The 329,697-nt window shown below is 69.0% G+C and carries 288 protein-coding genes, 3 tRNA genes and 1 pseudogene; 166 read left to right on the forward strand and 126 right to left on the reverse strand.

What is annotated here, in order from left to right:
* Positions 1-119 precede the first annotated feature (119 nt).
* The 8 genes from ACLBWH_RS15910 (at position 120) to ACLBWH_RS15945 (ending at position 6,303) form a co-directional block, all read left to right on the forward strand.
* The gene (locus tag ACLBWH_RS15910) at positions 120-767 is read left to right on the forward strand and encodes a motility protein A (protein ID WP_447799821.1); all 648 of its coding nucleotides are present in this window, start codon (positions 120-122) and stop codon (positions 765-767) included.
* The gene (locus tag ACLBWH_RS15915) at positions 764-1,285 is read left to right on the forward strand and encodes a flagellar motor protein MotB (protein ID WP_322848607.1); all 522 of its coding nucleotides are present in this window, start codon (positions 764-766) and stop codon (positions 1,283-1,285) included. Before ACLBWH_RS15910 ends, ACLBWH_RS15915 begins: the two co-directional genes overlap by 4 nt.
* The gene (locus ACLBWH_RS15920; protein ID WP_322848606.1) at positions 1,282-1,803 is read left to right on the forward strand and encodes a flagella basal body P-ring formation protein FlgA; all 522 of its coding nucleotides are present in this window, start codon (positions 1,282-1,284) and stop codon (positions 1,801-1,803) included. Before ACLBWH_RS15915 ends, ACLBWH_RS15920 begins: the two co-directional genes overlap by 4 nt.
* Positions 1,804-1,895: 92 nt before the next feature.
* Positions 1,896-2,204: a flagellar biosynthesis anti-sigma factor FlgM gene (flgM, locus tag ACLBWH_RS15925; RefSeq protein WP_447799822.1), complete on the forward strand. Its 309-nt coding sequence runs from the start codon at positions 1,896-1,898 to the stop codon at positions 2,202-2,204.
* A complete protein-coding gene (locus tag ACLBWH_RS15930; protein ID WP_322848604.1) occupies positions 2,191-2,505 on the forward strand; it encodes a flagellar protein FlgN in 315 nt (104 codons plus the stop codon). Before flgM ends, ACLBWH_RS15930 begins: the two co-directional genes overlap by 14 nt.
* Before the next feature lie 90 nt (positions 2,506-2,595).
* The gene (locus tag ACLBWH_RS15935) at positions 2,596-3,453 is read left to right on the forward strand and encodes a lytic transglycosylase domain-containing protein (protein ID WP_322848603.1); all 858 of its coding nucleotides are present in this window, start codon (positions 2,596-2,598) and stop codon (positions 3,451-3,453) included.
* A gap of 1 nt (position 3,454) precedes the next feature.
* Positions 3,455-5,527 carry a flagellar biosynthesis protein FlhA gene (gene flhA / locus ACLBWH_RS15940; protein ID WP_322848602.1) on the forward strand — a complete coding sequence of 691 codons (2,073 nt, stop codon included), beginning with the start codon at positions 3,455-3,457 and terminating at the stop codon, positions 5,525-5,527.
* Positions 5,524-6,303, forward strand: a complete 780-nt coding sequence (locus ACLBWH_RS15945; RefSeq protein WP_447799823.1) for a FliA/WhiG family RNA polymerase sigma factor — start codon at positions 5,524-5,526, stop codon at positions 6,301-6,303. Before flhA ends, ACLBWH_RS15945 begins: the two co-directional genes overlap by 4 nt.
* Before the next feature lie 168 nt (positions 6,304-6,471).
* On the opposite strand, the pseudogene ACLBWH_RS15950 reads toward ACLBWH_RS15945, so the two are convergent.
* Both ACLBWH_RS15950 and msrA read right to left on the reverse strand, forming a co-directional pair.
* A pseudogene (locus tag ACLBWH_RS15950) lies at positions 6,472-6,591 on the reverse strand (peptide-methionine (S)-S-oxide reductase MsrA); the annotation flags it as partial.
* 439 nt (positions 6,592-7,030) lie between these two features.
* Positions 7,031-7,570: a peptide-methionine (S)-S-oxide reductase MsrA gene (gene msrA, locus ACLBWH_RS15955; protein WP_447799824.1), complete on the reverse strand. Its 540-nt coding sequence runs from the start codon at positions 7,568-7,570 to the stop codon at positions 7,031-7,033.
* Positions 7,571-7,633: 63 nt separating this feature from the next.
* Here msrA and galE point away from each other — a divergent pair, with 63 nt between their 5' ends.
* Positions 7,634-8,632: a UDP-glucose 4-epimerase GalE gene (gene galE / locus ACLBWH_RS15960; RefSeq protein WP_447799825.1), complete on the forward strand. Its 999-nt coding sequence runs from the start codon at positions 7,634-7,636 to the stop codon at positions 8,630-8,632.
* Between the two features lie 191 nt (positions 8,633-8,823).
* Here galE and ACLBWH_RS15965 read toward each other — a convergent pair whose 3' ends face one another.
* The 5 genes from ACLBWH_RS15965 to ACLBWH_RS15985 are packed head-to-tail and all read right to left on the reverse strand — an operon-like array spanning position 8,824 to position 13,547.
* Positions 8,824-9,495, reverse strand: a complete 672-nt coding sequence (locus tag ACLBWH_RS15965; protein ID WP_447799826.1) for a phosphatase PAP2 family protein — start codon at positions 9,493-9,495, stop codon at positions 8,824-8,826.
* A 34-nt stretch (positions 9,496-9,529) separates the two neighbouring features.
* Positions 9,530-10,933: an amino acid permease gene (locus ACLBWH_RS15970; protein WP_322848597.1), complete on the reverse strand. Its 1,404-nt coding sequence runs from the start codon at positions 10,931-10,933 to the stop codon at positions 9,530-9,532.
* A 31-nt stretch (positions 10,934-10,964) separates the two neighbouring features.
* Positions 10,965-11,612 (reverse strand): GntR family transcriptional regulator, encoded by a 648-nt coding sequence (locus tag ACLBWH_RS15975; RefSeq protein WP_447799827.1) that lies wholly within the window; start codon positions 11,610-11,612, stop codon positions 10,965-10,967.
* A 25-nt stretch (positions 11,613-11,637) separates the two neighbouring features.
* On the reverse strand, positions 11,638-12,636 hold the full coding sequence (locus tag ACLBWH_RS15980; RefSeq protein ID WP_447799828.1) for a 4-hydroxyproline epimerase: 999 nt from the start codon (positions 12,634-12,636) through the stop codon (positions 11,638-11,640).
* 11 nt (positions 12,637-12,647) lie between these two features.
* Positions 12,648-13,547: a dihydrodipicolinate synthase family protein gene (locus ACLBWH_RS15985; protein ID WP_322848594.1), complete on the reverse strand. Its 900-nt coding sequence runs from the start codon at positions 13,545-13,547 to the stop codon at positions 12,648-12,650.
* A 67-nt stretch (positions 13,548-13,614) separates the two neighbouring features.
* Between ACLBWH_RS15985 and ACLBWH_RS15990 the strand changes: the two genes are divergently transcribed.
* The gene (locus ACLBWH_RS15990) at positions 13,615-14,850 is read left to right on the forward strand and encodes an NAD(P)/FAD-dependent oxidoreductase (protein WP_447799829.1); all 1,236 of its coding nucleotides are present in this window, start codon (positions 13,615-13,617) and stop codon (positions 14,848-14,850) included.
* On the forward strand, positions 14,847-16,043 hold the full coding sequence (locus ACLBWH_RS15995; RefSeq protein WP_322848592.1) for a M24 family metallopeptidase: 1,197 nt from the start codon (positions 14,847-14,849) through the stop codon (positions 16,041-16,043). Before ACLBWH_RS15990 ends, ACLBWH_RS15995 begins: the two co-directional genes overlap by 4 nt.
* Before the next feature lie 19 nt (positions 16,044-16,062).
* Here ACLBWH_RS15995 and ACLBWH_RS16000 read toward each other — a convergent pair whose 3' ends face one another.
* Genes ACLBWH_RS16000 through ACLBWH_RS16010 form a run of 3 tightly spaced genes read right to left on the reverse strand, consistent with a single transcriptional unit; the run spans position 16,063 to position 21,199 of the window.
* Complete coding sequence (locus ACLBWH_RS16000) at positions 16,063-17,814, reverse strand: DUF885 domain-containing protein (RefSeq protein WP_447799830.1); 1,752 nt, start codon at positions 17,812-17,814, stop codon at positions 16,063-16,065.
* Entirely contained in the window at positions 17,811-18,836 is a 1,026-nt protein-coding gene (locus tag ACLBWH_RS16005; RefSeq protein ID WP_447799831.1) for an Ldh family oxidoreductase, read from the reverse strand. The genes ACLBWH_RS16000 and ACLBWH_RS16005 overlap by 4 nt, the downstream gene beginning before the upstream one ends.
* Positions 18,833-21,199, reverse strand: a complete 2,367-nt coding sequence (locus ACLBWH_RS16010) for a beta-L-arabinofuranosidase domain-containing protein (RefSeq protein ID WP_447799832.1) — start codon at positions 21,197-21,199, stop codon at positions 18,833-18,835. Before ACLBWH_RS16010 ends, ACLBWH_RS16005 begins: the two co-directional genes overlap by 4 nt.
* Positions 21,200-21,343: 144 nt before the next feature.
* On the opposite strand from ACLBWH_RS16010, the gene ACLBWH_RS16015 reads away from it, so the two are divergent.
* Both ACLBWH_RS16015 and ACLBWH_RS16020 read left to right on the forward strand, forming a co-directional pair.
* The gene (locus ACLBWH_RS16015; protein WP_447799833.1) at positions 21,344-24,322 is read left to right on the forward strand and encodes a TonB-dependent receptor domain-containing protein; all 2,979 of its coding nucleotides are present in this window, start codon (positions 21,344-21,346) and stop codon (positions 24,320-24,322) included.
* Positions 24,323-24,335: 13 nt separating this feature from the next.
* Complete coding sequence (locus ACLBWH_RS16020) at positions 24,336-27,041, forward strand: DUF5695 domain-containing protein (RefSeq protein ID WP_447799834.1); 2,706 nt, start codon at positions 24,336-24,338, stop codon at positions 27,039-27,041.
* A gap of 9 nt (positions 27,042-27,050) precedes the next feature.
* Here ACLBWH_RS16020 and ACLBWH_RS16025 read toward each other — a convergent pair whose 3' ends face one another.
* Positions 27,051-28,046: a cupin-like domain-containing protein gene (locus ACLBWH_RS16025; RefSeq protein ID WP_447799835.1), complete on the reverse strand. Its 996-nt coding sequence runs from the start codon at positions 28,044-28,046 to the stop codon at positions 27,051-27,053.
* Entirely contained in the window at positions 28,043-28,729 is a 687-nt protein-coding gene (locus ACLBWH_RS16030; protein WP_447799836.1) for a SapC family protein, read from the reverse strand. Before ACLBWH_RS16030 ends, ACLBWH_RS16025 begins: the two co-directional genes overlap by 4 nt.
* Positions 28,730-28,975: 246 nt before the next feature.
* Between ACLBWH_RS16030 and ACLBWH_RS16035 the strand changes: the two genes are divergently transcribed.
* The 6 genes from ACLBWH_RS16035 (at position 28,976) to ACLBWH_RS16060 (ending at position 40,995) form a co-directional block, all read left to right on the forward strand.
* Complete coding sequence (locus ACLBWH_RS16035; RefSeq protein ID WP_447799837.1) at positions 28,976-32,008, forward strand: TonB-dependent receptor; 3,033 nt, start codon at positions 28,976-28,978, stop codon at positions 32,006-32,008.
* Positions 32,009-32,072: 64 nt separating this feature from the next.
* Positions 32,073-33,614 carry a tryptophan halogenase family protein gene (locus ACLBWH_RS16040; protein ID WP_447799838.1) on the forward strand — a complete coding sequence of 514 codons (1,542 nt, stop codon included), beginning with the start codon at positions 32,073-32,075 and terminating at the stop codon, positions 33,612-33,614.
* Positions 33,615-33,631: 17 nt separating this feature from the next.
* On the forward strand, positions 33,632-35,575 hold the full coding sequence (locus ACLBWH_RS16045; RefSeq protein ID WP_447799839.1) for a sialate O-acetylesterase: 1,944 nt from the start codon (positions 33,632-33,634) through the stop codon (positions 35,573-35,575).
* Between the two features lie 25 nt (positions 35,576-35,600).
* Positions 35,601-38,273, forward strand: a complete 2,673-nt coding sequence (locus tag ACLBWH_RS16050) for a glycoside hydrolase family 3 C-terminal domain-containing protein (RefSeq protein WP_447799840.1) — start codon at positions 35,601-35,603, stop codon at positions 38,271-38,273.
* Positions 38,270-40,165, forward strand: a complete 1,896-nt coding sequence (locus ACLBWH_RS16055; protein ID WP_447799841.1) for an NPCBM/NEW2 domain-containing protein — start codon at positions 38,270-38,272, stop codon at positions 40,163-40,165. The genes ACLBWH_RS16050 and ACLBWH_RS16055 overlap by 4 nt, the downstream gene beginning before the upstream one ends.
* A 62-nt stretch (positions 40,166-40,227) precedes the next feature.
* The gene (locus tag ACLBWH_RS16060) at positions 40,228-40,995 is read left to right on the forward strand and encodes a FadR/GntR family transcriptional regulator (protein ID WP_322848579.1); all 768 of its coding nucleotides are present in this window, start codon (positions 40,228-40,230) and stop codon (positions 40,993-40,995) included.
* Positions 40,996-41,137: 142 nt separating this feature from the next.
* On the opposite strand, the gene ACLBWH_RS16065 is transcribed toward ACLBWH_RS16060, so the two are convergent.
* From ACLBWH_RS16065 to ACLBWH_RS16085, 5 genes are read right to left on the reverse strand one after another with little or no spacing between them, the layout of a single operon-like run.
* Entirely contained in the window at positions 41,138-42,712 is a 1,575-nt protein-coding gene (locus ACLBWH_RS16065) for a glycoside hydrolase family 43 protein (protein WP_447799842.1), read from the reverse strand.
* A 29-nt stretch (positions 42,713-42,741) separates the two neighbouring features.
* Positions 42,742-44,394 carry a GH39 family glycosyl hydrolase gene (locus ACLBWH_RS16070; protein WP_447799843.1) on the reverse strand — a complete coding sequence of 551 codons (1,653 nt, stop codon included), beginning with the start codon at positions 44,392-44,394 and terminating at the stop codon, positions 42,742-42,744.
* 4 nt (positions 44,395-44,398) lie between these two features.
* A complete protein-coding gene (locus tag ACLBWH_RS16075) occupies positions 44,399-46,000 on the reverse strand; it encodes an alpha-N-arabinofuranosidase (protein WP_447799844.1) in 1,602 nt (533 codons plus the stop codon).
* A 35-nt stretch (positions 46,001-46,035) separates the two neighbouring features.
* Positions 46,036-47,493: a family 43 glycosylhydrolase gene (locus tag ACLBWH_RS16080; RefSeq protein ID WP_447799845.1), complete on the reverse strand. Its 1,458-nt coding sequence runs from the start codon at positions 47,491-47,493 to the stop codon at positions 46,036-46,038.
* Between the two features lie 14 nt (positions 47,494-47,507).
* Positions 47,508-48,230, reverse strand: a complete 723-nt coding sequence (locus ACLBWH_RS16085; RefSeq protein ID WP_447799846.1) for an acetylxylan esterase — start codon at positions 48,228-48,230, stop codon at positions 47,508-47,510.
* 342 nt (positions 48,231-48,572) lie between these two features.
* Between ACLBWH_RS16085 and ACLBWH_RS16090 the strand changes: the two genes are divergently transcribed.
* The gene (locus ACLBWH_RS16090; RefSeq protein WP_447799847.1) at positions 48,573-50,222 is read left to right on the forward strand and encodes a glycoside hydrolase family 43 protein; all 1,650 of its coding nucleotides are present in this window, start codon (positions 48,573-48,575) and stop codon (positions 50,220-50,222) included.
* A gap of 64 nt (positions 50,223-50,286) precedes the next feature.
* Here the strand turns inward: ACLBWH_RS16090 and ACLBWH_RS16095 are convergent, their stop codons facing one another.
* Both ACLBWH_RS16095 and ACLBWH_RS16100 read right to left on the reverse strand, forming a co-directional pair.
* Positions 50,287-51,711, reverse strand: a complete 1,425-nt coding sequence (locus ACLBWH_RS16095) for a sugar porter family MFS transporter (RefSeq protein WP_322848572.1) — start codon at positions 51,709-51,711, stop codon at positions 50,287-50,289.
* Positions 51,712-51,753: 42 nt separating this feature from the next.
* Positions 51,754-53,532 (reverse strand): IlvD/Edd family dehydratase, encoded by a 1,779-nt coding sequence (locus tag ACLBWH_RS16100; protein ID WP_447799848.1) that lies wholly within the window; start codon positions 53,530-53,532, stop codon positions 51,754-51,756.
* Positions 53,533-54,333: 801 nt separating this feature from the next.
* Here ACLBWH_RS16100 and ACLBWH_RS16105 point away from each other — a divergent pair.
* From ACLBWH_RS16105 to ACLBWH_RS16140, 8 genes are all read left to right on the forward strand, one after another.
* A complete protein-coding gene (locus tag ACLBWH_RS16105; RefSeq protein WP_322848570.1) occupies positions 54,334-55,440 on the forward strand; it encodes a glycoside hydrolase family 43 protein in 1,107 nt (368 codons plus the stop codon).
* An 8-nt stretch (positions 55,441-55,448) separates the two neighbouring features.
* Positions 55,449-56,891, forward strand: coding sequence for a xylulokinase (xylB, locus tag ACLBWH_RS16110; RefSeq protein WP_447799849.1), 1,443 nt, complete (start codon positions 55,449-55,451; stop codon positions 56,889-56,891).
* The gene (xylA, locus tag ACLBWH_RS16115; RefSeq protein WP_416222390.1) at positions 56,888-58,198 is read left to right on the forward strand and encodes a xylose isomerase; all 1,311 of its coding nucleotides are present in this window, start codon (positions 56,888-56,890) and stop codon (positions 58,196-58,198) included. Before xylB ends, xylA begins: the two co-directional genes overlap by 4 nt.
* A 95-nt stretch (positions 58,199-58,293) precedes the next feature.
* Complete coding sequence (locus tag ACLBWH_RS16120; protein ID WP_447799850.1) at positions 58,294-59,184, forward strand: alpha/beta hydrolase; 891 nt, start codon at positions 58,294-58,296, stop codon at positions 59,182-59,184.
* A gap of 34 nt (positions 59,185-59,218) precedes the next feature.
* The gene (locus ACLBWH_RS16125; RefSeq protein ID WP_447799851.1) at positions 59,219-60,172 is read left to right on the forward strand and encodes an alpha/beta hydrolase; all 954 of its coding nucleotides are present in this window, start codon (positions 59,219-59,221) and stop codon (positions 60,170-60,172) included.
* A gap of 134 nt (positions 60,173-60,306) precedes the next feature.
* Positions 60,307-61,344, forward strand: a complete 1,038-nt coding sequence (locus ACLBWH_RS16130) for a glycosyltransferase family 2 protein (protein ID WP_447799852.1) — start codon at positions 60,307-60,309, stop codon at positions 61,342-61,344.
* Between the two features lie 33 nt (positions 61,345-61,377).
* Positions 61,378-61,746, forward strand: coding sequence for a hypothetical protein (locus ACLBWH_RS16135; RefSeq protein ID WP_322848564.1), 369 nt, complete (start codon positions 61,378-61,380; stop codon positions 61,744-61,746).
* Positions 61,747-61,864: 118 nt separating this feature from the next.
* Complete coding sequence (locus ACLBWH_RS16140) at positions 61,865-63,400, forward strand: cation:proton antiporter (RefSeq protein WP_447799853.1); 1,536 nt, start codon at positions 61,865-61,867, stop codon at positions 63,398-63,400.
* Here ACLBWH_RS16140 and ACLBWH_RS16145 read toward each other — a convergent pair.
* Positions 63,384-64,097: a dihydrofolate reductase family protein gene (locus ACLBWH_RS16145; protein WP_447799854.1), complete on the reverse strand. Its 714-nt coding sequence runs from the start codon at positions 64,095-64,097 to the stop codon at positions 63,384-63,386. The genes ACLBWH_RS16140 and ACLBWH_RS16145 overlap by 17 nt on opposite strands.
* A gap of 187 nt (positions 64,098-64,284) precedes the next feature.
* Here ACLBWH_RS16145 and ACLBWH_RS16150 point away from each other — a divergent pair, with 187 nt between their 5' ends.
* Positions 64,285-64,569, forward strand: coding sequence for a hypothetical protein (locus ACLBWH_RS16150; protein ID WP_322848561.1), 285 nt, complete (start codon positions 64,285-64,287; stop codon positions 64,567-64,569).
* Between the two features lie 82 nt (positions 64,570-64,651).
* On the opposite strand, the gene ACLBWH_RS16155 is transcribed toward ACLBWH_RS16150, so the two are convergent.
* Both ACLBWH_RS16155 and folK read right to left on the reverse strand, forming a co-directional pair.
* Positions 64,652-64,727: transfer RNA gene (locus tag ACLBWH_RS16155), tRNA-Lys, on the reverse strand.
* Between the two features lie 20 nt (positions 64,728-64,747).
* Complete coding sequence (gene folK / locus ACLBWH_RS16160; protein WP_447799855.1) at positions 64,748-65,224, reverse strand: 2-amino-4-hydroxy-6-hydroxymethyldihydropteridine diphosphokinase; 477 nt, start codon at positions 65,222-65,224, stop codon at positions 64,748-64,750.
* Between the two features lie 22 nt (positions 65,225-65,246).
* Here folK and ACLBWH_RS16165 point away from each other — a divergent pair, with 22 nt between their 5' ends.
* On the forward strand, positions 65,247-65,945 hold the full coding sequence (locus ACLBWH_RS16165; protein WP_447799856.1) for a uracil-DNA glycosylase: 699 nt from the start codon (positions 65,247-65,249) through the stop codon (positions 65,943-65,945).
* On the opposite strand, the gene aguB is transcribed toward ACLBWH_RS16165, so the two are convergent.
* The 4 genes from aguB to rpsD all read right to left on the reverse strand — a co-directional run bounded on the left by aguB (position 65,933) and on the right by rpsD (position 70,523).
* Positions 65,933-66,793 (reverse strand): N-carbamoylputrescine amidase, encoded by an 861-nt coding sequence (gene aguB, locus ACLBWH_RS16170; protein ID WP_322848558.1) that lies wholly within the window; start codon positions 66,791-66,793, stop codon positions 65,933-65,935. The genes ACLBWH_RS16165 and aguB overlap by 13 nt on opposite strands.
* 109 nt (positions 66,794-66,902) lie before the next feature.
* Positions 66,903-67,877 (reverse strand): agmatine deiminase family protein, encoded by a 975-nt coding sequence (locus tag ACLBWH_RS16175; RefSeq protein WP_322848557.1) that lies wholly within the window; start codon positions 67,875-67,877, stop codon positions 66,903-66,905.
* Complete coding sequence (locus ACLBWH_RS16180; protein ID WP_447799858.1) at positions 67,874-69,514, reverse strand: M28 family metallopeptidase; 1,641 nt, start codon at positions 69,512-69,514, stop codon at positions 67,874-67,876. Before ACLBWH_RS16180 ends, ACLBWH_RS16175 begins: the two co-directional genes overlap by 4 nt.
* A gap of 394 nt (positions 69,515-69,908) precedes the next feature.
* Positions 69,909-70,523 (reverse strand): 30S ribosomal protein S4, encoded by a 615-nt coding sequence (rpsD, locus tag ACLBWH_RS16185; protein ID WP_322848555.1) that lies wholly within the window; start codon positions 70,521-70,523, stop codon positions 69,909-69,911.
* Between the two features lie 209 nt (positions 70,524-70,732).
* On the opposite strand from rpsD, the gene ACLBWH_RS16190 reads away from it, so the two are divergent.
* Positions 70,733-71,035 (forward strand): chorismate mutase, encoded by a 303-nt coding sequence (locus tag ACLBWH_RS16190; protein ID WP_447799860.1) that lies wholly within the window; start codon positions 70,733-70,735, stop codon positions 71,033-71,035.
* On the opposite strand, the gene ACLBWH_RS16195 is transcribed toward ACLBWH_RS16190, so the two are convergent.
* Genes ACLBWH_RS16195 through rpiB form a run of 5 tightly spaced genes read right to left on the reverse strand, consistent with a single transcriptional unit; the run spans position 71,005 to position 74,163 of the window.
* A complete protein-coding gene (locus ACLBWH_RS16195) occupies positions 71,005-71,754 on the reverse strand; it encodes an RNA methyltransferase (RefSeq protein WP_322848553.1) in 750 nt (249 codons plus the stop codon). The genes ACLBWH_RS16190 and ACLBWH_RS16195 overlap by 31 nt on opposite strands.
* Positions 71,751-72,227 (reverse strand): transcriptional regulator NrdR, encoded by a 477-nt coding sequence (gene nrdR / locus ACLBWH_RS16200; protein WP_322848552.1) that lies wholly within the window; start codon positions 72,225-72,227, stop codon positions 71,751-71,753. Before nrdR ends, ACLBWH_RS16195 begins: the two co-directional genes overlap by 4 nt.
* A gap of 8 nt (positions 72,228-72,235) precedes the next feature.
* Positions 72,236-72,409, reverse strand: a complete 174-nt coding sequence (locus tag ACLBWH_RS16205) for a small multi-drug export protein (RefSeq protein ID WP_166753199.1) — start codon at positions 72,407-72,409, stop codon at positions 72,236-72,238.
* Positions 72,410-72,413: 4 nt separating this feature from the next.
* Positions 72,414-73,724: a serine hydroxymethyltransferase gene (gene glyA / locus ACLBWH_RS16210; RefSeq protein ID WP_447799862.1), complete on the reverse strand. Its 1,311-nt coding sequence runs from the start codon at positions 73,722-73,724 to the stop codon at positions 72,414-72,416.
* Positions 73,725-73,728: 4 nt separating this feature from the next.
* Complete coding sequence (gene rpiB / locus ACLBWH_RS16215) at positions 73,729-74,163, reverse strand: ribose 5-phosphate isomerase B (RefSeq protein ID WP_447799864.1); 435 nt, start codon at positions 74,161-74,163, stop codon at positions 73,729-73,731.
* Positions 74,164-74,327: 164 nt separating this feature from the next.
* On the opposite strand from rpiB, the gene ACLBWH_RS16220 reads away from it, so the two are divergent.
* On the forward strand, positions 74,328-74,804 hold the full coding sequence (locus tag ACLBWH_RS16220) for a DUF3429 domain-containing protein (protein WP_322848549.1): 477 nt from the start codon (positions 74,328-74,330) through the stop codon (positions 74,802-74,804).
* 203 nt (positions 74,805-75,007) lie between these two features.
* On the opposite strand, the gene hemA is transcribed toward ACLBWH_RS16220, so the two are convergent.
* Positions 75,008-76,249, reverse strand: a complete 1,242-nt coding sequence (hemA, locus tag ACLBWH_RS16225) for a 5-aminolevulinate synthase (RefSeq protein ID WP_447799865.1) — start codon at positions 76,247-76,249, stop codon at positions 75,008-75,010.
* 173 nt (positions 76,250-76,422) lie between these two features.
* Positions 76,423-77,217 (reverse strand): glutamate racemase, encoded by a 795-nt coding sequence (murI, locus tag ACLBWH_RS16230; RefSeq protein ID WP_447799867.1) that lies wholly within the window; start codon positions 77,215-77,217, stop codon positions 76,423-76,425.
* Positions 77,218-77,355: 138 nt separating this feature from the next.
* Here murI and plsY point away from each other — a divergent pair, with 138 nt between their 5' ends.
* The 3 genes from plsY (at position 77,356) to topA (ending at position 81,767) form a co-directional block, all read left to right on the forward strand.
* Entirely contained in the window at positions 77,356-77,970 is a 615-nt protein-coding gene (gene plsY, locus ACLBWH_RS16235; RefSeq protein WP_416222389.1) for a glycerol-3-phosphate 1-O-acyltransferase PlsY, read from the forward strand.
* Entirely contained in the window at positions 77,963-79,042 is a 1,080-nt protein-coding gene (gene dprA / locus ACLBWH_RS16240) for a DNA-processing protein DprA (RefSeq protein WP_447799869.1), read from the forward strand. Before plsY ends, dprA begins: the two co-directional genes overlap by 8 nt.
* Positions 79,043-79,163: 121 nt before the next feature.
* A complete protein-coding gene (gene topA, locus ACLBWH_RS16245) occupies positions 79,164-81,767 on the forward strand; it encodes a type I DNA topoisomerase (RefSeq protein WP_447799870.1) in 2,604 nt (867 codons plus the stop codon).
* Positions 81,768-81,805: 38 nt separating this feature from the next.
* Here topA and ACLBWH_RS16250 read toward each other — a convergent pair whose 3' ends face one another.
* Positions 81,806-83,929 carry a TonB-dependent siderophore receptor gene (locus tag ACLBWH_RS16250; RefSeq protein WP_447799872.1) on the reverse strand — a complete coding sequence of 708 codons (2,124 nt, stop codon included), beginning with the start codon at positions 83,927-83,929 and terminating at the stop codon, positions 81,806-81,808.
* Positions 83,930-84,317: 388 nt separating this feature from the next.
* Between ACLBWH_RS16250 and ACLBWH_RS16255 the strand changes: the two genes are divergently transcribed.
* From ACLBWH_RS16255 to mmsB, 4 genes are read left to right on the forward strand one after another with little or no spacing between them, the layout of a single operon-like run.
* Entirely contained in the window at positions 84,318-85,847 is a 1,530-nt protein-coding gene (locus tag ACLBWH_RS16255; RefSeq protein ID WP_447799874.1) for a CoA-acylating methylmalonate-semialdehyde dehydrogenase, read from the forward strand.
* Positions 85,848-85,852: 5 nt separating this feature from the next.
* Positions 85,853-86,347, forward strand: coding sequence for a hypothetical protein (locus ACLBWH_RS16260; RefSeq protein WP_447799876.1), 495 nt, complete (start codon positions 85,853-85,855; stop codon positions 86,345-86,347).
* 7 nt (positions 86,348-86,354) lie between these two features.
* Complete coding sequence (locus ACLBWH_RS16265; RefSeq protein WP_447799877.1) at positions 86,355-87,500, forward strand: acyl-CoA dehydrogenase family protein; 1,146 nt, start codon at positions 86,355-86,357, stop codon at positions 87,498-87,500.
* A 9-nt stretch (positions 87,501-87,509) separates the two neighbouring features.
* Entirely contained in the window at positions 87,510-88,382 is an 873-nt protein-coding gene (gene mmsB, locus ACLBWH_RS16270) for a 3-hydroxyisobutyrate dehydrogenase (RefSeq protein ID WP_447799878.1), read from the forward strand.
* Positions 88,383-88,546: 164 nt separating this feature from the next.
* Here the strand turns inward: mmsB and ACLBWH_RS16275 are convergent, their stop codons facing one another.
* Entirely contained in the window at positions 88,547-89,611 is a 1,065-nt protein-coding gene (locus ACLBWH_RS16275) for a glycosyltransferase family 2 protein (protein WP_447799880.1), read from the reverse strand.
* The gene (locus ACLBWH_RS16280; protein WP_447799882.1) at positions 89,608-92,094 is read right to left on the reverse strand and encodes a DegT/DnrJ/EryC1/StrS family aminotransferase; all 2,487 of its coding nucleotides are present in this window, start codon (positions 92,092-92,094) and stop codon (positions 89,608-89,610) included. Before ACLBWH_RS16280 ends, ACLBWH_RS16275 begins: the two co-directional genes overlap by 4 nt.
* 256 nt (positions 92,095-92,350) lie before the next feature.
* Between ACLBWH_RS16280 and ACLBWH_RS16285 the strand changes: the two genes are divergently transcribed.
* The 16 genes from ACLBWH_RS16285 (at position 92,351) to ACLBWH_RS16360 (ending at position 113,196) form a co-directional block, all read left to right on the forward strand.
* Positions 92,351-92,824 (forward strand): MarR family winged helix-turn-helix transcriptional regulator, encoded by a 474-nt coding sequence (locus ACLBWH_RS16285; RefSeq protein ID WP_322848536.1) that lies wholly within the window; start codon positions 92,351-92,353, stop codon positions 92,822-92,824.
* A complete protein-coding gene (locus ACLBWH_RS16290; protein WP_447799884.1) occupies positions 92,821-94,227 on the forward strand; it encodes an efflux transporter outer membrane subunit in 1,407 nt (468 codons plus the stop codon). Before ACLBWH_RS16285 ends, ACLBWH_RS16290 begins: the two co-directional genes overlap by 4 nt.
* Positions 94,224-95,390, forward strand: a complete 1,167-nt coding sequence (locus ACLBWH_RS16295; protein ID WP_322848534.1) for an efflux RND transporter periplasmic adaptor subunit — start codon at positions 94,224-94,226, stop codon at positions 95,388-95,390. The genes ACLBWH_RS16290 and ACLBWH_RS16295 overlap by 4 nt, the downstream gene beginning before the upstream one ends.
* A gap of 74 nt (positions 95,391-95,464) precedes the next feature.
* Complete coding sequence (locus tag ACLBWH_RS16300) at positions 95,465-97,012, forward strand: DHA2 family efflux MFS transporter permease subunit (RefSeq protein ID WP_447799885.1); 1,548 nt, start codon at positions 95,465-95,467, stop codon at positions 97,010-97,012.
* Positions 97,013-97,063: 51 nt separating this feature from the next.
* Entirely contained in the window at positions 97,064-97,774 is a 711-nt protein-coding gene (locus ACLBWH_RS16305; protein WP_038663855.1) for a response regulator, read from the forward strand.
* A 43-nt stretch (positions 97,775-97,817) separates the two neighbouring features.
* Positions 97,818-99,128, forward strand: a complete 1,311-nt coding sequence (locus ACLBWH_RS16310) for an ATP-binding protein (protein WP_447799888.1) — start codon at positions 97,818-97,820, stop codon at positions 99,126-99,128.
* A gap of 144 nt (positions 99,129-99,272) precedes the next feature.
* The gene (locus ACLBWH_RS16315; RefSeq protein WP_322848531.1) at positions 99,273-99,968 is read left to right on the forward strand and encodes a carbonic anhydrase; all 696 of its coding nucleotides are present in this window, start codon (positions 99,273-99,275) and stop codon (positions 99,966-99,968) included.
* A complete protein-coding gene (locus tag ACLBWH_RS16320; RefSeq protein ID WP_322848530.1) occupies positions 99,965-101,482 on the forward strand; it encodes a SulP family inorganic anion transporter in 1,518 nt (505 codons plus the stop codon). Before ACLBWH_RS16315 ends, ACLBWH_RS16320 begins: the two co-directional genes overlap by 4 nt.
* 161 nt (positions 101,483-101,643) lie before the next feature.
* Entirely contained in the window at positions 101,644-102,489 is an 846-nt protein-coding gene (locus ACLBWH_RS16325; RefSeq protein ID WP_322848529.1) for a TorF family putative porin, read from the forward strand.
* Between the two features lie 174 nt (positions 102,490-102,663).
* A complete protein-coding gene (locus ACLBWH_RS16330) occupies positions 102,664-103,776 on the forward strand; it encodes a glycoside hydrolase family 130 protein (RefSeq protein WP_447799890.1) in 1,113 nt (370 codons plus the stop codon).
* Positions 103,773-105,335: an alpha-amylase family glycosyl hydrolase gene (locus ACLBWH_RS16335; RefSeq protein WP_447799892.1), complete on the forward strand. Its 1,563-nt coding sequence runs from the start codon at positions 103,773-103,775 to the stop codon at positions 105,333-105,335. Before ACLBWH_RS16330 ends, ACLBWH_RS16335 begins: the two co-directional genes overlap by 4 nt.
* Before the next feature lie 9 nt (positions 105,336-105,344).
* Positions 105,345-106,352, forward strand: coding sequence for a glycosyltransferase family 4 protein (locus ACLBWH_RS16340; RefSeq protein ID WP_447799893.1), 1,008 nt, complete (start codon positions 105,345-105,347; stop codon positions 106,350-106,352).
* A 90-nt stretch (positions 106,353-106,442) separates the two neighbouring features.
* Positions 106,443-108,101, forward strand: coding sequence for an MFS transporter (locus tag ACLBWH_RS16345; protein ID WP_447799894.1), 1,659 nt, complete (start codon positions 106,443-106,445; stop codon positions 108,099-108,101).
* Positions 108,098-109,258 (forward strand): HlyD family secretion protein, encoded by a 1,161-nt coding sequence (locus tag ACLBWH_RS16350; RefSeq protein ID WP_447799895.1) that lies wholly within the window; start codon positions 108,098-108,100, stop codon positions 109,256-109,258. Before ACLBWH_RS16345 ends, ACLBWH_RS16350 begins: the two co-directional genes overlap by 4 nt.
* A 386-nt stretch (positions 109,259-109,644) precedes the next feature.
* On the forward strand, positions 109,645-111,009 hold the full coding sequence (locus ACLBWH_RS16355) for an efflux transporter outer membrane subunit (protein WP_447799897.1): 1,365 nt from the start codon (positions 109,645-109,647) through the stop codon (positions 111,007-111,009).
* Between the two features lie 96 nt (positions 111,010-111,105).
* Positions 111,106-113,196: a PAS domain-containing protein gene (locus ACLBWH_RS16360; protein ID WP_447799899.1), complete on the forward strand. Its 2,091-nt coding sequence runs from the start codon at positions 111,106-111,108 to the stop codon at positions 113,194-113,196.
* Here the strand turns inward: ACLBWH_RS16360 and ACLBWH_RS16365 are convergent.
* Genes ACLBWH_RS16365 through ACLBWH_RS16395 form a run of 7 tightly spaced genes read right to left on the reverse strand, consistent with a single transcriptional unit; the run spans position 113,193 to position 119,168 of the window.
* On the reverse strand, positions 113,193-113,792 hold the full coding sequence (locus ACLBWH_RS16365; protein ID WP_447799901.1) for an ATP-dependent Clp protease proteolytic subunit: 600 nt from the start codon (positions 113,790-113,792) through the stop codon (positions 113,193-113,195). The genes ACLBWH_RS16360 and ACLBWH_RS16365 overlap by 4 nt on opposite strands.
* 21 nt (positions 113,793-113,813) lie before the next feature.
* Positions 113,814-114,128 (reverse strand): SRPBCC family protein, encoded by a 315-nt coding sequence (locus ACLBWH_RS16370; RefSeq protein ID WP_447799902.1) that lies wholly within the window; start codon positions 114,126-114,128, stop codon positions 113,814-113,816.
* Positions 114,125-114,439, reverse strand: a complete 315-nt coding sequence (locus ACLBWH_RS16375; RefSeq protein ID WP_447799904.1) for an ArsR/SmtB family transcription factor — start codon at positions 114,437-114,439, stop codon at positions 114,125-114,127. The genes ACLBWH_RS16370 and ACLBWH_RS16375 overlap by 4 nt, the downstream gene beginning before the upstream one ends.
* Positions 114,440-114,478: 39 nt before the next feature.
* Positions 114,479-115,318: an HpcH/HpaI aldolase/citrate lyase family protein gene (locus ACLBWH_RS16380; RefSeq protein WP_447799906.1), complete on the reverse strand. Its 840-nt coding sequence runs from the start codon at positions 115,316-115,318 to the stop codon at positions 114,479-114,481.
* Between the two features lie 23 nt (positions 115,319-115,341).
* On the reverse strand, positions 115,342-117,900 hold the full coding sequence (mprF, locus tag ACLBWH_RS16385) for a bifunctional lysylphosphatidylglycerol flippase/synthetase MprF (RefSeq protein ID WP_447799907.1): 2,559 nt from the start codon (positions 117,898-117,900) through the stop codon (positions 115,342-115,344).
* On the reverse strand, positions 117,897-118,388 hold the full coding sequence (locus tag ACLBWH_RS16390; protein WP_447799909.1) for a DUF2147 domain-containing protein: 492 nt from the start codon (positions 118,386-118,388) through the stop codon (positions 117,897-117,899). The genes mprF and ACLBWH_RS16390 overlap by 4 nt, the downstream gene beginning before the upstream one ends.
* Positions 118,389-118,397: 9 nt before the next feature.
* Positions 118,398-119,168, reverse strand: a complete 771-nt coding sequence (locus ACLBWH_RS16395; RefSeq protein ID WP_447799910.1) for an AcvB/VirJ family lysyl-phosphatidylglycerol hydrolase — start codon at positions 119,166-119,168, stop codon at positions 118,398-118,400.
* Between the two features lie 118 nt (positions 119,169-119,286).
* Between ACLBWH_RS16395 and ACLBWH_RS16400 the strand changes: the two genes are divergently transcribed.
* The 4 genes from ACLBWH_RS16400 to ACLBWH_RS16415 all read left to right on the forward strand — a co-directional run bounded on the left by ACLBWH_RS16400 (position 119,287) and on the right by ACLBWH_RS16415 (position 125,034).
* Positions 119,287-120,114, forward strand: coding sequence for a glycoside hydrolase family 16 protein (locus tag ACLBWH_RS16400; protein ID WP_447799911.1), 828 nt, complete (start codon positions 119,287-119,289; stop codon positions 120,112-120,114).
* 34 nt (positions 120,115-120,148) lie between these two features.
* On the forward strand, positions 120,149-120,895 hold the full coding sequence (locus ACLBWH_RS16405) for a hypothetical protein (protein WP_447799913.1): 747 nt from the start codon (positions 120,149-120,151) through the stop codon (positions 120,893-120,895).
* Positions 120,896-120,972: 77 nt separating this feature from the next.
* On the forward strand, positions 120,973-122,550 hold the full coding sequence (locus ACLBWH_RS16410; RefSeq protein WP_447799914.1) for an alkaline phosphatase D family protein: 1,578 nt from the start codon (positions 120,973-120,975) through the stop codon (positions 122,548-122,550).
* 69 nt (positions 122,551-122,619) lie between these two features.
* On the forward strand, positions 122,620-125,034 hold the full coding sequence (locus ACLBWH_RS16415; protein WP_447799915.1) for a TonB-dependent receptor: 2,415 nt from the start codon (positions 122,620-122,622) through the stop codon (positions 125,032-125,034).
* A gap of 243 nt (positions 125,035-125,277) precedes the next feature.
* Here ACLBWH_RS16415 and ACLBWH_RS16420 read toward each other — a convergent pair whose 3' ends face one another.
* Positions 125,278-128,505, reverse strand: a complete 3,228-nt coding sequence (locus ACLBWH_RS16420) for a glycoside hydrolase family 2 TIM barrel-domain containing protein (RefSeq protein ID WP_447799917.1) — start codon at positions 128,503-128,505, stop codon at positions 125,278-125,280.
* 208 nt (positions 128,506-128,713) lie between these two features.
* Between ACLBWH_RS16420 and ACLBWH_RS16425 the strand changes: the two genes are divergently transcribed.
* Both ACLBWH_RS16425 and ACLBWH_RS16430 read left to right on the forward strand, forming a co-directional pair.
* On the forward strand, positions 128,714-131,125 hold the full coding sequence (locus ACLBWH_RS16425; RefSeq protein WP_447799919.1) for a beta-L-arabinofuranosidase domain-containing protein: 2,412 nt from the start codon (positions 128,714-128,716) through the stop codon (positions 131,123-131,125).
* Complete coding sequence (locus ACLBWH_RS16430; protein ID WP_447799921.1) at positions 131,122-132,606, forward strand: glycoside hydrolase; 1,485 nt, start codon at positions 131,122-131,124, stop codon at positions 132,604-132,606. Before ACLBWH_RS16425 ends, ACLBWH_RS16430 begins: the two co-directional genes overlap by 4 nt.
* A gap of 132 nt (positions 132,607-132,738) precedes the next feature.
* On the opposite strand, the gene ACLBWH_RS16435 is transcribed toward ACLBWH_RS16430, so the two are convergent.
* The 5 genes from ACLBWH_RS16435 to ACLBWH_RS16455 all read right to left on the reverse strand — a co-directional run bounded on the left by ACLBWH_RS16435 (position 132,739) and on the right by ACLBWH_RS16455 (position 138,706).
* Positions 132,739-133,455: an alpha/beta hydrolase gene (locus ACLBWH_RS16435; RefSeq protein WP_447799923.1), complete on the reverse strand. Its 717-nt coding sequence runs from the start codon at positions 133,453-133,455 to the stop codon at positions 132,739-132,741.
* A 503-nt stretch (positions 133,456-133,958) separates the two neighbouring features.
* On the reverse strand, positions 133,959-135,323 hold the full coding sequence (locus ACLBWH_RS16440) for a family 43 glycosylhydrolase (protein WP_447799924.1): 1,365 nt from the start codon (positions 135,321-135,323) through the stop codon (positions 133,959-133,961).
* Positions 135,324-135,327: 4 nt separating this feature from the next.
* Positions 135,328-136,344: a glycoside hydrolase family 43 protein gene (locus ACLBWH_RS16445; protein WP_447799926.1), complete on the reverse strand. Its 1,017-nt coding sequence runs from the start codon at positions 136,342-136,344 to the stop codon at positions 135,328-135,330.
* Positions 136,341-137,942: a DUF5597 domain-containing protein gene (locus ACLBWH_RS16450; protein ID WP_447799927.1), complete on the reverse strand. Its 1,602-nt coding sequence runs from the start codon at positions 137,940-137,942 to the stop codon at positions 136,341-136,343. The genes ACLBWH_RS16445 and ACLBWH_RS16450 overlap by 4 nt, the downstream gene beginning before the upstream one ends.
* 86 nt (positions 137,943-138,028) lie before the next feature.
* Positions 138,029-138,706 (reverse strand): FadR/GntR family transcriptional regulator, encoded by a 678-nt coding sequence (locus ACLBWH_RS16455; protein ID WP_322848504.1) that lies wholly within the window; start codon positions 138,704-138,706, stop codon positions 138,029-138,031.
* Between the two features lie 189 nt (positions 138,707-138,895).
* Here ACLBWH_RS16455 and ACLBWH_RS16460 point away from each other — a divergent pair, with 189 nt between their 5' ends.
* Entirely contained in the window at positions 138,896-141,685 is a 2,790-nt protein-coding gene (locus ACLBWH_RS16460) for a TonB-dependent receptor (RefSeq protein ID WP_447799929.1), read from the forward strand.
* Between the two features lie 117 nt (positions 141,686-141,802).
* Here ACLBWH_RS16460 and ACLBWH_RS16465 read toward each other — a convergent pair whose 3' ends face one another.
* Complete coding sequence (locus ACLBWH_RS16465) at positions 141,803-143,203, reverse strand: family 43 glycosylhydrolase (RefSeq protein ID WP_447799930.1); 1,401 nt, start codon at positions 143,201-143,203, stop codon at positions 141,803-141,805.
* Between the two features lie 191 nt (positions 143,204-143,394).
* Between ACLBWH_RS16465 and ACLBWH_RS16470 the strand changes: the two genes are divergently transcribed.
* From ACLBWH_RS16470 to ACLBWH_RS16490, 5 genes are all read left to right on the forward strand, one after another.
* Positions 143,395-143,970: a hypothetical protein gene (locus ACLBWH_RS16470; protein ID WP_322848501.1), complete on the forward strand. Its 576-nt coding sequence runs from the start codon at positions 143,395-143,397 to the stop codon at positions 143,968-143,970.
* Positions 143,971-143,975: 5 nt separating this feature from the next.
* Positions 143,976-144,707: a DUF6445 family protein gene (locus ACLBWH_RS16475; protein ID WP_447799931.1), complete on the forward strand. Its 732-nt coding sequence runs from the start codon at positions 143,976-143,978 to the stop codon at positions 144,705-144,707.
* Positions 144,704-146,218, forward strand: a complete 1,515-nt coding sequence (locus tag ACLBWH_RS16480; RefSeq protein ID WP_447799933.1) for a tryptophan halogenase family protein — start codon at positions 144,704-144,706, stop codon at positions 146,216-146,218. The genes ACLBWH_RS16475 and ACLBWH_RS16480 overlap by 4 nt, the downstream gene beginning before the upstream one ends.
* Positions 146,219-146,334: 116 nt before the next feature.
* On the forward strand, positions 146,335-148,695 hold the full coding sequence (locus tag ACLBWH_RS16485; protein ID WP_447799934.1) for a glycoside hydrolase family 31 protein: 2,361 nt from the start codon (positions 146,335-146,337) through the stop codon (positions 148,693-148,695).
* 226 nt (positions 148,696-148,921) lie between these two features.
* The gene (locus tag ACLBWH_RS16490) at positions 148,922-151,237 is read left to right on the forward strand and encodes a TonB-dependent receptor (protein ID WP_447800090.1); all 2,316 of its coding nucleotides are present in this window, start codon (positions 148,922-148,924) and stop codon (positions 151,235-151,237) included.
* Between the two features lie 18 nt (positions 151,238-151,255).
* Here ACLBWH_RS16490 and ACLBWH_RS16495 read toward each other — a convergent pair whose 3' ends face one another.
* Positions 151,256-151,693: a winged helix-turn-helix transcriptional regulator gene (locus ACLBWH_RS16495; RefSeq protein ID WP_447799935.1), complete on the reverse strand. Its 438-nt coding sequence runs from the start codon at positions 151,691-151,693 to the stop codon at positions 151,256-151,258.
* Between the two features lie 71 nt (positions 151,694-151,764).
* Here ACLBWH_RS16495 and ACLBWH_RS16500 point away from each other — a divergent pair, with 71 nt between their 5' ends.
* On the forward strand, positions 151,765-152,571 hold the full coding sequence (locus ACLBWH_RS16500; protein ID WP_447799936.1) for an SDR family NAD(P)-dependent oxidoreductase: 807 nt from the start codon (positions 151,765-151,767) through the stop codon (positions 152,569-152,571).
* A 57-nt stretch (positions 152,572-152,628) separates the two neighbouring features.
* On the opposite strand, the gene typA is transcribed toward ACLBWH_RS16500, so the two are convergent.
* On the reverse strand, positions 152,629-154,473 hold the full coding sequence (gene typA / locus ACLBWH_RS16505) for a translational GTPase TypA (protein WP_322848496.1): 1,845 nt from the start codon (positions 154,471-154,473) through the stop codon (positions 152,629-152,631).
* A gap of 199 nt (positions 154,474-154,672) precedes the next feature.
* Here typA and ACLBWH_RS16510 point away from each other — a divergent pair, with 199 nt between their 5' ends.
* Together ACLBWH_RS16510 and ACLBWH_RS16515 are read left to right on the forward strand one after the other, a co-directional pair.
* Positions 154,673-155,881, forward strand: coding sequence for a toxic anion resistance protein (locus ACLBWH_RS16510; protein WP_322848495.1), 1,209 nt, complete (start codon positions 154,673-154,675; stop codon positions 155,879-155,881).
* 4 nt (positions 155,882-155,885) lie between these two features.
* The gene (locus ACLBWH_RS16515; RefSeq protein ID WP_447799937.1) at positions 155,886-156,617 is read left to right on the forward strand and encodes a hypothetical protein; all 732 of its coding nucleotides are present in this window, start codon (positions 155,886-155,888) and stop codon (positions 156,615-156,617) included.
* Here the strand turns inward: ACLBWH_RS16515 and ACLBWH_RS16520 are convergent.
* The 7 genes from ACLBWH_RS16520 to ACLBWH_RS16550 form a co-directional block, all read right to left on the reverse strand.
* Positions 156,618-156,693, reverse strand: a tRNA-Val gene (locus tag ACLBWH_RS16520).
* Positions 156,694-156,748: 55 nt separating this feature from the next.
* The gene (locus ACLBWH_RS16525) at positions 156,749-157,687 is read right to left on the reverse strand and encodes a MarR family winged helix-turn-helix transcriptional regulator (protein ID WP_447799938.1); all 939 of its coding nucleotides are present in this window, start codon (positions 157,685-157,687) and stop codon (positions 156,749-156,751) included.
* Positions 157,688-157,882: 195 nt separating this feature from the next.
* The gene (locus tag ACLBWH_RS16530) at positions 157,883-159,382 is read right to left on the reverse strand and encodes an NAD(P)(+) transhydrogenase (Re/Si-specific) subunit beta (RefSeq protein WP_322848492.1); all 1,500 of its coding nucleotides are present in this window, start codon (positions 159,380-159,382) and stop codon (positions 157,883-157,885) included.
* Between the two features lie 45 nt (positions 159,383-159,427).
* Positions 159,428-159,727: an NAD(P) transhydrogenase subunit alpha gene (locus ACLBWH_RS16535; RefSeq protein ID WP_447799939.1), complete on the reverse strand. Its 300-nt coding sequence runs from the start codon at positions 159,725-159,727 to the stop codon at positions 159,428-159,430.
* Positions 159,728-159,729: 2 nt separating this feature from the next.
* Complete coding sequence (locus ACLBWH_RS16540; RefSeq protein ID WP_447800091.1) at positions 159,730-160,125, reverse strand: endonuclease domain-containing protein; 396 nt, start codon at positions 160,123-160,125, stop codon at positions 159,730-159,732.
* A 68-nt stretch (positions 160,126-160,193) separates the two neighbouring features.
* Positions 160,194-161,315 (reverse strand): NAD(P) transhydrogenase subunit alpha, encoded by a 1,122-nt coding sequence (locus tag ACLBWH_RS16545; RefSeq protein ID WP_447799940.1) that lies wholly within the window; start codon positions 161,313-161,315, stop codon positions 160,194-160,196.
* 11 nt (positions 161,316-161,326) lie between these two features.
* Positions 161,327-161,449 carry an aa3-type cytochrome c oxidase subunit IV gene (locus ACLBWH_RS16550; RefSeq protein WP_322848489.1) on the reverse strand — a complete coding sequence of 41 codons (123 nt, stop codon included), beginning with the start codon at positions 161,447-161,449 and terminating at the stop codon, positions 161,327-161,329.
* Between the two features lie 155 nt (positions 161,450-161,604).
* Between ACLBWH_RS16550 and ACLBWH_RS16555 the strand changes: the two genes are divergently transcribed.
* Both ACLBWH_RS16555 and ACLBWH_RS16560 read left to right on the forward strand, forming a co-directional pair.
* Positions 161,605-163,023, forward strand: a complete 1,419-nt coding sequence (locus ACLBWH_RS16555; protein ID WP_447799941.1) for a sigma-54-dependent transcriptional regulator — start codon at positions 161,605-161,607, stop codon at positions 163,021-163,023.
* A 36-nt stretch (positions 163,024-163,059) separates the two neighbouring features.
* Positions 163,060-163,800 (forward strand): SDR family NAD(P)-dependent oxidoreductase, encoded by a 741-nt coding sequence (locus ACLBWH_RS16560; RefSeq protein ID WP_447799943.1) that lies wholly within the window; start codon positions 163,060-163,062, stop codon positions 163,798-163,800.
* Here the strand turns inward: ACLBWH_RS16560 and ACLBWH_RS16565 are convergent, their stop codons facing one another.
* The 7 genes from ACLBWH_RS16565 to glmM all read right to left on the reverse strand — a co-directional run bounded on the left by ACLBWH_RS16565 (position 163,801) and on the right by glmM (position 170,514).
* The gene (locus ACLBWH_RS16565) at positions 163,801-164,685 is read right to left on the reverse strand and encodes a bestrophin family protein (RefSeq protein WP_038663948.1); all 885 of its coding nucleotides are present in this window, start codon (positions 164,683-164,685) and stop codon (positions 163,801-163,803) included.
* A gap of 71 nt (positions 164,686-164,756) precedes the next feature.
* Complete coding sequence (folP, locus tag ACLBWH_RS16570) at positions 164,757-165,812, reverse strand: dihydropteroate synthase (RefSeq protein ID WP_447799944.1); 1,056 nt, start codon at positions 165,810-165,812, stop codon at positions 164,757-164,759.
* A 70-nt stretch (positions 165,813-165,882) separates the two neighbouring features.
* Positions 165,883-167,034, reverse strand: a complete 1,152-nt coding sequence (locus ACLBWH_RS16575; protein ID WP_447799946.1) for a DNA methyltransferase — start codon at positions 167,032-167,034, stop codon at positions 165,883-165,885.
* 175 nt (positions 167,035-167,209) lie between these two features.
* On the reverse strand, positions 167,210-167,896 hold the full coding sequence (locus ACLBWH_RS16580; RefSeq protein WP_447799947.1) for a ribonuclease HII: 687 nt from the start codon (positions 167,894-167,896) through the stop codon (positions 167,210-167,212).
* Positions 167,897-168,664 (reverse strand): bifunctional hydroxymethylpyrimidine kinase/phosphomethylpyrimidine kinase, encoded by a 768-nt coding sequence (gene thiD, locus ACLBWH_RS16585; protein WP_447799948.1) that lies wholly within the window; start codon positions 168,662-168,664, stop codon positions 167,897-167,899.
* Positions 168,665-168,937: 273 nt separating this feature from the next.
* Positions 168,938-169,162 carry a DUF1272 domain-containing protein gene (locus tag ACLBWH_RS16590; RefSeq protein WP_322848482.1) on the reverse strand — a complete coding sequence of 75 codons (225 nt, stop codon included), beginning with the start codon at positions 169,160-169,162 and terminating at the stop codon, positions 168,938-168,940.
* Entirely contained in the window at positions 169,162-170,514 is a 1,353-nt protein-coding gene (gene glmM / locus ACLBWH_RS16595) for a phosphoglucosamine mutase (RefSeq protein ID WP_322848481.1), read from the reverse strand. Before glmM ends, ACLBWH_RS16590 begins: the two co-directional genes overlap by 1 nt.
* Before the next feature lie 59 nt (positions 170,515-170,573).
* On the opposite strand from glmM, the gene ACLBWH_RS16600 reads away from it, so the two are divergent.
* Entirely contained in the window at positions 170,574-171,794 is a 1,221-nt protein-coding gene (locus ACLBWH_RS16600) for a dicarboxylate/amino acid:cation symporter (RefSeq protein WP_447799950.1), read from the forward strand.
* Between the two features lie 145 nt (positions 171,795-171,939).
* Here the strand turns inward: ACLBWH_RS16600 and ACLBWH_RS16605 are convergent, their stop codons facing one another.
* Positions 171,940-173,532, reverse strand: a complete 1,593-nt coding sequence (locus ACLBWH_RS16605; RefSeq protein WP_447799951.1) for a peptide MFS transporter — start codon at positions 173,530-173,532, stop codon at positions 171,940-171,942.
* Between the two features lie 118 nt (positions 173,533-173,650).
* On the opposite strand from ACLBWH_RS16605, the gene ACLBWH_RS16610 reads away from it, so the two are divergent.
* Together ACLBWH_RS16610 and ACLBWH_RS16615 are read left to right on the forward strand one after the other, a co-directional pair.
* A complete protein-coding gene (locus ACLBWH_RS16610; RefSeq protein ID WP_447799953.1) occupies positions 173,651-174,229 on the forward strand; it encodes a nitroreductase family protein in 579 nt (192 codons plus the stop codon).
* A 50-nt stretch (positions 174,230-174,279) separates the two neighbouring features.
* On the forward strand, positions 174,280-174,636 hold the full coding sequence (locus tag ACLBWH_RS16615) for a GntR family transcriptional regulator (protein ID WP_322848477.1): 357 nt from the start codon (positions 174,280-174,282) through the stop codon (positions 174,634-174,636).
* Positions 174,637-174,739: 103 nt separating this feature from the next.
* Here ACLBWH_RS16615 and ACLBWH_RS16620 read toward each other — a convergent pair whose 3' ends face one another.
* Positions 174,740-175,558, reverse strand: coding sequence for an arylamine N-acetyltransferase family protein (locus ACLBWH_RS16620; RefSeq protein ID WP_322848476.1), 819 nt, complete (start codon positions 175,556-175,558; stop codon positions 174,740-174,742).
* A gap of 162 nt (positions 175,559-175,720) precedes the next feature.
* On the reverse strand, positions 175,721-177,439 hold the full coding sequence (locus ACLBWH_RS16625; protein WP_447799955.1) for an acyl-CoA dehydrogenase: 1,719 nt from the start codon (positions 177,437-177,439) through the stop codon (positions 175,721-175,723).
* A gap of 36 nt (positions 177,440-177,475) precedes the next feature.
* Here ACLBWH_RS16625 and ACLBWH_RS16630 point away from each other — a divergent pair, with 36 nt between their 5' ends.
* On the forward strand, positions 177,476-178,399 hold the full coding sequence (locus ACLBWH_RS16630; protein ID WP_322848474.1) for an L-threonylcarbamoyladenylate synthase: 924 nt from the start codon (positions 177,476-177,478) through the stop codon (positions 178,397-178,399).
* Between the two features lie 222 nt (positions 178,400-178,621).
* On the opposite strand, the gene ACLBWH_RS16635 is transcribed toward ACLBWH_RS16630, so the two are convergent.
* Positions 178,622-179,647, reverse strand: a complete 1,026-nt coding sequence (locus tag ACLBWH_RS16635) for a flagellin N-terminal helical domain-containing protein (protein WP_322848473.1) — start codon at positions 179,645-179,647, stop codon at positions 178,622-178,624.
* A gap of 269 nt (positions 179,648-179,916) precedes the next feature.
* On the opposite strand from ACLBWH_RS16635, the gene ACLBWH_RS16640 reads away from it, so the two are divergent.
* Genes ACLBWH_RS16640 through fliS form a run of 18 tightly spaced genes read left to right on the forward strand, consistent with a single transcriptional unit; the run spans position 179,917 to position 196,568 of the window.
* Positions 179,917-181,239, forward strand: coding sequence for a sigma-54 interaction domain-containing protein (locus ACLBWH_RS16640; protein WP_447799956.1), 1,323 nt, complete (start codon positions 179,917-179,919; stop codon positions 181,237-181,239).
* A complete protein-coding gene (gene fliE / locus ACLBWH_RS16645; protein WP_447799958.1) occupies positions 181,236-181,595 on the forward strand; it encodes a flagellar hook-basal body complex protein FliE in 360 nt (119 codons plus the stop codon). The genes ACLBWH_RS16640 and fliE overlap by 4 nt, the downstream gene beginning before the upstream one ends.
* Before the next feature lie 3 nt (positions 181,596-181,598).
* On the forward strand, positions 181,599-183,281 hold the full coding sequence (gene fliF / locus ACLBWH_RS16650; RefSeq protein WP_322848470.1) for a flagellar basal-body MS-ring/collar protein FliF: 1,683 nt from the start codon (positions 181,599-181,601) through the stop codon (positions 183,279-183,281).
* On the forward strand, positions 183,278-184,300 hold the full coding sequence (fliG, locus tag ACLBWH_RS16655; RefSeq protein WP_416222386.1) for a flagellar motor switch protein FliG: 1,023 nt from the start codon (positions 183,278-183,280) through the stop codon (positions 184,298-184,300). Before fliF ends, fliG begins: the two co-directional genes overlap by 4 nt.
* On the forward strand, positions 184,293-185,054 hold the full coding sequence (locus tag ACLBWH_RS16660; protein ID WP_322848469.1) for a FliH/SctL family protein: 762 nt from the start codon (positions 184,293-184,295) through the stop codon (positions 185,052-185,054). The genes fliG and ACLBWH_RS16660 overlap by 8 nt, the downstream gene beginning before the upstream one ends.
* Positions 185,048-186,376, forward strand: a complete 1,329-nt coding sequence (locus ACLBWH_RS16665) for a FliI/YscN family ATPase (RefSeq protein ID WP_322848468.1) — start codon at positions 185,048-185,050, stop codon at positions 186,374-186,376. The genes ACLBWH_RS16660 and ACLBWH_RS16665 overlap by 7 nt, the downstream gene beginning before the upstream one ends.
* Entirely contained in the window at positions 186,369-186,800 is a 432-nt protein-coding gene (locus ACLBWH_RS16670) for a hypothetical protein (protein WP_447799960.1), read from the forward strand. Before ACLBWH_RS16665 ends, ACLBWH_RS16670 begins: the two co-directional genes overlap by 8 nt.
* A 35-nt stretch (positions 186,801-186,835) precedes the next feature.
* Positions 186,836-189,397 carry a flagellar hook-length control protein FliK gene (locus ACLBWH_RS16675; RefSeq protein ID WP_447799961.1) on the forward strand — a complete coding sequence of 854 codons (2,562 nt, stop codon included), beginning with the start codon at positions 186,836-186,838 and terminating at the stop codon, positions 189,395-189,397.
* Between the two features lie 20 nt (positions 189,398-189,417).
* Positions 189,418-190,035, forward strand: coding sequence for a flagellar basal body-associated FliL family protein (locus ACLBWH_RS16680; protein ID WP_447799963.1), 618 nt, complete (start codon positions 189,418-189,420; stop codon positions 190,033-190,035).
* Positions 190,036-190,039: 4 nt separating this feature from the next.
* Positions 190,040-190,978 carry a flagellar motor switch protein FliM gene (locus ACLBWH_RS16685; protein WP_322848464.1) on the forward strand — a complete coding sequence of 313 codons (939 nt, stop codon included), beginning with the start codon at positions 190,040-190,042 and terminating at the stop codon, positions 190,976-190,978.
* On the forward strand, positions 190,975-191,277 hold the full coding sequence (gene fliN / locus ACLBWH_RS16690) for a flagellar motor switch protein FliN (protein ID WP_038664020.1): 303 nt from the start codon (positions 190,975-190,977) through the stop codon (positions 191,275-191,277). The genes ACLBWH_RS16685 and fliN overlap by 4 nt, the downstream gene beginning before the upstream one ends.
* A 10-nt stretch (positions 191,278-191,287) precedes the next feature.
* Positions 191,288-191,542 (forward strand): flagellar biosynthetic protein FliO, encoded by a 255-nt coding sequence (locus ACLBWH_RS16695; RefSeq protein WP_038664023.1) that lies wholly within the window; start codon positions 191,288-191,290, stop codon positions 191,540-191,542.
* Positions 191,539-192,423 (forward strand): flagellar type III secretion system pore protein FliP, encoded by an 885-nt coding sequence (gene fliP, locus ACLBWH_RS16700; protein ID WP_447799964.1) that lies wholly within the window; start codon positions 191,539-191,541, stop codon positions 192,421-192,423. Before ACLBWH_RS16695 ends, fliP begins: the two co-directional genes overlap by 4 nt.
* Positions 192,424-192,434: 11 nt before the next feature.
* Complete coding sequence (gene fliQ, locus ACLBWH_RS16705; protein ID WP_037535176.1) at positions 192,435-192,704, forward strand: flagellar biosynthesis protein FliQ; 270 nt, start codon at positions 192,435-192,437, stop codon at positions 192,702-192,704.
* Positions 192,705-192,708: 4 nt separating this feature from the next.
* Positions 192,709-193,479 (forward strand): flagellar biosynthetic protein FliR, encoded by a 771-nt coding sequence (gene fliR, locus ACLBWH_RS16710; protein ID WP_447799966.1) that lies wholly within the window; start codon positions 192,709-192,711, stop codon positions 193,477-193,479.
* Positions 193,479-194,618, forward strand: a complete 1,140-nt coding sequence (gene flhB / locus ACLBWH_RS16715) for a flagellar type III secretion system protein FlhB (protein ID WP_447799968.1) — start codon at positions 193,479-193,481, stop codon at positions 194,616-194,618. Before fliR ends, flhB begins: the two co-directional genes overlap by 1 nt.
* 49 nt (positions 194,619-194,667) lie before the next feature.
* Positions 194,668-196,170 carry a flagellar filament capping protein FliD gene (gene fliD, locus ACLBWH_RS16720; protein WP_447799970.1) on the forward strand — a complete coding sequence of 501 codons (1,503 nt, stop codon included), beginning with the start codon at positions 194,668-194,670 and terminating at the stop codon, positions 196,168-196,170.
* Positions 196,170-196,568 carry a flagellar export chaperone FliS gene (gene fliS / locus ACLBWH_RS16725; protein WP_322848459.1) on the forward strand — a complete coding sequence of 133 codons (399 nt, stop codon included), beginning with the start codon at positions 196,170-196,172 and terminating at the stop codon, positions 196,566-196,568. Before fliD ends, fliS begins: the two co-directional genes overlap by 1 nt.
* A 328-nt stretch (positions 196,569-196,896) precedes the next feature.
* On the opposite strand, the gene ACLBWH_RS16730 is transcribed toward fliS, so the two are convergent.
* Genes ACLBWH_RS16730 through argH form a run of 5 tightly spaced genes read right to left on the reverse strand, consistent with a single transcriptional unit; the run spans position 196,897 to position 201,502 of the window.
* A complete protein-coding gene (locus ACLBWH_RS16730; RefSeq protein WP_322848458.1) occupies positions 196,897-197,850 on the reverse strand; it encodes a zinc transporter ZntB in 954 nt (317 codons plus the stop codon).
* A complete protein-coding gene (locus ACLBWH_RS16735; protein WP_447799972.1) occupies positions 197,847-198,632 on the reverse strand; it encodes an NAD(P)-dependent oxidoreductase in 786 nt (261 codons plus the stop codon). Before ACLBWH_RS16735 ends, ACLBWH_RS16730 begins: the two co-directional genes overlap by 4 nt.
* Entirely contained in the window at positions 198,602-199,879 is a 1,278-nt protein-coding gene (gene lysA, locus ACLBWH_RS16740) for a diaminopimelate decarboxylase (RefSeq protein WP_322848456.1), read from the reverse strand. The genes ACLBWH_RS16735 and lysA overlap by 31 nt, the downstream gene beginning before the upstream one ends.
* A gap of 22 nt (positions 199,880-199,901) precedes the next feature.
* Complete coding sequence (locus ACLBWH_RS16745; protein WP_322848455.1) at positions 199,902-200,138, reverse strand: hypothetical protein; 237 nt, start codon at positions 200,136-200,138, stop codon at positions 199,902-199,904.
* Positions 200,135-201,502, reverse strand: a complete 1,368-nt coding sequence (argH, locus tag ACLBWH_RS16750) for an argininosuccinate lyase (RefSeq protein WP_322848646.1) — start codon at positions 201,500-201,502, stop codon at positions 200,135-200,137. Before argH ends, ACLBWH_RS16745 begins: the two co-directional genes overlap by 4 nt.
* Positions 201,503-201,629: 127 nt before the next feature.
* On the opposite strand from argH, the gene ACLBWH_RS16755 reads away from it, so the two are divergent.
* Entirely contained in the window at positions 201,630-202,112 is a 483-nt protein-coding gene (locus ACLBWH_RS16755) for a TlpA family protein disulfide reductase (protein ID WP_447799974.1), read from the forward strand.
* A 174-nt stretch (positions 202,113-202,286) separates the two neighbouring features.
* On the opposite strand, the gene ACLBWH_RS16760 is transcribed toward ACLBWH_RS16755, so the two are convergent.
* The 3 genes from ACLBWH_RS16760 to ACLBWH_RS16770 form a co-directional block, all read right to left on the reverse strand.
* Positions 202,287-202,844, reverse strand: coding sequence for a hydrolase (locus tag ACLBWH_RS16760; protein ID WP_447800092.1), 558 nt, complete (start codon positions 202,842-202,844; stop codon positions 202,287-202,289).
* Positions 202,845-202,851: 7 nt separating this feature from the next.
* Positions 202,852-203,685 (reverse strand): DUF429 domain-containing protein, encoded by an 834-nt coding sequence (locus ACLBWH_RS16765; RefSeq protein ID WP_447799975.1) that lies wholly within the window; start codon positions 203,683-203,685, stop codon positions 202,852-202,854.
* A 50-nt stretch (positions 203,686-203,735) separates the two neighbouring features.
* Positions 203,736-203,809, reverse strand: a tRNA-Gln gene (locus tag ACLBWH_RS16770).
* 175 nt (positions 203,810-203,984) lie between these two features.
* On the opposite strand from ACLBWH_RS16770, the gene ACLBWH_RS16775 reads away from it, so the two are divergent.
* The gene (locus ACLBWH_RS16775; protein ID WP_322848444.1) at positions 203,985-205,007 is read left to right on the forward strand and encodes a Ppx/GppA phosphatase family protein; all 1,023 of its coding nucleotides are present in this window, start codon (positions 203,985-203,987) and stop codon (positions 205,005-205,007) included.
* Between the two features lie 13 nt (positions 205,008-205,020).
* Complete coding sequence (locus ACLBWH_RS16780) at positions 205,021-205,692, forward strand: RlmE family RNA methyltransferase (RefSeq protein ID WP_322848443.1); 672 nt, start codon at positions 205,021-205,023, stop codon at positions 205,690-205,692.
* Positions 205,693-205,955: 263 nt separating this feature from the next.
* On the opposite strand, the gene rpoZ is transcribed toward ACLBWH_RS16780, so the two are convergent.
* Complete coding sequence (gene rpoZ / locus ACLBWH_RS16785; RefSeq protein ID WP_038664062.1) at positions 205,956-206,300, reverse strand: DNA-directed RNA polymerase subunit omega; 345 nt, start codon at positions 206,298-206,300, stop codon at positions 205,956-205,958.
* 121 nt (positions 206,301-206,421) lie between these two features.
* Between rpoZ and ACLBWH_RS16790 the strand changes: the two genes are divergently transcribed.
* Positions 206,422-207,591, forward strand: coding sequence for a phospholipase D-like domain-containing protein (locus tag ACLBWH_RS16790; protein WP_447799977.1), 1,170 nt, complete (start codon positions 206,422-206,424; stop codon positions 207,589-207,591).
* Positions 207,592-207,612: 21 nt separating this feature from the next.
* Here the strand turns inward: ACLBWH_RS16790 and ACLBWH_RS16795 are convergent, their stop codons facing one another.
* Both ACLBWH_RS16795 and ACLBWH_RS16800 read right to left on the reverse strand, forming a co-directional pair.
* Positions 207,613-208,098: a MarR family winged helix-turn-helix transcriptional regulator gene (locus ACLBWH_RS16795; protein WP_322848441.1), complete on the reverse strand. Its 486-nt coding sequence runs from the start codon at positions 208,096-208,098 to the stop codon at positions 207,613-207,615.
* Positions 208,099-208,187: 89 nt separating this feature from the next.
* Positions 208,188-208,799, reverse strand: a complete 612-nt coding sequence (locus ACLBWH_RS16800; protein ID WP_447799978.1) for a class I SAM-dependent methyltransferase — start codon at positions 208,797-208,799, stop codon at positions 208,188-208,190.
* A gap of 190 nt (positions 208,800-208,989) precedes the next feature.
* On the opposite strand from ACLBWH_RS16800, the gene ACLBWH_RS16805 reads away from it, so the two are divergent.
* Positions 208,990-209,313, forward strand: coding sequence for an antibiotic biosynthesis monooxygenase family protein (locus ACLBWH_RS16805; protein WP_447799980.1), 324 nt, complete (start codon positions 208,990-208,992; stop codon positions 209,311-209,313).
* Positions 209,294-210,616 carry an MFS transporter gene (locus tag ACLBWH_RS16810; protein WP_416222385.1) on the forward strand — a complete coding sequence of 441 codons (1,323 nt, stop codon included), beginning with the start codon at positions 209,294-209,296 and terminating at the stop codon, positions 210,614-210,616. Before ACLBWH_RS16805 ends, ACLBWH_RS16810 begins: the two co-directional genes overlap by 20 nt.
* A 133-nt stretch (positions 210,617-210,749) precedes the next feature.
* Here ACLBWH_RS16810 and ACLBWH_RS16815 read toward each other — a convergent pair whose 3' ends face one another.
* On the reverse strand, positions 210,750-213,041 hold the full coding sequence (locus ACLBWH_RS16815; RefSeq protein WP_322848438.1) for a CDC48 family AAA ATPase: 2,292 nt from the start codon (positions 213,039-213,041) through the stop codon (positions 210,750-210,752).
* 252 nt (positions 213,042-213,293) lie between these two features.
* Here ACLBWH_RS16815 and ACLBWH_RS16820 point away from each other — a divergent pair, with 252 nt between their 5' ends.
* Complete coding sequence (locus tag ACLBWH_RS16820; RefSeq protein ID WP_322848437.1) at positions 213,294-214,181, forward strand: LysR substrate-binding domain-containing protein; 888 nt, start codon at positions 213,294-213,296, stop codon at positions 214,179-214,181.
* Between the two features lie 143 nt (positions 214,182-214,324).
* On the opposite strand, the gene ACLBWH_RS16825 is transcribed toward ACLBWH_RS16820, so the two are convergent.
* Positions 214,325-214,780 carry a peptidylprolyl isomerase gene (locus ACLBWH_RS16825; RefSeq protein WP_322848436.1) on the reverse strand — a complete coding sequence of 152 codons (456 nt, stop codon included), beginning with the start codon at positions 214,778-214,780 and terminating at the stop codon, positions 214,325-214,327.
* A gap of 124 nt (positions 214,781-214,904) precedes the next feature.
* Between ACLBWH_RS16825 and mgtE the strand changes: the two genes are divergently transcribed.
* Together mgtE and ACLBWH_RS16835 are read left to right on the forward strand one after the other, a co-directional pair.
* Positions 214,905-216,308: a magnesium transporter gene (gene mgtE, locus ACLBWH_RS16830; protein ID WP_322848435.1), complete on the forward strand. Its 1,404-nt coding sequence runs from the start codon at positions 214,905-214,907 to the stop codon at positions 216,306-216,308.
* A gap of 16 nt (positions 216,309-216,324) precedes the next feature.
* The gene (locus tag ACLBWH_RS16835; protein ID WP_447799982.1) at positions 216,325-216,726 is read left to right on the forward strand and encodes a DUF1489 family protein; all 402 of its coding nucleotides are present in this window, start codon (positions 216,325-216,327) and stop codon (positions 216,724-216,726) included.
* Positions 216,727-216,865: 139 nt separating this feature from the next.
* Here ACLBWH_RS16835 and ACLBWH_RS16840 read toward each other — a convergent pair whose 3' ends face one another.
* The 6 genes from ACLBWH_RS16840 to ACLBWH_RS16865 form a co-directional block, all read right to left on the reverse strand.
* A complete protein-coding gene (locus tag ACLBWH_RS16840; protein WP_447799984.1) occupies positions 216,866-217,561 on the reverse strand; it encodes a GIN domain-containing protein in 696 nt (231 codons plus the stop codon).
* A 40-nt stretch (positions 217,562-217,601) separates the two neighbouring features.
* Positions 217,602-218,321, reverse strand: a complete 720-nt coding sequence (locus tag ACLBWH_RS16845; RefSeq protein ID WP_447799986.1) for a head GIN domain-containing protein — start codon at positions 218,319-218,321, stop codon at positions 217,602-217,604.
* Between the two features lie 325 nt (positions 218,322-218,646).
* A complete protein-coding gene (locus ACLBWH_RS16850; RefSeq protein WP_038664094.1) occupies positions 218,647-219,180 on the reverse strand; it encodes a CarD family transcriptional regulator in 534 nt (177 codons plus the stop codon).
* A 269-nt stretch (positions 219,181-219,449) separates the two neighbouring features.
* Positions 219,450-219,791 carry a ferredoxin FdxA gene (fdxA, locus tag ACLBWH_RS16855; protein ID WP_322848431.1) on the reverse strand — a complete coding sequence of 114 codons (342 nt, stop codon included), beginning with the start codon at positions 219,789-219,791 and terminating at the stop codon, positions 219,450-219,452.
* An 82-nt stretch (positions 219,792-219,873) separates the two neighbouring features.
* Positions 219,874-220,164, reverse strand: coding sequence for an RNA-binding S4 domain-containing protein (locus ACLBWH_RS16860; RefSeq protein WP_322848430.1), 291 nt, complete (start codon positions 220,162-220,164; stop codon positions 219,874-219,876).
* Complete coding sequence (locus ACLBWH_RS16865; protein WP_447799987.1) at positions 220,157-222,658, reverse strand: helicase-related protein; 2,502 nt, start codon at positions 222,656-222,658, stop codon at positions 220,157-220,159. Before ACLBWH_RS16865 ends, ACLBWH_RS16860 begins: the two co-directional genes overlap by 8 nt.
* A 223-nt stretch (positions 222,659-222,881) precedes the next feature.
* On the opposite strand from ACLBWH_RS16865, the gene ACLBWH_RS16870 reads away from it, so the two are divergent.
* The gene (locus ACLBWH_RS16870) at positions 222,882-224,387 is read left to right on the forward strand and encodes a M23 family metallopeptidase (protein ID WP_447799989.1); all 1,506 of its coding nucleotides are present in this window, start codon (positions 222,882-222,884) and stop codon (positions 224,385-224,387) included.
* Positions 224,388-224,543: 156 nt separating this feature from the next.
* Here the strand turns inward: ACLBWH_RS16870 and ACLBWH_RS16875 are convergent, their stop codons facing one another.
* The 6 genes from ACLBWH_RS16875 to ACLBWH_RS16900 form a co-directional block, all read right to left on the reverse strand.
* The gene (locus ACLBWH_RS16875; RefSeq protein ID WP_322848427.1) at positions 224,544-226,226 is read right to left on the reverse strand and encodes an ATP-binding protein; all 1,683 of its coding nucleotides are present in this window, start codon (positions 226,224-226,226) and stop codon (positions 224,544-224,546) included.
* Between the two features lie 69 nt (positions 226,227-226,295).
* Complete coding sequence (locus ACLBWH_RS16880) at positions 226,296-227,066, reverse strand: TIGR02186 family protein (RefSeq protein WP_447799990.1); 771 nt, start codon at positions 227,064-227,066, stop codon at positions 226,296-226,298.
* Positions 227,063-227,977 carry a sulfite exporter TauE/SafE family protein gene (locus ACLBWH_RS16885; protein ID WP_447799992.1) on the reverse strand — a complete coding sequence of 305 codons (915 nt, stop codon included), beginning with the start codon at positions 227,975-227,977 and terminating at the stop codon, positions 227,063-227,065. The genes ACLBWH_RS16880 and ACLBWH_RS16885 overlap by 4 nt, the downstream gene beginning before the upstream one ends.
* A gap of 40 nt (positions 227,978-228,017) precedes the next feature.
* Positions 228,018-228,683 (reverse strand): hypothetical protein, encoded by a 666-nt coding sequence (locus ACLBWH_RS16890; RefSeq protein WP_447799993.1) that lies wholly within the window; start codon positions 228,681-228,683, stop codon positions 228,018-228,020.
* Positions 228,684-229,060: 377 nt separating this feature from the next.
* Positions 229,061-230,422, reverse strand: coding sequence for a glycosyl transferase family protein (locus ACLBWH_RS16895; protein ID WP_447799995.1), 1,362 nt, complete (start codon positions 230,420-230,422; stop codon positions 229,061-229,063).
* A 451-nt stretch (positions 230,423-230,873) separates the two neighbouring features.
* Entirely contained in the window at positions 230,874-231,368 is a 495-nt protein-coding gene (locus tag ACLBWH_RS16900) for an outer membrane protein assembly factor BamE (protein WP_322848422.1), read from the reverse strand.
* Positions 231,369-231,491: 123 nt separating this feature from the next.
* On the opposite strand from ACLBWH_RS16900, the gene ACLBWH_RS16905 reads away from it, so the two are divergent.
* Together ACLBWH_RS16905 and ACLBWH_RS16910 are read left to right on the forward strand one after the other, a co-directional pair.
* Positions 231,492-231,998 carry a ubiquinol-cytochrome C chaperone family protein gene (locus ACLBWH_RS16905; protein ID WP_322848421.1) on the forward strand — a complete coding sequence of 169 codons (507 nt, stop codon included), beginning with the start codon at positions 231,492-231,494 and terminating at the stop codon, positions 231,996-231,998.
* Positions 231,995-232,513 (forward strand): DUF177 domain-containing protein, encoded by a 519-nt coding sequence (locus tag ACLBWH_RS16910; protein WP_447799996.1) that lies wholly within the window; start codon positions 231,995-231,997, stop codon positions 232,511-232,513. The genes ACLBWH_RS16905 and ACLBWH_RS16910 overlap by 4 nt, the downstream gene beginning before the upstream one ends.
* 75 nt (positions 232,514-232,588) lie before the next feature.
* Here the strand turns inward: ACLBWH_RS16910 and ACLBWH_RS16915 are convergent, their stop codons facing one another.
* The 3 genes from ACLBWH_RS16915 to ACLBWH_RS16925 all read right to left on the reverse strand — a co-directional run bounded on the left by ACLBWH_RS16915 (position 232,589) and on the right by ACLBWH_RS16925 (position 237,676).
* Positions 232,589-233,662 (reverse strand): AI-2E family transporter, encoded by a 1,074-nt coding sequence (locus ACLBWH_RS16915; RefSeq protein ID WP_447799998.1) that lies wholly within the window; start codon positions 233,660-233,662, stop codon positions 232,589-232,591.
* 733 nt (positions 233,663-234,395) lie between these two features.
* The gene (locus ACLBWH_RS16920; protein ID WP_447800000.1) at positions 234,396-234,935 is read right to left on the reverse strand and encodes a SixA phosphatase family protein; all 540 of its coding nucleotides are present in this window, start codon (positions 234,933-234,935) and stop codon (positions 234,396-234,398) included.
* Complete coding sequence (locus ACLBWH_RS16925) at positions 234,932-237,676, reverse strand: ATP-dependent DNA helicase (protein WP_447800001.1); 2,745 nt, start codon at positions 237,674-237,676, stop codon at positions 234,932-234,934. Before ACLBWH_RS16925 ends, ACLBWH_RS16920 begins: the two co-directional genes overlap by 4 nt.
* A gap of 94 nt (positions 237,677-237,770) precedes the next feature.
* Here ACLBWH_RS16925 and ACLBWH_RS16930 point away from each other — a divergent pair, with 94 nt between their 5' ends.
* The 7 genes from ACLBWH_RS16930 (at position 237,771) to ACLBWH_RS16960 (ending at position 244,542) form a co-directional block, all read left to right on the forward strand.
* Positions 237,771-238,079 (forward strand): hypothetical protein, encoded by a 309-nt coding sequence (locus tag ACLBWH_RS16930; protein WP_447800003.1) that lies wholly within the window; start codon positions 237,771-237,773, stop codon positions 238,077-238,079.
* Positions 238,080-238,137: 58 nt separating this feature from the next.
* On the forward strand, positions 238,138-239,733 hold the full coding sequence (locus ACLBWH_RS16935; RefSeq protein ID WP_447800004.1) for a lysine--tRNA ligase: 1,596 nt from the start codon (positions 238,138-238,140) through the stop codon (positions 239,731-239,733).
* A 270-nt stretch (positions 239,734-240,003) separates the two neighbouring features.
* Positions 240,004-241,212, forward strand: a complete 1,209-nt coding sequence (locus ACLBWH_RS16940; protein ID WP_447800006.1) for an MFS transporter — start codon at positions 240,004-240,006, stop codon at positions 241,210-241,212.
* Positions 241,199-242,428 (forward strand): MFS transporter, encoded by a 1,230-nt coding sequence (locus ACLBWH_RS16945; RefSeq protein ID WP_447800007.1) that lies wholly within the window; start codon positions 241,199-241,201, stop codon positions 242,426-242,428. The genes ACLBWH_RS16940 and ACLBWH_RS16945 overlap by 14 nt, the downstream gene beginning before the upstream one ends.
* Before the next feature lie 229 nt (positions 242,429-242,657).
* Positions 242,658-243,530 (forward strand): serine O-acetyltransferase EpsC, encoded by an 873-nt coding sequence (gene epsC, locus ACLBWH_RS16950; protein WP_447800094.1) that lies wholly within the window; start codon positions 242,658-242,660, stop codon positions 243,528-243,530.
* Positions 243,530-244,309: a gamma-glutamyl-gamma-aminobutyrate hydrolase family protein gene (locus tag ACLBWH_RS16955; RefSeq protein WP_447800008.1), complete on the forward strand. Its 780-nt coding sequence runs from the start codon at positions 243,530-243,532 to the stop codon at positions 244,307-244,309. The genes epsC and ACLBWH_RS16955 overlap by 1 nt, the downstream gene beginning before the upstream one ends.
* Positions 244,306-244,542 (forward strand): hypothetical protein, encoded by a 237-nt coding sequence (locus tag ACLBWH_RS16960; RefSeq protein WP_447800009.1) that lies wholly within the window; start codon positions 244,306-244,308, stop codon positions 244,540-244,542. Before ACLBWH_RS16955 ends, ACLBWH_RS16960 begins: the two co-directional genes overlap by 4 nt.
* Positions 244,543-244,666: 124 nt before the next feature.
* Here ACLBWH_RS16960 and ACLBWH_RS16965 read toward each other — a convergent pair whose 3' ends face one another.
* From ACLBWH_RS16965 to sucC, 3 genes are all read right to left on the reverse strand, one after another.
* Positions 244,667-245,596 carry an electron transfer flavoprotein subunit alpha/FixB family protein gene (locus ACLBWH_RS16965; RefSeq protein ID WP_447800096.1) on the reverse strand — a complete coding sequence of 310 codons (930 nt, stop codon included), beginning with the start codon at positions 245,594-245,596 and terminating at the stop codon, positions 244,667-244,669.
* A gap of 8 nt (positions 245,597-245,604) precedes the next feature.
* Positions 245,605-246,351, reverse strand: coding sequence for an electron transfer flavoprotein subunit beta/FixA family protein (locus tag ACLBWH_RS16970; RefSeq protein ID WP_322848410.1), 747 nt, complete (start codon positions 246,349-246,351; stop codon positions 245,605-245,607).
* Positions 246,352-246,561: 210 nt separating this feature from the next.
* Positions 246,562-247,761, reverse strand: coding sequence for an ADP-forming succinate--CoA ligase subunit beta (gene sucC / locus ACLBWH_RS16975; RefSeq protein ID WP_322848409.1), 1,200 nt, complete (start codon positions 247,759-247,761; stop codon positions 246,562-246,564).
* Between the two features lie 131 nt (positions 247,762-247,892).
* Between sucC and ACLBWH_RS16980 the strand changes: the two genes are divergently transcribed.
* Both ACLBWH_RS16980 and ACLBWH_RS16985 read left to right on the forward strand, forming a co-directional pair.
* Positions 247,893-248,411, forward strand: a complete 519-nt coding sequence (locus ACLBWH_RS16980; protein WP_447800011.1) for a sterol desaturase family protein — start codon at positions 247,893-247,895, stop codon at positions 248,409-248,411.
* 24 nt (positions 248,412-248,435) lie between these two features.
* Entirely contained in the window at positions 248,436-248,771 is a 336-nt protein-coding gene (locus tag ACLBWH_RS16985; RefSeq protein WP_038664156.1) for a PilZ domain-containing protein, read from the forward strand.
* A gap of 167 nt (positions 248,772-248,938) precedes the next feature.
* On the opposite strand, the gene ACLBWH_RS16990 is transcribed toward ACLBWH_RS16985, so the two are convergent.
* On the reverse strand, positions 248,939-249,874 hold the full coding sequence (locus tag ACLBWH_RS16990) for a ribose-phosphate pyrophosphokinase (RefSeq protein ID WP_179507201.1): 936 nt from the start codon (positions 249,872-249,874) through the stop codon (positions 248,939-248,941).
* Positions 249,875-249,991: 117 nt separating this feature from the next.
* Here ACLBWH_RS16990 and gltX point away from each other — a divergent pair, with 117 nt between their 5' ends.
* The 7 genes from gltX to ribH all read left to right on the forward strand — a co-directional run bounded on the left by gltX (position 249,992) and on the right by ribH (position 255,697).
* Positions 249,992-251,320, forward strand: coding sequence for a glutamate--tRNA ligase (gltX, locus tag ACLBWH_RS16995; protein ID WP_447800014.1), 1,329 nt, complete (start codon positions 249,992-249,994; stop codon positions 251,318-251,320).
* Between the two features lie 129 nt (positions 251,321-251,449).
* Positions 251,450-252,124, forward strand: a complete 675-nt coding sequence (locus tag ACLBWH_RS17000) for an energy transducer TonB (protein WP_447800016.1) — start codon at positions 251,450-251,452, stop codon at positions 252,122-252,124.
* A 75-nt stretch (positions 252,125-252,199) separates the two neighbouring features.
* Positions 252,200-252,547 (forward strand): hypothetical protein, encoded by a 348-nt coding sequence (locus ACLBWH_RS17005; protein WP_322848405.1) that lies wholly within the window; start codon positions 252,200-252,202, stop codon positions 252,545-252,547.
* A 23-nt stretch (positions 252,548-252,570) separates the two neighbouring features.
* Positions 252,571-253,545: a bifunctional diaminohydroxyphosphoribosylaminopyrimidine deaminase/5-amino-6-(5-phosphoribosylamino)uracil reductase RibD gene (ribD, locus tag ACLBWH_RS17010; protein WP_447800098.1), complete on the forward strand. Its 975-nt coding sequence runs from the start codon at positions 252,571-252,573 to the stop codon at positions 253,543-253,545.
* Positions 253,530-254,147: a riboflavin synthase gene (locus tag ACLBWH_RS17015; protein ID WP_447800017.1), complete on the forward strand. Its 618-nt coding sequence runs from the start codon at positions 253,530-253,532 to the stop codon at positions 254,145-254,147. The genes ribD and ACLBWH_RS17015 overlap by 16 nt, the downstream gene beginning before the upstream one ends.
* Entirely contained in the window at positions 254,137-255,276 is a 1,140-nt protein-coding gene (gene ribB, locus ACLBWH_RS17020) for a 3,4-dihydroxy-2-butanone-4-phosphate synthase (RefSeq protein ID WP_447800019.1), read from the forward strand. The genes ACLBWH_RS17015 and ribB overlap by 11 nt, the downstream gene beginning before the upstream one ends.
* Position 255,277: 1 nt before the next feature.
* Positions 255,278-255,697: a 6,7-dimethyl-8-ribityllumazine synthase gene (ribH, locus tag ACLBWH_RS17025; RefSeq protein ID WP_322848402.1), complete on the forward strand. Its 420-nt coding sequence runs from the start codon at positions 255,278-255,280 to the stop codon at positions 255,695-255,697.
* Positions 255,698-256,068: 371 nt separating this feature from the next.
* Here the strand turns inward: ribH and ACLBWH_RS17030 are convergent, their stop codons facing one another.
* The 3 genes from ACLBWH_RS17030 to ACLBWH_RS17040 all read right to left on the reverse strand — a co-directional run bounded on the left by ACLBWH_RS17030 (position 256,069) and on the right by ACLBWH_RS17040 (position 258,128).
* Entirely contained in the window at positions 256,069-257,436 is a 1,368-nt protein-coding gene (locus ACLBWH_RS17030; protein WP_447800020.1) for an ammonium transporter, read from the reverse strand.
* 13 nt (positions 257,437-257,449) lie between these two features.
* Positions 257,450-257,788, reverse strand: a complete 339-nt coding sequence (locus ACLBWH_RS17035) for a P-II family nitrogen regulator (RefSeq protein ID WP_137898404.1) — start codon at positions 257,786-257,788, stop codon at positions 257,450-257,452.
* A 133-nt stretch (positions 257,789-257,921) separates the two neighbouring features.
* The gene (locus ACLBWH_RS17040; RefSeq protein ID WP_322848400.1) at positions 257,922-258,128 is read right to left on the reverse strand and encodes a putative signal transducing protein; all 207 of its coding nucleotides are present in this window, start codon (positions 258,126-258,128) and stop codon (positions 257,922-257,924) included.
* A 73-nt stretch (positions 258,129-258,201) separates the two neighbouring features.
* Between ACLBWH_RS17040 and ACLBWH_RS17045 the strand changes: the two genes are divergently transcribed.
* Together ACLBWH_RS17045 and ACLBWH_RS17050 are read left to right on the forward strand one after the other, a co-directional pair.
* Complete coding sequence (locus ACLBWH_RS17045; RefSeq protein WP_447800023.1) at positions 258,202-258,438, forward strand: type II toxin-antitoxin system CcdA family antitoxin; 237 nt, start codon at positions 258,202-258,204, stop codon at positions 258,436-258,438.
* Positions 258,439-258,735 (forward strand): CcdB family protein, encoded by a 297-nt coding sequence (locus ACLBWH_RS17050; RefSeq protein ID WP_447800025.1) that lies wholly within the window; start codon positions 258,439-258,441, stop codon positions 258,733-258,735.
* A gap of 10 nt (positions 258,736-258,745) precedes the next feature.
* Here the strand turns inward: ACLBWH_RS17050 and tldD are convergent, their stop codons facing one another.
* Both tldD and ACLBWH_RS17060 read right to left on the reverse strand, forming a co-directional pair.
* Positions 258,746-260,173 (reverse strand): metalloprotease TldD, encoded by a 1,428-nt coding sequence (gene tldD / locus ACLBWH_RS17055; protein ID WP_447800027.1) that lies wholly within the window; start codon positions 260,171-260,173, stop codon positions 258,746-258,748.
* A gap of 18 nt (positions 260,174-260,191) precedes the next feature.
* Entirely contained in the window at positions 260,192-260,425 is a 234-nt protein-coding gene (locus ACLBWH_RS17060) for a zinc-finger domain-containing protein (RefSeq protein ID WP_322848396.1), read from the reverse strand.
* 117 nt (positions 260,426-260,542) lie between these two features.
* Here ACLBWH_RS17060 and ACLBWH_RS17065 point away from each other — a divergent pair, with 117 nt between their 5' ends.
* Both ACLBWH_RS17065 and nadB read left to right on the forward strand, forming a co-directional pair.
* Positions 260,543-261,466 carry an ABC transporter ATP-binding protein gene (locus ACLBWH_RS17065; RefSeq protein ID WP_447800028.1) on the forward strand — a complete coding sequence of 308 codons (924 nt, stop codon included), beginning with the start codon at positions 260,543-260,545 and terminating at the stop codon, positions 261,464-261,466.
* Positions 261,463-263,055: an L-aspartate oxidase gene (gene nadB, locus ACLBWH_RS17070; protein ID WP_447800029.1), complete on the forward strand. Its 1,593-nt coding sequence runs from the start codon at positions 261,463-261,465 to the stop codon at positions 263,053-263,055. Before ACLBWH_RS17065 ends, nadB begins: the two co-directional genes overlap by 4 nt.
* Positions 263,056-263,073: 18 nt before the next feature.
* Here the strand turns inward: nadB and ACLBWH_RS17075 are convergent, their stop codons facing one another.
* The gene (locus tag ACLBWH_RS17075) at positions 263,074-264,858 is read right to left on the reverse strand and encodes a thiamine pyrophosphate-requiring protein (RefSeq protein WP_447800030.1); all 1,785 of its coding nucleotides are present in this window, start codon (positions 264,856-264,858) and stop codon (positions 263,074-263,076) included.
* A 209-nt stretch (positions 264,859-265,067) separates the two neighbouring features.
* Between ACLBWH_RS17075 and ACLBWH_RS17080 the strand changes: the two genes are divergently transcribed.
* The 3 genes from ACLBWH_RS17080 (at position 265,068) to ACLBWH_RS17090 (ending at position 270,683) form a co-directional block, all read left to right on the forward strand.
* A complete protein-coding gene (locus ACLBWH_RS17080) occupies positions 265,068-266,147 on the forward strand; it encodes a serine hydrolase (RefSeq protein ID WP_322848392.1) in 1,080 nt (359 codons plus the stop codon).
* A gap of 131 nt (positions 266,148-266,278) precedes the next feature.
* A complete protein-coding gene (polA, locus tag ACLBWH_RS17085) occupies positions 266,279-269,035 on the forward strand; it encodes a DNA polymerase I (RefSeq protein ID WP_447800032.1) in 2,757 nt (918 codons plus the stop codon).
* Between the two features lie 133 nt (positions 269,036-269,168).
* The gene (locus tag ACLBWH_RS17090; protein ID WP_447800034.1) at positions 269,169-270,683 is read left to right on the forward strand and encodes a lipopolysaccharide biosynthesis protein; all 1,515 of its coding nucleotides are present in this window, start codon (positions 269,169-269,171) and stop codon (positions 270,681-270,683) included.
* 50 nt (positions 270,684-270,733) lie between these two features.
* Here the strand turns inward: ACLBWH_RS17090 and purH are convergent, their stop codons facing one another.
* From purH to ACLBWH_RS17110, 4 genes are all read right to left on the reverse strand, one after another.
* Positions 270,734-272,296: a bifunctional phosphoribosylaminoimidazolecarboxamide formyltransferase/IMP cyclohydrolase gene (gene purH / locus ACLBWH_RS17095; protein WP_447800035.1), complete on the reverse strand. Its 1,563-nt coding sequence runs from the start codon at positions 272,294-272,296 to the stop codon at positions 270,734-270,736.
* A gap of 58 nt (positions 272,297-272,354) precedes the next feature.
* Positions 272,355-274,121, reverse strand: a complete 1,767-nt coding sequence (locus tag ACLBWH_RS17100) for a heparinase II/III family protein (RefSeq protein WP_447800036.1) — start codon at positions 274,119-274,121, stop codon at positions 272,355-272,357.
* The gene (gene rpe / locus ACLBWH_RS17105) at positions 274,118-274,789 is read right to left on the reverse strand and encodes a ribulose-phosphate 3-epimerase (protein WP_322848388.1); all 672 of its coding nucleotides are present in this window, start codon (positions 274,787-274,789) and stop codon (positions 274,118-274,120) included. The genes ACLBWH_RS17100 and rpe overlap by 4 nt, the downstream gene beginning before the upstream one ends.
* Positions 274,790-275,305: 516 nt before the next feature.
* A complete protein-coding gene (locus ACLBWH_RS17110) occupies positions 275,306-276,589 on the reverse strand; it encodes an RsmB/NOP family class I SAM-dependent RNA methyltransferase (protein ID WP_447800037.1) in 1,284 nt (427 codons plus the stop codon).
* A gap of 86 nt (positions 276,590-276,675) precedes the next feature.
* Here ACLBWH_RS17110 and ACLBWH_RS17115 point away from each other — a divergent pair, with 86 nt between their 5' ends.
* The 3 genes from ACLBWH_RS17115 to ACLBWH_RS17125 all read left to right on the forward strand — a co-directional run bounded on the left by ACLBWH_RS17115 (position 276,676) and on the right by ACLBWH_RS17125 (position 279,512).
* A complete protein-coding gene (locus ACLBWH_RS17115) occupies positions 276,676-276,837 on the forward strand; it encodes a DUF1674 domain-containing protein (RefSeq protein WP_447800038.1) in 162 nt (53 codons plus the stop codon).
* Between the two features lie 79 nt (positions 276,838-276,916).
* On the forward strand, positions 276,917-278,758 hold the full coding sequence (locus ACLBWH_RS17120) for an AsmA family protein (RefSeq protein ID WP_447800040.1): 1,842 nt from the start codon (positions 276,917-276,919) through the stop codon (positions 278,756-278,758).
* A 73-nt stretch (positions 278,759-278,831) separates the two neighbouring features.
* Positions 278,832-279,512: a hypothetical protein gene (locus ACLBWH_RS17125; protein ID WP_447800041.1), complete on the forward strand. Its 681-nt coding sequence runs from the start codon at positions 278,832-278,834 to the stop codon at positions 279,510-279,512.
* Positions 279,513-279,518: 6 nt separating this feature from the next.
* Here the strand turns inward: ACLBWH_RS17125 and ACLBWH_RS17130 are convergent, their stop codons facing one another.
* The 3 genes from ACLBWH_RS17130 to ACLBWH_RS17140 are packed head-to-tail and all read right to left on the reverse strand — an operon-like array spanning position 279,519 to position 282,554.
* Positions 279,519-279,917 (reverse strand): acyl-CoA thioesterase, encoded by a 399-nt coding sequence (locus ACLBWH_RS17130; RefSeq protein ID WP_447800042.1) that lies wholly within the window; start codon positions 279,915-279,917, stop codon positions 279,519-279,521.
* A 10-nt stretch (positions 279,918-279,927) separates the two neighbouring features.
* Positions 279,928-280,497, reverse strand: a complete 570-nt coding sequence (locus ACLBWH_RS17135) for a DedA family protein (RefSeq protein WP_322848639.1) — start codon at positions 280,495-280,497, stop codon at positions 279,928-279,930.
* Positions 280,494-282,554 carry a S9 family peptidase gene (locus ACLBWH_RS17140; protein ID WP_447800044.1) on the reverse strand — a complete coding sequence of 687 codons (2,061 nt, stop codon included), beginning with the start codon at positions 282,552-282,554 and terminating at the stop codon, positions 280,494-280,496. Before ACLBWH_RS17140 ends, ACLBWH_RS17135 begins: the two co-directional genes overlap by 4 nt.
* Positions 282,555-282,702: 148 nt before the next feature.
* Between ACLBWH_RS17140 and ACLBWH_RS17145 the strand changes: the two genes are divergently transcribed.
* A complete protein-coding gene (locus ACLBWH_RS17145) occupies positions 282,703-283,635 on the forward strand; it encodes a DUF808 domain-containing protein (protein ID WP_447800046.1) in 933 nt (310 codons plus the stop codon).
* A 151-nt stretch (positions 283,636-283,786) separates the two neighbouring features.
* On the opposite strand, the gene ACLBWH_RS17150 is transcribed toward ACLBWH_RS17145, so the two are convergent.
* Positions 283,787-285,253, reverse strand: coding sequence for an ATP-binding protein (locus ACLBWH_RS17150; RefSeq protein ID WP_447800047.1), 1,467 nt, complete (start codon positions 285,251-285,253; stop codon positions 283,787-283,789).
* Between the two features lie 114 nt (positions 285,254-285,367).
* Between ACLBWH_RS17150 and ACLBWH_RS17155 the strand changes: the two genes are divergently transcribed.
* From ACLBWH_RS17155 to ACLBWH_RS17205, 11 genes are all read left to right on the forward strand, one after another.
* Positions 285,368-285,907, forward strand: coding sequence for a DUF1003 domain-containing protein (locus tag ACLBWH_RS17155; RefSeq protein ID WP_447800048.1), 540 nt, complete (start codon positions 285,368-285,370; stop codon positions 285,905-285,907).
* Between the two features lie 29 nt (positions 285,908-285,936).
* A complete protein-coding gene (locus ACLBWH_RS17160) occupies positions 285,937-286,680 on the forward strand; it encodes a YebC/PmpR family DNA-binding transcriptional regulator (RefSeq protein ID WP_447800049.1) in 744 nt (247 codons plus the stop codon).
* 181 nt (positions 286,681-286,861) lie between these two features.
* A complete protein-coding gene (ruvC, locus tag ACLBWH_RS17165) occupies positions 286,862-287,368 on the forward strand; it encodes a crossover junction endodeoxyribonuclease RuvC (protein ID WP_038664248.1) in 507 nt (168 codons plus the stop codon).
* Positions 287,365-287,961 carry a Holliday junction branch migration protein RuvA gene (gene ruvA / locus ACLBWH_RS17170; protein WP_447800050.1) on the forward strand — a complete coding sequence of 199 codons (597 nt, stop codon included), beginning with the start codon at positions 287,365-287,367 and terminating at the stop codon, positions 287,959-287,961. Before ruvC ends, ruvA begins: the two co-directional genes overlap by 4 nt.
* A gap of 316 nt (positions 287,962-288,277) precedes the next feature.
* The gene (locus ACLBWH_RS17175) at positions 288,278-288,484 is read left to right on the forward strand and encodes a type II toxin-antitoxin system HicB family antitoxin (RefSeq protein WP_447800052.1); all 207 of its coding nucleotides are present in this window, start codon (positions 288,278-288,280) and stop codon (positions 288,482-288,484) included.
* Entirely contained in the window at positions 288,477-288,692 is a 216-nt protein-coding gene (locus tag ACLBWH_RS17180; RefSeq protein WP_447800053.1) for a type II toxin-antitoxin system HicA family toxin, read from the forward strand. The genes ACLBWH_RS17175 and ACLBWH_RS17180 overlap by 8 nt, the downstream gene beginning before the upstream one ends.
* Complete coding sequence (gene ruvB, locus ACLBWH_RS17185; RefSeq protein ID WP_322848374.1) at positions 288,689-289,723, forward strand: Holliday junction branch migration DNA helicase RuvB; 1,035 nt, start codon at positions 288,689-288,691, stop codon at positions 289,721-289,723. Before ACLBWH_RS17180 ends, ruvB begins: the two co-directional genes overlap by 4 nt.
* A gap of 33 nt (positions 289,724-289,756) precedes the next feature.
* Positions 289,757-290,068 (forward strand): YggT family protein, encoded by a 312-nt coding sequence (locus ACLBWH_RS17190; RefSeq protein WP_038664261.1) that lies wholly within the window; start codon positions 289,757-289,759, stop codon positions 290,066-290,068.
* A gap of 10 nt (positions 290,069-290,078) precedes the next feature.
* Positions 290,079-290,381, forward strand: coding sequence for a DUF167 domain-containing protein (locus ACLBWH_RS17195; protein WP_322848373.1), 303 nt, complete (start codon positions 290,079-290,081; stop codon positions 290,379-290,381).
* On the forward strand, positions 290,378-291,244 hold the full coding sequence (gene folD / locus ACLBWH_RS17200) for a bifunctional methylenetetrahydrofolate dehydrogenase/methenyltetrahydrofolate cyclohydrolase FolD (RefSeq protein WP_447800055.1): 867 nt from the start codon (positions 290,378-290,380) through the stop codon (positions 291,242-291,244). Before ACLBWH_RS17195 ends, folD begins: the two co-directional genes overlap by 4 nt.
* Positions 291,241-291,861 (forward strand): MarC family protein, encoded by a 621-nt coding sequence (locus tag ACLBWH_RS17205; RefSeq protein ID WP_322848371.1) that lies wholly within the window; start codon positions 291,241-291,243, stop codon positions 291,859-291,861. Before folD ends, ACLBWH_RS17205 begins: the two co-directional genes overlap by 4 nt.
* A 77-nt stretch (positions 291,862-291,938) precedes the next feature.
* Here ACLBWH_RS17205 and ACLBWH_RS17210 read toward each other — a convergent pair whose 3' ends face one another.
* The gene (locus ACLBWH_RS17210) at positions 291,939-293,720 is read right to left on the reverse strand and encodes an AcrB/AcrD/AcrF family protein (protein WP_447800057.1); all 1,782 of its coding nucleotides are present in this window, start codon (positions 293,718-293,720) and stop codon (positions 291,939-291,941) included.
* 59 nt (positions 293,721-293,779) lie between these two features.
* Between ACLBWH_RS17210 and ACLBWH_RS17215 the strand changes: the two genes are divergently transcribed.
* Both ACLBWH_RS17215 and ACLBWH_RS17220 read left to right on the forward strand, forming a co-directional pair.
* Positions 293,780-294,211 carry a GtrA family protein gene (locus ACLBWH_RS17215; protein ID WP_322848369.1) on the forward strand — a complete coding sequence of 144 codons (432 nt, stop codon included), beginning with the start codon at positions 293,780-293,782 and terminating at the stop codon, positions 294,209-294,211.
* Complete coding sequence (locus ACLBWH_RS17220) at positions 294,211-294,942, forward strand: class I SAM-dependent methyltransferase (RefSeq protein ID WP_447800058.1); 732 nt, start codon at positions 294,211-294,213, stop codon at positions 294,940-294,942. Before ACLBWH_RS17215 ends, ACLBWH_RS17220 begins: the two co-directional genes overlap by 1 nt.
* A gap of 102 nt (positions 294,943-295,044) precedes the next feature.
* On the opposite strand, the gene ACLBWH_RS17225 is transcribed toward ACLBWH_RS17220, so the two are convergent.
* The 3 genes from ACLBWH_RS17225 to pyk form a co-directional block, all read right to left on the reverse strand.
* On the reverse strand, positions 295,045-297,279 hold the full coding sequence (locus ACLBWH_RS17225) for a phosphocholine-specific phospholipase C (RefSeq protein WP_447800060.1): 2,235 nt from the start codon (positions 297,277-297,279) through the stop codon (positions 295,045-295,047).
* A 362-nt stretch (positions 297,280-297,641) separates the two neighbouring features.
* Positions 297,642-298,661: a glycosyltransferase family 2 protein gene (locus ACLBWH_RS17230; RefSeq protein ID WP_447800061.1), complete on the reverse strand. Its 1,020-nt coding sequence runs from the start codon at positions 298,659-298,661 to the stop codon at positions 297,642-297,644.
* Between the two features lie 103 nt (positions 298,662-298,764).
* The gene (pyk, locus tag ACLBWH_RS17235) at positions 298,765-300,219 is read right to left on the reverse strand and encodes a pyruvate kinase (protein WP_322848365.1); all 1,455 of its coding nucleotides are present in this window, start codon (positions 300,217-300,219) and stop codon (positions 298,765-298,767) included.
* Positions 300,220-300,294: 75 nt separating this feature from the next.
* On the opposite strand from pyk, the gene ACLBWH_RS17240 reads away from it, so the two are divergent.
* Complete coding sequence (locus ACLBWH_RS17240; RefSeq protein WP_322848364.1) at positions 300,295-300,681, forward strand: DUF1244 domain-containing protein; 387 nt, start codon at positions 300,295-300,297, stop codon at positions 300,679-300,681.
* Between the two features lie 105 nt (positions 300,682-300,786).
* A complete protein-coding gene (locus ACLBWH_RS17245; RefSeq protein WP_052075679.1) occupies positions 300,787-301,053 on the forward strand; it encodes a DUF2312 domain-containing protein in 267 nt (88 codons plus the stop codon).
* Between the two features lie 241 nt (positions 301,054-301,294).
* Here ACLBWH_RS17245 and ACLBWH_RS17250 read toward each other — a convergent pair whose 3' ends face one another.
* Complete coding sequence (locus tag ACLBWH_RS17250; protein ID WP_322848363.1) at positions 301,295-301,969, reverse strand: queuosine precursor transporter; 675 nt, start codon at positions 301,967-301,969, stop codon at positions 301,295-301,297.
* 118 nt (positions 301,970-302,087) lie between these two features.
* Between ACLBWH_RS17250 and ACLBWH_RS17255 the strand changes: the two genes are divergently transcribed.
* The 3 genes from ACLBWH_RS17255 to clpS all read left to right on the forward strand — a co-directional run bounded on the left by ACLBWH_RS17255 (position 302,088) and on the right by clpS (position 305,071).
* Complete coding sequence (locus ACLBWH_RS17255; protein WP_447800064.1) at positions 302,088-303,869, forward strand: PHA/PHB synthase family protein; 1,782 nt, start codon at positions 302,088-302,090, stop codon at positions 303,867-303,869.
* 89 nt (positions 303,870-303,958) lie between these two features.
* Positions 303,959-304,618: a phasin family protein gene (locus tag ACLBWH_RS17260; protein ID WP_447800065.1), complete on the forward strand. Its 660-nt coding sequence runs from the start codon at positions 303,959-303,961 to the stop codon at positions 304,616-304,618.
* Between the two features lie 129 nt (positions 304,619-304,747).
* Positions 304,748-305,071, forward strand: coding sequence for an ATP-dependent Clp protease adapter ClpS (clpS, locus tag ACLBWH_RS17265; protein WP_038664297.1), 324 nt, complete (start codon positions 304,748-304,750; stop codon positions 305,069-305,071).
* A gap of 25 nt (positions 305,072-305,096) precedes the next feature.
* Here the strand turns inward: clpS and ACLBWH_RS17270 are convergent, their stop codons facing one another.
* Positions 305,097-305,843: a Crp/Fnr family transcriptional regulator gene (locus tag ACLBWH_RS17270; RefSeq protein WP_447800066.1), complete on the reverse strand. Its 747-nt coding sequence runs from the start codon at positions 305,841-305,843 to the stop codon at positions 305,097-305,099.
* Positions 305,844-306,002: 159 nt separating this feature from the next.
* Here ACLBWH_RS17270 and murA point away from each other — a divergent pair, with 159 nt between their 5' ends.
* The 10 genes from murA to phbB all read left to right on the forward strand — a co-directional run bounded on the left by murA (position 306,003) and on the right by phbB (position 319,667).
* On the forward strand, positions 306,003-307,286 hold the full coding sequence (gene murA / locus ACLBWH_RS17275; protein WP_447800067.1) for a UDP-N-acetylglucosamine 1-carboxyvinyltransferase: 1,284 nt from the start codon (positions 306,003-306,005) through the stop codon (positions 307,284-307,286).
* A 279-nt stretch (positions 307,287-307,565) separates the two neighbouring features.
* Entirely contained in the window at positions 307,566-309,839 is a 2,274-nt protein-coding gene (gene ptsP / locus ACLBWH_RS17280; protein WP_322848358.1) for a phosphoenolpyruvate--protein phosphotransferase, read from the forward strand.
* Between the two features lie 164 nt (positions 309,840-310,003).
* Complete coding sequence (locus ACLBWH_RS17285; RefSeq protein ID WP_447800068.1) at positions 310,004-310,897, forward strand: helix-turn-helix domain-containing protein; 894 nt, start codon at positions 310,004-310,006, stop codon at positions 310,895-310,897.
* A 75-nt stretch (positions 310,898-310,972) separates the two neighbouring features.
* On the forward strand, positions 310,973-311,926 hold the full coding sequence (locus ACLBWH_RS17290; RefSeq protein WP_322848356.1) for a tetratricopeptide repeat protein: 954 nt from the start codon (positions 310,973-310,975) through the stop codon (positions 311,924-311,926).
* Positions 311,889-312,920 (forward strand): tRNA lysidine(34) synthetase TilS, encoded by a 1,032-nt coding sequence (tilS, locus tag ACLBWH_RS17295; protein WP_447800069.1) that lies wholly within the window; start codon positions 311,889-311,891, stop codon positions 312,918-312,920. The genes ACLBWH_RS17290 and tilS overlap by 38 nt, the downstream gene beginning before the upstream one ends.
* Positions 312,921-312,975: 55 nt before the next feature.
* On the forward strand, positions 312,976-314,949 hold the full coding sequence (ftsH, locus tag ACLBWH_RS17300; protein WP_322848354.1) for an ATP-dependent zinc metalloprotease FtsH: 1,974 nt from the start codon (positions 312,976-312,978) through the stop codon (positions 314,947-314,949).
* An 88-nt stretch (positions 314,950-315,037) separates the two neighbouring features.
* Positions 315,038-315,388, forward strand: coding sequence for a hypothetical protein (locus tag ACLBWH_RS17305; protein ID WP_447800072.1), 351 nt, complete (start codon positions 315,038-315,040; stop codon positions 315,386-315,388).
* Positions 315,389-315,670: 282 nt separating this feature from the next.
* Positions 315,671-317,863: a molybdopterin cofactor-binding domain-containing protein gene (locus tag ACLBWH_RS17310; RefSeq protein ID WP_447800073.1), complete on the forward strand. Its 2,193-nt coding sequence runs from the start codon at positions 315,671-315,673 to the stop codon at positions 317,861-317,863.
* A 1-nt stretch (position 317,864) separates the two neighbouring features.
* On the forward strand, positions 317,865-318,872 hold the full coding sequence (gene hemH / locus ACLBWH_RS17315) for a ferrochelatase (RefSeq protein WP_447800075.1): 1,008 nt from the start codon (positions 317,865-317,867) through the stop codon (positions 318,870-318,872).
* 72 nt (positions 318,873-318,944) lie between these two features.
* Positions 318,945-319,667: an acetoacetyl-CoA reductase gene (phbB, locus tag ACLBWH_RS17320; protein ID WP_322848350.1), complete on the forward strand. Its 723-nt coding sequence runs from the start codon at positions 318,945-318,947 to the stop codon at positions 319,665-319,667.
* 391 nt (positions 319,668-320,058) lie between these two features.
* Here phbB and ACLBWH_RS17325 read toward each other — a convergent pair whose 3' ends face one another.
* Complete coding sequence (locus tag ACLBWH_RS17325; RefSeq protein ID WP_447800077.1) at positions 320,059-320,478, reverse strand: glycine zipper 2TM domain-containing protein; 420 nt, start codon at positions 320,476-320,478, stop codon at positions 320,059-320,061.
* A gap of 162 nt (positions 320,479-320,640) precedes the next feature.
* On the opposite strand from ACLBWH_RS17325, the gene ACLBWH_RS17330 reads away from it, so the two are divergent.
* The gene (locus tag ACLBWH_RS17330) at positions 320,641-321,651 is read left to right on the forward strand and encodes an esterase-like activity of phytase family protein (RefSeq protein ID WP_447800079.1); all 1,011 of its coding nucleotides are present in this window, start codon (positions 320,641-320,643) and stop codon (positions 321,649-321,651) included.
* A gap of 77 nt (positions 321,652-321,728) precedes the next feature.
* Here ACLBWH_RS17330 and rpmB read toward each other — a convergent pair whose 3' ends face one another.
* Positions 321,729-322,034: a 50S ribosomal protein L28 gene (rpmB, locus tag ACLBWH_RS17335; protein WP_038664329.1), complete on the reverse strand. Its 306-nt coding sequence runs from the start codon at positions 322,032-322,034 to the stop codon at positions 321,729-321,731.
* Between the two features lie 155 nt (positions 322,035-322,189).
* On the opposite strand from rpmB, the gene ACLBWH_RS17340 reads away from it, so the two are divergent.
* Together ACLBWH_RS17340 and ACLBWH_RS17345 are read left to right on the forward strand one after the other, a co-directional pair.
* Positions 322,190-322,399, forward strand: a complete 210-nt coding sequence (locus ACLBWH_RS17340; RefSeq protein WP_322848347.1) for a hypothetical protein — start codon at positions 322,190-322,192, stop codon at positions 322,397-322,399.
* Positions 322,400-322,457: 58 nt separating this feature from the next.
* Positions 322,458-322,886: a nucleoside deaminase gene (locus ACLBWH_RS17345; protein WP_447800099.1), complete on the forward strand. Its 429-nt coding sequence runs from the start codon at positions 322,458-322,460 to the stop codon at positions 322,884-322,886.
* Between the two features lie 306 nt (positions 322,887-323,192).
* Here ACLBWH_RS17345 and ACLBWH_RS17350 read toward each other — a convergent pair whose 3' ends face one another.
* A complete protein-coding gene (locus ACLBWH_RS17350) occupies positions 323,193-323,864 on the reverse strand; it encodes an OmpA family protein (RefSeq protein WP_322848346.1) in 672 nt (223 codons plus the stop codon).
* Positions 323,865-324,015: 151 nt separating this feature from the next.
* On the opposite strand from ACLBWH_RS17350, the gene ACLBWH_RS17355 reads away from it, so the two are divergent.
* A complete protein-coding gene (locus tag ACLBWH_RS17355; RefSeq protein WP_322848345.1) occupies positions 324,016-325,317 on the forward strand; it encodes a hemolysin family protein in 1,302 nt (433 codons plus the stop codon).
* 274 nt (positions 325,318-325,591) lie between these two features.
* Positions 325,592-326,569 carry a phosphatase PAP2 family protein gene (locus tag ACLBWH_RS17360; protein WP_447800081.1) on the forward strand — a complete coding sequence of 326 codons (978 nt, stop codon included), beginning with the start codon at positions 325,592-325,594 and terminating at the stop codon, positions 326,567-326,569.
* Here the strand turns inward: ACLBWH_RS17360 and ppc are convergent.
* Entirely contained in the window at positions 326,552-329,263 is a 2,712-nt protein-coding gene (gene ppc, locus ACLBWH_RS17365) for a phosphoenolpyruvate carboxylase (RefSeq protein ID WP_447800083.1), read from the reverse strand. The genes ACLBWH_RS17360 and ppc overlap by 18 nt on opposite strands.
* Positions 329,264-329,697: the final 434 nt, after the last annotated feature.

The raw sequence follows: 329,697 nt of genomic DNA on the forward strand, positions 1-329,697 counted from the left end.
GACGGCAAGAAGCGGGATGCCGGCTCAAGGCCGGCATGACGGGGGAAGAATACGGCCGGACCGAAAACGGCCGCGACCCGCCCACCGCAAACTGGCCCGCCCCTTGCATCGGCACGCGCATGTTGATCGCCCAGCTCTTCGATCCCGTCGCGCTCGCCATCGTCGGCGGCGGGACGGTGCTTGCCGCCGTGTTGCGCGCGCCGTTGCGCGACGCGCTCGGCGCGGTTTCGGCGTTGCGCGTGCTCGCGCGGCGGCCGTTCCGTGCCGACGCGCTGCTCGACCAGATCGCCGCGCAGGCGCGGATCGCCAAGCGCCACGGCGTCGTCGCGCTCGACCGTTCGGTGATCGCCGACCCCGATGTCGCCGCCGCGATCGCCGCGATCGTCGATGGCGGCAACCCGCGCGAGGTCGAGGCGCTGCTGCGCTATCACCGCCAGGCGCGGGTCGCGCGGCACGTCGCGATCGCCGAGGTCTGGTCGTCCGCCGCCGAGGCGGCGCCGGCGATGGGCATGGTCGGCACGCTGATCGGCCTCGCCAGCATGTTCGCCAGCATGACCGACCCGAAGGCGATCGGCGGGGCGATGGCGATCGCGCTGCTCGCGACGCTCTACGGCGCGCTGCTCGCCAATCTGGTGCTCACCCCGATCTGCCACCGCCTGCGCGCCGCCGGCCGCATCGAGGCGTTCGAGCGCGCGCGGATCGAGGCGCCGCTGCTCGCGCTCGCGCTGCGCGAGACCCCGCGCCATCCGTTGCAGAGCGTCGCATGACCGGCGACTCCTTCTACCCGCCCTCGCCGCCGACCAAGCCCTTGTGGCTGGTGACGCTCGCCGACCTGGCACTGTTGCTGGTCGGCTTCTTCGTGCTGATCCAGGCGAGCGAGAAGCCGCGCGCGATCACCGATGCGCTGCGCCAGAGCTTCGGCGGTGCCCCGGCCCCGGCCGCGCTGCCGGTGATGGCCGCCGGCCTGCTCGATTTCGCACCGGGCAGCGCGGCGCTGCCCGACAGCCCCGCCGCGGTGATCGCCTGGGCGCGCGAGGCGGTGCGCGATCCGCGTGTCGCGCTGACCGTGACCGGATCGACCGACGGCAGCGCCGCCGACGTCGATCCCGCCACCGGCAGCGCCGCCCTGCTCGCCGCCGATCGTGCCCGCAGCCTCGCCGCGGCACTCGCCCCGGTCGGCCCGCGCATCACCGTCACGACCAGCAACCGTTCCGGCCGCCGTGCCGCGATCGTCACGCTCGCCTTCGTCGGCGAACAATCCAACACGATGGACCAGCAGCCATGATCTTCCTTCCCCTGCTCCTCGCCGCCGGCGCCCCGATGGGTGGCGCGATCGCCTTTCAGGACATCGGCGGGCTCGACCGCGCCGTCTCCGCCTTCACCAGCCGCCCGATCGGCGCGGAGGGCGGCGCGCGCACCGCGATCGACAGCCGGCTGCGGCTCGCCCCCTGCTCCACCGTCGCGCTGGCGTGGCGGACCGAGGCGCATGATGCCGTTGTCGTCTCCTGTTCGGGGCCGGACTGGCGCATCTTCGTGCCGGTGATCCGCCCCGCCGCCGCGGCGCCGGCCACCGCCGCCCGCCCGATGACCGTCGCCGCCAAGGCCGAGCCGGTGATTCGCCGCGGCGATCCGGTGGTGATCGAGGCGGGGTCGAACGGCTTTTCGATCAGCCGCGAGGGCGTCGCGATGGGCGACGCCGCGCCGGGCGGCCGCTTCATGGTAAAGGTCGACGACGCCAAGGGGCCGGTCCAGGCGATCGCGCTGGAGAGCGGCCGTGCCACCCTGCCCGGCTGGGGCGAATGACCCGGCCTGCGTGACCGCCGAATCTTTTTCGTTAAAGCCAGGCGGCAACCGGCCGTTTATCCTCATGTCAGGCGACACAGATAGGTGCGGACATGGTGGACTCGATCGGCTCAACGCCGCTGAACGGAAGTGGAAGCGTCTCGCGCGTCGCCGCCCCAGCGGCCACGCCGGTGGTGCAGCCGGCGCTGCAGCAGGCGGCGCAACAGGCGCCCGCGGCGAACAACGCTACGCAATTAACCAACCTTGCCAAGACATTGGCCGCAGAACCGCCGGTCGACAGCGACCGCGTCGATGCGATCAAGAAGGCGATCCAGAACGGGTCGTTCCCGATCCTGCCGGCGACGATCGCCGACCGGCTCCTTGCACTCCGGCTCAATTGGGATGGCCATGACGCGGCGTGATGCCCTCATCCAGGTGATCGACTCGCTGCATGCCGAGATCGAGGCGCTCAAGACCAACAACGTCACCGCGCTCGAGCGCGCGACGCAGCAGAAGCTCGCCGGCATCGAACAGGTGGCGGCGCTCGGCACCGGCCCCGCGGGCGACGACGTCCGCGCGCTCGCCGACGAGGCGAACCGGCTGAACGAGACCTGCCGGATCTACGTCAACCTGATGGCGGCAAATGTTCGCCGCCGCCTGCAACTTCTGACCGGCGATGCCGGCCACGGCTTCCGCCCGACGATGGTGTCGGCCTACGCGTGACCCGGTCCCCCCTGCACGGGGGCGTCCGGGCAGAACTGGCACGGTCCTTGCTGATCACCCCTGTGACTATTGGGGTGTGCTTTCTTCGTAATGACCGTCAATCCGATTACCTCCAGCCGGGTGCAATCCGCGATCGCGCTTGCGAGCAGCAAGACGGGCGTGGATTTCGACTATCTGCTCGGCCAGGCCAAGATCGAGAGCGGCCTCAACGCCAATGCGCGCGCCGGCACCTCGTCGGCGTCGGGCCTGTACCAGTTCGTCGAGCAGAGCTGGCTCGCGGTGGTCAAGAAGCACGGCGCCGAGCACGGCATGGCCTGGGCCGCCGACAGCATCGGCCAGTCGCACGGCCATTTCACCGTCGGCGATCCCGCCACCCGCTCGGCGATCCTCGCGCTGCGCAACGATCCCACCGCCGCCTCGCTGATGGCCGCCGAGCACGCTTCCGACAACAAGGACGTGCTGGAGGGGACGCTGGGTCGCTCCACCAACGGCACCGACCTCTATATGGCGCATTTCCTCGGCCTCGGCGGCGCCAAGAAATTCCTGTCGGCGATGCAGAGCAACCCCGGCGCGTCCGCGGCGTCGCTGTTCCCGCAGGCCGCCGGCGCCAATCGCTCGATCTTCTACGCCGGCAACGGCCAGCCGCGGTCGCTCGAGGCGATCTACCAAAGGTTCGCCGACAAGCTCGGCGCGGCGAGCGACAGCACCACCGAGACGCGCAAGGCCAATCTCGCCTTCGCCGCGCAATCGCTCGACATGGACGGCTCGACCGTCGTCACCGGCGGCAACGAAAGCGCCGAGGACGCACTCGCCTGGGCGTCGCAGGCGATGGGGCGGATGGGGGGACGGCTCAACACCAATCCGGCCTCGGCGAACGCGCTGCTGCGCCCGTCGCCGCAGAACGCAAGGCTCGCCTATATGATGCTCGCCAGCATGGGAGGGCGCTGAGGTGAACAAGCTGCTCGCTTCCGGCCGCGGCGCGGCGCTGCCGCTCGCCATCCTGCTGCTCGTCGTCGTGATGGTCGTGCCGATCCCGGCCTTCCTGCTCGACATCTTCTTCGTCGCCAATATCGCGATCAGCCTCGCGGTGCTGATGGTGTCGCTCAACGCGCAGAAGCCGCTCGACTTCTCGTCCTTCCCGACGGTGCTGCTGTTCGCGACGCTGTTCCGCCTCGGCCTCAACGTCGCCTCGACCCGCATCGTGCTGGTCCACGGCCACGAGGGCGAGAGCGCGGCGGGCCACGTCATCGAGGCGTTCGGCACCTTCCTGATCGGCGGCGACTATGTCGTCGGCATCTTCGTCTTCGCGATCCTGATGATCATCAACCTGATCGTCGTCACCAAGGGCGCGGGCCGCGTGTCGGAAGTCTCGGCGCGCTTCACGCTCGACGCGCTGCCCGGCAAGCAGATGGCGATCGACGCCGATCTCAACGCCGGCCTGATCACCCCCGAAGACGCCAAGAAGCGCCGCGTCGAAGTGGCGACCGAGGCCGATTTCTACGGTTCGATGGACGGTTCGTCGAAGTTCGTGAAGGGCGATGCGGTCGCCGCGATGCTGATCCTCGCCGCCAACGTCGTCGGCGGGCTGATCCTCGGCCCGGTCAGCCACGGCATGACGATCGCCGCGGCGGCGAAAAGCTATATCCTGCTCGCGATCGGTGACGCGCTCGTCGCGCAGCTGCCGTCGCTGATGCTGTCGATCGCCGCCGCCGCGATCGTCACCCGCGTGTCGTCGGACAAGGACCTCGCCGGCCAGATCGGCGGCCAGTTCGGGTCCCCGCGCACCTGGACGCCGGTCGCGGTGATCCTCGGCCTGCTCGGGCTGCTGCCCGGCATGCCGCACGTCGTCATCCTCACCGCGGCGGGGATCGCCGGCTTCGCCGCCTGGAAGCTGCGCCAGATCGAGCGCCGCCCGCTCGTCGAGGCCGCGCCCGCGGTGGCCGAGGAGCCCGCCGATCCGTCCAAGATCGACTGGGACGAGGTCACCGACGGCATGCAGGTCAATTTCGACATCGGCTATGGCCTGGTGCCGCTGGTCGACCCGCGCCGTGGTGCGCCGCTGATGGGCCGGATCACCGGCGTGCGCCGCCAACTGTCGCGCGAACTCGGCTTCGTCGTGCCGCAATGCCGCGTGCGCGACGACATCAACCTCGCGCCCTACACCTATCGCATCCTGATCAACGGCGTCGTGCTCGGCGAGGACCAGGTGTCGCCCGACGAGATGCTCGCGCTCGACACCGGCCAGGCCTATGGCGCGCTCACCGGCAAGAAGGCGAAGGACCCGACCTTCGGCCTCGACGCCACCTGGATCGCTTCGGGCGATGCCGATGCGGCGACCGGCGCGGGCTTCCTCGTCGTCGATGCCGGCACCGTCATGGCGACGCATCTCAACCATCTGCTCGGCGCCAACGCCACCGATCTGCTCGGGCCGGACGAGGTCCAGTCGCTGCTCGACGGGCTGAAGGAGCGCGCGGCGCAGCTCGTCGCCTCGCTCACCCCCAATCCGCTGCCGCTCACCACCCTCACCCAGGTCCTCAAGGGCCTGCTCGCGGAGAATATTCCGTTGAAGGAATTCCGTCGCATCGCCCAGGCGATCGCCGTCGCCGCGACGCGCAGCGCCGACGCCGAGGAAATCGTCGAACTGATCCGCCCCGAACTCGGCCCGCTGATCATCCAGAAACTGTGCGGCGTACGCGAGCCGCTGCGCGTGATGACGCTCGACGGCCAGCTCGAAGGGCTGCTCGGCCAGGCGGCGCGCGCCGACCAGTCGCGCCGCCACGTCATCGAGCCCGACCTCGGCCGCCGCATCGTCGATGCGTTGCAGGAGGCGGCGCAGCCGCTGATCGCCGAGGCCAAGCCGTTCGCGCTCGTCGTCCAGCCGGCGATCCGCCTCGCGATCCGCAAGCTGGTCAAGACCGTGCTGCCCGACACGCCGGTGCTATCGTTCTTCGAAGTGCCCGAAGAAAAAGCCGTCGAGGTCGTCGCGGTGATCGGCCAGCAGCATCAGGCGCTCGCCGCATGAGCATGGAGCCGATGAAGCAGGTGTTCGCGCCGACCACCCCCGCGCCCGCCGCGCTGGTGCCGCAGGGCCCGCTGACCTATTCGCGCGCCACCCGCCCGGGCGGCGATCCGGAGGCGGTGATCCGGCAATATCTGCCGCTGGTCCGCCGCATCGCCTGGCACGTCCATGGCTCGATGAGCACGATCGTCGAGGTCGAGGATCTCGTGCAGATCGGCCTCGTCGCGCTGGTCGAGGCGGTCAACCAGGCTACCGAACAGGGCGCGCAATTCCGCGCCTATCTGCAGACCCGGCTGCGCGGCGCGATGATCGACGAATTGCGCCGGCAGGCGACGACGACGCGCGGCGCGATGCGGCGGCGGCGGCAATATCATGCCGCGATTGCCGCGGTGACGGCACGGACCGGCCGCGCGCCCGACGAGGCGACGCTGGCCAAGGAACTGGGGATCACGGTGGAAAAGCTGCGTGCCGATTACGAGACCGCCGATGCGGTCCGCTTCGAATCGATGGACGAGGTCTATGCCGACGATCTGCCCTGGTTCGCCGACGACACGCCCGACGCCTTCGAGCAGCTCGCGGAGAGCGACCTGCGCGACACGCTGATCGCCGCGATCACCGCGCTGCCCGAGCGCGAGGCATTGGTGGTGCAATTGTTCTACGTCGAGGAACTGAACCTCGAGGAGATCGGGCAGGTGATCGGCGTCGGCGCGGCGCGGGTCTGCCAGATCAAGGCCGCCGCACACGCCAAACTGAAGAAGGCGCTGGCGCGGAAGGTGTAATGTCATTCCTCCCCCGCCAGGGGGAGGGGGACCGTTCGGCGCTAGCCGAATGGTGGAGGGGGAGGACAGGGTGGGAGCTTCGTTGTCGTAGCTCCCACCCTGTCCTCCCCCTCCACCACCACGCTGACGCGTGGCGGTCCCCCTCCCCCTGGCGGGGGAGGACTTGGGTTACGCCGTCACCGCGCGCGAGCGTGCCGCGAAGCTCTTGCGCAGCTTCTGGAGCTTGGGCGGGATCACCGCCATGCAATAGGGGTCCGACCGGCCCGCGGATTCCCAATAATCCTGATGCACGCCAAGCCGAAAAAGGCACTCGCCCGCAAGGTCCAGGCTCCTCCCCGGCACGGGGAGGGGGACCGCCACGCGCCAGCGTGGTGGTGGAGGGGGGTCACCGCAGGCGTATCGCGCGTGGAAGCCCCCCTCCGTCGCCGCTACGCGGCGCCACCTCCCCGTACCGGGGAGGAATGGTTACGCCGTCACCGCTCGCGAGCGTGCCGCGAACCGGCCCGCGGTTTCCCAATAATCTTGGTGCGAGCCAAGCTGAGAAAGGCGCTGGCCCGCAAGGTCTAAATCATTCCTCCCCCGCCAGGGGGAGGGGGACCGTTCGGCGCTAGCCGAATGGTGGAGGGGGAGGACAGGGTGGGAGCTTCGTTGTCGTAGCTCCCGCCCTGTCCTCCCCCTCCGTCACGGCTTCGCCGTGCCACCTCCCCCTGGCGGGGGAGGACTTGGGTTACGCCGTCACCGCGCGCGAGCGCGCCGCGAAGCTCTTGCGCAGCTTCTGGAGCTTGGGCGGGATCACCGCCATGCAATAGGGGTTCGACCGGCCCGAGGTTTCCCAATAATCCTGATGATAGCCCTCGGCGCTATACCAGGTCGTCATCGGTTCGATCGTCGTCACGATCGGCTTGGCCGAGTCCGCCTGCGCGCGGTCGATCGCGGCGCGCATCGCCGCCTCCTGCCCTTCGTCGGCGGGGAACATCGCCGAGCGATATTGCGTGCCGACGTCGTTGCCCTGGCGGTTGAGCTGCGTCGGATCGTGCGTCGCGAAGAAGATGTCGAGCAGGTCGCCGAGCTGCAATTGCTCGGGATCGTAGCCGATGCGGATCGCCTCGGCATGGCCGGTGTCGCCGCCGCAGACCTGCTGGTAGGTCGGGTCGGGCACCGAACCGCCGATATAGCCGCTCTCGACGCTCTCGACCCCGATGACGTCCTTGAACACCGCTTCGGTGCACCAGAAGCAGCCACCGGCCAGTGTCACATATTCGGTCATAATAGTCTCCTTTGCGCCGATGTAGGAACGCGGTAGGGCGCGCGAAAGACGGGAGACACGACGATGGCGTTCGAGGGTAAGGTGATGGTGACCGGCGGCGCCGGCTATATCGGCAGCCATGCGGTGCTCGCGTTGCTCGACGCGGGTTACGAGGTCGTCGTCGTCGACAATCTGGTCACCGGCTTCGACTGGGCGGTCGATCCGCGCGCGACGCTGGTGCAGGCGGCGATCGAGGACGACGACAAGGTCCGCGCGACGATCCGCGATCATCGGGTGCGCGCGATCATGCATTTCGCCGGATCGGTGGTGGTGCCCGAATCGGTCAGCGACCCGCTCAAATACTATCGCAACAACACCGCCGCGACGCGCGCGCTGCTGGAGAGCGCGGTGGTCGAGGGCGTGCCGCACTTCATCTTCTCCTCGACCGCGGCGACCTATGGCACGCCGGTCAAGGTGCCGGTGCAGGAGACCGATCCGACCGTGCCGATCAACCCGTACGGCATGTCGAAGCTGATGACCGAGGCGATGCTGCGCGACGTCGCCGCGGCGCATCCGATCAATTATTGCGCCTTGCGCTATTTCAACGTCGCCGGCGCCGATCCGCAGGGCCGTTCGGGCCAGTCGACGGTCGGCGCGACGCATCTCATCAAGATCGCCGTCGAAGCGGCGACCGGCAAACGCGAGGCGGTATCGGTGTTCGGCACCGACTTCGACACGCCCGACGGCACTGGCGTGCGCGACTATATCCACGTCAGCGACCTCGCCGCCGCGCACGTCTCCGCGCTCGAACTGCTGATCGCCGAGCCCGCCAGGAGCCACACGCTCAACGCCGGCTACAATCGCGGCTTCTCGGTCAACGAGGTGCTCGACGCGGTCGATCGCGTCACCAACATGACGATCCAGCGCCGCTACGAGGGCCGCCGCGCCGGCGACCCCGCCGCGCTCGTCGCCGACAATGGCGCGATCCTCGCCGCGTTGCCGTGGCGGCCGGAGCGCGACGATCTCGAAACGATCGTCAAGGACGCGCTCGCCTGGGAGCGCAAGCTCGCCGAGCGCGGCTGATTGGTCGGGGGCCGGCATTGCGCCTTGTTATGACAGGGGAAATGCCGGCCGCTGTCCTACACGACACGGATTTGGTATCGACGCAGCGCAAGTCGCGCTCTTTCTCATCGGTACAGCAATGGAAACGATAGGGCTGGATCGTTTCCGTTAAGGTGTCCAATTTGTCCATGTCGCGCCGCCGCGGCGACGGGTCAGCGTTCGCCGCCGATCGCCACCCGCGCCCGCGCGGTGGCGGTCCACCAGCCCAGCGCCCACAACGTGCCGAAGCTCCAGCCCGCCAGCACGTCGCTCGGCCAGTGGACGCCGAGATACACGCGGCTGCACCCGATCGCGCCGACCAGCAGCACCGCGACGACGAGCAGGTAGCGCCGCGCCGCACGGTCCGGCGTCACCTGCCCGGCGAGCGAGGCGAGCGTCAGATAGACCACCGCGCTCGACGTCGCATGGCCGCTCGGGAAGCTGTAGCCGCTCGCATCGACGAGGTGCGGCACGAGGTCGGGGCGCGCGCGCAGCACGACGCCCTTGACCGCATCGACCACCCAGCCGCCGGTCAGGCTGGCGAGGGCGGTCGCCAGCGCGGTCAGCCACAATCGCTGGATCAGCAGGAAACCGGCGACGATCACCACGATCACGGTCAGCACCACGCCGCCGCCGAGCGCGGTGATGTCGCCCGCCACCGTGGGCAGCCACGCCGGGCCGCCCCACGCCCGCGCACCGACGATGATCGCGCGGTCGAAGGCGAAGGGGTAACGGCTCGTCGCGAACGCGCCGACCAGCAGGATCAGCAACCCGACCGCGATCAGCGCGATCCCGGCGAGCAGGGGCGGCAGGCGCCGCGCGCCGTCGGAGGTTGGTTCAGCCATCCGCCCCGAACGTACGACGCCGACGCCGGTGCCGTCAGTGCCGCGCGGCAAGCCCGTGGCGCCGGCCGTAGGCGAGATAGGCGACCAGCCCGATCGCATTCCACCCGACGAAGCGCACCAGCGTCGCCGAGGGCAGGCTGGCGATGAGATAGAGGCAGCCGAGCACCGCGAGCGTGCCGACGACGAACGGCGCCGGGCAGCGGAACAGTCGCTTGGCCTCCGGCGCGCGGCGGCGCAGCACCATCATGCACGCCGCCACCGCGATGAAGGCGAGCAGGGTGCCGGCATTGGCGAGCTCCGCGATCTCGTCGAGCCGGAAGAACCCGGCGACCAGGGCGATCGACACGCCGGTGAGCAGCGTGATCCGCACCGGCGCGCCGGTGCGCGGGCTCAGCGTCGCGAGGCTGCGCGGCAGCAGCCCGTCGCGCGCCATGGTGAAGAAGATGCGGCTCTGCCCGTACATCATCACCAGGATCACCGAGGGCAGCGCGACCACCGCGGCGAGCGCGATCAGATGGCCGGCGAGCGGCCGGCCGAGCGTGCGCAGCACCAGCGCGAGCGGCTCGGCGGAATGGCCGAGCTGCGCGAACGGCAAGGCGCCGACCGCGGCGACCGCGACCGCCATATAGATCAGCGTGCATGCGAGCATCGAGCCGATGATGCCGATCGTCAGGTCGCGGCCGGGGTTCTTCGCCTCCTCCGCCGACGTCGCGACCGCATCGAAACCGTAGAAGGCGAAGAAGACGATCGCCGCCGCCGCCATCACGCCGCGCTTGGTGCCGCCACTCTCCACCGAGCCGAAGCCATAGGGCATGAACGGGTGGAGATTGTGCGCGTCGAACGCGGGCAGCGCGAAGGCGACGAACATCGCCAGCGCGGTCAGCTTGACGATCACCAGCACGATGTTGAGCGTCGCACTCTCGCGCGTGCCGAGCAGCAGCAGCCCCATCACGCCGAGCGCGACGAGCACCGCGGGCAGGTTGATCAGCCCGCCGCCATGCGGCCCGGCGAGCAGCAGCGCCGGCAGGTGCACGCCCGCCGAGTCGATCCAGCCGACCAGATAGCCCGCCCATCCCACCGCGACGGTCGAGCAGGCGAGCGAATATTCGAGGATCAGGCTCCAGCCGACCACCCAGGCGGCGGTCTCGCCGAGCGCGGCATAACTGAAGGTATAGGCGCTGCCCGCCGCGGGGATCATCGTCGCCAGTTCGGCATAAGCGAGCGCGGCGCAGGCGCAGACCGCCCCGGCGATCGCGAAGGCGAGGATCACCGCCGGCCCGGCGCGCTCGGCGCCCACCCCGGTCAGCGTGTAGATGCCGGTACCGACGATCGCGCCCACCCCCAGCGCGATCAGGTGCGGCCACGACAGCGTCTTGGCGAGCGCCTGTCCGGCATCGTGCCGCAGGACGGCATCGAGCGATTTGCGTGGCCCCAGCATGATCGTGTCCCCCGTTGTGATGATGATGCCGTCAGCGGGCGGCGAACTGCTCCCGCAGATCGGCGAGCGTCGCGGCGATATGGCCGGAGAGCAGCACCTCCAGCCCCGCCCCGTCGCGGGCGAGGAAAGCGTCGAGCAGCGCGCGATGCTCCTGATGCGCGCGCGTCTCGCGCCCGGCGGGGACGAGATGCGCGACGACATAGCGTTCGGCGAGGATCGACAATCGCTCGATCAGCTGCGTGGTCAGCAGGCGCCCGCCCGGGCGCACCAGCGCGACGTGGAATTCGCGGTTGCTGATCGCCACCGCGGCGAGGTTGCTGCCGGCGGCGCGATCGAGCCGCTCGAACGCCTGCACTGCGGCGTCGCGTGCCGGCGGATCGGCGCAGGCGGCGGCATGAGCGGCGGCGGCCGGCTCGATCGCGAGGCGCAGCGCATAGATTTCCTCCGCCTGATCGGTGGAGAGCGCGCGCACCATATAGCCGCGATTGGCCTGGCTGGTCAGCAGCCCTTCCTGTTGCAGCCGCCCCAGCGCCTCGCGCAGCGGGATCTTGCTCACCCCCAGCTCGGCGGCGAGCGCATCCTGGCGCAGCGGCGTGTCGGTCGGCAACTGGCCGGTGACGATCCGTTCGCGGACGATCTCGAACACGCGTTCGGAGAGGGTGCGGATCACGATGCTCACCGCGGGGCGCCGGGTTGCCGCACGGTCACGTGACCTGGAACCCCTCCCAGAAGGCGTCGGCGCGGTCGATCCAGATCGTGTTGAAGCCGGTGGCGATCGCCGATCCCTCGATCGACGGCACGATCGCGGGCGTGTCGCCCAGCGTCGTCGCCGCCTCTACGCGGCCGATGAAGCGGCTGCCGATATAGCTTTCGTGGACGAAGCGGTCGCCGACCGCGAGCACGCCCTTGGCGGTCAGATGCGCGAGGCGCGCCGAGGTGCCGGTGCCGCACGGCGAACGGTCAATCGCCTTGTCGCCGTAGAAGACCGCGTTGCGACCGTCGGCGCCCTCGCCCTTCGGCCGGTCGGCCCATAGAACGTGGCTGACGCCGCGGATCGTCGGGTCGAGCGGATGGACCGGCTCGAACGCCGCCCGCACCGCGGCGCGGACGCCGCGGCTGAGCGCGATGATCCGGTCGGCGCCGAGATCGTCGAGCCCGGTATACGCGCCCTGCGGCTCGACAATCGCATAATAATTGCCGCCATAAGCGACGTCGACCGACAGCGGCCCGATCCCCGCGACATCGATCGCGATCCCCGTCGCGGCGACATAGGAGGGGACGTTGGTGATCCGCACCGCGGTCACCTTGTCGCCCGCCGTCTCATAGGCGATGTCGATCACCCCCGCCGGCACCTCGACACGCAGCCGCCCCGGCGTCGCCGGCTGGATCAGCCCGTGCTCCAGTCCGAAGGTGACGATGCCGATCGTGCCATGGCCGCACATCGGCAGGCAGCCGCTGGTCTCGATGAACAGGATGCCGATATCCGCATCCGGCATGGTCGGCGGATAGAGGAAGCCGCCCGACATCATGTCGTGACCGCGCGGTTCGAAGCACAGGCCGGTGCGGATCCAGTCGAAGCGCGCCAGGAAATCCTGACGCCGCTCCGACATCGATGCCCCCTTCAGCAGCGGCGCGCCGCCGGCGACGAGGCGGACCGGATTGCCGGCGGTGTGGCCGTCGATGCAGAAGAAGGTGTGGCGCATCGTTCCGTGGCTCAGCCGAGGTCGGGCCGCGTCGCCGCCGCCTTCTCGACCATCGCGATCACCTCGGCGCGGCGTGCGCCTTCCAGCACGTAGCGCGGCGGCAGCACGCGCTCCGAGCCGCGGCCCATCACCTGTTCGGCGAGCTTGATCGACTGGACGAGGTCATGCTCGGCGTCGAGGTGAAGCAAGGGCATGAACCAGCGATAGATTTCCATCGCCTTGGCGTGATCGCCGCGCTCGAACGCGCGCACCAGCTCGACCGACTCCTTCGGGAAGGCGTTGGTGAGGCCCGACACCCAGCCTTGCGCGCCGAGGAACAGCCCTTCGAGCGCGACGTCGTCGAGCCCCGCGAACAGCACATAGCGGTCGCCGAACGCGTTGCGGAAGTCGGTGAAGCGGCGCGTATCGGGGGCCGATTCCTTGACCGCAACGATGTTCGACACCTCGACCAGCGCGGACAGCACCTCCTGGTCGATCACGGTGCGATAGGCGGGCGGGTTGTTGTAGAGCATGATCGGCAGGCCGGTCTGCTCGGCGACGCCGCGGAAATGGTTCACCAACTCGTGCGGCTTGGGCACATAGACCATCGGCGGCAGCAGCATCAGCCCGTCCGCCCCGGCCTTCTCCGCGGCCTGCGCATAGCGCACCGCGCGGCGGGTATCGTATTCCGACACGCCGGTGACGACCGGCACGCGGCCCGCCACCGCCTCGACGATCGCGGTCAGCGTCGTCACCTTCTCGTCGAAGTCGAGCGAATTGTTCTCGCCGACCGTACCCAGCGCGATCACGCCGGTAACGCCGTCGCGGACCAGATCGTCGACGACGCGTTGCGTATCAGGCAGATCGATGGAAAGATCCTCGCGCACCTGAGTCGTCACCGCGGGGAAAACGCCCCTCCACCCGATCGTCATGCTGCTTGCGTCCTCTATCGTCCGTGGAATATCGTATACCAAGTCATAGAAGCGCGGCAAGGACAAGATGATGCAACGGCAGGTCGCGATTCTCGGCGGGGGTGTGGTGGGGCTGTCGGCGGCGGTGACGCTCGCCCGCGCCGGCCATGCCGTCACCGTGATCGATCGCGATGCCGACCGGCAGGCACCGTCGTGGAACAACGCCGGCCATATCGCGGTCGAGCAGGTCGCGCCGCTCGCCTCGCCGGCATCGGTGGCGGGCGCGTGGCGGCGCCGCTTCGCCGCGGGCGGCGCGCTCGACCTGCCGCCGGCGATGGCGCGCGACTGGCTGCGCTTCGTGCCGCGCTATCTCGCCGCCAGCCGGCCGTCGCGCTTCCGCCACGGCAGCGCCGCGCTCGGCGGGCTGCTCGCCACCGCGATGCCGGCATGGCGGCGGCTGGTCGCGGCGATCGACGCGCCCGCGCTGCTGCGCGAGGACGGCCATCTCGTCGTCTGGAACGACCGGCGCAGCGCCGCGCGCGGCGCCGCGGCGTGGCGCGCGGCCGACATCGGCGTCGCGACGATCGCCGATGCGGGCCCGGACGATCGCGCGCGGATCGCCGCGGCGGCGGCGGTGCCGGTCGCCGGCGCTATCCGCTTTTCGGGTAGCGGCCAGATCACCGATCTCGGCGCGCTCGCCGCCGCGCTGGAGGCGGCGCTGATCGCCGCCGGCGGGCGCATCGTCCGCGCCGCCGCGACGCTCAGCGTCCGCGACGGTCGCGCCGGGGTCGCGGGCCATGCCGCCGATCTGGTGGTGGTCGCCGCCGGCATCGGCAGCGCGCCGCTGGTCGCCGCCGCCGGCCATGCCGCACCGCTGATCGCCGAGCGCGGCTATCACATCCGCGCCGCCGCCGACGCCTGGCCCGCCGACTGCCCGCCGCTGGTGTTCGAGGACCGCTCGATGATCGTCACCCGTTACGCGGGTCACGTGCAGGCATCGGGCTTCGTCGAATTCGGCAATGCCGCCGCACCGCCCGACCCGCGCAAATGGCAGCGGCTCGAGGCGCAGGTGCAGGCGCTAGGGCTGGCGATGCGGCCGCCGTTCACGCGCTGGATGGGCGCGCGGCCGACCCTGCCCGACTATCTTCCCGCGATCGGCCGGTCGGCGCGCGCGCGCAACCTGCTCTACGCCTTCGGCCACCAGCATCTCGGCTTGACGCTGGCGGCGACGACGGGCGAGATCGTCGCCGCGCTCGTCGCGGACCGGGCCGCGCCGATCGACCTCGCCCCCTTTTCCCTCGACCGTTTCGGAGCAACACGATGACCATCGGCGGATCGACCGCAGCGGCGGAACTCGCCACCCTAACCCCCTGGAGCGACCCGGCACCGGTGATCGGCGCCGACGAGCGCAGCGACCGCCTCGCCCGCGCGCGCGCCGCGACCGCGGCGAGCGGCGCCGCCGCGTTGCTCGTCACTGCGGGCGCGTCGCTGCGCTATTTCACCGGCGTCGGCTGGTCGCCGACCGAACGGCTGGTCGCGCTGCTGCTGCCGGTCGCGGGCGAGCCGATCGTGATCTGCCCGGCGTTCGAACGCGGCTCGCTGGTCGCCGAGCTGGAGATCGCCGCCGACATCCGCTTGTGGGAGGAGGACGCGGACCCCGTCGCGCTGGTCGTCGATGCGCTGCCCGCCGGCGCGACGCTGGCGCTCGACCCGCTGCTGCCGTTCGCGGTGGCGCGGCGGCTCGGCGCGACGCTGACGGTGACCGACGGCGCCGCTGTCATCGACGGGCTGCGCATGATCAAATCGCCCGCCGAGCTCGCGCTGATGGCGCAGGCCAAGGCGATGACGCTGGAGGTCCACCGCCGCACCGCGCGCATCCTCGCACCCGGCATCCGCGCCAGCGCGGTGAAACGCTTCATCGACGACGCGCATCGCGCGCTGGGGGCGCCGGGCTATACCTTCTGCGCGGTGCAGTTCGGGACCGCGACCGCCTTCCCGCACGGCCTGCCCGGCGATCAGGCGCTCGCCGACGACCAGCTCGTGCTGGTCGACACCGGCTGCGCGATCCACGGCTATCAGTCGGACATCACCCGCACCTACGCCTTCGGCCGCGTCGACGACGACGTCCGCGCGACCTGGGCGCTGGAGAAGGAGGCGCAGGCCGCCGCCTTCGCCGCGGTGCGGCCGGGCGTACCCTGCGAGGCGATCGACGCGGCGGCGCGCGCGGTGCTGGAACGCGCCGGGCTCGGCCCCGATTATCGCCTGCCCGGCCTGCCGCATCGGACCGGCCACGGCATCGGCCTGTCGATCCACGAGCCCGCCTATCTCGTCCGCGGCGACACCACGCCGCTGGCGCCGGGCATGTGCTTTTCGAACGAGCCGATGATCGTCGTCCCCGATCGCTACGGCATCCGGCTGGAAGACCATTTCCACGTCACCGCCGACGGCGCCGCCTGGTTTACCGAACCGCAACCCTCGATCGACCGGCCGTTCGATCCGGAGGGCCCGACGCCCTGACGGCGCGGCGCCGACGCCCTCAGCGCTCCGCCTCGGGATACGGCCCCTTGCCGCCGTCGGCGATGAAGGCGTCGATCCGCCGGTCGAGTTCGGGCATCGGCACCGATCCCAGCGCGAGCACGGTGTCGTGGAAGGCGCGGATGTCGAAGCGGGGGCCGAGCGCGGCTTCGGCGCGGTGGCGCGCCGCCAGGATCGCCAGTTCGCCGGTATAATAGCTCAGCGCCTGCCCCGGCCAGGCGATGTAGCGGTCGACCTCGGTCTCGATCTCGTGATCGGCGAGCGCGGTGTGGTCGTGCAGATAGGCTTGGGCGCGTGCGCGGCTCCAGCCCATCGCATGGATGCCGGTGTCGACCACCAGCCGCGAGGCGCGCCACGATTGATAGCTCAGCATGCCGAACAAATCGTAGGGGGTTTCGTACATCCCCATCTCCTCGCCGAGCGCCTCGCAATACAGCGCCCAGCCCTCGCCATAGACCGACAGATAGGTCTCGCGGCGGAAGGCGGGGAGGTCGTGGTTCTCCGCCGCCAGCGGCATCTGGAAGGCGTGGCCCGGCGCGCTCTCGTGCAGCGTCAGCGCGGGCAGCGCATAGAGCGCGCGCGACGGCAGATCGTACGTGTTGACCAGATAGACCCCCGGCCCGCCCCGGCCGCTGGTATAGAAAGGCGCGAGATCGGCGGGCACCGGCTTGATCGCGAAGCGCGCACGCGGCAGCCGCCCGAAATAGCGCGCCGCCTTGCCGTCGAAGCTCTTGGCGATCCAGGCGGCACGGTCGAGCAACGCCTGCGGCGTCTTGGCGTAGAAGCGCGGATCGCGCCGCAGCATCGCCAGAAACGCCGGCAGGTCGCCCTCGAACCCGACCGTCGTCATCACCTGCCGCATCCGCGCCTGGATGCGCGCGACCTCGGCGACGCCGATCGCATGGACCTGCGCCGGCGTCTGGTCGAGCGTCGTATATTCGGCGACCTTCGATTGGTAATAGGCGCGCCCGTCGGGCAGGTCATAGGCCGCGAGCGAGCTGCGCGCGCCGGGGATATAGTCGTCGCGCAGGAAGGCGAGCAGCCGGCGATGCGCGGGCACCACCGCGTCGCGCAACGCCGCCAGCGCCTCGGCGCGCAGCCTTGCCTGCGTCGCGGCGGCCATGGTCGCGGGCATCGTGCGGAACGGCGCATAGAAAGGCGAGCCCTCCCCGCCCCCCGCCTCCACCACCTGCGCGACGCCGATGTCGCGGCCGGCGAGCGTCACCTTCGGCGGGGTGAAGCCGCGCGCCAGCCCGGCCCGCATATTGGCGATATTCTGGTCGAAATAGCGCGGGACGGCGCGCAGCAACGCCAGATAGCGGGTATAATCCTCGGGCCGCGAGAAAGGCTCGCGCGCCTGATCGGCAAGGTCGCTCCAGAAGCTCGAATCCGAGGTCAGCGGCATCTCGTAATCGCGGAACCGCTGTTCGGCGAGCAAGGCGCGGATCTGCGCGGCATAGACGCCGTAGTCGACCCGCGCCGCCGGCGACAGCGCGGCGGGGCGGATCGCGGCGAGCGCCGTCGCGGTCTGCGTCCAGCGTGCGAGCTTCGCCGCCTGCGCCGCCGCGCCGACATCGGGCAGGCTGCGCGCGCTGTCCTTGTCGTCGTCCTCGCTCGGCGGCAACTGCTGCTTCCGCCACGCATATTCGGCGGTGTAGAGCGCGCGCAGCCGCGCATCGGCGCGGTTCGGCGCGGGCGCCGCCGCAACCGGCGTCGCGAGCAGCGCGAGCGCGGCGATCATCGCGACCTTCATGCTCCCGTTCCGATCGCCATGATCTCGGCGTGCAGCGCCGCGGGCACCACCACGCCGTCCGACAGGCTGTGCGCCCGCGCCGCATAGCGCCGGGCCGAGGGCAGCCGCGCGCCCTGCGCCTCGATCGCCGCGAACATCGCCTCGGCACGCGCGAGATGCCCGGCGGCCGCCTCCCCCAGGAAGCCGGCGGGATCGATCGCGACGATCAGTTCGCCGCCGACCGGCGATCCGCCGCGGGCGCCGTCGAGCGCCAGCGATTCCCGGCTGGTGAGATCGCCGATCAGCGGCCCGGCGAGCAGCTCGACCATCGCGGCGAGCGCCGACCCCTTGTGGCCGCCGAACGTCCGCATCGCACCGTCGAGCACCGCCTTGGCGTCGGTGGTCGGCGCGCCTTCGGCATCATAGCCCCATTCCTCCGGCACCGGCAGGCCGGCGCGGCGATGCAGCTCGATCTCGCCGCGCGCCACCGCGCTGGTCGCGAAGTCGAAGACGAAGGGATCGCCCGCCGGCCGCGGCCAGCCGAAGGCGATCGGGTTGGTGCCGAACACCGGCTGCGTACCGCCCGCCGGTGCGACCCAGGCGTGCGACGGCGTGCAGGCGAGCGCGACCAACCCCTCGCGCGCCAGCGCCTCCACCTCCGGCCACAAAGCGGCGAAATGGACGACATGGTTGAGCGCCAGCGCGGCGATGCCGTGTTCGCGCGCGGCCGCGACCAGCACCGGCAAACCGCGCGCGAAGGCGAGCTGCGCGAAGCCGCCGCCGCCGTCGACGCGGACCAGCGCCTTGCCCGGGCGGCTGACCACCGGCACCGCGTCGGGCACCACCACGCCGGCCCTGACGCTCGCCGCGGCGACCAGCAACCGGTAGATGCCGTGGCTGGCGCAGCCGTCGCGCTCGCCCGCGACCATCGTCTCCGCCACCGCCTCGGCATGATCCTCGGCAAGCCCCACCGCGCGCAGCTTGGCGCGGGCGAGCGCGCGCAGCGCGGCGAGCGTCATCGGGACGCCGGCGTGATCGGTCATACGGTGTCTCCCGGTTTGGCGGTATAGATGCGCAGGCCGAACACCGGACCGGCGGTGCTGCCGTCATGCGGGACGATGCGGACGCGCACCGAACGCTTGCCGCGGGTCAGCGCCTCGGGCAGCGGATAGGCGACGTCGAAGAAGCGCCCCGGCGCATCGTTGCCGAGATGCTGCGTCGCGATCCTGACATTGTCGATCAGCAGGTCGAAGTCGCGCGACCGTTCGCCGCCCCAATAGCTCGCCTGCAACAGCAGCGGCCCCGGCTTGACCGCCATCGTGCATTCGAACCAGCCGCCCGATCGCGCATCGCGGCCGGTGCGCCCGCGATAGGTGACGGGATAGGAGGTGGCGCTGGTCAGGCCATGATCGCGCTCGGGCTGCATCTCGCCTAGGTGCATGACGTCGACCGAGCGTGCCGCCACGTCGCGCAGCCGCGCCTGTTCGGCGGTGAAGGCGGCCTCCTCGCGCGCCCATTCGGCCGCGTCGAAGCGCCGGAAATAGACGGCGCTGCGCCGGCGATACTGGCGATAGAAAGGCACGAAATCGCGATCCCCGGGCCGCAGCACGTCATGCGTCGCATACCGCGCGGCGGCGGGATCGCTGGCCGTGAAGCCGGCGAGCAGGTCGCTGCCGACCAAGGCCGGATCGGCCTGCTCCCACGGCGTCTCCGCCGCGCCGAGATCGGCGGCGAGGACCAGCGGCCCGCGCAACACCGCGACGGTGCGCGCATCGCCCGGTGCCGGCTCCAGCCGCAGCGCGAGCGGCAGCGTGATCGCGATCCGGTCGCCCGCGCGCCACGCCCGCGTCACCGTCGCATAGCCGCGCGCCAGCACCGGCGTCACCGGCTCGCCGTTGACCGTGACCCGCGCCGCCGCGCCCGCCCAGCCCGGCACGCGCAGCGCGACCGGAAAACGGCCGCGGCGCAGCCTGGTGAAGGTCAGCGTCGCCTGCGGCTCGAACGGGTATCGCGTGGCGAGCGTCACCTGGGCATGCCGCGCCGCCCAATCGGCATCGGCGGGGGTGTAGAGATTGACGTAGAAGGTGCCGTCGGCGCCTTCCCAGAAGATCGAATCGCCATGTTTGGCATGGCTCTCCATCCCCGATCCGACGCAGCACCAGAACGCATCGTCCGCGGTGGTCGAGAAGTCGCGCGTCGCCCCGCTCATCAGCGGCGTCATATAGGTGAAGCCGCCGGTCGCCGGGTCCTGCTGCGCCATGACGTGGTTGAGCTGCGCGCGCTCGTAATAATCGAACAGCGCGCCATCCGGCTGCCACGCCCACAGATGCCGGGTCAGCTTGAGCATATTGTAGGTGTTGCAATGCTCGCAGGTCTGCTCGGTGACATGCTCGGCGATCGTGTCGGGCGCGGTGAAATATTCGCGGTCGGCATTGCCGCCGATGACATAGCTGTGGTGCGCGACCACCGCCTCCCAGAAGGTGCGCGCGGCGCGGGCCGCGGCGGGATCGCCGCCGCTCACCTCGTGCAGCCGGGCGAGGCCGATCAGTTTGGGCACCTGCGTATTGGCATGCAGATTGGCGAGCCGATCCTCGCCGCGCGCGAGCGGATCGAGCACCTTGTCGTCGTGGAGCAGCCGCGCCATCCGCAGCCACTCCGCCGCGCCGGTGCGCGCGTAGAGTTCGGCATAGCTTTCGTTGAGCCCGCCATATTCGCAGTCGAGCACCGTCTGCACCTGCGCCGGGGTCAGCGCGGCGAAGACGCGCGCGATATACCCCGCCAGCCCCTCCGCCACCGCGAGCGCCCGCGCATTGCCCCACGCCTGATGCACGTCGAGCAGCCCGGCGAGCCATTTGTGGACGGTATAGAGCGGCGACCACGAGCCGTTGAGATCGAACCCGCCCGACGTGATCTCGCCGCGCGCGATCTCCGGGAAGATCGCCTCGCCGTCGACGATCGCGCCCTCCTTGGTCTTGCGCCCCAGCGCGCCGACGTAACCGGTGCCGCGCTTCGCCTGCGCCTCGGCGATCTCGTCGACGATATAGTCCGCCCGCCGCCGCAATTCGGGATCGCCGCCCTGCTGCCAGGCGAGCACCAGGGCACTGAGATAATGGCCGAGCGTATGGCCGGCGATCGTGTCGCTCTCCCACCCGCCGTAGATCGCGGCTTTCGGCGGCAGTCCGGCGTAGAGGCGGACGTTGTGCAGCAGCCGGTCGGGCTCGAGCCGCAGCAGATAGCGCCGGTTGACCGCCACCGCGGTCGCCTGGTCCGACGGCCGTAGCCGCACCGCGGTCAGCGGCAACGGCCGCGCCGGCCCCGCGAAGCCGTCCACAACGACCGCCGCCCCGGCGCGTCCCCCAACCGTGAGCACCGCCGCCCCCAACATCATCTCGCGCCGCGACACCATCGCCCATCCCCTCGCATCGATCGTATACGATCGGCTCAAAAACTAATTTGTCAATGCCGCCAATTGGATATTGTATACGGTAGCCTGGTTATGTATCCATTTTGGTCATCAGCGACAGAATGTTGCGCCTAAGGGGTGGTCAGAATGACTAAATTGCATATCGCGTTGCGCCTGTCGGCCGGGCTTTGGGCGCTTGTCGCCTCGATGAACGCCCCCGCGGCGTTCGCCCAGATCGCGCCCACCCCCCAGGCTCTCACCCCACAGGCCGACACCAGCATCGCCGAAAAGACGGAGGCGGACTCGGTAGAGGCCGTCGTCATCACCGGCACGCGCATCCGCCGCCCCGATCTCATCAGCAACAGCCCGTTGACCACCGTCAACGCGCAGGAACTGACGCTGCAAGGCGCGAACAACATCGAGAACGTCCTCAACCGGCTGCCGCAATTCACCGCCGATGCGAACGAGAACGTCTCGAACGGATCGGACGGCACCGCCAACATCAACCTGCGCAATCTCGGTTCGAACCGCGTGCTCACGCTGATCAACGGCCAGCGCATGCTGCCGTCGCAGGCGATGGACATCAACTTCGTTCCTTCCGCGATCGTCGAGCGGATCGACGTCGCCACCGGCGGCGCCTCGGCGGTCTATGGCTCGGATGCGCTGTCCGGCGTCGTCAATTTCATCCTGCGCGACCGTCTCGACGGCGTGCGCCTCGACGTGCAGTCGAGCATCGCCGATCACACCAACGACAACGGCTTCGTGCGTTCGATCATCGCCGCGCGCGGCTATACCAATGCGACCGACCATGTCCGCGACGGCGGCAAGCAGGACGTCAATGCCGCGGTCGGCAAGACCTTCCTCGACGGCCGGCTCAACATCACCGCCTACGCCGGCTATCGCCACACCGACCCGGTATTGCAGTCGCGCCGCGACGTCTCGGCCTGCGCGCTCAACAGCGCGTCCACCACGTTCACCTGCGGCGGATCGAGCAACACGCCTTATGGTACGTTCACGCCGCTCGCCGGCCCCGCCGCCGGCCAGAAGCTGACCAACAGCGTCGACGGCACGCGCAGCTGGGTGCCGTATGTCGGCTCGACCTATGCCTATAATTATGCGCCGCTGAACTATCTGCAGCGTGCCGACGACCGCTACAATGCCGGTGCCTTCCTGCACCTCGACATCACCTCCGCCGCGCAGCTCTACGGCAGCTTCATGTATATGAAGGACAAGAGCTTTTCGCAGGTCGCACCCTCGGCGCTCTATTTCGGCCAAACCTATGCGGTGACGTGCAACAATCCGCTGCTCAGCGCCGGCCAGGCGCAAACGCTGTGCGGCACGGCGGCGGGCACCGCCGCGACGCAGAACACGCTGATCGGCTATCGCCTCAGCGGCAGCGGCGCGCTGCCGCGGCGCGACAGCCTGCAGCACGAGGATTTCCGCTCGATGGTCGGCATCCGCGGCGATCTGGGCAGCGGCTTCAGCTACGATGCCAGCGTGCTGCGTTCGGTCGCGCATTACGACGAGACCTATCTCAACGATATCAGCGTCGCCAAAACGCAGCGCTCGCTGCTCGCGGTGTCCGACGGCAAGGGCGGCGCGGTGTGCCGGTCGGTGCTCGACGGCAGCGACCCGTCATGCGTGCCGGTCGACGTCTTCCAGGCCAATGCGATCAGCAGCGCCGCCGCCAATTATCTGTACGCGCCGAAATCGACCCAGGGCCGCTATGCGCTCAACGTCATCTCGGGCAGCGTCACCGGCGATCTCGGCAAACTCGGCATAACCAGCCCGTTCGCGCACGACGGCGTCGGCATCGTCCTCGGCGGCGAACATCGCCGCGAAACACTGCGCTTCACCGGCGACGAGGTCGCGCTCGCGGCGGGTACGCAGAATTCGGACGGCATCATCGCGGTCAACGAAGGGTTCGGCGAACTCGAGCTGCCGATCGTCCAGGACAAGCCGTTCTTCCGATCGCTGACGCTCAACGGCGGCTTCCGCTATTCGGACTACAAGAACCGCCAGGATTCGACGGGCTTCCTCTCGAGCTACACCGCCTTCACCTACAAGGGCGAGCTGAGCTGGCACGTCGCCGAGCCGCTGCGCCTGCGCGCCAGCTACAATCGCGCGATCCGCGCGCCCAACATCAGCGAATTGTTCTCGAACCTGTCGCTCGGCAACGTCAACGCCACCGATCCCTGCGCCGGCGCCAGCCCGACCGCATCGCTGTCCGCCTGCCAGCTCACCGGCGTTACCGCGGCGCAATACAACAGCCGCCTCGTCATCGAATGTCCCGCCGACCAATGCACCGGCCAGTTCGGCGGCAACCGTGCCCTCAAGCCGGAAAAGGCGGACACCTATACCGTCGGGGCGGTGCTGGCGCCGCATGGCGGTCGCAATCTGTCGCTGTCGGTCGATTATTACCACATAAAGGTGAAGGACTATATCGGCAGCATCGATCCCAATACGACGATCGGCCAGTGTTTCTCGACCGGCAGTCCGTATTTCTGCGGCCTGTTCCACCGCGATCCGCTGACCGGCTCGATCTTCGGCACCGGCTATGTCGTCTCGACCACGCTCAACACCGGCTACCTGCAGACCTCGGGCATCGACGTGACCGGCACGCTGACGATCGGGCTGGGCCGGCTGGGCCGGCTCAACACCGATTTCGTCGGCACCTATCTGCTCCAACAAATCACCCAGCCGCTGCCCGACGGCGGCACCTACGATTGCAAGGGCCTGTTCGGCTATTCCTGCGGCCAGCCCAACCCGACCTGGCGGCACAATCTGCGCCTGACCTGGAGCCCCGACGACAAGACCAGCCTGTCGTTCAACTGGCGCTACCTCGATGCGACGCGGCTGTCGACGACGTCGAGCAACAGCTTCCTGACCGGCGATGCCGACCCGATCGACGCCCGCATCCCCGCCTACAGCTATTTCGATCTGTCCGCGGCGCTGGCGGTCAGCGGCAATCTGACGCTGCGCATCGGCGCGAACAACCTTCTCGACAAGAACCCGCCGGCGCTGGCGTCGGGCGTGCTCAACCTGTTCGGCAACGGCAACACCTATCCGGGCGTCTATGATGTCCTGGGCCGGCGGCTGTTCGCCGGTGCCACCGTCAAATTCTGATCGCAAGGCATCGATGACGCTCACCCGCCTGCCCGCGCTCGCTGCGCTCGTCCTCCTCGTCGGCGCGGCGCCGGCGGGACCGGCGGTGCCGGTCACGCCGTTCGCGGTGGGCGCGCTCAGCGGCACGTTGCGCAGCGATACGCAGACGCTGGCGCGCCTGTCGCCGGCGGGGGAGCCGGGGTTCAGCTTCGTGCCGACTGCGCGCGAGGCGGAGCGGGCGGGGGACGGCTACAATCATGTCGGCGATATCGACATCCGCCTGCGCAGCGGCGGCGGGCCGTGGCGCGATTTCGGCTCGGCGCATCATCGCCGGCCGATCCGGCCGTTGCCGGCGGCGCGCGGCACGATCGCCGCGGCGGACATCACCGCGACCATGGGCGACGGCATCCCGCTCGCCGTCGAGCGGCGCTGGGTCGCGGCGGGCGGCGCGCTCGGGCTGCGCTTCCGCCTGACCAACCGCTCGCCCGCGCCGATCGAGATCGGCGGGCTCGGCCTGCCGATGGCATTCGACAACATCATCACCGGCCGCAATCTCGACCAGGCGCATGCGGAGGCGAGCTTCGCCGATCCCTATGCCGGCCGCGACGCCGGCTATCTGCAGGTGACCCGGCTCAGCGGCCAAGGGCCGGCGCTGCTCGTCCTGCCCGGGCGCGATACGCCGTTCGAGGCCTATGCGCCGCTCGCCGATGCCGCCGACGCGCCCGCGGGCAGCGTCTTCACCGAGAAGACGCCGCGCGAGCAGACGTTCGAGGGCTTCTACGACTGGCTGGTCCATTCGCGCGGCTTCGCCGACCGCGAGTGGCGCGGCGCCGGCGAACAGTGGAACGTACCCACCAGCCGCACCATCGCGCCCGGCGCCAGCATCGAGATCGGCCTGCGCCTCGTCACCGCGCCGTCGATCCGCGCGATCGAGTCGACGCTGATCGCGCGGCATCGCCCGGTCGCGATCGGCATTCCCGGCTATGTCGTGCCGACCGACCAGCCCGCGACGCTGTTCGTCCGCGCGCCCGCCGCGATCGCCGCGATCGACAGCAGCCCGGCGGGCGCGCTGTCGGTGCGGCGCGACGGCGATATCCACGGCTGGACGCGGCTGGCGGTGACCAGCCACGGTTTCGGCCCGGCGCGGCTGACGCTGCGTTATGCCGACGGCGAACGGCAGACGGTAAGCTATTACGTCACCCGCCCGCTCGATGCGACGATGGCGGCGCTCGGCCGGTTCGCGACGACGCGGCAATGGTATGAGGGCAAGGACGATCCGTTCGGCCGGACCCCGGCGATCCTCACCTACGACCATGAGGCGCAGCGGATCGTCGATGTCGAGCCGCGCGTGTGGATCGCCGGGATGAGCGACGAGGGCGGCGCGGGAAGCTGGGTCGCGGCGATGATGAAGCAGCTCGATCACCCCGAGCCCGGCGAGGTCGCCAAGCTGGAACGGCTGGTCGACGAAACAATGGTCGGCCGGTTGCAGGTCGCCGACGGGCCGCATGCCGGCGGCGTGCGCAAGAGCCTGTTCTATTACGATCCGGCACGGTTCCCGACGCTCTATCGCGATCCCGCGCACTGGAAGAGCTGGACCGCGTGGAGCGCCAAACAGGCCGGCGACCTCGGCCGCTCCTACAATTATCCGCATGTCGCGATCGGCCATTGGGTGCTCTACCGGCTGGCGCGCAACCACGACGGGCTGGTGACGCGCCACGATTGGCGCTGGTATCTCGGCTGGGCGCAGCGGACGATCGTCGCGATGATGCGCGATGCGCCGCATTACACGCAATTCGGCCAGATGGAGGGCAACGTCTTCCTCGACATCCTCGCCGACCTGCGCCGCGAGGGGATGACCGCCGAGGCGGACACGGTCGAGGCGCTGATGCGCCGCCGCGCCGATCATTGGGCCGGGCTGCGCTATCCGTTCGGCAGCGAGATGGCATGGGATTCGACCGGCCAGCCCGAAGTCTACGACTGGCTGCGCCATTTCGGTTACGACCGGCAGGCGGTGCAGACGCGCGAGGTGATCCTGGGGTACGATCCCGCGATGCCCAATTGGGGCTATAACGGCAATGCCCGGCGCTATTGGGACTTTCTGTACGGCGGCAAATACCCGCGCATCGAACGCCAGATCCATCATTACGGATCGACCAACAACGCCTTGCCATTGTTCGATTCGTTCCGCCGCGATCCCGCCGACCTGCACCTGTTGCGCGTCGCTTACGGTGGGTTGATGGGCGGGATCACCAATATCGACACCGACGGCTTCGCCTCCGCCGCCTTCCACGCCTGGCCCGACCGCATGCGCTGGGACCCGTATAGCGGCGACTATGGCATGGGCTATTTCGCGCATGCCTATGCGGTCGCGACCTATCTGGTCGATGATCCCACCTTCGGCTGGCTCGGCTTCGGCGGCGCGGTGACGCGCGATGGCGGCGGCGTGACGATCCGGCCGCGCGACGGCGCGCGCACGCGCGTGTTCGTCGCCCCCGCCGGCCAGTGGATCACGCTCGAAGCGGGACGGATCGCCGCGGCGCGCTACGCGCCCGCCAGCGGCACGATCGTGCTGACGCTCGACCCCGCCGATGCGCATACGCCGCGGGCGCGATTGTTCGTCTCCCGCACCACGCCGCACGGCCGCGACTATGCGCCCGCCACGGGCACCGCGGAGCGCGGCGGCGTCACGCTGCCGCTCGGCACCGGCCCGACCGAGGTGACGCTCCGCCCCATCGGCTGACGGCGCGGTTCAGCCGCCGCGCAGCAACCGCATCACCAGCGCGCGGATGCGGCCGCGGCTCTCGGGCTGGCCATCGAGGATGCCATGCCTGGCCGGCGGCAGGAAGGCGAGCGGATGGCCTTCGGGGCGGAAGACATAATGGTCGAACCACGCCCGCCAGGCGGCACGCTCCGCCGCCGGCCGCTCGGCGATCGCGATCAGCGCCAGCATCATCGCCGTATAGGGCTGGTCGGGACCATCGGCGAAACCGTCCCACCAGAAATTGACCAGCACGTTGACCTCGCCGGTCGCCTCGACCTGATGCCACCAGAGCTTGGGCACGTAGAGCGCGTCGCCGGGTTCCAGTTCCACCACCAGCGCGCGGTCGCGGATGCGCTCGAAGCGCGGGAACCGTGCGTCGCCCGGCGCGCTGCCGACCGCCAGCCCGACCGGCTGCCCCGCCATCGTATGGTCGATCGGCCCGACATAGAGGTCGGCGATCGCCTCGGGCGGGAACAAGGTGAACCGCCGCCGCCCCGCCGCGACGCAGGCGACATTGTCCATCGTGTCGTAATGGCAGGCGACGGTCGAGGCATGGCCGATCCAGATCCGCGGCCGCGCCGTCGGCGGCACGAACGGCAGCTGCACCACCGCCTCGATGCCGGGAAAGCAATTCTCGGCGGTCAGCGAACCCATGTAGAGGCTGGGGCTGTCGGTCTGGCCCGCGGTGTCGAGGACGCGCGCCAGCGCCTCGCGGAACGGCAGGATGGTGCGCGTGAAGTTGAACCCGGCGAGCGCCTCGTCGTAATGATAACGCGCGCCGATCGCCGGCGGTCCGACGAACATCTCCGCCGATCGCCCCGCATCGAAGGCGAGCAGCTCGGCGATCACCGTGTCGCGCCCGCCCGCCAGCATCGGCCAGTGACGCGCCGCGCCGCGCAGGACGACCGGTTTGCCGGCGGTCATCACCTCGCGACGGAACGTCTCGGGATCGGCGAGCGCCGTCGCCGGCGCGGCGTCGATCACAGCGCCGCCGCCGCGAGCCGGCCGTTGTGGATGCGGCCGAGCGTGCGCAGGTGGCGGACCGATCCGGTCTGCGCATAAGCGAGTTGCAGGTCGCCGCTGCGGAACAGCGCCAGCGCCGCCGCATCGGGGAGCGCATGCAGCGCATCGAGGCTGATCGTGTAGAGGCCGTCGAGGCGCAGGTGGCGGCCGTCGTCGAACTGCATCGACACGTCGATCGGTTCCAGCAGCCGGTGGTCGAGAAAGCGGCGGATGATCGCGTCGGTGGCGGCGATGCCCTGGTCGAGCACGTGCAGGGCGTGCTGCACGCGCTTGAGCGCCGGCGCCGCCTCGCCGGTCGGCTCGAACAGCGGCTGTCCCTCGCCGGTCGCGAAGACCGCATGCTCGCGATCGATCACCACCTGCCCCTCGGCGATGAAGAAGCCCTGCCGTTCCAGATCGGCGGGCCGGTAATCGGGCAGCCGGCCATCGACCGTCATCAGGTTGCGCCCCGGCTCCAGCCCCATGACGACGCCGGCATAGAAGGCGCCGGTGTCGGGATGTTTGGTGAACAGGATCGGATAATAAGGCATCGCCTGGAGGAATTCGTCGGCGACGATCTGCGCGAAATGGCGGGCGCCGTCGGCGCCGCGCGACAGGCGCAGCGCGGCATGATCCGCGCCGTTCAACATCTGCCAGTCCGGCATCCACCCCTCCAACTTATTGCGATTGTTAGCGCTAGAGATCGCACAGCGGGCCGGCGATGCAAAGCGTCCGCATCACTCTTACAAATGCTTGCAAAAGCACAATGATGCGATATTGTGAGCGCTACCGTTCATGTCGGGACGGCGTGCTCGCACCCGAATCGACAGAGAAACCGAGCAGTCGCTCGCACCCCCGCAAGAAGGGGTAGCGCGACGTATAAAGAGGGGATGTTAGAAATGCCTACGACCATGCGCGCTCGTACCGGAGCCCGCAGCTTCCGCCGGATCCATGTCCTCGCCTGCGCGACCAGCCTGGCGACGTTCGCCTGGGCCGTCCCGGCGCTGGCGCAGGACCAGGGCAATCTGCAGAACAGCACGACGAGCCAGCCCGCCGCGCCGCAGCCCGCCGTGCCCGCGACCGCCAACACGACCAGCGCTGCCGAAGCCGGCCAGCCGCAGGATGCGGCGACCGCGCAGGACGTATCGCAGGGCAACAGCGCGCAGGGCACGGGCGACGACATCGTCGTGGTCGGCCTGCGCGGTTCGCTCCAGCGCAACCTCGACCTCAAGCGCACCTCGTCGGGCGTGGTCGACGTCATTTCCGCCGAGGATATCGGCAAATTCCCCGATTCGAACGTCGCGGCTTCGCTGCAGCGCCTGCCCGGCGTCTCGATCCAGCGCTCGGGTTCGCGCGGCGAGCCGACCGGCATCACCGTCCGCGGCTTCGGCGGCGACTTCAACACCACGCTGTACGACGGCCGCCGCATCTCGACCGCGACCGGCGGCCGCCAGATCGATTTCAGCACCGTCGGCGTCGACTTCATCGGCCAGCTCAGCGTGCTGAAGACGCCGGACGTGTCGCTGGCGTCGAGCTCGATCGGCGCGACCGTCAACATCGCCTTCCCCAACCCGTTCGACCATCCCGGCTTCCGCGTCGCCGCGACCGGGTCGGGCTCGATCCAGGATCGGTCGGGCAAGATCGTGCCGACCGGCGGCCTGTTGGTCAGCAGCACCAATGCCGACGAGACCTTCGGCGTCCTCGCCGACGTGATCTACACCAAGCGTGATACCGATACCAACCGCGTCTACGTGTCGGGTTGGCCAGGCGGCAATTTCGCGCCCTGCCAGCTTGCGGGCAGCACCGGCACCTGCACGCCGACCAGCAACACCGCTTCGGCCGCTTATGCCAATCCGGCGAACCGCCAGAACCTGCCGGGCTGGTTCCCGCAGCAATATGGCGCCGAGCAGCAGCGCGTCGAGGACGAGCGCGTCGATGCACGCATCGCGCTGCAATACCACCCGACCGACGACCTGATGCTGACGATCGACAACAATTTCTCGCGTCAGACGATCACCCAGGAAAATTACGCGTTCGGCGTCTGGTTCAACCAGGGCGACCTGCGCAACGTCACGCTCGACAAGAACGGCACCGCGACCGACTTCACCCAGACCGGTACGCCGACCGACTTCACCTCGGCGCTCAACAAGCAGATCCTGCAGACCAACCAGACCGGCCTCAACGTCAAATATGACGCGACCAGCAACCTGACGCTGGAAGGCGACGTCGCTTACGCCAAGAGCTGGCTCAACCCGGGCGACGTGATCGGCAGCCGCAACGGCGACGTCGGCTACGGCAATGCGCTCAGCAACAACCTGCGCTTCACCGTCGGTGGTGACAGCAAGGACGCCTTCCCGACGATCAGCAACTACGGGCCGGCGGGCAATGCGGCCGGCTGGGCCGACACCTCGCTGATCGGCAGCCACGTCGCGGTCAACCAGACGCAGCACAATACCGACGAGCTGGTCCAGTTCCGCGGCAACGCCACCTGGAAGCAGGACGATCTGACGATCAAGGCCGGCGGCCAATTCTATCAGGACACGTTCGACTTCCGCAACCAGAGCACGTTCACCAACAACTTCTGGCAGGCCTATGCCGGCTACGGCGGCCCATCGCGGGGCACCTCGGGCATCTCGCCGCTGCCCGCCAGCCTGTATCAGGGTTCGGTCGGCCTCAACGACTTCATCCCCGGCTTCAAGGGCAGCCTGCCGCCGTCGGTGTTCGTGTTCAGCCCGGTCGCCTACCAGAATTATCTGACCAGCCTCGGCAACCCGTCGGCGCAGAACGTCCCCGGCTTCAACTACGGCAACGTCACCGGCTTCACCGGCACGTTCGACGAAGCGGTCGATCCGGGCAGCGTGCTCAAGGTGCGCGAGCGGACCTGGTCGCTGTATTTCAGCGTCAACTTCAAGACCGAGATCGGCAGCCTGCCGTTCACGTTCAACGCCGGCGTGCGCAACGAAGTCACCAACCTCGTCGCCAGCGGCCAGGGCCGCCTGCCGACGTCGCTGGTCACCAGCACCGCCGATCCGACGCTGCTCAGCATCCCGACCTACACCCCGGTGCAGGGCGTCACCAACACCAGCTCCTATTCCTACCTGCTGCCGAGCCTCGACGCCAAGCTGGAGCTGACCAACAACCTGATCCTGCGCGTCGACGCATCGCGTACGCTGACCCGTCCGTCGCTCAGCCTGCTCAACCCGGTGCTCAACGTCGGCAACGGCCAGCGGATCGGCGCGCTGTCGGCGAGCGGCGGCAACCCGAACCTGAAGCCCTATCTGGCCGACAATTTCGATCTCGGCATGGAATGGTACTACCGCCGCAACTCCTATCTGGCGGTCAACTTCTTCCTCAAGAACGTCAGCAACTTCATCGTCGGCGGCGTGACGCGTCAGGGGATCAACGGGCTGGTCGATCCGACCACGGGCACCGCGGCGAGCTTCGCCGTGTCGCAGCAGGTCAACGGCCCCGACGCCACCGTGCGCGGCGTCGAGCTGGCCTTGCAGCAGGTGTTCGGCGATACCGGCTTCGGCTTCCAGGCCAATGCCACCTTCGTCAACACCAACCGGCCGTATGACGACAAGAACATCAGCCAGACCGGCTTTGCGGTCACCGGCCTCGCCAATTCGGCCAATTTCGTCGGCTTCTATGACAAGAACGGTTTCCAGTTCCGTACGGCGCTCAACTGGCGCGACAAATATCTGCTCCAGTTCGGCCAGAACCAGAACACCGGTTCGTTCGGATCGGAGCCGACCTTCGTCAACCAGAGCTTCCAGATCGATCTGACGACGAGCTACGACGTGACGAAGAACTTCAGCGTCTTCGGCGAGGCGCTCAACGTCAACAACAACCAGCAGAGCACGCACGGCCGCTATTCCAACCAGCTGCTCGACGTGTTCGATTATGGCCGGCGGTATACGGTCGGCGCCCGCTACCGCTTCTGATCCTCTCCCCTTGGCGGAGCGCGACCCCGGTAGCGCTCCGTCATTTTTGCGAACACGCAAAGCCATGCACCAGATCAGGAACATCGTCATCGTCGGCGGCGGCACCGCAGGGTGGCTGACCGCCGGGGTGATCGCCGCACGCCACCAGGGCCAGCGCCCGCACGGCTTCACCGTGACGCTGGTCGAATCGCCCAACGTGCCGATCATCGGCGTCGGCGAGGGCACTTGGCCGACGTTGCGCAGCACGCTCAAGCGGATGGGCGTTTCGGAGACCGAATTCTTCCGCCAGTGCGACGCGTCGTTCAAACAGGGCGCGCGCTTCAATCGCTGGACGACCGGCGCGGTCGACGACGGCTATTACCACCCGCTGATGCTGCCGCAGCAATTCGGCAGCGTGAACCTCGCGCCGCACTGGCTGGCGGGCGACGGCGACGGCAGCTTCTGCGATACGGTGACGCCGCAGGGCCGCATCTGCGACGAAGGGCTCGCCCCCAAGACGATGGCGACGCCCGAATATGAGGGGCAGGCGAATTACGCCTATCACCTCGACGCCGGCAAATTCTCGCATTTCCTCGAGCGTCATTGCTGCGAAACGCTCGGCGTCCGCCACGTCCGCGCCGACGTCACCGAGGTGCACAAGGACGAAAGCGGCGATATCGTCGGCCTCGACACCGAACAGGGCATCGGCATCGAGGGCGATCTGTTCGTCGACTGCACCGGCTTTGCCGCGTTGCTGATCGGCAAGGCGATGGGCGTGCCGTTCCGCAGTTGCGCCGACACCTTGTTCTGCGACACCGCGCTGGCGATCCAGGTCCCTTATGCGCAGGCGGACGATCCCATCGCCAGCCACACCATCTCCACCGCGCAATCGGCGGGCTGGATCTGGGACATCGGCCTGCCGACGCGGCGCGGCGTCGGCCATGTCTTCTCCAGCAGCCATATCGACGTCGACGCCGCCGAACGCGAGCTGCGCGCCTATATCGGCCCGGCCGGCGCCGATCTGCCGGTGCGCCGGCTGGCGATCCGCGCCGGGCATCGGACGCGCTTCTGGGAGCGCAATTGCGTCGCGGTCGGGCTGGCGGCGGGCTTCCTCGAACCGCTCGAAGCCTCGGCGATCGTGCTCATCGAGCTGTCGGCGAAGATGATCGCCGAGCAACTGCCGCCGTGCCGCGAGGTGATGGACGTCGTCGCGCGCCGCTTCAACGACACGACCCATTATCGCTGGGGCCGGATCATCGATTTCCTCAAGCTGCATTATGCGCTGACGCAGCGGACCGACACCGACTTCTGGCGCGACAACGTCCGGCCCGAGACGATCCCCGATCGCCTGCGCGGGCTGATGGAGCTATGGCAGCATCAATCGCCCTGGCTGCACGACGAATTCGACCGCGCCGAGGAGGTGTTTCCCTCCGCCAGCTACCAATATGTCCTCTACGGCATGGGCGCGCGCAGCACCGTCCTGCCCGGCACGATCGAGGCGGACGCCGAACTGGCGCGCCGCGCCCGGCGCGAGAATGCGGTGCAGACGCAGCGGATGGTCGCCAGCCTGCCGCGTCATCGCGACCTGATCGAACGGATCGTCCGCCACGGCCTGCAACCCATTTGACCCGGAAAGACCAGCCCATGCGGACGTTCGCCTTCGCCTCCTGCGCGATCCTCGCGCTCGCCTGCGCCAGCCCGGCGGTGGCGGCGCCGCGGCTCGACGGCGTGCTCTCCGATCATGCGGTGGTCCAGCGCGGCCAGCCGATCGACCTCGCCGGCGATGCCGCCGCGGGCGAGACGGTGATGATCACGCTCGCCGGTCACACCGTCACCGCCAAGGCGGGGCGCGACGGCCGGTTCGCGGCGCGCCTGCCCGCGCTGCCCGCCGGCGGCCCCTACGACCTGACCATCGCCGCGGCGAGCGGCGCGGCGGTGCTGCGCGACATCCTCGTCGGCGACGTCTATCTCTGCTCGGGCCAGAGCAACATGGAGCTGGCGGTCACCGACGCGCAGAAGCTGATCCCCGACGCGCATCCGCCGCTCGACGACCAGTTGCGGCTGCTGACGATTGCCAAGGTCGCCGCACCCGCGCCGCTCGCGCGCTTCGACCAGGCGCCGCGCTGGGTCGCCGCCGACGGCGCGACCGCGCAGGGCTTCTCGGCCGCCTGCTTCTATATGGTGCAGGCGCTGCGCCGCACCGCCAAGGTGCCGATCGGCGCGGTGCATTCGAGTTGGGGCGGCTCGCGGATCAGCGCGTGGATGAGCGCGGCGGCGCTGCGCGCCTCGAACATGGGCGACGCCGCCGACCTGCTCGCGCTCTACGCCCGCGACCCCGCCGCCGCCAACCGCCGCGCCTCGACGATCTGGGAGGATTGGTGGCGTGCCGGTGCCGGCGACGCGCGCGGCAAGGAGCCGTGGCAGGCCGATGCCGCGCTCGACTGGAAGCCGGTGCCGTCGATGACCGCGTTCGAGACCTGGGGCGTGCCCGAACTCGCCGAGTACAACGGCATGATCTGGTATCAGCGCACGATCGAGGTGACCGCGGAGCAGGCGCGCGGACCGGCGACGCTGGTGCTCGGCATGGTCGACGACGCCGATCGCACCTGGGTCAACGGCGTCGGCGTCGGCGGCAGCAGCCTCGCCTCGCAGTCGCGGGTCTATGCGTTGCCCGCGGGCACGCTGAAGGCCGGACGCAACGTCGTCACCGTCAACGACGACGACGTCTATGCCTATGGCGGCATGCTCGGACCGGCGGAGACGATGCGCATCACCTTCGCCGACGGCAGCAGCCAGCCGCTCGGCAGCGACTGGCGCTATGCGGTCGCCAAGCGGCTCGCCGGCGCCGCGCCGCGCGTGCCGTGGGACGACATCAACGGCGCCGGCACGCTCTACAATGCGATGATCGCGCCGCTCGGCACGATGCGGCTCGCCGGCATCGCCTGGTATCAGGGCGAATCCGATACCGGCATTCCCAGTTACGACCGCCGCCTTGCCGCGCTGATCGCCGACTGGCGCAGCCGCTTCGCCAGCCCGCGGGCGGCGTTCGGCATCGTCCAGCTCTCCTCCTACGGCACTCCGGCGACCGCACCCTCGGACAGCGGCTGGGGCCTCGTCCGCGATGCGCAGCGCCGCGTCGCCGCCGCCGATCCGCGTGCGGGGATCGCGGTCGCGATGGACATCGGCGACGTGCTCGACATCCATCCCGGCGAGAAGCACGAGGTCGGCCAGCGGCTCGCGCGGGTGATGCGCGCCACCGTCTACGGCGAGCGTATCGCGCCCTCCGGCCCTGCCATCGCCGCCGCGAGCGGCACGGCGGGCGGCGGCGTCGGCTTGCGCTTCGACGGCGTCACCGGCGCGCTGAACGCCCGCGGCGCGGATCGCGCGATCGGCTTCGAACTGTGCGACGCGGCGCCGGGCACCTGCCGCTATGCCAGCGGCACCGTCGCGGGCACGACCGTGACTCTGCCCGGCGACGGCAAGCCGGTGACGCGGGTCCGCTATGCCTGGGCCGATTCGCCCGCGATCAACCTTGCCGACGACGCGCAGCTGCCGGTCGGCACGTTCGAAGTGCCGGTGGCACGATAAGCGGCACGCAACGCCGCAACGGGAGATGACGATGGCGATCACGATGCGGGCCGCAGGCCTGGCCACGGCGGGCCTCGCGCTCGCGCTCACGCCGGTGCTGGCGCGCGAACCCGAAGCGCCGCAACGGCAGGCGCAGACCGATCCCGCGCTGCGCATGGCATCGGCGCTGGTCGCCCGGATGACGCTCGCGGAGAAGCTGCCGCAGTTGCTCAACGTCGCGCCGGCGATCCCGCGGCTCGACGTGCCCGCGTACAATTGGTGGACCGAATCGCTGCACGGCGCGCTCGGCGCGCGCAACACCACCAACTTCCCCGAACCGATCGGCCTCGCCGCCAGCTTCGACGCGCCGCTCGTCCATGACGTCGCCGGCGCGATCGGCACCGAAGTGCGCGCGCTGCACACGCTCGCCCGCCAAACCGGGCGGGTCGGCCATATCGGCACCGGCCTCGACACCTGGTCGCCGAACATCAACATCTTCCGCGACCCACGCTGGGGCCGCGGGCAGGAAACCTATGGCGAGGACCCGTTCCTCACCGCGACGATGGGGGTCGCCTTCGTCCGCGGCATGCAGGGGCCGAACCCCGACCGTCCGCAGGTGATCGCCACGCCGAAGCATTTCGCCGTCCACAGCGGCCCCGAGGGCACCCGGCACGAGGCGAACGTCTTCATCTCGACGCACGACCTCGAGGACACCTATCTGCCCGCCTTCCGCGCCGCGATCGTCGAGGGGCGCGCCGGATCGGTGATGTGCGCCTACAACCGCATCGACGGCCAGCCCGCCTGCGCCAGCGACCTGCTGCTCAAGGAGCATCTGCGCGGCGCCTGGGGCTTCACCGGCTATGTCGTCTCCGATTGCGACGCGGTGAAGGACATCGCCGACAATCACAAATACGCCCCCGACGGCGCCACCGCGGTCGCCGCGGCGATGCGTGCCGGCGTCGACAGCGAGTGCAACAATGCGACGCTCGGCGACACCGCCGGCCTCGAAGACCGCTATAGCGAAGCGCTGCGCCGCAATCTTATCACCGAAGGCGATATCGACCGCACGCTCGTGCGCCTGTTCGCCGCGCGCTATCGCAACGGCGACCTGCCCGGCCTCACCGGCGCTCCCGCCGCGGTGCCGGTAAGCGCGATCGCCGCCCCCGCGCATCGCGCGCTCGCGCTCGCCGCGGCGGAACGTTCGATGGTGCTGCTCAAGAACGATGGCGCGCTGCCGTTGCGCGCCGGAACCAAGGTCGCGGTGATCGGCCCGCTGGGCGATGCGACCCGGGTGTTGCGCGGCAATTATTCCTCGGGTCTGTCGGGGCCGCCGGTGTCGGTGCTCGACGGCCTGCGCGCGACGCTGGGGGCGAGCCAGGTGACCCTGGTGCCGTTCGGCGAATCGCTGACCGACGGCGATCGTGCCCCGACCGCCGTGCTACAGACGCCCGACGGCAAGCCGGGCCTGCTCGCCCGCTATTACAATCCGGCGACGCCGCTGCCCGCCTTCTATGCGCCCGGCACGCGCGAGAAGACCGTCGCCGCGGTCAAATACCAGACCGAGCCGGTGGCGACGCGGATCGAGCCCGATGTCGGCGACCGCAACCTCGATCTCGCGCGCGTTGCCGACGTCCACCGCACGATCTGGACCGGCTTCCTCGTCCCCGCGGAGACCGGCAGCTATCGCGTCGGCCTGTCGGGCGCAGGCGGCACGCTGGAGCTGGACGGGCGCGTCCTTTCGGACCGGCGCAAGGCGCGCTGGAACGACCTTGCCGGCATGACCACGGTCAAGCTCACCGCCGGCCGCCGCTATGCGATCAAGGCCGAGGGCAGCGGCATCGATCTCGTCTGGAAACGCGTCTCCGACGCTCCCGCCGCCGAGCTGAAGCGCGCCGCCGCCGATGCCGACGTGCTGGTCGCGGTCGTCGGCCTCACCTCCGACCTCGAGGCGGAGGAGACCGGCGTCACCGTCCCCGGCTTCGCCGGCGGCGACAAGACGACGCTCGACCTGCCCGCCGACCAGCTCGCGATGCTCGACCAGGCACGCGCCACCGGCAAGCCGATCGTCCTCGTCGCGATGAACGGCAGCCCGATCAACCTCGCCTGGGCCAAGGCCAATGCCGCCGCGGTGCTCGAGGCCTGGTATCCCGGCGAGACCGGCGGACTTGCCGCCGCCAACATCCTCACCGGCCGCACCAATCCGTCGGGCCGCCTGCCGCTGACCTTCTACCGCAGCGTCGCCGACCTGCCGCCGTTCGGCGATTATGCGATGATCGGCCGCACCTATCGCTATTTTACCGGCACACCGGTCTATCCGTTCGGCTACGGTCTAAGTTATACGCATTTCACCTACGGCCCGCTCACCGTCACACCGGCGCGCGGCGGGGCGGAGGCGGGGCTGCGCGTCACCACGCGGCTGACCAACACGGGGGATCGGGCGGGAGAGGACGTGGCACAGCTGTATCTGACCTTCCCCGACCGCCCCGGCATGCCGCGCATCGCGCTGCGCGGCTTCCAGCGCGTCGCGCTGCGACCGGGCGAGGCACGCACCGTCGCCTTCGACCTGTCGCCGCGCGACCTCAGTTCGGTCGCGACCGACGGCGCGCGGTCCGTCGCCGCGGGCAGCTATCGCGTCACCGTCGGCGGCGGCCAGCCCGGCACCGCCCCCGGCAGCACCGCCACCTTCACCGCGCGCCAATCGCAGGAGTTGCCCAAATGATTGCCCGCTCGACCATCCTCGCCGGCCTGTCGCTGCTCGCGCTCGGCACCGGCGCGCAGGCGGCGAACCGCGATCCGCTCGCCGCCACCGGCCGCTGGAGCGCCAACGCCAGCGGTCATGCGCCGACCCCGCCGATGGGCTGGAACTCGTGGAACGCGTTCAACAGCGACGTCGACGAGGAGAAGGTGCTCGCCTCCGCGCAGGCGCTGCTCGACACCAAGCTCGCCGACCTCGGCTATCGCTACGTCAACATCGACGACGGCTGGTGGCTCAAGCGGCGCCAGCCCGACGGGCGGATGCTGATCCGCACCGATCACTTCCCCTCCGCCGTGACCGGCGGCGATCCCAGCTTCCGCCCGTTCACCGACAAGCTGCATGCGATGGGGTTCAAGGCGGGGATCTATTCCGACATCGGCCGCAACACCTGCGGCCAGATCTACACGCCCGACTTCAAGAACCAGCCCGAGGGGACGGTCGCCGAGCGCGAGGTCGGCCTGTACGGTCATGTCGACCAGGACATGAAGCTCTATTTCCGCGACTGGAATTTCGACTTCATCAAGGTCGACGCCTGCGGCATCCGCGGCCTGCCCGCCGATGCGCCGCGCGTCCGGTCGGGCCTGTATCGCGAACTGCCGCCGCTGGTCGACATGCAGTCGCTCGGCGGCTCCGACATCGCCGGGGTCCGCGGTCTCTACGAACAGGTCGGCACCGCGATCCGCACCTATGCCGGCGACCGGCCCTATGTCTTCTCGCTGTGCCTGTGGGGCGCGGGCGACGTGCGCGCCTGGGGCAAGGACGTCGGCAACAGTTCGCGCACCAGCGACGACATCCAGCCGGTGTGGTCGCGCATGCTGACCAATTTCGATACGGTAACGCATCGCGCGCTCTACGCGCATCCCGGATCGTGGAACGACCCCGACATGCTGTATGTCGGCACCGGCGATTTCGACAATGCGCATGCGGTCGAGGCGCGGTCGCACTTCGCCTTGTGGGCGATGGTCAACGCGCCGCTGTTCATCGGCTACGACCTGCGCAAGCTGACCCCCGAACAGCTGGCGATCTTCGGCAATGCCGATCTGGTCGCGCTCAACCAGGACCCGGCGGGCAATCAGGCGGTGCTCGCCTATGATTCCGACGAGGTGCAGATCTTCGCCAAGACGCTCGCCGACGGCAGCAAGGGCGTCGCGATCTTCAACCGCACCGCGCTGCCCGCCAAGGCGCTGCTGACCGCCGATCATCTCAAGCTGCTGCCGACCGCGGACGTGCGGCTGCGCGACCTGTGGAGCAAGCAGGACAGCCGCTTCCGCGGCGAGCTGGCGCTGACGCTGGCGCCGCACGAGACGCGCGTGTTCCGCGCCAGCGGTACGCGCCGGCTGGCGAATGGCCTCTACCTCTCCGAACAGACTGGCCGGGTGAACCCCGCCACCGATGGCGTGGTGACGCCGCAGCCCGATCCGACCATCCACCATTCGATCACGCCGTGGACCGGCACGCGCGGCCCCGGCGATCACCCGCAATATGGCGGCTGGGGCGGCGCCGAGGCGGATCGCGCGCCTTATGGCAAGCTGATGCGCGTCGCCGGCAAGGATTTCGACACCGGCATCGGCGTGCTCGCCAATTCGCGCCTCGAAGTGCGCAACCAGGGGTTCAAGCGCTTCACCGCGCAGGTCGGCGTCAACGATTCCGGCCAGCGCCGCGCGGGCACCGTCACCTTCGAAGTGTGGGGCGATGGCCGCCTGCTCGGCAAGTCGCCGCCGATGGCGTTCGGCGCCCCCGCCGCGCCGCTGCAGGCGAACGTCGGCGGCGTCGCGATCGTCGAACTCGTCGCGCGTGCCGGCGACGGGCAGCCGGTGCAGCCCGCGACCTGGGGCGAGGCGGCGCTGACGCGGTAGCGCCCCACCCCCGACCATGGCGCTTATTGACTTATCCCTTTGATCCGGGCCTTGTCTTGATCGTGGCGACCGAAGAAGAGACCAGCATCGCAGACCTGCCCGATCCCGTGCAGAGCACGCGCAAGCCCGGGCGACGGCTGCGCGGTGCGGTCGCCAACAAGCTCGGCATCGCCATCCTGTCGGGCGAATATCGCCCCGGCGACGTGCTGACCGGAGAGGTCGCCGCGGCCGAGGCGCTCGACGTCTCGCGCGGCGCCTATCGCGAGGCGGTGCAGGTGCTCACCGCCAAGGGGCTGGTCGAGAGCCGGCCGAAGACGGGCACGCACGTGCTGCCGCGCGAGCGGTGGAATCTGCTCGATCCCGACGTGCTCGCCTGGGCCTTCGCCGGCGAGCCCGATCCGCGGCTGATCCGCAGCCTGTTCGAATTGCGGCTGGTGATCGAGCCCGCCGCCGCCGCACTCGCCGCCGAGCGCCGCACCCGCGCCGACCTGACGCGGATGGGCGAGGCGCTGAAGGGCATGCGCCGCCACACGCTCGCCACCGCCGAAGGGCGCGCCGCCGACCGCGACTTCCACGACGCATTGCTGCACGCGACGGGCAATGACGCGATGGTGGTGCTCGGTGCGTCGATCGGCGCCGCGGTCGCCTGGACGACGCAGTTCAAGCAGCGCACCCGCGCGCTGCCGCGCGATCCGATCCCCGACCACGCCCGCGTCTATGACGCGATCGCCGCGCGCGACGCGACCGCCGCGACCGCGGCGATGCAGGTGCTGGTCGATCTGGCGCTGAGCGACACGCGCAACGCGATGCCCGCCGAAACGCCGGTCTGAGCACGCCGGCGCTCCGGTGAGCGCGAGCGCAGCCGGCCCCCAGCGTTTACCCAACCCCGTTGGTGCTGGACGATGACGGGTGCCGAAGCTTCGCTCTTCTCGTCACCCCGGGCTTTACCCGGGGTCCCGCTTCTTCCCAAGGCTATTCCCGCACAGTCCCCGCGGGCGCCAGCTTCGACAGCGTGAAGCGATCGACGTCGATCCACCCGGCACTCGCCGCGCCGGCATAGCAGAACAGCGCGAATTGCTCGCCCTGGAAGGTGCCGGTGCGCCACGCGAAGGCGAGCGGCGCGTCGCCACCGAGTGCCGTCCAGCGTCGCCCGTCGAGGCTGTAGGCGAACCGGCTGCGGTCGGTGGTGAAGTCCATGTCGGTGCGCAGCCACAGCGCATCGGCGCGCGGCAGCGGCGCCGTCGCCAGCGTCGTGGTGACCGCGCCACCGACCTTGTCCTCGGTCACTTCGGCGGTGACCGCCGCCTTGCCGTCCGTGCCGCGGGTAACGGTCAGATTGGCGCTATACTGGCCGAGCGTGCCGAAGCCGCAGCGGTCGCCGGGCGCCAGATGACCGATGTCGAGCTTCACCTCGCCGCGGCTCGCCGGTCCCTGCCCCTTCTGGGTCAGCGTGTTGCGTGCCGACCAGACCCGCGTCGCCACCGTCGGGCGCAGCCGCAGCCAGCCCGGCCGCTGCGTCAGCGACCAGCGCGCGGGATCGGGATTGTGGTTCCACTGCCATTGCAGACCGAGGCGCGGCGCGGTGAAATCGTCGGAGGTCGCCGGCTCCGCGAAGGGCGCGCCGGGGATCGGCTTGGCGGCACGGCGCGGCACGCGGCCGGGTGCGGCGGGCGTGCCCCAGACCGGCCAGTCGTCTTGCCAGAACACCGGGCTCATGTTGGTCATCCGGCCGATCGCGCCGCTGTCCTCCATCACGAAGCCGAACCAGCGCCCGTCGGGCAGGTCGACCAGCGCACCCTGATGCCCGCCGCTCTTGTCGTCGATCTGGTCGCGCGTCTCCCACGGCCCGAACAGGCTGCGCGACCGTGAGACGCTGAGCGCCAGTCGCGGCGGCAGCGCGTTGAACAGGTAATAATAATCGCCGCGGCGGATGATCTTCGATCCTTCCGCGCCCTTGATGTAATGGATGCGCCTCGCATCGGTGACGTGTGCGAGCGTCGCATCGAGCGTCAGCAGCGTGATCGTGCCGTCGGCGGTGCTCGCGGTGGCCAGATAGGCGCGGCCGTCCGGCTCGATGAACAGGCCGGGATCGAACGCCTCGCGCTCCAGCTTGTGATAGCGCCACGGTCCGCGCACGTCCCTGGCGTACCAGATGCGCGTCTTCTGCCCGACCGGCGTATTGGCGAGATAGTAGGTGCCGTCGTGATAGCGCAGGCTGGAGGCGTACAGCCCCTTGCGATAGGCGTTGCCGCCCTTCAGGTCATATTGCGGCAACCCCTCCAACCGGTCGACGAGATGCGAGGCGATCGTCCAGTTGATCAGGTCGCGGCTGTGCAGGATGGTGATCCCCGGCACGTTGGCGAAGGTGGTGCTCGCCATATAATAATCGCGGCCGACGCGGATCACGTCGGGATCGGGATAATCGGCGTAGAGCACCGGGTTACGGAAGCTGCCGTCGCCCTGGTCCGACCGCCACACCTGCGCCGGGCCCGCACCGGCGGTCAGCGCCAGCAGAGCGGCGAGCGCGGCGACACGGAAGCGGGGCATGACGGTCAATCCTCTGCCGGGAAACGGGATCATAGTTCGACGAGCACCACGCCCTGCCGCGGCACGGTCAGCGTCAGCCGGCCGCCGGTCAGGCGCAGCGCTTCCGGCGTCAGTCGCGCGGCGTGCGTCAGCGTCGCGACCTGCGCAGGGGTCGGCCGTGCCGGCGCGCCCATCGCCTGCCACGCGCCGAAGGCGTTGGCGTGCCGCGCATCGACCCGCCACAGCCGCCCCGCCGCCGCCGGCGCGACATGCGCGACGTCCAGCGTCACGCGGGCGTCCGGCCCCGCCACGTCGTCGTCGTGATAATGCCACAGGAGCAAGGCGACGCGCCCCGCCGCGGTGCGCGTCGCGAGCACGCCGACATCCGGCGCACCGCGCACCCCGTCGCGCAGCAGCGTATCGAGCGGCACCTGCGCATCGCTGCGCGCGTCGAGCCGCTCCGGCCCCAGCCGCGCGAACAGCCGGAACACGTTGAGCACCGCGAGATCGACGCCGTTGGTGGCAAGCTGGCGATAGCCGGCGAACCACGGCTGGCCGACGAAGGTATAGGACCAGGCGAGCGCCCCCTCCAGCCGGGTGCCGCGCCGCTGCGCCAGCTCCCACAGCCGCGCATAGCTCGCCGCGGTGTAGCTCGCGTAGAGCGGGCCGTTGCGATAGGCGTTGGCCGGCCCCGGACAGGCGGCGCAGCCCTCGGGATCGTTCTCGCCGATCACCACCGGCTTGCCGGCGAGCTGCGGCACCGCGGCAAAGGCGGCGAACGCCTCGTCGGCGGTGCGCAATTGGTTGGCGATCCCCATGCGGACATGGCCGTCGACCACCGCCGGCTGCCCCTTGGCGTGGAACGACAGGAAGTCGGTCGGCGTGCCCGTCCCGCCGGTCGCGTGATTGGTGCCGGTGGTGACGTGGCGCAGGAAGCCCTGCATGAACGTGCCGCCCGCCCCGGCGAGATCGGGACCGCCGACACGCGCGGTCGGCAGCGCGCGGCGGATCGCATCGACGGTGACGTCGTGCAGCCGGTAGAAGGCATCGGGACTGGCGCTCCAGTAGAAGCGCAGATTGGGCTCGTTCCACGTCTGGAAATACCAGCGCTCCACCTCGGCGCGACCGTAGCGCGCGACGTTGTGGAGCGTCCAGCGATAGACGAGATCGGCCCAGCGTTTCTCGTCGCGCGGCGGATAGGTCCAGCCGGCGGTGCCCTTGGCGTCGACGCCGGGCGCCCAGGGCAGGCGATAGGGCGTGCCCGGCGGCGCGGCGCTCAGCGCCTCGGGCATGAAGCCGATTTCGAGATAGGGGTGGATGCCGGCGGCGCGATAGCTGTCGATGATGCCGTCGACGATCCGCCAGTCGTACACCGGCTTGCCGTCGCGCTCGGTATAGATGTTGGTGCTGCCCCATTTGAAATCGGCGGTGCCGTCGCCGCTGGTCAGCAGGTTGTGCGCGCGGAAATAGACCTCGCCCGGCCGCAGCCGGCCGAGTTCGACGAGCAGCCGCTTGCCCTCCGCCATCGTCGCGTAATTGGGCTCGTCGGCGCCGAAGAACCGCCAGATCGGCGGCAGCGGCGCGGTGACGCGTGCCGCATCGACGCTGACGTGCACCGTGCGCGGCGCCGGCGCCGCCGCGGTCAGCAGCGCGAGCGACGCCGCCGCCGCCGACCGGCACCACGAGGAGAGACCGCCGCGCACCGGCTCAGCGCAGGTCGAGCACGACGACCGACTTGGCCGGCAGCGTCAGCGTCAGCGTACCGCCGGCGACCTGCGCCGCGGTAAACGGCTGCGGCGTCACCGCATCGGGCGCATCGAAGCTGTTGTGCGTATCCATCGCCGCCCCCGTGACGATCCGGCCGCTCGCCTGCGCCGCCTGCACCCCGGTCAGCGCGACCGACACCGGCAGCGCGCGATTGGGATCGAGGTTGACCAGCGCGACATGCACCTGCCCCGCGGCGTCGCGCACCGCCGAAGCGTTGACCGCGGGCACCGCCACCTCGTCCTTGTGATACCAGGGCGAGGTCAGCGTGATCGGCAGCGCGGTCGCGCCCTGCCACGGCTTGTAGAGGTCGAACACCCAATAGGTCGGCGTCTTCACCATCCGCGGCCCGTCGGTGAGCAGCATCGCCTGCAACACGTTCACCATCTGCGCGATCGCCGCCATCCGCACCCGGTCGGCATGCGCGACGAAGATGTTGAGGTTGAGGCCGGCGACCACCGCGTCGCGGATCGAGTTCTGCTGTTCGAGGAAACCGGGATTGCTGCCCGGCGTCGGATCGTACCAGGTGCCCCATTCGTCCACCGCCAGCATCACGCGCTTGGCGGGATCGTATTTGTCCATGATCGCGGCGTGCTTGGTCAGGAATTCGTCCATCTGCAGCGTGTGCTGCATCGTCGTCGCCCATTCGTGCTCGGAAAAGCCGATCGCCGGCCCCTTGTCCTTCCAGTCCTTGTCGCGCGGCCGGGTGTAATAATGGAGCGCCAGCCCGTCGATATTCTTGCCGGCGATGCGCATCATCGACTCGGTCCATTCGTAATTCGAATCGCTCGGGCCGCTGGCGATCTTGAGCATCGGGCCGTTCGCCGACTTGGCGAATTGCGCGTAGCGGTTGGTCTCGTCGGCGGCGTAATCGGGACGCATATTGCCGCCGCAGCCCCACAGTTCGTTGCCGATGCCGAGATATTGCACTTTCCACGGCTCGGCATGGCCGTTCTTGGCGCGCTCCTTGGCGAGGACGCTGCTGCCCTTGGCGGCGGTGATATATTCCACCCATTGCGCGGTCTCTGCCGGCGGCGCGCTGCCGAGGTTGGCGCCGACGTAGGTGCTCGCGCCCAGCCGCTCCATCAGCCCGAAATATTCGTGCGTGCCGAAGCTGTTGTCCTCGTTGACCCCGCCCCAATTGGTGTTGACCTTGCCGGGCCGGTCCTTCGCCGGGCCGATGCCGTCGCGCCAATGATATTCGTCGGCGAAACAGCCGCCGGGCCAGCGCACCATCGGCACGTTGATCGCCTTCAGCGCGGCGAGCACGTCGCGGCGATAGCCGGCATCGTTGGGGATGCGCGATTTCGGGCCGACCCAGATGCCGCCATAGATGCCGTGGCCGAGATGTTCGGCGAACTGGCCGAAGACGTCGCGATGCACCTGCGGCCCCGGCGTGTCGGCGCGCAGCGTCGCGCGCACCGCCTCTGTCTCGCGTTCCTGCGCGGGTGCCGCCGCCGGCAGCGCGAGCCCGGCGAGCAGCAGCGGCAGCAGCGCGCGGGCGGCGCGGGCGGCGCGGGCGGCGCGGGGTCGAAACGGGGTCATGGGTCTTCCTCTCGTGATGGCGGCGGCGGCGGGGATCAGGGCGTGCGGAACGTCCAGCGCCCGGCCGGGCTAATCGGGTCGAACGCGGCGAGCGTCGGCGTGCTCGCACCGGCGGCGACCAGCGCCAGACCGGTGCGGCCGCCCGGCACCGCCTTGGGCATGATGCGATAGGTGCCGTCGGTGAGCTGGTCGACGCGCCACAATTGCTCGGCCGCACCGGTGAAGGCGGGCACCGCCTCGACCTCGCCCGCCGCGGTCGCCGCCAATGCGCGCGTCGTGCCGGCGATGGTCAGCTTGTAATAAGGCGCGCCGAACGAGCCGCCGGCATCGGCCACCGGCGCGATCGTCCACAATTGATGCGGCCGCACCATGTAATCGGCGAGGTCGACGCGCACCCGGCCCTGCGGCCAGCCGGCGCTGTCCTGCGCCAGCGTCTGGTCGGGCAGCGGCGCGACGGGATCGCCCGGCTTGGCCATGAAGCTGCGCCGCGCGTCGAACGGGATGCGGACGAAATCGGTCGCGAGACCCAGCGCATAGCCGCTGCGCTCGGACGCGATCTCATAGGTGCCGGGCGCGACGTTCTCGCCCGCGACCGGCCAGCCGTCGCGCCACAGCAGCGGCGCGATGCCGAGCACGCTGCGCCCGCTGCGGTCCATGTCCGCCTCGTAATGCATCGAGAATTTCTCGACGCCGCCGGGCAGCTCGATCAGGCCGAAATGGCCGGGGCCGATATCGCGGCCGCGCGCGCTGACCACCAGCTTGCCGCCGCCCTTGAGCAGCGGCGTGCCCATATGGTCGAGATACGGCCCGAGCGGGCTGCGCGCCCGGCCGACGCGGATATGATAGGTGGAATTGGGCCCGTCGCAGCAGGTGCCGTGCGTGCCGAGCAGATAATACCAGCCGTCGCGATACATCATCGCGGTCGCTTCCATGTCGATCGCGACATCGACCGGCTGGTTGCCGGCGACGCGCAGCCCGGTCTTGGGATCGAGTTCGATGACGCGGATCGGCCCGAAATAGGTGCCGTAGGTCAGCCACAGCCGCCCGTCGGCGAGCAGGAAGGCGGGATCGATCGCATCGGCGGTCTCCACCCCGTCGCTCGACGCGACGACGCCGACGTCGTGATAGCCGAAGCGCGGCGACTTGGGGTCGAGCGACAGCGTCCACATGATCTTGACCTGGCTGGCGTGACCGCCGGACATGCCGCCGCCGCCGACCGCATAGGCCATGTAGTAACGCTCGCCGATCTTGATGACGTCGGGCGCGACGCCGCCGCCGGGCCGCACCGGGCCGCTGCGCCACGTCCAGCCGTCGTCGGAGACGAGGCCGCCCTGCCGCGTGCCGAAGGTATACCAGCGCCCGTCGGAGAAGGTGACCGTGGAGGGATCGTGGATGAACGGTTCGCCCTGCAATTGCGCCGCAGCGGGTGCGGCGGCGAAGCCGAGCGAAGCGGCGAGCGAGAGGGCCAGCGCGGTGAGGATATGGCGGGTCATGGCGGTCTCCCGGATCAGCGCAGCACGGTGGACACAGCGGTGATCGGCTTGCCCTCCGCATCGAGGAAGCGGACGCAGAAATCGCTGAGCCCCGGCCCGTTGATGACGGCGCCGCGGATGACGTTGCGGCCCTTGCGCAGCGTCAACCGGTCCGACAGCACGTCGTCCATCACCATGCGGCGATCGTTGAACAGCCCGACCGCCTCCTTGCCGTTGAGCCACCAGATCGACGCCGCATTGGAGCCGACCGCCAACCGCACGTCGCGCATCTCGCGCGGCGAATCGATCACGGTATAGGCCTGGAAGATCACGCCATAGGTCGGCTTGCCCAGCCCCTGCGCCAGGTTGAACAGCTTGATGTCGAAGCTGTTCGAATCGAGCGCATGCCAGCGCAGCGGCTCGGCGGCGTTGACGATCTGGCCGTCGCGCGGCGTCGCGGTGAACTGGCCGGGGAAATATTCCTTACCCAACGCCTCGCGCACATAACTGGCGGTGAACACCGTGTTGGTGCGGTTCGGCTTGACGATCGGTTCGAGCAGCAGCCAGCGGCGCAGGAAGCCGTCGGCATCGGGGGCGCCCGGCGTGGTACCGGCAGGCTGGAAATACGGGGCGATGCCGGTGGCGGGGGTGGGAGCGGGGGCGGCCTGTTGGCCGGCCATGCCCGGTGTCGCGCCGGCAAGCGCCAGCCACGCCGCGCCGCCGCGCGCCAGACGCATCATCCGCACCATCCCCGTCATCGCTGCTCTCCTTGGCTGACGAAGGGGAATGGCATCGATGCCGTCGCGATTGGTGCGCCTGTCGCCGCATGGCGATCCGTCGGCAGCCCGGTCATCCCCTCCTCCTTTCGTCGCGCGATCGAGTTGGTCTGCGATCCCGATGGCCTGCCACCGGATCGCGCCGTATCTGATCGTTGCGCTGATCCGGAAGCTAGACTGGTAACGCTACCGTGTCCATCGGGGGGCGGCTGATTTATCGGAGTAATAATCTATTCGATATATCCCGTTGGCTGGCCCCGACGTCTGGTAGCGCTATAGTTGCTCCAACGGTCGGCGCATCCAGCGTCCGGCGATATGGGAGAGATGAGGATGGCGGGACGTGCCATGTTATTGGCGCTGGCATTGGCCGGCGGCTCGGCGGCGATGGCGAGCGAGGCGCCGCGCTTCAGCCGCTTTGCCTATCAGGGGCAATCGCAGGAGAAGGCCATCGCGGCGCCGGGTGCGTATCGCAACCCGATCCTGTCGGGCTATTATCCCGATCCATCGGTGACGCGGGTCGGCGACGATTATTATCTGGTCAATTCGTCCTTCGCGCACTTCCCCGGCCTGCCGGTCTTCCATTCGAAGGACCTCGTCCACTGGACGCAGATCGGCAATGCGATCGATCGCCCCGGTCAGCTCGACTTCACCGGCCGCCGCACCTCGGAGGCGGTGTTCGCGCCCGATATCTCCTATCACGCCGGCACCTTCTACATCGTCAACACCTGCGTCTCCTGCAAAGGCAATTTCGTCATCACCGCCAGGAACCCGGCGGGACCGTGGTCCGACCCGATCTGGCTGCCGTTCGAGGGGATCGATCCGTCGATCTATTGGGAGGGCGAGCGCGCCTATATCGTCAACAATCGCGCCCCCGCCGAACCGCCACGCTACGAGGGCCATCGCGCGATCTGGGTACAGGAATATGACTGGCGCGCCGGCAAGATGGTCGGCGAGAGCACGCAGCTGATCAACGGCGGCGTCGACATCACCAAAAAGCCGGTGTGGATCGAGGGGCCGCATATCCTCCGGAAGGACGGCTATTATTATCTGACCGCGGCCGAGGGCGGCACCAGCGTCAACCATTCGCAGGTCGTCTTCCGCTCGCGCGAATTGCGCGGGCCGTATGTGCCGTTCGCCGGCAATCCGATCCTGACGCAGCGCGATCTCGACCCCGCCCGTCCCGATCCGATCACCTCGGCGGGCCATGCCGAACTGGTGCAGACGCAGAACGGCGACTGGTGGGCGACCTTCCTCGCCGTGCGGCCCTATGCCGGCAATGACTACAATATCGGGCGCGAGACGTTCCTGCTGCCGGTGACGTGGGCGCAGGGCTGGCCGACGATCCTGCCGCACGGCACGCCGATCCCGTTCACCGCGCCCGTGCCCAAGCTGCCGCAGCAACGCCCGCCGGCGCTGCCGACCAGCGGCGACTTCGCATATACCGACACCTTCGCCGGGCCGAAGCTGGCGATGCAGTGGATCGGCGTGCGCACGCCGAAGCAGCCGCTCTACCGGATCGACCGGCACGAGCTGGTGCTCGACCGCGGCGCGCCGATGGGCGACCTCGCCGGCGTCCCCGCCTTCGTCGCGCGGCGCCAGCAGCATCACGTCGCGACGATGAGCACGACGGTGCGCTTCACCCCCGACAGCGACGGCGAACGCGCCGGCCTCGCCGCGATGCAGAGCGACAAGAACTTCCTGTTCTTCGGCATCACCCGCATCGCCGGCAAGCCGATGGTCGCGCTCTACACCACCGACAAGGGCGCCGAACGGCTGGTCGCCTCGGCACCGGTCGCCACCGGTGGCCCGGTGACGCTGACGATCCGCGCCAACGGCGGCACGATGGCGTTCGATTATCGGGCGGGCGGTGCGGGCCGGACGCTCGCCGCCGACGTCGATGCGCGCTTCCTCAGCACCGAGGCGGCGGGCGGCTTCGTCGGCACGTTGGTGGGGCCCTACGCCTGGCGCCGCTGACACGAAAAAGGGGCGGTCCCGCAGGACCGCCCCTTCCTGGCGATGACGGTGATGGACCGGCGGATCAGCCCGCCATGTCCTCCAGTTCGCGGCCCGCGGTCTCGTTGACCATCTTGCGCACGAAGAAGAACGATGCCGCGGCGAAGAAGGCGTAACCGAAATAGGTCACCGCCAACCCCGGCGACACCGCCAGCGCGGGGAAGCTCACCGAGATCGCCGCATTGGCGATCCACTGCGCGAAACCCGACACGGCGAGGCCCGAACCGCGGATCTGGTTGGGGAACATCTCGCCGAGCATCACCCACATCACCGGACCCCAGCTGCCGTTGAAGAAGATGACGTAGAGGTTGGCCGCGATCAGCGCGATCATGCCGTTATGCCCCGGCAACGAGACCGCGCCCGCTGCGTCCGTCACCGCGGTTGAGAATGCCCAAGCCACCACCGCCAACGTCACCGCCATGCCGGCCGAACCGACGAGCAGCAGCGGCTTGCGGCCGATCTTGTCGACCGTGGCGATCGTGAACAGGCACGCCGCGATCGACAGCACGCCCGACAGGATGTTGATCTGCAACGCATTGTCTTCGGTGAAGCCAACCGCTTCCCACAGCACCGCGCCATAATAGAAGACGACGTTGATGCCGACGAGCTGCTGGAAGATGGCAAGGCCGATGCCCGCCCACAGGATGGGGCGGATCTTGCCGGTGGTCTTGTCGCGCAGGTCCGACAATTTGGGCTTGTGATGGTCGGCGGCGAGCGAGTTGCGGATCTCGACGACCTTGCGGTCGGCCTCGGCGGTGCCGAACAGGCGGACGAGCACCGTATGCGCCTCGGCCTCGCGGCCCTTGGCCATCAGGAAGCGCGGGCTTTCCGGAATGACGAAGAGCGCGACGAGATAGATGGCGGCGGGGATCGCCTGCAGCCAGAACATCCAGCGCCATGCGGGATAGCCGAGCCAGAACGGCGCGGTCGAGCCGCCGGCATAACGCGCGAGCACGAAATTGGCGACGAACGCGCCGGTCAGGCCGGTGATGATCATCACCTGCTGCACGCTGGTCAGCCGGCCGCGGATCGAGGCGGGAGTGACTTCGGAGATATAGACCGGCGAGATGACGCTCGCCGCACCGACGCCGAGGCCGCCGATGATGCGCGCGAAGATGAAGACTTCGGAGCCGCTCGCCGCGCCGGCGAGCAGGGCGCTGACCAGGAACAGCAGCGCCGCCAGCATCATGACGTTGCGGCGGCCGATCGCATCGGCCATCCGGCCGGCGCCGAACGCACCGATCGCCGAACCGACCAGGATCGCGCCGACGTTGACGCCGATGCCGAGCCGGCCGAGCGCGAACGCCGCCTCCAGCCCCTTTTGCGTGCCGTTGATCACGCCCGAATCATAGCCGAACATGAAGCCGCCGATCGTCGCCACCGCGACGATCGCGGCGATGAAGCCGTGGTTCGTGGCAGTCCCCCCTGCCCCCCTTACGCTATCCGTCATCGTCTCTCCTGTGCCGGTCACCGCCGGCGAAATGGGTTGTGCCTAGTGGTTATGCCGCGGCGTACGTGCGGCGATACCCCGATATTTCAACGCGAAGTCGAGGACGCCGCCTTCGCCGAGCTGGCCGGTCTTTTCCCGGTACAGTTCTTCCCACGGCGTGTGGCTCTCGGCAATGGGGGGCGGCGTGCCGCCGCGCCGGCGCGCGATCTCGGCCTCGTCGACCAGCGCGTCGCAGCGACCCGCGGCAAGATCGATGCGGATCACGTCGCCGGTCTGCAACCACGACAGGCCGCCGCCGACCGCGCTTTCCGGGCTGGCGTTGAGGATCGACGGACTGTCCGACGTTCCCGACTGGCGGCCGTCGCCGAGCGTCGGCAGCGTCAGGATACCGCGCTGGATCAGATGATCGGGCGGCTGCATGTTGACCACCTCCGCCGATCCCGGCCAGCCGATCGGGCCGGCGCCGCGGATCACCAGGATCGAGCCTTCGTCGATGCCGAGCGCGGGGTCGTTGATGCGGTGGTGGTAATCGTCCGATCCCTCGAACACCACCGCGCGCGCCTCGAACACGTTCTCGCGTCCCGGCACGGTGAGATAGCGTTCGCGGAACGCCGGCGAGATCACGCTGGTCTTCATGATCGCGAAATCGAACAGATTGCCGGTGAGGACGAGGAACCCCGCCTGCTCCTTCAGCGGCTGGTCGAACGGGCGGATGACCTCGCGGTCGGTCGCGCCGCGGCCGGCGAGGTTCTCGGCGATGCTGCGCCCGGTGACGGTCAGGCAGTCGCCGTCCAGCTTGCCCGCGCCGAGCAGCTCGTTCATCACCGCGGGCACGCCGCCGGCCCGGTGGAACCGCTCGCCGAGGAAGCGCCCGGCGGGCTGCACGTCGACCAGCAACGGCAGATCGTAGCCATGCTCCATCCAGTCGCTCGGCCGCACCTCGATCCCGGCATGCGCCGCCATCGCCTGGATATGCGGCTGCGCGTTCGACGATCCGCCGATCGCGGTGACCACGCGCACCGCGTTGAGGAAGCTCTCGCGGGTCAGGATGCGCGACGGGCGCAGGTCCTCATAGGCCATGTCGACGATGCGACGGCCGGTCTCATAGGCGAACTGGCCGCGCTCGCGATACGGCGCGGGGATCGCCGCGCAACCGGGCAGCGAGAGGCCGAGCGCCTCGGCGACCGCGTTCATCGTCGAGGCGGTACCCATCGTGTTGCAATGGCCCGCCGAAGGCGCGCTGTCGGTGGCGCGCTGGAGGAATTCCTCCTCGTCGATCTCGCCCGCCGCGAGCTTGCGCCGCGAGCGCCAGATGACGGTGCCCGATCCGACCAGCTCGCCCTCGTGCCAGCCGTCGAGCATCGGCCCGCCCGACAGCACGATCGCCGGGATGTCGACGGTGGCGGCGGCCATGATCCCCGACGGCGTCGTCTTGTCGCAGCCGGTGGTCAGCACCACCGCATCGATGGGATAGCCGTACAGCGTCTCGACCAGCCCGAGATAGGCAAGGTTGCGATCGAGCGCCGCGGTCGGCCGGCGGCAATTCTCGAAGATCGGATGCACCGGGAATTCGAGCGGAATGCCGCCCGCGTCGCGAATGCCGTCGCGCACCCGCCGCGCGAGATCGAGATGGATGCGGTTGCACGGGCTGAGGTCGCTGCCGGTCTGCGCGATGCCGATGATCGGCCGGCCCGAGCGCAGCTCCGCCGGGGTCAGGCCGTAATTCATGAAGCGTTCGAGATAGAGCGCGGTCATATCGGCACGGGCCGGGTCGGCGAACCAGTCGCGCGAACGGAAGGGACGAACCGGTTGGCGTGACACGCTGGACTCTCCACTTGGACGATGCCGGAGCCGGCTCGTACCTTGGTGGTATCGCTATCAGGCCGCCGCCGCACGTCAAGGCTTCAAACGGGTCCGCAGGCGTCGCCGGGCGGATGCAGCGGTCCGGCGATCCCGATTCGGCACGGTCGACCGAAGCTGCGAAAACGGAAAATCACTCGACGACTGGTGGGTTCGCGGGGGTCTGTAGCTTTGGGTTAGCGCAGAGGCGCAGAGGACGCAGAGATACAATGCGTGATGGATCCCGAGCGCGAACAACGACGTATCGCCATTTGCCGGACTATCTGCTTACCCCCCGTCACCCCGGACGCGTTCCGGGGGCAACTCCGCGGCGAAGAGAACGGCTTGAGGCGACAACAGGCAGCATTGTACCCCGGCGAAGGCCGGGGCCCAGTTGGGAAAGCCGCGGTAAGTCATTACGAACCTTCGCCCAACTGGGCCCCGGCCTTCGCCGGGGTACATCCGCGGTCTCGCAGAGGTCTCGAACGGGTCCGGGTGACGGGTCTTTCGGTGTAATCGATCGGACCAGCCGCCGCGTGACATGCAATTGCCCCGGCTTCATGACATTACGGAACGCAGCAGCCTCGCAGGGCGCACTCCATCCAACCACTCCGTCATTTGAGCGCCCACTTATGGCCCGCCTCTTGATCCACTCCGGGTCATTCCCCGGCCCCGGAACAGCTTGCGAATTCGCAAACGGCCTCATATGGTAGCGCTATCCCGCATCTGCGGCACATTTTGCAGGCCTCGCCAGAAGGCCGTCACTAGGAAGGATCATCGGCCATGAGGCTTCGTCTCGCCCTCTGCCTGACCGCCGCCGCGCTCGGCACCACCGCCACGCTCGCCCTCGCGCAGGTCGCCAAGCCCGCCGCGACAGCCGCCGCCGCCGAGCCGCGCAGCCCCGACGGCAAGCGCTACCTCAGCCAGCCCCTGGTCAAGAACCTCTATTTCGCCGATCCTTCGGCGCACGTCTTCAACGGCAAGCTCTACGTCTATCCCAGCCACGACGTCGACGCCGGCATTCCGGACGACGATCTCGGCACGCAATATGCGATGCACGACTATCGCGTGCTCAGCATGGACCGCATCGGCGGCCCGGTGACGGTGCATCCGGTGGCGATCGACGTGAAGGACATTCCATGGGCCGCCAAGCAGACCTGGGCGCCCGACGCCGCATATAAGAACGGCACCTATTACCTCTATATGCCCGCGCGTGACCGGGACGGCGTGTTCCGCATCGGCGTCGCCACCGGCAAGTCGCCGACCGGCCCGTTCAAGGCCGAGCCGGCGCCGATCAAGGGCAGCTTCTCGATCGATCCGGCGGTGTTCACCGACACCGACGGCCAGAGCTATATGTATTTCGGCGGCATCTGGGGCGGGCAGCTCCAGCGCTGGACCAGCGGCCGCTTCGACCCCAATGCCGGCGACACCGACCTCAAGCAGGACGACAAGCCCGCGCTGTCGCCCAAGATGGCGCGCATGTCGGCCGACATGAAGCAGTTCGCCGAGGCGCCGCGCGACATCGTCATCACCGACGAGGCCGGCAAGCCGGTGCTCGGCGGCGACCACGATCGCCGCTTCTTCGAAGCGTCGTGGGTGTTCAAGCGCGGCGGCAAATATTATTTCACCTATTCGACCGGCGACACCCACTTCCTCAATTATGCGATCGGCACCTCGCCGTATGGGCCGTTCCGCTATACCGGCCATATGCTGTCGCCGGTGCAGGGCTGGACGTCGCATCACTCGGTCGTCGAGTTCAAGGGCAAGTGGTGGCTGTTCTATCACGACACGCAATTGTCGAATAAGAACTATCTGCGCTCGGCCAAGGTCGCCGAGCTGACGTTCAACCCCGACGGCACGATCCGTCAGCTCGATCCGTTCAAGAACTGAGCGGCGGCATGTTTCTCGGCATCGATATCGGTACGTCCGGGGTCAAGGCGGTCGTCCTCGACACCCACGGCAGCGTCGTCGGGCAGGGCACCGCCGCGCTGACCGTGCAGCGACCGCAGCCCCTGTGGTCGGAACAGGACCCGGACGCCTGGTGGCAGGCGACGACCGCCGCAGTCCAGGCGATCGACCCGGACGTCCGCCGCGCGGTGCGCGGCATCGGCCTCGCCGGCCAGATGCACGGCGCGACGCTGCTCGGAGCCGACGACCGTCCGCTGCGCCCGGCGATCCTGTGGAACGACGGCCGCTCGCACGCCGAATGCGTCGAGCTGGAAGCCGAGGTGCCCGCGCTGCATGACATCGCCGGCAATCTCGCGATGCCCGGCTTCACCGCGCCCAAGCTGCAATGGGTGCGCCATCACGAGCCGGAGACGTTCGCGCAGATCGCCACCGTGCTGCTGCCCAAGGATTACGTCCGGCTGCAGATGACCGGCGAAAAGCTGTCGGATATGTCCGATTCAGCAGGCACGCTGTGGCTCAACGTCGCCGGCCGGCGGTGGAGCGACACGCTGCTCGCCGCCACCGGCCTGACCGAAGCGCAGATGCCGGCGCTGGTCGAGGGCAGCGCCGTCGCGGGCCGCCTGCGCCCCGAGATCGCCGAACTCTGGGGCATGGGCAGCGTGCCCGTCGCCGGCGGCGGCGGCGACAATGCCGCCGGCGCGGCGGGGGTCGGCGCGGTGCGCGACGGCGATGCGTTGCTGTCGCTCGGCACCTCGGGCGTGATCTTCGTCGCCACCGACCGCTTCCGCCCCAATGTCGCGGGCGCGGTCCATGCCTTCTGCCACTGCCTGCCCGATATGTGGCACCAGATGGCGGTTCACCTGTCCGCCGCCTCGTGCATCGACTGGGTCGCCAGGATCACCGGCGCGGCGGGTGCCGCGGACCTGTTCGCGCGCGCCGAGCGCGCCGGACCGGGTGCCGGGCCGGAGCTGTTCCTCCCCTATCTCTCCGGCGAACGCACCCCCCATAACGACGCGCAGGTCCGCGGCGCCTTCCTCCGGCTCGACAACGACACCGGTCCAGACCGGCTGGCGCAGGCGGTGCTGGAGGGCGTCGGCTTCGCGCTCGCCGACGGCATCCGCGTGCTGCGCGATGCCGGCACGACGATCGAGCGCCTGTCGGTGATCGGCGGCGGCGCGCGTTCGCGCTATTGGGGCGAAACGCTCGCCGCGACGATGGACGTCGAGCTCGTCTACCTGCAAGGCGGCGAGGTCGGCCCGGCGCTCGGCGCCGCCCGCCTCGCCCAGCTCGCGGTCGACGGCGGCAGCCCCGCCGACGTCTGCCAGGCGCCGCCCGTGTCCCACGTCATCACCCCCGATCCGGCGCTCGTCGAGCGCCTAGCCCCCAAGGGCGCCGCGTTCCGCGACGCCTACCCCCGCATAAGGACCCTCTGATGGCCGACTTTTTCGCCGACATCCCCCAGATCCGCTACGAAGGACCGGACAGCGACAACGAGCTCGCCTACCGCTTCTACGACAAGAACCGCGTCGTGCTCGGCAAGACGATGGAAGAGCATCTGCGCTTCGCCGCCTGCTTCTGGCACACCTTCTGCTGGCCCGGCTCCGACGTGTTCGGCGGCGGCACCTTCAACCGCCCGTGGCATCGCGGCCCCAACGACAGCGCCGCCGCGGCCGAGAAGCGCGAGGTCGCGTTCGACTTCTTCCAGAAGCTCGACGTGCCTTATTATTGCTTCCACGACGTCGACGTGATGGCCGATGCCGCCAACGTCACCGAACATCGCCGCTATTTCGCGGAAGCCGTCGATCACCTCGAAAAGCTGCAGGCCTCGTCGGGTCGCAAGCTGCTGTGGGGCACCGCCAACCTGTTCAGCCACCCGCGCTTCGCCGCCGGCGGCGCGACCAACCCCGATCCCGAGGTCTATGCCTTCGGTGCGATGCAGGTGCGCGACGCGCTCGAGGCGACGCATCGCCTCGGCGGCCAGAACTACGTCTTGTGGGGCGGCCGCGAAGGCTATGAGACGCTGCTCAACACCGACATGAAGCGCGAGCTCGACAATTTCGGCCGCTTCCTCAGCCTCGTCGTCGAGCACAAGCACAAGATCGGCTTCACCGGCACGATCCTGATCGAACCGAAGCCGCACGAGCCGACCAAGCACCAGTACGACTTCGACACCGCGACGGTGTACGGCTTCCTCAAGCGCTACGGCCTCGAGAACGAGGTGCGCGTCAACATCGAGGCGAACCACGCCACGCTGTCGGGCCACACCTTCGAGCATGAGATCGCCACCGCCAGCGCGCTCGGCATCTTCGGCTCGATCGACGCCAACCGCGGCGATCCGCAGAACGGCTGGGATACCGACCAATTCCCCAATTCGGTCGAGGAACTGACGCTGGCGATGGTCGAGATCCTGCGCGCCGGCGGCTTCACCACCGGCGGCTTCAACTTCGACGCCAAGGTCCGCCGCCAGTCGATCGACGCGATCGACCTGTTCCACGGCCATGTCGGCGGCATCGACGTCGTCGCCAAGGGCCTGCTCAACGCCGCCGCGCTGATCGAGGACGGTCGTCTCGACGCCGCCAAGACCGAGCGTTACGCGGGCTGGACGGGTGAGTTCGGCGGCAAGATCGCCGATCTCGACCTCGCCGGCATCGCCGATCTCGCGATCCAGCAAGACATCGATCCGCAGCCGCGCTCGGGTGGCCAGGAGCGGCTCGAGAACCTGATCAACCGTTTCCTCTAAGCCTCGCGTGTCCGGCCCCTGACGGGGCCGGGCGCCTCCCCGGCGATGCCGGGACCCGGAACGTCGAACACGGCGACCGGACATATGGGAGAGTGATGATGCGCCGAGCCTTCGCCTTGGCGGTCCTGCTGGCGGCGGCGCCGTCGCCCGCGCAGGACCCCGCCCCGCAAGCCGCGCCGACCTATACGGCGATCAAGCTCTGGCCCGATGGCGCCCCCGGATCGCGCGCGCGCCGGCAGGAAGCCGAGGTCGCCCGCGATTATTGGGTGCGCAACATCCACGATCCCTCGCTGATCGCCTTCCCCGCCGATCCCCGCCACAGCAACGGCGCGGCGATCGTCGTGATGCCCGGCGGCGGCCACAAACTGCTCGTCTGGACCAACGAGGGGACCAAGGTCGCCACCGCGCTCAACCGCATGGGCGTCACCGCCTTCGTCCTCAAATACCGGCTGGCGAACGAGCCCGGCTCCCCCTATTCGGTCGAGGGCGACGCCGCCGACGACGCCCGCCGCGCCATACGCTGGGTGCGCGCGCATGCCGCCGATTACGGAATCGACCCCGCCCGCGTCGGCGCGATGGGATTCTCCGCCGGCGGCGAGCTGGTGTCGCAGATCGCCGACAATCCCGAACCCGCCGGCCGGCCCGCGGTGGATGCGATCGACCGCCTGCCCGCGCGCCCCGATTTCCAGGTGCTCGTCTTCCCTGGCCCGCGCGGCATCCCCGCCAAGGCGATCGCCGGCGCGCCGCCCGCCTTCATCGTCGCGGGCAGCCGCGACGCCTGCTGCGCGCCGCCCTCGGTCGCGCTGTACGAACAATTGCGCAAGGCCGGCGTCTCGGCGGAGCTGCATATGTACGCCGACAGCGATCACGCCTTCAATCTCGACGAATCGGATCGCATCTCGATCCTGCACTGGCCCGACCGGCTCGACGACTGGCTCGCGGACGGTGGCTGGCTGTCGCCCCGGCCCCGTGCCGGCGGCAAATGACCCATACCGACATCGATCATCAGGGAGAGCGAACATGAGACACCGTATCCACGCCGCCGCGATCGCCCATCTGCTGCGCCCGATCGGGGTCGGCATCCTCGCCGCCGCGACGTTGACCGCACCCGTTCAGGCGCAGAGCGACAAGATGGTGCCGATCCCCACCCCGGCGCAGCCCGGCGCGATCACGCTCGACACCGGCAAGCTGCCCGGCGCCACCGCGCCGGAGGCGTGGCACAGCCAATATGGCAGTGTTTTCACCCGCAACGTCACCGTCGCGACGCTGACCCCCTTCCTGCCCGATCCCGCCAAGGCGACCGGTGCCGCGGTCATCGTCGCGCCCGGCGGCGGCTTCCGCACGCTGTCGATGGAGAATGAGGGCTGGGACGTCGCGCGGGCGCTCGCCGCCAAGGGCGTCGCCGCCTTCGTGCTGAAATACCGGCTCAACCCGACGCCCGCGGATATGCCCGGCTTCGAACGCTCGATGGCGGAGATCTTCGGTCCCGGCGCCCGCCCGCCGCGGCCGCGCGCCGATGCGATGGCGGCCAGCCTCGCGCCGCAGATCGCCGACGCCCGCGCGGCCTTCGCTTTGGTCCGCAAGCGTGCCGGCGAATGGCACGTCGATGCCGACCGGATCGGCATGGTCGGCTTCTCCGCCGGCGCGATGCTGACGATGGCGACGACGCTGTCCGGCGGCGACGCCAAGCCCGCCTTCATCGGCAACATCTACGGTCCGTTGACGGCGGTCACCGTGCCCGCCGATGCGCCGCCGATGTTCGTCGCGCTCGCCTCCGACGATCCGTTCTTCGCCAATGGCGGCTTCGGCCTGATCGAAAGCTGGCGCACCGCCAAGCGGCCGGTCGAATTCCATTTGTTCGAACAGGGCGGCCATGGCTTCGGCATGTACCCGAAACCGACGACCAGCACCGGCTGGTTCGAGGAATTCGCCCGTTGGATGGACATGCACGGCTTGCTCAAGCGCCGCGGATGATCCCGCCCGCCCGCCCCGACGGGGCGGGCCGGTCCGGCCGCACGGGAATCCCGGTTCGGCACCGACCTGGCGCAATCGTCGGCGCAGGTTGCATTGCGCCCACCCTCCACGCGGTACATGGTTAAAGAAAAATCATGGAGGGAATCAGCGTGCAGGCGGCTCATGTCTCCGTCGCCATGGCGACGTACAACGGCGAACGGTTCATCGCCGAACAACTCCGCTCGCTCGCCGCGCAGGAACGCCTTCCCGCCGAACTGGTCATTTGCGACGATCTGTCGACCGACCGTACCGTCGCGATCATCGAAACATTCGCGCGCACCGCGCCTTTCCCGGTCAGACTCTATCGCAACGACGTGCGGCTGCGCTTTTCCGAAAACTTCATGAAGGCGATCCGGCTCTGCGAGAGCCGCTATATCGCCTTCTGCGATCAGGACGACATCTGGCATCCGGCCAAGATCGCCCGCTCGCTGGATGCGATGGCGGCGACGGGGGCATTGATGTGCTCGCATCGCGTCGACCTGATCGACGATGCCGGCGCGGCGACCGGCCAGTCCGCCAACCTGTCGAAGCGCGCGATCCTGCAAGGCCGGACCTTCGAGCCATGGGGCGTGTTCCTCGGCTTCACCTGTACGATCGACCGCCGGTTGCTCCAGTGGATCGACCCGGCGGCGCGACCGCGCGACCTCATCGAATATGACCGGCCGATGTCGCACGATCGCTGGTTCTATCTCGTCGCCGGCCTGTTCGGCAGCATCTGCTATATCGACGAGCCGCTCGCGTCCTACCGCCAGCACGGCGGCAACGTCTTCGGCCGCACCCGGACCACGATGATCGGCCGGGTCCGCAAGGCGGTGGAGAAATACCCCACCTATATCGCGCAGCGACAGCGGATCGCCGCCGACACCGCACGCCTGCTGGCCAGCGTCCGCGACGGCATCGAATCGCCGGACTTCCACACCGCCGCCGATCGCTGGTCGCAGGTCGCCGCCTTCTACACCGCGCGCCACGCCGTCTTCTCCGCGCCCAGCGTCGCCGCGCGGCTGCGGCGGCTCTATGCGGCGTATCGCGACCGCCATTATCGTCCCGGCTGGGGCGGCGGCGGCGCCACGCTGATCGTCCAGGACGCGATCGCCGCCGTGCTCGCGCGCCGGCCGGCGCCCGACCGCTGGTAGACGCGCACCGCCGGCGGCCGTAGGGCGCGCGCCATGGTTGGACTTTCGCAGGCGCGCGTCGCGCCGATCGCACGGTTGCTGTTCTGGGCGGCTCTTCTCTTCGCCCTGGTCATGGCGCTGTCGCCGCGCCCGCCGGTCACCGTCGACGTTCTGGACAAATGGCAGCATATGACCGCGTTCGGCACGCTCACCGTGCTCGCCTGCGCCGGCTGGCCGCGCGCACCGCTCGGCCGCATCGCCGAACGGCTGAGCTTCCTCGGCGCGATGATCGAGCTGGTGCAGTCGGTTCCGGTATTGCACCGCGACTGCGACATCATGGACTGGGTCGCCGACACCGCGATCATCGTCGGCGTCGTGCTGGTGGTGGCGGTCGCGCGGAGCGGCCGCCCGCGCCGGTTGTGACCCAGTGAGCACGGCCGGGAACACGATCCGCTAGCCACGGCGCCGTTCCGCGGCGCCGCACGTTCTTCGCCGGCGTACCGGCTCGATCGACGAGGAAGGCGGCGCAAGGGGACAAACCGTGCTGGTGTTCGAGACGATCCTGCTGCTGCTGCTGGGCGCCGCGCTGCTCTCGATGCTCGCCGGGCGGATCGGTGTGCCCTATCCGACGCTGCTCGCGGTCGGCGGCGTCTTGGTCGCCCTGATCCCCGGGGTGCCGCGGCTCGGCCTGCCGCCGGAGCTGATCCTCGCGCTGTTCGTCGCACCGGTCCTGCTCGATGCCGCCCACGACACGTCGCTGCGCGACCTGCGGGCGAATTGGCGGCCGGTGCTGTCGCTGGTGCTCGTCGCGGTCGGGCTGACCACCATTGCGGTCGCCTGCGTCTCGCGCGTCTTCCTGCCAAACATGCCGTGGGCGGCGGCGATCGCGCTCGGCGCGCTGCTCGCGCCCCCCGATGCCGTCGCCGCGCTGGCGGTGATGCGCTCGGTCGCGCCGCCGCATCGCATCCGCTCGATCCTGGAGGGCGAAAGCCTGCTCAACGATGCCTCGTCGCTGCTCGTCTACAAGCTGGCGGTGACCGCGGTCGCGGTTGGCGGCTTCCGGGTCGTCGATGCGGTGCCGGCATTCGCGCTGGTCACGGTCGGCAGCGTCGTAGTGGGCTGGCTGCTTGCGGTGCTCGTCGGCCGCATCACCGCGCCGATCGAGCATCCGGCGATCGCCACGATCCTCCAGTTCGTGACGACCTTCGGCGTGTGGATCGTCGCCGAACGGCTCGAACTGTCGGGCGTGGTCACGATCGTCGTGTTCGGGCTGACCGCGGGCCGCCGCGCCTCGGGATCGTCGCGGACGTCGGTGCGCATCCTGTCGTTCGCGACATGGGAGACGATGACGCTGGTCCTCAACGTGCTGGCGTTCACGACGATCGGATTGCAGCTCGGCCCGATCATGGAGCGGCTGGATGGCGGGGAACGCGCGACCTATCCGCTCTATGCTCTAGCGATCCTCGTCGTCGTCATCCTCGTCCGGCTCGCCTGGGTCTTGGTGTACGGCGCCTCGCACCGGCTGTCGCGGGCGCCGGGCGACGCACCGCGCAGCTGGACCGCCACGTTCAAGAGCGGCCTGCTGGTCGGATGGTCGGGCATGCGCGGCATCGTCACGCTGGCGGCCGCGCTCGCCCTCCCCGCCGATTTCCCCTATCGCGATTTCATCCTGCTCGTCGCCTTCGTCGTGGTGCTCGGGACTTTGGTCGTCCAGGGCCTGACGCTCAAACCGCTCCTCCACGCGCTGCACTTCCCGCCCGACACCATCGTCGAGGATGAGATCGCCACCGCACGATCGGCCGCGATCGGCGCGGCGATGCAGGTCCTCGACGGCGAACCGGGGCCGGCGGCCGAGCGGCTGCGCCACGAATATCGCGAAGCGCTCGGCGTCGCGCGGGCCGGCGAGGATCCGCGCACCTCGTCCGACAATGCGTTGCGCCAGCGTGTGCTACCCGCGTCGCGCCACGCGCTCGATACGCTGCGCAGCGCCGGGACGATCGGCGACGAAGCCTATCGCGCGGTCGAGCAGGAGCTCGACTGGCTCGAACTCAGCTCGCGTCCTACGGAGAGCGCCTGACCGCCCGCACGTCATAAGCGAGATGGACGACGCCATGGTCCATCGGCACGGCGGATCGGAACGACAGCGTCACCGCACCGGCCAGCCCGTCCTCGCCGTGCGAGACGATGCCCTGCACGCCCTCGCCGCCATCGAGCGCCGGCGCGACCAGCACGTGCAGCTCGTCGACCAGTCCCGCCGCCAGCATCGATCCGTTGATGCCGCCGCCGCCTTCCAGCAGCAGTCGGCGGATGCCGAATTGCGCGCCGAGCGTGTCGAGCGCGGCCGCGAGATCGATGTCGGCCGCGTCGGCGACGATATAGGACACGCCGTCGCCGGCGAGCTCCGCCAGATGTTCGTCCGCGACATCGGCGCCGAGCAGCACGATCACGTGATCGCCGCCGATATCGCCCTTCGCGAAGTGCAGCTTGCCCGCCCGATCGACCGCGACCGCATAGCCGTCGGCCGTGGCGGCGACGTGGACGGGTCTCGTCACGGCCACACCCGCGGCGGCGGCGGTCGGATGTGCCGCAGCCTTCGACATCTCCGCCATCGTCACCCGCCCGACCAGCCACGCGTCCGCCGCCATCGCATCGTGCAGCCGCTCGTAGACGCCGCTCCATGCCTTCGGCGTTCCATCGGGGCTGGCGGTATAGCGGCTGGGATGCAGACGACCGTCCACCGACGACATCATCAGGCAGGCGACATGCGGCTTCATCAAGGGTCCTTTGCGATCAGATCGATGACGAAGCGCTGTCGCCCGCCGGATCGTTCCATCCGCCACCCGCGCCCCCTCCGTTACCCGACGCTACCATGATCTCATCGGCGACGGGACGCCTGCGGGCTTGCTCTGCCACGCAGTATAGTCAATGTTGCTGACATTGTCGTGACGGGGGAGATGCCGCTTGCATATCAGTTCGTTTGTCACAGCTGCGGCGATCATGATCTATTCGAGCAGCGGCTCCGCCCAGACTGCGCCGCCGAAGACCGCGGCGCCGGCCAAGTCGCTCTCGCGTGATCCCGACGCCAAGATCTGCCGGATCGAAGATGTGACGGGTAGCCACTTCACCACGAAGACGTGTCACACGCGCCGGGAATGGGCCGCCGTCGACGACGATAATGCCGCGGACAAGGAGCGGATATTTCGCATGCGCCGCGGCTATCCCGGGAGGATGGAAGCAGACCGCTGAACCGGGCAGTCGGCCCCCGCAGCGGATCGCCTGGTACCCGCCTGGTCGAAGGGGGCGGGTGGATGCCCCCGGAAAGCGTCGATGGTGGGTCCGCCGGGGCTCGAACCCGGGACCTCTCGATTAAAAGTCGCTTGCTCTACCGACTGAGCTACGGACCCCCGCCATCGATCCGGGGCACCTAGGCGCGGGGGCGCGGTCGGTCAACCGCATGTGACAATTGTCTGACCGTTCGCGCCCGCGGCGGTACGCGCCAGTCCGGCGCGATCCGTGCGAGCGGCCCCAGCACGAAGCCGCGCGCGGCCAGCGCCGCATGCGGCACGGTCAGCCGCGGATCGCACCAGACCCCGCCCGACCAGAGCAGGATATCGAGGTCGATCACCCGCGCGCCCCAGCGCCGCCCGCGTCGTCGGCCGAATGCCGCCTCGATTGCCTTGAGCCGGGTGAGCAGCACCGGCGGCGCCTCGTCGCTGGCGATCAGGATCGCGGCATTGGCGAAGCGGCGGATCGACGGCCCCAGCGGCGCCGAGCCGATCACCGGCGACGCCGAAACCAGCCCGCCGATCGCCGTGATCGCCGCGCGCACCTCGTCGGCGGGGCCGCCGTGCCGCCCGCGGCGGTTCGATCCGATCCCGATCGCATAGATTGCCGTCGCCATCCCGGGGCTTTAGGCGAAAGCGATGACCTTCGATACGCTCGCGCCCGACATCGCCACCGACCTGCCCGCCCAAGACCCGCTCGCCGCGGTCGAGCCGCCGCGCGACTGCCCGCGCTGCCCGCGGCTCGTCGCCGCACGCGAGGCGTTGCGGATCGACAATCCGACGTGGTGGAACGCCCCTGTCCCCGCCTTCGGCGATCCCGAGGCGTGGCTGGCGATCGTCGGCCTCGCGCCGGGGCTGCACGGCGCCAACCGTACTGGCCGCCCGTTCACCGGCGACCATTCGGGCGCCTTGCTGTTCGCGACGCTCGGCAAGCTCGGCCTCGCCACCGGCACCTTTGCCAATCGCGTCACCGACGATCTCGCGCTGACCGGGGCGATCGTCGTCAACGCGGTCAAATGCCTGCCGCCGGCCAACAAGCCGACGCCCGAGGAGATCCGCACCTGCCGCCCGTTCCTCGGCGGCGAGATCGCGGCGCTGCCCAACGTCCGCATCGTCGTCGCCCTGGGGCAGGTCGCGCACCAGTCGGCGGTCAAGGTGATGGGCGGTCGCCTGCCCAAGGCCAATTTCGCGCATGGCGCCGAGCACCGCATGCCCGACGGCCGCATCCTCATCGATAGCTACCACCCGTCGCGCTACAACCAGAACACCGGCCGGCTCGACGAAGCAATGTTTGAATCGGTGTTCGCCCGCGCGGCGGCGCTGCGTCAGACGTCCTGAACGAGCCGCCCGTACAACTCGGGCCGGCGATCGCGGAAGAAACCGAAGGCGGCGCGGTGGCGCTTGACCCGGTCGAGGTCGAGCGTCGCGGCGATCACGCCCTCCTCGTCGCGGCCGAGTTCGGCGAGTACGTCGCCGCGCTCGTCGACGATGAAGCTGGTGCCGTAGAAATGCTGGCCGTGTTCGGTGCCGATCCGGTTGGCGGCAATGACCGGCACGACGTTGGACACGGCATGGCCGACCATCGCGCGCCGCCACAGCCGGGCGGTATCGAGGCTGGTGTCGTGCGGCTCGCTACCGATCGCGGTCGGGTAGAACAGCACCTGCGCGCCCATCAGCATCAGCGCGCGCGCGGTCTCGGGATACCATTGGTCCCAGCAGACGCCGACGCCGAGCGTCCAGCCCGGCGCGGTCGGCGGCGCCGGCCAGACCTTGAAGCCGGTGTTGCCGGGGCGGAAGTAGAATTTCTCCTCGTAACCGGGGCCGTCGGGGATGTGGCTCTTGCGATAGACGCCCTGCACCTCGCCGTCGGGACCGATCATCGCCAGGCTGTTGTAATAATGCGGCCCGTCCGCCTCGAAGAAGCTGGTCGGGATCGTCACCTCGAGCGCCTCGGCGAGCGCCTGCATCGCCAGCACCGCCTTGTGCTCGCGCACCGGCGCGGCATTGGCGAACAGTCCCTCGTCCTCGACGCGGCAGAAATATTCGCCCTCGAACAATTCGGGCGGCAGGATCACCTGCGCGCCCCGCCCCGCCGCCTCGCGCACTAGGCGCGAGACGTTGGCGATGTTCGCATCGATATCGTCGGAGAAGGCGAGCTGCAGCGCGGCGACGGTGATCTGGGTCATGCGCGCCACATAAGGGGCCGGACGTGAGTCGTCACCCCTTGCGTGGGGCTCGGGTGCTCGCCCCTTTCACGGAGTGGGTGGATCGAAGGTCACCCACGCCGACCGGCGATCACACCCCCGCCGGGATCTGCTGGCTGATGCAGTGGAAGCTGCCACCCCCAGTCAGGATATGGTCGGCGCGTAGCCCCACCGCCTCGCGGTCGGGGAACAGCGCCTGCACCGCGCGCACCGCGGCGGCATCGTTCTCGGCGCCGTACAGCGGCACGACCACCGCGGCATTGCCGATGTAGAAGTTCATATAGCTCGCCGGCACGACCTCCTCGTCGCGCAGCACGCGGCCCGGCGACGGGATCGTCACCACCTCCAGCCCCGCCGCCCGCGCGTCGCGCAGCGCATGTTGATAGACCTGCCAATTGGGATCGTTCTCGGCGGCTTCCGGCAGCGCCAGCCGCCCCTCGCCGACGAAGCGGGCGAGATTGTCGACATGGCCGTCGGTATGGTCGTTGAGCAGCCCGTCGCCCAGCCACACCACCTTGGTCAGCCCCAGGTCGCCGCGCAACCGCGCCTCGATCTGCGCCTTGTCCAGCGTCGGGTTGCGGTTGGCGTTGAGCAGGCATTGCTCGGTCGTCACGACGACGCCGGTGCCGTCGCCGTCGATCGCGCCGCCTTCGAGCACCCAGTTGCAATAGCCGACGCGGCGGCCGTGCCGCTTGGCGAGGCGCATGCCGATCGTATCGTCGCCGGGCAGATCGTATTTGCCGCCCCAGCCGTTGAAGCCGAAGTCGCACGCTTCGCCGTTGCCGAGCAGGATCGGCCCCGTATCGCGCAGCCAGATATCGCCGAACGGCTCGACCACCACCTCGGCGAACGGCGCCATCCGGCTGGCGGCGTTGCCCGCCTCGGCATCGGCGGCGACGAGAATCACGGTTTCGCCGCGCCCCCCGGCATGGACCGCACGGGCGAAGGCGACCACCTCCTCGCGCGCGGGATCGAGATCTTCCTCCCACAATTCGGGATGGCTTGGAAAGCCGATCCACACCGCATCATGCGGCGCCCATTCGGCAGGCGGCGGAACGACGGTCACTTCGCGGATCCCAGGCTGGCGCGGCTCCTGTCGCGGATCGCGCGGAATTCGTCGCCGGGCGTCCAGTTCGGCCAGTCGCGGCCGTCGGCGAGATCGCGCGCGATCATATAATACAGGCCGACATCCTGCTGCACGCCGCTCCAGTCCCAATTGGGATCATATTCGTCTGAGGGCGCGTGATAGCGATTCTCCTCGTAATCCTTCGCCGCCGCCTGCCCCGCGGCGAGCCCGCCCTTCACCAGATTCTGACCGGTCTCGAAATAGACCATCGGCACCCCGTGCTTGGCGAGGCTGAAATGGTCGGAGCGATAATAGAAGCCCTTCTCCGGGGTCGGTTCGGGCGTCGCGGTGCGGCCCTGGCGCTTGAGCGCGGCGGTGAGATAGCCGTCGAGCTGCGACTTGCCCGGGCCGATCACGATCACGTCCTTCGACGGGCCGTACATGGCGAGCGCGTCCATATTGGCGCCGCCCACCGTCTTCGCGAGCGGATAGACCGGATTCTCGCCATAATAAGCCGAGCCGAGCAGCCCCGATTCCTCGGCCGTCAGCGCGACGAACACCATCGAGCGGCGCGCCGGCCCGGCCTTGGCATTCGCCTCCGCCAGCGCGACCAGCGCCGCGGTGCCGTCGGCATTGTCGACCGCGCCGTTGCAGATGCCGTCGCCGTTGACCGGGGTGCAATGGCCGAGGTGATCCCAATGCGCCGACAGCAGCACATATTCGTCCGGCGCCTCGCGCCCCGGCAGGATGCCGACGACATTGTGCGAGATCTGCTTCTTGATCTGGTTGTCGAAGCTCACCGACGCCTTCAGCCCGAGCGGCACCGGCTTGAAGCCCTTCACCTTTGCCGCCGCGGCGAGGCTATCGAAGTCCTTCCCCGCGCTGGCGAACAGCGCGCGCGCCTTGTCGAGCTGCATCCAGCCGTGCGCGGCGCTGTCGTCCATATGGCCGTTTGCGGCATCGGCGACGTGCGCCGCGCCGGTGTTGCTCGACTGGACGACGTTCCAGCCATAGGCCGCAGGCTCGGTCTGGTGGACGATGATCACCGCCGCCGCGCCCTGCCGCGCCGCTTCCTCATATTTATACGTCCAGCGGCCGTAATAGGTCATCGCACGGCCGTTGAACGGGCCGGTCAGCCCCGGCGTCTGCCAGTCGGGATCGTTGATCAGGACGATCACCGTCTTCCCCTTGACGTCGAGCCCGGCATAATCGTTCCAGCCCTTCTCGGGCGCGTTGATGCCGTAACCGGCGAAGACGATGTCGCTGTCCTTGACGTCGATGTGCGGCGTGACGCGATAGGTGCCGATCACCATGTCCTTGCCATAAGCGAGGCTGAGCGGCGTCTTGCCGCCGGTGATCGTCAGCGGCGTGACGTTCTGCGCGGTGATCTCGACCAGCGGCACGTCCTGCAGCCAGCTGCCCTTGTTGCCGGGCTTGAGCCCCGCCTTCTCGAACTGCGCCTTGAGATAGGCGAGCGTCTTCTCCTCGCCGGCGCTGCCCGGCGCGCGGCCTTCGAAGGCGTCCGACGACAGGGTCTTGGTGACCGCCTTCATCGTCTCGACCGAGATCGGCGGCGCGGATTGGGCGAGCGCCATGCCGGGCGTGGCGAGCAGGGCCGCAAGAACGAAACGACGCATCGATTACTCCGCATGGATGGCAGCGTGGCCGGCCTTTTGCCGCCCGCGCGCGGCCTTGTCCACGGGCTCGCGCGCAGGCGTGGAGATGAAGGGTTTTGCGCGCAGAGGCGCGAAGGACGCAGAGGGGTTACGCCGCTGGCGCCGGAGGCGCTTCATCACGAAGCCGGGAGCCGCCCAGCCCGACCTGAGCGCAACATCCTCTGCGCTCTCTGCGCCTCTGCGCGCAAAGAATGAATCACGCGAAGACGCGAAGGTGCGAAGAGGTAGAGAGAGGGCCACGCCTGCGCTGCACGGCGCGGACGCCGCGCGCGCGACACCTTCGCGTCTTCGCGTGAATCAAAAAGGGCGGCCCGCAAGGACCGCCCTTCCAAATCCGAAACCGGAAGACCCGAAATCAGCGCGAGTAGAACTCGACGACCAGGTTCGGTTCCATCTTCACCGGGTAAGGCACTTCGTCGAGCGTCGGCACGCGGACGAAGGTGATCTTGGCGTTGCCGTCCGGCGCGACGTAATCGGGGATCTCACGCTCGGCGAGGTTCTGCGCCTCGAGGACGAGCGCCATTTCCTTGGCCTTGGTGCCCAGGGTGATCTCGTCGCCGACGAAGCAGCGGCGCGACGCGATGTTGCACTTCACGCCGTTGACGCGGATGTGGCCGTGGCTGACGATCTGGCGCGCGGCGAAGATCGTCGGCGCGAACTTGGCGCGATAGACGATCATGTCGAGACGCTGCTCGAGCAGGCCGATCAGGTTTTGGCTGGTGTCGCCCTTCATGCGGGCGGCTTCGGTGTAGCAGGCCTTGAACTGCTTCTCGGTGACGTCGCCGTAATAGCCCTTGAGCTTCTGCTTGGCGCGCAGCTGGATGCCGAAGTCCGACACCTTGCCCTTGCGGCGCTGGCCGTGCTGGCCCGGGCCGTATTCGCGCTTGTTGACCGGGCTCTTCGGCCGGCCCCAGATGTTCTCGCCGAGACGACGGTCGAGCTTGTGCTTGGCGCTATGGCGCTTCGACATAGTGATTCCTTGGCAACTGTAACGACGTGATCCCGTCCCATGGCAAGCCATGCGGCGGGGTTGATCCCGGTATCGCTCTGCTGATCCCTGACGGGGGCAGGCCATCCGCTTCACCGGGGTGCGGGGGCTGTTGCGAAGGCGGCCGCCTAGACGGGCCGTGCCGCCAAGTCAAGCTGGACAGCGTCGCGCCGCCGCGTCACACGGCGGGCATGACGACACCCCTGCCCGGCCCCGACTGCACGACGATGACCGAGGTGCGCGCCGGCGTCGACGCGCTCGACCGCGAGCTGGTCGCGCTGCTCGCGCGCCGCTTCGCCTATATGGACGCCGCGGCGCGTATCAAGCCGGAGCGCGCCCACGTCCGCGACGAGGCGCGCAAGACGCAGGTCATCGCCAATGCCCGCGCCGTGGCGGAGTCGCTCGGCCTGCCCGGCGCGGTCATCGCCGATCTGTGGGAGCAGCTCGTCGAGGCGTCGATCGCCTACGAACTGGCGTCGTTCGACCGGCGCTGAGCCTCGACCCGGCGGACCTTGGCGCCGTCCAGCGCCGACAAGACGCCGCGCACTGTCCGCACCTCCTGCGACGACCAGCCGGGCTTGGTCAGCAGCGTGCGCAGCGTCCGCCGCGTCTGGAACACCCGTTCGGGCGGGAAGAAAAAATTGGCGCGCTCCAACATGTCGTCGAGCTGGAGGATCATCCCCTCCAGTTCCTCATGCGGCGCGGGCGGCTCGATCGGGTTGATCGACGGCTGTGCGAGCGCCTCGCCCTTCGACCATTCGTAGGCGACGAGGATCACCGCCTGCGCGAGGTTGAGGCTGCCGAATGCGGGGTTGATCGGCACGGTGACGATCGTCCGCGCCAGCGCGACGTCGTCGGTCTCCAGCCCCGATCGCTCCGGCCCGAACAGGATCGCCGACCGCTCCGGCGCGGCGTGGATGTCGCGCGCCGCGATCTCGGGAGTCACCACCGGCTTGGTGATGCCGCGCTTGCGCACCGTCGTCGCATAGACGTGCGCGCAATCCGCCACCGCGTCGGCGACGCTGTCGAACACCTGCGCGTCGGCGAGCACGCTGTCGGCACCGCTCGCCGCCGGCCCCGCCTGCGGATTGGGCCAGCCGTCGCGCGGGCTGACCAGCCGCATGTCGGTGAGGCCGAAATTGAGCATGGCGCGCGCCGCCTTGCCGATATTCTCGCCGAGCTGCGGGCGGACGAGCACGATGACCGGCTTCATTCGGCGCGCCCCGCCTGCTCGACGGTGCCGGCGAATTCCTCGAAGTCGCGCGCCTCGCTGAAGTCGCGATAGACGCTGGCAAAGCGGATATAGGCAACCGAATCGAGCCCCTTGAGCCCGTCCATCACCATCTCGCCGATCCGCTTCGACGACACCTCGCTCTCGCCCTGCGTCTCGAGCTGGCGCTGGATGCCGCTGACCAGTTTCTCGATCCGCACCGGTTCGATCGGTCGCTTGCGCGTCGCGATCGATACCGAGCGCAGCAATTTCTCGCGATCGAACGGCTCGCGCCGCACCCCGCCGCTGCCGGTGCTCTTGAGCACCCACAGATCGCGCAGCTGGATCCGCTCGAAGGTGGTGAAGCGCGCCGCGCAGCCTTCGCACTGGCGCCGGCGCCGGATCGCCGCCCCATCTTCCGTGGGGCGGCTGTCCTTCACCTGGCTGTCTTCATGGCCGCAGAACGGGCAACGCATTCAGGCGATCAATCCTTGCGCTTGGCGTAGGCGACGCCCGCGCCGACCAGCGCACCCAGCACCGGCCCGACGAACGGGATCGGGATCGCCACGACCGCGCCGATCGCGCCGTATTTCGCCATCTTCTTGCCGAGGCCGGGGGTGTTCTTGACGGTCGCCTGGACCTCTTCGATCTTCGACATGGTGTTATCCTTCGTAGATGGGGAAGCGTGCGCACAGCGTGCGTACACGCTGCCGAACGTTCGCCTCGACCTCGGGGTCCCCATGTTCGCCCTTCTTGGCCAATCCGTCGAGCACGTCGGCGACCATGTTGCCGATCTCGCGGAATTCGGCGGGGCCGAAGCCGCGCGTCGTGCCGGCGGGCGAACCGACGCGGATGCCGCTGGTCTTGACCGGCGGCAGCGGATCGTTGGGAATGCCGTTCTTGTTGCAGGTGATGCCGGCACGCTCCAGCGCCTCGTCGGCGTCCTTGCCGGTGATGCCGAGCGGGGTGAGGTCGATCAGCGCGAGATGCGTGTCGGTGCCGCCCGAGACGACGTCCGAACCGCGCTCCTTCAGCGTCGCGGCGAGCACCTTGGCGTTCTCGACTACCGCGGCGATATAGCTCTTGTAGCCCGGCTGCAGCGCCTCGCCGAACGCGACCGCCTTGGCGGCGATGACGTGCATCAGCGGCCCGCCCTGCAGCCCCGGGAACACCGCCGAGTTGATCTTCTTCGCCAGCGCCTCGTCGTTGGACATGATCATCCCCCCCCGCGGGCCGCGCAGCGTCTTGTGCGTCGTCGTGGTGACGACATGCGCGTGGCCGAAGGGCGTCGGGTGCAGGCCGGCGGCGACGATGCCGGCGAAATGCGCCATGTCGACCATGAAATAGGCGCCGACCTTATCGGCGATTTCGCGGAAGCGGGCGAAGTCGATGACGCGCGGATAAGCACTGCCGCCGGCGATGATGAGCTTGGGGCTATGCTCGACGGCGAGCGCCTCGACCTGATCGTAATCGATCAGATGCGTCACCGGATCGACGCCGTACTGGATCGCGTTGAACCATTTGCCGCTCATCGCCGCACGCGCGCCATGGGTAAGGTGGCCGCCGGCGTCGAGGCTCATGCCGAGGATCGTCTCGCCCGGCTTGACCAGCGCCAGCATCACCGCGCCGTTCGCCTGCGCGCCCGAATGCGGCTGGACATTGACGAAGCCGCAACCGAAGATCTGCTTGGCGCGCTCGATCGCCAGGCTCTCGATCTCGTCCGACGGCGCGCAGCCCTGATAATAGCGCTTGCCCGGGTAGCCCTCGGCATATTTGTTGGTGAAGACCGAGCCCTGCGCCTCGAGCACCGCCTTGGAAACGATATTCTCCGACGCGATCAGCTCGATCTGCGTCTGCTCGCGCTCCAGTTCGTGGGCGATGCCGGCGAACACCGCGGGATCGGCGTCGGCGAGCGCTTCGCTGAAGAAGCCGGTGTGGCGGATATCGCTGAAGTCGGTGGGCTGGGTGCTCATGGGATCAGTCCTTTCGCGACAATTTGTCGACGCGGTTCTGGTGACGGCCGCCCTCGAACGGGGCGGCGAGGAAAGCTTCGAGACAGGCCTTGGCGAGATCGGGACCGATCAGCCGCGCGCCCATCGCGAGGACGTTGGCGTCGTTGTGCTGGCGCGCCAGCGCCGCCGACAGCGGTTCGGAGACCAGGGCGCAGCGGCAGGCCGGCTCGCGATTGACCGCGATCGAGATGCCGATGCCGGAACCGCAGAGCGCGACGCCGAACTCCGCCTCCCCCGCCGCGATGGCCCGTGCCAATTTGTACCCGTAATCGGGATAGTCGACCCGCGCGTCGCCGTCCGGCCCGAGATCGATCGCCGCATGGCCGAGCGTGCCGACATGCTCGACCAGCAGCGCCTTCAGCGCGACGGCGGCGTGATCGGAGGCGAAGGCGATGCGCAAGGGTGACGTCCCGTGACGGTGATGGGCGGTCAGGGCGCCTTAGCGGGGGATACGGCCAAATGCCACACCTGTTGCGGAACGTAGCGCGTCGCTCGCGCGCTAAGCGATCCACGCAATGCAGGATAAGAACATGCCGCAAGTCCCTCGACCCCGCGTTGGCCGGCATGGCTGAACCCGTTTCCGCCCGCGGGAGCGTCGGCGAGTCGCCGCTGATCCTCGGCTATGCGGGCCTGTTTCCGCAGATCGCTGCGGTCGCCACCTGCTTCTTCTCCGCCGAAAGCGACGTCGGGCCGATGTTCGCCTTCGCTTATGCGGCGCTGATCCTCAGCTTCCTCGGCGGCATCTGGTGGGGCTTCGCGATGCGCAGCGGCCGCGATCAGGGCCGGATCGCGACGCTGGCAGTGCTGCCGTCGCTGTTCGGCGCATTGCTGATCCTGCTGTCGATCGCGCACGTGCTGCCCTTGGGCCTCGCACTCGTGCTGATGGGTTCGGCGGTCATCACCACCCTGCTGATCGACCGCCGCCTGGTCGATACCGCCCACGCCCCCACCGGCTGGATGACGCTGCGCATCCCATTGTCGGTCGGGCTCGGCGGCCTGACGATCCTGTGCGGGATCATCTGCGGTCTGTCGGCGAGCTGATCGCGCGGGCGGCTACGCGTCGCCGCCCGAAGTCCGCCGCATGGGCCGGACGCTTTCCAACTCACCCCGTCACCCCGGGCTCGTTCCGGGGTGACGAGTCTCGCAAAGAAAACCGATCGAGCCTCGCTGCCGCCGCGATATCTCAAGGTCCCGAACCCCGCGAACAGCAGCGGACCAAGCCACCACCGCGCCCGGAAACCTCGTCAGGCCGCCTTGCGCAATTCGAGCCGGCTCCAGATCTCGACCAGCGCATCGGTCAGCTCGCGCATCATCTCGGGCGTATGGCTCGGGCCGGGCGTGAAGCGCAGCCGCTCGGTACCGCGCGGCACGGTCGGATAATTGATCGGCTGCACGTAGACGCCATATTCGGCGAGCAGAATGTCGCTGATCCTTTTGGCTTTCACCGGATCGCCGACGAGGATCGGCACGATGTGCGTGCTGCCGAGCATCACCGGCAGCCCCGCCTCGCTCAGCATCGTCTTGAGCAAGGTCGCCGATGCCTGCTGGCCCTCGCGCTCGACGCTCGACGCCTTGAGATGGCGGACGCTGGCGAGCACGCCCGCGACCAGCACCGGCGACAGCGAGGTGGTGAAGATGAACCCCGGCGCGTAGCTGCGGATCACGTCGATGATCGTCTGGTCGGCAGCGATGTAACCGCCCATCACGCCGAACGCCTTGCCCAGCGTCCCCTCGATGATCGTCAGCCGGTCCGCGACGCCCTCGGCTTCCGAAATGCCGCCGCCGCGCGCGCCGTACATGCCGACCGCATGGACCTCGTCGAGATAGGTCAGCGCATTGTATTTGTCGGCGAGGTCGCAGATCGCCGCGACCGGCGCGACGTCGGCCTCCATCGAATAGACGCTCTCGAACGCGATCAGCTTGGGCACCGCCGGGTCCTCGGCGGCAAGCAGCTCCTCGAGATGCGCGAGATCGTTGTGGCGGAAGATGCGCTTCTCGCAGCCGGCGTTGCGGATGCCCGCGATCATCGAGGCATGGTTGAGCTCGTCCGAGAAGATGATGCAGCCCGGCAGGATCTTGGCGAGCGTCGACAGCGTCGCCTCGTTCGAGACATAGCCGCTGGTGAACAGCAGCGCGCCCTGCTTGCCGTGCAGGTCGGCGAGTTCGTGCTCGAGATCGACGTGATAATGCGTGTTGCCGCCGATGTTGCGCGTGCCGCCCGAACCGGCGCCGACGTCGTGCAGCGCCTCTTCCATCGCCGCGATCACCTCGGGATGCTGGCCCATCGCGAGATAGTCGTTCGAACACCAGACGGTGATCGGCTTGGGGCCGTTATGCCCGGCGAAGCACCGTGCGTTGGGGAAAGCCCCCTTGTTGCGGAGGATGTCGATGAAGACCCGATACCGGCCCTCGCTATGCAGGCGATCGATCGCCTGGGTGAAGACGCGCGAATAATCCACGCGTACGTCGGTACCGTCGCTGCTCATGGGCACCATGTACCGATGCGGCGACGGGCTTGCCAGTGGATAAAAGCGCTCAGCGTGATCGGGAGGCTGGACATTTTGTCCCACCCTCGTGGGGAGACGGGAGCGGATTGGTCGAAGCGCGAGTGTGTCGATCCCCGCCCCAGTAATTTTTCCCCCGCTACGCGAGGGAGGAATCAAAGCTCCTCGATCGTCCCGATCCCATATCCCGCCAGCGCCGGCGCCAACGCGCGCTCCGCCGCGCCGAGCCGCGTGAACACCGCGCGATGCACCGACTCGCCCGCCGGCCAGCGCTGCCCCTCGGTCAGGAAGGCGATCCGCCGCGCGATGCCCGGACCGCCGTCGACGAATCGCACCCCCGCGGGCCCCGCCGCCGCCAGCTCTGCCTCGACCAGCGGAAAATGCGTGCAGGCGTTGACGATCACGTCGATCCGCGCGCCGCCGGGCTGGTCGAACAGACCGTCGAGCACCGCGCGATACCGCACCGGATCGGTCGCCGCGCCCACCAGCTTCGCCTCCGCCAGCCGCACCAGTTCCGCCGAGCCATGCCGCACCACCACGCAATCGCCCGCGAACCGTGCCGCGAGATCGTCGACATAGGCCTGGCGCACCGTCGCATCGGTACCGAGCATGCCGATCGCCCGGCTGCGGCTCAGCGCCGCGGCGGGCTTGATCGCCGGCACCGTGCCGACCACCGGCACGTCGAGCGCGGCGCGCACCACCGGCAGCGCGATCGTCGAGGCGGTGTTGCACGCGATCACCACCAGCCGTGGCCGATACCGCTCCACCAGCCGCCCGAGCAGCGCCGGCACCCGCGCCGCGATCTCCGCCTCGCTCTTGATTCCGTAAGGAAAACCGGCGGAATCGGCAGCGTAGACGATCGGCGCCCGCGGCAGCAGCGCGCGCGTCGGCGCGACCACCGACAGGCCGCCGACACCCGAATCGAAGAACAGGATCGGCGCATCGTCCATCGCCGGGTCCATAAGCCACCGTGGCGGGCAGCGCCAATCTTGATCGAAATCAGGCAGGGTCCCATTGGCGAAACCGCGGCGGACCCGCTATGGTCGGCCGGGGAGGACGGGGCAGTCTTGCACACGCATATACTCTGGATCGCGCCGACCTGCGCGCTGTTGCTCGGCTATGTGTTGGGTTCGATCCCGTTCGGCGTCATCCTCACCCGGCTCGCCGGCGCGGGCGACTTGCGGAGCATCGGCTCGGGCAACATCGGCGCGACCAACGTGCTGCGCACCGGCCGCAAGGGGCTGGCGGCGGCGACCTTGCTGCTCGATCTCGCCAAGGGCGCGGCGGCGGTGTGGCTGGCGGAATGGCTGTTCCCCGGCGACGGCATGATCGCCGCCGCGGCGGCGTTCGTCGGCCATTGCTACCCGGTCTGGCTGCGCTTCAAGGGCGGCAAGGGCGTCGCGACGCTGATGGGGATCGTCCTCGCGCTGCACTGGCCGATGGGCCTCGTCTATGCGCTGGTCTGGCTCGGCCTCCTCGCCAGCCTGCGCATCTCCTCGGTCGCCGGCATGGCCGCCGCGGTCAGCGCGCCGGTCAGCGGCACGCTGTTCGGCCGCTTCGATCTCGTCATGCTGCTGCTCGCGCTCGCCGCGATCGTGCTGTGGAAGCATCGCGACAATATCGAACGGCTGCTCGCCGGCACCGAACCGCGCATCGGCGGCGCGCGCGACGCCGAGGACGCGGATGCGCTCGCCGATGGCTGAGCGCGATGTCGCGCGCCTCCGTCTCCTTCGTACCGCCGGGGTCGGCCCGGTCACCTGGCGCCAGTTGCTCGCCCGCTTCGGCACCGCGGAGGCGGCGCTCGACATGCTGCCGACGCTCGCCCGGCGCGGCGGCGGCGCGCCACCGCGCATCGCCGAGCGCGCCGCGGTCGAGCGCGAAATGGCGGCGACCGCGCGGCTCGGCGCACGCTATCTGTTCCTCGACGATCCCGATTATCCGGCGCTGCTCGGCCAGATCGACACCGCGCCGCCCGCGCTGATCCTGCGCGGCGACCTTGCCCTGGCAAGCCGGACGACCGTCGCGATCGTCGGCGCGCGCAACGCCTCGGCGGCGGCATGCCGTTTCGCGCGCAGCCTCGCGCACGACCTCGCCGCGGAGGGCGCGACGATCGTCTCCGGCCTCGCCCGCGGCATCGACACCGCCGCGCACGTCGGCGCGCTGCCGCGCACGATCGCCGTCATCGCCAGCGGCATCGACGTGGCCTTCCCGCCCGAGAATGCGGCGTTGCAGGAGCAGCTCGCGGCGCAGGGCCTGCTGGTCGCCGAACAGCCGCCCCGCACCCAGCCGCTCGCGCGCCATTTCCCGTCGCGCAACCGCATCATCGCCGGCCTCGCGCTCGGCACCGTGGTGGTCGAGGCGGCACCTCGCTCGGGCTCGCTGATCACCGCGCGGCTCGCCGGCGAGATGGGCCGCGAGGTCATGGCGGTCCCCGGCAGCCCGCTCGACCCGCGCGCGCAGGGGTGCAATCTCTTGATCCGCGACGGCGCGACCTTGATCCAGACCGCCGCCGACGTCCTCGAACAGCTCCGCCCGATCGACCCCCGCGTCGTCCGCGCGCCCGCCTCGCCCTACGCCGCCCCGCCCCCCGCGGATGCGAGCGACGCCGACCGCACCCGCATCGCCGCGCTGCTCGGCCCCGCCCCGGTCCCGGTCGACGAGCTGATCCGCCAGAGCCACGCCGCCCCCGCGATCGTCCAGACCGTGCTGCTCGAACTCGAACTCGCCGGCCGGCTGGAACGCCACGCCGGCGGCCGGGTCAGCCTCACCGCCTGACCGCGAGCGCGGGCCGACCGCCTTCCCACCCGTTGACGTTTCGCCCCACGCCCCCGACTTGACGCGAGCCCCGACCGCTCGCCACCCTCGCGCGTACACGTAAGGACGTTATTGAACCGCCATGCAGCTCGTCATCGTCGAATCGCCCGCCAAGGCGAAAACCATCGAAAAGTATCTGGGCTCGGACTTCCGCGTCCTTGCCTCCTACGGTCACGTCCGTGATCTGCCGGCGCGCGACGGCTCGGTGAACCCGGACGAGAATTTCGCGATGGAGTGGGAGAATTACGCGGACAAGTCCAAGCAGCTCAAAGCGATCGCCGATCTGTCGAAGACCGCCGACCGCCTGATCCTCGCCACCGATCCCGATCGCGAGGGCGAGGCGATCAGCTGGCACGTGCAGGAGGTGCTGCGCAACCGCAAGGCGCTGCCCAAGGACGTCCAGCGCGTCACCTTCAACGCGATCACCAAGCCGGCGATCCTCGCCGCGATGAAGGCGCCGCGCGAGCTCGATACCGACCTGATCGACGCCTATCGCGCCCGCCGCGCGCTGGACTATCTCGTCGGCTTCACGCTGTCGCCGGTGCTGTGGCGCAAGCTACCCGGCGCCAAGTCGGCGGGCCGCGTCCAGTCGGTCGCGCTGCGCCTGATCGTCGGCCGCGAGCGCGAGATCGAGGCGTTCAAGGCGCAGGAATATTGGTCGGTCACCGCGCAGATGGAGCAGGACGGCACGCCCTTCGTCGCGCGCCTCGTCCAGTGGGACGGCAAGAAGCTCGACCGCCTGTCGATCGGCACGCAGGGTGACGCGCTGAAGGCCAAGACCGCGGTCGAGGAAGGCCGCTTCTCGGTCCAGACCGTCGAGACCAAGCCGGCGACGCGCAATCCGCCGCCGCCCTTCACCACCTCGACGCTCCAGCAGGAGGCGGCACGCAAGCTCGGCTTCTCCGCGGACCATACGATGCGGATCGCGCAGGGCCTCTACGAGGATGGCGCGATCACCTATATGCGCACCGACGGCGTGCAGATGGACGGCAGCGCCATCTCCGCCGCGCGCCTCGCCATCGCCAACCGCTACGACGCGAGCTACGTCCCCGATTCGCCGCGCCAGTATCAGACCAAGGCGAAGAACGCGCAGGAAGCGCACGAGGCGATCCGCCCGACCGACTTCACCAAGGACCGCGCCGGCTCGGGCGACCACAATCGCCTCTACGAGCTGATTTGGAAGCGCGCGCTCGCCAGCCAGATGGCCTCGGCGCGTATGGAGCGCACCACCGTCGAGATGGCGGACGGGACGGGCCGCAACGTGCTGCGCGCGACCGGCCAGGTCGTGCTCTTCCCCGGCTTCCTCGCGCTCTACGAAGAGGGATCGGACGATACGCAGGACGAGGAGGCGCGCCGCCTGCCCCGCCTGCGCGAGGGCGACGCACCGGCGAAGAAGGACGTGCTCGCCGAACAGCATTTCACCCAGCCGCCGCCGCGCTTCTCGGAGGCGAGCCTCGTCAAGCGGATGGAGGAACTCGGCATCGGCCGGCCGTCGACCTATGCCTCGATCATCAAGACGCTGAAGGACCGCGCCTATGTGCGCGTCGAGAAGAACCGCTTCTTCGCCGAGGAAAGCGGCCGTCTCGTCACCGCCTTCCTCGAACGCTTCTTCGAGAAATACGTCGGCTTCGACTATACCGCCGAGCTGGAGGAAGAGCTCGACGACGTCTCGGGCGGCCGCGCGCAATGGCAGGCGGTGCTCGAAGCCTTCTGGCGCGACTTCAAGCCGCGCACCAACGAGGTGATGGAGCAGCAGCCCAGCGCGATCACCGCCGAGCTCGACGTCTTCCTCGCGCCCTATCTCTTCCCCGACAAGGCGGACGGATCGGACCCGCGGCTGTGCCCGAAATGCGAACAGGGCAAGCTCGCGCTGCGCGGCGGCAAGTTCGGCGCGTTCATCGCCTGCTCCAACTATCCTGAGTGCAAATACACCCGCCGCTTCGCCCAGCCCGGCGGCGAGGAGGGCGAGGACAGCGGCCCCGAGGGACTCGGCAAGGATCCGGCGACGGGGCTGGAGGTCGAGCGCAAATCGGGGCGGTTCGGCCCGTACATCCAGCTCGGCGAGGGCAAGGAGGCCAGGCGCGCCTCGATCCCCAAGGACCTGCCCGGCGAACTCGACCTCGAATGGGCGTTGAAGCTGCTCAGCCTGCCGCGCACGATCGGCAACCACCCGGAGACAGGCGAGCCGATCACCGCCTCGATCGGCCGTTACGGCCCCTATCTGGCGCATGCGGGCAAATATGCGCGGCTGCAATCGACCGCCGACGTGTTCGAGACCGGGATGAACGCCGCGGTGGTCAAGCTCGCCGAGGCGGCGGCGGGTGGCGGCCGTCCGGCACGCGGCGCCGCGCGCGCGCCGCTCAAGGAACTCGGCAAGCATCCGCGCACCGAGGCGGAGATCAAGCTGATGGAGGGCCGCTACGGCCCCTATGTCACCGACGGCGAGACCAACGCGACGCTGCCCAAGTCGATCACCCCCGACGCGCTGACGCTGGAGGAGGCGGTGCAATTGATCGACGACCGCGCCGCCGCCGCCCCGCCGAAGAAGAAGAAGGCCCCCGCCAAGAAGCCCGCGGTGAAAAAGCCCGCCGCCAAGGCGGCGGGGACGAAGACGGCAGCGAAGCCCGCGGCGGCCAAGAAGACGACCGCGAAGAAGCCGGCGGCGAAGAAAGCCGCGGCGGAGTGATGCACGGAGATCGGGGGTACGCCTCGATCCCGTCGCTCTCAAAGCTTGATGCTGGCGTTCAGCCTGACCGTCCGTGGCTCGCCGACGAATACATAGCCCGAGCCGAGATACCCCCAATGGTGGAGGTTCGCGACGTTGTCGACTTCGGCACGAAGCGTCAGGGCATGGAGGGTAGACCCGATGTCATAGCTGGCGCGCAGATTGACCAACGTCGTCGACGGTACGCGGAAAGTGTTGACCGCATTGCCCCACAGTCTGGCCGTGTGGGATAGTTCGGCGGTGGTGCTGAAACCGGGCAGGCGCGATGGCCGCTCGGTCACCTGCACGGTGTCCTTGAAGCGCGGCACGCCCTCGACCTGTCGCCCTTGCAGATCCTGTTCCGACTTCCGGTAGGTCGCCTCCTCGATCGCGACGCTATTGGCGACGGATAGATCGAGCGGCAGTGCGACGCGCCAATTGGCTTCGACACCCTGATAGCGTTGCGTACCGTCGGACACGTAGACGTTGGCGGCATTGGCGTATTGGGCGCCCCGTTCGATGCGATACAGAGCCGTCGAAAAGAACCACGCCGGCCGTTCGACCTTGGCACCCACCTCGATCTGGTCGGACATCACCGGCGGCAGTGTCTCGCGGGCATTCGCGAAGCTGTCGGGGACCGTTATCCCGCTTTCGAGCGCCTGAACGTAGCTGACGTAGACGGTGGCGTCCGGCAACGGATGATACAGCACCGCCGCGACGGGCGTCACCGGTGACTTGGCATAGGTTTTGACAATGCCCTGTTTGCTGTATTGATGCTCGACATAGCGCGTCACCCGCAGGCCGCCGATCACCGACACGCCGCCGAGGCTGATCGTGTCGCTTGCGAACGCGCCTTCCTGCACCGAATGATAGCTGCGGTAGATCGCATCGGTGAACGCGCTGGGATAGTTCACCGGTGTTACCGGTCGATACAGGTTTTGCGACCCGATGACCGTGTTCAGCCGATCGCGAGGCAGATAGCGCTTGAGGTCCTGCCATGTCGCGCCGAGCGTCAGCTGATGGGCGAGCGGTCCGGTCGTGAAATGCCCTTCGAGCGTGACCTGTGCCTGATTGTAGCGCGACCACGACCGGGGATTGGTGTTCAGCTTCACCCCATAGTCGCCATCGCGGTTGATCAGCGGCATCCATTCCGCCTTGTAGGTCCGCCAGTCCAGGCTGTTGCTGTAGTCGGCCTTGACCGTCCAACGCGGGCCGGCGGTCCAGCGCAGACCGGTGGCGCCGTAGAAGACGTGGCTGTTGAAGAACAGGTCGGGATAGGCGGCGAGATTGGTGGTGCCGCTGATCGGCCGCGGCAGGGCTTTCGCGCCATAAGCGACGGGATCGTCGATGAAGAAGTCCTGCGTTCCACCCTTTATGCGGCGATCCTGATAGATCAGGTCGCCAGTCCACAGCAGCGTGTCGGTCAGTTGCGCGTCGAGACCGAGCGAACCCGAATAGCGCAGGACGTGCGACCCGCTGTAGGTGCCGCCCGCTTCGTGCGTCAGGTTGAGACGATAGCCCAGACCCGCGGCGACGGGACCGCCCGTGTCGATATGTTGCAGCAAGACCGTGTTGGACGAATACCCCAGGTCGGCGGTGACGAAAGTGTCCGGCGTGGGTCGTTTCGTCTGATAGTTGATCAGCCCCCCCGGCGCATTGAAGCCATAGAGAAAGCCGGACGCGCCCTTCAGCAACTGCAAGGCCTCGAACGATTCGAGGGGCAGCTCCACCGTCGTCATGTAAAACGGGTCGCCGTTGATTCGGTAGCCGTAGAGATCGTCGAGCGGGATGCCGCGGATCGTCTGGGAATAGCTGTTGAAGGTATAGGTGTCGCCGTTGGCGACCACCGAAGCATCCTGACTGAATACCCGCGCCAGCGACCGGACCTGACGTTCCTCGATCTCGTCCGCGGTTACCACGCGTGCGGAGAATGGCGTGTCGAGGTCGGACCGCACGCCCAAGGCTCCCCCCGTCACCGTATCGCGACGTGCCGTCCCGGTAACGACGATGGTCTGTGGCGCCGCATTGTCCTCGCCCGTCGCCGCGGCGGCGCGGGATGCATCGGCATCCGCATTTGCCCCCACCTTCGATTTGCGATCGGATGTCTTTTTCTCGACCTGCTCCGCGCCGGCCGGCGAAGCCATTGCAATCGAAATATAAAGTACAAATGCCCACTTGTTAGGAATCACGGCTACATACACCAGTCGACTAGGATTTAACCTGCCTAACTATGCCACCTCTGATCTATACCATTACTTTTTATAGGCTGATCTAAACATCAGATTACATGCATGGTAAGACCCTGAAAAAGTGTTTTTCTGCTGTTGCTTGCGCACACGCTGTCGCGGTGCGAGGCCGGAATTCCGTTTGCGGGCGCGCCGGCAGGGTCGGTGTTCCCCAGCCGATTACGGCCAACATCCTCCCCACAAAAACGTCAGCCTTCCCCACCGATTACCCGCCCCCTCTTGCACCGCGGGCCGGACCCTGCGACGGAAGCTCCAAAGCCGACCAAAGCGGCACGAAGGAGCGAGGATGCGTATTATCGATCATCTCATCGTCGGATCGGCCGGCGGTGATGCCACGCGCTTCGGCGACGTGTTCGATCCCAACAGCGGTGAGATCCAGGCGCGCGTGCCGCTCGGCACCGCGGCCGATCTCGATCGCGCCGTCGCGGCGGCACAAGCCGCGCAGCCCGGCTGGGCCGCCACCAATCCGCAGCGCCGCGCCCGCGTCATGTTCCGCTTCAAGGAACTGGTCGAGGCGAACATGGACGCGCTCGCGCATCTGCTCTCCTCCGAACATGGCAAGGTGATCGCCGATTCGAAGGGCGACATCCAGCGCGGGCTGGAGGTGATCGAATTCTGCTGCGGCATCCCGCACATCCTAAAGGGCGAATTCACCCAGGGCGCCGGCCCCGGCATCGACGTCTATTCGATGCGCTTGCCCGTAGGGATCGGCGCGGGGATCACCCCGTTCAACTTCCCGGCGATGATCCCCATGTGGATGTTCGGCGTCGCCATCGCCACCGGCAACGCCTTCCTGCTCAAGCCGTCCGAGCGCGATCCTTCGGTGCCGGTGCGGCTCGCCGAGCTGATGCTGGAGGCGGGCGCGCCCGAGGGCATCCTGCAGGTCGTCCACGGCGACAAGACGATGGTCGACGCGATCCTCGATCACCCCGGAATCGCGGCGGTGAGCTTCGTCGGGTCGAGCGACATCGCGCATTACGTCTACCGCCGCGGCGTCGAGGCGGGCAAGCGCGTGCAGGCGATGGGCGGCGCCAAGAACCACGGCATCGTCATGCCCGACGCCGATCTCGACCAGGTCGTCGCCGATCTGTCGGGCGCGGCCTTCGGCTCGGCGGGCGAGCGCTGCATGGCGCTGCCCGTGGTGGTGCCGGTCGGCGACAAGACCGCCGATGCGCTGCGCGAGAAACTGATCCCGGCGATCGCCGCGCTGCGCGTCGGCGTGTCGACCGATGCGCAGGCGCATTACGGTCCGGTGGTCAACGCCGCGCACAAGCAGCGTGTCGAAAACTGGATCCAGACCGGCGTCGACGAGGGCGCCGAGTTGGTCGTCGACGGCCGCGGCTTCTCGCTGCAGGGGCATGAGAACGGCTTCTTCGTCGGCCCGACCTTGTTCGACCACGTCACGCCCGGGATGTCGGCATACAAGGAGGAGATCTTCGGCCCCGTCCTCCAGATCGTCCGCGCGCCCGATTTCGACACCGCGGTGCGGCTGCCGAGCGAGCATCAATATGGCAACGGCGTCGCGATCTTCACCCGCAACGGCCATGCCGCGCGCGAGTTCGCGGCGCGGGTCAATGTCGGGATGGTCGGGATCAACGTGCCGATCCCGGTGCCGGTCGCCTATCACAGCTTCGGCGGCTGGAAGCGCAGCGCGTTCGGCGACACCAACCAGCACGGCATGGAAGGCGTCAAATTCTGGACCAAGGTCAAGACGGTGACGCAGCGCTGGCCCGACGGCTCGGCGCTCCCCGGCGGCAGCGAGGATGGCGGCCCGAGCCGCATCCAGGATGCCTTCGTCATCCCGACGATGGGCTGACCGACATGCGCCGCACGATCCTCCTCGCCGCCGCGCTCGGTCTCGCCGCCTGTTCGGGCGGCGAATCGGCCAACAACGAATCGTCCGGCGGCAGCGCCGCGGTCGAGCCGACGCCGACCAACCTCACCGACGATCCGCAGAACAGCGTGGTGCCGATACCCGCGGTCAGCCCCTCGCCGATCGCCGCGATTCCCAGCGGCTTCCAGGGCCATTGGGGCATGGTCTCCGGCGACTGCGACGCATCGAGCGGCGCCGACAAGGGCGCGCTGACCATCGCCGGCAACCGCCTGTCCTTCTTCGAATCGCGCGGCACCGCGGGCACGATCCGCCAGACCCGCCCGGACCAGATCGCCTTCGACCTGCCGATGAGCGGCGAGGGCATGACCTGGTCCGAACCCACCACGCTCACCCTGCTCGACGACGGCAAGACACTGGTGCGCGAGGCCAAGGGCGATGCCAATCGCGCCGGCTCGTTCCGCTACAGCCGCTGCCCGGCCTGAGGATATCATGGAAAACCAGTTCGACCTGACCGACGACCAGCGCGAGATCCAGGACCTCGCGCGCCGCTTCACCGCCGACCGGATCACGCCCCATGCGGCGGAATGGGACGAGAAGCATATCTTCCCGCGCGACACGATCAAGGCGGCGGCCGAACTGGGCTTCGCCGCGATCTACGTGTCGGAGGAGAGCGGCGGCATCGCGCTCGGCCGGCTCGAGGCGGCGCTGATCATGGAGGCGATGGCCTATGGCTGCCCCTCGACCAGCGCGTTCATCTCGATCCACAATATGGCGAGCTGGATGATCGACCGCTTCGGGTCGCAGACGGTGAAGGACAAATATCTCCCCAGCCTCGTCACGATGGACCGGCTCGGCAGCTATTGCCTCACCGAACCCGGCTCGGGCAGCGACGCCGCCGCCCTGAAGACCAAGGCGGTCCGGGACGGCGATCATTACGTCGTCACCGGCTCGAAACAGTTCATCTCCGGCGCCGGCGAGAACGAGGTCTATGTCACGATGGTCCGCACCGGCGAGGAGGGGCCCAAGGGCATTTCGGCGCTGGTCATCGAGAAGGACATGCCCGGCGTCTCGTTCGGCGCCAACGAGCGCAAGCTCGGCTGGCATTCGCAGCCGACGCGGCAGGTGACGTTCGACAATGTCCGCGTGCCGGCGGAGAATCTCGTCGGCGCCGAGGGCGAGGGCTTCCGCATCGCGATGATGGGGCTCGACGGCGGCCGGCTCAACATCGGCGCGTGCAGCCTCGGCGGCGCGCAGCGCTGCCTCGACGAGGCGATCCGCTATACCAAGGATCGCAAGCAGTTCGGCACGGCGATCGCCGATTTCCAGAACACCCAATTCACCCTCGCCGACATGGCGACCGAGCTGGAGGCGGCGCGCGCCTTGCTCTATATGGCGGCGGCGAAGGTGACGGCGAACGCCCCCGACAAGACGCGCTTCGCGGCGATGGCCAAGCGGCTCGCCACCGATACCGGCAGCAGCGTCGTCGACCGCGCGCTGCAATTGCACGGCGGCTACGGCTATCTGATGGACTATCCGATCGAGCGCTTCTGGCGCGACCTGCGCGTCCATTCGATCCTGGAGGGCACCAACCAGGTGATGCGGATGATCGTCGGCCGCGACCTGATCCGGCAATAGGAGAGAGATATGGCACGCGTCGCCTTCATCGGCCTCGGCAACATGGGCGGCGGCATGGCCGCCAACCTCGCGAAGCACGGCCACGACGTCCGCGCCTTCGATCTCAGCGCCGCCGCGCTCGACAAGGCGCGGGGTGCGGGCTGCCTGCCAGTCGCCACCGCCGCCGAGGCGGTCGCCGGTGCCGAGGCGATCGTCACCATGCTCCCCGCCGGCAGCCACGTCGAAAGCATCTATGCCGATGCGGTGTTCGGCCGGGCCGAACCCTCGGCGATCCTGATCGATTGCTCGACGATCGACGTCGCCACCGCGCGGCGCGTCGCCGAGACCGCAGGCGCCAGGGGCCTCGCTGCGGTCGACGCGCCGGTGTCGGGCGGGATCGGCGCGGCGAACGCCGGCACGCTCACCTTCATGGTCGGCGGCGCGCAGGACGCGTTCGAGCGCGCGCGCCCCTTCCTCGCCGACATGGGCAAGGCGGTGATCCACGCCGGCGCGAGCGGCGCCGGACAGGCCGCCAAGATGGCCAACAACATGCTGCTCGGCGCGACGATGATCGCGACGTGCGAGGCGTTCAAGCTCGCCGAACGGCTGGGGCTCGATGCGCAGACCTTCTACGACATCTCGTCGGTCAGCTCGGGCCAGAGCTGGTCGATGACGAGCTATTGCCCGGTCCCCGGAGTCGGCCCGGAGACGCCCGCGGATCACGATTATCAGGGCGGTTTCGCCGCCGCGCTGATGCTCAAGGACCTGCGCCTCGCGATGCAGGCGGCCGAAGGCGCCGGCGCGACGACGCCGTTGGGCGCGCATGCGACGCAGGTGTATGAGGCGTTCGTCGCGGCAGGCAACGGCGGGACGGATTTCTCGGGGATCATCCGCACGCTGTGATGCGCGAAGGGGCGGCGGCCCCCCGCCCCTATCGTCATCCCGGCGAAAGCCGGGACCCATGGACACGCGCGGCGGATGGCAGCGCGCACGACCGGCCACACCGCGACCGTGGGTCCCGGCCTGCGCCGAGATGACGAAAGAGGGGGTGCCCCTGCCCTCAACCCTCAACCGTACCCCGCCCGCCGCCGCACCGCGCCCACCGCGGCGGACCACAGCAACGTCTCGACCCCCGCATAGCCCAGCCCGAGGTGCGCCGGCCGCGCCGCCAGCACGTCGCGCAGCCGCACCGAGCCCGAGCGCAACCCCGCGCGCCCGATCCGCGCCCAGCGCCGCGCCGTTTCCCAGCGGATCAGCTTGCGACTCTCCGCATCGGGTCGCTCCTGCGCGAGGAACGCCGCCTGCAACGTCGCGATTCCCGCCCCGAGCCGCTGTAGCGTCGCGCGGTCGGGCACCGGCACGCCGCCCATATTGTGCAGCACCAGCAGCCGCGCCATCGTCGCCGCCTCCTCGACGCCGAGCACCCCGGCATGCCGCTCCGCCAGCACCCGCATCGCCGAATCGCGCATCGTATCGGTGAACCGTTTCGAGGCACCGCCGGCATGCTGGCGATAGCGGAGCAGCGGCACGTCGATCCGCGCGATCCGCCCGAATGCGCCGACGCGGTGATAGAGGTCGAAATCCTCGGCATAGAGGATCTCGGGCCGGGTGAACGGATCGAGCGTCCGCGCCACCTCGGCACGCACCATCACCGTCGACCAGACCAGCGGATTCTCGATCCAGCTCAGCCAGGCGATCAGCTCGGGCGTGGTGTGCGGCGCATAATGCATCGCCGAGACCTTGCCGTCGCGCAACTGCTCCGCCTGCGTGCCGACCAGCACCACGTCGGGATGCGCGTCGAGATAGGCGACCTGCCGCGCCAGCCGCTCGGGCAGGCAGAGGTCGTCCTGGTCGAGCCCGGCGATGAACCGCCCGCGTGCCGCGGCGACGCCGCGGTTGCGCGTCCGCACCGGCCCGCCGTTGACGTCGTTCTCGATCAACCGCACGCGCGGATCGCGCCAGCCGCGCACCAGCTCGCGCGTGCCGTCGCTCGACCGGTCGTCGACGACGATCGCCTCCCAGTCCGCCAGCGTCTGCGCGGCGAGCGACTCGAGCGTCTCGCCGATGAACGCCTCGCCGTTATAGCCGGGGATGACGACCGAGACGATCGGCGCGCGCGAGCCGCCGGTCATGCCGCCGCCTGTGCCTCCCGGTCGAGCAACTGGTCGACGATCATCTGGCCGACGTCGTTCTGCCACAGCCACAGGCCGTTGGCCTGACCGCGGAAGCTCGCCTCGCCGCCCAGCCGGCCCCACGGCACGAACCCCGCCGACAGGCCGATGCCATAGGCGCCGGGCACCGGCCGGTCCTGCGCGTCGAGGATGCGGCAATGGCGATCGACCATCGGCCGGCCGGCATGATGCGCCAGCGCCAGCGGCGCGCCGTCGACACCGAGCAGCGGCACCGCGCGCGGCCGATAGCCGAGCGCGCCGATCACCAGATCTGCCTCCGCGATGATCGTCCGCGCCGCCGCATCGTCGTCGCCGGCGATGCGGTGCGAGGCAACGCGCGGATCGGGCGTGCGCCCGCCGAGCGACAGCATGCGCAGCACCAGTTCGCGCGATTCGAGCCGCAGCCCGGCGAGCCGCAGCACGAAGCCGCTGACCGGGCAGATGTCGTCGTCGTCGAAATCGTGGAAGCCGTCGGCATGCGCCGCGGCGATCGTGGGATAGAAGGGCTTGAGCGGCTGGCGATGCAGCAGCGTCACCGCCCCCGCGCCGAAGGCGAAGCCCGGCTGGCTCTTGAGCAGCAGCACCGCCGCGGCGATCGCGCTGGTCGAGGCGCCGATGATCGCGACCCGCGGCGACGGGATGTCGCGCAGCCGTTCGTGCACCTGCTCGACCCCGCCGAGCCGCAGCACCGTGTCGGAACGGATCAGCCGTTCGCCCGCCAGCTCGCCGAGCGCGACGCCGGCGACGCGCTTGGCCGCGACCTGTTCGTCGGTCTGCACCCCGCCGGTCGCGACCACGACGTTGCGCGACACCAATGCGCGCGTGACGCCCGCGCCGTCGCTGACCGTCGTCTGCCAGCGGCCATCGGAAGTGCGCTGCACGCGCTGCGCCGCATGACCGGTCAGCACCGCGCCGCCGTGCCGCACGACGATGTCGCGCAGCCGGTCCGCGGTCGCCGAGAGCAGCGGCGCGGTATCGACCAGCGGCGCGCCGAGTTCGGCGACGTAGCGGCCCATCAACTGCCCCGCGGGGTGATGCTCCAGTTCGGCGAGTTCGGGATGCGGATTGTTCTTCACCGCCGACAGGAAGGTCTCGGCGGTGGTGTCCGAACGGATCGCATAGGAGCCGAGCTCGCCCGCGCCCATCCGCGCGCGCTGCTCGACGATCGCGAACCCCGCCTCGACCAGCGGCGCCAATTTGCCCTGTTTGCTCGCCGAAGTCAGCATCGCGGTGCCGGCGGGGCCGCCGCCGATCACCACCGTCGTCAGATCCTGCATCGCCGTCTCCCCGTTGCCCGCGGTCAGCCGTGCGACCGCGCGTGCCAGCCGCGCGGCGATCACCGGCGCGTCGGCGGGGGTCATCGCATCGGTGATCGGCAGGCTCAGCATGCGGCCGCCGATCGCGTCGGCGACCGGCGTCGGCTCGATCAGCGCGGTGTCGCGGAACAGCGGCTGCTCGCCGAGATGCGGGCTGAAATATTGACCGACGCCGACGCCGTCCGCGGCGAGCGCCGCGACGATCGCGTCGCGCTGCGCCGCCAGTTCGGGCGGCAGCAGCACCGGCATGAACTGCGTCGCCTGCCGCTGCCCCGACGGCCGCTGCATCGCGAAGCCGGGCAGCGCGACACGATAGGCGGCGTCGATTGCGGCGCGATGGTCGCATACCGCATCGATCTCGGCGAGCTTGGCGCGGGCCATCAGCGCGATCACCTCGGGCAATTTGGCGTTGATGCCGGGCAGCGTCGCGCTGCGCCCCCGTTCGAAGCCGAAATTGATCATGCCGCGTAACTGGTCGATCTTGGCGACGTTGCCGCTGTGGATCAGCCCGCCCTCCGCGACCGAGAAGGTCTTGGTGGCATGCATCGAATAGACGAGCGTGAACGGCGCCCCGCTGCCGAACCCGCGCCCGTCGGCATCGCGCGTGCCCAGCGACGCCGCCGCATCGATCACCACGCCAACCCGATAGCGTTCGGCGAGCCAGGCGTAGCGGTCGAGGTCGATCGCGGTGCCGAACGTCGCATAGGGCACGATGACGCCGATCCGCGCGCCGTACCGCGCGAGCAATGCCTCCTCCTGCCGCGGATCGGCGGTCCAGCCGTCGGGTTCGATGTCGCAGATCAGCGGCGTCAGCCCCGCCCACAATGCCGCCTGCGCGGTCGCCGCAAAGGTCAGCGCGGGCATCAGCGCCAGCGTCCCCGGGCGCAGCGGCATCCCGGCGGCGAGATTGCCCGCCGCCTGCCGCAAGGCGACGATCAGCCCCAGCGTCGCATTGCCGACCGCGAGGCAGGCGCCGGCGCCGCCGAACAACCGCTCGGTCGCCTCCGCCTCGAACGCGCGCACTTCCGGCCCGTTGTTGCTGAACACGCCCGACGCCTCGATCCGGCGCAATCCGTCGCCAAGCTCGCTCAGCCGCGGCGGTCGTGGCGCGATCAACGGATATTCCATGAAATGTCGTCCTGACAGTCGAACCGCGGAAGTAGGCCATCCCCCCTAAGAACCGGTTAGCATCCGGAAAACCGCCGCTGTACCCCGGCGAAGGCCGGGGCCCAGTGGGGAAGGCCGTTGTACGTCATTCCAAACCGTCACCCAACTGGCCCCCGCCTCCGCCGGGGTACGGCGTCGTATCAGCCGAAACGCCCCGCAGGGAAACACTTCGCAACATTCTATTGACTGCTTAGGCAACCATTGCCATGGCAACGACATGGCCTATTATTCCGAATCGAACTTCAATCCGGAAAACTCGATCGGCTATCTCCTGCGCCGCTCGGAGCAGCTCGGCTCGGCGGTGCTCGAACCGATCTTCGTCGCCGCCGGTATCACCAAGACGCAGTGGAGCGCGCTCGCCGCCCTGCACTTCAACCGCGCGTCGACCTGCGCCGAGATCGCGCGCGACCTCTGTCACGACAAGGGTGCGACCACCCGGCTGGTCGACACGCTGGAGGAGCGCGGCTGGGTGATGCGCGACCGCGACGGGGGCGAGGATCGCCGCGTCGTCCGGCTCACCCTGACGCCCGCCGGCGAAGGCATCGCCGGCACCGTCCGCGATGCCGTGATCCGCGTCTGGAATCATTGGTTAAGCGATTGGAATGAAAAGGATATTACGGATTTGATCCGCCTCCTCCAACGGCTCCGCGACACCGTCCAACAGGCCCCCGACGAAGGCGTCTTTGCGTGAAGATAGCGAATATATCCCCCGCCGCGCTGCTGCTCCTCGGCGGCTGCGCCATTCCCGCCAGCCCACCCGCGGTCGCGCCCGTCGCGCCCGCGTCGCTCGGCCTCACCGGCGCTGCGGCCCCGGTCGTTGCCGACGATTGGTGGACCGGCTTCGGCGACCCGCAGCTCGACCGGATCGTCGCCGACGCGACCGGCGGCAACCCGACGCTCGCCGCCGCGCTCGCCCGCATCGCCCAGGCGCAGGCGGTCCTGTCGAGCCGCCGCGCCGACACCGGCCCCGACGTGACGCTCGACGCCAACGAGCAGCTCCAGCGCCTGTCCGGCCGCTACATCATCCCGCCGCCCTACGGCGGCTCGGTCCGCTTCGTCGGACAGACCCAGGCCAACCTCACCTGGAACCTCGACCTGTTCGGCCGGCAGAAGGCCGCGATCGAGGGCGCCCGCGCCTCCGCCCGCGCCGCCGCGCTCGACCTCGCCGCCGCGCGCCTCGCGATCGCCGGCTCGGTCGCGCAGACCTATATCGACCTCGCCCGCGCCGAGGCGGAGGCGACGATCGCGCGGCGCACCATCGCGACCCGCCAGGACTCGCTGCGGCTCGTCAACATCCGCATCCGCAACCGCCTCGCCAGCAACCTGCAGGCGACCGCCGCGCAGACGCTGCTGGCACAGGCGCAGACCGCTTTGGTCCGCGCCGACGGCGCGCGCGCGCTGGCGACCAATGCGCTCGCCGCGCTCGCCGGTCGCGGCCCCGATTACGCCGCGGCGATCCGCCCGGCGACGCTGCGTCTCGACGCCGTCCTGCCGCTGCCCGCGCAGGTCCCCGCCGACCTCCTCGCCCGCCGCCCGGACATCGCCGCGGCGCAGGCGCGGATCGAGGCCGCCGCCGCCGGTCGCCAGGTCGCGCGCCGCGCCTTCTATCCCAACGTCAACCTCACCGCGCTCGCCGGCTTCCAGGCGATCGGGCTCGGCAATCTGGTCAGCCTCGACGCCGGCACCGCCGGCGCGGGTCCCGCGATCCACCTGCCGCTGTTCGACAACGGCCGCCTGAAGGCCGACCTCGCCGGCGCCACCGCGGCGCTCGACCTCGCCACGGCCGATTACAACGATCGCGTCATCGGCGCGGTCCGCGACGCGGCGGACGCGATCGCGCTCGTCGCCAATCTCGGCGAACAGCGCGCCCGCACCGCCGAGGTCGTCCGCGGCTTCGGCGAGACCAACCGCCTCAATGCGATCCGCGTGTCGAGCGGGCTCGATAGCAAGCTCGACCTCGTCGACAACGACGTGCGCCTGCTCGATGCCGAGCTGACGCAAGCCAATCTCGCCGCCGATGCGGCCCGCCAGCGCGTCGCGCTGGTGCTGGCGCTCGGCGGCGGCTTCTCCGCCGCCCAGGAACCCCGCCGATGACCGACACGCAAGCCCCCACGCCCCAACCCGCGAGCGCAGGCGGCAAGCCGCGCGCGCGCCGTCGCGGCTTCCTGATCCTCGCCGTCCTCGTCGTCATCGCGCTGATCGTCTGGGCGGTGTTCCACTTCCTGCTCGCCAAGCCCGAACAGGAGACCGACGACGCCTATGTCGCCGGCGACGTCGTCGCGATCACCGCGCGCGATCCCGGCCAGATCACCGCGATCTATGCCGACAATACCCAGACGGTGAAGGCCGGCGCGCCGCTGCTCGACCTCGACCCCGCCACCGCCGACGTCGCGCTCGCCTCGGCCGAGGCGGAGCTGGCCCGTGCGGTCCGTTCGACCCGCGCCGACATCAGCAAGGTCAGCGAGAGCGGCGCCGCGGTCGTCCAGGCGCAGGCGCAGCTGTCCGCCGCCACCGCCGATTACGCCCGTCGCCAGGGTGCCGCGGCACAGGGCGCGATCTCGGGCGAGGAGCTCGCGCATGCCGCCGACGCGGTGAAGGTCGCGCGCGCCAACCTCAACCTCGCCCAGAGCCAGCAGGCGCAATCGCGCTCGACCGTACAGGGCACCAACACCAGCACCAACCCGGCGGTGCTCGCCGCGGTCGCCGCCTATCGCCGCGCCGCCATCACCCGCAGCCACATGCACATCGTCGCCCCGATCGACGGCGTCGTCGCGCAGCGCACCGTGCAGATCGGCCAGCAGGTCGCCGCCGGTACGCCGCTGATGGCGGTGGTGCCGCTGGCCAAGGTATGGGTCGACGCCAATTTCCGCGAGACGCAGCTCAAGGACCTGCGCATCGGCCAGCCTGCCACGGTCACCGCCGACATGTATGGCGACGACATCGTCTTCCACGGCCATGTCATCGGCGTCGGCGCCGGCTCGGGCAACGCCTTCGCATTGCTGCCGCCGCAGAACGCCAGCGGCAACTGGATCAAGATCGTCCAGCGCGTGCCGGTGCGCATCGGCCTCGATCCGCGCGAGCTGACCCGCAATCCGCTGCGCGTCGGCCTGTCGGTCAACACGACGGTGGATACCGCCAACCGTCAGGGCGCGCTGCTCGGCAAGCCCGCGGCGCAGGCCTATGCCGGCCGCCCCGGCGACGGCAGCGATCCCGCGGTCGAGGCGCATATCCGCCAGATCATCGCCGCCAATCGTTGACGCCCGCGTCGTCCTCACCCCTAGCCGCCTGCGGCGAAGGGTGAGGACGAACCGATATCCCGGAAGATACGCTGATGGCCGCCCCCACCCAAGCCCAAGGCCCCGCCCCGCTCGTCGGCGGGCAACGCGCGCTGATCGCCTTCGCGCTCGCGCTCGGCACGTTCATGATGGTGCTCGACAGCACGATCGCCAACGTGTCGCTGCCGACGATCGCGGGCAATCTCGGCGTCTCGTCCGACAATTCGACTTGGGTGATCACCGCCTTTGCGGTCGCCAACGGCGTCGCGGTGCCGCTGACCGGCTGGCTGATGGGCCGGTTCGGCGTCGTGCGCACCTTCTGCACCGCGGTGGCGGCGTTCACCGTCGCCTCCTTCCTGTGCGGCATCGCCTGGGACCTGCCCTCGCTGATCGCTTTCCGCATCCTGCAGGGCGCCTGCGCCGGGCCGATGATGCCGGGCAGCCAGGCGTTGCTGATCTCGATCTTCCCGGCGGACAAGCGTTCGACCGCGCTCGGCGTCTGGTCGATGACCACGCTGGTCGGGCCGGTGATGGGGCCGATCCTGGGCGGCTATATCAGCGACAATTACCATTGGAGCTGGATCTTCCTGATCAACATCCCCTTCGGCATCTTCACCACGCTGATCTGCTGGAACGGGCTCAAGAGCCGCGAGACGCCGACGCGCAAGCTGCCGATCGACACCATCGGGCTGATGCTGCTCGTCGTCTGGGTCGGATCGCTGCAGATCATGCTCGATCTCGGCAAGAACGCCGACTGGTTCAACGATCCGGCGATCTGCGTGCTCGCGGTCGTCGCCGCGGTCGGCTTCGTCGCGTGGATCCTGTGGGAGCTGACCGACGCCAATCCCGCGGTCGACCTGTCGCTGTTCGCCAACCGCAATTTCGCGATCGGCACGCTCGCCTTCTGCCTCGGCTATGCGGTGTTCTTCGCCAACACGCTGATCCTGCCGCTCTGGTTGCAGACGCAGCTCGGCTATACCGCGACCTGGGCGGGCCTCATCGCCGCGCCGAGCGGCGTCGTGGCGGTCGTCATCTCGCCGCTCGCCGCGCGGCTGTCGGGCAAGGTCGACGCGCGCATCCTCGCCACCATCTCGTTCCTTGCCTTCGCCGTCTCCTACTGGATGCGCTCCAACCTCGTCACCGGCGCGACGGTGTTCGACTTCATGCTGCCGCTGCTGGTGCAGGGAATCGCGATGAGCATCTTCTTCCTCGCGATGGTCACGATCCTGCTCGACGGCATCGCGCCGCCGCGCATCCCCTCGGCGACGGGCATCTCGAACTTCGCGCGGATCGTCGCCGGCTCGTTCGCCGCCTCGATCATCACCACCGCCTGGGACCGGCGCGAGGCGCTCCACCAGAGCCGCCTCGCCGAGGCGGTCGGCCAGGGCATGCCGTTGCAGATGGCGAGCGAGGCGTTGCAGAAAATGGGCGCCAGCTCGACGCAGGCCGCCGCCGCGGTCACCCGGCAGATGGTGGGCCAAGCCTATCTGCTCGCCTCCACCGACCTGTTCCGCGTCTCGGCGTGGCTGTGCGCGGCGATGGTGGTGATCGTGTGGTTCACGCGCCGGCCCAAGGGGGGCCACGGACCCGTCGCGGCGGACTGATCGGCCGGGCCGCGGTTGACCACCCCGGCCCGCTTGCCTACCTCTCGCGCCATGACCGCCCCCACCATCCTCCTGGTAGAGGACGATCCCGCCCTCCGCACCCTGACCACCAGAGCGTTGCAGGAAAACGGTTATCTCGTCCGCCCCGCCTCCGCCGCACCCGAGATGTGGCTCGCGCTGGAGGCCGGGCCGGTCGACCTCATCCTGCTCGACATCATGCTCCCCGGCACCAGCGGCATCGATCTGTGCCGCGCGCTGCGCCAGAAGAGCGAAGTCCCGATCATCTTCATCAGCGCCAAGGGCAGCGAGACCGACCGCGTCGTCGGGCTCGAACTCGGCGCCGACGATTATATCGCCAAGCCGTTCGGCAGCCGCGAGTTGATCGCGCGCATCCGCGCGGTGCTGCGCCGCGGCCAGCTCGAACGCCGCCCCGGCGAGCGCGAGGAGGGCGTGCTGACCTTCGACGGCTGGCAGGTGACGCTGCCGCGGCGCGAGCTGACCTCGCCGACCGGCGCGGTCGTCGACCTGACCGGTGCGGAGTTCGACCTGCTCGTCAGCCTCGCCGAACATGCCGGCCGCGTCATCGCGCGCGAACGGCTGATCGAGCTGTCGCGCACCCGGCTCGGCGACAGCTCCGACCGCAGCATCGACGTGCTGATCAGCCGCCTGCGCCGCAAATTGTCGAGCGCCGGCAAGGACGCGCCGATCATCACCGTCCGCGGCGTCGGCTATATGCTCAACACCGAGGTGACGCGCCGGTGACGGCGCGCGCGGCGCGGACGGCCCGATCCTTCCGCACCCATCCATGAGACGCTTCGTCCGCCCCTCGATCGGCCTGATCGGCCAGATCGTCGCCATCCTGCTGCTGACGATGGTGATCGAATTCGGCGTCAGCACGATCCTCTACGAACGCGCCAGCCAGTTCGCGGTCCGCGACGACGAGGCGCGCCGGCTCGCCGAACATCTCGTCATCGCGCGCCGCCTCGTCGCCGAACAGCCGCCCGAGCGGCGCGACGCGATGGCGGAGGACCTCACCACCGAACGCTATGCGCTGCATTGGCAGCGCAACCTGCCGCCGCCGCCGCCGATCGCCCCGGCGCTCGACGGCATGCGGCATCAGGTGGTCGAATGGGAGCCGTCGCTCGCCGCCAGCGACCTGCGGCTCAAGCTCACCTCGCCGGGGCGCAGCTCGGTGGTCACCGGCGGGCTGCGGCTGCCCGACGATAGCTGGCTGTATTTCCGCACGCTCGAACCGCTGCACAATCTCGAACTCGCCACCGAGCGCATCCTGCTTGCGCTGATCCCGGCGCTGGCGCTGATGGTGATCGGCGGGCTGCTGATCCGCCGCGCGCTGCGGCCGATGCGCCAGCTCGCGATCGCCGCCGACACGCTCGGCGATGCCGAACACGACCCGATTCCCGAGGCCGGCCCGGGCGAGGTGCGCCGCGTCGTCGCCGCGTTCAACCGGATGGCGGCGCGCATCCAGCGGCTGATCGTCGATCGCACCCAGGCGCTCGCCGCGGTCGGCCACGATCTGCGCACGCCGCTGCACCGGCTGCGGCTGCGCGCCGACGCGGTCGCGGACGAGACGACCCGCGCCGCGATCCAGCGCGATATCGGCGAGATGGAGGCGATGGTGAATTCGCTGCTCGCCTTCCTCGGCGGCGGCAGCGACCCCGAGACGCCGGTGCTGACCGACGTCGCGGTGCTCTGCGCGACGCTGATCGACGATGTCGAGGATCGCGACCTGCCCGGCACCTACGATGGCCCGGCGCATTGCGAGGTCACCGTCCGCCCGGTCGCGCTCAAGCGCGCGCTCGGCAATCTGATCGAGAACGCGCTGCACTATGCCGGCAACGTCGTGGTGCGGCTGGAGAGCGACCGCAAAGGCGTCACGATGATCGTCGAGGACGACGGCGCCGGCATTCCCGAGGATCAGTTGCGCAGCGTCCTCGAACCCTTCGTCCGGCTCGACACCGCGCGGCCGCGCGATACCGTCGGCTTCGGGCTCGGCCTGCCGATCGTCGGCCGCATCGTCGAGGCGGAAGGCGGCGTGCTGACCCTCTCCAACCGGCCAGAGGGCGGACTGCGCGCCGCGATCTTCCTGCCGCGGTGAGCGCACTTGCCTCGTCATCCCGGCGAACCTTTGCAAAAGTGTTCCCCGGCAACACTTTAAAACATCCCCGCCGCGTCCCGGCAAATTCGTTTCGGTAGTGTTCCCGATGGTCCGGCTTCCGCCGCGGCCGGGAGGATCACCCCCGTGAACGAATTGCTCGGACGCGTCGTCAGTTTCGGCAAAACGGTCTTCCACGGCCAGCATGCGCTTTATTCGACGCTGGCGCAGGGGCAGAGTCCGAAAGCGCTGATGATCTCCTGCGCCGATTCGCGGATCGTGCCGGAGCATATCATGCAGGCGCAGCCGGGCGATCTGTTCGTCTGCCGCAATGCCGGCAACATCGTGCCCCCGTTCGCGCTCCAGACCGGCGGCGTCTCCGCCACGGTCGAATATGCCGTCGCGGTGCTCGGCGTGCACGACATCATCGTCTGCGGCCATTCCGATTGCGGCGCGATGAAGGGCCTCGCCGGCGATCCCGCCGCGCTCGCCGCGATCCCCACCGTCGCCAACTGGCTGAAACACGGCGCCGCCGCGCGCCAGATCGTCGACCAGACCTATCCCGACCTCACCGATGCCGAGCGTATCCGCGCGCTCAGCCTGGAGAATGTCGTCGCCCAGCTCGCGCATCTGCGCACCCACCCGTCGGTCGCCGCGGGCATCGCGCAGGGCAAGATCGCGCTGCACGGCTGGTTCGTCGACATCCACGACGGCACGGTGCTGGCGCTCGACGGCGAGACCGGCCGCTTCCGCCCGCTCAACGAAGGCGAGGATTTCCCCGTCGCCCAGCCCGCCGCGCCGCGTCAGGCCTCCGACGTCGAATTCCTGGCGGCCGCGGAATGAGCCGTCTCCGCGCCCTGCTGCCGAGCGGCCCGGTCGTCACGCGCGACCTCACCGCCTCGATCGTCGTCTTCCTCGTCGCGATGCCTTTGTGCATGGGGATCGCGGTCGCGTCCGGCGTCCCGGCCGAAAAGGGCCTGATCACCGGCATCATCGGCGGCATCGTCGTCGGCGCGCTCGCCGGATCGCCGTTGCAGGTCAGCGGCCCCGCCGCCGGCCTCGCCGTCGTCGTCTTCGAACTGGTCCGCGATCAGGGCCTGTCCGCGCTCGGCCCGATCCTCGTCCTCGCCGGGCTGATCCAGGTCGTCGCCGGCATCGCGCGGCTCGGCGGCTGGTTCCGCGCCATCTCGCCCGCGGTCGTCCACGGCATGCTCGCCGGCATCGGCGTGCTGATCGTCGTCGGCCAGTTCCACGTGCTGTTCGACGCCAAGCCGCTGCCGAGCGGCCTCCAGAACCTCGCCGCCGCGCCCGGCCGGCTGTTCGGCCTGTCGCCCAGCAACATCGCCGCGACCGAAATCGCCTTCGGCATCGGCATGCTGACCATCGCAGCGATGCTCGGCTGGGAGAAATTCCGTCCCGCCTCGCTGCGCCTCGTCCCCGGTGCGCTGGTCGGGGTGCTGACCGGCACCATCCTCGCGCTCGCCTTCGATCTCGACGTGGCGCGCGTCAACGTGCCGGCATCGATCGCCGGTGCGGTCAGCTTCCCCGGCATCGGCATGGTCGCCAAATGGGCGGATCCGTCGATCATCGCCGCCGCGCTCGCCATCGCCTTCATCGCCAGCGCCGAGACGCTGCTGTCCGCAGCCGCGGTCGACCGGATGCACGACGGCGCCCGCACCAACTACAACAAGGAATTGCGCGCGCAGGGGATCGGCAATCTGCTCTGCGGCCTCGCCGGCGCGCTGCCGATGACCGGCGTCATCGTCCGCTCGTCGGCGAACGTCCAGGCGGGCGCGACCACGCGCCTGTCGACGATCTTCCACGGCATCTGGATCCTCGGCTTCGTCGCACTGCTCCCCTGGGTGCTGCGCGAAATCCCGATGGCGGCGCTCGGCGCGATCCTCGTCATCACCGGCTGGCGGCTGGTCAGCCTCGCCCATGCCCGCCATCTGCTGTCGCATTACGGGCCGCTGCCCGCGCTGATCTGGCTGGCGACGCTCGTCACCGTGGTGGTTGAGGACCTGCTCACCGGCGTGCTGGTCGGTATCGGCCTTTCGATGCTCGAACTGGTGCCGCATCTCAAGCGGCTCGGCCTCAGGGTCTCGGAGGGGCCGCAGGGCGGCGCGCATGCGATCAACCTGTCGGGTGCGGCGACCTTCGTGTCGCTGCCCAAATTGTCGGACACGCTGGAGCGCGCGCCCGCCGGCACGCCGGTGCGGCTCGACGTCACCGATCTGTCGACCGTCGACCATACTTGCGCCGAACTGATCAAGGACTGGTTCCAGCGCCGCCGCGCGGCGGGCGACGTCGTCGAGCTGCTCGGCGCGCGTGGCAAGACTGCCGCACTCGCCCACTGAACCCGGTCCAGCAATGTTTCGTTACATAAAAGAAGCTTTTTGGCCATAATGCTGCGGTAGCGAATGGGCGTCAGGGAAAGACTGGTGCCCGTCCGCCACCGCGGAGCGAGCGCGCCGGCGGCCCGGACGCAGGAGGGACCCATCCAGTCGAAAGGGGTCCCATGAAATATACTCTGCTCGCGGCCGCGACGCTCGCTGCCGTCACCGCGCTCCCCGCCGCCGCGCAGGAGACCGCACCGCCCAAGCCGGTCACCGTCACCGGCAGCGTCGCGCTCGTGTCCGACTATCGCCTGCGTGGCGTTTCGCAGACCGACAAGGAGATGGCCGTCCAGGGCGGTATCACCGTCGCGCATGAAAGCGGCCTGTACGGCGGCGTCTGGGCGTCGAACCTCGCCGGCTGGGGCACGTTCGGCGGCTCGAACATGGAGCTTGACCTGATCGGCGGCTACAAACATGCGATCGGCGGCGGCGCGATCGACGTCGGCCTGACGTGGTACATGTATCCGGGCGGCGCGTCGAAGACCGACTTCGCCGAACCCTATGCCAAATTGTCGGGCACGATCGGCCCGGTCAACCTGCTCGCCGGCGTCGCCTACGCGCCCAAGCAGCAGGCGCTGGGCAAATATTACAACAGCGGCGCCTCGGCGCAGACCGGCATCTACGACAATCCCGGCAAGAAGAACGACAACCTCTATCTGTGGGGCGATTTCGCCAGCGCGATCCCGACCACGCCGCTGACCGCCAAGGCGCACATTGGCTATTCGAAGGGCAATTCGGGCCTCGGCCCCAACGGCACCTCGGCGGCGCCGACCGGCGAATATTGGGACTGGCTGGTCGGTGCCGACTATGCGGTCAAGGGCACGCCGCTGACGCTCGGCATCGCTTATGTCGATACCGACATCACCAAGCGGCAGGCGGCGTATCTCCAGCCGAACTTCTCCTCGACCAAGAACGGCAGCAGCATCGCGGCGAGCCAGGTCGTGTTCGCGGTAACCGCGGCGTTCTGACGTAAATTCCTCCCCGGCACGGGGAGGTGGCACGCCGAAGGCGTGACGGAGGGGGGCCTCCACATCCCGCACGCCCGCGGAAGCCCCCCTCCACCACCCGGCTATGCCGGGCGGTCCCCCTCCCCGTACCGGGGAGGAATGGAACCACTCCCCCGCCCCGGCGCTAACGCCAGCATGCACGACGCGCTGATCTTCACCCCCGACCATGTCGATCTCACCCGCTCGCCGCTGCGCCGCGGGATCGCCGAGCCGACCTATGTGCTCGGCGCGTTCAACCCCGGTTTCACGCGGCTGCCCAACGGCAATCTGCTGCTGATGGTGCGCATCGCCGAGGCGCTGTCCGAGCCGGTGCGCGACGGCCACGTCCACGCGATCCGCTGGACCCCGGCGGGCTATGTCCTAGACGCCTGGCCGCTCGACCGCGTCGACATGACCGACCCGCGCCAGTTCGAACTCAAGGGCAGCCGCCACCGCATTCTCGCGCTCACCTCGCTGTCCTGGCTGCTCCCGGTCGAACTCGATCCCGCGGGCGAGCGGATCGTCGCCGTCCATTACGACGCAGCGATCGAACCCGCCGCCGGCTATCAATGCTATGGCGTCGAGGATGCCCGCATCACGCGGATCGGCGACATCTGGTACATGACGACCTGCTCGGTCGGCGCCGAGCGACATTGCACCACGCTCCACATATCGCGCGACGGGCTGCACTATCGGCTTGAGGGGATCGTCCTCGATCACCAGAACAAGGACATGATCCTGTTCGAAGGGCTGGTCGGCGACAAATTCATGGCGCTCACCCGCCCGCTCGGCGAGGTCTATTTCGCCTATCCGCCCGACAGCCCCTATGTCGGCGGGCCGTCGATCAATTTCGCGCAGAGCCCCGATGCGCTCCACTGGAAGCCGCTCGACGCCCCTGGGCTGCGCGCTCGCAAGGGATCGCAATCGGCGATGAAGATCGGCGGCGGCACCCAGCCGGTGCTGACCCGGCAGGGCTGGCTGATGATCTATCACGGCGTCGAGGCGCGCGAGAGCGTCGGCATCTATCGCAGCTTCTGGGCGCTGCTCGACCGCGACGATCCCGCGCACATCCTGCGGATCGAGGACGAGACGCCGCTGATCGAGGCCGACCCGGCGCTCACCGCGCCGATCGCGCATCAGATGTACCTGCCGACCCCGGTGGTGTTCTCGACCGGTCTGGTCGATACCGGCGACGACTATCTGGTCGCCAGCGGCGAGGCCGACCTCGCCTGCCGCATGACCCGGCTGCCGAAGGGGATGTTCGCATGACATGGTGGCGCTCGGGGACGATCTACCAGATCTACCCGCGCTCGTTTCAGGACAGCGACGGCGACGGCGTCGGCGACCTCAAAGGGATCGAGGCGCGGCTCGACCATCTCGTCGCGCTCGGCGTCGATGCGGTGTGGATTTCGCCGATCTTCCCCTCGCCGATGCGCGACTTCGGCTATGACGTGGCCGATTATTGCGGCATCGATCCGCGCTTCGGCACGCTCGCCGATTTCGACAGCCTGCTCGCCGCCGCGCATGCGCGCGGGCTCAAGCTGCTGCTCGATTTCGTCCCCAACCACAGCTCGACCGACCATCCGTGGTTTCAGGAGAGCCGGTCGTCGCGCGACAACCCCAAGCGCGACTGGTACATCTGGCGCGATCCCGCCCCCGACGGCGGCCCGCCTAATAACTGGATCAGCGATTTCGGTGGCTCGGCATGGGAATATGACGCCGCCACCGGCCAATATTATTACCACGCCTTTCTGAAGGAACAGGCCGACCTCAACTGGCGCAATCCGGATCTGCGGCGTGCGATGATGGATGCGCTGCGCTTCTGGTTCGACCGCGGCGTCGACGGCTTCCGCATCGACGTGCTCTGGCACATGGTCAAACACGCCGACTTCCCCGATAATCCCGCCAACCCCGACTATCGCTTCGAGATGGGCGAGATGCACGCCGTGCTCCAGCTCCACTCGACCGACCAGCCCGAGGTCCACGCCATCGCCGCCGAGATGCGTGGCATCGCGGATTCCTACCCCGGCGACCGCGTGCTGATCGGCGAGATCTACCTGCCGGTCGAACGGCTGATGCATTATTATGGCCGGGAAACGCCAGAGGTGCATCTCCCCTTCAACTTCCAGTTGATCGACGCGCGATGGGATGCGCGCCACCTCGCCGGGCTGATCGCGGAGTATGAAGCGGCCTTGCCGGCGGGCGGCTGGCCCAATTGGGTGCTCGGCAACCACGATCGCCCGCGCATCGCCACCCGCGTCGGTGCGGCGCAGGCGCGCGTCGCCGCCGTCCTGCTGATGACGCTGCGCGGTACGCCGACGCTCTATTACGGCGACGAACTGGGCCTCGCCGACGTCGCCATCCCCGCGGCCCGCGTGCAGGACCCGCGCGAGCTGCGCGAACCCGGCCTCGGCCTCGGTCGCGATCCGGTGCGCACGCCGATTCCGTGGAACGCCAGCGCCCATGCCGGCTTCTCGACCGCCGAGCCGTGGCTGCCGCTCAACCCCGACTGGCCGACGCGCAACGTCGCGGCGCAGGGCGGCGATCCGCGATCGATGCTGGCGCTGCACCGCGACCTGCTCAACCTGCGCCGCAAGCATGACGCGCTCGCGACCGGTGGCTTCGCGCTGATCGACGCGGAGGGCGACGTGCTCGCCTACGAACGGCGCGACGGCGACGAGCGGATCGTCGTCGCGCTCAACCTCGGCGCGACGCCGCAACCGGTGATCCTGCCCGCCGGCGAGATCCTGCTGACGACGCTGTCCGGCGCCGGCGATCCCGGCGTGCTGCGTCCCGACGAAGCTATCATCGTGCGCGTAACCCGCTAAGTCCGCGTCATGAAGATCGCGATGCTCGCCCCCATATCGTGGCGCACCCCGCCGCGCCATTACGGCCCGTGGGAATTGGTCACCAGCCTGCTCACCGAGGCACTCGTCGCGCGCGGCGTCGACGTCACGCTGTTCGCGACGCAGGACAGCCTCACCGCCGGGACCCTTAGCGCCGTGGTGCCGGCGCCCTATTCCGAAGATCCGAGCGTCGACGCCAAGGTCTGGGAATTCCGCCACCTCGCGCATCTGTTCGCGCGCGCCGGCGAGTTCGACCTGATCCACAACCAGGCGGATTTCCCCGCCCACGCCTTTTCGCATCTGGTGACCACGCCGATGGTCACGACGATCCACGGCTTTTCGTCGGACCGTATCCTGCCGATGTACCAGCCCTATCAGGACCGCGTGCACTATGTCGCGATCAGCGACGCCGATCGCGCGCCGCAGCTGCGCTATGCCGCGACGATCCACCACGGCATCGTCCTCGACGATTTCCCCTTCGATGCGGAGGGGAGCGACGACCTGCTGTTCTTCGGTCGCATGCACCCCGACAAGGGCGCCGCCGAGGCGATCGCGGTCGCGCAGGCGACGGCTCGCGATCTCGCCATGTACGGCATCGTCCAGGATCAGGGCTATTACGAGCGGTCGGTCGTCCCGCATCTCGGCGAGCGTATCCGCCACCCCGGCGCGGTCGGCGGCGACGCCCGCACCGCCGCGCTCGGCAAGGCGGCGGCGCTGCTCCACCTCATCAATTTCGACGAGCCCTTCGGCCTGTCGGTGATCGAGGCGATGGCCTGCGGCACGCCGGTGATCGCGATCCGCCGCGGCTCGATGCCCGAGCTGATCGAGCACGGCGTCACCGGCTTCCTGGTCGACAGCGTCGACGAGGCGATCGCGGCGGTCGCGCGCCTGCCCGAGATCGACCGCGCCGCCTGCCGCGCCGCGGTGGCGGCACGCTTCACCGTCGAGCGGATGGCGGACGCCTATATCGCGCTCTACCGCGACATTCTGGGTGGCTGAGCGACCCGGCGATTGCTTGCCACCGTCCCGCGTGGCGCAGCACATCGCCCCGGTTGAACCGCCCGCCCCGATCGCGCGTATAAGCGGGTCATGATCGCCCGCCTGCGCCGCTTCCTGTCCGAGGAAGACTGGACCTTCGCGCCGCACGAACTGCCCGTGCTCCCCGGCTCGCCGGGCACGGTCGAGCATCGCACGCGCCATCGCATCGCTTATGGCGTCATCTCGGTGCTGCTCGGCCTGACCGGCGGCTTCGGCAACGCGCTGATCTCCGCCAACACCTATACGCTGCAGGGCGCGCTGGGGCTCGACCCGGCGGAGATCGCCTGGCTGCCGACGGTCTATGTGATGACCAACGTCAGCATCAACCTGCTGCTCATCAAGTTCCGCGCGCAATTCGGCCTGCGACCGTTCGCGATGATCTTCCTCGGCGTCTATGCGGCGCTGACCTTCGCGCATCTGTTCGTCCGCGGCTTCGACACCGCGATCCTCGTCCGCGCGGCGAGCGGCATGGCGGGCGCCGCCGTCTCCAGCCTGTGCCTCTATTACATGATGCAGGCGCTGCCCGCGAAATGGCGGCTGAAGGCGGTGGTGATCGGCATCGGCATTCCGCAATGCGCGACGCCGCTTGCGCGGCTCTTTTCGCCCGATCTGCTGGCGATGTCGCAATGGCGCACGCTCTATCTGTTCGAACTCGGGCTGGCGATGCTCAGCCTCGCCGCGGTCGCCTTCCTCCGCCTGCCGCCGACGACGCGGTCGAAGGCGTTCGAGCGGCTCGATTTCGTCACCTTCGTGCTGTTCGCCGGCGCGATGGCGCTGTTCGCCGCGGTGCTCGGCCAGGGGCGCTACGTCTGGTGGACCAACGCGCCGTGGCTCGGCTGGGCGCTGATCGCGGCGATCCTGATGCTGGCGGCGGCGCTCGCGATCGAGCATCACCGCGTCAATCCGCTGCTCAACACGCGCTGGCTGGGCAGCGCCGACATCGTCCGCTTCACGGTCGTCACGATCATGGCGCGCATCGTCCTGTCGGAACAGACCTATGCCTCGGTCGGCCTGCTCACCGTGCTCGGCCAGAACAACGACCAGCTCGTGCCGTTCTTCACCATCATCTTCCTCGCTTCGGTCGCCGGCGTGGTGTTGAGCGCGGTGACGCTCGACGTCGATCGCCCGGCGCATCCGATCATGCTCGCGATCGGCCTCGTCGCGATCGCCGCCTTCGCCGACAGCCACGCGACCAGCCTCACCCGCGCGCCGCAGATGTACGCCAGCCAGGCGCTGATCGCCTTCGCCGCCACCTATTTCCTCGGCCCCGCCCTGCTGTTCGGCATGACCCGCGCGCTGCAACAGGGCTCGGGCCATATCATCAGCTTCATCGCGTTGTTCGGGATGATCAATTCGATCGGCGGCCTCGCCGGCACCGCCTTACTCGGCAGCTATCAACAGATCCGCGAGAAGACGAACAGCGCCGCCTTGGTGCAGGCGATCGACCCCACCGATCCGATCGTCGCGCAACGCCTGCAGGCGGGCGGCGCGGCGGTGTCGCGCGTGGTCGGCGATCCGGCGTTGCGCAGCGCCGAGGGCGGCGCGATCCTGTCGCAGACCGCGACGCGCGAAGCCAACGTCCTGGCGTTCGACGATGTCTTCCGGCTGATCGCGGTGCTCGCCGCGCTCACCTTCTGTTATCTCCTGTTCCTCATGATCCGCCGGGCGCGCCGCGAACGCCGTGCCGCGCTCAACCAGAGTCCCGCATGACCGATAGCCGCAGCCCCGTCGATCCCGCCCCCGCCACCGAGGAGGCGCGGGCCGCCGCCACCGCACCGGCGCCGCCCTCCGCCGCCCCGGTCGGGTCGGGCTGGCGGCCGCAGCCGCCCAGCCGCACCGCGCTGATCGTCATCGTCGCGCTGGCGCTCGGCGGCGTGCTCGCGGTGCTCGCGGCATGGCGGCTGCCGCCCTTCGCCAATGCCAACCAGTCGACCGACAATGCCTATGTCCGCGGCCGCACCACGGTGATCGCGCCGCAGGTGTCGGGCTATGTCACGCAGGTGTTCGTCCGCGACTTCATGGACGTGACGCCGGGACAGCCCTTGGTGCAGATCGACGACCGCATCTATCGCCAGCGCGTCGATCAGGCGCAGGCGCAGGTCGATGCGCAGGCGGCGACGCTCGCCAACGCCCGCCAGACCGAGCGCAGCCGCACCGCCAGCCTCGCCGCGCAGACCGCCGCGGTCGCCAACGCCGAGGCGCAGCTGATGCGCGCGCAGGCCGACATGAACCGCGTCAACGACCTCGTCACCGATGGTTCGGTCTCTTTGCGCGAACGTGACCAGACGCTCGCCGCATTGCGCCAGGCGCAGGCGGCGGTGCAGCAGGCGCGCGCCGCGCGCGAGATCGCGCGACAGGACATCCGCACCGTCCAGGTCGGCCGCGGCGGCCAGCAGGCCGGCGTCTCGGGCGCGGAGGCGGCATTGCGCCTCGCCCAGATCGACCTCGCCAACACCGTCATCCGCGCGCCCGAGCGTGGCCGGCTGAGCGAGGTCGGCGTGCGCGTCGGCCAATATGTCACCGCCGGATCGCAGCTCATGTTCCTGGTGCCGCCCGAAACCTGGGTGATCGCCAATTTCAAGGAAGCGCAGACCGCGCGGATGACGGTCGGCCAGCCCGCGAGCTTCACCGTCGACGGCCTCGCCAACGCGCGGCTGACCGGTCATATCGAACGCATCTCGCCCGCAGCGGGATCGGAATTCGCGGTGCTCAAGGCCGACAATGCGACGGGCAATTTCACCAAGGTCCCGCAACGCATCGCGGTGCGCATCCGCATCGACCCCGGCCAGCAACTCGCCGCGCGGCTCCGCCCCGGCATGTCGGTACAGGCACGCGTCGACACCACCACCGGCCCGGTGGTGAAGTGATGGGCTACCGAAAATTCCTCCCTCGCTTTAGCGGGGGAGGGGGACCGCGGCCGCAGGCCGTGGTGGAGGGGGCGTCTCCGCAGACGACGCAGTTCGCCGTATCCTCCCCCTCCGTCACGGCTTCGCCGTGCCACCTCCCCCTGGCGGGGGAGGATTTTGATCGAGCTTCCGCTCTAAGCGCAGCACCTCTGCGCCTCCGCGCCTCTGCGCGAACCGATATCCGGCTTTTCTCCGAAAGCGCCGATGATGATCGCGCGAAGGCGCGAAGGCGCAAAGATGTGGCGCTTCCGGCAGTCGCAGCCCGTTCCATCACCCGCCGTGATAACAGGACCACGACCGCGGCAAACGCACCCCCTTCGCGCCTTCGCGCCTTCGCGTGCACCACCTTGCTCTGCCTCACGCTGGCCGCCTGTATCGGCCCTCGCCCGCAAACCCCCGCCGCCAGCGCGATCGTCCCGCCGCCCGCGTGGCGCACCGCGCTCGGCAACGGCGAGCCGATCCGCGCCGACTGGTGGAACGCGTTCGGCGACCCCGTCCTCACCCGGCTCGTCGATCAGGCACTCGCCGACAACGTCGACCTCGCCGCCGCGGTATCGCGGATCGACGAGGCCCGCGCCGCCGCCCGCCTCGCCCGCGCGCAGCAGACGCCGACGCTCGGCGGCAGCGCGCCGAGCACCACCGGCCAGACGGTCAGCCCGTTCGGTACTCCCAGCGACGCGATCGGCGCGCAGCCTTCGGTCACCGCCAGCTACGATCTCGACCTGTTCGGCCGCCTGCGCCAGGCGAGCCGCGCCGCGCAGGCGCAATTGCTCGCCAGCGCGGGCGCGCGCGACACCGTCCGCCTCGCCATCGCCAGCGGCGTCGCGACCAATTACGTCACGCTGCGCGCGCTCGACCTGCGCCTCGCCGTCGCGCAACAGACGCTCGCCGCGCGCAGCGAGGCGCTGCGCATCGCCCGCCGTCGCGCCGAGGCGGGCTATACCTCCAACCTCGAACTGCATCAGGCCGAAGCCGAATATCGCGCCACGCAACAGCTCGTCCCCGCCGCGCAGCTGGCGATCAGCCGGCAGGAGAATGCGCTCAGCCTGCTGCTCGGCACCAGCCCCGGCCCGATCCCGCGCGGTTTACCGCTCGACCGGCTGCTCGCCCCCGCGATTCCCGACGGCCTGCCCGCCGACCTGCTGCGCCGCCGTCCCGACCTGTTCCAGGCCGAACAGACATTGGTCGCCGCCGACCGCACGCTCGACAGCGCGCGCGCGGCGATGCTGCCCAATCTCGCGCTCACCGGTTCGGCGGGCGTCGTGCTGTCGACCGCGCTCGCCAATCCGATCGGCGTCTTCTCGATCGGCGCCAGCGTCCTCTCGCCGATCTTCGACGGCGGCCGCCTGCGCGCGCAGACCGATATCGCCACCGCACGCCGCGACCAGGCCGCTTATGCCTATCGCCGCACCGCGCTGATCGCCTTTCAGGACGTCGACAATGCGCTCGCTGGGGTGCAGCGTTCGGGCGAACAGGCGGTCGCGCTCGGGTTGCAGGTCGATGCGCTCGCCGCGGCGTTGCGCAACGCCAGCAACCGCTATCGCGCCGGCTACACCTCCTACATCGAACAGCTCGATGCGCAGCGCGGCCTGCTCACCGCCGAGCTGGCGCTGGTGCAGGCACGCGCCGATCGGATCACCGCTTATGTCGCGCTCTACCAGGCGATGGGCGGCGGCTGGTCACGCGACGATGTGGCCGCGACGCAACGCTGATTTGGCATTGCGTCGCAATATAGCCTCGCGCCGGATCGCTCCCGGCCGCAGCGCGTTTGTGCAACCCATGTTGCAACCGGGAACCCTCTGCCGCCGATGGCCGACGACGATTTGAAGACCACCGGCCAAATCAGCGTCGGCAGTTGGGATTGGGACGTGGTCGCCGACCGCGTCACCGCCGACCCTGAATTCGCCCGCCTCTACGGCGTCGACCCCGCCGAGGCGCAGGCCGGCGCGCGACTGGACCGGTTCTTCACCGCGATGCACCCGGACGATCGGCCGCGGGTTCAGGCGGAGATCGCCGCGGCGCTCGCCAGCGGCGATCCGTTCGAAAGCGACTATCGCCTGCAACAGCCCGACGGCCGCGCGCGCTGGGTCGCGGCACGCGGCCGCGTCACCTACGATGCCGACGGGCGGCCGCTGCGCTTCCCCGGCATCAGCTTCGACATCGATGCGCGCAAATCCGCCGAACTGCGCCTCAAGGCCTTGGTCCAGCTCAACGACCGGCTGCGCGATCCGGGCGACCCCGCCGACCTCGCTTATGCCGCATCCGAGATCCTCGGCCGCCTGTTCGACGTCAGCCGCTGCGGCTATGGCACGATCGACCGTGCGGCGGAGACGATCGTCACCGAACGCGCGTGGTGCGCACCCGGCATCGCGCCGCTGCCCGGCATCCTGCATTTCCGCGATTATGGCTCGTATATCGAGGACCTGAAGCGCGGCGAGACGGTGGCGATCGACGACGTCCACGACGATCCGCGCACCGCCGCCACCGCCGAGGGATTGCGGAGCCTCGCCGCGCTATCGTTCATCAACATGCCGGTGACCGAACAGGGCGGCTTCGTCGCCTTGCTGTACCTCAACAACGCGCAGCCGCGCCGCTGGCTGGCCGAGGAGATCGCCTTCGTCCGCGACGTCGCCGAGCGGACCCGCGACGCGGTCGAACGCCGCCGCGTCGAGCACGAACTCGCCGCGCTCACCGCCTCGCTCGAACAGCAGGTCGAGGCGCGCACCCGCGAGCTGATGACCGCGGAGGCGCATCTGCGTCAGGCGCAGAAGATGGAGGCGGTCGGGCAGCTCACCGGCGGGCTGGCGCACGATTTCAACAATATGCTCACCGGCATCTCGGGGGCGATCGAGATGATGCAGGTGCGCATCCGCCAGGGCCGCGCCGACGAGATCGATCGCTATGCCAATGCCGCGCAGGGTGCGGCGCGGCGTGCGGCGGCGCTCACCCACCGGCTGCTCGCCTTCTCGCGGCGCCAGACGCTCGATCCCAGGCCGACCGACATCAACCGGCTGATCGACGGCCTGCGCGACCTGATCCAGCGCACCGTCGGCCCCGGCGTGACGATCGAGGTGGTCGGCGCCGGCGGATTGTGGCCGGCGATGGTCGATCCCAACCAACTCGAAAATGCGCTCCTCAACCTCTGCATAAACGCGCGCGATGCGATGCCGGAGGGTGGCCGCATCACCGTGGAAACCGCCAACCGCTGGCTCGACGAGCGCGCGGCGCGCGAACGCGACCTCGAACCGGGCCAATATCTCTCGCTGTGCGTCACCGACACCGGGACCGGCATGACGCCCGAGGTACAGTCGCGCGCCTTCGACCCCTTCTACACCACCAAGCCGATGGGCGAAGGTACAGGGCTTGGCCTGTCGATGATCTACGGCTTCGCCCGCCAGTCGGGCGGGCAGGTGCGCATCTATTCGGAACTCGGCCAGGGCACGACGATGTGCATCTACCTGCCGCGCCATTACGGCGAGGCGGAGATCGAGGGCGAAACCGCCGCGCAGACCGTGCCGACGGCAAGCGAGGGCCGACATACCGTCATGGTCGTCGACGACGAACCGACGATCCGCATGCTCATAGTAGAGATCCTCCAAGACATGGGCCATACCGTGCTCGAAGCGGGCGACGGCGCCGCGGCGCTGCGCCTGCTGGGCACCGGGGCGCAGATCAACCTGCTGATCACCGACGTCGGGCTGCCCGGCCAGATGAACGGCCGTCAGGTCGCCGACGCCGCGCTCGTCCATCTGCCGGCGCTGAAAGTGCTGTTCATCACCGGCTATGCCGAGAATGCGGTGATCGGCAACGGCCCGCTCGCTCCCAATATGGCGCTGGTCACCAAGCCCTTCGCGATGGACGCGATCACCGACCGCATCCACGCGATGCTGGAAGGCTAGGCCGCCGCGTCGAGCGCGTGCGGCGTCAGGATGCGGTCGATCAACCCCCAGTCGAGCGCGTCCTCGGCGGTGAGGAACCGGTCGCGATCCATCGCGCGTTCGAACGCCTCGTAGCTGCCGCCGCAATGCTCGGCGTAGAGGCGGATCATCCGCTGCTTGACGCGTTGGGTTTCCTCGGCGTGGATCAGGACGTCCGACGCCTGGCCTTGATAGCCGCCCGAGGGCTGGTGGATGAGGATGCTGGCATTGGGCAGTGCCGCGCGCTCGCCCGGTTCGCCCGCCATCAGCAGGAACGACCCCATCGACCGCGCCGTCCCCATGCACAGCGTATGCACCGGTGCGCGGATGTGGCGCATCGTGTCGTAGATGGCGAGGCCGCTGGTCACCACGCCGCCGGGCGAATTGATGTAGAGGTTGATCGGTTTGCGCGGGTTTTCCGATTCGAGGAACAGCAGCTGCGCACAGAGCAGCGCCGCGACGCCATCGTTGACCTCGCCGTTGAGGAAGACGATCCGTTCGCGCAGCAGGCGGGAGTAGATGTCGAACGAGCGTTCGCCGCGGCTGGACTGCTCGATGACCATGGGGACGAGTTGCATCGGACGCTCCGGTCTGCCGCGTCAGGCGGCGCGCATGAGGGTGTGGCCGTTATCGTTGGCGATGCGTGCCGGCCGGTGGACGATGCGCAGCCGGGTGCCGCCATCCTCGGTTGGCGCGATATGGAAGGTGACGTGGCTCTCGATGAATGGCGGCGCCGCGTCGCGCATCCGGTAGCGGACCTCCTGCCCCGGCGTCACCGCGACCCCCTCGGGATCGAGCAGGGCGGCGGCGGGCAGCCATCGGTCGCGAAGCGCCGGGACGCTGATCGCCCGCCAGACCTTCGCCGGTGGGGCGTCGAGGTCGTATTCGAGGATGAGGGCGTCGGCGTCGGTCATAGGTCCATGTCCTTCAGCAGCGTCTTGAGGGCGTCGATGCGAACGGGCCAATAGGCGCGGTAGCGGGCGAGCCAGTCGACGACGACGGCGAGGCCGTCGGGATCCACCTCGTAACGGACGAAGCGGCCCTGCCGCTGTTCGCGCACCAGCCGGGCGTGGCGGAGGACCGACAGGTGCTGCGACATCGCGGGTTGGCTGATCGACATGCCCGATCGCAGCGCGCTGGCGTTCATCCCGCCCGACGCTAACTTCGCGAAGATCGCGCGACGGGTGGGGTCGGCGAGGGCTTTGAAGATCTGGGTCTCGGTCACGCCATCACATAAGCGCACGCTTATGTGATTCGCAAGCGGCTAGCTGGCGAGGATGCGTTGCGCCTCAGCGAGGTGCAGGCGTTCGACCATGGCGCCGTCGAGCCGGATCGCTCCCCTGCCCGCCGCATCGGGGGCGGCGAAAGCGGCGACGACGGCTTGCGCCCAGGCCAATTGCTCCGCGCTGGGGCCGAATGCGGCGTTGGCGGGGTCGATCTGCGCGGGGTGGATCAGCGTCTTGCCGTCGAAGCCGAGCATCGCACCTTGCGCGCATTCGGCGGCGAGCCGGTCGAAATCGCCGATCGCGTTGCAGACGCCGTCGAGCACGACCAGCCCCGCCGCGCGCGCCGCGATCACCATTTGCGTCAGTGCCGGCAGCAGCGGGGTACGATCGGCGTCGGGACGGCAGCGCATCTCCTTGGCGAGATCGTTGGTGCCGGCGATCAGCAGCGCGGTGCGCGTCGCTGCCGCTGCGCCCGCGATCTCGGCGAGGCGCAGGATCGCGCCGCAGGTCTCGATCATCGCCCAGATCGGCGGGCCGTCCGCGCCCAGCACGGCGCGGACCGCGACCAGATCCGCCGCGCTCGCCACCTTCGGCACGACCACGGCGGCGACGCCGCGCATCGCGGCGGCATCGTCCTGCCCCCAAGGCGTGTCGAGCGCGTTGATGCGCACCGCACAGGCGCGCGTCCCGAACCCCGCCGCCGCCGCCGCGACCGCCGCGCCGCGGGCGTCCGCCTTGGCATCGGGCGCGACCGCGTCTTCGAGGTCGAGGATCACCGCGTCGCAGGCGAGGTCGCGCGCCTTGGTGATTGCGCGGGGGTTGGAAGCGGGCATGTACAACACGCTGCGCCGGCGGCTGGTGGGAGGGTCGTCGCTCATCTTGCCGACCCTTAAAGCAGCGATCAGGCGCTCACCAGCCGTGCAAGGTCGATCAGCGCGCGCGGCATCGCCGCCCCGGTGGGCGTGGCGACGTAGCGCGACACCCAGACCGGGCCGAATTTGGCCTTGAACGCGCGCAGCCCGGCGAAACCGTAGATCCGCTCGCCATTGGCGAACAACGCGTGGCCGAGCCGCGCCCACACCGGCGCGAGCCGCCCGCTCGGCATGCCCGACAGCGGCGCCATGCCGAGGTTGAAACGTTCGTATCCTTCCGCGCGGGCCCATTCGATCATGCGCACCAGCATCATCTCCATCGTGCCATAAGGCGCGTCGGGATGGTGACGCATCAGATCGACCGAGGCTTCGTCGCCGTCGCCCGAGACCCAGATGTTGGCGAAGGCGACGATCCGCCCCTCGACCCGCACCAGAGCGATCGGAAAGCGCGTCAGATAGGCGGCATCGAACGCCCCGAGACTGAAGCGTTTCTCGCGCCCCGCCTTGGCGGCGAGCCAGGCCGCGGAGACCTCGCCCAATTCGGCCATCAGCCCCGGCACCGCGCTCGCCGGTTCGACCGAGAAGCGGCCGCCCGCCGCCTCGGTCCGCCGCACCGCGTGGCGCAGCGGCTTGCCGCGCGGACCGGCGGTGGTGAAATCGGCGAGCACGACATGCGCCTCCTCGCCATATTTGATCGCCTGCAACCCGAGTTCGACGAACAGCGGCAGCATCCGCTCGCTCGCCTGATAGAAGCACAAGCGCCCGGCGCGCGCGTCGCAGGCGCGGCGGATGCTCCACACCAACTCGCTCCACGCCGCCGCCGGGCCGACCGGATCGCCCATCACCACCCAGCTGCGCCCCTGCACGCGGTACATCAGGAAGGCATCGCCGGCGGCGGAGACGACGAAGCTCTTGTCGCCGGTGAAGGCGAGCGCGGCGTCGGTGCGCGGACAATGCGCCATCGCCGCCGCCAGCACCGGTTCGGGCGGCAAGGCGTCGGGCATCGTCCGCGTCCGGCTGGCGGTGAGCAATTGCCACGCCGAAACCGCGGTGAGCAGCACGCCGGCGGCGAAACTGGCGCGCAGGAAACGCGGCGCGTTGGCGTCGAGCGCGAACCGCCACCACAATTCGTCGCTGTATGGCGTGCGCTTATAGGCGAAGAAGCCCGCCCAGATGCTGAGCCCCAGCGCCGCGGCGGCGGCGACCAGCCACGGCCAGCGCGGCCGGTCGGTGAGGATGCCGCCTTCACGATAGAAGCTCGCCTTGCAATATTGCAGCACGCCCGCGACGATGAGCTGGAGCGACGCCTCCTCGTAATCGAGGCCCTTGAGCAGCGAGAAGATCGCGCCGCCGACGAGCAGGATGCGCGCCGCCGCCCAGCCGGAGCGCAGCCGCGCGGTGAGCGCCGGCGCGACGAGCAGCATCGCGGTGCCGATCAGGCTGCCCGCCATGTGCGAGCCCTCGATGAACGGCAGCGGCACCAGATCGGTCAGCTCGGTCAGCCGCCCCTTCACCCCCGGCAGCGCGCCCGAGACGAGCAGCACGAAGCCGGCGACGAAGACCAGCACGGTGACCGCGCTCGGCGCCAGCAACTGCCCGGCGCGATCGACATAGGAGAGGCCGCGACGGATCGGGTGGCGCAGCCGCCAGCCCTCGCTGGCGGCGATGCCAATCGCGGCGACGAGCAGCGGCAGCAGATAATAGATCAGCCGGTAGAGCAGCAGCGCGGCGAACAGCGTCGGACGGTCGCCGGGCACGGTGGCCAGCACCACCGTCTCGAACACGCCGAGCCCGCCCGGCACGTGCAGCAACAGCGCGACGACCACGGCCACCGCATAAGCGACGACGAAGCCGGGAAAGGCAGCCGGCGCGGCGCCCGGCACCAGCACGAAGAGCGCGGCCGAGGCCATGGTGAGATCGGCGAGCGACAGGCCGGCGAGCGCGCCCATCTGACGCAAACTCGGCAGCGCGATGCCGAAGCGCGCCGGGCCGAGCGTCGTCGCCCCGCGCAGCCGCAGCACCGGCAGCACCGCGAGCAGCGCGAGCAGCACCGCGCCGAGCGACCGCGCCGCGAACGGCGACAACGTCACCGGGCCGAGGACGATGCCATCGCCGGTGACCAGCCCGATCCCCGCCGCCCCGGCGACGCCCGCCCAGAAGGCGATCGCGCAGATGCCGGCGACCTGCGCGATCTCGCCGAATGCGAGTCCGGCGGCGCCGTACAGGCGCAATCGTGCCGAGCCGCCGGTGATCAGCGACAGGCCAAGATTGTGGCTGAGCGTGTACGAGGTGAACGACCCCGCCGCGGCAACCCGCCACGGTAACGGCCGGCCGATCGCGCGCAGCGCCACCCAGTCGAGCCCGGTGAGCAGCAGATAGCTGGCGGTGGTCAGCGCGAGGCTGGCGGCGATCCGCACGTCGGGGATCGCGGCGAGCGCCTTGCGCACGTCGCTGAGATGCACCTCGCGCAGCACCAGGCGCAACGCGGCGAAGCCGATGCCCGCGACGAGCAGCACCGCGGCGACCGTCAGGCTGCGGCGGTGATGCTGCGCGCGCGCCATCACCGCATCCAGACGGCCGGTCGTCACGCCACCCGATGCCAGATCTGCGATTTGCACAGGAAGGTGCCGACGACGCAGCCGGTGATGGTCAGCGTCGCGGGCGAGGTCTGGTGGATGCGCGAGGAAAAGGTGCGGCCCAAGTCGGGCACGAAGACCCGGCCCTCCCAGGCGCCCGATTTGTTGCGGCGGTAGCCGCGCAGCAATTGCGTGCCGACGAGATCGGGCAGGCCGGCGCCGCGCGCCTCGGCGCGGGCCTGCGGGCTGGCCCAGATGATCTGGCCGCACAAGGCGCCGTCGGCGCAGCGCCCGGTCTGCACCGCCAGCGTGCCGCGCGGATTGGCCCAGCGGCCGATCACCGCCGGCGCGCCCGGGCGCACATTGGCCTGCGCCGCCGACGCCCCCGCCGCGACCGTCAGCATCCCCGCCAACACCGTCGTGATTCGTGCCATCGCCATGATCGTATCCCCCACCATCATACGATCATAGACGGCATGCATGCCCCGGAACCGCAGCATCATTTCAAATCATTGCGCGAAGGCGTCGGGCGCGGCGTGACGGATCGCCACGAGGATGTGCGCGAACAGGCCGGCACGGTCGTCGTTGAGGACATGGCCGCCGGGCATCGCCACCACCGTAGCCGACCCCGCGCGCCCCGCCCGGCGCCCCGCCAGCAGGTCGGGGCAGGCGCTGTCGACCTCGGTCGCGCCGTAGATGCAGGTGAGGTGCGTCCAGCCGAGCCGGGCGAGCGTCGTGCGGCTCTCGCTGTCGGGCGTGCCGCGATAGACGAGGCCGGACGGGTCGGCGCGGAAGAACACGGTTTCGCCCGGCACCACCAGCACCACGCCCGCGACATGCGCGCGCAGCGCCACCGGCAGATCGGCGAGCCCGGTCTGGAGCACGTCGGCGCCATAGGATTGGCCGATCAGCATCAGCCGCGCCGCGCCGGTCATCGCCAGCGCGCGGCGTACGCCGTCGGCGACGATCCGGTCGACCTGCGCGCGGGTCCGGCGCAGGCCGAACAAGGCCGGCGAACTCAAGGCGACGACGGGGAATCCCTGTTCGGCCAAGGCGCGCACGGTATGCGGATTGGGGCCGTAGCGCAGCCCCATGTCGCCCGACATGTAGAGCACGCCGATCGGCCGCGGCGTGCCCTGCGCGCCGAACAGATGCGCTGCGTCGCGATCGAAGAAACCGGCGCTGGCGGCGATCCCGGCGAGGAGCGCGAGCACGCCGCCGGCGATGCCGCCGATCCAGGCGAGCCGCCATCGCAGCGATCGGGAGCGTTGCGATGCCATCGCGCCGTCCTGCACGCGCTGCGCTGTCCCGGTGATGGCGCGGTCATGAACTTTTCGTCACCTGATATGGCAAGACACTGATAGGCTGATAGAAACTTCGGATATCGAGGGTGCCGCCATGTCGTCGATCCTGCTTCCCTTGTTGCTCGCCGCGCAGGCGGCGGTCGCCCCGCCGGCGACGCTTGGCGCGACCGACCAGCGCGTCGACCAGCCGATCGCCGCCCCCACGCGCCCGCCCGACGTCGCCGACGAATTCGACGGTCCGCGCATCGACCTGCGCCTGTGGCGGTTCGACATGGCCCGGAACACGGCAGGCTGGTTCAACCACGAGCAGCAATATTACGGTCCCGACAACGCCCGCATCCGCGACGGCGCGCTGGAGATCGAGGCGCGCGCCGAGCGGGCGACCGCGCCGGACGCCGGCGGCCAGGCCTATACCTCGGCCAAGCTCGTCAGCCGCCGCGCCTTCGGCTACGGCTTCTACGAAATCCGCGCGCGGCTGCCCTGCGGGCGGGGGACGTGGCCGGCGATCTGGCTGCTGCCGTCGTCGGGCAAGTGGCCGGCGATGGGCGAGATCGACGTGATGGAGATGGTCGGCTGGGACCCGAACGTCGTCCATGCGACGGTGCACAGCGCGGCGTACAATCACGTCAAGGGCACGCAGCGCGGCGCGCAGGTGACGGTGCCGACCGCCTGCACCGCCTATCATCGGTATCAGCTCGACTGGCGGCGTGATGCGATCCTGATCGGCGTCGACGGCCGCGCCTATATGCGCGTCGCCAACGATGCTCCCGGCGGCGCGGCGGCGTGGCCGTTCACGCGGCCGTATCAGCTGATCCTCAACCTCGCGATCGGCGGCGACTGGGGCGGCGCCAAAGGCGTGGACGACGCGGCACTGCCGCAGCGGATGACGGTGGACTATGTGCGTTTCTGGCAGCAGCAATAGCGGCGGAAACCACGGTGATGGAGGCAGATACCCTATGATGCACAGATGGATCGCGGCAGCATCGTGGTGCGCGCCGTTGCTGCTCGCCGGCTGCGGCAGCGCCGATGGCCGGGCCGAGCGGGCCGAGGGCGGCGCCGCCACCGCGACTGCCGCACCGGCGCCGCGACCGTCCGCCGCCGCCGCCGCTCCGGCCGCAGCGGCAACGCCGCGACGCAGCCGGCCGCGATCGTGCGCCGCGGAGATCGGTGCCGCCGCGGCCGCGCGCCGCGTCGCGATCTGCCGCAACGTCTCGCCGGCGACGCATCCGCCGTGCAACGCGGTCAACAGCTGCGCGCTGATCGACGACGAGATCGCGCGGAGCTGCGCGCTGTTCGACGGCAAGGGTGCGCCGATCGCGGGCTGTACGCCGCCGCCCAAGAGCGCCGCCGCCGCCGCGGCGGTGGTGCGGCGTTATTATGCCGCGATCGACGCGGGCGATTACGGCACCGCCTGGCAGCAATGGGGTGACGACGGCCGCCCCGGGCAGACCTATGCCGCGTTCGCTCGCGGCTTCGCGCATACCCGCACGACGCGGGTGACGATCGGCGCGCTGCCGCCGGGCGACGCGGGGGCGGGATCGCTGTACCAGCCGGTGCCGGTCACCGTCGATGCGACGCTCGACGACGGGCGCCACCAGCGCTTCCGCGGCCGCTATGTCGTGCGCCGCGTCAACGACGTCGACGGCGCCAGCCCCGGCCAGTTGCGCTGGCACATCGATTCGGCGCAGCTCAAGCCGGGCTGAGCCGCGGCGGGCGTCATCACCTTGTCATCATCGCCGCGCATCGCGGCGGGATAGCGCGGCGATGCGGGACCTTATCGATGGTTGAGACGAGCAAGACCGCGCTGGTGCTGAGCCGGCGCGCGATGATCGGCGGTTCAGCCGCGCTGCTGACCGTCGCGGCGCGCGGGGCGGAACGGCTGCCGGCCGGATTGTTCACGCTCGGCGTCGCCTCGGGCGATCCGCTGCAAGATTCGGTGATCCTGTGGACGCGGCTCGCGCCGCAGCCGCTCGACGCGGCGGGCGGCATGCCGCCGGTCGCGGTGCCGGTGCGCTGGCAGGTCGCGACCGACGAAGCCTTCGCGCACGTCGTGCGCACGGGCGAGGCGCGCGCCGAGCCGCGCTGGGGGCATAGCGTCCATGTCGACGTGCGCGGGCTGCGGCCGGCCAGCCGCTATTTCTACCGCTTCCTCGCCGGCGGCGAGACGAGCCCGGTCGGACGCACGCGCACCGCGCCGGCGGCGGGGGCAGCGGTCGAGCGGCTGCGGCTCGCCTACGGATCGTGCCAGAAATACGAATCGGGCTTCTACGCCGCCTATCGCCATCTGGTCGCCGAGGACCCGGATTTCGTGCTGTTCCTCGGCGATTACATCTACGAGGGCGCGCCGACGGCCAAGGATGCGGTGCGCCTGCACCGGAATCCGGAACCCAAGGACCTCGCCGGCTATCGCATCCGCTATGCGACCTACAAGAGCGATCCCCTGCTCCAGGCGGCGCATCACGCCGCGCCGTGGGTGCTGACCTGGGACGATCACGAGGTCGCCAACGACTATGCCGCCGCGCTCGACCAGAACAACACCGACCCCGCCGCCTTCCTGCTGCGCCGCGCCGCCGCCTATCAGGCGTGGTACGAGCATCAGCCGGTCCGCGCCGCGCCGCCGCTGGGGCCGGCGATGCGCATCTACCACACGCTCGACTGGGGCCGGCTGGCGCAGTTCCAGATCGTCGACGACCGCCAGTATCGCGGCGCCCGCGCCTGCCAGCCGCCGGGGCTGGTCGCGGCGCACGCGCGCTATCGCACGCTGATCGAGCCCTGCCCCGATCTTTACGCCGCCGACCGCACTATGCTCGGCGACGCGCAGGAACGCTGGCTGATGCAGGCGCTGGGCGACAGCCGCGCGCAATGGAATCTGCTCGCGCAGCAGACGCTGATGCACCAGCAGGGCCGGATCGACGCCGAGCATCCCGAACGCGGCGTGCAATATTCGGCGGACAATTGGTCGGGCTATCCCGCTGCGCGCGATCGCATCTACCGGCGCTGGGCGGCGGCGGGCACGTCGAACCCGGTGGCGCTGGGCGGCGACATCCACGCGTTCGCCGCCGCCGACGTCCACGACCCCGCGCGGCCCGATGCGGCGCCGATCGCGGCGGAGTTCGTCGGCGGATCGATCACCTCGCTGTTCCACGACGCCAGCTTCAAGCAGCAGGCGGCGGCGAACGGCCTCGTCTTCGCCGAGAACGAGGTGCGCGGCTATGGCCTCGTGGACCTGACCGCGAAGGAGGGCCGCGTCACCTTCCGCGGGCTCGACGACGCGCGCGATCCGCAATCGGGCATCCGCGACCTCGTCCGCTTCGCGCTCGAACCCGGCCGCCCCGGCATCCGCGACCAGCGCAGTTGATGTCGGGATTGTAACAGCCGCGTAACGAAGCGTGTCTAGCCCCGGTGGATTGGTTCTGGGGGAACAATCATGACGATCGAACGGGATGCGGCCTGGCGTCGCCGGATGACGCTCGCCTGGCTGGCAAGTTCGGCACTTTTTGCCGCACTGCCGGCGCACGCGCAGACCGCGACGCCCGACAATCCCGGGACGGCCAATACCGCCGCCGTGGCGGAGGTCGAGGATCGCGAGATCACCGTCGTCGCGCGCAAGACCAGCGAGAATGCGCAGCGCGTGCCGATCCCGATCACGGTCATCGGCGCCGCGACGCTGACCCGGCAGAACCTCACCAATTTCACCAATTTCCAGTTCAAGCTGCCCGCCTTCTCGGTCTATCTGACCAATCCGAAGCAGCTCAACCTCGGCATCCGCGGCATCGGCAACAACGGCTTCAACACCGACGGTATCGACGGGTCGGTCGGCGTGTTCGTCGACGGCGTCTACACCGGCCGACAGGGCATGGTGTCGAACGACTTCAACGACCTCGCCGACGTCGAGGTGCTCCGCGGGCCGCAGGGGACGCTGTTCGGCAAGAACACCACCGCCGGCGCGGTGCTGATCAACACGCTGAAACCCAGCTTCACACTGGGCGGCACGGCCGAAGCGAGCACCGGCAATTTCGGCCTCACCGAGGCGAAGGGCAGCGTCACCGGGCCGCTGATCGCCGACAAGCTCGCGATCCGCCTGTCGAGTTTCTACAGCAACCGCGACGGCACCTATAAGAACCTCTACAACAACCAATATCAGAACGCGCGGCAGGGTATCGGCGTGCGCGGCCAGTTGCTGGCGACGCCGACCGACGATCTCGCCATCCGGCTGATCGGCACGCACGCGCGCCAATATTTCCCGACGATCTCGCCGGTGATCCTGTCGGTCTACAACCCTGCGGCGTTGCAGGCGCGGATGGCGGCGGCGGGCTATCCCCTGCTGACCAGCAACGCGCGCGATCGCTACGTCAACATCGACGGCCGGCTAGACGCGCGCACCAGCCTCGACAGCGCGAGCGGGCAGATCGACTGGTCGCCCGCCGATCTCGGCACCTTCACCGCGATCACCGCGTGGCAGCGGTGGAGCTGCTTCACCAACAACGACAATGATTACACGCAGCTCGACGCGATCAGCGATTACGGATCGTGCAACGTCGAGAAGCAGTTTTCACAGGAGCTGCGCTGGGCGACGCCGCGCGACCGGCCGATCGAGGCGACCTTCGGCGGCTTCCTCAGCCGCCAGAAGCTGCAGGTCGATTCGCGGGTCCGCTTCGGCCGGCAATATTATATCTGGGCGGCCAATCCCTCGGCCAGCGCCTTCCCCGCGATCGGCGGCCGCAGCTGGGCGCAGGGCGCCTATGCCGCGCGCGTCGCCGGCTTCGGCATCCGCAGCCAGGCGATCTTCCACACCGACACCGACGCGGTGTTCGGCAACGTCACCTGGCATCCCGAGGCATCGCGCAGGCTGGCGATTGACGCCGGCCTGCGCCAGACGTGGGAGCGGCGCAGTCAATTGTACGACGGTGTCGTCGCGTCCAATCTCGGTGCGCTCAACGCCGCGCAGATCGCCGTCCTGTCCGCCGCCGGTGCCAATGCGCAGCTCGGCCATGTCGACACCAGCCTGAAGGACAGCGCGCTGTCGGGCGAGATCGGCGCCAATTATCGCGTGACGCCGGACGTATTCGTCTACGGCAAATATGCCCGCGGCAACAAATCGGCCGGGTTCAACCTGTTGCCGTTCGATGCCGGCGCCGCACTGCCGCCGGGGACCGGCCAGACGGTGAAGGGCGAGACCGCCGACAATTTCGAGGCGGGGATCAAATCGACCTTCCTCGATCATCGTATCCTGTTCAACCTCACCGCCTTCCACACCAAGGTGCGCAACTATCAGGCGAACCAGTCGGTCGGCGTCGGCAATACCGCGCTGAAGTTCCTCGCCAACGTCGGTTCGCTGACCTCGCGCGGCATCGAGCTGGAGAATGAGACGTGGCTGGTGCCGGGCCTGCATACCAAGGGGTTCATCGCCTATGACAAGGCGACCTATTCCTCCTTCGCCAATTCGGTCTGCCCCGGCCAGTTCACCGCGCTGACCTGCGACCTCACCGGGCGGCAGGTCGCTTGGGCGCCGGCGTGGACCAGCGACCTGACCGTCGATTATACGCAGCGGCTCGACGACACGACCAAGGCCTATGGTCTGGTCGACGTCAATTGGCGCTCGAAGCAGAATACGACGATCACGCTCGATCCCTCGGCGGAAATCCCCGCTTATGCGCTCGCCAGCGCGCGGGTCGGCGTGCTGCTCGACAACGAGCGGCTCGAGATGCAGCTTTGGGTCGAGAACCTGTTCGACAAGGCCTATTTCATCAACCTGCTCGGCTATACCAAGTCGACCGGCATCATCCAGGGCTACCCCGGCAGCCCACGGACCTATGGCGGCACGGTGCGCGTGCGGTTCTGACGGGGCGGGCCGGGCGATCGCATAAGGTTGCGGGAGCGAGGTTCGTACGGCTTTCCCTCATCAGGCCGAGACGTCTGCGGATATTCGGTCGCTACACGCCACAGCCGTACCCCGGCGGCGGCCGGGGTCCATTTGGGTGAAGGGTCGTGGTGACTTACCGCGGCCTTCCCAACTGCGCCCCGGCCTTCGCCGGGGTACATCACGATCGCCCGGCGACAACGAGAGTGGCCGCCCGTCGCCGCGTCAGTCGTTGCCCGTTGCGGTCGCGGTGCGCGCCTTGTCGGGCGTCGTCCCGTCGCCGGTGAACGGCGCGAGGCGGAAGGCGACGCGGGTCGGCGCGAGCGGCACCCGATATTGCGGCAGCGGCTTGCCGAACTCGCTCCACTGCGTGTCGCCGCCGACGCCCCATTGCGCCGAGTCGATCAACAGGGTCACCTGGCCGTGGGGGACGACGTCGGTCGATTTCCAGGTGCCGGGCTCGTGGCGGTCGAGATCGGCGTAAGGGAAGGCCAGCGCGTTGATCATCAGCGGTGTCGCACCCTGTACGCGCAGCCCGCGGCCGGCCCCCGAGAGCTCCATCCAGCGGACGTCGACCTTGTTGCCGGTCTCCTGCGGGCGGATGTAGTCGTGGGTCTGCTCGGCGATCGCGCCGCGCCACAGGCCGATCGGCGCCGAGGTGTTGCGATCGACATAGCTTTCGTGCGGGCCGCGGCCATACCATTCGACCGTCGTGACGTCGGTCGGCATCGCGAAGGCGAGGCCGACGCGGAACGGCGGCGGCAGCTTGGTCTTCACCGGGGTCAGCGCGCCGGATACGTCGACCGTGCCGTCGCCCGCCATCGTATAGACGCTGGTGAAGGTCGCATCGCCGTCGCCGAGCGCGTAATCGACCGTCACGCTCGCGCCGGCGTCGGTCTTCGCCGCACGTATCGCGGTGACGCGGCGCGTGTCGCTCATCGTCTTCCACACCTTGAGCTGTTCGGCGGTGCCGATGCCGAGGTCGTTGTCGGTGACCGCACGCCAGAAATGCGGTGCGCCGCCCGAGGCGAGCTCGCGGCCGCCGGCGACGTAGCGACGCACCAGTCCGGTGGCGCGGTCGATCTCCAGGCTCGCCGGTCCGGCGGCGAGCGTGATCGTGCCGCCCGACTGGCGCATGTCGACCTTGCCCGCCGCCGCCGCCACCGCGACCGCCGGTGCCGCGCCGAGCGCGAATTGCTCGAAGCCGACGGTCGCGCCGCCCGCCATCGCGGGCAGCGCGCCCGCCTTGGCGCGCACGCGCACCGTTACGAAATATTCGGCATCGGCCTTGCGCGCATAGGTCGCGACCGGCAGCACGATCGTGCCCGCGGCACGCGGCCCGACGCTCTGCGGCGGCAGCGCGCCCTGCGCGACGACGACGCCATTCTCCGCCAGCTCCCAGGAGAAGTCGAAGCCGGAGAGATCGCGGAAGTCGTGGCGGTTGCGCACGGTGACGCGCCCGCTCGCCGGATCGAAGCCGTCGAATTGCACGGGCGCATAGACCTTGCGCAGCTCGAACAATTGCGGATTGGGGGTGCGATCGGATTGTAGCAGGCCGTCGCCGAATTCGATGTCGCCGCCCGGATTGGGGCCGTATTCGCCGCCATCCCCCCAATAGCGCCGCCCGTCCCCGGTATAACGGTACATCGACTGGTCGACCCAATCCCAGGCGAACCCGCCCTGCAACTTGTCGGGATGGGCGTAGATCGTGTCCCAATATTCCTTCAGGTTGCCGCCCGAATTGCCCATCATATGCGCATATTCGCACTGGATCATCGGCTGTTTGAAGTTCCAGTTGGCGGCATAGTCCGCCATCCGCACCGCCGGATCGTACATCGGCGCGTAGATGTCGGCGAAATCGTTGGGGCGGTGATCGTGGATGCCGCCGAACGTCCCCCAGCCGAGATAGGAGATGAGCCGCCCCGGATCGCGCGTCTTCGCGGCTTCGGCGGCGGCACGGAAATTGGGGCCGATCCCCGCCTCGTTGCCGAGCGACCAGAAGATCACCGAGGGGTGGTTCTTGTCGCGCTCGACCATATTGGCGACGCGGCTGACGTGCGCGTCTTTCCAGGCGGGATCGAAGCCGATCTGATATTTGGCGCGCTCGTCGGGGACGCGATTGGCATAGTCCATATAAGCGTGGCTCTCGATATTCGCCTCGTCCATGACGTACAGGCCGTAGCGATCGGCGAGATCGTAGAGATACGGGTCGTTGGGGTAATGCGAGGTGCGGATCGCGTTGATGTTGTTCTGCTTCATCAACTGGATGTCGCGCTCCATCGATGCGCGGCTGACGACGTGGAAGGTCTCGGGATCGTGCTCGTGGCGGTTGACGCCGCGGATCGTGATCGGCTTGCCGTTGACGGTGACCTGCCCGTTTCTGATCGCAACGGTGCGGAAGCCGATCGACCGGGCGGTGGATTGCAGCAGCGCGCCGCGCGCGTCGACCAATTCGGTGACGAGCGTGTAGAGATTGGGCGTCTCCGCGGTCCACGGCTTCACCGCCGGCACGTCCGCGGTCAGCGTCAGCTTGCGCTCCGCCGCGGCGGCGGCGACCGGCTGCGTCCGGGTGAGCACCTGCCGCGCGCCGTCGAGCAGCACCAGCCGCACGCTAGCCGCATTGCCCGGCGTCACCGCGACGTCGACGGCGAGCCGGCCGTCGCGATCGGCCGCGTCAAGCCCGGCGTGGACGAACACGTCGCGCACGCGCAGCTTCGGCGCCGCCATCAGATAGACCGAGCGCTCGATCCCCGAGACACGCCAGAAATCCTGATCCTCCAGATAGCTGCCGTCCGACCAGCGGAAGATCTGGATCGCGACGGTGTTCCTGCCCGGTTTGACCCAGCGGGTGACGTCGAACTCGCTCGGCAGCTTGCTGTCTTCGGAATAGCCGACCTTCTCGCCGTTCACCCAGACATAATAAGCCGACCCCGCCGCGCCGATGTGGAGGATGACGTCCTGCCCGCTCCAGCCGGCGGGCAGAGTGACGTCGCGGCGATAGGAGCCGACCGGGTTGGTCGCATGCGGGATCAGCGGGCGGTTGGCGGGGAAGGGATAAGTGATGTTGTTGTAGCGCGGCTGGTCGAAACCCTGCGTCTGCCAGTCGGCGGGCACCTTGATCTGCTTCCACGCCGACACGTCATAGTCGGGCCGCTCGAAACCGGCGGGCAGCCGGTCGGCGTCGGAGGAGAAAGCGAAGCGCCAGGTGCCGTCGAGCGAGACATGGCGCACGGACGCCGCCTCGTCGCCGGCGAGCGCCTTGGCACGGCTTTCGAACGGGAAGCCGGTGGCGCTGGCGGGCAGCTTGCCGCGCGCGAACACCGCGGGATTCTCCCAATCGGGGCGGGCCGGGTCGACCTGTACCGGCTGCACCTGCGGCGCGCCGTCCTGTGCCAGCGCCGCGCTCGCCACGACGCTGCCGATGATTCCCGCCCACAGCCACGTGTGCCGCATGGTTTCCGCTCCCTGTGATTGCCTTCGTTGTTGTCAGACATATCGGCTTATTCGGGCTGTGCAAGGCGGGACGGTGCGAGCGTATGCCGCCGCACGCCGCCTCGCCCGACGCCGCGACCACAGCCGCGTTGACGTGCAAAATCACCGTCTCTAGTCTGACAAATCATAGGCCGGATACCGGCGCGGCAGCGATGCCTTTGGAGGGACGATGACGGGATCGACAGAGGCAGACACGCAGCATCGCCATCGCTGCGCATCCCCGGGCGTCACCCGCCGCACGTTGCTCGGCGGGGCCAGCGCGCTGGTGCTCGCCGGGCCGGCGTTCGCCGCGGCGCTGCCCGTCGACACGGCGACCAAGGTCGAGCCGGTGCCGATGCGCAACGTCCGGCTCAAGCCGTCGCATTTCGCCGACGCCTTCGCCGCCAATCGCCGCTATCTGCTGTCGCTCGATCCCGAGCGGCTCCTGCACAATTTCTACGTGTCGGCGAAACTGCCCGCGCCCAAGCCGGTCTATGCCGGCTGGGAGGCGCAGGGGATCGCCGGCCATTCGCTCGGCCATTGGCTGTCGGCCTGTGCGCTGGTCGTCGCCAACACCGGCGATCGCCAGGTCGCCGCGACGCTCGACCATGCGCTCGCCGAGATGGCGCGTATCCAGGCGGCGCATGGCGACGGCTATTGCGGCGGCACCACCGTCGAGCGCGACGGCAAGACGATCGACGGCAAGATCGTGTTCGAGGAGGTGCGCCGCGGCGACATCCGCACCGGCGGGTTCGACCTCAACGGCGGCTGGGTGCCGCTCTATACATGGCACAAGGTGCATGCCGGGCTGCTCGACGCGCATACCCTTGCGGGCAACCCCCGCGCGCTGGGGATCGCGGTGGCGCTCGCCGGCTATCTGGCGGGCGTGTTCGAACCCTTGAGCGACGCGCAGATGCAGCAGGTGCTGCGCGCCGAACATGGCGGGCTCAACGAGACCTATGCCGAAACCTATGCGCTGACCGGCGATCCGCGCTGGCTGCGGATGGCGCAGAAGATCCGCCACAAGTCGGTGCTCGACCCGCTCACCGCGGGTCGCGACCAGCTCGCCGGGCTGCACGCCAATACGCAGATCCCCAAGCTGATCGGCCTCGCCCGCCTGTACGAACTGACCGGCGATCCCGCGCATGCCAGCGCCGCGCGCTTCTTCCACGACCGCGTCACCCACCATCACAGCTATGTCATCGGCGGCAATTCGGAGCGCGAGCATTTCGGCCAGCCCGACCAATTGTCGAAGCGGATCACCGAGGCGACGTGCGAGGCGTGCAACAGCTACAATATGCTGAAGCTCACCCGGCACCTCTATGCCTGGGAGCCGAAGGCGCAATGGTTCGACTATTACGAGCGCGTCCAGCTCAACCATATCCTCGCGCACCAGCGGCCCGATACCGGCCAGTTCGTCTATTTCATGCCGCTGTCGGCAGGCGCACGGCGCAGCTATTCGACCGCGGAGGAGAGCTTCTGGTGCTGCGTCGGTTCGGGGATGGAGAGCCACGCCAAGCACGCCGATTCGATATACTGGCACGACGCGGGCAGCGCGGGGACGCTCTACGTCAATCTCTACATCCCGAGCAGCCTCGACTGGCAGGGACTGGCGCTCGACCTCGACACGCGCATGCCGACCGAGGGCGAGGCGACGCTGACCGTCCGCCGTGCCGGCCGTGGCGCGCGGCCGATCGCCCTGCGCATCCCCGGCTGGGCGCAGGACGCGCGCGTCGAACTCAACGGCAAGCCCGCGCCGGCGACGATGCGCGACGGTTATGCGGTGCTCGACCGGCGCTGGCAGGCGGGCGACCGCATCCGCGTGACGCTGCCGATGCGCCTGCAGGCCGAACCGACGCCGGACGATCCCAATATGGTCGCCTTCACCCACGGCCCGCTGGTGCTCGCCGCCGACATGGGTGCGGCGGCGGAGGCGTTCGACGGGCTCGGCCCGGCGCTCACCGTCGACGGGCCGGTGACCGCCGCGCTCAGCGCCGCGGCCGGGGCGCATCGCTTCACCGCGCGCTCGGCGCTGGGCGAACCGCTCCAGCTCAGCCCCTTCTACGCGCAATATGAGCGGCGCACCGCGGTCTATTTCCCGACCTTCACCGCGGCATCCTGGGCGACCGCCAAGCCCGATTATCTGCGGGCGCAGCAGGAGCGGCAGGCGCTCGCCCGCCGCACCGCCGACGTCGCCTATCTCGGCGAGATGCAGCCCGAGCGCGACCACGCCTTCACCGCGAGCAAGCCCGAGACGGTGCAGCTCCACGGCCGTTCGGCGCGCAAGCTGCGCGCCGGCGAGACGATCGCGGTGACGCTGCAACGCCGCCCCGGCCCGGCGGTGCTGCGCGTCGTCTATTGGGGCGGCGACGTCGGCAATCGCGAGCTGGCGATCAGCGTCGACGGCACGCCGCTCGCCACCGACGCGCGCGAGGCCAAGGCGCAGGAGGGCTTCGTCGCGATCGATTATCCGCTGCACAGCGCGGGCGAACAGGGCAAGGCCGCGGCGAAGGTGGTCTTCACCGGCAAACGCGGCGAGGTCGACATCTACGAGGTCCGCATGCTCGCCGCCCCGACCACGGCGCCGGGTTCGGTAGCGTGACGCGGCCCGGCGTGCTGCTGGCGGCGCTGCTGCTCGGCACCGCCGCGGCACCGGCACCGGCGCCGTCGGTGACGAAGCCGGTGACCGTCGTATTGCGCCCGGCGGTGGAGCGGCCGTCGACGGTGTTCGAGGGCTGGGGAACGGCGCTCGCCTGGTTCGCCAACGTCACCGGCGGCTGGCCGGAGGCGGAGCGCAGCCGGATCGCCGATCTGTTCTACACGCCGCAGGGGCTCGGCTGGACGATCGCGCGCTACAACATCGGCGGCGGCAATGCCGCGGACGCCAAGCCCTATCTGCGCACCGGCGCCGCCGTGCCGGGCTTCTGGCGGCTGCCGCCCGGCACGCAGGCCGACGACTGGCGTGCCGACGATCCGCGGATGTGGGACTGGTCGCAGGATGCCAACCAGCGCTGGTGGCTCGACGCGATCCACGCGCGCGTGCCGGGCGCGATCTTCGAGGCGTTCTCCAATTCGCCGCCGTGGTTCATGACCGTCTCGGGCAAGGTCTCCGGCGCGGAGAAGCGGACCGACGACAATCTGCGGCCGGGCGCCGAACGGGCCTTTGCCGAGTATCTCGCGCGCAGCGTCGAGGAATTGCAGCGGCAGCATCATATCGCCTTCCGCACGCTGTCGCCGGTCAACGAGCCCAACACCGATTATTGGTATGCCGCCAACACGCAGGAGGGCGCGCACTGGAGCCCGGCGCGGCAGGCGGCGATGATCGAAGCAAGCGATGCGGCGCTGAAGAAGCGCGGGCTGGCGACGGTCGTCTCGGCACCGGACGAGACCAATGCGCGGCTGTTCCTCGCCGATATCGCGGCCTATCCGCCCGCGACGCTGGCGCGCGTCGGGCAGCTCAACGTCCACAGCTATGGCACGCTCTACCAGACGGGGGTGCGCGACGCCGCGCGCGCGGCGGGCATCCGGCTGTGGATGAGCGAGAACGATACGCCGCTCGACGGCGACCGCGAGAATTTCGACGGCATGCCCTCGGCGCTCGCCTTCGCCGATCACGTCGTCGCCGACCTCAAGAAGCTCGAGCCGGCGGCCTGGGTGTTCTGGCAGGCGGTGGAGAACCTGTCGGGCGGCAACGGCAAGCCGACTTCCAATTGGGGGCTGATCAAGGCCGATCTGGCGGCACCGGCGGCGGGGCCGCATGCGATCCACGTCACCCGCAAATATTGGGCGATGGCGCAGTTCAGCCGCTATATCCACCCCGGCTATCGCTTGGTGCCGGTCGACGATCTCGACACCGCGGGCGCGCTGTCGCCGGATGGCAAGACGCTGGTGCTGGTCCACGTCAACGGCGGGGTGACGCCGCAACGGCTGGCGGTGCCACAGGGCTGGCGCGCGCAGGCGGTGCTGACCGATGCGACGCACGATGCGCGCTGCGTGGCGGGGGTAACCGCGCCGGCGCAGTCGGTGGTGACGCTGGTGCTGACGCGCGGGCGGGCGAATGCGGTGGCGTGTCCGGCGGGGTGAAGGGCGGCTTGGTGGGTCCGGTCAATGCGACTCGCCATCGCGGCGCGAACCGAGGCAGCGCGTCAGCATAGCGAAAGCAATATCTCCCTTCCCGCAAAGGGGTGAATTGGGAAAGTCAGCTTCGCTGCACCGTCATAGCATGCCGAGGTTGTGCAACCATTGTTTGACCTGTCCGGGCCACTCGCGGGAGATCGGATCGGCAGTTGGACGCATCCCAAAAGCATGCCCCCCCTTGGCATAGATGCGCATATCGACTGGCACACCCGCATCGTTGAGCGCCAGAGCATACGCCAGCGGCTGCCGAACCGGGTCCGTGGGGTCGTTCATGGCGTGGAGGAGCAGTGTTGGTGGCGCCTTGCCGCTGATCGTCACCCACGGCTTTAATTCGAGGCTGTTCCTACCCTTGCTGTCGTCCAACATGCGGGCTGTGTAGGCGATGATCGCGAAGTCGGGCCGTGGAGATTGTCGATCAGCCGCGTCTGTAATTGGATAGGTGCGCTCTTCGGTGTTGCTCATGTTCGCTGCAAGGTATGCACCTGCTGAAAAGCCAATCACACCGATCTTATGGGGGTCGAGTTCATAGGATGAGGCTTGTTGTCGGAGCAGCCCCATCGCGCGTTGTGCATCCTCCAATCCCAATAGCACCTTGGGCCGCTTCTGCTTATCGTTCTCCCTCGGCCATACCTGCGGCACGCGATATTTCAGTACGGCGCAGGTCATGCCCTGCAGCACCGCCCACTCGCAGATTTCGGTGCCCTCCAGATCAAGCGCGACTACTTCAAACCCACCGCCAGGCAGGACAAGCATAGCGCTTCCGACGTTGCGACCCTTGGGCCGATAAACTGTCATCGTCGGTCGAGTAACATAGCTCGCCCAATGCCATTTACGTCCACCGACAAGGCCTGTCCCGTTGCCGGTCCCTTCGGGACGGTCGCCAGAATCTGGCTTCGCGAGCGGCATGCTTGCCGGCCAGAGCGGTATTTGAACTCCACCCTGCGTAGAGCGCCAGACGCCCGCCCGCTCATTCTTCGGCAAGGGTTCGTTCGCTGACGAACTATCAACTTTGCCAATCTGACCGCACGCTACGCTAGCGATTCCGGCTGCAAGGAGGATGGGCACAACAAACTGGAACCGCGACAAAGCTCACCTCCTGCTGCGAGAGCGCAAACCATTCGAGCGTCGGTCTCATTGCAGAAGCGAACCGTAACGGTTGGATCTTACCGTGCAACCAGTGCCTTCCAGTTTCGGAACAGGTACCGGGAAAGTCACCACGTCAATCTAGGCGATACCCCACGAGGGGCCGTCCTTCCTAAATGCGTCCCCTAATGCTTTTCCCATCGCGCAAGCGCTTTTCACTCAATCGTCCACTCCCAATAACCGTCCCTGCCGCTGCCCGTCGTCAGCCGCAGGTAGCGCGTGCGCAGCGCGTGCGGTAGCGCGATCGGGGAGCCCGAGCGGGCCGCCGTCGGCACCACCGTGTGCCACGTCCGGCCGTCGTCGGACGCCTCGATCCCGATCGTATAGGCCTGCGTCGCATATTCCGGTCGCAGCCGACTGCCCGTCACCGCGCGGACCGCGCCGAGATCGGCGACCAGCGTCGCCGGCCCCTTGCCGCCGCCACGCCATAATGTCGCGTAATTGTCGTCCGCCGCGCGCGCCGGGCCATAAGCCGTTTCGCCGCGCGTCCCAGACGCCTGCCAGCGCAGGCCCCGCGCCCGCGCCGGTGCGAAGCCCTTCACCGCGCCGCCATGCGACGGCGCCACCCGCGCCAACGTCCCGTCGGCGCCGATGCGCAGCGGATCGACCGCCACCTGCCGCAACACCGCGTCGCCCCCGCGCGGCCACGGCAGCGCCTGGCGGTGATAGAGGATGTACGCCCGCCCGCCGCTGCGGAAGATCGCGTGGTGGCCGGGGCTGATGATATCGCGGCTGGCGTCGGTGGTCAGGATCGGGCTGTCCGCCGCCTCCCTGAACGGGCCGAACGGCGTGTCGCCGATCGCATAGCGGACCTTGTACGTGTCCTTGGTCGTGTTGCCGTCGCTATAGGTCAGCGCATAGCGCCTGCCCGCCTTCACCATGAACGGCCCCTCGAAATAGTTCGCGGGGGTGACGTCGCGGGGCGTGCCGTCGAAGCTAACCATGTCGGGTTTCAGCCTGACGACGAAGCAATGGCCGTTGGTCCAGTTGAGCCCCGATCCCCAATAGAGATACGCCTGCCCGTCGGTGTCGATGAACGCTTCGGCGTCGATCATATGATAGGCGGGGGCGAAATCCTTGGCGACCAGCGGCTTGCCGCCATTGGCGTCGGCCCAAGGCCCGGCCGGCGCGGGCGCGCTGCCGACCCAGATCTCGCTGCCGACCGAGACGTACATATACCAGCGGCCGTTCGCCGCCTTGACCACCGACGGCGCCCAGACCTTGGAATCGCCCGAGGTCGGACTGGTCGCCGCGCGTTTGGTCGGCCAGTTCGGCTGCGAAAAGGTCCAGTCGCGGCCATTGTCCGAGATCCACAGCCCCAGCGTATCGCCGCCCCACGGATCGATCGTCGCGAAGACGTACCAGCGGCCACGATCGTGGACGATCGACGGATCGGCGAAATAGCCGGGCAGCAGCGGATTGCCCGCCCCCGGTGCGTCCCAGCGCGCCGGCGCGTCCGCCGCCATGACCAGCAACGCCGCGGCGGGCAGCAGCGCGCGCGCGCGGGATCGGATCGTCATCGGGTCAGCCTCCATGGGTGGGGTGCGTCTCGCCATCGAGTTCGCTCGCCTCGCGCACCACCGCGACGCTGTCGCCGGTGTCGCGCATCTCGTACAATTTGCCGCGCGCATTGTGGAACGGGCGGTGCAGCACCATCATCAGCCCGCCGTCGAAGCGGCGGAAGATCATGCCGTGGCCGCTGTCGGCGCGGACCAACGGCGGCAATTGCTCCCACGGCCCCGCGAGATCGCCGCTGCGCGAGCGGGCGACGCCCTGCACGTACGAACCGCGATCGTCATAGCTCGACCAGAGCATCAGCAGCCGGCCGGTACGGGTGCGGAACAGCTCCGGCCCGTCGGTGACGTAGATCTTGTCGCCCTCCTGCTGCGGCCGGCCCGACGCCCAGGGCGCCTCCGAGGCGCGGAACAGCAAACGGGGCTTGCCCGCCGCCTTGAGCGTCGCGTCGAGCGGCAGCGCCTCGATCGTGCCGTCGCGCGCCTGCACCCATTCGTGCGCGTAGACCAGCCACGGCTTGCCGGCGCGATCGACGTGGAGCGTGCCGTCGAGCGTCATCAACTCCTTGGGCGCGATCGGGTCGCCGTCGCGCAGCAGCGTGAACGGTCCGCCGAGCCGGTCCGCCACAGCGAGCACGGTGCCGCGGCGATGCGTCCCCGGCTTGGCGAGCCCAGCGCTTTCGTTGTGGAAGGTCGCGAACAGATACCAGCGGCCGCGCCAGCGATGCACCTCGGGCGCCCAGGCGCCATCGTTGGCCCAGGTCCCCTCCGGCAGCGTGAAGACGATCGTCGGGCGCGTCCAATGCTGCAGGTCGTGGCTGGTATAGGCCATGATGCCGAGCCGCTTGTCGCCGGTCATTTCCGCCTGGTTGGTGGTGAACAGCCAATAGGTGCGCGTCGCGGCATCGGCGACGATCCACGGATCGTGCAGCGGCATCGCCGGCATCGTCAGCGGTGCAGGGGCGGGCGCCGGCGCGGCGGCGACGGGCAGCGCGAGCATCAGCGCCAGGACAGCACGCCACATCATCGATTCTCCTGCACGGTAACCATCAGCGATCTGCCCTCCGGCGGCAGGATCAGCCCGAACGTGGTCTCGTCGCCGTTGAGCAACCGCTCGCGCACCCAGCGACCGCCGTCGAAATGTCCCTCCTCGACGGTGACGAGCTGGATGCTGCCGGCCGCGCCGAGCCTCGGCGCGAACGTCACATTGGCGCTCGCCCCGGTAAGCAGGAAACGATCGGGCGCGGCGCGCGCGACGATCACCCGCCCGGAGAGGTCCTTGTTGCCTTGCCCGCGGGGCCCGCCATAGCCGTCGCGTACCTCGCCGAAGCGCGCGACGAGATCCACGTCGCCGAAGACGAGCGGCACGTTGGCCATGCCGTCTTCCTCGACCGCGACGCGCACCTGCCCCGCGTCGCGCAGCGGCAGCAGGAACGGGCCGGCCTCACGCAATAGGCGATAGTCGAGCGCGATCGGCTCCTCCGCCGGCTGCCCGTCCTTGAGGCCGAAGCCCTCGCCGATGCCGAACTTGCCGATGCCGACGGCATAGGGCTGCGCCAGCGTCCAGAAGGCGTGGCGGGCATGCGCCATGCTGCCGCCCGTCTCGGGCACGAACAGCGGATTGCCCGGCACGTCATAGGCGCGCGCGATCTCGGTATAAGGCGCGACGTTGGTGTCGTAATCGTCGACCCCGACGACATCGACCGCCGGCGCCAGCGCGCGCCATTGCGGCAGCAGCCACGACACAGCGCCGCCCGAAGGCGAACTGTCCCCCGGCCGCAGCAGACCGGGCTGCTCGCGTGGCCAGACGTTGACGTAGAGCGGCAGGTCGTAGGCGCGCTTCCCCGCCGCCGCGACCGCGCCGATATAGCGCGCGGTGTGATAGGCCATGAACGCCTCGGGCGCGCGCTCGGCGTAGTTGGCGGTCCAGTCGCCGGGCCTGGCGCCCGGCATGTCGGCGGGCACCGCGGCGCGGAACAGCGACTCGGCGGCGGGGGAATGATCGCGATCGGCGCCGAGCGTCCCCGCTTCATTCTCCACCTGCACCATGACGACGGTGCGCCGCCCGTCGACGGCTTTCAGATGCGCCATCAAGGCCCCGAAGGCGCGCGCATCGGCGTCGCGGCTGGCGGCGGCGATGGGCGAGAGCACCTCGATCGGCTTGCCGTCGGCACCGACCACCCGCGGGAAGCGCGCGGTGTCGCGCTTCACCCAGGCGGGCGTGTAGCTCATGTTCGCGTTCTTCCACGTGCCGAACCACAACAGCACCAGCCGCACCTGCTGCCGACGCGCCTCGGCGATCAGCCCGTCGACGACCGCCCAGTCGAACCGGCCCTCAACGGGCTCGACCGTTTCCCAGCCGACCGGCGCCATCACGATATTGGCATGGCTGCGCGCGATCGCCGGCGCGAGGCGGCGCATCTCGTCGGGGAAGCCACTGGAATTGTTGAGCTGGATGCCGAGCAACAAGAAAGGCTGACCATCGACGCGCAGCACCGGCTTGCCCGCGGCGGTAGCGACGAAGCGGCTGTCCTGCGCCGCGAGCGGCGTCGCCACCGCGCTGCCCGCGAGCAGCAGCGCGGCAGCGACGCGACCGATGCCGGACGTCCGGGCACGTTGCGTCACCAACCGTCGCTCCATCATCCGCTCCTGCCCTATTCTATATGTAGGACATGACTCGCGCCGCGAGGACGGTCAAGTTGCAACTTGGATCAGGCGATCCGCATCGCCTGTTCGGTGTCGCGCCGCGCCTGTTCGATCAGCGCGGTCGCCGCCGCATGCGCCGCCGCCGGGTCGGCACGGGCGATCGTGTCGAACAAGGCCTGATGCTGCGGGATCGAATCGATGTAATCGGCGACGACGCGATATTTGAAGAACGTCGTCCAGCGCACCGCCGAGGAGATGCTGCTCGACAGGCTGCCGAGCAGCTCGTTCGCGGTCGCTTCGAGCAGCACGGCGTGGAATTGCTCGTCCGCCGCCTGCCCGGCGACGCTCTCCAGGCCATGGTGCGTCATCAGCTCCAGCGCGTGGCCGAGCCGCGACAATTGCCGCGCGGTACGGTGTGTCGCAGCAAGCGCTGCGGCGGCGGGTTCGACGATAAGCCGCAGTTCGAACAGGCTTTTGACGAAGCCGACCGGCGGTTCGCCCTCGAACATCCAGCCGAGCATCTCGGTATCGAGCAGGTTCCAGTCAACGCGCTCGCGCACCCGCGTGCCGGTCTTGCGGCGGCTTTCGATCAGCCCCTTGGCGGTCAGCATCCGCAGCGCCTCGCGGATGACGTTGCGCGCCACCCCGAAGCGATCGGCGAGGTCGAATTCGCCGGGGATCGTCTCGCCCGGCGTATAGTCCCCAGTGACGATCGCGACGCCGAGCGTCCGTGCGATCGTCACGTGCGCTGGCCTGACCCGTTCGCGTTTCGCCAATTTTTTCGAGCCTTACCAAGGGTATGCGAAGAATCGCCGCACCATCGATAGGCCGCAACCGATCGGCCTGCAAATTTCATTTGTCCGGCATAAGAGCTTGGGTTATATGTAGGACATTACACGGCACTCATGTCGGTATCATTGGGGAGAGGGACCATGAAGGGCACTTACGTGCGTCTTTTCGCGGGCGCATCGTTCGTCGCACTGGCCGGCGCAGCGCAGGCACAGACGGCGATACCGGCCGCACAAGCAACCGGCACTGTTTCACAGACCAGCGATCAGGCGGCGAGTGATCCCGCGAGCGATCAGGACATCATCGTCACCGGCGTGCGCGCCAGCTTGCGCTCGGCGCAGGCAATCAAGCGCAATTCCGATCAGATCGTCGATTCGATCAGCGCGCAGGACATCGGCAAGCTGCCCGACGTGAACACGACCGAGGCGCTCCAGCGCGTCACCGGCGTGCAGATCCAGCGCCGCTACGGCGAAGGCGCGACCGACTTCGATCACCGTACCTCGCCCGCGATCACCGTGCGCGGCCTCACCCAGGTGCAGAACTTCCTCGACGGCCGTGCGGTCTATTCGGCTTCCGGTGGTCGTGCCTTCGACCTCGAAGCCATTCCGCCGGAACTGCTGTCGGGCGTCGACGTCTACAAGAACGCGCCTGCCAACATCATCGAAGGCGGCGTCGGCGGCGCGGTCAATCTGCGCACCCGTCGGCCGTTCGATTCGGACAAGCAGGTCGTCAGTCTCACCGCGCGCGGCAATTACTACGACCGCGTCGACAAGCCGGGCTATTCGGTTTCCGGTCTTTACAGCAACCGCTTCGACACCGGCATCGGCGAGATCGGCTTCCTGGTGAATGCGGTCTATTCGAAGAGCCAATATCGCCAGGACGGCATCCTCGCCAACCAGCAGCAGCCGATTCCCGCGGGTTCGATCACGGGCGCACCGGCGAATGCCAAGGCACCGCTCGGCTTCCAAGTGTATGACGATCTCGGCGACCGTCGCCGCCTCGGCATCGCGAGCGCCCTCCAGTGGCAGGCGACCGACAATCTGCTCCTCACCGGTCAGTATCAATATACCAAATATTGGTTCAACCGTCGCGGCGCCTATTATTATTCGGTCAATGGCGGATCGCAGTCGCGGCCGTTGCCCGGCGCTACCTTCACCTTCAACGACGAAGGTTATGCCACCTCGGGCGCGCTGCAGAACCAGCTGTTCGAGACCGGCCGGTTCGACCAGGAACTGTGGAGCCAGAGCCAGAACTTCACCTTCGGTGCCGACTGGAGCCCGACCGACCGCGCGAAGATCCATTTCGATGCGCAATATCTCAAAAGCTATTATAACGCCGATCGCAACGGCAACGTGCTGTCGCTGTTCACCGCTGCGGGCCAGACCGAGGCCAATGCGCCGAACCAGGAGATCGTCGACTTCGATCTTCGTGGCAGCCGGCCGCGCTGGGACGTGCGCAACAAGGCGCTGCTGACCGATCCCAGCAAATATGCGACGACCTTCATCGCGGATTCATTACAGCGCAACGACGCCGACCAGCTCGCTCTGTCCTATGACCTTGAATACGACCTTGAGGGCGGCTTCCTGAAGAAACTGCGCGGCGGCGCACGCTATTCGGACAATTCGATCGATCTGCGCGGCACCTGGAACGGCGTCTGCCTGTATCAGACCGGCCCCGACGGCAGCTGCTCGGCTCCGGCAGGGACGCCGTTCATCCCGCTCAGCCAGAATCCACAGCTCGCGATGCCCGGGCCTTCGAAGAACTTCTTCGACGGCAACAGCGTCACCGGCGGGCTGCTCTACCCCGCCTTCCCGCAGGGCAACGGCGTCTGGGCGCAGACCAAAGCGCTTTATGGTCTGTTCGGTGCCAAGACCAAGGACGCATTCACGCCCGGCGACCTCAATTCGCAGAACGAGAAGACCTATACGGCCTGGGGCATCGCCGATTACGCCTTCGATGTCGGCGGCATCCGCTTCGACGGCGGTGCCGGCGTCCGCTTGGTGAAGACCAAGGTCGTCTCGTCGGGCACGCTCTTCAACGCGGACGGGACGATCTCTCCGCTCTCGATCGACAAGAGCTACACGCGGGCGCTGCCCAGCTTCAACCTGCGTGCACGCTTCACTGACGAAATCCAGATGCGCTTCGCTTATTCGAAGGGCTTGGCGCGGCCCAACTTCGACCAATTGTCGACGAACCTGACGCTCAACAATCCCAATCAGGTAAGCCCAATCACCGGGCGGCCGAGCGCGAACTCGGGCAACCCGCGTCTCAATCCGATCGAATCGGACAATTACGACCTGACCGCAGAATGGTATTTCGCCCCGACCGGATCGCTGACCGCCGGCCTCTTCTACAAGAAGGTCGACGGCTTCCTCGCCAGCGGTGTGGTCGTCCAGAACTTCCAAGGTCGCGCTTACGACGTCAACACGGTGCTGAATTCGGGCGATGGCACGGTGAAGGGCGCCGAGGTCGGCTATCAGCAGTTCTTCGATTTCCTGCCGGGTCTGCTCAGCGGTTTCGGCATCCAGGCGAACTACACCTATGTCGATTCGAACGTCAGCAACCCGTTCGCCACGGCCGGGTCCAACATCCCGACGCAGGTGCCGCTCGAGAAGCTGTCGAAGCACAATTACAACCTGATCGGCCTGTACGAGAAGGGACCGTTGACCGCCCGCCTCGCCTACAATTGGCGGTCGAGCTATCTCGACCAGACGACCGGTGCCGGCGCCAACGGCATTCCGCAATATGCCAAGCCCTATGCGTCGCTCGATGCGTCGATCAGCGTCAACGTCACCGATCATGTCGCGGTGTCGGCCGATGCGGTGAACCTCACCAACCGGATGAACGTCACGTACATCGGCACCGCGGCGCAGCCGCTGCAATATCAGCTCAACGACCGCCGCTTCGGCCTGTCGCTGCGCGCCACCTATTAATCGCTTCCCCACTGCCGGCGCGGTCTTCGGATCGCGCCGGCTTTTTTGCGCCCGGCGCACAGGCATGAAAAAACCGGCCGCGGCTGGGATGCCGCGGCCGGTCCGTTCGCGTGGCGCCTAGTTGATCATCGTCCAGCGCTGGTTGCCGCCGCCGTTGCACGGCCAGACGATCAGCTTGGTACCGGTGTCGGTCGAGGCTTCGTTGACGTCCAGGCAGGAGCCCGAGGCGCGGTTGACGATCGTCGTGCCGTTATACGTCCATTGCGACTTGTCGCCGATCGAGCAGGAGGTCTGCACCACCGCGCCGCCGCTGCCATTGTCGTCCGCCTGGGCGAGGCACAGCCCGCTGCGCTGCACGACATATTGGGTGTAATTGCCGATCGGACGGCGCTCGACCAGTTCGTTGCTGGTGTTGGCGCAGGTCCACTGGATCGCCGTGCCGTTATAGTAAGGCGAATCGTTGCTGATGTTGGCGCATTGGCCGCTGTGCGCGACCTGCATCTTGACCAATTGCGTGTTGGGCGAGCCGAGCGCGATCGTGCCCGCCGCCGCGTCGATCGTGATTTGCGACGCGGTGCCGGTGAAATCGAGCGACGTGTTCGACGGGAAGATCAGCGGCAGCCAGACATAGGTCGAATCGTTGACGATCTGGCCGATCGCCGGCCCCCAGCGATCGCCCATGTAGAGATAGGACGTGCCGCTCGATCCCTGCACCGGCAGGATATAGGTCGATTGCGAATTGTAGGTGGTGTCGTGACCGAAATAGGTCGGCCCGGTCCATGGCCCCGACAGGCTGGTCGCGGTGAAATAGGCGGCGCGATTGGGATTCCAGCCGGTGGCGCCTGAGGTGATCAGGAAATAGACGCCGTTGCGTTTGACCAGCGCGGGGGCTTCGCGGTGATAGCCCTTGATCACGGTGAGCAGCGAGTCGACCTTGGTATAGTCGGCACTCAGTTTGTACACGTTGAGATCGTAGTTCACGTTCGACGACGAGATCAGATAGCCGGTGCCGTCGCTGTCCTGATACACCGTCATGTCGCGCGAATCATAGTCGAGCGGGCGGAAGCTGCCGAGATAGGTGTAATTGCCGTCGACGGTGTCCGACGTCGCCACCGCGACGCGCGCCTCGCCATAGTCCTTGCCGTTCTCCCAATGCGCCCACAGCACGTATTTGCGGGTTGCGGCATTGTAGAGGATCTTGGGCCGTTCGATGTTGGCGCCGTTCAATTCGGTCGCCGATGAGGATTTCAGCACGTCGTTGCGGAATTCCCAAGTCTTGAGATCGGTCGACCGGTACATCGACACCGCGCGGAAGGAATAATCCGGGTTCCGGTTCTCGCCGAGGAAATAATAATAGCCGCCGACCTTGATGACGCCGCCACCGTGCGCGTCGATCTGCCCGCCCGTCGTGGTGACGAACTGCGAGCCGTTGTTGACGGTCTGCGCGCTCGCCCAGGCGGTCGCGGGCAGCGCCAGCGCCGCCATCGCGGCGCCCAGCGCCAGAGTTTTCCTGAACATCATTCCTCTCCTCATCAGCCGATCTCCGTCGGCGATTATGTATGACATATGATTTTCATGTTGAGAATAGACGCTGCCGCCGACGCTAGCGCTACCATCGGATTTCTGCCGATTTCGATGCCTTTACAGTACCCGACCATCCTCTATCATGTCGGACAACAGGCGGAACGATCATGCCTGGGGAGAGGACGATGGAGAGGAAAGGCTGGACCGCCGTGTCCGCCGCCGCGGTGCTGGCGCTCGCCGGCGGCTATGCCGTGCAGCATGAAGATCGGCGGGGGGCCTCGCCGCCCGCCGCGGTCGCGGTGGTGAGCGCGCCGGTCGCCGTCGTGCGGCCGATCGCCACGCCGAATATCCCGCCCGCGCCCGCCGCGGCGCGGCAGCGGCCCGAGCGCAAGCTGGTCGAGACGCTCGCCAAGCACGATCGCCGCGGCGGCGACGTGCGGATGATGGCGGCGGTGATGACGACGCAGCCGCCACCGCTCGCCGCCGCCGCGCCGGTGGAAGCGGCGATGACCGCCGCGGTCGCGCGCCTGCCGGTGTTCGCCGCCGCCGCGCCCGTCCACGTCAGTTGCGTGCGCACCGCCTGCGAGGTTGCGGGGCCGCTGCCGGCGGGGCAGACGGAGGCGACGATGGTGACCGCCTTTCGCGACAAGCAGTTCGAGCATGATCTGCTCGCCCGCGGCTATACGCCGGGGCCGGTGCTCGTCGCCGATGCCGGCGACGGCAGCCGCGGCTTCGTCTTCTATATCAACAACGAGTTCTGACACCGATGCCGACCGCCGCGCCGCACGCTTCTGCCCCGCTCTGGTTCGCCGCCCCCGGTGCGATCGAGATCCTGCGCGTCGGCGAGGAGCGCGAGCCGGTGGTGGTGATCGACGGCGCCAGCGGCGATCCCGCGGCGCTGATCGAGAGTGCCGCGCGCGTGCCGTTCACCGCCGCAGCGCGCGCGGGCAGCGGCTATCCCGGGCTGCTCGGTCCCGCGCCCGTCGCGTATCTCGACGCGATGGTGCGCTTCGTGCTGCCGCTGATCGCCGCGCATTTCGGTACCGGCCCGGTCGTGCCGGCGCGCGCGCGCGGTAATTTTTCGCTGGTCACCACGCCGGCGGAGGCGCTGAGCGCCGATCAATGCGTGCCGCACGTCGATACCGCCGACCGGCTGCAATTCGCCACCGTCCACTTCCTGTCGGACAATGCCGACGGCACCGGCTTCTTCCGTCATCGCGCGACCGGGTTCGAGACGATCGATGCCGAGCGCCTGCCGGCGTATCGCGCCGCGCTCGACCGCGAGCTCGCCGCGCCGCCGGCGCCCGGCTACCGGATCGACTCCGACGCGCGCTTCGAGCGGATCGGGGCGGTCGCGGCGCGCCACGACCGGCTCGTGCTGTATCGCGCGGCACTGCTCCATTCGGGACTGATCTCGCATTTGCCGGACGCCGCCGCCGATCCGCGGCGCGGGCGGCTGACCGGCAATCTGTTCCTGCAATGCCGGGCGGGCGCATGAGCGGGGAGGATGACGGCGCGATCCGCCGCATCGCGATCATCGGCGGCGGCACCGCGGGCTGGATGGCGGCGGCGGCGCTCGCCCGCGTGCTCGGCCCGCACGGTCCGGCGATCACATTGGTAGAATCGGAGGAGATCGGCACCGTCGGCGTAGGCGAGGCGACGATCCCGCCGATCCAGGCGTTCAACGCTTTGCTCGGTATCGACGAGAACGATTTCGTCCGCGCGACCGGCGGCACGTTCAAGCTCGGCATCGAATTCGTCGACTGGCGCGCGCTGGGGCACCGCTATTTCCATCCGTTCGGCGTCTACGGCATCGATCTCGGCGCGGTGCCGTTCGAGGCGCTGTGGCGACGGCTGCATGCCGAGGGTGCGGCGGGTCCGCTGTCGGAATATTCGATCTGCGCGGCCGCCGCGGCCGCGGGCAAATTCATGCGGCCGCAGCCCGGCAACACGCCGCTGGCGCATATCGGCTATGCCTTCCACTTCGATGCCGCGCTGTATGCGCGCTTCCTGCGCGGGCGGGCCGAGGCCGCCGGCGTCGTCCGCCGCGAGGGCCGGGTGGTCGATGTCGTGCTGCGCGGCGCAGACGGCTTTGTCGAAGCGGTGACGCTGGCCGACGGCGGCCGGATCGAGGCGGACCTCTTCGTCGATTGTTCGGGCTTCCGCTCCGTATTGCTCGGCGACGCGCTCGGCGCGGGGTTCGAGGATTGGTCGGCGTGGCTGCCCAACGATCGCGCAGTCGCGGTGCCGAGCGCGGTCACCGGGCCGCCGCCGCCCTTTACCCGCGCCACCGCGCGGGGCGCGGGCTGGCAATGGCGCATCCCGCTGCAACACCGCGTCGGCAACGGCTATGTCTTCGCCAGCGACCATGTCTCGGAGGACGAGGCGACCGCGACCTTGCTCGCCAATCTGGAAGGCGAGGCGCTGGCCGAGCCGCGCACGTTGCGCTTCCGCACGGGACGGCGATCGGCGCTCTGGGTGCGCAATTGCGTCGCGCTCGGCCTGTCCGGCGGTTTTCTTGAGCCGCTGGAATCGACAAGCATTCATCTGATCCAGTCGGGCATCGCGCGGCTGCTCGAGATGCTGCCGACGCGCGCGTTCGAGCCGGCCGACATCCGCCGCTACAACCGGCTGATGGCGACCGAGTTCGACAGCATCCGCGACTTCGTCATCCTCCACTTCCACGCCACCGGCCGCCGCGATACCGCTTATTGGCGGCGGCTCGCCGAGATGCCGATCCCGGAGACGCTGGCGGAGCGGATTGCGATCTATCGCCGCACCGGCCGCGTCTTCCGCGAGACCGACGAATTGTTCACCAAGACGAGCTGGCTGGCGGTGATGGACGGCCAGGGGCTGACCGCATCGGGTTACGACCCGCTCGGCGCGGCCCTGCCGCTTGCCGAGGCGCGCGCGGCGCTCGACCGGATCGGCAAGGTCACCGCGGCGGCGGCGGCACATATGCCGCCACACCGCGATTTCATCGCGCGACATTGCCCGGCGCCGCGTTAGGGTGGCGTGGGGCGACCAACGTCGGGCTAGCTGCGGTTGTCGCTTGCACGGGTGAACGATCCCCTCATAAGTAAAAGACGACACGGGCAAGTGATTGGTCCGGGGGGAGAGATTCGATGACCGAGCCGATGCATGCCGTCCGCAAGCCGTACCTTCTGCGCCATGTGCTGACCGCGGGGACGGCCATCGCCGCGCTCGCCGCGCTCCCCGCCGCGGCCGATCCACTTGGCATCGTCGACCGCAACGGCGGCATCGTCGCGATCGAACCGTATGCCCCCAACATCGTCCGCGTGACGATCGCGCTCGACAAGGCGCTCGCGGTCGCGCCGCCGGGCGAAGGCCCCAACGCCAAACCCGACGCCGCCGGCTGGAGCCATCGCAGCGACGCGAGCGGCGACGTCTTCGCCTCGCCGGCGCTGACCCTCACCGTCGCCGCGCAGCCCTGGCCCAAGGCGCCGACGCAGATGCAGCGCTATTTCGCGCCGTCGCTGCCGCCGGTGGCGATCTCGGTGCGCGGCGCCGACGGCCGCACCCTGCTCGACATGACCGGCTGGGAAATGGCGCCGCATACCGTCAACGACGAGAAGACCTTCCGCGTCGGCGCCAGCTTCGCGGTGCAGCCGGGCGAACATTATTACGGCCTCGGCCAGAATCAGGAGGGCGTGCTCGACCTCAAGGGCCGCACGATCGACTGCCGCCACAATTACGATGCGCCCGCCGGCGAGAGCGTCTGCGTGCCGTTCATGGTCACCAACAAGGGCTATGGCATCGTCTGGGACAATGCCTCGGCGACGACGGTGTCGCCCGGCCTGCACAATGCCACGCACTGGCAGTCGAACGTCGGCGAGCGCGTCTCGTTCTTCGTCATCACCGGCGACACCACCGACCAGCTGTATGCCGGCTATGCGAAGCTGACCGGCGCCACCCCGCTGCCGCCCAAGGCGGCGTTCGGCCTGATCCAGTCCAAGGCGCGCTACGAGACGCAGAAGGAATTGCTCGACGTCGCGCAAGGCTATCGCCAGCGCAACCTGCCGCTCGACGTGATGGTGCTCGACTGGTTCTATTGGTCGCGGATGGGCCAGCTCGACATCGACCGGACTTTCTTCCCCGATCCCAAGGGGATGAACGACACGCTCCACAATATGGGGATGCATTCGATCATCAGCGTCTGGCCGCGCTTCGAGCGGGAATCGCGCTATTACGACTTCCTCGGCGCCAAGGGCTGGCTGCTCCACGACAAGGACGGCAGCGTCGTCGACGGCCTGCCGATCCGCGCCGACCGCGCCGGCGCATTGCTCGATTCGACCAATCCCGAAGCGCGGCAATGGTTCTGGACCAAGATCCGCGATAATATCGCCAGCCAGGGCTTCGACTGGTTCTGGCTCGACGAGACCGAGCCCGATCTGGTCCCCGACGGCCACCAATTCTCGATCGGCTCGGGCGACCGCTATCACAATCTCTATCCGCTGGTGCACACCAGCAGCGTCGCGGAGGGTTCGGCGAAGGACCGGCCCGACATGCGCAACCTGATCCTGTCGCGCGCCGCCTATCTCGGCACGCAGCGCAACGGCGCCTTGTTCTGGTCGTCGGACGTGCAATCGACGTGGGAGGCGCTGCGCCGGCAGGTGCCCGCCGGCCTCGGCTTCACCGCAACCGGCATGGCCTATTGGAGCAGCGACACCGGCGGCTGGCAATATCCCGCCGGCCCCAAGGCGGAACATGCGCCGCTGCTCGACCCCGCGGGCGCGACCGCGATGGCGCCGAGCTATGCCGATTACCCCGAGCTGTTCACGCGCTGGTTCGCCTATAACAGCTTCACGCCGACGCTGCGCATCCACGGCCAGCGGCCGGGCACCGCCTTATGGGATTACGGCACCGCCGCCGAGCCGGTGCTCGCCGGCTTCCTGCGGCTGCGCTATGCGCTGATCCCCTATCTCTACGCGCTGGGGCACCAGACCGCGGAGACCGGCGCGCCGTTCATGCGCGCGCTGTTCATGGATTTCCCCAACGATCCCGCGGTGGCGACGATCGGCGACCAATATATGTTCGGACCGGCCTTCCTCGTCGCGCCGGTGACCGATCAGGGCGTGACCAGCCGCAAGGTCTATCTGCCCGCCGGCGCCGATTGGTACGATTACTGGACCGAGCGGCGCTATACCGGCGGCCAGACTGTCGACGCGGCGGCGCCGATCGACAAGATCCCGCTGTTCGTCCGCGCCGGATCGATCGTGCCGATGGGGGTGCAGGTGCCGAGCACCGCGACCGCGCAGCCGCTGGAGAGCATCCGCGTCTATCCCGGGCGCGACGCGAGCTTCACGCTCTACGACGACGACGGCGTCACCAACGCCAATCGCAAGACCGGCGGCAAGACCGCGACGCTGCGCTGGACCCAGTCGACGGGCAAGCTCGCCGCGTCGGGCCGCCTGCCGACCGGGCAGGATGCCACCGCGCTCGTCCGCGTCGTGCAAGCCAAATAAGCCGCCACGCCTCCCGCCTTCCCCGTCGAAAGCGGGGAAGGTGTGGTTTTCGAGACACATAGATTCACGAAGCCGACACAATCGGCTTCTAGCGCGAGGGTCCGCCGGGGGGCGGTCGCCATCATCGCCGGCAGGTCGCGCAAGGGAACACCCTGGCGACCGCCCGGCGGCCGGTCCCCCGTAACAACAAGGGGGACCCATCGTGACCACGCGCTTGCTCAAGACCATGTTGCTGCTCGGCGCCGCCGGCTTCGCCGCGCCCGCGCTCGCCCAAACCGCGACGCCCGCGACCGACGCCGCCGCCACCGATACGACCGCGACGCAGGACGCAACCGGCGATCTCGGCGACATCGTCGTCACCGCCGAGCGCCGCTCGGAGAACCTGCAGCGCGTGCCGCTGTCGGTCGCCGTCGTCGGCGGCAGCGACCTGCGCACCTTCCAGGCGGGCGGCGAGGACATCCTGTCGCTCTCCGGCCGCGTCCCCGGCCTGTATATCGAGACGACGACGGGGCGCATCTTCCCGCGCTTCTACATCCGCGGCCTCGGCAACATCGATTTCTATCTCGGCGCCAGCCAGCCGGTGTCGATCATCCAGGACGACGTCGTCCTCGAGCATGTCGTGCTCAAGTCGAACCCGGTCTACGACGTCAATCAGGTGGAAGTGCTGCGCGGGCCGCAGGGCTCGCTGTTCGGCCGCAACACCACCGCCGGCATCATCAAGTTCGACACGATCCGCCCCAGCCAGACCTGGCAGGGCCGCGTCTCGGCGTCGGCGGGCAGCCTCGGCACCTTCACCTATGACGCCGGCGTCGGCGGCCCGCTGATCGAGGACAAGGTCGCGGTGCGCCTGTCGGGCCTGATCCAGCATCGTAACGACTGGGTCGACAACCGCTTCGCCGGGGTCAGCGCCGACGGCACGCGCACCCCGCAGAAGGACGCGATGGGCGGCTTCGACGAGCGCGACGTGCGGTTGCAGGTGCTGCTCACCCCGACCGAGGCGTTCTCGGTCAACGTCTCGGGCCATGCCCGCGGCTATCACGGCACCTCGACGATCTTCCACCGCGCCGCGCTCAAGAAGGGGTCGAACTCGGTCTCGGCCGAGCCGCGGAGCAGCATCGCGCTCGACGAGGGCAACGACAATCCGCAGGATTACGACACCTACGGCGGCTCGGTGAACGCAGCCTATGACTTCGGGCCGGTCACGCTGACCTCGATCAGCGCCTATGAGACCACCTCGGGCTACAGCCGCGGTGACACAGACGGCGGCGCGGCGGCGAACTTCCCGGTCAACGGCGTGGCGAACGGCTTCGGCGAGAGTCAGGGCAACATCCGCGCGCTCGGCCAATATACGCAGGAGGTGCGCCTCGCCTCGCAATCGGACCAGCGGTTCACGTGGCAGGTCGGCGGTTTCTACTTCCGCCAGAACGACACGACCGAATTCTACCAGCGCACCTATTTCCTCACCACCGCGGCCCGCAATCCGAACAATTGGGTGCGCCTGCGCGACATCAACACCAGCTGGGCCGGGTTCGGTCAGGCGAGCTTCAAGGTCACGCCCGACTTCACGATCACCGCCGGCGGCCGCTATACGCAGGACATCAAGCGCACGACGCTGGTGAAGCCGGTGTTCAACGCCGCCGGAACGGTCGACCAGTTCCGCCTGCTCAATCCCAACGCCCCCAAAGCGGTCCGGCTCGAGGGCAAGGAGCCGAGCTGGGACGTCTCGGCGCTGTATCAGCTCGATCCGTCGAACAGCCTGTACGCCCGCGTCGCCCGCGGCTTCCGCGGCCCGACGATCCAGGGGCGTTCGGCGGTGTTCAACTCGCCCTTCTCGACCGCGAACAGCGAGACGATCACCTCTTATGAGGTCGGTGCCAAGGGCATCTTCCTCGACGGCCGGCTGCGCATCAATTCGTCGCTGTTCACCTATACGGTCAAGGACATCCAGCTGAACGGCAACGACGTGAACGGCAACGGCGTGCTGTTCAACGCCGACAAGGCGCGCGCCTACGGCGTCGAGATCGACACGCAGTTCCGCCCGGTGCGCAACCTGACCTTCACGCTGGGCGCCAGCGCCCTGGCCTCGAAGATCAGGGACAAGCGCGTCTATGCGCAGGTCTGCATCCTCAACGGCGTGGTGGTCTGCACCGTGCAGGATCCGACGATCCGCGTCGGTGCCAACACCTTCGCGCAGATCGACGGCAACCCTTTGCCCAATGCGCCGCGCTGGAACCTCGACGCCACCGCGCGTTACGACCTGCCGCTCGCCAACGACGGCAAGCTGTTCGTCGCGACCGACTGGAACATCCAAGGCTACACCAATTTCGTGCTCTACAAGACGCGCGAATTCTACGCGAAGGGCAATTTCGAGGGCGGCCTGAAGATCGGCTACACCACGCCCGACGACAATTACGAAATCGCCGCCTTCGCCCGCAACATCACTAACGAGAAGAACCTGAAGGGCGTGATCGAGAACTATATGGCCGCGGTGTTCAACGAACCGCGGATCATCGGCGTCTCGGTCAGCGGCCGGTTCCGCTGATCGGGCAGCGGCGGCGTCTCACGGCGCCGCCGCGGTCACCGTCAGTTCCATGTCGACGAGCGGCGTGCCGGTGACCGCGTCGATCACCACCGGCTCGACGACATGGCCGTCCGCCGCGACCAGCCGCACGATCGTCTCGTCGCCGAAATGCCGCGCGCCCCACGCACCCAGCGCGTGGAGCACCGGCAGATAATCCCGCCCCATTGCGGTCAGCACATATTTGTGGCGCGGCGGCCGCTCCGAATAGCGCCGCCGTTCCAGCAGCCCGTCCTCGACCAGCGCCGCCAGCCGCCGCGTCAGGATGTTGGGCGCGATCCCCAGCCCCTTCTGCAACGCGTCGAAACGATGCACGCCGCGCGCCACATCGCGCAGCACCAGCATGCTCCAGCCATCACCGACCCGCGCGATGCCCCGGCCGAGCGGGCAGGCGCCCTTGGATAATCCGTCACAGTCCATTGCAATAAGATAGCGACTCTCTATCTTTTCGCAAGTCACCCGGCCCGGAGGCGGGGTGAAGGAGATGTGAGATGACCGATTCACCCCTGCCCACTGCCCTGATCACCGGCGCCTCTGCCGGCATCGGCGCGACCTATGCCGACCGGCTGGCACGTCGTGGCCACGACCTGATCCTCGTCGCACGCGACGAGGCGCGTCTGTCGGCACTCGCCGATCGCCTCCACGCCGAGACCGGCCGCAGCGTCGCGGTGTTGCGCGCCGACCTCACGGACGAGACGGACGTCGCCAAGGTCGAGGCGCGGCTGGCGGAGGACGCCGGCATCGGCCTGTTCGTCAACAATGCGGGGATGAGCCTGACCGGCAATCTGCTTACCGCCGAGCCGGAGGCGATCGCGCGGCTGATCGCGCTGAACGTCACCGCCCCGACCCGGCTCGCCGCTGCGGCCGGCCGTGCCTTCGTCGCGCGGGGCGGCGGCGCGATCGTCAACGTCTCGTCGGTGCTGTCGCAGGTCGTCGAGACGTTCGACGGCGCGTATAACGGCACCAAGGCGCATCTGCTCACCGTCAGCCGCTGGCTCAACCGCCAGCTCGCCGATCGCGGCGTCTATGTGCAGGCGGTGCTGCCCGCCGCGACGCGCACCGAGATCTGGGAGCGGTCGGGTATCGACATCGACAGCTTCCCGGCGGAAATCGTGATGGAGGTCGGCGATCTGGTCGACGCCGCGCTGGTCGGCTTCGACGCGCGCGAGGAAGTGACGATCCCGCCGCTCGCCGACGAGGGGCTGTGGCTCGCCGCGGATCAGGCGCGCGCGGCGATGGTACCGGTGCTCGGCGGCAACCGCCCCGCCGCCCGCTATCGCGCGACCGTCGACGCCTGACGCAAAAGGGGCGCCCGATCGCTCGGACGCCCCCTTTTCGCGACGATCGCGGCCGGCTTACGCCGCCTGCTTCGACCGGCTCGCGCGCTTGCGCTCGTTCGGGTCGAGGAAGCGCTTGCGCAGACGGATCGTCTTCGGCGTCACCTCGACCATCTCGTCGTCGTCGATATAGGCGATCGCCTGCTCCAGCGTCATCTTCTTCGGCGGGGTGAGGCGGATCGCATCGTCCTTGCCGCCGCTGGCGCGGAAGTTGGTCAGCTGCTTCGCCTTCATCGGATTGACCTCGAGGTCGTCCGTCTTGGCGTTCTCGCCGATGATCATGCCTTCATACAGCGCCTCGCCGTGGCCGACGAACAGCACGCCGCGATCCTCGAGCGGGCCGAGCGCATAGCCCTGCGCTTCGCCGGCACCGTTGGAGATCAGCACGCCGTTCTTGCGGCCTTCGATCGTGCCCTTGTGCGGGCCGTACTTCTCGAACAGCCGGTTCATGATGCCGGTGCCGCGCGTGTCCGACAGGAACTCGCCGTGATAGCCGATCATGCCGCGCGACGGCGCGGAGAAGGTGATGCGCGTCTTGCCGCCGGTCGACGGACGCATGTCGGTCAGCTCGGCCTTACGCAGGTTCATCTTCTCGACGACGGTGCCCGAATGCTCCTCGTCGACGTCGATGATGACGGTTTCGTACGGCTCGGTCTTCTTGCCGTTCTCGTCCTCGCCGAACAGCACGCGCGGGCGACTGATGCCGAGCTCGAAGCCCTCGCGGCGCATCGTCTCGATCAGCACGCCGAGCTGCAACTCGCCGCGGCCGGCGACTTCGTAGCTGTCGCGGTCGGCGGCCTCGGTCACCTTGATCGCGACGTTCGATTCGGCTTCGCGGAACAGGCGGTCGCGGATCATGCGGCTGGTCACCTTGGTGCCCTCGCGACCCGCCATCGGCGAATCGTTGACCGCGAAGCGCATCGACAGCGTCGGCGGATCGATCGGCTGCGCGTGCAGCGGCTCGGTGACGGTGATGTCGGCGATCGTGTTGGCGACCGTCGCGACGGTCAGGCCGGCGAGGCTGATGATGTCGCCCGCCTTTGCCTCGTCGACCGGTACGCGATCGAGCCCGCGGAACGACAGGATCTTCGACGCGCGGCCCGCCTCGATGATGTTGCCGTCGTTATCGAGCGCGTGGATCGCCTGGTTGGTCCGCACCGTGCCCGAATTGACCCGGCCGGTGAGGATGCGGCCGAGGAAATTGTCGCGGTCGAGCAGCGTGACGAGGAAGGTGAACGGCACGTCCTCCACTTCCACCTTGGGCGCGGGGACGTGGTTGACGATCGTCTCGAACATCGGGATCAGCGTGCCTTCGCGCGCGTCCATGTCGGTCGAGGCATAGCCGTTGCGACCCGAGGCGTAGAGCACCGGGAAATCGAGCTGCTCGTCGTTGGCGTCGAGGCTGACGAACAGGTCGAACACCTCGTCGAGCACCTCCTGGATGCGCGCGTCGGGACGGTCGACCTTGTTAACGACGACGATCGGCTTCAGGCCGAGCGCGAGCGCCTTGCCGGTGACGAACTTGGTCTGCGGCATCGCGCCTTCCGACGAATCGACCAGCAGGACGACGCCGTCGACCATGCTGAGAATCCGCTCCACCTCGCCGCCGAAGTCGGCGTGGCCCGGCGTGTCGACGATGTTGATCCGGATGCTCTCGCCGCCGCCCGGAGGCGCCCAGTCGACCGAGGTCGGCTTGGCGAGGATCGTGATCCCGCGCTCCTTTTCGAGGTCGTTCGAATCCATCGCACGCTCTTCGACGCGCTGGTTGTCTCGGAAGGTGCCGGACTGGCGGAAGAGCTGATCGACCAGCGTCGTCTTGCCGTGATCGACGTGCGCGATGATCGCCACGTTGCGGAGGCTCATGGGAATTCCTGATAAGATGGAGCTTGGATTGCGCGCCCCCATAGCCGAAATGTTGCGCCGCGGGAAGGGGAGCCATGACATGCTCCGCCGGCGCCCCGGCCGCCCCGCGCCGTGCCATTTGCGTGTTATCACGCCAATACACTTGCCGTCGGCATGGAAGACGGCCATTTTACCCGGCACGGCCTTGGAGATGAATGGAATGGCGACGAACGTGGAAACGCCCGAACGCGACCTGGTATTGACGCCGCCCGAGCCCGTGCCGACCGTCGCCGCCGAACGCGCCGCCGGGCTCGTGCCGATCGACGAGGCGAAAAAGACGCAGCTCGACACCCGCGTCGAGACCTTCGTCGACGATCTCGTCGCGCAGGACGTCAACAGCCCCGAATTCGGCAAGCGCGTCGATGCGATCACCGCGATGGGCGCCAAGGAGATCCGCGAGGCCGCCGGCCAGTCGAACCGCTTCCTCGACCGGCCGATCCGCGCGATGGACAAGGACACCGGCGTCGGCGCCGACCTGGCGCAGCTGCGCCGGGTGATCGAGGACCTCGATCCCGGCCGCAAGGGCGCGCTCTCCGGCCCCAAGAAGATCTTCGGCATCATCCCCTTCGGGTCGAAGATGCGCGACTATTTCGACAGCTACCAATCGTCGCAGACGCATATCAGCTCGATCCTCAAGAACCTCGCCGCCGGCAAGGACGAGCTGCTGATGGACAATGCCGCGATCGATACCGAGCGCGCCAATCTGTGGAGCGCGATGGGGCGGCTGGAGCAGATGATCCACCTCAGCAAGGCGATGGACGCCCGGCTGGAGGACAAGGCCAACGAGCTCGACCATAGCGACCCCGCCAAGGCCAAGGCGATCCGCGAGACCGCGCTCTTCTACACCCGCCAGCGCACGCAGGACCTGCTCACCCAGATGGCGGTGACGGTGCAGGGCTATCTCGCGCTCGATCTGGTCAAGAAAAACAACGTCGAACTGGTCAAGGGCGTCGACCGCGCCTCGACCACCACCGTTTCGGCGCTGCGCACCGCGGTGACCGTCGCGCAGGCGCTGACCAACCAGAAACTCGTGCTCGAATCGATCACGCAGCTCAATACGACGACCGCCAACATCATCGATTCGACCGGCAAATTGCTGCGCTCGAACACCGCGGCGATCCACGAACAGGCCGCCGCCTCGACGATCCCGCTGGAGACGCTGCAACGCGCCTTCCAGAACATCTACGACACGATGGACGCGATCGATTCCTTCAAGCTCAAGGCGCTCGATTCGATGAAGACCACCGTCACCGCGCTCGGCAACGAGGTGGAGAAGTCGAAGGGCTATATCGCGCGTGCCGAGGGCGCCAATCAGGCCGCGCTCAAGGGGCCGGGCGCGGGCGATTCCTACCGTCTCGAATCGGTGTGACGATATGACCGAGGTCGACCAGCAGATCGAACGCGCCCGCGCCGCGATGGCGCGGATCAGCGAGGATTACCGCGGACAGGTCGGCGCGACCTATCGTGCGCACGGCAAGCGGCTGAAGCGCAAGGCGACCAGCGTCGGCACGCGGCTGGCGATCATCTGCGCGGTCGATGCGCTGATCCTTCTTGCCGCCGGCGTCGCCGGCATGTTCATCCCCTTGGGCATCTTCGGCTTTCTGGCGGTCATGCTGCTGATGGCGGCGGTGACGATCGGCATCGCGCTCGCCCCGATCGCGCGCGCGCCGAGCGAGAAGGTGCTGCGCGAGGCCGACATCAAGGCGCTGCCCGCGAAGACCGAACGCTGGCTGGAGGCGCAGCGCCCCGCCCTGCCCGCCCCCGCGCGCGGGCTGATCGACCAGATCGGCGTGCGGCTCGAGACGCTCTCGCCGCAGCTCGGCCGGCTCGACGGCCGCGAAGAGGAGGCGTTCGAGGTCCGCCGGCTGATCGGCGAGCAATTGCCCGCCTTCGTCAACGACTACGCCCGCGTTCCCGAACCGCTGCGCCGCGTCGAGCGCAACGGCCGGACGCCCGACGCCGAGCTGGTCGCAGGGTTGCGGCTGATCGAACAGGAAATCGCCGACATGACCGCGCGGCTGGCGCAGAACGACCTCGACACGCTGTCGACCCGCGGCCGCTATCTCGAGATCAAATACCGCGACGAGGCCGGCGGCACGCAGTGATGGTGGGCGATGACGGGCTCGAACCGCCGACATTCTCGGTGTAAACGAGACGCTCTACCAACTGAGCTAATCGCCCCCTTGCGGGTTCGCCTGCCCTGCCAAACCGCGCGGCGATCCGCAAGGGGGTGCGATCATCCCGCCGCCTCGATCTTGCGCAGCGCGATCATATAGGCCTGCATCGCCTCGCTGGCACGGGGCGAGAGCGTCATGAAGGCGCGGCGGCGGTCGGCGGGGTCGGGATGGCGGATGAACAGCTCCATCTCGGTCATCTTGGCGATCCAGCGCAGCGCGGTGGTCGGCGCGACGCCGGCGGCGATGCACAGGCTCGACACGCTGACCTGCGTGCCCTCCAGCTCGGCGGCGAACAGGTCGAGCAGCATGTCCCAGGCCGGGTCCTCGAACAGCGCCTCGCCGCCGAACTGGCCGAAAAACTTGCTGCGCAATTGCCGGCGATGGATGACGCGGCGCACGTCCTGCGGACGCACGGCGTGGCCGATCGCGGGCTCGCCGTCGAAGCGCACGCGGCGGTCGCCGAGCTCGGCCGTGCCGGTCACCGGCTGGTTGTGGACGAAATCGGCGGCGAAGCGCGAGATGCGCGCCATGCCGTCGGTGAGCCGCCGCAACCGCTCCTCGTCGCTCTCGCGGCCGGCGTGGAAGAAGGGCTCGCGGTCGCTGCGCACCGTATCGGACAGGCCCTCCTGCAGCATCGGCGGCATCCGCCGGCCCGCCTCGATCAGTGCGGCGAGACGCTGCGCCGGGCTGGGATCGCAGAGCAATTCGATGCGCTCGCCGAGCAGATGCCGGGCGACAAGATCGATCTGCGCGGTGCCGAGCGCGAGCACCGCCCGCCCCTCTTCCGCCGCGAGATAATCGGCGAGGAGCGGCAGCACCGCATCGAGCGTCGCCGCATCCACGTCGCGCGCCTCGATCGCGAACACCGGCCGGCCGCCGAGCCGCGGCAGCAGCGCCGCGACCTCGGCCCAGCCGACGCGCTGGAGCAGGCGTGCGCCCGCGGCGTCGATCGCAGCATGGAACGGCCCGGCGGCGGCGGCATCGGCGATCAGCAGCATGGGGTGGCCGCGATCGCCATAAGGACGCGCCGGGCGTCTCTCCGTTTTGGCATCAGCCAGCGTTGTGATCCCCATAGACGCAGAATAAGCGGCACCGCGAACGGTTCGCCCGCATTCATCTCCGTTCCGGCATCATCGCGACGGCGGTAAGCATGTTTAGAAGGTTATCACCTCCGAATCGGATGCACCATGATGTCAGTCGAGCGATTTGACGATCTCGTCGACCATTTTCTTCGCATCGGCGAGGAGCATCATCGTATTGTCCATGTAAAACACGTCGTTATCGACGCCGGCATAGCCGACGCCACCCATCGACCGCTTGATGAACAGCACCGTCTTCGCCTTTTCGACGTCGAGCACCGGCATGCCGTAGATCGGTGAGCTCTTGTCGGTCTTGGCGGCGGGATTGGTGACGTCGTTGGCGCCGATGACGAAGGCGACATCGGTCTGCGCGAACTCGGAATTGATGTCTTCGAGCTCGAAGACCTCATCGTACGGCACGTTGGCTTCGGCGAGCAACACGTTCATATGTCCCGGCATGCGGCCGGCGACGGGATGGATGGCATATTTGACGCGGACGCCGTGCGCCTTCAACTTGTCGGCCATTTCCCGGAGGGCATGCTGGGCCTGCGCGACCGCCATGCCATAGCCGGGAACGATGATGACCTGTTCGGCCTGGCTCATCAGGAAGGCGGCGTCCTCGGCGCTGCCGCGCTTCCACGGCCGGTCGACCTTGGCGCCGTCGCCGCCCCCGCCGCCGCTCTCCGCGCCGAAGCCGCCGGCGATGACGCTGATGAAGCTGCGGTTCATCGCGCGGCACATGATATAGCTGAGGATCGCGCCCGACGAGCCGACCAGCGCGCCGGTGATGATCATCGCGCTATTGTGCAGCGTGAAACCCATCGCAGCCGCCGCCCAGCCCGAGTAGCTGTTGAGCATCGACACCACCACGGGCATGTCCGCCCCGCCGATCGGGATGATCAGCAGGAAGCCGATCGCGAAGCTGAGGATGGTGATCGTCCAGAATATCCAGGGGCTCTGGTCCTGGGTGAAGGCGACGATCAGCAGCAGGATCGCGGCGAGCACGCCGAGGTTGAGGAGGTGGCGGCCGGGCAGCAGGATCGGCTTGCCGCCCATATTGCCGTTGAGCTTGAGGAAGGCGATCACCGAGCCCGAGAAGGTGATCGCACCGATCGCGACGCCCAGCCCCATCTCGATCCGGCTGACCGGATGGATCGCCGCGAACGGCCGGCCGAGCATCGGGATCACCATGTCGGCGATGCCGAAGGCGATCGGGTTGAGGAAGGCGGCGGCGGCGACCAGCACCGCGGCCAGGCCGACGAGGCTGTGGAAGGCGGCGACGAGCTGCGGCATCGCGGTCATCGCGATCCGCCGCGCGGTGACGAGGCCGATGGCCGCACCGATGCCGATCGCGGCGAGCAGCTCGACGACGGTGACGAGGTCGATGCCCGACACCATGGCAGCGGCGCCGGGTACTTCGACGAAATCAAGCGTCCGCGGCACGTGCGTCACCAGCGTCGTCACCAGCGCGATCGTCATGCCGATCATGCCGAAGCGATTGCCGCGCTGGCTCGACACCGGCGACGACAGGCCGCGCAGCGCGAGGATGAAGCACACCCCCGCGATCAGATAGGCGAGCGCCGCGAACGAACTGCCTGCGGTTGCGTGTTCCATCCTACCCCCGGATCCTCGAAAGACGATGGCCGTCGGCGCCGCGCATCACGGCTTGGCCGACACCGGCCGCTCCTTCTTCTTGTACATGGCCAGCATCCGCTGCGTCACCGCAAAGCCGCCGAAGATATTGATGCTGGCGAGCACGACGCCGAGCAGCCCGAGCCATTTCGACGAAGTGCTGCCCGCCGCCGCGCCGGCGATCAGCGCGCCGACGATGATCACGCTGGAGATGGCGTTGGTCACCGCCATCAGCGGCGTGTGCAGCGCGGGCGTCACCGACCAGACGACGTAATAGCCGACGAAACACGCCATCACGAAGATCGACAGGATCGCTACGAAGTTCATTCCTAATCCTCCCCGGCACGGGGAGGGGGACCGCTCGCCGGAGGCGAGTGGTGGAGGGGGACCGCCGCAGACGCACGGATCGCGGTGATCACCGCATCCATGTCACGCAGAATGTCGGCGGCCCCGATCCGGAGCACCCTGTACCCGTTTTCCAACATGAAACCGTTACGCGATGCGTCACGCTGGGGCTGGTCGCCGCGGTCATGGGCCTCGCCGTCCACTTCGATCACTAATCTGGCTTTCGCGCAGTAGAAATCCGCAGTGTATGGCCCGATCGGATGCTGCTTGCGGACCTTCACCCCCAGCTTGCGACCGCGGACCTGCTCCCAAAGCAGCACTTCCGCCAAGCTCATCTCCCGCCGCAGCTTGCGCGCGAGTGCCACTTCGGGGCGCAACATGCGCGGCACGCCCCCTCCACCACCCGGCTGCGCCGGGCGGTCCCCCTCCCCGTGCCGGGGAGGATTGCTCACGACAGCAACCGCGGGTTGACGATCCGTCCGTCCTTGGTCAGCCGCACCGCGTCGCCGATCTCGGCGTCGAGCACCGGGCGGCCGGCGTCCTTGTCCCAGAAGGTCGACAGGAAATTGTAGAGGTTGCGGCTGAACAGCGCCGAGGCGTCGGCTGGCAGGCGCGAGGCCGTGTTGCGGTGGCCGATGATGCGGACGCCGTGGCGTTCGACGATCTCGCCCGCCACCGCGCCCTCGACGTTGCCGCCCTGTTCGACCGCGAGGTCGACGATCACGCTGCCCGGCTTCATCGACGCGACCTGCGCGTCGCTGATCAGCCGCGGTGCCGGGCGCCCGGGGATCAACGCCGTGGTGATGACGATATCCTGCTTGGCGATATGGCTGGAGACGAGCTCGGCCTGCGCCGCCTTATAGTCGTCGCTCATCTCGCCGGCATAGCCGCCGGTGCCCTCGCCCTCGATGCCGGCGACCGCCTCGACGAAGATCGGCTTGGCGCCGAGCGACTGGATCTGCTCGCGCGTCGCGGCGCGCACGTCGGTGGCGGAGACCTGCGCGCCGAGACGCCGCGCGGTGGCGATCGCCTGCAGCCCGGCGACGCCGACCCCCATCACGAACGCCTTGGCGGCGCTGACCGTCCCCGCCGCGGTCATCATCATCGGAAAGGCACGGCCATATTCCGATGCGGCGTCGAGCACCGCCTTATAGCCGGCGAGGTTGGACTGCGACGACAGGATGTCCATCGATTGCGCGCGGGTGATGCGCGGCATGAACTCCATCGCCAGCGCCTCGTAACCGGCGGCGGCATAAGCGTCGATTCGCGCGCGGTCACCGAACGGATTGAGGCCGGCGACGATCCACGCCCCCGGTGCCGTCCCCGCCAGCCCGGCCGGATCGGGACCCTGTACGCCGAGGAGGATATCGGCACCCGCCAGCGTCGCGGTACGATCGGCGACGGCGGCACCGGCCTCCGCATAGGCCCGGTCGGCGTAGCTGGCGCCGGCGCCGGCCCCCGCCTCTACCGCGACGGTCGCCCCTAACGCGATGAACTTCCTGACGGTTTCCGGCGTCGCTGCGACCCGCCGCTCGCCGTCTGCATGTTCCCTGAGGACGGCGATCTTCATGCCATCGGCGCCTATGCGATCGCCCAGATCACCAGCGCGACGATCACCGCGCAGGCGATCGCGCCCCAGAACAGCATCTTCGTGACGCTAAGATAGGTCGATTCATGCGCCTTCAGGTCACCATTGCCGGCCATCATCCAACCCTCGTCTGCTCGTGGCGTCTGCGCCCTTGTGGCAATACCTGCCCGCAAAGCGCCGCGGCCGTCAAGGCGGGCGGCGGCCGGCGAGCTTAAGTCCGCCTTTACCGGTAGCTTGTATCAGGTGCCCCGAACCGGGACAGGAAAATACCATGACGCGCAACGGACAGCGCCTGCTTCTGCTGATCGACGACGAGCCCGCGCAGCGCCGGTTGGTGTCGGCGCTTGCCGCCCGCGCGAGCTGGCGGTCGATCTTCGCCGCCGACGGCGAGATGGCGCTGGCGCAGCTCGGCACGCAGGACGGGATGCAGCTCGATGCGATCCTGCTCGACCATTGGGCACCCGATGCCGATGCCGCACCGCTGATCGCCGAATTGCGCGAACGTCGCCCGGCGCTGCCGATCCTGATGCTCACCGCCAACGGTTCGGTGATGCACGCGGTGGCGGCGATGCGCGCCGGCGCGACCGATTTCCTGGTCAAGCCGCTCGCCCCCGAACGCCTGCTCGCCGCGCTGGAAGCCGCGGTGGCGGGCACCGCCGCGGGCGAGCTGCGCCCGCTGACCGAGAAGATCCCGGCGCTGCTCGCGTTCGACGAGATCGTCGGATCGTCACCCGATTTCCGCGCCGCGCTGGCGATCGCCGCCAAGGCGGCGCGCGCGCGGGTGCCGGTGCTCGTCGAGGGCGAGAGCGGCGTCGGCAAGGAAGTGGTCGCCGATGCGATCCACGCCGCCAGTCCGCGGTCGAAGAAGCCGATGGTCACCGTCAATTGCGGCGCGATCCCCGCCAACCTCGTCGAATCGGAGTTGTTCGGGCATGAGAAGGGCGCCTTCACCGGCGCGTTCGAGCGCAAGATCGGCAAGTTCGCCGACGCCGACGGCGGCACCATCCTGCTCGACGAGATCGGCGAGATGCCCTTGGAGACGCAGGTCAAATTGCTGCGCGTGCTGCAATCGGGCGAGATCCAGCCGATCGGTGCGCGTCACGCCCGCGAGGTCGACGTGCGCGTCATCGCCGCGACCAACAAGAAGCTGCTCGAAGAAGTCGAGGCGGGGCGGTTCCGCGAGGACCTCTATTACCGGCTCAACGTTGTCCAGGTGACGATCCCGCCGCTGCGCGAGCGACTGGGCGACGTGCCGGCGCTCGCCCGCCATCTGCTGGCGCGGATCGCGCAGCAGCCGGGGTTGCGGCCGCTCGGCATCACCGACGATGCGCTGGCGCTGCTGGTGCAATACGACTGGCCGGGCAACGTCCGCCAGTTGCAGAACGCCTTGTTCCGCGCCGCGGTGCTCTGCGAGGGCGCGGCGCTGACCCGCGCCGACTTCCCGCAGATCGCCGCGCTCGGCGACCGCCGCACCGGCACGGCCGGCTCGGCGAGCGCCTCCCCCGGCGGCATCACGTTGTTCCGGCCGGACGGCAATCTGCGCCCGCTCGAGGATATCGAGGCCGACGTCATCCGCCTCGCGATCGGCCATTACCGCGGCCGGATGACCGAGGTCGCCCGTCGGCTCGGCATCGGCCGCTCGACGCTCTATCGCAAGCTCGGCGAACTCGGCATCGACAACGCCGCCTGACTTTCCCCGGCGGCGGGGCGGGGTTAGCATCGGCGGATGCCCTGTCACCACATCCTCGTCACCGGCGCCGCTTCGGGCATCGGCCTCGCCACCGCGCAGCATCTCGCCGCAGCGGGAGCGGAACGGCTGGTGCTGGTCGATGCCGATGCCGCGGCGCTGGCGCGGGTCGCTTTGCCGTGTCCGATCAAGGCGCTGGCGGGCGATGTCGCCGACGAACAATTCTGGGACGATGTCGCCGCCGATCTCGCGGGGGTCGATAGCGCGGTGATCAATGCGGGGGTGGCCGGCGCGGGGCCGATCGCCGACCTGTCCTTCGCCGAATGGCGACGCATCCTCGGCGTCAATCTCGACGGTGCGTTCCTGACGCTGCGGGCCGCGATGCGGGCGATGACCGGCGGCGGTGCGATCGTCGCGACCGCGTCGGCGGCGGGGATCAAGGCGGAGGCCGGCGTTGCCGCTTATGGTGCGTCGAAAGCGGCGCTGATCCATCTCGTCAAGGTCGCCGCCAAGGAAGGCGCGGCGAACCGCATCCGCGTCAACGCGATCGCGCCGGCGGGGGTCGAGACGCCGGTGTGGGATGCGATCCCGATGTTCGCCGAGCGCGTCGCCGCGGTGGGTCGCGATGCCGCCTTCGCCGAACTCGCCGCGCTGGCGACGCCGCTCGGCCGCTATGCCAAGCCGGAGGAGATCGCCGCGCAGATCGGCTTCCTCCTTTCCGACGCGGCGGCGCTGATCACCGGCGCCTGCCTGGTCAGCGACGGCGGCTATACGTTGTGATCACCACAGGACGCCCTTGACCGGTTTGGTCGGCTCGGGCGCGGGATCGCCGATCGACTGGAGCAGGTCGATCTCGATCGTCCGGCACATCGCGGTCAGCGGCACGTCGTGGACGGTGTTGGCGAAGGGATCGACCAGATCGTCGCCGATCTGCAGCACCGCGAGGAACATGAGCCCCGCCAGCGTCGAGCCGAGCGGCGTCGCATAGCCCAAAGTCTCGACCAGCCCGATCGGCAGCAGGATGCAGAAGATGTGGGTGAACAGCGTCGGGAAGAACCGATATTGATTGGGCAGCGGCGTGTTCTTGATCCGCTCCATCCCGCCCTGCGCATTGGCGATGTCGACCATCGTCGATTCCATCCGCGTCTGCTGGATGGTGTCGATCCAGCCCCGGCGGCGCGCATCGTCGATGCGACGGCCGGTACCGTCGAGCAGGCCGTTGGCGATGTTGCTGCGCGTCAGCGCCGGTTCCGCCTCGCCACGCGACAGGAATTTGAGCACCTGTTCGTCGACCGGCTGGCGGCGCAACTGGCAGCGCAGCGCGTTCACATAGGCGATCTGGCGGATGACGATCGTGCGGCGCAGGTCGTGCGCCTCGTCGACCGGCAGGAAGTTGCGCGCCTCGCGGCTGAGGCTGCGCGAGGCGTTGATCATCGCGCCCCACAGCACGCGGCCTTCCCACCAGCGCTGATAGGCGGAATTGTCGCGGAAGCCGATCAGCAGCGCGAGCACCGTGCCGAACAGCGTCAGCGGCAGCGACGGCGCCTTGAATTCCAGCGCATAGTAACTGACGGTGACGATGACATCCCAGATGAACAGGATCACCAGCGGCTTCCAGACTTCGGCGACGACGCGGGTGAAGCGGGGGGTGGTTGCAACGATCATAGCGTGTCCAAATGGGATCGGAACGGCCCGAACGCATCAACAATCGATCTGCCGCAACGCAAAATCACAATTCAGCCACCGACCAGCGCCCGGTCGCGCAGGCCACGCCAGATCCGCAGCGCCTGGACGGTCGCGGCGACGTCGTGGACGCGGAGCAATTGCACCCCCGCCTCCGCCCCCTTCAGCGCCAGCGCGAGGCTGCCGCCGAGCCGCGCCTCGACGGGCGCTTCATTGTCGAGCGCGCCGATCATCCGCTTGCGGCTGGCACCGAGCATGATCGGGCAGCCGAGACCGTGGAACAGCGCCAGGCCGTTGATCAGCGCGAGATTCTCTGCGAGCGTCTTGCCGAAGCCGATGCCGGGATCGACGATGATCCGCGATTGCTCGATCCCCGCCGCGACGACCGCGGCGATGCGCGCGTCGAGCCAGTCGAACACCTCGGTCAGCACGTCGCGATAGCAGGTGCGCGCGTGTCCGCCCTCCTTCGGGTCGGGCGAGTGCATCAGCACGACGGGGCATTGCGCCCGCGCCACCACGTCGAGCGCGCGCTCGTCCCAGAGCAGCGCCGAGACGTCGTTGACGATATGCGCGCCGGCGGCGAGCGCGGCTTCCATCACCGCGGCCTTGCGGGTGTCGATCGAAACGGGGGTGCCGCTGCGCGCGAGCCGTTCCACGACCGGGACGACGCGGGCGATCTCGTCGCCCTCCCAGACCTGTGCCGCACCGGGCCGCGTCGATTCGCCGCCGAGGTCGATCAGCGCCGCGCCGGCGGCGGCCATGTCGACGCCGGCGGCGGCCGCGGCGGCGGGGTGGTCGCCGTGGCGGCCGCCGTCTGAGAAACTGTCCGGCGTGACGTTGAGGATGCCCGCCACGAGCGGCTGATCGAGCCGCAGCGTGCGCTCGCCGAGTTGGAGCGGCGGGCGCGGCTTCGTGATCGCGGCGTGGAGGCGGACCGCGGGGTCGCCGAGGGTGGCGACCTCGGCGACGGGGACGGTGCGGCGGTGGCCCGCTTCGATGACCTCGTAAGCGGCGAACCATTGCAGGCCGCCGGCGAGGCGCGCGACGGCGCCGTCGGGCTGGGTGACGGGGGTGTCGACGAACTGGACCGGGCGAAGATGGAGACTCATCGCCGGTCCTTCCGACGGTGGACCCGACAAGGCAATATGTCTATTTCGCCCCGCGCCGGGGAGGAATGGCTTACGGCTGCGTGGCCAGCAGATACGTCTGTCGCAACGTGTCGATCGGCTTGAGCTTGCCCTCGCCGTCGTGGTGCCAGAAGGTCCAGCCGTTGCACGCCGGCGCGCCTTGCAGCGCCGCGCCCAATTTGTGGATCGATCCCGCCGCGCCGCAATCGGACAGCAGACTGCCGTCGGCGCGCACCGTCACGCGGAAGCGGCGCTTGGCGTCGGTCAGCACCGCGCCGGGCGTCAGATAGCCGTTCTCGATCAGCACGCCGAAGGCGACCTTGGGCTGCTGGCGCGGGCTCTGCATCGTCGCCAGCGCCGATTCGTCGAGGGGCAGCGCCGCGGCGATCCGCTCCTCGGCCGCCGCGATATAATCGCCCTCGCGCTCGATGCCGATCCAGCGGCGCCCCAGCCGCTTCGCCACCGCGCCGGTGGTGCCGGTGCCGAAGAAGGGATCGACGACGACGTCGCCCGGCTTGGTGCAGGCGAGCAGAATCCGGTACAGCAAGGCCTCGGGCTTCTGCGTCGGGTGGACCTTGACCCCGCCCTTCTTGAGCCGCTCGCCGCCGCCGCAGATCGGGAATTCCCAGTCCGAACGCATCTGCAATTCGTCGTTGAGCGTCTTCATCGAGCGATAGTTGAAGGTGTATTTGGCGCCCTCGCCCTTCGCCGCCCAGATCAGCGTCTCGTGCGCGTTGGTGAAGCGGGTGCCGCGAAAGTTGGGCATCGGATTGGCTTTCCGCCAGACGATGTCGTTGAGGATCCAGTAGCCGAGATCCTGCACCGCAGCGCCGACCCGGAAGATGTTGTGATAGCTGCCGATCACCCAGATCGTGCCGTCATCCCTAAGGATGCGGTGCGCCTCGGCCAGCCAGGCGCGGGTGAAGGCGTCATAAGCGGCGAAGGTGTCGAATTTGTCCCAATCGTCGGTCACCGCATCGACGTGCGTGCCGTCGGGACGGAACAGCTCGCCGCCGAGCTGGAGATTGTAGGGCGGGTCGGCGAAGACCATGTCGACCGACTTGTCGGGCAGCGCGCGCATCGCCGCGATGCAATCGCCGCGGATGATGCTGTCCAGGGGAAGGGGTGCGGCCGGGCACGCCGGCAACGGCGCCGCTTTGCGCGCCGCGACCCGCGACTGCCTGACCTTCTCGATAACCGCCATTACGTCCCCCTTGCCGCCCTATTCGCGCGAAACACCGGACTCACGTCAAGGGATCATTGGTTAACGTCATGCCCCGCCGTGCGGCCGACGCGACCGGCCGCCGCGCATTCGATCCAGATGTTGGGAAGCGCGGCCGTCGCCGACCCCAAGTGCTGGGGTCTGTGACTCAAAAGACTCAGCGCGCGACTTGCTGCAAATTTTTGCCGTCGGCATGCTCGAAGTCGAGCTGCAACGAAGCCGAACCACCGCTGCCCGTGATTCGGGCATAAGCGGCGGCGACCGGCGCGAAGCTGCGCCGGTGGAGCGGCGTCGGTCCGTGCTCGCGCAGCGCGGCGAGATGATGTTTGCAGCCGTACCCCTTGTTCGAATGCCAATTGTATTGCGGATGGACCGAGGCATGCTCTAGCATGATGCCGTCGCGCGTATGTTTGGCGACGATCGAGGCGGCGGCGATCGACAGGCTGTGCGCGTCGCCCGAGACGATCGCGGTCGCCGGATAGGTCCAGCGCGGCAGGCGGTTGCCATCGACCAGCACATGGCCGGGATCGCAGCCGAGCCGCGCCACCAGCGCATCGACCGCGAGCGTCATCGCCTTCATCGTCGCCCAATAGATGTTGAGCGTATCGATCTCGGCGGGCTCGACGATGCCGAGGCCATAGACGCCGCGGGTGGTGATGAGGCCGTACAAGCGCTCGCGCTCGGCGGCGCAGAGCTTCTTCGAATCGTCGATGCCGCGCGGCGTGCCCTTCGCCGGCAGCACCACCGCGGCGGCGACCACCGGCCCGGCGAGCGGCCCGCGCCCCGCTTCGTCCACCCCGGCGACCGGGGGCAGGCAGGTCTTCTCATGCTTCCAACCGGGCATTCAGCCCTCCAGTTCGTCAAAGGGGACGACGCCGAGCGTATGGCCGATCGGGCCGTGGCCGCCGCCCAGACCCGGCGCGTTGACGATCGCGATACGGACGAAGCGCACCGCCTGCTCGAACGCCGCCTCGATGCCGAGGCCGCTGGCGAGCCCGGTGGCGAGCGCGCTGGCCAGCGTGCAACCGGTACCGTGCGTATCGACGGTGTCGAATCGCTTGCCGATCAGGCGGCGGATCTCGCCCTGCGGCGACAGCAGCCGATCGGTGATCTCGGCCGCCTTGCCATGGCCGCCCTTGGCGACGACATGGCAGCCGTGCGCGAGCACCGCCGCCTCGCCGCCGAGCGCCGCCATCTCCGGGATATTGGGGGTCACGACCGAGGCGACGCCCATCAACCGTTCGAAGGCGGCCATGGTGGCGGCATCTGCGAGCACCGACCCGCTGGTCGAGACCATCACAGGATCGAAGACGATGGGCACGTCGAGCTGGTCGAGCAGGTCGGCGACCGCATGCGCGATTTCCGCCGAACCGATCATGCCGATCTTGACCGCGTCGACACCGATATCCTCGATCACGCTGCGCATCTGCGCGGCGACCATGTCGACGGGGACGGCATGCACCGCCTGCACGCCCAGCGTGTTCTGCGCAGTGATCGCGGTGATCGCGGTCATCGCATGGCCGCCGAGCATCGTGACGGTCTTGATGTCGGCCTGGATACCGGCGCCGCCGCCCGAATCCGAGCCGGCGACGAGGAGCACGCGCGGGATCATCGTACGCGCCGGACTTTGGCGGGACGTCGGCATCGGATATATCCCGCGTCCGACAGTGCGATGCCGATAGGGTGGCTGATCGTGTGCGCCATGGCGGCGACCCATGCCACAGGTCGGGGGCAACAGAACAGAAGAAGGTGGTTCACGCGAAGACGCAAAGGTGTTGCGTCCGGCACTGCGGCAGCGCTTCCTCCCGGCCGCGGCACTGGCCGCAGCTGCAGAAGGTGAAGCTGCCGCGCGCGCTCCACCTTCGCTTCTTCGCGCGAAAACCGCTCAGCTCTGGAAGCGGCGCTCCGCGGCGGCCGGATGCGCTTTCAGGACCTTGCCGGCGCGGGTCGGCCGGTCGAGGAGTTCGCCCCCGCAGTCGGGGCAACGCTCGTCGAGGTCGTCGGCGCATTCGCTGCAATAGGTGCTCTCCAGCGAGCAGATGAACGCGCCGGGCGCATCCGCCGGCAGGTCGGCGCCGCAGCGTTCGCAATCGGGGCGCATCGCGAGCATCAGGCGGCGGCCTGCCGCACGGCGTCGCAGATGCGATCGACGATCGTCTCGACCTGGCGCGCGTCGTCGCCCTCCGCCATCACGCGGATCACCGGCTCGGTGCCCGAGGGGCGGATGACGAGGCGGCCGGTGCCGGCGAGTTCGGCCTCGGCGGCGGCGATCACCGACTGGACCGACGCGTCGTCGAGCGGCTTGCCGCCGGCGAAGCGGACGTTCTTGAGCAATTGCGGCAGCGGCTCGAACCGGTGGAGCACCTCGCTCGCCGGCGCCCCGGATCGCTTGAGCTCGGCGAGCACCTGCAGCGCGGCGACGAGGCCATCGCCGGTGGTGCCGTAATCCGACAGGATGATATGGCCGGACTGTTCGCCGCCGACGTTATAGCCCGAGCTGCGCATCTTCTCGAGCACGTAGCGGTCGCCGACCTTGGTGCGGACGAGCCCCAGCCCCTGCGCCTTGAGATGGCGTTCGAGGCCGAGGTTGGACATCACCGTCGCGACCAGTCCGCCACCCGCCAGCCGCCCGGCACGCGCCCAGCCGGCGGCGATCGTCGCCATCAACTGGTCGCCGTCGACCACCCGGCCGGTCTCGTCGACGATGATCAGCCGGTCGGCGTCGCCGTCCAGCGCGATGCCGATGTCGGCGCCCGCCGCGACCACCGTCTCGGACAGGGTCTGCGGCGCGGTCGAGCCGACGCCGTCGTTGATGTTGGTGCCGTTGGGCGTGATGCCGATCGAGACGACGTCCGCGCCCAATTCCCACAGCGCCATCGGCGCGACCTTATAGGCGGCGCCGTTGGCGCAATCGATCACGACGCGCAGCCCGTCGAGGCGGAGGTTCTCGGGGAAGGTCGCCTTGGCGAAATGGATGTAGCGCCCCTGCGCGTCGTCGATGCGGCGGGCGCGACCGATCTGCGCCGAGGGCGACAGCGGCACGTCGCCCTCCTTGGCGCTGTCGATCAATTGCTCGATCGTCTCCTCCGCCTCGTCGGACAATTTGTAGCCGTCGGGGCCGAACAATTTGATGCCGTTGTCGGCGAAGGGATTGTGGCTCGCCGAGATCATCACGCCGATGTCGGCACGCATCGACTGGGTGAGCATCGCCACCGCCGGGGTCGGCAGCGGGCCGACCATGATGACGTCCATGCCGACGCTGGTGAAGCCGGCGACGAGCGCGGATTCGAGCATATAGCCCGACAGCCGCGTGTCCTTGCCGATCAGCACGCGATGCTTGTGCTCGCCGCGCTGGAAATAGGTGCCCGCGGCCATGCCGACCTTCATCGCCATGCTCGCGGTCATCGCGCCGGCGTTGGTCGCGCCCCTGATGCCGTCGGTGCCGAAATATTTCCTTGCCATTGCGTGCGATCCGTTCCGCTATGCCGCTTGCTCGATCCCCCGATGCGCCAAGGAACCCGATGTCGCAAGCCACCCGTATCCTGCTGGCGCTCGTCGCCGGCATCGCGCTCGGCATCGCCGCGGTGGCGCTCGACAAGGATTGGGCGCTGCGCGTCACCAGCGTCAGCCAGCCGATCGGCGAGGCGTGGCTGCACGGCTTGCAGATGGTGATCGTGCCGTTGATCGTCGGGCTGCTCGTCACCGGCATCGCCGCCACCGCGGAGGCGGCGAAGGCGGGGCGGATCGCCGGGCGCGCGGTGGTGCTGTTCGTCGTCGTGCTGTGGTGCACGACGCTGATGTCGGCGGTGGTGATGCCGCTGCTGCTCGAACTATGGCCGTTGCCCGAGGCCTGGTCGGTGGCGCTGCGCAGCGCGCTGACCGCGGCACCGGCGATGGGCAAGGTGCCGACGCTCGCCGATTTCTTCGCGACGATCGTGCCGACCAACGTCGTCGGCGCGGCGGCGGGCGATGCGTTCCTGCCGCTGACCGTGTTCACGCTCGCCTTCGCGTTCGCGATCACCCGGCTGGAGGAGGCGGCGCGGCGACGGCTGACCGACCTGTTCCAGGCGATCACCGATGCGATGCTGGTGATCATCGGCTGGGTGCTGAAACTGGCGCCGATCGGCATCTTCGCGCTCGCTTACGGCGTCGGCGCGCGCACGGGGGCGGCGGCGTTCGGCGCGCTGCTCCATTATATCGTGATGGTATCGGCGATCGGGCTGATCGTGCTGCTTGCCGCTTATCCGGTGGCGCGCTTCGCCGGCGGCGTGCCGCTGCGCCGCTTCGCCCGCGCGGTCGCGCCGGCGCAGGCGGTGGCGATCAGCACGCAGAGCTCGCTCGCCTCGCTGCCGGCGATGCTGAAGGGGTCGGCCGAGATCGGCGTCGCGCCGGCGACCGCGGGGATCGTCCTGCCGGTGGCGGTGGCGATCTTCCGCGCGACCAGCCCGGCGATGAACCTCGCGGTGGCCTTGTACGTCGCGCATTGGCTCGGCGTGCCGATCGGGCCGGGGCAGCTCGCTGCGGGGATCGCCACCGCGGCGATCACGACGATGGGATCGGTGTCGCTGCCGGGAACGGTCAGCTTCTTCGCCAGCGTCGCGCCGGTGGCGTTCGCGATGGGCGTGCCGATCGAGGCGCTGGGGCTGCTGGTCGCGGTGGAGACGGTACCGGACCTGTTCCGCACCGTGGGCAACGTGACGATGGACGTCGCGGTGACTGGGGTGGTGGGGCGATCCGTTTAATTCCTCCCCCGCCAGGGGGTGGCAGCACGAAGTGCTGACGGAGGGGGAGGATACGGAAAGCCCTGCGTCTGCGGAAACGCCCCCTCCACCACTCGCCTACGGCGAGCGGTCCCCCTCCCCCGCTGAAGCGAGGGAGGAATTTAGATCAGGGCCGCCGTTCCTCGCGCGTGTTCACCCCTGCCGCCGCAGGCTCGCCGATCGCCGCCTCGCCCGCCAGCGCGTGCGCATCGTCGCCGATCGTGTCGAGGTGCATCAGCCGCGTCACGAACGGTGCGAGCACCAGCACGACGACGCCGACGCCCATCGAGAACCAGCCGATCCGCCCATAGACCTCCAGCACCTGCGCCGGGCCGGCGCCCTCGCCGCCGGTCGCCTGCGCGATCAGGCCGGCGATGAAATTGCCCGCCGCGGTGGCGAGGAACCAGGTGCCCATCATCAGCCCGGTCATGCTCGCCACCGACAGCCGCGTCATCGACGACAGGCCGATCGGCGAGAAGCACAATTCCCCCATCGAATGCAGCATGTAGAGCAGGATGACGAAGATCGCCGGGGTCAGGCCGCTCGCCGGCGCGCCCATGATCAGCGCGAAGAAGCCCGCGCCGACCAGCACGAGGCCGATGCCGAACTTGAACGGCGCCGACGGTTCGATGCCGCGCTTGCCCATCGCCGTCCACAACAGCCCGAACAGCGGCGCGAGCGTGATGATGAAGAACGAATTGACCGACTGGAACCACGATGCCGGCATCTCCCAGCCCAGCACCGTGCGATCGACCGACTGGTCGGTGTAGAGGTTGAGCGACGAGCCCGCCTGTTCGAACAACGCCCAGAACAAGGGCGACAGCGCGACGAGGAAGAGCGCGGCGAAGATGCGATGCCGCTCGACCTTGGGCAAGGCGCGGAACGAGGTGAGCAGGATATAGCCGACGGTAAACACCGATCCGGCGATCAGCACGATGCCGACCGCGCCCTGATTGCGCACCAGCCACCACGACAAGGCCACTGCGACGAGCGCGCCGGCGTAGATCGCCCATTCGATCGACAGGCCGATCGGGGTACGCGTCTGCAGCGCGCCGGCGACCGGCGGTTCGCCGACGTCGTACATTTCGCGGCGGAACAGCACGAAGACGACCAGACCAAGCGCCATGCCGATCCCGGCGGCGCCGAAGCCATAGGACCAGCCCATCCGCTCGCCGAGATAGCCGACCAGCAGCGGGCCGATGAATGCGCCGGTGTTGATCCCCATGTAGAAAATCGAGAAGGCGCCATCGCGACGGGTGTCGTCGCGCGGGTAGAGCTTGCCGACGAGCACCGAGATGTTCGCTTTCAGGAAGCCGGTGCCGACGATGATGAAGGCGAGCGCGAGATAGAAGCCGTTGAGCGCGCTTCCCTGCATGCCGACCGGCCCTTCGACCGCGGCGATCATCAGATGGCCGACGGTGATGAACACGCCCCCCGCCAGCACCGCCTTGCGCGGTCCGAGATAGCGGTCGGCGATATAGCCGCCGATGATCGGCGTGACGTAGATCAGCGCGGTATAGGCGCCGTAGACCGCAAAGGCGGGCTGTTCGCCGAACAGGAAATGCTTGGTCAAATAGAAGACCAGGATCGCCCGCATGCCGTAATAGGAGAACCGCTCCCACATTTCCGCGAAAAACAGCAGGAACAGTCCGAGCGGATGTCCGAGGAAGGTGCGCGCGTGGGCCGGTACGCCGCCCCCGCTCGCTGATGCGATGGCCATAAGGTCTGACAACTCCAACACATTCATGGCGCCGGCCCGACCGGGCGGCGGATCGCGGCAACCTAACGGCTGATCCCCTGCTGTAAACATCGCCGCCACCGGCTATGGTGGCGGCATCATGTTCAACGACACCAGCACGCCGCTTTCGCTGCTCGCCACCCGCCGCTCGGGCAAGCCGCGCGATCTCGTCGCCCCCGGCCCCGACGCCGCGCAGCTCGACCAGATGCTCGCGATCGCCGCGCGCACGCCCGATCACGGCAAGCTCGCGCCGTGGCGCTTCGTCGTCATCGACGATCGCGACGCGCTGTCGCGGCTGCTCGCCGACGCCTATCGCGCCGAACGGCCGCAGGCGCCGCGCGGCGACATCGACGCGCTCGACCAATTCGCGCGGCAGGCGCCGACGCTGGTCGTGGTGCTGTCGTCGCCGGTGACGAGCAGCCCGATCCCGATGTGGGAACAGGAATTGTCCGCCGGCGCGGCGACGATGAACCTGCTCCACGCGGCGCATGCGCTGGGTTTCGCGGCGGGCTGGCTGACGGGATGGCCGACCTTTTCCGACGCGGTGCGCGACGGGCTCGGCGCCGCACCAGAGCGGATCGCCGGTTTCGTGTTCATCGGCACGCCTAGCCGGCCGCTCGACGAACGGCCCCGCCCGGATCCGGCACGAACCGTCTCGCACTGGCCCAACATGGGATAGGACGGACAGGTTGTTATGGACCTTTCCGGCATTTGGTGTATTAAGTCAGCATGACAGCGTTCAGCAACGAGGACAGCCCGGTCTATATCCGGTTACGCGGCACCATCGCGGCGGGCATCCTGCGCGGTGACTATCGCGCCGGCGACCAGCTCCCCTCGGTGCGCGCCTTTGCGGCCGAACATGGCGCCAATCCGCTGACCGTCGCCAAGGCCTATCAGAGCTTCCAGGACGACGGCTATGTCGAGGTCCGCCGCGGCGTCGGCATGTTCGTGCTGCCGGGCGCGTCCGAGAAGTTGCGCGCGGCGGAGCGCGCGGCGTTCGTCGAGACGCAATGGCCGCGGATCCGTGGCTATATCGACCTGCTCGGTTTGGACGCTGCGGACCTGCTGGAGTGCGAGCAGGCTTAGGAAGGCGTGTCCGCGCAGTCTCGATATCCCCGCGCTGCGCGATGATAGACCTTAGGCGCGGCTGGCGAGACACCTTCGCGCCTTCGCGCGAACCCGCTCTTCTTCAGAACAGCCCCAAAGTCGCCACTTCCTCGGTGGTCAGGTCGATGCCGAACATCAGCGACATGCGCATGCGATAGACGCGCGGGTCGGTGATCTCGGCGGCGCTGCGGTTGTCGCCGGCGCGGCGGTGGTAGCGGCGGTCGGTGAGGCCGGCGAGGCCGTGAGGCAGGACGATGCTGGCGATGGTGTGCTGGGTGAAGCGGCTCTGCGGCGCGGTCGACGCCCAATGGTTGGACAAAGCGAGATCGGCGTCGAACACCGCGGTCTCATGGAAACTATATTGCGGCTGCCAGCCCTCGCCGGTGCCGCGGCCGTCGGTCGAACCGGGGTCGCCCTTGCGGCTGAGCATCCAGCCGTGCTCGGCGTGGCGGTCGAGCCGGAACCAGGCGCCGTCGGACGCCTCCGCCTCCCAGCCGTCGGCGAGCGCCATCACCGGCGCGTAGCTGCCGCCGAAGCCGGCGTCGGCGATCCAGTCGCGGCCGTCGATCGTCACCAGGCTGAACGTGTGGGTCAGCGGCGGCGCGTCGGTGACGCCGAGCCAGACGCGCGCGAGCAGCGGCCGGACGGTGAAATCGAGCGCAGTCAGCGCGTCCATGAACAGGCGGTTCTGTTCGAAACAATAGCCGCCGCGCTTCGCCGTCACGAGCTTGGCGAAGACCGAATCGCCATCGATCGCGATGCCGCGGCCGAGGCGGACGTCTAGATTCTCGAACGGGATCGACAGGCGATGTTCGCGCTGGAGGCGGCCGAGCCCCTCGGCGTCGGGCGTGACGCGGGCGGGCAGGCCGATACGGGCGAGATAGGCGTCGAGGTCGAACATGGTGGGTCCTTGGAAGCAAATCCTGATCCTCCCCGGCACGGGGAGGTGGCGCCGCGCAGCGGCGACGGAGGGGGGCTTCCTCATGGTATAGCGTCTGGGGAAGCCCCCCTCCACCACCCGGCTGCGCCGGGCGGTTCCCCTCCCCATTCCGGGGAGGATTTTTCAGGCGGCGAACGCCTCGGCTGGGACGGCGTAGAGCACCTCGGCGCTTGCCGTCGCCGCGGCCTTGAGGCCGTGCGCCTCGGGAACGATCTGGTCGAGGTAGAAGCGGACGGCGGCGCGCTTGACGATCGCGAACTCCTCGTCGCCCGTCGCATGGCGCCCTTCGCGTTCCATCAGCCAGCCGCAGACCGCGACCGACGTCATCGTCAGGAACGGATAGCTGGCGGCGAGCTTGTCGTCGGCGTCCGCGGTGGCGAGGCGGCGGGCGATCGCGTCGACCGTGTCGATCAGCGCGACCAGTTCGGGATGCACCGCCTCGGCGCGCATGTCGGCGACGAGCGCGGCGAAGGCACCGCCATTGTCGAGCGCCAGCTTGCGGCCGACGAGGTCGGCGGCCTGGATGCCGTTGGTGCCTTCGTAGATCGGGGTGATACGCGCATCGCGGAAATATTGCGCCGCGCCGGTCTCCTCGACATAGCCCATGCCGCCGTGGACCTGGATGCCGAGCGAGGCGACCTCGTTGCCGATGTCGGTGCCATGCGCCTTGGCGAGCGGCGTCACCACTTCGAGCCGGTTCTTCGCCGCGCCGTCGCCGAGGCCGGCACGATCGACCTGACCCGCGGCATAATAGACGAGCGCGCGCGCCGCCTGCGTCTGCGCCTTCATCCGCAGCAGCATGCGGCGGACGTCGGGGTGATCGACGATGCGCACCGCCTCCTTGTTGGACGAGCCGGCGCGCGCCGACTGGACGCGTTCGAGCGCATAGCCGACCGCTTTCTGCGTCGCGCCCTCGGCGATCTGCACGCCCTGCAGGCCGACGTTGAGCCGCGCATTGTTCATCATTGTGAACATGGCGCGCATGCCGGCATGTTCGGCGCCGATCAGCTCGCCGATGCAATCGTCGTGATCGCCGAACGACAGCACACAGGTCGGCGAGGCGTGCAGCCCCATCTTGTGCTCGATCGAGACGACGCGGACGTCGTTGAAGTCGCCCGGCGTGCCGTCGTCGTTCAACCGGAACTTCGGCACGAGGAACAGGCTGATGCCGCGCGTGCCGGTGGGCGCATCGGGCGTCCGGGCGAGGACGAGGTGGACGATATTGTCCGCCATGTCGTGGTCGCCGAACGAGATGTAGATCTTGGTACCCTTGATCGACCATTTGCCGTCACCGAGCGGCTTGGCGGTGGCGCGGAGCGCGCCGACATCGCTGCCCGCCTGCGGCTCGGTGAGGTTCATCGTGCCGGTCCAGTCGCCGGTCGCCAGATGCGGCAGATAGAGCGCCTGCTGCTCCGCGCTGCCGTGATGGATCAGCGCCTCGATCGCGCCGACGGTCAGCGTCGGGCAGAGCGCGAACCCCATATTGGCCGAGCCGAGCGTGTCGAGCACCGCGGTCTGGATCGCGAAGGGCAGCCCCTGGCCGCCGAAATCCTCGGGCACGCCGATCGTGCCCCAGCCGCCCTCGACGTAATCCTTATACGCCTTGACGAAGCTCGCCGGCATATGGACGCCGTCGGGCGACCATTTTGCGCCGACCGTATCGCCCTCGCGGTTGAGCGGCGCCCATTCGCCGCTCGCGAACTGGCCGACGCCTTCGAGCACCGCGTCGACCACGTCCGGGCTGGCGGCAGCGAAGCGCTCGGTCGCGGCGATCTCTGCGATGCGGACGACATGCTCCAGCACGAAACGCTGGTCGGCCACGGCTGCGGTAAAGGACATCATTCTCTCCTAGGATTGCACGCGATATAGGCCGGACGGATGGCCGATCCAAACCCGCGCATCTTACCCTACGGCACGGCCGCGCTCGCCGAGGCCGCGGCGCGAATCACCCGCGGCGAATGCGTCGCGGTGCCGACCGAGACGGTCTATGGCCTCGCCGCCGATGCCGGCAACGCCGACGCGGTGGCGGGCATCTATGCCGCAAAGGGGCGGCCGAGCTTCAACCCGCTGATCGTCCATGTCGCCGATCTCGCCGCCGCCGAGCGGCTCGCGGTGTTCGACGACGATGCGCGGGCGCTGGCGGCCTTGTTCTGGCCGGGGCCGCTGACGCTCGTGCTGCCGCTGCGCGCGGGCGCGCCGATCGCGTCGCTGGTGACTGCGGGCCTGACGACGGTGGCGCTGCGGGTGCCGCGGCATCGCGCGATGCAGGGCCTGATCGCCGCCGCCGGCCGCCCGCTCGCCGCGCCGTCGGCCAATGCGAGCAACGCGATCAGCCCGACGCGCGCCGCGCACGTCGCGGCGAGCCTCGGCACGCGGGTGCCGCTGATCCTCGACGACGGGGCGACCGAGGCGGGGCTCGAATCGACGATCATCGCCGGGCGGACGATCCTGCGGCCGGGGCCGATCACCGCCGCCGAACTGCCGTTCGCGACGACCCCCTATATAAAGGAGTCTGCGGTCACCGCGCCGGGGCAGCTCGCGACCCATTATGCGCCGCGCAAACCGCTAAGGCTGGAGGCGGGTGCGGCGCGTCCGGGGGAATGGCTGATCGGCTATGGTGCCGTAACGGGCGACGATAACCTCTCGGCGTCGGGCGACCTGCGCGAGGCGGCGGCGCGGCTGTTCGATGCGCTGCATCGCGCCGATGCCAGCGACCGGACGGCCATCGCGGTCGCGCCGGTGCCGCACGACGGGCTGGGCGAGGCGATCAACGATCGGCTGGGCCGCGCGGCGCACCGTTAAAGCGGGGTGGATGTTCGATCAAAGTCCTCCCCTTGCGGGGGAGGATTTTTTCCAAAACCCTGCGTGTCGATCCGGCTTAGGGACCGGCAGCGTCCGCCGGACCGACATAGCCGAAAACCCCGGTGGCGGTGGCCACCGAGGTTCTGGCTTTGCTCGTCCTTGGGGGGAGAGCTCGGTCGGCGCCAACGCCCTTGGGGGGCAGCGCCGGCGCCGGTCTTGGGATTACTGGAGGAGCTTCAGCACGCCCTGCTGGCTCTGGTTGGCCTGCGAGAGCATCGCAGTCGACGCCTGGCTGAGGATCTGCGCCTTGGCGAGGGCGGTCGTTTCGGCCGAGAAATCGGCGTCTTCGATGCGGCTCTTCGCGTCGGTCAGGTTGGTGACGTTGGTGGTCAGGTTGTTGACGACCGACTGGAGACGGCTCTGGCCGGCACCGATCGAGGCGCGGGTGGTGTTGACCGACTTCTGCACCGCGTCGATCGTGTCGATCGCCGTCTTGGCGCCGGCGGCCGTGCTGATGTCGATACCGCCGGTGTTGTCGCCGGTCGTGGCGGCGGTGTAATAGGTGTCACCGGCAGCCAGCGTCTTCGTCGTGCCGATGTCGGTCGAGGTCAGCGCGGTGGCACCGCCACCCGTCTTGGCGCCGTAAGCGACGTCTTCCGCGGTGATCTTGCGGCTGGTGCCGACCAGCGAACCGGCAGCGACGGTCGCCAGGCTTGCGGCGACCGTGGCACCCGCCACGCCGCTGACCGACGCCATGTCGAGCTTGCTGATCTTCAGGTTGACCTGATCGGCCGAACCGGCACCGGCCTGGATCGTCACGCTCTTGTCGTTCGCCGAGTCGAACAGGCCGACGCCGTTGAAGGTCGTGCCGGCGATGTTGGTGAGCTGCTTCTGCAGTTCGGCGACTTCGGTCTTCATGTTCGAGCGGTCGTCGGCCTGGTAGGTGCCCGATGCCGACTGGACGGCCAGTTCGCGCATCCGCTGCAGGATGTTGGTGGCTTCGCTGAGGGCACCGTCGGCGGTCTGGGCCAGCGCGATGCCGTCGTTCGAGTTGCGGATCGCCTGGTTCATGCCGCGGACCTGCGCGCCCATCGAGGTCGAGATGGCGAGGCCGGCGGCGTCGTCCTTCGCCGAGTTGATGCGCTTGCCGGTCGACAGGCGCTCCATGGCGGTCGAGAGCTGCATGTTGGCCGAGGTGGAAGCGTTCGCGGAACGCAGCGAAGCGATGTTGGTACCGATGACGGTCATGTGAATTCTCCAAAAGCTGCGGCGCTCCCCGCCGCCCCCAGAGCGGAGGGCCGAGCCGCCAAATGAGAGAACGGCCAGTCCCGACGGGGATTTAGCGAAAAAATGCAGCAGCCCGATTTTGCCGGTCCCTCGCATGCGTACACGCGCGCGTAGAGGCGCGGGCGGCACGCGCGCGGCGCGCCCGGAAAAATTTTGCCGGTCAGGAACGAATTTTAATCCGGCATTTACTCTGGAACCCGCATTGGAGAGCTCGTCCTTGGGGGATAGCAATGCGTTCGATTTTCTCTTCCGCTGCGGTGTTGCAGCGTCACTATCCACTCGTCTCCAGCCTGCGTGCGCAGGGCTTCGGCCTCGGCTCGTACGAGACCGGGCAGCCCGGGGCGGCCGATCTGTTCCTGATCGCCGAGGGCGAGGCGCCGCCGGCGCCGGCGCGGTCGGTGATCATCGGTAGCGAGGGCCGGCACGTGCTGCCCTCGCGCAACGGCAATCCGGCGCGCATCGCCTTCGGGCCCGAGGATGCCGCGGTCGGCAACGGCTTCGCCCGCGCGCTCGTCGCCGGTGCCGAGATGCCGACCGCCGCCGATCCGGAAAGCCTCGCGCTGCTGGCGCTCGCCGAGCGCGTCGCGCAGGCGGACATCACCGTGCTGATCAACGGCCCGACCGGCACCGGCAAGGAAGTGCTCGCCCGCGCGATCCACAACCAGTCGCCGCGCCGCAACGGCCCGTTCATCGCGATCAACTGCGCCGCTTTGCCCGAGACGATGCTGGAAGCGCTGCTGTTCGGTCACCAGAAGGGCGCGTTCACCGGCGCCTCGTCGGGTGGCGAGGGCTTCTTCCGCGCCGCCGACGGCGGCACCATCCTGCTCGACGAGATCGCCGAGATGCCGCTGCAACTGCAGGCCAAGCTGCTGCGCGTGCTGCAGGAGCGCGAGGTGGTGCCGATCGGCGCCTCGGTGCCGCAGGCGATCGACGTGCGCGTCGTCGCCTGCGCCAACCGCGACCTGCAGGGCGAAGTCGCCGCCGGCCGCTTCCGCGCCGATCTCTATTACCGCCTGTCGGTCTTCCCGCTGTCGACCAAGCCGCTCGCCGAGCGTCCGCAGGACATTCCCGCGCTCGCCGCGACGATGATCCTGCGCCATGCCGGCACCCGCGCGGTCGTGCCGTGGCCGACCGCCGAGGCGGTCGAGACGCTGGTCCGCTACGACTGGCCGGGCAACGTCCGCGAGCTGGAGAATGTGATCCAGCGCGCGCTGCTGTTCGCCGGCGGCGACACGATCGATGCGAGCCACATCGTGTTCGATCGGCCGGTCAGCTTCACCTTCCACCGCGAGCCCGCACCGGTGACGCAGCTGTTCCCGCAGGCGGCGGCTCCCGCCGCGCCGGTGGCGAGCGAGCCCGCCACCTTGGGCAACGTCGTGCAGATGAGCGAATTCCAGGCGATCCGCGAGACGCTGGCGGCGTGCGGCGGCAGCCGGATCGAGACCGCGCGCCGGCTCGGCATCTCCGAACGCACGTTGCGCTATCGCCTCGCCAAGGCGCGCGAACAGGGTAACGACCTTGCCCGTCCGCTCAGCATGGCGGCGTCGGCATGAGCGGCGTGGCCGGAGTTGGCGGCGCGATGAGCGTCGACCGCGTGATGCAGCTGCGCGCGCAGATCCTCGAACGCAACCAGGCGCTCAGCCGCGCCAGCGCCAGCGAAGGCGCCGCCCCTGCGAATGCGACGAAGCCGACCAGCTTCGCCGACACGCTGCAGGACGCGCTGAAGGACGTCAACGCCGGCCAGAACAAGGCCTCGGCGCTGTCCGAAAGCTACGAACGTGGTGAGACGGTCGACATCGCCAAGGTCATGCTGGCCCGCCAGCAAGCCTCGGTCGGGTTCGAGGCGACGCTGCAAGTCCGCAACAAATTGCTGTCCGCGTACAAGGACATCATGAGCATGCCGGTGTAATCGATGAGCACTGCCCTCGCCCCCGCCTCGCCCTCGGCCCTGCCCGAGAAATTCGCCAACCCGCTGTTGCAGATCAAGGGCGTGCTCGCGCAGCCCGCGGTGCGGCGCAGCCTGCCGATGGCGATGCTCGTCGCGCTGATCGGCGCCGCCGCGCTCGCCTGGATGACCTTCGCCACGCCGACGCAGAAGACGCTGTTCACCGGCCTGACCGATGCCGACAAGCAGGCGGTGACCAGCGCGCTGACGCAGGCGAACATCGCCAGCCGCATCGACGACGGCACCGGTGCGCTGACCGTCGACGAGGACCAGTTCAGCAAGGCGCGGATGCTGCTCGCCGGCCAGGGCCTGCCCAAGCAGGCGCCGGGCGGCTATGCGATCCTCGATCAATTGCCGATGGGCGTCAGCCGCGCGGTCGAGGGCGAACGGCTGCGCCAGGCGCGCGAGACCGAACTCGCCCGCTCGATCGAGGATATCGACGCGGTCGCAGAAGCGCGCGTCCATCTCGCGATGCCCGAAGCATCGGTGTTCGTGCGCGACAATGCCGCGCCGTCGGCGTCGGTGGTCGTCAAATTGCAGGGCGGGCGTGCGCTCAGCCAGGCGCAGGTCCAGTCGATCGTCAACCTCGTCGCCTCGTCGGTGCCGGGGATGAAGCCCGAAAGCGTCACGATCGTCGACCAGATGGGCGCGCTGCTGTCCAAGCCCGGCGCCGGCGGCGTCGACGGCGACAGCGACGCGCGGCTGGAGATGCAGCGCAAGACCGAGGACAAGGTCCGCCAGCAGCTGGTGCAATTGCTCACCCCGCTGGTCGGCGCGGGCAATTTCACCGCCGAGGTGCAGGCCGACATCAACCTCGACCAGACGCAGGCGACGCGCGAGACCTATGACAAGGCGGGCACGCTGCGCGCCGAGACCGGCAATTGGGTCGGCAACCAGGCGAACGGTCCGGCGACGCCGGGCGGCATCCCCGGCGCGCTGTCCAACACGCCGCCGCCCGCCAGCCAGTTGCAGACGCCGCAGCCCGCCAACGGCGCGAGCGGTGCGCCCGCCGCGGCGCCGACGCCGGTCGCCGGTGGCCCCGCCCCCAATCCCAACAAGCAGAGCGACAGCTTCCAGCGCGCCTACGACCTCGGCAAGGAAGTGTCGGTGACGCGCCAGGCCCCCGGTTCGGTCAAGCGGCTGTCGGTCGCCGTGCTGCTGCGCGATCCCGACAAGACGCGGCGCACCGCGATGGAGATCGGCCAGATCACCGATCTGGTGAAGAGCGCGGTCGGTTTCGACCAGGCCCGCCAGGATCAGGTGACGGTGATCAGCCGCAAGTTCGCCGACGCCTCCGCCGACACCGGCGGCCCGGCCTGGTACGACAATGCCTGGCTGCCGGTGCTCGCGCGCAACGGCACCGCGATCCTGATCGCGCTGCTCGTCCTGCTGCTCGGCGTGCGCCCGCTCGCCAAGGGCCTGATGAAGAAGCGCGACGATGCGACGCCGGCGCTCGCCGGGCCGGGCGGTTCGCCGGGCGGCGGCGCCGAGAACGACGGCATCACCGTGCACGAGGCGGTCAGCCTCGACCGGCTCGAGGCGTCGCAGACGGTCGATGACCGGATCGGTGCGGTCCGCGGCTTCACCCGCGACAATCCGGCGCGCGCCGCGCTGGCGATCCGCGACATGATCAAGGCGGACGCCAAGTGACCACCGTCGCCCCCGCGCGCACCTACACCGGCGTCGAGCGCGCCGCGGTGCTGATGATGCTGGTCGGCGAGGACGAGGCCGCGGCCATCCTCCAGAAGCTCGACCCCGAGGAGGTGCGCCAGCTCGGCTCGGCGATGTTCGCGGTCGCCGACGTCTCCGAACAGGAGATGGAGGACGTGCTCGACGATTTCGTCGGCAAGGCGCGCGAGCGTACCGGCGTCACCTTCGAACCGCGCCCGCGGATCGAGGCGGTGATGAACCGCGCGCTCGGCGCGGAGAAGGCGGAGAGCGTGCTCGCCCGCATCACCCCGCCCGAGGCGGCGTGCGAACTCGAATTGCTCGACTGGCTCGACGCCAGCGAGATCGCGCAGATGATCGAGAAGGAGCATCCGCAGATCGCCGCGGTGATGATCGCCAATCTCGATCCCGCGGTCGGCGGCCAGGTGCTCGAACTGCTGCCCGATGCGGTGCAGCCCGACATTCTCCACCGCATCGCGCGGCTGGGGCCGATCAACGCCGATGCGATCGACACGCTGAAGACGGTGCTCGCCAACCGGCGCGGCGGCAGCGGCGGCGGCAGCTCGGCGAGCGGCCTGTCGCTGGGCGGCACGCGCGAGGCGGCGAAGATCCTGCAAGGCGCGCGCAAGGCGACCGAACAGCGGGTGCTGCCGAAATTGTTCAAGATCGACAAGGACGTCGCCAAGGCGATCGAGGAGGCGATGTTCGTCTTCGACAATCTGCTCGACATGGACGACAAGAATCTCGGGACGCTCATCCGCAACGTCGACGGCGACATCCTGTCGCGCGCGCTCAAGGGCGTCGACGAGACGGCGCGCAACCGCTTCCTCGGCTGCATGTCGGCGCGCGCCGCCGACGGCATCCGCGACGAGATGGAGGCGCGCGGGCCGATGAAGCTCGCCGAGGTGCTGGAGGCGCAGAAGGCGATGATCGGCATCGCCCGCAACCTCGCCAAGGACGGCACGATCATGATGGGCGCAGGCGACGACGATTATGTCTGACTTCGTCGCGGGTTTCGCCGCACGCCACGACACCGCCGCGCATCTGTTGCAGGCCGCCTTCGCACCGCCCGCCGGCTTCTCGCCGCGCGAGATGTGGGCGACGCTGGAGCGGACGATGGGTGGCGGCGCCGCCGCCGCGCCGGCATCCGAGCCGCGCAGTGGCCCGCGCCATTTCAGCCCCGCCGACCCCGGCGGCGACAAGCCGACGCGCGGCTGGGACCCGCTCGACACCGAGGCGGAGCCGAGCGGCTTCATCGATCCGGTCGAAACCGCGCATGCCGCCGGCTATGCCGAGGGCCTCGCCGCCGCCGCCGCCGCCGCGCGCGCCACCGGCGACCGCGACCGGGCGCTGCTCACCCAGCTCGCCGCGGCGCTCGCCAACGGCCACCAGCTCGATCGCGACCATATCGCCGGGCAGTTGCGCCAGACGGTGCTGCTGCTGGTCAACAAACTGGTCGGCGAATGCGGCGTCGCACCCGCGGTGCTCAACGCGCGGATCGAGGCGGCGGCGGAGCTGCTGGCGGAGGCCGGTGAATCGGCGCTGTTGCGGCTCCATCCCGACGACCTGCCGCTGGTCGAGGGGTCGCTGCCCAAGACGATCTTCGCCGCCGGCGACGCCTCGCTGACGCGCGGCAGCTTCGTGCTCGAAAGCGCCTCGACGCTGGTCGAGGACGGCCCCGAATTGTGGCTCGGCCAGCTCGCCGAGGCGATCGACCGCGTGCCCGTACCGCCGCTGGAGGCGCGCGCGTGTTGAACCGCTTTACCGCCGATTATCTCGAAACGCTCGCCGCCGCCGACTTCCGTCCGACGCCCAAGGTGTCGGGTCGATTGTCGTCCTACGACGGGCTGCTGATGGAAGCGATCGGGCTGTCGCTCCCCGTCGGCACGATCTGCGAGATCGGCGGTCATGGTGACGCCAAGGTCGAGGCGGAGGTGATCGGCTTCCGCAACGGGCGGACGCTGCTGATGAACCTCGGCGGCCCCGCGGCCTTGCTGCCGCGCGCGCCGGTGCGCCCGATCGGCTCGCCCGGCGAGGCCGAGGTGGGTGCGGCGCTGCTCGGCCGCGTCGTCGACGGCGCCGGGCGACCGATCGACGGGCTCGGCCCGATCCGCGGCGCGGGAACATGGCCGCTCGCCGGCAAGCTGCAATCGCCGCTCGACCGTGGCCGCGTGCTCGAACCGATGGACGTCGGCGTGCGTGCGATCAACGGGCTGCTCACCATCGGCCAGGGCCAGCGCGTCGGCATCATGGCCGGCTCGGGCGTCGGCAAGTCGGTGCTGCTCGGCATGATGGTCCGCGCCGCGCAGGCGGACGTGATCGTCATCGGCCTGATCGGCGAGCGCAGCCGCGAGGTCGCCGACTTCCTCGAAACCAAGGTCGCCGGTGCGGCGCGCCAGCGCTCGGTCGTCGTCGCGGTGCCCGCCAACCATTCGCCGGTGCTGCGCATCCGCGGCGCGCTGCGCGCCACCGCGATCGCCGAAGCCTTCCGCAACGAGGGCAAGAAGGTGCTGCTGATCATGGACAGCCTCACCCGCGTCGCGCATGCCGGCCGCGAGATCGGGCTGGCGCTCGGCGAGCCCGCCTCCGCGCGCGGCTATCCGCCGTCGGCGATCGCGATGCTGCCCAACCTCATCGAACGCGCCGGCACCGACGTGCGCACCGGCGGCTCGATCACCGCGATCTACACCGTGCTCGCCGACGGCGACGACGGCAACGATCCGGTGGTCGATTCGGCGCGCTCGATCCTCGACGGGCATATCGTGCTCAACCGCCATCTCGCCGAGCGCGGGGTCTATCCGGCGATCGACATCGGCCCCTCGGTCAGCCGCGTGATGACCGACATCGCGCATGCCGACCACGTCCATGCCGCGCGCGTGCTGCGCCGCCATCTCGCGACCTATGAGGAGAATCGCGATCTGGTGCTGATGGGCGCGTATCGCCCCGGCGCCGATCCGGCGATCGACGCGGCGATCGCCGCGCATCCGGCGGTGATGGAATATATCAAACAGGGATCGGACGAGATCGTCTCGCTGGGCGATGCGATCGGCGAGCTGACCGGCGTGTTCGGTGCCTGACGCCAGGAAGCTTGCGCGCATCCATCGCGTGCGCACGCTCCAGCTCGGCCTGACCCGCGCCGACGAGGTGCGCGCGCACGAGAAGTTCGCCAGCGAGGAGCATCTCGCCCGCCGCATCCAGGCGCTCGCCGATGCGGTGTCGCCGACGCCGGACACGCATGCCAGCGCGGCGGCGATGGGCGCGCAGGCGCATTTCCGCGACCGGCTGCACCAATCGTCCGCAGCGGCGCAGGCGCGGCTCCAGTCCGCCGAGGCGTTCGTCAACCGCGCCGCTGAGGCGACCCGTTCCGCCAAGCGCGACCAAAGCGCGATCGAGAAACTGCTCGACCGCGCCCGCCGCGCCGCCGCGGTCGCCGAGATGCGCACGCTGGAGGAAACGCCGCCCGTTTCGCCGCTGAAGGCAAAACGGCACGATCCTTGCTGATCGCAGCGGGACACCCTCTCGACGAGATTGCCCCGATGATCACTCCCGCCACTGCCGTCGCCACGATCGCCCCCGGCCTGCCGGGCAAGGGCGCGTCGCCGGCCGGCGGCGAGATGTTCGCGCTGTCGATGCTGGCGGTGGGCGGCGAGGCGGATGTGGTGCCCCTTGCTGCCGCCCCGCCGGCTGCCACCCCCGCGGCCATGACCGCACCCATCACGCCGATCGACATCGGCCGGCAAGGCCTTGCCGCTCCCGGCATGCCGCTGCCGACTGCCACGGTGACGGCGCGGGTCGATCCCGCGCTCGCGTGGCTGGCGGCGGTCGACATTCCCGTACCCGCGCCGCTCGACGTGCCGCCGGCGCTCGCCGCGATGCCGGTGGCAGAGGCGGTGCCGGTGGCGGTGGCGACGCCGCGCAGCTTCCGGCCGGTGGCGAGCAACTCCGCTTCGGTGGTGGCGCTTGCGGCGACGGTGCCCGCTACGGACGTCGCGACCGCTGATCCGCTGCCGGTCGCAGCCGCACCGGCGGCGCCGGCAACGCCCGAGATCACGTCACAGCAGTCCGACGCGGCCGCACGTCCTGCCGCCAAGACCGTCGAACGTCGGGCGACGCCGGCTGCCGCACCGTCGCCCGATCCGGCACCGGTGGTCGCAACCGTTCCGGCGGCGACATCGATCGCTTCGCAAGCCGGCGACGCCCCGCAAACCGCGTCGGTCGCAGATGCCGTCGTCGTCACACCCGATGCGCCGACGAAACGCGCCGCCGGCAAGGCCGAGGCGCCGGTGCGCGGCACACGCACGGCCACACCGCGTGTAGCCGATCCCGCCATGCCAGCGTCGTTCCAACAAGACGAGGCACCCGTCACCCCCAGCGATCAGAGCGACGAGGCCGCCGTCCCGGTAGCCATCGACACGCCGGCGTTGCCGCAACCGTACGCCGCGGTGATCGCCCAGGCCGCCCCGACGCCGGCGCCCACGCCGACGCCGGTCGTCTCGGAACAGCCGCAACAGGTCCGTCACGTCGCGGTGGCCACCAAGACGGCGGTTCCCGCCCCGATCGCTCCGCCGTCGGTGGCGCAGCCCACGGCACCGACCGCCACACAGCCACCGCGAGCGGATGCTTCCGCGGCCGTGACCACGCCGGCGCGCGCGCCCGAACCGACGCCGCCGGCGGTCGCACGGACGCCGCCGGCGGTCGCACGGACGCCCGCCGCGCCGACGCTCCTGCCGGACCAATTCCAGCCCTCGCCGGCCACGCCGAAGCCATCGGACGACGCCGCTCCGGTCGCGCCGCGCATCGCCGATACCGCACAGCCTCCGATGCCCGCGGCGCCCGCAGCGGCCGCGCCGGTCGTGGCCGAGGCGGTCGCCACCGCCGCCGCGCCGGTGCAGATCGCCCGATCGCAGCCCGTCAGCAACGCAAGCGCCGGTCCGGCGACAACGCGGGTCCGCTCGGCGCAGCGCCAGACGACGACGCCGATCGTCTCCGCGCCATCTGCCGCGCCTGTCCCGCCGCCAGTGCTGGACCGGGCCCCGCCTGCCGTCATCGGCGATCGTCCGGCAGTCGCGGCCGCCGATGCGCCGCTCGCACCGGCCCCCGCCCCCGCGAGCGCGCCGCAGCCGATCACCATCGCCGTGCCGGTCCCCACCGCGACCACACCGGCAGAGGCCACACCGGTCACCCCCGCTACGCAGCCGGCGGTCGCCGCGCCGATGCCCGCAACCGTGACAGCGCCTGCCCCCGCCACACCCCCCGTCATCGCGGCGGTAGCGCCGGTCGCGGTCGCCGCCGCGCCCGTGATCGCCGCCCCCGCGCCCGCCACCCCGGTGCCGCAGCCGCGCGCGTTCGTGCGGGAGGTCGGCGGCACGACGCGCCAGACGGTCGCGTTGCGGCCGCAGGCGGCGGCGTTGCCGCAGGCGCCCGCGGGAACGACCGCACCGGCCTCGCAGGTGTTCGGTGCCGCGATCCACGCCGCCGCCGGTGCCGACGAGCGCCGCGCCGCCGAGCCGGCCGAGCTGGCGCCGACCGCGACGCCCACGCTCGCGCCCGTCGCCGGCAGCAGCGCCGTCGTGGATCCGCAACCGACGCTCGACCTGCGCCAGAACGGCTGGCCGGCGGCGATGATCGACCATATCGAGACGCTGCGCGACGCCGCCAATGCCACCGACACGCGCATCCGCCTCGTCCCCGACGCGCTCGGCGTGATCGACATCGCGGTGAAGACGGTCGGCGATGCGATCCACGTCCGCTTCGCCGCCGCCGACGCGACGACGCGCACGCTGATCGAGGATGCCCAGCCCCGCCTCGCCGCGATCGCCGAGGAACGCGGCCTCCGCATCGGCCAGACCGTCGTCGAGGCGGCACCGGCCGGCCAGACCAACACCGGCCAGTCGCAAACCCAGTCACAGGGCCAGTCGCAGGGCCAGCCCTCCGGCCAGGCGTCGGCGCAGACCGCCAGCGGCCAGCCGCAACCCAATCAGGCGCAGACCGGCCAACAACAGCCGCGCCAGAACCAGACCTCCGCGCGCCAGCCGGCCTCGCCGGCCCGGGCGCCCTCCCCCGAAACCGACGCCGCCGCCGATGGCCGCGTCGCCTGACTTCCTGAGGATATGAGACGATGAGCGACAAACCCGAAGACGCCCCCAAGAAGAAGAAGGGCGGTATGAAGAAGATCGTGATCATGGTGGTCGCGCTGGTCGTCCTGGTGGGCGGCGGCGTCGGCGCGGGCGTCTATGCGGCGAGCAGCGGCCTGATCGGCGGCGGCCATGCCGCGGCGCCCGAGGAGCACGGCCCCAAGCTGATCCCAAAAGCCGAACAGAAGCGCCCCGCCGCGGGCGGCGAAGGCGGCGAGGGGCATGGCGGCGAGGCGGCGGCGAGCGGCGGCAAGCACACGCCCTCGGGCGGCGACGGCGACAAATACGCCTCCAATTACTACGCGATGGACCCGCAGTTCACCTCGAACCTGCAGGATTCGGTGCACGTCATCCAGGTCGGCATCGCCGTCTCCACCCCCTATGACGATACAGTCATCGAAAATCTGAAGACCAACGACATCGCGATCCGTTCGGCGGTGCTGCTCACCCTCGGCGACACGCCCGAGGAGCAGGTGTTCAGCTCCGCCGGCAAGCAGCAGATGCAGCAGCGCATCGCCAAGGCGATCAACACGACTCTCGAACAAAAAGAAGGATTCGGCGGCATCAGTAACGTCTACTTTACCAATTTCGTTGTTCAGTGAGCCCATGGTTAATGCCGCAGAAACCTCCGAACGACGGGCAAGGGAACGCCGCCCCGCCGCGCATGCGGCGCGGCTCGGCGAGACCAAGCTCAATCCGTTCGGCGACCTGCACACGCTGCAGCATCTGTCCGCGCGGCTCGCGCGGGCGTTGCGCGGCGTGTTCGAGCCGCTGTTGCGGCGCGAGGTGCGCGCCTGGGCCGAGCCGCTCGTCGTCCAGCGTTTCGGCGACTATCGCACGGAGCGTGCCGACGGGCTGACCGCGTGGCTGCCGCTGATCATGTCGCCGCAGGGCGCGACCGGCCTGTGCGTGCTCGACGGCGTGTTCGTGCTCGAGATGCTCGACCTGTTCTTCGGCGGCACCGGCGCCGCGCCCGCGGTGGTGCCGGCCGAATTCTCGCCCGCCGCCGAGGCGATCGTCGGCAAGATCGGCGCCGCGATCGCCGGCCCGCTCCGCTCCGCCTGGGAGCCGCTGGCGCGGATGGACTTCACCCCGACGCGGGTCGAGATCAACCCGGCGATGCTCGCCACCGATACCGACGATGCGATGATCGTCACGCGCTTCGGCCTCGCCGCGGGCGACGACAAGCCGGTGTTCATCGACCTGCTCTACCCGGTGACCGCGCTCAAGCCGCACGCGCCGACGCTGACCGGCAAGGTGCTCGACAAGCAGGAGGCGGACCCCGCCTGGCGCACGTCGCTGACCCGCGCCGCGATGAACGTCCGCTTCCCGATCCGCTCGGTGCTCGCCGAGCCGGTGGTGCCGCTGTCGATGCTGATGAACCTCAAGCCGGGCGACGTGATCCCGATCAGCTTCGGCCCGGAAGTGCCGGTGATGGTCGGCAGCGACTGCCTGGGCAAGGGCACCGTCGGCACCTCGAACGGCCACGCCGCCGTCCGCCTTACCTCCATTGCCCGATTCGACGACGAAGGACCTGACGCATGAACGATATGACCGGCGGCTTCCCGCTCGATGCGGGGGTGGCCGCCAATTTCCGGCTGCTCCAGGACGTCGATGTCAAGCTGACCGTGGAGATCGGCTCCACCCAGCTCACGCTGCGCGAATTGCTCGCCTTGGGCGAATCGAGCGTGATCGAGCTCGACCGGCAGGCGAACGAACTGCTCGACGTCTTCGTCAACGGCACATTGATCGGCCGCGGCGAGGTCGTCACCGTCGGCGACCGTTTCGGCGTGCGGATGACCGAACTGGTCACCCCCGACAAATCCGCTCCCTCGCGCGGCTGAAGGCAGACTTATGCTCTGGTCCTATATCCTCAAGCTCGTCATCCTGCTGCCGCTGGTCTGCGGCCTGATGATCGGCTGCCTCTACGCCTGGCGCAAGCTCGAGACGCGGATGCCCGGCAAGGCGCCCAACCGGCTCATCGCGATCAAGGAAACGATGATGATCTCGCCGGGCCTGCGGCTCGCGGTGCTCGATTTCGAAGGCAAGCGGCTGCTCGTCTCGGTCGGCCGCGGCGGCGTCACGCTGATCGACAAGGTGGACCAGTGAGCATCACCGTCACCCGCAACGGCCATGGGCCAGCGCTGATCCGGCCCGCGCGCGCGTCGCGCCGCGGTGGCCGCGACCGTGCGCACAAATGGCTGTGGGCGATCCTCGCGATCGTGCTCGCGCTGCTGATCGCGATGCCCGCCTTCGCGCAAGGCGCACCCGCCGCGCCGGCGCCCGGTGTCGGCGACGCGGTCGACCGCGCGCTGGGGCAATTGAGTTCGGGCGCCGCCTCGGGCGGTACGCAGTCGGCGCCGCTGTCGCTGTCGCTCCAGGTCCTCATCATCATGGGCCTGCTGACGATCCTGCCCGGCATCCTGCTGATGATGACCAGCTTCACCCGCATCGTCATCGTCCTCGCGGTGCTGCGCCAGGCGCTGGGGCTGCAACAGACGCCGCCCAATCAGGTGCTGATCGGGCTCGCCCTGTTCCTGTCGCTGTTCATCATGGCACCGACGATCAGCCAGATGAACACGCAGGCGATCCAGCCTTATGCCGCCGGCCAGCTCGCCGGCACGCAGATGATCGAACGCGCCGGCGCACCGCTCCACGCCTTCATGGTCAAGCAGACGCGGATCAAGGACGTCACGATGTTCGCCGACATGGCGAAATCTGGCCCCTATGCCTCGCCCACCGACATTCCCTTCGCCGTGCTGCTCCCCGCCTTCGTCACCTCGGAGCTGAAGACAGCGTTCCAGATCGGCTTCCTGATGTTCCTGCCGTTCATCGTCATCGACCTTGTCGTCGCGACGGTGCTGATGGCGCTCGGCATGGCGATGCTGTCGCCGACGATCATCTCGCTGCCGTTCAAATTGCTGCTGTTCGTGCTCGTCGACGGCTGGGCGTTGACGATGGGCAGTCTCGCCAATTCGTTCGCGACCTGAGGAGCGCAGCCATGGACGCAGATTATTTCCTCACCGTCGCCAACCAGACGATGTGGGTGCTGGCGCTGGCCAGCGCGCCGATCCTGATCCCGGCGCTGCTCGCCGGGCTGATCCTCGGCATGATCCAGGCGGCGACGTCGATCAACGAACAGACGTTGAGCTTCGTGCCCAAGCTGCTCGTCGTCGCTTTCTCGATCATGATCTTCGGCAGCCTGATCCTCGGCCTGCTCACCGATTTCACCGTCGGCATGTTCGAGCGCATTCCGGATCTGGTGAAGTAGGTCGATGCTCGGCTTCGGCCTCGCGATCGAGCCCAAACTCTGGGCGTTGATGTTCGTCATGGTGCGGATCGGGGCGGCGTTCATCGTCGCGCCGGTATTTGGCGCGGTGGCGATCCCCTTGCCGGTGCGCGTCGGCCTGTCCGGCGCGATCGGCATCTTCGTGCTCGCCGTCCACCCGATCGTGCCGCCCGCGCAGATCTTCGCGGTCGCGACCTTCCTCGCGATCTTCGCCGAGGCTCTGGTCGGCTCGGCGATCGGCTTCATCCTCCAGATCGCCTTTGCCGCGCCGATGATCGCGTCGGAGATCATCGGCGGTTCGATGGGGATCGGCTTCGCCTCGTCGGTCGATCCGCAGAACGGCCGTTCGACGCCGGCACTCGGCCAGTTCTTCAGCGTGATGCTGACCTTGCTGTTCCTGTCCGTCGACGGCCATCTCGTCCTCGTCGAACTGCTGGTGAAGAGCTATGAGACGATGCCGCCGGGCACCTGGATCGCGCCCGACCGGCTCAAGCAGATCGCGTTTTTCGGCGGCTATGCCTTCCTGGCCGGGCTGCTGCTCGCGCTGCCGGTCGGCTTCCTGCTGCTCTGCCTCAACATCATCGTCGGCATGGTCAGCCGTGCCGCGCCGGCGCTCAACCTGTTCTCGGTCGGCATGCCCGCCAGCCTCGCGGTCGGCGTGATCGCGCTCGCCGTCGCCTTCCCGGCGATGGGCGATTATATGCTCGTCATCGTCCGCGAGGGCCTCGCCGCGACGCAAGCGCTGGTGAACGGCTGATGTCGGAGGGTGGCGACAAGACGGAAGCCCCAACCGCCAAGCGCAAGCAAAAGGCGGCCGAAGACGGCAACATCCTCAAGTCGAAGGATTTCGCCACCGCGCTGGTGGTGATGGCGGGCGTCGCCTGGCTGATCTTCGCCGGCCCCTCGCTGCTCGCCGCCTGCAAGGCGGTGATGGCGGCGAGCTTCCAGTTCGACCGAGCCGACGTCGAGGATTTCTCGCCGTGGCGGCCGTTGCAGGAGGCGGGGCTCAAGCTGTTGCCCTCGCTCATCACCTTGTTCGCGGTCAGCGTGATCGCGACGATCGTCAGCTCGGCGGGCCTCGGCTCGCTGACCTGGAACAACAAGCTGATGGCCTTCAAGGGCAATCGCATCAACCCCGCCTCCGGCCTCAAGCGGATCATCGGGCCGCAGGGGTGGATCGAGCTCGGCAAGTCGCTGCTCAAGGTCGTGCTGCTCAGCGTGATCGGCGGCTATATGCTGTGGAAATCGAGCCGGGCGACGCTCGGCCTCACCTCGTCGAGTCTCGGCGATGCGGTGAGCGAGCTGGGCGGCACCTTCACCGGCATCATGATCGCGATGGCCGGCGGCCTGTTCGCGATCGCGCTGTTCGACGTGCCGGTGCAGATCATGCAGCTGCTGAGCAAGCTGCGCATGACCAAACAGGAAGTGCGCGACGAGCATAAGGAAACCGAGGGCTCGCCGGAGGCGAAGGGGCATCAGCGCGCGATGCAGCGCGCGATGGCGACCGGCGGCGTGCGCAAGGCGGTGGCGGAGGCGCATGTCGTGCTGACCAATCCGACCCATTTCGCGGTCGCGCTGCGCTACGATCGCGGGCAGGACCAGGTGCCGGTGGTCGTCGCCAAGGGCCGCGGCGCGATCGCGCTGGCGATCCGCGAAGCGGCGGGCGAAATGCGCGTGCCGGTGCTCGAATATCCGCTGCTCGCCCGCGCGGTCTATTACACCAGCCGCGAAGGGCAGGAAGTACGCGACGATTTGTACGTCGCGATCGCCACCGTCCTCGCCTTCGTCTTCAACGTCAACGCCGCGGCGGGCGGCGTCGTCCAGCCGCCGATCGACGTGCCCGAAGGCGCCCGCTTCGACGAACACGGCATCAAGATAGCGCCAAGGAAACCCTAAAATCCCGGCGGCTGCGGTCGTTAACAGGAATGAAGCGCGGAGTGCGACGATGACCACCACGACTGCCACGACCAGCACGCCGACGCCGACGCCCACCCCGGCGGCGACCACCGGCGCGGGCGTCACCAAGAATGCCGCGCAGCAGGTGCTGACCTCGCTCAACACCGGATCGGGCGTCGATACGGGCTCGCTGGTGACGGCGCTGGTGCAGGCGCAATTCGCCGCCAAGAACGCCGCGATCGCCAGCCGCAACACCGCGCTCACCGCGCAGATCTCGGCGGCGAGCACCCTCAAGAGCACGATCGCCAATTTCTCGACCGCGCTCGGCTCGCTGAGCGGCAACGGCACGTTGCAGACGCAGCCGGTCAGTTCCAATCCGACCGCACTCGGCGCTACCGCGATCAGCGGCGGCAAGGTCGGCAACCTCAGCTCCAGCATCACCGTCACCGCGCTCGCCTCGGCGCAGGGTGCGCGCTCCGCCGCGGTCGCCGACCGCAGCGCGACGATCGCTACCGGTACGCTGACGCTCAAGCTCGGCACCGCGACCTACAATGCCGCCGGCACCGCGATGACCGATTTCACCGCGACCAGCGGGTCGGCGGTGTCGATCAACGTCACCGACGGCAGCCTCGACGGCATCGCCAGCGCGATCAACGCGGCCAAGGCGGGCGTCACCGCCAGCGTCATCACCGATGCCGACGGCAAGGCGGTGCTGTCGCTGAAGGGGACCACCGGGACCAACCAGGCGTTCACGCTCCAGGCCGACGATGCCAACAGCAAGCTCAGCCAGTTCAACGTCGCACCCGGCGCCGCGACGACGCTGACCGGCACCGCCGCCAACGCCAGGCTGACCGTCGACGGCGTCGACGTGCAGCGCAGCAGCAACACCGTCACCGACCTCGTCAGCGGCGTGAAGCTGCAGCTCAACGCGGTGTCGAACGGCCCGGTGGCGCTGTCGAGCACCCGCCCGACCAGCGCGATCGCGCAGGCGGTCAGCGATTTCGTCGACACCTACAACCAAGTCTTTGCGAGCGCGAAGGGCGTGACCGACGCGGGCACCGGCGACCTCAAACAGGATACCGCCGCCAAGACGCTGCTGCGCTCGCTCCAGTCGCTGACCACCAAGTCGCTGGTATCCACCGGCAACGGCAATGCGCCCACGACGCTCGCGCAGCTCGGCGTCTCGACCAACCGCGACGGCACGCTGAGCGTCAACACCGCGACGCTGAACAAGGCCATGGCGGCCTATCCCGACGAGGTCGAGGCGATGTTCGCGACGACCTCGGGCAATGCGCTGGGCCTGGCGAGCACGTTGAGCGGCATCTCGCTGGCGGCGGCGAGCAGCATCACCGGGCTGGGCGCATCGACCGCGCGCTACACCAAGGCGCAGGGCGCGCTGACCGACGAACAGGCGAAGATCACGACGCTGTCGGATGCGATGTCGACCCGGCTGACGCAGCAATTCTCGACGATGAACAGCAAAGTCGCCGCCTACAAATCGACCCAGACGTTCCTCGAAAACCAGATCAAGGCTTGGAATTCGGACAAGTAATGGCCTACGCGACCACACTTCGGGGCGATCCCTACGCCACCTATCGCCAGATCGACGTCGTCGGCCGTACCGCCGATGCGCAAGGCCCCGGCCTCGTGCAATTGCTGTACGAGGAACTGGTGTCGGCGCTGCGCGCGGCGGCCTGGGCGGTCGAGCACAACCAGCTGCGCACCAAGAGCGAGCGCGTGACCCGCGCGACCGCGATCCTGTTCGCACTCGAATCGGGCCTCGATTTCGAGCGCGGCGGCGAGGTGTCGACCACGCTGGCGCGGCTGTACGCGGGCATCCGGCAGACGGTGATCCACGCCTCGGTCGGCTACGACCCCACCCCGTTCCGTGAAGCGGCGAGCAGCCTCAGCGAGATCGCCGAAGCCTGGCGCACCGCGCGCGCGGCGTAAGCTAAGCTCCTCCCCTTCCAGGGACGGTGCGACAAAGAGGTGCGATCACGCCCGCCAAGGTATCGTCACCCCGGACTCGTTCCGGGGTCTACTCCGCGGCGAGGAGAAAGGCTTGAGGCGAAATCGCTCTCTTGCGGTGGACCCGGATTGAGTCGAGATCTCGGTGAAAGTCGTATGTTGCACACCAGAGCTGTACCCCGGCGAAGGCCGGGGCCCAGTTTGGTGAAGCTTTGGGATGACTTACCACGGCCTTCCCAACTGGACCCCGGCCTTCGCCGGGGTACATCGGGCTTTTCGCAGGATGCTCGAAGGAGCCCGTGGTGACAGACTATTTCTGGAACCAGTGCCGGCGCGAGAAATAGCCGAGCACCAGCACCGCGATCGCCGCGCAGAGCCCCATGATCGCGTCGAACGCCCAGGGCTTTTGCGCATAGGGCAGATCGGCGACGTTCATCCCGTAGACGCCGGTGATGAAGGTCAACGGCAGGAAGATCATCGCGATGATCGAGATGACCAGCGAGCGACCGTCGATCTGCTCGCTCCTGAGGTCGGTCAGCGCCTCGTGCATCAGCGAGGCGCGCTCGCGGATCGATTCGAGCTCCTCGGCCATGCGCGCGGCGCGATCGGCGGCGGCGGCGAGATGGCGGCGGTCGTCCTCCGCGAGCCACGCGCCGGGCAGCGTCGCCAGCTTCTCCAGCGCGGCGCGCTGCGGGCTGAGGAACCGGCGATAGCCGATCGCGGCGACGCGGACGCGGGTGACGGTACGGCGCAGGTCGAAGACGCGGTTCGCGTCGAGCCGCTCCTCGCAATCGTCGAGTTCGTCGCCGAGATCGGCGACATGCGGGTCGAGATCGCTGGTGATCGCGGTCGACACCGCGGCGATGAAGTCGCCGGGGTCGACGATCTCACCGGCCTCGACCTCCTTCTCGACCTCGGCGATGCCGATCAGCGCGCGGCGCGTCACCGAATAGACCCGGCCCTTGATCGCCCAGATCCGCACCGAGGCGAGCGCATCGCCGGAGGTGACCTCCTCGGTCGAGCGGCCGCGCAGGTTGAGCAACGCGCCATCGGCGAACGCCTCGCAGCGCGGCCGCGTTTCGCTCGCGGTGAGCGCATCGACGACATAATCGTCGAGCCCCGCCGTATCGTGCAGCCACGCCTGTGCCTCCGCCTCGTTGCTGGTCAGATGCACCCAGACGAAGTCGGCGGTACAGGACAGCGCCGCCTTGACCGCGACCCGCTCGACCTTGCCGTCGGTGATGCGATAGCCGAACCCGCTCATGCCATCACCAGCTCGACGGTGAGGCCGTCCGACGCCGTGTCGGAGCGCCACGGTTCCCGTGCCGCATCGGCCCGCGCGCGATCGAGGATCGCCGCGGGAACGCCGGGGTGGTGGAGCACGCGATCGGCGTTGGCGAGCGCGCGCGCCTGCCGCAGCGTCAGGTCGTCGGGATCGGTGGAGGTCAGCACGATGCGGACATGGCCGGTGGCGCGCACCTGGTCGGCGGCGAGCCAGCGCTCGACATCGCCCCCTCCGGCCAGCGGATCGAGCGCGCCGCCCGCCGCCATCGCCGCCCCCAGCGCCCGGCGCCGCTCGCCGCCGTCGGGGTAGCGCCGGCGCAGCGCCGGCCGCGCCGCCTGCAACCGGTCCGCCAACGCGCCGAGGCCCGCCGGCAGCAGCGCCTCGAGCCGCTGGCGCAGCGCCGCCGCCAGCCCCGCCGACACGCCGCCGGTGCCGATCGCGATCAGCACCGGCGCGCGATCGACGATCGCCGGCGTGGTGAAGTCGCAATGGTCGGGCCGGTCGACCGCATTGACCAGCAGCCCGCGCGCCTTGAGCCGCGCCACCGCTGCCAGCGCCTCGCCCTCGTCCTCGATCGCGACCACCGCGAGCGCCGCCGCAGCCTCCTCGCCGACGATGACGGCGCCGGCACGTTCGAGCAGCCGGCGCTTGGCGTCGGCGGGCTCGCCGCTGCCGAGCAGGATCACCGGGCGGCCCACCAGCCGCACGAACAGCGGCAGGCTGTGCAGCGTCACCGCGCCACGCGTCCCGGCGTCAGCCATTCGGGCACCCGCTCGGCGGCGAGGATCGTCTCCGCCGCGATCCGGTCGGCGACCACCGCGAAGCGGTCGCCGTCGACGAGCACCTCGGGCACCAGCGCGCGGCTGTTGTAGGTCGAGGCCATCGTCGCGCCATAGGCGCCGGCGGTGCGGAACACCGCGAGGTCGCCGCTCTTCACCGCGTCGATGTCGCGACCCATCGCGAAGGTGTCGCCGCTTTCGCAGACCGGGCCGGCGATATTGGCCGTCATCCGCTCGCCGCTCGGCGCGACCGCGTCGAAATCGTGCCAGGCGTCGTAGAGCGCCGGGCGGGCGAGGTCGTTCATCGCCGCATCGACGATGACATAGGGGTTGGTGACGCCCGGCTTGACCCAGATCACCTCGGTCAGCAGCACGCCGGCATTGCCGGCGATGACGCGGCCCGGCTCGAACATCAGCTCGACGTCCCAGCCCTCGGTGACGCGCGCGACCATCGCGCCGTAATCGGCCGGGCTCGGCAGCACATCGCCCGCCTTGTACGGGACCCCGAGGCCGCCGCCGAGATCGACGCGAGTGATCGTGTGGCCGGCGGCACGCAGGTCCGCGACGAGCTGCCCGATCCGGCGATACGCCTCTTCCAGCCGCGAGAGATCGGCGAGCTGGCTGCCGATGTGGCAGGCGACGCCGCGCAGGTCGATGCCGTCCAGGGGCGCGAGCCGGTCGAACATCGCCGGCGCCCGATCGATCGGCACGCCGAACTTGTTCTCGGCGCGCCCGGTCGAGATCTTGGCGTGCGTGCCGGCGTCGACGTCGGGATTGACGCGGAGCACCGCGGGCGCGCTTTTGCCCTTGGCGTGCGCGATCTGCGCGAGGACGACGCCCTCTTCCTCCAGTTCGAGGTTGAACTGGCCGATCCCCTCGTCGAGCCCGCGCGACAGTTCGGCGCGGGTCTTGCCGACGCCCGAGAAGACGATGTCCGCCGCCGGGATGCCCGCCGCCAGCGCGCGCGCCATCTCGCCGCCCGAGACGACGTCGGCGCCATAGCCTTCCTCGGCAAGGACGCGCAGCACCGCGACATTGGGGTTGGCCTTGATCGCATAAGCGAGGTGGACGCGGCCGAGGTCCTTCAACCCGTCGCGGAACACCTGCGCATGGCGGCGGAAGGTCGCGGTCGAATAGACGTAGACCGGCGTGCCGACCTCGTCCGCGATGCGGGTCATCGGCACGTCCTCGCAATGGAGAATGCCGTCGCGGTAATCGAAATGGTTCATCGGGCCTTGATCTATCTCGCGATCAATTGGGGGGCAGGTCGAAATCGTCGCTGCGCCGCTGTTCGGAGTTGCTGAGCAACTCGTCGCTGCGCTGCGGTCGCTGCTGCGTCGTCGGAGTGAGCAATTGCGCCGGGGTGGGCGTCGCCTTGGCGCCATAGGGCGCAGGCGGCAACGACGCGCCCGGTGCGGGCTGCAATTGTTTGGCGGCGCCGCAGCCGGCGAGCGCCAGCACCAGTGCGAGGGGGATCAGGCGCTTCATGACAGGCTCTCCCGCGCAGCCGCGATCGCGGCGCGCACGTTGGCGGGCGCGGTACCACCGAAGCTGGTCCGGCTGGCGACCGAGGCATCGACCGACAGCACGTCGTACAGGCTCTCGTTCACCCGCGCGTCGATCGCCTGGAATTCGGCATAGGGCAGTTCGTCGAGCCGCACTCCCAGTTCCTCGGCGCGTTTGACCGCGCGGCCGGTGACGTGATGCGCCTCGCGGAACGGCAGGCCGGCCTCGCGCACCAGCCAGTCGGCGAAATCGGTCGCGGTGGCGAAGCCGCTCTCGGCCAGCCCGCGCATCCGGTCGGTGCGGAAGGTCGCGCTCTCGATCATGCCGGTCATCGCCGCGATCGACAGGCCGAGCAGGTCGTGCGCCTCGAACACCGGCGGCTTGTCGTCCTGCATGTCCTTCGAATAGGCGAGCGGCAGGCCCTTCATCGTCACCATCAGCGCGGTCTGGCAGCCGAGGATGCGCCCGGCGTGGCCGCGCACCAGCTCGGCGGCATCGGGGTTGCGCTTCTGCGGCATGATCGAGCTGCCTGTCGACCATTGGTCGGACAAAGCGACGAAGCCGAACGGCTGCGACGCCCACAGCACGAATTCCTCGGCGAGCCGCGACAGGTGCAGCGCGGTCTGCGTCGCGGCGGTGAGGTAATCGATCGCGAAGTCGCGGTCGCTCACCGCATCGAGGCTGTTGCGCGTCGGGCCGTCGAAGCCCAAGGCCGCCGCGGTCATCTGCCGGTCGAGCGGGAAGCTCGTTCCCGCCAGCGCCGCCGAGCCCAACGGACACAGGTTCATCCGCGCCCGCGCGTCGCGGAAGCGCGAGATGTCGCGTGCGACCATCTCGACATAGGCCATCAGATGGTGGCCGAGCGTCACCGGTTGCGCCGATTGCAGATGCGTGAAGCCGGGCATCACCGCATCGGCATGCTCCTTGGCGCGGGTCAGCAACGCCTGCGTCAGCGCGTCGAGCGCGGCGAGCACCTGATCGATCGCATCGCGCACCCAAAGCCGGAAATCGGTCGCGACTTGGTCGTTGCGCGAGCGCGCGGTGTGCAGCCGGCCCGCGACCGGGCCGATGCGGTCCGCCAGCTTCGCCTCGGTCAGCATATGGATGTCTTCGAGCGCCAGATCCTCGGGCACGCCGTTCGCCGCATAATCGGCGGCGACCGCGTCGAGCCCGGCATCGATCGTCGCGGCGTCCGCGGCCGAGACGATGCCCTGCTGCGCGAGCATCGCGACATGCGCCTTCGATCCGGCGATATCCTGTCGCCACATCCGCTTGTCGAACGGGATCGATGCGTTAATCTCACGCATCACCGCCGCCGGGCCTTCGGCGAACCTGCCGCCCCACATCGAATTGGAACCGCTCATGCTCTTGGCCTCTTCCGCGCGCGTCGCGATCGTCTGTCTCCTGGCGCTCACCGCCGCGGGCTGCGATAGGCAAAGCACGCCCCCCGAGCAAGCAAACGCGCAAGCGAACGTGAGCGCAGCGTCTCCGGACGAGGCGACCGGGGCCGCCGCGACCGCGCAGATCGGCCTCGATCGCAGCCACAAGGGCGAGGCCGCGCCCGCCACCGGCTTCAAGGACGCGACCGGCAAAGCGACGACGCTGGCGGCGTTCAAAGGCAAGCCGGTGCTGGTAAACCTTTGGGCAACCTGGTGCGGACCGTGCGTCGCCGAGCTGCCGACGCTCGAAGCGCTGGCGAAGAGCGGCAATATCCGCGTCGCCGCGATCAGTCAGGACACCGGTGCGGCCGCGGAGGTGCCGGCGTTCCTGAAGGAGCATGGCGCGCCGACGCTGACGCCCTACCTCGACGACAAGATGGCGCTCGCCTCGGGCTGGAGTGCGAATCTGCCTACGACGATCCTGTTCGATTCGGCGGGCAAGGAAGTGTGGCGCTGGAACGGCGGCAACGACTGGAACAGCGCTGCCGCGGCCAAGCTGATCGCCGAAGCGGGGTGAGGTTCAGACCGTCATCCCACCCACCCCGTCACCCCGGACCCGTTCCGGGGTCCCCTCTGCGGCGAGGAGCGGCTTGAGGCGGAACCGCACATCTGCGGATCGGTAGCGCGTCCGGGGTGAAGGGTCTGGTCGGGCAGAGGTTGCTACCTTCGGCAGACGGGATCGTTCAAGCCCTCACCCCAACGTGACCGTCTCCACCGTCACCACCCGCGCGATCTGCGGCAGGATGTGACGGATCGCGAAATCATGCAGCTCGGCGGAGCGCGAGGTGCACGCATCCTCGACGATCACCACGTCATAAGACAGCTCCCACGCCGCCCGCGCAGTCGATTCCACCCCGAAATTGGTCGCGATGCCGGCGATCACCACCGTCTTCACGCCGCGGCGACGCAGTTGCAGGTCGAGATCGGTGCCGGTGAACGCCCCCCAATGGTGCTTGAGCACGACGACGTCGCCGTACTGCCGCAACCCGTCGACCAGCTCGCTGAACCCCGGCGGCGTCCCCTCCGCGGGCAGACGCGGCTGATCGACGTTCAGGCTGGGCATCGTCTCGGGGGTGAACCCGACATGGACCAGCACCACCGGCGCGCCCTGCGCACGGAAGCGTGCGGCGAGCGTCTTGCCCGCGGCGACGACGGCGTCGGCGCCGTGCGGCCCCTTGTCGCCGGCGACGATGCCGGCCTGCAGGTCGATGAGGATGAGGGCGGTGGAGCGGGGGTCGAGCGTCGGCATGCCGCGTTCAACCGGTCGCACGCGCCCCGGTTCCCGGCTCGATCTCCGGCCCGATTCGTGGTAACGCCCGCGGCACCCAGATCGCCGAATCGTCGTCGCCATAGGCGTCCGCCGCGCCTTCCAGCGCGGTGACGCCGACCCAGGCGCAGACGATCGCGTCGAGCATGTCCTCATGCGCCTTCGCGGCGATGCCCGAGGGATGATCGGCGAGCGGCGGCAGGTGATCGGCAACCGCGTCGAACCGCGTCGCGAGCAACGCCGCGATCCGCCGCCATTCGGCATGGAGCAGCCCGCGCCGCACCGCGAGCGGCGCACCCGGCCAATATTTGGCGCTGTTGCCGGCCTTGTACGGCAAGCGCCGGCTGCCGCCCGCAAGGCGCACCAGCGCCGGATGCGGATAGACCTCGATCAGCCCGCCCGCCTGCGCATCGCGCGTCCGCAACGGATAGCCCGCCGCGGCGAAGCCGGCACGCAACGCGTCGCTCAGCGCCCCCGGCCGCTCCGCGCTCGGCGAATGCGTCGCGCAATGCCACGCGCCGAACGCCCGTGCGATCGCATTGTCGGACGGCCGCCGCGCGACGATCGGCGTGAGCGCCAGCGGCATGTCGATCGCGACCAGCCCAACGGGCGCACCCGCCAGCGCGCGTGCCGCATCGAGCAGCGCCACCACATCCGGCACCGCCCCCATCGGCGCACCATCGAGCATTTCGCCGCGCGCGAGCGCAAGGAAGTACGCATAGGACGGCGCCACCGCGCATAGCGTCCACCGCCCCGCCCGCCGCACGGCAAGCGCCACCCCGCTCGGCCGCGTCGCGGTCCATGCCGCGTCGATACCGAGCACGACGAGGTCAGGATTCAGCGGTGAGGAGAGATCGCACATGTGGCGAAAACTGGATGCCCGACAAGGACTCGAACCTTGATTGACGGAGTCAGAGTCCGCTCTCTTACCATTAGAGGATCGGGCAATCGCAGGCGGCGCATTTAGGGCGCGGGTGCAGGCCTGTCAACGGGGCAAAGCACCTCCGCTTGTCGCAAGCGCCCGCACGCGCTACCTAGGGGGCAAGCACCGAGCGGGTATCGTCCCGCGACGGCAGTACAAAACAGAAAGTAACCACGGCTATGGGGGATCGATCCGCCCGAATGCCGTACCGGCAGGAGCCCCCTGCCCGTCCGGCGCCGAGCCGGCCGCCCCGCGGCCGCTGGTCCGACGCGCAGGCGTTCGCCGCGCTGGACCTCGGCACCAACAATTGCCGCCTGTTGATCGCGCGCCCGCAGGGCGACGGTTTCGCGGTGGTCGATGCCTTTTCGCGGATCGTGCGACTCGGCGAAGGCCTTGCCGCGACCGGGCGGCTCAGCGACACCGCGATCGAGCGTACCATCGCGGCGCTGCGCGTTTGTGCCGACAAATTGAAGCGCCGCAACGTCACGCTCGCGCGCTCGGTGGCGACCGAGGCGTGCCGCCGCGCCGCCAACGGCACCGACTTCATCGCCCGCGCTTATGCCGAGACGGGCATCCACCTCGATATCATCTCCGCCGAGGAGGAGGCGCGGCTCGCCGTGCTCGGCTGCCATGCGCTGATCGAGCCGGGCGACGATCCGGCCCTGATCTTCGACATCGGCGGCGGCTCGACCGAGCTGGTGCTGATCGACACGACGCCGGGCGCGATGCCGCGCGTGCTCGACTGGCATTCGGCGCCATGGGGCGTGGTGTCGCTGACCGAACATGCCGGCGGCGGCGAGGGCGAGAGCGGCCGGCTCGCCGCTTACGACCGGATGCGCAGCATCGTCGCCGAGAGCTTCGCCGATTTCGCCGCGCGCCTGCCCAAGGACGTGGCGCGGCCGCGCCTGCTCGGCACCAGCGGCACGGTGACGACACTGGGCAGCGTCCACCTCGGGCTCAGCCATTACGACCGCGCGCAGGTCGACGGGCTGATCGTGCCCGCCGATGCGATGCGCCGGATCAGCGCCGATCTGTCGCGCAAGTCGGTGCGCGAGCGCGCGCAGCTCGCCTGTATCGGGTCGGAGCGCGCCGATCTGGTCGTCGCCGGCTGCGCGATCCTCGAGACGATCCTCGATCTCTGGCCGGCCGAACGGCTCGGCATCGCCGATCGCGGCATCCGCGAGGGCATTTTGCGACGTCTGATGGGGAGTCCCCGACCGTGAAGAGGAAGATCGCTTGAGCCGGGATGGTGGCGGCCTGCGCACGCGGGTGAAGACGGCGCGCGGCCGCACCGCGCAATCGACGCGCTGGCTCGAACGCCAGCTCAACGACCCCTATGTCAAGCGCGCGCGTGCGGAGGGCTATCGCAGTCGCGCCGCGTACAAGCTGATCGAGCTCGACGAGCGGTTCGGCATCATCCGCGGTTCGAAGCGCGTCGTCGATCTCGGCATCGCGCCGGGCGGCTGGAGCCAGGTGATCAAGCGCCGCCTGCCCAAGGCGGCAGTGGTCGGCATCGACCTGCTGCCGGTCGATCCGATCGACGGTGTGACGATCTTCGAGATGGACTTCATGGACGATGCCGCGCCGGGCAAATTGATCGAGGCGCTGGGCGGCGCGCCCGATCTGGTACTGTCGGACATGGCGGCGAACACCGTCGGCCATCCGCAGACCGATGCGCTGCGCACGATGGCGCTGGTCGAGACCGCTCTGGCGTTCGCGGTCGAGGTGCTGGAGAAGGGCGGCACGTTCGTCTCGAAGGTGTTCGCCGGCGGCGCGGACCAGCAGCTCGTCGCCGAGATGAAGCGCAATTTCACCACGGTGAAGCACGCCAAGCCACCGGCGAGCCGCAAGGGCTCGGTGGAATGGTTCGTCGTCGCGCAGGGGTTCAAGGGCAGGTCAGCGGAGTAGCGCAGCTAGTCCGCGTCGCGGACCTGCCCCGGCCAGCGTCGCGGCACGCGACGACTGACGACGCGGCTTCGCCGCGGCGAGCCCGGTGCCGTCCCTCGACCCCACCCTCGTCATCCCGGCGAACGCCGGGATGACTGATGCGCGGATGCACATTCCCCCAAACGCAAACGACGCGGCAAAGCCGCGTCGTCAGTCGGGCTTGGCGCCCGCTGGCCGGCATTCGGCCTATCCCGGTTTAGCGTGGCTAAACCGGGGCCTCATGTTCACCCGTCGTAATCTGCACCCAGATTCTGGTTCCGCGGCGGCGCCGCGGCGGTCAGGCGGAGCGCCTCGGCAGAAGCAGAGAGCGAGCCGACCGCGTCGACCTCGTCGTCGTCGTCGATCTGGACGCGCTGCAGGCTGTTGATCACCGCCTCTTCGAGGTTGTCCGGACGGACCAGCTCGTCGGCGATCTCGCGCAGCGCGACGACCGGGTTCTTGTCGCGATCGCGATCGAGCAGCAGTTCTGCGCCGCCCGAAATCTGTCGCGCGCGCTGTGCGGCGAACAGGACCAGATCGAAGCGGTTGGGGATCTTGTCGACGCAATCCTCGACAGTGACGCGCGCCATGGACGCTTTCCTTCGCAAATACCGATGCAGTGAAGGCGGGGGCGTAAGCGGGTGCGTCCGCAAAGTCAAGAAATGCGCAGCTGCGCTTGTACGGCGGCGGCGCAATCGCCACAGACGGGCGATGGCCGACCCCGCCCCCCAGCCGACGTTCACCGTCGACGGCAACCGGTTGACGCTGCTCGACACCGGGCCGCGGCGGCTCGACGCCTTGCTCGCGCTGATCGAGGGCGCGCAAACCGATCTGCGCATCCTTTATTATATCTACGCCGACGACGCGACCGGCCGGCGCGTCAACGCCGCATTGATCGCGGCGGCGAAACGCGGCGTCGCCACCGCGCTGATCGTCGACGGCTTCGGCAGCGAGACCGACGATGCCTTCTACGCACCGTTGCGTGCGGCGGGCGTGTCGGTGTGCCGCTTCTCGCCGCGCTTCGGCCGGCGCTATCTGCTGCGCAACCACCAGAAGCTCGCGCTTGCCGACGCGGGCAGCGACGAGCAGCGGATCATCATCGGCGGTTTCAACGTCGAGGACGACTATTTCGGCACCCCCGCCGACGCCGCGTGGCGCGACCTCGGCCTGCTCGTCGAGGGGCCGGCGGCGGGGCGGCTCGCCGGCTATTTCGACGCGCTGCACGATTGGGTGCGCGAGCCCGGCGGCAAGGTGCGCCACCTCAACGCGGCGCTGTCGCGCTGGAGCGAGACGCGCGGCCTGACCCGCTGGCTGATCGGCGGCCCGACGCGGCGGCTGTCGCCCTGGGCGCGCGCGGTGCGCGACGACCTGCGCCGCGGCCGGCGGATCGACATCATCGCCGCCTATTTCACCCCCTCACCCACCATCCTGCGCCGGCTCGACAAGGCGGGGCGGCGCAAGGCCAAGGTGCGGATCGTCACCGCCGCCAAGTCGGACAATGCCGCGACGATCGCCGCCGCGCGGTTCACCTATGCCGGGCTGCTGCGCAAGGGCGTGCAGGTCTTCGAATATCAGCCGACCAAGCTGCACACCAAATTGTACGTGATCGACGATGCGGTGCACGTCGGCTCGGCCAATTTCGATATGCGCAGCCTGTTCATCAACATGGAACTGATGTTCCGCGTCGAGGATCGCGCCTTCGCCGACCATGTCCGCGGCTATGTCGAGGGGGAGATCGCGCGGTCGCAGCCGATCACCAGGGCGTGGTACAAGGCGCATACCGGCCCGGTGCAGCGCATCCGCCAGTTCTTCGCCTATCTGATGATCGCGGTGGTCGACCCGAGCGTGTCGCGCGGGCTCAATTTCGGGATCGACGAATAGGGCGAGCGCCTCTCCTGCCTCTCAGCGCCCGAGCGCGTCGACGTGCACGCGCGACGCCTCGGGGATCAGCGCTTCGAGCACCGACCAATAGCCCGCCACCGCCTCCTGGCCGGCATGCGAATAAGCGCGCGCCATCTTCTCGCGCTGTTCCTCGTACAGCGCCTGTTCGAGCGCCTCGCCGGTGTCGGTCAGCCGCAGCAGCCGGTGGCGGCGGTCGAGATCGCCGTGGCGCATCTGGACGAGGCTGCGATCGACCAGGTCCTTCATCACCCGGCCGAGCGATTGCTTGGTCACGCCGAGCAGGTTGAGCAGCTCGCCGACGGTGATGTCGGGCTTGCGGCCGATGAAATACATCGCGCGATGATGCGCGCGCCCCAGGCCGATCTCGGCGAGCTTGTCGTCCGCGCTGCGCACGAAGCGCGATTGGGCGAAGATCATCAGCTCCATGCCCCGGCGGATCGCCGAATCGTGCAGGAACAGGGCAGATGACAGCTTTGGTGCGTCCATAACGGACGGGCTAACTTAACCCCGGATAAAAGGGAAGTGGTTTCGCATCCGAAAACGCATCTAAATTTCGCAGATACGGCGTTTCGCGATCAATCCTTCCATGCCCAATAGAGCTGCGCGGGCGGCACGTTCCACCATTCCATGTCGTGATCGATTGAATCGAAATGTGGGGTGAGGAAATCCTTCACCTTCGGCGAAAACTGATAGACGAGGAACGCGCCGCCGGTGCGCAGCACGCGATGCGTCGCCGAGGCGATCGCCGGGCCGACGCCGGCGGGCAGCGTCGAGAACGGCAGGCCCGACAGCACGTAATCGGCGTGATCGTGGCCGTGATCTCGGACGATCTGCTCGACGTCGGCGGCCGAGCCCTCGACCGCGACGAACCGCGAATCGGTAATGGTATGATCGAGATAGCGGACGAAATCGGCGTTGGTGTCGATTGCGATCAGCGTCGCGTCCGGCGCCATCCGCTCGAGGATCGGGCGGCAGAAGGTGCCGACGCCGGGACCGTATTCGACGAACAGCTTGCAGGCGTTCCAGTCGACGGGGCCGAGCATCTTGCGGATCAGTTTGTCCGACGACGGGATGATCGAACCGACCATCACCGGATGCTTGAGGAACCCCTGGAAGAACATCGCGACCGGACTCGGCACGCCGGCTGGACGGGAATTGCGCCGGGCGGCGGTGGTCGGACTGGGCATCGTGTTCCTGTCGTTCTCGTAATCGGCCCGCGTCGACACGCGGGTGACACCCCGTGCCACGTTTTCCGAACGCGTTTCAAGACGCACGGTTGCGTTTGGCAACGCGGTTCATCGCAGCGGCCCGCACTTGCCCCGCCGCCGCGGCGGCCTAGGACGGACCCGGATGGGCTCGAAACGGGGGTGAACGGCGATGCAGCGGGCGGTGGAAGGCGAGGTCGCGGTGATCTTCGTATCGCGGCGCAACGGCGAGGATGCGGCGGGCTACGACGCCGCCGTCGCAGCGATGGACGCGCTGGCGGCGGCGCAGCCCGGTTATCGCGGCGTCGACAGCGTCCGCGACGCCGATGGAATCGGCATCACGATCAGCCATTGGGCCGACACCGCGAGCGCGCAGGCATGGCGCGACCATCCCGACCATGTCGCGATCCGCGAACGGGGCCGCGCGCGCTGGTACGATTGGTATCGCGTCACGGTGACGACGACGACGCGCGCTTATGCCTGGACGCGATCGTGAGAACGCGGCGGTGAGGGCGGACCCGCGCACGATCGATCCGCATTTCGCGTTGCTGTTCCTCGTCATGCTGACCATCGCGGCGGGCAATACCGCGTTGCAGTCGATCCTGCCGGCGCTCGGCCGGTCGCTCGGCGTCGCCGACCGGGCGGTGGCCGCCGCCTTCTCGGTATCGGCGCTGCTGTGGGTGATCGCCGCGCCGTTCTGGGCGAACCGGTCGGACCGGCATGGCCATCGCGCGCTGATCCTGCTCGGCGTCGGCGGCTTCGCGGTGTCGCTGGGCCTGTGTGGGCTGTTCCTGGCGGCGGGGATCAACGGCTGGATCGGCGGCACCGCGGCGTTCGGCTGCTTCATCGGCGGTCGATTGATCTACGGCACGTTCGGTTCGGCCGCGCCGCCGGCGGTGCAGGCGCTGGTCGCCGGCGAGACCAGCCGGCAGGATCGCACCCGTGCGCTGACGTTGCTGGCGAGCGCGTTCGGCCTCGGCACCATCCTCGGCCCGGCGATCGCACCCTATCTGTTGCTCGGCACGATCGGCGGGGTCGTGATCGGGCTTGCCGGCCCCGCCTTCGTCTTCGCGCTGTTCGGCGTCGGCGTGTGGATCGCGGTGCGGGCGCTGCTGCCCGACGACCGGCGCGCGGGGCATCGCGAACACGGCGCCTCCTCCGCTTATCCGTCGATCGGCGGCGCGCCGACCGGCGCGAGCGTCGCCGCCGCGACCCAGCCGCATGCCGAGCGGGTCGGCTATCTCGACCGCCGCGTGCGCGGCTGGATGATCGCCGGGCTGGTGATGGGCCATGCACAGGCGATGACCAGCCAGGCGATCGGCTTCCTGGTGATCGACCGGCTGGCGATCCCGCCCGATCAGGCGCTGGAGCCGACCGGCATCGTGCTGATGATGGGCGCGGGCGCGGCGCTGCTGGTGCAATGGGGGGTGATCCCGCTGCTCGGCCTCGCGCCGCGGCGGCTGGTGCTCACCGGGCTGGTCCTCGCCGCGGCGGGGGTGGCGCTGACCGGCGTGGCGACGTCGCTGTACGGCATCGCCACCGCCTATGCGCTCGCCAATTTGGGCTTCGGCTTCACCCGGCCGGGCTTCACCGCCGGCGCGAGCCTTGCGGTCGGGCCGGCGGCGCAGGGATCGGTCGCGGGCAAGGTGACCAGCGTCAACGGCGCCAGCTTCGTCCTCGGCCCGTCGATCGGCGTCGGCCTGTACGAGATCGCACGGCCGCTGCCGTATCTGACCGCGGCGGCGGCGCTGGTGCTGTTGTTCGGCTATGCGTGGGCGAGTTTGAAGGAGCGGATCTAATTCCTCCCCGGCACGGGGAGGGGGACCGCGGCCGCAGGCCGTGGTGGAGGGGGATCACCGCCAGCGCAACGCCTGCGGAAGCCCCCTCCGTCACCGCTTCGCGGGGCGCCACCTCCCCGTTCCGGGGAGGGCCTTACACGTCCGCCTTGCCGCCGCGGCTCTGCAACTGCCCCGGCGAGATGAAGCCCAATGGCTGGATCGCCGCCGCATCCTGTTTCAGGCGCGAGGCGATCTGCTCGTAATCCTTCTCCATCTCGGGCGTGACGCTCGCCCGCGATTCGGTCAGCGCCTCCTCGAAATCGGCCATCGTCACCTCGGTCGATTGCAGCGACCGCCGCAGCGCGACCAGGCCGGCGCGCCGCACCACGTCCTCCAGATCGGCACCGGTGAAGCGATCCGTCCGCTTCGCCACCACGTCGAGATCGACGTCGCCGGCGAGCGGCATCTTCTGCGTCTGGATCGACAGGATGCGCCGCCGCCCCTCGGTATTGGGCACCCCGACATAGACCAGTTCGTCGAACCGCCCCGGCCGCAACAGCGCGGGATCGATCAGATTGGGCCGGTTGGTCGCACCGATCACGACGACCGATTGCAGTTCCTCCAGCCCGTCCATCTCGGCGAGGATGGTGTTGACCACGCGCTCGGTGACCTGCGGCTCGCCCGCACCACTGCCACGCGCCGGCACCAGACTATCGAGTTCGTCGATGAAGATCACGCACGGCGCGACCTGGCGCGCGCGCTGGAACAGCCGGGTGATCTGCTGCTCGCTCTCGCCATACCATTTCGACAGCAGATCGGAGGATTTGGTGGCGATGAAATTCGCCTCCGCCTCGCGCGCGACTGCCTTGGCGAGCAAGGTCTTGCCGGTGCCCGGCGGGCCGTAGAGCAGGAAGCCCTTGGCCGGCCGGATGCCGAGCCGCCGGAACGCATCCGGGTCCTTGAGCGGCAGTTCGACGCCCTCCTTGAGCCGGGTCTGCGCGGCATCGAGCCCGCCGACGTCCTCCCAACGCACGCGCGGCGCCTCGACCATCACCTCGCGCATCGCCGACGGCTGCACCCGCTTCAGCGCGCCGAGGAAATCCTCGCGCGTGACCGACAGCGTATCCAGCACCTCGGGCGGCACGGTGCGCTCCTCGAGATTGAGCTTCGGCATGATCCGCCGCACCGCCTCGATCGCCGCCTCGCGGGTCAGTGCGGCGAGGTCGGCACCGACGAAGCCGTAGGTCGTGCGCGCCAGCTCGGCGAGATCGACCTTCTCACCCAGCGGCATGCCGCGGGTGTGGATGCCGAGAATCTCGCGCCGGCCGCGTTCGTCGGGCACGCCGACGACGATCTCGCGATCGAAGCGGCCCGGCCGGCGCAGCGCCTCGTCGATCGCCTCGGGCCGGTTGGTCGCGGCGATGACGACGAGGTTGGCGCGCGATTCGAGCCCGTCCATCAGCGTCAGCAATTGCGCAACGACGCGCTTCTCCGCCTCGCCCTGCACGTTGCCGCGCTTGGGGGCGATCGAATCGATCTCGTCGATGAAGACGATCGACGGCGCCGACTTGGCCGCCTCCTCGAAGATCTCACGCAGGCGGCCCTCGGACTCGCCATAAGCCGAGCCCATGATCTCCGGTCCGTTGATCAGGAAGAAGCTGGCGTCCGATTCATTGGCCACCGCCCGCGCGAGCCGCGTCTTGCCGGTGCCCGGCGGACCGTAGAGCAACAGGCCCTTGGGCGGATCGACGCCGAGCCGCTGGAACAATTCGGGGTAGCGCAGCGGCAGTTCGACCATTTCGCGCAACTGGTCGATCGTCTGCGCCATGCCGCCGATATCGTCATAGGTGACGTCGGCGCGGCGCTGCGTCGGCTCCTCATATTCGGGGCGCAGCTCGATCTCGGTATTCTCGTCGATATGGACGACGCCCTTGGGGCTCGCCGAGACGACCGCGAGGCGGATCTCCTGCAAGGCATAAGCTGGCGCGTTCATGAACTGCTGGATGCCCGGCGGCATGTTGCCGACGCGCTGATGCCCCGCGGTCGCGACGACGTCGCCCTGGCACAGGGGCCGGCCGAAGAAGGTGCGCTTGAGCGCCTGCGGCTGGCCCTGCAACCGCAGATTGGCCTGCGCCGGCGCGAAGACGACGCGCGTCGCCGGCTTGGATTCGACCTTGCGCACCTCGACGAAATCGCCCGCGCCGACGCCGGCATTGGCGCGCTGCAGACCGTCGATGCGCAACACCTCGATCCCTTCATCCTCGGTATAGGGACCGACCGCGCGCGCCGGGGTCGATTGTTTGCCGACAATTTCGATCACGTCGCCCTCACCCACCCCCAACGCCGCCATCAGACTGCGCGGCAGATGCGCGAGGCCGCGGCCGGAATCCTCCGGGCGACTGTTCGCCACCTGGATCTTGCGAGTGGTGGTATCGCTATCGGCCATGCACGTTGATCCTCGAAACCGTTTCGAGCGTGCGAGATAGGGAGACGGTTCCGCCTGCGCCACCGCCCGCCGGACCAAAAAAAGGGCCAGCCCCGAAGGGCCGGCCCGTGAAAGTTTTAGGAGAGGATGCCTGAAAGGCCCGTCCCTTTTGTCGTCCGCAGCTTTATGTTGCAAGTGCGAAAAGATGCATTACGATTGCAGAAGTTGCATTCACTGGCACGATAGGTCAGAAACGGATGCGGGAGGATCGTCATGCGCAGACTGCCGCCGCTTGGCGCGATCGAGGCCTTCGTACAGGTCGCACGACTGGGTTCGGTCAAGGCCGCAGCGACCGAATTGGCCTTGTCGGCGCCGGCGCTCAGCCGCCGCGTCCAGTCGCTGGAACGCTTTATCGACAGGCCTTTGTTCGAACGCCGGCATCAGGCGATGGTGCTGAACGCGGATGGCGAACGGCTGCTCGGACAGATCGCGCCGGTGCTCGACAGTCTGTCCGACGCGGTCGAGGCGATGACCGGGACGGTCGAGGTGCTGCGGCTGCGGCTCGGCATCCTGCCGCTGTTCGCGTCGCAACGGCTGTTTCCGCGGCTGGGCGAGTTGCGCGCGGCGCATCCGGAACTGCATCTCGACATCGACACCGCCGGCCACGGCGTCGCCCGCCTCGGCGAGGGGCTGGATGCGGTCATCGCCCTGTCGCGCGAGATCGAGCCGACGCTCTATGCCAAGCGGCTCGATCGCAATTCGGTCTATGTGATCGGCGCCCGGACGCTGCTCGACGGGCCCGACCCGGTGACGCGGCCCGAGCAGCTCTCCCGCCTCACCGCGCTGATCCACCGCGAGATGCCGGACAATTTCACCGCCTGGCGCGAGGCGGCGAAGGTCGATCCCGGCATCGAGCCGCTGGCGATCGACTATTTCGATTCGGGGGCGCTGATGCTCGAGGCGGCGGCCCAGGGGCTCGGCGTCGCCTTCATGCACGAAAGCCACTTCCAGGAGGCGCGCGATCCGCGGCTGGTGCGGCTGTTCGATATCGTCGTCGAGAGCCCGTACAGTTACTGGTTCGTCTGCCGCCCGCGCGCGCTGCACCAGCGCCCGGTGCGGATGTTCCACGACTGGCTGATCCAGACCCTCGGCGAGGTGTAAAGCCGTTCCTCCCCGGCACGGGGAGGTGGCAGCGCGTCAGCGCTGACGGAGGGGGGCTTGCACGAACGGCACGCCCGCGGTGCCCCCCCTCCACCACGCCTGCGGCGCGGTCCCCCTCCCCGTGCCGGGGAGGAGTTTGCGGCTTACTCGGCGCGGGCCTTGACGATCTTGCCCGGCTCGCGCGGCGGCTCGCCCTTGGGGAGCGCGTCGATCAAGTCCATGCCGTCGGTGACTTCGCCCCAGACGGTATATTGGCTGTCGAGGAAGCGCGCGTCGTCGAACACGATGAAGAACTGGCTGTTCGCCGAGTTCGGATCGCTGGTCCGCGCCATCGAGCAGACGCCGCGCACGTGCGGTTCCTTGCTGAATTCCTGCTTGAGGTTCGGCTTGTCCGATCCGCTGGTGCCGGTGCCGGTGGGGTCGCCGCCCTGCGCCATGAAGCCGGGGATGACGCGGTGGAAGACGACGCCGTCGTAAAAGCCTTCGTTCGCCAGCTCGGCGATCCGCGCGACGTGGTTGGGCGCGAGATCGGGGCGCAGCTTGATCGTGACGTCGCCGTCCGCGAGCGTCAGCGTAAGGGTATTGTACGTATCGGCCATGGTCTGTCCTCTTATGGTTGACGTGCAGGTAGTATCGCTGACGCCGAAGGGCAAATCCGTGAGGGTGGCCAATCGTGCCGCAGCGCGGTAGAGCGCGGGCAGACAACGCCGGGAGGAGGCAGCGATGAGCGAGACCGAACTTCCCGAGGCGCCCGCGCCCGAACAGGACGAGCTGGACGAGGACGACCGCCTGCGTCCCGAATTCGTCGATGCGGTGCTCGACGCGGTCGCCGAGGGCGACGACGAGGCGGCGCGCGCCTTGGTCGAGCCGCTCCATCCCGCCGACATCGCCGACCTGTTCGAGCTGACCCCGCACGAGGATCGCGGGCCGCTCGCCAAGGCGCTCAAGGACCTGCTCGACGCCGACGTCTTCGCGGAGATGAACGATTACGTCCGCGAGGATTTGATCGACGCGCTGACGCCGACCGAGGTCGCCGATCTCGCCTCCGAACTCGATACCGACGACGCCGTCGCGATCATCGAGGACATGGAGGAGGCCGACCAGCGCGCGGTGCTGCGCGCGCTCGACCCCGACGATCGCGCCGCGATCGAGGAGGCATTGTCCTATCCCGAGGAATCCGCCGGCCGCCTGATGCAGCGCGAGTTGATCGCGGTGCCCGATCACTGGACGGTCGGCGACGCGATCGAATTCCTGCGCGGCCACGAGGAACTGACGACCGATTTTTGGGAAATCTTCGTCGTCGATGCCGGCCATCACCCGGTCGGCACTTGCCAATTGTCGTGGATCCTGCGCACCCCGGGCAATATCGCGATCGCCGACGTGATGAAGCGCGAGCAGACGCTGATCCCGGTCGATATGGACCAGGAAGAGGTCGCGCTCCGCTTCCAGAAATATGCGTTGATCAGCGCCGCGGTGGTCGATGCGGCCAATCGCCTCGTCGGCATGATCACCGTCGACGACATCGTCCACATCATCCAGGAGGAAGCGGGCGAGGATACCCTGTTGCTCTCCGGTGCGGGCGACGGCGACATCAACGAACCGATCCGGCTGACCGTGCGGACGCGGCTGATGTGGCTGGTGGTCAATCTGGGCACCGCGATGATCGCCTCGTCGGTGGTCGGCGTGTTCGAAAGCACGATCGCCGGGTTCGCGACGCTCGCCATCCTGATGCCGATCGTCTCGGGGATGGGCGGCAATGCCGGGACGCAGACGCTCGCCGTCGTCGTCCGCGCGATCGCCACCAACCAGCTCACCGATTCCAACACGCGCTGGATGGTGTTCCGCGAATTGCGCATCGCCGCCGCCAACGGCGTCGCGCTCGGCGTGCTGATCGGCATCGGCACCTTCCTGATCTTCGGCCGCTCGGATCTCGCTCTGGTCATCGCCGCGGCGATGTTCACCAACAACATCACCGCAGGGCTCGGCGGCGTGCTGGTGCCGGTGACGCTCGACCGGATGAACATCGATCCCGCCGTCTCCTCGGCGGTGTTCGTGACGACGCTGACCGACACGATGGGCTTCTTCTCGTTCCTGGGCCTGGCGACCTTGTGGGGACTGCACGCCTGACCCACATCGCACGTCCATGTTGCACCTGACGAAAGTGGCCTTCGGCGCGACCAGTGTCGAGCATCTCGCCGAACGCCTTGCCCTGCGCGCCGCCGCCGGGCCCGTGTTCCTCACCACCCGCTACCTTCCCAAGCGGCACGAGGAGGTCGCCGGCCAGGGCTCGCTGTTCTGGATCCTGAAGCATCAACTGGTCGCACGCTCGGCGATCCTCGGCTTTGGCGAGGCGGAGGGCGGCCGCATCGCGATCCATATCGATCCGGCGTTGGTGCTGGTCCAGGCGCGGCCGAAGCGCGCGCATCAGGGCTGGCGCTATCTCGAGGCGGCGGACGCGCCGGTCGACCTCGGCGGCGAAACCGACGGGCTCGCGGCGATGCCGCCGGGGCTGGTCGGCAAGCTAGCGGAACTGGCGCTCATCTGAGCCGCGCGCGGATCTCCCGTCATGGCGGACTTGATCCGGCGTCCCGCTTCTTCCAACCGTTCCAAACAAGCGGAACGCCGGCGCAAGGCGGGGTGACGAAAGGAGAGGCGAGGCAATCAGCGATATGCGATAGCCGTCGCTATTCCCCCGCTCCGCATGTCACCGGCGCACCGGCGGCGGCGATGACCCGGCATTTCGGGCGACCGGTGACGGTGACCGTCCCCAGCCCGCTGCTCGCCACCACCGCGGTATAGCGCGCGCGGGCGCTCACCGTGCCCGGGCCGTCGAGATGCACGTCGAGGTCGTTCGCCTCCAGCGCCGCCGCATCGATCGTGCCCGCGCCGCTCGCGACCAGCCGCACCGTGGTGGCGCGCCCGGCGAGGCCGATCCTGCCGTCGCCGGCGAGTTGCACCGAGAGCTGGTCCGCCTGCACCGCCCCGACCTGGATCGCTCCGGTGCCGGCGGCGGCAAGATCGACGCGCGATCCGATCAGCCGCGCCACCGCCACCTTGCTGCCGCCGTTCACCATGACGCCGCTCAGCCGCGGCGTCGCGAGCAGGATGCGCACCGGTACCTTCGCCGCCGCCTGCCGCTGCTCGCCCCAGCGCCCGGTGCTGGTCTGGCGGACGGTCAGCGTCGTGCCCTCGGCGTGCAGGTCGATGTCGCCGATCACGCCGCGATCGCCGATCACCGTGGCGCCGGGCGAGCCGCTGGTGATCGTCACCTCGAACGCGCCGTTGATCCGCACCCGCTCGAAACTGCCGAGCGCGACGCGGCGTTCTTCGGCCATCGCCGCGGAGGGCAGGAGCAGCAGCAGCGCGAGCAGACGGATCATGGCGATGAGCGTCGCACCGCTGCACCGGTGCAGCAAGGGTTTAGCGCCCGCAGCGCACCGAGCCGGTGCCCGTGTTCGACACGGTGCAGCGCGCCGCCGCGCCGAGGTCGACGTCGCCCGTCCCGGCGACCTGCACCTTGGCGGTTCCGGATACCGCAGCGCGCACGTCGCCGGTGCCGTTGACCGAGACGTCGGCACGCGCGACGCGCAGCCCAGCGGCATCGAGGCTGCCGGTGCCCGCGACCTCGACCGTCAGCTCCTTGACCGCGCCGCCGGCGCGGACGTTGCCCGTCCCGGCGATCGAGACCTCGACACGATCGGCGGTGAGTGCGGCGATGTTGAGATCGCCCGATCCCGTCACCTCCGCCTTGAACGCGTCGCCCGCCACGCGATCGACCGCCATCGTCCCCGATCCGGTGACGCTCGCCTGCGCCAGCCGCGGCAGCGTCACGTAGACGGTGACCTTCCCGCCGTGCCCCCAGCGGAACGACCGCTTGCGCCCGATCTCCAGCGTCGCCTCGTCCTTGGCGATGCGCAGCGTGTCGAGATCCTCGGGCTTCCCCTCGGCGCGCACCGAAAAGGCCTTGCCGGCGCGCACCTCGACCTCGTCGCTGCCAGTCAGATCGATGTTGGAGAAGTCCGCGACCGCATAGCTGCGCGTCGTCCCGCTGCCGGTCGGCGTGACGCCGGGACCGTCGCCGTCACTCATCGAACAGCCGGCAAGCATCGCACCGAGCATGACAATCGCGACCATCTGCATCGTTCGTTCCTCCACGTGTATTGCCATGATAATACACGCTTGCGGTGAGGGCAAGCCGTCCCTCTTGGTGCAGGGCTATCGCAGATGATCGGTTGCGGTATTGCAACGGCACTTCCGTCATGCCGGCCTTGATCCGGCATCCCGCTTCTTTTCGCGCCGTCCGAAGAAGCGGGCCCCGGCGCAAGGCCGGGGTGACGGTATCGGGTTGGAAACACGATCGATCGAATACAACCGCCCTGCCTCTTCATAGGCGCGGCACCCGCCCCAAAAGACAAAGGGCGGCCCCGCGGGACCGCCCTTTTGCTTCACCGAAGAGGTGGACGGCTTACGCCGGCACCTTCTCCTTGTTGTAGATCGCCGCCGCGGCGCGGAGGATGTCGAGGATCTTCTCCTGCGCCTTGGGCTCGTCGACCTCTTCCATCGCGGCGAGTTCGCGGGCGAGGCGGCTGCATGCCGCTTCGAAGATCTGCCGCTCCGAATAGCTCTGCTCGGGCTGGTCGTCGGCGCGGAACAGGTCGCGGACCACTTCGGCGATCGACGCGAGGTCGCCCGAATTGATCTTCGCCTCATATTCCTGCGCACGGCGCGACCACATGGTGCGCTTCACCTTGGGCTTGCCCTTGAGCGTCTCCATCGCCTCGCGCATCGTCTTGTCCGACGAGAGCTTGCGCATACCGACCGATTCGGCCTTGTTGGTGGGGACGCGGAGCGTCATCCGCTCTTTCTCGAAACGCAGCACATACAGCTCGAGGCTGGTACCGGCGATCTCCTGCTTCTGCAGCTCGATCACACGGCCGACGCCATGCTTCGGATAAACAACGTAATCACCGACATCGAAGGACAATGCCTTGGCAGCCATGAACGGGCCTTTCTGGATCGCATCCGTCGCGAGGATCGTCCGGGGCGGGATACCCGCGGGTCCGGACGGCGAGGATGGTTGGTACGAGTGTCTCCTGACGGGCAGGACTCATCATGCCCGTCGTGGACACTTTTAACACAGTCGCAACAAAATTACCAGCGTGGATAAGCCAGTTGGACTGACTTACCGGCAAGGATCGCACCCGATTCGGGCCGCGCCCCGCGGTTCACGGTGTCGGCGCGCGCTTTTTCCGCGGCCGGATCAGGGGTTCAGTCCCCGGTGCCCGGCTCCGGCGAGAAGAATTGCTCGTATTTGTTCTCGACGCCCTTCATCGCATCGGCGTCGGGCGGCGTCTGGTCGAGCTTGCGCGTGACGTTGGGCCATTGCGCCGAGAAGGTCGTGTTGAGCTCCAGCCATTGCTCCAGCCCGCTCTCGGTATCGGGCAGGATCGCCTCGGCCGGGCATTCGGGCTCGCACACGCCGCAGTCGATACACTCGCTGGGGTTGATGACGAGCATGTTCTCGCCTTCGTAGAAGCAGTCGACCGGACATACCTCGACGCAGTCCATATACTTGCAGCGGATGCAGGCATCGGTGACGACGTAGGTCATTCTGGTTCCTTGCGGCCTTATGCGTCGGCTCGGGAGAAGCCGGGTATGAACGCGAGGCTGCTATGCCGCGTTCCCCGCCGCGTCAATCGAAGCCGTTCGGTTGCGACACGTTTGCAGCGAGCTCCTGATAACAGCCCTGCGCCTCTGGCGCCGGTCCGCGCCGCGTCGGCAGCGCCTCGACGCGCAGCACGCGCACCCGATCGTGCAGCGCGAAGGTGAGGATATTGCCGACCCGGACCGGTGCCGCGCTCCGTTCGATCCGCCGCCCGTCGATACGCAGCCGGCCGTCGCAGGCGAGATCCTGCGCGAGGCTGCGGGTCTTGGCGAGCCGCACGAACCACAGGAAATTGTCGATCCGCATGCTGTCAGCCATGGCCGCTCCACGCGGCGAGGGCGGCGAAGGCGCCGGTCGGCGACGGCGCGGGTCGCTCGGCGCGCTGCGGCGGCCGGCGGCCCCGCCACACCCAGGCGGGCGCCTCGCCCCTACCTCCGGCCTCACCCTCGTTCTGGCGCGGCGCTGTACGGAAGCCGAGTTCGGCCATCAGCCGCTCCAGCGTCGCCGGCACGATCCCCATCGAGGTCGCGAGCGCGGGATCGGGCACGAACGGCTTACGCCCCTGCCGCGCGTCATGCGCGGCGCGCGCGATCCGCTCGACCAGATCGACGCGCACGGCCTGCGCGGCGAGCGGGCGGAAGCCGGTGGCGAGCTGCGCCCCCGGTACGCCGCGCGGCAGCACCGTCGCCCCCTCGCGCGGCAGCGCGCCGCTCTTGCCGCGCACGCCGAGCAACGCCTGCCGCCAGCGCGCCGCCCCGGGCTTGAGCAGCCGCGGGTCGAACAGGTCGAGCGCGCCGATGGTGACGCCGATCCGCCGCAGCCGCCTGCGCTCGTCCTGCCCCAGCGCGTCGAGCGGCTCGTGCAGCGCCAGCCGCGGCATCAGCCCGCCCGCCGCCTCCAGCTCGCCCGCGACGACGCGCAGCGCCGGCGTCGCCTGCGGATCGCGCGCGGCCTCGGCGAGCGCGACCAACGCCGGCAGATGACGGCCGAGCATCGCCGCGAACCACGTCGCGAGCCGCGCCGCCACCGCCTCGCGCTGCGGCTTGGCGAGACAATCGAGATCGCGATCGAGCTTGAGCTGCGGCCGGGCGAGCGACGGCCCCGGCGTCAGCAGCGCCACCGCATGGCCGTTCCACACGATCGCGTCGTCGACCAGATGGAACGCCGCATCCTCCGCCGCGACCAGCGCCTCGCCGCGCCGGCGCCGCTCGCCGCTGAGATGCTTCTCCGCCGCCGCGAGCAGCAGCCGCCGGTCGGTGGCGCGCGCGGCGGGGTCGACGGTGAAGCGGAAGCCGTCGAGTCGCCCGATCGGATGTTCCTCGACCAGCACCTCGCCCTCCGGCCCGATCACCACCGGCAGCAGCGAGGCGTCGGCGCCGATCTGGCGGATCAGCGCAGTGGTGCGCTTGTCGACGAAACGCTGCGTCAGGCTGGCGTGCAGCCCGTCGGACAATCGCTCCTCGATCGTCTTCGTACGCTCGGCACCCGCCGCGGGATCGGCGAGCCAGTCGGGACGCTGCGCGATATAGGCCCAGCTGCGAATCGCGGCGATCCGCCCGGCGATCGTCTCGACGTCGCCCGCGATCGTGTCGAGCCGCGTCACCTCGTCGGCGAACCATTGGTTGGGCACCACGCCGCGGCCTTCGCTGAGATAGCCGAAGATGCGGCTGACGAAACGCGTGTGCGGATCGAGCCCGAGCTTGCGAAAATCGGGCAACCCGCACGCCGCCCACAGCCGCTTGACCATCGCGGGCGAACGCGACCGATCACGCACCCAGGGTTCGTCCGCCATGCGCTTCAATACCGCGAGATCGGTCGACTGCGGCGCCGCGAGCAGCACGCCGGGCTCGGGCCGGCGTTCGAGGCTGGCGATCAGCGCGTCGACGCTGGCATAATCGGGTTCGCCGTTGCGCCAGTAGAGCTGTTCGATGCGCGGGAAGCGATGTTCCTCGATCGCGAACACCTCCTCGGGCAGGAACGCGCCCGGCCCCTCTTCGGTGACGCCGCCGAACGTGCCGTCGCGCTGGTGGCGCCCGGCGCGGCCGGCGATCTGCGCCATCTCCGCCACCGTCAGCCGGCGGCTGCGGCGACCGTCGAACTTGCTCAGCCCCGCGAAGGCGACGTGCGCGACGTCCATGTTGAGCCCCATGCCGATCGCATCGGTGGCGACGAGATAATCGACCTCGCCCGCCTGGAACATCGCAACCTGTGCGTTGCGCGTGCGCGGCGACAGCGCCCCCATCACCACCGCCGCGCCGCCGCGCAACCGGCGCAGCATCTCGGCGACCGCATAGACCTCCTCGGCGCTGAACGCGACGATCGCCGAGCGTTTGGGCAGCCGGCTGATCTTCTTGGCGCCCGCATAGGTGAGTTTGGAGAAGCGCGGCCGGACGATGATCTCGGCATCGGGCACCAGCGCGCGCACCATCGGCCGCAGCGCCTCGGACCCGAGGATCATCGTCTCCTCGCGCCCGCGCCGCCGCAACAGCCGATCCGTGAAGACGTGGCCGCGCTCCGCGTCGGTGCCGAGCTGCGCCTCGTCGAGCGCGACGAAGGCGGCGTCATGCTCGGGCATCGATTCGACCGTGCACAGATGCCAGCGCGCATTGGGCGGGACGATCTTCTCCTCGCCGGTGACGAGCGCAACGCTGTCGACGCCCTTCAGCTTGACGACGCGGTCATAAACCTCGCGCGCCAGCAGGCGGAGCGGAAAGCCCATGATCCCGCTCGAATGCGCGCACATCCGCTCGACGGCGAGATGGGTCTTGCCCGTGTTGGTCGGCCCGAGGACCGCGGTGACCGCCGCTTTCATGCGGGCAACATCGGGTGTCCCAGGCGATCGCGCAATGAGGCAAAGCAAGGGGAGCGAAGCCCCTCCCTCAAATCCCCCGTCACCCCGGACGTGTTCCGGGGTGACGGCGAGGAGGAGCAACCCGCCTCCCCACCGCACCGGCAAACCCGTCCACCGCAGCGCAACCCCCGGTTAATTTGACTTTAGACTTTGCCCCCCACAGTGCTGCCACCCGACGCCGGGGATGATCGGCGACCAGTTCCACGATGAGGCGCCTTTCCGCGTGTTCCTGCGCACCGACCAAGGTTTCGATCTCGCCGGCGGCACCGCCGCACGGCCGTTCGGTCGCGCGCTCGCCGTGCCGCGCCGGCTCGGGCCGGTCGAGCGGCTGCGCGGGCTCGACTGGACGCCCGATCTCGGCACGCAGATCGGCAGCGGCGATTGGTGGCGCGGCCTCGCCACGCTCGGTACGCTGGTCGGCGCGGTCTGGCTGCTCGCCCCCGGCATCCCGCCGCTGACCGGTGCCACCCCGGCACCGCTCGCCGGCACCGCCTTCGAGGAAAGCCGCGCGCTGGCGATCGCGCCGCTCGCCTGGGGCGGCGACACCGGCCATCGCATGGCGGCGAACGACCTCGTCGCGCCGCTTGCCGAAGCCCCCGAACGGCCCGTCGTCGAGCTCAACGCGACGCTCGGCGAAGGCGACGCTTTCGATCATGTGCTGATGCGCGCCGGCGTCGGCCGCAACGATGCGCGCGCCGCCGCCGGGCTGGTCGCGCAGGCGGTGACGCTCGGCGACATCGCGCCGGGCACGCGCATCGCGCTGACCCTCGGTCGCCGCCCGGCGAAGACGGTGGCGCGCCCGCTCGACAAACTGGCGTTGCGCGCGCGCTTCGACTTGGCGCTCAGCCTCGACCGCAATGCCGGCGGCCTGGTCATGACCCGCAAGCCGATCGCGGTCGACAGCACGCCGCTGCGCATCCAGGGGCTGGTCGGCTCCAGCCTCTACCGCTCGGCGCGCGCCGCCGGTGCGCCGGCGCGCGTCGTCGAAAGCTATATCAAGGCGCTCGCCACCCGCCTGTCGATCGGCCGCGACGTCAGCGCCGCCGACGGCTTCGACCTGATCGTCGAACAACAGCGCGCCGCCACCGGCGAGGTGCGGCTGGGCGATCTGCTCTATGCCGGCATCGACCAGGAGCGGCGCAAGGTGCAATTGGTGCGCTGGGACGACGACGGCAAACCGTCGTGGTTCGACGCGCACGGCCAGAGCGAACGCCGCGGTTTCATGGGCATGCCGGTGGCGGGGCGGATCACCTCGTCGTTCGGCTATCGCATGCATCCGCTGCTCGGCTATCTCAAGATGCACAAGGGGCTCGACATCGGTGCGCCCTATGGAGCGCCGATCTTCGCCGCGCTCGACGGCGTCGTGCAGGGTGCGGGCCGCTCGGGCGGCTACGGCAATTTCGTCAAGCTCGTCCACGGCAGCGGCCTTGCCAGCGGTTACGGCCACATGAGCCGCATCGCGGTGGTACGCGGCGAGCACGTCCGCCAGGGACAGGTGATCGGCTATGTCGGCTCCACCGGCCTGTCGACCGGGCCGCATCTCCACTGGGAAGTCTGGCGCAACGGCCAGACGATCAACCCGCGCTCGATCTCGTTCGCGAGCGTGCAGGCGCTGTCCGGCGAGAGCCTGCGCCGCTTCAAGGCGCGGGTGGCGGGATTGCTCGCGGTCAAACCGGGGCACACCTCTTAAGTCCTCCCCCGCAAGGGGGAGGGGGACCGCCACGCGTCAGCGTGGTGGTGGAGGGGGAGGACAGGGCGGGAGCTTCGTAACAATGCTCCCGCCCTGTCCTCCCCCTCCGTCAGCGCTACGCGCTGCCACCTCCCCCTTGCGGGGGAGGAATTTGTATTAGCGCCCCTGCGCGCGCCAGCGCAGGACGGTGCGCTGGATGATCGCATCCTCGCCGCCCGCATCGCGCCACAGCGCGGAAAATAACGGATCGCCCGACGCCGGGCGCTTGCCCTCTTCGAGCGCGTCGAAGCTCACCCGGATCGGCACCGCGACGCCCTCGCCGCAGATGATCGATTCGCGGTTACGCAGCGCAGGGATCGAATCGAGGAACCCGCGCGCGCCCTCCGGCATCGCCGCGCGCACGAACGCCTGATCGCGCTCGTTGTTGAGGCGCATCGCGATGATCGTGCCGCATTGCGACAGCACGCCTTCCTCCAGATCGGACGGCCGCTGCGTGATCAGCCCCAGGCTGACGCCATATTTGCGCCCTTCCTTGGCGATCCGGCCGAGGATGCGCCCGACCGAGGCGTTGCGCCCTTCGCCGCGCGCGCTGCTTGGAATGTAGCGGTGCGCCTCTTCGCAGACGAGCAGGATCGGTCGCTGCGGCTCGTTGCGCGACCAGATCGCGAAGTCGAACGTCATCCGGCTGAGCACCGCGACGACCACCGAGGTGATCTCCGACGGCACGCCCGATACGTCGATGATCGAGATCGGCTTGCCGCCGCCGGGCATGCGGAAGATCCGCGCGAGGAAGTCGGCCATCGTGTCGGCGACCAGCATCCCCGAGAACATGAAGCTGTAGCGCGGGTCGGCCTTGATCTCGTCGATCCGGCCCTTGAGCCGCAGATAGGGCGAGGTATCGCCGGCACGATCCATCTTGCCCATCTCGGCGCTGATGATGTTGGTGAGGTCGCTGAGCAGATAGGGGATCGGCGCATCGACCGTCAGCTTGGCGATCTCCTGCCCCAGCCGGTTCTTGGCGCGCGCCATCAACAGGCATCGGGCGAGGATGTCGCTGTCGGCCTGGCGATCCCCGCCGCTGGCGGTGACGAACACCTCGCAATGCTCTTCGAGGTTCATCAGCCAATAGGGCATGGCGAGATTGTTGACGTCGTAGATCGCGCCATTGGTGCGGAACGCCGCGGCATATTCGCCATGCGGATCGATCATCACGACATGGCCCTGCGGCGCCAGCTCGCAGATGCGGTGGAGGATCAGCGCCGCCGCGGTCGACTTGCCGGTGCCGGTCGAGCCGACCAGCGCGAAATGCTTGCCGAGCATCGCGTCGACGTAGAGCGAGGCGCGCACGTCGCGGGTCGGATAGACGGTGCCGATCTTGATATGCGGCTGGTCGGCGGCGGAATAGATTTGTTCGAGGTCGCGCGTCGTGATCGCGAAGACGTCGCAGCCGGGGATCGGATAGCGCGTCACGCCGCGGCGGAAATGGTAGAGCTTGCCGGTCAGCCGCTCCTCGTCGCCCTCGCCGAGGAAGTCGATGTCCGCGGCGACCCAGTCGTTGCCCGCGCCGTCCAGCACCAGGCTGCGGATGTTGGCGATCAGCCACGCGCCACCGACGCGCATCTTGATCTGGCCGCCGACCTGCCCGGCGGTGGCGACCACCGGATCGGCATCCTGCGCGACGAGTTCGAGCGCGTTGCGGTCGAACAACACGCGGCTGCCGCCGCCGCCGACCGCCAGGACGCAGCCGATCGCCGCCGGCCCGCCGCCGTGGCCGACCGCCGCCGCCGCCGAAAGGGGCATCGCGCCCGCGAATACGCTCGGGCCGGGCATCTCGGTCATTGCGGCAGCATCCTGTCCATCGTCCGCCGAGCGCTAGCCGGGAGCCGTTAAGATACCGTCATCGCGTCATTATATCCGCCGCGCGATCCACCCGGCGGCAAGCCCCAGCCCGACCGACAGCGCCACTGCCGCCAGCCCGTAGAGGATCGACTGACGCTCGGCGGCACGCGCGACGAAACGCTCGAATCCCGATTTGCGGATGTCGATCTCGCGCACCGCGGCGGCGAGCACGCGGCCGTTGCGGATCAGGAAGGTCTCGGCGGTGAACCGCCCGACCGGCACGCGCGCCGGGATGGTCAGCCGGGCACGATACAGCACGCCCTCGCTGATCTCGACCGCGTGCGGCGCCTCCAGATACAGGCCGGCGCGGCGCTTGAGGTCGACCAGCCCGTGCTGGAACCCCTTTTCGACCGCAATCGCGGTGTTCGATCCGGGCGACAATTGCAGGCTGTCGAGCCCCAGTTCGTAGATCGCGCGGGTGCGCTCGTCGACGATGCGCTGGATCGGCCGCGACGAGGCGAGCGCGTAGAAGCTCGGCACCGAACTGTAGCGCTGATGCTCGGCATTGACCCAGATGCCGGCGACCTTCTTCTTCTCGCGCACCAGCACCGGCTGCGTCGGCCCCTTCACCACGACGACGATGTCGGTCGGCGCCTCGCCGCGCGGCAGGCGGCCGCCGGGGTAGAGGATCGCGCCGAACAGCAGCAATTCGGCACCGGTGAAGCTGTAGGCGATCTCGATGTCGCGCTGCGACACGTCGGGGACGAGCACCGGCTTGTCGGCCGGGGCGGACGCCTGCGCCGACAGCAACAGCGCGGCGAACGGCAGCCAGCGCCTCACGTCAGCTCGACCGTGAAGATCTCCTCCGGCCGCCAGACGAGGCCGAGCAGGATGCGCAGACCGACGAGCAGCACCATGATCGCCAGCGCGAGGCGGAGATATTCGGGCTTTACCTTGGTCGCGAACCGTGCGCCCAATTGCGCGCCGATCACCGAGCCGATCAGCAGCAATCCGGCAAGCACGATGTCGACCGCCTTGGTGGTCAGCGCGTGCACCATCGTCGCCACCGCGGTGACGAACAGCGTCTGGAACAGCGAGGTGCCGACGACGACGCTGGTCGCCATGCCGAGCAGATAGATCATCGCCGGCACCAGGATGAAGCCGCCGCCGATGCCGAGCAAGATCGTCAGGATGCCGGTCCCGAAGCCGAGCAGCAGCGGCGCCAGCGGCGAAATGTAGAGGCCCGAGGCGTAGAAGCGCGTGCGCAGCGGCAGCGCGGCGACGAGCGGATGATGGCGGCGCTTGCGCGGCTTCACCGGCCGCCGCCCCCGCGCGACGCCGATCGCGCCGATCGATTCGCGCGCCATCAGCGTGCCGATCGAGCCGAGCATGACGACATAGACGACGCCGATCACGGTATCGATCTGGCCGCTCGCCTGCAGCAGGCGGAAGATCCACGCGCCCGCGAAACTGCCGACGATGCCGCCCGCGACGAGCACGCCGCCCATCTTGGTGTCGACGCCGTTGCGCCCGAAATGCGCGATCACGCCCGATACGCTCGCGCCGGTCACCTGACTCGCGGAGGAGGCGGCGGCGACGGTCGGCGGGATGCCGTAGATGATCAGCAGCGGCGTGGTGAGAAAGCCGCCGCCGACCCCGAACATCCCTGACAATAGCCCGACGCCGCCGCCGAGCAGCACGATGACGAGCGCGTTGACCGACAGATTGGCGATGGGAAGATAGACGTGCACGGGGCGGCTTTATACGCGGCTGGCGGCTGCGGACCAGCCGTCACCAGCCGGTTCCGAGCGACAAAGCCGGCCCCGACCCCGGCCGCGACGGCCCCGCGACGCGCTGCCGCCAATCTGCGGCGAGGCGCATGCGCGGTTCGAGGGGGAGGACGAGGCCGAAAGTCGGCCCGATGTCGAGCCTCCCCGCACCGGGCTGGACCCCGCCCCACAGGCTGGCCCCGGCGTCGATCGTGACACGGCGGATCGCGCCGAGCGGACGGGCGGCGCGCAGCGCCCCATCGGCGAAGAAACCACCGCCGCGCCGGACGACCACACCGGATTGGCCATAGCCTTCCAGCACCAGATCGCGCCTGACCGGCGTCGGCCCGAACCCTCCGACCAGCCCGAGCATCGGCCCGCTCGCACCGCCGTCGACCGCGAGCCGCTGTTCGGCGAGGATATGGAGCGGCGCGCGCGTCGGCTGCCAGTCGATCCCCAGCGCGATCTCCTTGCCCGTACCGGCAAGCGGCGCCGATACCCGTGCGGACAGCGCTACGTGCTGCGCGCTATCCAGCGGATAGGTCAGCCGCAATCCCGCCTGCGATCCACCAATCTGGCTTGCCGGCACGCTCGCCTCGCCACCGGCGCGGACGATCAGCCAGCCGCTGCCGGCCGCCCGACGAAGGATCGGCGGCGGCGGCAGGGCGACCAGCGCCAGCCTCGCCACGGGTATGATGACGTTGCGCTCGTGCAGGGGGCCGGGTGGCGCGCCGGTCAGGGGCGGCGTTGGCGTCAGCGCGATGTCGATCGGCGGCTGCGGAACCTGGCGTCGTGTCTGGACCTCCCGGGATGCCCGTACGATGCCGACGGGCTCCGGAATCCTCCTGTCACGGGACGCCGGCTGCTCCGCGGGAACAGGAACAACCATAGCGGCATCCGATCGGGCCCGGCGCTTGCGGGAAGAAGCCGCCATCCGCCGCTCGCGACCGCCGTTCAGCGCCGTCGGCGCCCAATCCGTGACGTCACGGCGCCAGACATCCGTCACCCGCAATCCCGTCCAGAACCCGAGCCATAGCAGCAGGAACCGGAACGGCCGGCTGGCCTTCATCCCAGCGCGTGGATGTCGGGAAACGCATGGACCGTCTTGTCCCACACCGGCACGTCCCCGCGCAGGAACTGCCCGTAGCGGCGTAGCGCCAGCCGTGTCGCGAGCAAGGCGATGATGTTGCCGACGACGACCCGCGGCACCGACCGGCACGCCTCGCACCAGCCGTACGCGCTTCCCGTGCACGCGATCCGGACCACCACGCGCCAGAGGAGCAGCAGCGTCGTCGTCCACCGCAACCAGCCGGCAAGAGGCAGCCCGGTATCGCGGGCGCCGGTCAGCCAGTGGAGCGCCGTGGTCATCACCAGCAACACGATCGCACCATAAGCGACACCGAGCACCACCACCGAAACCAGCGCTCGCCGGTCACGCATCCGCATCCAGTGATCGGCAAACGCCCCCGGCAGTCCCCAACCGATCCGGTCCCAGCCCGCCAGCGCGATACCGGTCATCCAACGCGCCTTTTGCCGGATCGCGGTTTGAAGCGTCTCGGGGAAATAGGCCCGGACCGCGACGAGGCCGCCATCGCGCCGGTCCCATATCCGCGCGAAACAGACGCCGCCGCCACGCCCGGCGATGTGAAGGCCGAGTTCGTAATCCTCGGTAAGGCAGGACGCATCGAACGACGCGCCGCCGCGCTCGACCGCGATTTCGGTGAAGATATCCGTCCGGATCGCGCATCCGGTGCCCGCCAGCGGCAACGGCGCGCCGAGCAACGCGCGCACCGGCTGCTGTATGCCATGCGCATAGGCGAACTCGTCGGCATAATGGCCCGACACCAACGATCCCGGTCGGATCAGCGGCACGACCGGCACCTGCACCACCGCATAGGTCTGCAACAGCGCATCGAAGACCCGCAATTCCGCGGGGTGGACGACATCCTCGGCGTCATGGATGACGATCGCCTCGGTCCGGCGGTCCGCGGCGGCGTCGTCCCGGTCCAGCGCGACCCACAATGTATTGAGGCAATCCGCCTTGGTCGTCGGGCCAGGACGCGTGCCGACGACAACGCTGATGCGCGGATCGCGGCGGGCCATGTCCCGTGCCGCCCCGATCGTCGCGGGATCGTTGGGATAGACACCGACGTAGACGCGATAGTCCGGATGATCGAGCCGCGCCGTCGTCGCCGCCAGCATCGCGCCGATCACCGCCTCTTCGCGCCACGCTGCGACGAAGACCGCGAACGATCCGGACACCGCGCGTTCGGGCAGATCGCTCACCCACCGGCGCGGTGCCCGCCAGTGCCGCAGCCGATCGATGAAGAAACAGATGTCGACACCCAGATCGTCGATCCCGCCAATCAGCAACCAGGTCGCGGCGAACAACATCGACTCGCGAACGGCGCCGTCCAAGAAGAACATCAGAAAATCCAAGACCCCCGCCCCACATTTCCGGATGACACCCTCCGTTATGGATGATGTTTCGGCAAGAGGAATCGATTAAGCCCTTAGGAATACTGAAGCTTCATTATCGAGCACGCATGCACGCCAGCATCCTTAGCTTGCAATTCCAATATCATGCACGCCAGTGGGGAAATACGATGCACGAGAGCAGCACCGGACACACCCGGCGAACGACGGGCATCGCGGCCAATGGCGCCTGCAACGCGACCGCCGCGACCTGAACGCACCCACCGGAACGTTCGTCGCTGCGCACAAAAATTGCGTCTTGCTGTCGCAACCGTGCGAACCATTCCGTGGTCGGCGCGTTACTCGCCACTGATCCCTTTTCCCCTTTCGGGATCAGTGCCGGTCCAAGCACGGCACGGTCGCGCCGATGTGTAGCAGGCGGCGCGACCAACGTGCTGGAAGGTCAGGGCGTGTCGCGCCCGCCGCCGGTGCCGCGACCCGCGCCGCCACCCGCGCCCGCCGCACCGACCGTGCCGATGTTGCCGAACAGATCCTCGAAGAAGCCGCGCTTGCGCCCCAGCGTCGGCGTCGTTTTGCCGTAGGGATCGATGCTGGCGATCTGCTCCACGCCGGTGCGCGTCACCGTCTTGACCGTGCCGTTGGGATCGAAGCTGATCTTCAGCGCGATCTGGTCCTTGGCCTTGGGCTTCTGGAAGTTGAGGTTGCGGCTGTCGCGCGCGACATAATACCAGTCCCGCGTGCCGAACTGGCTGGCGATCGTCGGCTGGCCGAGCGTGCTCGCCACCGACTGGCGATTGTCGACGCCGGGCTGCACCGAATTTACCAGATCGGCATCGATGATATAGCCCTGATGCGACCGCAGCGGCGCGCAGGCGCCCATGGCGACGGTCAGCCCGAGGGTCAGCCCGAGGCCGATACGGGCAAAGGATACGCTCATCACTATCTCCAGCGGCAGCGCCACGCCATGTCGATTGCATCGCCCGCCGATCGCCTCGATATGCGAAGCACGGGCGGGCTTCAAGCGCCGGGGCCATGTTGGCGCGATTGGTGAGGATATGCCGTGGGTTGGTGGGGACGATTGTTCGGGGAACGTCGCGAGGAGGCGTTGCCGCTCTACAATGCGGTGGTAACGCGCGGACGGGCCGAACGCTGGTATCTGGCCGGCGGCGTCCCCGACACGGTCGACGGCCGCTTCGACATGATCGCCGCAGTGCTGGCGATGGTGCTGCTGCGGCTGGAGCGCGAACCCGCCGCGGCGGCGCTGTCGGCGCATCTCACCGAGCGGTTCGTCGACGACATGGACGGGCAATTGCGCCAGATGGGTATCGGCGACATCGTCGTCGGCAAGCATATCGGGAAGATGATGAGCATGCTCGGCGGCCGGATCGGCGCCTATCGCGACGGGCTGGCGGCGGGTGATCTTGCCCCCGCGCTGGTCCGCAACCTCTATCGCGGGGCAGCGCCGGCGCCGCAGGCGCTGGCCGCCGTCGCCGCCGACCTGACCGCGCTGCACGGCGCGCTCGCCGCGACCCCGCTCGACCGCCTCGTTGCCGGAGACCTGCCATGACCCCCGAATTCAGCCGCCCGGAACGACTCGACGCGATCGGCGCGGGCGAGCGCGAGGTGCGCATTGCCGCCACCGAGGCCGAACGGGCAGCACTCGCAATGCGCTTCGGCGTGCTGTCGGTGGAACGGCTGGACGCCAGTTTTCGGGTCAAGCGCGAGACGGCGGGAATCGCGGTGCGCGGCCGCGTCACCGGCGCGTTGGTGCAGGCCTGTACGGTGACGGGCGTGCCGCTCGACGCCACGATCGACGAACCGGTTGCGCTGCTGTTCGTCGAGGCGCTCGACGATCAGGAGGAGGTCGAGCTCGACGCCGGCGCGCTCGACACGGTCGAGATCGAGGGCGGTGCGGTCGACCTCGGCGAGGCGGCGGCGGAGACGATGGCGCTCGCGCTCGATCCCTTCCCGCGCAGCCCCGACGCCGAGGCGGTGCTGCGCGAGGCCGGCGTGATCAGCGAGGACGATCATCGCCCGTACAGTCCGCTACAGGACCTCAAGGCGCTGATGGAGAAGCGGTAACGCTTCTACCCCGCCCCCCATTCGTCATCCCGGCGAAGGCCGGTATGACGAACGGATGCGCGGTACACGCAACCCCTACGCCGCCTCCGCCCCGCGCCCGCCATGGCGCTGTTCGGTCAGGATCTGCCAGCCGGTGATGAACAGCGCGGCGACCAGCGGACCGACGACGATGCCGCTGATCCCCGCGACCTCGATCCCGCCCAGCGTCGTCACCAGCACCAGCCAATCGGGTATCCCGGTATCGCGCCCGACCAGGATCGGCCGCAGGATATTGTCGGCGAGCCCGATCACCGCGACGCCCGAGACGACGACGACGACGCCCTGCCACACCGCACCGGTGGCGAGCAGGTAGATCGCGACCGGCACCCAGACCAGCGCGGGGCCGATCGCGGGCAGCAACGCCGCCAGCGCCATGAACAGGCCCCACAACAGCGCCGCCGGCACGCCGACGATCCAGAAGGTCACCGCGCCCAATGCGCCCTGCACCAGCGCGACGACGACCGACCCCTTGATCGTCGCGCGGACGACGGCGACGAACTTGTCGATCAACCGGTCGGCGACCGGCCGTTCCAGCGGCAGCGCGTCGCGGATCACCGGACCGAGCCGGTCGCCGTCGCGCAGCAGGAAGAAGGTGACGTACAGCCCGACGCCGAAGGCGAGCAGGAACGCCGCGGCATTGCGCCCGATCGACAGCGCCTGCGACGCGATCGACTGGAAGCTGCTGCGCAGGCCCTGCGCGATCCGCGCCTGCGCGGTGTCGAAGCTGCCCAGCCCGGCGCGGTCGAGCGGATGCTGCACCCATTGCGGCAATGCGTCGTGCACCTGTTGGAAATAGCGCGCGAAATCGATCTGGCCGCTCTGCACCTTGGCATAGACGCCGGCCGATTGGTCGACGACCATGCCGGTGATCGCCAATGCCGGGATGATCACCGCGACGAGGATGATCAGCAAGGTCGCCGCCGCCGCCCAATTGCGTCGCCCCGGCATCTTGGCGAGCAGCCAGTGGAACAGCGACTGGAACAGGATCGCCGCGAGCACGCTCCACAGCAGCGCCGCGATGAACGACGATACGACGAGCAACAGCCCGCCGCTGATCAGCGCCAGAAACAGGATCAGCCCGCCCGATTCGAGCCGTCGTCTATCGATCACGTCGTTCCCCTTCGTCGTCCGTCCCCGTGCGGACCGGGGCAAGAACCCGTCAGGACCGTTTCGGGTCCGTCTCGGTCCTGCGCTGAATCACGCGAAGGCGCGAAGCCGCGAAGAAGAAGATTTGTTCGCGCGGAGGCGCGGAGGCGCGGAGGGGTCGCGCCTGAGGGACGGGCACCGCGCATCACAAGCGTGGTCCTGACCAGATTCGCGCGCAGAGGCGCAGAGGGACAAGCGCGATTTCATCGCGATGCCGATTCGCGCCAGAGAGATGAAGCGCCTTCGGCGCAACGGGCGTGCCTCTCAGCGTCCTCTGCGCCTCTGCGCGCAAAAATCCTTCTTCTCTCCGCGCCTCCGCGCCTCCGCGTGAACCAATCTCCTTCGCGTCTTCGCGTCTTCGCGTGAATCAACTCGCAACCGAGTTTGCCCCCCACGAGCGCTGATTGTCACGCGAAGCCGCGAAGAAGAAGAGTTGTTCGCGCGGAGGCGCGGAGGCGCGGAGGGGTCGCGCCTGTGGGGCGGTCACCGCGCATCACAAGCGTGGTCCTGACCAGATTCGCGCGCAGAGGCGCAGAGAGATGAGCGAGATTTCAACTGGATGTCGATTCGCCAGAGAGATGAAGCGCCTCCGGCGCAACGGCGCGCCTCTCTGCGTCCTCTGCGCCTCTGCGCGCACAATCCTTCTTCTCTCCGCGCCTCCGCGTGAACCGATCTTCTTCGCAGGCTCGCGTGAAGATCAGCGTTCGTCGGGGCCGAGGCTAGGATCGAGATCGCGCGGCCGTACGAACCGGCGCAGATCACCGCCGCCCACCGCCACCGCCGACCAGTCGGCGATGTCGAAGCGCATCTCCGCCAGCGTCGCGGTCGGGTATTTCTCCTCGACCAGCGCGCGCAGCCCGTCGGGAGCCGCCGGCACCAGCATCAGCACCAGATCCTCGAGCCCCGGATTGTGCCCGACCAGCAGCACGTGCTCCGCGGCGGCGGGCAGTTCGTGCACCACGTCGAGCAAGGTCGCCGCCGAGGCGAGATAGATGCGCCGTTCCCAGACGGGCGCCAGCGTGCGGCCATAGCCCGCAACCACCGCGTCGAGCGTCTCCCCGACGCGCACCGCGGGCGAGGCGACGACGTGATCGAACGCCAGGTCGAGCGACCGCATGTTTCGCCCCACCGTCTCGGCGGCGCGCTTGCCCTTGGCGTTGAGCGGACGGTCGAAATCGCGGGTCACCGGATCGTCCCAGCCGGACTTGGCGTGGCGCAGCAGCGTCAGCGTCTTCAACCGGCGTCTCCGTGGGCAATCGCGGGAGCCGCCTCTTGCCCGATACGGTCCGATAAGGAAAGCCGCGCCTGCACCCGCGCCACCGCTTCGTCGAGCGTCACCCGCGCGATCCCGACGCCGGGCGGAAACGCCGACAGCAGCCGCGACGGCATCGCCGAAGACAGCATCACGAACGCGCCGCGGTCGTCGGCGCGGCGGATCAGCCGCCCGAACGCCTGCGCCAGCCGCGCGCGCACGATGCGATCGTCATAGGCCGATCCGCCCCCCGCCAGCCGCCGCGCGGCGTGCAGCACGCTCGGCTTGGGCCAGGGCACGCCCTCCATCACCACCAGCCGCAGCGACGATCCCGGCACGTCGACGCCGTCGCGCAGCGCGTCGGTGCCGAGCAGCGAGGCGTGCGGATCGTCGCGGAAGATATCGACCAACGTGCCGGTATCGATCGGATCGACGTGCTGCGCGTGCAGCGGCAGCCCCTCGCGCGCCAGCCGGTCGGCGATCCGCCCGTGCACGCCGCGTAAGCGCCGGATCGCGGTGAACAGCCCCAGCGTACCGCCGCCCGCGGCGACGATCAGCCGCGCATAGGCATTGGCGAGCGCGGGCAGGTCGCCGCGCTTGACGTCGGTGACGATCAGCACCTCGGCATTGGCGGGATAGTCGAACGGGCTCTTCGCCTCGAACCGCGACGGCGCGCGGGCGAGATGCGGCGCGCCGACGCGCGCTTCCGCTGTTTCCCACCGTTCAGACTCATCGGCACCGCCGCCGGTCAGCGTCGCCGAGGTGACGAGCGCACCGTGCGCGGGCTTCAGCACGATCTCGGCGAACGGCCGCGTCGGATCGAGCCAGTGGCGGTGCAGGCCGATGTCATATTCGCGCCCCTCGATCCGGTCGACCGCGAGCCAGTCGACGTGCGCCGGATCGACCGGGCCGCCGACGCGCGCGAGCAGCGACAGCCACGCCGCCACCGTCTCGGCGCGCCAGCCGATCGAGGCGATCGCGCCCTCGACGCGCGCGCGCGCCGGCGCATCCATCCAGTCGGGTGCCTCGGCGAGCACCGCCTCCAGCCGCCGCCCCAGCGTCACCAGCGGGCGCACCAGCGCATCGAGCGCCGCCGCGGCGGGCGCCGCCGCCTCGATCAGCTCGGGGGTCGGCTCGGCGAGTTCGGTCTCCAGCCCGTAACCGGCATCGCCCGGCTGTTCGGCGCGCGCATAGGTCAGCCCGCGGACGGCAGCGAGCAGATGCTCGATCGGCCCGAACGGCGCGCCTTCGTTGATCCGCCCCAGCCAGCCGTCGCTGGCGAGGTGCCGCGACGCCTCGATCGCATCCTGGATCGCGATGCCGCCCTGTTCGTCGTAACTGGCAACGTCGGACAGGCGTGCCTGCAGCCCGCGCCGCCGGCCGCGCCCGCCGCTTTCCGGCCCTAGGATCCAGCGCCTGAGCTCGATCGTCTCCTGCCCGGTCAGCGCGGTGGCGAACATCGAATCCGCCGCCTCGAACAGATGATGGCCCTCGTCGAAGACGTAGCGCGTCGGCCGCGTCGTCGTCTCGCGGCCGCGTGCGGCATTGACCATCACGAGCGCATGGTTGGCGATCACGACGTCCGCCTCCGCCGAGGCGCGCGCGGCGCGCTCGATGAAGCATTTGCGGTAATGCGGGCAGCCGGCATAGACGCATTCGCCGCGCCGGTCGGTCAGCGCGGTCGGGCCGTTGCGACGAAACAGCGTCGGCAGCCAGCCGGGCAGGTCGCCGCCGACCATGTCGCCGTCGGCGCTATACGCCGCCCAGCGCGCCACCAGTTGCGCGAGAATCGCGGCGCGGCCGGCGAAGCCGCCCTGCAACGCATCCTCCAGATTGAGCAGGCACAGATAATTCTCGCGGCCCTTGCGCGTCACCACCTTCTGCCGGCGCAATGCCGGGTCGGGGAACAGCCGCTCGGTCTCCTTCGACAATTGCCGTTGCAGCGCCTTGGTATAAGTGCTGATCCACACCGCGCCGCCGGCCCGCTCCGCCCACAGCGAGGCGGGCGCGAGATAGCCTAACGTCTTGCCGATCCCCGTCCCCGCCTCGGCGAGCACCAGATTGGGCGCGTCGCGCATCGCGCGCGGGGCGAAGGCATCGGTCGCCGCCGCGGCGAAGGCGCGCTGGCCGAGCCGCTCCTCGGCACCGTGACCGGTGAGGTCGGCGAGCCGCGCCTCGGCATCGGCCGGCGGGATCGCCACGGTCAGCGGTGCCGGTCGCGGCGCCTGCTCCTCCCATTCGGGCAGCGTCGCGAACAGCCAGCGCTCGTTGACCTGCGGCTTGGCGAGCAGCGGTCCGATCGCCGGCGCCCAAGGCCAGCGCAACCGGCCGAGCGACTGCGCCGCGGTCCATGCGCCCTCGCGCTCGGGCCAGTCGCCCTGGGGCACCGCGAGCAGCGCCGCCGCCGCCTCGCGCAGGAAGGCGGCGACGCCCTCGTCGGTGTCGGGCGGCGACAGGTCGACCGCGCGCGCCAGACCCTTGGGCGTCGGCACCGCGAACCGCGCCGGATACAGAAAGGCGAACAGCTCGAGCAGGTCGAGCCCCGACAATTCGGGATAGCCGAGCCTTTGCCCGACCAGCGGCGCGTTGAGCAGGATCACCGGCGTATCGGCGGCGATGCGGATCGCCTCGCCGCGCCCGATCGGCCGCGTGCCCTCGGCAGTGGCGATCCAGATGCCGCCATGGCTGGCGTGGAGGGCGGGATAAGGGATCACGGCATCGGCCATAAAGGTCGGGAACAGAATGGCAACCGCCGCCGGGTGCAACCGGACCGTCGGCCGGACGTTTGGCAGCGATCATCTGTTCGAAAAGGTCCGGTTCATGCGTACTCTGCTCTTCGCGCTCGGCGCGGCCTCACTCGCCCTTCCCGCCAGCATCGCGCTGCCGGTCAGCAAGGCGGAGGCGCGCCATCATTATCGCAATTCGCACGAGCGCGGCTATCGCCACGTCAAGCGCTGCCGCCATTCGGGCGGCACCACCGGCCTCGTCGCGGGCGGCGTCGGCGGCGCGCTGCTCGGCAATTCGGTGCTCGGCCATGGCGCGCTCGGCACCGTCGGCGGTGCCGTCGGTGGCGCCTTCGCCGGCCGCGCGATCGACCGCACGATCACCGCCAAGGACCGCTGCCGCTAAGTCGCTTCTGCCAAGGGAGTTGCCGTGAGCGCGCGGGGTGCTTAGTCCCGCGCGCATCATGACCGACACCGACCTGCGCACAGAAAGCCTCAGAACGGCTGCCCTCGACTCCAAGGCCTGGCCCTTTGAGGAGGCGCGCAAGCTCCTCAAGCGCTACCCCGACGGCAAGTCCGGTGGTGCACCGATCCTGTTCGAGACCGGCTATGGCCCCTCGGGCCTGCCGCATATCGGCACGTTCAACGAAGTGCTGCGCACGACGATGGTGCGCAACGCCTTCCACGCGCTCTCCGACCAGCCGACGCGGCTGATCGCGTTCAGCGACGATATGGACGGCCTGCGCAAGGTCCCCGACAACGTCCCCAACGGCGACATGCTGCGCGAACATCTCGGCAAGCCACTGACGCGCATCCCCGATCCGTTCGGCAAGTTCGACAGCTTCGCCGCGCACAATAATGCGATGCTGCGCCAGTTCCTCGACCGCTTCGGCTTCGACTACGACTTCGCCTCGTCGACCGACTATTACGAGGGCGGCCGGTTCGACGACGCGATTAAGAGCGTGCTGCGCCACTATCAGGGCATCCTCGACGTCATGCTGCCGACGCTGCGCGCGGAGCGCCGCGGCACCTATTCGCCGGTGCTCCCCGTCAGCCCAACGACCGGCATCGTGCTGCAGGTGCCGGTCGAGGTGGTCGACGCGCAAGCCGGCACGATCGCCTTCACCGACGAGAGCGGCGAGCGCATCGTTCAGTCGGCGCTCGGCGGCCTGTCCAAGCTGCAATGGAAGGTCGACTGGGCGATGCGCTGGGTCGCGCTCGGCGTCGATTACGAGATGGCGGGCAAGGACCTAATCGATTCGGTGACGCAAAGCTCGAAGATCGCGCGCGTGCTCGGCGGCCGTCCGCCCGAAGGCTTCAACTACGAAATGTTCCTCGACGAAAAGGGCGAGAAGATCTCCAAGTCGAAGGGCAATGGCCTCAGCCTCGACCAATGGCTGACCTATGGCCCCGAGGAGAGCCTCGCCTTCTTCGCCTATCGCGAGCCCAAGAAGGCCAAGGCGCTGCATTTCGGCGTCATCCCGCGCGCGGTCGACGATTACTGGCAGTTCCGCGGCAATTATCCGACACAGGCGATCGCGCAGCGGCTCGGCAACCCGGTCCATCATGTCCACGACGGCAAGGTGCCGACCGCGACGCTGCCCGTCACCTTCGGCCTGTTGCTCAACCTCGTCGGCGTGATGGGCGAGGCGAGCAAGGAGCAGGTCTGGGGCTATCTGCGCAACTACGTCCCCGACGCGACGCCCGAGCGCGATCCCGAACTCGACCGGCTGATCGGCTATGCGCTGGCTTATGCCCGCGATTTCGTCGCGCCGACGCTCAAGCGCCGTGCGCCCGAGGGCGTCGAGGTCGCGGCGCTGCGCCGGCTCGACGCCGACCTCGCCGCCTTGCCCGCCGAGGCGAGCGCCGAGGATATCCAGAACGTCGTCTACGAGATCGGCAAGACCGCCGGCTTCGACACGCTGCGCGACTGGTTCAAGGCGCTGTACGAGACGCTGCTGGGCTCCGAACAAGGCCCCCGCATGGGCAGCTTCATCGCGCTCTACGGCATCGACAACAGCCGCACGCTGATCGCCGAGGCGCTGGCGAAGGCCTCTTAATTCCTCCCGTGCCAAGAGTGCCGGGTTGAACGGCCCCCGGCCGTTCAAGATCATGCCGGGGGCATGATCGACCCGGCACTGTGGCAGGCCGAAGGCCTGACGGAGGGGGAGGATACGGTGAGCTCGCCGTATGCGGAAACGCCCCCTCCACCATTCGCTTAAGCGAATGGTCCCCCTCCCCCGCTGCGCGAGGGAGGACTTTGCGGCGGAACCTCCCCCGCCCTCCGCCCGTTGCTTGCTGCATTGCAGCAACGGCGGCTAAGACACCTCATGACCCTACGCCAAACCGCCGAGGCCCATCCGGGCCTCGTCCACCTCGCGCTCGCCGTCGGCGGATTCGCGATCGGCACGACCGAATTCGCGGCGATGAGCCTCGAACCCGATCTCGCGCGCGGGCTCGGCATCGATGCGCCGACCGTCGGTCATGTCATCAGCGCTTATGCGCTGGGCGTCGTCGTCGGCGCGCCGACGATCGCGGTGCTCTCGGCCAGGATGTCGCGGCGCACGTTGCTGATCGGGCTGATGGCGTTGTTCGCGATCGGCAATTGCCTGTCGGCACTCGCGCCGAGCTATGGCTGGATGCTCGTCTTCCGCTTCCTCGCCGGGCTGCCGCACGGCGCCTATTTCGGCATCGCCTCGCTGGTCGCCGCCTCGCTGGTGCCCGCCGACCGGCGGACGCAGGCGGTGGGAAGGGTGATGCTCGGCCTCACCGTCGCGACGATCGTCGGCGTGCCCTTCGCCACTTTGCTCGGGCAGGTCGCGAGCTGGCGCTGGGTGTTCGGGCTGGTAGCATTGCTGGCGCTCACCACTGCCGGCCTCGTCGCGCTGCTCGCGCCGATCGACGCGCCCGACCGCGACGCCAGCCCCTTGCGCGAACTCACCGCGCTGCGGCGCACGCAGGTCTGGCTGACGCTCGGCACCGGCGCGATCGGCTTCGGCGGCATGTTCGCGGTCTACACCTATCTCGCCGCGACCCTGGTCGATATCACCGGCCTCGCGCCGCGCAGCGTGCCGCTGATGCTCGCGGTGTTCGGCACCGGCATGACGCTCGGCAACCTCGTCGTGCCGCGGTTCGCCGACCGCGCGCTGATGCCGACCGCGGGGGCGCTGCTGCTCTGGTCGGCCGGCGCGCTGTTGCTCTATCCGCTCGCCGCGGGCAACGTCTGGACGATGACGCTCGACGTGTTCGCGATCGGCCTCGGCGGGGCGCTCGGCACCGTGCTCCAGACGCGGCTGATGGACGTCGCCGGCGACGCGCAGTCGCTCGCCGCCGCGCTCAACCATTCGGCGTTCAACACCGCCAATGCGATCGGGCCGTGGCTCGGCGGCCTCGCCATCGCCGCCGGCTTCGGCTGGACCGCGACCGGCATCGTCGGGTGCGGGCTGGCGCTCGGCGGGCTCGCGATCTGGGCGATCTCGCTGATCGTCGAGCGCGGCCTGCCGGCATTCGCGGTCGGGCGGCGCCATGCCCGCCAGTGAGCCGAGGCTGGCGAAGGGGACGCCCGCCTATCGGCGGCTGACGCTCGCCATGCTGTTCGCCGGCTTCTCGACCTTCTCGTTGCTCTATTCGGTGCAGCCGCTGCTGCCGCTGTTCGCCGCCGATTATCATCTCAGCGCCGAGGCGGCGTCGCTGGCGGTGTCGCTCGCCACCGGGCCGCTCGCGATCGGCATCCTGTTCGCCGGCATCCTCTCCGACCGTGTCGGGCGGCGGCCGCTGATGGTCGCCGCGATGTTCGCCGCCGGCGCGCTGACCCTCGCCGCCGCGCTGGTGCCGGGCTGGACCGCGCTGCTCGCGCTGCGGCTGCTCACCGGCGTCGCGCTCGCCGGCGTGCCCGCGGTGGCGATGGCCTATGTCGCCGAAGAGGTCGATGTCGCCTCGGTCGGCGCGGCGATGGGGCTCTACATCGCCGGCAGCGCGATCGGCGGCATGGGCGGGCGGCTCGTCGCCAGCCTCGTCGCCGATATCGCCGACTGGCGCTGGGCCCTGGGCAGCGTCGGCCTCGCCGGCCTCGTCATGGCGGAGGCGTTCCGCCGCCTCGCGCCGCCGTCGCGCGGCTTCGTCGCCGGTGGCGGCGGCAGCCTGCTCGCCGGCGCCGCCGCACTGTTCCGCGACCGCGCGCTGCCGCTGCTCTATGCCGAGGCGTTCCTGCTGATGGGCGTTTTCGTCACCATCTACAATTACGCCGGCTTCCGCCTGCTCGCCCCGCCCTACGGATTGAGCCAGGCCGCGGTCGGCGGCGTCTTCCTGCTCTACATCCTCGGCTCGGCGAGTTCGGCACTGTTCGGATCGTTCGCCGGCACCGTCGGGCGGCGGCGCGTGTTCTGGCTGCCGATCGTGCTGCTCATCGCCGGCGTCGCCGCCACCGAGGCGCGCGCGCTGACGCTCGTCATCCTCGGCATCGCCCTGGTCACGATCGGCTTCTTCGGCGCGCATTCGATCGCCAGCGCCTGGGTCGGCCGCCGCGCGCGCGCCAACCGCGGCCAGGGCGCCGCTTTCTACCTGTTCTTCTATTATCTGGGATCGAGCGTGCTCGGCTCGGCCGGCGGCTTCGCCTGGACGCACGCCGGCTGGCCGGGCGTCGCGCTGTTCTGCCTCGCGCTCGGCGGCCTCGCGCTGCTGCTCGGCATCGTGCTCGCGCGCATTCCGCCGTTGCCCGACCCCGAAATCCGCCGGCCTGCCGCGGTCGAGCCGTGAGGCGATGAGTCGTTCTTGACGGCGGGATAGCTTTTCTTCCTATTCCCACTAAGCCGATAGGATATCTTCCACGGTGGAGGTATCGGACGATGACGACGCGCTATTCCGCCGATCGACCGCGCAAGGTGCGCCGGTGACGAGTGCCGCCGCCCCGCTGCCGTCGCGCGCCCCCGGCGCCACGCTCGGCGAGGCGGTCGATGCGCTGCGCGCCGCCCGCGCGGATTGGCGCATGCGGCAGACGCCGGCACGCGCCGCCGCCGCCTTTCCCTCGCGCGGCGCGATCGAGCGTATCGTCCTGCTCCTTGCCGAAGCGCTCTACCCCCGCCGCCTCGGCCTGCAGCAGATCGCACCGGCAGACGAGGACCGGTTCGTCGCCGCCAAGCTCGGCAGCGCGTTCACCGAACTGGAACGCGAGATCGGCCATGAACTCGGCTATTGGCAGGCGGAAGCCCGCACCGCCTTCGACCCCGATCAAGCCGCGACGATCGTCCGCCTGTTCGCCGACACGCTGGGCGACATCCGCCGGCTGATCGACAGCGATGTCGAGGCCGCCTTCCTCGGCGATCCCGCCGCGGGCAGCACCGACGAGATTCTCGTCTGCTATCCCGGCGCGATCGCCAGCCTGCACCATCGCATCGCGCATCAATTGTACGACCTCGGCGCGCCGATCGTCGCGCGGCTGATCTCCGAACTCGCCAACGAACGTACCGGGATCGACATCCATCCGGGCGCGCGGATCGGCGAACGCTTCTTCATCGACCACGGCACCGGCGTCGTCATCGGCGAGACCGCGATCGTCGGCAACGGCGTGCGCCTCTACCAGCATGTCACGCTCGGCGCGCGCAGCCCGCTCGGCGCCGCCCGGCGCGGTCCGCGCGAACGCTACGCCCGCCATCCCATCGTCGGCGACGACGTCGTCATCTACGCCGGTGCGACGATCCTCGGCCGGGTGACGATCGGCGCGGGTGCGACGATCGGCGGCAACGTCTGGCTGCTCACCGACGTGCCGCCCGGCGGCGTGGTGGTGCAGCCGGAGGCGACTTTGCTCGCGCCCTCTGCCGGCCATGCGCTCCGCGACACGCTCGTCTCGGCGGTGGTGTGATGGGGCGCAGCGCCGATCCCGAACGTCGCCCGGTCATCGGCGTGCTGTGCTGCAACGAAGTGGCGGAGCGTCCGGTGCAGGTCGTCGCCAGCCGCTTCGTCGCGCCGCTCACCCGCCTTGCCGGTGCGACGGTGCTGCTCGTCCCGGCGCTGCCCGATGCCACCGACGTCGCGACGCTCACCGCGGTGCTCGACGGGCTGCTGCTGACCGGGTCGCGCTCGCACGTCGCGCCGTGGCGCTACGGCGCCCGGCCGCTGCCCGACGACCAGATCGTCGACGAGGGCCGTGACGAGGTCGCACTGGCGCTCGCCGGCGGGATGATCGAGGCGGGCAAGCCGGTGTTCGGCATCTGCCGCGGGCTGCAGGAGATCAACGTGCTGTTCGGTGGCAGCCTGTGCGCCGCAGCCGATGCCGACCGTCATCATCGCGGTGCCTGGTCGGGCGATTACGATTCGCTGTTCCACCACGGTCATGACGTCGAATTGTGCGCGCGCGGCCGGCTTGCCGACGCCACCGGCGTGCAGCGCGTGCGGGTCAATTCGGTCCACCAGCAAGGCATCGACCGTCTCGGCAACGGCCTGACGGTGGAAGCGATCGCGGCGGACGACGGGCTGATCGAAGCCGTCTCGGCGCGGCCGTGCGGCGCCGACGTGCTCGGCGTCCAATGGCATCCCGAATGGGATACGGCGAACTCGCCCGCGAGCCGCGCCTTCTTTTCCCTGATCGGCGCCGGCCTGCGTGGCGGCACCGACCTAGTTTCAACACGGAGGACTGAATGAAGATCACGATCCTGGCTCCGGCGCTTGCGCTCGCTGCCCTGAGCCTCGCCGCCTGCGACCCCAAGCCCGACGCCGGCAACAACGCCGCCGCCACCGACACGCTGACCCTCAACGAGGAAGGCGACGCGGGCCTGGGCAATGGCGGCGACTTCGCCACCGGCAACGACATCACGCTCGCCAACGACGCGGCCGCCGACAACGCGCTCGCCCCTGCGGCAGGCAACGCGCTCTAGGCTTTCGGTTTGACGAACACGCCAGGTCAGCTCCCTAGGCGTAGACTGCGGCTCGACATTGCTGGTGTCGGGCCGCTTTTTTGCGTGTGGCGGCGGGCAGCGCTCGCTACCCGCCGCCATTGCGTCACAGCTTCTCGGTCAGTTCCGGAACGACCTTGAACAGGTCGCCGACGAGGCCGATGTCCGCGACCTGGAAGATCGGCGCATCCTCGTCCTTGTTGATCGCGACGATGACCTTCGAATCCTTCATCCCCGCCAGATGCTGGATCGCGCCCGAGATGCCGACCGCGATATAGACTTCCGGGGCGACGATCTTGCCGGTCTGGCCGACCTGATAGTCATTGGGCACATAGCCCGCATCCACTGCCGCGCGGCTCGCGCCGACGCCCGCGCCGAGCTTGTCGGCGAGCGGCTCGATGATCGAATGGAAGTTCTCGCCATTCTGCAACGCGCGGCCGCCCGAGACGATGATCTTGGCGCTGGTCAGCTCGGGGCGCGCGTTCTGCGCGATCTCGGCGTTGACGAAGGTCGATACGCCGGTCTCGCCCTGCGACGCGACCGCCTCGATCTCGCCCGAACCGCCCTCGGTCGCCGCCTTTTCGAAGGCGGTGCCGCGGACGGTGATCACCTTCTTGGCGTCCGACGATTGCACCGTCGCGATCGCATTGCCGGCGTAGATCGGCCGGGTGAACGTGTCCGCGCTCTCGACCGACAGGATGTCGCTGATCTGCATGACGTCGAGCAGCGCGGCGACGCGCGGCGCGACGTTCTTGCCGGTCGTGGTCGACGGCGCGACGAAGGCATCGTGATGCCCCATCAGCTCGACGACGAGCGGCGCGATATTCTCGGCCAGCGCATGCGCATAAGCGGCATCGTCGGCGACATGCACCTTGCCGACGCCGGCGATCTTCGCCGCCGCCTGCGCGACGCTATCGACGCCCTGACCGGCGACCAGCAGATGGACCTCGCCGAGCTGCGACGCGGCGGTCACCGCGGCGAGCGTGGCATCCTTGACGGCGCTGCCGTCGTGCTCGACCCAGACGAGCGTCTTCAGGTTGGCGGTCATCGGGCAATCCCCATCGCATGCAGCTTGGTGACGAGTTCGTCGACGTCGGCGACCTTGATGCCCGCCTGCCGCTTGCCCGGCTCGACGACCTTGAGCGTGGTCAGCCGCGGCGTGACGTCGACGCCGTAATCGGCGGCGGTCTTCTGCGCGAGCGGCTTGGACTTGGCTTTCATGATGTTGGGCAGCGACGCATAGCGCGGCTCGTTGAGGCGCAGGTCGGTGGTGACGATCGCGGGCAGCTTGAACGAATCGGTCTCGAGGCCGCCGTCGACCTCGCGCGTCACCGTCACGACGCCGTCGCCGAGTTCGACCTTCGACGCGAACGTGCCCTGGCCCCAGCCGAGCAGGCCGGCGAGCATCTGGCCGGTCTGGTTGTTGTCGTCGTCGATCGCCTGCTTGCCGAGGATCACCAGCTGCGGCTGCTCCTCCTCGACGATCTTGGCGAGGATCTTGGCGACGCCCAGCGGCTCGACCTTGGTGTCGCTGGTGACGAGGATCGCCCGATCGGCGCCCATCGCCAGCGCGGTGCGCAGCGTCTCCTGCGCCTTGGGCTCGCCGATCGAGACCACGACGATCTCGGTGACGCCTTTTTCCTTCAAACGGATGGCTTCCTCGACCGCGATCTCATCGAACGGGTTCATGCTCATCTTGACGTTCGCCAGATCAACACCCGTCCCGTCCGCCTTCACGCGGGGCTTTACGTTGTAATCAAGCACACGCTTGACCGGCACCAGCACCTTCATCAGCTTCCTTCCGATTGCGCCCTCGACACCCGTTTCCGGCGTCGCATCGGCGGGTGAGATGGCTATTTTCCGCGGCTTTCGCAAGTCCGGTACGGGAAATGCCGCTTGCCGTAGCGGCAGTCTTCCTGTGCCAAACGAATCGGGCCCGGACATGACGCCCGGGCCCGAGAATATTTTGCGTGTATCCCCGTCACGGGGGAAGACGTCAGATCACGCCGCCTTCTGTACCTCGGCGACGATCTTCTTGGCGGCATCGCCCAGGTCGTTCGCCGGTACGATCGCGAGACCCGAATTGGCGAGGATGTCCTTGCCGGCCTGCACGTTGGTGCCCTCGAGGCGGACGACGAGCGGCACCGAGAGGTTCACTTCCTTCGCCGCGGCGACGATGCCCTCGGCGATAATGTCACACTTCATGATGCCGCCGAAGATGTTGACCAGGATGCCCTTTACCGCGGGATCGGCGAGGATGATCTTGAACGCCGCCGTCACCTTCTCCTTGTTGGCGCCGCCGCCGACGTCGAGGAAGTTGGCGGGGAACATGCCGTTGAGCTTGATGATGTCCATCGTCGCCATCGCCAGGCCGGCGCCGTTGACCATGCAGCCGATGTCGCCGTCGAGCTTGATGTAGGCGAGGTCGTACTTCGACGCCTCGAGCTCCATCGCATCCTCTTCGGTGGTGTCGCGCAATTCCATCAGGTCCTTGTGACGGAACATGGCGTTGCCGTCGAACGCGACCTTGGCGTCGAGCACCATCAGCTTGCCGTCGTCGGTGACGGCGAGCGGGTTGATCTCGATCTGCTCGGCATCGGTGCCGAGGAAGGCGTCATACAGCTTCGCGGCGACGTTGGCCGCCTGCTTGGCGAGGTCGCCGGTCAGTTCGAGCGCGGCGGCGACGGCGCGGCCGTGATGCGGCATGAAGCCGGTCGCGGCGTCGATGTCGATCGAATGGATCTTCTCGGGCGTGTCATGCGCGACGGTTTCGATGTCCATGCCGCCCTCGGTCGAGGCGACCATCGAGACGCGGCCGGTCGCGCGGTTGACGAGCAGCGCGAGGTAGAATTCCTTGGCGATGTCGACGCCGTCGGTCACGTAGAGCCGGTTGACCTGCTTGCCGGCATCGCCGGTCTGGATCGTCACCAGCGTGTTGCCGAGCATGTCGGTCGCCGCGGCGCGCACTTCGTCCGCGGTCTTGGCGAGGCGGACGCCGCCCTTGGCGTCGGGGCCGAGTTCCTTGAACTTGCCCTTGCCGCGGCCGCCGGCGTGAATCTGCGCCTTGACGACGTAGAGCGGTCCGGGGAGTTTCTCGGTCGCGGCGACGGCGTCTTCGACGCTGAGCGCGGCGAAACCAGCGGGAACGGGGACGCCGAACTTGGCGAGCAGTTCCTTGGCTTGATATTCGTGGATGTTCATGGCCTGCCTCGCGTTATGCTATGAAGAGGAGATTGATGCGGCCTTTTGCACAGGCCGCGCGCCGAATCCACCCCGGATCGACAACCGGGCCCGATCGTTATTGCAATCGCATCGCATTAGACGGAACGCTTATGCCCTGGCCGCACGGCATCCTCCTCTTCCTCGTCACCGTGATCGGCATGGAGGCGTTCGCTTATGCCGCGCACCGCTGGGTGATGCACGGGCCGGGCTGGTTCCTCCACGCCAGCCATCACCGCAGGCGCAGCGGAACGTGGGAACTCAACGACCTCTATGCGGCGATCTTCGCGGTGCCGTCGGTCGTGCTGTTGCTCGGCGGGCTACAATGGGGCTGGTGGCCGGGCTTCATCTGGATCGGCTGGGGGATCGCCGCTTATGGCGCGATCTATTTCGGCTTCCACGACATCATCGTCCATCAGCGTATCCCGACGCGCTATCTGCCCCGATCGGCGTACATGCGCCGCATCGTCCAGGCGCACCGGCTGCACCACGTCGTCGAGACGCGCGAGGGCAATGTCAGCTTCGGCTTCCTCGTCGCGCCGCGGCCCGAGCACCTCAAGGCCGAACTCAGGCGGCGCGGTCGCCAGGGGGTGCGCGCACCGACTGCGGGCCAGGCGTTGGCAGAAAAGTAACCAATCGCTGCCAGTGTTGCGGTCATGGAACAGCCGACTTTCACGCCACCCTACGACCCGGTCGAGCCGGGGGAGGAAGCCCGCCAGGCGTTGCGCAAGTCGGTCAAGATGCGCGCGCATCTGCGCGATCGTGGCCAGACCCGGTTCGAGATCGAGGTGACCGACCTGTCGCTCTCGGGCTTCCGCGCCGAGACGAGCTTTACGCTCTGGCCGGGCACGGTGGTGTGGCTGACGCTACCGGGCCTCGCAGGGCTGGAGGCGGTGGTCGCGTGGCGCGACAAGTTCAAATACGGCTGCGCCTTCGCCAAGCCCCTGCACCCGGCGGTGTTCGACCACATCGTCGCGCTCTCGCAACGCTGAGTCGGCGCGGTCCGTTCGAGGCGCTTCCCGGGATGAACTGACGCGTTAACCAATCGAAACCGCGTCAGGCACACAGATCCACGCCTCCGCGTAGATAGTCTCTATAGTTGCGCGCGCCCGCTGAATCGCGGCGCCGACGACCTCGGCCGGCGCGACCATCGACCGCATCAATCGAACAGCGACGACACGCTGGTCTCGTCGGCGATCCGCTTGATCGCCTCGCCGAGCAGCGGCGCGATCGGCAGATGGCGGATCTTGTCGGCCTTGCCGATCGATTCGTGATTGCCGATCGAATCGGTGATCACCAGCTCGCGCAATGCCGAGCCCTCGACCCGCGCCACCGCGCCGCCCGACAGCACGCCGTGCGTGACATAGGCGACGACATCCTCCGCTCCCGCCTCGCGCAGCGCCGCCGCGGCGTTGCAGAGCGTACCCGCCGAATCGACGATATCGTCGATCAGGATGCAGAAGCGGCCCTCGACGTCGCCGATGATGTTCATCACCTCCGATTCGCCGGCGCGCTCGCGACGCTTGTCGACGATCGCGAGCGGCGCATTGTCGAGTCGTTTGGCGAGTTGGCGCGCGCGCACCACGCCGCCGACGTCGGGCGAGACGACCATCAAATTCTTGCCCTTGAAGCGCGCGTTGATGTCCGCGCTCATCACCGGCGCGGCATAGAGATTGTCGGTCGGGATATCGAAAAAGCCTTGGATCTGACCGGCATGCAGATCGACCGACAGTACGCGGTCGGCGCCCGCGACGGTGATCAGATTGGCGACCAGCTTGGCCGAGATCGGCGTGCGCGGCCCCGGCTTCCGGTCCTGCCGCGCATAGCCCATATACGGGATCACCGCGGTGATCCGCCGCGCCGACGCACGCTTGAGCGCGTCGATCATGATGAGCATTTCCATGAGGTTGTCGTTGGCCGGGAAACCGGTCGACTGGAGCACGAACACGTCCTCGCCGCGCACGTTCTCCTGGATCTCGACGAAGATCTCCTCGTCGGCGAAGCGGCGAACCAGGGCATCGGTCAACGGGATCTCGAGATAGCCTGCCACCGCCCGCGCGAGCGGAAGGTTCGAATTGCCGGTCATCAATTTCATTGGTCAGCTCCCGCCCGTATCGCCCCGCGCCTTAGAGCCACCGTCACAAAATCGAAAGCATCGAGACGCGGGGCGACGCGCTTGTCGCCGCGCGACCGACTGACTAGGCCTCCCGTCATGACCGTCACCACCCGCTTCGCCCCCTCCCCCACCGGCATGCTGCACGTCGGCAACATCCGGGCGGCGCTGCACAATTGGATGTTCGCACGGGGGCACGGCGGGCGCTTCGTGCTGCGCATCGACGATACCGACGCCGAACGGTCCGAGGACCGGTTCGTCGCCGCGATCCGTGCCGATCTCGGCTGGCTTGGCCTGACGCCCGACGCCGAAGTACGCCAGTCCGAGCGATTCGCGCTCTACCAACAGCGGTTCGACGCCCTGGTCGCGGCGGGGCGGATCTATCCCGCATACGAGACCGCGCAGGAGCTCGACCTCAAGCGCAAGATCCTGCTCGGCCGCGGTCTGCCGCCGGTCTACGACCGCGCCGCGCTGGCGCTGGACGAAGCGGCGCGCGCCAGGTTCGAGGCGGACGGCGTGCGGCCGCACTGGCGCTTCAAGCTCGACCATGACGCGCCGATCGCCTGGGACGATCTGATCCGCGGCCCCCAGAGCTTCGATGCGAAGACGATGAGCGATCCGGTGATCCGCCGCGCCGACGGATCGTGGCTGTATATGCTGCCGTCCGCGATCGACGACGCCGATCTCGGCATCAGCCATGTCGTCCGCGGCGAGGACCATGTCTCCAACACCGCGCTGCAATTGCAGATGTTCGACGCGATGGGCGTGGCCCCGCCGCGCTTCGCGCACGAGGCGCTGCTGACCGGCGCGGAGGGCAAATTGTCGAAGCGGCTCGGCTCGCTCGGCGTCGACCATTTCCGCGAGGCGGGGATCGAGCCGCAGGCGGTGATCGCGCTGCTCGCACGGATCGGCACCAGCGATCCCGTCGAGCCGCTCGCCGATCCTGCGCCGCTGATCGCCGCGTTCGACTTCGCGCGCTTCGGCCGCGCGCCGGCGCGGTTCGACGAGGCGGAGCTGGCGCAGGTCAACGCCCGGATCGTCCACCAGCTGCCGTTCGACGCGGTCGCCGACCGCCTGCCCACGGGCATGGGTGCGGCGGAATGGGATGCGGTGCGGCCGAACCTGACCCGCGTCGCCGAGGCGGCGGACTGGTGGCAGGTGATCGAGGGTCCGGTCGCGCCACCCGCCTTCGACGACGAGACGCGCGCCTATCTGGCGCAGGCCGCCGCGGCCGCGGAGGCGATCGATTGGGCAGGCGACCCGTGGCACGCGCTGACCGCTGCGCTCAAGGACAGGACCGGCCGCAAAGGCAAGGCGTTGTTCCTGCCGCTGCGCCAGGCGCTGACCGGGCGCGACCATGGCCCCGACATGGCGGCGTTGCTGCCGCTGATCGGCCGCGACCGCACCTTGGCGCGGCTGGCCGCATAGGCAAAGCGGAGCGGCGAAACCCAGGCCTTTCGGCACGTTGCGACCTGGGCTTGACGCCGTAACGATACAACGTACCATCATCGGATCGCAGGAGAATCGATCGAGTCGCACCCAAGCCCAAGGAGACGGATGATGTACGCCGACCGCCATGCCCAGCCGACCCGTTTCAACCCCGGCGGCCTCACCGCCGCGATCGCGATCAACGCCGCGCTCGTCGCCGCGCTGATGTTCGCCGGCCCGACCATCCTGCCCGGCGGTTCGGAGCATGTGCTGGAAACCCGCAACATCCCGCTCGACCCGCCGCCGCCCGAGACGCTGCCGCAACCCAAGCCGCACGCGCTGACCCCCAACCGCCCGACCGAGACCATCGTCGCGCCGATGCCGCTCGTCCTGACGCCGTCCTCGTCCGATCTGGTCACCACCCCTACGCTCGACCTGCCGCCCGCCGGCCCGACGATCGGCAGCGATCCCGGCCCGGTCGCGGTCGAGCCGCCCGCGCCGCCGCTGCCGCCGCTGGTCGGTCCGCAGATCGACCCGCGCTACGCCGATGCCTTCCAGCCGGTCTATCCCGCCGCGGAACGGCGCGCCAACCGCGACGGCCGGGTCACCGTGCGCGTGCTGGTCGGCACCGACGGTCGGGTGAAGCAGATCGAGCGGCTCAGCGCGACCAGCGACGCCTTCTGGCAAGCGACGATGGAACGCGCCACCCGCGCCTGGCGCTTCACGCCCGCCACCCGCGGCAGCGTGCCGGTCGAGGCATGGCGGACGATGACGCTGACCTTCCGCATGGAGGATGCGGACTAAGGCGCGCGGTCGCCCCACCCGTCGCGTCCCCCGGGGGGGCTGGCTTCGCTGCCCCCCGTCACCTATCTTCCCGCCATGCAGTTCTTCCGCCGCTTCTCGCCGCTCCACGCCTTCCGCGACCTGCGTTTCTTCCTGTCGCAGCGCGAGCCGCGCGATCTCGGCTTCCTGGCGGCGGCGATGGCGGTGACGGGTTTCTTCGTCTACGCCTTCATGCGCAACGACATCCCGCCCGAGCCGTATCAGCCCAACATCGTCTACTTCAAGAATTACGCCGCCAATCGCACCGATGCGCAGATCAAGGCGCAGCAGGAGATCGACAAGGTCGAGCAGGACCAGCGCATCGCCGCGCAAAAGGCGCGCGAGGAGAAATTGCGCAGCCAGTTCAAGACGGTCGACGACGCGATGGACAAGTGGGGGCTGTAAGCGCCGCCGTCGACGCGCGGCGGATGGGCGCCGCGCTCGCGCTTTCGGAACGCACGCGCGGACGCACCGCCCCCAACCCCAACGTCGGCTGCCTCCTCGTCGCTGGTGATCGCATCGTGGCGCGCGGCTGGACCCAGCCCGGCGGTCGTCCCCATGCCGAGGCGATGGCGCTCGCCGCCGCCGGCGACGCGGCACGCGGCGCCACCGCTTATGTGACGCTCGAACCCTGCGCGCATGTCTCGCCGCGCGGCCCCGCCTGCGCCGACCTGCTGGTCGCGGCGGGGGTCGCCCGCGTGGTGGTGGCGCTCGGCGACCCCGATCCGCGCACCAACGGCGCCGGCATCGCCCGGCTGCGCGACGCGGGCATCGCCGTCGTCACCGGCATCCGGGCGGCGGAGGCGGCGCGCGGCATGGCGGGCTTCCTCACCCGCCGACGGCACGGGCGACCGTTCGTGACGCTCAAGCTCGCCACCTCGCTCGACGGCCGCATCGCGCTGTCCGACGGCAGCAGCCGCTGGATCACCGGCGCCGAGGCGCGCGCCCATGCGCATCTCGAACGCAGCCGGCACGAGGCGATCCTCGTCGGGCGCGGCACGTGGGAGACGGATGCACCGGGCCTCGACGTGCGGCTGCCGGGGCTGGAAGGGCGCAGCCCGTTGCGGATCATCCTGTCCTCTCGCCCTCACCCTGCCGCGCCGAAGAGGGAGGGCGAGCCGATGTGGATCGCCTCCCCCCAGGCCATCGCCACCCTCCCCGCCGACCATCTCCTCGTCGAGGGCGGCGCGGCGACCGCCGCCGCCTTCCTCCGCGCCGATCTGGTCGATCGCCTGCTGCTCTACCGCGCGCCGATCCTGATCGGCGCCGGCAAGGCAGCGCTCGGCGACCTCGGCATAGCCGATCTTGGCACCACCCATGGTCGCTGGCGGTTGCACGATTCGCGCAACCTTGGCACCGACCGTCTCGAGGTCTACGAGCGCACCCCATGTTCACCGGCATAGTCAGCGATATCGGCACCATCGAGACGGTCGAGGTCCGCGGCGACACGCGCGTCCGCATCGCCACCGCCTACGATCCCGAGACGATCGACCTCGGCGCGTCGATCGCCTGTTCGGGCGTCTGCCTGACCGTCATCGACAAGGGGCACGACGGCGGCCGGGGCTGGTTCGACATACAGGCGTCCGGCGAGACGATCGCACGCACTGCCAGGGATCAATGGACGCAAGGCCGCCGCCTCAACCTCGAACGCGCGATGAAGCTGGGCGACGAACTCGGCGGCCATATCGTCACCGGCCATGTCGACGGCATCGCCGAGGTGCTCGACATCACGCCGGACGGCGAATCGCACCGCATCGGCTTTGCGGTGCCGGCGGCGCTCGCGCCGTTCATCGCCCCCAAGGGCTCGATCACGATCGACGGCGTCTCGCTGACCGTCAACGGCGTCGAGGACGATGGCGAGACGACCCGCTTCTGGGTCAACCTCATCCCCCATACGCAGGCGGTCACCACGCTCGGTGGCCTCGCCGCGGGCCAGGCGGTCAACATCGAGATCGACGTGCTCGCCCGCTATCTGCAACGCATGGAGCATTATCGTGGCCGCTAAGCCTGACCTCGCGCGGTTGCGCCACGCCTTCCTCTCCTCGCCCGAGGAGATCATCGACGAGGCGCGCAACGGGCGGATGTTCATTCTGGTCGACGACGAGGATCGCGAGAACGAGGGCGACCTCGTCGTCCCCGCGCAGATGGCGACGCCCGAGAAGATCAACTTCATGGCCAAGCACGGCCGCGGCCTGATCTGCCTCGCGCTGACCAAAAGCCGTGTCGAGGAGCTCGGCCTGACGCTGATGAGCCGCAACAACGGCACGCGCTACGAGACCGCCTTCACCACCTCGATCGAGGCGCGCGACGGCGTCACCACCGGCATCTCCGCCGCCGATCGCGCGCGCACCGTCGCGGTCGCGATCGATTCGTCGAAGAGCCGCGACGAGATCGTCACCCCCGGCCACGTCTTCCCGCTCGTCGCCCGCGACGGCGGCGTGCTGGTGCGCACCGGCCATACCGAGGCGGCGGTCGACGTTTCGCGGCTCGCCGGGCTCAACCCCTCGGGCGTGATCTGCGAGATCATGAACGAGGACGGGACGATGGCGCGGCTCGACGACCTCGTCACCTTCGCGCAATTCCACAATCTCAAGATCGGCACGATCCGCGACCTCATCGCCTATCGCCGCCGCTACGACCATCTCGTCGAGAAGCGGGCCGAGGCGCGCTTCACCAGCGAATGGGGCGGCGAATGGACCGCGCTCACCTTCTGGAACAAGGCGACCGGCACCGAGCAGATCGCCTTGGTCAAGGGCAAGGTCGATCCGACCAAACCGACCCTGGTGCGCATGCACGCGCTCTCCCCCTTCGCCGACATCTTCGGCGAGAATGGCGCGCGCGAGGGGCTGCTGCGCCGGTCGATGGAGATCATCGCGGAGGAGGGCGCCGGCGTGATCGTCGTCATCAACCGCCCCCGCGTCGACCAGTTCACCGTCGCGCTTCAGGCCAAGGCCGGGACGCTCCCTGCGGCGGACATGGAGGAATTGCGCGACTATGGCGTCGGCGCGATGATCCTCACCGAACTCGGCGTCGAGGAAATGGTGCTGCTCACCAACACCCACCATACGTTGGTCGGACTCGACGGCTACGGCCTGTCGATCGTCGGCGAGCGGGCAATCGAAACGGACGACTGACATGGCGCATATCCTCATCGTCGAAGCGCGCTTCTACGATCATCTCAACGACATGCTCCTCGCCGGCGCCCGTGCCGCGATCGAGGCGGCGGGCCATAGCCACGACACGGTGACCGTGCCGGGCGCCTTGGAAGTGCCGGGCGCGATCGCGCTGGCGGCGGACAGCGACCGGTACGACGCCTTCGTTGCGCTGGGCGTCGTGATCCGCGGCGAGACCTATCATTTCGAGATCGTCTCGAACGAGAGCGCGCGCGGCATCATGGCGCTGACGCTCGACGGTCTGGCGATCGGCAACGGCATCCTCACCACCGAGAACGAGGCGCAGGCGATCGCCCGCGCCGACCCCGCCCAGCTCGACAAGGGCGCCGGCGCGGCGCAGGCGGCCATCGCGATGCTGGCGCTTCGCGAACGGCTGGGGTGATCGCGTAGGGGTTTCAGCGCGCAGAGGCGCGGAGGACGTAGAGGGGTTTCGTCCGTTGCGTCGGCCACGGCCCCAGCAAGACTCGGTTCCGGCTCACCCCGCCCGAGACCTCTTCTGAGCCTTCGCGCGAACATTGATTCACGCGAAGGCGCGAAGACGCAAAGATGTCGCCCTTCACGGCGACACCATGCCCCACTCCGCCGTCATGCGAAAAGCAGGCTGCCGCCCGCCCCATCCACGCCCCCTTCGCGTCTTCGCGTCTTCGCGCGCAAACAAAAAAAAGACCCGGTACGTCGCCGTACCGGGTCAAGGTCGTCCGCAGGAGGAACGTCGTGGGGGGCGGGGGTCTCGTGCCCCCGCGCCCGATAGGATCAATTATAGGCGCGTTCGCCGTGCTCGCCGAGATCGAGGCCTTCCTGCTCGACTTCGGGAGCAACGCGCAGCCCGGTGATCGCCTTGGCGATGAGGATCGCGATGACCGTGCCGATCGACGCCCAGACGACGGTGGTGACCACCGCCTCGATCTGGACGATCAGCTTGGCGCCCATCGCATAATCCGCCGCGCCCGGACCGCCGAGCGACGGCGCGTAGACGATGCCGGTGCCGACCGCGCCGATCATGCCGCCGATGCCGTGCACGCCGAACGCATCGAGCGCGTCGTCATAGCCGAGCTTGGGCTTGAGCACCGAGACCGCGAAGAAACAGACCACCGAGGCGACCGCACCGAGCACGATCGCGCCGAACGGCCCCGAATTGCCCGCCGCCGGCGTCACCGCAACCAGCCCGGCGACGATGCCCGAGCAGAAGCCCAAGGCCGAACCCTTGTGACCCCGCGCCCGCTCGACCAGCATCCAGAACAGCCCACCCGACGCGGTCGCGACGAAGGTGTTGAGCATCGCGAGCGCAGCGGAGCCGTTCGCTTCCAGCGCCGAGCCGGCGTTGAAGCCGAACCAGCCGACCCAGAGCAGGCCGGTGCCGACCCCGGTCAGCGTCAGCGAATGCGGCGGCATCGGCGTATTGGGATAGCCCATCCGCTTGCCGAGCATGATCGAGGCGACCAGCGCGGATACGCCGGCGTTGATGTGGACGACGGTGCCGCCGGCGAAATCGAGCGCGCCGGCCTTGAAGAACACGCCCGACGACGCCCAGACCATGTGGGCGATCGGAAAATAGACGATCGTCAGCCACACCGCGGCGAACACCATCACCGCGCTGAACTTCATCCGCTCGACCACCGATCCCAGCACCAGCGCGACGGTGATCGCCGCGAAGGTCATCTGGAAACAGATGAAGACATATTCGGGGATTTCGACGCCCGCGGTGAAGGTCGCCGCCTGCGACGAGGCGGTGACGCCCTTCAGGAACGCCTTGTCGAAGCTGCCGATGAAATTGGTGAGGAACCCGCCGCCGGCGAGGTCGGGGCCGAAGGCGAGGCTGTAACCGTACATCACCCACAGCAGCATCGCGAGACAGGCGACGGCTCCGATCTGCGTCATCGTCGACAGCATGTTCTTCGAGCGGGTGAGACCGCCGTAGAACAAGGCGAGGCCGGGCAGGATCATCATCATGACGAGGACCGTCGAGGTCATCATCCAGGCAGTGTCGCCCTTGTTCACCGTCGCGGCCGGTGCCGCGGCGGCGGGCGCCTGCAACGCGGCGTCCTGCGCCCAGGCGGGCAGAGCGGCGAACGCAAGGGCGGTGAGCCCCGCGGCACCGGCGATCTTCAATCCGTGCTTCATCCTGTTACCCCCCTCAGAGCGCCGAATCGTCGGTTTCGCCGGTGCGGATGCGCACCGCCTGGCCGACGTCGAGCACGAAGATCTTGCCGTCACCGATCGCGCCGGTGTTTGCCGACGCCTGCACCGCCTCGACCACGCGGTCGGCGAGATCGCCCGGGCAAACCACCTCGATCTTGATCTTGGGCACCATGTTGGTGCTGTATTCGGCGCCACGATAGATTTCGGTCTGGCCCTTCTGGCGACCGAACCCCTTGACCTCGGTAACCGTCATCCCCGCCACGCCCAACGTGGTGAGCGCTTCCCTCACTTCGTCCAGCTTGAACGGCTTGATGATCGCAATGACCAGCTTCATCCCTGCCCCCTCGATTGTCCGAGAAGCCTATCGCAACCATCATGCCAGATGCGAAACGACGTGATTACAGGGCAGTTCGTGACGTCACCGGGCTTCGATGCGTTAGATTATTGTGCATCTGCGGCATTGTGCCTTAAATTTGGGCAGCGTCGACGATCGCCTTGGCCGCGCCGAGATCCTCGTCGTCGACCATTACCCGCACCGGGATCAACAGATAGCTGCCATCGGCGATGCTCGCCCCGCCATCGAAGGCGATCGCGTCGATCCCTTCGGAATCGAGCCGCCCGACGATGATATTGGCGAGATTGCGATCGTAGCGACCCAGTTCGACGAGGCTCATCGGCTTCCTTGCATCGTTCGCACCGACAGGGGCGTGCGTTGACCCTTCGCACCATCGTGCATATCATCCGGCCATGGCAAGCACGCTCGACCTGCCGTCGAAAAGCACGCGCCGCATGACCGAATCCGAAGTCCGCGCCGAGGCGGTGCGCTTCGGCGTCGCGCATGACGACGATCTCGAAACCCTCCGCGCTGCCCTGAAGCGCGAACTGGATCGTCGCTGGCAGGAGGACAATCGCAAGGCGGCCGAAGGGTGGAACCGTTGGATAGAGAAGAACGGCCTGCCGCTCGAAAAATATCGCTGCTGGTGAATGGCGCAGTTCGACGTCCATGTCCTCCCGGATGGGACGACCGTCATCAACCTGCAATCCGACCTGCTTTTCGGCTATCCAACGACCCTTGTCGCACCATTGCTGCCGGAAGACGCGTTACCGGTCGCACGCTCGCGTATGCATCCGATGTTCCAGATCGACGGTGAAAGGCTGTTGCTGGCGCCGCACCTTACCTCGGCCGTACCATCGCGGTCGCTCGGTCGGGTAAAAGCGTCTCTCGGCGACCATGACTATGCGATAAAGGGCGCGCTAGACATGGTCGTCAGCGGCTACTGAGGGTATCCGATCAGGTCGCCGTGCCGCCCACCGTCAGCCCATCGACCAGCAACGTAGGCTGTCCGACGCCAGCCGGCACGCTCTGCCCGCCCTTGCCGCACACGCCGATGCCCTCGTCGAGCGCGAAATCGTTACCGATGCCGGCGACCTTGGTCAGTACCGTCGGGCCGTCGCCGATCAGCGTCGCGCCCTTGATCGGTGCGCCGATCCGGCCGTTCTCGATCAGATAGGCTTCGGTGCACGAGAACACGAACTTGCCCGAGACGATGTCGACCTGCCCGCCGCCGAAGCTCTTGGCGAAGATGCCGCGCTTGACCCGGCTCAGCAGCTCGGCGGGATCGTCGGTGCCGCCCTTCATGAAGGTGTTGGTCATCCGCGGCATCGGTGCATGCGCGAAGCTCTCGCGGCGACCGTTGCCGGTCGGCGCGACACCCATCAGCCGGGCATTGAGCCGGTCCTGCATATAGCCCTTGAGGATGCCGTCCTCGATCAGCACCGTCTCCGACGTCGGCGTGCCCTCGTCGTCGATCGACAGCGACCCACGCCGGTCGGCGATCGAGCCGTCGTCGACCACGGTGACGCCCGGCGCCGCGACGCGCTCGCCGATCCGCCCCGAGAAGGCGCTGGTGCCCTTGCGGTTGAAATCGCCTTCGAGGCCATGGCCGATCGCCTCGTGCAGCACGATCCCCGGCCAGCCCGGCCCGAGCAGCACGGTCATCTCGCCCGCCGGCGCCGCCACCGATTCGAGGTTGACCAGCGCATGCGCCAGCGCCTCGTCGATGCCGCGATTCCACACCGTCTCGTCGAACAGCCGGTCGTAGAGGTAGCGGCCGCCGATGCCGAACGTCCCCGTCTCGCGGCGGCCGTTCTGCTCGACGACGATCTGGATGTTGAGCCGCACCAGCGGCCGCACGTCGGTGGCGACGAAGCCGTCCGGCCGGACGATCTCCACGACGCTCCACGTGCCGGACAGCCCCACCGACACCTGTTCGACGCGCGGATCGCGCGCCCGTGCCGCGGCGTCGATCGTCTGGCAGAGGTTCACCTTGTCGGCGAAGGGCACCAGGTCGAGCGGATCGGCATCGGTGTAGAGATGACGGTTGTTGCCCTGCGGCGCCGGCGCCTTGCCGCGCGTCGTCGGGTCGATCAGCGCCATCGTCTCGCCGGCGCGACGGATCGCCGCTTCCGACAGTTCGTTGGCATGCGCGAAGGCGGTCATCTCGCCCGACACCGCGCGCAGCCCGAAGCCCGCATTGGTGTCGTAGCTCGCGGTCTTCAGCCGGCCGTCGTCGAAGCCGAACGCCTCCGCCTTGCGATATTGCAGGTACAATTCGCCGTCATCGGCGCGGCCGAGCGCATCCGCGGTCAGGCGGAGCGCGGCGTCGGGCGACAGAGCGTCGCGGTAGAGGAACGAGCGGGGATCGGCGGCTACAGTCATGCGCCCGATATAGGGGCGTTAAACGCTGGCGCCATCCGGGTGATCGCGCAATTTCGACTGGTCCGCGCCGTCCGCGGGGCCGCCGATCAGCACGAAACGCCGATCGCAATAGCCGCAATCGACATAACCCTCGTCATCGATCTGCAGAAAGACGCGCGGATGACCGAGCGCGGCGCCACCCGGAATATCGGTGGCGCCGTCACAGGCGACACGGCGTTGCGAGACGCGGATGGTTTCGGGCGGCGGGATCATGGAACGGCGGATAGCAAGACGCGAGAGCCGCTTCAATCCTCCCCGGCACGGGGAGGGGGACCGCCGTGCCGGGGAGGAATGGGTTGCACCCCATCACGATCCGCGTATTCCGCCTGCATGACCGAGGCCGCGATCCGCATCCAGAACCTCTGCAAGACCTATCAGGGCGGCAAGCGCGCGCTCGACGGGGTCAGTTTCGACGTGCCGCGGGGGCAGATCTTCGGCCTGCTCGGCCCCAATGGCGCGGGCAAGTCGACGCTGATCAACATCCTCGCCGGCCTCGTCAACAAGACCGAGGGCAGCGCCGCGATCTGGGGCTTCGACATCGACGCGCAGCCACGCAACGCCAAGGCGTCGATCGGCATCGTCAATCAGGAAATCCTGTTCGACCCCTTCTTCACGCCGATCGAGACGCTGGAGATCCAGGCCGGCCTGTACGGCGTCCCCAAGGGGCAGCGACGCAGCATGGAATTGCTGCGCGCGGTGCATCTGGAGGACAAGGCGAAGGCTTATGCCCGCACGCTGTCGGGGGGCATGAAGCGCCGGCTGATGGTCGCCAAGGCGATGGTCCATTCGCCGCCGGTGCTGGTGCTCGACGAGCCGACCGCGGGCGTCGACATCGAATTGCGCCAGCAGCTCTGGGCCTATGTCCGTCAGCTCAACCAGGCCGGCGTCACGGTGGTGCTGACCACGCATTACCTCGAAGAGGCCGAGGAGCTGTGCGACCGGATCGCGATCATCAATCACGGCAAGCTGATCGCCAACGAGCCGACGCGCGAACTGGTCGGCAAGGCGCAGGAAAAGGTGGTGGCGGTGACCGTCGACCGCGACGTCGCGACGCTGCCGGTCAACGCCTGTTTCGGCAAGATCGTGCTGAAGGGCATGCGGACGCTGGAGATCACCTACGCCAAGGATCGGGTCAACGCCGGCGAAGTGCTCGCCGCGGTCCAGCACGACGGGTTCGGCATTGTCGACGTTTCGACCAAGGAACCCGATCTGGAGGACGTGTTCCTCAGCCTGACCCGCGCCAGCAACGCGTGACCGAAGCAACCCGCAACAGCGACGTGCTCGTCGTCGGTTCGGGCGCCGCCGGGCTCACCGCGGCGCTCAACCTCGCCGAACGGTTCCGGGTCACCGTGCTCGCCAAGGGGGCGCTCAACGAAGGGTCGACCGCCTGGGCGCAGGGCGGAATTGCCGCGGTGCTCGAACCCGGCGACACGTTCGAGCATCACGTCGAGGATACGATGGTCGCCGGCGCCGGCCTCAACGACCGCGATATCGTCGAATTCGTCGTCGAGGGCGCCCCGGCGGCGATCGAGCGGCTGACCCAGCTCGGCGTCCCCTTCGCCACCGAAGGGAACGCGCTCCACCTCACCCGCGAAGGCGGCCACAGCCATCGCCGCATCGTCCATGTCGCCGACGCGACCGGCTGGGCGGTGCAGGAGGCGCTGCAACGCGCCGCCGAGGCGCATCCCAATATCACGCTCGTCCCCGATCAGGTCGCGATCGACCTCGCCACCAGCCGCCACGAACAGCGTTATTCGGGCGCGGGCAATGTCTGGGGCGTCTATGCGGTCGATCGCGGCACCGGCCGCGTCACGCTCTATACGGCGAAGGCGACGGTGCTCGCCACCGGCGGCGCGGGCCGCACCTATCTCTTCTCCACCGCGCCGCGCGGCGCGACCGGCGACGGCATCGCGATGGCGTGGCGGGCGGGCGCGCGGGTCAGCAACATGGAGATGATGCAGTTCCACCCGACCTGCCTCTACCATCTCGAGGTCAAGAACTTCCTGATCACCGAGGCGGTGCGCGGCGAGGGCGGCCGGCTGATCAACCCGACCACCGGCAAGCGCTTCATGTCCTATTACGACGCCGAGCGGATGGAGCTGGCGCCGCGCGACGTGGTGGCGCGCGCCATCGACGCCGAGATCAAGCGCTACGGCCTCGATTACGTCCACCTCGACATCAGCCATCAGCCCGCCGAGTTCGTCCGCGGCCATTTCCCCAACATCCACGAGAAACTGCTCGGCCTCGGCATCGACATGACGACGCAGCCGATCCCGGTCGTGCCCGCGCAGCATTACACCTGCGGCGGCATCGTCATCGACCGCGACGGCCGCACCGACCTGCCCGGCCTCTATGCCGCCGGCGAATGCACCGAGAGCGGGCTGCACGGCGCCAACCGGCTCGCCTCGAACAGCCTGCTCGAATGTTTCGTGTTCGGCGAGGCATGTGCCGATCATATCGCCGCGCATTGGCATGCGTTGCCCGCCGTGCCGGTGATCCGCCCCTGGGACGAGAGCCGCGTCACCGATTCGGACGAAGAGGTGGTGATCAAGCAGAACTGGACCGAGATCCGGCGGTTCATGTGGAATTACGTCGGCATCGTCCGCACCACCAAAAGGCTGGAGCGTGCGCAGCACCGCATCCAGATGCTCACCGAGGAAGTGGCCGACTATTACGGCCATTTCCGCGTCACGCCCGACCTCATCGAGTTGCGCAACCTGTTGCAGACCGCCGAGCTGATCGTCCGCTCGGCGCTGCACCGGCACGAGAGCCGCGGCCTGCATTACACGCTCGACTATCCCGAAACGCTGCCGGAGGCGGTCGATACCGTGCTGGTGCCCTGACGGCCGCGGCCGGCGCCCTTATCCCGTCACTTCCTTGAACAATTGCCGCGCCGTCTCGGCGATCACCCGGCCGGCGCCGCGGTCACCCTTTGCCATCGACGACATGAACGCCTTGGCCTGCGCCAGCGTCAGATGCGGCGGCAGCGGTGCGACCTCGGGATCGGTCTTCACTTCGAGGATCACCGGCCGGTCGGAGGCCAGCGCCGCCGCCCACGCCGGAGCGAGATCCTCCGGCCGGTCGACGAAGATGCCCTTCAGCCCGATCAATTCGGCGAAGCGCGCATAGGGCACGTCGGGCAGGTCCTGCGTCGTCGGGAAGCGCGGATTGCCCTCCATCACGCGCTGCTCCCAGGTCACCTCGTTGAGGTCCTCGTTGTTGAACACGCAAACGATGAAGCGCGGATCGGCCCAGCGCTGCCAATATTTCTGCACGGTGATCATCTCGGCGAGATTGTTCATCTGCATCGCCCCGTCGCCGACCAGCGCCACCACCGGCCGCTCGGGATGCGCGAACTTCGCCGCGATCGCATAAGGCACCGCCGCCCCCATCGACGCGAGCCCGCCGGACAGCGACGCGCGCTGCCCCTGCTTCAGCTTGAAGTCGCGCGCATACCAGTTGCAGCACGATCCGCTGTCCGAGGTGACGATCGCATCGGCGGGGAGCAGCGGCGACATTTCCCACACCACGCGCTGCGGATTGACCGGCTTGGCCTCGGCCATCGCGCGCGCCTCCAGCGTCTGCCACCAGTCGGCGACGCCCGCCTCGATCTCCCTGCGCCAGCCGCGGTCGGTTTTCGCGTCGAGCAGCGGGATCAGCGCCTCCAGCGTCTCGCGCGCGCCGCCGTGCAGATTGACCTCGGTCGGGTAACGCAGCCCGAGCATGCCGGCGTCGACGTCGATCTGCACCGCGCGCACCTTGCCGTCGGGTGGCAGGAACTCCGCCCAGGGAAAGCCGGTGCCGATCATCAGCAGCGTGTCGGCGCCTTGCATCATGTCCCACGACGGCTTGGTGCCGAGCAGTCCGATCGCGCCGGTGACGAAGGGCAGTTCGTCGGACAGCACGTCCTTGCCGAGCAGCGCCTTGGCGACACCCGCGCCGAGCAGATCGGCGACGCGCACCACCGCCTCGGCGCCGTCGCGCGCACCGGCGCCGATCAGGATCGCGACCTTCTCGCCGGCGTTGAGCACGTCTGCGGCGCGGGCGAGGTCGCGCGGCTGCGGCACGATCAGCGGCCGGCTATAGCCGACGCCCGAGCGGGTGAAGCCGTGCTGGACCTTGGGATCCTCATAGGGTTCGTCCTGCACGTCCTTGGGCAGCACGATCACGCCGACGCCGTTGCCCGCCACCGCGATGCGGATCGAGCGGTCGGTGACGTGGCGGACCTGCGCCGGCGCGGTCGCTTCCTGCACGTAATCGGCGACGTCGGCGAAGATGCGGTCGAGGTTGAGCTCCTGCTGGTAGCTCGCGCCGCGCACCGTCGTCTCCGCCTGGCCCGCGATCGCCAGCACCGGTGCATGATCGAGCTTGGCGTCGTACAGGCCGGTGAGCAGATGCGTCGCGCCGGGGCCGCCGGTCGCCAGGCAGACGCCGAGCTCGCCGGTGAACTTGGCATGCGCGCTCGCCATGAATGCGGCCATCTCCTCGTGGCGGACCTGGATGAACTCGATGCCCTCGCCCGCCTTCTCCGCGCGTTGCAGCGCGCCGAGCACGCCGTTGATGCCGTCGCCCGAATAGCCGTAGATGCGGGTCACGCCCCACGCCTTCAGCCGGTCCACGAAGAAGTCGCTGGTCATCTGTGCCATGGCGGTCGTCCTGATTGCTCGATTGGGGCAGTAACGGACGGGCCGCGGCAATAGTGCCCCGCGATTCGCCGTACCGGTGCCGCGGTTCGTCGCAGCCGACCCGATCGCCGGTTCCTCCGCACCGTTCCTCGGATAAGGATCATCGCCTTGCCAGCTGAGGCCCCTACTCCAGTATGATAGCGTATGGCCGTCCGGCCCGATCGATCCTGATGATCGCCAGTTGCGCCGCCCTCGCCGGCTGCGGCTCGACCTCGCGCCCGATCGGCAGCGGTCCCGCTCCGGCCGAGACGCCGGCGCTCGCCGTATCGATCCCGATCCCCGCCGCCGCCCCGGCGCCGCGCCGCGTCGCCCCCGCGCAACTGACCGGCGCGATAGACGCGCTCGCACGCGATTTCGACGGCAAGTTCGGCATTGCGATCCGCGCGGTCGACGAAGGCTGGACGGTGACCTCGCCGGGCGCGCGCACCCGCCTGCCGCAGCAGTCGGTCAGCAAATTGTGGGTCGCGATGACGCTGATGGACCTGCGCGACCAGGGCAAGGCGCGGCTCGACGATCCCGTCGTCGTGCGGCCCGAGGATCTGACGCTGTTCCACCAGCCGATCGCGATGCTGGTCAAGGGCGACGGCTATCACACCACGGTGGGCGAATTGCTCACCCGCGCGCTGACCCACAGCGACAATACCGCCAACGACCGATTGCTCACTTATGTCGGCGGTCCCGCCGCGGTGCGTGCGATGATCGAGCGCAAGCAATTGGGCGACATCCGCTTCGGCCCCGGCGAGCGGCTGCTCCAGTCGAAGACGGCGGGGCTGACGTGGAGCCAGGCGATGGCGGTCGGCGGCGGCTTCGAGGCGGCGCGCTCGCGCCTCTCGCCCGAGGCGCGCGCCGCCGCGCTCGACGCCTATGTCAACGATCCGCCCGACGGCGCCGCGCCGCTCGCCATCGCCGACGCGCTGTCGCGGCTGGCCCGCGGCGAATTGTTCACCGAAACCTCGACCCGCATCCTGCTCGACACGATGGGCGCCTCGGTCACCGGCCGCGCCCGGCTGCGCGCCGCCCTGCCCGCCGGCTGGCAGATCGCGCACAAGACCGGCACCGGCCAGGACCTCGGCGGCCGCAACGCCGGGTTCAACGACGTCGGCCTGCTCACCGCGCCGGACGGGCGCCGCTATGCGATCGCGGTGATGATCGGCGATTCGCGACGGCCGATCCAGGAGCGCCAACGGCTGATCCAGTCGGTCGCCGCGGCGGTGGCGAGTTACGCCGGGGGCGGGGCGACGGGAGCCTGACCCCTTTCGTCATCCCGGCGTTCGCCGGGATGACGAAGGCTCTGTTACCCCAAAGCCACACTCCGCCAAACCCGGCATGCCCCCCAAGCAGAGGTTGGTGCCGCCCGGCCGATCGGGTAAACGCCACCACGATGCCCCATCTCTATCTCGTCGACGGCTCGGGCTATATCTTCCGCGCCTATCATCGCCTGCCGCCGCTCACCAACAAGCACGGCGAGCCGGTCGGTGCCGTCTATGGCTATACCGCGATGCTGTGGAAGCTCGCCGACGAACTGCACGCGGCGGAGGGGCCGACGCATATGGCGGTGATCCTCGACAAATCGTCGAAGACCTTCCGCAACGATCTGTACGATCAGTATAAAGCGCACCGGCCGCCGCCGCCCGAGGATCTGGTCCCCCAGTTTCCGATGATCCGCGACGCCACCCGCGCCTTCTCGCTGCCGTGTATCGAGACCGAGGGGCTGGAGGCGGACGACATCATCGCCTGCTATGCCAAGGCGGCGCTGGCGCAGGGCTGGTCGGTGACGATCGTCAGTTCCGACAAGGACCTGATGCAGCTCATCGAGCCGGGTCTCGACCTCTACGACACGATGAACAACCGCCGGCTCGGCGCGGAGCATGTCGCCGAGAAGTTCTTCGGCATCGCACCGACGCAGCTCGGCGACGTGCTCGCGCTGATGGGCGACAGCGTCGACAACGTACCCGGCGTCCCCGGCGTCGGCCCGAAGACCGCCGCCAAGCTGATCCTCGAACACGGCGATCTCGAATCCGTCCTCGCCGCCGCGGAGGGGATGAAGAAGGGCAAGCTGCGCGACAATCTGATCGAGCACGCCGGCATGGCGCGGCTGAGCCGCGAACTCGTCTCGCTGCGCTGCGACGTCGCGCTGCCCGAACCGCTCGAGGATCTCGAGCTCAAGGGCATCCCCGACGCGCCGCTGCGCGCCTTCCTCGAACATCACGGCTTCCGTACCCTGCTCGCCAAATTGGGCCAGGTCGCCGACGATCCCGTCCCCGCGCCCGCCTCGGTGCCCTATGAGGCCGATCCGCCGTGCGAGCACGACGCCTATGAAACCGTGATCGACGTCGAGACGCTCGACCGCTGGATCGTGCAGGCGCAGCATCAGGGCTGGGTGGCGATCGATACCGAGACGACCGGCACCGACGCGACCGGCGCCGATCTGGTCGGCGTCTCCCTCGCGCTCGGCGCCAACAAGGCGTGCTATATCCCGCTCGGCCATGGCGGCAGCGACCTGTTCGGCGAGACGCCGCCGCAGATCGAACGCGACGCGGCGCTCGCCCGGCTCAAGATCCTCTGTGAGGACGCATCGGTGCTCAAGATCGGGCACAATCTCAAGTTCGACATGATCGTGCTCGGGCTGCACGGCATCGCGATCGCGCCGCACGACGATACGATCGTGATGAGCTTCGACCTCGACGCCGGGCTGCATGGCCATGGCATGGACGAACTGGCGGCGACGCACCTCTCGCACAGCTGCATCGCGTTCAAGGACGTGGTCGGCACCGGCAAGACGCAGCGCGGCTTCCACGAGGTCGATCTGAAGGCGGCGACGCGCTACGCCGCCGAGGATGCCGACGTCACCTACCGGCTGTGGAAGCGGTTCAAGGCGCGGCTGCCTGCTGAAGAGGCGACGCGCGTCTACGAGATGGTCGACCGGCCGCTGGTGCCGGTGATTGCACGGATGGAGATGCGCGGGATCAAGGTCGACCGCGAGCGGCTGTCGGGCCTGTCCGCCGAATTCAGCGGCCAGATCGCGGGGCTGGAAACGGTGATCCACGGCCTCGCCGGTGCGCCGTTCACGATCGGCAGCCCCAAGCAATTGGGCGACGTGCTGTTCGAGCGGATGGGCATCAAGGGCGGCCGCAAGGGCAAGTCCGGCGTCTATTCGACCGACGTCACCGAGCTGGAGCGGATCGCCGCCGACAAGGATTCACCGGGCGCCGAGATCGCCGCGCGCGTGCTCGACTGGCGACAGTTCACCAAACTCAAGAACACCTATACCGATGCATTGCATGCCCAGATCAACCCGAAGACGGGCCGCGTCCACACCAGCTACAGCCTCACTGGCGCGCAGACCGGGCGCCTGTCCTCGACCGAACCAAACCTCCAGAACATTCCGATCCGCACCGAGGTCGGACGCCAGATCCGCGACGCCTTCGTCGCCGAGCCGGGCAACGTCATCCTCGCCGCCGATTATTCGCAGATCGAGCTGCGGCTGGCGGCGCATATGGCCGACGTGCCGGCGCTGCGCGACGCCTTCGCCAATGGCGACGACATCCACAGCCTGACCGCGATGGAGCTGTTCGGCGAGGTCAACCGCGACACCCGCGGCCGCGCCAAGACAATCAACTTCGCGATCCTCTACGGCATCAGCCGCTGGGGCCTCGCCGGGCGATTGGACGTCAGCGCCGAGGAGGCGCAGGCGATGATCGACCGCTATTTCGAGCGCTTCCCCGGCATCAACACCTATATCGCCGAGACGACGCAGAGCGTGCGCGAACGCGGCTTCACCACCACCCTGTTCGGCCGCAAGACGCACTTTCCGCGCATCCGCAGCAAGGTGCAGCACGAGCGGCAGGGCGCCGAGCGCGCCGCGATCAACGCGCCGATCCAGGGCACTAGCGCCGATATCATCAAGCGCGCGATGGTGCGGATGGAGCCGGCACTGCTCGCCGCGGGTCTGCCCAACGTCCAGATGCTGTTGCAGGTGCACGACGAACTCGTGTTCGAACTGCCCGAGGGCGATGTCGAGGCGGCCAAGCCGGTGATCGAGCGCGTGATGGCCGAGGCGGCGCAGCCGGCGGTGACGCTGTCGGTGCCGCTCGGGATCGAGATCGGGACGGGCGTGAGCTGGGGGGCGGCGCATTGATCGCTACCGTCTCGCACTCACCCTCACCCTGCGCCGCCCTTGGCGTCTTCGCCCTCTCCCGACGGGAGAGGGAGGGAGGCGCGCGGCGCCGGTGGGGTGAGGTTGGGTGCGAGACGCTCACGATCGCCAACCCGTGACCGAATCGAAGGACATCGACGCGCTCGCCAAGGGCGGTCGCACCAATATCGCCGGCTTCGTGCTGCGCCTCGCCGCGCGCATCCCGTTCCTGTTCATCGCCGGCCGCCTCTACGGCCCGGACCTCGTCGGCCGCTTCGCGCTCGCCGTCGTCGTGGTCGAGCTTGCCGCCCTCGTAGCGACGCTCGGGCTTAAGCGCGGGCTCGCGCAGGCGCTGTCGTCGTCCGACCAGCCGCATGTCTGCGTCGTCTGGGATGCGCTGGCGCTCGCCTTCATCCTGTCGATCGCGGCGAGCGCGGTGCTAATCGCCTTCCCACAGGTGATGTACGCCAATACGCAGGTCACCGGGCTCGACCGCTTCCTGCCGTGCATCATCGTCGCGGTGGCGTGGTCCGACGTCAGCCTGTCGGCGCTCGCCTATCGCCACGACGTCAAGGCGGCGGTGACCGCGCGCGCCGTGGTCGAGCCGTGGACGATCTCGATCGCCGCCTGGGTCTTCTCCTTCTTCACGATCAAGGACGGGCTGGTCCTGTCCTATGTCGCGTCGATGACCGCGGCGCTGATCGCCAGTTTCGTGCCGTTCCTGCGCAGCTACGGCCTGCCGCGCGGCTGGTCGCCGCATCCTGGGCAGCTCTTCGCGCTCGCCCGCGCCAATGCGCCGCTCGCCGGCGCGGACGCGCTCGAATGGGGCAGCCGCAACGTCGACCGGTTCATCCTCGGCGTGATGTTCGAGCCGAAGATCGTCGGCATCTATTATATGGCGCAGCAGGTGGCCTCCCTGCCGCAGAAGCTCAAGACCAGCTTCGACCCGATCCTTGGTCCCGTCATCACCAAGAGCCTCGCGGTCAACGACCGTGCCGCGATCGCGCATCAGGTGCGGCAGGTCGCGTTCTGGATCATGGCGGCGCAGGCGGGCCTTGCGTTGATGGGGTCGATCCCTGCTGGCGCGGTGATGGGCGTGGTCGGGCCGCAATTCGTCGCGGGCAGCGCGGCGCTGGGCTTCCTGCTGACCGCCGAGGTGCTCGCCTCGACCGGCGCGGTATGCGAATCGGCGCTGGTCTATACCGCGCGGCATCGCAACCTGATCATCTCGGTGGTGATGCTCGCGGTGCAGATCGCGTTGAGCTTCGCGCTGATCTTCGCGATGCGGCGCCTCGGCTGGCCGACGACGTGGCAAGCGGCGGGGCCGGCGGTGGCGCTGATGGTCAGCGTGGCGCTGACGTCGGTGGTCAAGGCGACGTTGCTCGCCCGCATCCTCGCCGCGCCGGTGTCGCCGTGGCGCTGGCCGCTCTTGTGGGCGGTGGTCGCGGCGACGCTCGTGGGCGGGCTGTTCACCGCGCTGCCGCCGCGGTTCGAATGGCTCGAACTCGCCGGCGGCGAACCGGCGATCGCGGCGACTTATCTGTTCGTGCTGTGGAAATGGGCATTCGGCCCGGCCGACCGGGCGTTGTTCGGCAAGATGCCCAATGCCGAGGAGGCGACCTTGCCCAACGTGGGATCGCCCGTCAGGTAGGTGCTTTTCCAGGACTTGAAGCCCTCCCCGCGAGGGGAGGGCTACAGGCTTTAGTGGCGGAAGTGGCGCATGCCGGTGAAGACCATTGCGAGCCCGGCGGCATCGGCGGCGGCGATCACCTCCTCGTCGCGGATCGAGCCGCCCGGTTGGATCACCGCGGTCGCCCCCGCCTCGACCGCGGCGAGCAGGCCGTCGGCGAAGGGGAAGAAGGCGTCCGAGGCGACCGCCGAGCCGATCGTGCGCGGCGTCGTCCAGCCCGCCTTGTCGGCGGCGTCCTTCGCCTTCCATGCGGCGATGCGCGCCGATTCCAGCCGGTTCATCTGGCCCGCGCCGACGCCGGCGGTGGCGCCGTCCTTGGCGTAGACGATCGCATTCGACTTGACGTGCTTGGCGATCGTCCAGGCGAAGCGGCAGTCGGCGAGTTCCTGCTCGGTCGGCGCCCGCTTGGTGACGACCTTGAGCTCGCCCGGCGTGCCATTGTCGCGGCCCTGCACCAGCCAGCCGCCAGCGATCGACTTGGCAAAGAGGCCGGCACGCGCCGGATCGGGCAGATCGCCGGTCAGCAGCAGGCGCAGGTTCTTCTTGGCGGCGAACAGCGCCAGCGCCTCCTCGTCGGCATCGGGGGCGACGACGACCTCGGTGAAGATGCCGGTGATCGCCCTTGCCGTGGCGGCGTCGAGCGGGCGGTTGACCGCGATGATGCCGCCGAACGCCGAAACGGTGTCACAGGCGAAGGCCTCGGCATAGGCCGCTGCGAGGCTGGACGCCGTGGCGACGCCGCAGGGATTGGCATGCTTGACGATGACGCAGGTCGGCGCGGCGTCGCGGAACTCGGCGACCAGTTCGAGCGCGGCGTCGGCGTCGTTGAGGTTGTTGTAGCTCAGCTCCTTGCCCTGCACCTGGCGCGCCTGGCCTATGCCGCGGACGCCGTCGTTGCTGGTGTAGAAGGCGGCGGACTGGTGCGGGTTCTCGCCATAGCGCAGCGAGGCGGCGCGGGTCATCGTCACCGGCAGCACCGCGGGGAAGGCCTCGGCCTGATCGACGGTGGCGAACCAGCGTGCGATCGCGCCGTCGTAGCTGGCGGTGGCGGCGAAGGCCTTGGCGGCGAACAGGCGACGCTGGTCGAGCGTCGTCTCGCCGGCCGCGACGAGGGCATAATCGGCGGGGTCGGTGACGATCGCGACATACGCATGGTTCTTGGCGGCGGAGCGGACCATGGAGGGGCCGCCGATGTCGATATTCTCGATCACCGTATCGCGGTCGGCGCCGCGGGCGACGGTCGCCTCGAACGGGTAGAGGTTGACGACGACGAGGTCGATCGCGCCGATCGCATGCTCGGCCATCGCCGCGGCATGCTCGGGGTCGTCGCGGACGGCGAGCAGGCCACCGTGGACCATCGGGTGGAGCGTCTTGACGCGGCCGTCCATCATCTCGGGGAAACCGGTGAGGTCCGACACGTCGCGCACGGCGAGGCCGGCGTCGCGCAACGCCTTCGCCGTGCCGCCGGTCGAGACCAGCTCGACGCCCTTCGCGGCAAGTGCTTGAGAAAGCTCGACAATGCCGGTCTTGTCGGAGACCGACAGCAGGGCGCGCTTGATGGAGATGGTGGACATGGTCTTCCTTTGCGGCAGTCGCGCGTCCCCCTAGCGGCGGAACATGCGTCCGAACAGGTCAGATCGCGCGTTTGAGCGCCCAGCTCACGTTGGCGCCGCCCGCCGGCGCCTCGCCGCTGACGATGAGCTGTTGCGTCGGAACCGGCCGGCCCTCGCCGTCGATCCACAGCGAATCCTCGATCGTCAGCGTGCCGCCGCGGCAGCGGAACTGCCAGAGCGCGCCACCGGGCAGGCGGAGCAGCGCGGCGAGGCCATCGGCGGTCGGCGACGCCTCGACCTGCGCGCCGAGATGGAAGCGCACCGCGAACGGCACCACGCCGAGCTTGCGACGGCGCCCCTGCGGCAGCAGCGCATCCTCGCCGCGCAATTCCTTGCCGTCGCCGGTCAGCATGAGCTGGCGGCGGTGGAGGAAGCCCCAGCGGCGGACATAGCCGTCGTGGCTCGCCTCGATGCGGCTGGCGACGTCCGATTCCTGCCGCGACAATTCGACCTCGGCGACACCGCGGCCAAGCGTGCCGTCGGCGAGGATCGCGGTCGAGTTGGAATCGCCGACCACCAGCGTCGAATGCGCCGCCGTGGTGCGCAGCCCCTCTGCATAAGCCGCCGGCAGCTGCGGCACCGCGGCGCGCGCACCGCCGCAATTGACGATCAGCCGGGTCTCGCCGTCCGAGAATTCGAAGGCGAGCGTCGAGGCGCAGCCGCCCTCGACCAATTTGGCGACCGGCGGCGGCGCGGCATCGACGATCAGCACCGCGCCCCCGGCGGCGAGCCGCTGATAACCCCAGTCGCGCGCCTGGCGCAGCGGCCGGGTGCGCACGCCGCTGGCGGCGATCACCGCGGCGAGCGCGTCGGGCATCGCCGGGCCGCCGCCCTGCCAGCTCGACAGCATGCCGTCGCCATGGGTGACGCCGAGCAGCGCCGGCACGGCACGGGTCAGCGCGGTCTGCGCCGCGGCGGGCATCTCCTCGCGCCGCGCCGCATAGGTTTCGCGCAGCATGGCGAGCAGCATGATCGTTTCGAGCAGCATCACCGGGCTGCGCGACACCGAGCCGCCATCCTCGCTGAGCCCGCCGGCGAGCGCGCGGGCGAGCCCCGCCTCGCCGAAGCTGCGGCGCGGGTCGCCGCCGGGGATGAGCAGCCCCGCCGCGACGACGCCGCACCAGGCGGCGATGCGCGGCGCGCCGGGCGGCGCCTTGTCGGCGCCGCGATCGAGATGGCGGGCGCCGCGCGCCAGCGTGTTGAGCACGCTGGACCGGTAGACAAGATCGGTCGACGACAGGATCAGCGGCGCATGCGCGGTCCAGAACAGCAGGCGCCGGCCCCACAGATCGGGGCGCCAGGCGAGCGGATCGACGCGCTCGGCATAATCGCCGAGCCAGCGCGCCATCAGCGCCTCGGCGATCGGGGCACCCTGCGCGCGCGTCGCCACCGTCGACAAATCGCGCAGCCATGCGAAGCTGTGGACGTAATCGGCGAAGGGCTTGCCCCATTCGCCCCGCTTGAAAGCGAGCGTGTCGATCGGATGCGTCTCGCCGCGGAAGCTGAGATCGCCGCGCAGCATCGCCTGGCCGCGGCGGACGTCGCCGATGACGGGGTCGTCGGGCACGGCGATCAGCTTGAGCGGATAGCGGCCCTTGAGCCGCATGCCGTGGATCGGCGTGCGCCACGTCAGTTTGTGCAGCCGTTCGGACAGGCGCTCGGCGAGGCTGAGCCCGCGATCGCCGCCGACGCGCATCAGGCGCTTGCCCTCCTCGATCCCGTCGGGCGGCGTGTCGGCGAGGGTCTCGGCGAAAGGCGCGTCGGGGAGCGGCGACAGGTCGTTCATCCCGCCGCCGGGGTGCCGCGCAGCGCGGCGATGTTGGCGGCGTAGCAGGACGGGCCGCCACGGAAGGCGGCGGTGCCAGCGACGAGCGCGTCGGCGCCGGCGGCGACGCAGCGCGCGGCGTGGACGGGATCGACGCCGCCGTCGACCTCGAGATCGATCGCGCGGCCGGTCTGGTCGATCATCTTGCGGATCGCCGCGATCTTCTTGAGCTGGCTGTCGATGAAGCTCTGGCCGCCGAAGCCCGGATTGACGCTCATCACCAGCACGAGATCGACCATGTCGATGAGATAATCGAGCATCTTGGCGGGGGTGCCGGGGTTGAGCACGACGCCGGCGCGCTTGCCCAGCCCCTTGATGTGCTGGATCGTGCGGTGGATGTGCGGCCCGGCCTCCGGGTGGACGGTCATGCCGTCGGCGCCAGCCTCGGCAAAGGCGTCGAGATAAAGGTCGACCGGCGAGATCATCAGATGGACGTCGAAGGGCTTAATGGTGTGCGGGCGCAGCGCCTTCACCACCGCCGGGCCGATCGTGATGTTGGGGACGAAATGGCCGTCCATCACGTCGATATGGATCCAGTCGGCGCCCGCGGCATCGATCGCGCGGACCTCCTCGCCCAGCTTGGCGAAGTCGGCGGAGAGGATGGAGGGAGCGATACGGACCGGTTGCATGGCCTTTCTCTCTAACCGCCTGTCCTTCTATTACAATGCGCTTGGGGAGCGGAATGGGCGCGGGGTTAACCAATTGTGCGGCGGCCGTGTTGCGGGTCCGCCGCGCTGCGAGGGGAAGGCGCGGTCGCCGGCCTTTCTCCCCGCCGCAGGGGTGGCCCCCGGAACGGGTCGAAACGTCGCGAACGTCCGCATCGGCGGTGGAGACGCACGGTGCTCCTGCGAAAGCAGGAGCCTAGAGTCACGCAAAACAACGTCTTACGGTGTGCGGGACTCCTGGGCTCCTGCTTTCGCAGGAGCACTGGGGCAGTTTCGAAGGGGTCTCGGACACGTCCGGGGTGACGCGTTTTCCGGGTGATCCGCCAGCGTCGACGGCGTTACGCGGGATCGCCACGTGCAGGGACTGGAAGCGGCTCGCCAATTCCTCCCCCGCCAGGGGGAGGTGGCAGCGCGAAGCGCTGCCTCCACCACCACGCTGGCGCGTGGCGGTCCCCCTCCCCCTGGCGGGGGAGGATTGGGTCAGGCGCGTTTCAGCCGGACGATGAAGAAGCCGTCGCAGCCGCCTTGCGCGGTCAGCATGCCCGGCAGCGTGCGGACGTAGCCGTCGGGGTGGACGGGGATACCCGCCGGCAGCAGCGCCGGATCGGGCGCGTCGATCGCATAATCGGGGCGCGCGGACAGGAAGCGGGCGAGCTGGTCCTCGCCTTCCTGCCGTTCGAGGCTGCACGTCGCGAAGACGAGCGTGCCGCCAGGCTTCACCCAGTCGGCGGCGCGCGCGAACAGGCGCGCCTGCAGCGCCGCCATCTCCTCGATGATCGGCGGGTGGACGCGGTGGAGCACGTCGGGGTGGCGGCGGAAGATGCCGGTGGCGCTGCACGGCGCGTCGATCAGCAGCGCATCGGCCGACTCCGCGGGCGCCCATTTGAGCACGTCGGCGGCGATCACCTCCGCCTTCAGCCGCGTGCGGAACAAATTCTCGCGCAGCCGCTTGATGCGCGCGTTGGAGACGTCGACCGCGGCCACCGCGAAGCCGGCGGCCGCGAGCTGCAGCGTCTTGCCACCGGGCGCGGCGCAAAGGTCGATCGCGGTGCCGCGCGCGGCGTCGGCGAGCAGTCGCGCGGGCAGCGAGGCGGCGATGTCCTGCACCCACCAGCGGCCCTCGGCGAAGCCGGGCAGATCGGTGACCGAGCCGGCGTCGGCGATCCGGGCGTGGCCGGGCAGCAGACTGGTGCCGCCGAGTTCGGCGACCCAATGATCGGTCTCGGCGGGATCGGCGAGCGTGACGTCGAGCGGCGGCGGGGCGGCGATCGCCAGCGCCGCGCCTTCGATCATCTCGGCGCCCCATTCGCGCTCCCAGCGCGATTCGGCGAGCGGCGGCAGCGCCGGGATTTCGGGAAGCAGCACGCCCGACCGGACGATCGCGCCGAACACGCCATGGACGAGCTTGCGCGGGCCGCCGTCGACCAGCGGCAGCACGGTGGCGATCGCGGCATGATGCGGCGTGCCGAGGACGAGCGCCTGGACCAGCGCGATGCGCAGCGCCATCCGCGCCTTGGCATCGTCGGGCAGCGGCCGTTCGGTGACCGAATCGATCAGCGCGTCGAGATCGGGCAGCCGGCGCAGCACCTCGGCGGCGATGGCATGCGCGAGGCCGCGGTCCGGGCCGTAGACGTGGCGCGTCGCGGCGACGAGCGCCTGTTCGAGCGGCTCGCCGCGGCGCAGGACCGCATCGAGCAGGCGCAGCGCGGCGCGGCGGGAGGGGGTGCCGAGCGCGTCGGAATCGTTGGTCTTGGGACGGGGCAAACTTGTCTTACCTGGGTGCGAGGACGATATGAGGGGACGATATGGGGAACCGTTATGGAATCCACCCCTTAGACCGGAGAGCTGCGATGGGCCAACGTCCCGACCATGTGAAGCCGCCCGCCTATCTGAGCCGCAATCCGCCGGTGCCGCAGCCGGAGGCGAAGACGTTCGCGCAGCCGGACCCGCTCGGGCTCGATCCGACGCGCTACGGCGATTGGGAGCTGAAGGGTATCGCGATCGACTTCTGACCATTTCGGAACCATGTCGGCCTGATGCGCGTCCATGATGCATGTTAGGATGCCTTGCGGCTCGGGCCGAACAATGGGTGTGAGGCCGGGCAGGCGTTTCCTCCTGCTGACCATCGCCGCGGTCGTACCGCTGACCGCGCTGCTCGTCATCGCGGCCTTTCCATTTGGGATGCTCAAAAGCGTCGTCGCCGACCGGCTGAGCAAGCGCTTCGGGCGGCCGGTGACGATCGCGGCGATGACGCGGACCGACGGGTTCGGCTTCACCCCGACGATCGCGGTGCGCGGGGTGCGGATCGCGCAGGCGGATTGGGCGGGCGGCGGCGATTTCCTGCGGCTGCGCGAGGCGAAGGTCAGCTTTCCGGTGTGGCCGCTGCTGACCGGCACATTCAAGCCGCGCGACATCGTCGTCGACGGATTGCAGCTCGCCTTGGTGCGCGCCGCCGACGGGCGGACCAACTGGTCGCGGCCCGGCGGACCCGAGCGCGGCGGATCGTCCACCGATCTCAAAGGGTTGACCGTAAGCGACAGCATCATCGCCTATCGCGACGACAAACGGCAGCGCAGCGCGCGCGTCGCCTTCGCATCGGACGCGAAGGGCTTGAGCGCCAGCGGCAGCGGGACGATCCGCGGCACGCCGGTCCGGATCGCGCTCACCGGCGCCTCGGTCGCGCAGCCGGCGGCGGGGCCGTGGGCGTTCACCGCGACGATCGACGGCGCCGCGCTGCACATGCGCGCGACGGGCACGACCGACCGGCCGCTCGATACCGATGCGATGACGCTCGACGTCGCGGCGCGCGCCGCCGACCTTCGGCTGATCGACGCGGTGATCGAGGCGGGGCTGTTCGGGACGCAGCCGGTGGCGCTGACCGCGCACGTCCGCCACGCGTCGCCGCGGTGGATCGTCACCGACCTCGACGGCACGATCGGCCGGTCCGACATCGCCGGTCACGTCACCGTCGACAAACAGGACGGACGCACCAGGCTGGACGGCGCGGTGACGGCGAGGCGGTTCGACTTCGACGACCTCTCGTCGGACGAGGGGCTCGCCAAGGGTGCCGCGCTGGAGCGCGCGATCGGACCGCGGCTGGTGCCCAACACCCGCATCGACCTCGCCAACATCGACCGCACCGACGGGCGGATCGCGGTGCACGTCGCGCGCGTGTTCAGCCATGGCGGCGGCACGTCGGTGACGGGGATCGACGGTGTGCTGGCGCTCGACCACCAGCGGCTGCGGGTCGCGCCGCTGACCGTGCGGCTCGCCGGCGGGACGGCGCGGGGCAGCGTGACGGTCGACCAGCGCGGCGGGGCGAAGACGCCGACGCTGGCGGTCGACCTGCGGCTGGTCGGCACGCGGGTGGAGGCGTTCGACGGTGCCGCGGGCGCGTTCACCGGGCGGGTCGAGGCACTGGCGCGGCTGCGCGGGCGCGGCGACACGATCCGCGCGGCGATCGGGCGATCCGACGGCAGGATCGGTTTCACCATCCGCGACGGCAGCCTGCCGGCACGTTATGCGGCGGCGCTGGGGTTCGACGCGGGGCGGGCGCTGCTCGCCGGCGGCGACGACAGCGCGCGGCTGCGCTGCCTCGTGCTGGCGCTGCCGGTGCGCGGCGGGCGCGGCACCGCGGCGCCGCTGGTGGTCGACACCAGCGCGAGCCAGTTGCGCGGCACGGGAATCGTGCGCTTCCCCGACGAGCGGATCGACCTGCGGCTGACCGGCGCGCCCAAGGGAAACAGCCTGCTGCGGCTGCCGGGATCGGCGTTCGTGACCGGCAGCCTCAGCGATCCCCGATTGACCGTGCCGGCGGAGGTGAAGTCGGTCGGCAACATCTTCAAGGCGATCGGCCGAGCGCTCACCGGCCGGCAGGGGCCGAGCGCGGTGGATGCGGATTGCGGCGGGCTGGTGGCGCGGGCGCTGCGATAGGGGGTGCATGCTCGATCGATCCACCTGACGTTTCCGCTCGCCGTGCCGTAGCGGCGCGGGTAGGGTCGGCGGCATGAACGATACCGCCTCCGCCGGCGGCGCCACCGGCGCCAGCCTCCTCCCCGACAGCACTGACGCGTTCACCATCGCGCATCTCGCGGTATTGGCGATCTTCGCGCTGCTGGTGATCGCGGCGATCGTCTGGGGCGCGCGGCTGAAGGCGCGGCGCAAGGCCGCCGAACGCCATATCGAAACCCACAACGAGGAGGTGGTCGCCGCCGCACCCGCCGAACCGGCGCCGACGCCTGTGCAGGCCCCACCCCCGCCCCCGCCCCTGGCGCGGCGTGCGGAGGATGCGGCGCCGGCCGAGCCGGCCCGCGATCCGCTGGCGGACGAACCAATCGCCGCCACCGCGCCGCTCGACGCCGCGCCGGCGGTCGAGGCGGTGTCGGCCCCCGCTCCTGATCCTGCCCCTGCCCCCGCGCCTGACCCTGCCCCGGCGGGCGAATCGCCCGCCGATGCGCCGGTGGGGACGCTGAAGGGGCTCGGGCCGAAGCTCACCGCGCGGCTGGCCGAGCTGGGCATCACCACGGTCGGGCAGGTCGCGGCGCTGAGCGACGACGAGGCGATGCGGCTCGACGCACAGCTCGGGCCGTTCGCCGGGCGGATCACGCGCGATCGCTGGATCGAACAGGCGCGCTTCCTCGCCGCGGGCGACCGCGCGGGATTCGAGGCGGTGTTCGGCCGGCTCTGACGCCGGTCAGCGGTCGAGGAAGGGCGCGGCGAGTTCGGGCCGCACGCGCAGCAGCCGGCCCGTCGCGCGGTCCAGCAATGCCCAGGCCGTGACCGCCTCCACCTTCACCTTGCCGTCGGCGCCGGTGAAGCGGACGTGGCGGTCGAAGCGCGCGCCCTTGGGCGGTTCGGGGACCCAAGTCTCCCCCGTCACCGTCTCGCCGGCGGCGACGTTGCCGCGATAGTCGATCGCGTGCCGGGTGACGACCCAGACCAAAGCGGCACGGTCCGCCGCCGACGCGACCGCCTCCCAATGCGCGACGGCGATGTCCTGGATCCAGCGCACCCACACCGCATTGTTGACGTGGCCGAGCTCGTCGATGTCGTCCGCCGCGGCGGTGATCGACAGGGTGAAGCGGCCGCTCATCGCCGCCCCGTCATGCCTGCCGCCGCCGGCGCCACCAGCGGAAGGCGGCGAACAGCGTGCCGAGCACCACCGCCGCCAGCGCCACCCACAGCCATTGCCGGCCATGCGGGCGATAGCGGCCGAGCAGTTCGGCGATGCCTGTGCCGAAGACATAGCCGAGGCTGGTGAACAGCACCCCCCAGATCGCCGCGGCGATCGCGTTGATCCACAGGAAGGTGCGCGTCGGCACATGGGTGGTGCCGATCGCGATCGGGCTGACCGTGCGTAATCCGTAGAGGAAGCGGAAGAGGAAGATGAAGCCGATCGGATAGCGTTCGAGCGTGTCGAGCGCCTTGGCGAAGGCGGGCTTGGCCTGCGCACGCTGCACCCAGCGATGGTTGCGGAAGCGTCGCCCGGCGGCGAAGAACGCCTGATCGGCGACGAACGAGCCGGTCGCCGCGGCGATCATCGCGCCGGGCAGCGACAGCATCCCCTCATGCGCGAACAGCCCGCCGGCGAGCACCATCGTCTCGCCCTCGATCCCCGCGCCGAGGAACACCGCGGCGAGCCCGTATTGGGCGATGAGCGTCTCGATGCTCAGCGGTCGATCCCGAGCTGCCAGAGCACGAAGGCGTGCTCCTCGGCCGCTTCGCGCAGCGATTCGAACCGGCCCGACTTGCCGCCATGGCCCGCGCCCATATTGGTCTTGAGCAGCAGCACGTTATCGTCGGTCTTGGTGGCGCGCAGCTTCGCCGCCCATTTCGCCGGCTCCCAATAGGTCACGCGCGGATCGTTGAGCCCGCCCGAGATGAACATCGGCGGATATCCTTGCGCGACGACATTGTCGTACGGGCTGTAGCTGCGGATCAGCTCGAACGCCGCTCTGTCCTCGATCGGATTGCCCCATTCGGGCCATTCGCCCGGTGTGAGCGGCAGATCGGCGTCGAGCATCGTGTTGAGCACGTCGACGAACGGCACGTCGGCGATCACCGCGCCCCACAGCTCGGGATCGGAATTGACGATCGCGCCCATCAGCTCGCCGCCCGCCGAGCGGCCGGCGGTGGCGATGCGGCCGGCGCTAGTCCAGCCGGCGTCGATCAGCCCCTTCGCCACGTCGACGAAATCGTTGAACGTGTTGGTGCGCTTTTCGAGCTTGCCGTCGTGATACCATTGCTGGCCGAGATCGTCGCCGCCGCGGATATGCGCGATCGCATAAGCGAAGCCGCGGTCGAGCAAGGAGAGCCGCCCGGTCGAGAAGCCGGGCGGGATCGCATAGCCGTAGGCGCCATAGGCATAGAGGAACAGCGGCTGCGACCCGTCGCGCTCGAACCCCGCGGGATAGACGATCGACACCGGAATTTCGGTGCCGTCGCGCGCAGCGATCTTGAGCCGTTCGGTGCGATAGCCCGCAGCGTCATAGCCGGCGGGAATCTCCTGCACCTTGAGCACGTCCAGCGCGCCGGTGGCGACGTCGTAATCGTAGACGGTGCCGGGCGTGACCATCGATTCATAGCCGAGGCGCAATGTGTCGACGGCATATTCGGGATTGTCGCCCAGGCCGGCGGCATAGCTCGCTTCGGGAAAGGCGATGCGCTGCGGCTCGGTCGGCGCGTCGTAGCGGTGGATCGCGATCTGATCGAGCCCGTCCAACCGCCCCTCGACGACGAAGAAGTCGCGATAGCATTCGACGCCGGTCATGTAGAAATGCGCGTCGGCGGGGATCAGCTCGTGCCACTCGCCGGGCGCATCGATGCTCGCGGTGCACAGCCGCCACATCGGATCGGTGTCGTTGGTGTGGATGAACAGCGTGCCGTCATGCGCGTCGACGTCATATTCGCGCCCCTCCTTGCGGGGAGCGACGAGGATCGGCGTCGCCAGCGGATCGTTCGCCGGGAGCAGCCGCACCTCGCTGGTGACATGGTCGCCGGTGCCGATCACCAGCCACTGGCGATCGCTGGTCTCGGCGACCGCGACGCGATAGCCCTCGTCCTCCTCGTGGAACAGCTCGACGTCGTCGCTCACCGGCGTGCCGAGCCGGTGGAAGCGGGCATTGTCGGTGCGCCATTGTTCGTTGGCGAGGCCGTAGAGGAAGCCGGCATCGTCGCTGGTCCAGACGATGTCGGAGAGCATGCCGGGAATCACCTCGGGCAGATGCGCGCCGGTGGCGAGGTTCTTGACGCGCACCTCGAACCGCTCCGCGCCGCTGTCGTCGATCGCATAAGCAAGATGGCGGCCGTCGTTGCTGATCGCGAAGGCGCCGAGCCGGAAATATTCCTTGCCCTCGGCGAGCGCGGGTTCGTCGAGCAGCAGCTCGTCGGGACCGCCCGCCACGGGCTTGCGCCACCATTTGCGATATTGGCCGCCGGTTTCGTAGGCGGTCCAGTAGAGCCAGTCGCCGTCCTTCTGCGGCACCGAGGATTCGTCTTCCTTGATGCGCGCCTTCATCTCTTCGTACAGCCGGTCGACCAACGGCTGGTGCGGCGCCATCACGCTTTCGAAATACGCGTTCTCCGCCGCAAGATAGGCGAGCACGTCGGGGTCCGCGACCTCCGGATAGTCGGGGTCCTTCAGCCAGGCATAGGGATCCTCGATGGTGATGCCGTGCGTGGTGAAGCTGTGCGGGCGCCGGGCGGCGACGGGCGGCGTGATATCGGTCATCATTCTGCCTTAGCTGCGCGATCGGGAGCCGTCATGCCCTTCCCCGCGCAATCGGGCAGCCGAGCAACAAAGCGGAAACACCTCGCTTATTGAACCGTTCCGCCGCCGCCGCCATGGCTGCTCCCCGGACAATCGGGGGATATTGGACATGGCCGGCGGACTGGTGGCGTTGCTCGACGATATCGCGGCGATGGCGAAACTCGCCGCCGCCAGCCTCGACGACGTCGCCGGCGCGGCGGGCAAGGCGGGCGCGAAGGCGGCGGGCGTCGTCATCGACGATACCGCGGTAACGCCGACCTATGTCGTCGGGCTGAGCCCGGCGCGCGAACTGCCGATCATCGGCAAGATCGCGCTGGGGTCGCTCAAGAACAAGCTGCTGTTCCTGCTGCCCGCGGCGCTGGTGCTCAGCGCGTTCGCACCCTGGGCGATCACGCCGATCCTGATGATCGGCGGCGCCTATCTCTGCTTCGAGGCGGCGGAGAAGATCGTCGGCGCGCTGACCGGCCACGGCCATGGCGACGATGCCGCGACCGAGACCGATCCCAAGGCGCTGGAGGACCGGCAGGTGTCGGGCGCGATCCGTACCGACCTGATCCTGTCGGGCGAGATCATGGCGATCGCGCTGGGCGAGCTGAACGGCCAGACCCTGCTCAACCAGGGCATCGCGCTCGCGCTGGTGGGGATCGCGATCACCGTCGGCGTCTATGGCGTCGTCGCGCTGATCGTGAAGATGGACGATATCGGCCTGCACCTCGCGCAGAAGCCGGGCGCGGGATCGCAGGCGTTCGGGCGCGGGCTGGTGTCGGCGATGCCGGTGGTGCTGAAGGCGCTGTCGCTGATCGGCACCGCGGCGATGGTCTGGGTCGGCGGCGGGATCATCGTCCACGGCATGGAGGCGTTCGGGGTGATCGGCCTGCCCCACGCGCTGCACGCCGCCGCCGAGGGCGCCGCGCATGCGGTCGGCGTGCTGCCGGGGGTGGTGAACTGGGTGGTGACCGCGGTGGGATCGGGGATCGTCGGCCTGATCGTCGGCGGCGCGATCATCGGCCTGCTCCACCTGCTGCCGCGCAAGGGGCATTGAGCCCCAAAGTCCTCCCTCGCTTTAGCGGGGGAGGGGGACCGCCGGCCGCAGGCCGGTGGTGGAGGGGGCGTCTCCGCAAACGCCGAGCTCACCGTATCTTCTCCCTCCGTCACCGCTTCGCCGTGCCACAGTGCCGGGGGAGGAATTGAAGTCAGCCCGCCTCGCTCGCCGCGGTGGTCCACCCCAATCGCGGGATCGTAATCGAACGTTTGCCCGACAAATCCACCCGCGCGACGAACAATTCGCGGCTCTCGATATAGCCGATCAGCCGCCGCACCCGCCCCAGCGAACTCGTCCCGTAGGTCTCCGCCAGCGCCGTATCCGACGGACACGGCTCCCCGCTCTTCGCAGCGCGGGCGACCAGCAGGAAGGCGCCGATCATGTCGTCGGGCAGGGAATAAGCGAGCTCCATCGCCTCGGCCCATTGCGGGTCGGTGACGTCGAAAATCCCCGCGCGCGCCGCGGACAGCCGGCGGGTGAAACCGGGCAGGTCGAGCGGCGGCTTGGCGAGCCCGGCCATCCGGCAGCGCACCTGGAAATCCTGGAACAGCACCGACGGCGGGCGCAACGCCGAATCGCGATCGGCGACGATCGCCTCCAGCACGCCCGCATAGATGCCCTCGACCTCGTCGTCCGACTTGTCGGGGAGCGGCGCGAGCGTGGTCTGCTGCGAGGCCGGCCGCTCGATCGTGTCGAGTAGTTCGTCCGCCGGCACCCGGCGCGGGCGCGACTCGAAGCTCATCGGCAGCTGCGGCGCCTCTTCGGGCGGCGGCGCGAAGATCAGTTGCTGGAGGTTCTCCGCCGGCGCGCTCGGCAGCGGGGTCAGCTTGGGGCTGCCGCTGCGCGCCGACGTGGCGACCTCGCCGATCTTCACCGTGATCGGCCGCCGCGACACCGCCGGCCCGAGCGCGAGGAAGGTGCCGCGCGCGAGATCGCGGATCACGTCGGCCTGGCGCCGCTCCATCCCGAGCAGGTCGGCGGCGCGCGCCATGTCGATGTCGAGGAAGGTGCGGCCCATCAGGAAGTTGCTCGCCTCCGCCGCGACGTTCTTGGCGAGCTTGGCGAGTCGCTGCGTCGCGATCACCCCGGCAAGGCCGCGCTTGCGGCCGCGGCACATGAGGTTGGTCATCGCCGACAAAGACGCTCGGCGCACCTCCTCGCTGACCTCGCCGCCCGTCACCGGCGCGAACAATTGCGCCTCGTCGACGACGACCAGCGCTGGATACCAATGTTCGCGCGGCGCATCGAACAAGGCCGACAGGAAGGCGGCGGCGCAGCGCATCTGTCCCTCCGCCTCCAGCCCCTCGAGGCTGAGCACGACGCTCGCGCGATGCTCGCGCAGCCGGGTGGCGATGCGCGCGATCTCGGGCACCGAATAATCCGCCGCCTCGATCACGACATGGCCGTACGGCCCGGCGAGCGTAACGAAATCGCCCTCGGGATCGATCACCACCTGCTGCACCTGCCCCGCCGAGCCTTCGAGCAGGCGGCGCAGCAGATGCGACTTGCCCGACCCCGAATTGCCCTGGACGAGCAGCCGGGTGGCGAGCAGTTCTTCGAGGTCCATGGTCACGGGCGCGCCGCGGTCGTCGCTGCCCATGTCTACGCTGACGGTCATTGGTTGCGCGTTTGGCGTATCCGGGGGGGGCGGGGCAAGCGCTTTGCGTCCGGTTGCCGCAGGGCGATACGTCCGGTACGGCACCGCCGCCCGCCCCGACCAAGGACGCATCCGATGGCACAGCTCCCCCTCGCCGATCTCGCCCAGCGCCTGCTGCGCAAACCCGCCCATGCGCTCGATCCCGAGGAGCGGCGCGTCCTCGACTCCATCGACAGCGGCACGATCGTCAGCCGCGACGCCGCCGACGAAGCCGACGCGCGGTCCAGCTTCGGCGAGCGCCTGTCCGACCGGGTCGCCGCGATCGGCGGGTCGTGGACCTTCATCATCGCCTTCACCGCGGTGTTGATCGGATGGATGCTGCTCAATTCGGACGTGCTGGCGCATTTCGGCGCGGCGTTCGATCCCTTCCCCTACATCTTCCTCAATCTGATGCTGTCGACCGTCGCGGCGATCCAGGCGCCGGTGATCATGATGAGCCAGAACCGGCAGGCGGCGAAGGACCGGCTGGCCGCCAGCCTCGATTACGAGACCAATTTGCGCGCCGAGCTCGACATCCTGCGGCTGCATGAAAAGCTGGACGGCGTGGTGCTCGACCGGCTCGCCGCGCTGGAAGCGAAGATCGACGCTCTGGCGAAAAGCGTACCCACCGCCTAAAGGCACAGGATTATTCGCTAGAGGCAGTCATGGCAGGCCATTCCAAGTTCAAGAACATCATGCACCGCAAGGGCGCGCAGGATAAGAAGCGCTCGGGCATGTTCTCCAAGCTCAGCCGCGAAATCACCGTGGCGGCGAAAATGGGGATGCCCGACCCCGACATGAACCCGCGGCTGCGCGCCGCGGTCAACGCCGCCAAGGCGCAGTCGATGCCCAAGGACAATATCCAGCGCTCGATCGACAAGGCGAGCCGCAGCGATACCGAGAGCTACGAAGAGATCCGCTACGAAGGCTTCGGCCCCGGCGGCGTGTCGCTGATCATCGAGGCGCTGACCGACAACCGCAACCGCACCGCGACCAACGTGCGCACCGCGGTCGCCAAGAACGGCGGCAATCTCGGCGCGAGCGGATCGGTGAGCCATGCCTTCGACCGCGTCGGCCTCATCAACTATCCCGCGAGCGCCGGCGATGCCGAGAAGGTGTTTGAGGCGGCGCTGGAAGCGGGCGCGGAGGACGTCACCTCCTCGGAGGACGGCCACGAGATCTGGACCGCGGTCGGCGACCTGCACGAGGTCGCCAAGGCGCTGGAGCCGGTGCTCGGCGAGCCCGAGGGCGCCAAGCTCGCCTGGCGGCCGCAGACGATGGTGTCGGTCGACGAGGGCGATGCGGCGACCTTGTTCAAGCTGATCGACACGCTCGACGATGACGACGACGTGCAGACCGTCTGGGGCAATTACGAGGTCTCCGACGAGGTGATGGAGAGACTGGGTTGAACCCTTGGTTCTGGCTGGGCCTCGCTGCCGCGATATATTGTTTTGCGCGGGGCTTTGGCGACCTTAGTCGGCGGGCATATGCCTGGGGGCTGACCGGAATCACTAGCGGAGCCATCATGTTGATGATTCCGAACCCGAACAATGTGGTCTCGATCACTATTCCTGCCCCCGGAGCGTCACGCTGATTATTCTCGGCCTCGATCCCGGGCTCGGCACAACCGGCTGGGGCGTCATCCATGCCGACGGCAATCGGCTGTCGCACATCGCCAACGGGCAGATCCGCACCGATCCGTCGATGCCGCTGCCGCGGCGCCTGTCGAACCTGCATGCCGCGTTGATCGACGTGATCCTCACCGAACGGCCCGACGGCGCCGCGGTCGAGGAAGTTCTCGGCAACACCAATGCGCAGTCGACGCTCAAGCTGGGGCAGGCGCGCGGCGTCGTGCTGCTCGCCGCGGCGGGCAACGGGCTGCATATCGGCGAATATCATCCCTCGACCGTCAAGAAGGCAGTGGTCGGCACCGGCGGCGCCGAGAAACGGCAGATCCAGGCGATGATGGCGGTGCTGCTGCCCGGCGCGAAACTCGCCGGACCCGATGCAGCCGACGCGCTCGCGGTGGCGATTACACATGCGCACCACCTCGCCTCAGCGCAGGGCATGGCGCGGCGGGCGCGGGTAACCGCATGATCGCGCATCTGAAAGGCCGGCTCGAAGCGACCGGGATCGATTATGCGGTGATCGACGTCGGCGGCGTCGGCTACCTCATTGGCGCCTCGGCGCGGACGCTGGCGGCGATCGGGCCGGTCGGCGAGGCGGCGATGCTCCATACCGAGATGCTGGTAACCGAGGATTCAATCCGCCTCGTCGGGTTCGCGCGCGCCGAGGAGCGCGACTGGTTCCGGCTGCTCACCGGCGTGCAGGGCGTGGGATCGCGGGTCGCGCTGGCGATCCTGTCGGCGCTGGACACCGCGGAGATCGCGCGCGCGGTGTCGGCGCAGGACAAGGCGATGGTGGCGCGTGCCAACGGCGTCGGGCCGAAGCTCGCCGAGCGGATCGTGCGCGAATTGAAGGATAAGGTCGGGATGGTGGCGCTCGGCCCGGCGGCGGCGGCGCAGGTCATGCCGGCCGGCGCGGCAGCGGATGCGGTATCGGCGTTGCTCAACCTTGGCTTCCGCCCCGCCGAAGCGGCGAGCGCGGTCGGCGCGGCGGAAGAGGACCTCGGGCCGTCCGCGACGCTCGACGCCCTGGTGCGGCTGGCGCTGCGCAAGGCGGCGAAGTAGCGGCCGCATTGCTGGACGCTCCGGCAAAACGGGACTATATCGGGAACATGGCGCAGCTTCACGTCTCCCCGCCGGCTGGTCCATGCGTTGCAATCTAGATTGGTCGAGACGACCATTACGGCGCGGAACGCGTGAAGGTTCTGAAGGGCGAAGGGATCGCATCGGCTGTCATCGATCTGGACCGGCATACGATCATCGCCAGGCTCATCGCCGACGACCCGGACGTACGTCATTGAGCGGGGCTGACGGTTCGGTTGCACACTGGCGCCGTGCAAATGGCCGAAGTAGCTGCGAATAAATTGCCGAGGAGGCCTGCATGCACGTGACCGCAATTCTGAGCCATGCCGACGAGGGGGGCTTCACCGCCTTCAACCCGGAAACCGGCACGGCGACGCAGGGCGAGACGATCGACGAGGCGCTGGCCAATCTGCGTGAGGCCGTCGAACTGTATCTTGAGGAATTCCCGATGGCCACGCGTGCAGCGCCCTTCGTAACCACCTTCGATGTCGCGGTGCATGCCTAAGCTTCCGATCTTGTCGGGTGCGGAGATCATCCGGATGCTGGAACGACTGGGTTTCGAACAGGTGAGGCAGCGCGGCAGTCATGTCGTCCTGCGTCGTGGCGAGGTCGGCTGCGTCATTCCCCTCCATAAGGAAGTGAAGACCGGCACGCTGGCAAGCCTGCTCCGTCAGGCCGGCGTGACGATCGACGAATTGTTGGCCGCCCAGTGACCGACGACCGTCTCCTCTCCGCCAGCCGCCGTCCCGAGGACGTCGATGCGGCGCTCCGCCCGCGCAGCCTCGATGAATTCGTCGGGCAGCAGGCGGCGCGCGAGAATCTGCGCGTGTTCATCGAGGCGGCGCGCGGGCGCGGCGATGCGCTCGACCATGTGCTGTTCTTCGGGCCGCCGGGGCTCGGCAAGACGACGCTGGCGCAGATCATCGCGCGAGAGATGGGCGTCGGCTTCCGCGCCACCTCCGGCCCGGTGATCGCCAAATCGGGCGATCTCGCCGCCTTGCTCACCAATCTCGAGGACGGCGACGTGCTGTTCATCGACGAGATCCACCGGCTGCAACCCGCGGTGGAGGAAGTGCTGTATCCGGCGATGGAGGATCGTGCGCTCGACCTGATGATCGGCGAGGGGCCGTCGGCGCGCAGCGTGCGGATCGACCTGCCCAAGTTCACGCTCGTCGGCGCGACGACGCGGCAGGGGCTGCTGACCACGCCGCTGCGCGACCGGTTCGGCATTCCGGTGCGGCTGCAATTCTACACCGTCGAGGAACTGACCCGCGTCGTCACCCGCGCCGCTGGGCTGCTCGACCTCGGCATCGCCCCCGATGGCGCGAGCGAAATCGCGCGGCGCGCGCGCGGCACGCCGCGCATCGCCGGGCGGCTGCTGCGCCGGGTGCGCGACTTCGCCAATGTCGCGGGGACGCCGACCGTCGACCGTGCCGCCGCAGATCGCGCGCTCAACCGGCTCGAGGTCGATTCTCTCGGGCTCGACGCGATGGACCGGCGCTATCTGCACATGATCGCCGACATCTATCGCGGGGGGCCGGTGGGCGTCGAGACGCTCGCCGCCGGGCTCAGCGAGCCGCGTGATACGATCGAGGAGGTGATCGAGCCCTATCTCATCCAGCTCGGCCTCGTCGCGCGCACCGCGCGCGGGCGCGTGCTCAACGCCGGCGGCTGGAAGCATCTCGGCCTCAACCCGCCCGCCGGATCGCAGGACGGCCTGTTCGACGCGCCCCAGACCGGCTAGGTCGGGCGCCAGTCCCTTATCCCGGAGCCTCGCGTGATCGCGCTTACCCTTATCCAGATCATCCAGGTGCTGCTGAACGTGCTGTGGTGGATCATCATGATCCAGTTCGTGCTGTCGCTGCTGATCGTGTTCAACGTGATCAACACCTCGAACAATTTCGTCAGCCAACTGCATTACGGTCTCGACCGGCTGACCGAGCCGCTCTACCGGCCGCTGCGCCGGATCCTGCCCAACATCAGCGGCATCGACCTTGCGCCGCTGGTGGTGCTGATCATCATCCGCATCCTCGACAGCGTCATCCTGCCGAACATCGCGACCAGCCTGCTGGTCAACGGCGCGGTCTGATCCGCCGCCGATGCCGGCGTGGACGATCCGCGACGACGGTCTTCTCGTCGCGATCCGGGTGACGCCGCGCGGCGGGCGCGATGCGATCGCCGCCGGCACCGAAGAGCATCTCGCCGCGCGCCTCGCCGCCGCGCCGGTCGACGGCAAGGCCAATGCCGCGCTGATCGCGCTGGTCGCCAGCACCTTCGGCGTTCCGAAACGCGCCGTCACGCTGGTCGGCGGCGATACCGCGCGATTGAAGCGGTTGCACGTCGCCGGCGACGCCGCCGCGCTGGCGAAAATCGCCGCCGCGCTTTATGAGACCGCGGCATGACCGCCACGATCATCGACGGCAAGGCGCATGCCCTTGCCCTGCGCACCCGCGTCGCCGCCCATGTCGCCACCTTCCGCGAGGCCACCGGCCGCGCGCCCGGCCTCGCCGTCGTGCTGGTCGGCGAGGACCCCGCCTCGGCGGTCTATGTCCGCAACAAGGGCAAGGCGACTCGCGACGCCGGCATGGCAAGCTTCGAGCATCGCCTGCCCGTCGATACCGATGCCGAGACGCTGCTCGCGCTGGTCGCGCAGCTCAACGCCGATCCCGCGGTCGACGGCATCCTCGTCCAATTGCCGCTGCCCGCGCATATCGATGCGCAGGCGGTGCTGCTCGCGATCGATCCCGACAAGGACGTCGACGGCTTCCACCCGGTCAATGCCGGCCGGCTCGCGATCGGCGCGGAAGGGTTCGTGCCATGCACGCCGCTCGGCTGCCTGATGCTGCTCAAGGATATCCACCCGAAACTGTCGGGGATGGAGGCGGTGGTCGTCGGCCGGTCGAACATCGTCGGCAAGCCGATGGCGCAATTGCTGCTCCAGCAGAGCTGCACCGTCACGATCGTCCACAGCCGCACGCGCGACGTCGCCGCGCATCTGCGCATGGCGGATATCGTCGTCGCCGCGGTCGGCATCCCGCGCTTCATCCAGGGCGATTGGATCAAGCCGGGCGCGAGCGTGATCGACGTCGGCATCAACCGCACCGATGACGGGCTGGTCGGCGACGTCGATTTCGCCGCGGCCAGCGCGGTGGCGGGCGCGATCACGCCGGTGCCGGGCGGCGTCGGGCCGATGACGATCGCCTGCCTGATCCGCAACACCTATGTCTCGGCGTGCCGCCGCGAGCGGCTAGAGGCGATGCTGTGATCGAGCTGTTCGTCTCGACGCTGATCACCTTCTTCGTCATTATCGATCCGCTCGGCTGCGCGCCGATCTATGCCGGCCTGTCGGCGGGCGCCTCCCCCATCCAGCGACGCGCGATGGCGATCCGTGCGGTCGGGGTGGCGACCGTCATCCTGCTGGTGTTCGCGCTGGCGGGCGAGGCGCTGCTCCGCGGGCTTGGCATCAGCCTGGCGAGCTTCCGCATCGCCGGCGGCATCATGCTGTTCCTGATCGCGCTGGAAATGGTGTTCGAGAAGCGCACGCAGCGCCGCGAGGATCGCGCCGCCAAGGTAGCGCACGATCCCGAGGCGGACGACGTGTCGATCTTTCCGATGGCGATGCCGATGATCGCAGGGCCGGGCTCGATCGCCTCGGTGATGCTGCTCGTCGCGCGCACCAACGGCATCGAGGCGACGTTGGTCGTGCTCGCGGCGATGGGGGTGATCCTGTTGCTGACGCTGGTGGCGCTGCTCGCGGCGGGACCGCTGATGCGGCTGCTCGGCGCGCGGATCGAGGCGGTGATCACGCGGCTGCTCGGCGTACTGCTCGCGGCGCTGGCGGTGCAATTCGTGATGGACGGGTTGCAGGTGAGCCTGCGGTAGCGGCAGGCGTACCCCTTTCCTCCCCCTCCGTCACGCCTTCGGCGCGCCAGAGGGGGAGGACACGGCGCCCTCCCGGCTCAATCCACCTTGAACAAGCGCAGCGGCGAGTTGTTCGGCAGCGGTAGCGGCGTCAGCCACGCCGGCACCTCACCATGCGCGAGCTGGTCGTAGAAGCCGCCGGGATCGCGCGCGCGATAGTTGGTCGATTCCGAATGGTTGGGACAGAGCAGCAGCATCGTCGCGCCGTGGCGCCGGATGATCGCATGCGCCCGGTCAGCGCTCCCGCCGAAGGCATGCTGGACGTCGAGGATCGCGTCGCCGTTGCGGTGATACGGCCCGGCGATCGCATCGTGATGCGTCACCGTGATCAGCCGCGGCCCGAGGTCGACGAAGGTGAAGATCGTCTGCGCCGGATAGCGGTCGAGCGCCTTCAGCACGGTATAGCGCACGCAGCTTCCGGTCGAACGATTGACCCGCTTGGTATAGGCATTGGGGACGTCGACCGGCAGATATTTGATGATCAGCCCGGCGAACAATCCGGAGACGATCAGGAACGCCGCCACCGTGCCGCCGATCCGCACCGGCCACGAACGATGTTCGAGCAGCCACGGCAGCACGATCCAGCCGAGCAAGGTCGCGCCGGGCACCGCGAGCATCTGCGCCGCCGGTCCTGCGCGGACCTGCCACAGCAGCATCAGGCAGGCGAAGGTGACGAACAGCGCCACCGCGCTCCAGCCGATCAGCGCCGGCGAGCGCCGTGCCCGCCACGTGCCGAGGATCACCCCGACGACGCCGACGATCGGCAGCGCCGCGATCGGAAAGCCGAGGCGGAACGGGTGTTTGTAGATCGGCTTCGCCTCGCGGACGTTGTTCAGCCAATTCTTCTGGAGTTCGGGCGAGACGCCCTCGGGCCGGCCGAGGCATTGCGGGAAGAAATGGACGAAACCCGCCGCGATCACCGCGCCCGCCGCGACCGCGAGCCCGATGCGCAGGCCTCGCGACGTCGGGTTGAGCCACGCCAGCAGGAACAGCAATGCCCCCGCCGCGACGGTGACGCTCAGCCACACCGGGGTCAGCGCGTCGCAGCGCATCGCGTAATTGGCGTAGGAGGCGAACGCCGCGAAACCGATCGCGCTGCCGCCGCCGAGGCTCAGCGCATAGGCCTGCAACCGCTGCGCCTCGCCGCGGTCCCAGACCCAGCGTAGCGCGAGGATCGCGCCCGCCATCGCGCAATAGGGCAGCATCTCCAGCCCGATCGCGAGGCTGATCGCGCTCGCCAGACCGACCATCAGCCCGCCGCGCGCGCCCTTGCCGTCGCACAGGCCGGCGACGGTGAGGCTGAGCATCGCGAGCTGCCAGCCGTGATGGTCGATCCGTTCGGGCAGGAACATCAGCATCGTCGCCGAGGTGCCGAGCAGGAAGATCAACGCCAGCGGCCAGGCGCGTGGATCGATCAGCCGCCGCACCGTCGCCGCCACGCCGAGCATGGCGATCGACAGCGGCAGCAGCGGCGCGATCCCGCACGCCAGCCGCTCCGCCCAGGCGTTGCTGGTGAACAGGCGGAAGAACAGGATCAGCCCGGCGATCGGCAGGTCGACGATGCGGCTCCAGTGGATGTCGAAGCCGACCGGCGGATTGAGCCGGTAATTGCGCAGATCGTACCAATCCTGCCCGGCGAGCCAGGCGCGCACCTGCATCAGCCGCATATTGTCGTCGGTGTCGCCGAGCGACAGCCAACGCACCAGATTCCAGTCGTTCCAGACGTACCAGATCGCCACGCCGAGCCAGGCGACGAGGGTGAGCGCGATCCAATGCCGGGCGAGCGCGTCGTCCAGCCGACCGCGGGGAGCTATGTTCAACTGAGCGACTTTCGTTTTGGCCGTTTCGTTCCCGGAGCAATGCCTTTAGGGCGGGGCGGATGGCGAGGGAAGCACCGGCACGACTTGCGGCGATGCGCGACAGCGGCATGCTGGGGCAGATGATCCGCTTCGGCATCGCCGGCGGCATCTCGACGCTGATCTATTCGGCGGTCTATCTGCCGCTCACCGCCTGGGTCTTCCCGCGCGAGCACGCCGTCTATGCGGTGCCGTTCGCCTTCGCCGTCGCGGTGACCGCGGGTTTCTTCCTGCACAGCCGCTGGAGCTTCAAGGGCCATGGCACGCGCCGCCGCGGCGGCTGGCAGCAGGCGCAGTTCGTCGGGGTGCAGGCGACCGGCATGGCGCTCAACGCGATCGTCACCTGGATCGGCACCGCGCATTTCGGCTTGCCCGCCTGGGCGCCATTGCTGCCCGCGGTGGCGCTGGCGACGATCGTCACCTTCATCCTCAATCGCTGGCTGGTGTTCGCTTAATGGATCGCATCGTCTACGACCGTATGGCCGCGCATGACTCCACCCATTGGTGGTATCGCGCGCGCCGCGACATCCTGAGCGATTATCTCACCCGCTACGGCGCCTTGCCGAAGGACGCGCGCATCCTCGAGATCGGCTGCGGCACCGGCCACAATCTGCCGATGCTGGCGAGCTTCGGGACGGTCGACGCGATCGAGATCGATCCCGCCGCGCGCACCATCGCCAGCGAACGGCTCGGCCGTCCGGTCGGCGACGCGCCGCTGCCCGAACTGCCCGGCGTCGCGCGCGGATCGTACGACCTCGTCGCGGTGCTCGACGTCGTCGAGCATATCGCGGACGACGTCGCGGCGCTGAAGGGGATGGCGAGCCTGCTCAAGCCGGGCGGCAAGATCCTGATCGCGGTGCCCGCGCACCAATGGCTGTGGAGCGCGCACGACGTGGTCAACCACCACCATCGCCGCTATTCCAAGGCGTCGCTGGCCAAGGCGATCGCGGCGGCGGGGCTCGCGCCGCGCAAGCTCACCTATTTCAATTCGCTGCTGTTCCCGCTCGCCGCGGCGGCGCGGATCGCCGGACGGCTGACCGGCCGCGACGACAGCGACGATTCGCCCCCCGCCAAACCGCTCAACGCGCTGTTCGAAACGATCTTCCGCCTCGAACGCCACGCGGTCGGCCGCGTGCCGCTGACGCCGGGCGTGTCGATCGTGACGCTGGCGGAGCCGCGAGGCTGATTTCTCGCATATGCGGGATTGCTCGCGAAGCGTCCTCACTCACTCCGTCAGCCCCGGACTCGTTCCGGGACTGACGGGCTGCGCGGGGCGAACCGGATCGCCTCACTCCCCCATCGCGGGATCGCTGACCGAATGCGCGCCGGTCTCCACCCGGCCGGCGAAGCGTCGGGTAAACAAGCGGTCGCTGTCGCAGCGGACCGCGAAATCGTACCAGCGGCCGCTGTCGGTCAGCGACCAGTGGAGCGTCGTCTGGCCCGGCGCAGCGACCTGAGCGGTCCACGGGCCGTCCTGCCGATAGGCGCGCGCTTCGACGGTGAAGGTGCAGGCCGCACCACCGCCGTTCGTCAGGTCGACATAGACCTCGCCGTTGGCGACATCGTAGCAGACGCGGATCTCGGGACTGGCGGCGCCGCCGGACAGACGATTGGCGTCGCCGGTGAAATGGCGGTGGTAGCCGTTCGGCCCGAGCACCCACAAATCGTAGCGGCCCTGATTGTCGCGGCCGGCGTTCCAGCTATCGTCGAGCGTCTTGCCCGCCTCGACGACGTAGCGGCGCGGCACCCGACCGAGATTGTAGCGGTCGTAGACGTGGAACACCGCCGCCTGCGTGCCGCTGTTGGCGAACAGCAACTGGACCGTGCCGGCCGCGGCGACGCGCGCACTGGTGTGCAGCTCGTACGGCAGCGCGCGCGACGGGCGATAGCCGGTGGCCTGGATCGGCAGGCTGGCATCCTGCGGCACCGGCACCTTGGGCAGCGCCGCCTGGGCGGCGCGCAGCGTGTCGGCGTCGGCGCGGCTGCTGCGGCCGCTCAACGTCGGCAGCGCCTCGGTATTGGGCGTCGCGAAGTTGAACGCGCTGGTCAGGTCGCCGCATACCGCACGGCGGCAGGGGGCGATATTGGGCTCCTGCACGCCGAACCGTGCTTCGAGGAAGCGCAGCACCGACGTATGATCGAACGCCTGCGAATTGACCCAGCCGCCGCGGCTCCATGGCGACACGACGAACAGCGGCACGCGCGGTCCGGGGCCGAAGACGCGGCCGTCCGCCTTGGGCTGCGACTTGCTGTAGGCGGGCGCGCCTTGGGTGAAATATTCATAGGCCATCGCCGCGTCGGACAAGGTCGATTTTCCCGCCAGCGATCCGTCGGCATTGCGCGACGGCGCCGAGGGTGACGGCAGGTGATCGAAATAGCCGTCGTTCTCGTCATAGTTGATGAGCAGGACGGTCTTGCTCCACACGTCGGGGCTGGCGGTGAGCGCGTCGAGCACCTCCTGGATGAACCAGGCGCCCTGTACCGGGCTCGACGGGCCGGGATGCTCGCAATAGATCGACGGCGCGTGCAGCCACGACACCTGCGGCAAACGACCGTTCGCCACGTCGCTGCGGAAGGTGTCGAGGTACCGGTCGGGCGTCGCGCCGGGCAGCGTGTTGGCGATCCCCTTGTAGAGCGGGGCCCTGGCATCGTCGGTGGTGCGGTCGTAGGCGTGATAGGGCAGCGCCTGGCCGGTCTGCCAATAGGGTTTGCCCGGCGCGCCGCCGCTCGACACCGGATAGCCCGAGGCGACGTTGGCGCGGCGGAACGGCACGAACGCGCCGAGCATGTTGTCGCCCCATTCGTCGGGCATGTTCTGGTAGCAGATCCAGCTCACCCCGGCCTTTTCGAGCCGCTCGGCATAGGTCATCCAGGTGTAGCCGATGTCCTGCGTCGCGGGGTCGCCGTCGATCGCATCCCATTCGTTGTTGACGAACACCCCATTGGCCGCCGCCGTCGCGCCGTTGGTGCCGGTGATGTGGAAGCTGCGGTTGACGTCGGTGCCCGAGTGAACCGCGCAATGGTAGGCGTCGCAGAGGGTGAAGGCGTTGGCCAGCGCGAACTGGAACGGCACCTCCCGTTCCTTGAAATAGCCCATCGACCCATCGGTCTTCGACACCGGCCAGCTCGTCATCCGGCCGCCGTCCCACGCGCTTTGGCTGTCGCTCCACGAGTGCGGCACGCCGGTAGCGCGCTGCGCGTTATTGGCGGTGCCGTCGAGATGATAAGGGGTCAGCACGCTGCCGTTCGAGCGCGTCTGCTGCCAGACGCTGCGGCCGCCGGGCAGCGGGATCGGGAAGCGATCGCCGAAGCCGCGCACGCCCTTGAACGTACCGAAATAATGATCGAACGCGCGATTCTCCTGCATCAGGATGACGACGTGCTCGACGTCCTTGAGCGTGCCGGTCGCATTGTTGGCGGGAATGGCCAGCGCGCGGCGGATCGACAGCGGCAAAGCGGCGAGCGCCCCCGCCGCAGCGGCGCCGGCACCGGCGAGCCGCAGGAAATCGCGTCTGTTGGTCACGGATCAGATCCTAACTGGAAGCGGGGAGCGGACGACGCGCGTCACGGCGCGCAATGTTTGAGCACGGTCTTGCTCGGCTGCGGCTGCGGCTGCGTAGCGGAGCCATCGCTTTCGGCGATCGACTGACCACGGCAGGAGGCAAGCAAGGCGCAAGCAAGAAGAGCGCCGATGCAATATGTCGCGCGGCGCCGTGATGCACTCGGGCAGCTGCGGAAAGACTTGCTCGTCACAGATACGGCCCCTGCTTCGCTCGTGGACGAGGGGCTCCTATGCGGTCGATGCTGCAACCTGGTGACAGGTTGGCGAAGCCGGCTGACTTATTTGGAAAGCCGGGTCATGCCAGCAGCTTGGACAATGCGCGCCTATTCCGCGGCGTTGCGCACGTCCGGCATCTCGAACTCGGGCGAGGGTTCGGCGGCGTTGAAGCCGAGGGTCGAGCGGCCTTTTACCGGGCCGGCGATGTCGGCGACGAGATAGAGCGGGCGGCGCTTCGATTCGATGTAGAGGCGGCCGAGATATTCGCCGATCATGCCGAGCACGAACATCTGCGCCGCCGACAGGATCGTCACGACGAGCATCGTCGAGGTCCAGCCCTGTACCGGCGAACCCTCGAAGAACCCCCACAGGATGTAGAAGAGCAACAGCAGCGAGGCACCGGCGAGGATCACCGAGGCGTGGCTGGCGAAGCGCAGCGGCGCGGTCGAGAAGCCGGTGACCGCGTCGAAGGCGAGCCGCACCATCTTGCCGAGCGGGTAATTGGTCTCGCCGGCGTGGCGCTCGGCGCGATCGTAGGGGAAAGGCACCTGACGGAAGCCGACCCAGGCGACCATGCCGCGGATGAAGCGCGCCTGTTCGGGCAGCGACAGCAAGGCGTCGAGCGCGCGGCGGCTCATCAGCCGGAAATCGCCGGTGTCGAGGGGGATCGGCGTGTCGGTGACGCGGTCGAGCACGCGATAGAAAGCCGCCGCGGTCGCCTTTTTGAAGATCGTCTCGCCCTCGCGCTTGCGGCGCACCGCGTAGACGACGTCGGCACCCTCGGCGGTCATCGTCGCGCGCATGTCGGTGAGCAATTCGGGCGGGTCCTGCAAATCGGCGTCGATGATCAGGATCTGTTCGCCCGAACACAAATCGAGCCCCGCGGTCAGCGCGAGCTGGTGGCCGTGGTTGCGCGATAGATTGATCGCGACCAGCCGCGGGTCCTGTTCGCTGAGCCGCTGCATCACCGCCCAGCTGTCGTCGCGGCTGCCGTCGTTGATCAGGACGATCTCGTGATCGTCGCCGACCGCGGCACGGGCCGCCGCCGCGACCCGCGCGTGCAGCAGCTCCAGGCACGCGGCCTCGTTATAGCACGGGATGACGACGGACAGTGCGGGGCGGTACATGACCCCCCGTCCTTAGCGGCTCGCACGCCCGTCATCCATACGTAACGTCGGCGTTATGGTCGTAGGCGCCGCCCAAGTAGCGCGCGGCGCCTATGACGGGCGCTCAGCTATAGTCCTTGAGCTCGTCGCCGATGATGCGGACGACGTGGAGCACGTTGGTCGAGCCGGGGGTGCGGAACGGCACGCCGGCCATCACGATCACCCGGTCGCCCGCCTGGGCGATGCCGGTGCGCAGCGCCATCCGCTTGGCCTTGCCGACCATGTCCTCGAACGATTCGACGTCGCGGGTGTGGACGGCGTGCGTGCCCCACAGCAGGCCGAGCCGGCGCGCAGTCTCCTTGCTCGGGGTGAGCACGAGGATCGGCACCGACGGCCGCTCGCGCGCGATGCGGCGCGCGGTCGAGCCCGAGGTGGTGAAGCAGATGATCGCGGTCGCCGAGGTGGTCTTGGCGATCTGCTTGGCGGCTTCCGACAAGGCGTCGGCGGTGGTCGGGTCGGGGCGCGTCACGGTGAAATGGACGCGGTCGCCGTGCATCGGGTCGCTTTCGACCGAGACGCCGATCGAATTCATCATCGCGACCGATTCGACCGGCCACGCGCCCGCCGCGCTTTCCGCCGAGAGCATGATCGCATCGGCGCCGTCGTAGATCGCGGTGGCGACGTCGGACACTTCGGCGCGGGTCGGCGACGGGCTCTGGATCATCGATTCGAGCATCTGCGTCGCCACCACCACCGGGCGGCCGAGCCGGCGCGAGGTTTCGACGATACGCTTCTGGAGCGGCGGCACGGTCTGCGGCGGCAATTCGACGCCGAGGTCGCCGCGCGCGACCATCACGCCGTCGCACATCTCGACGATCTCCTCGAGCCGGTCGATGGCCGCGGGCTTCTCGATCTTGGCGAGCAAGGCCGCCTTGCCGCCGATCAGCTTGCGCGCCTCGGCAAGGTCCTCGGGCCGCTGCACGAAGGACAAGGCGATCCAATCGACGCCCTGTTCGACCGCCCAGGCGAGATCGCTGCGATCCTTCTCGGTCAGCGCCGCCATCGGCAGCACGACGTCGGGGACGTTGAGCCCCTTGTTGTTCGACAGCGCGCCGCCGACCTCGACCAAGGTCTCGATCCGGTCGGCGTCGTGATCGGTGACGCGCAGCACCAGCTTGCCGTCGTCGAGCAGCAGGCGCGCGCCCGGCTCGATCGCGGCGAAGATCTCCTTGTGCGGCAGCTCGACGCGGGTGGCGTCGCCCGGCGTCGGATCGCGGTCGAGCACGAAGGTGCTGCCGTGTTCGAGCATCGTGCGCCCGCCCTCGAACTTGCCGACGCGCAGCTTGGGGCCTTGCAGATCGGCGAGGATCGTCGTCGGCCGATTGAATTCCTGTTCGAGCGAGCGGATCGCCTGGATCACCGCGACCTTGGACTGCTGGTCGCCATGGCTCATGTTGACGCGGAAGGCGTCGGCGCCCGCTTGGAACAGCGTCGCGATCATCTCGGGGGTGTTGCTTGCCGGACCTAATGTCGCCAGCACGCGAACCTTTCGCGCGCGGGGCGCAATGGCAGTCGTCATAGAAAGGGCTCCTGGGGAATGGCCGCGCTCCCCTCTAACCCCTATCTAGGAGCGATCAACTTCCGAAAGGTTTCCATGACCGACAAACTCGCCGCGCTGCCCGACGCGGTCGCCGCGGCGGCGTTCCGCCGCCTCGTCCACCACCTGCGCCATCGCACCGATGCGCAGAACGTCGACCTGATGGGCCTGTCCGGATTCTGCCGCAACTGCCTGTCCGACTGGATCGAGGAGGCGGGCGGCCTGACCAAGGCCGAGGCGCGCGAGACGATCTACGGCATGCCGCAGGCCGAGTGGAAGGCGCGCTACCAGAGCGAGGCGACGCCCGAACAGCTCGCCCGGATGGAGGAAAGCCTCAAGCGCAACGAAGGTCGCGATGACCGCGACGCGGCATTGGACGAGGCGCTCGACGAGAGCTTCCCGGCGAGCGATCCGCCCGCGATGACCGAGCCCGGCCGGGGTTGAGCCCGGCGGGCTAAACGCCTAGACGCCCGCCCCTACCGGCATGCGTCCGGTATCCTTTCAGCGAATCATATGAGGGCCGCAGGGTGCCTGCGGCGGGGTGGGACAATGGCGGAAGAACGGCAAGACGGCATGGGCGGCGGCCAGGTCGCGGCGGACGAGCTGCGCCTCCTGATCGAGCGCGCCGAGCGGCTCGAGGAAGAGAAGAAGGGCATCGCCGACGACATCAAGGACGTGATGGCCGAGGCCAAGGGCCGCGGCTACGACCCCAAGGCGATCCGCAAGATCCTCTCGATCCGCAAGAAGAAGAAGGAAGAGTACCAGGAGGAGGAGGCGATCCTCGAAGTGTACATGCAGGCGCTCGGGATGATCTGATCGACAGGGCGGAGCGGCGCGTCTGGCCGCACTGCCCCCACATTCGCGGCGTCACCCCGGATTCGTGCGACGCCTATGCGATATCAGCACGGATCCCATCAGGGCTGTACCCCGGCGGAGGCCGGGGCCCAGTTGGGTGAAGAATTGTAACGACTTACAACGGCCTTCCCAGCTGGGCCCCGGCCTTTGCCGGGGTACAAGTCTGGGCCGTGCCGAGGTCACCGCCGCGACGCTTCCGGCGTCAGCCGCGGTCGAGCCGCCGGCCCAGCCCGACGAACAGATAGATCAGCGGCGGCACCAGGATCGCCGAGAGCAGCACCTTGGCGATCATCTGGCCGAGCAGCAGCTCGCCGATCGGGAAGACGCCGGCGAAGGCGATCGTCACGAACAGCAGCGTATCGACGATCTGGCTGAGCACGCTGGCGATGCCGGCGCGCAGCCACAGCAGCCCGCTGCCCTCGCGCCCCTTGAGCGCGGCGAAGATCGTCACGTTGAGCGTCTGCGAGATGCCATAGGCCACGATGCCGCCCAGCCAGATGCGCGGCGTGCCGCCCATCATCATCGCGAAGGCGTCGCGGCGCGCCGGGTCCATATCGGCGGCGGCGGGCACCGACAGGACGACGACCGACAGCAGGATCGACACGATCAGCGGCGCGAAGCCGACCCGCACCAGCCGCGTCGCGGTGTCGCCGCCGTGCAGTTCGGCGACCGCGCTCGACACGACGACGAGCAGCAGGAAGGCGAAGATGCCCGCCTCCACCGCGAGCGGTCCGAGGCCGACGACCGGGCCGAGCGCGGACAGCGGACCGAGCGCGACCTGTTTGTTGCCGAGCACGCCGGCGATACACACCATGCCGCCGTAGAAGATCGAAAAAGCGAAGAGCGAGCGCGGGATAGCGCGAACCGAAGTGTCCATCGCCGCGACGCTAGCGGCTTTCGCCCGGCCTGCAAACCGCGCGCGGGGGCGCCGGTGCGGATAGCCATTCCCACGCACGTCCGGCGCGGGTAACGTCGCCGGCGGAGAAGAGGATGCCATGGCCGATCCACACGACGACCAGACCGCCCGCGCACAGGCCGCCGATCCCGGCGCCACCCCTGGCGCACCCGATCTCGCCGAGCTCCAGCATTGGACTTGGGTGATGGGCCGCGCGCAGCAGATGATGATGGAGCAGGGCCTGGGGCTGATGACGGCGGGCGGCGCGATGCCCGAGGCGGCGCCCGCCCCGCTGGTCAACCCGGCGCTGGTCCGCCAGACGCAGGATTATTGGCGCGACAATCTGGCGCTGTGGCAGCGCTTCGTCGATCCCGCCGCGGCGGTGCCGCCGCCGCCGCAATCCGACGGCGACGCGCGCGACAGGCGCTTCAAGGCGGCGGCGTGGCGCGACGATCCCTGGTTCGACTGGATCCGCCGCAGCTACAATCTGATCGCCGACCATATGCTGCGCGGCGTCGACGCGCTCGACGGCGTGCCCGAGCGGCAGAAGGAGCAATGGCGCTTCGCCGCGCGCGGGCTGGTCGAGGCGATGAGCCCGTCCAACTTCCCGCTGACCAACCCCGAGGTGGTCGAGAAGACGATCGCGACCAAGGGGCAGAACCTGCTCGACGGGCTCAGGAACATGCTCGCCGACATCCAGAAGGGCCAGCTCACCCATACGTCCGAAGGCGCGTTCGAGGTCGGCCGCAACCTGGCGACGACGCCGGGCAAGGTGGTCAAGCGCACGCCGCTGTACGAGCTGATCCAATATACGCCGACCACCGACCGCGTCATGGCGACGCCGCTGGTGATCTTCCCGCCGTGGATCAACCGCTTCTACATCCTCGACCTGACCCCCGAGAAGAGCTTCATCCGCTGGGCGGTGGAGCAGGGCATCACCGTCTTCATGGTGTCGTGGAAGTCGGCGGACGCGTCGATGAAGGACGTCGTGTGGGACGATTACGTCACCGCGCAGGTCGATGCGGTCGATACGATCCGCGCCGCGCTCGACGTGCCGGCGGTGCATACGATCGGCTATTGCGTCGCCGGCACGACGCTGGCGGCGACGCTGGCGCTGCTCGCCGCGCGGGACGAGGCGGACAAGGTCGCCAGTGCGACCTTCTTCACCGCGCAGGTCGACTTCGCGCAGGCCGGCGAGCTGCAGCATTTCGTCACCGACGAGCAACTGGCGCTGATCGGCACCTTGTCGCCGCAGGGGTTCCTCGACGGGCGCTATATGGCGGCGACGTTCAACCTGCTGCGCGGGCGCGACCTGATCTGGAATTACGTCACCAACAATTATCTGCTGGGGTCCGACTACACGCCGTTCGACCTGCTCCACTGGAACGGCGACACCACCAATCTGCCCGCGAAATGGCATCTGTCGTATCTGACCGATCTCTATCGCGACAATCTGCTCGTCCAGCCGGGCGCGATGTCGGTGGCGGGCGAAGCGCTCGATCTTCGCCGGGTGACGACGCCGGCCTATGTCCAGGCGGGGCGCGAGGATCATATCGCGCCCGCCGACAGCGTCTGGCGAATCACCCATCTGCTGCGCGGGCCGTTGCGCTTCGTGCTCGCCGGATCGGGGCATATCGCGGGCGTGGTGAACCCGCCCGCGGCGGGCAAATATCAATATTGGACCAACGAGGCGGGCGCGCAGAGCCTCGACGACTTCGTCGCCGGCGCGACCGAGACGAAGGGGAGCTGGTGGCCGGATTGGCTCGCCTGGCTGCGCGCGCTCGACGGCGAAACCGTCGCCGCCGAGCGCGCACGGCGGCCCGGCGAAGGCACGCTGGCGGCGCTCTGCGAGGCGCCGGGAGACTATGTCCGCGCACGATAACGCTATCATGCTGCACCGCACAATTTGACTTGAAAGATAGCGGTCTAACGGCTATTGTGCGTTGCAGCATAATAGCTGGAGTAGGATCGATGGACGACACCGTCCCCAAGCCGCCGATCACGCCCGCCCGTCGTGGTGCCGGCGCCGCGCGTGGCGCCGATGCCGCCGCCCCGCCCCAGCGTTCCAAGATCAAGCCGACCGGCAGGAAGCCGGCTGCGGTGCGCGTGCCCGAGCCGGTCGCCGCATCGCTTCCCGTCGTGCCCGCCGCCATCGCGGTCGCGCCGATTGTCCCACCCGCAGCAAAGGAAGTCCCCATGGAAACGATCGAAAACGTCACCGCCACGACCCAGACCGCGTTCACCGACGCGACCGACCGCGCCAAGGGTGCCGTCGACAAGAGCCAGAAGCTGCTCCAGGAGGCCAGCGAGTTCGGCAAGGGCAATATCGAGGCGCTCGTCGAATCGTCGAAGATCGCCGCGCGCGGTCTCGAGACGCTCGGCCAGGACGCCGCCGCTTATGCCAAGAAGTCGTTCGAGGAGGCGACCGCGGTCGCCAAGACGCTGACCTCGGTCAAGTCGCCGACCGAATTCTTCAAGCTGCATTCGGATTACGTCCGTTCGTCGTTCGACGCGCTCGTCCAGCACAGCTCGCATAATGCCGAGGCGGTGCTGAAGCTCGCAGGCGAGGTGGTGCAGCCGCTGTCGAATCGCGTCGCGCTCGCCGCCGAGAAGCTGAAGGTCGCGGCGTAACCGCCACGCAAGCCCGACCGAAGGGGCGGCCGCAGCGATGCGGTCGCCCTTTTCCTGTTCCAGCCCCCTTGCTCCGCGCGCCCGGCGTGCCATATTTCGGCGATCACCATGACAGTTGAAGCGATCACGATGGCCGAACGCCGCGACGATGGAACCGATGAGGGCACCGGCCTCGCCACCAAGACCCGCACGCGGACCAAACAGCCGACGCCGTACCGCGTGTTAATGCTCAACGACGATTATACCCCGATGGAATTCGTCGTCTTGTGCCTGCAACGCTTCTTCCGGATGAACATGGAAGAGGCGACGCGGGTGATGCTGCACGTCCATCAGAAGGGCGTCGGCGTCTGCGGCGTCTTTTCCTACGAGGTCGCCGAGACCAAGGTCGGGCAGGTCATGGACTTCGCCCGCCAGAACCAGCATCCGCTGCAATGCACGCTGGAGAAAGCGTAGCTCCAACCGCGCCCTTGCCGCGGCACTAGCGCGGCGTCGGCAGCCAGCCGAGGTCGAGGCCCGCCGCGCGCGCGGTGTCGCGGGCGGTGTGATGCGCGGTGCGCACCAGCATCGCCTCGTCGACGAAGGTCATCCGGCCGCCGTCGCGTGCGATCATCCCCTCGTCCTGCAACTGGCGCAGCATGCGGTTGACGTGCACTGCGGTGAGCCCGGTGGCGTCGCCGATCTCCTCCTGCGTCAGCCCGAGCTGGAAGGTGTTGCCGGCGGCGCCGTCGACGGCGCGCAGCCGGTGGCGGATATCGATCAGCAACGCCGCGACCCGCGCCTTGGCGGAGGTGCGGCCGAGCCCGGCGAGCCGGTCGGTGAGCCCGACGCGCTCGATCTGGTCGAGCGCGATCAGCAGCGCGGCGAGCCGCGGATGATCGGCGCTGATCGTGCCGATCGCCGACCGCTCGACCGGCGCGACCGCGCATTCGGTGAGCGCGATCACCGTCTCGGGCGAGTTGCGATAGACCAGCCCCGCCATCGCCACCAGATCGCCGCGGAACAGGAAGCGCAGGATCTGGCGGCTGCCGTCGGGCAGGATGACATAGCTCATCATCGTGCCGCGTTTGACCACGAACAATTCGGGCGACTTGTCGTGTTCGCGCAGCAGCACGGCACCGCGGCGCAGCGTCCGCTCGCGCTGTTCGAGGCTGTCGAGGGCCGCCTTCTCATTGTCCGACAGGTCGATCAGTTCGCCGAGGCGTTCGGCGAGGCAACTGGTCGTCACGCTGTTGAATTCCCCCAATTAATCGATTCTGGGTAGCAGCACCCCAAGTCGGTGCATTAAAATCAATCAACAAGCAGGGTTAAAGTTCTCGATATGCCCCGATCGCCCGCCGCCGCATTCGCGTCTTGCGCGGGCGTGGCGGCGCGTTAGACGACGGGGATGGACCGTATCCTCATTCGCGGCGGCAATCGTCTGTCGGGCCGCCTTCGCATTTCCGGCGCCAAGAACGCCGCGCTGACGCTGATGCCCTGCGCGCTGCTCACCGACGAACCGCTGACGCTGCGCAATTTGCCGCGGCTCGCCGATGTCGACGGGTTCGGCCATCTGCTCAACCAATTGGGTGCCTCGACCCGGATCGAGGGGACGCGGCCCGAGGATTTCGGCCGGGTGATGACGATCCGCGCCGGCAAGCTCACCTCGACCGAGGCGCCGTACGACATCGTCCGCAAGATGCGCGCGTCGATCCTGGTGCTCGGCCCGGTGCTGGCGCGCGCCGGCGAGGCGACTGTGTCGCTGCCCGGCGGCTGCGCGATCGGCAACCGCCCGATCGACCTGCACCTGAAGGCGCTGGAGGCGATCGGCGCCGAGCTGGAAATGGCGGCGGGCTACGTCAAGGCGACCGCGCCCGGCGGGCGGCTCTCCGGCGGGCGCTATCGCTTTCCGGTGGTGTCGGTCGGCGCGACCGAGAATGTCGTGATGGCGGCGGTGCTGGCCAAGGGCAGCAGCGTGATCGAGAATGCGGCGCGCGAACCCGAGATCGTCGATCTGTGCAACTGCCTCGTCGCGATGGGCGCGCGGATCGAGGGGATCGGCACCGAGACGCTGGAGATCGAGGGCGTCGACCGGCTGCACGGCGCGACCTATGCGGTGATGCCCGACCGGATCGAGGCGGGCAGCTATGCCTGCGCCGCGGCGATCACCGGCGGCTCGCTCGAACTGCTCGGCGCCAACGCCGCCGACATGCAGGCGACGATCGACGCGCTGCGCGAGGCGGGCGTGACGGTGACCGAGACGCGCGACGGCGTGTCGGTGGAGGCCAGCGCGCCGCTCGGCCCGATCACCTTGTCGACCGCGCCCTATCCCGGCTTCGCGACCGACATGCAGGCGCAGTTCATGGCGATGCTGTGCAAGGCGTCGGGCACCAGCGTGCTGACCGAGACGATCTTCGAGAACCGCTACATGCACGTGCCCGAATTGGCGCGGATGGGCGCCGACATCCAGGTCCACGGCCGCACCGCGGTGGTCAAGGGCGTCGACCGGCTGGTCGGCGCGCCGGTGATGGCGACCGACCTGCGCGCGTCGATGAGCCTGATCCTCGCCGGGCTGGCGGCGGAGGGCGAGACCTCTGTCGCGCGGGTGTACCACCTCGACCGCGGCTACGAACGGCTGGAGGAGAAGCTCTCCGCCGTCGGCGCCGACATCGAACGCGCCAGCGATGGTTAAACGCTAAATCCTCCCTCGCTTTAGCGGGAGTGCAGGGTTGGATTGCCCCCGGCAATCCAAGATCATGCCGGGGGCATGATCGACCCTGCGCTGGGACCGCCGGCCGCAGGCCGGTGGTGGAGGGGGCGTCTCCGCGAACGACCAAGTCCGCCGTATCCTCCCCCTCCGTCAGTGCTTCGCACTGCCACCTCTGCGGGGGAGGAATTTGATCTTCAGTACCCCCCACCCCCGACGAATGGTGCATGGCACCCCGCGCCTGCATCTGTTAGCCCTGCTGTCATGCCCAGTTCGGCCGCCGCATCCGCCCGTGAGATCCTGACCCGCCTTCACGACGTGATGGCGGGGCGCAACCCGGCGCAGGCCAAGCTCAACGCCGTCGTCGGCATCATCGCCGAGGCGATGGATAGCGAGGTCTGCTCGATCTATCTGCTGCGCGAGGGCGTGCTCGAACTGTTCGCGACGCGCGGGCTCGACCAGGCGGCGGTCCACGTCACCAAATTGGCGCTCGGCGAGGGACTGGTCGGCTCGATCGCCGAGGATGTCGAGGTGCTCAACCTCGACGAGGCGGCGAGCCACCCCGATTTCGCCTACAAGCCCGAGACCGGCGAGGAACGCTATCACAGCTTCGCCGGCGTGCCGATCATCCGCCGCGAGCGCGCGGTCGGCGTGCTCGCCGTCCAGCATAGCGAGCAGCGCAAATATCAGGACGTCGAGATCGAGGCGTTGCAGACGGTCGCGATGGTGCTGTCCGAACTGATCGCCAATGCCGGACTGATCGACAGCGCGACGACCGGCACCGACCGGCCGCAATCGACCGCGGCGGTGCGCCTGCCGGGACAGAAACTGGTCGAGGGCATGGCGTCGGGCCACGCCGTCTTCCACCAGCCGCGCATCGTCGTCGAACATACCGTCGCCGAGGATACCGACGCCGAACGCCACCGCGTCTATGCCGCGTTCGACAAGATGCGCGAGCAGATCGACCGGATGACGCGCGAGGCGGAGTTCGGCGTCGGCGGCGAGCATGAGGAGGTCCTCCAGACCTACAAGATGTTCGCCTATGATGAGGGTTGGGCGCGGCGGATCAACGAGGCGATCGATTCGGGGCTGACCGCCGAGGCGGCGATCGAGCGCGTCCAGCAACGCACCCGCCAGCGCATGCGGCAGATCGACGATCCTTTGCTCGCCGACCGGATGCACGATCTGGAGGATCTGGCCAACCGGCTGCTGCGCATCGTCTCGGGGCAGATGGGCACCGCGGCGCAGATGGGGCTGCGCCAGGACACGATCCTGATCGCGCGCAACCTCGGCCCCGCCGAATTGCTCGAATATGACAAGCGGCGGCTCAAGGGCGTGATCCTGGAAGAGGGATCGCTCACCGCGCATGTCACGATCGTCGCGCGCGCGATGGGCGTGCCGGTGCTGGGCCGCGTCCGCGACGTCCGCCGGCTGATCGCCGAGGGCGACCTGCTGCTGCTCGATTCGGTTGCCGGCAACGTCTTCGTCCGCCCCTCGGCGGCGATGGAGGAGGCGTTCGAAGCCAAGCTCGCGATGCGCCAGAAACGGAAAGCCGCCTTCGCCGCGCTGCGCGACGTGCCGCCGGTGACGAAGGACGGTCACCGCGTCACGCTGATGGTCAATGCCGGACTGCGCGACGACGTCGCCGCGCTCGACGTGACCGGCGCCGACGGCATCGGCCTGTTCCGCACCGAATTCCAGTTCCTCGTCTCGGCGACGCTGCCGCAGCGCGAGCGCCAGCAGCGGCTCTATCGCGAGGTGCTCGACGCGGCGGGGACGCGCCCGGTGATCTTCCGCACCGTCGATATCGGCGGCGACAAGGCCTTGCCCTATCTCAACAAGGAAGACGCCGACGAGGAGAATCCGGCGATGGGCTGGCGCGCGCTGCGGCTCGCGCTCGACCGCGACGGCCTGATGAAGGTCCAGGCGCGCGCGCTGATCGAGGCGGCGGCGGGGCGCACGCTCAACGTCATGTTCCCGATGGTGTCGGAGGCGTGGGAATTCGCCGAGGCGAAGGCCTTGTTCGAGGCGCAGCGGACGTGGCTCGACGCGCGCGGGCGGCGGCCGCCGCTGGCGATCCGTTATGGCGCGATGCTCGAAGTGCCCGCGCTCGCCGAACAGCTCGACCTGCTGCTGCCCGACATCGACTTCCTGTCGGTCGGCACCAACGACCTCACGCAATTTTTATTTGCCGCCGACCGCGCCAATCCGCGGCTCGCCGAACGCTACGACTGGCTGAGCCCGTCGATCCTGCGCTTCCTGTCGCGGGTGATCGGGCCGTGCCGCGCGGCGGGCGTCGACCTTGGCGTCTGCGGCGAGATGGGGGGCCGGCCGGTCGAGGCCATGGCGTTGATCGGATTGGGAATCGATCGGTTGTCGATCACCCCGGCGGCGATCGGGCCGATCAAGGCGATGGTGCGCAGCCTCGATCACGCCGCGGTCCAGCGCTTCGTCGCCGAGCTGATTGCGCATCCGCCGCGCGACATGCGCGGCGCGCTGACCCAATGGGCGGTGCAGAGCGGCGTCGATCTGGCCTGAAAGGCTGCCGAACCGCAGGCACCCCGCGTTGACTTGCGGCTGGGCATCGGGGAATGTCATGAACGTCAGCGATCCGCAGCCCTCCCTTGGAGACACGAATGGACGAGGTCGATCCCGGCCAGCCGAACCCGACCCCCGTTGCCCCGGCTCGCCCGGGTGAACGGTTGCGCCAAGCGCGGGAGATCCGGGGGCTGAGCCTGGCCGAAGTCGCGGCGCGGACGCGCGTGCCGCAGCGGCATCTGGAGGCGTTGGAGACCGGCGACTATGCCCTGCTGCCCTCGCCGACCTATGCGATGGGCTTTTCCAAGGCCTATGCCCGCGCCGTCGACGCCGACGAGGTGTCGATCGCGCAGGACGTGCGCCGCGAGCTCGACCAGCTCGGGCCGCGGCAGCCCGAATACGTCCCCTATGTCACCGCCGATCCGGCGCGGGTGCCCTCGCGCGGCATTGCGGTGATCGGCGCCGGCGTCGCGCTCGCGGTGCTGATCCTCGTCGCGCTCTGGTACGGCAGCAGCCTGTTCCAGCCGCATGCCGCCACCACCACCGCGGCGAGCGACGACGTCGCCACGCAGGCGGTCGCGCCGAAACCCGCCGCGGCGCCGTCGCCGGCGATCCCGACCGGCGGGCAGGTGGTGCTGACCGCGACCGATACGGTATGGCTGCGCGTCTACGATGCCGACAACAAGGTGCTGTTCCAGGGGACGATGAAGCCGGGCGACCGGTTCGAGGTGCCCGCCGCCGCCAAGGACCCGATGATCAACGTCGGCCGCCCCGACAAATTGGCGGTGACGCTCAACGGCTCGGCGATCCCGCCGCTCGGCGACGGGTCGCGCCCGATCAAGGACGTCGCGGTCAGCGGCTCGGCGGTGGCGCTGCGCCTCGCCGGCCAGCCCGCCGGCCAGCCCACCGCGACGCCGACGGCGGCGGCGCGCCCGACCCGCACCGCGGGCGCGCGACGAGACGGGGGCAATCGGCGCAGCGACGCCGGCGGCACCGCCGCGGCCGATCGCATCGTCCCGCAAGAGCCGGCCGCGACAGGCAATTCTTTCGCACCTTAAGGCTGGCGACAGGTGGCCGGATGCAGCTATGGCGGCATGGAATTGACCCAAGCCGCGCCGGGGGGTGCCAAGATTATGCGTACGATCATCTGGGCGCTTGCCGCCACCTCGCTGATCCCGGTCGCCGCCGCGGCGCAGAGCAACGTCGAAGGGCGTGTCGGCAAGCTCGAGAGCGAGATGCGCGCGGTGCAGCGCAAGGTGTTCCCGGGCGGTGCCGGCCAGTATCTCCAGCCCGAGATCACCCGCCCCGACGCGCCGCAGCAGGCGGGCGGCACGCCGGCGACCAGCGCGGTCGCCGACCTCACCGGCCGCGTCACCGCGCTGGAGCAGCAGATGGCGTCGATGACCGACCAGATCGAGCAGACCGGGTTCAAGATGCGCCAGCTCCAGGATCAGTTCGACGCGTATAAGCGCAGCAACGACGCGCAGCTGAAATCGCTGGCGACCACTCCCGCGCTCGCCGCCGCAGCCGGCTCGGCGCCGCTCAATGGTGGCGACGATGGCGCGGCCGACGGCGCGGCGCGGCCGACGCGGGCACCCGCCAAGACCAATACGCCGGTCGCGGTCGCCGCGGCGGGCGACACCGGCCCCTCCGCCGCCGCGGTGGCCGGCGCCAAGGTCGACAAGCCCAGCACCGGCGACACGCCCGAGGACGAATATCTCTACGGCTATCGCCTGTGGGCGGCGAAGCAATATCCGCAGGCCGAGACGCAGCTCAAGAAGGTCGTCACCGACTTTCCCAAGCATCGCCGCGCGAGCTGGGCGCAGAACCTGCTCGGCCGCACCTATCTCGACGAGGGCAAGCCGAGCCTCGCCTCGATGGCCTTCTACGACAATTACAAGAAGATGCCGGACGGCGAACGCGCCCCCGACAGCCTCTATTACCTCGCCCAGGCGCTGATGAAGCTCAACAAGCCGGCCGACGCCTGCAAGGTCTACGGCGAGCTGACCGACGTCTATGGCACCAAAATCTCTCCGAGCATGAAGGCCGATGTCCAGAAGGGCCGTACCGCCGCCAAGTGCAAGTGACCCGTTCGCCGTCGCGGCGGAGCGGTTCCATCACGACCTGAACCGCGCGCTCGGGGCCGAGCCGCGCGGGGCGATCCTGCTCGCCGTGTCGGGAGGGCCCGATTCGATGGCGATGCTGACGCTCGCCGCGGCGACCTTCCCCGGCCGCATCCGCGTCGCGACGGTCGACCACCGGCTGCGCGCCGCCGCCGCCGCGGAGGCGGAGATGGTCGCCAATCATTGCGCCTTGCTCCACGTGCCGCATGCGACGCTGATCCCCGACGCGCCAATCACCGGCGCGAGCATCCAGGCGGCGGCGCGGCAGGTCCGCTATCGCCTGCTCGCCGACCATGCCCGCGGCGTCGGCGCCGAGACGATCGCCACCGCGCACCACGCCGACGACCAGGCCGAGACCTTCCTGATGCGCGCCGCGCGCGGATCGGGCATCGCCGGGCTCGCCGGGGTGCGGCCGCTTGCGACGATCGAGGGCGCGATCGTCATCCGCCCGCTGCTCGAATGGCGCCGTGCCGAATTGCGCGCGATCGTCCGCCGCGCCGAGGCGCCGTTCGTCGACGATCCCACCAACACCGATCCGGCGCACGACCGCACCCGCTTCCGCCGCCTGCTCGACGCCAACGAATGGCTCGGGCCGCCGCAGCTCGCCCGTGCCGCCGCCGCGCTTGCCGAGGCGGACGGCGACGTGCGCGCGATCGTCGAATGGCTGTGGTCGAGCCGCGCGGCGGTCGATGGCGCCGGGGTGCGGATCGACGTCGCCGGCCTGCCCCGCGAACTCGTCCGCCGCCTCGCCCGCCGCGCGATCGGCACGGTGGTCGAGGCCGCCGCTTTGCCCGCGCCGAAATGGAGCGACTCGGCGAATATCGAGGCGCTGCTCGACGCGCTCGCCGCCGGCCGGCGGGCGACGCAGGCGGGCGTGCTGGTGTCGCCGCACGGCGACAGCTGGCGTTTCCGCCCCGCCCCGGCGCGTCGTTCTTCCGGATCGGCCGAATCAAGCTGAGCGTTCCATTGCCATTAACCTGCACACGCCTATCTTGTGCTGCGAAAGGTTCCCCATGAACGATAACGACAAGCAGCCCCAGAACGGCGATGGCGGCAACGGTGGCAACGGCGGCAACCCCTGGATGAAGAGCCTGCTCATCTGGGTCGGCATCCTGCTCGCGCTCGCGCTGTTCGTCACGATGTTCAACGGACCGAACACCGCCGGTGCGCGCAACACCGTCGCTTATTCGAAATTCCTCGACCAGGTCGACGAAGGCACCGTGAAGGATGTCGCGATCAGCCGCGACGTCATCACCGGCACCTATTCGAGCGGGGAGACGTTCCGCACCTATCCGATCCAGGACCCGACGCTGGTCCCGCATCTGCGCCAGAAGAACGTCACCATCGCCGCCAAGCCCGACGAGGGCACGTCGATGTGGATGCTGCTGCTGTACCAGTCGTTGCCGTTCCTGCTGTTCCTCGGCATCGCCTTCTTCGTCATCAAGCAGATGCAGAAGAACACCGGCGGCGGCGCGATGGGCTTCGGCAAGAGCCGCGCGCGCATGCTGACGCAGAAGGAAGGCAAGGTCACCTTCGACGATGTCGCCGGAATCGACGAGGCGCGCGCAGAGCTGACCGAGATCGTCGACTTCCTCAAGGACCCGACCAAGTTCGCGCGCCTCGGCGGCAAGATCCCGAAGGGCGCCCTGCTGGTCGGTTCGCCCGGCACCGGCAAGACGCTGCTCGCCCGCGCCATCGCGGGTGAGGCGGGCGTACCGTTCTTCACCATCTCGGGCTCGGACTTCGTCGAGATGTTCGTCGGCGTCGGCGCCAGCCGCGTCCGCGACATGTTCGAACAGGCCAAGAAGAGCGCGCCGTGCATCGTCTTCATCGACGAGATCGACGCGGTCGGCCGCCATCGCGGCGCCGGCCTCGGCAACGGCAACGACGAGCGCGAGCAGACGCTCAACCAGCTCCTCGTCGAGATGGACGGGTTCGAGGCGAACGAGGGGATCATCATCGTCGCGGCGACCAACCGCCCCGACGTGCTCGATCCCGCGCTGCTGCGTCCGGGTCGCTTCGACCGTCAGGTCGTCGTGCCGCGCCCGGATATCGAGGGCCGGATCAAGATCCTCGAAGTCCATATGAAGAAGGTGCCGCTGGCGCCCGACGTCGATGCGCGGGTGATCGCGCGCGGCACGCCGGGCTTCTCGGGCGCCGATCTCGCCAACCTCGTCAACGAGGCGGCGCTGATGGGGGCGCGCAAGGGCAAGCGGCTGGTCGCGATGGCCGAGTTCGAAGAGGCCAAGGACAAGGTCATGATGGGCGCCGAGCGGCGTTCGATGGTGATGACCGAGGACGAAAAGCGGATGACCGCCTATCACGAGGCGGGCCATGCGATCGTCTCGATCCACGAACAGGCGAGCGACCCGATCCACAAGGCGACGATCATCCCGCGCGGCCGTGCGCTGGGCATGGTGATGCGCCTGCCGGAGCGGGACAGTTACAGCTACCATCGCGACAAGATGTACGCCAACCTCGCGGTGTCGATGGGCGGCCGCGTCGCCGAGGAGATCATCTTCGGCTATGACAAGGTGTCTTCGGGAGCCTCGGGCGACATCCAATACGCCACCGGTCTGGCGCGCGACATGGTCACCAAATGGGGCATGTCGGACAAGGTCGGCCCGGTCGAATATGCCCAGCCCGAGGGCGAATCGTTCCTCGGCTATTCCTCGTCGCAGCCGGTCCGCATGTCGAATGCGACCGCGCAGCTGATCGACGACGAGATCAAGGGCATCGTCGAGGGCGGGCTCGCCCGCGCCAAGCAGTTGCTGACCGAGCATGTCGATCAGCTTCATCTGCTCGCCGGAGCGTTGCTCGAATACGAGACGCTGTCGGGCGACGAGATCAAGAAGCTGATCGCCGGCGAGGAGATCGGTCGCGTCGATTCCGGCCCCAAGCCGAGCGTGCCGCGCGCCGGCACCTCGATCCCCAAGACGCGCCGCCCCGGCGGCCCGTTCGGCAATCCGGCGCCCGCGGGGGCCTAAGCCTGGATGGCGGTTCAGCCCGCCGTCAGTTTGTTCGCGCTAATCGGCGGCATTCCCACCCGGAGTGCCGCCGATGTCGCCTAAAGCCTTGATCGCCCTTGCCGTTTCCCTTGCCGCCGCGGCCCCGGCCAGCGCCGCGATGAGCGTCGGCACCTTCCTCACCCGCGCCGCGCCGCTGCGCGAGAATCCCTTCACCGCGCTGACCAACCCCGATTATCCGGTGCTCAAGGCGGAAGCCGACGCCGCCACCCGCCAGCTCCGCGCCGACAGCGCCGCCCGCGTCGCCGCCGGCAAGAAGCCGATCGCCTGCATGCCCGACGGCGCCAAGATCGGCATCCTGCAAATGCTCGGCGGCCTCGACGCACTCTCGCCCGCGGAGAAGAAGCTGCCGCTGAAGGAGGGTTACGCGAGGGTATTGGCGAAGACCTATCCGTGCTGAGGATGTGAGATAACGCTCGCCTGCGACGGTGATGCGCCGTTGGGGGGCGGTGCTTTCCGAATCAATGCGCGTAGGTCGCGACACTTCGCATCGTTCCGCAGGAGCGGACGGCGTTGCTCCCGTGGACGGGTGGACCCCGGAACGAGTCCGGGGTGACGGGTGGATGAAGGGTACGTCTCGAACTCTGGCGGTGCGCGCCCTCCCCGTGAGCGGCAACGCCGCCACGCGCAAATCTCCGTCCGAACCTTCCCACACCCGGCAAGCCCCGATACAGCCCGAGCGATGGACAGCCCCACCCGACGCAAGTTCCTGATCGGCGGCGGTGCCGGGGTCGGGCTGATCGTCGCCTGGGGCGTGTGGCCGCGCCGCTATGCGCCCAATCTCGCCACCATCGTCGGCGAGACCGGCTTCGGCGCCTGGCTCAAGATCGGCGCCGATGGCCACGTCACCGTCGCGGTGCCGCAGCTCGAACACGGGCAAGGCGTCTATACCGCCCTCCCCCAGATCGTCGCCGACGAGCTTGGCGCGGACTGGCGCACCGTCGGGGTGGAGGCGGCGCCGATCAACCCGCTCTACGCCAACCTGCTCGCGCTCGACGAATTGTTCGAAGGCACGCTGACCCATCTGCCCGACTCGATCGAGATGACCGTCGCACGCCGCGGCGCGCTGATCGTCACCGGCGGATCGACCTCGGTGCGGATGTTCGAGGACGATTGCCGCACCGCCGGTGCCGCCGCACGCGCGTTGCTGTGCAAGGCGGCGGCGCGGCGCTGGGGCGTCGGCTGGAGCGATTACGCGGTCGACGCCGGCTTCGTCACGCACGGCGTGCAGCGCCTCCGTTTCGCCGACCTCGCCGCCGCCGCCGCCGGCGAGGCCATCCCCGATCCGCTGCCGATCGGCGTGCAGGGCGCGGGCAAGCTCGTCGGCCGCGCGCTGCCGCGGCTTGACGTGCCCGCCAAGGTCGACGGCTCCGCCGGTTTCGCCGGCGACATCCGCCTGCCCGACATGGTCCATGCCGCGATCCGTCAGGGGCCGATCGGCGACGCCCGGCTGATCGGCGTCGACCGCGCCGCCGCCGATCGCATCCGCGGCGTGCTGACGGTGGTCGAGACGCCGCGCTGGGTCGCCGCGATCGCCACCACCGGCTGGACCGCGCAGCGCGCGCTCGACGCGCTCGCGCCGCGCTTCGCCAGCGACGCGCCGCTTCCCGACAGCGCCGGCATCGCGCGCAGCCTCGCGGACGCGCTCGCCGGGCCGAGCCAGCGCATCGCCGCGGTCGGCGACCTCGGCACGTTGCTCGACGGCGCCGGCGTCGTCACCGCAGACTATACCGCCGGCCTCGGCGTCCACGCCGCGCTGGAGACGACCAGCGCCACCGCCGCGTGGCGCGACGGCCGGCTTGAACTCTGGCTGCCGACCGCGGCCCCCGCCGCCGCCCGCGCCGCCGCGGCAGAGGTCGCGGGGATCAGCGAAAGCGCGGTCGTCATCCATCCGACGCTCGCCGGCGGCGGCTTCGGCGCGACGCTCGACCCGTTGGTCGCCGAACAGGCCGCGCTGCTCGCGATGCGGCTCAAGCGCCCGGTCAGCCTCGTCTGGTCGCGCGGCGAGGACAATGCGCACGACCGCTTCCGCCCGCCCGCGCACGCGCGGCTGCGCGCCCGCCTGTCGAGCAACGGCGCGATCGCGGCGTGGCACGGGGCGATCGCCGCCCCCGCCACCGGCCATGCGCTCGCCCGCCGGCTGCTGCCCGGCAGCGGCTGGGCGCTCGGCACCGGCGATCCCTATGCGGTCGCCGGTGCGCAGCCGCTTTATCGCATCCCGGCGCTGCGGATCGATCATCACCCCGCGGAGATCGGCGTCCCCACCGGCCATCTGCGTGGCGGCGCGCACGGTTATACCGCCTTCTTCACCGAATCGTTCGTCGACGAACTCGCGCAGGTCGCCGGCACCGAGCCGCTGTCCTACCGGATCGGCATGCTCGGCGGCGACGCGCGGCTGGCGCGCTGCCTCACCACCGTCGCCGCGCTCGGCGGCTGGTCGGGCGGCGCGGCGGGATCGGGCCAGGGCATCGCCTGCCACAGCTTCCGCGGCAGCCATATCGCGGTGCTCGCCGAGGCGGAGATGGCGAACGGCCGCCCGCGCGTCGCGCGACTCGTCGCCGCGGTCGATTGCGGGCGGACGATCAACCCCGATCTGGTGCTGCAACAGATCGAGGGCGGGCTGATCTTCGGCCTCGCCCACGCGCTCGGCGCCACGACGGGGATCACCGCGGGGCGCAGCGACGTGCGCGGGCTCGCCGGCCTCGCGCTGCCCCGGCTCGCCGATACGCCCGATATCGTCGTCGAGATCGTCCGTTCGGACGAACCGCCCGGCGGGGTCGGCGAGCTCGGCGTCCCCGCGGTCGCCCCGGCGATCGCCAACGCGCTGCATGCCGCAACCGGTATCCGCCTGCGTCACCTGCCGCTAAGGCGGTAAGATGTTGATCCCCGCCGACCATCCGCCGATCCCCGCCCGCAAGATCGGGGTGTTGCTGACCAATCTCGGCACCCCCGACGGCCCCGACGCCAAATCGGTCAAACGCTATCTCGGCGAATTCCTGTCGGACAAGCGCGTCGTCGAGATCCCGGCGATCGCGTGGCAGCCGATCCTGCGCGGCATCATCCTCAACACGCGGCCGAAGAAGTCGGCGCATGCCTATGGATTGGTGTGGAGCGAGGAAGGTTCGCCGCTCGCCGCGATCACCCGCCGGCAATCGCAGGCCCTGCAGGGCGCGTTCGGCGAGGGCGTCTTGGTCGATTATGCGATGCGCTACGGCAACCCGGCGATCGCCGATCGCCTGACCGCGCTCAAGGACGCAGGGTGCGAACGCATCCTGATCGCGCCGCTCTACCCGCAATATTGCGCGGCGACGACGGCGACCGCCAACGACAAGGCGTTCGCCGCGCTCGCCGGCATGCGCTGGCAGCCGGCGATCCGCACGTTGCCCCCCTATCACGACGATCCCGCCTATATCGCCGCGCTCAAGACGCAGGTCGAGGTACAGATCGCGGCGCTCGATTTCGTCCCCGATGCGGTGATCGCCAGCTTCCACGGCATGCCCAAGCGGACGCTCCAGCTCGGCGACCCCTATCATTGCCACTGCCAGAAGACCGCGCGGCTGCTCGGCGAGGCGATGGGGCGCGAGCTGGTGGTCGCCTTCCAGTCGCGGTTCGGCCCGGCGAAATGGCTTGGCCCGGCGACCGACGAGACGCTGGAGGCGCTGCCCGCCAAGGGCGTGCGCAAGGTCGCGGTGATCGCGCCGGGCTTCTCCGCCGACTGTCTCGAAACGCTGGAGGAACTGGCGATCCGCGGCCGCGAGAGCTTCATGACCGCGGGCGGCACCGATTTCGCCTATCTGCCCTGCCTCAACGACGGCGCACCGGGGATGGCGATGCTGCGCACGCTGATCGCGCGCGAACTCGCCGGCTGGGTCGCCGACACGTAAAATTACGTTACGGCCATTGCCAGTCCGGCGGCCCCTGCCTAGCCTTGGGTTAAGCATAAGGGAGAGGTTCGGATGGCCAGGGTAGCGATCGTCACGGGTGGTACGCGTGGCATCGGCGAGGCGATCAGCCTCGCCTTGCAGGAGGCGGGGGTCACCGTCGCCGCCAATTACGCCGGCAACGATGAACGCGCCCGCGCCTTCACCGAACGAACCGGCATCCCCGCGTTCAAATGGGACGTCGCCGATCATGCGGCCTGCCAGCAGGGCTGCGCGCAGGTCGCCGCCGAGCTCGGCCCGGTCGACATCGTCGTCAACAACGCCGGCATCACCCGCGACGGCACGATCCTGAAGCTGACGTACGAGGCGTGGAAAGAGGTGATCGACACCAACCTCGGCGGCTGTTTCAACATGGCGAAAGCGGTTTTTCCCGGCATGCGCGAGCGCAAATGGGGGCGGATCGTCAACATCGGCTCGATCAACGGGCAGGCCGGCCAATATGGCCAGGTCAATTACGCCGCGGCGAAATCGGGCATCCACGGCTTCACCAAGGCGCTGGCGCAGGAGGGCGCGCGCGTCGGCGTGACGGTCAATGCGATCGCGCCGGGCTATATCGACACCGACATGGTCGCCGCGGTGCCCGGCGACGTGCTGGAGAAGATCGTCGCCAAGATCCCGGTCGGCCGCCTCGGCCAGGCGAGCGAGATCGCGCGCGGCGTGGCGTTCCTGTGCTCGGACGAGGCCGGCTTCGTGACCGGATCGACGCTGAGCATCAACGGCGGCCAGCATATGTACTGACCGTTCGAGGCGCGGCCGCGCCCGCGCCGGTGCGCGCAGCGCACGAACGGTCACGGCCGGCGGGTCGGCCAAAGCCGAACCCGTCCGACGACGGCTTTGCCGGCGTCCTGATCGGTCCCGACCGTCACCCCCGAACGGGGCCGAGACGTCCGAGAGCATCGGCCCCTCATCCACCAATCCTGTACCGGGGTACATCACGCGTTCGCAGAGGCCCCGCCTTCGCCGGGATACACTAGGCGTCCCGCAACAATCCCCTAACACATCGGGCGTGACGGCTTGCCCGAAGCCATCCGATCAAGCCTCGCCATCTCCCCAACAACACGAAGCCCGGTCGCCATACGGCAACCGGGCTCCACCCCTCGAAACGCTACGCGAGGGCAAGCACTGCCGCTTAGCGGCAGTAACCGGGACGGTCCGAGCGTTCGACCGCGCGGCCGGCGAGCGCGCCCGCACCGGCACCGAGCACGGTGCCGAGCGCACGGTCGCCGCGGGTGTCGATCGTGCGGCCGAGCAGGCCGCCGGCGATCGCGCCGACGATCGTGCCGGTGGTGCCGCTGTTGCAACGCTGGCCGCCGCGATAGCCGCGATCGCCATAATAGCCGCGACCGCCGCGATAGACGCGATCGTCCCGATACCCGCGGTCGTCACGATAGCCGCGGTCGTCACGATAGCCGCGGTCGTAGCCGCGCTGCTCGTACCCACGGTCGTAGCCGCCGTAATAGCCGCGCTGCGCGGCGGCAGGGGTTGCGGGGACGAGCGCGGCGGCGGTCATCGCGAGGGCGGCGCCGGCGAGGCTCAGGGTCTTCATCATGGGTCTTCTCCCGAAAATCTGTCCAACTCGGCGGCGGCCCGGTGGGGACCTTACCGTCGTCGATGCACATCATTTGCCCGATTCGCGTTGAGCGGACCCTGAATGCCTCCGTTATCGTGCGTTCAGGCTATCGCCGCCGCGCCCGCCGCTTATGGAGGCGCGATGCGCGTCCTGTTCGTCGTCCTCGCCGTCCTGCTGCTCGTCCCCGGCTGGACCGGGGAGCAGCGGCTGGCGCTGCTCGGCGACAAGCCGCAACTGATCGCCACGCCGGTGGCGCTCGACCCGCACGATCCGCAGCGCCGGCGGCTGGGGTCGCTCACCTATCTCGGCGGGGTCGCGCTGCGCAGCCTCGATCCCGCTTTCGGTGGCTATTCGTCGCTGAGCGTCGTGCCGCAGGCCGACGGCGACCGTTTCACCCTGTTGAGCGACGGCGGCAACGTCGTCGCCTTCACGATGGGCGCCGACTGGGCCCCGCGCGCGCTGCGCTTCCGCAACCTGCCCGGCGGCCCCGGCATCGGCTGGGAGAAGCGCGACCGCGACAGCGAATCGATGGCGCGCGATCCGAAGACGGGGGCGATCTGGGTCGGCTTCGAACGCGCGAACGCGATCTGGCGCTATACGGCCGGCTTCGCGCGGGCGCAGGCGCAGCGCGCGCCGCGGGAGATGGCGCGCTGGCCCGACAACGGCGGCCCCGAATCGCTCGCACGCCTGCCCGACGGGCGATTCGTCGCGATCAGCGAGATGCGCCACGTTCCCCGGTCACGCTGGCACGGACCCGAGGCGGCACGGCTCGCCAGCCGCGACGCGCTGATCTTTCCGGGCGATCCGATCGCCACCCGGCCGCACCGGTTCGCCTATCTGAGCTACGGCCGCTTCGATCCCTCCGACGCGACCGCCTTGCCCAATGGGGATCTGCTGGTGCTCGATCGCGCCTTCCGCCTGCCCTATCGGTTCAGCAACCGGCTGTCGCTGGTGCGCGCCGCGGCGATCCGGCCGGGGGCGGTGGTGCGTGGCAGGCTGCTTGCGACGCTCGACGCGCCGTTGATCCACGACAATTTCGAAGGCGTCGCGACGACGGTGGAACGCGGCCGGACGATCGTCTGGCTGGTGTCGGACGACAATCAGTCGGTGCTGCAACGCACGCTGTTGCTCAAGTTCCGGCTGGAGCGCTGATCCGCACGCCACGACGAAAACCCGCCGCTCCCGGGGAGCAGCGGGCTTCGAACCGCGGCAATCGCAAAGCGATAGGCTTAGGCGGCTTCCGCCGTCGACGTCGTCGCCAGCTTCTTGACGATCTCGCGCTTCAGGCGGCGGCAACGCAGCGAGAGCTTGTCCTCGCTGGTCTTGACCAGCCAATTGTCGAGGCCGCCGTTATGCTCGACCGAACGCAGGCCGTGCGTCGAAACGCGCAGGCGCACGCCCTTTTCGAGCGAATCGGAGATCAGCGTGACGTTCTGCAGGTTCGGCAGAAACGTACGCTTGGTCTTGTTGTTGGCGTGGGAAACGTTGTTGCCCACCTGCCGGCCCTTGCCGGTCAGCTCGCAAATGCGCGACATGGTTTTTGATCCTGAATTCGGTTGCCCGGAAAGTCGGCGCCACTAGCGGCAATCGGCGCCCCCGTCAACCAGCGCCGTCAACCAGCGGCGATGCAACGGAGTCGCCGCACCGGCGTTGTTACGCCATCGTAAAGGTCGTCGGTAGGGGAAATCGCATGCGCACGTTGCTGGTACTGCTCGGGATCGTCGCGCTGGTCGTGGTCGCGGCGATGCAGTTCGGCCTGGTCAGCATCGACCAGACGCATCCTGCCGTCGTCCAGGCGCCGCAGTTCAAGGCGGACGTCGCCCGCGTCAGCGTCGGCACCGAGAACAAGACGGTCGCCGTTCCCACGGTGAACGTCGAGAAGCCGGGCAACGCGCAATAGGCTTTACCCGATCGATCGGGATCGGCAGGGCGAGGCGATGTTCCCGCTGCCGATCCCGATGCGCCGCGCGCTCGATGCCGCGGCAGAGGCGGCGGAGGCCGGCGAAGTACCGGTCGGTGCCGCGCTCGTGTGGCGCGGCGAGATCGTCGCGGTCGCCGCCAATGCGCCGCGCGCGCTGTGCGACCCCACCGCCCATGCCGAGATGCGCGTCATCCGCGCCGCCGCCGCCGCGCTCGGCCGCGACCGGCTGGAGGACGCCGAACTCTGGGTGACGCTGGAGCCGTGCGCGATGTGCGCCGGCGCGATCGCGCATGCCCGGATCGCGCGGCTCTATTATGGCGCGAGCGACCCCAAGGGCGGGGCGATCGAACACGGCCCGCTGCTGTTCGCACAGCCGACGGTGCATCATCGGCCGGAGGTGTATGGCGGGATCGGCGAAAACGAGGCGGCCGACCTGCTGCGGACGTTCTTCCGGGCGCGGCGGTAAGGGCGCCGGCGCGAGGTTAGTTCGCGCGGAGGGTAGGTAGTGGACCGGCCACCCCCCTCACCCCAATTTCGTCATCCCAATTCGTCATCCCGACGAAAGTCGGGACCCATGGTCTCGGTGCTGCCGGGGGTTCGCGAATCATTGCCGCCACCGCATCCATGGGTCCCGACTTTCGTCGGGATGACGATTCAGTTTGTAGCGCGCGCCACCAACGCGACACCCTCCGCGCCTCCGCGCGAAAATCTTCTTCGCGGCTTCGCGCGAACCAAACCGCCGCCCCGGCCCGAACCGGGGCGGCACCGCGAATCACCGCAGGTCGTTCTGCGAGATCGGCACGATCTTCACCTCGACGCGTCGATTCGCCGCCCGGCCCGCGTCGGTGTCGTTCGACGCGATCGGCTGCGTCTCGCCGAAGCCGCGCGTGCCGATTCGCGCCGGCTGCACGCCGCGGCTCGCCAGATAATCCGCCACCGACGTCGCGCGCCGCTCCGACAGCGTCTGGTTGTACGCGTCCGATCCGGTCGAATCGGTATGGCCGTACACGTCGATGTACGTCTGATTGTATTGCGCCAGCGTCTCGGCGACCTGATCGAGCGTGCGGCGGAACTGCGGCTGCACGTCGGCGCTGTCATAGGCGAAGGTGATTCCCGACGGGATGTTGAGCACCAGATTGTCGCCCTCGCGCGTCACCTGCACGTCGGTGCCCGCGGTACGCGCGCGCAGGTCGCGCTCCTGCTTGTCCATATAGGCGCCGATCCCCGCTCCGGCGAGGCCGCCGATGCCGGCGCCGAGGATCTTCTCGGTCCGGTCGCGCCGCCCGCCGACGAGGTCGCCGAGCAGATAGCCGCCCAGCGCGCCGCCGATGCCGCCGATCGCGGTCTTCGAGATGCGGCGCTCGCCGGTCTCGGGATCGGTGGTGCAGGCGCTGGTGGTGACCAGCGCGGCAAGCGCCGCGGCGGCGAGGAACTTCGACTTCATGACATCCCTTTCACGTTCGTTCCCGGCTAAACTCGGGTCCGTTATGGCTTGTTCCGCCTGCGATCTGAACCGCGGCTGACACGCATAATCACGCTATCGTGATACAGGCAGTTGTCGCCGCACGCGTTGTGCGGCAAAGACACGTCCGCCGATGGCACCGCTTCCGCCCTTCCCCTGGATCGACGTCGTGATCATCCTCGCATTGGTCGCGCTCAACGGCGTGTTCGCGATGAGCGAGCTGGCGATCGTCTCGTCGCGCAAGGCGCGGCTGGAGGCGATGGCGCGCTCGGGGCGCAAGGGCCCCGCCGCCGCGCTCAAGCTCGCCGCCGATCCCGGCAAGTTCCTGTCCTCGGTCCAGATCGGCATCACGCTGATCGGCATCCTCGCGGGTGCCTATTCGGGCTCGAGCCTCGGCGGCCCCACCGCGGCGCGGCTGCAGGCGTTCGGCCTGTCGGCGGAGACGGCGCAGACCGCGGGCTTCGCGCTGGTCATCGGCCTCACCACCTACGCCTCGCTGATCATCGGCGAGCTCGTTCCCAAGCAATTCGCGCTGCGCAAGCCCGAGACGGTGGCGTCGCTGGTCGCGGTGCCGATGCGCTATATCGCCCTCGTCTGCGCGCCGCTGGTGTGGCTGCTCGATTCGTCGAGCGCGCTCGTCTTCCGCATCCTGCGCCTCAACCGCGAATCGGAGGATCAGGTGACGGCGGAGGAGCTGCACCTGATCGTCGCCGAAGCCTCCAAGTCGGGCGTGATCGAGGAGCATGAGCGCACGATCATCTCCGGCGTCGTCCGCCTCGCCGACCGGCCGGTGCGCGAGGTGATGACGCCGCGGACCGAGGTCGACTGGCTCGACTGCAATCTCGGGCCGGAGGGCATCCGCGACACGCTGCTGGCGACGCCCCACACGCGGCTGCCGGTCGCCGACGGCTCGGTCGATGCGGTGATCGGCGTCGTCCAGGCGCGCGACATCGCCGCGGCGCTGTTCCGCGGACAGGCGCTCGACCTGCGCAAGCTGATGCGCAAGGCGCCGGTGGTGATCGACCGGATCGATGCGATGGACGCGCTGATCGCGCTGCGCCAGGCCGAGGTGCCGATGGCGCTGATCCACGACGAATACGGTCATTTCGAAGGCATCGTGACGCCCGCCGACCTGCTCGCCGCGATCGCCGGCGAATTCGCCAGCGACGCCGATCCCGACGACGCACCGTCGGTGGTGGTGCGCGACGACGGGTCGCTGCTCGTCGCGGGCACGATGGCGGCCGACGCGCTCGCCGAGCGGCTCGGCATCGACCTGCCCGAGGACCGCGATTACGCGACCGTCGCGGGCCTCGCGCTCGCCGCCTTCCGCCACCTTCCCGCCGAGGGCGAGAGCTTCGAGGAACAGGGCTGGCGGTTCGAAGTGGTCGACCTCGACGGCCGGCGGATCGACAAATTGCTCGTCAGCGAGGCCTGACGGCGACCTCCCTTTCGTCATCCCGACGAAAGTCGGGACCCATGGACGCGCTGGTGGACAGGGTAGGCGCGACGGCGACGAGCATCGCAACCATGGGTCCCGGCCTTCGCCGGGATGACGATGGGGGTGAGGCGGACCACCTCGCCCCCACACCGCACCGTCTTCGCACGAATCCACCCGCCCGCCGCGACCGACACGCAAACGACGCATTCAATTCATCATCACTTCAGCTAATCGGGACGACGAGCATCGTCCGAACGACCAAGGCAGTTGAATGCTAACGCAGCGCGTCCACGCGGCCCTTCCCGCCCTTACCCCGAATGTCGCCCACCGCGCCGTCGCCGAGACGCACGGCTTCTCGCGCCCAACGATCGTCGCCGCGTTGCTCGCCGGCCTCGTCGCCACCGCGTGGCTGCTGCACCGCGCCGACCTTGGCGTCGCGCTATGGAGCCGCAGCAACCTGCCGTTCGCGCTCGCCGCGGTCTGCGTCGTCGCGGTGCGCAGCCATGTCGTGCCGCGCGGCTGGCGCCATGCCGCGGCGCTGCGCGACGGCGCGGGCTATTATGCCGTGTTCACGCTGATCGCGCTGACCGGCGCGGTGGCGAGCTATCCGCTCGCCGCGCTCACCCACGGCTATGCCGATCAGACGCTGCAACGGATCGACGTCGCGCTCGGCTTCGACTGGCTCGCCTGGTACCGGCTGGTCGCCGACCATCGCGCGCTGCAGATCCTCGGCATCGCCTGTTACGGGAGCATCTATCTCACGCCCGCGATCCTGCTCGGCTGGTTCGCCCACACCGGCCAGCGGCGCGAGGCACACCGCTTCCTCGCGGGGTTCTGGCTCGCCGCGGTGCTGACGCTGGCGCTGTTCACGCTGATGCCCGCGATCGGGCCGCTGTCCTATCTATGGCGCGGCGCGGTGCCCTATATGCCGGTCAGCGAGACCTGGCAGTCGAACCTCATCCCGGCACTGCGCGCGCACACCATCCACGCGGTCGATCTCGGAGCGCTGCGCGGGCTCGTCTCGGCGCCGAGTTTCCACGCCGCCGCCGGCACGCTCTACCTGCGCACGATCTGGCGCACACCGCCGCTGCGCCGCTGGCTGACGGGGCTGGTCGCGGCGATGCTGCTCGCCACCCCGGTCGAGGGCACGCATTACCTCATCGACATGATCATCGGCGCCGCCGTCGCGATGCTGGCGATGGAGATCGTCGACCTGCTGCTCGCGCGCCGCCTAGCCGCTGTTGCGTAGCGCGGTCGCGACCGCGTTGATCGACAGCAGGATGCCCTCGCCGATGCGCGGATCGTCCTCGCCGGCGCGATGGCGCTTCATCAGCTCGATCTGCAACAGGTTGAGCGGCTCGATATAGGGCAACCGCAGCCGGATCGACGCATCGAGCGCCGGATGCTTTTCGAGCAATCGCGTCTGCCCGGTCACTTCGAGCAGGCCGTCGTGCGTCTGCTGCCAGGCATCGCGGATGCGGCCGAAGAGGCCGTTGCGCAGCCCCTCGTCCTCGACCAGTTCGGCATAATGGCCGGCGATCGCGATGTCCGATTTCGCCAGCACCATCTCCATATTGGCGAGCGTCGAGGCGAACAGGGGCCAGCCCTGCGCCATCTCCCTCAGCAGCCCCTTGTCCGCGAAGCCCGCGATCGCCTGCCCGACGCCGTACCAGCCCGGCAGCATCACGCGCGCCTGCGCCCAGCTGAACACCCAGGGGATGGCGCGCAGATCCTCGATCGCGTCGCTCTTCTTGCGGCTCGCCGGGCGGCTGCCGATCTTGAGCCCGGCGATCTCGCCGATCGGCGTCATCTGGCGGAAGAAGGTGCGGAAGCCTCCCGCCTCCTTATGGGAATCGCCGTAGACGAGGTCGCGATAGGCGTGGAACGCGGTGTCCGACAGCGCATCCATCGCCGCGCAGAAATCGTCGTTCTCCGTATTGGACAGTCGCTCGGGTTCGAGGCTGGCGAGCAGCGTCGCCGCGGCGATCGCCTCCAGATTGGTCATCGCGCTGTCGCGGGTGCCGTATTTGGCGGCGATCACCTCGCCCTGTTCGGTGATGCGGATGCGGCCCTGCACCGTCCCCGACGGTTGCGCGCGGATCGCCGCGAACGCCGATCCGCCGCCGCGCCCGACCGCGCCGCCGCGGCCGTGGAACAGCTGCATGCCGACGCCCGCCGCCTCGAACACCGGCTTCAGCGCCGTCGACGCCTTCGACAATTGCCAGGTCGAGGTGAGATAGCCGCCGTCCTTGTTGCTGTCCGAATAGCCGATCATCACTTCCTGATGGCCGCGCTTCGCCGCGATCGCGGCGATCTCCGGAAGCGCAAACCAGTCGGTCATGATCCCCGGCGCGGCTTCCAGATCGCCGACCGTTTCGAACAGCGGCACCGCCATCACCGCCGCGCTCGGTGCGTCGCCGGGCCGGTACAGCCCGACCTCCTTGAGCAGCAGGTTGATCTCGAGCAGGTCGGAGACCGACTGCGCCATCGAGACGATGTAGTTGGTGATGCACGCCGGGCCGTATGTGGCGTGCGCGTCGGCCGCCGCCTGCACGATCGCCAGTTCGGAGGTCGTCTCCTCCGAATAGGTCATGAAGCGGCTGGCGAGCGGGCGCGCATTGGCGAGTTCGCGGCGCAGCAATGCGACCCGCGCCGCTTCGTCGAGCGCGAGATAATCCGCCTCGACGCCGGCGGTCTTGAGCAATTCCGCGACGACGCGCTCGTGGACGGCGCTGTTCTGGCGCAGGTCGAGCGTCGCGAGGTGGAAGCCGAACGTCTCGACCGCGCGGATCAGCCGGCCGAGCGCGCCGCTGGTCTTGAGCGCACCCGCCCCGGTATCCTTTGGCGACAGGCCGTGCGCGATCGCGACGAGATCGGCGCGGAACGCCTGCGGATCGGCATAGGCCTCGCCGTGCAGCTGGCCGAGCCGCGGCGCGGGTTTGCCGGTCAGCGCCTGATGCGTCGCCGCGAGCCGCGCATAGATGCCCGACAAGGCGCGGCGATAGGGCTCGTCCAGCCGGCTCTCCGCGGTGTCGCCGCTCGCCTCAGCCAGCGCCTCGACCGCCGCGTCGACGGGGACGTGCTGTGTCGAGATCGACAATTCGGCACCGAGCGCGTGGACGCCCTCCAGATAGAAGCCGAGCACCGCCTCGCACGCGCGGCCCAGCGCGGTGCGCAGCGAGTCGGCGGTGACGAAGGGATTGCCGTCGCGGTCGCCGCCGATCCAGCTGCCCGGCCTGACGAAGCTCGGCACGCGCTCACCGAATGCGCGATCCCAGCGCTGGTAGAGCGCGGGCAGCGCGGGCAGGAACACCTCGCGCATATAGGACAGCGCCGTCTCCACCTCGTCGGTAACGTAGAGCCGCTCGCGGCGCAGCACGCGTGTCTGCCACAGCAACGCGATCTGGCGGATGATCGCATCGTCGACGCGGTCGCCATCGGGCGTCTCGTCGCGGCCCATGTCCTTCAATGCCATCAATTGCGCGATGCGGTTGCGATGGTCGATCATGCTCTTGCGCCGCACCTCGGTGGGATGCGCGGTGAGCACCGGGACGATCAGCGCATGGCTGAGCAATTGCTGGACCTGATCGCGGCCGATCCCCTCGTCCGCCAGTTTGGCGAGCGCGGCGGCGACGTCGGCGCCCTGTTCGGCGGCGATCCCCTGCCGGTCCTCGGCGAGATTGGCGAGCATCGAGAACAGCATGAAGCCGCGGACGAAATCGAGCGTCTCGTCGAGGCCGAGGTTCTGGAGCTGCTGGTGGACGCTGTCGCTGCTGCCGGTGCCGCGATGCCGCTCGACCGAGGCACGGCGGATCGCCTCGGTCGCCTCGAACAGCGCCTCGCCGCCATAGGCCCGGATGACGTCGCCGAGCTGCGCGCCGAGAAACCGGACGTCGGGATTGTTGGCGATCGGCGGAAGCGAAGCGGGGTCATGCGTGGCCATGCCCCCGATGCTGCGCTGCGGCGGGAGTCGGGTCAACCGGGGATGACGTTGGGAACAGGGTAAATTGCGGTCGGGATCTCCCGCTGCCCGGGCGGGGCTATCGCATACGGTCGATCGGATTGGTGCGACGGCGCTCCCATCCACCGTCATGCCGGACCCGATCCGGCATCCCGCTCCTTCCCGCCGTTCCGAAGAAGCGGGACCCCGGCGCAAGGCCGGGGTGACGGATCACTTGGGGCACCGATCGAGCCCCGTCACCGCCGCCATAAGCGAACCTCGCCCGCCGCTGCGGCCCGAGGCGGGATCGATATTGAGGGTGTTGGAAAAAATTCCTACCCGCCAGGGAGTGCCGGGTTGAACGGCCCCCGGCCGTTCAAGGTCATGCCGGGGGCATGACCGACCCGGCACTGTGGCGCGGCGAAGCCGTGACGGAG

It is taken from the genome of Sphingomonas sp. M6A6_1c (genome assembly GCF_053345135.1).

Coding starts and splice junctions, on each gene's coding strand:
- ACLBWH_RS15910 (WP_447799821.1), top strand. CDS start 120: ATGTTGATCGCCCAGCTCTTCGATCCCGTCGCGCTCGCCATCGTCGGC.
- ACLBWH_RS15915 (WP_322848607.1), top strand. CDS start 764: ATGACCGGCGACTCCTTCTACCCGCCCTCGCCGCCGACCAAGCCCTTG.
- ACLBWH_RS15920 (WP_322848606.1), top strand. CDS start 1,282: ATGATCTTCCTTCCCCTGCTCCTCGCCGCCGGCGCCCCGATGGGTGGC.
- flgM (WP_447799822.1), top strand. CDS start 1,896: ATGGTGGACTCGATCGGCTCAACGCCGCTGAACGGAAGTGGAAGCGTC.
- ACLBWH_RS15930 (WP_322848604.1), top strand. CDS start 2,191: ATGACGCGGCGTGATGCCCTCATCCAGGTGATCGACTCGCTGCATGCC.
- ACLBWH_RS15935 (WP_322848603.1), top strand. CDS start 2,596: ATGACCGTCAATCCGATTACCTCCAGCCGGGTGCAATCCGCGATCGCG.
- ACLBWH_RS15945 (WP_447799823.1), top strand. CDS start 5,524: ATGAGCATGGAGCCGATGAAGCAGGTGTTCGCGCCGACCACCCCCGCG.
- msrA (WP_447799824.1), bottom strand. CDS start 7,570: ATGACCGAATATGTGACACTGGCCGGTGGCTGCTTCTGGTGCACCGAA.
- galE (WP_447799825.1), top strand. CDS start 7,634: ATGGCGTTCGAGGGTAAGGTGATGGTGACCGGCGGCGCCGGCTATATC.
- ACLBWH_RS15965 (WP_447799826.1), bottom strand. CDS start 9,495: ATGGCTGAACCAACCTCCGACGGCGCGCGGCGCCTGCCGCCCCTGCTC.
- ACLBWH_RS15970 (WP_322848597.1), bottom strand. CDS start 10,933: ATGCTGGGGCCACGCAAATCGCTCGATGCCGTCCTGCGGCACGATGCC.
- ACLBWH_RS15980 (WP_447799828.1), bottom strand. CDS start 12,636: ATGCGCCACACCTTCTTCTGCATCGACGGCCACACCGCCGGCAATCCG.
- ACLBWH_RS15985 (WP_322848594.1), bottom strand. CDS start 13,547: ATGACGATCGGGTGGAGGGGCGTTTTCCCCGCGGTGACGACTCAGGTG.
- ACLBWH_RS15990 (WP_447799829.1), top strand. CDS start 13,615: ATGATGCAACGGCAGGTCGCGATTCTCGGCGGGGGTGTGGTGGGGCTG.
- ACLBWH_RS15995 (WP_322848592.1), top strand. CDS start 14,847: ATGACCATCGGCGGATCGACCGCAGCGGCGGAACTCGCCACCCTAACC.
- ACLBWH_RS16000 (WP_447799830.1), bottom strand. CDS start 17,814: ATGAAGGTCGCGATGATCGCCGCGCTCGCGCTGCTCGCGACGCCGGTT.
- ACLBWH_RS16005 (WP_447799831.1), bottom strand. CDS start 18,836: ATGACCGATCACGCCGGCGTCCCGATGACGCTCGCCGCGCTGCGCGCG.
- ACLBWH_RS16010 (WP_447799832.1), bottom strand. CDS start 21,199: ATGGTGTCGCGGCGCGAGATGATGTTGGGGGCGGCGGTGCTCACGGTT.
- ACLBWH_RS16015 (WP_447799833.1), top strand. CDS start 21,344: ATGACTAAATTGCATATCGCGTTGCGCCTGTCGGCCGGGCTTTGGGCG.
- ACLBWH_RS16020 (WP_447799834.1), top strand. CDS start 24,336: ATGACGCTCACCCGCCTGCCCGCGCTCGCTGCGCTCGTCCTCCTCGTC.
- ACLBWH_RS16030 (WP_447799836.1), bottom strand. CDS start 28,729: ATGCCGGACTGGCAGATGTTGAACGGCGCGGATCATGCCGCGCTGCGC.
- ACLBWH_RS16035 (WP_447799837.1), top strand. CDS start 28,976: ATGCGCGCTCGTACCGGAGCCCGCAGCTTCCGCCGGATCCATGTCCTC.
- ACLBWH_RS16040 (WP_447799838.1), top strand. CDS start 32,073: ATGCACCAGATCAGGAACATCGTCATCGTCGGCGGCGGCACCGCAGGG.
- ACLBWH_RS16045 (WP_447799839.1), top strand. CDS start 33,632: ATGCGGACGTTCGCCTTCGCCTCCTGCGCGATCCTCGCGCTCGCCTGC.
- ACLBWH_RS16050 (WP_447799840.1), top strand. CDS start 35,601: ATGACGATGGCGATCACGATGCGGGCCGCAGGCCTGGCCACGGCGGGC.
- ACLBWH_RS16055 (WP_447799841.1), top strand. CDS start 38,270: ATGATTGCCCGCTCGACCATCCTCGCCGGCCTGTCGCTGCTCGCGCTC.
- ACLBWH_RS16065 (WP_447799842.1), bottom strand. CDS start 42,712: ATGCCCCGCTTCCGTGTCGCCGCGCTCGCCGCTCTGCTGGCGCTGACC.
- ACLBWH_RS16075 (WP_447799844.1), bottom strand. CDS start 46,000: ATGACCCCGTTTCGACCCCGCGCCGCCCGCGCCGCCCGCGCCGCCCGC.
- ACLBWH_RS16080 (WP_447799845.1), bottom strand. CDS start 47,493: ATGACCCGCCATATCCTCACCGCGCTGGCCCTCTCGCTCGCCGCTTCG.
- ACLBWH_RS16085 (WP_447799846.1), bottom strand. CDS start 48,230: ATGACGGGGATGGTGCGGATGATGCGTCTGGCGCGCGGCGGCGCGGCG.
- ACLBWH_RS16090 (WP_447799847.1), top strand. CDS start 48,573: ATGAGGATGGCGGGACGTGCCATGTTATTGGCGCTGGCATTGGCCGGC.
- ACLBWH_RS16095 (WP_322848572.1), bottom strand. CDS start 51,711: ATGACGGATAGCGTAAGGGGGGCAGGGGGGACTGCCACGAACCACGGC.
- ACLBWH_RS16105 (WP_322848570.1), top strand. CDS start 54,334: ATGAGGCTTCGTCTCGCCCTCTGCCTGACCGCCGCCGCGCTCGGCACC.
- xylB (WP_447799849.1), top strand. CDS start 55,449: ATGTTTCTCGGCATCGATATCGGTACGTCCGGGGTCAAGGCGGTCGTC.
- ACLBWH_RS16120 (WP_447799850.1), top strand. CDS start 58,294: ATGATGCGCCGAGCCTTCGCCTTGGCGGTCCTGCTGGCGGCGGCGCCG.
- ACLBWH_RS16125 (WP_447799851.1), top strand. CDS start 59,219: ATGAGACACCGTATCCACGCCGCCGCGATCGCCCATCTGCTGCGCCCG.
- ACLBWH_RS16130 (WP_447799852.1), top strand. CDS start 60,307: ATGGAGGGAATCAGCGTGCAGGCGGCTCATGTCTCCGTCGCCATGGCG.
- ACLBWH_RS16135 (WP_322848564.1), top strand. CDS start 61,378: ATGGTTGGACTTTCGCAGGCGCGCGTCGCGCCGATCGCACGGTTGCTG.
- ACLBWH_RS16145 (WP_447799854.1), bottom strand. CDS start 64,097: ATGAAGCCGCATGTCGCCTGCCTGATGATGTCGTCGGTGGACGGTCGT.
- folK (WP_447799855.1), bottom strand. CDS start 65,224: ATGGCGACGGCAATCTATGCGATCGGGATCGGATCGAACCGCCGCGGG.
- ACLBWH_RS16165 (WP_447799856.1), top strand. CDS start 65,247: ATGACCTTCGATACGCTCGCGCCCGACATCGCCACCGACCTGCCCGCC.
- aguB (WP_322848558.1), bottom strand. CDS start 66,793: ATGACCCAGATCACCGTCGCCGCGCTGCAGCTCGCCTTCTCCGACGAT.
- ACLBWH_RS16180 (WP_447799858.1), bottom strand. CDS start 69,514: ATGCGTCGTTTCGTTCTTGCGGCCCTGCTCGCCACGCCCGGCATGGCG.
- rpsD (WP_322848555.1), bottom strand. CDS start 70,523: ATGTCGAAGCGCCATAGCGCCAAGCACAAGCTCGACCGTCGTCTCGGC.
- ACLBWH_RS16190 (WP_447799860.1), top strand. CDS start 70,733: ATGACGACACCCCTGCCCGGCCCCGACTGCACGACGATGACCGAGGTG.
- ACLBWH_RS16195 (WP_322848553.1), bottom strand. CDS start 71,754: ATGAAGCCGGTCATCGTGCTCGTCCGCCCGCAGCTCGGCGAGAATATC.
- nrdR (WP_322848552.1), bottom strand. CDS start 72,227: ATGCGTTGCCCGTTCTGCGGCCATGAAGACAGCCAGGTGAAGGACAGC.
- ACLBWH_RS16205 (WP_166753199.1), bottom strand. CDS start 72,409: ATGTCGAAGATCGAAGAGGTCCAGGCGACCGTCAAGAACACCCCCGGC.
- glyA (WP_447799862.1), bottom strand. CDS start 73,724: ATGAGCACCCAGCCCACCGACTTCAGCGATATCCGCCACACCGGCTTC.
- ACLBWH_RS16220 (WP_322848549.1), top strand. CDS start 74,328: ATGGCTGAACCCGTTTCCGCCCGCGGGAGCGTCGGCGAGTCGCCGCTG.
- hemA (WP_447799865.1), bottom strand. CDS start 76,249: ATGAGCAGCGACGGTACCGACGTACGCGTGGATTATTCGCGCGTCTTC.
- murI (WP_447799867.1), bottom strand. CDS start 77,217: ATGGACGATGCGCCGATCCTGTTCTTCGATTCGGGTGTCGGCGGCCTG.
- dprA (WP_447799869.1), top strand. CDS start 77,963: ATGGCTGAGCGCGATGTCGCGCGCCTCCGTCTCCTTCGTACCGCCGGG.
- topA (WP_447799870.1), top strand. CDS start 79,164: ATGCAGCTCGTCATCGTCGAATCGCCCGCCAAGGCGAAAACCATCGAA.
- ACLBWH_RS16250 (WP_447799872.1), bottom strand. CDS start 83,929: ATGGCTTCGCCGGCCGGCGCGGAGCAGGTCGAGAAAAAGACATCCGAT.
- ACLBWH_RS16255 (WP_447799874.1), top strand. CDS start 84,318: ATGCGTATTATCGATCATCTCATCGTCGGATCGGCCGGCGGTGATGCC.
- ACLBWH_RS16260 (WP_447799876.1), top strand. CDS start 85,853: ATGCGCCGCACGATCCTCCTCGCCGCCGCGCTCGGTCTCGCCGCCTGT.
- ACLBWH_RS16265 (WP_447799877.1), top strand. CDS start 86,355: ATGGAAAACCAGTTCGACCTGACCGACGACCAGCGCGAGATCCAGGAC.
- mmsB (WP_447799878.1), top strand. CDS start 87,510: ATGGCACGCGTCGCCTTCATCGGCCTCGGCAACATGGGCGGCGGCATG.
- ACLBWH_RS16275 (WP_447799880.1), bottom strand. CDS start 89,611: ATGACCGGCGGCTCGCGCGCGCCGATCGTCTCGGTCGTCATCCCCGGC.
- ACLBWH_RS16280 (WP_447799882.1), bottom strand. CDS start 92,094: ATGGAATATCCGTTGATCGCGCCACGACCGCCGCGGCTGAGCGAGCTT.
- ACLBWH_RS16285 (WP_322848536.1), top strand. CDS start 92,351: ATGGCCTATTATTCCGAATCGAACTTCAATCCGGAAAACTCGATCGGC.
- ACLBWH_RS16295 (WP_322848534.1), top strand. CDS start 94,224: ATGACCGACACGCAAGCCCCCACGCCCCAACCCGCGAGCGCAGGCGGC.
- ACLBWH_RS16300 (WP_447799885.1), top strand. CDS start 95,465: ATGGCCGCCCCCACCCAAGCCCAAGGCCCCGCCCCGCTCGTCGGCGGG.
- ACLBWH_RS16305 (WP_038663855.1), top strand. CDS start 97,064: ATGACCGCCCCCACCATCCTCCTGGTAGAGGACGATCCCGCCCTCCGC.
- ACLBWH_RS16310 (WP_447799888.1), top strand. CDS start 97,818: ATGAGACGCTTCGTCCGCCCCTCGATCGGCCTGATCGGCCAGATCGTC.
- ACLBWH_RS16320 (WP_322848530.1), top strand. CDS start 99,965: ATGAGCCGTCTCCGCGCCCTGCTGCCGAGCGGCCCGGTCGTCACGCGC.
- ACLBWH_RS16325 (WP_322848529.1), top strand. CDS start 101,644: ATGAAATATACTCTGCTCGCGGCCGCGACGCTCGCTGCCGTCACCGCG.
- ACLBWH_RS16330 (WP_447799890.1), top strand. CDS start 102,664: ATGCACGACGCGCTGATCTTCACCCCCGACCATGTCGATCTCACCCGC.
- ACLBWH_RS16335 (WP_447799892.1), top strand. CDS start 103,773: ATGACATGGTGGCGCTCGGGGACGATCTACCAGATCTACCCGCGCTCG.
- ACLBWH_RS16340 (WP_447799893.1), top strand. CDS start 105,345: ATGAAGATCGCGATGCTCGCCCCCATATCGTGGCGCACCCCGCCGCGC.
- ACLBWH_RS16345 (WP_447799894.1), top strand. CDS start 106,443: ATGATCGCCCGCCTGCGCCGCTTCCTGTCCGAGGAAGACTGGACCTTC.
- ACLBWH_RS16350 (WP_447799895.1), top strand. CDS start 108,098: ATGACCGATAGCCGCAGCCCCGTCGATCCCGCCCCCGCCACCGAGGAG.
- ACLBWH_RS16360 (WP_447799899.1), top strand. CDS start 111,106: ATGGCCGACGACGATTTGAAGACCACCGGCCAAATCAGCGTCGGCAGT.
- ACLBWH_RS16365 (WP_447799901.1), bottom strand. CDS start 113,792: ATGCAACTCGTCCCCATGGTCATCGAGCAGTCCAGCCGCGGCGAACGC.
- ACLBWH_RS16370 (WP_447799902.1), bottom strand. CDS start 114,128: ATGACCGACGCCGACGCCCTCATCCTCGAATACGACCTCGACGCCCCA.
- ACLBWH_RS16380 (WP_447799906.1), bottom strand. CDS start 115,318: ATGAGCGACGACCCTCCCACCAGCCGCCGGCGCAGCGTGTTGTACATG.
- ACLBWH_RS16390 (WP_447799909.1), bottom strand. CDS start 118,388: ATGCTGCGGTTCCGGGGCATGCATGCCGTCTATGATCGTATGATGGTG.
- ACLBWH_RS16395 (WP_447799910.1), bottom strand. CDS start 119,168: ATGGCATCGCAACGCTCCCGATCGCTGCGATGGCGGCTCGCCTGGATC.
- ACLBWH_RS16400 (WP_447799911.1), top strand. CDS start 119,287: ATGTCGTCGATCCTGCTTCCCTTGTTGCTCGCCGCGCAGGCGGCGGTC.
- ACLBWH_RS16405 (WP_447799913.1), top strand. CDS start 120,149: ATGATGCACAGATGGATCGCGGCAGCATCGTGGTGCGCGCCGTTGCTG.
- ACLBWH_RS16410 (WP_447799914.1), top strand. CDS start 120,973: ATGGTTGAGACGAGCAAGACCGCGCTGGTGCTGAGCCGGCGCGCGATG.
- ACLBWH_RS16415 (WP_447799915.1), top strand. CDS start 122,620: ATGACGATCGAACGGGATGCGGCCTGGCGTCGCCGGATGACGCTCGCC.
- ACLBWH_RS16420 (WP_447799917.1), bottom strand. CDS start 128,505: ATGCGGCACACGTGGCTGTGGGCGGGAATCATCGGCAGCGTCGTGGCG.
- ACLBWH_RS16425 (WP_447799919.1), top strand. CDS start 128,714: ATGACGGGATCGACAGAGGCAGACACGCAGCATCGCCATCGCTGCGCA.
- ACLBWH_RS16435 (WP_447799923.1), bottom strand. CDS start 133,455: ATGACAGTTTATCGGCCCAAGGGTCGCAACGTCGGAAGCGCTATGCTT.
- ACLBWH_RS16440 (WP_447799924.1), bottom strand. CDS start 135,323: ATGACGATCCGATCCCGCGCGCGCGCGCTGCTGCCCGCCGCGGCGTTG.
- ACLBWH_RS16445 (WP_447799926.1), bottom strand. CDS start 136,344: ATGATGTGGCGTGCTGTCCTGGCGCTGATGCTCGCGCTGCCCGTCGCC.
- ACLBWH_RS16460 (WP_447799929.1), top strand. CDS start 138,896: ATGAAGGGCACTTACGTGCGTCTTTTCGCGGGCGCATCGTTCGTCGCA.
- ACLBWH_RS16465 (WP_447799930.1), bottom strand. CDS start 143,203: ATGTTCAGGAAAACTCTGGCGCTGGGCGCCGCGATGGCGGCGCTGGCG.
- ACLBWH_RS16470 (WP_322848501.1), top strand. CDS start 143,395: ATGGAGAGGAAAGGCTGGACCGCCGTGTCCGCCGCCGCGGTGCTGGCG.
- ACLBWH_RS16475 (WP_447799931.1), top strand. CDS start 143,976: ATGCCGACCGCCGCGCCGCACGCTTCTGCCCCGCTCTGGTTCGCCGCC.
- ACLBWH_RS16480 (WP_447799933.1), top strand. CDS start 144,704: ATGAGCGGGGAGGATGACGGCGCGATCCGCCGCATCGCGATCATCGGC.
- ACLBWH_RS16485 (WP_447799934.1), top strand. CDS start 146,335: ATGACCGAGCCGATGCATGCCGTCCGCAAGCCGTACCTTCTGCGCCAT.
- ACLBWH_RS16490 (WP_447800090.1), top strand. CDS start 148,922: ATGTTGCTGCTCGGCGCCGCCGGCTTCGCCGCGCCCGCGCTCGCCCAA.
- ACLBWH_RS16495 (WP_447799935.1), bottom strand. CDS start 151,693: ATGGACTGTGACGGATTATCCAAGGGCGCCTGCCCGCTCGGCCGGGGC.
- ACLBWH_RS16500 (WP_447799936.1), top strand. CDS start 151,765: ATGACCGATTCACCCCTGCCCACTGCCCTGATCACCGGCGCCTCTGCC.
- typA (WP_322848496.1), bottom strand. CDS start 154,473: ATGAGCCTCCGCAACGTGGCGATCATCGCGCACGTCGATCACGGCAAG.
- ACLBWH_RS16510 (WP_322848495.1), top strand. CDS start 154,673: ATGGCGACGAACGTGGAAACGCCCGAACGCGACCTGGTATTGACGCCG.
- ACLBWH_RS16515 (WP_447799937.1), top strand. CDS start 155,886: ATGACCGAGGTCGACCAGCAGATCGAACGCGCCCGCGCCGCGATGGCG.
- ACLBWH_RS16525 (WP_447799938.1), bottom strand. CDS start 157,687: ATGCTGCTGATCGCCGATGCCGCCGCCGCCGGGCCGTTCCATGCTGCG.
- ACLBWH_RS16530 (WP_322848492.1), bottom strand. CDS start 159,382: ATGGAACACGCAACCGCAGGCAGTTCGTTCGCGGCGCTCGCCTATCTG.
- ACLBWH_RS16535 (WP_447799939.1), bottom strand. CDS start 159,727: ATGAACTTCGTAGCGATCCTGTCGATCTTCGTGATGGCGTGTTTCGTC.
- ACLBWH_RS16540 (WP_447800091.1), bottom strand. CDS start 160,125: ATGTTGCGCCCCGAAGTGGCACTCGCGCGCAAGCTGCGGCGGGAGATG.
- ACLBWH_RS16545 (WP_447799940.1), bottom strand. CDS start 161,315: ATGAAGATCGCCGTCCTCAGGGAACATGCAGACGGCGAGCGGCGGGTC.
- ACLBWH_RS16550 (WP_322848489.1), bottom strand. CDS start 161,449: ATGGCCGGCAATGGTGACCTGAAGGCGCATGAATCGACCTATCTTAGC.
- ACLBWH_RS16555 (WP_447799941.1), top strand. CDS start 161,605: ATGACGCGCAACGGACAGCGCCTGCTTCTGCTGATCGACGACGAGCCC.
- ACLBWH_RS16560 (WP_447799943.1), top strand. CDS start 163,060: ATGCCCTGTCACCACATCCTCGTCACCGGCGCCGCTTCGGGCATCGGC.
- ACLBWH_RS16565 (WP_038663948.1), bottom strand. CDS start 164,685: ATGATCGTTGCAACCACCCCCCGCTTCACCCGCGTCGTCGCCGAAGTC.
- folP (WP_447799944.1), bottom strand. CDS start 165,812: ATGAGTCTCCATCTTCGCCCGGTCCAGTTCGTCGACACCCCCGTCACC.
- ACLBWH_RS16575 (WP_447799946.1), bottom strand. CDS start 167,034: ATGGCGGTTATCGAGAAGGTCAGGCAGTCGCGGGTCGCGGCGCGCAAA.
- ACLBWH_RS16580 (WP_447799947.1), bottom strand. CDS start 167,896: ATGCCCGGTTGGAAGCATGAGAAGACCTGCCTGCCCCCGGTCGCCGGG.
- thiD (WP_447799948.1), bottom strand. CDS start 168,664: ATGATCCCGCGCGTGCTCCTCGTCGCCGGCTCGGATTCGGGCGGCGGC.
- ACLBWH_RS16590 (WP_322848482.1), bottom strand. CDS start 169,162: ATGCTCGCGATGCGCCCCGATTGCGAACGCTGCGGCGCCGACCTGCCG.
- glmM (WP_322848481.1), bottom strand. CDS start 170,514: ATGGCAAGGAAATATTTCGGCACCGACGGCATCAGGGGCGCGACCAAC.
- ACLBWH_RS16600 (WP_447799950.1), top strand. CDS start 170,574: ATGTCGCAAGCCACCCGTATCCTGCTGGCGCTCGTCGCCGGCATCGCG.
- ACLBWH_RS16605 (WP_447799951.1), bottom strand. CDS start 173,532: ATGGCCATCGCATCAGCGAGCGGGGGCGGCGTACCGGCCCACGCGCGC.
- ACLBWH_RS16610 (WP_447799953.1), top strand. CDS start 173,651: ATGTTCAACGACACCAGCACGCCGCTTTCGCTGCTCGCCACCCGCCGC.
- ACLBWH_RS16615 (WP_322848477.1), top strand. CDS start 174,280: ATGACAGCGTTCAGCAACGAGGACAGCCCGGTCTATATCCGGTTACGC.
- ACLBWH_RS16620 (WP_322848476.1), bottom strand. CDS start 175,558: ATGTTCGACCTCGACGCCTATCTCGCCCGTATCGGCCTGCCCGCCCGC.
- ACLBWH_RS16625 (WP_447799955.1), bottom strand. CDS start 177,439: ATGATGTCCTTTACCGCAGCCGTGGCCGACCAGCGTTTCGTGCTGGAG.
- ACLBWH_RS16630 (WP_322848474.1), top strand. CDS start 177,476: ATGGCCGATCCAAACCCGCGCATCTTACCCTACGGCACGGCCGCGCTC.
- ACLBWH_RS16635 (WP_322848473.1), bottom strand. CDS start 179,647: ATGACCGTCATCGGTACCAACATCGCTTCGCTGCGTTCCGCGAACGCT.
- ACLBWH_RS16640 (WP_447799956.1), top strand. CDS start 179,917: ATGCGTTCGATTTTCTCTTCCGCTGCGGTGTTGCAGCGTCACTATCCA.
- fliE (WP_447799958.1), top strand. CDS start 181,236: ATGAGCGGCGTGGCCGGAGTTGGCGGCGCGATGAGCGTCGACCGCGTG.
- fliF (WP_322848470.1), top strand. CDS start 181,599: ATGAGCACTGCCCTCGCCCCCGCCTCGCCCTCGGCCCTGCCCGAGAAA.
- ACLBWH_RS16660 (WP_322848469.1), top strand. CDS start 184,293: ATGTCTGACTTCGTCGCGGGTTTCGCCGCACGCCACGACACCGCCGCG.
- ACLBWH_RS16675 (WP_447799961.1), top strand. CDS start 186,836: ATGATCACTCCCGCCACTGCCGTCGCCACGATCGCCCCCGGCCTGCCG.
- ACLBWH_RS16680 (WP_447799963.1), top strand. CDS start 189,418: ATGAGCGACAAACCCGAAGACGCCCCCAAGAAGAAGAAGGGCGGTATG.
- ACLBWH_RS16685 (WP_322848464.1), top strand. CDS start 190,040: ATGGTTAATGCCGCAGAAACCTCCGAACGACGGGCAAGGGAACGCCGC.
- fliN (WP_038664020.1), top strand. CDS start 190,975: ATGAACGATATGACCGGCGGCTTCCCGCTCGATGCGGGGGTGGCCGCC.
- ACLBWH_RS16695 (WP_038664023.1), top strand. CDS start 191,288: ATGCTCTGGTCCTATATCCTCAAGCTCGTCATCCTGCTGCCGCTGGTC.
- fliQ (WP_037535176.1), top strand. CDS start 192,435: ATGGACGCAGATTATTTCCTCACCGTCGCCAACCAGACGATGTGGGTG.
- fliR (WP_447799966.1), top strand. CDS start 192,709: ATGCTCGGCTTCGGCCTCGCGATCGAGCCCAAACTCTGGGCGTTGATG.
- flhB (WP_447799968.1), top strand. CDS start 193,479: ATGTCGGAGGGTGGCGACAAGACGGAAGCCCCAACCGCCAAGCGCAAG.
- fliD (WP_447799970.1), top strand. CDS start 194,668: ATGACCACCACGACTGCCACGACCAGCACGCCGACGCCGACGCCCACC.
- fliS (WP_322848459.1), top strand. CDS start 196,170: ATGGCCTACGCGACCACACTTCGGGGCGATCCCTACGCCACCTATCGC.
- ACLBWH_RS16730 (WP_322848458.1), bottom strand. CDS start 197,850: ATGAGCGGGTTCGGCTATCGCATCACCGACGGCAAGGTCGAGCGGGTC.
- ACLBWH_RS16735 (WP_447799972.1), bottom strand. CDS start 198,632: ATGGCTGACGCCGGGACGCGTGGCGCGGTGACGCTGCACAGCCTGCCG.
- lysA (WP_322848456.1), bottom strand. CDS start 199,879: ATGAACCATTTCGATTACCGCGACGGCATTCTCCATTGCGAGGACGTG.
- ACLBWH_RS16745 (WP_322848455.1), bottom strand. CDS start 200,138: ATGAAGCGCCTGATCCCCCTCGCACTGGTGCTGGCGCTCGCCGGCTGC.
- argH (WP_322848646.1), bottom strand. CDS start 201,502: ATGTGGGGCGGCAGGTTCGCCGAAGGCCCGGCGGCGGTGATGCGTGAG.
- ACLBWH_RS16760 (WP_447800092.1), bottom strand. CDS start 202,844: ATGCCGACGCTCGACCCCCGCTCCACCGCCCTCATCCTCATCGACCTG.
- ACLBWH_RS16775 (WP_322848444.1), top strand. CDS start 203,985: ATGCCGTACCGGCAGGAGCCCCCTGCCCGTCCGGCGCCGAGCCGGCCG.
- rpoZ (WP_038664062.1), bottom strand. CDS start 206,300: ATGGCGCGCGTCACTGTCGAGGATTGCGTCGACAAGATCCCCAACCGC.
- ACLBWH_RS16790 (WP_447799977.1), top strand. CDS start 206,422: ATGGCCGACCCCGCCCCCCAGCCGACGTTCACCGTCGACGGCAACCGG.
- ACLBWH_RS16795 (WP_322848441.1), bottom strand. CDS start 208,098: ATGGACGCACCAAAGCTGTCATCTGCCCTGTTCCTGCACGATTCGGCG.
- ACLBWH_RS16800 (WP_447799978.1), bottom strand. CDS start 208,799: ATGCCCAGTCCGACCACCGCCGCCCGGCGCAATTCCCGTCCAGCCGGC.
- ACLBWH_RS16805 (WP_447799980.1), top strand. CDS start 208,990: ATGCAGCGGGCGGTGGAAGGCGAGGTCGCGGTGATCTTCGTATCGCGG.
- ACLBWH_RS16810 (WP_416222385.1), top strand. CDS start 209,294: ATGCCTGGACGCGATCGTGAGAACGCGGCGGTGAGGGCGGACCCGCGC.
- ACLBWH_RS16815 (WP_322848438.1), bottom strand. CDS start 213,041: ATGGCCGATAGCGATACCACCACTCGCAAGATCCAGGTGGCGAACAGT.
- ACLBWH_RS16820 (WP_322848437.1), top strand. CDS start 213,294: ATGCGCAGACTGCCGCCGCTTGGCGCGATCGAGGCCTTCGTACAGGTC.
- ACLBWH_RS16825 (WP_322848436.1), bottom strand. CDS start 214,780: ATGGCCGATACGTACAATACCCTTACGCTGACGCTCGCGGACGGCGAC.
- mgtE (WP_322848435.1), top strand. CDS start 214,905: ATGAGCGAGACCGAACTTCCCGAGGCGCCCGCGCCCGAACAGGACGAG.
- ACLBWH_RS16835 (WP_447799982.1), top strand. CDS start 216,325: ATGTTGCACCTGACGAAAGTGGCCTTCGGCGCGACCAGTGTCGAGCAT.
- ACLBWH_RS16840 (WP_447799984.1), bottom strand. CDS start 217,561: ATGATCCGTCTGCTCGCGCTGCTGCTGCTCCTGCCCTCCGCGGCGATG.
- ACLBWH_RS16845 (WP_447799986.1), bottom strand. CDS start 218,321: ATGCAGATGGTCGCGATTGTCATGCTCGGTGCGATGCTTGCCGGCTGT.
- ACLBWH_RS16850 (WP_038664094.1), bottom strand. CDS start 219,180: ATGGCTGCCAAGGCATTGTCCTTCGATGTCGGTGATTACGTTGTTTAT.
- fdxA (WP_322848431.1), bottom strand. CDS start 219,791: ATGACCTACGTCGTCACCGATGCCTGCATCCGCTGCAAGTATATGGAC.
- ACLBWH_RS16860 (WP_322848430.1), bottom strand. CDS start 220,164: ATGGCTGACAGCATGCGGATCGACAATTTCCTGTGGTTCGTGCGGCTC.
- ACLBWH_RS16865 (WP_447799987.1), bottom strand. CDS start 222,658: ATGAAAGCGGCGGTCACCGCGGTCCTCGGGCCGACCAACACGGGCAAG.
- ACLBWH_RS16870 (WP_447799989.1), top strand. CDS start 222,882: ATGATCGGCGACCAGTTCCACGATGAGGCGCCTTTCCGCGTGTTCCTG.
- ACLBWH_RS16875 (WP_322848427.1), bottom strand. CDS start 226,226: ATGACCGAGATGCCCGGCCCGAGCGTATTCGCGGGCGCGATGCCCCTT.
- ACLBWH_RS16895 (WP_447799995.1), bottom strand. CDS start 230,422: ATGTTCTTCTTGGACGGCGCCGTTCGCGAGTCGATGTTGTTCGCCGCG.
- ACLBWH_RS16900 (WP_322848422.1), bottom strand. CDS start 231,368: ATGAGCGTATCCTTTGCCCGTATCGGCCTCGGGCTGACCCTCGGGCTG.
- ACLBWH_RS16910 (WP_447799996.1), top strand. CDS start 231,995: ATGACCCCCGAATTCAGCCGCCCGGAACGACTCGACGCGATCGGCGCG.
- ACLBWH_RS16925 (WP_447800001.1), bottom strand. CDS start 237,676: ATGGCCGATGCCGTGATCCCTTATCCCGCCCTCCACGCCAGCCATGGC.
- ACLBWH_RS16930 (WP_447800003.1), top strand. CDS start 237,771: ATGCGTACTCTGCTCTTCGCGCTCGGCGCGGCCTCACTCGCCCTTCCC.
- ACLBWH_RS16935 (WP_447800004.1), top strand. CDS start 238,138: ATGACCGACACCGACCTGCGCACAGAAAGCCTCAGAACGGCTGCCCTC.
- ACLBWH_RS16940 (WP_447800006.1), top strand. CDS start 240,004: ATGACCCTACGCCAAACCGCCGAGGCCCATCCGGGCCTCGTCCACCTC.
- ACLBWH_RS16945 (WP_447800007.1), top strand. CDS start 241,199: ATGCCCGCCAGTGAGCCGAGGCTGGCGAAGGGGACGCCCGCCTATCGG.
- epsC (WP_447800094.1), top strand. CDS start 242,658: ATGCGGCAGACGCCGGCACGCGCCGCCGCCGCCTTTCCCTCGCGCGGC.
- ACLBWH_RS16955 (WP_447800008.1), top strand. CDS start 243,530: ATGGGGCGCAGCGCCGATCCCGAACGTCGCCCGGTCATCGGCGTGCTG.
- ACLBWH_RS16960 (WP_447800009.1), top strand. CDS start 244,306: ATGAAGATCACGATCCTGGCTCCGGCGCTTGCGCTCGCTGCCCTGAGC.
- ACLBWH_RS16970 (WP_322848410.1), bottom strand. CDS start 246,351: ATGAAGGTGCTGGTGCCGGTCAAGCGTGTGCTTGATTACAACGTAAAG.
- sucC (WP_322848409.1), bottom strand. CDS start 247,761: ATGAACATCCACGAATATCAAGCCAAGGAACTGCTCGCCAAGTTCGGC.
- ACLBWH_RS16980 (WP_447800011.1), top strand. CDS start 247,893: ATGCCCTGGCCGCACGGCATCCTCCTCTTCCTCGTCACCGTGATCGGC.
- ACLBWH_RS16985 (WP_038664156.1), top strand. CDS start 248,436: ATGGAACAGCCGACTTTCACGCCACCCTACGACCCGGTCGAGCCGGGG.
- ACLBWH_RS16990 (WP_179507201.1), bottom strand. CDS start 249,874: ATGAAATTGATGACCGGCAATTCGAACCTTCCGCTCGCGCGGGCGGTG.
- gltX (WP_447800014.1), top strand. CDS start 249,992: ATGACCGTCACCACCCGCTTCGCCCCCTCCCCCACCGGCATGCTGCAC.
- ACLBWH_RS17000 (WP_447800016.1), top strand. CDS start 251,450: ATGATGTACGCCGACCGCCATGCCCAGCCGACCCGTTTCAACCCCGGC.
- ACLBWH_RS17005 (WP_322848405.1), top strand. CDS start 252,200: ATGCAGTTCTTCCGCCGCTTCTCGCCGCTCCACGCCTTCCGCGACCTG.
- ribD (WP_447800098.1), top strand. CDS start 252,571: ATGGGCGCCGCGCTCGCGCTTTCGGAACGCACGCGCGGACGCACCGCC.
- ACLBWH_RS17015 (WP_447800017.1), top strand. CDS start 253,530: ATGTTCACCGGCATAGTCAGCGATATCGGCACCATCGAGACGGTCGAG.
- ribH (WP_322848402.1), top strand. CDS start 255,278: ATGGCGCATATCCTCATCGTCGAAGCGCGCTTCTACGATCATCTCAAC.
- ACLBWH_RS17030 (WP_447800020.1), bottom strand. CDS start 257,436: ATGAAGCACGGATTGAAGATCGCCGGTGCCGCGGGGCTCACCGCCCTT.
- ACLBWH_RS17035 (WP_137898404.1), bottom strand. CDS start 257,788: ATGAAGCTGGTCATTGCGATCATCAAGCCGTTCAAGCTGGACGAAGTG.
- ACLBWH_RS17040 (WP_322848400.1), bottom strand. CDS start 258,128: ATGAGCCTCGTCGAACTGGGTCGCTACGATCGCAATCTCGCCAATATC.
- ACLBWH_RS17045 (WP_447800023.1), top strand. CDS start 258,202: ATGGCAAGCACGCTCGACCTGCCGTCGAAAAGCACGCGCCGCATGACC.
- ACLBWH_RS17050 (WP_447800025.1), top strand. CDS start 258,439: ATGGCGCAGTTCGACGTCCATGTCCTCCCGGATGGGACGACCGTCATC.
- tldD (WP_447800027.1), bottom strand. CDS start 260,173: ATGACTGTAGCCGCCGATCCCCGCTCGTTCCTCTACCGCGACGCTCTG.
- ACLBWH_RS17060 (WP_322848396.1), bottom strand. CDS start 260,425: ATGATCCCGCCGCCCGAAACCATCCGCGTCTCGCAACGCCGTGTCGCC.
- ACLBWH_RS17065 (WP_447800028.1), top strand. CDS start 260,543: ATGACCGAGGCCGCGATCCGCATCCAGAACCTCTGCAAGACCTATCAG.
- ACLBWH_RS17075 (WP_447800030.1), bottom strand. CDS start 264,858: ATGGCACAGATGACCAGCGACTTCTTCGTGGACCGGCTGAAGGCGTGG.
- ACLBWH_RS17080 (WP_322848392.1), top strand. CDS start 265,068: ATGATCGCCAGTTGCGCCGCCCTCGCCGGCTGCGGCTCGACCTCGCGC.
- polA (WP_447800032.1), top strand. CDS start 266,279: ATGCCCCATCTCTATCTCGTCGACGGCTCGGGCTATATCTTCCGCGCC.
- purH (WP_447800035.1), bottom strand. CDS start 272,296: ATGTCCACCATCTCCATCAAGCGCGCCCTGCTGTCGGTCTCCGACAAG.
- ACLBWH_RS17100 (WP_447800036.1), bottom strand. CDS start 274,121: ATGAACGACCTGTCGCCGCTCCCCGACGCGCCTTTCGCCGAGACCCTC.
- rpe (WP_322848388.1), bottom strand. CDS start 274,789: ATGCAACCGGTCCGTATCGCTCCCTCCATCCTCTCCGCCGACTTCGCC.
- ACLBWH_RS17115 (WP_447800038.1), top strand. CDS start 276,676: ATGGGCCAACGTCCCGACCATGTGAAGCCGCCCGCCTATCTGAGCCGC.
- ACLBWH_RS17125 (WP_447800041.1), top strand. CDS start 278,832: ATGAACGATACCGCCTCCGCCGGCGGCGCCACCGGCGCCAGCCTCCTC.
- ACLBWH_RS17130 (WP_447800042.1), bottom strand. CDS start 279,917: ATGAGCGGCCGCTTCACCCTGTCGATCACCGCCGCGGCGGACGACATC.
- ACLBWH_RS17140 (WP_447800044.1), bottom strand. CDS start 282,554: ATGACCGATATCACGCCGCCCGTCGCCGCCCGGCGCCCGCACAGCTTC.
- ACLBWH_RS17145 (WP_447800046.1), top strand. CDS start 282,703: ATGGCCGGCGGACTGGTGGCGTTGCTCGACGATATCGCGGCGATGGCG.
- ACLBWH_RS17150 (WP_447800047.1), bottom strand. CDS start 285,253: ATGACCGTCAGCGTAGACATGGGCAGCGACGACCGCGGCGCGCCCGTG.
- ACLBWH_RS17155 (WP_447800048.1), top strand. CDS start 285,368: ATGGCACAGCTCCCCCTCGCCGATCTCGCCCAGCGCCTGCTGCGCAAA.
- ACLBWH_RS17160 (WP_447800049.1), top strand. CDS start 285,937: ATGGCAGGCCATTCCAAGTTCAAGAACATCATGCACCGCAAGGGCGCG.
- ruvA (WP_447800050.1), top strand. CDS start 287,365: ATGATCGCGCATCTGAAAGGCCGGCTCGAAGCGACCGGGATCGATTAT.
- ACLBWH_RS17175 (WP_447800052.1), top strand. CDS start 288,278: ATGCACGTGACCGCAATTCTGAGCCATGCCGACGAGGGGGGCTTCACC.
- ACLBWH_RS17180 (WP_447800053.1), top strand. CDS start 288,477: ATGCCTAAGCTTCCGATCTTGTCGGGTGCGGAGATCATCCGGATGCTG.
- ACLBWH_RS17195 (WP_322848373.1), top strand. CDS start 290,079: ATGCCGGCGTGGACGATCCGCGACGACGGTCTTCTCGTCGCGATCCGG.
- folD (WP_447800055.1), top strand. CDS start 290,378: ATGACCGCCACGATCATCGACGGCAAGGCGCATGCCCTTGCCCTGCGC.
- ACLBWH_RS17215 (WP_322848369.1), top strand. CDS start 293,780: ATGGCGAGGGAAGCACCGGCACGACTTGCGGCGATGCGCGACAGCGGC.
- ACLBWH_RS17220 (WP_447800058.1), top strand. CDS start 294,211: ATGGATCGCATCGTCTACGACCGTATGGCCGCGCATGACTCCACCCAT.
- ACLBWH_RS17230 (WP_447800061.1), bottom strand. CDS start 298,661: ATGTACCGCCCCGCACTGTCCGTCGTCATCCCGTGCTATAACGAGGCC.
- pyk (WP_322848365.1), bottom strand. CDS start 300,219: ATGACGACTGCCATTGCGCCCCGCGCGCGAAAGGTTCGCGTGCTGGCG.
- ACLBWH_RS17240 (WP_322848364.1), top strand. CDS start 300,295: ATGACCGACAAACTCGCCGCGCTGCCCGACGCGGTCGCCGCGGCGGCG.
- ACLBWH_RS17245 (WP_052075679.1), top strand. CDS start 300,787: ATGGCGGAAGAACGGCAAGACGGCATGGGCGGCGGCCAGGTCGCGGCG.
- ACLBWH_RS17250 (WP_322848363.1), bottom strand. CDS start 301,969: ATGGACACTTCGGTTCGCGCTATCCCGCGCTCGCTCTTCGCTTTTTCG.
- ACLBWH_RS17255 (WP_447800064.1), top strand. CDS start 302,088: ATGGCCGATCCACACGACGACCAGACCGCCCGCGCACAGGCCGCCGAT.
- ACLBWH_RS17260 (WP_447800065.1), top strand. CDS start 303,959: ATGGACGACACCGTCCCCAAGCCGCCGATCACGCCCGCCCGTCGTGGT.
- clpS (WP_038664297.1), top strand. CDS start 304,748: ATGGCCGAACGCCGCGACGATGGAACCGATGAGGGCACCGGCCTCGCC.
- murA (WP_447800067.1), top strand. CDS start 306,003: ATGGACCGTATCCTCATTCGCGGCGGCAATCGTCTGTCGGGCCGCCTT.
- ptsP (WP_322848358.1), top strand. CDS start 307,566: ATGCCCAGTTCGGCCGCCGCATCCGCCCGTGAGATCCTGACCCGCCTT.
- ACLBWH_RS17290 (WP_322848356.1), top strand. CDS start 310,973: ATGCGTACGATCATCTGGGCGCTTGCCGCCACCTCGCTGATCCCGGTC.
- tilS (WP_447800069.1), top strand. CDS start 311,889: ATGTCCAGAAGGGCCGTACCGCCGCCAAGTGCAAGTGACCCGTTCGCC.
- ftsH (WP_322848354.1), top strand. CDS start 312,976: ATGAACGATAACGACAAGCAGCCCCAGAACGGCGATGGCGGCAACGGT.
- ACLBWH_RS17310 (WP_447800073.1), top strand. CDS start 315,671: ATGGACAGCCCCACCCGACGCAAGTTCCTGATCGGCGGCGGTGCCGGG.
- hemH (WP_447800075.1), top strand. CDS start 317,865: ATGTTGATCCCCGCCGACCATCCGCCGATCCCCGCCCGCAAGATCGGG.
- phbB (WP_322848350.1), top strand. CDS start 318,945: ATGGCCAGGGTAGCGATCGTCACGGGTGGTACGCGTGGCATCGGCGAG.
- ACLBWH_RS17325 (WP_447800077.1), bottom strand. CDS start 320,478: ATGATGAAGACCCTGAGCCTCGCCGGCGCCGCCCTCGCGATGACCGCC.
- ACLBWH_RS17330 (WP_447800079.1), top strand. CDS start 320,641: ATGCGCGTCCTGTTCGTCGTCCTCGCCGTCCTGCTGCTCGTCCCCGGC.
- rpmB (WP_038664329.1), bottom strand. CDS start 322,034: ATGTCGCGCATTTGCGAGCTGACCGGCAAGGGCCGGCAGGTGGGCAAC.
- ACLBWH_RS17340 (WP_322848347.1), top strand. CDS start 322,190: ATGCGCACGTTGCTGGTACTGCTCGGGATCGTCGCGCTGGTCGTGGTC.
- ACLBWH_RS17345 (WP_447800099.1), top strand. CDS start 322,458: ATGCGCCGCGCGCTCGATGCCGCGGCAGAGGCGGCGGAGGCCGGCGAA.
- ACLBWH_RS17350 (WP_322848346.1), bottom strand. CDS start 323,864: ATGAAGTCGAAGTTCCTCGCCGCCGCGGCGCTTGCCGCGCTGGTCACC.
- ACLBWH_RS17355 (WP_322848345.1), top strand. CDS start 324,016: ATGGCACCGCTTCCGCCCTTCCCCTGGATCGACGTCGTGATCATCCTC.
- ACLBWH_RS17360 (WP_447800081.1), top strand. CDS start 325,592: ATGCTAACGCAGCGCGTCCACGCGGCCCTTCCCGCCCTTACCCCGAAT.
- ppc (WP_447800083.1), bottom strand. CDS start 329,263: ATGGCCACGCATGACCCCGCTTCGCTTCCGCCGATCGCCAACAATCCC.